This is a genomic window from Mycobacterium ahvazicum (assembly GCF_900176255.2).
Taxonomy (GTDB): domain Bacteria; phylum Actinomycetota; class Actinomycetes; order Mycobacteriales; family Mycobacteriaceae; genus Mycobacterium; species Mycobacterium ahvazicum.
In genome coordinates this window covers 508,594-967,516 of the sequence record NZ_FXEG02000003.1, presented here as the reverse complement: position 1 = coordinate 967,516, position 458,923 = coordinate 508,594, and the positions used below count along the sequence as shown (strand labels likewise).

The 458,923-nt window shown below is 66.1% G+C and carries 408 protein-coding genes, 2 tRNA genes, 1 other RNA gene and 15 pseudogenes (1 of these 426 cut by a window edge); 251 read left to right on the top strand and 175 right to left on the bottom strand.

Annotated elements, in window-relative coordinates; translation table 11 throughout:
* The first annotated feature begins 69 nt into the window (after window positions 1-69).
* Window positions 70-1,155, top strand: a complete 1,086-nt coding sequence (locus tag MAAFP003_RS17240; RefSeq protein WP_096288804.1) for an NAD(P)H-dependent amine dehydrogenase family protein — start codon at window positions 70-72, stop codon at window positions 1,153-1,155.
* A gap of 133 nt (window positions 1,156-1,288) precedes the next feature.
* The gene (locus MAAFP003_RS17235) at window positions 1,289-3,130 is read left to right on the top strand and encodes an Hsp70 family protein (RefSeq protein WP_096288802.1); all 1,842 of its coding nucleotides are present in this window, start codon (window positions 1,289-1,291) and stop codon (window positions 3,128-3,130) included.
* Here MAAFP003_RS17235 and MAAFP003_RS17230 read toward each other — a convergent pair whose 3' ends face one another.
* Window positions 3,131-3,556 (bottom strand): hypothetical protein, encoded by a 426-nt coding sequence (locus MAAFP003_RS17230; RefSeq protein WP_096288800.1) that lies wholly within the window; start codon window positions 3,554-3,556, stop codon window positions 3,131-3,133.
* 185 nt (window positions 3,557-3,741) lie between these two features.
* Window positions 3,742-4,698: an SDR family oxidoreductase gene (locus MAAFP003_RS17225; protein WP_096288798.1), complete on the bottom strand. Its 957-nt coding sequence runs from the start codon at window positions 4,696-4,698 to the stop codon at window positions 3,742-3,744.
* Between the two features lie 57 nt (window positions 4,699-4,755).
* On the opposite strand from MAAFP003_RS17225, the gene MAAFP003_RS17220 reads away from it, so the two are divergent.
* Window positions 4,756-5,481, top strand: a complete 726-nt coding sequence (locus MAAFP003_RS17220; RefSeq protein ID WP_096288796.1) for an SHOCT domain-containing protein — start codon at window positions 4,756-4,758, stop codon at window positions 5,479-5,481.
* Between the two features lie 175 nt (window positions 5,482-5,656).
* Here MAAFP003_RS17220 and MAAFP003_RS17215 read toward each other — a convergent pair whose 3' ends face one another.
* Entirely contained in the window at window positions 5,657-6,280 is a 624-nt protein-coding gene (locus MAAFP003_RS17215; RefSeq protein ID WP_096288794.1) for an MBL fold metallo-hydrolase, read from the bottom strand.
* Window positions 6,280-7,365 carry an S-(hydroxymethyl)mycothiol dehydrogenase gene (locus tag MAAFP003_RS17210; RefSeq protein ID WP_096288792.1) on the bottom strand — a complete coding sequence of 362 codons (1,086 nt, stop codon included), beginning with the start codon at window positions 7,363-7,365 and terminating at the stop codon, window positions 6,280-6,282. The genes MAAFP003_RS17215 and MAAFP003_RS17210 overlap by 1 nt, the downstream gene beginning before the upstream one ends.
* Before the next feature lie 102 nt (window positions 7,366-7,467).
* On the opposite strand from MAAFP003_RS17210, the gene MAAFP003_RS17205 reads away from it, so the two are divergent.
* The 3 genes from MAAFP003_RS17205 (at window position 7,468) to MAAFP003_RS17195 (ending at window position 10,037) form a co-directional block, all read left to right on the top strand.
* On the top strand, window positions 7,468-8,562 hold the full coding sequence (locus tag MAAFP003_RS17205) for a class I SAM-dependent methyltransferase (protein WP_096288790.1): 1,095 nt from the start codon (window positions 7,468-7,470) through the stop codon (window positions 8,560-8,562).
* 13 nt (window positions 8,563-8,575) lie between these two features.
* Window positions 8,576-9,397, top strand: coding sequence for a serine hydrolase domain-containing protein (locus MAAFP003_RS17200; protein WP_096288788.1), 822 nt, complete (start codon window positions 8,576-8,578; stop codon window positions 9,395-9,397).
* Between the two features lie 127 nt (window positions 9,398-9,524).
* The gene (locus MAAFP003_RS17195; protein WP_096288786.1) at window positions 9,525-10,037 is read left to right on the top strand and encodes a DUF3145 domain-containing protein; all 513 of its coding nucleotides are present in this window, start codon (window positions 9,525-9,527) and stop codon (window positions 10,035-10,037) included.
* A gap of 52 nt (window positions 10,038-10,089) precedes the next feature.
* Here MAAFP003_RS17195 and MAAFP003_RS17190 read toward each other — a convergent pair whose 3' ends face one another.
* From MAAFP003_RS17190 to MAAFP003_RS17180, 3 genes are all read right to left on the bottom strand, one after another.
* Window positions 10,090-10,614 carry an Rv2253 family sensor-like surface protein gene (locus MAAFP003_RS17190; protein ID WP_096288784.1) on the bottom strand — a complete coding sequence of 175 codons (525 nt, stop codon included), beginning with the start codon at window positions 10,612-10,614 and terminating at the stop codon, window positions 10,090-10,092.
* 67 nt (window positions 10,615-10,681) lie between these two features.
* A complete protein-coding gene (locus MAAFP003_RS17185; RefSeq protein ID WP_096288782.1) occupies window positions 10,682-11,593 on the bottom strand; it encodes a diacylglycerol kinase in 912 nt (303 codons plus the stop codon).
* Window positions 11,590-13,167, bottom strand: coding sequence for an FAD-binding oxidoreductase (locus MAAFP003_RS17180; protein WP_096291228.1), 1,578 nt, complete (start codon window positions 13,165-13,167; stop codon window positions 11,590-11,592). The genes MAAFP003_RS17185 and MAAFP003_RS17180 overlap by 4 nt, the downstream gene beginning before the upstream one ends.
* Before the next feature lie 56 nt (window positions 13,168-13,223).
* Here MAAFP003_RS17180 and MAAFP003_RS17175 point away from each other — a divergent pair, with 56 nt between their 5' ends.
* Genes MAAFP003_RS17175 through MAAFP003_RS17165 form a run of 3 tightly spaced genes read left to right on the top strand, consistent with a single transcriptional unit; the run spans window position 13,224 to window position 16,927 of the window.
* A complete protein-coding gene (locus MAAFP003_RS17175) occupies window positions 13,224-13,796 on the top strand; it encodes a TetR/AcrR family transcriptional regulator (protein WP_096288780.1) in 573 nt (190 codons plus the stop codon).
* Entirely contained in the window at window positions 13,793-15,343 is a 1,551-nt protein-coding gene (locus MAAFP003_RS17170; protein WP_096288778.1) for a glycerol-3-phosphate dehydrogenase/oxidase, read from the top strand. The genes MAAFP003_RS17175 and MAAFP003_RS17170 overlap by 4 nt, the downstream gene beginning before the upstream one ends.
* 36 nt (window positions 15,344-15,379) lie before the next feature.
* Window positions 15,380-16,927 carry an FAD-dependent monooxygenase gene (locus MAAFP003_RS17165; RefSeq protein WP_243394088.1) on the top strand — a complete coding sequence of 516 codons (1,548 nt, stop codon included), beginning with the start codon at window positions 15,380-15,382 and terminating at the stop codon, window positions 16,925-16,927.
* Window positions 16,928-16,945: 18 nt separating this feature from the next.
* Here MAAFP003_RS17165 and MAAFP003_RS17160 read toward each other — a convergent pair whose 3' ends face one another.
* From MAAFP003_RS17160 to aceE, 7 genes are all read right to left on the bottom strand, one after another.
* Window positions 16,946-18,367: an acyl-CoA carboxylase subunit beta gene (locus MAAFP003_RS17160; RefSeq protein WP_096288774.1), complete on the bottom strand. Its 1,422-nt coding sequence runs from the start codon at window positions 18,365-18,367 to the stop codon at window positions 16,946-16,948.
* A 47-nt stretch (window positions 18,368-18,414) separates the two neighbouring features.
* Window positions 18,415-19,668: a 3-oxoacyl-ACP synthase KasB gene (gene kasB, locus MAAFP003_RS17155; protein WP_096288772.1), complete on the bottom strand. Its 1,254-nt coding sequence runs from the start codon at window positions 19,666-19,668 to the stop codon at window positions 18,415-18,417.
* Window positions 19,669-19,748: 80 nt separating this feature from the next.
* Window positions 19,749-20,999, bottom strand: a complete 1,251-nt coding sequence (kasA, locus tag MAAFP003_RS17150; protein ID WP_096288770.1) for a 3-oxoacyl-ACP synthase KasA — start codon at window positions 20,997-20,999, stop codon at window positions 19,749-19,751.
* Window positions 20,996-21,343, bottom strand: coding sequence for a meromycolate extension acyl carrier protein AcpM (gene acpM, locus MAAFP003_RS17145; protein WP_096288769.1), 348 nt, complete (start codon window positions 21,341-21,343; stop codon window positions 20,996-20,998). The genes kasA and acpM overlap by 4 nt, the downstream gene beginning before the upstream one ends.
* Window positions 21,344-21,424: 81 nt before the next feature.
* The gene (locus MAAFP003_RS17140) at window positions 21,425-22,333 is read right to left on the bottom strand and encodes an ACP S-malonyltransferase (protein WP_096288767.1); all 909 of its coding nucleotides are present in this window, start codon (window positions 22,331-22,333) and stop codon (window positions 21,425-21,427) included.
* A gap of 140 nt (window positions 22,334-22,473) precedes the next feature.
* Complete coding sequence (locus MAAFP003_RS17135; protein ID WP_096288765.1) at window positions 22,474-23,799, bottom strand: PucR family transcriptional regulator; 1,326 nt, start codon at window positions 23,797-23,799, stop codon at window positions 22,474-22,476.
* Window positions 23,800-24,055: 256 nt separating this feature from the next.
* Window positions 24,056-26,845, bottom strand: coding sequence for a pyruvate dehydrogenase (acetyl-transferring), homodimeric type (aceE, locus tag MAAFP003_RS17130; RefSeq protein ID WP_096288763.1), 2,790 nt, complete (start codon window positions 26,843-26,845; stop codon window positions 24,056-24,058).
* A 172-nt stretch (window positions 26,846-27,017) separates the two neighbouring features.
* Here aceE and MAAFP003_RS17125 point away from each other — a divergent pair, with 172 nt between their 5' ends.
* From MAAFP003_RS17125 to MAAFP003_RS30115, 8 genes are all read left to right on the top strand, one after another.
* A complete protein-coding gene (locus MAAFP003_RS17125; protein ID WP_096288761.1) occupies window positions 27,018-27,608 on the top strand; it encodes a hypothetical protein in 591 nt (196 codons plus the stop codon).
* Window positions 27,609-27,692: 84 nt separating this feature from the next.
* Window positions 27,693-28,115 carry a DUF3052 domain-containing protein gene (locus MAAFP003_RS17120; RefSeq protein ID WP_096288759.1) on the top strand — a complete coding sequence of 141 codons (423 nt, stop codon included), beginning with the start codon at window positions 27,693-27,695 and terminating at the stop codon, window positions 28,113-28,115.
* A complete protein-coding gene (locus tag MAAFP003_RS17115; RefSeq protein WP_096288757.1) occupies window positions 28,115-28,576 on the top strand; it encodes a peroxiredoxin in 462 nt (153 codons plus the stop codon). Before MAAFP003_RS17120 ends, MAAFP003_RS17115 begins: the two co-directional genes overlap by 1 nt.
* A gap of 163 nt (window positions 28,577-28,739) precedes the next feature.
* A tRNA-Val gene (locus MAAFP003_RS17110) sits at window positions 28,740-28,814 on the top strand.
* 159 nt (window positions 28,815-28,973) lie between these two features.
* Window positions 28,974-29,678 (top strand): DUF2510 domain-containing protein, encoded by a 705-nt coding sequence (locus MAAFP003_RS17105; protein WP_096288755.1) that lies wholly within the window; start codon window positions 28,974-28,976, stop codon window positions 29,676-29,678.
* A gap of 50 nt (window positions 29,679-29,728) precedes the next feature.
* A complete protein-coding gene (locus tag MAAFP003_RS17100; RefSeq protein WP_096288753.1) occupies window positions 29,729-30,859 on the top strand; it encodes a glycosyltransferase in 1,131 nt (376 codons plus the stop codon).
* A 90-nt stretch (window positions 30,860-30,949) separates the two neighbouring features.
* Window positions 30,950-31,195: a hypothetical protein gene (locus MAAFP003_RS17095; RefSeq protein ID WP_096288751.1), complete on the top strand. Its 246-nt coding sequence runs from the start codon at window positions 30,950-30,952 to the stop codon at window positions 31,193-31,195.
* A gap of 458 nt (window positions 31,196-31,653) precedes the next feature.
* Window positions 31,654-32,547, top strand: coding sequence for a DUF732 domain-containing protein (locus MAAFP003_RS30115; protein WP_096288749.1), 894 nt, complete (start codon window positions 31,654-31,656; stop codon window positions 32,545-32,547).
* 36 nt (window positions 32,548-32,583) lie between these two features.
* Here MAAFP003_RS30115 and MAAFP003_RS17080 read toward each other — a convergent pair whose 3' ends face one another.
* Entirely contained in the window at window positions 32,584-33,324 is a 741-nt protein-coding gene (locus tag MAAFP003_RS17080; protein ID WP_096288748.1) for a maleylpyruvate isomerase N-terminal domain-containing protein, read from the bottom strand.
* Window positions 33,325-33,432: 108 nt separating this feature from the next.
* Between MAAFP003_RS17080 and MAAFP003_RS17075 the strand changes: the two genes are divergently transcribed.
* Window positions 33,433-34,545, top strand: coding sequence for an epoxide hydrolase family protein (locus MAAFP003_RS17075; RefSeq protein WP_096288746.1), 1,113 nt, complete (start codon window positions 33,433-33,435; stop codon window positions 34,543-34,545).
* 99 nt (window positions 34,546-34,644) lie between these two features.
* Here the strand turns inward: MAAFP003_RS17075 and MAAFP003_RS17070 are convergent, their stop codons facing one another.
* Together MAAFP003_RS17070 and MAAFP003_RS17065 are read right to left on the bottom strand one after the other, a co-directional pair.
* Window positions 34,645-35,040 carry a VOC family protein gene (locus MAAFP003_RS17070; protein ID WP_096288744.1) on the bottom strand — a complete coding sequence of 132 codons (396 nt, stop codon included), beginning with the start codon at window positions 35,038-35,040 and terminating at the stop codon, window positions 34,645-34,647.
* A gap of 29 nt (window positions 35,041-35,069) precedes the next feature.
* Window positions 35,070-35,882 carry an oxygenase MpaB family protein gene (locus MAAFP003_RS17065; protein ID WP_207768547.1) on the bottom strand — a complete coding sequence of 271 codons (813 nt, stop codon included), beginning with the start codon at window positions 35,880-35,882 and terminating at the stop codon, window positions 35,070-35,072.
* A 190-nt stretch (window positions 35,883-36,072) separates the two neighbouring features.
* On the opposite strand from MAAFP003_RS17065, the gene MAAFP003_RS17060 reads away from it, so the two are divergent.
* A complete protein-coding gene (locus MAAFP003_RS17060; protein ID WP_096288742.1) occupies window positions 36,073-37,023 on the top strand; it encodes a cobalamin biosynthesis protein in 951 nt (316 codons plus the stop codon).
* 28 nt (window positions 37,024-37,051) lie between these two features.
* Here the strand turns inward: MAAFP003_RS17060 and MAAFP003_RS17055 are convergent, their stop codons facing one another.
* From MAAFP003_RS17055 to MAAFP003_RS17045, 3 genes are read right to left on the bottom strand one after another with little or no spacing between them, the layout of a single operon-like run.
* On the bottom strand, window positions 37,052-37,876 hold the full coding sequence (locus MAAFP003_RS17055) for an SURF1 family cytochrome oxidase biogenesis protein (RefSeq protein WP_096288740.1): 825 nt from the start codon (window positions 37,874-37,876) through the stop codon (window positions 37,052-37,054).
* A complete protein-coding gene (locus MAAFP003_RS17050; RefSeq protein ID WP_096288738.1) occupies window positions 37,876-38,367 on the bottom strand; it encodes a low molecular weight protein-tyrosine-phosphatase in 492 nt (163 codons plus the stop codon). The genes MAAFP003_RS17055 and MAAFP003_RS17050 overlap by 1 nt, the downstream gene beginning before the upstream one ends.
* The gene (locus tag MAAFP003_RS17045) at window positions 38,360-39,031 is read right to left on the bottom strand and encodes an HAD-IA family hydrolase (RefSeq protein WP_207768546.1); all 672 of its coding nucleotides are present in this window, start codon (window positions 39,029-39,031) and stop codon (window positions 38,360-38,362) included. The genes MAAFP003_RS17050 and MAAFP003_RS17045 overlap by 8 nt, the downstream gene beginning before the upstream one ends.
* An 83-nt stretch (window positions 39,032-39,114) precedes the next feature.
* Here MAAFP003_RS17045 and cobC point away from each other — a divergent pair, with 83 nt between their 5' ends.
* The 5 genes from cobC to MAAFP003_RS17020 are packed head-to-tail and all read left to right on the top strand — an operon-like array spanning window position 39,115 to window position 43,796.
* Window positions 39,115-40,182 carry an Rv2231c family histidinol phosphate aminotransferase CobC gene (gene cobC, locus MAAFP003_RS17040; RefSeq protein WP_096288736.1) on the top strand — a complete coding sequence of 356 codons (1,068 nt, stop codon included), beginning with the start codon at window positions 39,115-39,117 and terminating at the stop codon, window positions 40,180-40,182.
* Window positions 40,179-41,315 carry a Nif3-like dinuclear metal center hexameric protein gene (locus MAAFP003_RS17035; RefSeq protein WP_096288734.1) on the top strand — a complete coding sequence of 379 codons (1,137 nt, stop codon included), beginning with the start codon at window positions 40,179-40,181 and terminating at the stop codon, window positions 41,313-41,315. The genes cobC and MAAFP003_RS17035 overlap by 4 nt, the downstream gene beginning before the upstream one ends.
* Window positions 41,315-42,052, top strand: coding sequence for a zinc ribbon domain-containing protein (locus MAAFP003_RS17030; RefSeq protein WP_096288732.1), 738 nt, complete (start codon window positions 41,315-41,317; stop codon window positions 42,050-42,052). Before MAAFP003_RS17035 ends, MAAFP003_RS17030 begins: the two co-directional genes overlap by 1 nt.
* Entirely contained in the window at window positions 42,049-43,188 is a 1,140-nt protein-coding gene (locus MAAFP003_RS17025) for a bifunctional RNase H/acid phosphatase (RefSeq protein WP_096288730.1), read from the top strand. Before MAAFP003_RS17030 ends, MAAFP003_RS17025 begins: the two co-directional genes overlap by 4 nt.
* Window positions 43,189-43,205: 17 nt before the next feature.
* A complete protein-coding gene (locus tag MAAFP003_RS17020; protein ID WP_096288728.1) occupies window positions 43,206-43,796 on the top strand; it encodes a TetR-like C-terminal domain-containing protein in 591 nt (196 codons plus the stop codon).
* Between the two features lie 88 nt (window positions 43,797-43,884).
* Here the strand turns inward: MAAFP003_RS17020 and MAAFP003_RS17015 are convergent, their stop codons facing one another.
* Window positions 43,885-44,079 (bottom strand): ferredoxin, encoded by a 195-nt coding sequence (locus MAAFP003_RS17015; protein ID WP_096288726.1) that lies wholly within the window; start codon window positions 44,077-44,079, stop codon window positions 43,885-43,887.
* On the bottom strand, window positions 44,076-45,251 hold the full coding sequence (locus MAAFP003_RS17010; protein ID WP_096288724.1) for a cytochrome P450: 1,176 nt from the start codon (window positions 45,249-45,251) through the stop codon (window positions 44,076-44,078). The genes MAAFP003_RS17015 and MAAFP003_RS17010 overlap by 4 nt, the downstream gene beginning before the upstream one ends.
* 139 nt (window positions 45,252-45,390) lie before the next feature.
* Between MAAFP003_RS17010 and rnpB the strand changes: the two genes are divergently transcribed.
* Window positions 45,391-45,792: RNase P RNA component class A (gene rnpB, locus MAAFP003_RS17005), an RNA gene on the top strand.
* An 86-nt stretch (window positions 45,793-45,878) separates the two neighbouring features.
* On the opposite strand, the gene MAAFP003_RS17000 is transcribed toward rnpB, so the two are convergent.
* Window positions 45,879-47,444 carry a CYTH and CHAD domain-containing protein gene (locus MAAFP003_RS17000; RefSeq protein WP_096288722.1) on the bottom strand — a complete coding sequence of 522 codons (1,566 nt, stop codon included), beginning with the start codon at window positions 47,442-47,444 and terminating at the stop codon, window positions 45,879-45,881.
* Window positions 47,445-47,616: 172 nt separating this feature from the next.
* Window positions 47,617-47,859: a hypothetical protein gene (locus tag MAAFP003_RS16995; protein WP_096288720.1), complete on the bottom strand. Its 243-nt coding sequence runs from the start codon at window positions 47,857-47,859 to the stop codon at window positions 47,617-47,619.
* A 140-nt stretch (window positions 47,860-47,999) separates the two neighbouring features.
* Here MAAFP003_RS16995 and MAAFP003_RS16990 point away from each other — a divergent pair, with 140 nt between their 5' ends.
* Complete coding sequence (locus tag MAAFP003_RS16990) at window positions 48,000-48,368, top strand: heme-binding protein (RefSeq protein ID WP_243394086.1); 369 nt, start codon at window positions 48,000-48,002, stop codon at window positions 48,366-48,368.
* A 1-nt stretch (window position 48,369) separates the two neighbouring features.
* On the opposite strand, the gene panB is transcribed toward MAAFP003_RS16990, so the two are convergent.
* The gene (panB, locus tag MAAFP003_RS16985; RefSeq protein WP_096291224.1) at window positions 48,370-49,221 is read right to left on the bottom strand and encodes a 3-methyl-2-oxobutanoate hydroxymethyltransferase; all 852 of its coding nucleotides are present in this window, start codon (window positions 49,219-49,221) and stop codon (window positions 48,370-48,372) included.
* Window positions 49,222-49,452: 231 nt separating this feature from the next.
* Here panB and MAAFP003_RS16980 point away from each other — a divergent pair, with 231 nt between their 5' ends.
* Window positions 49,453-51,009: an alpha/beta hydrolase gene (locus MAAFP003_RS16980; RefSeq protein WP_096288718.1), complete on the top strand. Its 1,557-nt coding sequence runs from the start codon at window positions 49,453-49,455 to the stop codon at window positions 51,007-51,009.
* A 94-nt stretch (window positions 51,010-51,103) separates the two neighbouring features.
* A complete protein-coding gene (locus MAAFP003_RS16975) occupies window positions 51,104-52,663 on the top strand; it encodes an alpha/beta hydrolase (protein WP_096288716.1) in 1,560 nt (519 codons plus the stop codon).
* Between the two features lie 13 nt (window positions 52,664-52,676).
* Here MAAFP003_RS16975 and MAAFP003_RS28965 read toward each other — a convergent pair whose 3' ends face one another.
* Both MAAFP003_RS28965 and MAAFP003_RS16965 read right to left on the bottom strand, forming a co-directional pair.
* Window positions 52,677-52,862, bottom strand: coding sequence for a hypothetical protein (locus tag MAAFP003_RS28965; RefSeq protein ID WP_133160868.1), 186 nt, complete (start codon window positions 52,860-52,862; stop codon window positions 52,677-52,679).
* Between the two features lie 188 nt (window positions 52,863-53,050).
* On the bottom strand, window positions 53,051-53,284 hold the full coding sequence (locus tag MAAFP003_RS16965; protein ID WP_096288713.1) for a hypothetical protein: 234 nt from the start codon (window positions 53,282-53,284) through the stop codon (window positions 53,051-53,053).
* 311 nt (window positions 53,285-53,595) lie between these two features.
* Between MAAFP003_RS16965 and glnA (MAAFP003_RS16960) the strand changes: the two genes are divergently transcribed.
* From glnA (MAAFP003_RS16960) to MAAFP003_RS16925, 8 genes are all read left to right on the top strand, one after another.
* Window positions 53,596-54,936, top strand: a complete 1,341-nt coding sequence (gene glnA, locus MAAFP003_RS16960; RefSeq protein WP_025735084.1) for a type I glutamate--ammonia ligase — start codon at window positions 53,596-53,598, stop codon at window positions 54,934-54,936.
* Window positions 54,937-54,987: 51 nt separating this feature from the next.
* The gene (locus MAAFP003_RS16955; RefSeq protein WP_096288711.1) at window positions 54,988-57,972 is read left to right on the top strand and encodes a bifunctional [glutamine synthetase] adenylyltransferase/[glutamine synthetase]-adenylyl-L-tyrosine phosphorylase; all 2,985 of its coding nucleotides are present in this window, start codon (window positions 54,988-54,990) and stop codon (window positions 57,970-57,972) included.
* Window positions 57,969-58,613 carry a PaaI family thioesterase gene (locus MAAFP003_RS16950; protein ID WP_096288709.1) on the top strand — a complete coding sequence of 215 codons (645 nt, stop codon included), beginning with the start codon at window positions 57,969-57,971 and terminating at the stop codon, window positions 58,611-58,613. Before MAAFP003_RS16955 ends, MAAFP003_RS16950 begins: the two co-directional genes overlap by 4 nt.
* On the top strand, window positions 58,610-59,470 hold the full coding sequence (locus MAAFP003_RS16945) for a TIGR03619 family F420-dependent LLM class oxidoreductase (RefSeq protein WP_096288707.1): 861 nt from the start codon (window positions 58,610-58,612) through the stop codon (window positions 59,468-59,470). Before MAAFP003_RS16950 ends, MAAFP003_RS16945 begins: the two co-directional genes overlap by 4 nt.
* A gap of 33 nt (window positions 59,471-59,503) precedes the next feature.
* Entirely contained in the window at window positions 59,504-59,725 is a 222-nt protein-coding gene (locus MAAFP003_RS16940) for a hypothetical protein (RefSeq protein ID WP_096288705.1), read from the top strand.
* 175 nt (window positions 59,726-59,900) lie between these two features.
* Entirely contained in the window at window positions 59,901-61,298 is a 1,398-nt protein-coding gene (locus MAAFP003_RS16935) for an FAD-binding oxidoreductase (protein ID WP_096291223.1), read from the top strand.
* Window positions 61,299-61,352: 54 nt separating this feature from the next.
* The gene (locus tag MAAFP003_RS16930; protein ID WP_096288703.1) at window positions 61,353-61,964 is read left to right on the top strand and encodes a TetR/AcrR family transcriptional regulator; all 612 of its coding nucleotides are present in this window, start codon (window positions 61,353-61,355) and stop codon (window positions 61,962-61,964) included.
* Between the two features lie 138 nt (window positions 61,965-62,102).
* Window positions 62,103-62,750 (top strand): hypothetical protein, encoded by a 648-nt coding sequence (locus MAAFP003_RS16925; RefSeq protein WP_133160867.1) that lies wholly within the window; start codon window positions 62,103-62,105, stop codon window positions 62,748-62,750.
* Window positions 62,751-62,810: 60 nt separating this feature from the next.
* Here MAAFP003_RS16925 and glnA (MAAFP003_RS16920) read toward each other — a convergent pair whose 3' ends face one another.
* Complete coding sequence (gene glnA, locus MAAFP003_RS16920) at window positions 62,811-64,247, bottom strand: type I glutamate--ammonia ligase (protein ID WP_096288699.1); 1,437 nt, start codon at window positions 64,245-64,247, stop codon at window positions 62,811-62,813.
* A 233-nt stretch (window positions 64,248-64,480) separates the two neighbouring features.
* Between glnA (MAAFP003_RS16920) and MAAFP003_RS16915 the strand changes: the two genes are divergently transcribed.
* Window positions 64,481-64,897 (top strand): RDD family protein, encoded by a 417-nt coding sequence (locus tag MAAFP003_RS16915; protein ID WP_096288697.1) that lies wholly within the window; start codon window positions 64,481-64,483, stop codon window positions 64,895-64,897.
* A gap of 6 nt (window positions 64,898-64,903) precedes the next feature.
* Here MAAFP003_RS16915 and MAAFP003_RS16910 read toward each other — a convergent pair whose 3' ends face one another.
* Genes MAAFP003_RS16910 through lipB form a run of 3 tightly spaced genes read right to left on the bottom strand, consistent with a single transcriptional unit; the run spans window position 64,904 to window position 67,324 of the window.
* Window positions 64,904-65,656, bottom strand: coding sequence for a DUF4191 domain-containing protein (locus tag MAAFP003_RS16910; RefSeq protein WP_096288695.1), 753 nt, complete (start codon window positions 65,654-65,656; stop codon window positions 64,904-64,906).
* 43 nt (window positions 65,657-65,699) lie between these two features.
* Window positions 65,700-66,638 carry a lipoyl synthase gene (gene lipA, locus MAAFP003_RS16905; RefSeq protein ID WP_096288693.1) on the bottom strand — a complete coding sequence of 313 codons (939 nt, stop codon included), beginning with the start codon at window positions 66,636-66,638 and terminating at the stop codon, window positions 65,700-65,702.
* The gene (lipB, locus tag MAAFP003_RS16900; protein WP_096291222.1) at window positions 66,635-67,324 is read right to left on the bottom strand and encodes a lipoyl(octanoyl) transferase LipB; all 690 of its coding nucleotides are present in this window, start codon (window positions 67,322-67,324) and stop codon (window positions 66,635-66,637) included. The genes lipA and lipB overlap by 4 nt, the downstream gene beginning before the upstream one ends.
* A gap of 155 nt (window positions 67,325-67,479) precedes the next feature.
* On the opposite strand from lipB, the gene MAAFP003_RS16895 reads away from it, so the two are divergent.
* Window positions 67,480-68,109 (top strand): hypothetical protein, encoded by a 630-nt coding sequence (locus MAAFP003_RS16895; protein ID WP_096288691.1) that lies wholly within the window; start codon window positions 67,480-67,482, stop codon window positions 68,107-68,109.
* Window positions 68,110-68,422: 313 nt separating this feature from the next.
* The gene (locus MAAFP003_RS16890; RefSeq protein ID WP_096288689.1) at window positions 68,423-69,793 is read left to right on the top strand and encodes an HNH endonuclease signature motif containing protein; all 1,371 of its coding nucleotides are present in this window, start codon (window positions 68,423-68,425) and stop codon (window positions 69,791-69,793) included.
* Between the two features lie 4 nt (window positions 69,794-69,797).
* On the opposite strand, the gene MAAFP003_RS16885 is transcribed toward MAAFP003_RS16890, so the two are convergent.
* Window positions 69,798-70,709, bottom strand: coding sequence for a TIGR01777 family oxidoreductase (locus MAAFP003_RS16885; protein WP_096291221.1), 912 nt, complete (start codon window positions 70,707-70,709; stop codon window positions 69,798-69,800).
* 15 nt (window positions 70,710-70,724) lie between these two features.
* The gene (gene sucB / locus MAAFP003_RS16880; RefSeq protein WP_096291220.1) at window positions 70,725-72,548 is read right to left on the bottom strand and encodes a 2-oxoglutarate dehydrogenase, E2 component, dihydrolipoamide succinyltransferase; all 1,824 of its coding nucleotides are present in this window, start codon (window positions 72,546-72,548) and stop codon (window positions 70,725-70,727) included.
* 197 nt (window positions 72,549-72,745) lie between these two features.
* On the opposite strand from sucB, the gene MAAFP003_RS16875 reads away from it, so the two are divergent.
* On the top strand, window positions 72,746-74,512 hold the full coding sequence (locus MAAFP003_RS16875; RefSeq protein WP_096288687.1) for an SDR family oxidoreductase: 1,767 nt from the start codon (window positions 72,746-72,748) through the stop codon (window positions 74,510-74,512).
* Between the two features lie 21 nt (window positions 74,513-74,533).
* Here MAAFP003_RS16875 and MAAFP003_RS16870 read toward each other — a convergent pair whose 3' ends face one another.
* The gene (locus MAAFP003_RS16870) at window positions 74,534-74,872 is read right to left on the bottom strand and encodes an aminopeptidase (protein ID WP_096288685.1); all 339 of its coding nucleotides are present in this window, start codon (window positions 74,870-74,872) and stop codon (window positions 74,534-74,536) included.
* Window positions 74,873-75,032: 160 nt separating this feature from the next.
* Between MAAFP003_RS16870 and MAAFP003_RS16865 the strand changes: the two genes are divergently transcribed.
* Both MAAFP003_RS16865 and MAAFP003_RS16860 read left to right on the top strand, forming a co-directional pair.
* Entirely contained in the window at window positions 75,033-75,497 is a 465-nt protein-coding gene (locus MAAFP003_RS16865; RefSeq protein WP_096288683.1) for an SRPBCC family protein, read from the top strand.
* Between the two features lie 3 nt (window positions 75,498-75,500).
* Entirely contained in the window at window positions 75,501-77,093 is a 1,593-nt protein-coding gene (locus MAAFP003_RS16860) for a phytoene desaturase family protein (RefSeq protein ID WP_096288681.1), read from the top strand.
* A 7-nt stretch (window positions 77,094-77,100) separates the two neighbouring features.
* Here the strand turns inward: MAAFP003_RS16860 and MAAFP003_RS16855 are convergent, their stop codons facing one another.
* Together MAAFP003_RS16855 and MAAFP003_RS16850 are read right to left on the bottom strand one after the other, a co-directional pair.
* Complete coding sequence (locus tag MAAFP003_RS16855) at window positions 77,101-78,660, bottom strand: leucyl aminopeptidase (protein WP_096288679.1); 1,560 nt, start codon at window positions 78,658-78,660, stop codon at window positions 77,101-77,103.
* Window positions 78,661-78,691: 31 nt separating this feature from the next.
* On the bottom strand, window positions 78,692-79,795 hold the full coding sequence (locus MAAFP003_RS16850) for an adenylate/guanylate cyclase domain-containing protein (protein ID WP_096288678.1): 1,104 nt from the start codon (window positions 79,793-79,795) through the stop codon (window positions 78,692-78,694).
* 44 nt (window positions 79,796-79,839) lie between these two features.
* Here MAAFP003_RS16850 and gcvT point away from each other — a divergent pair, with 44 nt between their 5' ends.
* Entirely contained in the window at window positions 79,840-80,943 is a 1,104-nt protein-coding gene (gene gcvT, locus MAAFP003_RS16845) for a glycine cleavage system aminomethyltransferase GcvT (protein WP_096288676.1), read from the top strand.
* Window positions 80,944-80,998: 55 nt separating this feature from the next.
* On the top strand, window positions 80,999-82,105 hold the full coding sequence (locus MAAFP003_RS16840) for a branched-chain amino acid aminotransferase (RefSeq protein WP_096288674.1): 1,107 nt from the start codon (window positions 80,999-81,001) through the stop codon (window positions 82,103-82,105).
* On the opposite strand, the gene MAAFP003_RS16835 is transcribed toward MAAFP003_RS16840, so the two are convergent.
* Genes MAAFP003_RS16835 through MAAFP003_RS16820 form a run of 4 tightly spaced genes read right to left on the bottom strand, consistent with a single transcriptional unit; the run spans window position 82,102 to window position 85,105 of the window.
* Window positions 82,102-82,851, bottom strand: coding sequence for an adenosylcobinamide-GDP ribazoletransferase (locus MAAFP003_RS16835; RefSeq protein WP_096288672.1), 750 nt, complete (start codon window positions 82,849-82,851; stop codon window positions 82,102-82,104). The two genes, MAAFP003_RS16840 and MAAFP003_RS16835, sit on opposite strands and share 4 nt — an antisense overlap.
* On the bottom strand, window positions 82,848-83,912 hold the full coding sequence (gene cobT, locus MAAFP003_RS16830; RefSeq protein WP_096288670.1) for a nicotinate-nucleotide--dimethylbenzimidazole phosphoribosyltransferase: 1,065 nt from the start codon (window positions 83,910-83,912) through the stop codon (window positions 82,848-82,850). Before cobT ends, MAAFP003_RS16835 begins: the two co-directional genes overlap by 4 nt.
* Window positions 83,909-84,445: a bifunctional adenosylcobinamide kinase/adenosylcobinamide-phosphate guanylyltransferase gene (locus MAAFP003_RS16825; protein WP_096291219.1), complete on the bottom strand. Its 537-nt coding sequence runs from the start codon at window positions 84,443-84,445 to the stop codon at window positions 83,909-83,911. The genes cobT and MAAFP003_RS16825 overlap by 4 nt, the downstream gene beginning before the upstream one ends.
* A gap of 27 nt (window positions 84,446-84,472) precedes the next feature.
* Window positions 84,473-85,105 carry a DUF3043 domain-containing protein gene (locus MAAFP003_RS16820; RefSeq protein ID WP_243394145.1) on the bottom strand — a complete coding sequence of 211 codons (633 nt, stop codon included), beginning with the start codon at window positions 85,103-85,105 and terminating at the stop codon, window positions 84,473-84,475.
* Between the two features lie 246 nt (window positions 85,106-85,351).
* On the opposite strand from MAAFP003_RS16820, the gene MAAFP003_RS16815 reads away from it, so the two are divergent.
* Both MAAFP003_RS16815 and MAAFP003_RS16810 read left to right on the top strand, forming a co-directional pair.
* Window positions 85,352-86,428, top strand: a complete 1,077-nt coding sequence (locus MAAFP003_RS16815; protein WP_165796421.1) for a glycerate kinase family protein — start codon at window positions 85,352-85,354, stop codon at window positions 86,426-86,428.
* Between the two features lie 70 nt (window positions 86,429-86,498).
* On the top strand, window positions 86,499-86,855 hold the full coding sequence (locus tag MAAFP003_RS16810; protein WP_096288664.1) for a HesB/IscA family protein: 357 nt from the start codon (window positions 86,499-86,501) through the stop codon (window positions 86,853-86,855).
* 22 nt (window positions 86,856-86,877) lie between these two features.
* Here MAAFP003_RS16810 and MAAFP003_RS16805 read toward each other — a convergent pair whose 3' ends face one another.
* Complete coding sequence (locus MAAFP003_RS16805) at window positions 86,878-87,546, bottom strand: Rv0361 family membrane protein (RefSeq protein WP_096288662.1); 669 nt, start codon at window positions 87,544-87,546, stop codon at window positions 86,878-86,880.
* A 195-nt stretch (window positions 87,547-87,741) separates the two neighbouring features.
* Here MAAFP003_RS16805 and MAAFP003_RS16800 point away from each other — a divergent pair, with 195 nt between their 5' ends.
* Entirely contained in the window at window positions 87,742-88,716 is a 975-nt protein-coding gene (locus tag MAAFP003_RS16800; protein WP_096291218.1) for a carbohydrate kinase family protein, read from the top strand.
* A gap of 98 nt (window positions 88,717-88,814) precedes the next feature.
* Here the strand turns inward: MAAFP003_RS16800 and asnB are convergent, their stop codons facing one another.
* Entirely contained in the window at window positions 88,815-90,758 is a 1,944-nt protein-coding gene (gene asnB, locus MAAFP003_RS16795) for an asparagine synthase (glutamine-hydrolyzing) (protein WP_096288660.1), read from the bottom strand.
* A 153-nt stretch (window positions 90,759-90,911) separates the two neighbouring features.
* Here asnB and ctaC point away from each other — a divergent pair, with 153 nt between their 5' ends.
* From ctaC to MAAFP003_RS16775, 4 genes and pseudogenes are all read left to right on the top strand, one after another.
* Window positions 90,912-91,967, top strand: a complete 1,056-nt coding sequence (ctaC, locus tag MAAFP003_RS16790) for an aa3-type cytochrome oxidase subunit II (RefSeq protein ID WP_096288658.1) — start codon at window positions 90,912-90,914, stop codon at window positions 91,965-91,967.
* Window positions 91,968-91,975: 8 nt separating this feature from the next.
* Complete coding sequence (locus MAAFP003_RS16785) at window positions 91,976-92,395, top strand: cytochrome c oxidase subunit 4 (protein WP_096288656.1); 420 nt, start codon at window positions 91,976-91,978, stop codon at window positions 92,393-92,395.
* 182 nt (window positions 92,396-92,577) lie between these two features.
* Window positions 92,578-93,488 (top strand): annotated as a pseudogene (locus MAAFP003_RS16780) (MmpS family transport accessory protein).
* A complete protein-coding gene (locus tag MAAFP003_RS16775) occupies window positions 93,488-94,120 on the top strand; it encodes a DUF2561 family protein (RefSeq protein ID WP_096288654.1) in 633 nt (210 codons plus the stop codon). The pseudogene MAAFP003_RS16780 and the gene MAAFP003_RS16775 overlap by 1 nt, the downstream one beginning before the upstream one ends.
* 7 nt (window positions 94,121-94,127) lie before the next feature.
* On the opposite strand, the gene MAAFP003_RS16770 is transcribed toward MAAFP003_RS16775, so the two are convergent.
* A complete protein-coding gene (locus tag MAAFP003_RS16770) occupies window positions 94,128-94,361 on the bottom strand; it encodes a hypothetical protein (protein ID WP_096291217.1) in 234 nt (77 codons plus the stop codon).
* 216 nt (window positions 94,362-94,577) lie between these two features.
* Here MAAFP003_RS16770 and MAAFP003_RS16765 point away from each other — a divergent pair.
* Window positions 94,578-95,020: pseudogene (locus tag MAAFP003_RS16765) on the top strand (DUF5994 family protein).
* Between the two features lie 17 nt (window positions 95,021-95,037).
* On the opposite strand, the gene qcrB reads toward MAAFP003_RS16765, so the two are convergent.
* Genes qcrB through ctaE form a run of 4 tightly spaced genes read right to left on the bottom strand, consistent with a single transcriptional unit; the run spans window position 95,038 to window position 99,382 of the window.
* Window positions 95,038-96,684 (bottom strand): cytochrome bc1 complex cytochrome b subunit, encoded by a 1,647-nt coding sequence (gene qcrB, locus MAAFP003_RS16760; RefSeq protein WP_096288652.1) that lies wholly within the window; start codon window positions 96,682-96,684, stop codon window positions 95,038-95,040.
* On the bottom strand, window positions 96,681-97,859 hold the full coding sequence (gene qcrA / locus MAAFP003_RS16755) for a cytochrome bc1 complex Rieske iron-sulfur subunit (RefSeq protein WP_096288650.1): 1,179 nt from the start codon (window positions 97,857-97,859) through the stop codon (window positions 96,681-96,683). Before qcrA ends, qcrB begins: the two co-directional genes overlap by 4 nt.
* Entirely contained in the window at window positions 97,856-98,728 is an 873-nt protein-coding gene (qcrC, locus tag MAAFP003_RS16750) for a cytochrome bc1 complex diheme cytochrome c subunit (protein ID WP_423790906.1), read from the bottom strand. Before qcrC ends, qcrA begins: the two co-directional genes overlap by 4 nt.
* A 42-nt stretch (window positions 98,729-98,770) precedes the next feature.
* Window positions 98,771-99,382, bottom strand: coding sequence for an aa3-type cytochrome oxidase subunit III (ctaE, locus tag MAAFP003_RS16745; RefSeq protein WP_096288648.1), 612 nt, complete (start codon window positions 99,380-99,382; stop codon window positions 98,771-98,773).
* Window positions 99,383-99,520: 138 nt separating this feature from the next.
* Between ctaE and trpD the strand changes: the two genes are divergently transcribed.
* Window positions 99,521-100,624 (top strand): anthranilate phosphoribosyltransferase, encoded by a 1,104-nt coding sequence (gene trpD, locus MAAFP003_RS16740; protein WP_243394084.1) that lies wholly within the window; start codon window positions 99,521-99,523, stop codon window positions 100,622-100,624.
* Here the strand turns inward: trpD and MAAFP003_RS16735 are convergent.
* Window positions 100,562-102,415: pseudogene (locus tag MAAFP003_RS16735) on the bottom strand (DEDD exonuclease domain-containing protein); the annotation flags it as partial. The gene trpD and the pseudogene MAAFP003_RS16735 sit on opposite strands and share 63 nt — an antisense overlap.
* Before the next feature lie 134 nt (window positions 102,416-102,549).
* Here MAAFP003_RS16735 and MAAFP003_RS16730 point away from each other — a divergent pair.
* From MAAFP003_RS16730 to pimB, 4 genes are all read left to right on the top strand, one after another.
* Window positions 102,550-102,804 (top strand): hypothetical protein, encoded by a 255-nt coding sequence (locus MAAFP003_RS16730; protein WP_096288642.1) that lies wholly within the window; start codon window positions 102,550-102,552, stop codon window positions 102,802-102,804.
* A gap of 186 nt (window positions 102,805-102,990) precedes the next feature.
* Window positions 102,991-104,163: a peptidoglycan hydrolase RipC gene (ripC, locus tag MAAFP003_RS16725; RefSeq protein WP_096288640.1), complete on the top strand. Its 1,173-nt coding sequence runs from the start codon at window positions 102,991-102,993 to the stop codon at window positions 104,161-104,163.
* A gap of 49 nt (window positions 104,164-104,212) precedes the next feature.
* Window positions 104,213-105,061: a hypothetical protein gene (locus MAAFP003_RS16720; protein ID WP_096291215.1), complete on the top strand. Its 849-nt coding sequence runs from the start codon at window positions 104,213-104,215 to the stop codon at window positions 105,059-105,061.
* A gap of 95 nt (window positions 105,062-105,156) precedes the next feature.
* Entirely contained in the window at window positions 105,157-106,320 is a 1,164-nt protein-coding gene (gene pimB / locus MAAFP003_RS16715; RefSeq protein WP_096288638.1) for a GDP-mannose-dependent alpha-(1-6)-phosphatidylinositol monomannoside mannosyltransferase, read from the top strand.
* 170 nt (window positions 106,321-106,490) lie between these two features.
* On the opposite strand, the gene MAAFP003_RS16710 is transcribed toward pimB, so the two are convergent.
* The gene (locus tag MAAFP003_RS16710; protein ID WP_096288636.1) at window positions 106,491-108,293 is read right to left on the bottom strand and encodes an AMP-dependent synthetase/ligase; all 1,803 of its coding nucleotides are present in this window, start codon (window positions 108,291-108,293) and stop codon (window positions 106,491-106,493) included.
* 159 nt (window positions 108,294-108,452) lie between these two features.
* Between MAAFP003_RS16710 and MAAFP003_RS16705 the strand changes: the two genes are divergently transcribed.
* From MAAFP003_RS16705 to MAAFP003_RS16685, 5 genes are all read left to right on the top strand, one after another.
* On the top strand, window positions 108,453-108,842 hold the full coding sequence (locus tag MAAFP003_RS16705) for a polyketide cyclase / dehydrase and lipid transport (RefSeq protein WP_096288634.1): 390 nt from the start codon (window positions 108,453-108,455) through the stop codon (window positions 108,840-108,842).
* Window positions 108,843-108,945: 103 nt separating this feature from the next.
* Entirely contained in the window at window positions 108,946-109,383 is a 438-nt protein-coding gene (locus MAAFP003_RS16700; protein WP_096288632.1) for an SRPBCC family protein, read from the top strand.
* The gene (locus tag MAAFP003_RS16695; protein WP_207768577.1) at window positions 109,376-110,659 is read left to right on the top strand and encodes an ArsA family ATPase; all 1,284 of its coding nucleotides are present in this window, start codon (window positions 109,376-109,378) and stop codon (window positions 110,657-110,659) included. Before MAAFP003_RS16700 ends, MAAFP003_RS16695 begins: the two co-directional genes overlap by 8 nt.
* A complete protein-coding gene (locus MAAFP003_RS16690) occupies window positions 110,656-111,054 on the top strand; it encodes a hypothetical protein (RefSeq protein WP_096288628.1) in 399 nt (132 codons plus the stop codon). Before MAAFP003_RS16695 ends, MAAFP003_RS16690 begins: the two co-directional genes overlap by 4 nt.
* Before the next feature lie 87 nt (window positions 111,055-111,141).
* Window positions 111,142-111,879, top strand: coding sequence for a lysophospholipid acyltransferase family protein (locus MAAFP003_RS16685; protein ID WP_096288626.1), 738 nt, complete (start codon window positions 111,142-111,144; stop codon window positions 111,877-111,879).
* A 10-nt stretch (window positions 111,880-111,889) separates the two neighbouring features.
* Here MAAFP003_RS16685 and MAAFP003_RS16680 read toward each other — a convergent pair.
* A pseudogene (locus MAAFP003_RS16680) lies at window positions 111,890-113,189 on the bottom strand (glycosyltransferase 87 family protein).
* A gap of 114 nt (window positions 113,190-113,303) precedes the next feature.
* Between MAAFP003_RS16680 and MAAFP003_RS16675 the strand changes: the two are divergent.
* From MAAFP003_RS16675 to MAAFP003_RS16665, 3 genes are all read left to right on the top strand, one after another.
* Window positions 113,304-114,170 (top strand): hypothetical protein, encoded by an 867-nt coding sequence (locus MAAFP003_RS16675; protein WP_096288624.1) that lies wholly within the window; start codon window positions 113,304-113,306, stop codon window positions 114,168-114,170.
* Between the two features lie 9 nt (window positions 114,171-114,179).
* Window positions 114,180-114,683, top strand: coding sequence for a polyadenylate-specific 3'-exoribonuclease AS (locus tag MAAFP003_RS16670; protein ID WP_096288622.1), 504 nt, complete (start codon window positions 114,180-114,182; stop codon window positions 114,681-114,683).
* Between the two features lie 73 nt (window positions 114,684-114,756).
* Window positions 114,757-116,145, top strand: coding sequence for a class II 3-deoxy-7-phosphoheptulonate synthase (locus MAAFP003_RS16665; RefSeq protein WP_096288620.1), 1,389 nt, complete (start codon window positions 114,757-114,759; stop codon window positions 116,143-116,145).
* Here MAAFP003_RS16665 and MAAFP003_RS16660 read toward each other — a convergent pair.
* The gene (locus MAAFP003_RS16660) at window positions 116,142-117,587 is read right to left on the bottom strand and encodes an FAD-dependent oxidoreductase (RefSeq protein WP_096288618.1); all 1,446 of its coding nucleotides are present in this window, start codon (window positions 117,585-117,587) and stop codon (window positions 116,142-116,144) included. The two genes, MAAFP003_RS16665 and MAAFP003_RS16660, sit on opposite strands and share 4 nt — an antisense overlap.
* Window positions 117,588-117,808: 221 nt before the next feature.
* On the opposite strand from MAAFP003_RS16660, the gene MAAFP003_RS29950 reads away from it, so the two are divergent.
* Window positions 117,809-119,038 carry a PPE family protein gene (locus MAAFP003_RS29950; RefSeq protein WP_096288616.1) on the top strand — a complete coding sequence of 410 codons (1,230 nt, stop codon included), beginning with the start codon at window positions 117,809-117,811 and terminating at the stop codon, window positions 119,036-119,038.
* 39 nt (window positions 119,039-119,077) lie between these two features.
* Window positions 119,078-119,473: pseudogene (locus MAAFP003_RS16650) on the top strand (PPE family protein); the annotation flags it as partial.
* Between the two features lie 65 nt (window positions 119,474-119,538).
* On the opposite strand, the gene MAAFP003_RS16645 reads toward MAAFP003_RS16650, so the two are convergent.
* Entirely contained in the window at window positions 119,539-120,768 is a 1,230-nt protein-coding gene (locus tag MAAFP003_RS16645; protein ID WP_096291213.1) for an IS256 family transposase, read from the bottom strand.
* A gap of 59 nt (window positions 120,769-120,827) precedes the next feature.
* Here MAAFP003_RS16645 and MAAFP003_RS29945 point away from each other — a divergent pair, with 59 nt between their 5' ends.
* Window positions 120,828-121,682 carry a PPE domain-containing protein gene (locus MAAFP003_RS29945; protein ID WP_423790905.1) on the top strand — a complete coding sequence of 285 codons (855 nt, stop codon included), beginning with the start codon at window positions 120,828-120,830 and terminating at the stop codon, window positions 121,680-121,682.
* A gap of 176 nt (window positions 121,683-121,858) precedes the next feature.
* On the opposite strand, the gene MAAFP003_RS29940 is transcribed toward MAAFP003_RS29945, so the two are convergent.
* Window positions 121,859-121,981 (bottom strand): hypothetical protein, encoded by a 123-nt coding sequence (locus MAAFP003_RS29940; RefSeq protein WP_279304506.1) that lies wholly within the window; start codon window positions 121,979-121,981, stop codon window positions 121,859-121,861.
* 285 nt (window positions 121,982-122,266) lie between these two features.
* Between MAAFP003_RS29940 and MAAFP003_RS16635 the strand changes: the two genes are divergently transcribed.
* Window positions 122,267-123,352 carry a methyltransferase gene (locus tag MAAFP003_RS16635; RefSeq protein ID WP_096288610.1) on the top strand — a complete coding sequence of 362 codons (1,086 nt, stop codon included), beginning with the start codon at window positions 122,267-122,269 and terminating at the stop codon, window positions 123,350-123,352.
* On the opposite strand, the gene MAAFP003_RS16630 is transcribed toward MAAFP003_RS16635, so the two are convergent.
* Window positions 123,324-124,019 (bottom strand): TetR/AcrR family transcriptional regulator, encoded by a 696-nt coding sequence (locus MAAFP003_RS16630; RefSeq protein WP_096288608.1) that lies wholly within the window; start codon window positions 124,017-124,019, stop codon window positions 123,324-123,326. The genes MAAFP003_RS16635 and MAAFP003_RS16630 overlap by 29 nt on opposite strands.
* Before the next feature lie 85 nt (window positions 124,020-124,104).
* Window positions 124,105-125,328, bottom strand: coding sequence for a protein kinase domain-containing protein (locus MAAFP003_RS16625; protein WP_207768544.1), 1,224 nt, complete (start codon window positions 125,326-125,328; stop codon window positions 124,105-124,107).
* A 90-nt stretch (window positions 125,329-125,418) separates the two neighbouring features.
* Here MAAFP003_RS16625 and MAAFP003_RS16620 point away from each other — a divergent pair, with 90 nt between their 5' ends.
* A complete protein-coding gene (locus tag MAAFP003_RS16620) occupies window positions 125,419-125,823 on the top strand; it encodes an Rv2175c family DNA-binding protein (protein WP_096288606.1) in 405 nt (134 codons plus the stop codon).
* 8 nt (window positions 125,824-125,831) lie between these two features.
* Here the strand turns inward: MAAFP003_RS16620 and MAAFP003_RS16615 are convergent, their stop codons facing one another.
* Window positions 125,832-127,364, bottom strand: a complete 1,533-nt coding sequence (locus MAAFP003_RS16615) for an alpha-(1->6)-mannopyranosyltransferase A (protein WP_096288604.1) — start codon at window positions 127,362-127,364, stop codon at window positions 125,832-125,834.
* 4 nt (window positions 127,365-127,368) lie between these two features.
* A complete protein-coding gene (idsA2, locus tag MAAFP003_RS16610) occupies window positions 127,369-128,418 on the bottom strand; it encodes a bifunctional (2E,6E)-farnesyl/geranyl diphosphate synthase (protein ID WP_096288602.1) in 1,050 nt (349 codons plus the stop codon).
* Window positions 128,419-128,628: 210 nt separating this feature from the next.
* Here idsA2 and MAAFP003_RS16605 point away from each other — a divergent pair, with 210 nt between their 5' ends.
* Complete coding sequence (locus MAAFP003_RS16605) at window positions 128,629-129,525, top strand: mycobacterial-type methylenetetrahydrofolate reductase (RefSeq protein WP_096288599.1); 897 nt, start codon at window positions 128,629-128,631, stop codon at window positions 129,523-129,525.
* Here MAAFP003_RS16605 and lppM read toward each other — a convergent pair.
* Window positions 129,522-130,172 (bottom strand): lipoprotein LppM, encoded by a 651-nt coding sequence (lppM, locus tag MAAFP003_RS16600; RefSeq protein WP_096291211.1) that lies wholly within the window; start codon window positions 130,170-130,172, stop codon window positions 129,522-129,524. The genes MAAFP003_RS16605 and lppM overlap by 4 nt on opposite strands.
* A 130-nt stretch (window positions 130,173-130,302) precedes the next feature.
* Window positions 130,303-130,905, bottom strand: a complete 603-nt coding sequence (locus tag MAAFP003_RS16595) for a GNAT family N-acetyltransferase (protein ID WP_096288596.1) — start codon at window positions 130,903-130,905, stop codon at window positions 130,303-130,305.
* Between the two features lie 325 nt (window positions 130,906-131,230).
* On the opposite strand from MAAFP003_RS16595, the gene MAAFP003_RS16590 reads away from it, so the two are divergent.
* The 20 genes from MAAFP003_RS16590 to MAAFP003_RS16490 all read left to right on the top strand — a co-directional run bounded on the left by MAAFP003_RS16590 (window position 131,231) and on the right by MAAFP003_RS16490 (window position 153,776).
* Window positions 131,231-131,632, top strand: a complete 402-nt coding sequence (locus MAAFP003_RS16590; protein ID WP_096288593.1) for a DUF3040 domain-containing protein — start codon at window positions 131,231-131,233, stop codon at window positions 131,630-131,632.
* Between the two features lie 492 nt (window positions 131,633-132,124).
* Window positions 132,125-132,556, top strand: a complete 432-nt coding sequence (mraZ, locus tag MAAFP003_RS16585; RefSeq protein ID WP_067233643.1) for a division/cell wall cluster transcriptional repressor MraZ — start codon at window positions 132,125-132,127, stop codon at window positions 132,554-132,556.
* On the top strand, window positions 132,531-133,736 hold the full coding sequence (gene rsmH / locus MAAFP003_RS16580; RefSeq protein ID WP_096288591.1) for a 16S rRNA (cytosine(1402)-N(4))-methyltransferase RsmH: 1,206 nt from the start codon (window positions 132,531-132,533) through the stop codon (window positions 133,734-133,736). Before mraZ ends, rsmH begins: the two co-directional genes overlap by 26 nt.
* Window positions 133,733-135,022 carry a cell division protein FtsL gene (gene ftsL, locus MAAFP003_RS16575; RefSeq protein WP_096288588.1) on the top strand — a complete coding sequence of 430 codons (1,290 nt, stop codon included), beginning with the start codon at window positions 133,733-133,735 and terminating at the stop codon, window positions 135,020-135,022. The genes rsmH and ftsL overlap by 4 nt, the downstream gene beginning before the upstream one ends.
* Window positions 135,019-137,058 carry a peptidoglycan D,D-transpeptidase FtsI family protein gene (locus tag MAAFP003_RS16570; protein ID WP_096288586.1) on the top strand — a complete coding sequence of 680 codons (2,040 nt, stop codon included), beginning with the start codon at window positions 135,019-135,021 and terminating at the stop codon, window positions 137,056-137,058. The genes ftsL and MAAFP003_RS16570 overlap by 4 nt, the downstream gene beginning before the upstream one ends.
* A gap of 153 nt (window positions 137,059-137,211) precedes the next feature.
* Window positions 137,212-138,750 carry a UDP-N-acetylmuramoyl-L-alanyl-D-glutamate--2,6-diaminopimelate ligase gene (locus tag MAAFP003_RS16565; protein WP_243394082.1) on the top strand — a complete coding sequence of 513 codons (1,539 nt, stop codon included), beginning with the start codon at window positions 137,212-137,214 and terminating at the stop codon, window positions 138,748-138,750.
* Window positions 138,747-140,306, top strand: coding sequence for a UDP-N-acetylmuramoyl-tripeptide--D-alanyl-D-alanine ligase (locus tag MAAFP003_RS16560; protein ID WP_096288583.1), 1,560 nt, complete (start codon window positions 138,747-138,749; stop codon window positions 140,304-140,306). The genes MAAFP003_RS16565 and MAAFP003_RS16560 overlap by 4 nt, the downstream gene beginning before the upstream one ends.
* Window positions 140,303-141,382 carry a phospho-N-acetylmuramoyl-pentapeptide-transferase gene (gene mraY, locus MAAFP003_RS16555; protein ID WP_096288580.1) on the top strand — a complete coding sequence of 360 codons (1,080 nt, stop codon included), beginning with the start codon at window positions 140,303-140,305 and terminating at the stop codon, window positions 141,380-141,382. The genes MAAFP003_RS16560 and mraY overlap by 4 nt, the downstream gene beginning before the upstream one ends.
* A 1-nt stretch (window position 141,383) precedes the next feature.
* Window positions 141,384-142,832, top strand: coding sequence for a UDP-N-acetylmuramoyl-L-alanine--D-glutamate ligase (gene murD, locus MAAFP003_RS16550; protein ID WP_096288578.1), 1,449 nt, complete (start codon window positions 141,384-141,386; stop codon window positions 142,830-142,832).
* Between the two features lie 6 nt (window positions 142,833-142,838).
* Complete coding sequence (gene ftsW, locus MAAFP003_RS16545) at window positions 142,839-144,581, top strand: putative lipid II flippase FtsW (RefSeq protein WP_243394080.1); 1,743 nt, start codon at window positions 142,839-142,841, stop codon at window positions 144,579-144,581.
* Entirely contained in the window at window positions 144,578-145,774 is a 1,197-nt protein-coding gene (gene murG, locus MAAFP003_RS16540; protein ID WP_096288575.1) for an undecaprenyldiphospho-muramoylpentapeptide beta-N-acetylglucosaminyltransferase, read from the top strand. Before ftsW ends, murG begins: the two co-directional genes overlap by 4 nt.
* The gene (gene murC, locus MAAFP003_RS16535; RefSeq protein ID WP_096288572.1) at window positions 145,771-147,228 is read left to right on the top strand and encodes a UDP-N-acetylmuramate--L-alanine ligase; all 1,458 of its coding nucleotides are present in this window, start codon (window positions 145,771-145,773) and stop codon (window positions 147,226-147,228) included. Before murG ends, murC begins: the two co-directional genes overlap by 4 nt.
* A complete protein-coding gene (locus MAAFP003_RS16530; RefSeq protein WP_096288569.1) occupies window positions 147,225-148,184 on the top strand; it encodes a cell division protein FtsQ/DivIB in 960 nt (319 codons plus the stop codon). The genes murC and MAAFP003_RS16530 overlap by 4 nt, the downstream gene beginning before the upstream one ends.
* 281 nt (window positions 148,185-148,465) lie before the next feature.
* A complete protein-coding gene (gene ftsZ / locus MAAFP003_RS16520; protein WP_096291208.1) occupies window positions 148,466-149,626 on the top strand; it encodes a cell division protein FtsZ in 1,161 nt (386 codons plus the stop codon).
* A gap of 40 nt (window positions 149,627-149,666) precedes the next feature.
* Entirely contained in the window at window positions 149,667-150,374 is a 708-nt protein-coding gene (gene pgeF, locus MAAFP003_RS16515) for a peptidoglycan editing factor PgeF (RefSeq protein ID WP_207768543.1), read from the top strand.
* A 17-nt stretch (window positions 150,375-150,391) separates the two neighbouring features.
* Complete coding sequence (locus MAAFP003_RS16510) at window positions 150,392-151,177, top strand: YggS family pyridoxal phosphate-dependent enzyme (protein ID WP_096288564.1); 786 nt, start codon at window positions 150,392-150,394, stop codon at window positions 151,175-151,177.
* 68 nt (window positions 151,178-151,245) lie between these two features.
* A complete protein-coding gene (locus tag MAAFP003_RS16505; RefSeq protein WP_096288561.1) occupies window positions 151,246-151,887 on the top strand; it encodes a cell division protein SepF in 642 nt (213 codons plus the stop codon).
* A gap of 154 nt (window positions 151,888-152,041) precedes the next feature.
* Window positions 152,042-152,332, top strand: coding sequence for a YggT family protein (locus MAAFP003_RS16500; protein WP_044506515.1), 291 nt, complete (start codon window positions 152,042-152,044; stop codon window positions 152,330-152,332).
* 248 nt (window positions 152,333-152,580) lie between these two features.
* A complete protein-coding gene (gene wag31, locus MAAFP003_RS16495; RefSeq protein ID WP_096288558.1) occupies window positions 152,581-153,387 on the top strand; it encodes a DivIVA-like cell division protein Wag31 in 807 nt (268 codons plus the stop codon).
* Between the two features lie 83 nt (window positions 153,388-153,470).
* A complete protein-coding gene (locus MAAFP003_RS16490) occupies window positions 153,471-153,776 on the top strand; it encodes a hypothetical protein (protein ID WP_096288556.1) in 306 nt (101 codons plus the stop codon).
* 2 nt (window positions 153,777-153,778) lie between these two features.
* On the opposite strand, the pseudogene MAAFP003_RS16485 reads toward MAAFP003_RS16490, so the two are convergent.
* Window positions 153,779-154,474, bottom strand: a pseudogene (locus MAAFP003_RS16485) (phosphoribosyltransferase); the annotation flags it as partial.
* Between the two features lie 83 nt (window positions 154,475-154,557).
* On the opposite strand from MAAFP003_RS16485, the gene MAAFP003_RS16480 reads away from it, so the two are divergent.
* Together MAAFP003_RS16480 and MAAFP003_RS16475 are read left to right on the top strand one after the other, a co-directional pair.
* Window positions 154,558-155,931 carry an FAD-dependent oxidoreductase gene (locus tag MAAFP003_RS16480; RefSeq protein WP_096288550.1) on the top strand — a complete coding sequence of 458 codons (1,374 nt, stop codon included), beginning with the start codon at window positions 154,558-154,560 and terminating at the stop codon, window positions 155,929-155,931.
* A gap of 245 nt (window positions 155,932-156,176) precedes the next feature.
* On the top strand, window positions 156,177-157,376 hold the full coding sequence (locus MAAFP003_RS16475) for an IS481 family transposase (RefSeq protein ID WP_096288547.1): 1,200 nt from the start codon (window positions 156,177-156,179) through the stop codon (window positions 157,374-157,376).
* Between the two features lie 150 nt (window positions 157,377-157,526).
* Here MAAFP003_RS16475 and MAAFP003_RS16470 read toward each other — a convergent pair whose 3' ends face one another.
* From MAAFP003_RS16470 to MAAFP003_RS16460, 3 genes are read right to left on the bottom strand one after another with little or no spacing between them, the layout of a single operon-like run.
* A complete protein-coding gene (locus MAAFP003_RS16470; protein WP_096288545.1) occupies window positions 157,527-158,105 on the bottom strand; it encodes a carboxymuconolactone decarboxylase family protein in 579 nt (192 codons plus the stop codon).
* The gene (locus tag MAAFP003_RS16465) at window positions 158,102-159,241 is read right to left on the bottom strand and encodes a zinc-dependent alcohol dehydrogenase (protein ID WP_051464906.1); all 1,140 of its coding nucleotides are present in this window, start codon (window positions 159,239-159,241) and stop codon (window positions 158,102-158,104) included. Before MAAFP003_RS16465 ends, MAAFP003_RS16470 begins: the two co-directional genes overlap by 4 nt.
* Window positions 159,238-160,731, bottom strand: coding sequence for an acetyl-CoA acetyltransferase (locus tag MAAFP003_RS16460; protein ID WP_207768576.1), 1,494 nt, complete (start codon window positions 160,729-160,731; stop codon window positions 159,238-159,240). Before MAAFP003_RS16460 ends, MAAFP003_RS16465 begins: the two co-directional genes overlap by 4 nt.
* Before the next feature lie 84 nt (window positions 160,732-160,815).
* On the opposite strand from MAAFP003_RS16460, the gene MAAFP003_RS16455 reads away from it, so the two are divergent.
* From MAAFP003_RS16455 to MAAFP003_RS16440, 4 genes are all read left to right on the top strand, one after another.
* Window positions 160,816-161,469: a TetR/AcrR family transcriptional regulator gene (locus tag MAAFP003_RS16455; RefSeq protein WP_423790904.1), complete on the top strand. Its 654-nt coding sequence runs from the start codon at window positions 160,816-160,818 to the stop codon at window positions 161,467-161,469.
* Between the two features lie 44 nt (window positions 161,470-161,513).
* Window positions 161,514-161,951: a PaaI family thioesterase gene (locus tag MAAFP003_RS16450; protein WP_096288539.1), complete on the top strand. Its 438-nt coding sequence runs from the start codon at window positions 161,514-161,516 to the stop codon at window positions 161,949-161,951.
* Window positions 161,951-162,862, top strand: coding sequence for an alpha/beta fold hydrolase (locus MAAFP003_RS16445; RefSeq protein WP_096288536.1), 912 nt, complete (start codon window positions 161,951-161,953; stop codon window positions 162,860-162,862). Before MAAFP003_RS16450 ends, MAAFP003_RS16445 begins: the two co-directional genes overlap by 1 nt.
* Window positions 162,863-162,952: 90 nt before the next feature.
* Complete coding sequence (locus tag MAAFP003_RS16440) at window positions 162,953-163,534, top strand: TetR/AcrR family transcriptional regulator (protein WP_207768575.1); 582 nt, start codon at window positions 162,953-162,955, stop codon at window positions 163,532-163,534.
* 16 nt (window positions 163,535-163,550) lie between these two features.
* Here the strand turns inward: MAAFP003_RS16440 and MAAFP003_RS16435 are convergent, their stop codons facing one another.
* The 3 genes from MAAFP003_RS16435 to MAAFP003_RS16425 are packed head-to-tail and all read right to left on the bottom strand — an operon-like array spanning window position 163,551 to window position 166,486.
* Window positions 163,551-164,750, bottom strand: a complete 1,200-nt coding sequence (locus MAAFP003_RS16435) for an NAD(P)/FAD-dependent oxidoreductase (protein WP_096288532.1) — start codon at window positions 164,748-164,750, stop codon at window positions 163,551-163,553.
* A complete protein-coding gene (locus MAAFP003_RS16430) occupies window positions 164,747-166,135 on the bottom strand; it encodes a cytochrome P450 (RefSeq protein ID WP_096288529.1) in 1,389 nt (462 codons plus the stop codon). The genes MAAFP003_RS16435 and MAAFP003_RS16430 overlap by 4 nt, the downstream gene beginning before the upstream one ends.
* 30 nt (window positions 166,136-166,165) lie before the next feature.
* Entirely contained in the window at window positions 166,166-166,486 is a 321-nt protein-coding gene (locus MAAFP003_RS16425) for a 2Fe-2S iron-sulfur cluster-binding protein (protein ID WP_005086615.1), read from the bottom strand.
* Between the two features lie 115 nt (window positions 166,487-166,601).
* On the opposite strand from MAAFP003_RS16425, the gene MAAFP003_RS16420 reads away from it, so the two are divergent.
* The 11 genes and pseudogenes from MAAFP003_RS16420 to MAAFP003_RS16365 all read left to right on the top strand — a co-directional run bounded on the left by MAAFP003_RS16420 (window position 166,602) and on the right by MAAFP003_RS16365 (window position 175,724).
* Entirely contained in the window at window positions 166,602-167,606 is a 1,005-nt protein-coding gene (locus MAAFP003_RS16420; protein WP_096288527.1) for a helix-turn-helix domain-containing protein, read from the top strand.
* 271 nt (window positions 167,607-167,877) lie between these two features.
* Window positions 167,878-169,041: a thiolase family protein gene (locus tag MAAFP003_RS16410; protein ID WP_096288524.1), complete on the top strand. Its 1,164-nt coding sequence runs from the start codon at window positions 167,878-167,880 to the stop codon at window positions 169,039-169,041.
* Window positions 169,041-169,478, top strand: a complete 438-nt coding sequence (locus MAAFP003_RS16405) for a Zn-ribbon domain-containing OB-fold protein (protein ID WP_005061010.1) — start codon at window positions 169,041-169,043, stop codon at window positions 169,476-169,478. The genes MAAFP003_RS16410 and MAAFP003_RS16405 overlap by 1 nt, the downstream gene beginning before the upstream one ends.
* Complete coding sequence (locus MAAFP003_RS16400; protein WP_096288522.1) at window positions 169,475-170,518, top strand: LLM class flavin-dependent oxidoreductase; 1,044 nt, start codon at window positions 169,475-169,477, stop codon at window positions 170,516-170,518. The genes MAAFP003_RS16405 and MAAFP003_RS16400 overlap by 4 nt, the downstream gene beginning before the upstream one ends.
* Window positions 170,511-170,966, top strand: coding sequence for an FAS1-like dehydratase domain-containing protein (locus MAAFP003_RS16395; protein ID WP_096288520.1), 456 nt, complete (start codon window positions 170,511-170,513; stop codon window positions 170,964-170,966). The genes MAAFP003_RS16400 and MAAFP003_RS16395 overlap by 8 nt, the downstream gene beginning before the upstream one ends.
* Window positions 170,963-171,388 (top strand): MaoC/PaaZ C-terminal domain-containing protein, encoded by a 426-nt coding sequence (locus MAAFP003_RS16390; RefSeq protein ID WP_096288517.1) that lies wholly within the window; start codon window positions 170,963-170,965, stop codon window positions 171,386-171,388. Before MAAFP003_RS16395 ends, MAAFP003_RS16390 begins: the two co-directional genes overlap by 4 nt.
* A gap of 32 nt (window positions 171,389-171,420) precedes the next feature.
* Window positions 171,421-171,912, top strand: coding sequence for an FAS1-like dehydratase domain-containing protein (locus MAAFP003_RS16385; protein WP_207768574.1), 492 nt, complete (start codon window positions 171,421-171,423; stop codon window positions 171,910-171,912).
* Window positions 171,909-172,379, top strand: coding sequence for a hotdog family protein (locus MAAFP003_RS16380; protein WP_096288513.1), 471 nt, complete (start codon window positions 171,909-171,911; stop codon window positions 172,377-172,379). Before MAAFP003_RS16385 ends, MAAFP003_RS16380 begins: the two co-directional genes overlap by 4 nt.
* A gap of 43 nt (window positions 172,380-172,422) precedes the next feature.
* Window positions 172,423-173,189, top strand: a pseudogene (locus tag MAAFP003_RS16375) (enoyl-CoA hydratase/isomerase family protein).
* Between the two features lies 1 nt (window position 173,190).
* Complete coding sequence (locus tag MAAFP003_RS16370) at window positions 173,191-174,003, top strand: TIGR03084 family metal-binding protein (protein ID WP_096288511.1); 813 nt, start codon at window positions 173,191-173,193, stop codon at window positions 174,001-174,003.
* Window positions 174,000-175,724, top strand: coding sequence for an acyclic terpene utilization AtuA family protein (locus MAAFP003_RS16365; protein ID WP_096288509.1), 1,725 nt, complete (start codon window positions 174,000-174,002; stop codon window positions 175,722-175,724). Before MAAFP003_RS16370 ends, MAAFP003_RS16365 begins: the two co-directional genes overlap by 4 nt.
* Before the next feature lie 54 nt (window positions 175,725-175,778).
* On the opposite strand, the gene MAAFP003_RS16360 is transcribed toward MAAFP003_RS16365, so the two are convergent.
* The 7 genes from MAAFP003_RS16360 to MAAFP003_RS16325 form a co-directional block, all read right to left on the bottom strand.
* Entirely contained in the window at window positions 175,779-176,753 is a 975-nt protein-coding gene (locus tag MAAFP003_RS16360) for an IS481 family transposase (protein ID WP_014805705.1), read from the bottom strand.
* 209 nt (window positions 176,754-176,962) lie between these two features.
* A complete protein-coding gene (locus tag MAAFP003_RS16355; protein ID WP_014805704.1) occupies window positions 176,963-177,523 on the bottom strand; it encodes a TetR/AcrR family transcriptional regulator in 561 nt (186 codons plus the stop codon).
* A gap of 219 nt (window positions 177,524-177,742) precedes the next feature.
* A complete protein-coding gene (locus MAAFP003_RS16350; protein WP_096288507.1) occupies window positions 177,743-179,296 on the bottom strand; it encodes an acyl-CoA synthetase in 1,554 nt (517 codons plus the stop codon).
* 26 nt (window positions 179,297-179,322) lie between these two features.
* Window positions 179,323-180,477, bottom strand: a complete 1,155-nt coding sequence (locus tag MAAFP003_RS16345; RefSeq protein ID WP_096288505.1) for an acyl-CoA dehydrogenase family protein — start codon at window positions 180,475-180,477, stop codon at window positions 179,323-179,325.
* A gap of 51 nt (window positions 180,478-180,528) precedes the next feature.
* A complete protein-coding gene (locus MAAFP003_RS16340; protein ID WP_207768542.1) occupies window positions 180,529-182,565 on the bottom strand; it encodes an ATP-binding protein in 2,037 nt (678 codons plus the stop codon).
* Window positions 182,566-182,570: 5 nt separating this feature from the next.
* A complete protein-coding gene (locus MAAFP003_RS16335; protein ID WP_014213383.1) occupies window positions 182,571-184,172 on the bottom strand; it encodes an acyl-CoA carboxylase subunit beta in 1,602 nt (533 codons plus the stop codon).
* 343 nt (window positions 184,173-184,515) lie between these two features.
* The gene (locus MAAFP003_RS16325) at window positions 184,516-185,190 is read right to left on the bottom strand and encodes a TetR/AcrR family transcriptional regulator (protein WP_096288500.1); all 675 of its coding nucleotides are present in this window, start codon (window positions 185,188-185,190) and stop codon (window positions 184,516-184,518) included.
* A gap of 68 nt (window positions 185,191-185,258) precedes the next feature.
* Here MAAFP003_RS16325 and MAAFP003_RS16320 point away from each other — a divergent pair, with 68 nt between their 5' ends.
* A complete protein-coding gene (locus tag MAAFP003_RS16320) occupies window positions 185,259-186,128 on the top strand; it encodes a metal-dependent hydrolase (protein WP_096288497.1) in 870 nt (289 codons plus the stop codon).
* A gap of 170 nt (window positions 186,129-186,298) precedes the next feature.
* Here the strand turns inward: MAAFP003_RS16320 and MAAFP003_RS16315 are convergent, their stop codons facing one another.
* Window positions 186,299-186,931 carry a TetR/AcrR family transcriptional regulator gene (locus MAAFP003_RS16315; protein ID WP_096288495.1) on the bottom strand — a complete coding sequence of 211 codons (633 nt, stop codon included), beginning with the start codon at window positions 186,929-186,931 and terminating at the stop codon, window positions 186,299-186,301.
* Between the two features lie 128 nt (window positions 186,932-187,059).
* On the opposite strand from MAAFP003_RS16315, the gene MAAFP003_RS16310 reads away from it, so the two are divergent.
* From MAAFP003_RS16310 to MAAFP003_RS16245, 14 genes are all read left to right on the top strand, one after another.
* Complete coding sequence (locus MAAFP003_RS16310) at window positions 187,060-187,914, top strand: SDR family NAD(P)-dependent oxidoreductase (RefSeq protein WP_014805697.1); 855 nt, start codon at window positions 187,060-187,062, stop codon at window positions 187,912-187,914.
* A 12-nt stretch (window positions 187,915-187,926) separates the two neighbouring features.
* Complete coding sequence (locus tag MAAFP003_RS16305) at window positions 187,927-188,850, top strand: hypothetical protein (RefSeq protein WP_014805696.1); 924 nt, start codon at window positions 187,927-187,929, stop codon at window positions 188,848-188,850.
* Complete coding sequence (locus MAAFP003_RS16300; RefSeq protein ID WP_048469527.1) at window positions 188,847-190,340, top strand: flavin-containing monooxygenase; 1,494 nt, start codon at window positions 188,847-188,849, stop codon at window positions 190,338-190,340. Before MAAFP003_RS16305 ends, MAAFP003_RS16300 begins: the two co-directional genes overlap by 4 nt.
* A gap of 44 nt (window positions 190,341-190,384) precedes the next feature.
* Window positions 190,385-191,902 carry a flavin-containing monooxygenase gene (locus tag MAAFP003_RS16295; protein ID WP_014805694.1) on the top strand — a complete coding sequence of 506 codons (1,518 nt, stop codon included), beginning with the start codon at window positions 190,385-190,387 and terminating at the stop codon, window positions 191,900-191,902.
* 5 nt (window positions 191,903-191,907) lie between these two features.
* Entirely contained in the window at window positions 191,908-192,864 is a 957-nt protein-coding gene (locus MAAFP003_RS16290) for an alpha/beta hydrolase (RefSeq protein WP_081495204.1), read from the top strand.
* 82 nt (window positions 192,865-192,946) lie between these two features.
* Window positions 192,947-194,515 (top strand): flavin-containing monooxygenase, encoded by a 1,569-nt coding sequence (locus tag MAAFP003_RS16285; RefSeq protein ID WP_096288492.1) that lies wholly within the window; start codon window positions 192,947-192,949, stop codon window positions 194,513-194,515.
* 89 nt (window positions 194,516-194,604) lie between these two features.
* Window positions 194,605-196,062: a cytochrome P450 gene (locus MAAFP003_RS16280; protein ID WP_014805691.1), complete on the top strand. Its 1,458-nt coding sequence runs from the start codon at window positions 194,605-194,607 to the stop codon at window positions 196,060-196,062.
* Window positions 196,059-196,712, top strand: a complete 654-nt coding sequence (locus tag MAAFP003_RS16275) for a transglutaminase-like domain-containing protein (RefSeq protein WP_014805690.1) — start codon at window positions 196,059-196,061, stop codon at window positions 196,710-196,712. Before MAAFP003_RS16280 ends, MAAFP003_RS16275 begins: the two co-directional genes overlap by 4 nt.
* A gap of 26 nt (window positions 196,713-196,738) precedes the next feature.
* The gene (locus tag MAAFP003_RS16270) at window positions 196,739-198,358 is read left to right on the top strand and encodes a fatty acid--CoA ligase (RefSeq protein ID WP_096291206.1); all 1,620 of its coding nucleotides are present in this window, start codon (window positions 196,739-196,741) and stop codon (window positions 198,356-198,358) included.
* A 38-nt stretch (window positions 198,359-198,396) separates the two neighbouring features.
* Window positions 198,397-199,542 carry an acyl-CoA dehydrogenase family protein gene (locus tag MAAFP003_RS16265; protein ID WP_014805688.1) on the top strand — a complete coding sequence of 382 codons (1,146 nt, stop codon included), beginning with the start codon at window positions 198,397-198,399 and terminating at the stop codon, window positions 199,540-199,542.
* 46 nt (window positions 199,543-199,588) lie between these two features.
* Window positions 199,589-200,647, top strand: coding sequence for a BtrH N-terminal domain-containing protein (locus MAAFP003_RS16260; protein ID WP_014805687.1), 1,059 nt, complete (start codon window positions 199,589-199,591; stop codon window positions 200,645-200,647).
* A 93-nt stretch (window positions 200,648-200,740) separates the two neighbouring features.
* The gene (locus tag MAAFP003_RS16255; RefSeq protein WP_096288487.1) at window positions 200,741-201,151 is read left to right on the top strand and encodes an SCP2 sterol-binding domain-containing protein; all 411 of its coding nucleotides are present in this window, start codon (window positions 200,741-200,743) and stop codon (window positions 201,149-201,151) included.
* Between the two features lie 152 nt (window positions 201,152-201,303).
* Window positions 201,304-202,410, top strand: coding sequence for an NDMA-dependent alcohol dehydrogenase (locus MAAFP003_RS16250; RefSeq protein WP_064897367.1), 1,107 nt, complete (start codon window positions 201,304-201,306; stop codon window positions 202,408-202,410).
* A 159-nt stretch (window positions 202,411-202,569) separates the two neighbouring features.
* The gene (locus MAAFP003_RS16245; RefSeq protein ID WP_064897365.1) at window positions 202,570-203,769 is read left to right on the top strand and encodes an acyl-CoA dehydrogenase family protein; all 1,200 of its coding nucleotides are present in this window, start codon (window positions 202,570-202,572) and stop codon (window positions 203,767-203,769) included.
* Between the two features lie 40 nt (window positions 203,770-203,809).
* Here MAAFP003_RS16245 and MAAFP003_RS16240 read toward each other — a convergent pair.
* Window positions 203,810-204,252: pseudogene (locus MAAFP003_RS16240) on the bottom strand (DDE-type integrase/transposase/recombinase); the annotation flags it as partial.
* A gap of 69 nt (window positions 204,253-204,321) precedes the next feature.
* Here MAAFP003_RS16240 and MAAFP003_RS16235 point away from each other — a divergent pair.
* The 8 genes and pseudogenes from MAAFP003_RS16235 to MAAFP003_RS16195 all read left to right on the top strand — a co-directional run bounded on the left by MAAFP003_RS16235 (window position 204,322) and on the right by MAAFP003_RS16195 (window position 212,939).
* Window positions 204,322-205,483: pseudogene (locus MAAFP003_RS16235) on the top strand (IS3 family transposase).
* A gap of 614 nt (window positions 205,484-206,097) precedes the next feature.
* On the top strand, window positions 206,098-207,009 hold the full coding sequence (locus tag MAAFP003_RS29395) for a hypothetical protein (protein ID WP_174551595.1): 912 nt from the start codon (window positions 206,098-206,100) through the stop codon (window positions 207,007-207,009).
* Entirely contained in the window at window positions 207,006-207,749 is a 744-nt protein-coding gene (locus tag MAAFP003_RS16220) for a nucleotidyl transferase AbiEii/AbiGii toxin family protein (protein ID WP_005110607.1), read from the top strand. The genes MAAFP003_RS29395 and MAAFP003_RS16220 overlap by 4 nt, the downstream gene beginning before the upstream one ends.
* A gap of 177 nt (window positions 207,750-207,926) precedes the next feature.
* Window positions 207,927-209,042 (top strand): CBASS cGAMP-activated phospholipase, encoded by a 1,116-nt coding sequence (locus MAAFP003_RS16215; protein ID WP_070949315.1) that lies wholly within the window; start codon window positions 207,927-207,929, stop codon window positions 209,040-209,042.
* Window positions 209,029-210,042, top strand: a complete 1,014-nt coding sequence (locus tag MAAFP003_RS16210) for an SMODS domain-containing nucleotidyltransferase (RefSeq protein WP_005110610.1) — start codon at window positions 209,029-209,031, stop codon at window positions 210,040-210,042. The genes MAAFP003_RS16215 and MAAFP003_RS16210 overlap by 14 nt, the downstream gene beginning before the upstream one ends.
* Window positions 210,039-211,814: a ThiF family adenylyltransferase gene (locus tag MAAFP003_RS16205; RefSeq protein WP_005110612.1), complete on the top strand. Its 1,776-nt coding sequence runs from the start codon at window positions 210,039-210,041 to the stop codon at window positions 211,812-211,814. Before MAAFP003_RS16210 ends, MAAFP003_RS16205 begins: the two co-directional genes overlap by 4 nt.
* Window positions 211,811-212,053 carry a hypothetical protein gene (locus MAAFP003_RS16200; protein ID WP_005110614.1) on the top strand — a complete coding sequence of 81 codons (243 nt, stop codon included), beginning with the start codon at window positions 211,811-211,813 and terminating at the stop codon, window positions 212,051-212,053. The genes MAAFP003_RS16205 and MAAFP003_RS16200 overlap by 4 nt, the downstream gene beginning before the upstream one ends.
* A 349-nt stretch (window positions 212,054-212,402) precedes the next feature.
* The gene (locus tag MAAFP003_RS16195) at window positions 212,403-212,939 is read left to right on the top strand and encodes an HD domain-containing protein (protein WP_005110615.1); all 537 of its coding nucleotides are present in this window, start codon (window positions 212,403-212,405) and stop codon (window positions 212,937-212,939) included.
* An 8-nt stretch (window positions 212,940-212,947) separates the two neighbouring features.
* Here MAAFP003_RS16195 and MAAFP003_RS16190 read toward each other — a convergent pair whose 3' ends face one another.
* Both MAAFP003_RS16190 and MAAFP003_RS16185 read right to left on the bottom strand, forming a co-directional pair.
* On the bottom strand, window positions 212,948-213,415 hold the full coding sequence (locus MAAFP003_RS16190) for an NUDIX hydrolase (protein ID WP_005110618.1): 468 nt from the start codon (window positions 213,413-213,415) through the stop codon (window positions 212,948-212,950).
* Window positions 213,416-213,421: 6 nt separating this feature from the next.
* Complete coding sequence (locus MAAFP003_RS16185) at window positions 213,422-214,222, bottom strand: hypothetical protein (protein ID WP_005110620.1); 801 nt, start codon at window positions 214,220-214,222, stop codon at window positions 213,422-213,424.
* A gap of 253 nt (window positions 214,223-214,475) precedes the next feature.
* On the opposite strand from MAAFP003_RS16185, the gene MAAFP003_RS16180 reads away from it, so the two are divergent.
* From MAAFP003_RS16180 to MAAFP003_RS16165, 4 genes are all read left to right on the top strand, one after another.
* On the top strand, window positions 214,476-214,820 hold the full coding sequence (locus MAAFP003_RS16180) for an SCO3933 family regulatory protein (protein WP_005114273.1): 345 nt from the start codon (window positions 214,476-214,478) through the stop codon (window positions 214,818-214,820).
* Between the two features lie 92 nt (window positions 214,821-214,912).
* The gene (locus MAAFP003_RS16175) at window positions 214,913-216,358 is read left to right on the top strand and encodes an FtsK/SpoIIIE domain-containing protein (protein ID WP_064897361.1); all 1,446 of its coding nucleotides are present in this window, start codon (window positions 214,913-214,915) and stop codon (window positions 216,356-216,358) included.
* A gap of 4 nt (window positions 216,359-216,362) precedes the next feature.
* Window positions 216,363-217,874, top strand: coding sequence for a replication initiator (locus tag MAAFP003_RS16170; RefSeq protein WP_079634025.1), 1,512 nt, complete (start codon window positions 216,363-216,365; stop codon window positions 217,872-217,874).
* Window positions 217,875-218,063: 189 nt separating this feature from the next.
* Window positions 218,064-219,710: a recombinase family protein gene (locus tag MAAFP003_RS16165; protein WP_070949316.1), complete on the top strand. Its 1,647-nt coding sequence runs from the start codon at window positions 218,064-218,066 to the stop codon at window positions 219,708-219,710.
* Here the strand turns inward: MAAFP003_RS16165 and MAAFP003_RS16160 are convergent.
* A tRNA-Leu gene (locus MAAFP003_RS16160) sits at window positions 219,692-219,777 on the bottom strand. The two genes, MAAFP003_RS16165 and MAAFP003_RS16160, sit on opposite strands and share 19 nt — an antisense overlap.
* Window positions 219,778-220,160: 383 nt before the next feature.
* Here MAAFP003_RS16160 and MAAFP003_RS16155 point away from each other — a divergent pair.
* Genes MAAFP003_RS16155 through MAAFP003_RS16145 form a run of 3 tightly spaced genes read left to right on the top strand, consistent with a single transcriptional unit; the run spans window position 220,161 to window position 222,642 of the window.
* The gene (locus tag MAAFP003_RS16155) at window positions 220,161-221,507 is read left to right on the top strand and encodes a M20/M25/M40 family metallo-hydrolase (RefSeq protein ID WP_096291205.1); all 1,347 of its coding nucleotides are present in this window, start codon (window positions 220,161-220,163) and stop codon (window positions 221,505-221,507) included.
* Between the two features lie 25 nt (window positions 221,508-221,532).
* A complete protein-coding gene (locus tag MAAFP003_RS16150; RefSeq protein WP_096288485.1) occupies window positions 221,533-222,063 on the top strand; it encodes a YbhB/YbcL family Raf kinase inhibitor-like protein in 531 nt (176 codons plus the stop codon).
* Window positions 222,064-222,642, top strand: coding sequence for an alpha/beta fold hydrolase (locus MAAFP003_RS16145; protein ID WP_096288483.1), 579 nt, complete (start codon window positions 222,064-222,066; stop codon window positions 222,640-222,642).
* Here MAAFP003_RS16145 and MAAFP003_RS16140 read toward each other — a convergent pair.
* The 4 genes from MAAFP003_RS16140 to MAAFP003_RS16125 form a co-directional block, all read right to left on the bottom strand.
* Window positions 222,636-223,016 carry a hypothetical protein gene (locus MAAFP003_RS16140; protein ID WP_133160866.1) on the bottom strand — a complete coding sequence of 127 codons (381 nt, stop codon included), beginning with the start codon at window positions 223,014-223,016 and terminating at the stop codon, window positions 222,636-222,638. The genes MAAFP003_RS16145 and MAAFP003_RS16140 overlap by 7 nt on opposite strands.
* Before the next feature lie 79 nt (window positions 223,017-223,095).
* Window positions 223,096-224,157, bottom strand: coding sequence for a quinone-dependent dihydroorotate dehydrogenase (locus MAAFP003_RS16135; RefSeq protein WP_165796453.1), 1,062 nt, complete (start codon window positions 224,155-224,157; stop codon window positions 223,096-223,098).
* Between the two features lie 14 nt (window positions 224,158-224,171).
* Window positions 224,172-224,426 (bottom strand): DUF5703 family protein, encoded by a 255-nt coding sequence (locus MAAFP003_RS16130; protein ID WP_096288478.1) that lies wholly within the window; start codon window positions 224,424-224,426, stop codon window positions 224,172-224,174.
* On the bottom strand, window positions 224,423-225,481 hold the full coding sequence (locus MAAFP003_RS16125; RefSeq protein WP_096291203.1) for a YncE family protein: 1,059 nt from the start codon (window positions 225,479-225,481) through the stop codon (window positions 224,423-224,425). The genes MAAFP003_RS16130 and MAAFP003_RS16125 overlap by 4 nt, the downstream gene beginning before the upstream one ends.
* Before the next feature lie 110 nt (window positions 225,482-225,591).
* Here MAAFP003_RS16125 and MAAFP003_RS16120 point away from each other — a divergent pair, with 110 nt between their 5' ends.
* The 7 genes from MAAFP003_RS16120 (at window position 225,592) to MAAFP003_RS16090 (ending at window position 231,353) form a co-directional block, all read left to right on the top strand.
* On the top strand, window positions 225,592-225,894 hold the full coding sequence (locus MAAFP003_RS16120) for a hypothetical protein (RefSeq protein ID WP_096288476.1): 303 nt from the start codon (window positions 225,592-225,594) through the stop codon (window positions 225,892-225,894).
* A 66-nt stretch (window positions 225,895-225,960) separates the two neighbouring features.
* Window positions 225,961-226,701, top strand: a complete 741-nt coding sequence (locus MAAFP003_RS16115) for a histidine phosphatase family protein (protein ID WP_096288474.1) — start codon at window positions 225,961-225,963, stop codon at window positions 226,699-226,701.
* Between the two features lie 63 nt (window positions 226,702-226,764).
* Complete coding sequence (locus MAAFP003_RS16110; RefSeq protein ID WP_096288472.1) at window positions 226,765-227,352, top strand: DUF3090 domain-containing protein; 588 nt, start codon at window positions 226,765-226,767, stop codon at window positions 227,350-227,352.
* Window positions 227,336-228,160 carry an SCO1664 family protein gene (locus MAAFP003_RS16105; RefSeq protein ID WP_096288471.1) on the top strand — a complete coding sequence of 275 codons (825 nt, stop codon included), beginning with the start codon at window positions 227,336-227,338 and terminating at the stop codon, window positions 228,158-228,160. Before MAAFP003_RS16110 ends, MAAFP003_RS16105 begins: the two co-directional genes overlap by 17 nt.
* A gap of 65 nt (window positions 228,161-228,225) precedes the next feature.
* Window positions 228,226-228,993 carry a 3'(2'),5'-bisphosphate nucleotidase CysQ gene (locus tag MAAFP003_RS16100; RefSeq protein ID WP_096291202.1) on the top strand — a complete coding sequence of 256 codons (768 nt, stop codon included), beginning with the start codon at window positions 228,226-228,228 and terminating at the stop codon, window positions 228,991-228,993.
* A 205-nt stretch (window positions 228,994-229,198) separates the two neighbouring features.
* Window positions 229,199-230,455 carry a cysteine--1-D-myo-inosityl 2-amino-2-deoxy-alpha-D-glucopyranoside ligase gene (mshC, locus tag MAAFP003_RS16095; RefSeq protein ID WP_096288469.1) on the top strand — a complete coding sequence of 419 codons (1,257 nt, stop codon included), beginning with the start codon at window positions 229,199-229,201 and terminating at the stop codon, window positions 230,453-230,455.
* A 16-nt stretch (window positions 230,456-230,471) separates the two neighbouring features.
* Window positions 230,472-231,353, top strand: a complete 882-nt coding sequence (locus MAAFP003_RS16090) for an SDR family oxidoreductase (RefSeq protein WP_096288467.1) — start codon at window positions 230,472-230,474, stop codon at window positions 231,351-231,353.
* A 7-nt stretch (window positions 231,354-231,360) separates the two neighbouring features.
* Here MAAFP003_RS16090 and MAAFP003_RS16085 read toward each other — a convergent pair whose 3' ends face one another.
* A complete protein-coding gene (locus MAAFP003_RS16085; protein ID WP_096291201.1) occupies window positions 231,361-232,791 on the bottom strand; it encodes an amino acid permease in 1,431 nt (476 codons plus the stop codon).
* A gap of 133 nt (window positions 232,792-232,924) precedes the next feature.
* Entirely contained in the window at window positions 232,925-233,812 is an 888-nt protein-coding gene (locus MAAFP003_RS16080; protein WP_096288465.1) for a PAC2 family protein, read from the bottom strand.
* Between the two features lie 354 nt (window positions 233,813-234,166).
* On the opposite strand from MAAFP003_RS16080, the gene metH reads away from it, so the two are divergent.
* Both metH and MAAFP003_RS16070 read left to right on the top strand, forming a co-directional pair.
* Complete coding sequence (metH, locus tag MAAFP003_RS16075; protein WP_096288462.1) at window positions 234,167-237,943, top strand: methionine synthase; 3,777 nt, start codon at window positions 234,167-234,169, stop codon at window positions 237,941-237,943.
* 34 nt (window positions 237,944-237,977) lie between these two features.
* Window positions 237,978-238,259 carry a hypothetical protein gene (locus MAAFP003_RS16070; protein ID WP_096288459.1) on the top strand — a complete coding sequence of 94 codons (282 nt, stop codon included), beginning with the start codon at window positions 237,978-237,980 and terminating at the stop codon, window positions 238,257-238,259.
* Window positions 238,260-238,272: 13 nt separating this feature from the next.
* Here MAAFP003_RS16070 and malQ read toward each other — a convergent pair whose 3' ends face one another.
* From malQ to MAAFP003_RS16010, 12 genes are all read right to left on the bottom strand, one after another.
* Window positions 238,273-240,237: a 4-alpha-glucanotransferase gene (gene malQ / locus MAAFP003_RS16065; protein ID WP_096291200.1), complete on the bottom strand. Its 1,965-nt coding sequence runs from the start codon at window positions 240,235-240,237 to the stop codon at window positions 238,273-238,275.
* 37 nt (window positions 240,238-240,274) lie between these two features.
* The gene (locus MAAFP003_RS16060; protein ID WP_096288457.1) at window positions 240,275-241,201 is read right to left on the bottom strand and encodes a class I SAM-dependent methyltransferase; all 927 of its coding nucleotides are present in this window, start codon (window positions 241,199-241,201) and stop codon (window positions 240,275-240,277) included.
* 72 nt (window positions 241,202-241,273) lie between these two features.
* Complete coding sequence (locus tag MAAFP003_RS16055; protein WP_096291199.1) at window positions 241,274-242,041, bottom strand: mannan-binding family protein; 768 nt, start codon at window positions 242,039-242,041, stop codon at window positions 241,274-241,276.
* 16 nt (window positions 242,042-242,057) lie between these two features.
* Entirely contained in the window at window positions 242,058-242,765 is a 708-nt protein-coding gene (locus MAAFP003_RS16050) for a tetratricopeptide repeat protein (RefSeq protein WP_423790903.1), read from the bottom strand.
* Window positions 242,766-242,797: 32 nt separating this feature from the next.
* On the bottom strand, window positions 242,798-244,048 hold the full coding sequence (locus MAAFP003_RS16045) for an MlaD family protein (protein ID WP_096288455.1): 1,251 nt from the start codon (window positions 244,046-244,048) through the stop codon (window positions 242,798-242,800).
* The gene (locus MAAFP003_RS16040; RefSeq protein WP_096288453.1) at window positions 244,045-245,253 is read right to left on the bottom strand and encodes an MlaD family protein; all 1,209 of its coding nucleotides are present in this window, start codon (window positions 245,251-245,253) and stop codon (window positions 244,045-244,047) included. The genes MAAFP003_RS16045 and MAAFP003_RS16040 overlap by 4 nt, the downstream gene beginning before the upstream one ends.
* Window positions 245,250-246,368 (bottom strand): MCE family protein, encoded by a 1,119-nt coding sequence (locus MAAFP003_RS16035; protein ID WP_096288451.1) that lies wholly within the window; start codon window positions 246,366-246,368, stop codon window positions 245,250-245,252. Before MAAFP003_RS16035 ends, MAAFP003_RS16040 begins: the two co-directional genes overlap by 4 nt.
* Window positions 246,368-247,348: an MlaD family protein gene (locus MAAFP003_RS16030; protein ID WP_207768573.1), complete on the bottom strand. Its 981-nt coding sequence runs from the start codon at window positions 247,346-247,348 to the stop codon at window positions 246,368-246,370. The genes MAAFP003_RS16035 and MAAFP003_RS16030 overlap by 1 nt, the downstream gene beginning before the upstream one ends.
* A 67-nt stretch (window positions 247,349-247,415) precedes the next feature.
* Entirely contained in the window at window positions 247,416-248,471 is a 1,056-nt protein-coding gene (locus MAAFP003_RS16025; protein WP_096288449.1) for an MCE family protein, read from the bottom strand.
* Window positions 248,468-250,036 carry an MlaD family protein gene (locus tag MAAFP003_RS16020; RefSeq protein WP_096288447.1) on the bottom strand — a complete coding sequence of 523 codons (1,569 nt, stop codon included), beginning with the start codon at window positions 250,034-250,036 and terminating at the stop codon, window positions 248,468-248,470. Before MAAFP003_RS16020 ends, MAAFP003_RS16025 begins: the two co-directional genes overlap by 4 nt.
* A 4-nt stretch (window positions 250,037-250,040) precedes the next feature.
* A complete protein-coding gene (locus MAAFP003_RS16015) occupies window positions 250,041-250,904 on the bottom strand; it encodes an ABC transporter permease (protein ID WP_096288445.1) in 864 nt (287 codons plus the stop codon).
* A 1-nt stretch (window position 250,905) separates the two neighbouring features.
* Window positions 250,906-251,745: an MlaE family ABC transporter permease gene (locus MAAFP003_RS16010; protein ID WP_096288442.1), complete on the bottom strand. Its 840-nt coding sequence runs from the start codon at window positions 251,743-251,745 to the stop codon at window positions 250,906-250,908.
* Between the two features lie 270 nt (window positions 251,746-252,015).
* Between MAAFP003_RS16010 and MAAFP003_RS16005 the strand changes: the two genes are divergently transcribed.
* The 5 genes from MAAFP003_RS16005 (at window position 252,016) to MAAFP003_RS15985 (ending at window position 255,841) form a co-directional block, all read left to right on the top strand.
* Window positions 252,016-252,615, top strand: coding sequence for a TetR family transcriptional regulator (locus tag MAAFP003_RS16005; protein WP_096288439.1), 600 nt, complete (start codon window positions 252,016-252,018; stop codon window positions 252,613-252,615).
* A gap of 94 nt (window positions 252,616-252,709) precedes the next feature.
* A complete protein-coding gene (locus tag MAAFP003_RS16000) occupies window positions 252,710-252,991 on the top strand; it encodes a phosphoribosyl-ATP diphosphatase (protein WP_090603224.1) in 282 nt (93 codons plus the stop codon).
* A gap of 2 nt (window positions 252,992-252,993) precedes the next feature.
* Entirely contained in the window at window positions 252,994-253,851 is an 858-nt protein-coding gene (hisG, locus tag MAAFP003_RS15995) for an ATP phosphoribosyltransferase (protein WP_096288436.1), read from the top strand.
* A 110-nt stretch (window positions 253,852-253,961) separates the two neighbouring features.
* On the top strand, window positions 253,962-254,474 hold the full coding sequence (locus tag MAAFP003_RS15990; protein ID WP_096288434.1) for a DUF4126 domain-containing protein: 513 nt from the start codon (window positions 253,962-253,964) through the stop codon (window positions 254,472-254,474).
* The gene (locus MAAFP003_RS15985) at window positions 254,471-255,841 is read left to right on the top strand and encodes an FAD-containing oxidoreductase (RefSeq protein WP_096288432.1); all 1,371 of its coding nucleotides are present in this window, start codon (window positions 254,471-254,473) and stop codon (window positions 255,839-255,841) included. The genes MAAFP003_RS15990 and MAAFP003_RS15985 overlap by 4 nt, the downstream gene beginning before the upstream one ends.
* Before the next feature lie 6 nt (window positions 255,842-255,847).
* Here MAAFP003_RS15985 and MAAFP003_RS15980 read toward each other — a convergent pair whose 3' ends face one another.
* Window positions 255,848-256,738, bottom strand: a complete 891-nt coding sequence (locus tag MAAFP003_RS15980) for a RecB family exonuclease (protein ID WP_096288430.1) — start codon at window positions 256,736-256,738, stop codon at window positions 255,848-255,850.
* Window positions 256,739-256,811: 73 nt separating this feature from the next.
* Between MAAFP003_RS15980 and trmI the strand changes: the two genes are divergently transcribed.
* Window positions 256,812-257,654, top strand: a complete 843-nt coding sequence (gene trmI / locus MAAFP003_RS15975; protein WP_096291196.1) for a tRNA (adenine(58)-N(1))-methyltransferase TrmI — start codon at window positions 256,812-256,814, stop codon at window positions 257,652-257,654.
* A gap of 36 nt (window positions 257,655-257,690) precedes the next feature.
* Here trmI and MAAFP003_RS15970 read toward each other — a convergent pair whose 3' ends face one another.
* Together MAAFP003_RS15970 and lppK are read right to left on the bottom strand one after the other, a co-directional pair.
* Window positions 257,691-257,999, bottom strand: a complete 309-nt coding sequence (locus tag MAAFP003_RS15970; protein ID WP_096288428.1) for a DUF503 domain-containing protein — start codon at window positions 257,997-257,999, stop codon at window positions 257,691-257,693.
* Window positions 257,999-258,569: pseudogene (gene lppK, locus MAAFP003_RS15965) on the bottom strand (lipoprotein LppK). Before lppK ends, MAAFP003_RS15970 begins: the two are co-directional and overlap by 1 nt.
* A gap of 322 nt (window positions 258,570-258,891) precedes the next feature.
* Between lppK and arc the strand changes: the two are divergent.
* On the top strand, window positions 258,892-260,721 hold the full coding sequence (gene arc / locus MAAFP003_RS15960) for a proteasome ATPase (RefSeq protein WP_096288426.1): 1,830 nt from the start codon (window positions 258,892-258,894) through the stop codon (window positions 260,719-260,721).
* Window positions 260,722-260,741: 20 nt separating this feature from the next.
* Here arc and MAAFP003_RS15955 read toward each other — a convergent pair whose 3' ends face one another.
* From MAAFP003_RS15955 to MAAFP003_RS15940, 4 genes are all read right to left on the bottom strand, one after another.
* Window positions 260,742-261,347 (bottom strand): hypothetical protein, encoded by a 606-nt coding sequence (locus MAAFP003_RS15955; RefSeq protein WP_096288424.1) that lies wholly within the window; start codon window positions 261,345-261,347, stop codon window positions 260,742-260,744.
* Window positions 261,348-261,351: 4 nt separating this feature from the next.
* Complete coding sequence (locus MAAFP003_RS15950; protein WP_096288422.1) at window positions 261,352-262,533, bottom strand: hypothetical protein; 1,182 nt, start codon at window positions 262,531-262,533, stop codon at window positions 261,352-261,354.
* Window positions 262,534-262,619: 86 nt separating this feature from the next.
* Window positions 262,620-263,798 (bottom strand): NAD(P)/FAD-dependent oxidoreductase, encoded by a 1,179-nt coding sequence (locus MAAFP003_RS15945; protein ID WP_096288420.1) that lies wholly within the window; start codon window positions 263,796-263,798, stop codon window positions 262,620-262,622.
* Between the two features lie 206 nt (window positions 263,799-264,004).
* Window positions 264,005-264,622 (bottom strand): mycothiol-dependent nitroreductase Rv2466c family protein, encoded by a 618-nt coding sequence (locus tag MAAFP003_RS15940; protein ID WP_096291195.1) that lies wholly within the window; start codon window positions 264,620-264,622, stop codon window positions 264,005-264,007.
* A 397-nt stretch (window positions 264,623-265,019) separates the two neighbouring features.
* Here MAAFP003_RS15940 and dop point away from each other — a divergent pair, with 397 nt between their 5' ends.
* The 11 genes from dop to MAAFP003_RS15885 all read left to right on the top strand — a co-directional run bounded on the left by dop (window position 265,020) and on the right by MAAFP003_RS15885 (window position 276,808).
* Complete coding sequence (dop, locus tag MAAFP003_RS15935) at window positions 265,020-266,528, top strand: pup deamidase/depupylase (RefSeq protein WP_096288418.1); 1,509 nt, start codon at window positions 265,020-265,022, stop codon at window positions 266,526-266,528.
* Between the two features lie 102 nt (window positions 266,529-266,630).
* Window positions 266,631-266,825, top strand: coding sequence for a ubiquitin-like protein Pup (locus MAAFP003_RS15930; protein WP_085220395.1), 195 nt, complete (start codon window positions 266,631-266,633; stop codon window positions 266,823-266,825).
* Window positions 266,822-267,700: a proteasome subunit beta gene (gene prcB, locus MAAFP003_RS15925; RefSeq protein WP_096288416.1), complete on the top strand. Its 879-nt coding sequence runs from the start codon at window positions 266,822-266,824 to the stop codon at window positions 267,698-267,700. The genes MAAFP003_RS15930 and prcB overlap by 4 nt, the downstream gene beginning before the upstream one ends.
* Window positions 267,697-268,452, top strand: coding sequence for a proteasome subunit alpha (prcA, locus tag MAAFP003_RS15920; protein ID WP_096288414.1), 756 nt, complete (start codon window positions 267,697-267,699; stop codon window positions 268,450-268,452). The genes prcB and prcA overlap by 4 nt, the downstream gene beginning before the upstream one ends.
* A gap of 54 nt (window positions 268,453-268,506) precedes the next feature.
* A complete protein-coding gene (pafA, locus tag MAAFP003_RS15915) occupies window positions 268,507-269,865 on the top strand; it encodes a Pup--protein ligase (protein WP_096288412.1) in 1,359 nt (452 codons plus the stop codon).
* Between the two features lie 52 nt (window positions 269,866-269,917).
* Complete coding sequence (locus tag MAAFP003_RS15910) at window positions 269,918-270,913, top strand: helix-turn-helix transcriptional regulator (RefSeq protein WP_096288410.1); 996 nt, start codon at window positions 269,918-269,920, stop codon at window positions 270,911-270,913.
* Window positions 270,910-271,881: a helix-turn-helix transcriptional regulator gene (locus tag MAAFP003_RS15905; RefSeq protein WP_096288408.1), complete on the top strand. Its 972-nt coding sequence runs from the start codon at window positions 270,910-270,912 to the stop codon at window positions 271,879-271,881. The genes MAAFP003_RS15910 and MAAFP003_RS15905 overlap by 4 nt, the downstream gene beginning before the upstream one ends.
* Window positions 271,882-271,953: 72 nt before the next feature.
* Complete coding sequence (gene tatA / locus MAAFP003_RS15900; RefSeq protein ID WP_096288406.1) at window positions 271,954-272,217, top strand: Sec-independent protein translocase subunit TatA; 264 nt, start codon at window positions 271,954-271,956, stop codon at window positions 272,215-272,217.
* A gap of 42 nt (window positions 272,218-272,259) precedes the next feature.
* On the top strand, window positions 272,260-273,228 hold the full coding sequence (gene tatC, locus MAAFP003_RS15895; RefSeq protein ID WP_423790902.1) for a twin-arginine translocase subunit TatC: 969 nt from the start codon (window positions 272,260-272,262) through the stop codon (window positions 273,226-273,228).
* A 24-nt stretch (window positions 273,229-273,252) separates the two neighbouring features.
* The gene (locus MAAFP003_RS15890) at window positions 273,253-276,009 is read left to right on the top strand and encodes a DEAD/DEAH box helicase (RefSeq protein WP_096291193.1); all 2,757 of its coding nucleotides are present in this window, start codon (window positions 273,253-273,255) and stop codon (window positions 276,007-276,009) included.
* A gap of 55 nt (window positions 276,010-276,064) precedes the next feature.
* Window positions 276,065-276,808 (top strand): DUF4333 domain-containing protein, encoded by a 744-nt coding sequence (locus MAAFP003_RS15885; RefSeq protein ID WP_096291192.1) that lies wholly within the window; start codon window positions 276,065-276,067, stop codon window positions 276,806-276,808.
* Window position 276,809: 1 nt separating this feature from the next.
* Here MAAFP003_RS15885 and MAAFP003_RS15880 read toward each other — a convergent pair whose 3' ends face one another.
* Window positions 276,810-277,766 (bottom strand): 5'-3' exonuclease, encoded by a 957-nt coding sequence (locus MAAFP003_RS15880; RefSeq protein ID WP_096288404.1) that lies wholly within the window; start codon window positions 277,764-277,766, stop codon window positions 276,810-276,812.
* 35 nt (window positions 277,767-277,801) lie between these two features.
* Between MAAFP003_RS15880 and MAAFP003_RS15875 the strand changes: the two genes are divergently transcribed.
* The gene (locus MAAFP003_RS15875) at window positions 277,802-278,929 is read left to right on the top strand and encodes a M24 family metallopeptidase (protein WP_096288402.1); all 1,128 of its coding nucleotides are present in this window, start codon (window positions 277,802-277,804) and stop codon (window positions 278,927-278,929) included.
* On the opposite strand, the gene MAAFP003_RS15870 is transcribed toward MAAFP003_RS15875, so the two are convergent.
* The 6 genes from MAAFP003_RS15870 to MAAFP003_RS15840 form a co-directional block, all read right to left on the bottom strand.
* Window positions 278,926-279,231, bottom strand: coding sequence for a DUF2563 family protein (locus tag MAAFP003_RS15870; RefSeq protein ID WP_096288400.1), 306 nt, complete (start codon window positions 279,229-279,231; stop codon window positions 278,926-278,928). The two genes, MAAFP003_RS15875 and MAAFP003_RS15870, sit on opposite strands and share 4 nt — an antisense overlap.
* 11 nt (window positions 279,232-279,242) lie before the next feature.
* Window positions 279,243-279,971: a DUF5631 domain-containing protein gene (locus MAAFP003_RS15865; protein WP_207768541.1), complete on the bottom strand. Its 729-nt coding sequence runs from the start codon at window positions 279,969-279,971 to the stop codon at window positions 279,243-279,245.
* A gap of 1,547 nt (window positions 279,972-281,518) precedes the next feature.
* Window positions 281,519-281,941 (bottom strand): hypothetical protein, encoded by a 423-nt coding sequence (locus MAAFP003_RS28960; RefSeq protein WP_133160864.1) that lies wholly within the window; start codon window positions 281,939-281,941, stop codon window positions 281,519-281,521.
* A gap of 1,025 nt (window positions 281,942-282,966) precedes the next feature.
* Complete coding sequence (locus MAAFP003_RS15855; RefSeq protein WP_243394070.1) at window positions 282,967-283,896, bottom strand: hypothetical protein; 930 nt, start codon at window positions 283,894-283,896, stop codon at window positions 282,967-282,969.
* 546 nt (window positions 283,897-284,442) lie between these two features.
* Window positions 284,443-284,751, bottom strand: coding sequence for a hypothetical protein (locus MAAFP003_RS15845; RefSeq protein WP_096288392.1), 309 nt, complete (start codon window positions 284,749-284,751; stop codon window positions 284,443-284,445).
* An 18-nt stretch (window positions 284,752-284,769) separates the two neighbouring features.
* Window positions 284,770-286,344: a putative alpha/beta hydrolase gene (locus MAAFP003_RS15840; RefSeq protein ID WP_423790901.1), complete on the bottom strand. Its 1,575-nt coding sequence runs from the start codon at window positions 286,342-286,344 to the stop codon at window positions 284,770-284,772.
* 405 nt (window positions 286,345-286,749) lie between these two features.
* Between MAAFP003_RS15840 and MAAFP003_RS15835 the strand changes: the two genes are divergently transcribed.
* Window positions 286,750-289,380 carry a WXG100-like domain-containing protein gene (locus MAAFP003_RS15835; RefSeq protein ID WP_096288388.1) on the top strand — a complete coding sequence of 877 codons (2,631 nt, stop codon included), beginning with the start codon at window positions 286,750-286,752 and terminating at the stop codon, window positions 289,378-289,380.
* A 12-nt stretch (window positions 289,381-289,392) separates the two neighbouring features.
* Window positions 289,393-289,656, top strand: a complete 264-nt coding sequence (locus tag MAAFP003_RS15830) for a hypothetical protein (protein ID WP_096288386.1) — start codon at window positions 289,393-289,395, stop codon at window positions 289,654-289,656.
* A 28-nt stretch (window positions 289,657-289,684) separates the two neighbouring features.
* Here MAAFP003_RS15830 and MAAFP003_RS15825 read toward each other — a convergent pair whose 3' ends face one another.
* Window positions 289,685-290,098 (bottom strand): F420-dependent biliverdin reductase, encoded by a 414-nt coding sequence (locus MAAFP003_RS15825; RefSeq protein WP_096288384.1) that lies wholly within the window; start codon window positions 290,096-290,098, stop codon window positions 289,685-289,687.
* Window positions 290,099-290,133: 35 nt separating this feature from the next.
* Between MAAFP003_RS15825 and dprE2 the strand changes: the two genes are divergently transcribed.
* The 4 genes from dprE2 to MAAFP003_RS15805 are packed head-to-tail and all read left to right on the top strand — an operon-like array spanning window position 290,134 to window position 293,517.
* Complete coding sequence (gene dprE2, locus MAAFP003_RS15820; RefSeq protein WP_096288382.1) at window positions 290,134-290,883, top strand: decaprenylphospho-beta-D-erythro-pentofuranosid-2-ulose 2-reductase; 750 nt, start codon at window positions 290,134-290,136, stop codon at window positions 290,881-290,883.
* On the top strand, window positions 290,880-292,040 hold the full coding sequence (gene cbiE / locus MAAFP003_RS15815; RefSeq protein ID WP_096288380.1) for a precorrin-6y C5,15-methyltransferase (decarboxylating) subunit CbiE: 1,161 nt from the start codon (window positions 290,880-290,882) through the stop codon (window positions 292,038-292,040). Before dprE2 ends, cbiE begins: the two co-directional genes overlap by 4 nt.
* Window positions 292,037-292,792, top strand: coding sequence for a precorrin-4 C(11)-methyltransferase (cobM, locus tag MAAFP003_RS15810; RefSeq protein WP_096291190.1), 756 nt, complete (start codon window positions 292,037-292,039; stop codon window positions 292,790-292,792). The genes cbiE and cobM overlap by 4 nt, the downstream gene beginning before the upstream one ends.
* Entirely contained in the window at window positions 292,792-293,517 is a 726-nt protein-coding gene (locus MAAFP003_RS15805; protein ID WP_096288378.1) for a cobalt-precorrin-6A reductase, read from the top strand. Before cobM ends, MAAFP003_RS15805 begins: the two co-directional genes overlap by 1 nt.
* Here MAAFP003_RS15805 and sigC read toward each other — a convergent pair.
* Both sigC and MAAFP003_RS29645 read right to left on the bottom strand, forming a co-directional pair.
* Entirely contained in the window at window positions 293,514-294,068 is a 555-nt protein-coding gene (sigC, locus tag MAAFP003_RS29650; RefSeq protein WP_243394144.1) for an RNA polymerase sigma factor SigC, read from the bottom strand. The genes MAAFP003_RS15805 and sigC overlap by 4 nt on opposite strands.
* Before the next feature lie 180 nt (window positions 294,069-294,248).
* Window positions 294,249-294,866 (bottom strand): annotated as a pseudogene (locus MAAFP003_RS29645) (DUF2275 domain-containing protein); the annotation flags it as partial.
* A gap of 116 nt (window positions 294,867-294,982) precedes the next feature.
* Between MAAFP003_RS29645 and MAAFP003_RS15795 the strand changes: the two are divergent.
* On the top strand, window positions 294,983-296,545 hold the full coding sequence (locus MAAFP003_RS15795) for a PPE family protein (protein WP_096288374.1): 1,563 nt from the start codon (window positions 294,983-294,985) through the stop codon (window positions 296,543-296,545).
* Window positions 296,546-296,551: 6 nt separating this feature from the next.
* Here MAAFP003_RS15795 and MAAFP003_RS15790 read toward each other — a convergent pair whose 3' ends face one another.
* From MAAFP003_RS15790 to MAAFP003_RS15765, 5 genes are all read right to left on the bottom strand, one after another.
* Entirely contained in the window at window positions 296,552-298,042 is a 1,491-nt protein-coding gene (locus MAAFP003_RS15790; protein ID WP_096288372.1) for a precorrin-2 C(20)-methyltransferase, read from the bottom strand.
* On the bottom strand, window positions 298,039-298,665 hold the full coding sequence (locus MAAFP003_RS15785) for a precorrin-8X methylmutase (protein WP_096288370.1): 627 nt from the start codon (window positions 298,663-298,665) through the stop codon (window positions 298,039-298,041). Before MAAFP003_RS15785 ends, MAAFP003_RS15790 begins: the two co-directional genes overlap by 4 nt.
* Before the next feature lie 19 nt (window positions 298,666-298,684).
* Entirely contained in the window at window positions 298,685-299,797 is a 1,113-nt protein-coding gene (cobG, locus tag MAAFP003_RS15780; RefSeq protein WP_096288368.1) for a precorrin-3B synthase, read from the bottom strand.
* A gap of 390 nt (window positions 299,798-300,187) precedes the next feature.
* A complete protein-coding gene (locus MAAFP003_RS15770; RefSeq protein WP_096288366.1) occupies window positions 300,188-303,055 on the bottom strand; it encodes an MMPL/RND family transporter in 2,868 nt (955 codons plus the stop codon).
* A complete protein-coding gene (locus MAAFP003_RS15765; protein WP_042909771.1) occupies window positions 303,052-303,477 on the bottom strand; it encodes an MmpS family transport accessory protein in 426 nt (141 codons plus the stop codon). The genes MAAFP003_RS15770 and MAAFP003_RS15765 overlap by 4 nt, the downstream gene beginning before the upstream one ends.
* A gap of 328 nt (window positions 303,478-303,805) precedes the next feature.
* Here MAAFP003_RS15765 and MAAFP003_RS15760 point away from each other — a divergent pair, with 328 nt between their 5' ends.
* Window positions 303,806-304,621, top strand: a complete 816-nt coding sequence (locus MAAFP003_RS15760; RefSeq protein ID WP_051472940.1) for a helix-turn-helix transcriptional regulator — start codon at window positions 303,806-303,808, stop codon at window positions 304,619-304,621.
* A 2-nt stretch (window positions 304,622-304,623) separates the two neighbouring features.
* Here the strand turns inward: MAAFP003_RS15760 and MAAFP003_RS30110 are convergent, their stop codons facing one another.
* Complete coding sequence (locus MAAFP003_RS30110; protein WP_423790900.1) at window positions 304,624-304,977, bottom strand: hypothetical protein; 354 nt, start codon at window positions 304,975-304,977, stop codon at window positions 304,624-304,626.
* Between the two features lie 24 nt (window positions 304,978-305,001).
* Here MAAFP003_RS30110 and MAAFP003_RS15750 point away from each other — a divergent pair.
* Window positions 305,002-305,766: pseudogene (locus MAAFP003_RS15750) on the top strand (ISL3 family transposase); the annotation flags it as partial.
* A gap of 566 nt (window positions 305,767-306,332) precedes the next feature.
* Here the strand turns inward: MAAFP003_RS15750 and MAAFP003_RS15745 are convergent.
* From MAAFP003_RS15745 to MAAFP003_RS15735, 3 genes are all read right to left on the bottom strand, one after another.
* Window positions 306,333-306,995, bottom strand: coding sequence for a TetR/AcrR family transcriptional regulator (locus tag MAAFP003_RS15745; RefSeq protein ID WP_042792008.1), 663 nt, complete (start codon window positions 306,993-306,995; stop codon window positions 306,333-306,335).
* A 172-nt stretch (window positions 306,996-307,167) separates the two neighbouring features.
* A complete protein-coding gene (locus MAAFP003_RS29200; RefSeq protein WP_158089969.1) occupies window positions 307,168-307,320 on the bottom strand; it encodes a hypothetical protein in 153 nt (50 codons plus the stop codon).
* Between the two features lie 55 nt (window positions 307,321-307,375).
* Window positions 307,376-308,680 carry an MCE family protein gene (locus tag MAAFP003_RS15735; protein WP_042792071.1) on the bottom strand — a complete coding sequence of 435 codons (1,305 nt, stop codon included), beginning with the start codon at window positions 308,678-308,680 and terminating at the stop codon, window positions 307,376-307,378.
* A gap of 643 nt (window positions 308,681-309,323) precedes the next feature.
* Here MAAFP003_RS15735 and MAAFP003_RS15730 point away from each other — a divergent pair.
* Window positions 309,324-309,965: a TetR/AcrR family transcriptional regulator gene (locus MAAFP003_RS15730; protein WP_038534967.1), complete on the top strand. Its 642-nt coding sequence runs from the start codon at window positions 309,324-309,326 to the stop codon at window positions 309,963-309,965.
* A 47-nt stretch (window positions 309,966-310,012) separates the two neighbouring features.
* On the opposite strand, the gene MAAFP003_RS15725 is transcribed toward MAAFP003_RS15730, so the two are convergent.
* Entirely contained in the window at window positions 310,013-310,312 is a 300-nt protein-coding gene (locus MAAFP003_RS15725) for a hypothetical protein (protein ID WP_042792006.1), read from the bottom strand.
* Window positions 310,313-310,460: 148 nt separating this feature from the next.
* On the opposite strand from MAAFP003_RS15725, the gene MAAFP003_RS29195 reads away from it, so the two are divergent.
* On the top strand, window positions 310,461-310,637 hold the full coding sequence (locus MAAFP003_RS29195) for a hypothetical protein (protein WP_158089970.1): 177 nt from the start codon (window positions 310,461-310,463) through the stop codon (window positions 310,635-310,637).
* Between the two features lie 481 nt (window positions 310,638-311,118).
* On the opposite strand, the gene MAAFP003_RS15720 is transcribed toward MAAFP003_RS29195, so the two are convergent.
* Both MAAFP003_RS15720 and MAAFP003_RS15715 read right to left on the bottom strand, forming a co-directional pair.
* On the bottom strand, window positions 311,119-311,715 hold the full coding sequence (locus MAAFP003_RS15720) for a TetR/AcrR family transcriptional regulator (protein ID WP_096288364.1): 597 nt from the start codon (window positions 311,713-311,715) through the stop codon (window positions 311,119-311,121).
* 99 nt (window positions 311,716-311,814) lie between these two features.
* Window positions 311,815-313,015 (bottom strand): annotated as a pseudogene (locus MAAFP003_RS15715) (IS110 family RNA-guided transposase).
* Window positions 313,016-313,530: 515 nt separating this feature from the next.
* Between MAAFP003_RS15715 and MAAFP003_RS15710 the strand changes: the two are divergent.
* Window positions 313,531-314,016: a hypothetical protein gene (locus MAAFP003_RS15710; RefSeq protein WP_133160862.1), complete on the top strand. Its 486-nt coding sequence runs from the start codon at window positions 313,531-313,533 to the stop codon at window positions 314,014-314,016.
* Window positions 314,017-314,298: 282 nt separating this feature from the next.
* Here MAAFP003_RS15710 and MAAFP003_RS15705 read toward each other — a convergent pair whose 3' ends face one another.
* The gene (locus MAAFP003_RS15705; protein ID WP_042791982.1) at window positions 314,299-315,021 is read right to left on the bottom strand and encodes a creatininase family protein; all 723 of its coding nucleotides are present in this window, start codon (window positions 315,019-315,021) and stop codon (window positions 314,299-314,301) included.
* Complete coding sequence (locus MAAFP003_RS15700) at window positions 315,018-316,220, bottom strand: hypothetical protein (protein ID WP_096291189.1); 1,203 nt, start codon at window positions 316,218-316,220, stop codon at window positions 315,018-315,020. The genes MAAFP003_RS15705 and MAAFP003_RS15700 overlap by 4 nt, the downstream gene beginning before the upstream one ends.
* 164 nt (window positions 316,221-316,384) lie before the next feature.
* Here MAAFP003_RS15700 and MAAFP003_RS15695 point away from each other — a divergent pair, with 164 nt between their 5' ends.
* The 4 genes from MAAFP003_RS15695 to MAAFP003_RS29190 all read left to right on the top strand — a co-directional run bounded on the left by MAAFP003_RS15695 (window position 316,385) and on the right by MAAFP003_RS29190 (window position 320,026).
* Window positions 316,385-316,720 (top strand): SCO3933 family regulatory protein, encoded by a 336-nt coding sequence (locus MAAFP003_RS15695; RefSeq protein WP_024637274.1) that lies wholly within the window; start codon window positions 316,385-316,387, stop codon window positions 316,718-316,720.
* 101 nt (window positions 316,721-316,821) lie between these two features.
* A complete protein-coding gene (locus MAAFP003_RS15690; protein ID WP_042909775.1) occupies window positions 316,822-318,222 on the top strand; it encodes an FtsK/SpoIIIE domain-containing protein in 1,401 nt (466 codons plus the stop codon).
* A gap of 80 nt (window positions 318,223-318,302) precedes the next feature.
* The gene (locus MAAFP003_RS15685; protein ID WP_232069101.1) at window positions 318,303-319,853 is read left to right on the top strand and encodes a replication initiator; all 1,551 of its coding nucleotides are present in this window, start codon (window positions 318,303-318,305) and stop codon (window positions 319,851-319,853) included.
* Entirely contained in the window at window positions 319,853-320,026 is a 174-nt protein-coding gene (locus tag MAAFP003_RS29190) for a hypothetical protein (protein ID WP_165576417.1), read from the top strand. Before MAAFP003_RS15685 ends, MAAFP003_RS29190 begins: the two co-directional genes overlap by 1 nt.
* Window positions 320,027-320,243: 217 nt before the next feature.
* Here MAAFP003_RS29190 and MAAFP003_RS15680 read toward each other — a convergent pair whose 3' ends face one another.
* Both MAAFP003_RS15680 and MAAFP003_RS15675 read right to left on the bottom strand, forming a co-directional pair.
* Window positions 320,244-321,683 carry a recombinase family protein gene (locus MAAFP003_RS15680; protein WP_024637089.1) on the bottom strand — a complete coding sequence of 480 codons (1,440 nt, stop codon included), beginning with the start codon at window positions 321,681-321,683 and terminating at the stop codon, window positions 320,244-320,246.
* A 9-nt stretch (window positions 321,684-321,692) separates the two neighbouring features.
* Window positions 321,693-322,826: a DUF222 domain-containing protein gene (locus MAAFP003_RS15675; RefSeq protein WP_096288361.1), complete on the bottom strand. Its 1,134-nt coding sequence runs from the start codon at window positions 322,824-322,826 to the stop codon at window positions 321,693-321,695.
* A gap of 299 nt (window positions 322,827-323,125) precedes the next feature.
* Here MAAFP003_RS15675 and MAAFP003_RS15670 point away from each other — a divergent pair, with 299 nt between their 5' ends.
* The gene (locus MAAFP003_RS15670; RefSeq protein WP_096291188.1) at window positions 323,126-323,773 is read left to right on the top strand and encodes an alpha/beta hydrolase; all 648 of its coding nucleotides are present in this window, start codon (window positions 323,126-323,128) and stop codon (window positions 323,771-323,773) included.
* 433 nt (window positions 323,774-324,206) lie between these two features.
* Complete coding sequence (gene cobN, locus MAAFP003_RS15660) at window positions 324,207-327,782, top strand: cobaltochelatase subunit CobN (protein ID WP_096288357.1); 3,576 nt, start codon at window positions 324,207-324,209, stop codon at window positions 327,780-327,782.
* Window position 327,783: 1 nt separating this feature from the next.
* Here the strand turns inward: cobN and MAAFP003_RS15655 are convergent, their stop codons facing one another.
* The 4 genes from MAAFP003_RS15655 to MAAFP003_RS15640 are packed head-to-tail and all read right to left on the bottom strand — an operon-like array spanning window position 327,784 to window position 331,640.
* Entirely contained in the window at window positions 327,784-328,587 is an 804-nt protein-coding gene (locus tag MAAFP003_RS15655) for an SDR family NAD(P)-dependent oxidoreductase (RefSeq protein WP_096288355.1), read from the bottom strand.
* 14 nt (window positions 328,588-328,601) lie between these two features.
* Window positions 328,602-329,270 (bottom strand): TetR/AcrR family transcriptional regulator, encoded by a 669-nt coding sequence (locus MAAFP003_RS15650; protein WP_096288353.1) that lies wholly within the window; start codon window positions 329,268-329,270, stop codon window positions 328,602-328,604.
* Window positions 329,257-330,414: a sulfotransferase family protein gene (locus tag MAAFP003_RS15645; RefSeq protein ID WP_096288351.1), complete on the bottom strand. Its 1,158-nt coding sequence runs from the start codon at window positions 330,412-330,414 to the stop codon at window positions 329,257-329,259. Before MAAFP003_RS15645 ends, MAAFP003_RS15650 begins: the two co-directional genes overlap by 14 nt.
* Entirely contained in the window at window positions 330,411-331,640 is a 1,230-nt protein-coding gene (locus MAAFP003_RS15640; protein WP_207768540.1) for a DUF1214 domain-containing protein, read from the bottom strand. Before MAAFP003_RS15640 ends, MAAFP003_RS15645 begins: the two co-directional genes overlap by 4 nt.
* Before the next feature lie 113 nt (window positions 331,641-331,753).
* Here MAAFP003_RS15640 and MAAFP003_RS15635 point away from each other — a divergent pair, with 113 nt between their 5' ends.
* Both MAAFP003_RS15635 and MAAFP003_RS15630 read left to right on the top strand, forming a co-directional pair.
* A complete protein-coding gene (locus tag MAAFP003_RS15635; protein WP_096288349.1) occupies window positions 331,754-332,140 on the top strand; it encodes a PPOX class F420-dependent oxidoreductase in 387 nt (128 codons plus the stop codon).
* A 19-nt stretch (window positions 332,141-332,159) separates the two neighbouring features.
* Window positions 332,160-333,017, top strand: coding sequence for a type 1 glutamine amidotransferase domain-containing protein (locus tag MAAFP003_RS15630; RefSeq protein ID WP_096291186.1), 858 nt, complete (start codon window positions 332,160-332,162; stop codon window positions 333,015-333,017).
* On the opposite strand, the gene MAAFP003_RS15625 is transcribed toward MAAFP003_RS15630, so the two are convergent.
* Complete coding sequence (locus tag MAAFP003_RS15625) at window positions 333,006-333,701, bottom strand: dienelactone hydrolase family protein (RefSeq protein ID WP_096288347.1); 696 nt, start codon at window positions 333,699-333,701, stop codon at window positions 333,006-333,008. The two genes, MAAFP003_RS15630 and MAAFP003_RS15625, sit on opposite strands and share 12 nt — an antisense overlap.
* Before the next feature lie 73 nt (window positions 333,702-333,774).
* Between MAAFP003_RS15625 and MAAFP003_RS15620 the strand changes: the two genes are divergently transcribed.
* The 3 genes and pseudogenes from MAAFP003_RS15620 (at window position 333,775) to lnt (ending at window position 338,672) form a co-directional block, all read left to right on the top strand.
* On the top strand, window positions 333,775-334,293 hold the full coding sequence (locus MAAFP003_RS15620; RefSeq protein WP_096288345.1) for an FxsA family protein: 519 nt from the start codon (window positions 333,775-333,777) through the stop codon (window positions 334,291-334,293).
* 101 nt (window positions 334,294-334,394) lie between these two features.
* On the top strand, window positions 334,395-335,927 hold the full coding sequence (locus MAAFP003_RS15615) for an amidohydrolase (RefSeq protein ID WP_423790921.1): 1,533 nt from the start codon (window positions 334,395-334,397) through the stop codon (window positions 335,925-335,927).
* A 115-nt stretch (window positions 335,928-336,042) separates the two neighbouring features.
* Window positions 336,043-338,672: pseudogene (lnt, locus tag MAAFP003_RS15610) on the top strand (apolipoprotein N-acyltransferase).
* 22 nt (window positions 338,673-338,694) lie between these two features.
* On the opposite strand, the gene rbpA reads toward lnt, so the two are convergent.
* Window positions 338,695-339,030 carry an RNA polymerase-binding protein RbpA gene (rbpA, locus tag MAAFP003_RS15600; RefSeq protein ID WP_090603109.1) on the bottom strand — a complete coding sequence of 112 codons (336 nt, stop codon included), beginning with the start codon at window positions 339,028-339,030 and terminating at the stop codon, window positions 338,695-338,697.
* A gap of 169 nt (window positions 339,031-339,199) precedes the next feature.
* Here rbpA and MAAFP003_RS29390 point away from each other — a divergent pair, with 169 nt between their 5' ends.
* The 4 genes from MAAFP003_RS29390 to MAAFP003_RS15580 all read left to right on the top strand — a co-directional run bounded on the left by MAAFP003_RS29390 (window position 339,200) and on the right by MAAFP003_RS15580 (window position 356,152).
* On the top strand, window positions 339,200-339,550 hold the full coding sequence (locus MAAFP003_RS29390) for a hypothetical protein (RefSeq protein ID WP_096288337.1): 351 nt from the start codon (window positions 339,200-339,202) through the stop codon (window positions 339,548-339,550).
* Between the two features lie 217 nt (window positions 339,551-339,767).
* Window positions 339,768-352,256: a type I polyketide synthase gene (locus tag MAAFP003_RS15590; RefSeq protein WP_096288335.1), complete on the top strand. Its 12,489-nt coding sequence runs from the start codon at window positions 339,768-339,770 to the stop codon at window positions 352,254-352,256.
* A gap of 72 nt (window positions 352,257-352,328) precedes the next feature.
* Window positions 352,329-354,923 carry a sugar epimerase family protein gene (locus MAAFP003_RS15585; RefSeq protein ID WP_096288333.1) on the top strand — a complete coding sequence of 865 codons (2,595 nt, stop codon included), beginning with the start codon at window positions 352,329-352,331 and terminating at the stop codon, window positions 354,921-354,923.
* A gap of 146 nt (window positions 354,924-355,069) precedes the next feature.
* Entirely contained in the window at window positions 355,070-356,152 is a 1,083-nt protein-coding gene (locus MAAFP003_RS15580) for an NAD(P)H-dependent amine dehydrogenase family protein (RefSeq protein WP_096288332.1), read from the top strand.
* Between the two features lie 3 nt (window positions 356,153-356,155).
* Here MAAFP003_RS15580 and MAAFP003_RS15575 read toward each other — a convergent pair whose 3' ends face one another.
* Window positions 356,156-356,782 carry a TetR/AcrR family transcriptional regulator gene (locus MAAFP003_RS15575; RefSeq protein WP_096288331.1) on the bottom strand — a complete coding sequence of 209 codons (627 nt, stop codon included), beginning with the start codon at window positions 356,780-356,782 and terminating at the stop codon, window positions 356,156-356,158.
* 93 nt (window positions 356,783-356,875) lie between these two features.
* Here MAAFP003_RS15575 and MAAFP003_RS15570 point away from each other — a divergent pair, with 93 nt between their 5' ends.
* A complete protein-coding gene (locus tag MAAFP003_RS15570) occupies window positions 356,876-358,087 on the top strand; it encodes a cytochrome P450 (RefSeq protein ID WP_096288329.1) in 1,212 nt (403 codons plus the stop codon).
* On the top strand, window positions 358,084-359,040 hold the full coding sequence (locus MAAFP003_RS15565; RefSeq protein WP_165796416.1) for an SDR family NAD(P)-dependent oxidoreductase: 957 nt from the start codon (window positions 358,084-358,086) through the stop codon (window positions 359,038-359,040). Before MAAFP003_RS15570 ends, MAAFP003_RS15565 begins: the two co-directional genes overlap by 4 nt.
* Window positions 359,041-359,083: 43 nt before the next feature.
* On the opposite strand, the gene MAAFP003_RS15560 is transcribed toward MAAFP003_RS15565, so the two are convergent.
* Complete coding sequence (locus MAAFP003_RS15560; protein WP_096288325.1) at window positions 359,084-359,779, bottom strand: hypothetical protein; 696 nt, start codon at window positions 359,777-359,779, stop codon at window positions 359,084-359,086.
* A gap of 78 nt (window positions 359,780-359,857) precedes the next feature.
* Between MAAFP003_RS15560 and MAAFP003_RS15555 the strand changes: the two genes are divergently transcribed.
* From MAAFP003_RS15555 to MAAFP003_RS15545, 3 genes are read left to right on the top strand one after another with little or no spacing between them, the layout of a single operon-like run.
* Window positions 359,858-361,363, top strand: a complete 1,506-nt coding sequence (locus tag MAAFP003_RS15555; RefSeq protein ID WP_096288323.1) for a carboxylesterase/lipase family protein — start codon at window positions 359,858-359,860, stop codon at window positions 361,361-361,363.
* Window positions 361,364-361,421: 58 nt separating this feature from the next.
* Window positions 361,422-363,416, top strand: coding sequence for a DUF7064 domain-containing protein (locus tag MAAFP003_RS15550; RefSeq protein ID WP_096288321.1), 1,995 nt, complete (start codon window positions 361,422-361,424; stop codon window positions 363,414-363,416).
* 38 nt (window positions 363,417-363,454) lie between these two features.
* On the top strand, window positions 363,455-363,916 hold the full coding sequence (locus tag MAAFP003_RS15545) for a gluconokinase (protein ID WP_243394142.1): 462 nt from the start codon (window positions 363,455-363,457) through the stop codon (window positions 363,914-363,916).
* A 3-nt stretch (window positions 363,917-363,919) separates the two neighbouring features.
* Here MAAFP003_RS15545 and MAAFP003_RS15540 read toward each other — a convergent pair whose 3' ends face one another.
* Window positions 363,920-364,936: a DoxX family protein gene (locus MAAFP003_RS15540; protein ID WP_096288317.1), complete on the bottom strand. Its 1,017-nt coding sequence runs from the start codon at window positions 364,934-364,936 to the stop codon at window positions 363,920-363,922.
* A 72-nt stretch (window positions 364,937-365,008) separates the two neighbouring features.
* Here MAAFP003_RS15540 and pncA point away from each other — a divergent pair, with 72 nt between their 5' ends.
* The 3 genes from pncA (at window position 365,009) to MAAFP003_RS29180 (ending at window position 367,171) form a co-directional block, all read left to right on the top strand.
* Window positions 365,009-365,569: a pyrazinamidase PncA gene (pncA, locus tag MAAFP003_RS15535; protein ID WP_165796415.1), complete on the top strand. Its 561-nt coding sequence runs from the start codon at window positions 365,009-365,011 to the stop codon at window positions 365,567-365,569.
* Window positions 365,569-366,369, top strand: coding sequence for a ketosteroid isomerase family protein (locus MAAFP003_RS15530; protein ID WP_096288313.1), 801 nt, complete (start codon window positions 365,569-365,571; stop codon window positions 366,367-366,369). Before pncA ends, MAAFP003_RS15530 begins: the two co-directional genes overlap by 1 nt.
* A gap of 157 nt (window positions 366,370-366,526) precedes the next feature.
* Window positions 366,527-367,171: a hypothetical protein gene (locus MAAFP003_RS29180; RefSeq protein WP_165796414.1), complete on the top strand. Its 645-nt coding sequence runs from the start codon at window positions 366,527-366,529 to the stop codon at window positions 367,169-367,171.
* Here MAAFP003_RS29180 and MAAFP003_RS15515 read toward each other — a convergent pair.
* The gene (locus MAAFP003_RS15515) at window positions 367,168-367,524 is read right to left on the bottom strand and encodes a DoxX family protein (protein ID WP_096288311.1); all 357 of its coding nucleotides are present in this window, start codon (window positions 367,522-367,524) and stop codon (window positions 367,168-367,170) included. The genes MAAFP003_RS29180 and MAAFP003_RS15515 overlap by 4 nt on opposite strands.
* 184 nt (window positions 367,525-367,708) lie before the next feature.
* Here MAAFP003_RS15515 and MAAFP003_RS15510 point away from each other — a divergent pair, with 184 nt between their 5' ends.
* The 6 genes from MAAFP003_RS15510 to MAAFP003_RS15485 are packed head-to-tail and all read left to right on the top strand — an operon-like array spanning window position 367,709 to window position 373,846.
* Window positions 367,709-368,716: a sigma-70 family RNA polymerase sigma factor gene (locus MAAFP003_RS15510; protein WP_096288309.1), complete on the top strand. Its 1,008-nt coding sequence runs from the start codon at window positions 367,709-367,711 to the stop codon at window positions 368,714-368,716.
* Window positions 368,706-370,031 carry an ABC transporter substrate-binding protein gene (locus MAAFP003_RS15505; protein WP_096288307.1) on the top strand — a complete coding sequence of 442 codons (1,326 nt, stop codon included), beginning with the start codon at window positions 368,706-368,708 and terminating at the stop codon, window positions 370,029-370,031. Before MAAFP003_RS15510 ends, MAAFP003_RS15505 begins: the two co-directional genes overlap by 11 nt.
* Window positions 370,028-370,990 (top strand): carbohydrate ABC transporter permease, encoded by a 963-nt coding sequence (locus MAAFP003_RS15500; RefSeq protein WP_096288305.1) that lies wholly within the window; start codon window positions 370,028-370,030, stop codon window positions 370,988-370,990. Before MAAFP003_RS15505 ends, MAAFP003_RS15500 begins: the two co-directional genes overlap by 4 nt.
* Window positions 370,977-371,819 (top strand): carbohydrate ABC transporter permease, encoded by an 843-nt coding sequence (locus tag MAAFP003_RS15495; RefSeq protein WP_096288303.1) that lies wholly within the window; start codon window positions 370,977-370,979, stop codon window positions 371,817-371,819. Before MAAFP003_RS15500 ends, MAAFP003_RS15495 begins: the two co-directional genes overlap by 14 nt.
* Before the next feature lie 3 nt (window positions 371,820-371,822).
* Window positions 371,823-372,893: an ABC transporter ATP-binding protein gene (locus tag MAAFP003_RS15490; RefSeq protein ID WP_096288301.1), complete on the top strand. Its 1,071-nt coding sequence runs from the start codon at window positions 371,823-371,825 to the stop codon at window positions 372,891-372,893.
* Window positions 372,890-373,846 carry a patatin-like phospholipase family protein gene (locus MAAFP003_RS15485; protein ID WP_096288299.1) on the top strand — a complete coding sequence of 319 codons (957 nt, stop codon included), beginning with the start codon at window positions 372,890-372,892 and terminating at the stop codon, window positions 373,844-373,846. The genes MAAFP003_RS15490 and MAAFP003_RS15485 overlap by 4 nt, the downstream gene beginning before the upstream one ends.
* On the opposite strand, the gene MAAFP003_RS15480 is transcribed toward MAAFP003_RS15485, so the two are convergent.
* Entirely contained in the window at window positions 373,843-374,130 is a 288-nt protein-coding gene (locus tag MAAFP003_RS15480; RefSeq protein WP_096288298.1) for a DUF3349 domain-containing protein, read from the bottom strand. The two genes, MAAFP003_RS15485 and MAAFP003_RS15480, sit on opposite strands and share 4 nt — an antisense overlap.
* 193 nt (window positions 374,131-374,323) lie before the next feature.
* On the opposite strand from MAAFP003_RS15480, the gene MAAFP003_RS15475 reads away from it, so the two are divergent.
* From MAAFP003_RS15475 to MAAFP003_RS15425, 11 genes are all read left to right on the top strand, one after another.
* Window positions 374,324-375,157, top strand: a complete 834-nt coding sequence (locus tag MAAFP003_RS15475) for a DUF3097 family protein (protein WP_096288296.1) — start codon at window positions 374,324-374,326, stop codon at window positions 375,155-375,157.
* Window positions 375,158-375,249: 92 nt separating this feature from the next.
* A complete protein-coding gene (gene efeU / locus MAAFP003_RS15470; protein WP_096291184.1) occupies window positions 375,250-376,860 on the top strand; it encodes an iron uptake transporter permease EfeU in 1,611 nt (536 codons plus the stop codon).
* 7 nt (window positions 376,861-376,867) lie between these two features.
* Complete coding sequence (efeO, locus tag MAAFP003_RS15465; RefSeq protein ID WP_423790920.1) at window positions 376,868-378,082, top strand: iron uptake system protein EfeO; 1,215 nt, start codon at window positions 376,868-376,870, stop codon at window positions 378,080-378,082.
* A gap of 2 nt (window positions 378,083-378,084) precedes the next feature.
* On the top strand, window positions 378,085-379,398 hold the full coding sequence (gene efeB / locus MAAFP003_RS15460) for an iron uptake transporter deferrochelatase/peroxidase subunit (protein ID WP_096288292.1): 1,314 nt from the start codon (window positions 378,085-378,087) through the stop codon (window positions 379,396-379,398).
* A gap of 158 nt (window positions 379,399-379,556) precedes the next feature.
* The gene (locus tag MAAFP003_RS15455) at window positions 379,557-380,081 is read left to right on the top strand and encodes an OsmC family protein (RefSeq protein WP_096288290.1); all 525 of its coding nucleotides are present in this window, start codon (window positions 379,557-379,559) and stop codon (window positions 380,079-380,081) included.
* 17 nt (window positions 380,082-380,098) lie between these two features.
* Window positions 380,099-380,575, top strand: coding sequence for a cyanase (gene cynS / locus MAAFP003_RS15450; RefSeq protein WP_096288288.1), 477 nt, complete (start codon window positions 380,099-380,101; stop codon window positions 380,573-380,575).
* A complete protein-coding gene (locus MAAFP003_RS15445; protein WP_096288286.1) occupies window positions 380,572-381,639 on the top strand; it encodes an acyl-CoA dehydrogenase family protein in 1,068 nt (355 codons plus the stop codon). Before cynS ends, MAAFP003_RS15445 begins: the two co-directional genes overlap by 4 nt.
* A gap of 10 nt (window positions 381,640-381,649) precedes the next feature.
* Window positions 381,650-382,264 carry an RNA polymerase sigma factor gene (locus MAAFP003_RS15440; RefSeq protein WP_096288284.1) on the top strand — a complete coding sequence of 205 codons (615 nt, stop codon included), beginning with the start codon at window positions 381,650-381,652 and terminating at the stop codon, window positions 382,262-382,264.
* Window positions 382,261-382,530: a hypothetical protein gene (locus MAAFP003_RS15435; RefSeq protein ID WP_096288282.1), complete on the top strand. Its 270-nt coding sequence runs from the start codon at window positions 382,261-382,263 to the stop codon at window positions 382,528-382,530. Before MAAFP003_RS15440 ends, MAAFP003_RS15435 begins: the two co-directional genes overlap by 4 nt.
* Complete coding sequence (locus tag MAAFP003_RS15430; protein ID WP_096288280.1) at window positions 382,527-383,441, top strand: formate/nitrite transporter family protein; 915 nt, start codon at window positions 382,527-382,529, stop codon at window positions 383,439-383,441. The genes MAAFP003_RS15435 and MAAFP003_RS15430 overlap by 4 nt, the downstream gene beginning before the upstream one ends.
* Window positions 383,442-383,538: 97 nt before the next feature.
* Window positions 383,539-384,432, top strand: a complete 894-nt coding sequence (locus MAAFP003_RS15425; RefSeq protein WP_096288278.1) for a universal stress protein — start codon at window positions 383,539-383,541, stop codon at window positions 384,430-384,432.
* Here MAAFP003_RS15425 and mhpA read toward each other — a convergent pair.
* Genes mhpA through MAAFP003_RS15410 form a run of 3 tightly spaced genes read right to left on the bottom strand, consistent with a single transcriptional unit; the run spans window position 384,404 to window position 388,025 of the window.
* Window positions 384,404-385,963 carry a bifunctional 3-(3-hydroxy-phenyl)propionate/3-hydroxycinnamic acid hydroxylase MhpA gene (mhpA, locus tag MAAFP003_RS15420; protein WP_423790899.1) on the bottom strand — a complete coding sequence of 520 codons (1,560 nt, stop codon included), beginning with the start codon at window positions 385,961-385,963 and terminating at the stop codon, window positions 384,404-384,406. The two genes, MAAFP003_RS15425 and mhpA, sit on opposite strands and share 29 nt — an antisense overlap.
* Window positions 385,960-386,895: a fumarylacetoacetate hydrolase family protein gene (locus MAAFP003_RS15415; protein ID WP_096288274.1), complete on the bottom strand. Its 936-nt coding sequence runs from the start codon at window positions 386,893-386,895 to the stop codon at window positions 385,960-385,962. Before MAAFP003_RS15415 ends, mhpA begins: the two co-directional genes overlap by 4 nt.
* Window positions 386,892-388,025 carry a VOC family protein gene (locus MAAFP003_RS15410; protein WP_096288272.1) on the bottom strand — a complete coding sequence of 378 codons (1,134 nt, stop codon included), beginning with the start codon at window positions 388,023-388,025 and terminating at the stop codon, window positions 386,892-386,894. The genes MAAFP003_RS15415 and MAAFP003_RS15410 overlap by 4 nt, the downstream gene beginning before the upstream one ends.
* A gap of 82 nt (window positions 388,026-388,107) precedes the next feature.
* Here MAAFP003_RS15410 and MAAFP003_RS15405 point away from each other — a divergent pair, with 82 nt between their 5' ends.
* Entirely contained in the window at window positions 388,108-388,758 is a 651-nt protein-coding gene (locus MAAFP003_RS15405; RefSeq protein ID WP_096288270.1) for a TetR/AcrR family transcriptional regulator, read from the top strand.
* 47 nt (window positions 388,759-388,805) lie between these two features.
* Here MAAFP003_RS15405 and MAAFP003_RS15400 read toward each other — a convergent pair whose 3' ends face one another.
* The 13 genes and pseudogenes from MAAFP003_RS15400 to MAAFP003_RS15340 form a co-directional block, all read right to left on the bottom strand.
* A complete protein-coding gene (locus MAAFP003_RS15400) occupies window positions 388,806-390,134 on the bottom strand; it encodes an acyltransferase family protein (protein WP_096288268.1) in 1,329 nt (442 codons plus the stop codon).
* A gap of 108 nt (window positions 390,135-390,242) precedes the next feature.
* Window positions 390,243-390,755: a type II toxin-antitoxin system Phd/YefM family antitoxin gene (locus tag MAAFP003_RS15395; RefSeq protein ID WP_096288266.1), complete on the bottom strand. Its 513-nt coding sequence runs from the start codon at window positions 390,753-390,755 to the stop codon at window positions 390,243-390,245.
* Between the two features lie 239 nt (window positions 390,756-390,994).
* Window positions 390,995-392,545 (bottom strand): MCE family protein, encoded by a 1,551-nt coding sequence (locus MAAFP003_RS15390; RefSeq protein WP_096288264.1) that lies wholly within the window; start codon window positions 392,543-392,545, stop codon window positions 390,995-390,997.
* Complete coding sequence (locus tag MAAFP003_RS15385) at window positions 392,539-393,705, bottom strand: virulence factor Mce family protein (RefSeq protein ID WP_096288262.1); 1,167 nt, start codon at window positions 393,703-393,705, stop codon at window positions 392,539-392,541. The genes MAAFP003_RS15390 and MAAFP003_RS15385 overlap by 7 nt, the downstream gene beginning before the upstream one ends.
* Window positions 393,706-393,719: 14 nt before the next feature.
* Complete coding sequence (locus MAAFP003_RS15380) at window positions 393,720-395,294, bottom strand: virulence factor Mce family protein (RefSeq protein WP_096288260.1); 1,575 nt, start codon at window positions 395,292-395,294, stop codon at window positions 393,720-393,722.
* Window positions 395,291-396,840, bottom strand: a pseudogene (locus MAAFP003_RS15375) (virulence factor Mce family protein). The gene MAAFP003_RS15380 and the pseudogene MAAFP003_RS15375 overlap by 4 nt, the downstream one beginning before the upstream one ends.
* Window positions 396,837-397,877, bottom strand: coding sequence for a virulence factor Mce family protein (locus MAAFP003_RS15370; protein WP_096288258.1), 1,041 nt, complete (start codon window positions 397,875-397,877; stop codon window positions 396,837-396,839). The pseudogene MAAFP003_RS15375 and the gene MAAFP003_RS15370 overlap by 4 nt, the downstream one beginning before the upstream one ends.
* The gene (locus MAAFP003_RS15365) at window positions 397,874-399,190 is read right to left on the bottom strand and encodes an MCE family protein (protein WP_096288256.1); all 1,317 of its coding nucleotides are present in this window, start codon (window positions 399,188-399,190) and stop codon (window positions 397,874-397,876) included. The genes MAAFP003_RS15370 and MAAFP003_RS15365 overlap by 4 nt, the downstream gene beginning before the upstream one ends.
* A 6-nt stretch (window positions 399,191-399,196) precedes the next feature.
* Window positions 399,197-400,060: an ABC transporter permease gene (locus MAAFP003_RS15360; protein ID WP_096288254.1), complete on the bottom strand. Its 864-nt coding sequence runs from the start codon at window positions 400,058-400,060 to the stop codon at window positions 399,197-399,199.
* Window position 400,061: 1 nt separating this feature from the next.
* Window positions 400,062-400,775: an MlaE family ABC transporter permease gene (locus tag MAAFP003_RS15355; protein ID WP_423790918.1), complete on the bottom strand. Its 714-nt coding sequence runs from the start codon at window positions 400,773-400,775 to the stop codon at window positions 400,062-400,064.
* A 550-nt stretch (window positions 400,776-401,325) separates the two neighbouring features.
* Window positions 401,326-401,997 (bottom strand): TetR/AcrR family transcriptional regulator, encoded by a 672-nt coding sequence (locus MAAFP003_RS15350; RefSeq protein WP_096288252.1) that lies wholly within the window; start codon window positions 401,995-401,997, stop codon window positions 401,326-401,328.
* A gap of 98 nt (window positions 401,998-402,095) precedes the next feature.
* The gene (locus tag MAAFP003_RS15345; protein ID WP_096288250.1) at window positions 402,096-402,410 is read right to left on the bottom strand and encodes a hypothetical protein; all 315 of its coding nucleotides are present in this window, start codon (window positions 402,408-402,410) and stop codon (window positions 402,096-402,098) included.
* Between the two features lie 151 nt (window positions 402,411-402,561).
* Complete coding sequence (locus tag MAAFP003_RS15340; protein WP_096288248.1) at window positions 402,562-403,557, bottom strand: Acg family FMN-binding oxidoreductase; 996 nt, start codon at window positions 403,555-403,557, stop codon at window positions 402,562-402,564.
* Between the two features lie 99 nt (window positions 403,558-403,656).
* On the opposite strand from MAAFP003_RS15340, the gene MAAFP003_RS15335 reads away from it, so the two are divergent.
* A complete protein-coding gene (locus MAAFP003_RS15335; RefSeq protein ID WP_096288246.1) occupies window positions 403,657-404,628 on the top strand; it encodes an aldo/keto reductase in 972 nt (323 codons plus the stop codon).
* Between the two features lie 7 nt (window positions 404,629-404,635).
* On the opposite strand, the gene MAAFP003_RS15330 is transcribed toward MAAFP003_RS15335, so the two are convergent.
* Window positions 404,636-405,769: a phosphotransferase gene (locus MAAFP003_RS15330; RefSeq protein WP_096288244.1), complete on the bottom strand. Its 1,134-nt coding sequence runs from the start codon at window positions 405,767-405,769 to the stop codon at window positions 404,636-404,638.
* A 118-nt stretch (window positions 405,770-405,887) separates the two neighbouring features.
* Window positions 405,888-406,496 carry a TetR/AcrR family transcriptional regulator gene (locus MAAFP003_RS15325; RefSeq protein ID WP_096288242.1) on the bottom strand — a complete coding sequence of 203 codons (609 nt, stop codon included), beginning with the start codon at window positions 406,494-406,496 and terminating at the stop codon, window positions 405,888-405,890.
* Between the two features lie 138 nt (window positions 406,497-406,634).
* Here MAAFP003_RS15325 and MAAFP003_RS15320 point away from each other — a divergent pair, with 138 nt between their 5' ends.
* Window positions 406,635-407,765: an Rv3169 family protein gene (locus tag MAAFP003_RS15320; protein ID WP_096291182.1), complete on the top strand. Its 1,131-nt coding sequence runs from the start codon at window positions 406,635-406,637 to the stop codon at window positions 407,763-407,765.
* Entirely contained in the window at window positions 407,762-408,832 is a 1,071-nt protein-coding gene (locus MAAFP003_RS15315; RefSeq protein ID WP_096288240.1) for a phosphotransferase family protein, read from the top strand. The genes MAAFP003_RS15320 and MAAFP003_RS15315 overlap by 4 nt, the downstream gene beginning before the upstream one ends.
* Window positions 408,833-408,837: 5 nt before the next feature.
* On the opposite strand, the gene MAAFP003_RS15310 is transcribed toward MAAFP003_RS15315, so the two are convergent.
* The 3 genes from MAAFP003_RS15310 to MAAFP003_RS15300 all read right to left on the bottom strand — a co-directional run bounded on the left by MAAFP003_RS15310 (window position 408,838) and on the right by MAAFP003_RS15300 (window position 411,390).
* Window positions 408,838-409,953 (bottom strand): NAD-dependent epimerase/dehydratase family protein, encoded by a 1,116-nt coding sequence (locus MAAFP003_RS15310; RefSeq protein WP_096288238.1) that lies wholly within the window; start codon window positions 409,951-409,953, stop codon window positions 408,838-408,840.
* A gap of 8 nt (window positions 409,954-409,961) precedes the next feature.
* Window positions 409,962-410,492: a nuclear transport factor 2 family protein gene (locus MAAFP003_RS15305; RefSeq protein ID WP_096288236.1), complete on the bottom strand. Its 531-nt coding sequence runs from the start codon at window positions 410,490-410,492 to the stop codon at window positions 409,962-409,964.
* A gap of 85 nt (window positions 410,493-410,577) precedes the next feature.
* Complete coding sequence (locus MAAFP003_RS15300) at window positions 410,578-411,390, bottom strand: acyl-CoA thioesterase (protein ID WP_096288234.1); 813 nt, start codon at window positions 411,388-411,390, stop codon at window positions 410,578-410,580.
* A 129-nt stretch (window positions 411,391-411,519) separates the two neighbouring features.
* On the opposite strand from MAAFP003_RS15300, the gene MAAFP003_RS15295 reads away from it, so the two are divergent.
* From MAAFP003_RS15295 to MAAFP003_RS15275, 5 genes are all read left to right on the top strand, one after another.
* On the top strand, window positions 411,520-411,918 hold the full coding sequence (locus MAAFP003_RS15295) for a nuclear transport factor 2 family protein (protein WP_165796413.1): 399 nt from the start codon (window positions 411,520-411,522) through the stop codon (window positions 411,916-411,918).
* Between the two features lie 78 nt (window positions 411,919-411,996).
* Window positions 411,997-413,325, top strand: coding sequence for an acyl-CoA dehydrogenase family protein (locus tag MAAFP003_RS15290; RefSeq protein WP_341477093.1), 1,329 nt, complete (start codon window positions 411,997-411,999; stop codon window positions 413,323-413,325).
* The gene (locus tag MAAFP003_RS15285; protein WP_096288230.1) at window positions 413,322-414,341 is read left to right on the top strand and encodes a zinc-dependent alcohol dehydrogenase family protein; all 1,020 of its coding nucleotides are present in this window, start codon (window positions 413,322-413,324) and stop codon (window positions 414,339-414,341) included. Before MAAFP003_RS15290 ends, MAAFP003_RS15285 begins: the two co-directional genes overlap by 4 nt.
* A gap of 17 nt (window positions 414,342-414,358) precedes the next feature.
* Complete coding sequence (locus tag MAAFP003_RS15280) at window positions 414,359-414,943, top strand: TetR family transcriptional regulator (protein ID WP_096288228.1); 585 nt, start codon at window positions 414,359-414,361, stop codon at window positions 414,941-414,943.
* 40 nt (window positions 414,944-414,983) lie between these two features.
* Window positions 414,984-415,616 (top strand): TetR/AcrR family transcriptional regulator, encoded by a 633-nt coding sequence (locus tag MAAFP003_RS15275; RefSeq protein ID WP_096288226.1) that lies wholly within the window; start codon window positions 414,984-414,986, stop codon window positions 415,614-415,616.
* Here the strand turns inward: MAAFP003_RS15275 and MAAFP003_RS15270 are convergent.
* A complete protein-coding gene (locus MAAFP003_RS15270; RefSeq protein WP_096288224.1) occupies window positions 415,568-416,332 on the bottom strand; it encodes an SDR family NAD(P)-dependent oxidoreductase in 765 nt (254 codons plus the stop codon). The genes MAAFP003_RS15275 and MAAFP003_RS15270 overlap by 49 nt on opposite strands.
* Window positions 416,329-417,360 carry a phosphotransferase family protein gene (locus MAAFP003_RS15265; protein WP_165796412.1) on the bottom strand — a complete coding sequence of 344 codons (1,032 nt, stop codon included), beginning with the start codon at window positions 417,358-417,360 and terminating at the stop codon, window positions 416,329-416,331. The genes MAAFP003_RS15270 and MAAFP003_RS15265 overlap by 4 nt, the downstream gene beginning before the upstream one ends.
* Before the next feature lie 307 nt (window positions 417,361-417,667).
* On the opposite strand from MAAFP003_RS15265, the gene MAAFP003_RS15260 reads away from it, so the two are divergent.
* The 12 genes from MAAFP003_RS15260 (at window position 417,668) to MAAFP003_RS15205 (ending at window position 430,170) form a co-directional block, all read left to right on the top strand.
* Window positions 417,668-418,900, top strand: coding sequence for an acyl-CoA dehydrogenase family protein (locus MAAFP003_RS15260; protein ID WP_096288220.1), 1,233 nt, complete (start codon window positions 417,668-417,670; stop codon window positions 418,898-418,900).
* 30 nt (window positions 418,901-418,930) lie between these two features.
* Window positions 418,931-419,797 (top strand): hypothetical protein, encoded by an 867-nt coding sequence (locus tag MAAFP003_RS15255; protein ID WP_096288218.1) that lies wholly within the window; start codon window positions 418,931-418,933, stop codon window positions 419,795-419,797.
* A 21-nt stretch (window positions 419,798-419,818) separates the two neighbouring features.
* Window positions 419,819-420,997, top strand: a complete 1,179-nt coding sequence (locus MAAFP003_RS15250; protein WP_096288216.1) for a cation:proton antiporter — start codon at window positions 419,819-419,821, stop codon at window positions 420,995-420,997.
* Window positions 420,998-421,109: 112 nt separating this feature from the next.
* Window positions 421,110-423,461: a heavy metal translocating P-type ATPase gene (locus tag MAAFP003_RS15245; protein WP_096288214.1), complete on the top strand. Its 2,352-nt coding sequence runs from the start codon at window positions 421,110-421,112 to the stop codon at window positions 423,459-423,461.
* Window positions 423,462-423,641: 180 nt separating this feature from the next.
* Window positions 423,642-423,893 (top strand): hypothetical protein, encoded by a 252-nt coding sequence (locus MAAFP003_RS15240; protein ID WP_165796411.1) that lies wholly within the window; start codon window positions 423,642-423,644, stop codon window positions 423,891-423,893.
* A 132-nt stretch (window positions 423,894-424,025) separates the two neighbouring features.
* Window positions 424,026-425,021 (top strand): Acg family FMN-binding oxidoreductase, encoded by a 996-nt coding sequence (locus tag MAAFP003_RS15235; RefSeq protein WP_096288212.1) that lies wholly within the window; start codon window positions 424,026-424,028, stop codon window positions 425,019-425,021.
* A 40-nt stretch (window positions 425,022-425,061) separates the two neighbouring features.
* Window positions 425,062-425,637, top strand: a complete 576-nt coding sequence (locus tag MAAFP003_RS15230) for an Rv1733c family protein (protein WP_096288210.1) — start codon at window positions 425,062-425,064, stop codon at window positions 425,635-425,637.
* 41 nt (window positions 425,638-425,678) lie between these two features.
* A complete protein-coding gene (locus tag MAAFP003_RS15225; protein ID WP_207768539.1) occupies window positions 425,679-426,809 on the top strand; it encodes a 4Fe-4S dicluster domain-containing protein in 1,131 nt (376 codons plus the stop codon).
* Window positions 426,802-427,662 carry an FAD/NAD(P)-binding protein gene (locus MAAFP003_RS15220; protein WP_096288208.1) on the top strand — a complete coding sequence of 287 codons (861 nt, stop codon included), beginning with the start codon at window positions 426,802-426,804 and terminating at the stop codon, window positions 427,660-427,662. The genes MAAFP003_RS15225 and MAAFP003_RS15220 overlap by 8 nt, the downstream gene beginning before the upstream one ends.
* The gene (locus MAAFP003_RS15215) at window positions 427,662-428,420 is read left to right on the top strand and encodes an NADH-quinone oxidoreductase subunit B family protein (RefSeq protein WP_096288206.1); all 759 of its coding nucleotides are present in this window, start codon (window positions 427,662-427,664) and stop codon (window positions 428,418-428,420) included. Before MAAFP003_RS15220 ends, MAAFP003_RS15215 begins: the two co-directional genes overlap by 1 nt.
* Window positions 428,417-429,709 (top strand): Ni/Fe hydrogenase subunit alpha, encoded by a 1,293-nt coding sequence (locus tag MAAFP003_RS15210; protein WP_096288204.1) that lies wholly within the window; start codon window positions 428,417-428,419, stop codon window positions 429,707-429,709. The genes MAAFP003_RS15215 and MAAFP003_RS15210 overlap by 4 nt, the downstream gene beginning before the upstream one ends.
* On the top strand, window positions 429,706-430,170 hold the full coding sequence (locus tag MAAFP003_RS15205; protein WP_096288202.1) for a hydrogenase maturation protease: 465 nt from the start codon (window positions 429,706-429,708) through the stop codon (window positions 430,168-430,170). The genes MAAFP003_RS15210 and MAAFP003_RS15205 overlap by 4 nt, the downstream gene beginning before the upstream one ends.
* Here MAAFP003_RS15205 and MAAFP003_RS15200 read toward each other — a convergent pair.
* On the bottom strand, window positions 430,151-430,558 hold the full coding sequence (locus tag MAAFP003_RS15200) for a DUF302 domain-containing protein (RefSeq protein ID WP_096288200.1): 408 nt from the start codon (window positions 430,556-430,558) through the stop codon (window positions 430,151-430,153). The two genes, MAAFP003_RS15205 and MAAFP003_RS15200, sit on opposite strands and share 20 nt — an antisense overlap.
* Before the next feature lie 82 nt (window positions 430,559-430,640).
* Window positions 430,641-433,301, bottom strand: coding sequence for a magnesium-translocating P-type ATPase (mgtA, locus tag MAAFP003_RS15195; RefSeq protein ID WP_096288198.1), 2,661 nt, complete (start codon window positions 433,299-433,301; stop codon window positions 430,641-430,643).
* 213 nt (window positions 433,302-433,514) lie between these two features.
* On the opposite strand from mgtA, the gene MAAFP003_RS15190 reads away from it, so the two are divergent.
* From MAAFP003_RS15190 to MAAFP003_RS15180, 3 genes are read left to right on the top strand one after another with little or no spacing between them, the layout of a single operon-like run.
* Complete coding sequence (locus MAAFP003_RS15190) at window positions 433,515-434,696, top strand: site-2 protease family protein (protein ID WP_096288196.1); 1,182 nt, start codon at window positions 433,515-433,517, stop codon at window positions 434,694-434,696.
* A 34-nt stretch (window positions 434,697-434,730) separates the two neighbouring features.
* Complete coding sequence (locus MAAFP003_RS15185) at window positions 434,731-435,525, top strand: universal stress protein (RefSeq protein WP_096288194.1); 795 nt, start codon at window positions 434,731-434,733, stop codon at window positions 435,523-435,525.
* Window positions 435,526-435,566: 41 nt separating this feature from the next.
* Entirely contained in the window at window positions 435,567-436,961 is a 1,395-nt protein-coding gene (locus MAAFP003_RS15180; RefSeq protein ID WP_096291178.1) for a bifunctional lysylphosphatidylglycerol flippase/synthetase MprF, read from the top strand.
* 20 nt (window positions 436,962-436,981) lie between these two features.
* Here MAAFP003_RS15180 and MAAFP003_RS15175 read toward each other — a convergent pair whose 3' ends face one another.
* The 7 genes from MAAFP003_RS15175 to acsA all read right to left on the bottom strand — a co-directional run bounded on the left by MAAFP003_RS15175 (window position 436,982) and on the right by acsA (window position 443,801).
* Window positions 436,982-437,425, bottom strand: coding sequence for a pyridoxamine 5'-phosphate oxidase family protein (locus MAAFP003_RS15175; RefSeq protein ID WP_096288192.1), 444 nt, complete (start codon window positions 437,423-437,425; stop codon window positions 436,982-436,984).
* A 91-nt stretch (window positions 437,426-437,516) separates the two neighbouring features.
* Window positions 437,517-438,494, bottom strand: coding sequence for an Acg family FMN-binding oxidoreductase (locus MAAFP003_RS15170; protein ID WP_096288190.1), 978 nt, complete (start codon window positions 438,492-438,494; stop codon window positions 437,517-437,519).
* Window positions 438,495-438,581: 87 nt separating this feature from the next.
* Complete coding sequence (locus MAAFP003_RS15165) at window positions 438,582-438,842, bottom strand: acyl carrier protein (RefSeq protein WP_096288188.1); 261 nt, start codon at window positions 438,840-438,842, stop codon at window positions 438,582-438,584.
* A 6-nt stretch (window positions 438,843-438,848) separates the two neighbouring features.
* Complete coding sequence (locus MAAFP003_RS15160) at window positions 438,849-440,057, bottom strand: dihydrolipoamide acetyltransferase family protein (RefSeq protein WP_096288186.1); 1,209 nt, start codon at window positions 440,055-440,057, stop codon at window positions 438,849-438,851.
* Window positions 440,054-441,031, bottom strand: coding sequence for an alpha-ketoacid dehydrogenase subunit beta (locus tag MAAFP003_RS15155; RefSeq protein ID WP_096288184.1), 978 nt, complete (start codon window positions 441,029-441,031; stop codon window positions 440,054-440,056). The genes MAAFP003_RS15160 and MAAFP003_RS15155 overlap by 4 nt, the downstream gene beginning before the upstream one ends.
* A complete protein-coding gene (pdhA, locus tag MAAFP003_RS15150) occupies window positions 441,028-441,999 on the bottom strand; it encodes a pyruvate dehydrogenase (acetyl-transferring) E1 component subunit alpha (protein WP_096288182.1) in 972 nt (323 codons plus the stop codon). The genes MAAFP003_RS15155 and pdhA overlap by 4 nt, the downstream gene beginning before the upstream one ends.
* Window positions 441,996-443,801, bottom strand: a complete 1,806-nt coding sequence (gene acsA / locus MAAFP003_RS15145) for an acetate--CoA ligase (protein WP_096291177.1) — start codon at window positions 443,799-443,801, stop codon at window positions 441,996-441,998. The genes pdhA and acsA overlap by 4 nt, the downstream gene beginning before the upstream one ends.
* A gap of 243 nt (window positions 443,802-444,044) precedes the next feature.
* Here acsA and MAAFP003_RS15140 point away from each other — a divergent pair, with 243 nt between their 5' ends.
* Window positions 444,045-445,031 carry an Acg family FMN-binding oxidoreductase gene (locus MAAFP003_RS15140; RefSeq protein WP_096288180.1) on the top strand — a complete coding sequence of 329 codons (987 nt, stop codon included), beginning with the start codon at window positions 444,045-444,047 and terminating at the stop codon, window positions 445,029-445,031.
* Between the two features lie 38 nt (window positions 445,032-445,069).
* On the opposite strand, the gene MAAFP003_RS15135 is transcribed toward MAAFP003_RS15140, so the two are convergent.
* Window positions 445,070-445,405, bottom strand: a complete 336-nt coding sequence (locus tag MAAFP003_RS15135) for a nitroreductase family deazaflavin-dependent oxidoreductase (protein ID WP_096291176.1) — start codon at window positions 445,403-445,405, stop codon at window positions 445,070-445,072.
* Between the two features lie 365 nt (window positions 445,406-445,770).
* Here MAAFP003_RS15135 and MAAFP003_RS15130 point away from each other — a divergent pair, with 365 nt between their 5' ends.
* From MAAFP003_RS15130 to fdxA, 8 genes are all read left to right on the top strand, one after another.
* Complete coding sequence (locus MAAFP003_RS15130) at window positions 445,771-446,583, top strand: universal stress protein (RefSeq protein WP_096288178.1); 813 nt, start codon at window positions 445,771-445,773, stop codon at window positions 446,581-446,583.
* Between the two features lie 238 nt (window positions 446,584-446,821).
* Complete coding sequence (locus tag MAAFP003_RS15125; protein ID WP_096288176.1) at window positions 446,822-448,864, top strand: erythromycin esterase family protein; 2,043 nt, start codon at window positions 446,822-446,824, stop codon at window positions 448,862-448,864.
* A 25-nt stretch (window positions 448,865-448,889) separates the two neighbouring features.
* Window positions 448,890-449,870, top strand: a complete 981-nt coding sequence (locus MAAFP003_RS15120) for a 1-phosphofructokinase family hexose kinase (protein ID WP_096288174.1) — start codon at window positions 448,890-448,892, stop codon at window positions 449,868-449,870.
* 114 nt (window positions 449,871-449,984) lie between these two features.
* On the top strand, window positions 449,985-450,641 hold the full coding sequence (dosR, locus tag MAAFP003_RS15115) for a hypoxia response regulator transcription factor DosR/DevR (protein ID WP_096288172.1): 657 nt from the start codon (window positions 449,985-449,987) through the stop codon (window positions 450,639-450,641).
* Window positions 450,642-450,883: 242 nt separating this feature from the next.
* Window positions 450,884-452,533, top strand: coding sequence for a GAF domain-containing sensor histidine kinase (locus MAAFP003_RS15110; RefSeq protein WP_096291175.1), 1,650 nt, complete (start codon window positions 450,884-450,886; stop codon window positions 452,531-452,533).
* 129 nt (window positions 452,534-452,662) lie between these two features.
* Complete coding sequence (locus MAAFP003_RS15105) at window positions 452,663-453,220, top strand: GNAT family N-acetyltransferase (RefSeq protein WP_096288170.1); 558 nt, start codon at window positions 452,663-452,665, stop codon at window positions 453,218-453,220.
* Between the two features lie 13 nt (window positions 453,221-453,233).
* Window positions 453,234-454,118, top strand: a complete 885-nt coding sequence (locus MAAFP003_RS15100; RefSeq protein WP_096288168.1) for a universal stress protein — start codon at window positions 453,234-453,236, stop codon at window positions 454,116-454,118.
* Between the two features lie 85 nt (window positions 454,119-454,203).
* Entirely contained in the window at window positions 454,204-454,563 is a 360-nt protein-coding gene (fdxA, locus tag MAAFP003_RS15095) for a ferredoxin (RefSeq protein WP_096288166.1), read from the top strand.
* An 11-nt stretch (window positions 454,564-454,574) separates the two neighbouring features.
* Here the strand turns inward: fdxA and MAAFP003_RS15090 are convergent, their stop codons facing one another.
* Both MAAFP003_RS15090 and otsB read right to left on the bottom strand, forming a co-directional pair.
* Window positions 454,575-455,390 (bottom strand): universal stress protein, encoded by an 816-nt coding sequence (locus MAAFP003_RS15090; protein WP_096288164.1) that lies wholly within the window; start codon window positions 455,388-455,390, stop codon window positions 454,575-454,577.
* 129 nt (window positions 455,391-455,519) lie between these two features.
* Window positions 455,520-458,923: the 3' portion of a trehalose-phosphatase gene (gene otsB / locus MAAFP003_RS15085; protein WP_243394065.1), read on the bottom strand. Its footprint extends 190 nt past the window's final position; only the last 3,404 of its 3,594 coding nucleotides appear in the window; its start codon lies beyond the right edge, outside the window; the stop codon is at window positions 455,520-455,522.

Genomic DNA, 458,923 nt, shown 5'->3' with positions numbered 1-458,923 from the left:
CAGATGTTAGGTGCCACACCTGTCGCCCACTTAATGTGAAGCGGGGGGCTGGTGACCGGAAGGTTGGGTATGTCGATAAGCAGCTCAAAGCGCGTGGTGGTGTTTGGAACCGGCTTCGTGGGCAGGATGGTGATCCCCGAGATCGTCAAGCACCCGCTGTTTGAGTTGGTGGGCGTCGGCGTCAGCAATCCGGACAAGGTCGGCCGCGACGTCGGCGACATCTGCGGGATGTCGGAGAAGGTGGGCGTTCTGGCCACCGACGACATGGACGCGCTGATCGCGCTGAAGCCCGACGCGCTGGTGCACTACGGCCCGACGGCGATGCACGCCAAAGAGAACATCAAGCTGATCACCAGCTTCCTGCGCGCCGGCATCGACGTGTGCTCGACGGCCATGACGCCATGGGTGTGGCCGACGATGCACCTGAACCCGCCGAACTGGATCGAGCCCATCACCGAGGCCTGTGAGCTGGGTGAGTCGTCCTGCTTCACCACCGGCATCGACCCCGGATTCGCCAACGACCTGTTCCCGATGACGCTGATGGGCCTGACATCGGAGATCCGCAAGGTGCGGGCATCCGAGCTGCTGGACTACACCAACTACGAGGGTGACTACGAGTTCGAGATGGGCATCGGCCGCGAGCCCGAATTCAAGCCGATGCTCGAAGACCGCGACATGCTGATCTTCGCCTGGGGCGCGACCGTCCCGATGATCGCGCACGCCGCCGGGATCATGCTCGACGAGATCACCACCACCTGGGACAAGTGGGTGACTCCGACCGAACGGAACTCCGCGCGGGGCGTCATCAAGCCCGGGCACGTCGCCGCCGTCCGGTTCACCATCAGCGGCGTCTACAAGGGCGAGACTCGCATCCAGCTCGAGCACGTCAACCGCATCGGACTCGACGCCGCGCCCGACTGGCCGACCGGTCACGACAACGACGTCTACCGCGTGGACATCGAAGGAACCCCGAGCATCTTCCAGGAGACCGCGTTCCGGTTCACCGACGGCTCCGGCCGCGACGCCGCCGCGGCCGGGTGCCTGGCGACCGGACTGCGGGCATTGAATGCGGTGCCGGCGGTCAACGATCTGCGCCCCGGCTGGGTCACGCCGCTGGATCTTCCGCTTATCGCGGGAACCGGCAACATACGGTGACCAGGGCTTTAGACTGAGCCGAGACGTTATACAGCTCACGCATAGCCAACGCAGAGATTGGCTATAGGTATAACCGTCAAAATCGGGGTAGGCGGATGCGGGGGCATACCGCTCGATAACGGGGATTGGGACCATGTCAGACGGAGCTACGCCCGCGCTGGGGCTCTCGATTGGTGCCACCAACTTCGCCGCGGTCACCGCCGACCAGGCCATCACGCGCAAGCCTGTCATGACGCTGTTCCGCGAGCGCCTGCCCGAGATCGGGGTGCCGTCGGAGAATCCGCGGCTGGACCAGCCGGGCCTGGTGATCACCGACTTCGTCGATCGCGTCGGCGACCCGATCGGCATCGTGGCGGCCGACGGCTCCGTGCACCGCAGCGATGTCTTGGCCGCCGACGGATTGCGTGCCCTGGCGTACGCCGCCACCAATGGCGCCGGCCTTCCGGAAAACGTCGCGGTGACCCACCCCGCGCACTGGGGATCGAACGCCGTCGACGCGCTGGGTTCCGCGCTGAGCCGGGTGCCCGAATGGGCAAACCGCGAGCGGCCGCTGACGTTGATCCCCGATGCCGCCGCGACGCTGTTCGCGGCGCGGGCCAACCCCGGCATCCCGGCGCGCGGCACCGTCGCGGTATGCGACTTCGGCGGCAGCGGCAGCAGCATCACGCTGATGGACGCCGCCGGTGACTATCAGCCGATTGCCCCGACCGTGCGGCACCTCGACTTCTCCGGTGACCTGATCGATCAGGCGCTGTTGACCACGGTGTTGGCCAACCTGCCCAGCGCCGATTCCTTCGATCCGTCCGGCACCTCGGCGATCGGGCCGCTGAGCCGGCTGCGCACCGGATGCCGCATTGCCAAGGAACAACTTTCGTCGACCACGGTCGCGACCCTGGCCGAGGGGCTGCCGGGCATACCCGGCGAAATCCGGCTCACCCGTAACGAACTCGACGACGCGATTCGTACCTCCCTGACCAATTTCGTTGCGGTGCTGGATGAAACGTTGGTGCGCAACGGGATTCGTGATCTGATCGCGGTGGTGTCGGTCGGCGGCGGCGCCAACATCCCGGCGGTAACCACGATGCTCTCCGGTCACTTGAGGGTTCCGGTCGTGACGACGCCGCGACCGCACCTGGCCCCGGCCATCGGTGGGGCGTTGCGTGCGACGCGTGGGCCGGCGGAGACCAGCGCGACATTGCTGACTCCGTCGGTATCCCGCGCGACCGCGGCAGCCGTGGCGGCGGCACCAGCGGCACCGGTCGCGGTCGAGGAGCGCCCGTCCGCGCTGACCGATGCCCCGGAGCCGGTGTCGAGGCTGATGCCCGCGCTGGCGTGGTCGGAGGCCGGCGACGAGTCGCGGATGATGCCCGCTGCCCCCGCTGCGGCCGAGCAAATCCCGAATCATGTTGGCGGGTCGGGGTATACGTCGGCGCGACCGGCGTTGAACTTCGAACAGCCCGGGCGGCCACGCCGGGAGAAAAAGACGCCGGTGGTTCCCTGGTCGCGGGTGCCGGGCATGGTGGTCATCGGCACGGCCGTGGCGGTACTGCTGGTCGGCATCGCATTGGCGATCGGCCTGTCCGACGACAAACCCGCCACAACGCCGAACCCGGGTGTGAAGACGACACCGGCTACCGCGCCGTCTGCCAACGGTGCTGCGCCGCAACCTGCCCCGCCGAGCCAGGCGCCGATGACGGGTCAGGCCGCACCCCAACCGGCCGCGCCGCCGCCGACGGCCGACGCTCCCGCTCCCGCGGATACTCCGGCCCCTGCGGCCGTGGACCCGCCACCGCCCGCGGCGGTCGACACGCCGGTCCCGGCGGCTCCGCCGCCACCTCCCGTCGAGGCTCCGGCGCCGCCGCCCATACCCGCGATACCGGCGCCCGCACCCCGGGTCCCGCCGATCCCGGCGATTCCGCCCATCCCGCGAATTCCTGGACTGGGCTTGCCGATTCCCGGATTTGGCGGCGTGTAACTACTTAGCGCCGGTCGCGGGCCGCTTTTCGCCCTTGTTCTCCTCGGCGGCGAGTTTCCTGAGTTCTTCGTTCAAGGCCTTGTCTTTTTCGACCTGCTCTTGCCGGGCCTTGTCGTCCGAGCCGTCGCCGTCCGAATCCTTGTTGGCCGGGCCGTCGGTGGTCTTCGGATTGCCGTCCTCGTCCAGCCAGTCGTTGACCGCGGTGCCCGAGACCGCCCCACCGGATCCCGGCAGTACCAGCGTCGGCCGGTCCTCGTAGGCCACCATCATCTCGGCGGCTGCCTTCTTGTCGTCCTCGTCGGGCTCCGGCTTCTCTTGCGGATGCTGGTCGCCCTTGACACCTTCGGGTCGGTCGCTGTCGCCGGACTTACCGCTCACCTGCTGGTCGTCCTCGTCACCAGCTGTTCTTTCGTCCTGCACGCTCATTCGAATACCCCCTTGTTGAGTCGCAGTCCGGTCTCGGTTACCCGTCGCCGCGCTGTGTCGAAACTCTCGTTACCGCAATCTTTTCTGCGTGACCAGCGGTCATGTGCATGCCCAGAGGGCATATGCACCGGGGTGCATTTGACAGAGGTAGGCGGAGCCCGCCGCGAAAAGCTGTGCGGCAGTTGCTAGTTGGTCGCCGGATAGGTGACTTTCGTCAGTTCCTCGGAAATCTCCCACAGTCGCCGGCAATCGTCCTCGTTGCGGGCCCGCGCCGGCGTTTTGGCTACTTTCACACCACCGCCGGCCAGCTCCATGAAACCGCGGGGTCCGTAGAACTCGCCGCCCTCGGCCTGCGGCGTGGCCGCCGCGTACAGCGCGGGCAGAATCCCGTCGTCGATCTCCTGCCACAGGAACGGCGTGAAGCGCCATGACGTCTTGTACAAGCGCTCCATCAGCGCCGGCTTCTCGCGACCGTAAGAGGGTCCGCTGATTTGCAGGTTGGTCTTGGTCAGGCCGGGGTGTGCGGCGTTGGAGACGATGCCCCAGCCGCCGGCGCGACTGCGCTTGTCCAGCTCGCGCGCGAACATCAGCACCGCGATCTTCGACTGGCCGTAGGCCGACATCGGCGCGTAGGACTTTTCGAACTGCAGGTCGTCGAAGTGGATCTTGCCGCTTTGGCTGGCCGCGAGGCTGCTCAGCGAGACCACGCGGGCACGCTGCGCGGCGCGCAACAGCGGCAGCACGTGCCCGGTCAGCGCGAAGTGCCCGAGATGGTTACTGCCGAACTGCAATTCGAAGCCGTCGGCGGTGGTGTCGCGCTCCGGGGGCGTCATCACCCCGGCGTTGTTGATCAGAATGTCGATCGGACGGCCTTCGGCGTTGAGTTGCTCACCCAGCGCGGCGACCGACGCCAGCGACGACAGGTCGAGGGATTTGATGGTCAGCTTCGCGTCGGGCACGCTGTGGCGGATCTCTTCGATCGCGGCCTCACCCTTGGCCCGATTGCGGATGGCCATGATCACGTCGGCGCCGGCCGCCGACAGCCGCCTGGCCAACCCGAAGCCCAGACCGCTGTTGGCACCGGTGATGACGACCAGCTTCCCGGTGAGGTCCGGCACGGTGGCGACGAGATCGTTCGACATGGGTATCAGTGTGCTCTTTCGCTGGCCCCTGGTCACTAGCGGTGACACACTCCGGGAATGTGGAGCAGACTGCCCGCCAAGATTTCATTTGTCTCAGCCGTCGTCGTCACGATCATGTCACTGGCCGGCATCGTCGTCGCCATCGTTCTCAACGTATTCTTTCTGGACGATTACAACGCCTACGGCGAGGTTCCGGTCCCCGGTTCGGGCAGCCTGCAGCTGCCAAAGGGTGAAGTCACCGTCAGCCTGCACACCATCGTGATCGGCAGCCCAAACGGTGGGTTGCCGGTGCCGCCGCTCGGCATCACGATTTCGCCGCCCGACGGCGTCGCGCAGCCGACGATGACGGAAAACATCGGCAGCACAACCTCAGTCAACAATGACGCGCACGTGCGGGTGTGGGTAGCCCAGATTCCGGCCGACGGCACCTACAACATCACCACGGACGGCCAGGTCAACGGATTCATCGCACCGCGACTCGCCTTCGGCCACTCGAGCTCCTACGGATTTCTGATCTGGCTGTTCGTCGGGATGTTCGTGGTGGGCCTGACAGCTTCGATTGTGGCGGGGCGTTGGCTGCGCAGCACCCGGCGCAAGGCGGCGGCGGCCGTCGTAGAGGGGTCATGGCCGACACCCCAGCAGTCGCCCACCACGGCATACGAACCCACCGACGACGGCGTTCGCCTGGAGCGCCTCAAAACGCTTGCGGCGCTGCGGGATTCCGGGGCATTGACCGAAGAGGAGTTCCAGGCCGAGAAGCGGCGGATCCTCGAAGGGCACTGAGGTGTGCGGCCTTTTGCCCGCCTCTGAGCGACAAACTGGGGGGAGGTGGGAATGCGCCAGGCGCGGCCGAGTACCAAGGCAAACGCCGAATAAACACAAGTGTTGTCGCTCAGAGGCGGGCACAACGTGCCTCGCCGACTCCCGGGTATGGGTGTGGGTGGTGGGTGTGACTGGGTCAGTGACCCCGGGCCACCCACTCCTCGTAGTGCACGATCTCGTCGCCGATGACGGTGCTGTCGCCGTGGCCGGTGTGCACGACGGTCTCACCCGGCAACGTCCCCAAGCGCTCGGAGATCGACTTCAGGATGGTCGGGAAGTCGGAGTACGACCGGCCCGTCGCGCCGGGGCCACCGGAGAACAAGGTGTCGCCGCTGAACACCACACCGAGGTCGTGCACGTACCAGCAGACCGATCCGGGGGAGTGTCCGGGCGTGTGTATCGCGGTCAGTTCGGTGCCGTCGATCTTCAACTTCTCGCCATCGGACACGGCGCGAAAGTCGCTGTCCGGGTGGGTCATTCGCCACAGCACCTCGTCGGCGGGGTGCAGCAGCACCGGCGCGTCCAGTGTCTTGCCGAGTTCGGGCGCCACAGTGACGTGGTCGTTGTGGCCGTGGGTGCACACCACCGCCACCACGTGACGCCCGGCGACGGCGTCGACGATCGGCGCCGCGTCGTGGGCCGCATCGAACACCACGACATTGGAGTTGTCACCGATGACCCAGATGTTGTTGTCGACTTCCCAACTGCCACCGTCGAGTTCGAAGGTGCCGTGGGTCACCACGCGGTCGATTTGAACCATCAGAGCATCACCACCGAACGCAATACCTTGCCGTCGTGCATCTTCTCGAACGCCTCCTCGATGCCGTCTAGCCCAATTCGTTCGGAGACAAACTTCTCGAGGGGGAGCCGGCCCTGCAGATAGAGGTCGATCAGGGTGGGGAAGTCGCGTTCGGGCAGGCAGTCGCCGTACCACGACGACTTCAACGATCCGCCGCGGGAGAAGAAGTCGACCAGCGGCATCTCCAGTTTCATGTCCGGCGTCGGCACCCCCACCAACACCACGGTTCCGGCCAGGTCGCGGGCGTAGAAGGCCTGCTTCCAGGTCTCGGGCCGGCCGACCGCGTCGATGACGACGTCGACGCCGAAGCCGTCGGTGAGGTCCTGGATGGTGTCGACGACATCGAATTCGCGGGCATTGACGGTGTGGGTGGCGCCGAACTTGCGGGCCCAGTTCAGCTTCGTGTTGTCGGTGTCGACCGCGATGATCTTCTTCGCACCGACCAGCGCCGCGCCGGCCACCGCCGCGTCGCCCACACCGCCACAGCCGATTACCGCCACGGTGTCGTCGCGGTTGACGGCGCCGGTGTTGATCGCGGCGCCGATTCCGGCCATCACGCCGCAGCCCAGCAACCCGGCGACGGCGGGGTCGGCCTCGGGATTGACCTTGGTGCACTGGCCGTCGGCCACCAGCGTCTTGTCGGCGAACGCCCCGATGCCCAGCGCGGGCGTCAGCTCGGTGCCGTCGGTCAGCGTCATCTTCTGGGTGGCGTTGAACGTGTCGAAGCACAGGTGCGGCTTGCCGCGCTTGCAGGCGCGGCACTGGCCGCAGACCGCGCGCCAGTTCAGGATCACGAAGTCGCCCGGCGCCACCGACGTCACCCCCGGCCCGACGGCTTCGACCGTGCCCGCGGCCTCGTGGCCGAGCAGGAACGGGTACTCTTCGTTGATGCCGCCCTCCCGGTAAGTCAGGTCGGTATGGCAGACCCCGCAGGCGATCACGTCGACCAGGGCCTCGCCCGGGCCGGGGTCCGGGACGACGATGTCCACCAATTCGACGGGTTGGCCCTTCTTGCGTGAAATCACTCCGCGCACTGTCTGACTCATGGGCTACAACCTACTGTGAGGGCCATACACTCGGCAGGCCGGTGTCCACCCATCAACAAGCGCCGTTCCAGGGACCGACAACCGGGTGTAGCGTCTCAGAGCGTGACGACACTCGACAAGAGTTCGGACGGCGCACAGCGCCAAAGTCAAGAGACTGTCGAAGATTTCGCGGGACGCATCGTCTCGGCAATCGACGGCGCGAGCCTTGCGATCCTGCTGAGTATCGGACATCAAACCAATCTGCTGGACACGATGGCCGGACTCGGTCCGGCCACCAGCGCGCAGATCGCGGACGCCGCGGGCCTCAACGAGCGTTACGTGCGGGAGTGGTTGGGCGGCATGACGACCGGACATGTCGTCAACTACGACCCGGGCAACGCAACCTACTCGCTGCCGGCCCATCGCGCGGCGGTGCTGACCCGCGCCGCCGGGCCCGACAACCTGGCTGTGGTGGCCATGTTTCTTCCGCAGCTCGGCGAAGTCGAGCAGAAAATCATCGGCTGCTTCCGCGCGGGCGGCGGCCTGCCGTATAGCGAATTTCCACGGTTCCACGCGCTGATGGCCGAGCAGAGCGCGGCGGTGTTCGACCTCGCGCTGGTCGACGTCGTGCTGCCGTTGGTCGACGGCCTGCCGGACCGGCTGCGCTCCGGCGCCGACGTCGCCGATTTCGGGTGCGGCAGCGGTCACGCGATCAATGTGATGGCCAAGGCCTTTCCGGCGAGCCGGTTCACCGGAATCGATTTCTCCGAGCAGGCCATTGCCACGGGTACCACCGAGGCGGCCAGCCTCGGCCTGACCAATGCGCGCTTCGAGGCCCACAACCTGACCGACCTGGACAAGACGGAGGCCTACGACGTCATCACCGTGTTCGACGCGATCCACGATCAGGCGCAGCCGGCCCGGGTGCTGGAGAACATCCAGCGCGCCCTGCGACCCGGCGGTGTGTTTCTGATGGCCGACATCAAGGCTTCCAGCCGACTCGAGGACAACATCGACGTCCCCATGAGCACCTACCTCTATACCGTCTCGCTGATGCACTGCATGACGGTGTCGCTGGCGCTGGGCGGCGCCGGACTCGGGACGGCCTGGGGCACGCAGCTGGCCACCTCGATGCTCGTGGACGCCGGGTTCGACGACGTCCGGGTGCTCGAGGTCGACTCCGACCCGATCAACAACTACTACATCGCGACGAAGTGACCCGCCCGATCTGATGGCTGCTCTCGATGCGCTCGACGACTGGCCGGTGTCGGCTGCCGCCGCCGCGGTGATCGGACCCGGCGGGGTGCTGGCCACGCACGGCGACACGGAGCGGGTGTTCACGCTGGCGTCGGTCACCAAGCCGCTGGTGGCCCGCGCCGCGCAGGTCGCGGTCGAAGAGGGCGTCGTCGAGCTGGACACCCCGGCCGGCCCGCCCGGCGCGACGGTCCGGCATCTGCTGGCGCACGCGTCGGGCCTGGCGATGCTGGACGGTCGGGTGCTGGCCAAGCCCGGCACCCGGCGCATGTACTCGAACTACGGCTTCGCCGTGCTGGCCGAAACCGTGGAGCGCGAGTCGGGCATCGAGTTCAGCCGCTACCTCAGCGAGGCGGTCTGCGAGCCGTTGAACATGGGCGCCACCCGGCTGGACGGCGGCGCGGCGGAGGCCGGCTACGGGGCGACCTCGACGGTCGCGGACCTGGCGGCGTTCGCCGGCGACCTGTTGCGCCCGTCGACCGTGTCGGCCGAGATGCACGCCGAGGCGACGACCGTGCAGTTCCCGGGCCTGGACGGGGTGTTGCCGGGCTACGGCGTGCAGCGGCCCAACGATTGGGGCCTGGGTTTCGAGATCCGCGACGGCAAATCGCCGCACTGGACGGGGGCGCGCAACTCGGCGCGAACCTACGGCCATTTCGGCCAGGCAGGCGGTTTTATCTGGGCGGATCCCGACGCGGACCTGGCCCTGGTGGCGTGCACGAACCGCGATTTCGGCGACTGGGCGCTCGACTTGTGGCCGGCCCTCGCCGAAGCGGTGCTCGTCCAATACATCAAATAGGCATCGAGCACTAGCGCAACACGGGTATCACAGGGCACAATAGACACGCACGAAACAAAACATCTGCTTATCGGATCCGCCAGGTCGTTGGGGAAGACGTCCCTCGTGGAACCGAAGGAGCAGGTAAATGCGTGCGTCGAATCAATTCGCCGACGTGACGGCAGGTGTGGTGTACATCCATGCCTCGCCCGCGGCGGTATGCCCGCATGTTGAGTGGGCGTTGTCGTCGACCCTGCAGTCCAAGGCCAACCTGGTCTGGACACCGCAGCCGGCGATGCCGGGACAGCTGCGTGCTGTGACCAACTGGGTCGGTCCGGTGGGTACCGGTGCCCGGTTGGCCAACGCGCTGCGGTCCTGGTCGGTGCTGCGGTTCGAGGTCACCGAGGACCCGAGCCCCGGCGTCGACGGCCACCGCTTCTGCCACACGCCGCAACTGGGCTTGTGGAGCGGGGCGATGAGCGCCAACGGCGACATCATGGTCGGCGAGATGCGGCTGCGGTCGATGATGGCGCAGGGTGCCGACACGCTGGCCGCCGAGCTGGACTCAGTGCTGGGCACCGCGTGGGACGACGCGCTCGAGGCTTACCGCGACGGCGGCGAGGCCGGCGAAGTCACCTGGCTCAGCCGGGGCGTCGGCTAACCTCCGTCGTGATCGCAAGCGCGGCGCAGCCGGGCGCCGCGGGTCACGACCATCACACGGTGGGCGGGACGGTCGGCGGGTTCGCCGGCGCCGCGGTCACCGGCATATCGACATTGCCCCGACACGCTCCGCTGGTGATGTCGGTGTGGAAGACGCCGGTGAGCACTCCGTTCGGCCCCGGGGTGTAGGCCGTAATCGATTTCGCCGGGTCGTATTCGACGGTGCCGTCGGGCAGCAGGCAGTCCCATTTCCAGGTCATCTCGCGTACCCACTGCGATCCATTCCAGGTGAATTCGACCGTCTGCGGCATGAACTCGTTCTTGGGCGGCGGCGGGTCGTTCACCGTGGCGGTGCAGACGCCGGCCGCGCATTTCGAGGTGATCGAGACGCTGGCCCGGTGCGCGTATTCGGGTTGGCGGGCCGCGATGCTGGTGCCGGCCTTCGCGTTGGCGGACAGCGTCAGGATGTACTGCCCGTTCCACAGCGGATCAGCCGCGAATGTCGTGGGGGCCGTTGCCAGCGCGTCGCCCACTGACAGAGCCAGGGCGACGACCGCCGTTGTGCGATGTCCCGACATCGTTCCTCCCAGGGCAGCGCTCCCACGGCGCAGGTATGCCCTGATGTCGCGTTTGTCGCACGAGTTGTTACATCTTGGGGCGCAGGATCCGCAGAGCGCCGGGCACTGCGGACAGTTCCGCGGGCAGTGGGCACGCGTAGTCACCGTCGGCGTAGACGTTGATGCCGGGGCATTCGACATGGATCGTCTTGGCGCGCTCCGTGGTGACCTCGTCGAGCTGCACGTGGGTTCCCTTCAGCACGGTGGGGAAGAGCCGGACGAATTTCGTCCGGGATGCGCTGTGTGCCATCGTGATGTCGAGCAAGCCGTCGGTGTAATCCGCGTCCGGGCAGATCAGCAGACCACCGCCGTAGCTTCGGGTGTTGCCGAACGCCGCCAGCGTGATGTCGGTGTCGATCTCCCTGGTGCCGTCGAGCACCAAACGGAACGGCAACATCCGCAGTTGGGTCAGCTCGGCGAGCATCGCGACGTAGTAGCGCAGCCGCCCGTGCGGCCAACTCATCCGGTTGGCGCGATCGGTGACCAGGGAATCGAACCCGGCGGCCGCGACCGTGCCGAACCACTTGTCTTGGCCGTTGCCGTCCCGGATGCGGCCCAGGTCGATCGTCTGGGTCCAGCCGTCGGCGACGATGTCCGCGGCGGCCTCGGGATCCTTTGTGGGAATGCCGAATTCGCGGGCATGGTCGTTGCCGGTGCCCGCCGGGATGATGCCCAGCGGAATGTCGGTGCCCGCCAACACTTGCAGCGCGTTGGAGATGACGCCGTCGCCACCGGTGGCCACCAGCGCGTCGGTGCCGCGTTCGATCGCCGCGGCGGCCAGGTGGCGGGCGTCTTGGGCGTCGTCGCCGATGATCTCGTTGACCTCGATACCGTGGGCGTGCAGTCGCGCGATCGCGACCTCGGCGACGTGCACGGCGGTGCCATGCCCCGAGAGGGGATTGGTCAACGCGGTCACCTTGCCGATCTCGCGGCGATTCACGGAATCAGCTTGCCGGGATTGAGGATTCCCGCCGGATCCAGTGTGGCCTTGACCGCGCGCAGGACCCGCACGCCGAGCTCGCCCACCTCGTCGCGCATCCAGGGCCGGTGATCGGCACCGACCGCGTGGTGATGGGTGATGGTGCCACCGGCGGCGATGATCGCATCAGATGCGGCCTTTTTGGCGGCCTGCCACTGCTCGATCGGATTGCCTCGCTGGCCGGCGACGACGGTGAAGTACAGCGATGCGCCGGTGGGATACACGTGCGAAATGTGGCACATCACCAGCGCCGGTGTCCCGGTTTCGGCCAACGCGGTGGTCAGTGCCTCGGTGACGGCGGCCTTGAGGACTGGGATGTTAGACCAGTCGGTGGCGGTCTCCAGCGTCTCGCACAGTGCGCCCGCGGCCAGTAGCGAGTCGCGCAGGTAGGGCGCGCCGAACCGGCCGCGCTCCCACGCCTGCGCGGGACCCTCGCCCAGCGACGTGCCGCCCTTTTCCGCGAGCAATTGGCGGGTTTCGGCGTGCCGGCTCTCGACGTGCTCCTTGGTGCCCTCGAAGACCGTGATGCCCAGGCAGCCGCCGGTGATCTGGTTCTCACCGATCGAGTCGGTGGTGGCCAGGTTGACTCCGGTCTCGGCCTCGTCGGAAAGCCGAATCACGGTGGGCCCCGTCGCGTTTTGGGTGACCGCCCGTAGCGCGGCCGCTCCCGTCGCGAAGTCGGGAAAAGACCAGGCCTCGTAGGCGACGGCCTCCGGTACCGGATGCACCCGCAGCCGCACCTGGGTGATCACGCCCAAGGTGCCCTCCGACCCGATCAGCAGCTGGCGCAGGTCGGGCCCGGCCGCCGACTCCGGTCCGCGGCCCAGGTCCAGCGTTCCGGCCGGGGTGATCACCCGCAGCCCGCGCACCATGTCGTTGAAGCGGCCGTAGCCGGCCGAGCCCTGACCCGAGGACCGGGTCGCGGCAAAGCCGCCGATGGTGGCGAATTGGAAGCTCTGCGGGAAGTGTCCGAGCGAGAAGCCGCGTTCGCCGAGCAGGCGCTCGGCGTCGGGACCGGTGAGGCCCGCGCCGAGGACGGCCTGCCCGGACTCCTCGTCGAGTGAGATGAGCTCGTTGAAACGGCGCAGGTCGAGTGAGATCACGGCGGTGAAGTCGCCGCGGATCGGGTCGAGGCCACCGACCACGCTGGTGCCGCCGCCGAAGGGGACTACGGCGATGCCGTGCTCGGAGCAGTAGCGCAGGATTTTCCGGACGGCGTCGTCGTCCGCCGGCAGCAGGATGGCGTCGGGCGCGTCTTGAGCCGCGGCTTTGCGCTTCAGCAGATCGAGGGTGGACTTGCCGCCGGCGTGCAGCAGCCGATCGCGGTCGTCGGTGCGGCAATATTCGGCGCCGACGATCCCGGCGAGCGCGTCCTTGTCGGCCTGCGCCAATGCGGACGGACGCAGCTGCACCTGGTCGGGCGTGAGTTCTTTGCCGGTCGAATCGTCCAGGCCGACAGCCTGTTTCAGCAGTGACCGAATGCCGTCCGAGAGCGGTTTGGCGCTAGCGGGATCGCCCCACGCGTTCCATTTCATCGGCGGGAGAAGGTGCTCGGTCCCAAGATCATGCGTCATGCGTTACAGTATTACACATGCTGTCAATCAGTAACGCAGGTGTGGATGTGGCCGACCGGATCCTCGCGGCGGCCGCCAGCTGTGTGGTCGATTTCGGGGTCGACCGGGTGACCCTCGCCGAGATCGCCCGGCGCGCGGGGGTGAGCCGGCCGACCGTGTACCGACGCTGGCCGGACACGCCCGCGATCGTCGCCGCGCTGCTGACCCAACGGATCACCGGTGTGATGCACGAGGCGCCGCTGCTGGGGGAAGACCGTGAATCGCTTGTGCGCCAAATTGTTTCGGTGGCCAATCTGCTGCGCCGCGACGAGCTGATCATGTCGGTGATGCACTCGCACCTGGCGCCGATCTACATCACCGAACGGCTCGGCGAAAGCCAGCAGATGCTGATCGGCGCGCTCGCCGACCGGTTGCGGGTCGCCCAGCGTCACGGCAGCGTGCGCCCGGGCGATCCGCTGCAGATGGCGACGATGGTGTTGCTGATCGCGCAGTCGACGATTCAGTCCGAGCGAATCGTGCGGCCGATTCTCGACGCCGAGGCGCTGACCGTAGAACTCACTCATTCGCTGAACGGATACCTGTCCTCATGACCGAGTTGAATGGCGCGCGTTTGACTGCCGCCCGTCGTGCCGCCGATTTGAACGCACTGGCCGACGGTGCGTTGTTGGACGTGCTCGTGATCGGCGGCGGGATCACCGGGGCCGGAATCGCGCTGGACGCCGCGTCACGCGGGCTGCGCGTGGCGCTGGTGGAGAAACACGATCTGGCATTCGGCACCAGCCGGTGGAGCTCGAAGCTGGTCCATGGTGGTCTGCGCTACCTGGCGACGGGCAATGTGGGCATCGCTCGCCGCAGCGCCATCGAACGCGGAATCCTGATGACGCACAACGCCCCTCATCTCGTGCACGCGATGCCGCAATTGGTTCCGCTGCTGCCGTCGATGAGTCACTCCAAGCGTGCGCTGGTACGCGCGGGATTCCTGGCCGGCGACGCGTTGCGTGCGCTGGCGGGAACGCCGTCGTCGACGCTGCCTCGTTCGCGCCGGGTGTCCGCCCGGCGGGTGGTGGAGATGGCGCCCACGGTGCGTCGCGACGGCCTGGACGGTGGACTGTTGGCCTACGACGGGCAGTTGATCGACGACGCGCGCCTGGTCACCGCGGTCGCCCGCACCGCGGCTCAGCACGGCGCCCGAATCCTCACCTACGTCGCGGCATCGCAGGCCACGGGCACGTCGGCGCGGCTGACCGACCAGCGCACCGGCCAGTCGTTCGACGTGTCCGCCCAGGCGGTGATCAACGCTGCCGGGGTGTGGGCGGCCGACATCGACGGCTCACTGCGCCTGCGGCCCAGCCGTGGCACACATTTGGTCTTCGACGCCAGCGCTTTCGGGAATCCGACTGCGGCGCTGACGATTCCGATTCCCGGCGAGCTCAACCGCTTCGTGTTCGCGATGCCCGAGCAACTGGGCCGCGTCTACCTCGGGCTCACCGACGAGGCCGCGCCGGGCCCGATTCCGGATGTGCCCGAGCCGTCTGCTGGCGAGGTCGAATTCCTGCTGGACACGGTCAACACCGCTTTGGGCACCGCGCTGCAGGCCACCGACGTGATCGGGGCGTACGCCGGCCTGCGACCGCTGATCGACACGGGTGAGGGTCGCACCGCCGACGTGTCGCGCGAGCACGCCGTCGTCGAGTCGCCCGCCGGGGTGATCAGCGTGATCGGCGGCAAGCTGACCGAATACCGCTTCATGGCCCAGGACGTCCTGGACCGCGCCGTCAGCCTGCGGCGACTGTCGGCCGCCAGCTGCCGGACCCACCAGCTGCCGCTGATCGGGGCACCATCCAATCCCGGGCCAGTAGCCGGTGCAACGGCCGGGCTGCCGGCCTCGCTGATCGCCCGCTACGGCGCCGAGGCGCCGACCGTCGTCGCGTCCGCCTCCTGCGCGCGCCCGACCGAGCCCGTCGTCGAGGGCATCGACGTGACCCGCGCGGAGTTCGAATACGCCGTCACTCACGAGGGCGCGCTGGACGTCGACGACATTCTCGATCGCCGAACCCGGGTCGGACTGGTACTCCGTGATCGTGAGCGGGTGGTGGACGAGGCGGCGGAGTTCCTCGCGGGGGTCGCCGGGAGCTAGTGGGTATTCAAATATGACATGAGCTATCATTTTATAGTGACTGCCATATTGCGGGTTCCGGTACTGATTGTCGGCGCCGGCGCGGGCGGGCTGGCCACGTCCGCGCTGCTCGCACAGCACGGTGTGCGCTCGCTGCTGGTGGAAAGGCGCGGCGAGGTGTTCATCTATCCCAAAGCCCGCAACCTCAGCTTCCGCAGTCTGGAGATCCTTCGCGGCCTCGGCCTGAGCGACGAGGTGCACGCGATCGGCGAGCACGAGCCGGTCGTGGTGACCAAACCGACCCTCAACAGCACGACGGAAGAGCCTGCGATCGACTTCGAGGCGATGTTCGCCGGCCTCGACGCGTTGAGTCCCGAGCCGACCGTGCAGTACTGCCCGCAGAGCAGATCCGAGCCCATGCTGCTGGCGGCAACGCGCCACCGCGGCAGCGAGGTTCGGTACGGCACCGAGCTGCTGTCGTTTGAATCGGACGAGACCGGCGTCACCGCCGTCATTCGCGACCGGGACTTCCAGGAGACGCAAACGGTCCGGGCCGACTATCTGGTCGGCGCAGACGGAGTGCACAGTCCCGTCCGCACAGCGCTGGGCATCGAGACCTCGGGCTACGGCGCGCTGCCGATCTTCGTGGTTTTCATGTATTTTCGGGCACCCTGGCGCAAGTTCGTCGCACACATCGGCGAGGGAGGTGGCGTGCAGGTCAAAAATGCTGACGTACAAGGCATCTTCATTGCCGCCGACGACGACCTCGGGATGTTCATCACCACCTATTTCCCCGACAAGGGCGAAACCGCAGACCAGTTCACGCCGCAGCGGTGCCGCGAGATGCTCACCCAAGCGATCGGCGAGCAGATGGACATTGACATCATCGAGATCGCGGCGTGGCAGCCGTACGAGCAAGTTGCTAACCAATTCTCTTGTGGGAGAGTATTTCTCGTCGGGGATGCGGCGCACACTATGCCGCCGTTCAAAGCCGGGGGAGCCAACACCGCGATTCAGAGCGCACACAATCTGGCCTGGAAGCTGGCCGCGGTGCTGCATGGGACGGCCCGGCCGGCGCTGCTGGACACCTACCAGACCGAACGGTATCCGGTGGGGCTGTTCGCCGCCCGTCAATCGCTTTCCGGCCCAACCATTTCCTTGCTCCGGCTCGAGGATGACCGGCCGCTACTGCCGCCGGGCGAAGAGTGTTCGATGTTCGCGTTGCTGGTGGGCTACCGCTACCGCTCGGCCGCGATCGTCACCGACGATTCGTCTGACGGCCAGTTGGTGGAGCAGTTGCGCGGCGAGCCGGGTACCCGGGTGCCACACGTGTGGGTGCGCGACGGGGTCTCGACGCTCGATCTGATCGGCGGTGAGTTCACCGTGCTCAGCGGCGACGAGCGATGGTGTGCCGCCGCGGCTTCGGCGTCGATCGCCGCCCGTCGCATCGACGGCGACGAGTGGGCCGCGGCGACCGGACTCTCGTCGGACGGCGCGCTGCTCGTTCGGCCGGACGACTTCGTCGGCTGGCGTGCCGAGAAGCTGCCCGCCGACCCGGAAGCCGAACTACGCCAGGCGCTTTCGGCGATGCTGTGTCGCGAGTGAATCGCGAGCGCTGAGAAATTACAGCGGGATGTTCTTATGGCGACCGCGGCGCGCGGGCGCTTCGGCCAGCGCCTCGCAGAGCCTGCTGCGGGTGTGCGCCGGGTCGATCTTCTCGTCGACCACGCCGATCTCGATGGCGCTGTCGACGCCGCCGGCGATCCGCTCGTGCTCGGCGGCCAGCTCGTCGTGCAGCGCTTCGCGCTCGTGGTCCGGCGCGGCGGCCAGCTTGCGCTTGTGCAGAATCCCGACCGCGGCCTTGGCGCCCATCACCGCGACCTCGGCGTCCGGCCACGCGAACACCTTGGTGGCATTCAGTGAGCGGGAGTTCATCGCGATGTAGGCCCCGCCGTAGGTCTTTCGGGTGACCAGCGTAACGCGGGGAACGGTGGCCTCACCGAACGCGTGCAGCAGCTTCGCGCCGCGGCGCACCACTCCGCCCCACTCCTGGTCCACGCCCGGCAAGTAGCCGGGCACGTCGACGACCACGATCAGCGGAATCCCGAAAGCGTCGCACAGGCGCACGAAACGCGCTGCCTTCTCGGCACTTTCGGAATTCAGGCAACCGCCCAGCCGCAGCGGGTTGTTGGCCAGCACGCCGACCGTCCGTCCCGACAACCGGCCCAGGCCGACCACCATCGACGGTGCCCAGTGGGCCTGGAACTCGTCGAACGGCGTCTCGCTGTCCAGGATCGCGGTGACGATCGGGTGCACGTCGTAGGCGCGTCGCGCGGATTCGGGCAGCAGTGCATGAATGTCGGTGTCACCGGCCTCGGCCTTGGTGCGGTCGAAATGTCCTTGCTGGCAGAACAATCCGACCAGCCGACGGCCGCGCGCGTAGGCGTCGAGCTCGTCATCGGCGACGATGTGGCACACACCGGACTTCTTGTGGTGGGTCTCGGGACCTCCGAGCGAGCACATGTCCACGTTCTCGCCGGTGACACTGCGCACCACGTCGGGGCCGGTGACGAACACCCGACTTTCCGGCGCCATCACTATGACATCGGTCAGCGCCGGCCCGTAAGCGGCACCACCGGCGGCGAAGCCGACGACCACCGAGATCTGCGGGATATAGCCCGACGCCCGGATCATGGCCTCGAACACCAGGCCCACCGCGTGCAGCGCCTTGACACCCTCGGCCAGCCGGGCACCACCGGAGTGCCAGATGCCGACGATCGGGCTCTGCTCCTCGATGGCGGTGTCGTAGGCGTTGACGATGTGCTGGCATCCCTCGATGCCCATCGCGCCGCCCATCACGGTTCCGTCGGTGCAGAACGCGATGGTGCGTACGCCGTTGACGGTGCCCGACGCGGAGAGCACACCCGAGCGGTCACGCTCGTGCAGCAGCTCGACGCTGCCGTCGTCGAAGAAGTTGCTCAGACGCAGCAACGGGTCTCGGGGGTCGAGCGACTCGCCGACCGCCTCGGGGGCCATGAGTGTCATCGCAGATCTCCTGTTTCCGGTGAGCTCGGGGTCAATACCGCTGGGTTCTAATACCGTCCAAAGGTGATCGCCACGTTGTGACCGCCGAATCCGAACGAGTTGTTGATCGCGTACCGGTAGTTGCCCGGCCGCGGCTTACCCGCCACCACGTCCAAATCGATTTCTGGATCGAGGTTTTCCAAATTCAGTGTCGGCGGGATTACCTGCTCCCGCAACGCGAGGACCGTCAAGATCGATTCCAACGCACCGACCGCACCCACCGAGTGACCCAGTGCCGCCTTGGGCGCATAGATCGCGGGGTGGTTGCCGCCCAAGGCCCGGTTGATGGCCTTGCTTTCGGCGAGGTCGCCGACCTGGGTGCCGGTGGCGTGGGCGTTGATGTGGTCGATTTCGGCAGGGGTGATGCCCGCGAGCTGGATCGCCCGCTGCATCGCGTGCGCGGCACGTTCCCCGTTGGGATCCGGTGCCACCATGTGGAACCCGTCCGAGGTCACGCTGGCCCCCATGATGCGGGCCAGGATGTTGGCGCCGCGAGCCTTGGCGTGCTCCTCGGTCTCGATGACCATCAGCGCGCCGGCCTCGCCGAACACGAAGCCGTTGCGGTCCTTGTCGAACGGACGGCACGCGCCGGCGGGGTTGTCGTTGGTGGTCGACATCACGACGCGCATCGCGGCGAACGCCGCGATCGGCACCGCCTCGATCTGGGTCTCGACGCCACCGCAGATCGCGATGTCGGCCTCACCGAGCACGATCTGCTGCCAGGCCCGGGCGATGCCCTCATTACCGGATGCGCACGCCGAAACCGGCGTCATCACACCGGCTTTGGCTTGCCGTTCCAGCCCGACCGCTGCGGCCGCGCCGTTGGGCATGTACTTCTGCACGCCCAACGGGGAAACCGCTTTCATGCCACGCTGGCGCATGTCGTCGTAGCTGAACACCAATTCCTCGGACGAGCCGAGGCCGGTGCCGATCGACACCGCCAACCGGTTGGTGTCGACTTCCGGCGAACCGGCGTTCTCCCACACCCGGCGGCCCAGGATGGTCGACATTCTCTGCAGATAACCGGTGCGACGCAGCTCGATACGAGTGAGCTGACTGTCGAACTCCTCCACGAGATGCCCGCCGATGCGAACCGGCAGGTTGTACTCCTCAACGAACGGGTCGGTGAGGGTGCGGATTCCACTCTGGCCGTCTAGCAATAACTTCCAGGTTTCTTCCGCGTCGGGTGCCAAGGCAGTCGTCGCGGCGATGCCGGTGACGACCACGTTGGGGAATGCTTTCCCCGTAACCAGCTCTGTCATGGGAGTGGCGAACGTTCCTCTCGTGCTTGTCCGGTTCCTCCTCGGGCCGTTGCGGCCCGCATCGTCACCGGACGTCGTGCTCAGTAACGCCCGAAGGCGAGGGCCACGTTGTGGCCGCCGAACCCGAATGAGTTGTTGATCGCGTAACGGAAATCGCCGGTGCGAGGTTCGCCCGCGACGACATCCAAAGCAATCTCGGGATCGGGGGTTTCGTAGTTGAGGGTTGGCGGGATGACGCCATCCCGCAGGGTCAGCACTGTCAGCACCGACTCGAGCGCCCCGACTGCGCCGATAGAGTGCCCTAGCGCCGATTTCGGCGCGTACACGGCGGCCCGCTCGCATCCGGCAACCCGGATGGCATTGGCCTCAGCGGTGTCGCCGATCGGCGTCGCCGTGCCGTGCGCGTTCACGTGGTCGATGTCCTTGGGGGACACGCCCGCCAGTTCCAGCGACCGGGTCATCGCGCGACCGGCACGCACGCCGTCCGCCGCGGGCGCCACCATGTGGAAGGCGTCCGAGGTGATACCGGCACCCATCAGCCGGGCCAGCGGCTTGGCGCCGCGGGCCTTGGCGTGCTCTTCGGTCTCGATGAGCATCAGGGCCCCGGCCTCGCCGAACACGAAGCCGTCGCGGTCCTTGTCGAACGGCCGCGACGCACGCTCGGGCTCGTCGTTGCGAGTCGACATGGCCCGCATCATCGAGAACGCCGCGATGGGCAGCGCCTCGATCGGTCCCTCGACACCGCCGCAGACGGCGACCTCCGCGTCACCCATGACGATCTGGCGCCAGGCGTGCGCGATTGCCTCGGAGCCCGAGGAACACGCCGACACCGGGGTGATCACCCCGGCCCGCGCGCCGAGCTCCAGACCAACTACGGCAGCGGCGCCGTTGGGCATGATCATCTGAACGGCGAGCGGCGACACCTTGCGGGGGCCGCCCTCGTTCATCAGGTCATAGCTCTCGACGATCCGCTCGGCGCCGCCCAGACCGGTGCCAACGACGACGCTGAACCGGTCCGGATCGAGCTCCGGGTTGCCGGCCGACTCCCACAGCTGACCGCTGAGATATTTGGCCAGGCGCTGGACATACGACATACGGCGCAGGTCCAGCCGTCCCATGTGGTTGTCGATCGGCTCCTTGAGGTGCCCGCCGATTTTGACGGGCAGATCCCATTTGTCGACGAATTCGTCTTCGAGGACGCGGATGCCGCTTTCGCCTGCCAGCAAGCCCTTCCACGTGCTCTCGATGTCCGGCGCGATCGACGTCGTCGCCGCGACAGCGGTTACCACAACATTGGGGTAACCGCCGTTAGCAGTGGAAGGCTTGGTCACTTGCTGTCCGCTTCCAGCCTCGACTGGACGTTGGCAGCAGCCTCGGGGTTCTCCGACACGATCTTGGCGCGCAGCGCCTCGGCGGCCTCGGGGTTCTCTTCTTCCAGCTTCTGGATGTAGGAGACGACGTCACCGACGGTACGCAGACCGGCCAGGTCCTCGTCCGGGATCTTCACGCCGTACTTGTCCTCGGTCTGCACGGCGATCTCAACCATCGACAGCGAGTCGATGTCCAGGTCGTCGACGAAAGACTTCTCCGGGGTGACCTCAGAGGGCTCAATACCGGTGACCTCTTCGATGATCTCGGCGATACCGGCGATGATTTCTTCCTGCGAAACGGCCACAGCCTTTACTTCCCTTCGTAATGTGTTGTGTTGCAATCGGTTTGATGTGATTTTATGCGGTTGTCCTGGCCGCGGCTGTTGTCAGATGTCAGCCAGTGCGTCCAGGTCTGCGGGCGACTTGACGGCACGGACCGTTACCCCCCGAAGTTCACGCTTGGCGATGCCGGCGAGTGTGCCCGCGGGCGGGAACTCCACAATCGCTTTGACATCGTGCTCAGCCAGCGTTGCGGTGCACAGGTCCCACCGCACCGGCTGGATCAATTGAGCGACCAGCGTTTCCATCGCCACCGCCGCCGAAGCGACCGGCTTTCCGTCGCGGTTGGACAGCAGCGTGGCAGTGGGCTCGGCGGTCGCGATGGCGGCCGCCGCGGCGGCATAGCCCTCCATGGCGGACGCCATGTACTTGGTGTGGAACGCTCCGGCGACGCCGAGAGCGCGCACCCGGGCCTTGGCCGGCGGGTCCTCGGCCAGCTTTTCCAGCGCGGTCAGCGGACCGGCGGCGACAATCTGGCCGGCGGCGTTGCGGTTCGCGGGGAACAGGTCCAGCTGCTCGAGGCGGGCCAGGACCTCCGTCTCGTCGCCGCCCAGCACCGCGGACATGCCGGGCGGCTCGGCGGCGCACGCCTTGGCCATTTCGGCGCCACGGGTGGCGGCCAGGGCGACGGCGTCGTCGGCGGCCATTACACCGGCGATCGCGTAGGCCGCGATCTCGCCGACCGAGTGACCGGCCACGATGAAGTCTTTACCGGCAAGCACGCCGCGCTTCGTCAGCTCCTGGTGTGCGAGCAGGGTGGCCGCGACGACCAGTGGCTGAGTGACCGACGTGTCGGTGATCTCTTCATTCGAGGCGCTGGTGCCCAGTCGAACCAGGTCCAAGCCGCTGGCCTTCGACCACAGAGTCATCTGCTCGGTCGCCCCCGGCAATTCCAGCCATGGCGAGAGCATTCCCTCTGTCTGCGAGCCCTGTCCGGGCGCGAGTAATGCAATCACGTGTCTAAGAGAACACTGTGGAAACGGTTTTGGCGGGTGTAACAGATTATGAACCTCGTCTTAGGTTTTTGTAGATACTCCACAAAACCGCTCGACAAGCTACGTATTCGATACCGTGCCGCGATCTGTTGCCTGGGTCACTATCGTACGGATGGCGCCGCAGAACTGCCTCTGACCGGCAGCGGAACCGCCGTTACCCCGCTGTGACCAACACTGGAGGGGTTGGTGGGGTAGTTGAGTTGGCCCACGGTCGCGGCCACTCGCAACACGTACGCATCGCGCGGCTGAGTGGGATCGCGCCCGGTGAAGTCGGTGATGCGCTTGAGCCGGTAGCGCACGGTGTTTGGATGAACGAACAACTTGCGTGCGCAGGCCTCAATCGCGCCACCGCAATCTAAGTAAGCGTCAAGAGTTTCGATAAGAGTGGGCCCGGCGTCGGCCAGGGGTCCCATCACGTCGGTGTGCAGCGCGACGATGGCCGAGGCGTCTCCCATCAGGGCACGTTCCGGCAGCAGCTCGCGGGCGTGCACGGGCCGCGGCGCACCGGCCCAGCCGGGAGCGGCGTTCATCCCGGAGATCGCCTCGCTGGCGCTGTGATAGGCCGCGGTCAGCATCGGTGCGGTGGGCCCGATGACCACCGGGCCCTCGGCGAATGCGCTCAACAGATCGCCCAGAAACTTGTCCGTCGGGGACAGCTGGCCCGACACGATGGCCACCAGCCAGGTGCCGTGCACGTCGGTGAGGGCCGCTCGGCCGTGCTTCGCGGCGGTGTCGCGGACGATTTGGCTGGCCCGCTCACTGGCGACCTCGCCGTCGCTGTTGTCACGGCTGGGCGCGGGGGTGCCGACCACGACCGTGGCCGGCGCGGTGGTGTCCCAGTTCAGCGCGGCCGCGCGGGATAGCAGCTCGGGGCCGGTATCGCCGCGCACCACTGCGTCGACGACGCTGGCCTCCATCCGGCTGTCCCAGCTGCCCCGCGCCTCGGCCGCGTCCGCATAGGCCGAGGCGAAGCTGAATGCCAGGTCGCGGCTGTACTTCAGAATGCCGACCGTGAGTGCGGTCAGTTGCTCCTCGGAGCGGGCCAGTAGCGGCACGACTTCCTCGAAGAACTCCATGGTCACCCGCACCATGTCCACGCTGTGGCGCAACGCGATCCGGCGGGTGAGCTCCTGGGGTACCAGTTCGAAGGCCTGCGCGGTGTAGCTGACGTTGCTGTGTGGGTCTTGCATCCACTCGACGAAGTTCACGACGGCGGTCTGCACCACCAGCGCCACACTGGCCCGCTGGGACGCTTCCAGCTCGGCGAAGAACGGCAACCGCTCGCCCATGGCCGTGACCGCCTCGGTGGCCAGCCGCCCGGAGTACTGCTTGAGCCGTCGCAGCACGGAGTCCGGGACCGTGTCCAGGGTCTCGAGTGGGGACCTCGGATGCTTGGCGAACGGGCCGGCGAATGGGTTGTCATTCACCCCTAAAACCTACGCCGAATTTATAGAACTTTCCGCCAAAGCGGGCGGCGAGGCGTGCTGGTGGCGGGGATGGGACGCGGCGACGTGGGGCGGGCGACGGCCGCGTCGTCCAGCGTCACGCCAGAGTGACGTTCCGCGTCGAGAGCCACGCTGGCGTGACGCTCGGCGAATGGGGGCGCGGGTGCCCGGCTTACCGGGCACTCGGCGGCCAGCGCCCGGCTGGCCGGGCACTCGGCGGGCTGGTCGAGCGCCCGGCCTAGGCCACGCCGGGGTCGGAGGTCTGCTTCGGCGCGGCCTGGACGTCGTCGATCTTGTACTGGCGCGCCGCGGCGAGCGGCACCGACGGGTCGATTTCGCCGTCGCGGGCCAGCGCCTCGAGCACCGCCACCACCTGCGACTCGGCGTCAGTGTTGAAGTAGCGCCGCGCCGCCGGGCGGGTGTCGGAGAAGCCGAACCCGTCGGTGCCCAGCGTCACGTAGGTGCCGGGCACCCACGGCCGGATCTGCTCGGGCACCCCGCGCATCCAGTCCGAGACGGCGATCACCGGCCCCGCGGCGCCTTCGAGGGCTTTGGTGATGTACGGGACGCCGGCCGGCTGATCGGGATGACGCAGCTGCGCCTGCTGGATCGCCAGCCCGTCGCGATTGAGCTCACCCCAACTGGTCACCGACCACACGTCGGCGGCGACGTCCCACTCGGCAGCCAGCATCTCGGCGGCCTTCACCGCCGACGGCATCGCCACCCCGGAGGCCAGGATCTGCGCGGTGTTGGTGCGCCGCTCGCCGGCCGCCCGGTAGCGGTAGATCCCGCGCAGCACGCCCTCGGGATCGAGGTTGTGCGGCTCGGCCGGCTGTACGTAGGGCTCGTTGTAGATGGTGATGTAGAAGTAGATGTTCTCCGGGTTGGGGCCGAACATCCGCGCCAGCCCGCTCTCGACGATGTAGGCGATCTCGTAGGCGAAGGCCGGGTCGTACGAGACGACCGCCGGGTTCGTGGCGGCCAACAGCAGCGAGTGACCATCGGCGTGCTGCAAGCCCTCACCGGTCAGCGTGGTGCGACCGGCGGTGGCCCCCAACACAAATCCGCGTGCCATCTGGTCGGCCGCGGCCCAGAGGCCGTCGCCGGTGCGCTGGAACCCGAACATCGAGTAGAAGATGTACAGCGGGATCATCGGCTCGTTATGCGTCGCGTACGACGTGCCGGCCGCGGTGAACGACGCCGTCGAGCCGGCCTCGTTGATGCCCTCGTGCAGGATCTGGCCGACTTCACTTTCCTTGTACGCCAACATCAATTCGGCGTCCACGGCCGTGTAGAGCTGGCCGAGGCGGTTGTAGATCTTCAGCGACGGGAACCACGAGTCCATGCCGAAGGTGCGGGCCTCGTCGGGAATGATCGGCACGATGCGCGGGCCAACTTCCTTGTCCCGCATCACTTCTTTGAAGGTGCGCACCAGTGCCATCGTGGTGGCGACCTCCTGGTGACCCGAGCCCTTCTTCAGCGGGGCGTAGATGTCGCGGCTCGGAAGCTTGAGCGCCTTGGCTTTCGTCGGGCGCTCGGGCAGGAAGCCGCCCAGCTGGCGACGCCGGTCCAGCATGTAGCGGATCTCGGGGGCGTCGGGTCCGGGGTGGTAGTAGGGCGGAAGGTAGGGGTCTTCCTCCAGTTGCGCGTCGCTGATCGGAATCCGGATGGCGTCGCGGAAATACTTAAGGTCTTCTATCGCAAGCTTTTTCATCTGATGCGTGGCGTTACGGCCCTGGAAGTGCGCGCCCAGCGAGTAGCCCTTGATGGTCTTGGCGAGGATCACCGTCGGCTGTCCCTTGTGGTCGACGGCGGCGCGGTAGGCCGCATAGACCTTGCGGTAATCGTGGCCACCGCGCTTGAGATTCCAGATCTCCGAATCGGTCATCGATTCGACGAGCGCCTTGGTGCGCGGGTCGCGGCCGAAGAAGTGGTCGCGGACGTAGGCGCCGTCGTTGGCCTTATAAGTCTGGTAGTCGCCGTCGGGCGTGGTGTTCATCAGGTTCACCAGCGCGCCATCGCGGTCGGCGTGCAGCAGGGCGTCCCACTCGCGGCCCCAGACCACCTTGATCACGTTCCAGCCGGCGCCGCGGAAGAACGACTCCAGCTCTTGAATGATCTTGCCGTTGCCGCGCACCGGGCCGTCGAGGCGCTGCAGGTTGCAGTTGATGACGAACGTCAGGTTGTCCAGCGCCTCGTTGGCGGCCACCTGGATCAGGCCGCGGCTTTCCGGTTCGTCCATCTCGCCGTCGCCGAGGAACGCCCACACATGCTGATCCGAGGTGTCCTTAATGCCGCGGTCGTGCAGGTAGTGGTTGAAGCGGGCCTGGTAGATGGCGTTCATCGGGCCCAGGCCCATCGACACCGTCGGGAACTCCCAGAAGTCGGGCATCAGCCGCGGGTGGGGATAGGACGGCAGCCCGCCGCCCGGATGGCTGTGTTCCTGCCGAAAACCGTCGAGTCGGTCGGCGCTCAGCCGGCCTTCCAGGAACGCGCGGGCGTAGATACCTGGGGACGCGTGGCCCTGGATGAACACCTGGTCGCCGCCGCCGGGATGCTGCTTGCCGCGGAAGAAGTGGTTGAACCCGACCTCGTACAGGGCCGCTGAGGAGGCGTACGTCGAAATGTGGCCGCCCACGCCGATTCCCGGACGCTGGGCGCGGTGCACCATGATGGCGGCGTTCCAGCGGATCCAGGCCCGGAAGCGGCGCTCGACGTCCTCGTCGCCGGGGAACCACGGCTCCAGCTCGGTCGGGATGGTGTTGACGTAGTCGGTGGACGTCAGCGCCGGCAGCGATACCCGCTGTTCGCCCGCTCGTTCCAGCAACCGCAACATCAGGTAGCGGGCCCGCGCGGGACCCGAGCGCTCCAGCAGCTCGTCGAAGGACTCCAGCCACTCCGACGTTTCCTCGGGATCGATGTCGGGTAGATACGACGCGACCCCGTCTCGGATCACCCGGACGCGATCGGGTTCGCTTCCGTTGCTTGGGGTTTTGGCCAGGTCGTGGCGCGCGAACTCGGTCGTCAACTTCCGCTCCTGTTGTCGGCGGTTTCCTGCACGGGTGTTCGTCTTCCTATCGTGCCGTACCGGCGCCTCGGGCGGGTAGCCGCAATCGGATCGCCGGCGAACATCACCCGGCGACACGAAACCGCGGTGCGTTGACGGCGGCGGCAATCGCTACCCGGTAACGTCAGAAACCGTGCTCACCGGATGGAAAGTCGTCCCTCGCACGCACGGGGGACAGTTCCCCAAGCGTGGCGTGCTGGCGCTGGGCTGCATCGCCACCGCGCTGATGGGCATCGTGGGGTGTACCACCGTCACCAACGGCACGGCCACACCCGACACGAAGGTCGCCCCCGCCTACCGGCAGTCGGTCTCGTCGTCGGTGTCGGCCTCGATCGCGACGTCAAGCGTCCGGGAGTCTCAGCGGCAGCAATCGCTGACCACCAAGGCGGTGCGCAGCTCGTGCGACTCGTTGGCCACCACCAGCAAGGAAGCCATCGACAAGGTGAACGCCTACGTCGGGGCGTTCAACGGGGGCCGCGGCACCGGCCCGTTCGAGGGTCCGGCCATCGACGCCCTCAACAACAGCGCTTCGACGGTGAGCAACAATTTCAACGATGCGCTGTCGGCCCAGCTGAAGGACGCGTTCAACGCGTATATCGACGCCGCGCGCGGCGTCGCCAACGCGATCGGCACCCACGCGGGGACCGGTGAATTCAACCGTCGAGTCGATCAACTCAACGACACCAAGACCAAGGCGCTGAAATTGTGCCTGGCGTCGTTTTGAGGCGGAGTGTGAACCAGCTTCTGGCTGTGCGACGATAATCCCCAATCGCATGGCGCGCAGGTTGTGTTGTTAGGAGGTCCCACGGTGGTCGCGGCGGATGACGCCTCGAACTACGCTCGCAAGCTGGGCGTCCAACGAGACCAGGTTGTCCAGGAGTTCGGTTGGGACGAGGACACCGATGACGACATCCGCGCGGCGGTCGAGGAGGCCTGCGGTTCCGAGCTGCTCGACGAGGACACCGATGAGGTGGTCGACGTGGTGCTGCTGTGGTGGCGAGACGGCGACGGCGACCTGGTGGACACCCTGATGGACGCCATCAGCCCGCTGGCCGAGGACGGCGTGATCTGGGTGCTGACGCCCAAGACCGGCAAGCCCGGCCACGTGCTGCCCGCCGAGATCGCCGAAGCGGCTCCGACCGCCGGCCTGATGCCGACGTCGTCGGTCAACCTGGGGGACTGGAGTGCCAGCCGGCTGGTGCAGCCGAAGTCGCGGGCGCACAAGCGCTGATGCTGCCGGTCGGGACGACGGCCCCCGATTTCACGCTGCGCGACCAGAACCAGCAGCGCGTCACCCTGAGCAGCTATCGCGGCGACAAGAACGTGCTACTGGTGTTCTTCCCGTTGGCGTTCACCGGGATCTGTCAGGGTGAGCTGGACTTGCTGCGTGATCGCCTGCCTGAATTCGAGAACGACGACAGCGTGGTGCTGGCCATCTCGGTGGGACCACCGCCGACGCACAAGATCTGGTCGCGCGAGAGTGGCTTCACGTTTCCCGTGTTGTCGGATTTCTGGCCGCACGGCGAGGTCGCTGCGGCTTACGGCGTGTTCAACGACCAGGCCGGCTATCCGAACCGCGGCACGTTCGCCGTCGACCGGTCCGGGATCATCCGGTTCGCCGAGATGAAAGAGCCCGGCGAAGCGCGCGATCAAAGCCTGTGGACCGAGGCGCTAAAGGCGTTGCGCGGCTGAAGGTTTTCCCGGCGGCTGCAAGGGCGTCGATGTTGAGCTGTGGTGGGATTCCGGCGGTTCCCGCCAGGCCGGGTGCGCCGAAGGACTACTGCAGTCACGCCGTGAACGTTTTGGGTGGCAGGCCCGCGCCAGGTAACCTGCTGCGGGTCCCGTTTGGTTCCAAGGGCGCGTAGCTCAGTGGTAGAGCTCTGGTTTTACACACCAGCGGTCGGCGGTTCGATACCGTCCGCGCCCACCAGGATCGATCTTCTGCGCCGCGGCGTCCGGTGGTGGCACTGTGGGAATATGCGTGCGCTTACCGCTGCTAGCAATTCCAGGTGCTTACGTGGCCGGCACGGTTTTGAGCGGCCATTGCGGCGGACAGTCGTAAGGGCACCCTCGCGACGAAGGTGCCAGGATGCCGTCTGAACATGCGCCGCCCCCGCCCAAATCCACGCCGGGGTGGTACCCGGATCCCGCCGGGGTGGGCCACGGGCTGCAGCGCTACTTCGATGGCCGCAACTGGACCAGCGAGTGGGCCTTTTCCACCGAGCCCCCGAAAACGCTTGCCACAGAGCCGAAGAAAGACGCGTCCGGAAAGGCGGCCCTGGCGCTGGCGGCCCTGGCCGCGCTCGTCGTCCTGATCATCGTCGGCAAAAGTTGGAGCTTCAACGATCGGAACGACAATCAGTCGACGTCGTCGAGCGGTCCGGCCGCGACTGGACCGTCGACACTGACCGAGGCGATGCCACCGACCCCGACCGGCCCCAAGAAGCCGGACGGAGTCAACTACACCGTTTCTCCCGGCCCCAATGGCGACGTCGTCGAGGCCCGATTCGCGATTCGTGACAATTACACCGAGACGATGATCAAAGACGGTGCGCGCCGCGACACCATCGACATTCTCAGGTACGCACGAGCGACCTACCCCGATGCCTCCGCGGTGAATGTTCAGGGCACCTTCCCCATGACCGACCCGTACGGCAACACCTCGACTCAGGTGGCTATCGACCTCACGTATTCGCGAGCAACGTTGAACAAGATCAACTTCGATGGCGTGAGCAAAATCAGCATCTGGGAGATTCGCGATTCCGGATCTGTTCTTCCGGCATTTGAGCCCTAGCGGACGCACCCTGCAAAACTGGGTTCGCAGGGTGTGGAGGGAGAGGGTGCGTGAAATTCGTGCTGGCCGGCTACGGCACTCGCGGCGATGTCGAGCCGTTCGCCGCGCTCGCTCGCGAGCTGCGGAGCCGGGCTCACGAGGTGTGCCTGGCGGTGCCGCCCTGGATGCTCGGCTTCATCGAGTCGACGGGGCTCGACGCGGTCACGTTCGGCACCACCCCGCCGCCGCTGGGCGGGGTCGAGGACGTCGTAAGGCGTGTCACGCAGATCATGGCGGACTGGAGCACGGGCTTCACGGCGCTGGCGAACGGGGCCGACCTGCTGGTGACGGGCAAGGGCGAGCAACGAGTGGCGGCCAACGTCGCGGAGTACTACGGAATCCCGCATGCGGCATTGCATTTCTTCCCGGGCGACCCCGCGATCCCTGGCGGGCTGATGGGAGAGCTGACGCAGCGGGCGCACGACGCTCAGCGTCGCGATCTGGGCTTGCCGGATATCGCCGCGCCCGCTCGAGAACCCTTGGAAATCCAAGCATACGAGGAGTTCTGCTTTCCCGGGCTGTCCGCCGAGTGGGCGCAACGGGGTAAGCGGCGGCCCTTCGTCGGGGCACTGACGCTGGAGTTGCCGACGGGCGCCGACGACGAGGTGTTGTCGTGGATCGCCGCGGGAACACCGCCGATCTACTTCGGCTTCGGCGGCGCCATCACGCTGCCCGATCCCGCCGAGACGGCCGCAATGATCTCCGCCGCCTGCGCGCAGTTGGGGGAGCGGGCGTTGATCGGTGGCGGCCCGCCCGGCATTGCACCTGCCGGCCATGTGAAGTTCGCGGACGCGGTGAATCACGCGGCGATTTTCCCGGCCTGTCGAGCGGTCGTCCACCATGGCGGCGCCGGAACCACGGCCACCGCCATGCGCGCCGGCGTTCCGGCATTGATCCTGTGGCAAGCCAGCGACGATCAACCGGTGTGGGCGGCGGCGGTCACCCGGTTGGGCGTCGGCTTCGGCCGCGAATTCTGGTCCACCACCTCGGATTTGCTGGTCGCGGGGCTGCGCTCTGTTCCCGCGCCGGACTGCGTTGCGCGGGCCCGCGAGCTAGCGGCCACCATGCCCGACCCCGCCGAAAGCGTTGCGAGGGCAGCCGATCTTCTCGAGGACGCCGCCGGTGCCGGGCGGGGCGGCTAGGCCGCGACGACGGGTGAATGCACGGTAGCCGTTCGGATAACGCGGCGTTCCGTTGTCGCTGCTTGCCTGGGTATGGCATTGTCTGGGAGCGTGAGCGAGGTACCCGGTTCTCAGAGCGCCAGTGCGGCCCACCCGGCACCTGGCGTCGGGCCGCTTTCGGCGGCGAATCAACCGGCTACCAAGGCCGATCTGTACGCCGCTGTCGATGCCTTGCGCGCCGACATGCGCGAGCTGATGAACGAGGTCCGCAAGCTGATTCAGGAAGCGGATCGTCAGGTGACTGACGCCGAGCGCGTGACGGGCGACGATCGCGACGGTCTCGACGACGCGTGGTGATGGGTCTCAGTCGGCGGGATCGTCGCGCAGTGCCGGTGTCATAGCACTCTAACCAGTCGAACCGCCGCTCGAAAGACGCTCGTTCAGTTGATGTTTCACAATCCGCAAAACATCATTCGCAGCTCGTACTCACAGTCAGCCAACGCCGAGCGCCGGCGGTACGATCTTGCTATGTCGTTGGCCAGCGGCAGTGCGATTGCCAGGCGCATCGTCCTGCGGCTGCTGGGATGCATTGAGATGGACGAAGTTCACTTCGCCCGTCATCTCCGTTTGCCCGGCGGCACATCGCTCAGAGCACCGAGCACCGGCGCCTTCGCCGGACGAGGCCTACTGCCGATGTCTCCTGAGAGACGGATCCGGCGCCCGTCAACGACGACACCCGCAGACAATCACACCTGCGGCCTAGGTGATTATCCGAAGTCCGTCGGGACGGGCTCTTGCAGAATGGAAGCCCTCTCATGTTGACCGGCACCTCCAGATTCACTGGCATCACCAGGTATGTCGGAATTCCGATTGCCGCCATCGCGTTGCTCGGCGGCTTTGCAATCGTGCGCGGCGGTGCAGCAGCGGCTGACCCAAACGACGACCAATTTCTGGCGCTTCTCGATGATGAAGGCATTCCCGCCCTGGCGGGCGTGCCAAGCCTCGTCGAGTCGGCTCACAAGGTTTGTCAGGCACTGGATAACGGCACGCCGGCGAACCGCGTTGTGGACACTCTGGTTGACAATGCCGTAAGCGATGATCCGTCCCAGAGCCAGATCGCCCGCGGCCCCCTCACACGCACCGAGGGGCGCTTCGTCATTGCAGCAGTCGGGGCCTACTGCCCATACGACAAGAGCAAACTCGCGGTCCTCATCACCCGTCCCAAAGCGGGATGGAATGAACCGACCCGGCGGGCCGCCGATGGCATTCGCCCGGCGGGCTTTCAGGTTCATGGCAGCGCGCCCGTCTCGCTGATCGGAATTGTTCGCCCCGCAGGGATCGCCGATCCAGACCCGCCGACGATTCCCGAACCACCGCCTTTGGCGCACCTCCAGGCACCACCGCCGCCGATCGCGGCACCCCCTCGACCACAGCAGCCGTTACCTCAACGTTTGCCTGCGCCTCCGCCACAGGAGCCGCCGCCTCCGCAACAGTTGCCTGCGCCTCCGCCACAGGAGCCACCGCCTCCGCAGCAGTTGCCGCCCACGCCGCAGGAGCCGCCGCCTCCTCCGCAACAGGTGGCGCCGCCTCCGCCACAGGAACCGCCGCCTCCTGCTCCGCAACAGTTGCCGCCACCCTCGCCGCCCGCGCCACCGCCTCCGCCGACTTCGCCACCGAAGGAGCCGGGGTTGATCAGGGTCGCACCCTGAGACCGGGCAGTGCCAACCCCCGACCGGCAGCCCGCTCTATTCGCAGAGATCGTCGGCGGGCGGCCGCACCGCGACCGTGTGGAAGATCGGCTGCAGCCCCGCGGGGTCGCCAACCCAGGGCAGATTCGCCAGCTGACGGCGGCTGCGCCGGCCGCTGAAGACGCGCAGCGCCTCGAAATCGCTGAGTTCGACCGCGATTTGGCCGGGCGCCGAGGCGGGGTCGCCGAGTTGCGTGGTTCCCGTGGTCGGGGTCGTCAACCGCAGGCAAGGATACGCATTGCGCCGGATGGTCCGGTCGATCATCGTTGTCAAGAATCCGATGGCCACGGCGAACGCCGGATCCGCTGTCCGAGAACCGGGTTCGCCGAGCGCGCCCCGGATGTCGTGTTCATGGGTGAGGGCATCGAAAACTGCTTGGGCACCAACGAGTTTCGGGCTATCGGTCAAGAATTCGACGACCGTCTCGGTGGCCGTCGCCCACAGGTCGAGCACCTCGTCGAGGGGACGGTCGGCCAGCCGGTCGAGCTGGGCTCGGGTCCATTCGTCGGTGCCCACATTGGCGAGGTTGGCGGCGACCACGTCCTGGGCGGTACCGGCCAGGTGGCACACCGTCTGGCGAACGGACCACCCGGGGCAGGCCGGCACGACGCGCTCGCACAGGTCGGTGCGGCCCCGCAGCAACGCATCGACGCGGCCCTGCACCGTGCGGTACGCCGCCGCGGCGTCGGCGCTGGAGCGCAGGTGGCGCCGCGGGCCGGTAGCGATCACGTCGCTCATGGCGGACACGCTACACAAATCCTAAGAAAACGGTAAGGGCTTCGCGCGAGACGTGACGGTCCACGGGGCGGCTGTCGCCGGGTTCATCGCCGGCGGCACTATGAATGCGTGAAGCCGTTTCGAATCGACGTTCCCGACGACGTACTCGATGATCTGCGGTCGCGCCTGGCGCGCACTCGATGGCCGGAAGCCGAATGTGTGGACGACTGGAGTCAGGGCATTCCGCTGGCCTACACCCGCGAGCTGGCCGACTACTGGGCCACCGAATACGACTGGCGTGCGCGCGAGACCGCGCTGAACCGCTTCGACCAGTTCGTCACCGATATCGACGGGCTGGACATTCATTTCATTCACCAGCGATCCCCGCACTCCGAGGCCTTCCCGCTGGTGATCACGCATGGTTGGCCGGGCTCAATTGTGGAGTTCCACAAGGTGATTGAGCCGCTGACCAATCCGGCATCCGGCCGTGCCGAGGATGCTTTCCACGTGGTGTGCCCGTCGCTGCCCGGATACGGCTTTTCCGGTAAGCCCACCCGCACCGGGTGGGGGGTGGAGAAGACCGCCCAGGCATGGGAGCAGTTGATGGTCCGGCTGGGATATCAGAACTACGGCGCCCAGGGCGGCGACTGGGGGGCGGCGGTCACCACCGCGATCGGCCGAAACCGGGGGCACTGCAAGGCAATTCACCTGAACATGCCGATCGGCCGTCCGGGCAACCTGGACAACCCGACCGAGCAGGAGAAGGCCGCGCTGGCCGCGATGGCTGAGCACCGCGAGTGGGGCACCGGCTATTCCAAGCAGCAGTCCACCCGGCCGCAGACGCTGGGCTACGGTCTGGCCGATTCACCGGTCGGTCAGTTGGCCTGGATCGTTGAAAAGTTCTGGGCCTGGGCCGATTGCGACGGGCATCCAGAGAATGTCATCAGCCGAGACGAGTTACTCGACAACGTGATGGTCTACTGGGTCAACAACGCGGCTACGTCGTCGGCGCGGATGTACTGGGAGAGCTTCCGCAACTTCGGCGCGGGCGGCCGCGTCGAGTTGCCCACCGGGGTCGCCGCTTTCCCGGGTGAATTGCTGAAGATGGAGCGCAGCTGGTGCGAGCCGAATTACAACATCACCCACTGGACCGACATGCCGCGCGGCGGTCACTTCGCCGCGTTCGAACAGCCCGAGTTGTTCGTCGACGACGTGCGCGCGTTCTTCGCCACGGTCCGCTAGGCGCTCAGCCGTCCTCGGTGCTCGAGTGTGCATTTCACGACGCAACACGCCGGGTGCGCGTCGTGGGCTTCACACTCGGCGGGTGCGGGGCCCGTTGCGTCAGCCCGGCAGGGCGAAGAACTCCAGCGCGATGCCGTCGGGGTCGCGGAAGCTCAGGCCCGAGCCGTAGGGCGCGTCGACGATGCCGCCGTGGGCGATCCCGAGCTCGTCGAGCCGGGTGACCCAGTCTTCGAGTTCGGCGCGGTTGGCGCAGCCGAACCCGACATGGTCCAGGCCGACGCGATGTTCGCTGAACTCCTCGTCGGGCGCCTCGTGGTCGTGTTGATGGATGCCGAACACCGTGCTGTTGTGCAGCAGCCACACCTGATGGCGGAATCCGGCGTCGGTGTGTTCGTCGAGCATGGGATCGGTCCCGAGCAGATTGCGATACCAGGGGCCGCTGACGCCGATGTCACGCACCGTGACCGCGACGTGGTTGAGGGCGGGGAAGGTCATGACTCGACTGTACGAGCCGAGCGCATCAGCTAGACGATTCGCCAGCCGTGGCGCGCCCGAAATCGCATGTCCCACAGGTAAAGCTGATAGCCGAAGAGCCACGCGCGGTGCGGGATGAACAGATCGGCCAGCCGCAGCGCCGACAACAGCCACTCGAAACGGCGCTGCTGACGCTGCGACCAGTCCAGCTGCATCATCGCCCGGAACTCCGGGGCCAAGAACCCCGTCGTCGCGAACAGATTGAGCGGACCGGCCAGCATTCGCAACGGCCACGGCAGAAACGCCATGGCGGCCACGCCGCGCAGGTGCTCGCGCACCGGCGGGTCGATGCGCAGCTCGTCGAGCGAACGCTTCCAGTATTCGTCGAACGCGACGAGGTCCGGCGGCCACATCCGCTCGGGCACCTGCAACGTCGTGCCCAACCGCTTGGCGTCCTGATAGACCGCCTCGGCGCTGGCCTCGTCCAGTGGGCCATGGAGGAACTCGTGCTGATCGACGAAGTAGCGATACAGGCAGGCGGCCACCCACAACTGCAGCTTGGGGTCGAACGCGTTGTAGGACACCGGGCTGACCGCCGTGGACCGGACCTGGCGGTGCGCGACGTCGACGGCGTCGCGGATCAGCGCCCGGTCGGACTCGGTCCCGATGGTCGCCACCGCCAGATAGGTGCCGGTGGTGCGGGCCCGCTTGAACGGGTGTTTGTAGACGTTGCCGCTGTCGACCGGGCTTTCCAGCACGCCGTAGCCGACACCCGGCAACGACAACTGCATGATCACGTTCGCGGCGGGCAGCAGCAGCGCTGCCGCGTTGAGCAGGTCGGCGACCCGGGTCGCGGGCTTCATGCACCCGAGTAGACCAGACGTTAGTTCCGGCCGGAAGTGGGCATCTGTGGACTCATGGACCTCGATACGTCGTCACTGCTGTGCTGGGTGCTGGCCGGCACCGCCGTCGTGGCCGCAGTCCTGATCGTCGTGTCGATCGCCTAGCGGCGCGCCCGCAAGGTACATGTGAGACGCTGCCGAAGTGGTTGCGATGCGGACCCGGATCGCCGGCGTGCTGGTCGGCTACCTGGCCGACCTCGCGCTGAGTGATCCGAAAAGGGGCCATCCCGTCGCGGCATTCGGCGACGCGGCCGCCAGGCTGGAGCGGTTCACCTATCGCGACGCCAAGATCGCCGGTGCAGTGCACGTGGGCCTCGCGGTCGGCGCGGTGGGGCTGATCGGCACGGCCGTGGCGCGGGCCGCCGCAAACCGCAACCCGCTGTGGTCGATCGCCGCCACGGCCACCGCGACGTGGGTCGCGCTGGGCGGAACGTCGTTGGCGCGCACCGGGCTGGACATGGCGCAGCTGCTCGATCGCAACGACATCGAGGCCGCGCGGCGCCTGCTGCCGTCGTTGTGTGGGCGCGACCCGTCCCGGCTGGACGGCTCGGGGCTGACCCGCGCGGCGCTGGAGTCCGTCGCCGAGAACACCTCCGATGCGCAGGTGGCGCCGCTGCTGTGGGCGGGCGCGGCCGGGGTGCCCGGTGTGCTGATGTACCGCGCCATCAACACCCTGGACGCGATGATCGGCCACCGCTCGCCCCGCTACATCCGATTCGGTTGGGCCGCAGCACGATTGGACGACGCGGCCAACTACGTCGCGGCCCGGGTGACCGCGGTGCTGGTGGTGGCGTGCGCACCGCTGGTCGGCGGGTCGCCGCTGGGCGCGGCCGCGGCCTGGCACCGCGACGCGGTTCGTCATCCCAGTCCCAACGCCGGTGTCGTTGAGGCGGCTTTCGCGGGCGCGCTGGGTGTGCGGCTGGGCGGCCCCACGCAGTATCACCACGAGTTGCAGATCCGCCCCACCCTGGGCGACGGGCGTCAGCCGATCGCGGCCGATCTGCGCCGCGCGGTCGCACTGTCGCGAGCGGTGCAGCTGGGTGCCGCGGCGTTGCTGGGCGCGCTATCGAGCGCGCGGGTGCGGCGTCCAGTGTGCGGCTAGGGCGCCCGCACCGCACACTCGACGGCTGTTACCGGCGGCGGCCGTAGCGGTCGGCGAGTTTCTCCTCGACGGTCATCGGGGTTTCGGGCGCTTTCGCTTGCTTTTCCTGACGCCGGATCCGGATTTCGGAGTAGGCGAAATAGGCCAGCCCGATCGGGGCCAGGATGCCGAACGAAATCCACTGGATGCCGTAGGACAGGAACGGTCCGGCGTCGAGGTGCGGTACGCCGATCAAGCCGAGACCGCCCGGCTGGCCTTCGACCAGTTGCAGATACGATCCGGCCAGCGGCACCTTGGTCAGCACCGATACCTGGTCGGTGTTGATCGAATACACTTGCTGCACACCATCTCTGGAGAACGGCTCTTTGTCGGTAACCGCCGGCTCGGAGTCGCGCAGCCGCGCCGTGATGGTCACCCTGTCCGGCGGCGGGCGGGGGATCGGCGGGACATGCGAGCCTGGCTCGGGACGCACGTACCCGCGGTCGACGAGCACGGTCGGCCCGTCGTCGACGACGAACGGGACCAGCACCTCGAACGCCTGATTTCCCTCGATCGCCCGCAATCGGGCCAGCACCTCGACGTCGGGCAGGTAGTGCCCGGTCGCGGTCACGCGTCGCCACTGTGCAGCCGTCGCCGACGAATCCTGCTGCGGCAAAAGCGTTTTCAAGGGCACCGGTACGGTGTTCAGCGAATTCTCGATCTGGTGGTTTTCGCGTGACGTGCGGGCGTTCTTTCCCAGCTGCCACGGCGCGAGCACCATGAAGCACAGGTAGGTGAAGGCGATGACCACCAGGATCAGCGCTATCCAGCCGGGCCGGAGCAGGAATGCCCACCGTGCGAGAAAACGCCGCATCAACCGTGCCCGTTTTTCGCCAGCTGTTCGTCGACCCAGTCGTGCAGCCCGGGCAGCGCGGCCTCGATGACGGCCAGCACCTCTTCGAAGTCGGCATGGTCGCCGTAGTAAGGATCCTCGACGTCGAGGGCGTGGGCGCCCGATCGCGGGTCGAACGAGCGCAGCATCCTGATCCGGTCGTTCTCGACACCGAGTTGCTGCAGCATCCGAAGATGGTTGCGGCCCAAGGCCACCACCAGGTCGGCGCCCAGGTGGTCATCGTCGACCTGCGCGGCGCGGTGAGCGGTGGAGTAGCCGTGGGCCCGCAGCACCTTGGCCGCCCGCTCGTCGGCGCCACTGCCGACGTGCCAGTTGCCGGTGCCCGCGCTGGTCACCCGCACCGCATCGGCCAGACCGCGCTGCCGCAGCTGATCGGCGAACATCTTCTCGGCCATCGGCGAGCGGCAGATGTTGCCGCTGCACACGAAAGTGACGTGCAAAGCCTCAGACACCCAGCGCCCTCCGCAGGTCGGCGATCGTCGCCGCGTGGGTAACTCCGGTCACGGCGTATCCGTCGGCGAAGTCGGACTTGCCGTAGCCCCAGCCGACGACGACCGTGTCGATGCCGTGGGCGGCCGCCCCGTCGACGTCGTGGCTGCGATCGCCGACCATCAGCACGCGTTCGGGCAGCGGCTGCAGCTGGGCCAGCGCATGGGCGAGCACCTCTTCCTTGCTGCGGCGGGTACCGTCCGGGCACGCGCCGGCGATGACCTCGAAATGGTGATCGAGCGCGAAGTGGGCCAGGACCCGGCGTGCCGTCGGCTCCAGCTTCGAGGTGGCCACGGCCAGCCGCACCCCGGCGGCGCGCAGATCGGCCAGCAGTGGCTCGATCCCCTCGAACAGGGTGTTGTTCGACCAGCCCCGGGCGCCGTACTCGGCCCTAAACGCCGTGAACGCCGCGTCGGCGTCCTCGCCGAGCATCAGCTGGAACGTTTCGTCCATCGGCGGCCCGACGATCTGGGCCACCAGGTCACCCTCGGGCACCGGGGCGCCGACGTGCTCGAGTGCATGGGTGAAGCTGGCGACGATGCCCGCCGCGGAATCGGTCAGGGTGCCGTCGAGATCGAAGATCACCAGCTGCGGGGCCTGACCATCGGCCGAAACTGCGCGTGTCACGTCACCATTGTCCTAGATGTCCTTCGTCGCGGTGTGACGGTGTTGCTGCCGGGCTCCCAGGACGGCGCACTAGTGTTTCACGGATGGCGAGTCCGGACCCGAGCCCGCTGGCGATGGCGCGCTATCACGGTGATGAGGCCGCCGCGCCGGGCATGCTCGATTTCGCCGTCAACGTTCGTCATGCGCAGCCACCGCACTGGTTGATCGAGCGGCTGGCAGCGCGGCTGCCCGACCTGGCGCGCTACCCCGGCATCGAGGACCTGCACCGGGCGCAGGACGCGGTCGCGCGGCGGCACGGCCGGGCCCGCGACGAGGTGCTGCCGCTGGCCGGGGCCGCCGAAGGGTTCGCGCTACTACCCAACCTGCGGCCGGCCCGGGCGGCGCTGATCGCGCCCTCGTTCACCGAGCCGGCCGTCGCCCTGAGCGCGGCCGGTGTGCCGGTGCACCACGTCGTCCTCGAGCCGCCGTTCGGCCTTGACGGAGCCTTTCACGCTCACGGCGTGCCCGAGGACGCCGATCTCGTCGTGGTGGGCAATCCGACCAACCCGACCGGCGTGCTGCACCGCCGCGAGCAGCTGCTGGCGCTGCGCCGGCCCGGGCGGATCCTGGTGGTCGACGAGGCGTTCGCGGATTCGATTCCCGGCGAACCGGAGTCGCTGGCCGCCGACTCGCTGGCCGACGTCCTGGTGCTGCGCAGTCTGACCAAGACCTGGGCGCTGGCCGGATTGCGGGTGGGATATGCGCTGGGTGCCCCAGAGGTGTTGGCGCGGTTGACCTCCCGGCGCGCGCACTGGCCGGTGGGCACGCTGCAACTGACGGCCATCGACGCCTGCTGTGCGGCCGACGCGGTTGCCGACGCGCAAGCCGACGCTGCGCGGCTGATGCTGTTGCGCACCGAGCTGGCGGCCGCTCTGACGGCGGTGGGGGCCGAGGTGGTCGACGGCCGCGCCCCGTTTGTACTGTTCCGCATCCCCGATGCTGTTCGTATGCGAAAAGCATTGCACGACAAGGGTATTGCGGTGCGCCGCGGCGACACGTTCGTCGGCCTCGACGAGAGCTATCTGCGGGTCGCGGTGCGCCGGGAGTGGCCGCTGCTGGTCCAGGCGATCTCGGAGGCCACGCCGGTCTCGAATGGTGGGAGGCAACGGTGAGCGCACGGCTGTCCGACGTCATCGAGGTACTGGACGAGGCCTACCCGCCGCGGCTTGCCCAATCGTGGGATTCGGTTGGTTTGGTGTGCGGGGACCCCGGCGATGAGCTGGATTCGGTGACGATCGCCGTCGATGCCACGCCGGCGGTCGTCGACGAAGTCCCCGAGGGGGGCCTGCTGCTGGCTCATCACCCGCTGCTGTTGCACGGGGTCGACACGGTTGCGGCCAACACGCCCAAGGGCGCGCTGGTGCACCGCCTGATCCGAAGCGGGCGTTCGCTGTTCACCGCGCATACCAACGCCGACTCGGCGTCGCCGGGTGTCTCCGACGCGCTGGCGCACGCTCTTGGTCTCACCGTCGAGGCCGTGCTCGAACCCCTTTCGGAGCCGGCCGATCTCGACAAGTGGGTGATCTACGTGCCGCGCGCGAACGCAGCAGCGGTGCAGGCGGCCGTGTTCGAGGCCGGCGCCGGGCACATCGGCGACTACTCGCACTGCAGCTGGAGCGTCAGCGGTATCGGGCAGTTCCTGCCCCACGACGGCGCCACACCCGCGGTGGGCAGCGTCGGGACCGTCGAGAAGGTGGACGAAGACCGGTTCGAGGTCGTCGCACCGGCGCGGGCCCGCGCGGCCGTGCTGGCCGCGATGCGCGCCGCCCACCCCTACGAGGAGCCCGCGTTCGACGTCTTCGCCCTGGAGCCCGCACCGGGCGAGGCCGGGCTGGGCCGCATCGGCACGCTGGCCCAACCCGAATCGTTGCGCGCCTTCGTCTCCCGCGTCGGTGCCGCGTTGCCGCGGACGTCCTGGGGCGTGCGGGCCGCCGGTGCCCCGGACCGGGTCGTGTCGCGGGTCGCGGTGTGCGGCGGCGCCGGAGATTCGCTGCTGAGCCTTGCTGCCCGCGCCGACGTGCAGGCCTATGTGACCGCCGACCTGCGCCACCATCCGGCCGACGAGCATTGCCGGGGGTCGGACGTGGCGCTGATCGACGTCGCGCACTGGGCCAGCGAATTCCCTTGGTGCACGCAGGCCGCCGAGGTGCTGCGGTCCCGTTTCGGTGCGGACCTGCCGGTACACGTGTCCACCACTCGCACCGACCCCTGGAATATCGGCGACGAAACATGTGGAGATCAATAATGAAAGCCGAAGTAGCACAGCAGCGTTCGCTGCTGGAGTTGTCCGAGCTGGATGCGGAGCTGACCCGGATCGCGCATCGGGCCACTCGTCTGCCGCAGCGCGAGGCCATCGAGCGGATGCGCGCCGAACACGACGCCGCCAATGACCGGCTGGGCGCGGTACGAATCGCGTTGGAGGACTTGGACACTCAGGTGTCACGCTACGAATCGGAGATCGCGGCGGTGCGCCAGCGCGAAGACCGCGACCGGTCGTTGCTGGAGTCGGGGGCTACCGACGCCAAACAGCTGGCGGACCTGCAGCACGAACTGGAAACCCTGATGCGTCGTCAGAGCAGCCTGGAAGATTCGCTGCTGGAAGTCATGGAACGACGCGAGGAGTTGCAGGCCCAGGTGATCGCCGAGCAGGACGCGATGGAGGCATTGCAGGCCGAGCTGGCCGGAGCACAGCAGGGCCTCGACGCCGCGCTGGCCGAAATCGACGAGACCCGCCAGGCGCACGCGTCGCAACGGGACCGGCTGGCCGCGGCGCTGGATCCCGATTTGTCCGCCCTCTACGAGCGGCAGCGGGCCGGGGGAGGACCGGGCGCCGGGCCGCTGCTCGGGCATCGGTGCGGCGCATGCCGGATCGAGATCGACCGGGGCGAGCTGGCCCGGATCTCCGCGGCGGCCGACGACGACGTGGTGCGCTGCCCGGAGTGCGGCGCGATCCTGTTGCGGGTCAAGGGGCCCGGCCAGTGAAGGTCGTCATCGAAGCCGACGGCGGGTCCCGCGGCAATCCCGGGCCGGCTGGCTACGGCGCGGTGGTGCACGCCGAGCACCGCGACACCGTGCTAGCCGAAAGCAAGCAGGCGATCGGCCGAGCGACCAACAACGTCGCCGAATACCGCGGGCTGATAGCCGGTTTGGAAGACGCCGTGCGGCTCGGCGCCAGCGAGGCCGACGTCTACATGGATTCCAAGCTGGTGGTGGAGCAGATGTCGGGGCGATGGAAGGTCAAGCACCCCGACCTGATCGAGTTGCACGCCGAGGCTCGAAAGCTGGCGGTCCGTCTCGAACGGGTCAGCTACACGTGGATACCGCGCGAACGCAACAAGCATGCCGATCGGCTGGCCAACGAAGCGATGGACGCCGCGGCCGAAGTGTGTTCGCAGGAGGCCGAGTCGGCGATCTCCGAGCCGGCGCCAGCCGAATCCACGGTGGCTTCGGACGCGAAATCAGCTGCGGCACAACCATCTTCGCCACCCGGCTGGACCGGAGCGCGCGGCATCCCGACCCGACTGCTGTTGCTGCGGCACGGGCAGACCGCGCTGTCGGTGCAGCGGCGCTATTCGGGGCGCGGCAATCCGGAACTGACCGACCTGGGTCGCCGGCAGGCCCAAGCGGCCGCGCGGTATCTGGCAGCGCGCGGTGGCATCGCCGCGGTGATCTCCTCGCCACTGCAACGCGCCTACGACACCGCGTCCGCGGCGGCCAAGGCGCTGGGCCTGGACGTGACGGTGGACGACGACCTGATCGAGACCGACTTCGGGGGCTGGGAGGGGCTGACGTTCGCCGAGGCCGCCGAACGCGATCCCGACTTACACACCCGCTGGCTGCGCGATACCAGCACGGAGCCGCCGGGCGGCGAGAGCTTCGATGCCGCGGCCGACCGGGTGTATCAGGCGCGCGAGCGAATCCTGGCCAGTCATCCCGGCGCCACGGTGCTGGTCGTCTCGCACGTCACGCCGATCAAGATGTTGCTGCGCCTGGCGCTGGAGGCCGGACCCGAGATCCTGTACAGATTGCACCTTGACCTGGCATCCTTGAGCATCGCCGAGTTCTATTCGGACGGGGCATCTTCGGTGCGACTCGTGAATCAGACCGGCTACCTCTAGCCAATTAGGAGTAGTAGATGTCGCCGGATCAACCACCCGACGGATTGCCGGACGCCGTTCCGGCGGATGTCCGGGCCCAGGTGATGCCGGCGGTGCTCGACGAGTTGGCCCGCTGGGGCGTCGAGCGATTCAGCATCGAGGCACTGGCCGAGCGTCATCGCATCGACGCGGAAATGATTTACCACTACTGGGGCGATCGGCAACGGCTGATCGTCGACGCGGCACTCGCTGATCTCGAGACCTGGGGTGATGTGCCGGACACGGGTTCGTTGCGCGGGGACCTGGAAGCGTTGGCCATCAGCGTCGCCAAGCGCGTCAACACCGAAGTGGGCCGGGCATTTTTGCGGGCTTTGGTGATGGCACCGCGTGGGCGTCATGACGAAGAAACCCGAATGATGTTCTGGCGGGCCCGTTTCGCGGTGGTGCGCCAGATCATCGACCGGGCCAGGCGGCGCGGTGAACTGCGCGACGGAATCACCGCGGTGGCCGCCACCCAGGTTCTTTTGGCGCCCATCAACATTCGCGCGCTGTACTCCGACGCTCTCATCGAAGAGGAATATTGCTCGGCGATCGTCGACCTGGCCTACCACGCGATTGCCCGGCAATAGGCCGCTGCTGGTCGCCGAACGTGCACTGAGAGCGAGATTTGGGCTATTCAACATGAGAGCACGTACGGCGGGCAGCCGGGTGAGTTGGTCAGCGCGACAACGTGATTGCTCGCTCGGGACAGTTTTTCTCACCCACGCCGGCCTGCTCCTCCAGTTCACCCGAGACGTCCTCGACGAGCACCACACAGTGGCCGACGTCGTCGGAGTCGAAGACCTCGGGTGCCAGGCTGTAACAGCGTCCGTGCCCGGTGCACAGGTCGAGGTCGACGGACACCCGACTCATGACACGTCGAAGACCAGCGGCAGTGACTCCACCGATCTCAGTGCGGCCGTGTACGTCAGCTGCGTGCCGGGCTTGATTTCGTAATCCGGTATGCGCCGGTGAAATTCACGCAACGCCACCCGCAGCTCCATCCGGGCCAGGTGAGATCCGAGGCAGCGGTGTGGCCCGCCGCCGAACGCGCGGTGCCGGTTCGGGTTGCGGTTGAAGTCCACCAACTCGGGGTCGGGGAACTCGGCGGGGTCGGTATTGGCGGCGCCGAGCAACGGGCTGACTCGCTCACCCTTGCTGATCGGGCATCCGCCCACCTCGACGTCTTGCATGGCGACACGGGCTACACCGGGAACCGGTGTCTCCCAACGCAACAACTCTTCGACGGCGTGCGGCAGAACATCGGGCTGCTCGACCAGCTGATGACGGTGCTCGGGATGACGCGCCAGATAGACGAAGAAACAGTCCAGCGAGTCGGTGACCGTGTCCAGCCCGGCGATCAGGAACAAAAAGCAGATGTCCAGCAACTCCTCGCGCGACAGCGGCCGGCCCTCCGCGCTCAGGTTCGCCGCGATCATCGCCGACAGCACGTCATCGCGCGGGCTGGCGATGTGGTCGTCGATGGCACGCTCGAAATAGTCGTAGATCTGTTGTGCCACCGGCGCTGAACTCTCGTGGCGGCGGTTGAACCCGGAGTCGCCCTCCGGGCGGATCACGCCGTCCTTCCATTCCAGGAATTTGTCGAGATCTTCCAGCGGCAAGCCGAGCAATTGCAGGAAGACGGTGCAGGGCAGCGGCACCGCGAACTCGGCGTGGAAGTCGCATTCGCCGCGCCCGGCGAAGCGATCGATCATCTCGTTCACCAGCTCGGTGACCTGGGGTTCACGTCGGGCCATTTCCCGCGGAGTGAACAGCGGGTCGAGGACACGGCGGTACTTCGCATGCTCGGGAGGATCGACTTGCAACGGAATCAGCGGTCGAATGTTGCCGAGGTTGACCGCGTCCATGTTCGACGAAAACAGCTCAGTGTGCTTGAGCGCCATCTCGATGTCGGCGAGGCGGCTGAGCACCACCGCCTGCTCCGACCGGAATACCGGGTTCGATTCGCGCAACACCTTGTACATGGGTTGCGGCTCCGCGAGGCCGGTGACCGACTGGTCGACGAATCCTTGCGCTTCTGTCATGCGGTCAGCGTGGCACCAACTTCTTATTTAGGCAATGATTGGAAAATTGAGCAATAGCCCGGCCCGGGTGATCGATCGCCCGCACCGCCGTCGTGCCGCTGGCCAGGAGATTAACCAGCGAGTACCGTGTTCGTGCGGACGAGTTGGCTGGGCGGCCGCGGCTCGTGCTGACGAGTCGAGGAAAGTCCGGACTTCACAGAGCAGGGTGATTGCTAACAGCAATCCGAGGCGACTCGCGGGAAAGTGCCACAGAAAACAAACCGCCACCCTCGCGGTGGTAAGGGTGAAACGGTGCGGTAAGAGCGCACCAGCATCCCGGGTGACCGGGGTGGCTAGGCAAACCCCACCCGAAGCAAGGTCAAGAAGGCCGCACCGAAAGGTGCGGCCGCGCAGGCGATTGAGGGTAGCTCGCCCGAGCCTGCGGGTAGGCCGCTTGAGGCACCCGGCAACGGTGTGTCCAGATGGATGGTCGCCGCCGTGCCGCCGTTGGTTACGCCGCGGCGGTGGGGAACAGAATCCGGCTTACAGGCCAACTCGCCCGCCCCGCCGGGTATTAGCGCGAGACTGAAACTGGCAACACATCGCCCCAGAGGCAGCGTCGCCAGTTACAGACTCGCCCGCCCTTAGTCAGCGCGCTTTCTTCACCGACTTGTCGAGCTTGCGCAGCGCCTCGTCGAGCTGCTGGCGGCAGCTCTCGGCCAGATCCGACTCCTGCTGGTAGAGAAGGCCGTACGTGAAGGTGTCCTCGCCCGCGGCGTGCGCGGCGTCGGCCTGCTGGACCAGGTGATCGCGGCTGACCACGCTGTCCTGGTGGTCGCCGAGCAGCGACTGGATGGCCTTGGCCTGCTTGGAGACGTCGTCCGCCCCGGTCGCCGCGGCGGTGTAGCGAAGTCGCTTGGCGCGCTTACGAATTACGTGCAGCGCCTCGTCGCGATCGTGCTCTTCGTCGTCGTCGGGATCCTCGTCGGTGCCCGCGGCGAGCTGCTCCTCGTGCGCCTGCGCGGCCTGGTCTGCTTCGGCGGCCGCCTTGGCGGCCTTGCGTACCTTCTTGTACGCGGCGTCGATGGTGACCGGCGCCGGCTGCTCACCGGTCGCGGTCGTCGGCGTTTCGGCCACTATCGAATCGAGCGCGTCGAGCAGCCGGAAGTAGCGCTGCGACCGCATCGCGATCAGCGACCGCCGCAGCCCCGACTGGTAGCGGCGCTTGGCGCCCTCGACCAGGCGTTCGCGCACCGGCCCCCGCACCAGCTCCGGTGCCAGCCGGTCCAGCTCCTGCTCGTAGCGCTGCGCAAGCACCTCGGCGTCGCGCGCCACGCCCAGGACACCGGCGAGCTCGCGCAGCTCGTCGAGGACCCAGGCGTGGGTGTCCTCGGACAATCCCGCTTGGGCGTCCTTGAGCAGACTGCGGATTTTGCGGGTGGTGACCCGCATCTGGTGCACGGAGTCGAAGACGTCGGCGCGCACCGCGCGGTCCCACACCACCAGCTCGTCGATTTGCTCGGCGATCGCCCGCTGCACCGGATCGTCCGGCGGCTCAGACCCGTTGGTCGGCAACGTTGTACCGAGCACCCGCGCCAGCTTGGACGCATGATTCGCGGGTTCGCCGCCGGCATCCAGCAGCCGGTTACTCAGCCGGCTCAGCAGTTCGGTGTCGGCGGCCCCACGGGATTCGTCGAGCTCGAGCTCCCATTCCCGCCACTCCTGGACGACGGGCTCCGAGTCGGGGCTATCGCTCGAATTGGCCGACCAGGCGCGGACATGGTCGTTGCTGAACTCCGCGAACGGCGCGCCCTCGGTGCCGTACAGCACCTGGCTTTCGCGCTGAGTCGTGATTCGGGCAACGGGTCGCAGCGGCCGGTCACGGACGATCGCCAGCACCACGTCCAGCAATTCGCTGGGCACGGTCTCGTCGTCCGCGGAGCCCAGCGGCATGCGGATCTCGGTGCGGGCGTCGGGCCCGGCCGGCAACTTCAGGTGCCAGCCGGCGTCGTGGCCGCCGGTGCGGCGACGCAGTGTGATCTTGTTGCGGGCGAGGTCCTGCGTCGGCGTATCGAAGTACATCGCGTCCAGCGATTGCGTCGGCAACGTCTCCACCCGGGCCACCGTCGCGATGCCTTCGAACGACGGTGTGACCGTCGAATCGAGGACGTCGAACTTGCGCTCGACCTCCAGATGACGCGAGGTTTCTGGCATTTTTTCGGCTCCATAGGGGGTCGCGCCGACGCGGCATTACACGGTCATCGACGCTCGTAGCTGGTTACCCATAGGGTGCCACACCACACTTGCACCGCCGGCAGCGATCGTTGCTGCGGCGTGTCCGCGACCACTGGCCTGGGCGGACGGATACGTCCCGCCGCGCGATCGACTACGGGGGCGGGGGAGGCGGCGGAGTGTCCTCCGGCATCGGCGCGTAATCCGTCGGCGGCGGTACGTAGCGCTGGATCGCGTCGCCGACGTTGGCGCAACCGCTGACCGACACGCGTCGTCCGGCGCCGACACAGACCGTGGCGTGGGCCTGCCCGGCAGATCCCGTCGCGACAACAATTCCGGGAATTGGCATCATCGCCAACACTGCCAGCAGTGTCCCGATCCAGCGGCGCCGATTCATTTCGCAAGCATATCGGCCCTGGCGGCCATGCGGCGGGGTTTCGCTTCTTTGCCACATGAATGGATTTCGTCCATGGAATCGCCGAAACCGCTTATGGTTTGCGTGCGGGTAGGTATCGATACCTGACGGAGGAGCTAACGATGGTGTTTTTGGCGCTCGCCACTTCGCGCGCGGTTGTCGGCGGAATTGCCGCCGGCGCTATCAGCGGTGCAATGCTTTTCGCTGCCATGGGCTCGGCTCAAGCGGACCCGGAACCGGGGCCGCTGCCGCCGAACTGCACGGCAGCCGATCTCGCCCAGGTTTCCTCGGGGGTTGCCGCGGCGACGTCGGTGTATCTGTTCACTCACCCGGACGTCAACGCGTACTTCACCAGCCTGAAAGGCCAGCCGCGGAGCGAGATTGGCGATCAGGTCAAGCAGTACATGGACGCCAACCCGCAGACGCACGCCGACCTCGAAGCAATTCGGCAGCCGCTGACCGACTTCAAGATTCGATGCCAAATGCAGTAGCTCAGAAGCAGTGTTCGTCGGCGGGGAAAACGCCGCCGGCCACTTCTTCCGCGTATTGAATGGCGGCCCGGCGGAATTCGTCGCCGACGTCGGCGAATCGCTTGACGAATCGTGCCGACTTGCCGCTGCTCATGCCGGCCATGTCTTGCCAGACCAGCACCTGCGCGTCGCAGTTTGGTCCGGCGCCGATCCCGACGGTCGGGATGGTCAGCTTGCCGGTGATCTGGGTGGCCAATTCGGCGGGCACCATTTCCATCACGACGGAGAAGGCGCCGGCCTCGGCCACGGCGATCGCATCGTGCACGGTCTGTTCGGCCGCGTCGCCGCGGCCCTGAACCTTGAAGCCGCCCAGGCTATTGACGCTTTGCGGGGTGAAGCCGATGTGGGCCATCACCGGGATGCCGGCCGCGGTCAGGCACGCGATCTGCTCGGCGACCCGCTCGCCGCCCTCGAGCTTGACGGCATGCGCGCCGCCTTCCTTCATGAAGCGGGTGGCGGCGGCCAGTGCGGCGGCTGGCCCGGCCTCATAGCTGCCGAACGGCAGGTCGGCGACGACGAGGGCGTGTGGGGCGCCCCGGACAACGCCGCGAACCAGCGGGATCAGCTCGTCGATCGAGACGGGCACCGTGGTGTCGTAGCCGTACACGACGTTGGCCGCCGAGTCGCCTACCAGCAAGACCGGGATGCCGGCCTCGTCGAAAACGCGCGCCGTCGAATAGTCGTAGGCCGTGAGCATGGCCCACTTGTGGCCTTCGGTCTTCATTTTCTGTAAATGATGGGTGCGGATTTTGATGCGGGGCGCCTTGGCGGCTTCGCCCGCCGCGTTCGCACCGTAAACGTGCTGCTCAGACATCATTGTCCCTAAATGGTGGTCGGGTCGATCCTCGTGGCCGTGATAGGTCCCCGGGTTCGTCTGACGTGCGCTATTCTGCCATCTCTTCGGGGCGGTTGCACCGTCGCGGGAGTGTGAAACGTGCCATTACGCGCGCGGGCGAGTTCCTGGTGGCCCGGAATAACCACTGGTAGCCGACCTACCGCGGCCGCTCACGAAAGTCTCAGGTTCTCTCTGGCAGCATGTGTTGGCATGAGTCTGACTCGCCGCGACACGGTCGCGCGCATGCTGGTGGTCTCGACAGCGATCGCTGCCGTGGCGCTGCTGCTGGGGGGCTGCATACGCGTTGTCGCCGGACATCCGCTGATGGCGGGCCCGAAATTGGGGCAGCCCGTGGAGTGGACGCCGTGCCGGGTCGTCAGCGGATCGGTGAAGCTTCCCGGCGGCGCCATGTGCGGCAAGCTCGCCGTGCCGGTCGACTACGACCAACCGGGCGGCGACGTCGCGACGCTGGCGATGATTCGCTTCCCGGCGACGGGCGACAAGCTGGGCTCGCTGGTGATCAACCCCGGCGGCCCCGGCGAATCCGGCATCGAGGCCGCGCTCGGCGTCGTCCAGACGTTGCCCAAGCGGGTCCGCGAGCGGTTCGACCTGGTCGGGTTCGACCCGCGGGGCGTGGGGTCGTCGCGTCCTGCGATCTGGTGTAACTCCGATGCCGACAACGACCGGTTGCGCACCGAGCCGAACGTCGACTACAGCCCGGCCGGCGTCTCGCATATGGAGGACGAGACCAAGCAGTTCGTCGGCCGCTGCCTCGACAAGATGGGCAAGGACTTTCTGGCCAACGTCGGAACCGTCAACGTCGCCAAGGATCTGGACGCCATCCGCGCGGCCCTCGGTGACGACAAGCTGACCTACCTGGGCTACTCGTACGGCACCCGGATCGGGTCCGCCTACGCCGAGGCCTTCCCGCAAAAAGTGCGGGCGATGATCCTCGACGGCGCCGTCGACCCCAACGCCGACCCGATCGAGGCCGATCTGCGTCAGGCCAAGGGATTTCAGGACGCCTTCAACAATTACGCCGCCGACTGCGCCAAGCAGGCGGCCTGCCCGCTGGGTACCGACCCGTCCAAGGCCGTCGACGTCTACCACAGCCTGATCGACCCGATGGTCGACCCGAACAATCAACTCGTCGGCAGGCCGATCCCGACCAAGGACCCGCGCGGGTTGAGCTACAGCGACGCCGTCGTGGGCACGATCATGGCGCTCTATTCACCGACGCTGTGGCATCACCTGACCGACGGCCTCAGGGAGCTGACCGACAACCACGGCGACACGATGCTGGCCCTGGCCGACATGTACATGCGCCGCGATCAGAAGGGGCACTACTCCGACGCCACCGATGCGCGGGTCGCGATCAACTGCGTCGACCAGCCGCCAATTACGGACCGTGCCAAGGTAATCGACGAAGATCGCCGCTCCCGCGAGATCGCCCCGTTCATGAGCTACGGCAAGTTCACCGGTGATGCGCCGCTGGGCACCTGCGCGTTCTGGCCGGTGCCGCCGACCAGCAAGCCGCACTCGGTGTCGGCGCCGGGCCTCGCCCCGACCGTCGTGGTGTCAACCACGCACGATCCGGCGACGCCGTACAAGGCCGGCGTAGATCTGGCCAACCAGCTGCGCGGCTCGTTGCTCACCTTCGACGGCACTCAGCACACGGTCGTGTTCCAGGGCGACAGCTGCGTCGACGACTATGTGACGGCGTATCTGATCGGCGGCACCACCCCGCCGAGCGGCGCGAAGTGCTAGTGGCACCCGAAGCTGATTCGCCGTCGCGACGCGCCGGGCCCGAGACCAAGGCGTGACCGATTCGCGCCGTCACAGGTACCGAAGGCTGCGACGATTGACAGCCATGTCGCGCCTGAGATCGCTGAGTTCGGCGCTGCTGTCGTTAGGTCTCCTGGTTGCCGTCCAGCCGGCGCTGCCTGTGGCCGGCGCAACACCGGAGCCCGGTGCCGGCCAGACCCCGAACCCGACGCCGCCGGTCGCGGCGTCGCCGGTGAACTGGGGTAGTTGCAGCCAGATTCTCACCGACAGCAGCGAGGTCCCCACCGCACAGTGCACCACCGTGTCGGTCCCGATTGATTACAGCAATCCCACTGGGGCACAAGCGAAGTTGGCGGTGATTCGAGTGCCTGCGACGGGCCAGCGGATTGGGTCGCTGTTGGTCAATCCGGGCGGACCCGGCGGGTCGGCCGTCGACATGGTGGCCGGGATGGCGCCGGATCTGCAGAACAGCGACATCACCCGGCACTTCGATCTGGTCGGGTTCGATCCGCGCGGCGTCGGGCACTCCACCCCCGCGTTGCGCTGCCGCACCGATGCCGAGTTCGACGCCTACCGCACCGAACCGATGGTCGATTACAGCCCGACGGGCGTGGCGCACATCGAGCAGATCTACCGGCAACTGGCGCAGGAATGCGTGAGCCGGATGGGCAAGGACTTCCTGGCCAACACGGGCACCGCGTCCGTCGCGCGCGACATGGACATGGTGCGTCAGGCGCTGGGCGACGAGCAGATCAACTATCTCGGCTTCAGCTACGGCACCGAGCTGGGCACCACCTACCTCGAGCATTTCGCCGACCACGTGCGCACGATGGTGCTCGACGGCGCCATCGACCCGACCGTCGACCCGATCCAGGAGAACATCAGCCAGACCGCAGGATTCCAAACCGCTTTCAACGACTACGCCGCGGATTGCGCGCGCTCACCGGCATGCCCACTGGGCACCGATCCGACCCAGTTCGTCAACCGCTACCACGCACTGATCGACCCGCTCGTCGCCAAGCCGGGACGCACGTCGGACCCGCGCGGCTTGAGCTATGCCGACGCGACCACCGGGACGATCAACGCGCTTTACACCCCGCAGCATTGGAAGTACCTGACCAGCGGCCTGCTCGGGTTGCAGCGCGGCAGCGACGCGGGCGACCTGCTGCTGCTCGCTGACGACTACCAGGGCCGCGACAAGCAGGGGCACTACGACAACGACCAGGACGCGTTCAACGCCATCCGGTGTGTCGATGCGCCGGCGCCGACGGATCCCGCCACCTGGGTAGCCGCCGATCAGCAGATCCGCCAGGCCGCGCCGTTCCTCAGCTACGGGCAGTTCACCGGCAACGCCCCGCGCGACCTGTGCGGCCTGTGGCCGGTGCCCGCGTCGTCCGCACCGCATCCCGCCCCGGCGATGCCGCTCGGCAAGGTCGTCGTGGTCTCCACCACGCACGATCCGGCCACCCCGTATCAGGCGGGCGTGAGCTTGGCCCGCCAGCTAGGTGCGCCGCTGATCACCTTCGACGGGACGCAGCACACCGCGGTCTTCGGCGGAAACCAATGTGTGGACGGCACCGTGATGCGCTATTTCGTAACGGGCACACCGCCGCCGGCATTGCATTGCCAACCCTGAGCCGATCTACCGATCAGCGACCCTGAGCGTCCTGAAGCCCGCGGTTGATGTGCTCTTCGGCAAACGGGCTGCGGTCAGGGGTGGGCGCTTGGCAGCTGCATTGGAGCTGATTGAACGCGGGGTCGGCGGCAGCAGGCGCTGCCAGCCCGACGGCGGTGCCGAGAACGAGGGCGAAACCCGCCACTACTTTGCTGATCATTCCTAGCCTCTCTGCTGGGGGCGTAGCTGCCCTGATTAGCCCCTGACTAGCCAAGGTGACAGCCGCAAAGGCGGCGGACAAGCGACACTGCCGGGCGCAGGCCGGATTCATACGAATTCGCCGCACCGCCGGAATTCAGATAAATCAGTGGCGTTTCCGGCGCGACGACCAATAGCCTGTCCGCGGCCTCACCTGTTGAGCGCGTCTTGCAGGCCTTGATTGATCCGGTCCTCGGTCGTCTGACCCGGCGCGGGCGGCGGCGTCTGGCAGGTGCAGCTGAGGTCGTTGAACGCGGGGTCCGCCACGAGCGCCTGGCTCGGGCCTGGTCCGAGAGCGACTCCGAGACCGATAGCGGTGACGGCGAGAAGTTTGGTGATCACGTTCAGTACCTCCTGCTGATGCCTCTTACGGCGTGTAACCACTTTAACAGGTTACGTATTTCGGACGAACAACGGTAACCGCACCAGTCGGTTACGGATTTGCTGGGCGTCATGGCAGGGTCGCCCAGCCCCGGTGTTGCTCTTGGGGCCCGACGGTACGGATCCGCGGCTGAGCCGACACTGAGGAATCATCGGAATTCGGCCGGTTGCGGGCGACACGCCAGGCGTCGCGCAGCGGTGGTGTCCGCCGGAGCGTCCGATGGGGGTGTTTGCGCTGGTGGCTGTAACAACGGTGCCGAGCACTAAGCACCCGTGTAACACGGAATTAACAGCAATTGCCTACTGTTCGACGTATGGATCGACAGAAGGAATTCGTCCTCCGCACGCTGGAGGAACGGGACATTCGCTTCGTCCGGTTGTGGTTCACGGACGTGCTCGGCTACCTGAAGTCGGTCGCCATCGCCCCGGCCGAGCTGGAGGGGGCTTTCGAGGAAGGCATCGGCTTCGACGGGTCCTCGATCGAAGGGTTTTCGCGCGTCTCGGAGTCCGACACCGTGGCCAACCCCGACCCGTCGACCTTCCAGGTGCTGCCGTGGGCCTCGCCCAGCGGCCATCACCACTCGGCGCGGATGTTCTGCGACATCACGATGCCGGACGGCTCCCCGTCCTGGGCCGATCCGCGCCACGTACTGCGTCGGCAGCTGCAGAAGGCCAACGACCTTGGTTTCTCCTGCTACGTGCACCCGGAAATCGAATTCTTCTTGCTGAAGCCCGGCCCCAACGACGGAACTCCGCCGGTGCCGGTCGACAACGCCGGCTACTTCGACCAGGCGATCCACGATTCCGCGTCCAACTTCCGCCGGCATGCCATCGAGGCGCTCGAGTTCATGGGCATCTCGGTGGAGTTCAGTCACCACGAGGGTGCGCCCGGCCAGCAGGAGATCGACCTGCGATTCGCCGACGCGTTGTCCATGGCCGACAACGTGATGACGTTCCGCTACGTCATTAAAGAAGTCGCGATCGAAAATGGCGCGCGGGCGTCGTTCATGCCCAAGCCGTTCGGCGAACACCCGGGCTCGGCCATGCACACCCACATGAGCCTGTTCGAGGGCGACGTCAACGCCTTCCACAGCCCGGACGACCCGCTGCAGCTCTCGGATGTGGGCAAGTCGTTCATCGCCGGGATTCTCGAGCACGCCTCGGAGATCAGCGCGGTCACCAACCAATGGGTCAACTCCTACAAGCGTCTGGTGCATGGCGGCGAGGCGCCCACCGCGGCGTCCTGGGGCGCGGCCAACCGGTCCGCTCTGGTACGGGTGCCGATGTACACCCCGCACAAGACGTCGTCGCGGCGCATCGAAGTCCGCAGCCCCGACTCGGCGTGCAACCCATATCTGGCCTTCGCCGTGTTGCTGGCCGCCGGACTGCGCGGGGTGGAGAAGGGCTACGTGCTCGGTCCGCAGGCCGAGGACAACGTCTGGGACCTCACCCCCGAAGAGCGCCGCACGATGGGCTACCGCGAGCTGCCCACCAGCCTCGACAGCGCATTGCACGCCATGGAGGCCTCCGAGCTCGTCGCGGAAACGTTGGGGGAGCACGTCTTTGACTTCTTCCTGCGCAACAAGCGCACGGAGTGGGCGAACTATCGCAGTCACGTCACGCCCTACGAGCTGAGCACCTACCTGTCGCTGTAGCTCACAGAGGCCGCCGGTTGGTCTGAGAGATCGGCAGCTTGCGCTACCGTTTTGGTCGTGACCAGACCCACGACCGAGCGCCCGCGGCTGCCCAGCGTCGGGCGGCTCGGTTTGGTCGATCCACCCGCCGGTGACCGCCTGGCACAACTGGGCTGGACGGCACACGACGACAAGGCGCACGTCGACCTGTTGTGGTCGTTGTCGCGAGCACCCGATCCAGACGCCGCGTTGCGGGCATTGGTTCGGCTCTCGGAGAACCCCGACACCGGATGGGACGAGCTCAACGCCGCACTGCTCGGCGAGCGCAGTTTGCGCGGCCGACTGTTCTCGGTGCTGGGCTCGTCGCTGGCCCTCGGCGACCATCTGGTCGCAAACCCGAAGTCGTGGAAGCTGCTGCGGGGCAAGGTGAAACTGCCGACGCGCGACGAGCTGCACGAAGCGTTCATCGGGTGCGTCGAAGACGCGCTGGCCGTGCCGAACTCGGTAGTGCCACGGTTGGCCACGTTGTACCGCGACCATCTGCTGGTGCTGGCGGCACTCGACCTGGCGGCGACGGTCGAGGACGAGCCGGTGGTGCCGTTCACCGTGGTCGGCGCCCAGCTGTCCGACACCGCCGACGCCGTGCTGGCGGCCTCGCTGCGGGTTGCCGAGGCGACCGTGTGCGGCGACAAGGCGCCGCCGCGGCTGGCGGTGATCGCGATGGGCAAATGCGGTGCCCGCGAACTGAACTACGTCAGCGACGTCGACATCATTTTCGTCGCCGAGCAGGCCGACTCGCTGTCCACCCGGGTGGCCACCGAAATGATGCGGGTCGCGTCGACCGCATGCTTCCAAGTCGATGCCGGCCTGCGCCCGGAGGGCCGCAGCGGTGAGCTGGTCCGCACGGTCGAATCGCACGTCGCCTACTACAAGCGCTGGGCGAAGACGTGGGAGTTCCAGGCGCTGCTGAAAGCCCGCGCCGCCGTGGGCGATGCCGAACTGGGCAAGCGTTACCTCGACGAGTTGATGCCGATGGTCTGGATCGCCTGCGAGCGCGAGGACTTCGTGGTCGAGGTGCAGGCCATGCGCCGGCGCGTCGAGCAGCTGGTGCCGTCCGAGGTCCGCGCTCGCGAGCTCAAGCTCGGCAGTGGGGGACTGCGCGACGTCGAGTTCGCCGTGCAGCTACTGCAGTTGGTGCACGGCCGCGGCGACGAGTCCCTGCACGTGGCCTCCACGGTCGACGCGCTGGCCGCGTTGGGCGAGGGTGGTTACGTCGGCCGCGAGGATGCCGCGAACCTGACCGCCTCCTATGAGTTTCTGCGGCTGCTCGAACACCGGCTGCAGCTGCAGCGGCTCAAGCGCACGCACCTGCTGCCGGAGGCCGACGACGAGGAGGCGGTGCGCTGGCTGGCGCGCGCGGCCCACATCCGCCCGGACGGCCGCCACGACGCGGCCGGCGTGCTGCGCGAGGAGCTCAAGCACCAGAACGTGCGGGTGTCCCAGCTGCACGCCAAGCTCTTCTACCAGCCGCTGCTGGAGTCGATCGGGCCGCCCGGCCTGGAGATCTCGCACGGCATGACGTCGGAAGCCGCCGAGCGCCAGCTGGCCGCACTGGGCTATGAGGGGCCGCAAACCGCGCTGAAACACATGTCGGCGTTGGTGAACCAAAGCGGCCGGCGCGGCCGGGTGCAGTCGGTGCTGCTGCCCCGGCTGCTGAACTGGATGTCGTACACGCCGGATCCCGACGCCGGACTGCTGGCCTACCGCCGTCTGTCCGAGGCGCTGGCGTCGGAGACCTGGTACCTGTCCACGCTGCGCGACAAGCCCGCGGTGGCCAGGCGGCTGATGAACGTACTGGGCACTTCCACCTACGTGCCGGACCTGTTGATGCGCGCGCCGAGGGTGATTCAGGACTACGGCGACGGGCCGGCCGGGCCGAAGCTGCTCGAAACCGAGCCCGCCGCGGTGGCGCGCGCGCTGGTCGCCTCCGCGGCCCGGCACCACGACCCGGTACGCGCCATCGCCGCCGCGCGCACCCTGCGACGCCGGGAGCTGGCCCGCATCGGGTCGGCCGACCTGCTCGGCATGCTCGAGGTTCGGGACGTGTGCCAGGCGCTCACGTCGGTCTGGGTGGCCGTGCTGCAGGCGGCCCTGGACGCGCTGACCCGGGCCAACATGCCCGAAGACGGCAAGGCGCCGGCGACGATTTCGGTTATCGGCATGGGCAGGCTGGGCGGCGCCGAACTGGGTTACGGCTCCGACGCCGATGTGATGTTCGTGTGCGAACCGGCCAGTGGCGTCGAGGATTCCGCGGCGGTCAAGTGGGCGACGCCGATCGCCGAGCAGGTTCGCACGCTGCTGGGGACGCCCAGCGTCGACCCTCCGCTGGAAGTCGACGCCAATCTGCGACCCGAGGGTCGCAGCGGCGCGCTGGTCCGGACCCTGGGCTCCTATACCGCCTACTACGACCAGTGGGCCCAGCCGTGGGAGATCCAGGCGCTGCTGCGTGCGCACGCGGTGGCCGGCGACCCTGATCTGGGCCAGCGCTTCATGCTGATGGCCGACAAGACCCGCTATCCACCTGACGGTGTGTCCGCCGAGGCGGTGCACGAGATCCGCCGGATCAAGGCCCGTGTCGAGTCGGAACGATTGCCGCGCGGCGCCGACCCCAAGACGCACACCAAGCTGGGCCGCGGGGGACTGGCCGACATCGAATGGACGGTGCAGCTGCTGCAACTGCAGCACGCGCACGAGATCCCGGCACTGCACAACACCTCGACGCTGGAATCGCTCGACGTCATCGCCGAGACGGGGCTGGTTCCCGCCGACGAGGTGGAGCTGCTGCGGCTGGCGTGGCTGACCGCCACCCGGGCGCGCAACGCCCTGGTGCTGGTGCGGGGCAAGCCGACCGACCAACTACCGGGGCCCGGACGTCAGCTCAATGCGGTCGCGGTCGCGGCGGGCTGGCACAACGATGATGGAAGTGAGTTCTTGGACAACTATTTGCGGGTGACGCGACGTGCAAAAGCGGTGGTGCGCAAGGTGTTCGGGAGTTGAGTCAGGGAGCCGGCGCGTTCGAGGCAATGTTCGAGGTGCTCAGCACCGCAGAGGCTGATCGGTTGACGGGTCGCTACGCGCCGTTGGCCGACGCGGTTCGTGAGCTCATCGACGCCACCATCCGCACCGAGGCCGACGCCGACGTCGTCGCCAAGGCGCGCAACGAGATCGAGGCTGTGACCCGGTTGCTGCGCGAACGGACCCGGCCGGTCGGCGTCAACTTTCGGGTGGATGGCCGTCCGCTGCCGTTGGGCAACGCCGTCGTCGGTGCGTGCAACCCGATCGCGCCGCCGGTGGTCGTCCAACACGACGGAGACGGGCGCTGCCACAGCGAGTTCGTGCTGGGAACCGCCTACGAGGGCCCGCCCGGTCTGGTGCACGGTGGCGTCAGCGCACTGGTGCTCGACCACATGCTCGGCGAGGCGGCCAGCGACGGATTGTCCAAGGCGCGTTTCACCGGAACTATCAGCGTGAAGTACCTGCGCGGCACCCCGTTGGGCCCGCTGCGTTGCGATGCCTGGATCGACCGCGCCCAGGGCGTCAAAGTCTTTGCAAAGGGCACTATTTCGGATGCGAAAGGGGTGACCGTGCAGGCCGACGGCATCTTCATCGAACCGGCGTGGGCGCGGGACGGCCAATGAAGTTCTACGTCAGCAGTGCGTTTTTGAACACCCGGGAGATCGTCGAGATCGCCAAGGCCGCCGACGAACTCGGCTACGACGGTATCGGTATACCCGACCATGTGGTGAACCTGGAGACCCTCGAGACGCCGTACCCGTACACCAAAGACGGGCAACGGCGCTGGCAGCCGTTTACGGATTGGCTGGACCCCTGGGTGCTGGCCGGCGCGCTGGCCCAGGTCACCACCCGGCTGCGGTTCGTTACCACGGTCTACATCCCCGCGATGCGCAATCCGTACTCGGCGGCCAAAGCCATTGGCACCGCGGCTGTCTTGGCGTCGGGGCGCCTCGAGCTCGGCATCGGAGTCGGCTGGTGCCGTGAGGAATTCGCGCTGATGGGCGAACAATTCGACCGCCGCGGCAAGCGCACCGACGAGATGATCGAATTGATGCGCGCGCTGTGGTCGCCGGGCTGGACGGAGTTCGACGGCGAGTTCTACCAGACGCCGCGTCTGGAGATGCAGCCGACTCCGCCGTCGATACCCGTCTACGTCGGCGGGCTCAGCGATGCCGCATTGCGCCGGGCCGCGCGCAACGACGGTTGGATCGGCGACCTGATCAAGACCGAGCATGCCATCGAGGCGGTCGGGAAGCTGCGCGAACTGCGCGCCCAAAATGGTTTGACGATGCGCGATTTCACCATTCTCACGCCGCTGACCGACGCCTTCACCACCGCCGACTACCAACGCGTCGCGGATGCCGGTATCACCGGCATCATCACGATGCCGTGGATGTTCTACTCCGGACCCGAGGCGACGCTCGACGACAAGATCGACGGCCTGCAGCGCTTCCGCAAGGATCTCGCGCTCGACGGCTAGACGGTGAGTTCGGTCGCGGCCATACTCGAACGCATGCCTTTCACGGTGGTGTTCAGCAACGGCGAACCGCGCGACTATGGCGCATTCGACAAGTACCAAGTCACGGATGCGGGCGTGTTGGTCATCGACATGTATCGTGAGGACGTCAAGCGCCACTACATCGCTCCCGGAAGTTGGCTCGAGGTTGTCGACATGGCCGACGGGCAGCCCGCAGGCGCATCTCGCGGGATCTTGGGTGTCAGGCCGGCTCGTTAGACCTCAGGCCTGAAGGGGAGCGAAGCACGACCGGCATCGACGCGTGCGCGTGGCCGGCCAACCACGACAACGGCACCCGCCGGCCGTCCGGGCGGCCTCTCGCACACATCGGCCAAGATTATCGGTATCGTGATACCGTATTTTAATACCGGAAGTGCCAGCGAAAGGGGCGGCGATGGCATCATGGCGGGACGGTGTTCCAGAACTTCGGGGCGCCTTGCGGGGACCGGTCTTCACCGCTGACGATGTGGGCTACGACGACGAGGTGGCGGTGTTCAATATGGCGGTGCGGCACCGGCCCGCGCTCGTCGTCGGCGCCGGCAACGCCGCGGACGTATCCGAGGCGGTAATGTTCGCAGCGCGGCACGGCTTGAACATCGCCGTTCTCAACACCGGCCACGGGCCGAGCGTGGCCGCCTCGGACGACACGTTGATGATCACCCTGGGACGAATGTCCGACCTCGTCATCGACCCCGAAAAGCATTGTGCAAGAGTCGATGCCGGGGTTCGCTTCGGTCAGCTGGTCGACGCCGCCGCGTTGCACGGGCTGGCTCCGCTGCCAGGCTCCTCACCCGGCGTCGGCGTTGTCGGCTACACACTCAGCGGCGGGGCAAGCTCGACGATGGGCCGTAAGTACGGGTGGGCCGCCGATCATGTCAGTGCCATCGACGTGGTGACCGCTGATGGCCAACTACGCTGTGTGTCAGCAGAATCCGAATCCGATTTGTTCGGTGCCTTACTTGGCGGCAAGAGCAATTTCGGCGTGGTGGTGGCGATGAAATTCGCGCTCTTCCCGGTGACACAGTTGTATGCCGGTGCACTCTTCTACTCCGGTGAGCACATCCGGCAGGTACTGCAGGCGTACCGAGAACTCACCGCGTCCGCGCCCGACGAGTTGACGACATCATTCGCAGTGCTGAACCTGCCCCCGTTGCCCGGCGTACCGCCATTCATGCAGGGGCACTTGACCATAGCGGTACGAGTGTCGTACGTCGGCGAAGCCGAGATTGGCTCGAAGCTGATCGACCCGCTGCGCGCGGCGGCGCCTACGCTAGCGGACACCGTGGCCAGCATCCCATACACCCAGTTCGCCACCATCAGCAACGACCCGACCGATCCCGCGCCCGCGGTCGAGCATTTCGGACTGCTTCGAGAACTGACCGACGAGACCGTCAAGGCAATCGTCGACACGGTTGGGCCCGATTCCGGCAGCACGATCAACATCGTCGATATCCGGCATTTGCAAGGAGCTTTCAGCAGGCCGGCGCCGTTCCCCAACGCGGTAGGAGCCCGTGACGCCGCGTATGCGATGTTCGGTCTTACCGTAGTGCCGCCGGGACAAGACGTCGCGGCCTACCGTGACTCGGGCCGTGAACTCCTTGCGGCACTGCGGCCCTGGCTGCACGAGATGACCAACCCAAGCTTCGTCGGACCGGCCGACGTATCCGGGGGGCGGATCAGGCGGGTCTATGAGCCCGAGGTCTACGACAAATTGCAGACGGTCAAACAGCGCTACGACCCGTACAACAGATTCCGGCTCAACCACAACATCCCGCCGCGTTCCGCCGCCTAGGGCGCGCCGGGACCCCTGGCTTGCCCGGACCCGGTATTTCCGTACCATACAAAAATGGCTGTCGAACGTCGAACACGCCGGGCCGGGGGTGCACGCCGGACCGCGGCCGTCGAAGCCGCGGCCGGGGTGCTGGCGGATCGAGGGTACGAAAATGCCCGGTTCGCCGATGTCGCGCAGGCCAGCGGTACGGCGATCAGCACGCTGCAGAACTACTTCGGCTCGCGCGAGGACATGCTGATCGAGGCGATGCGGCATGCGACTGAAGTCGAGGTGGCCGCGCTCGAGGCCGTGGCCGACGCCGAGAACGACCCGTGGAACCGCCTGGTCGCGATGATCGACCGCAACCTCAATACGCCGCTGCGCAACCACCAGATGCTGATCGAGTTCTGGCGCTCGGGCATCCGCGACGGGGAGTTGCGGGACTACGGCGAAGAGGGCTGGGCCCGTTACCGGGCGCCGTTTCTGCGCACGGTGATCGAGGGCCGCGACGCCGGCGTCTTCACGCCTTCGATCGCCGCGGACGACGTCGTGGATCTGCTGTTCGCCACGATCGTCGGCGCCATGATTCCGCGGGTGCTGCGGTTTCCCAGCCCCTCGGCCGACCGGTTCCGGACCGCGTTGCTCCGGCAACTTGCTGTGACGCTCGGTCGCCCCGGATACGAGTAGGCCGGCGGCCTGCGGCGGGATCCGCCCGCGACGTTAGCGAACGGGCGATTACCAACTGTCGAAAACTCCGCGATGTCGCTGCCTGGTTTTGTTGTGCGAGATACGTTTTCGCGCAAAACATACAGCGAAGGATCGCACATGAGTCACGCGTCGCGTTGTCGCACCGTCGGCCTCGGGTTGGCCGCTGGGTCCGTATTGGCCGCGGGTTTGATCACGGTGGCACCCATCGTGTCTGCCGACGGGACCGCGCAAGCCATCGCACCCGCGGCCCCGGCGCCGTTCCCGGCCGATCCGGTCACGAAGAATCCGCCGCCTGCGACCGGCACCGCGCCGCCGGTTACCGCGCAGTCAGCTCCGCCGCCGGCCGCTGAGCCGACCCAAAAGGGTGGTCAACCCGAAGGGCAGGCCACTCAACAGCAGGCGACGACGCAGGCCCAGCAGCCGCAGGGGCAACCGCAACAGCAGCAGGCGACACAGCAGCAGGCCGCGCCCGCGACTCAGACACCGAAAGGCGCTCCGCCACCGGCCGAGGCGGCCGAGGCCTCTCCGCAACCCGCGGCGCCGGCCCCGTCGCGGCAGGCTCCCGATGGCTCCGGTCCGCTCGCGGGCAATGGTCCCGGCTCGGGCCCCCTCGCCGGCGACGGCCCCGGTCCCGGCGCTGGCCCCAGCGCCGGTCCCGGCCAGGGGCGGGTGGGCTCGGGTCCCGGTGCGGGCGCCGGCCCGGGCGGCGGGGGTCCCGGTCCCGGCGCCCGTCCCGGGCGACGAGGCGGCATCGGCAGGAATTGACCCGCATCGACGACAACACCCGCGCGGCGATTGCCACGCGGGTGTTGTCGTTAAGCCGACTCAGACGTCGTAGTACAGCGCGAACTCGTAGGGGTGCGGCCGGATCTGGACCGGCAGAATCTCGTTCTCGCGCTTGAAGTTGATCCACGTCTCGATCAGGTCGGGCGTGAAAACGCCTCCCTCGGTGAGGTATTCGTGGTCCTCTTCCAGCCGGTCGATCACCGCGGACAGCTGGGTTGGCGCCTGCGGGATGTTGGCGGCCTCTTCGGGCGGCAGCTCGTAGAGGTCCTTGTCGACCGGCGCCTGCGGCTCGATCTTGTTCTTGATGCCGTCCAGGCCGGCCATCAGCATGGCGGCGAATGCCAGGTACGGGTTGCCCGACGAGTCGGGGCAACGGAACTCCAGGCGCTTGGCCTTCGGGTTGCTGCCGGTGATCGGGATACGCACACACGCCGACCGGTTGCGCTGGCTGTAGACCAGGTTGATCGGCGCTTCGTAGCCGGGCACCAGCCGCTTGTAGGAGTTCACCGTCGGGTTGGTGAACGCCAGCAGCGACGGCGCGTGGTGCAGCAGTCCGCCGATGTAGTGGCGCGCGGTGTCCGACAGGCCGGCGTAGCCGGTCTCGTCGTACATCAACGGGCTGCCGTCCTTCCACAGTGACTGGTGAGTGTGCATGCCGGAGCCGTTGTCACCGAACAGCGGCTTGGGCATGAAGGTGACGGTCTTGCCGTTCTGCCAGGCGGTGTTCTTGACGATGTACTTGTACAACTGCATGTCGTCGGCCGCGTGCAGCAGCGTGTTGAACTTGTAGTTGATCTCGGCCTGACCGCCGGTGCCCACCTCGTGGTGGCCCTTCTCCAGGCTGAAGCCGGCCTTGATCAGGTTCGACAGCATCTCGGCGCGCAGATCGACGTAGTGGTCGACGGGGGCCACCGGGAAGTACCCACCCTTGGGGCGCACCTTGTAGCCGCGGTTGGGCGAACCGTCGTTCTCGCTGGGCTCGCCGGTGTTCCACCAGCCGGAGATCGCGTCCACCTCGTAGAACGAGCCGTTGGTGCGCGAGTCGAAGCTCACCGAGTCGAAGATGTAGAACTCGGCCTCGGCGCCGAAGTAGGCCGTGTCGGCGACACCGGTGCTGATCAGGTAGTTCTCCGCCTTGCGGGCGACGTTGCGCGGGTCGCGCGAGTACGCCTCCAGGGTGAAGGGGTCGTGCACGAAGAAGTTGAGGTTCAGCGTCTTGTGTTCGGTGAACAGGTCGATCTGCGCGGTCGCGGGGTCGGGCAGGAGCAACATGTCCGACTCGTGGATCGACTGGAAGCCGCGAATCGACGAGCCGTCGAAGGCCAAGCCGTCTTCGAAGATGCTTTCGTCGAAGAACGAAATCGGAATCGTGAAGTGCTGCATGATGCCGGGCAGGTCACAGAACCGGACGTCGACAAATTCGACGTTTTCGTCTTTGGCGAGTTTGAAGACGTCATCCTGCGTCTTTTCCGTCACTGATTGCTCCTTTGCTTGGTAATCCGCGGCCTGACGCTATGAAGGTGATGTTGCCCGCCCATCAACCCCGTGTTGCGCGGAGGTTACGTGACCACGCGTCCCACAGATCGGAGTGGAGCAACGGCGGGTTCTATTGTGAGGCCCATGGACCGCAAAATCGTATCTGGTCGGCCGCGCGGGCGCAGCAACCCGTCCCTGCCGTCGGCGGCCGGCTCCGACCCGACGAACGGGCGATGATGCCGGAGTCGCGCCCGGCGTATCCCGGCGAGACGCTCGGCTTGCCGAAGAGCGGCCCGGGCGCATTGGCGTCGATGGGACGCCGGCTGGCCGCATTGATGGTCGACTGGCTGATCGCATACGGTCTGGCGGCGCTGGCGATGGCGTTCGGCATGTTCTCCGAACGGATGTTGTCGACGGCGGTGTTGGTGATCTGGTTTCTGCTCGGTGTGGTGGCGGTGCGGCTGTACGGGTTCACCCCGGGTCAGCTGGCGCTCGGCCTTCGGGTGACCGCGTTGGACGGACGCCTGGGTGTGGGCCGCGTGGCGGCGCGCGGGCTGCTGGTCGCCCTGGTGGTGCCGGCGTTGTTCACCGACTGGGACGGGCGGGGCATTCAGGACCGGGTGACCAACACCGCCGTCGTCCGGCGTTAGACGCGCCTACTTGCGGCGCACCGTCCGCTGTACGCCGCGCATTTTGCCGGCGCCCGGCAGCGGCCCCTTCGGCATCACGGCGGCCCCGGCCCGCGACCCGAGCGCAGTCAGCCGCGACTCCAGGGTGTCCATCTGCTTGACGCTGATGTTGGCCGGCAGCTTGGTCAGGTGACGCTCCAGCTTGGACAGCGGTACCTCGCCCTCGCCGTTGCCGACGACGATGTCGTAGATCGGGACGTCGCCGACCAGTCGCGCGGTGCGCTTCTTCTCTTGCGCCAGAAGCGGTTTGACGCGGCCCGTTGCCCCTTCGCCGACCAAGATGACGCCCGGCCGGCCGAGCACCCGGTGCACCGCGTCGAAGTGGCCGGTCGCGGCCACCCCCGGCGTGACCCGCCACTTGCCGCGCAGGTTGTCCAGCACCCAGGCCGCCGCACCGGTTTGCCCCTCGGCCTGGCGGTAGATCGATTTCTGGGCCCGGCGCCCGAAGATGATGAACGCCACCAGCGCGCCCAGCACCACGCCGAGCGGGATCAGGGTGAACATGGTGAACCCGCCGACCAGCACACCGACCGTCGTCGAGACGGCCACGATCAGGACGAAGGCGCCGATCATGTAGGGGAGCAGGCGCTTGTCCTGCTTGCGCTGCACGTTGAACGCCTGCCACAGCTGACCGCGGCGCTCCTTGGCCGCGGCCTTGCGTTCGGCGGCCGCCGCTGCCCGGGCGGCTTTGTTCTCGGCGGTGGTGCGGGGTTTAGCCATAATCACCAAGGATACGAGGCGCCACGCCCGTGATGGCCTCGAGTTACCCCAGGGCGTCGGAGGCGCGGCTGCGTACCACCTGCTCGTAGAGCCGGCCGGCCCGATACGACGATCGCACCAGCGGCCCGGCCAGCACCCCGGCGAAGCCCAGCCCCTCGGCGTACTGCGCGAACTCGTCGAACTCCGCGGGCTTCACCCAGCGCTGGACCGGGTGGTGGCGCGCCGACGGGCGCAGGTACTGGGTGATGGTGACGATGTCGCAGCCGGCGTCGTGCAGATCGGCCAGCGCGGTGCGCACCTCGTCGGGCGTCTCGCCGAGGCCGAGGATCAGGTTGCTCTTGGTGACCAGTCCGTCCTCGCGTGCCGCGGTGAGCACGCCCAGGCTGCGCTGGTAGGTGAACGCCGGCCGAATCCGCTTGAAGATACGTGGGACGGTTTCGACGTTGTGCGCCAACACTTCTGGGCGCGCCGCGAACACCTCCGCCAAGCGGGCGGGCTCGCCGTTGAAGTCGGGGACCAACAGCTCGACGCCGGTCGACGGGTTGAGCTCCTTGATGGCACGCACGGTTTCGGCGTACAGCCACGCCCCGCCGTCGGGCAGGTCGTCGCGGGCGACGCCGGTGACGGTGGCATAGCGCAACCCCATCGCCTGCACGCTTTCGGCGACGCGCCTGGGCTCGTCGCGGTCCAGCTCGGCGGGCTTGCCGGTGTCGATCTGGCAGAAGTCGCAGCGGCGGGTGCACTGGTCGCCGCCGATCAGGAAGGTGGCTTCCCGGTCCTCCCAGCATTCGAAGATGTTGGGGCAGCCGGCCTCTTCGCAGACGGTGTGCAGCCCTTCGCGTTTGACCAGGCTTTTGAGCTCGGTGTACTCCGGTCCCATCCGGGCCCGCGTCTTGATCCAGGGCGGCTTGCGCTCGATCGGGGTTTGCGCGTTGCGCACCTCGAGCCGCAGCAGTTTGCGGCCTTCCGGAGCGACAGTCACATTGCTGATGCTACGCGGGTGGCGTCGGGTGCCCCCACCGGTAAGACCCCGTCCAGGGCGTCGCACACCGCCGCGGCGACGGCCGCGCGAACCTCGTCGACGGTGACGGTGCGGCCGAGTTCGGCGGACAACGACGTCACCCCGGCGTCGGTGATGCCGCAGGGCACGATGGCCTCGAACGCGTTCAGGTCGCAGTCGCAGTTGAGCGCGAATCCGTGCAGGGCGGTCGCCCTGGAGACCCGCACACCGATCGCGGCGATCTTGCGCGCGGGCCGGCCGGGCAGCCAGACGCCGGAGCGGCCGTCGACGCGGCCCGCATCCAGCCCCAGATCGCGGCATACCTTGATCAGCGATTCCTCAAGGCGCCGAACGTAATTCACCACATCCAGGGGCTCGGCCAGTCCGATCACCGGGTAGCCGACCAATTGCCCTGGCCCGTGCCAGGTGATCTTGCCGCCGCGGTCGGTGTCTATTACGGGAGTGCCGTCCACCGGTCGCTCGTGTGGCTCGGTGCGCCGCCCGGCAGTGTAGACGGCGGGGTGCTCCAACAGCAGCAGGGTGTCGCTGCCCTCGGCGACCCTGGTGTCGGCCAGGTCGCGCTGTAGTTGCCAGGCGGTGCGGTATTCGACCGTTCCCAGTTGACGGACGTCGATGGGTGCCGCGCTGGACCGGATGGAGCTTGTCACGTTGGCGAGGTTACGCCCCGGGCGGCGGACCACGAGACACCGATGGATAAATCGTCGCCACTTGTCATTGCAGGCAAGGGGTAATGGCGATAGCTTTCTAAGCGGAGTTCGCCGGGTAGGGGGCCTCGACGGACGTCATCGATCAAGGAGTGGCGATGGCCCATCCCCCGCTATATGACGGCGGCCGGTTGCTCGAACTATTCGACCGGGCCGCGATTATCCTTCGCAACACCCAGCAAGGACCGGAGCGATTTGGGCTCGCGGCGTCAGTGCTGTGTGAGTTTTTTCAGACGGTGGTGTCGGACGACAATTTTTGGGGCGTGCTGGGGGGTGTCATTGACGGCCAGCCGGACATCACTGAGATTCTGCAGAGTCTGGACGACTTTGAGGACGACGAGTACCAGCTCCTGGTGGCGGCAGGCGTCGATGAACGGGTGGCCGCAGACTTGGTCCGCAGCCTGAGGCGACAACTTGAGCGATACCGCCCCGGCTCCGCGCCGGCGACCCAAGAGTTGCGGAACGGCATTGACCAAATGGCCGGGGCCGTCTGCAGCGCTCAGAACGAGCTCGCCACGATCCAGCAGGGAAAGGATGGGCGCCGGCGACGGCGCGCGAAGCTCAGGCTCCTCGGTCGCTGTCTGAAGGTCGCGGCGTCGATTGTCACCATTGTCGTCGACATACCGGCGGTGCCAACGCTGGCGGGCATTGGCTCGATAGTTGGGGGAGTGCTCGAGGCGGGGCAACAGGTCGCCGAGCACCTCGCGGAGAGTGAGACCGACGGATGAACGCCGAGACGGCCGATAGCGCGACCGCGCTCTAACAACCATCGCGGTGAATGTATTTGTGCCGCTTATGTTTATCTGTGTTGAACGACAGTAGAAACCCAAATCCCATCGCGACGGTGAGAGATGTACGACTGGCTCCGTGATGCTGGGTAGGCGATTGGATCCTCGACCCAACGATGTCGGGGCGGCCGCGTGCGGCCATATTTGAGCGACGATCGCCGCCAGTGCACACTCGTCAAATCTCTTGTGCCACTTGTGTTTCTGTAGTCACATTGCCGGGTTTTTTGTCGGTGATTGTCGATAGTTTCGGGGTATGAGTTCAGCAGTGGCCATCGACGAGGACGCGGCGTTTGATGCCTTGGACGCGGCCCTCGAGATCGTGCTCGGGTTGGACTCACACATGCTGGACACCCGCGAACGCCTGACGAGGCTGCAACGCTACGAAAACGTGCGCCGACGCCTGTCCGCCGGTGAACACCGGCTGATCAACCAACTCCAGCAGGAAGCCACCCCGGCGGAGTTGGGCGGCAAACTCTCCCATGCCATCGCGGACTGGATCTTGATCAGCCGCGCCGAAGCTGGGAGGCGGGTGCGCGACGCCGCCGACCTGGGCGAGCGGCGGGCGTTGACCGGGGAGCCGTTGGTACCGGTGCTGGCCGCGACCGCCACCGCCCAACGAGCCGGAAAGCTGGGGACCGAACATGTGGCGGTGATCCGCCGCTTCTACCACCAGTTGCCGGGCTGGATCGATATCGAGACCCGCACCCGTGCCGAAGCCGACCTGGCGCGTCTGGCCACCCAGTATCGCCCCGATCAACTCGCCGGGTTCGCCGAACACCTGACCGATTGCCTGAACCCGGACGGCAGTTTCACCGACGATGACCGGGCCCGGCGCCGCGGAATAACCCTGGGCAAGCAAGGGGCCGACGGCATGTCGGCGTTCAGTGGCTGGCTGACACCGGAGGCCCGGGCCACGCTCGAGGCGGTGTTGGCGAAGCTCGCCGCACCGGGCATGTGCAACCCCACCGACGACACCCCGTGTGTCGACGGCGCGCCCAGCCAAGACGCGATCGATCACGATCCGCGCTCCACCGCGCAACGCCATCACGACGGCCTCAATGCCGCCCTGCGCGCGGTCCTGGCCTCCGGAGAACTGGGCCAGCACAACGGGCTACCCGCCACCATCATCGTGTCCACCACCCTGGCCGAACTCGACGCCGCGGCCGGCCAGGGAACGACTGGCGGCGGCACCCGATTGCCGATCAGCGACGTGATCCGCCTGGCCCGCCACGCCCATCACTACCTGACCGTGTTCGACAACGGCAAGCCGGTGGCGCTGTATCACAGCAAACGGCTCGCCTCACCGGGTCAGCGAATTGTGCTGTACGCCAAGGACCGTGGCTGCTCAGCGCCCGGATGCACGACCCCCGGCTACTTCTGCGAAGTCCACCACATCACCGACTACGCCCAATGTCACGAAACCGACATCGACAACCTGACCCTGGCCTGCGGCACCCACCACCGCCTGCTGCAACCGCGCGGTTGGAGCACCCGAAAACGGGCGAACGGCGACACCGAATGGATACCGCCGCCGCACCTCGACCGCGGCCAACCCCGCACCAACACCTACCACCACCCGCAGAAACTGCTCTGCGACGAGGAAGGTGACCCGGACGTCGCGTAGGGCGCTAGTCCTGGTCGCGCCGCGCGGTGGCATAGGCCAGCGCCTCGCCAATGGTGTTGTGGTGGAACTGAAATCCGGCGCGTTCAAGAGCCGAGGGGATGGCCCGCGGCCCGGTCAACAGCCCCTCGTCGGCGACCCCGCCGCGCGCGGCCCGCCCCGCGACCGCCGGTAGCAACATCGGGGTCGGACGGTTGACCGCGCTGCCGAAGGCGGTGGTGAACTCGGCGTTGGTCACCGGTGCGGGCCCGGTCATGTTCACCGGCCCGGACAGCGACGGGTGCCCGATCGCGAACAGCAGCGCCCGCACCTCGTCCTCCAGGCTGATCCACGACATGTACTGACGGCCGCTGCCCAGCCGGGCGCCCGGGCCCACCGAAAACAGCGGACGCACCCGGCGCAACGCGCCGCCCGCCGCGGCCATCACCAGGCCGGTTCGGGCCAGCACCACCCGGGCACCGCCGTATTGGGCCGGCAGCGTCGCCGCCTCCCAGTCTTCACAGAGCCGGGCCAGGAAACCCGTTCCCGCGCGGTCGTTTTCGTCGACCACGCGGTCCTTGGTGTTGCCGTAGTAGCCCACGGCGCTGGCGTTGATCAGGGTCTCGACGCCGGCGTCGGCAACCGCGGTGGCCAACACCTCCGTCGGGGCGATGCGGCTGTCGCGCAGGCTCTGCTTGAACGCGCCCGACCACCGGCGCTTGCCGACATTGACACCACACAGGTTGACGACAGCGTCGACCTCGCTGAGCGCGTCGGGATCGAACTGGCCGCTCTCCGGATTCCAGTGCAGCTCATCGGGATTCGCCGGCGTCCGGCGCACTATGCGCAACACCCGATGGTCGGCGGCGCGTAGGGCCGCAGCCAAGGCGGAACCGATCAGGCCGGAGGAACCCGCAATCGCGACGACGGGCTTGGCCAATGTGCTCAAGCCCTTCTAAAGACCTAAGTCGGCCTCGAACGCTCCCTCTTCAAGCCGGTGCTTGACCGTGGTGAGGAATCGTCCGGCATCGGCCCCGTCGATCAGCCGATGGTCGTAGGTCAGCGGCAAGTAGCAGATCGAGCGCACGCCGATCGATTCGTTTCCGCTCTCGTCGACCACCACCCGCGGGCGCTTGACGATCGCCCCGGTGCCCAGCATGGCGGCCTGCGGCGGGACCAGAATCGGGGTGTCGAACAACGCGCCCTGGCTGCCGATGTTGGTGATCGTGAAGGTGCCGCCGGACAGCTCATCCGGTTTCAGGTTGCCCGTCCGGGCGCGCTCGGCGATGTCGGCGATCGCGCGGGCCAGCCCGGCCAGCGACAGGTCGCCGGCGTTGTGGACCACGGGGGAGAGCAGGCCCTGCTCGGTGTCGACGGCGAAACCCAGGTGCTCGGCGTCGTAGTAGGTGATCTCCTTGGAGTCCTCGTTGTAGCTGGCGTTGATGTTGGGGTGAATCTTCAGCGCGTCGATCACCGCCTTGGCGATGAACGGCAGGTAGGTCAGATTCACGCCCTCACGCTCGGCGAACGACGTCTTCGCCTTCGCGCGCAGTCCCACGATCTTGGTCATGTCGACCTCGTGGGTCTGGGTGAGCTGCGCGGTGGCCTGCAGCGATTCCCGGGTCTTCTTGGCCGTGATCTGCCGGATCCGGTTGGCCTTCTGCGTGGTACCGCGCAGGTGGGCCAGCGCCGGTGCCGGAGTCGGCGCGGCCGAGGCCTTGGCCGCCGGTGCGGCGGGAGCCTGAGCGGCCGGAGCGGGGGCCTTCGCGGCCTCTTGCTTGCGCTGCGCGGCGGCCAGCACGTCCTGCTTGCGGATGCGGCCACCGACCCCGGTGCCCTTCACCGAGGCAAGGTCGATGTTGTTTTCGCTGGCCAGTTTCCGCACCAGCGGGGTCACGTACGGGCTGCCGTCACCCTGGGGCTCGGCGACCAGCTCCGACGGTGCGGCCTTGGGGGCTGGGGCCGACTCGGGCGTCGGTTGCGGCTTCGGCGCGGGCGGCGTCGGTTGCGGCTTCGGCGCGGGCGGGGCCTCCGGCGCGGGAGCGGGCTTCGGCGCCGGCGGCGCCTCGGCCTTGGGCGCCGGTGCCGGCTCGGGCTTGGGCTCCGGCTTGGGGGCCGGGGCCGGGGTGGCGGCCGCGGCCGAGCCGCTGCCGATCCGGGCCAGCTCGCCGCCGACGGCGACGGTGTCGTCCTCGTCGGCTGTGATGCTGACCAGGACTCCAGCCACCGGCGACGGGATCTCGGTGTCCACCTTGTCGGTCGACACCTCCACCAGCGCCTCGTCGACCTGGACTGAATCGCCGACCTTCTTGAGCCAGCGGGTCACGGTGCCCTCGGTGACCGACTCGCCGAGCTCGGGCATCAGCACCGGGGTCGCGCTGCCGTTGCCCGAACTCGCGGCCGGCGGAGCGGGTTCGGGCTGACGCTCGGGTTGCGGCTGGGCCTCGGGTTCCGGCTGGGCCTGCGACTCCGGCTGGGCCTCGGGTTCCGGTTCCGGCTCGGCTGCCGGCTGGCTGGGCGCGGCGGAGGCGCCGTTCTCCGAGGCGTCGCCGATGACGGCGAGCTCGCCGCCGACCTCGACGGTGTCGTCCTCCTGGGCGACGATCTTGGTCAGCACACCCGCGGCCGGCGAGGGGATTTCGGTATCGACCTTGTCGGTCGACACCTCGACAAGCGGTTCGTCGAGCTCGACCGTGTCGCCTTCCTGCTTGAGCCAGCGGGTGACCGTCCCCTCGGTGACGCTCTCACCGAGTGCCGGCATTTGGACGGAGAAGGCCATGTCTTTTGACTCCTCGATCGCTCGTGGGTCTGCGCAGGTCAACATCTGACTTACCACACCGCGGTGTCTGCAAGTTGACGTCGAAACTATCCTGTCATTGCCTCCGCGTCGGCACACAACCAGGGCTGACCCGCTTGCTGCGGTGGGCCGAATTGTCAGGGGGCGGTCACGCTAGATCGCGGGGAGGCGGAAGTTCGATGCCGGCAATACAGCAGTTCGTCGACAGCGCGGACGGTGTCCGCGTCGCCGTCCACGAGGAAGGCAACCCCGACGGTCCCACCGTCGTACTGGTGCACGGATGGCCCGACTCGCACGTGCTGTGGGACGGTGTCGTACCGCTGCTGACCCAGCGGTTCCGGGTGCTGCGCTACGACAACCGCGGCGTCGGGCTGTCGGGGTCGCCCAAGAAGGTCTCGTCGTACACGATGGCGCACTTCGCCGACGACTTCGCGGCGGTGACAAACGAACTGAGCCCGGGCGCGCCGGTGCACGTGCTGGCCCACGACTGGGGTTCGGTGGGTATCTGGGAGTACTTGAAACGCCCGGGCGCCGGTGGCCGGGTGGCGTCGTTCACGTCGGTGTCCGGCCCGAGCCACGAGCAACTCGTGGAATACATCTTCAGCGGACTGCGCCAACCGTGGCGCCCGCGTCGGTTCGCCCGCTCGGTCAGTCAGGCGCTGCGGCTGACCTACATGCTTTTCTTCTCGGTCCCGGTGCTGGCGCCGCTGTTGATTCGGGCGGCCTTCTCGGTGCGCGCGCTGCGGCGGATGGTGGTCGATAACATTCCCGCTGAGCAGATCCATCACTCCCCGAACATGGCCGCGGATGCGGCCAGCTCGGTTAAAACCTATCCCGCCAACTACTTTCGTTCGTTCTCCGTGCGCGGCCAACCCATCCACGCGGTCGACGTGCCGGTGCAGCTGATCGTCAACACCCGCGACCAGTACGTCCGGCCCTACGGCTACGACGAGACCGGGCGGTGGGTGCCGCGGCTGTGGCGCCGCGACATCAGGGCCGGGCACTTCTCGCCGATGTCGCACCCGCAGGTGATGGCCGCCGCGGTGCACGAGTTCGCGGACCTGACCGACGGCAAGGCGCCCAGCCGTGCGTTGCTGCGCGCGCAGGTGGGCCGTCCCCGCCGGGCCTTCGGCGACACGCTGGTGTCGGTCACCGGTGCCGGCAGCGGTATCGGGCGCGCGACCGCATACGCGTTTGCCCGGGAGGGCGCCGAGCTGATCGTCAGCGACATCGACGAAGCCGCCGTCAAGGAGACCGCGGCCGCGATTGCCGCACGCGGCGGGGTCGCGCACGCCTTCGTGCTCGACGTGTCCGACACCGACGCGGTCGAGGCGTTCGCCGAGCGGGTCTGCGCCGCCCACGGGGTGCCCGACGTCGTGGTCAACAACGCGGGCATCGGACAGGCCGGCCAGTTCCTGGACACCCCCGCCGAACAGTTCGACCGGGTGCTCGACGTCAACCTCGGCGGCGTGGTGAACGGCAGCCGGGCGTTCGGGCGGCGCCTGGTCGAGCGCGGCACCGGCGGGCACATCGTCAACGTGTCGTCGATGGCCGCCTACGCCCCCCTGCAGTCGCTGAACGCCTACTGCACGTCCAAAGCCGCGACGTACATGTTCTCCGATTGTCTGCGCGCCGAACTCGACGCCGCCAACGTCGGTCTGACCACGATCTGCCCGGGTCTGATCGACACGAACATCATCAACACCACCCGGTTCGACGCGCCCGCCGGCAAACACGACGACCACGTCGACGGCCGACGGGGTCAGCTGGGCAAGATGTTCGCGCTGCGCCGCTACGGGCCCGAGAAGGTCGCCGACGCGATCTTGACGTCGGTCCGCAAGAACACGCCGATTCGCCCCGTGGCGCCGGAAGCCTATGCGCTGTATGGGGTTTCGCGGCTACTGCCGCAAGCACTGCGCAGCACCGCGCGCTTGCGGGTGATCTGACTCGCCCTCAGCCCGCTTCGCTCAGGCCGCCGGCGCTCCCTCACGGCGCACCAGCAGCGCACCCGCGATCGCGACGAGCCCGACGATCGTCAAGGGGATGGTCCAGGTCCGACGGGTACCCAGCTCCGACTCGCAGCGCGCCACGTAGTCGGTGTGCGGCACCACCTGGTTGACGATCGGGATGTTGGCCACGCTCTTGTCGTTGGCGTTACGCGCCGCGGTGAGATCCGCGACAACAGCGTTCCCGCACCCCAAAGAACCGCCATTGCCGTCGGATACCGAGACCGGCACCAGCAGCCCGATCACGCCGGCCAGTAGCAGCACGGCGGCTACAGCAAGGATCAACCGACGCACCGTCATGATTCGCCTCCCGTTCGAGTACTGATCGCAGGGAGGTTATCCATCGAAAGAGGTGGCTAAACGGTGAACTGTCCGCCGGCGGCCGCGCGGACGTGGTTGCCGCGCTTGGGCCGCAGCTGCCGGGGTACCCGAGCCGAGACCCCGATACGAAGGACTTCACATGACGTCGAAGGAACAGATGGCCACCAGCCGGGAGGTGCGCGCTTCCCGCCAGCAGGTCTGGGACGCGATGGCCAACGGATGGACCTACACCCAATGGGTGGTCGGCAACAGCCGTACCCGCGCCGTCGACTCGGACTGGCCGCAGCCTGGCTCGGCGATCCGGCACTCGGTGGGCGTCTGGCCGTTGGTGATCAATGACAAAACCGTCGTCGAAAGCTGCACTCCAGGCGAGGAACTGATACTTCGTGCACACCTGGGTGTCCTTGGCGCTGCCCGGATTACGCTGCGGCTCAACGACATTGGCGATGGATGCCGAATCGACATGATCGAGGTGCCCGCGACGGGTCCGATGAAGATCATCCCCGACCGACTGGCGCTGGCCGCCGTCTACCCGCGCAACCGCGAGTGCCTGCTGCGGCTGGCGGCGCTGGCCGAACGCCTTGAGCCGAGCCAGGTCAAGTAGCCCGTGGCCGTGGATACGGCAGACGCGGTCGTCATCGGAGCCGGACACCACGGCCTGGTGGCCGCGTCGATGCTGGCCGACGCCGGCTGGGACGTGCTGGTGCTCGAGGCGCAACCTGAGCCGGGTGGCGCGGTACGCAGCGCCGAGCTGACTCCGGGCTACATCACCGATCTGTTCAGCTCGTTCTACCCGATGACGGTGGTCTCACCGGCCATGCGGTCGCTGCGGCTCGAAGACCACGGGCTGCGTTGGTCGCGCGCGCCCGCAGTGGTCGGCCACCCGCGTGACGGCGCCGACGACGACCCGCCCGTCGTCTACCCCGACGCCGCCCGGACGGCAGCGGAATTCGCGCGGCGATCCCCGGCCGACGGCGACAACTGGTGGCGTCTGGTGGAGTTGTGGGACAAGATCAAGACGCCGCTGCTGGACGCGATGCTGGCGCCGTTCCCGCCGGTGCGTCCGCTGCTGGGACTGCTGCGCAGACTCGGCACGCCCGAAGCGCTCCGAGTCGCGCGGCTGCTGGTGCAGCCGGCCAACGCCATGGCGAGCCAGCTGTTCGACGGCGAGGCACCGCGAAGGTTGTTGTTGGGCAACGCGATGCACGCCGATGTTCCACCGGACGCGCCGATCAGCGGCGCGATGGGCTTTCTGATGACGATGCTGGCCCAGGATCAGGGTTGGCCGGTTCCGGTGGGCGGTTCCGGTCAATTGACGGCGGCGCTGGTCGCGCGGGCGCGCTCGGCCGGTGCGCGAATCGAGTGCGATCAGAACGTGTCTCGCATCCACGTGCGGGCCGGCCGCGCGGTCGGTGTGAGCACCGCGCAGGGACGAACAGTGAACGCGCGTCGTGCGGTGGTGGCCGACGTGACCGCACCCAGATTGTTCTGCGACATGCTGCCGCCCGACGCGGTTCCCGCCGCGCTGCGTCGCGACCTCGCGCACTACAGCTGGGATCCGCCGGTGGTGAAGGTCAACTACGCGCTGGCAACCCCGATTCCGTGGCGAGCGAAGAGTCTGAGCTCGGTCGGCACCGTGCACTTGGGTGCCGACGGGGACGGCCTGATCCGCTGGATGGCAGACCTGAATACCCGCGTGGTGCCCGATCATCCCTACATGCTGTTGGGTCAGACCACTACGGCAGACCCCAGCAGATCACCGGCGGGCACCGAAAGTGCCTGGGCCTACACACATTTGCCGCGAAATGTGGCTGACGACGCTTCGGCGCAGCAACTGGCGGCATCGATGGACCGGGTCATCGAAGAGCATGCGCCCGGCTTCGGCGCGGCGGTGATCGACCGCTTTGTGCAACGCCCGTCCGACTTGGAGGCCAGCGACGCCAATTTGCACCTCGGGGCGCTCAACGGCGGGACCGCGCAGTTGCATCAGATGCTGATCTTTCGTCCCGCGCCCGGAATGGGCCGGGCCGAAACACCGGTCGAGCGGCTGTATCTGGGCAGCGCGTCGGCGACGCCGGGCGGCTCGGTGCACGGCGCCTGCGGACGCAACGCGGCCCGCGCCGCGCTGGCCGCCGACGGTCTGACGGGCTGGCCGCGCCGTCGATTCCGCAAGGCCGTGCTCGACCGGCTGAGCCGCTAGCCGTTCACTAGCCCTTTTCGCAGATGTCCTCGAGCACCGCGAACATCGTGCGGGTCGGCACGCCGGTGGAACCCTTGGGGGAGTAGCCCCAGGGGCTACCGGTGTTGAAGGCCGGCCCCGCCACATCGATGTGCGCCCAGCTCACCCCGTCGGCGACGAACTCGCGCAGGAACACCCCGGCCACCAGCATGCCGGCGAAGCGCTGCCCGCTGATGTTGGACAGGTCGGCGACCTGAGACTTCAGGTCGTCCTTGAGCTCGTCAGGTAGCGGCATCGGCCAGCCGTTCTCGCCCACCCGCTGCGAGATCGCGGCGACCCGGTCGCGGAACTCGTCGCTGCCCATCACCCCGGGGATGCGCGCGCCCAGCGCCACCGTCTGCGCACCGGTCAGCGTGGACGTCTCGATCAGATAATCCGGATCGTCCTCGCACGCCCGCACGATGGCGTCGGCCAGGATGAGCCGGCCCTCGGCGTCGGTGTTCTGCACCTCGACGGTGGTTCCGCCGTACTGGGTGAGGACGTCACCGGGGCGCTGCGCGGTCGCCGAAGGCATGTTCTCGGCCATTGGTACGGTGGCGATCACGTCGATCGGCAGTTCGAGCTGCGCGGCCAGCGTGACGGTCGCGATCACCGCGGCGGCACCGCCCATGTCCGAGGTCATGTGATGCATCGAGGCGGCGGGCTTGATCGAAATGCCGCCGGTGTCGAACGTGACGCCCTTGCCGACCAGCGCCACCTTTCGGGCCTGCTTGGGCTTCTTGGCCAGCTTCGAGCCGCGGTGGATCAGCCGCACCAGGCGCGGGGGCCGCGACGAGCCCTGCCCAACGCCGACAATGCCGCCGTAGCCACCCTTTTGCAGCGCCTTCTCGTCGAGCACCTCCACTTCGAGGCCGACCGACTCGCCCAAAGCCTTTGCGCGTTTGGCGAATTCGGCAGGGAACAGGTGACTCGGCGGGGTGTTGACGAAATCGCGTGCGGTGGCGACCGCGGCCGCGACGGCTGCACCGTGCGCGACCTGCTTCTTGGCGTCTTTCGCCCGCCCTGTTTCAGAGGCCAGCACCGTGATCTTGCTCAGCCCTTTGTCTTTGGGCGCGGTCTTCTCGCTGCGGAACTCGGTGAACCGGTAGCTGCCCAGGATCAGTCCCTCGACCGCGGCGGCGGCCACGTCCTCGCCGGGCAGCTCGGCCAGCGTGGTGATCACCGATTCGGCCTTGCCCAGCGAGCGGGCGGCCACCCCCGCGGCGCGCCGGACGGTTTCGGCGGGCCACTCGGATTGCGGCTTCCCGAGGCCGACGGTGAGCACGCTGGCTACCGGAAGCGACGACACCACCAGCCGGTGCACCTGTTCGCTGGCGCCGGTGGCGTCCAGTGCCTGCAGGCCGGCCAGGATCTCGGCGACGGCTTCCTCGGCTAGGAAGGGTTCGGCGGCGGCTACGGTCGTGCCCGGCCGGTCTTCGTCACCGGTCGAAACGACCGGCAAGACCAATACCGACGAACCCGCACCGCGTTTGGACAGCGACGTGGCCACAGTGACAGAAGGAGCCTGGTATCCCGGTTCGGTACTCACGCGTAAACACCCTAGTCAACGGGGGTGGTGTCTAGCTCGGCAGCGTCCCCGCACGCAGGTCGAACGCGGGTACCGGGTCGTCAAATCCCTTGAGCGTCAACGGTCCACACGCGAGCGCGGGCACGCCGGGCAACTTGTCGCGCAGCTCGGAGGTGGCCAGGATCTGTTCTGGGGCCGCTGCGGCCACGAGTCGGGCGGCCAGGTTGACCGGGTTGCCGAAGTAGTCGCCGTTGATGGCGACGACGGTGCCGTACGCGAGGCCGGCGCGGACCTGCAATCCTTCGTCACGGGCTTTGGGGTGCTCCACCAGGTGAACCGCCGCCCGCAGCAACTGCTCGGGCGCCGAGCTCACCCACATCACCTCGTCGCCGATGAACTTCACGATCCGGCCGCCGTCGGCGTGCACCACATCCGAGACGGTGCCGGCGAACTCGTTGAGCAGATGCGACAGCTGGGCCGGCGTCAGCGCCTGAGTCAGCGCGGTGAAGCCGGACAGATCCGCAAAACCGACACCACACACCACGGCGGCCGATGTGTCGCGCAAAACGCCTTCGAAGTGTGTTCGAGCGCTGGTCAGATGATGGCGGTGCACGACGTCGATCAGGGCGCCGAGCCGGGGGACGAACTCGGCGACGGAGCGGTACGCCTGTGCGGTGGCGAGCTCGTCACGGGTGTGGGTCATCTGAATATCCGGTGTCCCGGCGCGAATCATCGTCGACTCGGCTTCAGCCAGCCGGGCCATCGCAGCGCCCAGCACCCGCAACAGGCCGAAGGCCCCCTCATGGCCGACGACCGCCCTGATCGCCAGCCAGGTCGCCAGGGCATCGACGTCCGCCTGGCTGAGCACCGGAATATCGGGACCGGCGACGGTCAGTCCGAGTAAAGCCCAGGCTCGTGCGACGTCTTCGGCTGATATCCCGAGTTCCTGGGCCGCGGTCTGCACCGTGTAAATCGGTCGCCCCGACCACGACAAAACGTCACCGGCCAAGCCGAACAACCGGCCGCGGAGTTCGGCTTCCGCCATTTCTTCGACCGTGAAGCCGAGGTCGTCCAGATATTTGATCAAGTCGGCCCGCTCGCGCGCGTTCGCTACCCCGGCGGCTTCCAGCGCCTCGAAATCCAGGGAATCGGACACCTACAGCAGTCTGCCAGGTGCTCCCACGATTAGGGTGGATCGTCGTGAGCGATGCGACGGAGGCACTCAGGGGACCGCTGGAAGATCGTCATCGTGAGTTGGGCGCCAGTTTTGCCGAATTCGGCGGCTGGCTGATGCCGGTGTCGTACGCGGGCACCGTCAGCGAGCACAACGCGTCGCGAAATGCCGTGGGCCTGTTCGACGTCAGCCATCTGGGCAAGGCGCTGGTTCGCGGTCCGGGTGCCGCCCAGTTCGTCAACTCCGCGCTGACCAACGACCTGGGCCGTATCGAGCCCGGCAAGGCGCAATACACGTTGTGCTGCACCGACTCCGGCGGCGTCATCGACGACCTGATCGCGTACTACGTCGACGACGACGAGATCTTTCTGGTGCCCAATGCCGCCAATACGGCCGCGGTGGTCGAGGCGCTGCAGGCGGCCGCACCGTCGGGTCTGACGATCACCGACGAGCATCGCTCCTACGCGGTGCTGGCGGTGCAGGGCCCGCGCTCGAGCGAGGTGCTCGCCGAGTTGGGGCTGCCGAGCGACATGGACTACATGGCCTTTGCCGACGCCTCCTTCTCGGGGGTGCCGGTGCGGGTCTGCCGCACCGGCTACACCGGCGAACACGGCTACGAACTGCTGCCGCCCTGGGACACCGCGGGTGTGGTGTTCGACGCGCTGGTGACGGCGGTGTCGAATGCGGGCGGCGAACCGGCCGGTCTGGGCGCCCGCGACACCCTGCGCACCGAGATGGGTTATCCGTTGCACGGCCACGAGTTGTCGCTGCACATCTCGCCGCTGCAGGCCCGCTGCGGCTGGGCGATCGGCTGGAAGAAGAGCGCGTTCTTCGGCCGCGATGCGCTGCTGGCCGAGAAGTCGGCGGGGCCGGCCCGGCTGCTGCGGGGTCTGAAAATGCTGGGCCGGGGTGTGTTGCGGCCCGGGCTGACGGTGCTGGCCGGGGAAAACCCGGTCGGGCTCACCACATCCGGGACGTTTTCTCCGACGTTGCAGGCCGGCATCGCGCTGGCGTTGATCGACACCGACGCCGGGGTCGAAGACGGTCAGCAGGTCACCGTCGACGTGCGCGGTCGTGCGGCGCAGTGCGAAGTGGTGCGCCCGCCGTTCGTCGAGCTGAAAACGCGCTAGCCACCGCCGCTTCATGCGGGAAAAACCTATTGGTACGCGCATATACAATCGGCGCATGACGAGCGGCCTTCTAGAGTTCACCGTTCAACACGCGTCCAATCCCGCTAGTGGCGCAGAACGTGACTCCATCCTGGCCGACCCCGGATTCGGCAAGTTCTTCACCGACCACATGGTTTCGGTCGATTACGACGAGGGCCAGGGCTGGCACAACGCGCGGGTGATCCCGTACGGCCCAATCCAGCTGGACCCGTCCGCGATCGTGCTGCACTACGCGCAGGAAGTGTTCGAGGGACTCAAGGCATACCGCTGGGCCGACGGCTCGGTCGTGTCATTTCGCCCGGACGCCAACGCCGCCCGGATGCGCGCGTCGGCGCGGCGCATCGCGATTCCCGAGCTGCCCGACGAGCTCTTCCTCGAATCCCTGCGCCAGCTCATCGCTGTCGACAACGCCTGGGTGCCCAGGGCGGGCGGCGAAGAGGCGCTGTATCTGCGGCCGTTCGTCTTCGCGACCGAGCCGGGGCTGGGTGTGCGACCGGCCAAGCACTACCGCTACCTGCTGATCGGTTCGCCCGCCGGCGCGTACTTCAAGAACGGCATCAACCCCGTCGACGTCTGGGTGTCAACGGATTACGTGCGGGCCTGCCCCGGCGGTACCGGTGCGGCGAAGTTCGGCGGCAACTACGCCGCGTCGCTGGTGGCCCAGGCCGAAGCCGCGGAACACGGTTGCGACCAAGTGGTTTGGCTCGACGCGGTCGAGCGTCGCTTCGTCGAAGAGATGGGCGGCATGAACCTGTTCTTCGTGTTGGGCAGCGGCGGCACCTCGCGGCTGGTCACCCCGGAGCTGTCCGGCTCGCTGCTGCCGGGGATCACACGGGATTCGTTGTTGCAGTTGGCACTTGACGCGGGCTACACGGTCGAAGAGCGCAAAATCGACATCGACGAGTGGCAGAAGAAGGCCGCCGCGGGGGAGATCACCGAGGTATTCGCTTGCGGCACTGCGGCGGTCATCACGCCGGTCGGCCGAGTGAAGTACGCTGACAGCGAGTTCAGCATCGGTGACGGCCAGCCGGGCGAGGTGACGATGGCGCTGCGCAACACGCTGACCCGCATTCAGCGGGGGACCTTCGCCGACACGCACGGCTGGATGACACGGTTGGGCTAGAACCGGACCAGTGCCGCGAGCGTCACAGCGCTGACCGTGGTGGTGAGTTCGATTGCGGCGCCCAGCACATCGCCGGTCATGCCGCCGAAGCGGCGCACGCAGTGCGCGACCAGCACCGCGGCGCAGCACAACGCCAGCACCACCGCGGCCGGGCCCTGCCATGGTTGCGGACCGGCCAGCAGCGAAGCCGCCAGCAGCGCCACGATCCAGCCGGCGACGACCGGCAGTGGCTGAGTGCCGGCGACGTCGACGCCCAACTCGCTACCGTCGGCTGCCGTCGCCGGGCGCCGGCAGGCCAGCACGGCGCTGACCCGGCGGGCGGCACCCGCCACGACGATCGCGGCAAGCCCGTGCCGCCAGGTTGCGCCGAGGGCCGAAAACGCCAAGCCCTGCAACAGGATCACCAGCACGACGGCCGCGACACCGAAGGGTCCGGTCGATCCGTCGCGCATCACCGCCAGGGCGCGTGTCGGCGGCCCGTAGCAGCCCAGCCCGTCGGCGGTATCGGCGACGCCGTCGATGTGCAGTCCGCGGGTCGCGAGCAGAAGTGCCGCCACCGCAAGCAATCCCGGCAGCGGGCTGGACGCACCGAAGGCCAGCGCGCCGCCCCAGGCGATGCCCGCGGCCAGTGCGCCCAGGGTCGCACCGACCACCGGCAGCGCGGTCATGGCGCCGCGGCCCATCGCGCCGCCCCGCACGGGCAGTACCGTTGCGAACGCGAAAGCCGTTGCCAGCGAACGAATCACGGAGATGGCGGAGCATCGTCGGGCCGGCTCGAAACACCGGCTTCGGAGAACGTCGCCATTGACGACAACGTGGCCACCGCGGCGCGCAGCACCGGCAAGGCCAGCGTCGCGCCGCTGCCCTCGCCCAGCCGCATGCGCAGGTCCAGGATCGGGTCCAGGTCCAACGCGGTCAGCGCCAGCGCATGACCCGGCTCGGTGGATCGATGGCCGGCCTGCCACCACTGCCGCGCGCCCGGTGCCAGGCGTTCGGCGACCAGCGCGGCGGCCGTCACCGCCATGCCGTCCAGCAGCAGCGGGGTGCGCCGCACGGCGGCTTGTGCGCAGAAGCCGGCCATCGCGGCCAGATCCGCGCCGCCGCAGCAGCGCAGCAAGGCAACCGGGTCGGGCAGCACCGGCCGGGTCCGGTACAGCGCGTCGCGCACCGCGGCCGTCTTGCGGGCCCAGCCGGCATCGTCGATGCCGGAACCGAAGCCGACCACCGCAACCGGCTCGGCGTTCGTCAGCGCCGCCACCAGAACGGCTGCCGCCGTGGTGTTTCCGATGCCCATGTCGCCCGCGATCAGCAGGTCGGCGCCGGCGTCGACCTCTTCGTCGGCGATGCGCTGGCCCGCCGCGATCGCGGCGGCGGTTTCCTCCTGGCTCAGCGCGTCCTGCACGGCGATGTCGCCGCTGGAGCGACAGACCTTATGCGCGCCGATCTGCTCCGAGAGCGGCTCGGCGTCCACCGCCACATCGGCCACCCGCACCGTCGCGTCCGCGATCGCGGCCAGCGTGTTGATCGCCGCGCCACCGGCGTCGATGTTGGCGACCATCTGTGCGGTCACCTCCGGCGGGTATGCCGAGACCCCGGATTGAGCGACCCCGTGATCGCCGGCGAACACCACCACCCGGGCGCGCGCGAATTGCGTTGGCGGGCAATGCCCTTGGCACGACGCGATCCACACGGACAGGTCCTCGAGACGGCCCAGCGCACCGCGCGGCTTGGTCAGGGTGTCGTGGCGGGCTCGGGCTGCCGCGGCCGCGGCCGCGTCGGGGGAAGAGATCGGCGCGAATTCCATCATGTCCCTGACGGTTTGATCGACAACGGTTGGCCGGCCACCACCAACACCACTTGATCGCACAGTGCCGCGGCGCGCTGGTTGAGTGAGCCCAGCTCGTCGGCGAACCGGCGGCCGGAGGCGGTGGCGGGCACCACGGTCAACCCGACCTCGGGACTGACCAGCACCAGCGTGGATTCGAACGCACCGACGGCGTCCAGCATCTCGTCGACCGCTGCGCCCACCGAGCCGTGCTCCCAGGCTTGGTGGTGATCCAGGGTCCCGGTGAGCCAGGTGCCGAGGTCGTCGACCAGGGTCGGGGTGGCCGGGGACTGCCGCAATTCGGTGGTGATGTCCTGGGTTTCGACCGTCGACCAGTGCGCGGGCCGACGACCGCGGTGTTTCGCGATCCGATCAACCCAGTCCGGATCGGTGGCGTCGCTTTGTCCGGCGGCCAGGTAGCGGACCGGTTGCCCGGCCGGCACCGACGCGGCGATGGTTTGCTCGGCCCACTCGGATTTGCCCGACCTGATCCCGCCGAGCACCAGGGTGCGCACTGCGGTCAGCAGGCTTTCCGGCAACGGCTAGTCGACACGGCTGCCGCGCTTGACCTGAGGCCGCGGCGCCCGCATGCGGCGCATCTGGGAAGCCCGGCCGGCGGCGTAAATGCCGAGTTTCCAACGGCTTTCGGTGTTGCTCGGGAACTTCTCGTCGACCAGCCTGCTGACCTTGCGGCCCAGGATCAGGCCGTCGATGGCCATGATCGCGGTGATCACCAGCATCGCGGGGGAGATGTAGAGCTGCAGCTGTGGAGCGCCGAACATGACGAACAGCAGACCCAGCGTCGCCGGCATGAACAGGCCGAGCAGGTTGCGCCGGGCATCCACCACGTCGCGCACATAGCGGCGGATCGGACCCTGGTCGCGTGGCAGCAGGTAGGCCTCGTCGCCGGCCATCATGCGTTCCCGCCGGTCGGTCATCCGGGCCCGGCCGGCGGTGCGCTCGGCCTTGCGCTCCTCGCGGCTGAGTTTCGGGCCCGCCAGCGATTTACGGCGAGCGCGCGCTTCGGCGGCGGTCTTGGGCGCCGGGGCGACGGGGCCCTTCTTCGCGCTGCGCCGGGCAGCTTCGCGCTTGGGTGTCGGCCGGCCCTTGGGCCCGGTTGTGCGTGATCCGCGCGATGCCGCCTCCAGGGCGGCATCGGAGGCAACCGGTGTCACGAGATCGTCTTCGCCGGCCTCTTCATGGGTTTTCTTACGGCCCAACAACTTCACAACCGCCAGGTTACTTCGCGACCCGCCCGGTTCGGTGAATGGGCTCGTCAGGCATCGCGATAGCTCTGCGGCGGCACGTTAGTTGGACCTACCCTTAACAGTGATGAACGGCTACGGGTAATGGACAACGGCTCGATGGCCTCGGACGATGTTGCCACTGGTCTTTCTCCGGGTCGTTTGCAATTGCCGGCTATGCGGGTGTTGGTGGCCCCGGATTGCTACGGCGACAGTCTCTCGGCGCTAGAAGCTGCCGCCGCTATCGCGACCGGCTGGACGCGGTCCCGCCCGGGCGACCAGTTCATCGTCGCCCCGCAGTCCGACGGCGGTCCCGGTTTCATCGAGGTGCTGGCCAACCGGCTCGGGCAGAAGCGGCGCGTCGAGGTCGCCGGGCCGCTGGACACGACGGTCGAAGCCGAGTGGGTCTGGGATGCGGAGACGGCGACCGCCTACCTGGAAATTGCGCAGGCCTGCGGTCTGGCGCAGCTTGGCCGCCCGGCCGACCCCGAGACGGCGCTGGCGGCACACAGCAGGGGAGTCGGGCAGCTGATCGCCGAGGCGCTGCGCGCCGGGGCGAGGCGCATCGTGGTGGGGCTGGGCGGCAGCGCGTGCAGCGACGGTGGGCAGGGCATGATCGCCGAGTTGGGCGGTCTGGAGGTCGCCCGGCACCAACTGGCCGGTGTTGAGCTGATCGCCGCCTCGGACACCGAATATCCGCTGGTGGGGCCGTGGGGCGCGGCTCGGGTGTTCGGGCCGCAGAAGGGCGCCGACACGGCGACCGTCGCGGCGCTGGAAGTCCGCCTCGAGGCGTGGGCGCTGCAGCTGGAGGCGGTGGCCGGACGCGACGTGAGCTCGGAGCCGGGGGCCGCCGCCGCCGGGGGTATCGGAGCGGGGTTGCTCGCGCTTGGGGGCCGCTGCGAGTCCGGTGCGGCGATCATCGCCGAGCACACCCATCTGGCCGACGATCTCGACATCGCCGAGTTGATCGTCACGGGCGAAGGCAAGTTCGACGAGCAGTCGCTGCACGGAAAGGTGGTCGGTTCGCTCGCCGCGGCGGCCGGCCCGCTCGGAATTCCGGTGATCGTGCTGGCCGGTCAGGTCGGCCTGGAGAAAACCGCGGTCCGGACGGCGGGCATCATGTCCGCGCTGTCGATGGCCGAGTACGCCGGTTCGGTGGGATTGGCGCTGGCCGACGCGGCAAACCAGCTGATGGGATTAGCGTCACAGGTGGCGGCGCGACTCGGGAATAGCGGTCCTGCGAGGTACCGTTGAGGCATTGGGTTCTCACCGAGTGGTTCGGGTGCCCGGGCACCTACCCAACAACAGGCATGTAGGAGAAGTAATGACGGTGCAAAACGAGTCGACCGCCAAGACCCATGGCGTAATCCTGACCGAGGCCGCCGCCACCAAGGCGAAGTCCCTGCTGGACCAGGAGGGACGTGACGACCTGGCGCTGCGTATCGCAGTTCAGCCGGGTGGCTGCGCTGGCCTGCGATACAACCTGTTCTTCGACGACCGCTCGCTGGACGGCGACCTGACCGCCGACTTCGGTGGCGTGAAGCTGACGGTGGACCGGATGAGCGCTCCGTATGTGGAAGGCGCCTCGATCGACTTCGTGGACACCATCGAGAAGCAGGGCTTCACGATCGACAACCCGAACGCCACGGGTTCGTGCGCATGCGGGGATTCCTTCAACTGAGCGCGGTGTCCAGCACGCCGGGCTAGTACGAGCCCCCGGTACGCAGCACGTACGAGCACACCAGGATGTCGCCGCGCTGGAACAGCAGCTGCGCGACTCCCTGAACCTGGCCGCGCAGCGGGCCGCCGGTGGCAGGCGATACCTGCATCGTGAACAGCGCCTGCGCCTGGTACTGCGACAGGTACACGATCTTGTCGATCGAGGTCAGCTGGACCTGCGAAAACTGCTTGCGGAACGCGTCGCTGCTCAGCTTGGCCAGGGCCTGGTCGGACCGGCGGTCGCGGACGCCGTCGTAGAGGCCGCAGAGCGCGTTGCGGGCGACCTCGTCGGTGTTGCGGTTCTCCAGCGCGTCCAGGTAGCCCTGGATCGCCGTCTTGGCCGAGGCTTCGGAGAAGGCGGCACCGGTGTTGGCCCCGTTGGTCCGGACGCCGTACACGATCGCCGCCGTCATGGCCGCCACCAGTGCGACGGCCGCCAGCACCCCGATGACCAACCGTCGCGTGGAGCGCCGCTTCGGGTAGCCCGGCGGCGGTGTCGGGCCAGGGTAGGCGCCCCGCCCAGGCTCGTTGCCCGGCCCTGGCGCGTAAGCGGTTTCGCCGACCGGAGGGTCGTGCGGGAAGTCGACGGGCTCGGTGTAGGGCACCGGTCCGTCGCCGCCGACACCGTGGTTCGGTGAATGCGGACCGCCCATTGTGGATCTCCTACGTTGGTAGACACCGACCACGAGCGGGTACCGCCCGAATAGTCGGTCCCGGCGACTTCAGGTGAGTTCCCTAGGGAGGCTAGCGCACCCCCGTGCGCCGACCGCCGACGCTGGCGCTGTCTGGTTGGCCGTCGAAACGCGTAGGTAGGCTAGACGCGCTTACCAATGAAGGGTGGATATTTCGTGACGATCGCGGTAACCGGTTCGATTGCGACCGACAACCTGATGCGTTTTCCCGGCCGGTTCTCCGAGCATCTGCTGGCCGAGCATCTGCAGAAGGTTTCGCTCAGCTTCCTGGTCGACGACCTGGTGATTCACCGCGGTGGTGTGGCGGGCAACATCGCCTTCGCCATCGGCGTGCTCGGCGGTGATGTCGCGCTGGTCGGCGCGGCCGGTGAGGACTTCGGCGAATACCGCGAGTGGCTGGAACGCCACGGGGTCAACTGCGAGAACGTGCTGATCTCCAAGACCGCGCACACCGCCCGGTTCACCTGCACCACCGACGAGGACATGGCCCAGATCGCGTCGTTCTACCCGGGCGCGATGTCGGAGGCCCGCAACATCAAGCTCTCCGACGTCGTGTCAGCGGTCGGCAAGCCGGATCTGGTCATCATCGGGGCCAACGACCCCGACGCGATGGTGGTGCACACCGAGGAATGCCGCAAGCTCGGCCTGGACTTCGCCGCCGACCCCTCCCAGCAGTTGCCTCGCCTGTCCGGCGAGGAGATCAACAAGCTGATCGACGGGGCGGCCTACCTGTTCACCAACGACTACGAGTGGGAGCTGCTGCTCAACAAGACCGGCTGGTCGGAGAGCGATGTGCTGGAAAAGGTCGGCCTGCGGGTGACTACGCTGGGTGCCAAGGGCGTGGACATCGTCGACCGCGACGGCACCATCACCCACGTCGGCGTGGTGCCGGAGAAGAGTCAGACCGACCCCACCGGCGTCGGCGACGCGTTCCGGGCCGGCTTCCTCACCGGGCGCAGCGCCGGGCTGAGTATCGAGCGTTCGGCTCAGCTGGGCTCGCTGGTCGCCGTGCTGGTGCTGGAAACGACCGGCACGCAGGAGTGGAAGTGGGACCACGCGGAAGCCAAGACGCGGCTGGCGGACGCCTACGGCGACGAGGCGGCCGCCGAGATCGCCGCGGTGCTTGCTTAGTGCTAGGCAGCCGTCGAGTGTGAACCCGCGGCGCCGAGTGTGCGCTCAGGGCGCCGTGGCCTCACACTCAAGGCCCAGGTTTCACACTCGACGACCCGCTAAAGCTGAACCGGGTACACCGGCTCGCTGATCTGGGGCACCACGGTGCCCTCGACGAAGATCGCATGCCAGAGCATGAAGATCAGCACCGTCCACAGCCGGCGGCTGTGATCACCGAAGCCGCTGCGGTGTTCGTCGAGCATCCGGCGGACGGCGGCGGTATCGACCAGATGCCCGGCCTGCGACGCGTCCACCGTCGCGTAGGCCCACTCCAGCAGTTCGCCGGCACGCAGCCAATGCCGGATGGGCACCGGAAACCCGAGCTTGGGCCGGTGCAGCACGTGCGCGGGGACGATGGGCTCCAGCGCGCGCCGCAGCGCGTATTTGGTGGTCGTGCGGGTGATCTTCGCCTCGACGGGTAGCCGCGACGCGACGGCGAACACCTCCGGGTCCAGGAACGGCACCCGCAGCTCCAGCGAGTTGGCCATCGTCATCTTGTCGGCCTTGACCAGAATGTCGCCGCGCAGCCAGGTGAACAGGTCGACATGCTGCATCCGAGCCACCGGGTCCCAGCCCGCCGATTCGGCGTACACCGAGGCCGTCACGTCGGTATGCGTCCAATCGTCGCGGAACCCGGTCAACACGTCGCGCAGTTGGGCATCCGAGAAGCTGCGGGCGTTGCCGTAGTAGCGCTCCTCGAGCGTCAGCGAGCCGCGATGCAGCAGGCTCTTGCCGCGCATCCCGTCGGGCAGCGGCTTGCTCATCTTGCCCATCGACCGCCGCAGCGGCCGGGGCAGATAGTCAAAAGGCTTCAGCGACAACGGTTCTCGATATATCGTGTAGCCGCCGAACAGCTCGTCGGCGCCCTCACCGGAGAGCACCACCTTCACGTGCTTGCGGGCCTCACGCGCGACGAAGAACAGCGGCACCAGCGCCGGGTCGGCGACCGGTTCGTCGAGATACCAGACGATCTCGGGCAGGGCGGCGACGAACTCGCCGGCGCTGACCACCTTGGCGATGTGGCGGGCACCGATCGCCTCGGCCGAGGCCACCGCGACGTCGATCTCGGAGAAGCCCTCGCGCTCGAATCCGGTGGTGAACGTGATCAGCCGCGGGTTGTGCCGGATGGCCAGTGCCGCGATCGCGGTGGAATCGATGCCGCCGGACAGGAACGCCCCGACGGTCACGTCGGCGCGCATGTGCTTGGCCACCGAGTCCTCGAGCACCGCGGTGATCTCGTCGTAGCGGGCCTGCTCGGTGTCGCGGGTCAACGGCGCCGCGGCGAACCGCGGCGCGAAGTAACGGCTGACCTGCGGCGGGGATCCGGGCCGGATGCGCGCGTAGCAACCCGATTCCAGCCGGCGCACCCCGCGGTGCAGCGTCTCGGGCTCCGGCACGTACTGCAGCACGGTGTAGTGCTGCACTGCGCGCTCGTCGATCGCGGTGTCGAACGCGACCAAGTCGACGAGATCCAGCAGGCACTTTTTCTCGCTTGCCACCGCCGTGCCGCCGGTGCCGGTCGCCATGAACAGCGGCTTGATGCCGAAAGGATCGCGGGCACAGAACAATTCGCGGGTGACTGTGTCCCACAGCGCGAAGGCGAACATGCCGCGCAGCCGGGTCAGCACGCCGGTGCCCCAATGGTGGTAGCCGGCGACGATGGCCTCGCCGTCACCGTCGGTGGCGAAGGCGGCGCCGTACTGGGCGGCCAGTTCCTCGCGCAGTTCGAGGTAGTTGTAAATCTCGCCGTTGAACACCAGCACGTAGCGGTCGGGCGTCTCGGGCGGTCCCCAGCGCAGCGGCTGATGCGAATGCGCGATGTCGATGATGGACAGCCGGTTGAAGCCGAAGACAACCGTTCCGTCGGCGCCAGGGTCGGCCCAGGTGCCCGGCTCGTCGGGTCCGCGGTGGCGCATCAAATGCGACGCGCGCGCGACTGCATCGTCGGCCCGGGCCGCATCAGCACTGTCCGGGTCCGCGACGAACGCCAGCAGTCCACACACGGCCACCAATATGCCGTACTTCGGTGACGCTTGTGGGCGCCGCACCGGGCCGGTCGCGACGACGCGGCGCCCGACCGGCCGGGGTTTAGTCGCCGGGCGCAGCGGCGTGGTCTACGCTGCGTAGTATTCGACGTTCGAGCAGGAGGCGCCAACGTGACACCCGGCGGGCAGTTCCGTTCGCAGCGTTTGTCGCATCGCATATTTCGAACGCTGGCGCTGGCCGGAACGCTGGGAGTGCTGGCGGTCACCCTGAGTGGTTGCAGCTGGCAGACGGTGTTTGCGCTGGGCTGGCCCGAGGGCATCACCCCGCAGGCCCACCTCAACCGAGAGCTGTGGATCGGCGCGGTAATCGCTTCGCTGGTCGTCGGGGTCATCGTGTGGGGCCTGATCTTCTGGTCGTCGGCGTTCCACCGGAAGAAGGCCACCGACACCGACCTGCCGCGGCAGTTCGGCTACAACATGCCGCTGGAGCTGGTGCTCACGGTGACGCCGTTCCTGATCATCTCGGTGCTGTTCTACTTCACCGTCGTGGTGCAGGAGAAGATGCTGCACCTGGACAAAAACCCCGAGGTTGTGATCGACGTCACGGCCTTCCAGTGGAACTGGAAGTTCGGTTATCAGAGCGTCAACTTCAAGGACGGCACACTGACCTACGACGGCGCCGACGAGGCCCGGAAGAAGGCGATGGTCTCCAAGCCCGAGGGCAAGGATGAGCACGGCGAAGAGCGCGTCGGCCCGGTGCGCGGGATCAACACCGAAGACCGGTCCTACCTGAACTTCGACAAGATCGAGACGCTGGGAACGCCCACCGAGATTCCGGTATTGGTGCTGCCGGCCGGTAAGCGCATCGAATTCGTCTTGAATTCGGCCGACGTCATCCACGCTTTCTGGGTGCCGGAATTCCTGTTCAAGCGCGACGTGATGGCCTATCCCAAGCAGAACAACTCGGTCAACGTGTTCCAGGTCGAAGAGATCCAAAAGACCGGGGCATTCGTCGGCCACTGCGCGGAGATGTGCGGCACGTATCACTCGATGATGAACTTCGAGGTCCGCGTCGTTGAGCCCAATGACTTCAAGGCTTATTTGCAGCAACGCAGCGAAGGAAAGACGAACGCTCAAGCGTTGCAGGCGATCGCCCAGTCTCCGGTCGCGGTGACCACTCATCCGTTCGACACTCGCCGCGGCGAACAGACGCAACCAGTCGGTTAGGACACGCAATGCATATCGAAGCAAGGCTGTTCGAATTCATCGCCGCGTTCTTCGTCTTTTGCGCGGTGCTCTACGGGGTACTGACGGCGCTGTACGCCACCGGCGGCGAGGAGTGGGCGGGTACCACCGCGCTGGCGCTGACCGGCGGTCTGGCGTTGATCACGGCCACCTTCTTCCGGTTCGTGGCTCGCCGCCTCGACACCCGACCCGAGGACTACGAGGGTGCTGAAATCAGCGACGGTGCAGGCGAATTGGGATTCTTCGCCCCGCACAGCTGGTGGCCGCTGATGCTCGCATTGTCGGGCTCGGTGGCCGCGGTTGGTATCGCGCTGTGGCTGCCCTGGCTGATCGTCGCCGGTGTGGTGTTCATCCTTGCTTCGGCCGCCGGATTGGTCTTTGAGTACTACGTGGGCCCCGAGAAGCACTGATTTGCGTCTCAAAGGTAACAATCTGGGCATCAGTTGAGCTGTCGCCCGTTTGCCAAGACTTCTATGCGCTGCCCGGTTCGGTAGGGTTTGCGCAGGCACATGAGAATCTCCCGAGCGCGTGCGACACGAGGTACCCCTGAAGCCGCGTGCGCAGGTGACGCAGTTGGACAGGGCAGGCAGACATGAGCGGGCCGAAACCCCCGGGATGGGAACCCGACGAATCCGATTCGGCCAGTGAGCTCACCCACGAACCGAATTCCGGCGGCGAGCCCGACGACGAATCAGACGAGCACGACGACGAATTGCACGGCCGTCACGAACTCGAGCCATTCGGCGACAGCGGCGCGATACCGGCCGCAGAGCAGACCGGCGAGACGGACGCATATTCGCGTGCCTACTCCGCGCCGGAGTCCGAGCATTTCATCAGCGGCCCATATCTGCCGGCCGATCTGAGGCTCTACGACTACGAGAATTACGACGACGCGGCCGACGACGACGAAGACCACGACGGCGCCCCTCGCTGGCCGTGGGTGGTCGGCGTGGCCGCCATCGTGGCCGCGATCGCGCTGGTGGTGTCGGTGTCGCTGCTGTTCGCGCGCACCGACACCAGCCAACTGGCCAATCCGGGCACCACCACGTCGTCGACGCCTCCCGTGCAGGACGAAATCACCACGACCAAGCCGCCACCGCCGCCGACCACCACCGAACCGCCGCCGCCACCACCAACCCCGCCCCGCCCCCCCCCGCCCCCCCCCCCGCAGCCCCGCCGGCCACGACTTCGGCTACCGCGGCCCCGCCTCCGGCGCCGACGACACCGGCCGGTCCGCGGCAAGTCACCTATTCGGTGACCGGGACCAAGGCCCCGGGCGACATCATCTCGGTGACCTACGTCGACGCCTCGGGCCGCTCACGCACCCAGCACAACGTCTACATCCCGTGGTCGATGACGGTCACCCCGATCTCGCAATCCGACGTCGGCTCCGTGCAGGCGTCCAGCCTCTTCCGGGTCAGCCGGCTCAATTGCTCGATCACCACCAGTGACGGAACGGTGCTGTCGTCGAACAATGCCGACCAGCCCCAGACGAGCTGCTGATGGTCAGCAGATACTCCGCGTACCGTCGCGGGTCCGACACCGTTCCGCCGGATGTCATCGATCGCTTGCTGCTGGGCACGTGCGCCGTGATCTGGCTGCTGTTGCTGGGGGTCAGCGTGGCCGCTGCCGTCGCGCTGGCCGATCTCGGCGGCGGCCTGCACAGCGCGGCCCGGAATTCGCACAGCACGCCGTGGGTGCTGTACACCGTCATCGTCGTGTCCGCGTTGATCATCGCCGGCGCCATCCCGGTGCTGCTGCGGGCCCGCCGGATGACCAACGCCGAACCGCCGATCGTTCGGTCGACGGCCCTGCAGGGAAGGCCGCCGACCCGGACGTCCAACGCGCGCACCGTGGTCGAACGGGTGCGCCCGCAGCGCGCCCCGGCCGCCGACGCGAACGGGGAGTGGTCCGGCGAGGCCGTGGACCGAATCTGGTTGCGCGGCACCGTCGTGTTGACCACGACGATGGGCATCGCACTGATTGCCGTCGCCGCGGCGACCTACTCGATGGCCGTGGGGCACGACGGCCCGTCCTGGGTGGGCTACGGGCTGGCCGCCGCCGTCACCGCGGCGATGCCGGCGGTCGAATGGCTCTACGTGCGCCAGTTACGCCGGGAAGTCGCCGCAACCTAGTCGGCTGTCACGAAGCTTTGGCGTACCTGCGGACCAACTCGTCCTCGCGGAACGTGCTGGTGTGCTGCAGGCCTCCGTCGTCCCGGCAGAAAAACGTCCACTGTCGCGGACCTGTGTGCGGTGAGCCGATCATCTTGACCGTGTAGCGCAGACCGGTGGGGCGACTCGTCCCGATGACGTCACCCACCCGAATCTGCGACGGGTGAATCTCGGGTGCGTCGTTCCAGTCTTGAACTGCCATCAACCAGCCATCCCCGGTTTTGGGCCGCGTCACGCCGTCACATTCCGGAATTACCTAGCTGTGGCGTAGCGTCAAGCGTGAGTTGGCCTCGTTGTCAGCGGTAGTACAACCGCATCGGCGCCCCGCTCCGCCGCCCCCGACTTTGGGGGCGATGTCGACGGTGAAGGGATCGCCCGTGAAGTCTATGACACTCAGCAGCGCAAGCCGACATCTTCGATGAGCCGACCCGTCGGCGGTCGCGGCGCAGCCAAACCCATCCGGTTGTCGCTGGCGCGTGAGCTCGGCCGCGTCATCGACGGCGCGTGGTGGCCGCGCGCCGACCGCATGAGCATTGAATTGCCCGGCCTGGTTGCCCTGCTGACTCCGATGCTGGGGGACATCACGACGATCAACGTCAATTGGCAACCGCTGCAACGACCACCCGACTTCAATTGGCCGGGGGATGGGACCAGAAGCACCACCACGTCATGACCATCGAGGCCGGCGACCGCCGCGCCAACCTGCTGATCGTCCCGTACGCGACCTACAGCGCACTCGCGCTGATGGTATTGCGCTGCGCCGCCGACCTGCCGGTCTGTGCCGCTGACCGGGAGAAGCCCATCTTCGTGACCGCAGGGTCGATCCTGCGCGCGGCCCAACAGCAACGCACCACCGGCTGAGCTAGCCGCAGCGGCGGCTAGTGCTCGCCGTTGCTGGATCCGTTGGTTTCCTGGCGTTCCCGCAGCGCGGTCAGCGCGCGTTGCTCCGAGGCGTGGGCCGCCTCGCGCAGCGCCGCGTCCTCAGAGGCCGGGTCGGCGAACAAGAAGCTGCCGCTGCCCGGCGTACCGGCGGAGCCCAGCTTGTTCATCTTGTTGGGAATCGCCGCGCCCGCGTATTCCAGCGGAATCGGGTGGCCGTGGTCGTCAACCGGGCCGAGCGGCTGATGCAGCTCGATGTAGGCACCGTGCGGCAGCCGTTTGATGATGCCGGTCTCGACGCCGTGCTCAAGCAGCGCCCGGTCGCTGCGCTGCAGCCCGATGCACCAGCGGTAGCTGATGAAGAAAACGAGCGGCGGCAGGATCACCATGCCGATACGCCCGATCCACGTCGTCGCGTTCAGCGAGATGTGGAACGTGTACGCGATGATGTCGTTCATCGCGCACAGCGTCAGCAGCATGTAGAAGGCGATCGCCATCGCGCCGATCGAGGTCCGCACCGGCACGTCGCGCGGCCGCTGCAGCAGGTTGTGGTGGGCCTTGTCGCCGCTGAACCGCTTCTCCAGGAACGGGTAGATGATCAGCAGGATGAAAACGGCACCCATGATCAGGGCCACCCAGACCACGGCCGGAATGGTGTGGTGCCAGAAGTAGAACTCCCACGGCGGCCAGATACGCGCCAGGCCTTCGGTCCACATCATGTAAAAGTCGGGCTGCGAGCCGGCCGACACCTGAGATGGCTTGTAGGGACCCAGGTTCCAGATCGGGTTGATCTGGAGCAGGCCGCCCATCAGGCCCAGCACACCGACGATGGCCGCGAAGAACGCGCCGGACTTGACCGCGAACACCGGCATGACGCGCACGCCGACGACGTTGTGCTCGGTGCGTCCCGGACCGGGGAACTGGGTGTGCTTCTGGAACCACACCATGGCCAGGTGCAGCCCGATCAGCGCCAGGATGATGCCCGGGATCAGCAGGATGTGCAGGGCGTACATCCGGGGGATCAGGATGGTGCCGGGGAAGTCACCGCCGAAAAGTGCCCAGTGCAGCCAGGTTCCGATCACCGGCATGCCCAGCGTGATCGACGAGAGCGCGGCCCGCAGACCGATGCCGGAGAGCAGGTCGTCTGGCAGTGAGTAGCCGAAGTAGCCCTCGAACATCGACAGGATCAGCAGCAGCGAGCCGATCACCCAGTTGGCCTCGCGGGGCCGGCGGAAGGCGCCGGTGAAGAAGATGCGCGCCAGGTGCACCATGATCGACGCCGAGAACATCAGCGCGGCCCAGTGGTGGATCTGGCGGACGAACAGGCCGCCGCGGACCTCGAAGGAGATGTCGAGTGCCGACTGGTAGGCCCGCGACATCTCGACGCCGCGCAGCGGCTGGTACACGCCGTTGTAGGTGACGTCGACCATGGACGGGTCGAAGAACAGCGTCAGGTACACCCCGGTGATCAGCAGCACGAAGAAGCTGTACATCGCGATCTCACCGAGCAGGAACGACCAGTGCGTCGGGAAGACCTTGTTGAGCTGCCGGCGGACCGCGGCCGACGGGTGATACCGGCTGTCGATGTCCTCGCCCTGGCGGGCCAGGACATCACCGATCTTCGGGGGACTCAGTTTCGGACTCATGTTGTCGTCCTCTCCCAGAACGCAGGACCGACGGGCTCGATGAAGTCGCCGTTGGCGACGAGATACCCGTTTGAGTCAATGGTGATCGGCAGTTGCGCCAACGCACGGGCCGCCGGGCCGAAGATCGGCTTGGCGAAATGCAGAGCGTCGAACTGCGATTGGTGGCAGGGGCACAGGATTCGGTAGGACTGCTGCTCGTACAGCGACGACGGGCAGCCCAGGTGCGAGCAGACCTTGGTGAACGCGAAGAACTCGCCGAAGTTGAAGCTTTCCTGGTTCTGACGCTTGACCACCCGCGGCATGTCGGTGGGCCGGATCCGGATGAGCATCACCGGATTACGGACCCCCATCTTGATGCCGATCAGCTTTTCGTGCGATTCCACCGTGGTGCCGTCGCCGTCGGACTCCCGCCACGGGAACACGGTCTCCATGCCGCCGGCGTCCATGTCCTCGGGGCGCATCTTGACGAACGGGGCACCCTCGGTGGCGCCGGTGGCGCGCGCCAGGAAGATCGTCTCGCCGTGGTAGCGCGGGGTCCAGCCCGAGGTCCACAGCACTGCTTTCATGCCGTCGGCGGTGGGCACGACCGGCTTCCACGGGTTCTTGATCAAGCCGCCGGCAAACGCCACCAGGGTGCCGAGGCCGAACGCGCCCATGCCCAGGCCGAACGACGCTCCGATCAGCTTGCGGCGCCCGATCGTCGACGTCTCGTAGGCGTCAGTCAGGTTCGCGACGACCGTCTTGCGGTCGATGTCACGCGAGACGCCGTCATGGCGGTCCTGAATCGAAATCTCTTCCGGGATAAAGCGTTTCTGATACAGGATCGCGCCGATGGCGATCGACAGGACCGACATCCCGAACGTGAAACCGTACAGCGGCGTAGCCAGCGAGTAGAGGAAGTTGCCGGCCTGCCCGTCGCCCTTGTACTCCCACGGCCAGAACAAGAAGATCAGCAGCAGTGCCAACCCGAATCCGCCGCCCAGCAAAAGCCACAGGGCCACGCCGCGCTCGGCACGCTTCTCGGCCTTGGTGCCCTCGACCGGCCAGCGCGGCTCCTTGAAGACGGTCTCGACGCCGTCGATCTTGCCGCCCAGCTCGAGCAGTTCCTGGTTGGACATCGCCGCCAGTGCGGCCTGGTCCGGTTCTTTACCGACGCCGGTGCTTTCCGAGCTCATGCCCGTGCCCCAATCCACAATGCCAACGCGATGGCCGCGACCATCCCGATGATCCAGATCGCCATGCCCTCGGGTGCCGGCCCGAACCCGCCCAGGCCGTAGCCACCCGGCGATCGCTCCTCGGTGACGTTCTTGACGTAGCCGATGATGTCCTTCTTGGCTTCGAAGGAAAGCTGGCGGTCGGCGAACTTCGGCATGTTCTGCGGGCCGGTCAGCATCGCCGTCAGGATCTGCTGCTCGTTGGCCTCACCCAGGTCGGGTGCGAACTTGCCCGACGACAGCGCGCCGCCCTTACCGGTGAAGTTGTGGCACGAGGCGCAGTTGAGACGGAACAGATCGCCACCGCGGCCCAGGTCCTCGCCGCGCAGCGAGTGCATCGCGATGCTGCCGTCGGGATTGCGCACCACGGTCGGGCCGCCACCGTTGGCCTGGACGTAGGCCCCGAGCGCGTCGATCTGGGCCTCGTCGAAGATCGGCGCTTTACGCGGGGCCTGGGCCTCGCCGCGCATGGCCGGCATGCGGCCGCTGGACACCTGGAAGTACACCGCCGCCTCGCCGACGCCGATCAGGCTCGGCCCGTGGTCCGGCACGCCCTGCAGGTTGGCGCCGTGGCAGGACACACAGGAGGTGTCGAACAGCTGCTTGCCGTTGCGCAGCAGCGCCGAATTCGACTCGTCGGCGACCGCGACCTGTGGGGTGGGGGTCAGGACGGCGGCCAGCCCGCCGGAGATGGTCAGCGCGATCATCAGCAGCACCCCACCGGACAGCCGACGGCGAAGGCGCCGCCTGCTCTGCTCCCGCAGGGCTTTTTTGCGAGGCTGACTCTGCGGCTTACGGCCGCGGGATCGGATGAACCCCAGGTTCTTCAACCGAGCACTCCTGTCTATTTCCCTGTATTCGGAGCCGCCGGCTCATCGGATGAAATAGATCACGGTGAACAGCGCGATCCACACGATGTCGACGAAATGCCAGTAGTAGGAGACGACGATGCTGGCCGTCGCCTGCGCCGGGGTGAACTTACTCATCCCGGTGCGGGCCAGCAGGAATATGAAGGCGATGAGCCCGCCGGTCACGTGCAGGCCGTGAAAGCCGGTGGCCAGATAGAAGACGCTGCCGTAGGCGCTGCCGTGGATGGTCGTCCCGTGGGTGGCCAGGTGGTAGTACTCGTAGGCCTGCCCGAGGACGAAGAACAGTCCCATCAGGAAGGTGATCACGTACCACCGGCGCAGCCCGAACACGTCGCCGCGCTCGGCGGCGAACACGCCCATCTGGCAGGTGAACGATGACGCGATCAACACCAAAGTCACCGGCACGGCCTGGTACAGATTCAGCTCGGTGGGCGGCGGCGGCCAGTTCCCGCCCGCCTGCGCCCGCGCCGTGAAATAGAACGCGAACAGGCCAGCAAAGAACATGAGCTCGCTGGACAGCCACACTATGGTGCCGACACTGACCATGTTGGGCCGATTCAGCGAATGAACTCGCGACGTGATCGCGGTCCCCGAGGTCCCTACAGCACTCGTCACATCCGCAAGTATGACGCTTTGTAGTTGTTGAACTCTACCCGGGGCGGAAATTCGCCTCCGCGCGTCGCTTTTGTGGAACTTTTCCGGGCCGGGAAACGACGGTTGGGTGTCGGTTGGTCCACGTGGGACCATCGGCGCGTGGCTCTCTCATCTGAGGCTGGATCGCCCCGGGCGTTTTCCGCGACGGCTTCCGGGGTTACCCCGACCTGGCCGCAGCTGCTGGGCCGGTTGACCGACGGGCAGCAGCTGGCCCGCGGTCAGGCCGCGTGGGCGATGGACCAGATCATGACCGGCAATGCGCGCCCGGCCCAGATCGCCGCCTTCGCGGTCGCGATGAAGATGAAGGTGCCCACCGCCGCCGAGGTCAGCGAGCTGGCCGACGTGATGCTCAGTCACGCGCTGCGCATCCCGGCCGAAGCGATCCGCGATGACGCCGTCGACATCGTCGGTACCGGCGGTGACGGCGTCAACACCGTCAACCTGTCCACGATGGCCGCGATCGTGGTCGCCGCCGCCGGGGTGCCGGTGGTCAAACACGGCAACCGTGCGGCGTCGTCGCTGTCTGGTGGCGCCGACACGCTCGAGGCGCTCGGCGTGCGCATCGACCTGGGGCCCGATCAGGTTGCGCGCAGTCTCGCCGAGGTCGGGATCGGGTTCTGCTTCGCGCCCACGTTCCATCCGTCCTACCGGCACGCGTCCGCGGTGCGCCGTGAGATCGGGATACCGACGGTCTTCAATCTCCTTGGGCCGCTTACCAACCCGGCGTTGCCGCGGGCCGGTCTGATCGGCTGCGCGTTCGCCAACCTCGCCGAGGTGATGGCCGGGGTGTTTGCCGCTCGCCGCGCCAGCGTGCTGGTCGTGCACGGCGACGACGGCCTGGACGAACTGACCACGACCACCACCAGCACGATCTGGCGGGTGCAGGCCGGCACGGTGGACAAGCTGACGTTCGATCCGGCGGGATTCGGGTTCGCTCGTGCCGATCTCGACCAGCTGCTGGGCGGCGACGCGTACGCCAACGCCGCGGAGGTCCGTGCCGTGCTGGGCGGTGCCAAGGGCGCGGTCCGCGACGCCGTCGTGCTCAACGCCGCCGGCGCGATCGTTGCGCACGCGGGCCTATCCAGCCGCGCCGAATGGTTGCCGGCGTGGGAGGACGGGCTGGCGCGTGCCGGCGCGGCCATCGACTCCGGGGCCGCCGAAGAGTTGCTCGCGCGTTGGGTGCGGTTCAGCCAGCAGGCCTGAGTCCAGCTCTCGCGCGGCCTGTTGGGAGGCCAGCCGCGCCGAGCGCGCCGTCGCCGCCCACCCCGACCAGGGGCCGGCCGATCGCAGCGGCGAGGCCCAGCCGATGTCGTCGGCGACCCGCACGATGCGCACTCCCGGGGCGACCAGCCAGCGCGCGATCAGCGCGGTCTCTTCCACCAGCGCACCGCCCAGCGGGGCGGCGGCCGGCAAAATCGTTTGTGCCCCGGCCACAATGGCGTCGACTACCGGCATCGGCGGCACCCCACGCCGGGCGGTGCCCGCCGAGGCGAGCTGGCCGTAACGGATCACGGCGAGGTGATAGCCCCCGCTGCCGTCCGGGGCCGCGGCGATCAGCTCGGGCAGCGCGGCCAGCGCCCGCAGCCGCTGACCCCGCCACAGCACCTCGACGGTCGTGGCGGTGCGGGCGCGCAGCCGCGCCGCGCTCTCGAAGTGGCGATGGCCGGCCAGCACGCCGACCTGATCGACGGCGGCCCCCAACGCGCAGTTGTCCCTGCCGTCGATCAGGGCCGCGGCGCGCTGCGTGGCCGCGGCGTACTGCATCGCGCTCAGGTCGCGCGCGGCCGGACAGGGCGACACCTCGACCTGGGGGCAGGCCGGACCGTGGCGGGCTGAACGGCCGAGTCGCGTTGTGCAGGTCCGGATCCCGGTGAACCGCGCCAGCAGCCGCGCGGTGTCGGCGGCGTCGGTGCGGGACCGAAACGGCCCGATGGCGCGATCATGTCGCGGGGCCCGTACCACCGACAGCCGGGGGAACGCCTCGTCGCTCAGCGTCACCCACCACCACCGCTGCGGGAACCTCGAGCGGCGGTTGTACGGCGGCGCGTGCGCGGCCAGCATCCGCAGCTCCCGGACTCCGGCCTCCAGGGCATGGGCACACTCGACATAGTCGACGGCGCCGGCCAGCGTCACCATCTCCTTCATCCGGCCGCGGGGGTCGCCACCGGTGAAGTATTGGCTGACCCGGCGCCGCAGGTCGACAGCGGTGCCCACGTAGAGCACCTCGCCCGACGGGCCGCGGAACAGGTACACGCCGGGCTGGTGCGGCAGGTGGTCGGCGAGCACGCGCTTGCGGCGCTGGGTCGGTGTCACGTTCGGCAGATACGCGCGCAGATCGGCGTAGGTGTGCACACCCTGGTTGCCCACCCGCTCGATCAGCGCGTGCAGCACGTCGACGGTGGCGCGGGCGTCGTCCAGCGCGCGGTGGGTGGGTTGGGTGGCGACGGCGAAGAGCCGCGCCAGGGCGGCCAGTCGCACGCTGGGCGCTTCCTCGCGGCTCAGCACCCGGCGCGCCAGCCGCACCGTGCACAGCACTTGCGGTCGGGGCCAACGGATTTCGCAGTGTTCGGCGGCGGCCCGCAGAAAGCCGATGTCGAACCCCGCGTTGTGGGCGACCAGCACCGCGTCCCCGGCGAACTCCAAGAACATCGGCAGCACGGCGTCGATCGTCGGGGCGTCACACACCATCGTCGTCGTGATGCCGGTGAGCGCGACGATCTGCGGCGGGATGCTGCGCTGTGGATCCACCAGGGTGCCGAGCTCGCCGAGCACGACGCCGCCGCGGACTTTGACCGCCCCGATCTCGGTGATGGCGTCGGCAGCCGCCCCGTCTTTCGCGCGGCTGCGCCCGCCGGTCGTCTCCAGGTCGACGACGACGAAGGTGGTCTCGCGCAGCGGGGTTTCGTCGGTGGCCGTCCAGCTCGGGTCGCCGCCGGATTCCCGGTTCGCTCCCAAGTCGGCAAAACTCAGTTGAGTCCCACCAGTCACACCCATGCGCGTGACGTTAGGCATCGGGGCCGACACTCGCGGTGTTTCGGGCGCGGGGTGTCGCGCGCACCAAAAGATGTCGGTGCCCGCAGTTAGCGTTCGGGCCGAGCACGACAAGCCGGATGAGAGGACCGATTCCGATGGCCCACAGCAGACGAACCGAGAGCAAAGGTGTCGCCGCGTCAGGACCGGGTGCCCCGGTGGTGATCGACTGCGACGACTGCGCGGCGCGCGGCCCGGGATGCCGGGATTGTGTGGTCAGCGTGCTACTCGGGGTACCGGAAACTTTGTTGGAAGACGAACGGGCCGCACTCGAGGTGCTCGCGGACGTGGGGATGGCGCCGCGGTTGCGGTTGGTGCCGATTCATCGAAATCGCGGGTCCGGTGTCGCCTAATGCCCTTGAGTGCCAAAACCCCAGGACCGCTCCGCGTACCCCGTCTCGTTCACATACTTATGTCATAAATCTTTCCATTTTCTTAACGATCTGGTTTGGACAAACGCCGATATCGTTTCGTAACCTGTTTGAGACCTAAACCCAGCTCGACCTCTAACGTCGATGGCAGTTTAAGGAAGCAATACTTTGAGTTTCGGCTCCGCGCATTCGATCTCGCGTGTCATCACGCGGTCAGTCATCGGGACGCTGGCAGGCCTCACGGTCTTATCGGGTGTCTGTGCCGCCAATGTGGCGGCCGATCCGGCCGACGACGCCCTGGCAAAGCTCACCGAGCTCTCCCGGCAGGCGGAGCAGACCACCGAGGCCATGCACAGCGCGCAGCTCGACCTCAACGAGAAGCTCGCCGCCCAGCAGGCCGCCGACAAGAAGCACTTGGACGACCAGGCCGCCGTCGATGGGGCGCGGGCTCGACTGGCCACCTTCCAGAGCGCCGTGAACAAGCTGGCCGCAGCGACCTACATGGGTGGCCGCGTCGACGGCATGGAGGCGATGCTGACCGCGCAATCCCCGCAGGGATTGATCGACAAGCTGGCCGTACAGCGCGTGATGGCGACTCAAATGTCCACGCAGATGGCAAGTTTCCGGGTGGCCAGTGAGCAAGCCGCCAAGGCGGAGCAGGCATCGACCAAGTCCGCCGCGGAGGCCAAGAGTGCGGCCGAGCAGGCTGCCGCGGTGCGGGCCAGTCTGCAGTCCAAGCAGAGCCAGCTGCAGGTTCAGATCGCGGTCGTCAAATCGCAGTACGTGTCCCTGTCGCCGGAGCAGCGCACCGCGCTGGCCGATCCCGGACCGATGCCGGCCGCCGCGCCGCTTCCCGGTGCGCCCGCCCCGGAGGCGTTGCCGCCCGGTGCGCCGCCGGCACCCGGCGCGCTGCCGCCCGGCGAGGTTCCGCAGCCGGCGGGGATGATGCCCGGCCTTCCCGGAATGGCTCCCGGTGGTCCGGGTGGCCCTGGGGGTGACCGCGCCAACGTCGTCCAGGCGGCGCTGACCCAGGTGGGAACGCCGTACTCGTGGGGTGGTGCCGCACCTGGCGGGTTCGACTGCTCCGGACTGGTCATGTGGGCCTTCCAGCAGGCCGGTGTCTCGTTGCCGCACTCGAGCCAGGCGCAGGCCAACGGCGGTCAGCCGGTGGCGCTGTCGGACCTGCAGCCCGGGGACGTGGTGACCTTCTATTCCGACGCGTCGCACAGCGGCATCTACGTCGGCGACGGCATGGTGATTCACTCGTCCACCTACGGCGTGCCGGTACGGGTGGTGCCGATGAATGCCGCGGGCCCGATTCACGACGCCCGCCGTTACTGACCGTTTTCCGTCCAGGCAATACCGTCGGCGTCGCCGGTGGCTATCGATCCTGCTGGCCTGGGTCTTCGTCGTTGAGATCGTGGTCGCGGCCGCCGTCCCGCTGAATGCCCGCGACGGCCGGATAAGACCCGCACAGCTGGTCGTGCCCGCGCGCACCCAACCGATCGCCGGGCGGGCGCCGCTGATCGTCGGTGACCGCCAGGTCCGGCTGATCGGCCTGGGCGGTGCGGCCGCGGACCGCCTGCTGGCCCGTATCGCAGCCGAGATACCCACCGCGATCGACAAGGTCGAGGCATTCTGGGGAGCCGACTGGTCGCCCGACATCTCGGTAGTGGTCGCCGGCTCCGACGACCAGTTCCGCGCCGCCGCCGGTGGCGGATCGCCGGAGCAGTGGGCGGACATCGCCGCGATCACCGTCGCGGATCGCATCGATCCCGCGCATCGGGTGGTGGTCGGCCAGCGGATCGTGTTCGCCCCCGGTGCTACCGGCATGAGCGACTCGGCGTTGCGAATTGTGTTGACACACGAGCTTTTTCATTACGCGGCACGCGCCGACACCGCGCTCGACGCGCCGCGATGGCTGGCTGAAGGCGTCGCCGATTTCATTGCCCGGCCCAGTGGCCCGGTCCCCGCCGGACAGCGCTCGCGGCCCGTGTCGCTGCCGTCGGACTTCGACCTGGACACCCCGGGGCCGCAGCGCTCGCTGGCCTACGACCGTGCCTGGTGGTTCGCCCGCTTCGTCGCCGATACCTTCGGGACGCCGAAGCTGCGTGCCTACTATCTCGCCGTCTGCGGCGTCACCCATGCCGACCCGTACACCGCCGGCCGCGACGTGCTGGACATCGACCCGGCAGGCCTGCTCGCGCGCTGGCAGCAATGGATGGTCGGCGGGGCCTAATTGCCCGACTCGCCCCCTCGCGGCTGCGCGGCTGGGGGCACCCCCACCTCAGACCGCTGCGCGCTCTGCATCGTCGCCAGGCTAGCCTAAGGCAAGTGAGCCGGGTTCTGCTGGTAACCAACGACTTTCCGCCGCGGCGTGGCGGCATCCAGTCCTACCTGCGCGAATTCGTCGGCCGGCTGGTGAGCACCGGGTCGCATGCGGTGTTGGTGTACGCGCCGCAATGGAAGGGCGCGGACGTCTTCGACGCCGAAGCGGCCGGCTATCGGGTGGTGCGCCATCCGGGGACGCTGATGCTGCCGGGGCCGGCCGTCGATGCCCGGATGCGACGGTTGATCGGCGACCACGGCATCGACACCGTGTGGTTCGGCGCGGCCGCACCGCTGGCGCTGCTGGCGGCGCGGGCCCGGCAGGCCGGTGCCACCCGGGTGCTGGCCAGCACGCACGGTCATGAGGTGGGCTGGTCGATGCTTCCGGTGGCGCGATCGGTGCTGCGTCGCATCGGCAACGATACCGACGTGGTGACGTTCGTCAGCCGCTATACCCGGTCCCGGTTCGCGACGGCGTTCGGGCCCGCGGCGTCGCTGGAATACCTGCCGTCGGGAGTCGACACCGACCGGTTCCGCCCGGACCCCGCCGGGCGCACCGAGCTGCGCAACCGCTACGGACTGGGCGAGCGGCCCACCGTCGTGTGCTTGTCCCGCCTGGTCCCGCGCAAGGGCCAGGACATGCTGATCAAGGCGCTGCCCTCGATCCGGGAACGCGTCGATGGCGCCGCCCTGGTGATCGTCGGCAGCGGCCCGTACCTGGACGCCCTGCGCAAGCTGGCCCAGAGTTGCGGCGTGGCCGACCACGTGACCTTCACCGGCGCGGTGCCCTCGGCCGAACTGCCCGCCCACTACGCACTGGCCGACGTCTTCGCGATGCCGTGCCGCACCCGCGGCGCGGGCATGGACGTCGAGGGCCTCGGCATCGTTTTCCTGGAGGCCTCGGCGACCGGCGTCCCGGTGATCGCCGGCGATTCGGGCGGAGCTCCAGAAGCCGTGCAGCACAACAAGACTGGACTCGTCGTCGACGGGAACTCGGTGCGCATGATCGGCGACGCCGTCACCGAACTGCTGGCCGATCCGGACCGGGCCGCGCTGATGGGCGCGGCCGGACGCGATTGGGTGACCACGAACTGGCGCTGGGACACGCTGGCGGCGCGGCTGGCCGATCTTCTCCGAGCCGACGATGTGGGCCGCGCGGCGGCCCGCTGAGGAGGCGAGAAATCCGGTCTGGCGAGCCGACGATGTGGGCCGCGCGGCGGCCCGCTGAGGAGGCGAGAAATCCGGTCTGGCGAGCCGACGATGTGGGCCACGCGGCGGCCCGCTGAGGAGGCGAGAAATCCGGTCTGGCGAGCCGACGATGTGGGCCGCGCAGCGGCCCGCTAGTCCTTCTCGTAGAGCGCCTCGATGTCGGAGGCGAACTTCTCGGCCACCACGTTGCGTTTGAGCTTCATCGTCGGGGTCAGCTCGCCGGTGTCCTCGGTGAAGTCGACCGGCAGGATGCGGAACTTGCGGATCGATTCGGCATGCGACACCGACAGGTTGGCCTGCTTGACCGCGGCGTCGATCTCGGCGACCAGATCCGGATCCGTGGCCAGATCGCCGACGGACGAGCCCTCGCCCTTGCTGTTGCGCTGCTTCCAGCTGTCGAATGCCTCCGGATCGATCGTGATCAGTGCTCCGACAAAGGGTTTGGCGTCCCCGACCACCATCGCCTGGCTGATCAACGGGTGCGCCCGCAGTTGGTCTTCCAGCACGGCGGGCGCGACGTTCTTGCCGCCGGCGGTAACGATGATCTCCTTCTTACGGCCGGTGATCTTCAGGAAGCCGTCCTCGTCGAGCGCGCCGAGGTCGCCGGGTTTGAACCAGCCGTCTGCGAACGCCTCGGCGGTGGCCTGCTCGTTGCGCCAGTAGCCGCTGAACACCACGCCGCCGCGCACCAACAGTTCACCGTCGTCGGCGATGCGCATGCTGTTGCCCGGCAACAGCGTTCCGACGGTCCCGATCTTGACCCTGCCGACCTGGTTGACCGTGATCGCCGAGCTGGTCTCGGTCAGGCCGTACCCCTCGTGGATGGTCAGGCCCACACCCCGGTAGAAGTGCCCCAGCCGGGCGCCCAGCGGCGCGCCGCCGGACACCGACGCGTGGCAGTCGCCGCCCAGCGCGGCGCGCAGCTTGTGGTAGACCAACCGGTCGAACAGCGCGTGCTTGGCGCGCAGCAGCAGCCCGGGCCCGCCGTTTTCCTGCGCCTCGCTCCAGTCGACCGCGGTTTGCACGGCGCGCGCGAAGATCGGCCCCTTGCCGTCGTTGGCGGCGTTCTGCTCGGCGGTGTTGTAGACCTTCTCGAACACCCGCGGCACCGAGACCACGACCGTCGGCTTGAACACCGCGAACATCGGCAGCAGGTTCTTGATGTCGCTGGTGAACCCACATGTCACCTTGTTGGCGAACGCGGACAGGGTCAGCGAGCGGGCCAGCACATGGGCCAGGGGCAGGAAGATCAACAGCCGTTGCCCCTCGTCCAGCAGGGTTGGCAGACACTCCTTGGCACCCCGTGTCTCGTAGAGCAGGTTGGAATGGGTGAGCTGGCACCCTTTGGGACGTCCGGTGGTCCCGGACGTGTAGATCAGCGTCGCGGGATGCTCCGAGCGCAGCGCCGCTTGGCGAGCGGTCAGCTGCTCGGGGTCGACCGACGCGCCGGCCTCGACGAGCTGGTCGAGCGCCTTGGGGCCCGACCCGTCGATGTGCAGCACCCGGCGCAGGGCGGGAAGTTCGCCGGTGAGCTCGGTGACCGTCGCGGCGTGCGCGTCGGTTTCGGCGAACGCCACCACGGCTTCGGAGTCCTTCAGCACCCAGCGCACCTGCTCGGCCGACGAAGTCTCGTAGATCGGCACGGTGACGGCGCCGATCGACAGGATGGCCAGGTCGAGGATCGCCCACTCGTAGCGGGTGGCCGAGAAGATCGACACCCGGTCGCCGGGTTCCACGCCCAGCGAGATCAGGCCCAATGCAGCGGAGCGGATCTGCTGGGCGGCCTCGGCGCAGGTGACGTCGGTCCACACCCCGTCGATCTGACGTTGATAGATGACCAAGCTGGGGTCGTCGCGCTCGTGCTCGAAGACCATGGCCGCGATGTTGTCGTGCTCGCCGACGGAGAAGCGGGCAGGAACGCTGTACTCACGCACTCTTTTGACTCCGATTGATCTGGTGACTGGTGGCCGGCTTGCTGTAACTCAGACTAATCGCGGTATTCGCGCAGCAACCAAGCAGTCGGTTGGGCGGCCGCTTTGTTGCGGTGCGCCCTCGGCGACGTGCCTCGGATATTGATATGTGAAGCTGACACGATGCACAGCATCCAGATCGCGGACCAGACCTACGTGGCCGCCGACGGTGCACTGGTCGGCGCCGCGATCGGCGACCGGGCGTGCTGGAGACGGTGGTGGCCGGATCTGCGGCTACAGGTCGTCGAGGACCGGGCCGAAAAGGGAATTCGCTGGACGGTCACCGGGGCGCTGACCGGCACGATGGAGGTGTGGCTGGAGCCCTCGCTGGACGGGGTGGTGCTGCACTACTTTGTGCACGCCGAACCCACTGGCGTGGCGGCCTACCAGCTGGCCAAACTGAACTTGGCGAAAATGACGCACCGCCGTCGGGTGGCGGGTAAGAAGATGGCTTTCGAGGTCAAGGCGACAGTGGAACGGTCACGACCGGTCGGCGTTTCTCCGGTAGCTTAACTCCGGTCAAGGTTCGCCCGGAGAGTAGCGTTTCGGTCCAAAGGCGGGGTACTACCGGAGAGGACCGGCGTGTGCCCCCTTGCGGAGAGAAGGTAGCGGCCAGGTGGCGGAAAAGACGACCCAGACGATTCACATCGAGGCAGACCCCGGCACGGTGTTGCAGGTGATCGCCGACATCGATTCGTACCCGGACTGGATCTCGGAGTATAAGGAAGCCGAGGTTCAGGAGCGCGGGGCCGACGGCTACCCGAAGACCGTGCGCTTCGTGATGGACGCCGGTGTCATCAAGGACACCATGGTGATGTCCTACCAGTGGCCGGCCGATCACAAGTCGCTGAGCTGGACCCTGGTCTCCAGCTCGCTGCTGCGCTCGCTCGAAGGGTCATATCGGTTGGCGGCCAAGGATTCTGGGACAGATGTCACCTACGAACTCTCGGTCGATCTGGCCATCCCGATGATCGGGTTGCTCAAGCGCAAGGCCGAGCGCCGGCTGACCGACACCGCATTGAAGGATCTGAAGAAACGAGTCGAGGCTGAGTGAGTCCGTTTCACCCACCCCGCCCGTTACCGGCGCCCGGATCAGCCTCTTCGTGGGGAAGGGTGGGGTAGGAAAATCCACCCTCGCTGCTGCCACCGCGGTCTGTGACGCGATCGAAGGGCAGCGCGTGCTGGTGGTCTCAACCGACCAGGCGCACTCGCTGGGCGACGTGCTCGGCATCCCGGTCCCGCCGAACGGACGCGGCGAACCGGTTCGGGTGCTTGCCGGCCTGGAAACTGGGGGAGCCGCCGAGACGGGATTGCTCGACGCGCTGGCGCTGGACACGTTAGCCCTGCTCGAGGCCCGCTGGCATGAGGTGGTCACCGCGCTGGATCGCCGGTTCCCCGACTCCGAGCTGAGTAGTATTGCCCCCGAAGAACTTTCGGCGTTGCCGGGCATCCAGGAGGTGCTCGGCCTGCACGCGGTCGGCGAACTCGCGGCGTCGGGACGATGGGATCGCGTCGTCGTCGACTGCGCCTCGACCGCGGACGCGCTGCGCATGCTGACGCTGCCGGCCACGTTCGGGCTCTACGTCGAGCGCGCCTGGCCGCGCCATCGCCGGCTGTCCATCACCGCCGACGACGCCCGCTCGGCCGCGGTGGTGGAGCTGATCGAACGCATCAGCTCCAGCGTCGAGCGGCTCAGCGCACTGCTCACCGACGGGGATCTGGTCAGCGCGCACCTGGTGCTGACGCCCGAGCGCGTGGTGGCCGCCGAAGCGGTCCGGACGCTGGGCTCGTTGTCGCTGATGGGGGTGCGGGTCGAGGAGCTGATCATCAACCAGGTTCTGGTCGAGGACGAGTCCTACGAGTACCGCAACCTGCCCGAGCACCCGGCGTTCTACTGGTACGGCGAGCGGATCTCCGAGCAGCGCGCGGTGCTCGAGGAGCTCGATGCCACGATCGGTGACGTGGCGCTCGTGATGACCCCGCACTTGGCGGGTGAGCCGATCGGACCCAAGGCGCTGGGCGGGTTGCTCGACAGCGCGCGTCTTCGGCGTGGAGCCGCCCCACCAGGACCGTTGCGTCCTATTGTGGATCTCGAGTCGGGGTCGGGACTTGGGTCGATCTACCGGATGCGGCTAACGTTGCCCCAGCTCGACCCCGGATCGCTGTCCCTGGGCCGGGTGGACGACGACCTGATCATCAGCGCCGGCGGGTTGCGGCGCCGGGTTCGGTTGGCGTCGGTACTACGGCGGTGCACGGTGCTCGACGCGCATCTGCGGGGCGGTGAGCTGACAGTTCGTTTTCGACCAGATCCGGAGGTGTGGCCCAAGTGAACAAGCCGCACCCCGATATCGCACCCGAACTACGCAAACTGGCCGAGGCGATTCTGAACGGAATCGATCCCGCCGTGCGCATGGCCGCGGCGATGACCGCGGGCAACGGCGTCGGCACCGGCAAGTGTCAGCAGATCTGGTGTCCGGTGTGCGCGCTGGCCGCGCTGGCGACCGGCGATCAGCACCCGCTGCTGACCGTGATCGCCGATCACAGCATCGCGCTGCTCGAGGTGATCCGCGCGATCGTTGACGACCTCGACCGGTCGTCCGGGCCAACACCGCCACCGCCTCCGGACGGTCCGCCCGGCGGCGCGGCGGCGGCCGAGGGCGCCCCCGCGGGCGAGGCGCAGGTGCGGACTCGCTACCAGCCCATCGCGGTCACAATCGAAGATTGATCCTCAGGGTTTGAATGTGGTCCCCTCCGTCGCGGATGGGTACAGTTGGCGCAGAACACCGGCGGGTTTCGGGCGAGAGGGAGGGCCATGGCGTACTGGCTATTCAAGTACATCCTCCTGGGTCCGCTGCTGCAATTGCTTGGCCGGCCGAAAGTCGAAGGCCTGCAATATGTTCCGAGCACGGGCCCGGCGATCTTGGCCAGTAACCACCTCGCGGTGATGGACAGCTTCTTCTTGCCGTTGGTGGTGCGGCGGCGCATCACCTTCCTGGCGAAGTCCGAATATTTCACCGGCACCGGAATCAAGGGCTGGTTGAGCCGCTGGTTTTTCACCGCCGTGGGCCAGGTGCCGATCGACCGCACCAACGCCGACGCCGCACAGGCCGCACTGCAAACCGCCCAGCGGCTGCTGGGCGAGGGCAAGTTGATGGGCATGTACCCCGAGGGCACCCGGTCGCCCGACGGCAGGCTGTACAAGGGCAAGACCGGACTGGCCCGGCTGGCGCTGGAGACCGGGGTGCCGGTGATCCCGGTCGCGATGATCGGCACCGACGTCGTCAACCCGCCGGGCACCACGATGCTGCGCTTCGGCAAGGTGACGGTCCGGTTCGGCAAGCCGATGGACTTCTCCCGATTCGAGGGCCTGGCCGGTAACCGGTTCATCGAGCGGGCCGTCGCCGACGAGGTCATCTACGAGCTGATGGGTCTGTCCGGTCAGGAGTACGTCGACGTCTACGCCGCGACGGTCAAGAACCGCAGCAACGACTCCAACGGTCAGGGGCCGGACGACGAGGCCGCGCGGATCCCCGAGACCGCTGCCGGCTAGGTCGCGACGTTCACGTCGCGCAATAGCTCGTGGCCGGTGCCGGAATCACTGCGCCCCTGCGAATCCCGACCCGCGACCCGGGCGGTGACCGTGAGTCCGACCGTGACGAGCACGGCCAGCGCCCACCACACGTAGCCCATCCCGAGCAGCTGACGCCACCAGTTGGCGGTCTCCTCATGGTGCTTGGGCATCAGCTCGATCGGTGTCCAGTCGATGTACGTCAGCGCCACTCCGGCCAGCGTCACGACGGCCAGCGCGATGTTGCGCCGCCGCCAGCCCAGGATCGCGGTCACCAGCAGCGTCGGCAGCACCCAGACCCAGTGGTGTGACCACGACACCGGCGACACCATCAGCCCGAACAGGGCCACGCAGATGACCGCGAGCGTCGTCTCGCCGGCCTGCAACACCCGCCGCATCGCCCAGATGGTCAAGGCCAGCACGGCCAGGCACAGGCCCACCCAGAGCAGGAAACGCAGGTGCTCGGAAAGCCCGATGCGGGCCAGCGCACCCGCGATGTTCTGGTCGGTGTTCAGCGCCGCGGAGCCGATCCGGTCGGTGTGGTGCACCGTGTGCGTCCAGTACTCCCAGGAGTCGTCCCAGGCCAGGATGAACCCGACGAGCGTCCAGATCGCGAACGACGTCATGGCCGTCAGTGCGGCGCGGAAGTCGCGGCGCACCAGGAAATACAGCAGGAACACCGCGGGGGTGAGTTTGAGCGCCATGCCCAGCCCCAGCAGCAGCCCGCGCGGCCAGGGCGTGCGGCGCGGCACGCAGTCGGCGATCACCAGCGTCATCAGCACGACGTTGATCTGGCCGAACGCGAAGTTCGAGGCGATGGGCTCCAGCCAGATCGAGGCCGGCGCCACCACCACGACGGCCAGCCACCAGCGGCGCAGCCAGGCCGGCCCGGGCACCACCGTCGAGGTGTTCCACACGTCGAGGCGGGTCAGCACGATGACGGTCGACACGATCAGCAGCACCAGGGTCAGCACCGTGATCGCGACGCTGGCCGCCGGCATGTGCAGCCAGGCGAACGGGCAGAACACGATCGCGGCCAGCGGCGGGTAGGTGAACGGCAGATTCAGCCCGATCGGTGTGTGGAACAACACGTCGCCGCGGTACAGCGGACGTCCGTCCAGCCAGGTCTGGCCGCCCATTTGATAGATGTCGATGTCGATGCGGTACGGCGTGTGCGCGAACAAGCCCCAGGCCGCGTAGCCCAGGGCCGCCGCGGCCAGCAGCCACAACACGCCCCACAACAACGCCCGCCCCGGTCGGCTGCCCACAACGGGCGCCTGCGAATTACTCATGTTGTCCATCAGCGTAATCGGTGTCGATGGCCGCGATGCCGCGCAGCGCGGCTCCCGCGCCGCGGACAGGTGCGGGCGTAGGTTGCAAGCGTGTTGCGATGGTTCGCGCCCAGGGTGGCCCACTGGTTCTCGCACGACATCGTCCACGGCGGCCGGCTTCCCCTGCTCTGCTGCCTGGTCGCCTTCATCCTGACCTTCTTCGTCACCCGGACTTTCGTGCGCTTCATCCGGCACCGGGTCGCGTCCGGGCGCCCGGCCCGCTGGTGGCAACCGCGCAACGTCCACGTCGGGGGAGTGCACATCCACCACGTGACGTTCGGGGTGGTGCTGGTGATGATTTCCGGAGTGTCGCTGGTGGCGTTGTCGGTCAACGGGCAGGAGCCCGAAAACACGCTGTCCGCAATATTTTTCGGTATCGGCGCGGCGTTGGTGCTCGACGAGTACGCGCTGATCCTGCACCTATCCGACGTCTACTGGGAAGAGGACGGCCGCAGCTCGGTGGACGCGGTGTTCGCCGCCGTGGCGGTAGCCGGGTTGCTGATCATGGGGCTGCACCCGTTGACGTTCTTCTTTCCGTTCTGGCACGGCACCGACTCGTTCGTCTGGCATGCCGCGGTGGTCGCCACGATGGTGATGACGCTGCCGCTGGCGGTGGTGGTGGTGCTCAAGGGCAAGGTGTGGACCGGTCTGCTCGGCATGTTCATCGTGGTCTTGCTGGTCATCGGGGCGATCCGGCTGTCGCGTCCGCATGCGCCGTGGGCGCGCTGGCGATACACCGCGGCGCCGGACAAGATGCGGCGCGCGTTGCAGCGGGAACGTAAATGGCGCCGGCCCGTCGTGCAGGCCAAGCTGTGGCTGCAGTGCGCGATCGCCGGCACGCCGCGGCTGCCCGACGAACGTCTGGTCGACGCCCAGCTCGACCACGACGTTCACGCCGCACGGCCGCCCGAGGGAACCGAACCCATCCTGATCGGCAGCTAGCCTTTCGGAGTGCGGTACTTCTACGACACCGAATTCATCGAGGACGGCCGCACCATCGAGCTGGTCTCGATCGGGGTGGTCGCCGAAGACGGCCGCGAGTACTACGCCGTGTCCACCGAATTCGATCCCGAACGCGCCGGGGTCTGGGTGCGCGCCAACGTGCTGCCCAAGCTGCCGCCGCCCGCCTCGCAGCTGTGGCGCTCGCGCAAGCAGATTCGCCACGACCTGGAAGCTTTCTTCGGCATTTCCGGCGGCCAGGCCGCCGAACCGATCGAGCTGTGGGCCTGGGTGGCGGCCTACGACCATGTCGCGCTGTGCCAGCTGTGGGGGCCGATGCCGGGACTGCCCAAAGCCATTCCGCGCTTCACCCGGGAGCTGCGCCAGCTCTGGGAGGACCGGGGATCGCCGCGGCTGCCCCCGCGACACCGCGACGTGCACGATGCGCTGGTGGATGCCCGCGATCAGATGCGCCGGTTCCGGCTGATAGTGTCCGGCGACGATGCGGGCGCGTGAGCGTCCTGCAAAGCAGCCCCAGCCCGACTGACGAATGGCCTTGGCCCTGGCTGGCCACAGATATCATGGACCGATGAACTGGACCGTCGACGTACCGATCGACCAGCTGCCGGCGCTGCCGCCGCTGCCCGCTGACCTGCGGACGCGGCTGGACGCTGCATTGGCTAAGCCTGCCGCGCAGCAACCGTCGTGGCCCGACGAGCAGGCCGCCGCGATGCGCACGGTTCTGGAAAGCGTTCCGCCGGTGACGGTGCCGTCCGAAGTCGTGCGGCTGCAAGACCAACTCGCCCAGGTCGCCAAGGGTGAAGCCTTCCTGCTGCAGGGCGGCGACTGCGCGGAGACGTTCGTCGACAACACCGAGCCACACATCCGGGGCAACGTGCGCACCCTGCTGCAGATGGCGGTGGTGCTGACCTACGGCGCCAGCCTGCCGGTGGTCAAGGTGGCCCGCATCGCGGGTCAGTACGCCAAGCCCCGGTCGGCCGATATCGACGCGCTGGGCCTGAAGTCCTACCGCGGCGACATGATTAACGGCTTCGCCCCGGATGGCGCTGCGCGCGTGCACGACCCGTCTCGGCTGATCCGTGCCTACGCCAACGCCAGCGCCGCGATGAACCTGATGCGGGCGCTGACGTCGTCGGGGCTGGCTTCGCTGCACGGGGTGCACGACTGGAACCGGGAGTTCGTCCGCACCTCGCCGGCGGGTGCCCGGTACGAGGCGTTGGCGGCCGAAATCGACCGCGCGCTGAGCTTCATGAGCGCGTGCGGCGTGGCCGACCGCAATCTGCAGACCGCCGAGATCTACGCCAGCCACGAGGCTCTGGTGCTCGACTACGAGCGCGCGATGCTGCGGCTGTCGGAAAGTGAAGACGGCGACCCGCAGCTCTACGACTTGTCGGCGCACACGGTGTGGATCGGGGAGCGGACCCGCCAGCTCGACGGCGCGCACGTCGCGTTCGCGGAGGTGATCGCGAACCCGATCGGCGTCAAGCTCGGCCCGACGATGACGCCCGAGCTGGCGATGGAGTACGTCGAGCGTCTCGACCCGCACAACAAGCCGGGCCGGCTCACGCTGGTCAGCCGGATGGGCAACAACAAGGTCCGCGACCTGCTGCCGCCGATCATCGAGAAGGTGCAGGCCACCGGTCACCAGGTGATCTGGCAGTGCGACCCGATGCACGGCAACACCCATGAGTCGTCCACCGGGTACAAGACCCGGCACTTCGACCGCATCGTCGACGAGGTGCAGGGCTTCTTCGAGGTGCACCGCGCGCTGGGCACCCATCCCGGCGGCATCCACGTCGAGATCACCGGCGAGGACGTCACCGAGTGTCTGGGTGGGGCACAAGACATTTCGGATCACGATCTGGGCGGCCGTTACGAAACGGCGTGCGACCCGCGGCTGAACACCCAGCAGTCGCTGGAGCTGGCGTTCCTGGTCGCCGAGATGCTGCGCGACTAGCTTCGCGCAGCAAGCCGCTCCCGTTGCGGCACAACCGAAGCCGCGGCCGCACGATTTCTGCTCCGGGAAAATCGCGCCCGCAGGTTTCCCCACAGGATGCGGGGCAGCAGGGCGGGATCGCGCAGCCGCGACGGCGGGTCGACGAAGTTCGAAACGCGAAAGAAGCGTTCGGTCAGCACGACGTCATGGGCGGCGGCGTTCAGGGCCGCGTTGGAGAGCCGGCCCTGCAGCCGTGCTCTGACGGATTTTCGGTCGCGAGTCGGGGAAGGGACTCGCGACCGGGCCTGATTGGCGACCCAGGTCGCCCCGATGTAGCGCGCAGTGGCGCGAAAATAGCGTGGCGCAAGGGCCGTATTGCCGCCGGAGCTCAGGCACTCGCGCAGGGTCAGCGCTTCCAGCGCGGCAATCGTCATGCCCTGACCGTGGGTTGGGTCGAGGCTGCAGAGCGCGTCGCCGATCACCAGCAGACCCGAAGGGAAGCGGGGCATCTGGTCGTAGCGCCGCCAGACCGCGGCGGCGTGGCGATAGGTGACGGCTTCCCCGATGGGGTGCGCTTGGCGCAGACCCTCGACGACGGCCGGGGGGAGGGACGGCGCGGCCAGCTCGAGCATCTCTGCGAAATCGGTTGGCAGCTCTGCGGATTCGGTGTGCTGGCCGATCGCCAGCATCCAGGTGTCGTGCTCGCAGGCCAGCAACAGGCCGCCGGGCTTGCCGTCACCCGGATTGAACAGCACCAGCCGCTGGGCGATGGATCCCTCGGGGGCACTTATGTGTTGGCTCGAGTAGCCAAGCCTGGACACTTGCCGGTCCTCGGTGGGCCGTGGGAAACCCAGCCGTTCTAAAAACGCCGGGGTGCGCGCGGCCCGGCCCATCGCGTCCACCACCAGATCGGCGTCCAGTGTCGTGACAAAACCGTTGTAGCGCCTGATGATTCGCACCCCATTGACGATGTCTGAGGTGTTGACCAGTTCGGCGACGTCGTGTCCGTCGAGGAACGTGACGTTGGCCAACGCCTTGACGCGTCGGCGCAGATGAAATTCCACGAACGGCCGGCTTGCCAGGCAGAGCGCCAGTGCGTCCGGATCGGCGAATCTGCCGGACCGCTTGAACTCATAACGCCCGACGCGCACATAGAAATTCGACAGCTCGCCGTCGTCGACGACGACCGCCCCGGCTCGGGCGAGGTCCGCTAACAGCCCGGGAAACAATTCCTCCAGCACCTGCAGGCCGCGGCTGTGGAAGTTATGCACATGGCGGCCCTGGGGGATACCCCTGCGATGGCACGGGTAGTCGGGCAACCTGTCCCTCTCGACCACGCTGACCGAGTCGTAGAACTCCGAAAGTACGCGCGCCGCAAGTAAACCCGCCATTCCGGCGCCCAGTACGACCGCGTGTTCGCCGAGCCGGTGCGGCGAGTCGATGCCGAGCATTGTCGAACCCATGCAGCGATACGCTACACGAAAATTAAGAAAAATAAGAGATTTCTGAGGTTACTTTAAGATTCGTGTCGCGACCGTGACATCGGGTCGGCCGGCGCTTGCTGTCACCCGACGTTTACGTCGTTTTGCTGGCGCCCGGCCACGGTGGCGGTTATTCTATGGCCGTTGAAAAAATATTCAATGATTATTGAAATAATCCCTTCGCGCCCGGGAGGACTGACGACATGGATTTTGCGTTGCTGCCTCCGGAGGTCAATTCCGGGCTCATGTATGCCGGTGCCGGGTCGGGGCCGTTGTTGGCGGCCGCGGCGGGGTGGGACGCATTGGCCGCCCAGCTCGAGTCGGCCGCCAGCGGTTATGCGGCGCAGCTGGCCGGGTTGACCGGTCAGGCGTGGTCGGGTCCGTCGTCGGTGTTGATGAGCGCCGCGGCCACACCGTATGTGCAGTGGCTGTCTACCGCCGCGGCGCAGGCCGCGCAGACCGGGGTTCAGGCCTCCGCGGCGGCGGCGGCTTATGAGGCCGCGTTTGCGATGACGGTGCCGCCGCCGGTGATCGCGGCCAACCGGGCACAGCTGATAGCCCTGGTCGCCACCAATTTCTTCGGGCAGAACACCGCGGCGATCGCGGCGACCGAGGCGCAGTACGGGGAGATGTGGGTTCAGGACGCCACCGCCATGTACGGCTACGCGGCCGACTCCGAAATCGCCAGCACCCTGACCACCTTTGACGATCCGCCCCAGACCACCAACCCGGCGGGGCAGGATGCCCAGGCCCAGACGATGGCGCAGACAACGGCGCAGACGACCGGCGACGCGACACGGCAGGTGGCCACCAGCAATGCCACGATGCACTCGCTGAGCTCCGCCACCACCGACTTCACCGGGCCTGTTGCTCCGGACCAGACCGTGACCGTGTCGCCGGGCAACACCATCACCCTCGGTACCGACACGGGCATGTTGATCAATAGCGGCGAGATCACAGTCACCGGCCCTGGCACTAACCTCATCACCTACGGCTCGGTAATTATGAACCCCGGCAGCACAATTCACACGATCATCGACTGCTCCGCGGACGGTGTTCTGATTCCGGAAGGCGTTGACTTCACTGCCGGAGCCAACCCCGTCGTGCTGACTCCCGCGTCGTTCCAGGAGGTCCTGGTCACCCTCGTCAACGGCTCCGCCACACTCCCCGGTGCCGGTGTGGGGCAGACCGCCGTCCAGACCTTCGCAAACACCGCCACCGCCATCGCCGGCCCCGCGGGCGCGTCCATCACCAACGCGTTCGGCTCGGTCACCGTCGCCTCCGCCACTCCCATCGTCCCGAGCTCGTCGAGCGCAGTGGGGGCCGCCCCGTTGGGCGGGCTGGCCGCGCCGGGCCTGGCGGGCACCGCGGCCATTCAGCCTCAGCTCAATGTGGATGGGCTGCTGGAGTGGGCTGAAACGATTGCCGGCTGAAGGTAGACAAATCGTGGTGCACGCGAAAGGTCGGGACTGATGGATTTTGCGTTGCTGCCTCCGGAGGTCAATTCCGGGCTCATGTATGCCGGTGCCGGGTCGGGGCCGTTGTTGGCGGCCGCGGCGGGGTGGGACGCATTGGCCGCCCAGCTCGAGTCGGCCGCCAGCGGTTATGCGGCGCAGCTGGCCGGGGTGACCGGTCAGGCCTGGTCGGGTCCGTCGTCGGTGCTGATGAGCGCCGCGGCCACACCGTATGTGCAGTGGCTGTCTACCGCCGCGGCGCAGGCCGCGCAGACCGGGGTTCAGGCCTCCGCGGCGGCGGCGGCTTATGAGGCGGCGTTCGCGATGACGGTGCCGCCGCCGGTGATCGCGGTCAACCGGGCGCAGTTGATCGCGCTGGTCGCTACCAATTTCTTCGGGCAGAACACCGCGGCGGGCACGCCGCCAGGCGGGCGTGTCAAGATAACTGTGTAAGTTGTTGTAGCCGTTTATCTTTGGGGTCATAGGGGGAGTCGGTCGGGGGATTGGATGGCGAAGGTGTTCAGGGCTTCGGTCCAGCGGTAGGTTCCTGGTCCGGGGGATCCTCGTTTCTGGTTGATGTTGCGGATGGCCAGGTAGAGCAGTTTTAGGGCGGCGGCGTCCGAGGGGAACGAGCCGCGGGCCTTGGTGACCTTGCGGAGTTGATAGTTGAGCGACTCGACGGCGTTGGTGGTGTAGATAATCTTGCGGATCTCGACGGGGAACGCTAGAAACGGCACGAATTCGGCCCAGGCGCGATCCCATACGGCTACCGCACCGGGCGATTTGGTTTTCCATTGGGCGCGAAAGTCCTCGAGGGCGAGTTTGGCGGCCTCTTCGGTGGGCGCGGTGTAGATCGGACGCATCGCGGCGGCCATCTTGCGGCGCTCGGTGTAGGAGGCATAGCGCAGCGAGGAGCGCAGCAGGTGCACCACGCAGGTCTGGATCCCCGCGGCTGGCCACACCGCCGCGATCGATTCGGGTAGCCCGCTCAACCCGTCGCAGCACACGAACAGCGCGTCGCGACACCCGCGGTTGCGCAGCTCGGTGAGCACCCCGTGCCAGAACTTCGCGCCTTCGCTCTGCTGGATCCAGATCCCCAGGACCTGCTTGATGCCGTCGATATCGACGCCGATGACCACGTGGGCGGCCTTGTTGGCCACCACCCCGGAGTCGCGGATTTTGAGGCGGCTGGCGTCGATATACCGGATCGGATAGACCGGATCGACCGGTCGGGACTGCCAGGCGGCGATCTCCTCGGTCACGACGTCGGTGACTCGCGAGATGGTGGCTGCTGACACGGTGGCGCCGTAGACCTCGGCCAGATGCTCGGTGATATCGCGCGTGGACATTCCCCGCGCGTACAGCGACAAGATCATGTCCTCGACCTGGCCCAAGCGGCGTTTACGCTTGGGCACGATCACCGGGCTAAAGGTGCCGTTGCGGTCCCGGGGCACTTCGAGCTCGACCGGCCCGGCCGTGGTCAACACGGTCTTGCGGCCACGCCCGTTGCGGGAGTTACCCGAGCCATAACCGGCCGGATCGCCGTGCTCATAGCCCAGGTGATCGGCGATCTCGACATCCAAAGCGCGTTCGAGCACCGCCTTGGTCATCTGCGCCAACAGTCCGTCAGGACCATCGATCGGCGTGCCCGAGGCCTCGGCATCGGCCAACAAAGCATCCACCGCCGCCGCCGGCAACAGCTCGGCCAGCTTGGCAGCCGCAACGTCCCTGGGCGAGTCAGATTGAGACAACTGAGAACTCCTGTCTGGTGGTCACCCACCATTCAGGCCCAACCACTTACACAGTCAATGAGACACGCCCGGCGACCGAGGCGCAGTACATGCAGATGTGGGTTCAGGACGCCACCGCCATGTACGGCTATGCGGCCGACTCCGAAATCGCCAGCACCCTGACCACCTTTGACGACCCGCCCCAGACCACCAACCCGGCGGGGCCGGGTGACCAATCCAGCGCGGTGGCGCAGGCCGCCGCCAACACCACCGGCGCCCGCACCCAATCACTGGCGCAACTCAGCGCACAAACCAGCTCCCAGCAACTCGCCACGACCGCCAGCACCGGCGACCCCGTCCTCCCTGCTGGTAGCGCCGCCAACGTCGCGCCCGGCGGAGCCGTCCTCGACATCGGCGTCACCGCCACCGCCGGCAACGGCTACCCGGTCACATTCGCGGCACATTCCGAGTTCTTGGCCGTCACCCAGGTGACCGTCACTTTCAATATCAACGGCGGACTTTCCTTTACCTTCGACGCCGGCACCGATGCTTCCTTCGGCGTTCCGGGCGTCGTCGACAGCGGAACCTTCACCGTCCTGTCTGGCTCCTCGGGCGCCGCTGGTACTTTCACCGTCCCGAGCGGCTCCATCACCGCAGTCGGCGCCGGTACCAACGTCCCCCTCGCCAGCGGATCCGTCATCGCCGTCAACTCCGGCACCGTCATCACCGGCCCCGCCGTGGCCCCGGTCGTCGCCACGTCGTCTGGCACGGCGGGAGCGTTGCCCGTGTTAGCCGGGCTGAGCAGCACACCAGGTCTGGCGGGCACCGCAGGAATACAGCCTCAGCTCAACGTGGATGGGCTGTTGGAGTGGGCTCAAACCGCTGCCGGCTGAGAGTCGGCATGGTGGATTTTGTGACGGTCACCCCGACGCGAAATGGTCAGCGGGTGCGGGCGTTCACCCGCCAGGTAGCACCCGGCAGGTGAACGCCCGATCGACGGCGGGGCAGGACCAGAGGTTGGCTGTTCCTGTATTACGAAGTACTGCAACGATATTCGGGGTGGTGCAGATTATCCCGCTGCAACCCCGAGTGGCGGTTCAACGCTGGCCGCGGTGGGAACGCATCCGGTCGCGGCGACGGCGGTGAACGCGAGGACCGCCGCGACGACGATCTTTGTGGCTAGACCTGACATGACGACTCCGTTCATCTGACTTCCTAGGAGAACGGTAGATCAAACCAGCCGTTTTTTCAATGGTCATTGAAATAAGAAAAGGTTGCGGGCATAGTGCTACGTGGACGGGTCCGTCGGGACGCTCCGGTGAACAAGTACCTTTGGGCGCGTTGGCGCTCGGTTCCGCGGTGTGGACGCCTGCCGAGCGCCGGCATCGCGGCACTGTCGCCGCTGTCCGAGCCCACAAGAGAACTCGGCCACGGGAAGCGTCATCGTGGCGAAGGTGAAACGAGGGAAGGTAGTCACGTGACGTCTAAGGTTCCGCCGGCCAAGGTTGCGCGCGTCGTTGAGCGGGCCCGCCACCATCTGTCGCGACTGCGCCAACGTTCCGCTCCGCCTGCGGCGGTGATGATGGAATTGATCCTGAACGCGTGGGTCGCTCAGTCGATCGCGTCGGCGGCCGATCTTGGCGTGGCGGACGCCCTCGCAGATGGCGCGCTGTCCGCCGAGCAACTGGCAAACCGGGTCGGCGCCGACCCCGACGCGCTGCGCCGGCTCCTGCGGGCGTTGATCGGCATCGGCATCTTCCGTCAGCAGCGCGACGGGCGTTACGCACTCACCCCGCTGGCGGAAACGCTGCGCACCGACGCGCCCGTGTCGATGGCCGGGATGGCGCGATGGGTCGGGTCGCCGCAGCATCGGGAGCATTGGAGCCACCTGACCGACGCGATCCGGACCGGGCATCCGGTGGTTCCCGAGCTTCGCGGCAAACCGATTTTCGAATACCTGGCGGACCAGGCGGAGCTGGGGGAGATCTTCAACTCGGCCATGACCAATCTGTCCGAGTTCGCGATCGTGCCCTTGACCGCGGCCTACGACTTCAGCGCGTTCGGCACGATCGTCGATGTCGGCGGCGGACACGGCCGGCTCTTGGCGGCGATTCTCCAGGCGGCTCCGAATTCGCGTGGCGTGCTGTTCGATCTTCCCGAGGTCGTGGCGGGTGCACCGGCGTTGTTTCGCAAGTACGGAGTCGACGACCGCGTCCGGGTCGAAGAGGGGTCGTTCTTCGACCGCGTGCCGGAGGGCGCCGACGCGTACGTGCTCAAGAGCGTCATCCACGACTGGTCGGAGGAAGATGCGGTTCGTATCCTGACCAACGTCCGCACCGCGGCCCCTGCGGGCGCACGAGTGTTGCTCTGCGAGTTCGTCATTCCCGACCACGACCGCGATTTCCACGGCAAGTGGGTGGATATCGAGATGCTGGTTGTCGCCGGCGCACGCGAACGTACCGCGGACGAGTACGCCCGGCTGTTCGATCAGGCCGGTTTCCGGTTGACCCGCATCGTCGACACCGTGTCGCCGCTCAGCGTCGTCGAGGCGACCGCGGTGTAGCCGAGGTGGCCGCGCGCGGCTTCCCCTTCCGTCGCGGCGCCTTGGCCGGCTGTTGCGATGGCAGGTCCAGTCCCAGCTCATCGGCGGGGGCGGTCAAGAACCGGTGCACCACCGGCCCCAACAACCTGACGACGTCGTCAACCCCGAGCGACGACAGCGGCGGCACGCGCATGATGTAGCGCAGCATCGCGGTGCCGACGAGGTTGGTCGCGGCCAGCATCGCGCGCAGTCGTGCCTCGTCGCCACCGCCCATCGCGCCGGACACCGCGGTCATCAGATAGTCGTGCAGGAAAACGCGAAATGCCTCGTTGGCATCGCTGTTGGACGTCGCCGACTGCACGATCGAGGCCATGCTCGCGGCGGTGTCGGGCTGTTCCCAGATGCTCAGGTAGGCGCGCAGCACGCGGTAGCCCAAATCGTCGTCTTTCTCGGTGAGCACGGTTGTCAGCAGGTCAGACGGCAGCACCAACTTCATCGACTCGCGAAACAACTCCGCTTTCGAGCCGAAGAGATAGAGGACCATCGACGGATCGACCCGCGCGTCGTCGGCAATCGCTCGCAGGGTCGTCTTGTCGTAGCCGTTGATCGCGAACTGGTGCTTTGCCGCGCGTAGCACCGTGTCGCGCGACACCGGCTCACCTTGGCGTCGGCCGCGTCGCTTCGTCATTTCCCCAGTTGAGGACACGCGCGAACCATATCATTTCAACCGGCATTGAAAAGGTATCCGGTAGCCGTAGGCTGCGCGTCACCCTTCACAGCAGGCCGCTCAGGTTGCTGCCCAGTGTCCATCCTGCCGTCGCGGCCAGGCCGGTCAACGCCAGCACCAGCGCCACCCAGATCAGCACCATGCGGCGGCCGTTCTGACGTGCCACCGCGAATTCGCTCAGCGCGATGCCGGCGAATTCGCCTGTGACGGGCTGGTATTCGTAATCTTCCTCGGGTTCGGCGTCGGCCTCGGCGCGGGGTTCGGGTTCCGGCCAGTCGGCGGGTCCGCGCGGAAGCTGCCGGGTGGGCTGCCGGATCTGCGGCGGCGCCGGGGGCAGCTGTTCGCTCGCTCGGCTGTGGTGCAGGGCCGCCGAGCGGTGCTGGGCGGAATTGCGCGGTGCCGGCACCCGGAAGTCGGGCAGGTCCAACTCCTCGGCGATCGCCTCCATGTCGGCGAGCATCTCGATCGCGTCGGCGTAGCGCTGCGCGGGGTCGCGCGCGGTCGCGCACGCGACGAAGTCGTCGAATTGCGGGGGCACGCCCTCGATCACGCTGCCGGGGCGCGGCACGTCGCGGTCCAATCGCTGATAGGCGACCGACAGTGGGGAGTCCCCGGAGAACGGCGCACCGCCGGTCAGCAGCTCGTAGGTGAGGATCCCGGCGGAGTAGACGTCGCTGCGCGGGCCGGCATTGCCGTCGCGGACCTGTTCGGGCGACAGGTAGGCCGCGGTGCCCAAGATGACGCTGGTCGAGGTGATGCCTGCGGCCGCGACCGCACGCACCAGCCCGAAATCGGCGATTTTGACGTCGCCCTCGTCGGAGATCAGCACATTCTCGGGCTTGACGTCGCGATGCACCAGCCCGGCGCGGTGCGCGGCGGCCAGGCCGCCCAGCACCGGCCGCAGCACCGCCACCACCGCATGGGGTGGCATCGGGCCGCGCTCGGCCAGCAACTCGCGCAGGGTGCCGCCCTCGATCAGCTCCATCACCAGAAACGGGTGACGCGCGTCCAGGCCCTGGTCATAGACGGCGACCAGTCCCGGGTCCTTCAGCCGGGCCACGGTGCGCGCCTCGAGCTGAAAGCGGTGCAGGAACTGGCTGTCACCGGCATACCGCGAATCCATCACCTTCAGCGCGACCGGCCGATCCAGCCGGACGTCGATGCCGCGGTAGACGGTCGAGGTGCCGCCGCTGGCGATCTTGCCCTGGACCAGGTAGCGGCCATCCAGCAACGCGCTGTCCAACGGGTCGCCCGTCGCGGGTCTGGTCACGGGGCCATCGTAGGTGCGGGCCGGCGGTTGGCGAGGAGAACATCCGTTCAAGGCACCTCCGCACCCGCTGCCACCGCCTACACTTGCGCCGTGGGCAGTATTCCGGCCGGCGACGATGTTCTGGATCCCGACGAGCCAACCTACGACCTGCCCCGGGTCGCCGAGTTGCTCGGCGTGCCGGTGAGCAAGGTGCAGCAGCAGCTGCGAGAAGGTCACCTGCTTGCGGTGCGCCGCGCCGGGGGTGTGGTGATACCGCAGGTCTTCTTCACGAATTCGGGCGAGGTGGTCAAAAGTCTGCCGGGGTTGCTGACGATCCTGCACGACGGCGGCTATCACGAGACCGAGATCGTCCGCTGGCTGTTCACCCCCGATGCGTCGCTGACGGTAACGCGCGACGGCAGCCGCGATGCGCTCAGCAACGCGCGTCCCGTCGACGCGCTGCACGCGCATCAGGCCCGTGAGGTGCTGCGCCGGGCCCAGGCCATGGCGTACTAAGCGGCCTACTAGACGGCCAGAGGTTCTTCGGCCTGTTCAGCGGGCGCTTCCGGGGCGCGGTACAGCGCCCGCCAGGCGATCAGCGCGGCCGCCGTGGCCAGCCCGAAGTGCGTCCAGGAATACATGCCGTGCGACCCGTCGGGCTTGAAGATCACCATGGCCCAGGTCGAGAGCCCGCCGATGACCGCGATCCACCGTCGCGACTGCGCCAGCGGGGAAGCCACCGCCAGCGGCCATGAGTAGTACCACGGCAGGGCGGCCGGCACGAACAGCACCACGATCAGCATCGACCACGCCATCCCGGTCAGCGCGCCCCGGTCGTCGCGACGGTACCGCCACCACAGCAGCGGCAGGGACACCGCGATGATCAGGATGCCGATGAAGCGGGTGACGCGCAGCGTGGCATAGAAGTTGACCGGGACGAAACCGTTGACGGCCCAATGGATCACATTCGCGGCGGCCGTCGGCACGGTCAGCCAGTTGATGATCTTCACCGAGCCGGCCAGCGCGGTCAGCCAGCCCAGGCCGACGCCGGCCACCGCGGACAAGACGGCGAACACCGCGACGAAGATCACCAGGCCCATCGCGGTGGCCGCCGCGAAGGCCCGCAGTGGCCGGTAACCGCGTTGGTCGCGCAGGTGCCGCATCCACACCCAGACCAGAAACGGCAACGACAGTGCCGCAGTGGCTTTGACCGCCACCGCGATCGTGACCAGGGTGATGCCCAGGGCGTGGCGCCGGGCGAAGGTCAGCGCGATGCCGGCGGTCATCAGGCCCACCATCAGCATCTCGTTGTGCACCCCGCCCATCAGATGGATCAGCACCAGCGGGTTCAGCACACAAATCCACAACGCGGTCGCACCGCTGGTGCCGATGTGGTGAGCCAGTCGGGGGGCGGCCCAGATCAACAGCGCCAGGCCCGGCAGCATGCACAACCGCAGCAGCATGGTGCCGAGGATCACGTGATTTCCGGCCAGCACCGTGACGAGCTTGGCTATCAGAATGAACACCGGACCGTACGGCGCTGTGGTGATCGTCCAAATCGGACTTACGTTGTCCAGCAACACATTCGGATTGGCCACCGGACCAACGGCATAGGGATCGAAACCGTCGCGCAGCAGCGCGCCCTGGGCCAGGTAGGAATAGGTGTCGCGGCTGAACACCGGCACCGAGAGCAGTAGCGGCGCCAGCCAGAAGCCGGTGGTGGCGCGCATCATGAATTCGGTGGTCTCGCCGGCTACCACGCGGCGGCCCAGCGCCAGCCATGCGATCAGCATCAGTGCCACGCCCGTCCACAGCAGGATCGAAGACAGCACCAACCCGTGGCCAAATCGCAGCCAGGACATGTGGATTGACTCCAGCAAGGGGTCGTGTGGCTTGGTGCTTCCCGCCCCCAGCCCGCCGGCGGTGATCAGCAGCGAACCCAGGAAGCCCAGCTTGGCGGTGCGGGCCTGCGGTGCGGAGGCGAACTCCTTCAGCTCCGAAAATCGCTGCGCAACAGTTCTTTTCACCGTGGGCGCGCCGGTGTCCGGTGTGGTCATCGACTCAGGCGGACCGGTCGGTGGCCATTCTGGCCAGTTCGGAGAGCCCCGCCTTGGCCGCATCGCTGACGGGAGCGGCGGCGAGCTCGGCCAGCGCCCGCTCGGTCAGCGTGGCGATGCGCTGCTCGGCCGCGGCGAGCGCGCCCACCGACTCGATCACGTCGCGCAGCTCGGCCACTTGAGGCTCGGTCAACGGTGCACCGATGGAACTCCGTAACAAGTTGGCCGCCAAGGGGTTTGACTTGTCCGCCAACTCCATTGCCTCGGCGAGCAGCACGGTGCGCTTGCCGGAGCGCAGGTCGTCACCCGACGGCTTGCCCGTCACCTTCGGATCGCCGAATACGCCCAGCACGTCGTCGCGCAGTTGGAACGCCACGCCGAGGTCGGTCCCGAGCCGGCCGAAGACGGCCTGCACGTCGGGCCGGTCGGCGGCGACCGCGGCGCCGAGCTGCAGCGGTCGCGTCACCGTGTAGCAGGCCGTCTTGAACGTGGCGACGTTCATCGGCGACGCGATCGACTCCGAGGCGCTGGCCTCGGCGACGATGTCGAGGTACTGCCCGCCGAGCACCTCGGTGCGGATATCGGCCCAGACCCGCCGCACGCGGCGCTGCGTATCCGCGGGCAGGTCGGCCCCGAACACGATGTCGTCGGCCCAGGCCAGGGCCAGATCGCCGAGCAGGATGGCCGCCGAGATCCCGAACCGTTCTGCCGAGCCCCGCCACTGGCGGGCGCGGTGCGTCGCGGCGAAATGGACGTGAACCGTCGGCCGGCCGCGACGGGTGGCGGAGTCGTCGATGACGTCGTCATGAACCAGCGCGCAGGCCTGTAACAGCTCCAGCGCGGAAAACAGCAGCAGCACGTGCGCGCCGGGTTCCGCGTCGGCCACCGCACGCCATCCCCAGTACGCGAAGGCGGGCCGCAGCCGCTTGCCCCCGTTGAGCACGAAGTCTTCGAGAGCGGAGATCAACGCGGCGTAGTCGCCGCCGATGTAGGCGGTCTCCGCGCGCCGCGCGTGAAAGTACCGGCGAAGTTGTTCGCCGATCGCGCCGGTCAACTCGGCGGTTGCCGCCTCTGCTGGGGTTTTCAGGCTCAGCGCGGCGCCCCTTTCTCCCTCGGCATGCCCCTGTGTTCGTTAGGCCCGACCAGTGTATTCGCCGTCATAGTGATGGTCGTCTCCCCATGACCGCCGGTCCCCGCCAGGCCGGGCGGTAACCCGGCGCCCCTATGCTGGCGAGGTGCTGTTCGTCCGAGGGAAAGGAGCCGCGTGACTCTCAACACCGTCGCGCTCGAGCTGGTGCCGCCGAACGTGGACGAGGGTCGGGAGCGGGCGCTGGACGAGGCGCGCAAGGTCCTGCAGTACTCCGCGGAGTCCGGTCTTACCGGCCGCATCCGTCATGTGATGATTCCGGGCATCATCGCCGAGGACGACGACCGTCCCATCGCGATGAAGCCGAAGTTCGACGTCCTGGACTTCTGGTCGGTGATCAAGCCCGAACTGCCGGGGATCAGCGGTCTCTGCACGCAGGTCACCGCGTTTCTGGACGAATCGACACTGCGTGGGCGGCTGACTTCGCTCACCGAGTCCGGCATGGAAGGCGTTGTGTTCGTCGGCGTCCCGCGCACGATGAACGACGGCGAGGGCTCCGGCGTCGCGCCGACCGACGCCCTGTCGATCTATCGCGACCTGGTGCCCAACCGCGGCGTGATCCTGATCCCGACCCGCGAGGGCGAACACGGCCGGTTCAACTTCAAGTGCGACCGGGGCGCCACCTACGGCATGACCCAGTTGCTGTATTCCGATGCGATCGTGGGCTTTTTGACCGAGTTCGCCAAGACCACCGATCACCGGCCCGAGATCCTGCTGTCGTTCGGCTTCGTGCCGAAGATGGAGAACAAAACCGGGCTTATCAATTGGCTTATCCAGGATCCGGGCAACGCCGCGGTGGCCGCCGAGCAGGAGTTCGTCAAGGAGCTGGCCGGCCGCGAACCGCCGCAGAAGCGCCAGATGATGCTCGACCTGTACAAGCGGGTGATCGACGGCGTCGCCGAGCTCGGCTTCCCGCTGAGCGTTCACCTGGAGGCGACGTACGGGCTGTCCGGCCCGGCGTTCGCGACCTTCGCCGAGATGATCGATTACTGGTCGCCCGCCCAGCGGGTCTAACTACTCGGTGGCTGATTGCCCGGCGTGGTGAACCGCTCCGAGCGGTCCCGGCTCATCCAGGCCAGAAGCGCGACCACGCCCGCCGCCGCGAACGATGCGATGCCCAGCCATACCCCGGCGCCGGTGAAGGAACGGGTGTTCGGATCGGTGTAGCGCGCCTGGGCGGTCATCGTGCTGACCACGCCCGGCTTGAGCTTCCACGACACGGCATCGGGATCGACCCGGTCGCCGTTGGTCGACGTCACGACGCCGGGAAAGGCGACGGTCAGCTCGACGTCGGCGTCCGGGTCGGTCAGCGACGTCAGATCCGCGCGGCCTTCCAGGATCACCACGTTGCCGTTGCGGCGCAGTGAGACGTTGACGCCCGCCGCGTCGGAGTTCATGTTCGCCAGCTGCGGCAATTCCCCGAACGTCAGGTCGGAGAACACCGCCTGCGACCCGACGTAGCCGTCGCTGTCGTAATTCGATACCGCGACCTTCTGGTTGAAGGGCAGGTTGTTGGTGTCCAGCTGCGGGCCGGTGTCCTTCGGCGTCTTCGGTTTGGCCGCCGCGATGATCTCGCCGGACACCAGGTCGTCGGGCGAGATCGTCAGCGAGGCCCTGGCCCGCAGGCATCCGGTCGCCAGCGGAACCAGGAGCATCAGCATCGCGATGGCCAGCACGCGAGTGGTTGCTCGGCTTCGGCGTGGGGGAGAGCTGGCGCGCACCAGGTTATCGTGCCAGATCTGGTGTGACGCTTGCCCACGTCGTCGGCTTGCCGGTCCGCCGGCGGTGCCCTCAGAGCGGCAGCGAGCGGCCCAGGATCGCGAATGCCCGTGGGTCACCGGCGAAGTGGTAGCGGCGGATGATGTCGTTGAAGCCCAGCCGGCGATACAACCGCCAGGCGCGATTGGCCTCACCGTTGGTTTCCGGCGTCGAGAGCAGGACGTTGCGCTCACAGCGGCCGGCGAGCAGCCGGCGGGCCAGCGCCTCGCCAATGCCGCGGCCCTGGGCGCGCGGATGAATGTGCAGTTCGGTCAGCTCGAAATAGCTGTTCATCAGCTGCGCGATCTCGTGAGCCGGCAGACCGCCGCGCTGCATGCCCAACACAACCTGCTGCTGCCACCACTGGCCCGGCGCCCCCGGGTAGCCGTAGGCCACCCCGAGTAGCGGTGCATCGCTGAGTTCGGACGCCGACGGCACATCGGCGCCCTCGGCCGCGTCCGCCTCGACCGCGGCGGCGGCCTGCCAACCGCGCCGGCGGATGTGTTCGAGCCACATGCCCGCACGCTGATTCTCGGTACCGCGCGGGTAGCGCATCGCGTCGACGTAGACCCCGAGGGCCTCACTGAGGCGGCGCTCCATATCGTTCGGCGGCAGATCGATGAGGAATATCGCCAACTCGCGGTGTCCTCCTCGTCGCAATGAGCGGGCGGGCCTTCTGTCGTCGTCGGCCCCGTGCCCGTATCGCCATTATCGGGTCCGGGACCGATCGGCGGACGGGCGGTGGTGGCAACCAGCCGACCGCCGCGTCGGTTTCGGCAAGGGTGTTGTAACGCATCGGCGTTGCGGCCCGATGATCGTCGGGAAGCAACGGAGATAGAATCGCGGACGAACCAGTGGTACGGGTCAGATTGACCTCGTATCATTTGACTTAGTTGCCCATACAATGGGCATCCGCGTGCTATCGATAGTTACGTGTCAGTCTGTCGGCAAGGAGGGACGAATGCCACTCTCCGATCATGAGCAGCGGATGCTCGACCAGATCGAGAGCGCTCTCTACGCCGAGGATCCCAAGTTCGCTTCGAGCGTACGGGGTGGGGGGTTCCGCGCACCGACCGCGCGGCGCCGTCTGCAGGGTGCGGCGCTCTTCGTTATCGGTCTGGCGATGCTGGTTTCCGGCGTGGCGTTCAAGGCCACGATGATTGGCAGCTTCCCGATTCTCAGCGTCGTTGGCTTCGTTGTGATGTTCGGTGGTGTGGTGTTCGCCATCACCGGTCCGCGGATGTCCGGGCGCCCCAACCAGCCCGGGCCGGCGCAGGGCTCGCGCCAACGCCGCAACAAAGGCGGCGGGGGCTCGTTCACGAGCCGCATGGAGGATCGCTTCCGCCGCCGCTTCGACGAGTAACCGAACGCTAGACGGGACGGGGTAGCCACCGGCTGCCCCGTTTTTTTGGCGCTCCACCCCAGCTCGCTGTGTCGAGCCTGCGGTGGGGACGCGGATCGGCCTCGGATCGACGCACGCACCGCAGGCTCGGCGGCATGGTCGCAGGCTCGAGCGCATTCGCTGATCGACGCGAGCCCCGAGTCCCCGCTGATTTGCGATCGAGTCCCAATCGAGTCTTCGGTAGATGGGCCGTGCCCCACTGCGCCCCACCTTTGGCCCCACCGGCCCCCACGCGGCGGTTTTAGGCCCGTGAAGTGGGGGTTTCCGGGGTCACGATCGGGTCGCGAGACCAGCGCACCGTCCTTCGGACGCGGCCGGACGCGCCCGTAGTGGCAGATGAGCAGCGAAACACCCCGGCGACACCCGTTTTATGGGGCAAAGTGGGGGACTGTGGGGTATGGTGGCTGAAGTGTTTGGGCGAGCCGAGAACCGGCCTCGACAGGAGGTGAGCTGGTGTTTCTCGGCACCTACACGCCCAAGCTCGATGACAAAGGGCGACTCACGTTGCCCGCCAAGTTCCGCGACGCGCTGGCAGGGGGGTTGATGGTCACCAAGAGCCAAGACCACAGCCTCGCCGTCTACCCGCGAGCGGAATTCGAGCAGCTGGCCCGCCGGGCGAGCAAGACGTCTCGAAGCAACCCGGAAGCCAGGGCGTTCCTGCGCAATCTGGCCGCCGGCACCGATGAGCAGCATCCCGACGCCCAGGGCCGCATCACCCTGTCGTCCGACCACCGGCGCTACGCGAACCTCTCCAAGGACTGCGTGGTGATCGGTGCGGTCGACTACCTGGAAATCTGGGATGCCCAGGCCTGGCAGGACTACCAGCAAACACACGAAGAGAACTTCTCCGCGGCCAGCGATGAAGCACTCGGCGACATCATCTGAGGCGCATGCCCGTGCATCGTGGCCTCTGCCCGAACCGACCCTGGCGTACTTCCCCAACGCCTGGTTCGTAACTTCGGACAGGGACCTCGGTGCAGGGGCGCGTCTTGGCAAGGCCGTCCCTCGTTCTGACGAGTTTCTCCAGACCCGGGGAGGTGTTGCGGTGGCTGACAAGGACTTCGGGCATGTACCCGTGCTGCTGGACCGCTGCGTCGAACTGCTCACCCCGGCGTTGACCCGCCAGCACTCCGACGGGTCCGGCGCGGTGCTCGTCGACGCCACCCTCGGCGCGGGCGGGCACGCGGAACGATTCCTGACCGACCTACCGGGCCTGAAGCTGATCGGCCTCGATCGCGATCCCAGCGCGCTGGAGATCGCCGGCGCGCGGCTGGCGCCGTTCGCCGACCGAATCACCCTGGTGCACAAGCGGTATGACGGCATCGACGAGGCGCTGGCCGAATGCGGTTATGCCGCACATGAATCGGTCGACGGGGTGTTGTTCGATCTGGGCGTCTCCTCGATGCAACTCGACCGCGCCGAGCGGGGCTTCGCCTATGCCCAGGACGCGCCGCTGGACATGCGGATGGATCCGTCGTCGCCGCTGACCGCGGCCGAGATCGTCAACACCTACGACGAGGCCGAGCTGGCGACCATCCTGCACCGCTACGGCGAGGAGCGGTTCGCGCGCCGGATCGCCACCCACATCGTCCGCCGGCGGGCCCGCGCGCCGTTCACCACGACCGCCGAGTTGGTCGAGTTGCTGTATCAGGCCATTCCGGCCGCGACCCGGCGCACCGGCGGCCATCCGGCCAAGCGCACCTTCCAGGCGCTGCGGATCGCGGTCAACGACGAGCTGGACACGCTGCGCCGGGCCATTCCGGCCGCGCTGGACGCGCTCAGTGTCGCCGGGCGCATCGTGGTGATGGCCTACCAGTCGCTGGAAGACCGGATCGTCAAGCGCGAGTTCGCCGATGCGGTCGCCTCCCGCACGCCGTTGGACCTCCCGTTCGAGCTGCCCGGCCGTGGCCCGCGATTCCAATCGCTGACCCGCGGTGCCGAGCGCGCCGACGCCGACGAAATCGAACGTAACCCTCGCAGCACCGCCGTGCGACTACGGGCCTTGCAACGGCTGGAATCCGAGGGACAACCACAGCAGCGGGTGACTACGAAGGGCGACTCATGAAAGCGAAAGCCAAGCGCGAGGCGCCGAAACGCCGGGGCGGCAGCGACCGTCGCGGCGGGCGTGACGTCGCGGCCCGCAAGAGCAAGACCCGGCGCGACGCGGCGGACTCGACGGCGCGGCGCACCCGGCCGGCGCGGGGTGCGGCGACCGGCCGCGAGGCGCGAGCGTCGAATTCCGGCCCGCAGACCAGTCCGAATGCGCGGCCGGTCGAGCGAAAGGCCCGCCCCAAGAGCAGCGGCCAGGCCAAGGCCCGCGCCAAGGCGCGCAAGGCAAAGGCGCCCAAGGTTATTCGGCCCCGGCTGACCGAACGGATTGCCATCCGGCTGGCGTCGATCGACCTGCGGCCGCAGACGTGGGTGGCCAAGGTTCCGTTCGTCGTGCTGGTCATCGGCGCGCTCGGTGCCGGGCTGGCGCTGACGCTGTGGCTGTCCACCGACTCCGCCGAACGCTCCTACCAGTTGAGTCACGCGCGGGAGAAGACCCGGATGCTGCAGCAGCAGAAGGAGGCGCTGGAGCGCGACGTGCGCGAGGCGGAGGCGGCGCCGGCATTGGCCGAGGCCGCGCGCAAGCAGGGCATGATCCCGACGCGTGACACCGCGCACCTGGTCCAGGACCCGTCCGGTAGCTGGGTGGTGGTCGGTACGCCCAAGCCCGCCGACGGCGTTCCGCCGCCGCCGCTGAACGCCAAGCTGCCGGACGAAGGCCCGCAACCGCTGCCCAAACCGGCGGCGGTCCCGCCGGAAGTCCCGGTCCGCGTGCAACCGGATCCCGGTGCTGCTCTGGTGCCGGGCCGGCCGGGTGGGCCCGAAGCACTGCTGCGGGCTCCGGATGGTTCGACGACGGTGGGCGGCCAGCACCTGCCGCCGGCCGCGCCGCTGGTACCCGGCGCGCCGGGGGTGCCCGGTGGCCAGGTTGGCGGCCAATTCCCGGGTATGCTGCCGACGCCGGGGTTGCCGGCGCAAGGACTGCCGACCCAAGGACTTCCCACGCAATTACTTCCGACGCAAGGACTTCCGGCACAGCCGCTGCCGGCCCAAGGAATGCCCACGCCGGGCCTGCCGATGCCGGGGCAGCCCGCGCCGGCCGCTCCGGTTCCGGCGGAAGTGCCGATTCCCGTTGGCGGACTGCCCCTTTCGGTACCCCCCGCGCCGTTGCCGGCGGAAGTACCGGTCCCCGTGCAACGCGCGCCGCAGGCCGCGGTCCCGGTCGCACCCGGACTGCCGGGGCCGATCGCACCGAATAGCGTCGCGCCGCCCGCCGCCGTGTTGCCAGGGCCCGCCCGGTGAGTCGCGGCGAGGACGGCCGCACCCGCCGGTCCCGGTCGACGCGCGGTCCGCGTAAACCACAGGGGGTCAGGGACGTCCGGCAGACCAGCCGCGCCAGGAAATCGGAAAAGGCGCACCAGGGCCGGGACGCGCAGGAAACAACGGGATTTCGCAAGGCCAAGAAACCCGGTGAGGCGCCGCTCGGCCATTCGGCCAATCAGCGGCGCACCCGGCAGCTCGTCGGGGCGGGCGTCCGGGGCTCGTCGTTCGTCTTCCGGCATCGCGCCGGCAATGTGGTCATCTTGGCGCTGACGCTGGTGGCGGCCGCCCAGCTGTTCGTCCTGCAGGTCACCAACGCACCGAAGCTGCGCGCCCAGGCCGCGGGCCAGCTCAAGGTCACCGATGTCTCAAAGGCCATCCGCGGCAGCATCGTTGACCGCAACAACCAGCAGCTGGCGTTCACCATCGAGTCGCGTGCCCTGACGTTTCAGCCGAAGAAGATCCGCCAGCAATTGGAAGAGGCCAAGAAGAAGAACCCGGCCGCTCCCGATCCGCAGGCGCGGCTGCGCGATATCGCCAAAGAGGTTTCCAGCCGGCTGAATAACAAGCCGGACTACGCGACGGTGCTGAAGAAGCTGCAAACCGACGACAATTTCGCCTATTTGGCGCGTGCCGTCGACCCGGCGGTCGCCAGCGCGATCTCGGACAAGTACCCCGAGGTCGGCTCCGAGCGGCAGGATCTGCGTCAATATCCGGGCGGGTCGCTGGCGGCCAACATCGTCGGCGGCATCGACTGGGACGGCCACGGCCTGCTCGGACTCGAAGACAGCATGGACTCCGTGCTGTCGGGAACCGACGGTTCGGTCACCTACGACCGCGGCTCGGACGGCGTGGTCATTCCCGGCAGCTACCGCAACCGGCACAAGGCGGTCAACGGTTCGACCGTCCAGCTGACCATCGACGACGACATCCAGTTCTACGTGCAGCAGCAGGTTCAGCAGGCCAAGAACATGTCGGGGGCGCACAATGTTTCGGCCGTCGTGCTGGACGCCAAGACCGGTGACGTGCTGGCCATGGCCAATGACAACACCTTCGACCCGTCGCAGGACATCGGGCGGCAGGGCGACCGGCAACTGGGCAACCTCGCGGTCTCCTCGCCGTTCGAGCCGGGCTCGGTGAACAAGATCGTCACCGCGTCCTCGGTCATCGAATACGGCCTGTCCAACCCCGACGAGGTGCTGCAGGTCCCGGGCTCGATCAACATGGGTGGCGTCAATATCCACGACGCGTGGGAGCACGGCGTGATGCCGTACACCACCACCGGCGTGTTCGGGAAGTCGTCCAACGTCGGCACGCTGATGCTGGCCCAACGCGTCGGCCCGGAACGGTTTTACGACATGGTTCGCAAGTTCGGTCTCGGACAGCGGACCAACGTCGGGTTGCCCGGTGAGAGCGCCGGCCTGGTGCCGCCGATCGACCAGTGGTCGGGCAGCACGTTCTCCAACCTGCCTATCGGTCAAGGTCTTTCGATGACCCTGCTGCAGATGACCGACATGTACCAGACGATCGCCAACGATGGCGTGCGGATACCGCCGCGAATCATCAAGGCCACCATCGCCTCTGACGGCACCCGCACCGAAGAAGCGCGCCCGGAAGGTGTTCGGGTGGTCTCGCCGCAGACCGCGCAGACCGTGCGGGGAATGCTGCGCGCCGTCGTGCAGCACGACCCGATGGGCTACCAGCAAGGCACCGGACCCGCGGCCGCGGTGCCCGGCTATCAGATGGCCGGCAAGACCGGTACCGCTCAGCAGATCAACCCGGGCTGCGGCTGCTACTTCGACAACGTGTACTGGATCACGTTCGCCGGGATGGCCACCGTCGACAATCCGCGCTACGTGATCGGCATCATGATGGACAACCCGGACCGCAACGCCGACGGCACGCCCGGTCACTCGGCGGCACCGCTGTTCCACAACATCGCCGGCTGGCTGATGCAGCGTGAGAATGTGCCGCTGTCACCGGACCCCGGGCCGCCGCTGACCCTGCAGGCCACCTAAGCGCCGCGCTCGGGTGCGCCTCCGGGGCGCCCGCACCGTGCACCGGCCGCCCTGGGCGCACACTCGACGAGGGCGCGGGCGTGCCCGCGGCCCCGGCCGGTCTCGGTAGGGTGTCATGGCTGATCATGGCGATCGCGCGGCGTCCAGGGAGGTGTGACGGAAGTGTCGGTACTCACCGAGCTGCGCCCCCGCGTCACCGCGCCGGTGCGACTGCCCGCGCTGGCGGCGCAGGTGGGGGCGGTGACGGCCGACGACCCGGATGGTCTGGCGGCCGTCCCGGACCTGCCGATCACCGGCGTGACGCTGCGTGCCCAGGATGTGCGTCCCGGCGACCTGTTCGCCGGGTTGCCCGGCTCGGCCACCCACGGCGCCCGCTATGCCGGCGACGCGATCGGCCGCGGCGCGGTCGCGGTGCTCACCGACGCTGCCGGAGTTGACGAGATGGGCTCATGCGCGGTGCCGACGCTGGTGCATCCCGCGCCGCGCAGCGTGCTCGGCGGGCTGGCCGCCACCGTGTACGGAAACCCGTCCGAGGCCGTCACGGTCGTCGGCATCACCGGCACGTCAGGAAAGACCACCACCACCTATCTGGTCGAGTCGGGTCTGCGCGCCGGCGGCCGCACCGCGGGGCTGATCGGCACCATCGGCATCCGCATCGACGGCGCCGACATCCCCAGCGCCCTGACCACCCCGGAGGCACCCGCGCTGCAAGCGATGCTGGCCGCGATGGCCGAACGCGGGGTGGACACCGTCGTCATGGAGGTCTCCAGTCACGCGCTGGCATTGGGCCGGGTCGACGGAACCCGGTTCGCGGTAGGGGGTTTCACCAACCTGTCCCGCGACCATCTCGACTTTCACCCCACCATGGCCGACTACTTCGACGCCAAAGCCCTGCTGTTCGACGCGAATTCGCCGCTGCGGGCCCACCGGGCCGTGGTGTGCATCGACGACGAGGCCGGGCGCGCGATGGCCGAGCGGGCCATCGATCCGATCACCGTCAGCGCCACCGGAGGGCCGGCGCACTGGCGCGCGACGGACGTGACGCCGCTGGGAGTGGGACAAGAGTTCACCGCCGTGGACCCCGCCGGCGCTCAGCACCGGATCGGCATTCGCCTCACGGGCGCCTATAATATCGCGAATTGTCTTGTGGCACTGGCGATTCTCGACGCGGTCGGGGTCTCCCCGGAGCAGGCGGCGGACGGGCTGCTGAATACCCGCGTTCCGGGGCGGCTGGAACAGATCGACCGCGGCCAGGATTTCCTGGCCCTGGTCGACTACGCCCACAAGCCGGGCGCGCTGCGGGCGGTGTTGACCACCCTGCTGCGGCCGGGACGTCGGCTGGCGGTGGTGTTCGGCGCAGGCGGCGATCGCGACCCCGGCAAGCGGGCGCCGATGGGCGCCGTCGCCGCCGAACTGGCCGACCTGGTCGTCGTCACCGACGACAACCCGCGCGGCGAGGACCCCGCGTCCATCCGCCGCGAAATCCTCAATGGAGCGGTTGGGTTGAAAGCGGAGGTGGTCGAGATCGGTGACCGGCGCGAGGCGATCAGGCACGCGGTCGGCTGGGCCGGCCCCGGCGACGTGGTGCTCATCGCGGGCAAAGGCCACGAAACCGGCCAGCGCACCGGGGATGTCGTCCGCCCGTTCGACGACCGCGTCGAACTCGCGCAGGCGCTGGAAGACCGCCGATGATCGAGTTGACCGTCGCGCAGATCGCTGAAATCGTCGGCGGCACCCTGGCCGACATCACGCCGGAAGACGCCGCCGAACTGCGCGTCACCGGGACCGTCGAATTCGACTCCCGCGCCGTCGGCCAAGGCGGCCTCTTCCTGGCGCTGCCCGGCGCCCGCTCGGACGGACACGACCACGCGGCCTCGGCGGTCGCGGCCGGTGCGGTCGCGGTGCTGGCCGCGCGGCCGGTCGGGGTGCCCGCCATTGTCGTTGCCCCACAAGGCGCTTCGGGTTCGCGGGCCGGGGTGCTCGAGCACGACCCGGACGGTTCGGGCGCGGCGGTGCTCGACGCGCTGGCCAAGCTGGCCAAGGCGGTGGCCGAGGAGCTGGTGGCCGGCGGGCTTGCGATCATCGGGATCACCGGGTCGTCGGGCAAGACGTCGACCAAGGATCTGGTGGCCGCGGTGCTCGAGCCACTGGGTGAAGTGGTGGCGCCACCCGGGTCGTTCAACAACGAGCTGGGCCATCCCTGGACGGTGTTGCGGGCGACCCGGCGCACCGACTACCTGGTGTTGGAGATGTCGGCACGCCATCCCGGCAATATCGCCGCGCTGGCGCAGATCGCCCCGCCCGTCATCGGCGTGGTGCTCAATGTCGGCACCGCGCACCTCGGCGAGTTCGGCTCGCGAGAGGCGATTGCGCGCACCAAATCCGAACTGCCACAATCTGTTCCACCGTCGGGCGTGGTCATCCTCAACGTCGACGATCCATCGGTGGCGGCGATGGCGCACGTCAGCGCGGGATGGGTGGTTCGGGTCAGCCGATCCAGCGAGACCGATTCGGGGCCCAGCGACGTCTGGGCCGAGGGCGTGTCGCTGGACGAATTGGCCAGGCCGCGATTTACCCTGCACGCGATGGGCGCGCAAGGCGTTGTAGAGGCCGAGGTGCAGCTCGGTGTGTACGGCGAACACCAGGTCACCAACGCGCTGTGCGCCGGTGCGGTCGCCCTGCAGTGCGGCGCCAGTGTCGAGCAGATCGCCGCATCGCTGGCCGCGGCGGGCCCGGTGTCGCGCCACCGCATGCAGGTGACCAATCGCGCCGACGGGGTGACGGTGATCGACGACGCCTACAACGCCAACCCGGACTCGATGCGCGCGGGACTGCAGGCGCTGGCTCAGATTGCCCGCGGTAGCGGGGCTGCCCCTGCCACCGCGCGCCGGAGCTGGGCGGTGCTCGGCGAGATGGCCGAGCTGGGGGAGGACGCGATAACCGAGCACGATGCCATCGGCCGGCTGGCGGTGCGCTTAGATGTGTCTCGACTTGTTGTCGTGGGAATGGGGAGGTCGGTAACCGCCATGCACCACGCTGCGGTCCTGGAAGGGGCATGGGGTTCGTGGGGTGCTTCCGGTGATAGAGGGGCCGTGCAGGTGGCCGACGGTGACGCCGCCCTCGAGGTGTTGCGGGCCGAACTGCGGCCCGGCGACGTGGTCCTGGTGAAGGCCTCGAACGCCGCCGGACTCGGCGCGCTGGCCGAGGCGCTGGTCGCCGACGCACCCGCGGGCGAGGTCCGTTCGTGAGGCAGATCCTCGTCGCCGTCGCGATCGCCCTGACCGTGTCGATTCTGCTGACCCCTGCGCTGATCCGGCTGTTCACCAAGCAGGGCTTCGGCCACCAGATCCGCGAGGACGGCCCGCCGAGTCACCACACCAAACGCGGCACCCCGTCGATGGGCGGCGTGGCGATCGTGGCGGGCATCTGGGCCGGCTACCTGGGCACGCACCTCGCCGGGCTGGCGTTCGACGGGGAGGGCGCCTCCGCGTCCGGTCTGCTGGTGCTGGGGTTGGCCACCATGCTGGGTGGCGTCGGCTTCCTCGACGACCTGATCAAGATCCGCCGCTCGCGCAACCTGGGCTTGAACAAGACGGCCAAGACGGTCGGGCAGATCGTGGCCGCGGTGCTGTTCGGCGTGCTGGTCCTGCAGTTCCACAATGCCAACGGCCTGACGCCGGCCAGCGCGGACATTTCCTACGTGCGCGAAATCGCCACCGTCACACTGGCTCCCGGACTGTTCGTGCTGTTCTGCGTCGTCATCGTCAGCGCCTGGTCCAACGCGGTCAACTTCACCGACGGCCTGGACGGACTGGCCGCGGGCTGCATGGCGATGGTCACCGGCGCCTACGTGCTGATCACCTTCTGGCAGTACCGCAACGCGTGCGCTACCGCGCCGGGCCTGGGCTGCTACAACGTGCGCGATCCGCTGGACCTCGCGTTGGTCGCCGCCGCGACCGCGGGGGCCTGCATCGGCTTTCTGTGGTGGAATGCCGCGCCCGCCAAGATCTTCATGGGTGACACCGGCTCGCTGGCGCTGGGCGGCATCATCGCCGGTCTGTCGGTCACCAGCCGCACCGAGCTGCTCGCGGTGGTGCTGGGTTCGCTGTTCGTCGCCGAGGTCGTCTCGGTGGTGCTGCAGATTCTCACCTTCCGGACCACCGGGCGCCGGGTGTTCCGGATGGCGCCCTTCCATCACCATTTCGAGTTGAGCGGCTGGGCCGAAACAACGGTCATCATCCGCTTCTGGCTGCTCACCGCGATCGCGTGCGGGCTGGGAGTGGCGCTGTTCTACGGTGAGTGGCTCGCCACGATCGGCGCATGACATGTCCGGGCTCGAACCGCTGTCCGTGGGTGCACCCGTCCTAATCGCCGGCGCCCGGGTGACCGGCCGGGCGATCCTGGGTGCGCTGACCCGGTTCGGCGCCGTGGCCACCCTGTGCGACGACGATCCGGCCATGCTGGCGCCTTATGCCGAAAACGGGGTTCCCACAGTCGATCCCGCGACCGCGGTACAGCGGATCGCGAACTATGCGCTGGTGATCACCAGCCCCGGATTCCAGCCGTCGGCGCCGGTGCTGGCCGCCGCCGCGTCGGCGGACATCCCGATCTGGGGTGACGTGGAACTGGCCTGGCGGCTGGACGCCGCGGGGTGTTACGGCACACCGCGCCGCTGGCTGGTCGTGACCGGCACCAACGGCAAGACCACGACGACGTCGATGCTGCACGCCATGCTGGTCGCCGGAGGGCGGCGCAGCCTGCTGTGCGGCAACATCGGCGACCCGGTGCTCGACGTGCTGGACCAGCCGGCCGATCTGCTGGCCGTCGAACTGTCCAGCTTCCAGCTGTTCTGGGCACCGTCGCTGCGGCCCGATGCGGGTGTGGTGCTCAACATCGCCGAGGACCACCTCGATTGGCACGCGTCGATGGCCGAGTACACCGCCGCCAAGGCCCGGGTGCTGAACGGCCGGGTCGCGGTGGTCGGGCTGGACGACGGCCGGGCCGCTGCCCTGCTCAGCACCGCGGCGGCTCCGGTGCGGGTGGGTTTCCGGCTGGGCGAGCCGGTTGCCGGCGAACTCGGGGTGCGCGACGGTCAGCTGGTCGACCGCGCGTTTGCCGACGACCTGACCCTGCTGCCGGCCTCGGCCATCCCGGTGCCCGGCCCGGTCGGCGTGCTCGACACCCTGGCCGCGGCGGCGCTGGCCCGCTGCGTTGACGTGCCCGCGGCCGCGATCGCCGACGCCATCTCGACGTTTCGGCTGGGACGGCACCGGTCCGAAGTCGTCGCGGTGGCCGACGGGATCACCTACGTCGACGATTCGAAGGCGACCAACCCGCACGCCGCCGAGGCGTCGGTCATGGCCTACCCGCGGGTGGTGTGGGTGGCCGGCGGTTTGCTCAAGGGCGCGACGCTGGACGCGGAGGTCGCCCGGATGGCATCTCGGCTGGTCGGGGCGGTACTCATCGGCCGAGACCGTCAAGAGGTTGCCGAGGCGTTATCGCGACACGCGCCCGATGTCCCCGTCGTCCAGGTTGTGACAGGCGAGGATGCTGGTATGCATGCGACTGCTGATACTAATGTGACAAAAGTTGACAGTGTGGGGGATAGTCTCGGCGCTCGCGTGATGACCGCTGCTGTGGCGGCGGCTCGTGATTTGGCCAAGTCGGGAGACACGGTGCTGCTGGCACCGGCGGGGGCATCATTCGACCAGTTCAGCAGCTACGCCGACCGTGGTGACGCATTCGCCGCCGCCGTACGCGCGGCGCTGCGGTAGGCGGGTGTGGGTAACGCGCTGACCCGGCGCCTACGCCGGGGCAAGAAGAACATCGAGTCGCCGGCCGAGCCGGTCGAGGCGGCCGGTGCCCTCCCGGAAAGCACCGGGGCCGACACCGTGACGGACGCCGGGGAACCGACGGACGCGGTGGAAGCCGTCGAGCCGTCCGACGCCTCCGAAACCAGCCCGTACGAAGTGCCGGACGCGGCCCCTGACACGGCCCCGGCGACGGCGAAAGTCGAGGTCAAGGATCCGCAGCACAGTCCGGGCGCCCGGTTCGGCGCGTGGCTGAACCGGCCCATGACCTCGTTCCACCTGATCATCGCGATCGCCGGTTTGCTGACAACCCTGGGCCTGACGATGGTGCTGTCGGCCTCGGGGGTGCGGTCCTACGGAGACGACGGGTCGGCGTGGGTGATTTTCGGCAAGCAGGTGTTGTGGACCGTCATCGGGGTCTTCGCGGCCTACGTCGCGATGCGCGTGCCGATCCGCTTCATCCGCCGGGTGGCCTTCCCGGGCTACGTCGTCACGATCATCCTGCTGGTCCTGGTGCTCGTTCCCGGCATCGGCAACCTCGCCAACGGCTCGCGGAAATGGTTCGTGGTCGCGGGCTTCTCCATGCAGCCCTCCGAGCTGGCCAAGATCGCCTTCGCCATTTGGGGTGCGCACCTGCTGGCGTCGCGGCGCATGGAGCGGGCCTCGCTGCGCGACATGCTGATTCCGCTGGTGCCGGCGGCGGTCATCGCGCTCGGGCTGATCGTCGCCCAGCCTGACCTTGGCCAGACGGTGTCGATGGGCATCATCCTGCTGGCCCTGCTGTGGTACGCCGGCCTGCCGCTGCGCGTCTTCGGCACATCGCTGCTCGCGGTCTTCATGGCCGGCGCCGTGCTGGCCATGTCCGCCGGTTATCGGTCGGACCGGGTGCGCTCGTGGATCAACCCCGAGAACGACCCGATGGACACCGGCTACCAGGCGCGGCAGGCGAAGTTCGCGCTCGCCCACGGCGGCATCTTCGGCGACGGCCTCGGCCAGGGCACCGCGAAGTGGAACTACCTGCCCAATGCGCACAATGACTTCATCTTCGCGATCATCGGCGAGGAGCTGGGCTTCATCGGCGCCTTCGGGCTGCTGGCGCTGTTCGGGTTGTTCGCCTACACCGGGATGCGGATCGCCCGCCGGTCGGCCGACCCGTTCCTGCGGCTGCTGACCGCCACCACCACGATGTGGATCCTCGGTCAGGCCTTCATCAACATCGGCTACGTGATCGGCGTGCTGCCGGTCACCGGCCTGCAGCTGCCATTGATATCGGCGGGCGGAACATCCACGGCCGCAACACTTTTCATGATCGGCATCATGTGTAACGCGGCGCGTCATGAGCCCGAGGCGGTGGCGGCCCTGCGCGCCGGGCGCGACGACAAGATGAACCGGCTGCTGCGGCTGCCGCTGCCCGAGCCGTATTCGCCGACGCGCCTCGAGTCGTTCCGCGACCGCAAGAAGTCGCAGCCGCGAGCGCCGCGGCCGTCGGCCCCGGCACGTGGGCGTAAGGCCCCCGCCCGGAAGGCCGAGCCACCCGCGCGTAAGGGACGCCGCCAGCCCGAGCCGCCGCTGCGCCCGGTTTTTCCGCGGACAGCTGTTCGCACCGAACCGCGGTCAAGGCATCATGGATCTGATCAGCGCTACCCCAGACAGGGAGCCGGTCAGCGCCAAACACGGCGCGCTCGCGCACTGGAAGGTCAGCGTTACGGGTGAATCACACGTTCAGCGAGCCGACCGGCGGGCAGGGGGTTAGTCCCTCGCCCGCCGGTGCCTTGTCGGTCGTACTGGCCGGCGGCGGCACGGCCGGCCATGTGGAGCCCGCGATGGCCGTCGCCGATGCCCTGAGCGCGCTGGATCCGCAGGTCCGGATCACCGCGCTGGGCACCTCGCGCGGACTGGAGACCCGGCTGGTGCCGGAACGCGGCTACCACCTCGAGCTGATCACCCCGGTGCCGCTGCCCCGGAAACCCAGCGGTGACCTGGCCCGGCTGCCACCGCGGGTGTGGCGCGCCGTGCGCGAGACCCGCTCGGTGCTCGACGTCGTCGACGCGGACGTGGTGGTGGGTTTTGGCGGCTATGTGGCCCTGCCGGCGTACCTCGCCGCCCGCGGTTTCCCCAAGGTCCGGCGTCGTATCCCGGTGGTCATTCACGAGGCCAACGCCCGTGCCGGGCTGGCGAATCGTGTCGGGGCCCGCTCGGCGGACCGGGTGCTGTCCGCGGTGCCGGATTCCGGGCTGCGACACGCCGAGGTAGTCGGGGTGCCGGTCCGCGCGACGATTACCTCGTTGGATCGCGCGGCGCTGCGGGCCCAGGCGCGCCGGCACTTCGGGTTCGCCGACGACGCGCGGGTGCTGCTGGTGTTCGGCGGTTCGCAGGGCGCGGTCTCGCTCAACCGCGCGGTCTCGGGGGCCGCCGCCGAGCTGGCCGCCGCGGGCGTGTCCGTGCTGCACGCGCACGGGCCGAAGAACACTCTCGAGCTGCGCGAACCCCAGGACGGCGATCCGCCGTACCGGGCGGTGCCGTACCTGGACCGGATGGACCTGGCCTATGCCGCCGCGGACCTGGCCATCTGCCGGTCCGGGGCGATGACGGTCGCCGAGGTGTCGGCCGTGGGTCTGCCGGCCATCTACGTCCCGCTGCCGATCGGCAACGGCGAGCAGCGGCTCAATGCGCTGCCGGTGGTCAACGCCGGCGGCGGCATTGTCGTCCCCGATGCCGTTCTGACGCCGGACCTGGTGGCCCGGGAGGTGAGCGGGCTGCTCACCGACCCGCCGCGGCTGGCGGCGATGACCGCGGCCGCCGCCCGGGTGGGGCATCCGGACGCGGCGCGCCAGGTCGCCGCGGCGGCCCTGGACATCGCGCGACAAGCACGTGATAGGGGGCAGGCAGCCAGGGGAGCGCGATGAGCGCCGACCAGTTGCCCCCCGAGCTTTCAAGGGTGCACATGGTGGGCATCGGGGGAGCCGGGATGTCGGGCATCGCCCGCATTCTGCTGGACCGCGGTGCCCAGGTGTCCGGGTCCGACGCCAAGGAATCCCGCGGTGTGCACGCCCTGCGGGCCCGGGGCGCCCAGATCCGTATCGGGCACGACCCGTCGTCGCTGGACCTGCTGCCCGGCGGCCCGACCGCGGTCATCACCACCCACGCCGCCATCCCGAAGACCAACCCCGAGCTGGTCGAGGCCCGGCGCCGCGGCATTCCGGTGGTATTGCGGCCGACCGTGCTGGCCAAGCTGATGGACGGGCGGACCACGCTGATGGTCACCGGCACCCACGGCAAGACCACGACGACGTCGATGCTGATCGTGGCCCTGCAGCACTGCGGGCGCGACCCGTCGTTCGCGGTCGGCGGGGATCTCGGCGAGGCCGGCACCAACGCCCACCACGGCAGCGGTGACTGCTTCGTCGCCGAGGCCGACGAAAGCGACGGCTCGCTGCTCGAATACACGCCCAACGTCGCGGTGATCACCAACATCGAGACCGATCACCTCGATTTCTACGGCAGCGAGGACGCCTACGTCGCGGTCTTCGACGCCTTCGTCGAGCGGCTGGCCCCGGGCGGAGCGCTGGTGGTCTGCACCGACGACCCGGGTGCCGCCGCGCTGGCGCAGCGCAGCAGCGAACTGGGAATCCGGGTGCTGCGCTACGGATCCGCGCCCGACCAGCAGTTGGCCGGCACGCTGCTCTCCTGGGAACAGCAGGGCACCGGAGCCGTCGCACATATCCGGTTGGGTGACGAACCCGTGCGGGCCATGCGCCTGTCGGTGCCCGGACGGCATATGGCGCTCAACGCGCTGGGTGCGTTGCTGGCCGCGATCGAAGTCGGCGCCCCGACCGACGAGGTGCTCGACGGGCTGGCCGGTTTCGAGGGCGTACGCCGGCGCTTCGAACTGGTCGGAACGGTCGGCTCGGTGCGGGTGTTCGACGACTACGCCCACCATCCGACCGAGATCAGTGCGACGCTGGCGGCGGTCCGCACGGTCGTCGAGCAGGGCGGCGAGGGTCGCTCGTTGGTGGTGTTTCAGCCTCACTTATATTCGCGGACAAAGGCTTTCGCCGCCGAGTTCGGCCACGCCCTGGACGCCGCCGACGAGGTGTTCGTGCTCGACGTCTACGGGGCGCGCGAACAGCCGTTGGCCGGTGTCAGTGGGGCCAGTGTCGCCGAGCACGTCAGCGTGCCCGCGCGCTATCTGCCCGATTTCTCCGCCGTCGCCGAGCAGGTTGCCGCGGCCGCCGGCCCCGGGGATGTGATCGTGACGATGGGGGCCGGCGACGTGACGCTGCTGGGTCCCGAAATCGTGAATGCGCTGCGGGTGCGCGCCAATCGCAGCGCGCCCGGCCAGCCCGGGGTATTGCGATGACCGAGCCCAACGACCTGGCCGCCGACCCAGGTGAACGCACCCCGCCGGCCGACGAGAACGCGGTCACCGAACCGATTCCCGTCGAAGAGGCCCGCCCGGTTGCCGGCCGCGCCGAGGACGAGCAGGTCGAATTCGAGGGACCGCGCCGCCGGGCCCGCCGCGAACGAGCCGAGCGCCGCGCCGCGCAGGAACGGGCCATCGCGATCGAGGAGGCGCGCCGCGAAGCCAAGCGCCGGGCCAGCGGCCGCGTCGGCGGCGGACCCGACGCCCCCAAAAAACCTGCGCGCGGCGTCGTGCGGGGCCTCAAGATGCTGCTCGCGACCGTGATGTTGGTCGTCGTCGGGGTCGGACTGGCGCTGATCCTCTACTTCACGCCGGTGATGTCGGCGCGCAACATCGTGGTCACCGGCACCGGCGCGGTAACCCGCGAAGAGGTCCTCGACGCCGCGCAGGTGCGGGTCGGCACGCCGCTACTGCAGATCAACACCAACCAGGTCGCCGACCGGGTGGCCGCGATCCGCCGGGTGGCCAGCGCCCGGGTGCAGCGGCAGTACCCGTCGGCGCTGCGGATCACGATCGTCGAGCGAATTCCCGTCGTGGTGAAGGACTTTCCCGACGGGCCGCACCTGTTCGACCGCGACGGAGTCGACTTCGCGACCGGGCCGCCGCCGCCGGCGCTGCCGTATATCGACGTCGCCAACCCCGGGCCGACCGACCCGACGACCAAGGCCGCGCTACAGGTGCTGCTGGCGCTGCGCCCCGAGGTCGCGGGCCAGGTGGGCCGGATCGCGGCGCCGTCGCTGGCCTCGATCACGCTCACCCTCGGCGATGGGCGAGTGGTGATCTGGGGGACGACCGACCGCACGGATGAGAAGGCCGAAAAGCTCGCCGCCCTGCTCACCCAGCCGGGCAAGACCTACGACGTGTCCAGTCCCGATCTGCCCACCGTCAAGTAGGGCCAGGCTCGGCTTTCTCGCCGAGTGTGAGGCTGGCGCAACGCTCGCGCTCGATTGCCACGCTGGCGTGACGCTCGCGCAACGCGGCCTGAAATTGACCAAAATTTGCACGCGGCGCGTCGGCGCGCCTGCGGGGTTAGTGCGCGTAGTACCCATACCGTTCTGGTTGCGCGGAACTACTTGACATAACTCTAACTCTATGGTTGAGGTTGAGAGTTTGCCAGGGGAACCGCAACTTTACCGGCAAGGACCGAATCCCCACCAGGGAGGAAGACGAGATGATGACCCCCCCGCATAACTACCTGGCCGTCATCAAGGTTGTGGGTATCGGTGGCGGCGGCGTCAACGCCGTCAACCGGATGATCGAACAGGGCCTCAAGGGCGTCGAGTTCATCGCGATCAACACCGATGCGCAGGCACTCTTGATGAGCGACGCCGACGTCAAGCTCGATGTGGGCCGCGACTCCACCCGCGGATTGGGCGCCGGTGCCGATCCCGAGGTCGGGCGTAAGGCCGCCGAGGACGCCAAGGACGAGATCGAAGAGCTGCTCCGCGGTGCGGACATGGTGTTCGTCACCGCCGGCGAGGGCGGCGGGACGGGTACGGGCGGCGCGCCCGTCGTCGCCAGCATCGCGCGCAAGCTGGGCGCGCTGACCGTCGGCGTGGTCACCCGGCCGTTCTCGTTCGAGGGCAAACGGCGCAGCAACCAGGCCGAAAACGGCATCAACGCGCTGCGCGAGAGCTGCGACACCCTGATCGTGATCCCCAACGACCGGCTGCTGCAGATGGGCGATGCCGCGGTATCGCTGATGGACGCGTTCCGCAGCGCCGACGAGGTACTGCTCAACGGCGTCCAGGGCATCACCGACCTGATCACCACCCCCGGTCTGATCAATGTCGACTTCGCCGACGTCAAGGGCATCATGTCCGGCGCCGGAACGGCGTTGATGGGCATCGGCTCGGCCCGCGGTGAAGGCCGGTCGCTCAAGGCCGCCGAGATCGCGATCAACTCCCCGCTGCTGGAAGCCTCGATGGAGGGCGCCCAGGGCGTGCTGATGTCGATCGCCGGCGGTAGCGATCTGGGCCTGTTCGAGATCAACGAAGCGGCGTCGCTGGTGCAGGACGCCGCCCACCAGGACGCGAACATCATCTTCGGAACCGTGATCGACGACTCGCTGGGCGACGAAGTGCGCGTGACCGTCATCGCCGCGGGCTTCGATGCCCAGGGACCCGGGCGCAAACCCGTGGTCGGCGGCAGCGCCGACAAGGGGGAGAAGGCCGGCGGTGCCCACCGGATCGAGTCGGCCAAGGCGGGCAAGCTCACCTCGACGCTGTTCGAGCCGGTCGACGCCGTCAGCGTCCCGGTGCACACCAATGGCGCGACGCTGAGTATCGGTGGCGATGACGACGACGTCGATGTGCCGCCCTTCATGCGCCGCTGAGCCGAACCAGCGCAGACGCGACGCTCCGGATACTGGTTACGTGACCGTTCGTATCCGGCGAGTGACGACGACCCGCGCGGGCGGCGTCTCGAAACCGCCCTTCGACACCTTCAACCTCGGCGACCACGTCGGTGACGATCCCGTGGCGGTCGCCGCCAACCGTGCCCGGCTGGCCCGCGCCATCGGCCTGGGCGCCGACCGGGTGGTGTGGATGAACCAGGTCCACGGCGATCGGGTCGAGGTGGTCGACGCGCCGCGGGATACCGCCTTCGACGACACCGATGCCTTGGTGACGGGCGCGCCCGGACTGGCGTTGGCCGTGGTGACCGCCGACTGTGTGCCGGTGCTGCTGGCCGATGCGCGCGCGGGGGTGGTCGCGGCCGTGCACGCCGGACGCGTCGGCGCGGCGCGGGGTGTGGTCGCACGCACGGTGGAGGCGATGCTGAAGCTGGGCGCGCAGGAAGGTGACATCTCGGCACTGCTCGGCCCGGCGGTCAGCGGAGCCAACTATGAAGTGCCCGCGGCGATGGCCGACGAGGTCGAGGCGGCCCTGCCGGGCAGCCGCGCCACCACCGCGAATGGCAAGCCAGGGCTGGACCTTCGGGCCGGAATCGCTTGCCAGCTAAAGGCTTTGGGCGTCACGTCGATTGACGTCGATCCGCGCTGCACGGTTGCCGACGCCGCCCTGTTCAGTCACCGCCGGGACGCCCCGACCGGGCGGCTGGCGTCGCTGGTCTGGATGGAGTGACCCCGATGGCGGTTGGAATGGCGGACTCGGCCTCGAGTCAGGGCGACCGCGAAACTGAATTGACTCACGCGTTGGCCGCAGTGCGTTCGCGACTAGCGGCGGCCGCGGAAGCGGCGGGACGCAATGTCGGCGAAATTGAACTTCTTCCAATTACCAAATTCTTTCCGGCAACCGATGTCGCGATTTTGTCTCGATTGGGTTGTCGATCGGTAGGCGAATCGCGGGAACAAGAAGCGGCCGCAAAGGTGGCGGAACTCACTCGCTTGGCTTGTGCTTCCGCGACTTCGGGGCGGCCGGATTCGCGAGAGTTGCACTGGCACATGGTTGGACGGATTCAGCGCAAGAAGGCGCGTGCGCTGTCCCGGTGGGCGCACACCGCTCACTCGGTCGACAGCCCGCAACTGGTAACGGCGCTGGAACGGGCGGTGACGGCAACGTTGGCCGAAGGTGGCCGACAGCAGCCGCTGCGCGTCTACGTTCAGGTCAGTCTGGACGGCGACGTCTCGCGCGGCGGCATCGACATCACGACGCCGGGGCCCCTCGACGAGCTTTGTGCGCAGGTCGAGGAGTCGCAAGGTCTGGAATTGGTCGGGCTGATGGGCATTCCGCCGCTGGGCGCCGACCCCGAACCGGCCTTTGAGCGGCTGCAATCCGAACACCGCCGGGTGCTGGAAGCGCATCCGAACGCCGTCGGTCTGTCCGCCGGTATGTCCAACGATTTCGAAATTGCCGTAAAACACGGTTCGACGTGTGTGCGTGTCGGTACCGCGCTATTGGGCCCACGGCGGCTACCGTCACCGTGAGTAGTCACTGTAGTCACACCTTCATCACAGACAACAGAAATCCCAGGGGCTAGAAGGGGTCGTACGCAATGAGCACACTGCATAAGGTCAAGGCCTATTTCGGTATGGCCCCGATGGACGACTACGAAGACGAGTACTACGACGATCGCGCACCGTCGCGCGGATTCCCTCGTGCTCGCTTCGACGAAGATTACGGCCGCGGCTATGACCGCCCCGAATACGACGACCCACGCGGCGAGCCCGCCGACTACGCGCCGGCCGGCTACCGCGGTGGGTACGCCGACGAGCCGCCGCCGTTCCGGGGCCGTGAGTTCGACCGCCCGGAGATGGGCCGCCCGCGGCTGGGTTCCTTCCTCCGCGGTGGCGGCACCCGTGGCGCCCTGGCCATGGACCCGCGCCGGATGGCGATGATGTTCGAGGACGGCCACCCGCTGTCGAAGATCACGACGCTGCGGCCGAAGGACTACAGCGAAGCTCGCACCATCGGCGAGCGGTTCCGTGACGGCACCCCGGTGATCATGGACCTGGTGTCGATGGATAACGCGGACGCCAAGCGGCTGGTCGACTTCGCGGCTGGGCTGGCGTTCGCCCTGCGTGGCTCGTTCGACAAGGTGGCAACCAAGGTGTTCCTGCTGTCGCCCGCCGACGTCGACGTTTCGCCGGAGGAGCGCCGCCGGATCGCGGAAACCGGCTTCTACGCTTACCAATAGCCGCATTTTCCCCGCGACAGCGCGGCGTCAGGTGGCTGGCATCCGCCTGCCGATGCGGTGCATCTGAGATGTCCGCTCGAGGGTGAGTCGGTACTCTTGCGATGTCGCGCTGTCGCGCGGCGGTTGAGGTCTCATCGGTAAGGTCGGGCTCTCGTTGGTGCTGTTCTTTCAGATCCTTGGGTTTGCGCTGTTCATTTTCTGGCTGCTGCTCATCGCTCGGGTCGTCGTCGAGTTCATTCGCTCGTTCAGCCGTGACTGGCATCCCACCGGCCTCACCGTGGTGATCCTCGAGATCATCATGTCGATCACGGATCCGCCGGTGAAATTGCTGCGCCGACTGATCCCTCAGCTCACCATCGGAGCGGTCCGCTTCGACCTGTCCATCATGGTCCTTCTGCTGGTCGCGTTCATCGGCATGCAGCTCGCTTTCGGCGCCGCGGCGTGAGTCGCGTTATGTGTTGGCGGCCCTAAGCGACGGTTTGGGCACGGATCGGCCTCGGTTTGATGCGCGCGATTTGCAAATTCTAAGGATTGGGATTTTATGACTCTTAGTGTTTGAAATTGGATCTTATTTATTGGGCTAATCGGCAACCGCCGGGTCTGGTGTGACAGGATGGGCGGCAGTTGCACAACCGCTGCCACTCCGTTCTACACTTTCGAGAACGTTTGACGGGAACTTGAGGGGACGAAACAATGCCGCTTACACCAGCCGACGTCCACAATGTGGCGTTCAGTAAGCCGCCTATTGGCAAGCGCGGTTACAACGAGGACGAGGTCGACGCGTTCCTCGACCTGGTGGAAAACGAGCTGACGCGGCTCATCGAAGAGAACTCCGATCTGCGCCAGCGGGTCGAGGAGCTGGACCGCGAATTGGCCGCCGGTGGCGGCGCCGCCGCCGCCGCCCCTGCCGCTCAGGCCGCCCCTGTTGCCCCTGTTTTCGAGCCCGAGCCCGAGCCGGAACCGGTCAAGGCGGCGCCCGCGCCGGCGGCCGCAACCGGGACCAACGAGGAGCAGGCCCTCAAGGCGGCCCGCGTGCTGAGCCTGGCCCAGGACACCGCGGATCGGCTGACCAGCACCGCGCAGGCCGAGTCGGACAAGCTGCTGTCCGACGCCCGCGCCAACGCCGACCAGATCCTGACCGAGGCCCGGCAGACCGCCGAAACCACGGTCACCGAAGCCCGTCAGCGCGCCGACGCGATGCTGGCCGACGCGCAAACCCGCTCCGAGACGCAGTTGCGTCAGGCGCAGGAGAAGGCCGACGCCCTGCAGGCCGACGCCGAACGCAAGCATTCCGAGATCATGGGCACCATCAACCAGCAGCGCACCGTGCTGGAAGGCCGTCTTGAGCAGCTCCGCACCTTCGAACGCGAATACCGCACCCGCCTCAAGACCTACCTCGAGTCCCAGCTCGAGGAACTCGGCCAGCGCGGATCGGCGGCTCCCGTCGACTCGAGCGCCGATGCTGGTGGGTTCGACCAATTCAATCGGGGTAATAACTAGCCGGGACTAGTGCCGGACGCCCTGTTCGGCACACTTATGTGCACTGGACCTGGCAGTCCCGCCCGTCGGCTGGAGGATGACCGATGCTGATCATTGCGCTGGTACTGGCCCTGATCGGGCTTGTCGCGCTGGTGTTCGCAGTCGTGACGAGCAATGAGCTGGTCGCCTGGGTGTGCATCGGCGCCAGCGTCCTGGGTGTCGTGCTTTTGATCGTCGACGCACTGCGGGAACGGCAGCGCCGCGACACCAGTGACGAAGCCCGCGACGAGCAGCCGGCCGAAGAGGCCGAGGCGGTCGACTACCCGGAGGAAGTTGCGGACGAAACCGCTGAGCAGCCGGCCGACGAGACGGTCGCGGCCGACACCCGCGGCGAGGACCCGGCCAAGTAGCCTCAGCGCGTCGGCGTACGCAGCAGCTGGCGCACCTCATCGTCGCCGACCTGATGAAAGTCGCCGTAAACCTGTCCCACGGCTTCGAATCCCGGTGGCATCGTTGTGCATACGACGTCGTCGGCCACTTGTGCGAGGTCGTGGCAAACAGACTGCGGCCCTACCGGGACGGCGACGACGATGTACTGCGGCTCGGCGGCCCGAACAGCCCGGACGGCGGCCATCATGCTGGCGCCGGTGGCGATGCCGTCGTCGACCAGGATCACGGTCTTGCCTCGCGGGTCGGCGACGGGCCGGCCACCCCGATACGCGTGCTCGCGTCGCGCCAGCTCCGCCGTTTCGCTGTCGATGACCTCGCGCACCTGCTCGTCGGTGATGTGCAGGCTGGAGACCACGTTGTCGTTCATCACCACGCCGCCGCCGCTGGCCAGCGCGCCCATCGCGAGTTCCGACCAGCGCGGCACCCCCAGCTTGCGAACCAGGAATACATCCAGCTCGGCGTGTAGCGCCGAGGCGATCTCCCAGGCGACCGGAAGGCCACCGCGCGCCAGGCCCAGCACCAGCACGTCGTCCTTGTCGCGGTAAGACATTAGCTGCTCGGCCAGCGCGCGACCGGCTTCCTGGCGGTCCTTGAAGGACCGCGAAAATCGCGAGGATCGCGTCGCCGGGCGGCGCAGAAAGCCGTTTCGTGGATTCATCAGGTGCGCACCACCTTACCAAGCGCTTTCCGGCCAATCGAATAGCTTGTGCATCAAAGGGATTGGGCCAATACACTGCTGGCGTGACGTCACTCGAGGTGGATCTGGCGGTTGTCGGCTTCGGCAAGGGCGGCAAGACGCTCGCGGCCGCGCTGGGTAAGCGTGGCTGGCGGGTGGTGATGATCGAGCAGTCCCCGTTGATGTACGGCGGCACCTGCATCAACATCGGTTGCGTACCTACGAAATCGATGGTGTTCCGCTCCGAGCATCTCGACGCGTCCACCACCCATCCCGATCGCTACCGGGAGGCCGTCACTGCCACCGGACAGCTGACCGCGTCCTTGCGTGACATCAACTTCGCGACCCTCGATCGCATCGACACGGTGACGGTGCTGACCGGACATGCGCAGTTCACCGAACCCCATACGCTGAATGTCAAAACCATTGACGGACAAGCAATTACAGTTGCCGCGAAATGGATCGTGGTCGGCACCGGTTCGCGGCCGGTGCTGCCGCCGGTTCCCGGGCTCGCCGACGCGCCCGGTGTGTACACGAGTACCGACCTGCTCGGCACGGCCGAACTGCCCAAGCGGCTGACCGTGCTGGGCGGCGGTTATGTCGGTCTGGAGTTTGCGGCGATGTATGCCGCCTACGGCTCGCAGGTCTCGATCCTCGACCGTGGGCCGCGGGTGCTGAGCCGCGAGGACGCCGATGTCGCCGACTGCGCCCGCGACATCCTCGTCGCCCGCGGCATCGACGTCGTCACGTCGGCATCGGTCACCTCGGTGTCCGGCAACGGTACCGGCGGCTCGACGGTGTCGTACCACGTCGACGGCGCCACCCGCGAGATCGACACCGACGCGATCCTGGTGGCGCTGGGCCGGGAACCCGTCACCGACGGCCTCGGCCTGGACGCCGCGGGTGTCGACACCACGGCCAAGGGCGCCATCGTCGTCGACCACCACCTGCGCAGCAGCCAGCCGCACATTTTCGCCGTCGGCGACGTCAACGGTGGACCGCAATTCACCTACATCTCGCTCGACGACTACCGCGTCGTGCTGTCGCAGCTGGACGGCGACGGCAAACGCAGCACCACGACGCGGGCGGCCGTGCCCTACGCGCTGTTCATGACGCCGCCGCTGGCTCGGGTCGGCCTGACCGAGCAGGAGGCCCGGCAGGCGCACGACGTCAAAGTCGCCAGCATGCGTGTCGCGGACATGGCGACGATGCCGCGTGCCCGGATCGTCGGCGAGGATGCCGGCATGATGAAGGTCGTCGTCGACTCCGGCAGCGACATGATTCTCGGGGCGGCGCTGTTGTCCTACGACTCGCACGAGGTCATCAACACGGTGGCGCTGGCCATGCGGCACGGCATCACCGCCTCGGAGCTGCGGGATTCGATCTACACCCACCCGTCGATGACCGAGGGCTTCAACAGCCTGCTGGCGGCGCTCTAGCACATTGCCGCGACGACGTCGGCTGTGTCGGCGCCGGACCCGCTGAAGACCTCCGGATTCGGCGCGGCCATTCACATTGTGTGATCGCGGCTTCGCCGCTCAACACACTCCATCGGCTCGGAAATGAACGCAAGCGGTCATTTCGCTCGCCTCAGTCGTGTGTCCGAGGGGGTCTGTGATTCATTGACATCGAGGACAGATGTCTCCCGACATTGAGGACAGTTCAGTGATCGCGAGGTGTCCTCATGTCCAAGGCCCGTCTGGTCGTCGCCGCCGTCGAAGTTGAGCACCGCCCAATCAGTGAGGTCGCCCGCGAGTACCGGGTCGCGCGCTCGTGGATCTACACCCTGTTGGCCCGCTACCGCGCCGAGGGCTCAGCCGGCCTCGAGCCGCGCTCCCGACGCCCGGCGTCTAATCCGCGCCAACTCTCAGCCAGCATCGAAGAACGAATTATCCAGCTGCGCAAGCAACTTAGCGAACAAGGCCTCGACGCCGGGCCGCAGACGATCGCCGTTCACCTGCACCGCCAGAGCGGCTACGCTCCCGCACTATCGACGATCCACAAGATCTTGCGCCGCCGCGGCTTCATCACCGCCCAACCACGCAAACGCCCCCGCAGCAGCTACATCCGCTTCCAGGCCGAACAACCCAACGAATGCTGGCAAGCCGACATCACCCACTGGCAGCTGGCCGGCCCCGACACCACCGCGTCCCCCGGGGCCCAGACCGAGATCCGCAACATCCGCGACGACCACGCCCGCAACGCCCTGATCGGACCCGCCCGCCCCGCGTCCACCGCGGTGGCCGTGCGCGACTGCTTCCGCGACGCGTTCGCCGCCCACGGCCTGCCCGCCGCCGTGCTCGCCGGCAGCGGCATGGTCTTCACCGCCCGACACGCCACCGGCCCCGGCGGGCGTACAGCGTTGCAAACAGAACTGGCCACCCTGGGCGTCGTGTTCAAAAACTCCCGGCCCTACCACCCCCAGACCTGCGGCAAGGTCGAACGCTTCCACCAAACCCTCAAAAAATGGCTCACCCGCCAACCCCCCGCAGCCACCCTGGCCGACCTACAAGCCCAGCTCGACGCCTTCACCGACTACTACAACACCGTGCGCCCACACCGCTCCTGCCACCGCCACACCCCCGACCACACCTACCGCGCCCGACCCCACGCCGGGCCCGCCGGCACACCCGCGGGCATCCACTGGCGAGTCCGCACCGACCACGTCGACCGCTACGGCAAAATCACCCTGCGCCACGCCGGCCGCTTGCACCACATCGGGATCGGCCACCGCTGGGCCAACACCGCAGTCCTCATGCTCATCGCCGACCTAGACATCCGCATCATCGCCACCACCGGCGGCCAACTCATCCGCGAACTCACCCTCGACACCACCCGCAACTACCAACCCCAAAAACCAAAAACACCCCCAGCCAACAACTGAAGGTGTTCACTATGTCGCGAGACATCTGTCCTCAATGTCTCGCGACATCACAGTGTGTCCGAGGGGGGACTTGTCCGTCTACGACACGGGTCGTGGTCTGGCGATTGGGGCGCTGACCGCTTCGGTCAAGCACCGGTCCACGTTTTTCGCTCAATCGCGACGCTGAGGAGCTCGCCCATCGGGCGGCCAGCCGTCGGTACCGGACTCAAGCGGAATATTCAGAGATCGAAGCAGGATCGAAAAGAGCCGCCAATTGGCGATTGCTCCGACAAGTTCGACCAAAACCGCGTGATCGCTATTGAATGCCTTCTGGCACCCAGCCCAGTTTTCCTCGGAGATGACCCCGTCGCGTACCACATCATCGGTCGCTGCGAGGACCGCACGCTCGACTGGCCCGAGGCTTTCGGAATTCTGCCAGTCGCGCACCGCGAGGAGATCATGCTCAGGCACGCCGAGCAGTGTAGCGATTCGCCAATGTTGAGTCCATTCGTATTCGGAGCCAGTGATCCAGCCGATGCGCAAGATGACTAGCTCGCGTAGCCGCGCGTCAAGGGAACCGCGGAAGAGTAACGCGTCCAGCAGCCCATACAGCGCAACCGCCACACGCGGCTGATGAAGTGCCACGCGGAATACCGACAGTTCTGCCAACTCTTCGGGCAACCCACATTCGGCAGCTCGCAGCTGGGCCTGCTCACGGTCGAGCATCGGTACGCGTTCCGCCATGGTCACGGGTGGCCCTCTCTGTTGAACCTCTGCCCACGCCGTTCGGGCGTGGGCAAAAAGACGTTGTGCAGCGCCCCACTTGATCGGGCACTTTCATCTGCAAGCGAAGTGAGCAGCTGCGCGAGCCCAGCGAAGCCGGTTGATTCTCTGGTGATCCGGTCGAACGGCCAGCGGCCCATGGCGAGAATCTCGAGGGCTGCCCGGTAGGCGGGATACTCCACGCCGAGTGCGCCTACGACGTGTAATTCTTTATAGACCAACAAGTCTGGTTCAAACCGGGGCGCGCCGCCTCCTCCGCGGGTGCCGGCCACCACAATTGTGCCGCCGGGCCTGGCAAGGCCGACGGCATCGGCGAACGCGGAGGGTGCTTTAGCGGTGACGTCGACGACCACGTCGGCAAGCCGTCCGCCTGTCTCACGCTGGAGCGCGGTCGCTGCATCGTCCTGCGATACATCGATGGGCAGGTCGACACCGAATGATCTGGCTATGGCCAGTCGTTGTTCGTCGCGTGGGCCGACGCCGGTCATCGCGACGAACGCGGCTCCCGCCTCTTTGGCCGCCACCGCCGCACAGATTCCGCGGATGCCGGGCCCCAGGATCGCTACGACGTCCCCGGCCTTGGTGTCGGGAAGAGTCGCCCCCCATTGGATACCGGCCCCGAGAGGGTTGAACAACGTGGCGAGAACGGGGTCCATGTCTTCGGCAATCGGGAGCAGCATCGCGTCCCACGGAAGCTCCACATGGGTGGCGTATCCGCCCCATAAGCCAGCGCCGATCTCCACGTCGACGAACCCGAACATGGTGGCGATGCCGTTCACCGCGCACCGCCGGTATTCGCCGCGGCGGCACTCGGGGCAGTCTCGGCAGGACCGGAACACCTCAACGGCCACGCGCTGGCCGGCTTGTACACCCCAGCGTTGGCCGGCCGCAGCGCCGACATGTTCGACGATGCCGACGATTTCGTGCCCTGGAACGAATGAGAAGCCGGCAGGCAGGTGTCCGGTGAATTGTTCGTGATCTGTTCCGCACAGACCGCATGCTTCAACTCGCAGGATCGCACCCCGGTCGCCGACGTCGGGGATGGTCATCTGGCGCCGCTGCAGACTCCGCGGTCCGGTCAGCACCATCGCCTCGGCGATCATGGAAGCTCGAATCCGGTGAACGACCCTGTGTTTCGGAGGCACACCGTTTTACCTACATACATTTCCCCGCCCATCGCCTCGGCAATCTGCGGATCGTCGCTGCGTGCGACGACTCTTCGCCCGTCGGACAGGTGCGCGATGATCGGAGTCCATCGAGGTTGCCCGTCTCGGTCGTAGACGACGGTGTATCCGTCCACTGTCGCGCAACCGGTCGCCTCGTCGACGCCTGCGACACCCAACCTCGATGAATCGATCTGAGCTTGCTCGACCGTCGTGTCGAGCAGTCGCCACCCGGTTGGTGGCGGGGTGGCCGACCACAGACCGACCGAATGCTTCGTCGAATACCACCCGAGGCCGGTGACGAGTCCGACATCGGTTGGGTCGCGTCTACACCGTCGGACCATCTCAACGATCGAGTGGCTGACGTAATTGTTTCCGGGACCGCCGTGATACGGCAGGCCTCCGGTTACTGTGAGGCCTCTGTCGTCGAGGGGGTCCAAGTCGAGAGCCTCGGCAGCCATCTCAATTGCCGACGGGAAGCAGGAGTAGAGGTCGAACCACCGGATGTCGTCGATGGTCAACCGGCCCGCATTGAGAGCCTTCCGTGCTGCTACCTCGATACCCGATGAGCGGCTGAGGTCCGGCCGTTCCACGGGGAAGTACACGTCGTTGCAAGTCGCTGCTGACCAGGGAAAGACCCAACGATCGCGCGCGACGCCCAATTCGTCCGCCACCTCGGCCGCCATGAGAATGAAGGCGGCAGCCATGTCGACGGACATGATGCTGTTGAGCAGCTTGGGATAGGGCAAGCAGACCATGCGGTTTTCCGCGGTGACTTCGCTGAGTTCGGTGGCACTTCGTGCGCGTGGGAACCAGGCCTGTTCCGGATGGCGTGCCGCCTCGGCTGTGAACGGTGCCATCAGCGTGCCCAGCCACTCCCGTTGAGCATCGAAGTCGCGGCCGTGGCGCGCGGCGATTGCGGACTCGAAGATGGGATACACCTCGTGCGGCCAACTCAGACCCACCGACAATTCGGCTTGACTCAGCCCGGGGCGGGCGTCGCCCAGGGATTCGTCGCCGGAGCGGGGTGGGGGCGGCGAGTCGAGAAGTGCCCTGCCCTGAAGCTTGCGTGCGGAATGCCCGCTCTCCGCCCCGACGACCAGGACGACATCTGCACGGCCTTCGCGTATTTCGCCACCCAACACTTCGACGAGATACTGCGGGGTGTTTCCGCCGACGGGACAGCTGATGCGGCGGGCGGGACTGATGTGCATCGCTTCGGCGATCCTGCTGGCGGGATTGTCGCGCGGTATGACCAGGATGCCGGGAGTCGCGACGGTGTCGATGCGCCGCTCGACCGGGCGACCTGCGTCTTTGACCGCGCGGCGTGCGGCTTCTACCGCCAAGTCGATCGGGTCCACGAAGTCGTTCCCGCGATGGGTAACTTCGCCCACGCCGACGACAACCGGGGTACGCGCTTCTACCAACATCGGCATCGGCATCCGCTCAGGGCCACGGGGCTGACTTGAGACATAACTGCGATGGTGTCATGTGCGTGGGCAAGTCACAATGGTGTGCGCTCGCGGCATAATGGCTGTGTGTCGACGAGGTTGTTGAGATGGGGCGCCGCCGCGCCGACAGATCGTGGGTCCGCTCGCGACCGGTTGCTCGATGCTGCCGAGCGGTGCCTCGAGAGTTGCGGTGTGGTGGGCACGACCATGGAGGACATCGGCAGAACAGCGGGTGTGTCCAGGGCAACGGTGTATCGCTACTTCCCCAGTCGGGAGGCGGTGATGTCGGGTGTCATCATTCGCGCCGCCAAGCGCTATCTCGACCGCATCAGCCCGCGGATCGCGGCGCACGCCGACCTGGGCTCCGCGCTCGTCGATTTCGTGGAATACACGGTTGAGGCCGCGCGCCGCGAAGAGATCATCGGATTGTTGTTCGGCAGCGACGAGGAACTCGCCGGCGTGGGTCTCGCGGCGGGGACCTCGACGTCCCTCTTCGAAATCGTCACCGAATTTCTGCGTCCCATCTTCACCAGACACTGGAGTTGCGTGGAACCGGGCGTCTCCGTCGACGACGCCGCCGAGTGGGTTGTCCGCACGATATTGAGCCTGCTGACTGTTCGAGGGCCGCGGGAGCGCAGTCGTGACGGACTCCGGGCGTTTCTGTCGAGGTTTCTCCTTCCTGCGATCCTGGCGGGTGACCACGCTCGACCGATGTGACATCTATGGCGTAATGTCTCGACGGCAGATGAGTAGGAGGGCCTGTGCAATTCACCACGTTCAACGAACAGGTCGCTGAGCAACTAAAGAGCGCAGCAGAAACCACGGGCGGGTTGGCCGGTTACCTCGGCTTCCGTCACACCGAATTCACTGCGGGACGGCTCGTCGCGGAGATGGACGCACGCGACGACCTGAAGACGCCTTTCGGCAACCTGCATGGGGGCTGCTTATCGGCCATGGTCGACCACTGCCTCGGAGTGGTGTTTTATCCCGTGATTCCAATGGGATCTTGGGTCGCGACAACGGAGTTCAAACTGAATCTGCTTCGTCCGGTCTCCAGCGGCACCTGTGTAGCCACAGCCGAGATCATCTCGCTGGGCAGAACCAGCGGTGTGGCGCGTATCGACATCTGCAACGACGGCAGAGCGGTGTGTGCGGCCCAGGGAACCGTCACCGTCGTCGCACCGAAGACGAGCTCCTGATGTCGGCAAAGAGAACAGGTGATTCGTCGGCTCCTGTGGTCGAGCGCGTGCCCACGGCGGACGGGCTGGCGCTGGCGGTCGACCTCTACCGCTGTGACGCGCCGCGGGCGGTCGTGTTGCTCCTTCACGGCGGAGGTCAAAGCCGGCACGCCTGGGACGTCACCGCCCAACGCCTGCACCATCGGGGTTACACGGTGGCCGCGTACGACGCGAGGGGGCACGGGGACAGCGACTGGGACCCTGACGGACGCTATGACGGGGACCGGCTGGGGTCCGACCTATTGGCCGTGCGCTCATACGCCGATTCCGGCCGCCCCGTCGCCGCGATCGGCGCCTCTCTGGGCGGCTTGACCATTCTCGGAACACACTTGCTCGCCCCGCCGGACCTATGGCAGGCCGTCGTGCTGGTTGACGTCACTCCGCGAATGGAGATGGACGGCGCCCGACGAGTCGTAGCGTTCATGTCGGCACACCCCGAAGGTTTCGACAGCCTAGAGTCGGCCGCTGACGTGATCGCCGCCTACAACCCGCACCGCCCTCGCCCCGAAAACCTCGACGGCCTCCGAAAAGTCCTCGCACGTCGCCAAGACGGTCGCTGGGCCTGGCGATGGGATCCAGCCTTCGTGACGTCGAATTTCCAGTTCCTGCAGGGCGATCCAGCCGAGGGCGCTGAGTACTTCGAGATGATGAGCGCGTTCCTTCTCGATGGTGCGCGGCAAGTGTCCGCGCCGACGCTGCTGGTCCGGGGCCTGCTATCGGACATCGTCTCCGAAGAGACAGTAAGGCATTTCCTCACCGTCGTTCCGCACGCGCAAACCGTCGACGTGTCGGGCGCGGGCCACATGATTGCCGGCGACAACAACGACGCATTCTCGACGGCTGTCGTCGAATTCCTCGACAGGACCATATGAACCCTGCAGTCGGTTTACTGCCCTTGTAGGGCTGGCGCCTATCCTGCTCCTATGTCAACTGAACCCGTGCGGATGTCTTTCCGTCGGCATGTGCGCGAACAGGTTTTGAGGGCGACACGAGAACTCACCATCGAGAAGGGCTGGGATCAGGTCCGGATGAGCGAGGTTGCCGAATCGGTCGGCGTGTCCCGCCCGACGTTGTACAAAGAGTTCGGCGACAAGCAGGGGCTCGGTGACGCGCTTGTGGTGTCGGAGGGTCAGCGCTTTGTGGAAGGCATTCGTGCCGTCCTTGCCGAACATGTGGGCGACGTGCGGGGCGGCATCACCGCAGCGGTGCAGTTCACCCTCTGTGAAGCAGAAGACAGTCCGCTCCTCAAGGCAGTTCTGACGTCCAACCCTTCGGGGAATGATCGCGGTGGCTCGTCGTCTACTGGAGTCCTACCTCTTCTGCCGACGTCGGCTTCCCTGCTTCAGCTCTGCTCCGCGGCTCTGATCACGTGGTTTAACGACCACTTCGACGATCTCGATCCCGAAGACGTTGAGGAGGTCGCAGATGTTCTGGTGCGACTGACAGTGAGTCATGTTGTACTCCCAGCCGCGGACATCGCCACCACCGGTGAGCGGATCTCCCGCGTAGCACTCAGGTACCTGGGAGTTGTCCACAGTTTGTAACTAGCAAGCTCTCGTGTCAGATCGAGCCGGTGAGCAGGTCTGAGCGGTCAACCCGAAGTTGCTGGCTGATGGCCCGCTTACTGGACATGAAATCGCGAGGACGGTTGATGCAGTCGGCGGCGATGAGTTCGCTCTCGCGGAAGTAGAAGCAGCTGAAGTCACGGTCACGCGACGGGTCGCCGCTGAAGACTACTTCGTCGTACCCGGTGTTGAGACCGGCAATCTGGAGTTTGAGGTCGTACTGGTCGGACCAGAACCAGGGAAGCGCAGCGATTGCGCTGTGTTTACCGCAGATGGTCGCCGCAGCGATCTTGGCCTGCTCGCCGGCGCTAGGTACGGACTCCAAGCGAATACGCGAGCCGTATCGAGCCATGGTGTGGCTGGTGCAGTCGCCAGCCGCCACGATGTCGGGGTCGCTGGTGCGGGCCTGGTCGTCGATCACAATGCCGTTGTCGACGGATAATCCTGCGGCCGAGGCGAGCTCGGTGTTCGGCACCACACCGACGCCGACGATGACCAAGTCGGCGGGAATCGATTCGCCGCCAGCCAGCACGACCTGCTGCACTCTGCCGTCACCGGAGAAGGCTTCGACGAGAGCGTGTGTCCGGATCTCCACTCCCTCGCCGCGGTGGATTCGCGTGAAGAATGCGGAAACCTCCGGCGCGGTGACCCTTTGGAGTACACGCTCAGTTGCCTCGAGCACAGTGACTGCCATGCCCAGCGAACGCAGCGAGGCCGCCGTTTCCAGGCCGATGTAACCGCCGCCCACGATCACGACCCTCCGACCTGATGCGGTGGCGGCACGGATCAACTCGACGTCTGCAGCGGTACGCAGGTAGTGAATTCCGGGAAGATCCACCCCTGGTGTGGGGAGTCGTCTGGCCCTCGCACCGGTGCACAACGCGAGCTTGGTGTAGGCCAGCGTGTCGCCGGTGTTCAGAGAGACGTGCTTGGCAGTCCGGTTGATGGCCTCCACGGTCGCGTTCGTGAGCTGAATATTCTGCTTGGTGTAGAAATCCGCGCCGCGAATCAGGAGATCGTCGAGGCCGTTCTTGCCGGCCAGGTATCCCTTCGACAACGGAGGCCGGTGGTAGGGCAGTCCCCCCTCGTCGCCGATGAGCACGACCTCCCCAGACCACCCCTCCCTTCGAAGATTAGCTGCCAACTGCGCGCCGGCGTGGCTCGCGCCGACGATCACCGCTCGTTCGGGAGTCACGCACTTGGCCTGGGAGTGAGGCGAACCATCAGCTTGCTGATACCCCTGACGAAATTCGATTGCACATACTCGGGTTCGCCGACCACCTCGATGTTCTCAAAGCGAGGGAGCAATTCCTCCCACAGGATTCGAAGCTGCAACTCAGCAAGTCGGTTTCCCATGCACCTGTGCACGCCGAACCCGAACGAGATGTGATTGCGGGCGTTGCTCCTATCGATGATCAACTCATCGGCCCGCTCGAAGACACGCTCATCGCGGTTACCCGAGGCGTACCACATCACGACCTTGTCGCCCTTGCGGATGAATTGCCCGTTCAACATGATGTCTTTTTTCGCGACTCGGCGCATGTACGCCAACGGGGTCTGCCAGCGAATGATCTCGGACACCATGTTGGGAATCAGGTCAGGGTTCGCCTTCAACTTCTCGAACTGGTCGGGGAACTGGTTCAAGGCGAGAACCCCTCCGCTCATCGAGTTGCGAGTCGTGTCGTTTCCCCCGACGATCAGCAATACCAAATTGCCGAGGAATTCCATCGGGCGGTCGATGAGATCCTTAGTGTCCTCGTTGGCCTGCAGCATCGTGATCAGATCGAAGCCCGGTCGCTCCCCGTTGGCGGTACGGGCCGCCTTGTCATGCCAGAGAGCGCTGAGCCCCTTCGCCATGTCGACCATGCCACGAAACACTCTGTCGTTGTCGGAAGGACCACCATTGGCTTGCTCCATGGAGGTGGCGAGGTCCGACCATTCCACGAGCTTGTGCCGCTGCTCGTACGGGAAGTCCAGCAGGGTCGCGAGCATGCGCGCTGTCAGCTCGATGGAGACGTGGTGCACCCAATTGAACGGCTGATCCACCGGTAGATCGTCCAGCACTTCCTGGACACGCGAGCGGATCAGCCCCTCCATCTCGCGCAGGTTCTTCGGCGCGACAACCCCTTGGACGGAAGCGCGCTGCAAGTCGTGTTGTGGCGGATCCATCGCGATGAACATGGCGATGTCCAAAAAGCGGGGGGGTCTGCCGATGATGATGAACGGCTCTGCGGAGAAAGCCTCGTGGTTCTTGTCGACGGCGATGATGTCCGCGTGGCGGGTCACCGACCAGAACGGGCCGAACGGACTGCGAGCCTGGTAATGCACCGGCGCCTCGTTGCGCACGCGTTCGAAGTAGGACTTCCAGCGGCCTTGGCGGTAGAGGAACGGGTTGCTGAGATCGATGTCGGCGATATCGACGTCCTCGACCGGAGGAATGGGCGTCTCGGTGAAGATCTTCTTACCATTGGTTCCGGTTACCCACCGGCGTGTCTTGTCGTAGAGGTGTGCGCCGCGGATTTGCAGCTCCAGAGGCACGGCAGACTGGGCTTTGGCGGCCACTGCCGCGGGAATACTCATTATTGTTTCCTCCAAATCCATGGCGTTGTTTCAGAGCTGGAACTCAGGTAGCTCGACCGTCAAGCCATCCCATGCCTCGGAGGCGGCCATCTGGCAGGACAGCCTCGACGTCCGCTGACGCTCGGGGTTCATCGCGAGCATCTCCTCTTCGTTGGCGCCGCAGAGTCCCACCGTGTCCGACCACTCGGGAGCGACGATCACGTGGCACGTTCCGCATGCGGCTTCCCCTCCACAATCGCCGTCGATGCCGGGCACCGCGTTGTTGACCGCAATCTGCATCAAGGACTGCCCTTCGGCCAAGGGGGCTTCGTACTTCTCGCCATCATGAGAGACGAAGGTGACGACTGCCATGACTAACTCTCCTCAATCTGGAACTCCTTGTAATTAGTGTTGTCGCGCGTGACCAGCGTCGCTAGGCTCGCAAGAGTCAAAGAGTTGTGTTTTTAGCTCACGCGCAGGGAGGCACGTGAAACTCGACGACTCGGGTATGCCAGCGCTTGCTTTCCTGCAGATGCTGGACAGCGAGGCGCTGGGGCATGACGCCAGCATTGCGCTGCGCAGCCTCATGGTTCGCGAGCACGTCACCGAGTCGATGTTGGTGGGGCGCGACGCGCAGGTCCCCTTACGGTGGTTCAGGGAGATATACCCCGATTTCGATTGCGATCAGGGAACCCGTCTGGGTTTCGCGTTCGCTGAACACGCCAAACTGACGTCCTTTGGGGCACTCAGTGTTCCGTTGGTCAGCGCGGGCTCGGTAGCCGAGGTTGTCGAGTTACTTGCTTATCTGCCGGTGATCACCACGGCCCTCAGCCCGTCGTTCCATTCGACTGAACGCGGCCTCACGATCGGGCTCACCGGTCGCACAGGTGACGCCGGCCTGAACTGCCTGGCCGTCACCTACGGTGGGCTGGCGCTGCTGCGTCTGCTCGACATGCTCGCGGGTGCCGTACCGAATATTGAACTGCATCTGAGTCATTCAGCGCCTGAGTCGTGGGTTCTTCGTGAAGAAGTGTTGGCGGGTCGGATCTTCTTCGACGCCCCTAGCTCGTTCGTCCACGTTCCCGCGGCTACGCTCGAGGAGGTCTGTCGATTCTCCGATCCTGTGGCGTACCGGATTGCCGTCACCGATTTGCAGCGAACTCTCGATCAACGACGTGACACGTCGTTCTCCGAAAAAGTAAGGGACCTGCTCGAGAAAGATCCCGGACAAACGAACATCAGCCGGACGGCGGGCGAGCTCTCGATATCCCCGAGCACGTTGAAGCGGCGCCTGCGCGAAGAGGGGACCACCTTTCGCGAATTACGTCAGTCGTTCTTGCAGGAGCGAGCAATTCTGCGACTTCTCGACAGATCGGTGTCTGTAAGCGAGATCGCGGCAGAACTCGGGTACGCGGACCTCACGAACTTCACACATGCCTTCAAACGGTGGACCGGTCGTTCACCGCGCCACTTCAGAAAAACGCGCGACTGAGCGCGCAAAAGGTCCGCCCGGGCGCGTGCCGGGCGTCCACCGGAACCAGCGGGCTTCGCGATCGGCCTCATCTGTCACCTGGACATCGTCGAAAACGACACGATCGGCGCGGGTTTCGGTCATCGCAGCACCCTCTTGGGAAGAGGCGCAACGACATCCAGAGAATCCATACCGCGCTAGCGGCGGGGGTGACGCGGACCCCCTAGTCACGCTATGCTAACCGTCGTTCACGTCGCGACCGGCGTTGAACGCGTGGTCGAGAGGAGCGCGGATGCCACATGACCAGCCGGCCATCATCGGTGCCGCCGAACTCGCTCCAGGAAGAAACGTTCCGTACACCTCGACTGAATTGCATGTGCGCGCCGCGGTCGCGGCTCTCGCCGACGCAGGCGTGGTCCCAGACGAGGTCGACGGCCTCGTGTGCGCCGGCCCGATGACGAACGAGGGTTCGGTCTTCCTGTCCGAGGACCTGATGGACTATCTCGGGCTGCACAAGCTGAAGCTTCAGATGACCTGTCAGCTTGGCGGCGGGACCCATCTGGCCATGACGCGCATGGCGGGTAACGTCATCGCCCGGGGCGAGGCCGAGACGGTGCTGGTCGTGTCGGCGGGCAAGTTTCCGCCGATCCGCGATGGCGGGCGCGAACTGATGGCGCTGGTGTGTGACCACGCGTTCGAGATGCCCTACGGACCGTCTGTGCCGGCGCTGTACGGTTTGATCGCGCAGGCCTGGATGCACGAGACGGGACAGGGCAAGGCGGACATCGCCGAGGTCACGGCGTCGCAGGACCGGTGGGCCGCGCTGAATCCCGCGGCGATCGCGCACCGCTCACAACGCCTGACTGTGGAGGACGTGCTGGCGTCCCGCCCGATCGCCGGGCCGTTCCACTTCTACCACTGCTCGATTCCCTGCGAGGGCGGTGGCGCGCTCGTGCTGGGCTCGGCCCGCCGGGCCCGCGCGGGCAAGCACCGGCCGGTCCACCTGCTCGGGTTTGGAGAGGGTCACACCCACGGTTTTCTGACCTCGCTGGCCCGGCCGGGTCGTACCGGGGCCGCCCGCTCGGGTCCGATGGCCTTCGAGCGCTCCGGACGGGCGCCGGCCGACATCGACATCGCCTTGCTCTACGACGCCTTCGCCTCCAACCCGGCGATGATCCTTGAGGAGGCGGGTTTCGTGAAGCCCGGCGGGGCAGGCGATTTCTACCGTGACGGCTGCGCCGATCCGGGGGGCGACCTTCCGGTGAACACCGACGGCGGCCTGATCCGGTTCGGGCACACCGGGACCTCCTCTGGCATTTCGCAGATCCTCGAGGGTTACTGGCAGTTGTCCGGTCGCGCCGAGGGCCGTCAGGTGCCCGGGGCGGATACCGCGTTCGTGCACAGCTACGGCTCGATGCTGTGCAGTCACGTCAGCATGGTGATGGAGGGATCGTGATGACCGCAGCTTCGAGTTCCCTCGACGGTCTGCACGATCCTGAGGCGCTGCCGCCGCTGACCGATGTCAACCGTCCCTACTTCGCAGCAGCGGCCCGCGGCGTACTCGTCTTCCAGCGGTGCGCGAACGGCCACCCGTTCCTCTACCCGCGGCTGGTGTGTCCCGTCTGCCATGACGGTGAGTTGGCCTGGGAGACCGCGGCGGGTACTGGTGAGATCGTCAGTTTCGCGCCGGTGTACCGCCCCCCGTGGGACTCGTTCCCGCGCAGCGAGCCGTACGTCGTCGTGCTCGTTCGTCTGGACGAGGGGCCGCAGTTGTTGGCCAGTCTCGAGGGCGTGGCCCCAGATGAAGTTGCGATCGGGGCAAGAGTGCGCGCAGTGTTCGAGCGGGTGAACGAGGACCTTGGGCTGGTCCGATTCAGGCCGGCGGCGTCGTGAGCACGTACGGGGTCTCGGTGCTCGGCGCGGACTTGGTCACCCTTGTCGATACGGCCGAGGCTACCGACCTCGCCGGCTTCGACGCCGCCTGGGCCTCGGAGTTCTACTCGCGCTCGGGCTCGATCTCGATGGCCGCGATGGCCGCGCGCACAAAGCGCTGCCGCATCGGGTCGTCGATCCTGTATGGCGTCGGGCGCAGCCCGCTCGTGCTCGCCACAGAGGCGCGTGACCTCGACGAGCTTTCAGGCGGGCGCGTCGTGCTCGGGCTCGGCAACGGCACACGCCGCATGATGAGCGACTGGCACGGCGTGGAGGACACCTCCGCTCCCGCTCTGCGCATGGAGGAGCTGGTCCCGCTCGTGCGTCGGATATGGAACCTGCACGAGGGCCCCGTGCGCCATGAGGGGCGCTTCTACCGGATGAATCTCGTCCCAACCGGCGACGTCGCGCCGCCGAAGCGAGCGATCCCGATCATCACCGCGGGCGTGCGTCCGCGGATGTGCGAGGTGGCAGGGCGCGTGGCCGACGGGTTGGCTGGTCATCCGCTGTTCACCACGGCTTACGTCGAGGAGGTCGCCCGCCCAGCCGTCGTGCGCGGTGCGGAGCGGGCCGGACGCGATCCCGCCGACATTGAGATCGTCTCGATGGTCATCTGCGCGGTGCACGACGACCCTCAGATCGCACGTCGTGAGGCCGCGCAGCAGATCGCGTTCTACTCCTCGGTGAAGACCTACGAGCACGTTCTCGATGTGAGCGGCTTCGCCAGGCAGGGGGCGGCGATTCGCGAGGCGTTCGCACGGCGCGACCTGCCGGCCATGTTCGCTGCCGTCACCGACGACATGATTGACGCGATGGCGGTGGCCGGCACCGCCGCCGAGGTCCGTGACGGGCTGCGTCGCTACGAGGGCGTGCTGGACCACATCGTTCTGTACTCACCCTCGATAGGGGTCGCACCCGAACGCATCGCCGAGAACCTCGGCAACCTCATCCGCGATTGTGCGCCGGCTCTAGCCGGCGGGAAAGGAGACCAGAGTGGCTGACGCCTCGCTTATCGGCACGCAACTCGGGAGCACCACATTTCCCGTCGACCGGTCCAAAGTGCGCGAGTTCGCGCTTTCGCTCGGCGACCGCGACCCGATCTACCAGGACGCCGCAGCGGCCCGGGCCGCCGGCTTCAGCGCGATCCCCGCTCCGCCGACCTTCGTCGTCTCCTCGGCTCACTGGCGCGCCGACGACATGTTCGGCGCCCTCGGGCTCGACCTGCGCCGCGTACTGCACGGTGAGTGCGGCTGGGAGTATTTCGCGCCGGTGTTCGTCGGCGACGAGCTCACCGAGACGCGTCGGGTGTCGAACGTGACCAGCCGCGAGGGGAAGCGCGGCGGCATCATGACAATCGTGACGATCGAGACCGACTTCACCAACCAGCGCGACGAGCTCGTCGTGCGCCAGACCGACGTCTTGATCGAAACCGGAGGCTCCACCCAATGACGACATCCCCCGCGCCGGTGGCGTTGGCCATCGGCGACGAGATGCCGACCTCACAGTTCGGCCCGCTGACGCGCTCGCACATCGTTCGCTACGCCGGCTCCGGCGGCGACTTCAACCCGATCCACCACGACGAAGAGTTCGCCCGCGCGGCCGGCATGCCCGGTGTGTTCGGCATGGGACTGCTGCACGGCGGTGTGCTCGCGCAGCGGCTGACCGCCTGGGTGGGGCTGGCCAACATCCGCTCGTTCCGCATCCGGTTCACCGGTCAGGTATGGCCCGGTGACCTGCTCAGCTTCGGCGGCAGGGTCACCGGTGTGCGCGAGGCCGGAGGGCAGCAGGTGGCCGACCTCGAACTCGTGGTCACGCGCCAGTCCGGCGAACCCGTGATAAAAGGGAGCGCCGTCGTGCAGGTGGCCCGGTGAGCGCGCCGACGAGCGACGTCACCGGCCTCGGCATGACGTTCGGGACCTTCGACGAAGGCCGGGCGTGGGTCGGTCATCGCTCCGAGCCGCGGCGTGCGTGGTTCCCGATCGATCGCTCGATGGTGTTGTACTACTGCTCGCTCGTCGAGGACGCGAACCCCCGTTACTGGGAGGGTGAGGACTGCCCGCCCGGGCTGCTGATGAGCCTCGGCTTCGCGCCGCAGTGGGTGCCCGAGTACCTAGCGCGTGCCGACATGATGTTCGCGCTCAGTGTCCCGTTGCCGGGCCACCACATCATCAACGCCTCAACGACGACGGAGTTCGAACGCCGGCCCCGGGTGGGCGATCACGTGTCGATCGTGGAGGAGATCGCCTCGATCTCCGAGCCGAAGACGACGCGGGTGGGCACCGGCGTGTTCATCACTACGGTGAGCACGTTCTCCGACCAGCACGGTGAGGTCATCGGCCGCAACACCAACGTGCTGTTCCGATACGACACCGCCGATAGTGAAGGCGCATCATGAACGACTCCACCGAGCACAGCATGGTCCGCTTCCCCGTGCGGTTCGAGGACATCGCCGTCGGCGACACCCTGACGCCCGTCTCGATCGAGATCAGCTACAAGCGCATCTGCATGAACGCGGCTTCGACGTGGGACTGGTTCCCCGGTCACCACGACCCCGAGTACGCGCGCAGCCAGGGCCAGCGCACGATCTACCTGTCGACCCTCTTCTTCCATGGCTTCATCGACCGCGGCCTCAACGAGTGGGCCGGACCCGACGCGCTGATCCGGCGCCGCAGAATCTCGATGATCCGGTCGATCTATCCGGGCCAGACCGCGACTCTGAGCGGCAAGGTCGTGGCCAAACGCGAGGATGGTGGACGGCGCCTCGTCGACCTCGAGTTGCTCGTCTCGAGCGAAGATGGTCCGTGTGTGCCGAGTGAAGCCACCGTTGAGCTGGCCGACCCGTTTGTCGAGGTGCCGGGGTGAACTGCCGCTCACATCCGGGGCGACGGTGAGGGACGGAGGCTCGGTGGCCGAGCAAGCGATCCGCTACGAGGTCGTCGACAGCGTGGCCTGGCTGACGATCAACCGGCCCGAGGCGCGCAACGCGCTGAACAACGCTGTGCGCGCGGGGCTTTTCGACGCGGTACGCCGCTTCAATGACGACGACGCGGCTAGGGTGCTGGTCCTCACCGGCGCGGGCGATAAGGCGTTCTGCGCCGGCGGGGACTTGAAGGAGATGGCGCAGAACGCGCTCAAGGTGCCCCCGAAGGACTTCGCTCCGCAGTTCGGCCGCAACATCGATGTCGCGAAGCCGACGATCGCGGCCGTCAACGGTGTCGCGTTCGCCGGGGGCTTCCTGCTCGCGCAGCAGTGCGACCTGGTCGTGGCTGCCGAACACGCGACCTTCGCCGTCAGCGAGGTCAAAGTCGGCCGCGGGTCGCCCTGGGCGGCACCGCTATCGTGGCTGGTTCCCCACGCGTTGCCATGCAGATCCTGCTGACCGGCGACCCGATCACCGCCGAGCGCGCCCACCAGGTCGGCTTGGTCAATGAGGTGGTGCCGGCCGATCAGTTGCGCGAGCGTACCCAGCAGTTGGCGCTCAGCATCGCCGCGAACGCACCGCTATCGGTGCTCGCGGCCAAGCGCACCGTGTACCTCTCGGCGCAGCACCACCTCGCCGCCGCCTACGACCTGGCCGACGAGATCTGGGAGCCGGTCTATCTGAGCGACGACGCGCAGGAAGGCCCGACGGCGTTCCGCGAGAAGCGCGCACCACAGTGGAAGGGACGCTGACATGGCGGTGACCATGCAGTCGGTTATCGCCGACATCGAAGCCGAAACGGCAGCCCTACGCGGATTGGTCGCACCGCTGCCCGAAGGTCCGCGCGGCTGGGACGCACCGACTCCGGCCGTGGGCTGGGCGATCCGCGACCAGATCAGCCATCTGGCGTTCTTCGACGACGTGGCGGTGCGCTCGGCCACCGACCCCGACGGTTTCAGCAGCGACTACCTGCCGATGATGGCCGACGGAAGCATCTCACCCGACGTCATCGCCGAGCGCTACCGTCAAATGCCGGCTGCCGACCTGCTCGCGTGGTTCGACACGTCGCGTGCAGCCCTCGTTGCGGCGTTCGCGGACATGGCCCCGGCGACCCGCCTGCCGTGGTTCGGGCCGCCGATGAGCGCGGTCTCGTCGCTGACAGCGCGACTCATGGAGACCTGGGCGCACGGCCAGGACATCGTCGACGCGCTCGGCGCGACCCGCGAGGCCACGGCACGGCTGCGGCACGTGGCCCACATCGGGGTGGGTGCGCGCGCGTTCAGCTACCTGGCCAACGGTCGGGACCTCCCCGCGGACCCGGTACGCGTCGAGCTGACCGCTCCGGACGGCAGCGTCTGGACGTGGGGGCCAGCCGACGCCGCCAACCGCGTGAGCGGGCCGGCGCTGGACTTTTGCCTGTTGGTGACCCAACGCCGCCACCGCGACGACACCGCTTTGGTCGCCGACGGACCGCTGGCCGACCAGTGGCTCGCGATCGCCCAGGCCTTCGCGGGGCCCCCTGGCGGCGGGCGCGTGGCGGGCCAGTTCGCAGGGGGTCAGCGGTGAGCGTCCCGGTTCGCATCGGCAACTGCTCCGGCTTTTACGGCGACCGCATCGCCGCAGCCCGCGAGATGGTCGAGGGCGGACCGATCGACGTCCTGTGCGGTGACTACCTGGCCGAGCTGACCATGCTCATCCTGGCCAAGGCCCAGGCCAAAGACCCGGCCGGCGGGTACGCGCGGACTTTCCTCACCCAAATGGAACAGGTGCTGGGCACCTGTCTCGATCGTGGCATCAAGGTCGTCGCGAACGCGGGCGGGCTGAATCCCGCCGGCTTGGCCGCCGCGTTACGCGAGCTGTCCGCACGTCTCGGCCTCACCGCGCGCGTCGCACACGTCGAGGGCGACGACCTACGTGGCGACCTCCACGCAATCACGCCGCCCGTCGGCGACATCAAACCGGTATCGGCCAACGCCTACCTCGGCGCCTGGGGCATCACCGAGGCGCTGCGTTCGGGCGCCGACGTCGTCGTGACCGGCCGGGTCACCGACGCATCCCTGGTCGTCGGTCCAGCTGCCTGGTGGCACAGCTGGGCGCCCGAGGACTGGGATCGGCTCGCGGGCGCGGTCGTCGCCGGGCACGTGATCGAGTGCGGCCCTCAGGCGACGGGCGGCAACTACGCGTTCCTCAACGAGATCACCGACCGCCGCTACCCGGGGTTTCCGATCGCCGAGGTCGCCGAGGACGGCTCTTCGGTGATCACGAAGCATCCCGGCACGGGGGGATTGGTCTCAGTCGGCACGGTCACCGCCCAGCTGCTCTACGAGATCGCTGAACCTGCCTACCTCGGCCCCGACGTCGTCGCCCACTTCGACACCATCCGCCTGGCTCAACAGGGTGAGCACCGCGTCGCGATCAGCAACACTAAAGGCAGTCCGCCGCCGGACACGTTGAAGGTGGCGTTGAATGAGGTGGGCGGCTTCCGTAACACGATGACCATGGTGCTCACCGGCCTGGACATCGAGGCGAAGGCCGCCTTCGCCGAGCAGCAGCTTTTCGACGTTCTCGGCGGGCGGGAAGCCTTCGACGAGGTCGACGTGAAACTGCTGCGCTTCGACGTCTCCGATGCCCCGACGAACGAGCAAGCCTGCGCGCACCTGCGTGTGACGGTCAAGGACGCCGACCCGTGCAAGGTGGGCCGGGCCTTCTCCGGCGGGGTCATGGAGATCGCTCTGGCCGGTTTCGCCGGCTTCCACACCACCACGCCACCGTCCTCGGAGACCGCCTTCGGCGTCTACCGGCCGGCCCACGTGCCGCGCTCGGCCCTCACGCACGTACTCGTCGACGCCAACGGCACACGGCACGAAATCTCCGACCCGCCGACCGGTGCCGTTCCGCCCGCCGAGATCGCGCCGCCCGCGAACCTGCCGGTGCCGTCCGGGCCGACGCGGCGCGCACCGCTCGGGTCGGTACTCGGCGCGCGGTCCGGAGACAAGGGCGGCAACGCCAACCTCGGCCTGTGGGCACGCGACGACCCTGGCTACGCGTGGGCGCGCGACTACCTCAGCGTCGAGCGGCTGCGCACACTGCTCGGGCCGGAGACGGCGGACCTGCGCATCGAGCGCTTCGAACTGCCGAACCTGCGCGCCCTCAACGTGGTCGTGCACGGTTTGCTCGGTGACGGGGTGGCCTCCTCGACCCGGCCGGACGCGCAGGCCAAGGGGCTGGGGGAGTACGTGCGGTCCCGTGTGGTGGACATTCCCGAATCGCTGCTCGACACACGCTGAACAATCCGGTGCGCGCGCCGCACCGTCTAGCTGTCGTGACCCGACACGTTGTTGTCAGGCGGCGAGCCGGCTGATGGGTGGTTTCCCGCCGAGGGCGGAGTGGCCTCGTTGAGTGTTGTAGCGGCGAAGGAATCGGTCAAGACCGCTTTTACGGAAGCTGTTGCTGGTCCAGGGGCGGGCGTAGGCCCATTCGGTGAGCAGGGTCCGGTTGAAGCGCTCGGCTTTGCCGTTGGTCCAGGGACATCCTGGTCGGATGAATCGACGTTTGAGCTGCCAAGCCGAGCACACCCAGCCCCAGTTCGTGCCGCGCCGGTAGACCCACGCGTTGTCGGTGAGCAGACGCCGTACGCGCACGCCGTGGCCGGCGAACCAGGTCAGCGCCCGGTGCAGGAATCCAGCGCAGGTCAGGTCCTTCTCGTTGGGCAGTACTTCGCTGTAAGCCAACCGGGAGTGGTCATCGATGGCCGTGTGCACGTAGTCGTAGCCGATCCTGACCGTCTTGTTCCTGTGGGCAACGGAGACCGGGGCATGGCGGCCGTGCAGGCGCCATCCGCCACCTGCCGGGATGCGGCCGAGCTTTTTGACGTCGACATGGACCAGTGATCCGGGTGTGCGGTGTTCGTAGCGGTGGGCGCTGCGCCGCGAGAAGCGCACCGACTCACCGGTGATCGGGTCGATGTCAGACAGATGCGGCACCTCATGGCGTGCCAGGATCCGTCCGACCGTGGACGGATTCAGATCCAGTTCGGCGGCCAGCACCACCGCGCCACGCTTGCGGCGGCGCCGAGCGGCAAGCACTTTCTGCTCGACCCGATTACTGGTGCGCTGCGGCATCCGGATCGGCCGCGACGACCGGTCGGCCAACGCCGCGTCCCCGCCTCCCTCGGCATATCGGCGCAGCCACTTGTACACCGTCGCGCGCGAAATCCCCAGTTGCTCAGCCACATGCGCAGGCGGCCAACCAGCAGCGACACGCTCAACGATCAGGCGACGAGCGAACACGTTGGTACGGGCGTTAGCGTGAGACACGAGGACCTCCTACGGGTGAATGCCAGACACATCCACTCCGTCAGGAGGTCCTCCCAATTTCAAGCAGCCACGCCGTCAACAACCTCCCAGGTCACGACACCTAGCCGCTGTGTATCCCCGAGTCCGACTACGTCAGCGGACAGGTCGTGCAATGCTGGGGCGGCTTCAACCCCTGAGGGGACTCAGCCGACCGCCACGCCGAAATCCGGTCACGGCGCGCCGCTGAACAGCGCTGCAGTGGCCGCGGCGGCCAGCATCGCCTCGATCGTCGCGTCGTCCAGCGACGCCGGCATGTGCGCGGACGCGTTGAGCAATGACAGCACGGCGGCGACCAGGCCCTGTGCGCGCTCACGGTCCAGATCGCCGCGTGCTCGTACGAGCGCGTCGACCCAGATGGACTCGTAGCTGTGCTGTCGGCGTCGCAGGGCGCGGGTCGCCAGCGGCGACAGCGAGCGGTGCTCGCGGGCGTAGACGGCCAACAGGCCGCGTCGTCGCGCGCCGAAGGCCGCGTGTAGGTCGACAAGGGCGTGCAGGACCTCCGTCGGTGTGCCGGCGTTGGTGGCGCGCCGGGCGCCGGCCAGCAGCTCAGTCATGGCGGCGTCGCATAACTCGCGCAGGATCGCGTCCTTGTTCTGAAAGTGCCGGTAGACGGCCGGCCCGCTCACCCCTGCTGCGGCACCGATGTCGTCGATGCCCACGGCGTGAAAGCCTTGCCGCGCGAACAGGTCGGCGGCGGCCTCGAGGAGCAGTTTGCGGCGCAAACCGGCCACTTTCAGGCCTCCTGTCGATTTGTGGTTACGTTGTTCGCCGTCCGATCCGCTGGGCCGGGCTGGGATCCTACCGGCGCTGGGGTTGCCTGCGTCGGCACCCGCCGCACCAAATCAAGGGAGGTGAACGAAACCGCTAGCCCCCGCCGATGCTGTCGCATCCTCTTCCCAGTTCATGATTTAGGGGCCCTGCTTCGAACCCGCGATGTGCAGCGGCACGACTCAGCGCAAAACGACTCCGCCCTCGATGCCCGTGAACTGCGCGCGCAGCTCGGTCTTGAGCAGCTTGCCGGTGGCGTTGCGCGGCAGTTCGGCGACGAAGTGCACGTCACGCGGACACTTGAAGTGCGCCAGCCGCTCCCGGCACCACGCCACGATCTCCTCGGCGCTCGGTGCCTGTGTTGCCGGGTCGGCGACGACGATCGCGACGACGCGTTCGCCCCACTTTGAGTCCTTGCCGCCGATCACGGCGGCGTCGAGTACCGCCGGGTGGCGGAAGAGAACTTGCTCGACCTCGATCGGGTAGACGTTCTCGCCGCCGGAGATGATCATGTCCTTCTTGCGGTCGACGAGGGTGATGAAGCCCTCGGCGTCCATGCGCCCGAGGTCGCCCGTGTGGAACCAGCCCCCGCGTAACGCCTCGGCGCTCGCCTCGGCCTTCATCCAGTAGCCGGTGAACACATTCGGGCCGCGCACGATTAGTTCGCCCACGGTGTCGGTCGCGACGTCGCGGTCGTCGTCGTCGACGATGCGGGCGTCGACATGCATTGCGACGCGGCCGATCGACCCGGCCCGCGTGCTGATGTTCTCGGCGTCGAGGACGGTCACCAGGGGAGCGGTCTCGGTCATGCCGAAGCCCTCGGTGAAGGGCACGCCTCGCTCGCGCATGAAGTCGATGACGGTGAGGGGGACGGGCGACCCGCCGCCCATGGCGAAACGCAGCGCAGACAGGTTGAAGGAGTCGAAGTCGGGCACCTGTTTGAGTGCGGTCCACATGGCCGGCACCATGAACTGGACCGTGACGTGGTGGTCGGCCATCGCCTGTAACGTCGCTCGCGGCTCGAAGGACGGCATGATGACGCTGGTGCCGCCGACGTAGAGCAGCGGCAGGGTGTGTACTCCCAGCCCGCCGATGTGGAACATCGGCGCCACCGCGACGGTGACGTCCTCGCCCCGCAGGCCGATGTCGGTGCCGAGGACGTTGATCGCGTTCCATAGCAGGTTGTCGTGGGTGAGGATCGCGCCCTTGGGTCGGCCCGTCGTCCCCGACGTGTACATGATGAACGCGGGGTCGCTGCCGTCGACGTCACCGCCGAGCGGTTCGGGCGCTCCCGCCGAGACGATGTCTTCGTAGCCGAGCTCGCCCGGCGCCGGCACCCCACCGGCGCGCATGACGTGGCGCACGCGGACTCCGGGCTCGGTGACGGCGGTCCTGGCCTGCGCGGCCAACGGCTCGTGGAAGACCAGAACATCGGCGCCTGAGTCGGCCAGGATGTAGCCGATCTCGGGTCCGGCAAGGCGCACGTTGAGCGGAACTGCAAGTGCGCCGATTTTGGCGCAGCCCAGCAGCACCTCGATGAACTCGGTCGAATTGACCAGCAGCATCGCGACCCGATCGCCCTTGCGCACGCCGAGGGCGATGAGTGCGGCGGCGACCTGGTTGGTGCGCCGATCGAGGTCGGCGTAGGTGATGTGCGCGCCGTTGCTGATCAACGCGGTGCGCCCGCCGTTGAGGAAGGCGCGCCGGGTGACCCACTGACCGATGCCGAGTTGCATGCGATTCCCTTTCAGTCCGCGGCGACTCAGTAGGACGCGGGCAGTTTCAGGCTGTGCTGCGCCACGAAGTTGAGGATCATCTCGCGGCTGATCGGCGCGGTGCGCATGAGCCGGGCCGGACCCCACAACGTGGCGAGGCCGTACTCGGTGGCCATGCCGTTGCCGCCGTGGGTCTGAATCGCCTGGTCGAGCGCCAGGATGCCCGCCTCGGCTGCGGCATATTTCGCCATGTTCGACGCCTCACCCGACCCGGGGTCGCCGGCGTCGTGCAGGGCGGCGGCACGCTGAGTCATCAACCGGGCCAGCTCAACCTGGATCTTGGCGTGGGCGAGCGGGTGCGATACGCCCTGGTGCGAGCCGATCGGCGCTCCCCACACGTGGCGGTTGCGGGCGTAATCGGCGGCTTTATCCAGCGCGTAGCGACCGATGCCGTTGCCGAGCGCCGCCCCCATGATTCGCTCCGGGTTCAGGCCCATGAAGACCTGGCGCAGGCCCTCGTTCTCCGTGCCGATCAGGTTGGCGGCCGGCACGCGGACGTCATCGAAGAATAGAGTGAACTGCTTCTCCGGAGTGACCGCCTGCACCGGGATGAGTGACTTGGTGAGCCCGGGGACATCGGTGGGCACGACGAGCAGGCTGAGTAGTCCGCGGCCACGGTCATTGGTAGACGTTCGGGTGACGACCAGGATCGCTTCGGCTTCGTCGACACCAGAAATGTAGTACTTGGTGCCGTTGATGACCCAGTCGTCGCCGTCGCGTTTGGCGGTCGTGGAGATGTTGTGCGAGTTCGAGCCCGCGTCCGGCTCGGTGATCGCGAAGGCCATGATCGTCTCGCCGCTGGCGATGCCCGGCAGCCACTGCTGCTTGAGTTCCTCACTGCCGAATGCCTGGATGATCGTGCCGCAGATGGTCGGCGAGACGACGGTCATCAGCAGCGGGCAGCCCGCCGCGGCGAGCTCCTCACCGATGATCTGCATGTCGTAGATGCCGCCGCCGCCGCCGCCGTACTGCTCGGAAAGGTTCACCCCGAGGAAGCCCTGTTTGCCCACGGCCTGCCACAGCTCGGTGCTCTTCGCGCCGGCCAGCGACTTTTCCAGGTAGTACTCGTGTCCGAAGTCCTTGGCGATCTCGGCGACCGCCTTGCGCAGGTCCTGCCGTTCCTCTGTCTCGTGCAATTCCATGACACTCCTCACGTCGGTATCGACGCGCCACCGATCGGCAGCGCGCGAGGTTCATTTGAGCTTCGTGGCGTCCGACGCCACTTCGCCGCCGTCCACCGCCTCGACCACGGCGAGGACGTCACCGCTCGAGACCTGATGGCCGACCTGGACCGGCAGGGCGCTCAGCACCCCGTCGATCGGGCTCGCGACGGTGTGCTCCATCTTCATCGCCTCCAGGACGACGAGCGTTTGACCCGCTGACACCGTTTCGCCCTCGGCGACCGGTAGTCGGACCACCGAACCCGGCATCGGCGCGGTGAGCGACCCGGGCGGGTTCAGAGTGCTCGGGTCGACGAAGCGTGGCGCCAGCCGCAGGGCGGAGTAGCCGGCGACCGAGTCGAGGTGGGCAACATCGCCGTCGAGGACGACATCATAAGTGCGGCGCACCCCGTCGACGCGCAGCACCACCCGCTCGCTACTGCCCTCGACAACCTCGACGTCGGCCAACGGCTCGTCGTCGACCTGCAGGCCGGTCCCTGTCGAACCTAACGTGTACCCGACGCGCACTTCGCGCCCGCCCTGGGTTTGCCAGGTTGTGGTCTGCGGCTGCGAAGGGTTGTTGCGCCAGCCGGCGGGCAACGTGGCCTGCAGAGTTGCGACGGCACGCCGCGCGGCCACCCCGGCCACGGTCGCCGCGACAGCGTGCAGGCGCTCGGACTGCGTGTCTGGGAGGGCAGCGCCGAGTTGGGCGACGTCGTGTCGGTCAAGGAACCCAGTGTCGGTGCCCCGCCCGGCGAACTCGTCATGGCGCAGGACGCGAACAAGCAGGTTGCGATTGGTGGTCACGCCGTGAATACGGGCGCCGGCCAGCGCCGCCGAGAGGCTGGCAAGTGCCTCGTCGCGCGTTGGTGCCCACGCGATGACCTTGGCCAGCAGCGAATCGTAGTAATGACTGATGACCGAACCGGCACGAAAACCCGAGTCAACCCGCACGCCGGCAAGCGCCGGGACATCCAAGGTGCGCAGGGTGCCGGTACAGGGCCGGTAGTCATCGGCCGGATCCTCGGCGCACAGACGGGCCTCGACCGCGTGACCGCGAATTCGCGGGTTGTGCATCTCCTCAGGCAGCGGGCGGCCCATGGCTACGAGCAGCTGGGCACGCACCAGGTCGAGGCCGGTGATCAGCTCGGTAACCGGGTGCTCGACCTGCAGCCGGGTGTTCATCTCGAGGAAGGCGAAGGAGTCGGCTTTGCCATCCTGAGCGGCGTCGTAGACGAACTCGACCGTCCCGGCGCCTACGTAGCCGACGGCGCGCGCGGCGGCGATGGCGGCGTCGCTCATCCGAGCGCGCAACGCGTCGTCGACGACCGGTGACGGCGCCTCCTCGATCACCTTCTGGTGTCGACGTTGCACGGAGCACTCGCGCTCGAACAGAGACACGACGTTTCCGTGCGTGTCGGCCATGACCTGGATCTCGACATGGCGCGGGCGCTGGACGTAACGCTCGAGGAAGACGGTGCCGTCGGCGAACGCGGCGGCGGCCTCACGCGAAGCGGAGGTGACCGCTTCGTCGAGCTCGTCCGGCGACGCGACAACGCGCATGCCTCGGCCACCCCCGCCGGCGCTGGCCTTGACCATTACGGGGTAGCCGACGTCGGCGGCCAGCTTCGCCAGCTGCTCGGCCGACAGCCCCGTCGTGTCGCCACCGGGCAGCACAGGCACCCCCGCGTCGGACATCATCTTCTTGGCCTGCAGCTTCGAGCCCATCGCGTCGATCGCCCCGGGCGGCGGACCGATGAAGACGAGGTCGGCGGCGGCACAGGCACGCGCGAACCCGGCGTTCTCCGAAAGGAAGCCGTAGCCGGGGTGTACTGCGTCCGCGCCGGTGAGCGAGGCAGCGGCGATGATCCGGTGGATATCGAGGTAGGTCTCGGCGGCAGACGAGCCGGGAAGGTGCACGGCCTCGTCGGCGTCGGCGACGTGCCACGCGTCGGCGTCGGCGTCGGAATAGACCGCCACGGTGGCGATCCCGAGGTCGCGGCAAGTGCGGAACACCCGCCGCGCGATCTCGCCACGGTTGGCGACCAGGACCTTGCGGATCTCGGGCATCGCCATCACATCCGGAACACGCCGTAGCCACGCTGGCCACGGACCTCGCCGTTGTGGATCACCGACAGGCAGAACCCGAGAACGGTCCGCGTATCGCGGGGATCGATGATCCCGTCGTCGTACAGGCGGCCGCTGTTGGCCAGTGCGACGGATTCGCGCTCGATCTGTTCCTCGACGGCGGCGCGCATCTGGGCGTCGGCCTCCTCGTCGAAGGGCAGCCCGCGGTCGGCGGCGGACTCGCGCGCCACGATGGACAGCACTCCGGCCAGTTGCGCCGGACCCATCACGGCCGACTTCGAGTTAGGCCAAGCGAATAGGAAACGCGGCGAGTACGACCGCCCGCACATGCCGTAGTTCCCGGCACCGTAGGACGCACCCATGGTGATGGTCACGTGGGGGACTGTGCTGTTTGATACGGCGTTGATCATCTTGGCGCCGTCCTTGATGATGCCGCCCTGTTCGTACTCGGCACCGACCATGAAACCAGTGGTGTTCTGCAGGAAGATGAGGGGGGTGTCGATCTGATTTGCCAGTTGGATGAACTGCGAACCCTTCTCGGCCTCCTCACTGAACAGGATGCCCCGTGCGTTGGCGAGGATGCCGACCGGGAAGCCGTGGATCGAGGCCCAGCCGGTGACGAGTGACGTGCCGTAGAGAGGTTTGAACTCGTCGAAGGCCGAGCCGTCGACCACTCGGGCGATGACGTCGCGGGGGTCGAAGGGCACCTTCGGATCGACCGACGCGATGCCGAGCAGCTGATCGGGGTCGTGCACCGGCGGGTGCGGCGGCGTGGTGGGTCCGGGGCCGTTCTTCCGCCAGTTGAGCCGCGCCATGATGCGACGGCCGATGCGGATCGCATCCTGCTCGTCCTCGGCCATGTAATCGGCCAGCCCCGAGGTGCGGGCGTGCATGTCGGCGCCGCCGAGCGACTCGTCATCGGAGACCTCGCCCGTGGCCATCTTGACCAGCGGCGGACCCCCGAGGAACACCTTGGAACGGTTGCGCACCATCACGACGTAGTCGCACATGCCCGGGACGTACGCACCTCCCGCGGTCGAGTTGCCGAAGACCAAGGCCAGTGTCGGCAGCCCCGCTGCGCTGTGCTGTGTCAAGTCGTGGAACAGCTGTCCGCCGGGCACGAAGATCTCTGCCTGCGTGGGCAGGTCGGCGCCGCCAGACTCGACGATGTTGATGATGGGCAGCCGGTTCTCCCGCGCGATGGCCATGCCGCGGAACACCTTGCGGAAGGTATAGGGGTTCGATGCGCCGCCGCGGACGGTGGGGTCGTGGGCGATGATCATCGACTCGATGCCCTCGACCACGCCGATGCCTACCACCACGCTACCGCCGACGGGGAACTTACTGCCCCAGGCGGCGAAGGGGCATAGTTCGAGGAACGCTGTGTCGGGGTCGAGCATCAGCTCGATGCGCTCGCGGACAAGCAGCTTGCCCCGCTTGCGGTGGCGCGCAACATATTTTGCGCCGCCGCCGCCGTTGACCAGCGCCAGTTGCTCCGCGATGGTGTCGAGTTGCGCGCTCAGTCCTTCGCGGTTCTTGAGATAGCTGGGCGCGGTGTCGTCGACCCGATCGGGCAGGACCTGTACCAAAGTTTTCCCTCCGGGCGAGCATCGACGTCGATCTGCTAGGCGCTGATGTTAGCCGCAATTAACATCAGGTGACAACGGCGGCAGGCCGGGCGTCAGATTTGTTTCCCGCGCCGCGATTCCGTCGAATCGCGATGGACGAAGCGGTGCGCTTCGCTGCAGATCGAGCGATCGAAATAGACTGCAGGCGCGACGGCACACAGGGCCCTTGCGAGGTCGTATCGAGTTCCTCGTCCGGCGCGTGTGGTCTACGGTCGCGATCTCGGGTGAACGCCAGCAGTGATTGTCAGCGTCGCGCCATGCGCCTCAGCCAACCGAGCCTGCATAACGCCGGGTCGCTCAGAATCTATCGGTTCTCGTCAACTGCGGCCAGCCGCGGAGCGGCCTGATCAGGTGCCTGCCCGAGGGTATACAGCCCGAGACTGCCGAGAAAACCCGCACCGTGCTCGATAAGCATTTCAGTCGAGAGGTTCAGTTGTCCGTCTATCCAGCGACGGAGTATCTCGAACAGGCCCCCGACACCGTAGGTAGCGGCGAGATCTGCGACTTGAAGCACATCGCTGGGTATATCGAGGTGCAAACGGGCCTCTCTGAGGACCAGCTCCGCAAAATCGGTCATCAGTTCGCTTCGCAGTTGCCGAAGAAGGGGTTCTGCGCCCGACTCGACAAACAGTATGCGGGCCATGCTGGGATCGTTCTCGATCACCTGAACCAGGGCCTTGATCGGAGCGTAAGCGAGTTCTTGAGGCGCAACCGTGTCGTCCGGAATGGCGCTGGTTACCACCGCTTGGAAGGTGGCGGAGATCTTGGCAAATACCGCGTGCAACAGCGCGTCTCGGTCGCGAAACTGCTGGTAGAAGTACCGGCTCGTCACTCCTGACTCCGCACACACGGCGGTCACGGTGCACGCGGCAGCTCCGTGGGTGCCCATGATTGAGACTGCGGCATCAATCAACATCATCCGGCGCTGCGCATCGCGTTGAGCTGCGGACAGCCCGCCATAAACACGTGCTGGACTCATGTCCTACAGTCTGGCAGTCTTATCTGACAAGGTATAAAGTCAGATACAACTTCGAGGAAGGACCTCAAATGTCGGAAGATCAAGCCCCGACCAGGACCCGCGTGCTGCCAAAACCCAGGCGTGTTCGTTTTCCGATGCCGACCTCCACGAAGCGGCAACATTTTGTCGATGGCGACCTGGTGATGAGCCATTTCATCTCGGTGCTTTCTGCGACGTTCCCGGAAGGCGAGGATTTCTTCATCCGTTCGGTCAGGAACTTCCAGAGTTCCATCGAGGATCCCCAATTGGAGACAGCGGTCAAGGGTTTCATCGGACAAGAGGCCACGCACCGACACCAGCATCGTCTCCTCAACGAGCGACTCCAGGTCATGGGGTATCCGACCGCGCGGATCGATCGTCATGTCGCACGCTTGATCAAGCGATTGGAACGGCGCTTTTCGCCGGAAATGCGGCTGTCCATGACGTCCGCGTTGGAGCACTACACCGCTACGCTGGCAGAAATCATTCTTACCAGCGAAGACGCCCAGAAGCTCATCGGACAGACAGAGGTTCGACCGATTCTGCTGTGGCATGCGTTCGAGGAGTCGGAGCACAAAGCGGTCGCCTTCGATGTCTACCAGTTGATTGGAGGAACCGAGCGCACCCGTGTACGGGGCATGCGGATCGCTTCAGCAATTTTGTTTGGCGAACTCATTCTGCAGACTGCCCTGTCCATGGCCGCTGATAGAGCCTCGTATAACCCGGTCACGTTGGTGCGCAGTCTGTACCGCTTCAGTCGCACCCCGATGTTCACCGCTGATGCGCTGCGGCGATTCCGTTCCTACAACCGCCCGGGTTTCCATCCTGATGATTGGGACAGTGCTGCGGTCCTGGAGCGTTGGAGCAAGGAACTGTTCGAGCAAGACGGTTCACAGAGAGTTATCGCTCAGCTGGGATAGCAGAGGTGCGGAAGTTCGGCGACGCAGGAGCACCGTTCCTGCGTCGCTCCTGCCGAACAGCGTGAGCGCCGGCAGCGTCACGGGCGCGGTGCTCGGCCGCTGAAGGCGGTCGGACCAAGAATGCGGTTCGGCAGCGATCGCCACGGAGCTGGCTGGCCTGTGAGCCTGGATCAGTCGCTGACGATATAGCGTTGAGCCAGGGTTTCAGCAAGTCTGCTAGTGTGCGCGACCATTTCCTTCTCGGTGACCGTAAGCAGACCCGAGTGCCAGGCGGTGATGACTTCGACGAACCCGCCGACTGCGATGAGAGTGTCCATGCGAAGGGCTATCTCGTCGGCATCTTGTCGGAGGTGTGGCCGGCTTGCCTCAACGACTAACTGCGTTGCTTCCTGTAGCGCCACGGCGCGGCGGTCTTGTAGCGGTGAGCTACCTACGTGCTGAGCGAGGAGGATGTGTGCTCGGCCGGGATCGCGTGCGATCCGGTCGACCACGATGGTGATCGCTGCGGTGATTGTTTCGATCGGCGGCCGATTCACGCGCTCGTTGAAGAGCGCGGCGACCTCGCCGAGCATGTCGTTGCGGACGCCATCCCACGCTGCGACGAGCAGTTCATCGCGCGTCTTGAAGTCCTCGTAGAAGTATCGATCGTTGAGCCTCGTGCGGGCGCATACTCCGCGCATAGTCACTGCGGCCCAACCGCTCTCACTCCAAATCTCGGTTGCGGCCTCGATCAATTGCTGCCGTCGTTCTGCACGACGCTCGGCCCCGGTTCGACCACCCCAGCGCTTGTTTCTCGACCGCACCTCTCCATCTTGACAAGGTGCTCGGTCCACGACAAAACTGGTGGCATGCGACACCAATGGTGGCTGGTGCCCCCAGATGAGAGTTCCCTCACAGCAGACGTCAATGTCGCGACCCGAAAGGCAGACGAATGAGATTGCTGCCATTCGGCGGCGCACCAGGCAGAACGCACCGAGCCGATGCAGTCGTTACGGGCGCAGGAAGCGGTATCGGCCGCGCATTCGCCGTTGAGCTTGCACGCCGAGGCGGACGCGTGGTGTGCGCTGACAGAGATCCCGTCACCGCAAAAGAGTCGGCAGAGTTGGTGAGGCAGGCTGGCGGCGAGGGCTTCGACATCGCATGCGACGTCACCGATCTTGAGCAGATCCGCAACCTCGCTGATGTGAGCGAAGACTGGTTCGGGAAGGCCGCGAGCCTCGTCATCAACAACGCCGGAATCGGTGCAGGCGGCAACCGCATCGGCGCGACGTCAATCGAGGACTGGAAAGCGGCGATTTCTGTCAACCTCTGGGGCGTGATCTACGGCTGCGAGACTTTTGTGCCTCGGCTCCGGAGCAATGGGCATGGCGGAGTCATCAATGTGGCGTCCGCAGCGAGCTTTGGCTCGGCCCCTCGGATGGCGGCTTACAACGTCAGCAAGGCCGGAGTGCTCGCTCTGTCGGAGACACTGGCGGCCGAACTGAGCGGTACTGACGTCAACGTCACAGTGCTTTGTCCCACCTTCGTGAAGACGAACATCGCCAATAATCCTCACATCGACGAGGCGGCTGCACGACTCGCGACCAACCTGATGAAATGGACCGGCATTTCGCCACAGCACGTTGCTCGAACGACGTTGAACGCGCACGATCGCGGACGAATTTATGTAGTACCCCAACTCGATGCCAAAGTCTTGTGGCAACTCAAGAGAGCCCTACCCGGTCCTTTTACACGCACGCTGGGCCTCGTGGAGCGCATGGCCTCAAGGAACGATTCAGCCGAGTAGAGGAGCAGGAAAATGGCTTTCGCATACAGCGACATGCTCGAGACAATCAAGAACAAGCAATGGGCTCTCGCCGATATCGATTGGGACGCCCCTGGCGCGGAACTGATCACCGATGAACAGCGTCCCACACTCAAGCAATTCATGTCCGACGTGGTGTGGATTGAGCATGTTGGAGCACGTGCCTTCGCCGCGATGGCTCCGAAGGCGCCATTCGAAGCGCTCGGAGACATTTACCGTTACTTTCACGCCGAGGAGCAGCGTCACGCCAATGCCGAACTTGCCCTGATGCGTCGCTGGGGCATGCTGGAGGAAGGCGAGAAACCGGTCCCGAACAAGAATATTCGGCTGGTGATCGAATGGTTGGACCGTTATGCCGAAGCCCTGCCCCTGACCGTCATCGGGGCCGCGATTCCGGCACTGGAGACTGCGCTCGATGGAGCGCTGCTGAAGTTTCTCCTCGATGAGGTTGACGACCCTGTGTGCGGGGAGGTGTTCAACAAGGTCAACAGCGACGAATCGCGGCATCTCGCGGTTGGCTTCCAGGTCTTGAATGACCTGGGCGCCAGCCCGATGCGAATCCACGCCATTCAAACTGCGGGTGCTCTGGTCGACCCGCGCATTCTCACCGGCGCGTTGCTGTATATCCCGCTCCTGACGCGTATGTTGATGAATCTCAACGCTATGGGTCTGTCCGAGGAGAAGTTATACAATGCAGTGACGCGGTATGCCAATGTCGGCGACCGGAGTGAGCATACGCGGAGGGTGCCCGGTTATCACATCTTGAAGGCGCACATGTCGTCTTCCATCAAGCGGTCCCAGCCTCTGCACTTCGTGTCTCAGCGCCTTGGCAATGCGATTGATGTTTTCCCTGTTCAGATTTTCGGTCGGCCGCCATCCTGGACGGACGAACTGACCTACGAACCGGTTGCCAAATGACAGGCACCACGACGACGTTGATCGTCGGCGCCGGGTTCGCAGGTATCGGTGCGGCGATCAGACTGCTTCAGGAGGGCACGGATGACTTCGTCATCCTGGAACGGTCAGATCGCGTTGGAGGCACCTGGCGAGACAATACTTATCCCGGTGCGGCCTGCGATATTCCCTCGCTTCTCTACTCCTACTCGTTCGAGCCGAATCCGGGCTGGACTCGTACCTACTCGGGGAGCGCTGAGATCCTCGAATATATCGACGAGATCGTCATTAAGTACGACCTTGCCCGGTTCATCCAGTTTGATACCGATGTAACCGCCTTGGAATTCGATGAGGGTGCCGGCATCTGGGTGGCCGACACGGCCGACGGAACGCGTTATCAAGCTCGTTCGGTCGTGATGGCCAGTGGACCACTTGCCGACGCGAGCTTTCCGGATATTCGAGGTATCGACTCGTACGAGGGAAAGAAAATCCACAGCGCTCGATGGGACCAGGGCTACGACCTCCGCGACAAGAGGGTTGCAGTCATCGGGACGGGCGCGAGCGCGGTGCAGATCATTCCTGAGCTCGTGAAGTCGGCTGCGTCGGTCAAAGTCTTCCAAAGAACGCCCGGCTGGGTATTGCCCAGGTTTAACTTCAAGCATCCGGCTTGGGCGCGCTCGACCTTTAAGCAATTGCCGGCGAGCGAACAGGCGCTCCGTGACGCTTGGTTCTGGGCACACGAAGTGATGGCAGTGGGTATGGTCTGGAACACCGCCGCGACATCGGCGATACAACTGATGGCGAAGGCTCATCTGCGTCGGCAGGTGAAAGATCCCTGGTTGAGACGTCAATTGACGCCCCATTTCAGAGCAGGTTGCAAACGTATGCTCATGACCAGCGATTATTATCCTGCGCTACAGTCGGATAACTGTAAGCTGATCAGTTGGCCGATCGCCACGTTGTCACCGAACGGTATTCGGACCGCTGACGGTGTGGAGCACGAGGTGGACTGTATGGTGTTTGCCACTGGCTTCGATGTGGCCAAACGTGGCACCCCGTTCCCGATCAGCGGCCTCGGTGGTCGGAAGCTCGGCGATGAATGGTTCTTGGGGCGATACGCCTTCAAGAGCGTGAGCGTGGCCGGGTATCCGAATTTGTTCTTCACTTTCGGACCGAATTCCGGGCCAGGCCACAATTCGGCGCTCGTATATATGGAGGCCGCAATTGACTATATAGTCAAGGCGATCAAGCTCCTTCAGCAAAATGACATCGGTACTTTGGATGTGAGGGAGGATCGCCAGGACCGCTATCACTCCGAAATTCAGCGCCGCCTTCGACGTACAACATGGAATTCTGGCTGCAGCAGCTGGTATTTGACCGAGGACGGCTACAACGGGACCATGTACCCAGGTTTCGCGACCCAGTTTATGAGAGAACTATCCCACTTGGATCCTCATGATTACGTGATAACCCGGCGCGACGATACACACCTCGAGCTGACGCAATCACTCTGAATACAAATTTGCAAGGCTGACCGTCAGAACGGTGAAATACAGCAATGGATCGCAAGTCCGACCGTAATTACGAGATAATCATCATAGGAGCTGGATTTTCCGGCATCGGGTCTGGCATTAGCTTGATGAAGGCGGGATTTACCGACTTCTTGATGGTTGACGACGCCGATGGCGTAGGTGGTACGTGGCACTGGAACACCTATCCCGGTATCGCGGTCGACATACCGTCGTACAGTTATCAATTCTCATACGAAATGCGGCCCTCTTGGTCGCGTACATACGCCCACGGCAACGAGCTCAAAGCCTATGCGGAGCAATGCGTTGAAAAGTACGAGCTTGGAGACCATATTCGTTTCAATACAACCATCACCGCAGCTTGCTTTGACGAAAATGCAACATTTTGGCGTCTGACGACCGCAAAAGGTGAGGAGATCACCGCACGCTTCGTGATCAATTGCTCCGGCGTTCTCAGTCGGCCGAAATGGCCTGAAATCAAGGGGGTGCGAGATTTCGCCGGCGTTACGCTCCACACGGCTAGATGGGACGATACCAAAGATCTCAGCGGGAAGAGGGTCGCAGTAATCGGTACCGGTGCGTCAGCCGTGCAACTGATACCCGAAATCGCAAGAAAAGCAGAGAGTCTGACGGTCTTTCAGCGAACTCCAATTTATTGTCTGCCCAAGCCAGACTTCCCAATACCGACGTGGGCTGGAAGGCTTCTACATTTCCTGCCGGGGGCACAATTGGCGACCCGGACCGCGAGCCAGGCGTTCGTAGAAATCACTTTCCCAATCGCCGCTCACTTTCATACGGTGATACCGTTCGCCGATGTCATGGAGAGCGCCGCAAAGCGGTACATGCGGCGTGAAGTCCATGACCCGACGACGAGAGAACAACTCATTCCGCGCTACTCGTTGGGCTGTAAACGACCCAGCTTCCACAATTCCTATCTCGCAACGTACAACCGGTCCAACGTTTCGCTCGAGACGAGCGGCATAACCCATATCGACCATGCATCCGTCCATACTCGAGACGGCAAAGCTCATCCCATTGACGTCTTGATCCTGGCCACCGGCTTCAAAGTGATGGAGTCGGGCAACATGCCAACGTACGTGTTGAAGGGACGCGGCGGGCTGGAGCAGGCTACATGGTGGGACGAGCATCGACTGCAGGCCTTCGAAGGGGTGAGCGTCCCGGGATTTCCGAATCATTTCAACATCTTCGGTCCCTACGGCTACAACGGCGCCTCGTACTTCACGCTCATCGAGGCGCAGAGTCGGCACATCGTCCGCTGTCTTCGTCGCGCGCGGGCACTGGGTGCGAGCCTCGTCGAGGTTAAGAAGGAGGCGAATGACCGTTACTTCGCCGAAGTGCTGAGTCGTCGTCACAGGCAGGTTTTCTGGCAGCCGAGCTGTTCCAATGCCAACAGCTACTACTTCGACAAGCACGGCGACGTTCCACTCCGTCCATCAACGACTCTGGAGACGTATTGGCGAAGCCGCACCTTTCGCCTCTCGGACTACCGATTCGAGAATCGGCCCGAGGAGGTGTGTCCCCGGTGACCAGAATGGATGCCCCCGACTGGCAGCCCAGCCTTGCCAGCCATCTCGTCGCGATGTCCTCGCGAACCACGCTGCGCCCACTGACACAGCTGATGCCATCAAACGCCTACGGACTTGCGGTGATGGATCGCGTGCTGCGAACAGCGCTCGTCGCCTCACGGCCTCGGCGCGGCGTCACAGTGCGCAAGGTTGACACTGTATTCGCCGGAGGCCCGGTTCGTGGGGACTGGATCACCACACCTGTGATACATCCGCATGCGAACCCATTGCTGTACATCCACGGCGGTGCCTATTCTATGTGCTCGCCGGAGACGCACCGCGGTCTTCTCGGCGAACTCGCCTCCGCAAGCGGACGCCCAATCTTCGCCGTCAAGTATCGACTTGCGCCACGATATCCCTATCCCGCAGCCGCGGACGATGCACTGAACGCGTATCGCTGGCTTACCAGCGGAGGGTCCCCAGGTTCTTGCCAGCGCACCGTCGCGGTTGCCGGAGATTCAGCGGGCGGTCAGCTCACGATGGCCACGGCCTTGGGCGCACGTGCAGCTGGATTGCCGCTCCCTGATGCGATGCTGCTGATGTCTCCCGTCCTGGATCTCAGGTGCGAACTCGCCAGAGCGCGTGAACTTCGCCGCCGGGATCCTTTTGCCTCCGCTCAATCAGCGGCGCGCGCTCTTGACCTCTACGTAGGTGGTGCAGATCGCGGAGATCCGCGCCTCAGCGTGCTTGACGCGGACCTCACCTCGATGCCGCCGATCCTCATTCAGGTGGGCGGGAGAGAAATGTTGATCGATGACTCGCGCCGTCTCGCCGAGCGACTTCAATCAGCTGGATCCCACGTCGAGATCCAGGTATACCGGGGACAGATCCATGTATTCCAGGCTATGTTCCGGATTCTTCCCGAAGCCCGAGACGCGATTCATCGAGCGGGACGCTTCCTTGAAGCCTCGGGAGTCAGGTGAAAGTGTCCGAACAGGCAATGCACCTACACCTACACTTACACCACCTCCACCGCCGCAGCGTGAAGTCAGTCGTCTCTGCCTCATGAGCAGCAACTTCGCGACGGCCTGTCGCGCATACGATCCGTCGATCGTGATCATCGGGGCCGGCTTCGCCGGGGTTGCGATGGCCCACCGGCTGAAGAAGGACGGGTTCACGAACTTCACGATCCTGGAAAAGGCTGCAGACATCGGGGGTGTTTGGCGTGACAACACCTATCCGGGAGCGGCCTGCGACGTGCCGTCAGCGTTGTACTCACTCTCGTACAAGCCCAATCCTCGTTGGTCACGGCGGTATGCCGAGCAACCCGAGATACTCGAGTACCTCCAACGACTCGTGGAGAGTGGCGGACTGGCCGCACATCTACGCACACAGACCGAAGTTGTCGACCTGACCTTCGACGATCAGTCCGGGCGTTGGACCCTGGCTACGAGCTCGAACGAGACGATATGCTGTGATGTCGTCGTCTCGGCCGTGGGTCAGCTCTCCTTACCCCACATACCGGATATCGCCGACGCAGACACCTTTCAGGGGCCGCGCTTTCATTCGGCGCGTTGGGACCGATCGGTTTCGCTTCGCGGCAAGCAAGTAGCCGTCATCGGCACAGGGGCAAGTGCGGTCCAATTCGTGCCACACATCGCCCGCGAGGCAGAGCATGTCACGCTGTATCAGCGCACGGCTCCGTGGATCTTGCCGAAGTGGGAAAGCAGGTATGGAGTCCTTCACCACAGGGTGAGCGAATTATTGCCGATGGCGCTGCGCCTCGAGCGTTTCGCGGTATGGCTACTTTTCGAGTTGCTCGCTGTGACGCTAGTCGACGCGAAGCCCCTCTCACGCGTTCTCGGTGCGATCGCGCGCCGCCACCTACATCGGCAGGTTGCTAGCCCATCTTTGCGCGAGCAATTGATGCCTTCCGACGCGCCAGGGTGCAAGCGAGTGCTGTTCTCGAATGATTACTATCCAGCAATCGCGAGTGATCGCGTGTCGTTGGTGCCGAAGGCTATCGCAGAGCTCTGCGACAAGGGTGTGAAGACCGTGGATGGAGAGTTTCGTCCTGCAGATGTCGTGATCTACGGAACCGGGTTTCGCGCCACCGATTTTCTCGCCCCGATGTCCGTGCGCGGCTCTCGCGGAGTCTCCTTGGCCGAGGTGTGGAAGACCCAGGCATACGCATATCTGGGCATCACTGTCCCCATGTTCCCGAACTTGTTCCTGCTTTATGGTCCCAACACGAATGTGGGCTCGGGGTCGATCCTCTACATGATCGAGTCACAAGTCCGTCACATCGCAACGCTCATCAAGGTCGTGGCTGCTCATCCGGGTCATGCGGTCGAGGTCAAGTCAGAGATCGCGCACCGTTACAACACGCGCTTGAGAAGGCGACTACGGAGGTCGGTGTGGGCGCTGTGTGCGAGCTGGTATCGAACCTCGAGTGGGGAAATCCCGACGAACTGGCCGGGGCCTACCTTGGTTTATCGACTCCTCACGCGGAAGCTGCGCGGCGGCGATTACGTCTTGAGAAGGGTCGGGCGTCTAAAGGTCGGAGGCCCCGCTGCACCGAGTCTGCCGGGTCCTGGGCCGGCCATGGGTGCGAGACGCGCACTTAACTCCTAGCCCAATATTGTCCAGATATTGACATCTAGCGCGCTTATGTAAAGACTAGCGATGACACGGTCAGAGCGGCTCAGCGTCCAGGAGGAACCATGACGAATCACCGTCTCGCACCCGCCCACCACGTGAAGGAGCGGTTGTCCTCTGTGATCATGGTGCCTGCGCCTCACGCCGTCGACGACAGATGGCGTCGATGGAGCCGGGACTGGCCGGTTCGTGAACTGGCACCGGCACCCGCGGGCAGTGGATTGAAAGCCGTCCGGGGGGATGCCGGACTGCCCTTCGTGGGTCACACGCTCGACTACATCCGATTCGGCTCGGATTTCAGTCGAGAGCGCTACGACCGTCTGGGTTCGGTGTCGTGGATGGGCGCGTTCGGCACCAAGATGGTGGTCATCGCCGGCCCGGACGCCACTCGAGAGGCGTTCACGAGCGAAGCGAAGGCATTCTCTCAGGATGGCTGGTCTTTCCTGATCGACGCCTTCTTCCATCGCGGTTTGATGCTCATGAGCTTCGACGAGCACTTGATGCACCGGCGCATCATGCAGGAGGCGTTTACGCGTCCGCGCCTGACCGGATACGTCGAACAGGTAACCCCATGCGTTCGCTCGGCAGTGCCTGCGTGGCCGGTGGGCCCGTCGGTTCGTATCTACCCACTGTTGAAGGAACTCACCCTCGACATAGCTACCGACGTCTTCATGGGCGGCCGTGGCAAGGACGAGAGCGATGCCGTCAACAAGGCGTTCGTCGCTACCGTCCGGGCGGCGAGTTCCCTTGTGCGTGTTCCGCTTCCGGGAACCAGATTCCGCGCTGGTGTGCAAGGGCGGCGCGTCTTGGAGGACTACTTCTTCCGGCATCTGCCGGCCGCGCGAGCCGGTGAAACGGAGGATCTGTTCGCTGCTCTCTGTCAAGCCACCACCGAAGACGGGGAGCGGTTTTCCGACGAGGATGTGGTGAATCACATGATCTTCTTGATGATGGCGGCCCACGACACATCGACGATCACCACCACAGCGGTCACCTATTTCCTTGCCAAGTATCCGCAGTGGCAGGAGGCAGCGGCTGCGGAAGCCGATGCCGTCGGTGACGGGTTGCCGGACATCGATGCCCTGGAGAAGATGACGGTCATCGACCTCGTGATCAAGGAAGCGCTCAGACTGCTTGCACCTGTTCCGCTGGTGATGCGCAAGACGGTTCGAGATGTCGCCATCGACGGATATCACATCCCCGCGAACATTTTGTGCGCCATAACGCCTGCCGTGAATCACTTCGATCGAACGATCTGGAGTGATCCGGAGCGGTTCGATCCCTCACGTTTCGACGAGCCTCGGCGCGAAGATCAACACCACCGATTCGCCTGGGTTCCGTTCGGAGGTGGAGCGCACAAGTGCATCGGCATGCAATTCGGGACGCTCGAGGTCAAGGCGATCCTGCACAGGATGCTGCGTTCGTTCACCTGGACGGTTCCGGAGAACTATCACGTCCGATGGGACAACACTTCGCTGCCCATTCCGGTGGACGGACTTCCGTTGGAAATGAAGCGCCGATGACCATTGACCACAGGCCCTACCTCGAACCCACGGAGTTCCTTGACTGGCAACAAGATTCGGTACGTGACTTCGTGTCATCGGCGATCCGTGGTGCCTGCGGCGACACCGAGAAGGCCATCGGCATCTTCACCGCGGTCCGCGACTCCATTTGGTACGACCCCTACACGGTGACCGATAACCCGCACGCCTATCGCGCCAGCACCGTCGCAACCGCAGAACGCGCCTACTGCGTTCCGAAGGCCGTGCTCTTGACTGCAGCGTGCCGAGCGGCGGGCATCCCGGCCCGGCTGGGGTTCGCCGACGTCCGAAACCACCTCCAGACCAAGACATTGCGCGAGCGGATGGGTGGTACCGACGTTTTCGTCTACCACGGTTACAGTCTCATGTTTCTCAACGGTGCGTGGGTAAAGGCGACCCCGGCGTTCAATCGCGAGCTGTGCGCACGTTTCGGTGTCTCGCCGATCGAATTCGACGGCCGTAGCGACGCGCTGCTCCATGGTTTCACCGGTGACGGCACCCAGCACATGGAGTATCTGCGCGACCGGGGAGCCTACGACGATCTACCCCTGGCAGACATCCTGCAAGCACTGAGAACGTATTACGGCACATTCATCGACCAGCCGAACTGTCGTCCCGACCTCTTCGCCTGAAAGGGCACTACGCGATGCAAAGCACGATGCAAGATGTTCCGCTCACGGTTTCGGCGATCGTTCAGCATGCGGCAGCCATACACGGTGACAGCGAGGTTGTCACTCCGACCGGAAATGGATATCGGAGAACGCTTTACCGCATTGTGCTGGCGCGAGTGGCTCGCCTTGCCAATGCGCTGCGCAGCCTTGGCATCACGGCGGACCAACGCGTGGCCACCTTCCAGTGGAGCAACCAGGAACATTTGGAGGCCTACTGTGCGGTTCCCTCCATGGGTGCGGTGCTGCACACTCTGAACATTCGTTTGGCTCCGGAGCAACTCGCGTACATCGCCAACCACGCGAGCGATCAGATTGTGCTAGTAGATGCTTCGGTTGCGCCGTTGTTGGCTTGCGCGCTCCCGGCGATGGCGTCGGTGCACACCGTCATCGCGACCGGGGAGGGCGACCTTGCCCCGCTACAGGGATGCGGGAAGACCGTTCTGCGTTACGAGGAAGTGCTTGCCGGCCAGGAAGAGTCATTTGACTGGCCTCGGCTCGACGAGCTGTCCGCCGCGGCCATGTGTTATACGAGCGGCACCACCGGGGATCCCAAAGGGGTCGTCTACAGTCACCGTTCGACGTACCTTCACTCCCTGACCGCCTGCACGGCTAACGCGTTGTCAGTTAGCGAGGCCGACCGTGTGCTGGCCATCGTCCCGATGTTTCACGCCAATGCGTGGGGGCTTATCTACGCAGCGTTGATGTCCGGTGCGGATCTGGTGCTGCCTGACCGGTATCTCCAAGCCGAACCGTTGGTGTCGATCATCGAAGACACCAGGCCGACCGTGGCCGGTGCAGTGCCGACGATCTGGAATGACGTCGACCGATATTTGGATTCGCACCCTGACCGAGACATTTCTTCACTGCGGCTGGTCGCATGCGGGGGATCTGCTGTTCCGCTTTCCCTGATGCGGGCGTTCGAAGAGAAGTACAACGTGCCCATTGTGCAGGCATGGGGTATGACCGAAACCTCTCCACTGGCTACCGTTGCACGCCCGGCTCGCGGAGCCGACGAGACGCGACGCTGGGAGATGCGCGCAAGCCAGGGTCGACCGATCTGCGGTGTCGAAATCCGGTTGCGGGACGACGACGGGAAAGACGTGCCGTGGGACGGTCGGTCAGTTGGGGAAATTCAGGCGCGCGGCCCTTGGATCACCGGTTCCTATTTCGGAGACAACGATACGGAGAAGTTCGATGAAGGATGGCTGCGTACCGGTGATGTGGGCAGGATCGACCCCCAGGGCTATCTGACACTGACCGACCGCTCGAAAGACGTCATCAAGTCAGGTGGCGAGTGGATCTCCTCGGTAGAGCTGGAAAACACGCTGATCGGGCACCCTGCCGTGTACGAAGCGGCGGTAGTCGGCGTCGCGGACGATAAATGGCAGGAAAGGCCGTTGGCGCTTGTCGTTGTCCACCCCGGAACCGACGTTGACATTGACCAACTCCGATCGTTCCTTTCGGGCAAAGTCGCCAAATGGTGGATTCCTGAGCGATGGAGCTTCGTGTCCGATATTCCGAGGACGAGCGTCGGAAAGTACGACAAAAAGGCCATCCGTGCCCGCCACTCTGCCGGCGAATACCTCATCGAAATCGAAACGTCATAACGTCGAATCCCAGGAATTCCAACAGTCGGAAGGTAATCATGTCCTCACCAATCTCTCCCTGGATGAATGCCGAATTACTCGAGCTTCGTGACCTCGCTGCGAAGTTCTTCTCGGCCGAATTGGCGCCGCATGCGAACCGCTTTGCAGACCAGCACCACGTCGACCGAGAACTGTGGAACCGAGCGGGCGAGCTGGGCCTGCTCTGCATGTCTATACCTGAGGAATACGGCGGAGGCGGTGGCACTTTCGCGCACGAAGCGGTCGTGCTCGAAGAGCAGGCCCGCATCGGTGACAGCTCATGGGGCGCGGGACTGCACAGCGGAATCGTCGCCCACTACATCCTGCAGTACGCGACTGAAGAGCTGCGCGCGCAGTGGCTTCCCAAGATGGCGTCCGGTGAAATGATCGGGGCGATCGCCATGACAGAACCGGGGACCGGGTCCGATCTCCAGAGCGTCAAGACAAAGGCCCTCCTTGACGGTGACGAGTACGTGATCACCGGCTCCAAGACTTTCATCACCAACGGCCAACAGGCCGACCTCATCATCGTTGTTGCCAAGACAGATCCGAGCCAGGGCGCTGCGGGCATCTCTTTGATCGCTGTCGAGGCTGACCGGGTGGGATTCCGGCGGGGCAAGGTTCTCGACAAAATCGGCCAGCGCGGCCAGGACACCTCCGAGTTGTTCTTCGATGAAGTGAGAGTTCCGCGCTCGCATCTACTGGGCCAGGCTGAGGGACAGGGCTTCATTCAGCTGATGACGCAGCTGCCACAAGAGCGACTCATCGTCGCGGTGGGGGCTGTCGCAGCGATGGAACTTGCCCTGGAGCAGACGCTCAAGTATACGCGTGAGCGGGAGGCGTTCGGTCGGCCTGTCTTTGGCTTTCAGAACACCAAGTTCACGCTGGCTGAAGCCGCGACCGAAACGCGCATCGCACGAGTGTTCCTCGACTACTGCATCGACCTGCACCTTGCGGGTCAACTCGACGTGCAGACCGTCGCCATGGCGAAGTGGTGGACCACTGAGCGAGCGATGAAGGTACTCGATGACTGTATGCAGCTTCACGGCGGATATGGCTACATGACCGAGTACCCCATCTCGAGATTGTGGGTGGATCAGCGCGTGCAAAAAATCTATGCCGGCACGAACGAGGTGATGAAGGAAATCATCTCGCGTTCCCTATGACGCAGATGAGTTGCCGCCTGCACGTTAGTCACCTGGAGGAGGATTGATGGCATCGATGGTGGTGCCGTATCGCCACGACATGGGCGGCCATTGCGGATCGGGGGCTCTTCGGGATTTGACCGAATGGGCCGGGATCCGTTGGAGTGATGACACCCCGGACGAAGGCATCGTGTTTGCTCTCGGCGGGGCCCTCGACTTCTCGTATGTTCGCTCGGCCCACCTACGTCCACCGATCTACCTCGTTGGACGCAGCGCGGACCTCGAAGACGAATACTTGACCCGGTTGGGCGCGCGCTTCGAGTGTCGTTCGACAGACGACCCCGATCTCGGTTGGAAATGGGTGACCGAACATATCGATGCCGGTACGCCGGTCATGGTGTGGACTGACATCGCCGAATTACCCTATCTGAGAACGCGTCTGAGTATGAGCCGACACGATGTCGTGATCGTAGGGTACGACGACGACGAGGAACTCGCGTTCGTGGTTGATAACGATCGCGATACACCTCAAGCCGTGCCTTACGAGAATCTACGGAAGGCGCGGGCATCGACGGGATTTCCCGTCCCCACGCGGCACACCACCTACGTGGTCGAGTGGCCCGGCGCCGCACCAGATCTCGGCAATGCTGCCCGGTCGGCCTTCCGTAGGTCCGCGGACGCGATGCAGGGTTCGTTTGTGAGCGCGCCGATCACCGAGGGCTCCGATTGTGAGATTCAGGTGCGTGGATTATCAGGGGTATCGACCTTTGTGGAGGACCTCAAGCGGTGGCCGGAGATCTTTGACGACGACACCCTCGACGGTGCCTTGTTTGCGCTGAGCGCCTTCATCGAAAAGGCTGGAACCGGAGGCGGTCTGTTCCGAGATCTGCAGGCACGTGGATGTCGACGCATCGCTGAAGAGTTGAGTTTCGAACCTGCGTTCCGAGCAGCGGAGGCTGCGAAGACCGCATCTGAGTTGTGGACCGCTGTTGCGCACACCGCATACAAACGCGGTGCAGATCCGCGCCGGCGAGCGAGTGGCGCCGCGTCCCTCGCTGCGCAGTTGCCGCGAGCCGAACGTCGACTTGCGGAGGCGCTGAGGGAGGCAGGGAATTTACTCCTATGAGTCCTGATTGCCTGTGGAGGAAATCAACCTGGGTGCGACCCAACGGATTTCTTTGTGAGTGCTTGGATTGCGTCAATAGAATGGAGATTCACGATGGCTGTCTTCGCTGATGCGGAAGAGGTTTACCGCTACCTCGCCGGCATCTTTCGACGAGGTTTGGAGAACGAAGACCTTGCGAACAGACTTGCCGGGTCCGGGGTGGTGTTACGGATCCACTACACCGATCCGGACGCGGTAGTAACCGTGGATATGCCGAAGAAGGTGATAGAGACCGGCGCGGACAGTGGCGTTACACCGAATGTCGAATTGTTCATGTCCGCGGATACCGGTAACAAGTTCTGGTTGGGAAAGGTGAACTTGACCATGGCGATGGCCAAAGGAACTGTACGAGCGAAAGGTCCTGTCACGAAACTGATCAAGCTCATACCGCAGGCCAAAAACCTCTTTCCAGAATATCGGGCAATCCTCGAAGCCGACAAGCGTCACGACCTGCTCAATGTGTGATGTCGGTGCGGTACCGCGCCCGGGCCCGGGTGAGCGGCCGGCGCGGGCCTCTGGGCGATGTGCCCGGAGATCATCCAGGACAGTTCGCGCGACCACCGTGCGCGGTCGGGATAACTACTCGAGAAGCGTAATTCGATAGAAGGGACTTCAACATGAAGACACGTGCCGCTGTTTTGTGGGGCTTGGAGCAGAAGTGGGAGGTCGAAGAAGTCGAGTTGGATCCGCCAGGTCCCGGGGAGGTCCTCGTGCGGCTGACGGCCACCGGCTTGTGCCATTCCGACGAACATCTGGTGACCGGCGACCTCCCGATCCCATTGCCGGTAGTAGGGGGCCATGAGGGTGCCGGCACAGTCGTGGAGTGCGGCGAAGGGGTTGAGGAACTGTCCGACGGTGATTCTGTCATCTTGACCTTCCTTCCCTCGTGTGGGCGCTGCTCGTACTGCGCGCGCGGCATGGGCAATCTCTGTGAGTTGGGAGCGGCGCTCATGATGGGACCGCAGATCGACGGCACCTATCGCTTTCACGCACGAGGCGAGGACGTCGGGCAGATGTGTTTGCTCGGGACGTTTTCCGAGTACACAGTGGTGCCGCAGGCATCCGTGGTCAAGATTGACGGCGGAATCCCCCTGGATCGGGCAGCCTTGATCGGTTGCGGCGTCACGACCGGTTACGGATCTGCGGTGCGGACTGGGGAGGTGCGCGCCGGGGACACCGTCGTGGTAGTGGGAACAGGCGGGATCGGAATGAATGCGATTCAGGGCGCGCGAATCGCGGGAGCGCTAGCGATTGTGGCGGTCGATCCGGTGAAGTTCAAGCGAGAGCAAGCGAGCGGGTTCGGTGCGACGCACACCGCGGCCTCGATGGATGAAGCTTGGTCGCTGGTCAGCGATATGACGCGGGGCAAGCTGGCTGATGTCTGCATCCTCACCACCGATGTGGCTGAGGCCTCCTACACCGCGGAAGCGCTGGCCTTGGTCGGAAAGCGCGGACGCGTCGTGGTCACGGCCATCGGGCACCCCGACGACTCATCGATCTCAGGATCACTGCTTGAAATGACGCTTTACGAGAAGCAGATTCGTGGCGCTTTGTATGGCTCATCCAATGCGCCACACGATATTCCGCGACTGGTCGAGCTGTACTCCGCGGGGCTGTTGAAGCTCGACGAGTTGGTCACCCGCGAATACTCCCTCGACCAAATCAATGAGGGCTACCAGGATATGCGTTCAGGAAAAAATATCCGAGGGCTGGTCCGGTTCTGAAGAGCATCATGCCCACTGCTGTCTTCATGTCCTTGCGTTGCTGCAGATCATGCGGCCGGGCCGCTTGGGTGGTTGGCGTCGGGCCCTTCTTTCCCGTCGTGAGGACGGCAAGCATCAGACCCCTCATCGATCATCTATCACATTCTCTGGGAGGCTGAGATGACGGACGCTGGCACGACCACGGCAAGCAGGGATGGGGCTGCTCGTTTCGCTATCGCCCCGGAGGTGTGGACCACGCCGGAGCGACGAGCGCTGAGCCAAATGGCGCGGTCTTTCGTCGAACGTGAAATCGCGCCGAAGCTAGCGGAATGGGAGCACGTGGGTGAGATTCCGCGCGACCTGCATCTCAATGCTGCCGAGGTGGGGCTTCTCGGAATCGGGTTCCCGGAAGAAGTCGGCGGCAGCGGCGGCAATGCGATTGACTCTGCACTGGTCACTGAGGCCATCCTGGCCGCAGGCGGGTCCACTGGCGTCTGCGCCGCCTTGTTCACCCATGGCATTGCCCTTCCCCACATTGCCGCCAATGGCTCCGACGCCCTGATTCAACGATATGTCCGTCCTACGCTCGCAGGAAAGATGATCGGCTCGCTGGGCGTTACCGAGCCTGGGGCAGGCTCAGATGTCGCGAATTTGCGCACACGCGCGGTGCGCGAAGGGGACACCTACGTGGTCAACGGAGCAAAGACGTTCATCACCAGCGGAGTTCGAGCGGACTTCGTTACTACGGCGGTACGCACCGGCGGACCGGGTTACGGTGGAGTTTCATTGCTTGTGATCGACAAGAATTCGCCTGGATTCGAAGTGTCCCGCCGGTTAGACAAGATGGGGTGGCGATGTAGCGACACCGCCGAGTTGTCTTTCGTCGACGTTCGCGTACCGGCTGACAACCTGGTGGGGGCAGAGAACAGTGGGTTTTTGCAGATCATGCAGCAATTTCAGGCTGAACGGCTCGGCATCGCCGTCCAGGCGTACGCGACGGCGGGTCGGGCTCTCGACCTTGCCAAGAGTTGGGCGCGGGAACGTGAAACGTTCGGTAGACCCTTGACGGGGCGCCAGATCATTCGCCATAAGCTTGCGGAGATGGCTCGACAGGTCGACGTGGCGTGCACCTACACCCGTGCGGTCATGCAGAGGTGGCTAGCGGGGGAGGATGTCGTTGCCGAGGTGTCGATGGCCAAGAACACCGCTGTGTATGCGTGCGACTACGTGGTCAATGAGGCGGTTCAGATCTTCGGTGGGATGGGCTACATGCGTGAGTCTGAGATCGAGAGACACTATCGAGATTGCCGAATTCTCGGAATAGGCGGCGGCACCAACGAAATCATGAACGAGGTCATCGCCAAACGTATCGGACTCTAGCTACTTGATTGAATCGCCCTGACTTTCCCGGAGGCTCGGGTTATTGGATTCCGGCCAGGGGTTGGTCGGTCCCATGTGCATCGTAGAACGCGGCTTCGAACTCGGTGGGTGGGATGTCATTAAGGTAGCTGTGTAAGCGGCTGGTGTTGTGCCAGTACACCCAGCTCAGGGTCGCGAGTTCGACGTCCTCGACGGTCTTCCACGGCCTGGTGCGGACTGGCCCGTAGATCAGCTCCGCCTTGTAGTAGCCGTTCACCGTCTCCAGGGCATTATCGTAGCTGTCTCCGATCGTGCCGATCGAGGGGACCGCTCCGATCTCGGCGAGCCGTTCGCCATAGCGGATAGAGGTGAATTGCGATCCGGCATCGGAGTGACATGTCAAGCCCGGCAACGTGTTTCCGCGTCACCAACGAGCCATCTCCAACGCATCCAGCACCATGGTGGTACGCATGTGCGACGCTACCCGCCAGCCCACGATCATCGGGTCTGCTGCACCAATAGGTGACATCTGAGTTGGCTTGCCCAAAGCGGGCGGGCTGGAAGGATGTCAGTGTGCCTAGGCCCTACCCCCGTGAATTTCGCGACGACGTCGTCCGCGTTGCCCGTAACCCGACGACGGGGTGACGATCGAGCAGATCGCCACCGATTTCGGCGTGCACCCGATGACGTTGACCAAGTGGATGCGCCAAGCCGACGTCGACGAGGGCGCCAAGCCGGGTAAGAGCACCAATGACTCCGCTGATCTGCGCGAGCTACGACGCCGAAATCGGTTGTTGGAACAAGAGAATGAAGTCTTACGGCGGGCAGCGGCGTACTTGTCGCAGGCCAATCTGCCGGGAAAAGGGTCTACCCGCTCGTAAGTGAGCTCGCCGCCGACGGGATTCCCGTCGCGGTGACGCGCCGGGTACTCAAGCTCGCCCGCCAGCCCTACTACCGCTGGCGGGCAAATCCCATCACCGATGCCGAACTCGTCGAGGCATACCGCGCCAACGCCCTGTTCGACGCGCACGGCGAGGACCCCGAGTTCGGCTACCGCTACCTCGTCGAGGAGGCCCGTGAGGCCGGCGAGCCGATGGCCGAGCGCACCGCCTGGCGCATCTGCTCACAGCAGCAGTTGTGGAGCGTGTTCGGCAAGAAGCGCGACAAGAACGGCAAACCAGGACCGCCGGTGCACGACGATCTGGTCCAGCGCGACTTCACCGCTGAAACGCCAAACATGTTGTGGCTCAGCGACATAACTGAGCATTACACCGGCGAGGGCAAGCTCTACCTCTGCGCGATCAAGGATGCATTCTCCAACCGCATCGTGGGTTATTCGATCGACTCCCGAATGAAGTCACGCCTGGCGACCGCCGCGCTGCGCAACGCGGTCGGCCGCCGTGGGGTGGTCGCCGGCTGCGTGGTTCACACGGACAGAGGGTCGCAGTTTCGAAGTCGAAAGTTCGTCCAGGCCCTGCACCATCACGGCATGGTCGGCCCAATGGGACGTGTCGGCGCGGCCGGCGACAACGCGGCGATGGAGAGCTTCTTCAGCCTGCTGCAGAAGAACGTCCTCGACCGCCGCCGCTGGGCCACCCGAGAGGAGCTGCGGATCGCCATCGTCACTTGGATCGAACGCACCTACCACCGACGTCGCCGCCAAGGCGCCCTCGGCCGGTTGACCCCCGTCGAATACGAAGCCATCATGACCACGACGGCCAGTCAGGCCGCGTGACCGAAATTGTCACCTGATCGTGCAGCAGACCCACTTCCTGATAGAGCTTGGCACAGGCCTCTTTGGTAGGTGCACCGTCCTCGCGTGAGTCAGATGCATCGGGGTCGGGAGGCATATTAGACACGGCACGACCTTAGGACGGCGGTCTCACATGTCACGCCGACGCGCCGTTTGCTGTGGTGGGTCTGCTCCCGCAGCGCGGGGACAATATGGAGACCTTTCGGTCACATCGGTCACATCTGTCACAGGCAGCAAACACTCCGAAACGACAACAACCCTGCCTGAGCAGTGCGTTTGCATGGTGCGCCGTCAGGGTTTCGAACCCCAGACCCGCTGATTAAGAGTCAGCGGCTGTCAGCGATGCCTGGGCTACCGGCGTCGCCGCGAAAACGTCAGAGTAGCCCTATCTGCTCAGGTTCCTCGACGCTAGACCCGTTAAACTCCACCAGCGTATGACGGATCAATGGACGGTTTTTACGCCACTGGTTGGTCGAAGTCAAACAACCAGAACGCTATTTATCGACAATAGGTTGTTTGACAAGTAGTCACTGAGTAGAGTAGTAGACGTGCTCTCTGCTTCGATTCCTGCCCGCTTGGTCGACGCAGGCGTGCGGATGGTGACTGGTGATGCACACAGCATCACATACCGAATCGATGGCCGCGCCGTAGTAGCGGACCTGGTTCTGGCAGAACGTGTGCCATCTCCGGCCGCAGTCCTTAGTCGTGTGCGCCGCCATCCAGGCCGCCGCGTATTCGTGGTGTGCGAGACCATCTCAGATGAGGCACGTTCAGCGCTCCTGGCTCAGGCTGACGTGGATCTCAGCGTCGGCAGCACCGGCGAACTGGTGCTCTCCGGGCGAACCTACCGAACGCCAACACCAGGACGGCCGCCCCGCGCCGCCAGCGAGCGCAGCTGGCGGCGGCGGGCGGCTGAACGGGTCTGTGTGCTTACGCGCGGTCACCTCCGCCAACGCGACATTGCCGCGGCCATCGGAGTTAGCCAGCAGGCGGTGTCCAAAATGACCGAGAAGGATCCGCTGCCGGACACGCCGATGACCGAGGCTGCGCGCCGGGAGCTCCTGGTGAAACTGGCATTGGTACCTGCGGACAGCGGACTTGTCGAAACGTACTGGTATGGAATGGATCCGGTAGTGGAGCAGGTGCGCAGTGCGACCCGACTCGGCGCCGAGCTCACCGTGCCGATCCTTGCTGGCGGCGAGGTCGCCGCCGACGTCCTGCGACCGTGGCGGGTACCAACCAGAGGTCTGGTCTATGCCAAAGAACTGGTCGACCTCTCCGAGTTCGGTTTGGTGGAGGCCACCGCCGAGGAAGCGACCTTGACTGTGCGGGTTCCCGCCGACCCGACCGTCTGGACGACCGCGGCCTGGTGGCGGCGGATTCGTGATACGCAGCGTTCCGACATCATCACTGTGGATCCAGTGATTGCGCTTCAGGACCTCAGCGGCGGTGCCGATCTTGGCGACGGTGCACCGCAGCATCTCAGCGACTGGATCGTGCACCGGTGACCGGAACAGCATCGGTGCAAATCGCCTGCACTGCGGTGGCCGACGACAACGGAATGCGTGCACTGCGCGACGTGGCCGCAGTCACTGCCGACATCGAGTACCGCGTCATCGGCGGTCACATGGTGCGACTGCTGCGGCACGTCTACAACGTGTCGGGCATACCGCGACTGACCTCCGACGCAGACACCGGGATCGACGTCAACGTGGCGTCCACCGGGAACCTCCACGATCGACTCACCGCACTGGGGTACACCGCTGAGTGCGGCAACCGCTACGAGCGGGGTGAGCAAGCGGTCGACCTCTTAGTTCCCACCGCAGCCAAACCAGGCAAGCGGATCATCGGCGAACGAGCCTTCGACGGAGCGCCAGGGCTGCGGTTGGCGCTCGCCCTACCGCCGATCGAAGTCGCCGTCACAGCCCGACTCACCGACGGCGACACGGTTGAGTTCGAAGTTCCGGTTCCCGACGTCGAGGCAGCATTCGTGTTGAAGATGCTGGCACGTACCGTTCGCGACTCCGAACGTGACCTCCAGGATATCGAGACACTACTGGAGATCGTCGCGTCACAACCCGATTACCACGCTTCGCCGTGGCGCCTGGGCGACCCCAAGATCACAAAGGCCGGCGAGCGCGGCGACGCTGCGCGTGTGGCAGCGCAGATGATCTCCAGTCCGCCGACGAGGGTGCCGGCCAGAGTGCGGGCGCTGCTCCGGCGCCATGTCGCCATCGTGTCGCGATGACGCACCAGCAGACAGTCGTTCGTTTCCGTGCGGCTACGCCGAGCGAAACGGTTTCGGTCTCGACGGAGCCGGCAAATGCTGAGCCGGAGCATTGACATGGCTGCTGGCTGCGCGGGTCCCCACGCCGGTGGCAATAACGGCTAGGTCGTTGTCGGCGGAGCGGCGTAGTCTAGTTACATGGATGTAGTTCCCGCGACGCCTGCCAACCTTGGTAATGGTACGTCCTCGCCGGGACCTGGCGAATTCGCCGCGCAGGTCTATCCAGCAGCCGAGCGCGAGGCGGCTGGCCCGCGCCCCGAGCGCTTCCAGGTCCTCGCTCTCGATGGAGGGGGCGCCAAGGCGTTGTTCACTGCGCATGTGCTTGCACGTCTGGAGCAGGATCTGGGCGTTAGGATCACCGATTCCTTCGACCTCATTGCTGGCACGTCGGCGGGCGGCATCGTCGCACTGGGTCTCGGTGCGGGCCTCACGCCGAAGGAGATTGTCTCCCACTACGAAGAACTGGTCGAGAAAGTCTTTCCGGCGTCGAGGCGGCGAGGATGGCGCCGACCACGGCAGCTGAGATCGCCCATCTATGACGCAGAGGCGCTGCGGCAAGCGTTGACCGGCGTCCTCGGAGCCCGACTCCTTGGCGACAGCACGAAGCGACTCGTCATTCCCGCGTGGGATGTACAACGCGGGGCCGTGCACATCTTCAAGACTCCGCACCACACACGGCTGACCCGCGACTGGCGCATACCGATGGTGGACGTTGCACTGGCGACCTCGGCGGCGCCGCTGTACTTCCCCGCGGCGTACGTCGACGGACACAGGCTCATTGACGGCGGAGTATGGGCCAACAACCCGGCTGTCGTCGCGATCGCCGAGGCCGTCAGCATGCTCGGTGTTCCTCTCGACGCGATTACCGTCCTCAACGTCGGCACCATTGATCAGCTGACCGATCACCCCAAGCGCTTGGACCGCGGCGGACTCTTACACTGGGCAAGACCGATTGCCCCGCTGATCCTTAACGCCAGCAGCCGTGGCGGACAGGGCCTCGCCGAACACTTGATCGGCAAATCCAACTACACGCGCTTCGACGCTCTAGTGCCCGGCGGCCTCTACGCACTGGACTCGGCGGACCCAAAGGACGTGGCCGGCCTCGCTGCCTCAGTCAGCCGAGAACTCAGCCCTAGCTACACCGCGAAATTCGCTGACCACCAGGCGCCCGCATACACACCGGTGAACGGACGCCGACACCGCGACGATCCGGGCAGCATTTCACACACGGAGGCCCCCAATGCAACTCGCTGACCACTTCAACGTCTTGCTGAAAGACACGGTCAATCTCAGCCAGTTCAAACTGGACCTACTCAACCAGCGCGTCGAAGCCATCTATAAGGCACTCAAAGCCGACGTCGAAATCGGTGCGCTGATCACCGGCAAGACGCCGCAAGGCTCCTGGGCACACCGCACGATCATCAACCCCGTCGGTGACAACGAGTTCGACGCCGACTTCATGCTCGACATGAGCCAGAACCCGGACTGGGCCGACAACCCCAAGACCTACATCGATGAGGTCTACGCAGCCCTGCATCGGCACAGCACCTACGGCACCATGCCGCACTCACGTAAGTGCCGCTGCGCGCGGCTCGTCTACGCCAACTCCATGCACGTCGACATCGTCCCTCACCTCAACCTGGCCGACGGTCGAGAGGTCATCGTCAACCGCGACGACAACGAGTGGGAGCTGACCAACCCGCAGGGTTTCACCGATTGGATGAAGAAACAGGACTCTATCGCCAGCGGGAACTTACGCAAAGTGATCAGACTCATGAAATACCTTCGTGATCACAAGAATTCGTTCACCGGCACACGTTCAGTCCTGCTGACCACCATGCTGGGGGAGCAGGTAACAGACTTGCGCAAGCTCCTGGACCCGAGTTACTACAGCAACGTCCCCACAACTCTTCTTCATGTCGTGCAAGACCTCGACACCTGGTTGCAAGCGAACCCGATCAAGCCCTCCATCGCCGACCCGTCCGGTTCCGGCGTGACGTTCGACCACCGGTGGGGACCAGACCCCGAGAGCGCTCAGGCGACCTACAGCTACTTCCGTGACCGAATCCACGTGCATGCCGCCGACATCGAAGCGGCCTACGAGGAGAAAGACAAAGACCGCAGTGTCCAGCTGTGGCAGAACATCTTCGGCGACGGATTCAAGGCGCCGGCCACAACAACCGCTAGCGCGAAGTTTCCAGCAGCCACCTCTGCCGCGGACTCAACAGTGGGGCGCTCTGGTCGGGCAGGGTGACCAGACGCCACCAGCCCACGCTGACGGGCTGGCAGAAGCATCTCCTCGCCGAACTCAAAGCGCTAGCGCAACAACGTCCCAACGAAATCCAGGTCCGAGGAAGACCCACGCTCGACGCTAGCGGCGAGGCGTCGCTCCGCATCTCGCTACGCACGGCCGCCATCCCGCATCATCCGGGTGGCCTGCAACTTCAAGAGACCGAGGAGTTCATCCTTCAGCTTCGCCCCTCTTCGTACTCGCTACCGGCTATCGACGTTGATCACACTCGGTTTCTCGGCTACCCCCATGTGCTCGCGGGTCAACGACTATGCATCTATTTGGATCCTTCACGGGAATGGCAGCCGACGCTTGGTGTGGCCGGCCTACTCACCCGCCTTTGGGACTGGCTCGTCGACGCGGCCGCCGGAAACTTCCACGCCGCCACCGCCATGTACCACGCTGTTGGCGGAGTGCCGCATCAGGCACATGACACACCGACGATCGTTACCCGAGAACCCGGACCGGCGAAGCGCCACCAAACGGCTCACCTGATCGCCCGGTCAACGCACCGATACGACCTGACGTACTCGCCTGGAGCTGCCGGGCATCGCGTACCGGTAATTACCCTGGCCACCGCGCTGCCGTTCGGTGCCGCATCCACATTCGCGCTACTGCTTGCTCTCCTGGACGACCCCTACCTTGACCGCCTCGAAGGACGGGCTCCCCGGATCGCACCGCAATCGCCGGCGTTCCTCACCGCCCTCCTGGCGAGTGCGTTACGAAATCACCACGACGCCGAGCAATACTTCGTCCTCGCCGTGCCGCACCCCGCTGGAGGCCCACCCCACCTCTTGGGCGGACGGCTCCCCACCCCAACGGCGAATGCGCTCCGCGAGGTCGCGCAGCAACGGGGTGTGGGGATTGTTCTCGACCCCGCGAAGATCAACACTGAAATCCCGATTGAGTGGTGCAGGATGTCCGACGAACGACCCGAAGTGACAACCCGTCGCGACGACGGCCGCCCCGTGAACGGATTTCAAGGAAAGACTGTCCACATCTGGGGCTGCGGCGGGCTCGGATCATGGATCGCCGAATTCATCGCTCGCGCAGGAGCATCGGAGATCACCGTGTGCGACCCTGGCATCGTCACCGGCGGCTTGCTCGTCCGACAAAACTACGTCGAAGACGACATTGGCCGTTCCAAAGCCGAGGCACTCGCTGGACGGCTCCGCGCGATCCGTGATGACCTGACGGTCACCGTCGCAGAAGGGCACCTCCCAGAAGACCACACGTCGTGCCTGGCAGCGGATCTCATCATCGACGCCACAGTGAACAACGGCATCACGAGCTGTCTCGATGCGTTGGCAACTGCGCCGACGCGAAAGGCATTGATCGCTCAGGTCGCCACAGACGCTCGCTCTGGCACGCTCGGCCTAGCCGTGCTGTGCGCCGCAAGCGCAACAGCGACAGTTTCCAGCATCGATCAAGACGCTGGCCGAACAATCCAGGGCGACAGCGGACTTGAGCTCTACCACACGCTGTGGCAAGAACCCAGCGATGACGAACTTATACCAACCAGGGGCTGCTCGGTCCCCACATTCCACGGCTCGGCAGCCGACCTCGTAGCGGTCGCAGCCACACTCGTCAACCTGATCGGAAGCCACCTCCAACAACCGGACTCCGCGGTTTCGGGCACACACCTCATCGCTCTGCCGCACGCGGCCAGCGGCCCCCGACACCACTTCCTCCCCGGTGTAACGCACCCCATGGATCACACAGCAGGGACAGAATGAGGGCAACGGAACGTCAACGCAATGCCCCATCAGAGGGCGTCATTGTCGAGCGTCTTCGCACCGAGGCAACCAACTGGATCAACGCCGTGGCGCTCCAATCAGGACGCATCGACCGACGCTTCAACAAGCGGCACGCCGACCACGTGGAACTCCAAACTCTTGAACGTGACCTGCACTTCTTCCTGTTAGCGGCGGTACGCCTTCGCCGCTGTATCGAGCAGGTGTCTCGATACCAGTAAAGAAAGTTCTCACATCGCAGGTCAGCGACGGTCAGGCTATTGGTCCGGCCTGCCGCTCGCGGCGTCTCGATGCGGCGAGCAGCGAGGGCAGCTGCGCCTCGTCGTGATGCCAGCCCTGTGGCCTGCGACTTAGTTCCGGCGCCGGTCGTGGGTGCATGTATGCGTGGCGGCGGACGGAGGGCGGAGCGCAGGGAGCGGCGCGGACGGGAGCGCCAGCGGACGGGAGCAGAGCGAGCGTAGCGAAGCCTGCTGGTGGCCGCCGGTTCCTGCGGGTCGCGGGTGTCCAGGATCTGCGCCATCAGCCGCGACGGGGCTGCGGCATGGTGCTGGGGCTCGTAGGCTGGCGGTTGTGAGCGTAGTTTTGGCGCAGCGTGCACGGCGCGAGGCCGAGGCGCGGCTGGCTGAGCAGCCGCGGCGGTTGGCGCATGTCCGGGGGGTCGCGACGACTGCCGAGCGGTTGAGCCGGCGTTTCGATGCTCAAACGGCGGACTGTCTGGTCGCGGCGGGGTGGTTGCACGATATCGGTTACGCACCGTCGGTGCGCCGGACCGGTTTTCATCCCCTTGATGGAGCGGAGTTCGTGCGATCGGCGGGTTTCGGGGAGCTGGTCGCTTCCTTGGTGGCCTTTCATACCGGAGCGCACGCGGAGGCTGCCGAGCGGGGCTTGTCGGGTTTGTCCGCGTTCAGCGATCCGCCCAGCAATGTCCTTGATGCGTTGACTTTTTGCGATCTGACGACTGGACCTGACGGGGCGCCGATATCACCGCGAGATCGACTACGCGACGTGTTGGCGCGTTATGGATCCGAGGACCCGGTGCACCGGGCGGTCGACGCGGGCCGCGACGAATTGTTGGCGGCGGTCCGGCGAGTACGCGACTGGCTGTAGCCCAGCGGTCAGCCGAGGTAGGGGCTGTCGCGGCGTTGCAGGTAGTGCTCGACGCGCAGTCGCATCGACGGATGCATATCCAGGCCAGCGATGTCGTCGGGGGCAGTCCAGGCGATGTCGGTGCTTTCGTGGTCGATGGCGAGGGTCCCGCCGAGCACCGTGGTGGCGAACAGTAGCGAGAATTGTTGGCGCACTTCGCCATCGGTGAACGCGACCACGTGGTGGGGGTTGGTGTAGACACCGACCAGACCCGTGACTTCGACGTCGAGCCCGGTTTCTTCTTTGACTTCCCGCACGGCGGTGTCGGCGATGGTTTCGCCGATGTCGTGTCCGCCGCCGGGTAACGCCCACAGGGTGTTGTCGCGGCGTTTGATCAGCAGAATACGACCTTGTTCGTCGGTGACGATGGCCGAGGCGGACGGAACGACACTGTTGGGCGCCGGGGCGTTGGGGTCATTGTAGTAGTCGGTGCGCATCGGGGGTCAGCCTTTCGCGGTCAGCGGTCTGGCGCGGTTCCAGACCTGGGTGAAAGCGTCTTCGAGGGTGGTCCAGAGCCTTGGCTCATGGTGACGTGACAGAACCAGCACAGGGTTGTTGCGCCCGGGTGAGCCGTAGATGTGGAAGTTGACAATCATGGCGTCATCGACCCGAAAGATCGACGTGTAGAGCGCGGTGTCGTGGGTGCGAATGTCCAGCCCCGGGGTACAGGCGTGAGGGGCGAGCAACTCCACCGACGTGCGGCAGCGGGCGATGACAGCCTCGCCGATCCCTTCCTCCTCACCGCGCAAGATCGTGGTCGCAGTGTCGGGATCCCCGACGAGAAACCGCACCGACACACCGCGGGCGGCGGCGGCGAGCAGGGTGTCGAGGAATCCGTCGAGGGTGTCGAACAGGAACGTGGCCGCGAGCACGAGGATGTCGATGCCGGTGGTGGCGTCGGCGAAATGCTGCTGCCACGTCGTGATCGGCAGCTGAGTACGGCTGGCATACAGGGTCGCGGTGAATGGCCCACCCGCAGACGCTGTTGTCACTGCACGGGCGGTAGCGGCCGGGTACTGCTTGGGCCACAGGTCATGCGGAGTGCAGTCGAGCACCTCGCTGGCGCTGCGGGCGTTGTGTTCGCGAATTCTGTAGTCGCTATCGGCCAGCCAGCGTCGCACCGACTTGATATCGACACCCACCGCGGTGGCGAACCGCTGCGAGGACAGACCTTTGGCCTGTAGCCGCTGCGCGAGGCGATCGTTGGGAGTGATGGCGGCCTCGGTGCCGTCCTGCTCGTCCATCGTGTCAGCGCACATCTTCCCGTGTCGTCCGTATCCATCCTTCAGCGCGTGGTGTCTAGTTTGCCATGCGATTGCCGCCACCCTGCGGCGATAGTGTCGGTGTGATGTCCGTGGGTATGTCCGGCCGTGTCCGAAATGCCCGTGGATGTGTCGGAAATGTCGGCACATGTCTCTCGCAACGTCCGTGATGTCCACGTGAACTGAATCCAGCGCCGGACCGGCGTCAACATCTCACGAAAGGACTAGTAGGACAATGCGTTTGAGAATCGATACGTCTGGAACTCGTTTTATCGTCACCCGCGCTCCGGAGCCACGGCTGAACTTCGAAACCGGCGCCCCGAAAGTCGACACCGCCACCGGGATGCCGATGTACGCCACCCAGGTCCTCGCGCTGGATGACTCCGGCGGCGAAGTACTCAATGTCACCGTGGCAGGAGACCCCAAAGTTACAGTCACGCAGTCTGTTTCGGTGGTTGGTCTGGTGGCCATCCCGTGGGCCCAAGGTGATCGCAGCGGGGTGGCGTTCCGCGCTGATGCCCTCACCCCCGCCACCGCCAGTGGTGCTGCGCCGAGTGAGCAGACACGCCCGCAGAAGTAACCCCAAGCGGGTGTGGGGTGCGGTGAACCGATCACCGCACCCCGCCACCCCGGGCATTGCTGTTGACCACACGCTCACGGAGGGCATCTCTCATGACATCGAACAATAAGAACACCACCAACAGTGGATCAGGCGATGACGACTGGTTCGGAGAACTGGTCATGTCGCTGTTCACCGCAGCCGGGTATGTGCTCTGGTGGGCGGTGCTGTTCCCGGCGATCAGCGTGCCCATCATCGCCAGCCTCGTGCTTGCCATCAGCCACGGCCCACGCGTGGGCCTGATCTGCGCGATCGTGTGCAGTGCCGGGTATGCGGGCTGGGCCTGGCTCCAACCGGGGTCATTTCGCGCCTGGGTGACCGAACCGGTACGGCGGCGCTGGCTCACGTGGTCGCGCTACACCCGCACCTGGGAATCGACCTGCACCTTGCACGGCCTGACGGCCACACTCGGCGGACGCACCCTCACTCCCACCCTGCGCACGGTGACAATCGGTAAAACCACCGATGTGCTGGCGGTGCGCATCGTCACCGGCCAGTCCGTGGCAGATTGGCATAAACAGTCCGACGCGCTGGCCGCCGCGTGGCGCGCCGACCGCATCAGCATCACCGCCACCTCGCCTGGCGAACTGCGCATCACTTTAATGCGGGCAGACGTGCTCGCTGAACCGATCGTCCTGCCCATGCCCGCCCCGGCAACCCCGGTGGACCTGGCGCTGGTGCGGGTCGGGATCACCGAAACGCGGCATTGGTGGCAAGTGCCGCTGCTCGGTCACCATGTGCTGATCGCCGGGGCAACCGGCGCAGGCAAAGGCTCAGTGCTGTGGTCGTTGATCGCCGGCATCGCCCCCGCGGTGAAGACCGGACTGGTGCGGTTATGTGTCATCGACCCCAAAGGTGGCATGGAACTCGGTGCCGGAGCACCCCTGTTCACCGTGTTCACCCACGACGCCACCGACACCACCCTGGAGCTGCTACGCCAGCTCGTCACGGTGATGCACGCCCGGGCGAATCGTCTGCGCGGCCACACCCGACTACACACTCCCACGACGTCGGAGCCGTTGTTCGTGGTAGTGATCGATGAAATCGCAGCACTGAGTGCGTATGTGACCGACCGCAAGGTCCGCACCGAAATCGAACAACTCCTGGGCCTCCTGCTCTCGCAAGGCCGCGCAGTCGGCATCAGCGTCGTCGCCGCGGTGCAAGACCCCGCCAAAGACACCCTGCCGTTAAGGCAGCTGTTCACGGTGCGGATCGGGTTGCGCCTGACTGAAGCCACCCAAACCACTATGGTCCTGGGACAGGGAGCACGCGATGCCGGCGCCGAATGTGACCGCATCCCCGACGCGACACCGGGTGTTGGCTACATGATGGTTGACGGCACCGCCTACGCCCAGCGGGTGCGGGCCTTCCACGTCACCGACCACGACATCACCGCGCTGGCCACTCGCTTCCGCCGACCCCCGAGCCGACCGAACAAGACCCACCAGCCACACAACACCGATACCGGGCACACCGTGAGTGAGGGCAGCGGTGAATAGCTCCATGACATCGGCGCAGCTTGCCCTGCCGGGTGTTCCGGATACAGTTGATACCACCCGAGTGGTCGAGCAGATGGTGCGCCGGGCCGCGTCGATGGGATACCAATCCTGGTGGCGACGAGCAGAATCCGTCGGATTCTGCGCTCACCCCATCCAGCTGATCGGTACCGATGAGTACGGGCGTCAGCGGGTGGTGTGGACGCGGTGCAACAACCGTCGCGCCCACATTTGCCCGTCGTGTTCAGATCTCTACGCCCGCGACACCTGGCAACTCGTGCACGCCGGCGCTGCGGGAGGCCACCACGGCATGCCCACCGCGGTGGGCGATCATCCGCAAGTTTTCCTCACCCTGACTGCCCCCAGCTTCGGGGCCGTCCACACCGCCACGACGTCGGGGGACAAGAAAGCGCAGGTATGCCGAGACCAGCACCGGATCGGCGGCTACCGCCGCTGCCCGCATGGAAAACAATTGTGGTGCAGCATGTCCCATGATCATGGCGACGAGCGGGTCGGTCAGCCGCTCTGTCCGGAGTGCTACGACTATGCCGGGCATGTCCTGTTCGCCTGGCATCTTCCCGAACTGTGGCGACGCTTCACCATCACCATGCGGCGCACCCTCCGCAAAGAACTGAAAGCCACCGGTGTGGATCCGGATGCGGTGCGGGTGAGCTTCATCAAAATCGTCGAACTGCAAGCCCGCGCCATCCCACACATCCACGCCCTGATCCGCCTGGACCCCCAAGACGACCCCGATCAGACCGATTGGGAATCACCCATCGGTGCAGTCGAACTCGCCACCATCATCCAACACGCCGCCCGCACCGTCACGCTCACCATCGACGATCCGACCGCTGATACCGATGCGCGGACGATACGTTTCGGCACACAGATCGACACCCAACCCCTCGCCGCATCCGCAAAACCAGTGAAAAGTGCTCCACCAGAACCAGAACCAGAACCAGAACCAGAACCAGGGTCAGGCTCAGGACGGTCCATGTCTGGCCGGCTGGTGGCACGCTATCTCGCCAAGTATGTCACCAAATCCTTGGTAGACCTCGGAATCAGCGCGCGCCGCCTATCTACGGAAGCCATACCCGACCTGGACGTGTCAGAGCATGTGCGGACCATCCTGACCACCATCAGCGATCTCGCGGACAAAGGACTGTCCGGCATCGGGCGGTGGTTGCACACCCTCGGATTCCGCGGCCACATCACCAGCAAATCCCGCCGTTATTCCACTACCATGACCGTGCTGCGCGAACAGCGCGCCATTTGGACGCGTGAAGAACGCTTGAAAAGCACTGCATACCAATACGATCCCAACTGTGACTTCGCCGGTCGCGATGATCTGGTGGCGTGGGAGTTCGAACGTGCCGGCCTCGGCAGCCTCGGCGATCGCAGTCTCGTCTATTCCGCGGCCCTCCAACGCATCCACTCCCGCCTCATCGGACTGGTAGAAGCACGTCGCCAAGCCCACAACGAACAATGGGATCCGCTAGGGGCAAGCGATGGCTGAAAGATGCCCGACTACGACACATGCTCGCTCCGAGTGTGACGTTCGAGTCGATGCTCCGAACATGTCAGAGGGAGGTGTTGAAATTGACCTGCCGAACCGGTATCGGCTCCCGCGCGAGGCCAACCGCGCGCTGGTAAACGTCATACTGGCTATGCGGGACCGGACGCCTAGATCAGGGAGGGGAGTGGCATGAGCCTCAGGTTCGCCTTCTATGGCCGAGTGAGTACCGAGGACGCCCAAGATCCGGAGGCGAGCCGCAGCTGGCAGAAACGTCGTGCCATCGATCTGATCAGTCCGCATGGCGGCGTCCTCGCCGCCGACTACTTCGATATAGGACAGAGCCGGTCGCTTCCCTGGAAACGCAGGCCGGAGGCTTCACGTCTGCTCGCAGATGTCACTTCTCGTGACCGTGGCTTCGATGCCGTCGTGATCGGGGAACCTGCTCGCGCGTTCTACGGACCGCAATTTGCGCTCACCTTCCCGGTGCTCACGCACTACGGGGTCGGCCTATGGGTGCCTGAAGTTGGCGGAGCGGTTGATCCCGGATCCGAGGCACACGACCTCGTGATGACGCTCTTTGGCGGAATGAGCAAGGGAGAACGTGCGCGAATCCAGATGCGCGTGCGTACCGCGATGTCGGCACTCGCGCAGGACACAACCAGATACCTCGGCGGTCGCCCACCGTACGGTTATCAACTCGTCGATGCCGGCCCGCACCCAAACCCCGCCAAGGCAAGTCTTGGGCAGCGTCTTCACCGCCTGGAGCCTGACCCCGAGACCGCCCCGACCGTCGAGCGGATTTATCGCATGTATGCCGATGGTGCTGGCTTGCGCTTCATCGCACAGCAGCTCACCGACGATGGAGTGCCATCACCGAGCCAATACGACCCGGCACGGAACCGGCATCGTGACCCACGTGGATGGTCCCATTCGGCGATCCGCGCCATTCTCGACAACCCTGCGTACCGCGGTATCCGTGTCTGGGGCAAGCAGGAGAAGTATGAGGTCCTTTTGAACCCCGATGATGTCGCCGCGGGATATGAGACTCGCATGCGGTGGCGCGATCGGGCCGACTGGATCGCACCCGATCGACGCACGCACGAAGAGCTGATCCCTGATGAGCTGGCGCAGGCTGTTCGTCTCCGGATGCAGGCGCGGCGTGGTCCCGGTCGCGTGTGCAGCAGAGAATCGACAGTGCCGTATGCGCTGCGTGGGCTGCTGTTCTGCGCCGCATGTGGACGGCGAATGCAGGGCGCCGCCCGGCCGGGGAAGCAAACAACGCGGATCCTCTACCGTTGTGAGTTCGGCAAGTCACGTTCTGTACCTGTGGACCTGAGTGATCATCCGCGCACCGTCTATCTCCGCGAAGACGCAGTGACAGCGCGACTCGACGAATGGATCGCCACTCTGGCCGATCCAGAAGACCTCGCACGCGGGCAAGACGTGGACCCGGCGGCCGGACCTGGCTACGCCGCCTTGCAGCGCCAGCTGAGCGAGGCGAATGCCAAAGTGGCTGCCTTGATCACCGCCGTGGAGTCTGGCGTGGCCGTTGAGGATCTAACTGCTGCGTTGCGTCAACGTACCGCCGAGCGCGACGAGCTGAGGGCACGCGTTGAGCGAGTGGAGCGGCCCCGCGCCATGTGTGCCGCCGAGATCAGTGAGTTAGTTAAGGAGTTAGGCGGACTGTCGGTCATCCTCGGCGCGGCAACCGGAGCTGAGCGCGCCGAGGTGTACGCAAGCTTGGGCCTGCGTCTCGACTACGACCCGCATCTTCGGCGAGTCACGGCGACTGCCGACCTGAGTCGTGTCGCCAAATGTGTCCGAGGGGGGACTTGAACCCCCACGCCCATTAGTAGGGCACTAGCACCTCAAGCTAGCGCGTCTGCCATTCCGCCACTCGGACCAGACCAACGAGAGTTGGCAGCTAAGGCTAGCGGATCGGCCCGCACGGGCCCAACTTAGCTCGCCGACGGCGGTTTGAATCGACCGCAAGCTAGCGGTGGTGGTGGCGTACGCGACAGGGCAGACAACCGCCCTGATGACCCTCTATCGCACGCCCGGCGACTTGGGCGCGTCCGGGAGCGGCGGTAGCCACCTCAACCAGCCCCAGGACGGCGGCTCCGAGAACGGTCACGGCCACCACGATCGCTAGTCTCCGCATCCGCAGAAAATACCATACCCCCCTTGGGTACTAGCGGAGGCTCGCGGCGCGCCCAGCCCGTCCGCGGACCGCCTGGGTTCCGCTGCCTGAGCCGGGCATCCTCGGCAGTGGTAGGAAAGGTGGTTGTGACAGTTGAGAACGGAGTTCCCAACCATCCGAGCGACGATGTGGTCGAAGTCGTCAGCCGGCTGATCCGGTTCGACACCACCAACACCGGTGACCCCGAGACCACACAGGGCGAGGCCGAATGCGCCCACTGGGTTGCCGAACAGCTCGCGGAGGTCGGCTACCAGCCCCAATACCTCGAATCCGGCGCCCCGGGGCGGGGCAATGTGTTCGTCCGCCTCAAGGGCGCCGACAGCGCACGCGGCGCACTGCTGATCCATGGGCATCTCGACGTCGTGCCGGCCGAACCCGCCGATTGGAGCGTGCATCCGTTTTCCGGCGCGGTCGAGGACGGCTATGTCTGGGGCCGCGGCGCGGTCGACATGAAAGACATGGTCGGCATGATGATCGTCGTCGCCCGCCAGTTGAAGCAGGCCGGCATCGTGCCGCCACGCGATTTGGTGTTCGCGTTCGTGGCCGATGAGGAGCACGGTGGCAAGTACGGGTCACACTGGCTGGTCGACAACCGCCCGGAGCTGTTCGAGGGTGTCACCGAGGCGATCGGCGAGGTGGGCGGGTTCTCGCTGACCGTGCCGCGTCGTGACGGCGGTGAACGCCGGCTGTATCTGATCGAGACGGCCGAGAAGGGCATCCAGTGGATGAAGCTGACCGCCCGGGGCCAGGCCGGGCACGGCTCGATGGCCAACGACCGCAACGCGGTCACGCTGCTTTCCGAGGCCGTTGCCCGGATTGGCCGGCACCAGTTTCCGCTGGTAATGACCGACACCGTGGTCGAGTTCCTGGCCGCCATCAGTGACGAGACCGGCCTGACCTTCGACACCGACTCCGGCGATCTGGAGGGCGTGATCGAAAAACTCGGCCCGATGGCTCGCATGCTGAAGGCGATCGTGCGCGATACCGCCAACCCGACGATGCTGAAGGCGGGGTACAAGGCCAATGTGATCCCCGGCAGCGCCGAGGCGGTGATCGACTGCCGCGTGCTACCCGGCCGGCAGGCCGCGTTCGAGGCGGAGATCGACGGGTTGCTCGGCCCGGACGTGACGCGGGAGTGGATCCGGGACTTGCCTTCCTACGAGACCACTTTCGACGGGGATCTGGTCGACGCGATGAACGCCGCAGTGCTGGCGGTCGACCCGGACGGCCGCATCGTGCCCTATATGCTCTCCGGTGGTACCGATGCGAAAGCCTTCGCGCGCATAGGAATTCGTTGCTTCGGCTTCGCGCCGCTGCGGTTGCCGCCGGAATTGGATTTCGCTTCACTGTTCCACGGCGTCGATGAGCGGGTACCCGTCGACGCGCTGCGGTTCGGCACCGACGTGCTGGCCCACTTCCTGACCCACTGTTAGAACGAACCGACACGAGAGGATCGCCATGAGCGTGAAGCCCGACCCGTATGAGGCGCTGCCGAAGCTACCGACATTCACCGTGACCTCGACCTCGATCACCGACGGTCAACCGCTGGCCATGCCGCAGGTCAGCGGCATCATGGGCGCCGGAGGAGAAGACGTGAGCCCGCAGCTGAGCTGGTCGGGATTCCCCGCGGAGACGCGCAGCTTCGCGGTCACCGTCTATGACCCCGACGCGCCGACGCTGTCTGGGTTCTGGCACTGGGCCGTGGCCAACCTGCCGGCCGATGTCACCGAGCTGCCCGAGGACGCCGGGGACGGGCGCGAGCTGCCCGGCGGCGCACAGCAACTGGTCAACGACGCCGGCATGCGGCGCTTCATCGGAGCCGCGCCGCCGCCCGGACACGGTCCGCATCGCTACTACATCGCGGTGCATGCCGTCGACGTCGACAAGCTCGACCTCTCCGAGGACGCGAGCCCGGCGTTCCTCGGCTTCAACCTGTTCCAGCACGCGATCGCGCGGGCCTACATCCACGGCACCTACGAACAGCAGTAGGTGAAACCTCGCGCGTGTGTGCTCGTCCTCCCGGGTGGGCGGGTGCGCAGCGACGAGGCGTCGCGGTGGTGGCAGCTGGCCAACGTCCGGATGATGTTGGTCGTTGCCGCCCTGCGATGGCGGCTGGGCCGCGACGTCGAGGTGCGACGCGTGCAGTACCGACTGCGCGGCTGGAACAGTCCGAGCTACGACGCGGTCGCCGACGCCACCGCGGTACTTGACGTCGTTCGGGATCGTTTCGACGCGAAAAGCATTGTGCTGGTTGGCCATTCGATGGGTGGTCGAGTCGCGACCCGGCTCGCCGCCGGCGGACAGGTCGGTGCGGTGGTCGCGCTGGCACCGTATTGGCCCCGCGACGACGGCGACCTGATTCCGCCGTCGACCCGGCTGCTGGTGGTACACGGCACCGCCGACACCCGCACCGACCCCGAAGCCTCGAGGATCCAAACGTTACGAGCCCGTCAGCGCGGTCTGGACGCCCAATGGGTGGGCATCGCGGGTGCAGGTCATTCGATGATGCGGCCGTACCGTGAATGGCAGCGCCGCACAGTCGATTTCGTCGCCGAGTACCTTCAGTAAGTGTTCAGCATAGGGCATATTTGCTTGAGCCAGTTGGCAATTGAACTGCGATTGGCGTCGAGAGTGGGATCGCTGGGTTGGGCGCCGACCGTGGTGACGAAATGCTCGATCGCGGCTTTGACCGCGTCGGGCGGGCTGTAATGCTCCAGCGTGTCGGCAGCCTTACGGGCGGTCTCCGGTTTCGACGCGACCATGAGGTTGTCCTTAGCGCTGCCAAGGTCGTAACACGTCGCGGTGTCGGGCGGCTCGCCGTTCGCCGTGCCACCGAAGCAGCCCGCGATGACCACTGCTATGCCAGTCGTTCCGACAATCGTCAATCGGTTGAATCGCACCGCAAGCCTCCTCAGGAGGATCGATTGTGGTGCGGCCACCATACAGCGATCGCCGGGCTGAGACAGCGAATCTGCCGGAGATCTGCGAGCCGGCGAAAGGCCCGGGGCGGCCTAGGTCGCGCTAGCCCGCCGCCGACCCGACCGCGTCGCTCAGTGAGGCGAACCCGCCGTCGTGCAGCCGCCTCGCGATGCCGTCGTGAATGTGCTTGGGCCACAAGCCACCCCCGTAGACGAAGCCGGTATAGCCCTGCAGCAGTGAGGCGCCCGCGGTGATGCGCTGCCACGCGTCGTCGGCGGTCTCGATACCGCCGACGCTGATCAGCACCAGCCGACCGCCGACCCGGCGGTAGAGCCGGCGCAGTATCTCGACCGCACGGTGTGCCACCGGCGGCCCGGAGATGCCGCCGGGCCCCAGCTCGTCGACACCCGGGGTGCGCAGACCCTCGCGCGACACCGTGGTGTTGGTCGCGACGATGCCGGCCAGTCCCAGCTCGACGGCCAGGTCCGCGATGTCGTCGACGTCGGAATCGCTGACATCCGGGGCGATCTTGACCAGCACCGGCACCGACGTCTCGGCGAGGACCGCGGCCAGGATGGGCCGCAACGCTTCGACCGCCTGCAGATCACGCAGCCCCGGCGTGTTCGGCGAGCTGACGTTGACCACCAGATACGACGCCAGCGGGCCGACCAGCCGCGCGCTGGCCCGGTAGTCGTCGACGGCATCGGCGGGCGGCGTGGCCTTGGTCTTGCCGATGTTCACCCCGATCGGCACGTCCGGCCGATGGCGGGCCAGCCGGGTGGCCAGCTCGCCGGCACCGTGATTGTTGAAACCCATCCGGTTCAGCAGCGCCCGATCCGCTGGCAACCGGAACAGGCGCGGCGCCGGGTTGCCCGGTTGCGGGTGCGCGGTCACGGTGCCGACCTCGGCGTACCCGAAACCCAAGGCGCCCCAGGTGCGCAGCCCCATGCCGTCCTTGTCGAAGCCGGCGGCCAGCCCCAGCGGCGCGGGGAAGCGCACACCGAACACCGTGCTGGCCAACACCGGATCCGTCGGGCCCAGCAGCCGGTGCAGCAGCCGGCGCGGCACCCCTACGCCGGTCGCGGCGCGCAGCGCGGCGAAGACCAGCGTGTGAATCCGCTCGGGCGGGATCAAGAAGAACAGGCGGCGCAGCAGACCGTACAGACCGTTGTCCACCGTCACAGTTCCGGCTGATCGGGCCGTCGGTCGCTGACACGTGTTTTCTTGCGGCGTAACAACACCCGTCTGCTGCCGTCGTTATACAGCCGCACCCGGGTGAGCTCCCAGCCACGGTATTCGGCCTCGATGGACAGCCGGATGGAGGCACTGAGCCGGGTCACCTCGGGGGGCAGGCGCAACGGCACCCATTCGTAGTCGTCGGACATGTCCGAGACCCAGCCGGCGGGCAGACGACTCCACCGCGGCGCCGTCAACGCGTGCCCGCCGCGCGCTCGATGACCTGGACTCCCGCACCGGACCCCGACACCACGTACAAGGTGTCCGACGCCTCGTCAAAGGCCAACGAGTTGGGTTGCTGCACAGTTGGGTAACGCACCTTTTCGACGGGAATTCCGGTTGCTAAATCGTAACCAATAACCGTATTCGATGCGGTTTGTGACACCCAGGCCAAATCCCGAGAACCGGCCAGTCCGTACGGGGCCTGCCGCACCGGGTAGGCCTGCCGCAGGATCAGCGGGTCGACGCCGTATACCAGCAGTTCGTCGCCGCGGGTGTCGGCCACCAGGACCCGCCCCGCCGGATCGGCGACCATCGTGGTCGCACCCGCGCCGGCCCGCAGCGACTGTGCGACACGGCCGTCGGGGCCGATCGTCGTCACCGAGGTCTGTCCACGATCCAGCACCACCGTCGTATTTCCCTGTGTCACAAGCCCGTCAACCCGGGCGAAGATCTTCGTCCGGTTCTGTACCGGCGCAGTGCCCCCGCTCGGTGAGCCCACGGTGTACACCGCACCGTCGGCGCTGCCCAGCATCACCTTGCCGTCGGCTCGGCGCGCGATCGCGGTGAAGTCCACCCCGGCTGAATCGGCGACATTGACCTGCCTGGCGTGGCCGCCCGTCAGGTCCAGCACGACGTAGCCGCCGCGGGCGGCGAGGTAGGCATTGCCGTGGCCGTCGCTGGTCAGCGCGGTCGCCGGGCCCGGCAGCGCGATCACCCGCGGCGCGAGCTGCCCTGGGCCGAACACAGCGACACCGGCGGGCGCTGCCGGATCGGCGCCGGGGATCAGCACCGCCAGCTGCCGGGTGCCGTCGTCGAAGACGCTCGCCGCGGCGTGAGCGGCCAGCGGCCGCACCGTGCCGGCCGGATTCTGCGACACCGGCGGTGACTGGGCGGGATACGCGGATTCGATGGTCGGCCCCGCGCGCTCGAGCGGATTGGATGAACAGCCAGCGACCAATGCCAGCAAAGTGATCAGGCCAACAAAAGATCGTTGAGCTGTCCGTTTCTTGGCCTCACGACGTGATAGCAACAACCAACCTTGAATCGGTGGACATGGAATACAAATTCTAAGGAACGGCTCCGCATCCAATAGGGCGATGTTGCCGACATGCGCCCGTACTGGAGAGGTATGGTCGGACTATGACCGTCATCGCCGACCGGCATACCGCAGGCAAAGAGTTTGCTGTCGAAGACATTTCGACGGGCATCTTTGCCAGCGGGTATGGACAAGTTGGTGACGGACGCAGTTTTTCGTTCCACATCGAGCATCGCTCGCTCGTCGTCGAAATTTACCGGCCGTGCCTTGCCGGGCCCGTTCCGCAGGCCGAGGACGTGGTCGCGACGGCGGTGCGCGGTCTGGTTGACATCGACCTCACCGACGAGCGCAGTTTGACCGCGGCGGTGCGCGACTCGGTCGCCGCCGCGGTCCCCGTGTCTCGCTAGTCACTTCCCAGCCCGGCGATTCGCAGCGGGTACGGTCGTCGTCGTGACACAAACGGTGGCCGCGACGTGACGGTGATCCTGTTGCGCCACGGTCGTTCGACCTCGAACACCGCGGGCGTCCTGGCCGGCCGTTCCGAGGGCGTCGACCTCGACGACAAGGGCCGCGAGCAGGCGGTGGGCCTGATCGACCGGATCGGCGACCTGCCGATCCGTGCGGTGATCACCTCGCCGCTGCTGCGCTGCCGGAACACGGTCGCGCCGCTGGCCGGGTCGCTGTGCCTGGAGCCGTTCGTCGAGGACCGGCTGGCCGAGGTGGACTATGGCGAGTGGACCGGCCGCAAGATCGGCGAGCTGGGCAAGGAGCCGCTGTGGCGGGTCGTGCAGGCGCACCCCAGCGCGGCGGCGTTTCCTGGCGGCGAGGGGTTGGCCCAGGCGCAGACGCGCGCGGGGGCCGCGGCGCGGGAACACGACCGGCGGCTCAGCGAGGAGCACGGCGGTGACGCGCTGTGGGTGGCTTGCACTCACGGTGATGTCATCAAGTCGTTGATCGCCGACGCGTACGGCATGCATCTGGACGGCTTCCAGCGCGTCACCGCCGATCCGGCGTCGGTGAGCGTCATCCGGTACACCCCGTTGCGACCGTTCGTGTTACACGTCAACCACACCGGTGGACGGCTGGCGGCGGCGCTGCGGGCCGGTCCGCCGGCCAAGACGGGCGACGAGGGCGACAAATCAGAAGAGCCGCAACAACAACCGGCCGACCCGGAGCCGTCGAGCGACGCGGTCGTCGGGGGATCCACTGACTAAGTCGGTTGCTGCAACCGAATCGAATCGCCCTGCGACGGCAACAGCCGGTATTTTGGAGGTGCCATGGCTCGCGCAATCCATGTATTCCGCACTCCCGACCGCTTCGTGGCCGGGACCGTCGGTCAGCCCGGAAATCGGACCTTCTACATCCAGGCGGTGGGCGATTCCCGGGTCGTGTCGGTCGTCCTGGAGAAGCAACAGGTCGCGGTGCTCGCCGAACGCATCGGTGCGCTGCTGCTCGAGGTGAACCGCCGGTTCGGCACGCCGGTCCCGCCGGAACCGTCCGAGGTGGACGACCTCAACCCGCTCATCACGCCCGTCGACGCGGAGTTCCGGGTCGGGACCATGGGCCTGGGCTGGGACTCGGAGGCCCAGACGGTCGTGGTCGAACTGCTGGCCGTCACCGACGCCGAGTTCGACGCCTCGGTGGTGCTCGACGACACCGACGAGGGCCCGGACGCGGTGCGCGTGTTCTTGACCCCCGAATCGGCACGGCAGTTCGCCACCCGTTCCACTCGCGTGATTTCGGCGGGACGGCCGCCCTGCCCCCTGTGCGACGAACCGCTGGACCCAGAGGGCCACATTTGCGCGCGCACGAACGGATACAAGCGCGGCGCGCTGCTCGGGTCGAGCGATGACCCGCCTGAATAACAAGAATGACGATCGAGAGGTCTTGCGGGACGGCGAGCTGACGGTTCTCGGACGGATCCGCTCGGCCAGCAACGCCACCTTCCTGTGCGAGGCCACGTTGGGCGAGTCCAGCGTGCACTGCGTCTACAAGCCCATCTCCGGTGAGCAGCCGCTGTGGGACTTCCCGGACGGGACGCTGGCCGGCCGCGAGCTTGCCGCGTACCAGGTGTCGGCGCAGCTGGGCTGGAACCTGGTGCCCTACACCATCATTCGTCATGGTCCGGCGGGACCGGGCATGCTGCAGCTGTGGGTGAAGCAGCCGGGCGACGAGGTGGACAGCGATCCGCGGCCGGGGCCGGATCTGGTGGACCTGTTTCCCGCCGGCCGCCAGCAGCCGGGTTATCTGCCGGTGCTGCGCGCCCAGGATTACCGCGGCGACGAGGTCATCCTGATGCACGCCGACGACATTCGGCTGTGGCGGATGGCGGTGTTCGACGTGCTGATCAACAACGCCGATCGCAAGGGCGGCCACGTCCTGCGTGACCTCGAGGGCCACATCTACGGCGTCGACCACGGCGTGTCCCTGCACGTCGAGAACAAGTTGCGCACGGTGCTGTGGGGCTGGGCCGGCAAGCCGATCGACGATCAGACGTGCCAGGCCATCGCCGGCCTGTGCGACGTGCTGGGCGGCGAATTCGGCGACGCGCTGGCCGGGCAGATCAGCCGAACCGAGATCGCGGCGTTGGGCATGCGGGCGCACGCGTTGCTGGACAACCCCGTGATGCCCGTCCCCAACCGGCATCGCCCCATTCCTTGGCCCGCCTTTTAGGGTCCGGCATCGCCGTCGGCGATACTGAGACGGTGAGCCCGGCCTCCCACGACCAATCGGCGGAGATGACGGACGCCGAATTGGCCGCCGATCTCGCCGCCGACGCGGGGGAGCTGCTGCTGAAAGTCCGCGAGGAGGTCGGCTTCGGTCATCCGTGGATGCTCGGCGACGCGGGTGACAGCCTGGCCAACGAGCTGATCCTGCGCCGGCTGCGGGCCGAGCGTCCCGACGATGCCGTGCTCAGCGAGGAAGCCTACGACGATCTCAAGCGGCTCCAGCACGACCGGGTGTGGATCATCGACCCGGTCGACGGCACCCGCGAGTTCTCCACCCCGGGGCGTGACGACTGGGCGGTACATATCGCGCTGTGGCAGCGTCCCGTCGATGGCCGGCGCGAAATCACCGATGCGGCAGTCTCATTGCCCGCGCGCGACAACGTCGTGTATCGCAGCGACACCGTGGACGGCAGCCAGGCGCGGGTCGGGATTCCGCACACACTGCGCATCGCCGTCAGCGCGACCCGGCCGCCGGCCGTGCTGCACCGCATCCGGCAGTCGCTGGCGATCCAGCCGGTGGGGATCGGTTCGGCGGGCGCCAAGGCGATGGCCATCATCGACGGCGACGTCGACGCCTACCTGCACGCCGGCGGTCAATGGGAGTGGGATTCGGCGGCCCCGGCCGGGGTGGTGATGGCGGCGGGTATGCACGCGTCGCGGCTGGACGGCTCGCCGATGCGCTACAACCAGGAAGACCCATACCTGCCCGACTTCGTGATGTGTCGCGCGGAGGTGGCACCGATCCTGCTCGGCGCCATCCGCGACGCGTGGCGCTGACCACCGGCCCGGCCCGATTGCCCGCCTCGCCCCCTCGCCGCAGCGCGGCTGGGAGGTACCCCCACAACGGCCCGCTGCGCGGGCCGCATCGTCACCGGGCCGGCCCGATTGCCCGCCTCGCCCCCTCGCCGCAGCGCGGCTGGGAGGTACCCCCACAACGGCCCGCTGCGCGGGCCGCATCGTCACCGGGCCTAAAGTCGACAGCATGCAGTCGTGGTCTCCCGCACAGGTTCCGGTGCTGCCCGGACGCGGCCCGGAGCTACGGCTTTACGACACTTCCGACCGCCAGGTCCGCCCGGTGGCGGCCGGGTCCGGTCCTGGTTCAGTCGCCACCATGTACGTCTGCGGGATCACCCCGTACGACGCCACGCATCTGGGCCACGCGGCCACCTATCTCGCCTTCGACCTGATTCACCGGCTGTGGCTTGATCTCGGGCACGACGTGCACTACGTGCAGAACGTCACCGACGTCGACGACCCGCTGTTCGAGCGGGCCGCGCGCGACGGCATCGACTGGCGTGAGCTCGGCGATCGTGAGGTGCAGCTGTTCCGCGAGGACATGACCGCGCTGCGGGTGCTGCCGCCGCGCGAGTATGTCGGCGCCACCGAAGCCATTCCCGAAGTCGTGGAGCTCGTCGAAAAGATGCTGGCGTCGGGGGCGGCCTACGTCGTCGACCCCGAAATCGGGGAATATCCGGACGTCTACTACCGGGCGGATGCCACGCCGCAGTTCGGCTACGAGTCGGGCTATGACCGCGACACCATGCTGCGGCTGTTCGCCGAGCGCGGCGGCGACCCGGACCGCACCGGCAAGTCCGACCAACTCGACGCGCTGTTGTGGAAGGCCGAGCGGCCGGGCGAACCCAGCTGGCCGTCACCGTTCGGCGCCGGGCGGCCCGGTTGGCACGTCGAGTGCGCGGCGATCGCACTCAGCCGCATCGGCAGTGGCATCGACATTCAGGGTGGCGGCCGCGACCTGATCTTCCCGCACCACGAATTCACCGCCGCGCACGCCGAATGTGTAAGGGGAGAAAGGCGATTCGCCCGGCACTATGTGCATGCCGGGATGATCGGCTGGGACGGGCACAAGATGTCGAAGAGCCGCGGCAACCTGGTGCTGGTGTCGGTGCTGCGCGCGCAGGGCGCCCCGCCGGCCGCCATTCGGCTCGGTCTGCTGGCCGGGCATTACCGCGCGGACCGCTCCTGGAGCCAGCAGCTGCTCGACGAGTCCGCCGCGCGGTTGCAGCGCTGGCGCACCGCGACGACGTTGCCCGCCGGCCCGGATGCCACCGACGTCATCGCCCGGGTGCGCAAGTACCTGGCCGACGACCTCGATACTCCCAAAGCGATTGCGGCACTTGATGGTTGGACCACCGACGCGCTCGAGTACGGCGGACACGACGAGGCTGCGCCAAAGTTGGTGGCCACCGCGATCGACGCGCTGCTCGGCGTGGAACTGTGAAAGGTAGTTGACGGCCATGACATCGCTACAGGGCAAAGTCGTTCTCATCACCGGGGGCGCAAGAGGAATCGGCGCCGAGGTCGCCCGCCGGCTGCGTGGCAAGGGCGCCAAACTCGTCCTGACCGATCTCGACAAGGCCGCGCTGGACACCCTGGCCGCCGAACTCGGTGGCGACGAGCACGTGCTGACGGCCGTCGCCGACGTGCGTGACCTGCCCACCATGCAGGCCGCCGTCGAGGCCGGCGTGCAACGCTTCGGCGGGCTCGACGTTGCCGTGGCCAACGCCGGGATCGCCAGCTACGGCTCGGTGCTGCAGGTCGACCCGGAGGCATTCAAGCGGGTGCTCGACGTCAACCTGCTCGGCGTCTTTCACACCGCGCGCGCCGCGCTGCCCGCGTTGATTGAGCGGCGTGGTTACCTGCTGATCGTGTCGTCGCTGGCGGCGTTCGCGGCGGCCCCGGGAATGGCGTCCTACGACATGTCGAAGGCCGGCACCGAGCACTTCGCCCACGCGCTGCGACTCGAGGTGGGTTACCGCGGCGTCGGCATCGGGGTGGCGCACATGTCGTGGATCGACACGGCTCTGGTCCGCGACACCAAGGCCGACCTGCCCGCGTTCACCACCCTGCTCAGGAAACTGCCCTGGCCGTTGAACAAGACCACCGACGTGGACAGTTGCGCGACCACCTTCGTCAGAGGCATCGAGGGGCGCAAGGACCGGGTCTACTGCCCGGGCTGGGTGGCCGCGTTCCGCTGGCTCAAGCCGGTGCTGTCCACCCGCGCCGGCGAACTGCCGATTCGCCGAACCACCGCGGAACTGATGCCCCAGATGGACGCCGAGGTTGCCGCGCTCGGCCGTTCCACCAGCGCCTACAACCAGGAGCTGGGCCAGCCCTAGCGCCCGCTCACCAGCGCGTCGTGGTCGCGGCGACCCGCTTGCGCACTACGAACCAACCCACGACCAGCGCCGGACCGATCACCAGCAACGAGCCGACGGTGAAGATGCCGACCGGTTTGTCGAAGGCCATCAGCACCACGACGCAGACCAGGAACACCAAGGTGAGATAGCCGCTGTACGGGGTGAGCGGCATCCGGAAGCGAGGGCGCTCCAGGATTCCGGCCTGGGTCTGCTGGTAGAACCGGAGCTGACACAACACGATCATCGCCCAGGACGCGACGATGCCCAACGAGGCGCTGTGCAGCACGATCTCGAAGGCTTTACCGGGATTGAAGGCGTTGAGCGCGACGCCGAAAAGACAGATGACAGCGGTCATCGCGATACCGCCGAACGGCACGCCACGGCTAGTCATCCGTTTCGCGAACTTAGGGCCGCTGCCGCTCATCGCCAGCGAGTGCATGACGCGGCCGGTCGAATAAAGTCCAGCGTTGAGGCTGGACAGCGCCGCGGTGAGCACCACGATGTTCATCAAGTCGCCGGCACCGTGGAAGCCGATGCTGGAGAAGAACGTCACGAACGGGCTCTCCCCGGCTTTGAATGCGGTGTAGGGCAACATCACCCCCAGCAGGGCGACCGAACCGACGTAAAACACCGCGACTCGGGCGATCACCGAGTTGATCGCCCGCGGCATGATCTTCTCCGGCTCGGCGGTCTCGCCGGCGGCAATGCCGACCAATTCGACTGCGGCATAAGCGAATACCACCCCTGAGGTCGTCACCAACAGGGCTATCGCACCGGTCGGGAACAGACCGCCATGGTCGTCCCAGATGCCGGTCCCGGTGTCGTGGCCCTGGATCTGAAAGCGCCCGGCCAGGAACACAAGTGCGATGATCAGAAAGGCGACGAGCGCGAACACCTTGATCAGCGCCGCCCAGAATTCGAGCTCGCCGAACCACTCGACGGAGATCAGGTTCATCGACAACACCACCACGAGGGCGATCAGCGCGAGAACCCATTGGGGGACAACCGCGAACGTCGTCCAGTGGCGCAGGTAGGTGGCGATCGCGGTGGTGTCGACGATCGACGTCATCGCCCAGTTCAGGAAGTACATCCAGCCCACGACGTAGGCGGCCTTCTCGCCGAAGAATTCGCGCGCATAGGACACGAACGAACCCGACGACGGACGGTGCAGTACCAGCTCGCCCAATGCGCGCAGGATCAGGAAGACGAAGACGCCGCACACCCCGTAGACGATGAACAGCCCGGGCCCGGCGTTGGCCAGGCGTCCGCCGGCGCCCAGGAACAAGCCGGTTCCGATCGCGCCGCCGATCGCGATCATCTGCAGCTGGCGGGGTTTGAGCCCTTTGTGGTAGCCGGCTTCCTCGTTGAGAGTGGCCGGCGGGACGTCGGGTTGCGGCGTGTCAGGCAGGGCGGTCATCGAGGTCCCATCGTCGTCGTTCGCCCAACCTGCGGCGCGGCCCCGAATCGCCAAGACCGGGGATTGTTGATCCGGTTGGTGCCCGCGATTTTTTCGCAGTCGGCCGCCGACGGCAACAGGACAGGCCCGTCGATTACTTCCCGAATCCGGGGCGGCGGCGGCGCAGGTAGCGCTCGAACTCGGCGGCAAGCGCATCGCCGTCGATCTTGCCCAGGGCTTCGTTCACATCGACCTCGGCGTCGCCGCGCTGCTCGAGCGACAGCACGTATTCGGCCAAGTCCTCGTCCTCGGTGGCCATCTCGGTGACCGCCAGCTCCCACTCCTCGGCCTGGGCGGGCAGATCGGCCAGCGGAACCTCGATATCGAGCACGTCTTCGACCCGGCGCAGCAGCGCCACCGTCGCCTTCGGGTTCGGCGGGTGCGACACGTAGTGCGGCACCGCGGCCCAGAACGTCACCGCCGGGATCCCGGCGGCCACGCAAGCGTCCTGGAAGACCCCGGCGATCCCGGTCGGACCTTCGTAGCGGGTCTCCTGCAGGCCGAAACGTTCCGCCGACTCGGGGGAGTAGGCGGCGCCCGAAACGGGGACGGGCCGCGTGTGCGGGGTGTCGGCCAGTAGCGCACCGAGGATCACCACCGTGTCGACGTTGAGCTTGTCGGCGATGGCCACCAGCTCGGCACAGAACGTGCGCCAGCGCATGTTGGGCTCCACGCCGTGCATCAGAACGATGTCGCGGTCGCTGCCCGGTGGCCGGCAGTGGGTGATCCGCATCGCCGGCCACACCAGTTCGCGGGTCACCCCGTCGACCTGACGGATGACCGGGCGGTTCACCTGGTAGTCGTAGTACGCCTCGTCGTCGATCTCCACGATCGGGTGGGCTTCCCAGATCGCGTCGAGGTGCTCCAACGCGTCGCTGGCCGCGTCACCGGCGTCATTCCAGCCCTCGAACGCCGCCACAACAATCGTGTTGTGGAGGTCGGGGAGCGCTGATGCTTCCGGGCCACGATCCGGCGGAGTCACAGAATCAGCCTAAGGCCTGCCCGCCCCGCGACGATTCCCAGCCGCGCGGGCGGCCGGCGCACCTCGGTATTGCATAGGCCGACTATCCTTGTGGCGTGGTTGCTACCAGCGCACACGACGGCGTCACGGGCCTGCCCGACGCGGTCGACACGAAATACGCTCGGCAGCAAACTGGTTACCATTGGTAATTACTACACTGCCGACACGATCCGCGAGCACCGAGTGGGTCTGATCGAGCTGGGCGTCCAGACGTCGGGGGAGGACGTAGACTTTTCTGGTCGAGAGGCGTTGCAACGGTTTGCCGGTTCCTGCCGGTAGCCGCCACGCTCGGCAGAGTCAAGGACGCCTTCCGCTATGGAAGGAACGTACGTGAGCGCCTCCGAATCGAGCACGGTGTCGAAAACCTTCGCGCCGAACATCCGCCCCGACTGCACCGACGAACTGACGACGGCGCTGCGCCAGCGGATCATGGTGATCGACGGCGCGATGGGCACGGCGATCCAGCGCGACCGCCCGGACGAGGCCGGCTACCGCGGCGACCGCTTCACCGAATGGCCGACCGCCCTTCAGGGCAACAACGACCTGCTCACCCTGACGCAGCCGCAGATCATCGAGGGGATCCACCGCGAATACCTCGAGGCCGGCGCCGACATCCTCGAGACCAACACCTTCAACGCGAACGCGATCTCGCTCTCCGACTACGACATGGCCGACCTGGCCTACGAGCTGAATTACGCCGGCGCCGCCCTGGCCCGTAAGGCCGCCGACGAGTACAGCACCCCGGACAAGCCGCGCTACGTCGCCGGCGCCATCGGACCGACGACCCGGACCGCGTCGATCTCGCCGGACGTCAACGACCCCGGCGCCCGCAACGTCTCCTACGACCAGCTGGTCGCGGCTTACCTCGAGGCTGTCAACGGCCTGGTCGACGGCGGTGCCGACCTGCTGATCATCGAGACGATCTTCGACTCGCTGAACGCCAAGGCGGCGGTGTTCGCCGTCGAGACGCTGTTCGAGGAGCGCGGCCGCCGCTGGCCGTTGATCATCTCGGGCACCATCACCGACGCATCCGGGCGGACGTTGTCCGGTCAGGTCACCGAGGCGTTCTGGAACGCGATCAGGCACGCGAAGCCGATCGCGGTGGGCCTCAACTGCGCACTGGGTGCACCGGAGATGAGGCCCTACATCGCCGAGGTGTCGCGGATCGCGGACACCTTCGTGTCCTGCTACCCGAATGCCGGTCTGCCCAACGCCTTTGGCGAGTACGACGAGTCCCCGGAGCGGCAGGCCTCCTACATCGCCGACTTCGCCGAGGCCGGCCTGGTCAACCTGGTCGGCGGCTGCTGCGGAACGGCGCCGCCGCACATCGCCGAAATCGCCAAGGTCGTCGAGGGCAAAGCGCCGCGCGAGTTGCCGGAGATCCCGGTGGCCACCCGGCTCTCGGGGCTGGAGCCGCTCAACATCACCGACGACTCCCTGTTCGTCAACATCGGTGAGCGCACCAACATCACCGGGTCGGCGCGATTCCGCAACCTGATCAAGGCCGAGGACTACGACACCGCGCTGTCGGTCGCCCTGCAGCAGGTCGAGGTCGGCGCGCAGGTCATCGACATCAACATGGACGAGGGCATGATCGACGGCGTCGCCGCGATGGACCGGTTCACCAAGTTGATCGCGGCCGAGCCCGACATCAGCCGCGTCCCGGTGATGATCGACTCCTCCAAGTGGGAGGTCATCGAGGCGGGCCTGAAGAACGTGCAGGGCAAGCCGATCGTCAACTCGATCTCCATGAAGGAGGGCGAGGAGAAGTTCATCCGCGAAGCACGGCTGTGCCGCAAGTATGGTGCCGCGGTCGTCGTGATGGCCTTCGACGAGCAGGGGCAGGCCGACAACCTGGAGCGCCGCAAGGAGATCTGCGGGCGTGCCTACCGGATCCTGACCGAGGAGGTCGGCTTCCCGCCCGAGGACATCATCTTCGACCCGAACTGCTTCGCGCTGGCCACCGGTATCGAAGAGCACGCGACCTACGGCATCGACTTCATCGAGGCCTGCGCGTGGATCAAGGAGAACCTGCCCGGGGTGCACATCTCCGGCGGTATCTCGAACGTGTCGTTCTCGTTCCGGGGCAACAACCCCGTCCGCGAGGCGATCCACGCGGTGTTCCTGTTCCACGCGATCAAGGCCGGCCTGGACATGGGCATCGTCAACGCCGGTGCGCTGGTGCCCTACGACTCCATCGACCCCGAGCTGCGCGAGCGCATCGAGGACGTGGTGCTGAACCGACGCGAGGACGCGGCCGAGCGGCTTCTCGAGATTGCCGAGCGGTTCAACAGCACGGAGAAGTCCGACGAAGCGGCGGTGGCCGAGTGGCGCAACTTGCCGGTCCGCGAGCGGATCACCCACGCGCTGGTCAAGGGCATCGACGCCCACGTCGACGAGGACACCGAGGAACTGCGGGCCGAGATCGCCGCCGCGGGTGGCCGCCCGATCGAGGTGATCGAGGGCCCGCTGATGGACGGCATGAACGTCGTCGGCGACCTGTTCGGCTCGGGCAAGATGTTCCTGCCCCAGGTGGTGAAGTCGGCCCGGGTGATGAAGAAGGCCGTGGCGTACCTGCTGCCGTTCATCGAGGAGGAGAAGGTCACCTCCGGCGCGGCCGCCGGTAAGGATACCAACGGCACGATCATCATGGCGACCGTAAAGGGCGACGTCCACGACATCGGCAAGAACATCGTCGGAGTTGTCCTGCAGTGCAACAACTTCGAAGTGATCGACCTCGGTGTCATGGTGCCCGCCGAGAAGATCCTGGCCGCGGCGAAGGAGCACGAGGCCGACATCATCGGGTTGTCCGGGCTGATCACCCCGTCGTTGGACGAGATGGTCAACTTCGCCGTCGAGATGGAACGCGAGGGGCTGGAAATTCCGCTGCTGATCGGGGGCGCGACCACCTCGCGCGCCCACACGGCCGTGAAGGTGTCGCCGCGTCGCAGCGGTCCGGTGGTCTGGGTCAAGGACGCGTCGCGCTCGGTGCCGGTCGCCGCGGCGTTGCTCGACGACAAGCAGCGTCCGGCCCTGCTGGAGGCCACCGAGAAGGACTACGCGGCCCTTCGCGAGCGGCACTCGCAGAAGAACGAGCGGCCGATGCTGACGCTGGAGAAAGCCCGCGCGAACCGGACGCCGATCGAGTGGGACGGCTACACGCCGCCGGTGCCCGCGATCGGTGCGGGAATACGAGAATTTCAGGACTACGACCTTGCCGAGTTGCGCGAATACATCGACTGGCAGCCGTTTTTCAACGCCTGGGAGATGAAGGGCCGGTTCCCCGACATCCTCAACAACCCGACCTCGGGCGAGGCCGCCCGCAAGCTGTACGACGAAGCCCAGGAGATGCTCGACACCCTGATCAAGGAGAAGTGGCTGACGGCCAATGGCGTGATCGGGTTCTTCCCGGCCAACGCGGTGGGTGACGACATCGAGATCTACACCGACGAGACCCGTACCGAGGTGCTGACCACGTTGCACAACCTGCGCCAGCAGGGCGAGCACCGCGACGGCATTCCGAACCGGTCGCTCAGTGATTACATCGCCCCCAAAGATACGGGTCACCGGGACTACGTCGGTGCCTTTGCCGTCACCGCGGGGCTGGGCAGCGGTGACAAGATCGCGGAGTTCAAGGCGGCCAACGACGACTACAGCGCGATCCTGCTGGAGTCGCTCGCCGACCGGCTGGCCGAGGCGTTCGCCGAACGGATGCACCAGCGGGTCCGCAAGGAGTTCTGGGGATTCCAGCCGGACGAGCAGCTGGACAACGAGGCCCTGATCGGCGAGAAATACCGGGGAATCCGTCCGGCACCTGGCTACCCGGCTTGCCCGGAGCACACCGAGAAGGTGACGCTCTTCCAACTGATGGACGTCACTCAGCGGTCTGGCATCGAGCTGACCGAGTCGATGGCGATGTGGCCGGGTGCCGCCGTCAGCGGCTGGTATTTCTCGCATCCGCAGTCGCAGTACTTCGTGATCGGCCGGATGGCTCAGGACCAGGTCGCCGACTATGCCAAGCGCAAGGGCTGGACCCTGGCCGAAGCCGAGCGCTGGCTCGGCCCCAACCTCGGCTACAACCCGGAGGACTGAGCCTTAAACTCGATAGGCATCTGGGAGGGATGTCATGGTTGAGCGAGAGCGCAATCGCATTGCGGATATAGCGGTTGAGGCCGTCGGCGTGACGGTGCTGCATGTCCGGCGCATCGTCGGGGCGCTGCACACCGCGGTGGGCCGGGCCAAGCGCGAAATCGGCGATTTGGCGTGGGATTACCACGAATTGGCGGCAAGCGTGCGCTGGTCCACCCACCGCAGCAGGACGGCCGCGGACGATCATGACCAGCGCGTGCACGACGAGCACATCGCGGATGTCATTTCGATCGACCTGCGCCGCCGCCAGGCCAACTGACGAACTACCCGGGTCAGCTTTCGGCGGCGGCCTGGAAGACGGTGGCGATCTCGGACACTCGTGGATCGACACGCAGCTGCTCGAGCGTCTGCGGCAGGGGCAGCCGCCAATTCGGATATTCGTCGATGGTGCCAGGCAAGTTGGGCTGCCGCGGTTCGGCGATGATGTCGTACGGCGAGATCAGCTTCAACCGGCTCGGGGTCGCCGCCAAGAAGCGATGCATCGCCGAGATGATCGCGGCTTCGTCCGGATCGGCCGGCAATAGCCCGTGGGCACGCAACAATGCCAGCCACTCGGCTTTTTCCTTGTCGGCCGTGGCTTGTTCGGCCGGTATGTCGTTGAGCAGATCGAGTTCGGCGCGCACGCGCACATGTTCACCACGCAAAAAACCCGCCGCGGTGGGTAAGTCGTGCGTGGAGAGGCTGGCGGCCACCCGCGTTGGCCAGTCCGATGCGGCCAGTAGCGGTTGTTCGGGCTTTGATTCGTCGCGGGTAAACCAGGACACGGCAGAACCCAGCATGCCGTTTTCGCCGAGTGCCTCGGTGACTTCCGGTTCGACGGTGCCCAGGTCCTCGCCGACGACGGTCGCGCCCGCCCGGTGTGCCTCGAGAGCAAGGACCGCGAGCATGACATCGGCGTCGTAATGCACATAGGTGCCTCGATCGGGGGTGTCGCCGGGAGGAATCCACCACAGCCGCCACAAGCCGGCGACGTGATCGATCCGTAAGCCGTCGGCGTGAACGACTATCGCGCGCAACATGTCTCGCAACGCGGTGTATCCGGTGGCGGCGAGCCGGTCCGGACGCCATGGCGGTAATCCCCAATCCTGGCCGCGTGGGGTGAAGTTGTCCGGCGGTGCACCGACGTGCACCCCGGCCGCCAGCATGTCTGCCAGCGCCCACGCGTCAGCCCCGTCCGAATCGACCCCCACCGGCAGGTCGTGCAGAACGCCGAGCGCCATACCGGCATTGCGCGCGGTATCGCGCACCGCGCGGAGTTGCTCCGCGCAACGCTGCTGAACCCACGCGTGGAAGGCGATTCGGTGCGCCAGTTCGCTGCGGGCCGCAATCACGGCCGGTCCGTTGACATCTCGTAGAGGTTGAGGCCATTGCGGCCAGCGGCCGCCGTGGCGCTCGGCCAACGCGCAGTAGGTGGCCCAATCGCGTAGCCCCGTGGACGACCCCGGTTCGTCCAGCGGGCTGGGCCGGCCCTCGGCCCGCCACAACAATTCCAGCGCGGAGCGCTTGGCCGCCCACACGAGATCGTGGTCGACGCGCTCGGTATCGGGCGCGACGCGCAGCGCATCGACTTCCGCGCGCATCGCGGGGTCGGCCCGACGGTAAGCGTCGAGGTCCTCGATGTGCAGCGCCAGCGGATTGGCGAATCGTCTGCTGGACGGCGTGTAGGGCGAGGGCTGCACGGGGTGCGTCGGCCCGGGCGCATTCAGCGGGTTGAGTAAGACCGCGCCCGCGCCGTGTTCGGCCGCGGTCCACTCGATGAACTCGCGCAGGTCCGCCAAATCGCCGATGCCCCACGATCGTCCGGAACGCAGCCCGTAGAGCTGCAGCATCCATCCCCAGGTGGCCGGTGTCTGCGGCACCCGGGGCGGGGCTGCCACCAGGGTGACTTCCTGGCCGTCACGCGTGTGCAGCCGATACCACCCCGGTGATAGATCGGCCGGCAGTTCCTCGCGCAGGGTGGTCTCGGCCCCATCCTCGCCGACCAATCCCACCGCACCGGGGAACGGCCGGCTGCGGCCGTCCACCCGTACGGCGATCGTGGGTGCCAGGGCTCCCTCCCGCTCGGCCAGCTTGTCCAGCTCGCGCAGGCGGGCGGGTTCGGTCGCGGCCTCCACCTCTAGCAGGGAAAGCACCTTGACCACGACGTCGGCGTCGACCTCTACCGGCTCACGCCGTTCATTGCGGTAAAAGGTCGCCACCCCATGGGCTTTGGCGAGTCGGCGTAGATCGTCGGGCAGCGAGGACACCACCGAGGTGTACCCGCGTCAGCCCGGCTTACACGGACTCCGTCGCCTCGGTGTCCGCGCCCAGCTCCGCCGACAGGTAACCGGAGGATCCACCGAACGACGCCAGCTCGTCTTGCGGAAGCTGGAAACCCTGGGCGGAGAAGGCCTGCTCGGTCGTGGTGATGTCGACCCGCCAACCGCGCTCGCTGAGGTACTCGCCGGCGGCGTTGCGATCACCGGTGTAGAACAACTCGGCCAGATTGATCTTCGAGCCGATGCGCCGCGACCTCTCGGTGAGCTTGTCTGCCCAATCCGCGGGAATGTTGCGGAAATCCATGTGCTCACAGGCGATTCGGCTGCTCGGGGCCGACAGTGCGGCGACGTTGTCGAACAAGCGGTCCTGCGCCTCCGGTGGCAGATAGACGAGTAGGCCTTCGGCGCTCCACGCGGTCGGCTTGGAGGGATCGAATCCGGCGTCGACGAGCGCGCCGGGCCAGTCCTCGCGCAAGTCGATCGCGACCGTGCGACGTTGCGCGGGCGGCTGTGCACCGAGGTCGGCCAGCGTGCGGGTCTTGAAATCGATCACCCCGGGCTGGTCGATTTCGTAGACCACCGTGTCGGCCGGCCACGGCAGCCGGTAGGCCCGGGTGTCCAGACCGGACGCCAGAATCACCGCCTGCCGCACGCCGGCACCGGCGGCTTGCAGGAAGAAGTCGTCGAAGAACCGGGTGCGCACGGTGATCTGCTCGATCACAGCCTTTCGGTTCATCACCGGATCGTTGGTGTCGCCGAGCTCACCGTCGATCAGCTTGATGAAGGTGTCGCTGCCCACCGCGCGCACCAGGGGATCGGCCCAGGGGTCGTCGAGCAGCGCATCCGGTCCCTGCGACGCCATCGCGCGTTGCGTCGCGACTGCCGTCGCGGTCGCGCCGACGCTGGAGGCCAGATCCCAGGTGTCATTCTCGGTGCGCGCCATGGGCATTCCCTTCCTGGTTCCGCGTTAGTTAGGTGACTTAACCACTGCCACTGTACGCGGCGAGGCCGCCGACTAGATGCGCAGGACCGGGGCCAGCGCCGCCAGGGGGATGTGGGCCTGGACGGTGCCGCCGTCCATGTACCACTGCGGCAGCCCCGGCGAGAAGTTGATCGGCTCGTCGTGGCCGACGGGATAGTCCGGCATGTAGAGGATCAACTCGTCGGGAGTCAGTGCCCACGCCTTGTACGCCCCGGAGTAGACCTTGTCGGGAGTCCAGCGATCGACGATGAACGGGTAGGTCCCGGGGTCGTGCGGGGGCGGTGCTTGATTGAGCGCGGTTTCGATGAAGGGCTGCGCCAGCGGTGGGATCGCGGTCAGCGGATTCGACGTCGTCACATCGGACAGCTGCAACCGCCGGCCGCTGGCCATGTCGAACGTGAAGGTGCGGTAGGCATTGTTCGGCTTGGGCCCGTCGGCGTGGTAGTCCTCGTGGAACACCGCGCTCAGCAGGTTGCCGTGCCGGAAGATTTCGTAGTTCTCCTCGCCATAGCTGTCGGCGGCCATGTGCGCGTTGGCATTGCGCCAGTTGTTGACCAGGGTGTGCAGATAGTCGCGCACCACACCACTGGTGGCGGGGTTGTCGATCAGCTCACCGGGCAGCGCGACCTTGATGTCACGGACGGCATTGCGTTCCGAGGTCACCGTGGTGTGGCAGTACTGGCCGTCCCAGTCGCCGCCGAGCTCACCGCAGAACGACGGGGCGGAGGCCCGCGCGGTGGCCGCATCGGGAATCGCCGTCGCGGCGAGCAACAGGAGTGCGGCGCTCAGTCTCTTACGCATGGCCTGGCTCATCGGCTCAGAGGAGCTGGACTTTGCTGGCCCGCCAGCGGCCGTCGACCTTCTCCATCGTCATCTTGATCCGGCTGCGGTCGATGCGTGGATCGGGCGACTGCGAATTGGCCACGGTCTGGTCGATAAAGACCAGCACCACAACCTTGTTCGTGGATGCGGACTGAATCGCCGAATCCACCACCACGCCGTGCGCGCTTGCCTTGTTGTCGATCAGCAGCTGCCGAAGTTGCACGCTGGATTGGGTGTACATGTCTTTGAACTCGCCGGTCGCGCCATCGAGCACCTGCCGAAAATTCTCGTCGACCTTGTTGGAGTCGATGCTCGTGAGCACCTGTGCGTAGGCGATCGCGGCCTGTTGAGCCTGCTGGCCGGCCTCCTTCACCTGATGCTCTTGCCACAGCTTCCAGCCCAGCAGGCCGCTAACCGCAAGCGAGGCAACGAGTAACAGGGGCAACGCGCTGCGGCGCAGGTAGCGCCCCCAGGGCCGATCGCGCAGCCGGGTCTTGTCGGCTTTGTCCTTGTTGGCCTGGCGCCCGAACGGAATGTCCTCGTCGTCCTCGTCGGCCACTTCGGCGTCCTTGACGCCCTCGTCTATGCCGTCGGTGCCCTCGGCGTCATCGTCTTTGACGTCGGTGCCCTCGACGTCTTCGGGTTCTGAGCTTGGCGCTTCGGGCATTTCGGCCTCGGCAACTTTCTCGGATGTAGCGGTCACAGTCAACTCCTCCGTCAGAGTTTAGGTCGGTCTCAGTGGGGCGGTTCGATCGGCAGCGGGGGTCCGCCGTACGGCGTCGGAATCGTGAAGCGGCCGTTGGGTGTTGGGTCGGTTCTGCGGCCCAGGTCCGCTCCCGGCGGCGGACCGGCGGTGTCGTCGCCGCCCGGGCGCGGCGCGTTCTTGGCCCCGCGGATCGACACGGCGGGGTCGGTGTCGCGGCAATAGGTGTACATGAACGGCTCGTAGTAGTCCGCGGCCGAAGGCGGGTGCGCGGGCGTCCCGTAATCACACACATAACGGGGATAGAGGTCGGCGATTGCCCAGACTCCCTGGTCGTGGAAGGAGCTCGACACCGCGTCCAGCACCGAGCCACGGTAGTCGGGGAACAGCGCGTTGAGCGCCGGCACCCGCTGATAGAGCAATTGCGACATGGTGGCCATGCTGCCCAGCAGCTGCACCATCGTCTCGGAATTGTCCGAGAACAATTTGTCGACCGCCGACAGCGTCTGCGGTGTCTGCGCGGTCAGCCGCCGGTAGCCGGCTTGCATGCGCGCAACCCCGGACAACGTGCGGTTGAGTTCGGTTGCGGTGGAGGCTAATCCGGCGTTCTTATCACTCGCCAGGGTGAGCACCACCCGGCTGGTCTTGATGATGCTGGTCGTCTGGGGCAGCACCGAGTCGAGCGTCGACAACAAGAACGTGCCGCCGTCGACGATGGCGGCCAGCTTCGCCGGGCCCTGGCTGCTCAGGCTCAGTTCCTTCTTGATCAGCTCGACCTTGCGGGGGTCGACCTGGGCCAGCATCCCGTCGGCGTCGCCGAGCAACTGCGCCAGGCTGACCGGAACACTGGTGTGGGCCGGCGCGATCAGGCTGCCGTCGTGGAGGTACGGCCCGGCGTCGGATTCGGCTTGGAAGTCGATGTACTGCTCGCCGGCCGGCGAGAGCGCCGACACGCGCGCGACGCTGCTGGCCGGAATCCGCACCTTCGAGGAGATGCTGGCGATCGCGTTGACTCCACTGTCGGTGATCTGCAACGACTCGACGCGACCAATCCGCACGCCGCGCAACGCCACATCCTGATTGGGCAGCAGGCCACCGGATTCGGGTAGCTGCACGGTGACTCGATAGGACGACGCCAGCGGTGCTACCCGCAATGCCCCGATCAGCAGGTAAGCGGTTCCGACCACCAGGGTGAGCACCAGTCCGGCCACCGACAGCCAGACCTGCTGGCGGTGAGCCGCCCGCACCACCCGGACCACGACGTTGGCCGCCGCGGCGATCATGGCCGCGGTCCCGGCGCCGGCGACAAAGGACCGGGGGCGATGTCGATTTGGCCCGGGACGTTCGGGTCGGGCACGACGGGAACCTGCGGGGAGTTCGGGCCGCGCCCGACCACGCGTTCTTGCAGGCGCCAGAGGGTGTATTTCAGGGTGCCGACGAGAAGGTTCATGTTGTAGTGGTGCGGCCCGTGCAGCCCGATGTCGCCGGGATATCCGATGTCGGGCAACGATCCGAGGATCAGCTTGTCGACGCCCACGTGCACCGAAATCGCGCTTCCCGACGTCGATTTGACCAAGGGGGGAATCAGCCGGTTGATCGCGTAAAAGCTGGTATCCGGGCTTACCGCAACGTCGTTGGCGGCCCCGGCGATCGTGTTGAGGTCGCGGATCATGCTGCGCCCGCTGGTGTCGGTTCCCCCGATCGACGGGAACCTGGCCAGCAACCGGGAGGTGTTGCCCACCTGCACCGCCAGATCCGACAGCTGGGTGGTGTTGTCGGCCAGGGCCGAGGTGGCGGGCCGGGCCGCGGTCATCAAGTCGGTGACGGTGGCGTCTTTGGCATCGAGTTCGTCTGCCAGACGTGATAATTCGGTCAGCGCGCCCGAGATCTGGCCCGATCTGCCGTCGAGCGTTGCGACCAGTTGGTTGGACTTGCGGATCAGCTCACCGAACGCCTGGCCCTGATCACCGGTGGCCTTCCCGAAACCGTTGATGATGTTGGTGAAATTGCGCACCGCTCCGCCGTTGACGAGGATCGCCGCCGAGCTCAGCACCGATTCGACGGTCGCCGCCGCGGCCGTCGAATCCAGGCCGATGGTGTCGCCGTCGTGCAGCATCGGATCGTCGACGGGATCGTCGGCGGGGGGCTTCAGCGCGACGAACACGTCGCCCAGCGGTGTGGCGGTGCGCAATTCGGCGGTACTACCGCGGGCCAGCCGCACCCCGTTTCTGATCCGCAGCGTGGTGACCGCGGTGTAGTCACGTGCGACCATCGCTTCGACCTGCCCGACGTCGGCGCCGGCGAGCTTCACCTTGGCGTTCATCGGAAGGTTGAGTGCATTGGAGAACACCGCGGTCAAGCTGTATCCGCCCGAACCCAGCCCCGGAGCCGGAAGAGGCAGGCTGGCAAGACCATTCGTGCCGCATCCGGAGGCGATCAGCACCGTGGCCGCGATGGCCAGTGCGACGCGGGCGCGGGCGGTGATCATTTCTGCCCCATCGCGGCCATGCCGTCCAGCACGTAGGTCAACCCGAAATCCGGCCCGAAGTCCTGGATTGTTCCGGTGCTGCATCCGAGTTGCCGCAGGCCCATCAGGTTGCAGATCTCTTTGGTGTATTGGCTGTCGAAGACCAATCGGTCGGTGAGGAAACGGGCGCGCACGGCACCGTTGGCGCGGTCGATCATGTTGTAGGCGTTGTCGGCCAGCATCGGTGCCACATCGAGGAGCTCGGCGAGGTCGCGCCGCTGATTGGTCACCATCGTCAGCATTTTGTTGCCGCTGGACAGAGATTTCTTGATGGCGTCCCGGTTGGTGTCGAGCAGCTCACCGGCCCGTTGCACCAGCTGGTCGAATCTCCGTCCGGTACTGCCGCCGCCGATGTCCTCGTCGGCCATGATCTGGCTGACTTGGTGGATGGTGGAGGCGAATTCGCGCAGCTTGCCGTCGTTGGCGGCAACCGCGTCGAACAGCGCGCTGATGTTCTTGACGATTGTGGTGATCTGCTCGCGGGTCGCCGCACCGCCGTCGCTGGACAGGCGCAGCGCCCGGGACAGCTCGTCGAGCGCCGATTTGATCTGCCCGCCGTTGCCTTCGACAACCTTGGTTCCGTTGTTGAGTACGTCGGCGACGGGGCCACCGCCGTGGCCGTCGCCCTCGAGCGACTTGGTGACCTTATCGAGAACGCTGAGCACGCGGCTGAATTCGACGGGCGTCTTGGTTCGGGTCAGGCCGATGGTGTCGTGGTTCTGCAGCACCGGACCGCCGCGATAGGGCGGCGTCAGCTCGATCTGCCGGTCGGTGAGGATCGAGGTGGACACCGTGACGGCTTGGGCGGTAGCGGGTACCTTGACGTGGCGATCGACGGTGAATTCGACTTCGACATAGCCGCCCTTGGCGTTGATTCTGGTGATCTTGCCCACCGGCATTCCCAATACGGCGACCACGTTGCCCTCGTAAAGGCCTGAGGCGCTGTCGAATTGGGCCGTTACCGTGATGGTGTCCTGATCAGGTGCCAGGTACCACCAGCCGACCCCGGCGGCGGTGGCCACCACCACCAGGGCGGCGACGATGGCCACCGCCCTGGACCGGATCTTCGAGGCCATCACTTGCAGTCCTTGAAGTATTGGATCATCCCGAACTGTTTAGCGCGGCCGCTGATGGCGCACATCCACGAGTCGACGAGCGGGACGTTGTTGGCGTTGAAATTCAGCGCGTTGCCCTCGCCGGTGAGGTTGGCCGCCTCCCGGAAGAAGATTGGGCTGATTTGCAGCAGGTTGCTCATCAGGTCGTCGTGTTGCGCCATCATCGCGGTGAAGTCGCGCATGTCCGCGATCAGCGAGTCAAGACCGGACCGGTCGTTGACCATGATCTGGCTCATGGTGTCGACGAGGTTGGTCAGCGATTGCATCATCGCGTGGAAAACGGCTCGCCGCGCGACGAATTGGCCCAGCAGGTCCTGTCCCTGGTTGATCAGGTTGCCGAGGCCGGCCTGCTGGCGCCGCAATGTGTTGGTCACCCGTTCGGTGCTCCCCAGCAGCTGACCGAGTTGGTCGCGTCGCACAGCGATGATGGACGACAGCGAGTGAATGTTCGTCATCGCCTGTGGCACCACCGCGGGCAAGCCCTCGAGTTGCTTGCCCAGCACCGCGAGCGATTGCGCGAACCGGTCGGGGTCGACCTGCTCGAATGTCGTGGTGGCATCCTGCAATGCGGATTGCAAGTCGTAGGGAACCTCGGTGTGCGCCAGGTCAAAGGTTCCGCGGGGCAGTGCGGCCGAGCCGTTGGGCTGCACCGAGAGATAACGCGATCCCAGAATCGTGGTGACCTTGATCGTGGCTCGAGAATCCTTGCCCAGCACGATGTTGTCGCGAATCTTCAGCCCCGCCTCGACGTGATCGCCGTCGAGTTCCATGCTGGTCACTTCGCCGACCGGGATGCCCGCGACCACGATCGGGTTGCCGGGCCGCAGCGAGGCGGCCTGCAGAAACTCGGCGGTGTAGTGCCGGTAACCGGCACCGAGCGCGTGGACCGCCAGCATGCCCCCGATCACGACCGCCACCACCGTGACGGCGATAAACCCCATCCAGGTGGTGTTGTAGCTTTCCAGCGGACGCTTCCTGATCCTCGAAAGCCGAAGCCGGACAGACGTATCAGCCACCGGCGGTGCTCCTGCATCTGGGTGTGTGCCACGTCTTGTTTCCCGGGGTGGCGGCGGCGACGATGATCGGCACGACGTCGTTCAGGCCGGGAAAGAAGCCCATGAAGTTGACGTCGCACACATAGGCGTTGCCGTAGGCGCCCTGGTTACCCACTCGGACAAGCCCTTTGAGGAGCAGCGGGATGTTGTCGCCGAAAAAGGCCACCTGAGGCTCGACATCCATCAGGTGCCTGGCCACCCCGGGTTTGCGGTCGATGAATTCACGCAGCGCGGGGTAGACGTCGTTGGCCGACGTCGAGAGCCGGCCCATCACCCGGGACAGGGAACCCAGCGAGGCCACCAGCTCGGGACGCCGGCGGTCGAGTTGGTCGACCACGTCGCGGGTTTGGGTGATGACGCCGTCGAAATTGTCGTTCTGCCGCGCCAGGTTGCCGACCACCTTGTTGAGGTTGGTGATCACGTCGCCGAGGGCCTGGTCTCGTCCGGCGAATGTCTGTGTGAGCGTTGACGTCTGGCTGATCAGCGTGGTCAGTGACGAGGTGTCGCCCTGCAGCGACGCGATGATTCCCTTGGTGAGGTTGTCGGCGTCCTGCGGGTTCAGCAGACTGAACAGCGGCTCGTAACCGTTGAGCAGCGCGGTGACGTCAAAGGATGGTTCGGTGCGTTCCAGCGGCAGCACACTGCCCGGCGGCAGCAGGCCTCGACTGCCCTGGGGCCCCAACGACAGCCCGAGGTAACGTTGTCCGACGATGTTTTGGTACGTCACCGACGCGACGGTGTTGCCGTACAGGTGCTGAGCGGTTTGCACCACGAAAGCGACTCTCGCGAGTTTTCCGTCGAGTTCGACGCTTTCCACCCGGCCCACCCGCACTCCGGCCATCCGGACATCGTCGCCTTCGCGCAGCCCGTAGACATCGGTGAACAGTGCCGAATACTTGGTCGTGTCGCCGGCGACGTCACGTCGCAGGCTCACGTACACCAGCCAGGTCAGCGTCAGCGCGACGACCATGAACAGCGTCAGACCGATCAGCGGCGCACGAAATCTCATCTCGCTGCTCCGGACTTCAAAGAGACCGTGGATCCGCGGGCCACGGGTCCCAGCAGTAGCTCGGTGGCCGGCGTGGCGGTCTGGCCGGTGATCACGCTGAGCATATTCCGCTCGTATTGGCTGCCGACGGGTCCGACGTTGCCTCCGAAGGACGATTGCGGTATCCACGGTGCTTTCGGCGCCACCGGCGGAACCCACGGTGCGTTCGGCGACGGAGTTGCCGGAGCACCGGGTGCCGGGTTATCGGGGTTGGCGCTGCCGGGTACCGGCGGCGACGGTGTAATCCCAGGGGCCAGTGGGGGATTGGGGTCGGTCAGGTCGGGATTCGGGTTGATCAACGGTGGTCCGACGGCGACGAGGTTTCCGTTGGGCCCGATGACGGTTCCCGGCGGCGGCGCCAGATCCTTGGGCGGCTGATAGTTCTGCGGCAGCAGCACTTCCGGCAGGTCGGGGCGCACCGGGATCAGCGGTGCGGTAAAGCAGCTGGGCCCCTTCAGGTCTCCGTAATGTGGACAGTCCGCGCGGGTGTAGGTGGAGCTAGGAGTAAAGGTCAGCATCGCGCGCATATTGCCGACGTCTTGGCCCGGCACCCAGACTTCCTCCATGAACCTGTTGGCGAGGTTGTCCAACTTGGTGACCGCGGGCACGAAGTTGTTCGACTTCATCGCCAACACACCCAGCACCGGGGTGAAATCGCTGGTGATGTGGATGAGCTGGTCGATGTGATGGTCGAAGGACTGATGCACGGTGGCGACGGTGTCTTCGGCGCCGGAGAGCAGCGCGGTCAACTGCCCCCGCGTCTCGGCGAAGGTTTGCATCGGTTCGACGGCCTGGTGCAAGGCGTCGAGCAGATCGGGTGCGGTGGCCTGCAGCCCACGAGCCGCGTCAACCAGCGCGGACACGGTCGACGGCCCGGTGTCGGTGCTGACGATCGAATTCAGTTGGTCGAGAAGGCGATTCAGCTGCGCCCCGGCGTTCAGCAACGGAACGCGGCGGTGGTCGGTGGCCGCTCCCAGCGCGGCCAGGATCCCGATGGATCTGTCGTCGCGGCCACGGCCGGCGGCGGCGAGCAGGTCGCGCAACTTGCTGACGGTGGTCTGGAACAGCACGGTCGGAAGCCGGGTGTCTTCGGGGATGTGCGCGCCGGGGCGGATCGCCCCGCCCGGGCCCTGCTGTCTCGCCGAGCCCACCAGCTGCACCGACGACACCGCGAAAACGTTGCTGGGCACCACGCGAGCGGTGACCCCGGCCGGAATCGACTTGGCGTACTCGGTTTTGAGATCGATGTGGACGTAGTTGGGTTTTCCGTTGGACGCCGGGATCACATCATCGACCGTCCCGACGAGCACGCCGTGATACTTGACGTCGGACTTCTGCGGCAGCCCGTCGCCGACGTTGACCAGATCGGCGACCACCCGGACATAGTCGTTGAGCCGGCCGGTGGACTTGAGCAGCATCGCGACGGTGAGCAGCGCCGCGACCACTACCACCACGGTGCCGGTGAGAAGCAACTGCCGGTCCGAGGGCCCGCGGCCGTCCAGCTCAAAGGAATTCGGCTTACCCATCTGGCTAACCACCGAACCTTGCGCCGGCGTCTACCCCCCACAACGCCATGGTGAGCAGCATGTTCACCATGATCACGACGGTGATGCTGGCCCGCATTCCGTGCCCGGCGGCCACCCCGACGCCCTCCGGCCCGCCGGTCGCGTAATAGCCGTAGTAGCACTGAATGGTGGACGCGATCCAGACGAAGATCACGGCCTTGATCAAGGAGTAGACGATGTCCTGGCCGGCCAGCATCAGCGTGAAGTAATGCAGGTAGGAGCCCGTCGAGCCACCGCTGCTGATCCCCACCACCAGCTGGGTGGTCAGATAGCCGATCGCCAGGCACGCCACATACAGCGGGACGATGGCCGCGACCGAGGCGATCAGTCGCGTCGTCACCAGATACGGAATCGGGCGGATCGCAATGGATTCCAGCGCATCGATCTCCTCGGCGATCCGCATCGACCCCAACTGGGCGGTGAAGCGGCAACCACCCTGCATGGCGAACGCCAGCGACGCCATCAGCGGTGCCAGCTCGCGGGTGTTGACCAACGACGAGACGAAGCCGGTGGCCGGCCCGAGGCCCAGCAGGTCCAGGAAGTTGTAACCCTCGATGCCGACCAGCGCGCCCACGGTCATGCCGAGAACGACGGCCACACCGGCGGTTCCGCCACCCACCACGATTGAGCCGTTGCCCCAGGTGATGTTCGACAGCAGCCGCAGGAACTCGCCGCGGTACTGGCGCAACGCGAGCGGCACCGCGACCAGCGCCCGGATGAAAAAGACCAGCAAATGGCCCAGCCGGATAATCGGCACCGTGCCCCGGCGATACAGCCGCAGCATCGGGACGGTGATGGGGGCCAACGGCAGGTAGGGGGCGGCCGCCATGTCAGAGCCCCGTCCTGGGCACCAACATGATGTAGAGCTGGCTGATCGCGACGTTGACGATCATCAGCAGCAGGATCGCTTCGACGACAGCGGCATTGACCGAGTTCGCGACGCCCGTTGGGCCACCGACGGTGGACAGGCCCTTCTGCGCCGACACAACGGCGACGATCGCACCGAAAATGACCGCTTTCACCAACGCCAAAACCATGTCGTCGGTGGTCGCGAACGACGCGAAGGTCGACACGAAGCTGCCGGGCGCGCCGTTCTGGAAATACACGTTGAACATGTAGCTCGCGAAAAATCCGACGAAGCACACCACACCGGTGAGCGCGACGCCGATCATGATGGCCGCGGCAAAGCGGGGCACCACCAGGCGGCGGATCACCGATACGCCCATCACCTCCATCGCGTCGGTTTCCTCCCGCATGGTTCGTGACCCCAGATCGGCGGTGATCGCCGAGCCGACGGCCGAGGCCATCAACACGGCGGCGACCAACGACGCGCCCTGCCGGATGACGGCCAGACCGCTGGCCGCGCCGGCCAGCGAGGTGGCGCCCACCTGGCCGGCGAGCAGGGCGAATTGAATGGACAGGGTGACGCTGATCGGCAGTGACACCAGAATCGTCGGCAATACCGCGGTGCCCGCCATGAACGCACCCTGTCGAACAAACTCCTGCCACTGAAATCGGCCCGTCAACAGGTCGAAAAAGAAGTACTGAATGGTGCGCACACCAAGGACGAACTGTTCGCCCACCGTCGTCAGCGAGGCAATCGGGTGACGTTTGACGTAGCCGACAGACCAGTTCTGGATGGCGATGACGCCGTCTTCCCGGGTCGTCATCGCGCGACTATTTGTCGTATGTCTAGCAAACTCACGGCACCCGTCATCGCGAACCAGTTACGTCCTGACCGCCGAGCGGAGGGTTCGGAGCTCGTGAAGCCTAACTTTACAAAAATAGCCTTATCAGGTTCCGTAACTTCGCAGCTCATAGGCGTGTGCTGAGTCACATTAGCCTACTTGATAGGGACTTTCAATAGTGTAGAGTCACTCATCTGGATCGCCGCTGAGCGACTCCATGGGCTGAAACGTCGGACTGGCGAAGGTGAACGCATGCCCTCAGCAAACACCGGCTCGTTGCGAGACCGTCGCCGTGCTGAGCTAGTTTCGCAGATCCAGCAGACCGCCCAGCGGCTTTTCGCAGAACGTGGTTTCGACGCGGTGACCACCGAGGACATCGCCGCGGCGGCCGGCGTATCGATCAGCACCTATTTCCGGTACGCGCCCACCAAGGAGAGCCTGCTGGTCGGTCCCGTCCGGGAGGCCAGCGCGGAGATCGTCGAGTCCTACAGCGCCAGACCATCGGACGAGTCACCGGTCGAGGCGTTGATCCGGCTGTTCGTCGCGCGTGCGCAAGAGGTGATCGAAGTCCAGACGCTGGACACCTGGCGCCAGGCCGTCGCCACCGCCCCGCACCTGTTGAGCCAATCGGTGCTGGTCACCGAAACCGAACATCGCGAATTCATCGCGCAGGTGGCTTCCCGCATGGGCGTCGACGCAGCGTCAGACATCCGGCCCGCACTGTTGGTGCACACCAGTTTGGCCACGGCCAAATTCGTCATCGATCGCTGGCTCACCGAACCCGTCGACGGACCGGAGTTTCACGTTCAGCTCGAAAAGGCGCTGCGCATGACGCTCGCCGGGTTCGACTAGCGGGTTGCCCGCACTGCGAAACAACCTGTGCAACTTCGGGATTCCGGTAGGCAACGTCACCAGGAGAAACCGAGGTGACTTTGCTCGCTGCCTCGTGAAACAATCGCTGGCCGTGAAGACATTCGAGGACCTGTTCGCCGAACTCGGCGACCGTGCCCGCACCCGACCGGCCGGCAGTGCCACGGTCGCCGCGCTCGACGGCGGGATCCATGGGCTGGGCAAGAAGATCCTGGAGGAGGCCGGCGAGGTGTGGCTGGCCGCCGAGCATGAATCCAACGACGCATTGGCCGAGGAGATCAGTCAGTTGCTGTACTGGGCTCAGGTGCTGATGATCGCGCGCGGACTGTCCCTCGACGACGTTTATCGGAAGCTATGAGCATGCTGCGAGTCGCCGTGCCGAACAAGGGCACGCTCAGTGAGCCGGCCAGTGAGATCCTCTCGGAGGCCGGCTACCGGCGGCGCACCGATTCCAAAGACCTCACCGTCATCGACCGCGCCAACCATGTCGAGTTCTTCTTCCTGCGGCCCAAAGACATTGCCATCTACGTCGGTTCGGGACAGCTCGACTTCGGCATCACCGGGCGCGACCTGGTGCTCGACTCGGACGCGCCGGTGACCGAATGCCTGGCACTGGGTTTCGGTTCGTCCAGCTTCCGCTATGCGGGGCCGGCCGGTTTCGACTGGACGACGGCCGACCTGGCCGGCAAGAGGATCGCCACCGCATACCCGAATCTGGTACGAAAAGATCTGGCGGACAAGGGAATTGAAGCGACGGTCATCAGACTTGACGGCGCCGTGGAGATTTCGGTGCAGCTCGGCGTGGCCGACGCGATCGCCGACGTGGTCGGATCCGGCCGCACCCTGAGCCTGCACGATCTGGTGGCCTTCGGTGAGCCGCTGTGTGATTCGGAGGCGGTGCTGATCGAGCGCGCCACCGGGGACCGCGACGGAGCGCAGCGGGCGGCACGCGATCAGCTGGTCGCGCGGATTCAGGGTGTGGTGTTCGGGCAGCAGTATTTGATGCTCGACTACGACTGCCCGCGCTCGGTGCTGGATCAAGCCACGTCGATCACGCCGGGCCTGGAGTCGCCGACCATCGCCCCGCTCGCCGACCCGGACTGGGTCGCGATCCGCGCGCTGGTGCCGCGTCGGGGTGTCAACGAGATCATGGACGAGCTCGCGTCCATCGGCGCCAAAGCGATCCTGGCGTCCGATATCAGGTTCTGCCGATTCTGATCTCACCAGCTCGGCCCCGGCTGTGTTAGCGTCCGGCTAGGGGTAGGGGCCCGAACGGCCGCCGCCCGCTCTTTTGGTTGCCGCGCTGTTCATCCCCCAGGAGGGTCGCCGTGACGCATGTCCTTGTTCTGTTGCTGGCTTTGCTGATTGGCGTTGTCGCGGGGTTGCGCTCCCTGACGGCGCCCGCGGTGGTCGCGTGGGCCGCGTACCTCGGCTGGATCGACTTGCACGGCACCTGGGCATCGTGGCTGGGCAACATCATCACCGTCGTCATCTTCAGCGTTCTGGCCGTCGGCGAATTGGTGAACGACAAGCTGCCCAAGACGCCGCCGCGGACGGCGCCACCAGTCTTCGCGGCCCGGCTGCTGATGGGCGGGCTCGCGGGCGCGGCGCTGGGCGCGTGGCCGCACTGGACGTTCACCGCCCTCGGGGCCGGCATCATCGGCGCGGTGCTGGGCACCCTCGGTGGCTATCAGGCGCGCAAGCGGCTGGTGGCGGTCAGCGGTGGGCGGGACCTGCCGATCGCGCTGCTCGAGGATGCGGTCGCGATCCTGGGCGGGTTCGCCGTCGCGGCACTGACGGGTCACGTACTGGCCGAATACCTGATCTCGGCCGTTAAGTGAGCGAGCATTTCGATGCGATCATCGTCGGCGCCGGCCAAGCGGGACCCCCGCTTGCGGGTCGGCTGACCGCCGCGGGGCAGCGCGTCGCGATCGTCGAGCGCAAGCTGATCGGTGGCACTTGCGTCAACAACGGATGCATCCCGACCAAAACACTGGTCGCCAGCGCGCACGCCGCCCATCTGGCCCGCCGCGGCGGCGAATACGGTGTGGCGACCGGGTGGATCAGCGTGGACATGGTGAAAGTCAAGGACCGCAAAGAGGGCATCGTGCTCGCCGACCGCAAGGGTGTCGAGGACTGGCTCGAGGGCATGGACGGCTGCACCGTTGTTCGCGGCCATGCCCGTTTCATCGACCCGCACACCCTGCGCGTCGACGACCGGGAGCTGCACGCCGACCGGATCTTCCTCAACGTCGGTGGCCGCGCCGTCGTGCCCGACGTCCCAGGCCTGGCCGATGTCGACTACCTCACCAACGTGTCCATCCTCGAACTCGACACGCTGCCAACGCATCTCGTTATCGTCGGCGGTAGTTACATCGCTCTGGAGTTCGCCCAGATGTACCGTCGCTTCGGCGCTGCGGTCACCGTGGTGGAGCGGGGTCCGCGGTTGGCCTCCCGCGAAGACGAGGACGTCTCGGCCACCATCAAGGAAATTCTGGAATCCGAAGGCATCGCGATCATCCTGGGTGCCGACGATGTGCGGATCGCCAAGACAGACAACGGATTCGAACTCACCCCACGCGCCGGTGCCGACCCCATTGTGGGAAGCCACCTGCTGATGGCGGTGGGCCGCCGGCCCAACACCGACGATCTGGGACTCGAGGCTGCCGGTGTGCAGACCGACGCGCGAGGCTACGTCGTCGTCGACGACGCGCTCAAGACCAACGTTGATCACATCTGGGCGATGGGCGACTGCAACGGCAAGGGCGCCTTCACTCACACCTCGTACAACGACTACGAGATCGTGGCCGCCAATCTGCTCGACGACGATCCACGCCGGGTCAGCGACCGCATCACCACCTACGCGCTCTACATCGATCCACCGCTGGGCCGCGCCGGGATGACGGTCGGCGAGGTCCGCGCGTCGGGCCGCAAGGCGCTGATCGGTACGCGGCCGATGACCAGAGTCGGCCGAGCAGTGGAAAAGGGTGAGACGCAAGGCTTTATGCAGGTGGTCGTCGACGCGGAAACCGACCAGATCCTCGGTGCGGCCATCCTCGGGGTCGGCGGTGACGAGGCCATCCACGCCATTCTGGATGTCATGTCGGCCAAGGTGCCCTACACCACGTTGTCGCGCACGATGCACATTCATCCGACCGTCAGCGAGCTCATTCCCACCATGCTGCAGGAGATGACACCGCTCGACTAGCGGCGTCTAGGCCGCCGGTTCGCTCGAACACGAAATGGCTTGCGCCCGAACGTCGTCCGGCCAGCCGGGGTAGGGCGGCGGGGTGCCGCCGAAAACCGGGCAGAATTCCTGGTGCGGACACCAGTCGCACAACCGCGACTTGCTGGGGCGGAAATCGCCTGTCGCACCGGCAGATTGGATGGCACGCCAGATCGCCATCAAGGTCTTCTCGAAGCGCTCCAGCTCGTCGAGCTCGGGCGAGTAGTCCAGCACCTGGCCGTCAGCGAGGTAGATCAGGCGCAGTCGGGTCGGCGGCACCCCGCGGGTGCGCAGCAGCGCCACCGCATAGAACTTCATCTGAAACATCGCCTTGAACTCGGCCAGTGCCCGCGCCTCCGGCGGCGCCTTGCCGGTCTTGTAGTCGACCACCCGCAGCTCGCCGGTGGCCGCGACGTCGATGCGGTCGATGAAGCCACGCAGCAGCGTGCCGTCGGCGAGTTCCACCTCCACCCGCTGCTCGCAGCACTGCGGGTCGAATCGGGTCGGGTCTTCCAGCCGGTAATAGCCGGACAGCAGCGCGCGAGCATCCTCGAGTACCTGGGCGCGCTGCACGGCGTCCAGCTCGCCGAACCGGCCGGGTTCGGCGGCGATCACCTGCTCCCACGCGGGCTCCAGCAGCGAGATCGCCGTCTGGGGATCGCGCGATGCCGCGGGCAGACCGTAGAGCTGCTCGAGCGCGGCGTGCACGACCGACCCGCGGATCTGCGCGGTCGACGGCGGCTCGGGCAGGCGGTCGATCGCCCGGAACCGGTACAACAACGGGCACTGCTTGAAGTCGGCCGCACGCGACGGCGACAGTGCCGGCCGCGAAGCCGGTCTGGAAGCCGCCCGCGCCTGGTCTTCTGGCTGGTCGGTCATATTCGCAGCCTAGGACGCCGTGCCGACAACCCCGAGCATCGCCAACGGCGAGTCGGCTGGCACGCTGAACGGCGTGTCCAACACCGGTCCATTCGTCGTCGGCGAGCGTGTTCAGCTCACCGACGCCAAGGGCCGTCACTACACGGTGGAGCTGACCGAGGGTGCGGAGTTCCACACTCACCGCGGTGCGATCCCGCACGACACGATCATCGGGCTGCAGCAGGGCAGCGTGGTCAAATCCAGCAACGGCAACCCGTACCTGGTGCTGCGCCCGCTACTGGTCGACTACATCATGTCCATGCCGCGCGGGCCGCAGGTCATCTATCCCAAGGACGCCGCGCAGATCGTGCACGAGGGCGACATCTTTCCGGGAGCCCGCGTCCTGGAGGCCGGAGCCGGCTCCGGCGCGCTGACCTGTTCGCTGTTGCGCGCGGTGGGTCCCGAGGGGCGGGTGGTGTCCTACGAAGTGCGTGCGGATCACGCCGAACATGCGCGGCGCAACGTGGACGTCTTTTTCGGCGGGGCGCCGGGCAACTGGGAGCTGATCATCGGCGACGTCGTCGACTCCGGGCTGCCCGACGGCTCCTTCGACCGGGCGGTGCTGGACATGCTGTCGCCGTGGGAGGTGCTGGAAGCGGTATCGCGGCTCGTCGTCGCAGGCGGGGTGCTGCTGATCTACGTGGCCACGGTCACCCAGCTGTCGAAGGTGGTGGAGGCGCTGCGGGCCCGGCAGTGCTGGACCGAACCACGCGCCTGGGAGACGATGCAGCGCGGCTGGCATGTCGTCGGCCTGGCCGTCCGGCCACAGCACACCATGCGCGGCCACACCGCCTTCCTGGTGGCGTCGCGACGGCTCGCGCCGGGCACAGTGGCCCCGATGCCGTTGGGCCGCAAGCGGGCGGGCCGGGACGGCTAGGGCCAGCTAGTCCCAGCTAGGCCCGGCTAGTCCCAGCTAGTCTTGGTCCTCGCTGCGCACCAGCGAGCGTCGCACCGACAGCAGCTCGAACTCGGGATGCGCGGCGACCAGACGTTCGGCCGCATCCAGGACGTCGACGGCATGCGCCCGGTCACCGGACACCAGGGCCACCCCGATGCCCGCTCGCCGATACAGCTCCTGCGAACCGGTCTCGGCGGCCGACACGCTGAACTTGCGGCGCAACTCGGCGACGACGGGACGGATCATTGAGCGCTTCTCCTTGAGCGATCGCACCCCAAGCTCCGGGCCCAGCAGCACGTCGAATTCCAGCCAGGCGATCCACATCAGCCGGGTGCGGGTTGGGCGGGCGCGGACTCGGCAGGAGGCGCGGGCGTCGGCGGTGAAGCGGGTGCCCGCCAACAGCATTTCCGCCGTCTTCCGGGAAAGCTGCCAGCCGCCCGTCAACGGAGCGAACTCCATCGGAAAGGTGAACGCGCCGTTGGGCCCCTTGGCGGTGTTGACGCCGACCGTGGCCACCACGTTGGCCGGATTCTTGTCCGACCATGCGATGTTGTTCGCCACGAACGTCATCGGGAGGTAGCCGTTGTCGCGCAGCGCGTTGACGAACTTGTCCAGCGTGGCCGCGCTTTCCGGCGTCGCGCCTTCGACGAGGTTCACCTTGTTCATCCCGGGGACATTCGGATCGACAAGCCGGTTCAGCACCTCGACCAGAGCTTCGGGCACGGGCAGCGGCGCGGTCGGTGGAGCCGCGACGATCAGCGGACTCGACGTCGGCACCGGCACCGCCAGACTCGTCGACGGCAGCACCTTGGGTTCGCTGTGCGAGCATGCCGCGACCCCGAACGCCGCCACGGCGGTGGCGGCGCTCAGCGCTAGCGACAGGTGTCGGTGCATCCGTTGACCGCCCGGGCTATTCGGCGCCGTCTGATTCGAGGCCTGATTCTTGGAGGGCGGTGGTTGCCGCGATCTGGCCAACTGGTGCAATGGAAGTCACAGTTGGAAACATTGCGTTGACGACCGCGACCACGGCAGGGCCTGTGGTGAGGGGTTTTGCGGTCAAGGGGTGTCCTTTCGGTGGTCCCAAATCGACGCCGAGGTTACCAGCGGGAGTAAAGACGCGACTTTTGATGGCTTTTGAGTTCACGCATGAACGGCCAATCGCCGGTAGCGTTGTAAGGATCCACCGCATCAATTCGGGGCGGGAAAGGAGCGCAACATGGGTGAGTCAGAGCGTTCTGAAGCATTCGGGATCAATCATGAAACCGGCATGTCCAGCAGCGATGCTGCCGAGCTGGAACAGCTGCGCCGCGAAGCCGCGGTGCTGCGTGAGCAACTTGAGCAAGCCGCCGAATCGCCGGCCGGCACGCGCTCCGCACGCGATGTGCATCAACTCGAAGCGCGGATCGACTCGCTTGCGGCCCGCAATTCCAAATTAATGGAAACTCTTAAAGAGGCCCGGCAACAACTGCTGGCGCTGCGGGAAGAAGTCGACCGGCTCGGGCAGCCGCCGAGTGGTTACGGCGTTTTGCTTGCGTCGCATGAGGACGAAACCGTCGACGTGTTCACCTCGGGTCGCAAGATGCGACTGACCTGCTCGCCCAACATCGACGTGCCGGCGCTGCGCAAGGGACAGACGGTTCGGCTCAACGAAGCCCTGACCGTCGTCGAGGCCGGGACGTACGAATCCGTGGGTGAGATCTCGACTCTGCGTGAGGTGCTCAACGACGGACACCGCGCACTGGTCGTGGGCCACGCCGACGAGGAACGGATCGTCTGGCTGGCCGAGCCGCTGGTGGCCGAGGACTTGCCCGACGGGGTTCCCGACGCACTCAACGATGACACCAGGCCGCGCAAGTTGCGGCCTGGCGATTCTCTGCTGGTCGACACCAAAGCCGGCTACGCGTTCGAGCGCATTCCCAAGGCCGAGGTCGAGGACCTGGTGCTCGAAGAGGTGCCCGACGTCAGCTACCAGGACATCGGCGGTCTGACCCGGCAGATCGAGCAGATCCGCGACGCGGTGGAGCTGCCGTTCCTGCACAAGGAGCTGTACCGGGAGTACGCGCTGCGTCCGCCCAAGGGTGTGTTGCTCTACGGTCCGCCCGGTTGCGGTAAGACGCTGATCGCCAAGGCGGTCGCCAATTCGCTGGCCAAGAAGATGGCCGAGGTGCGCGGCGACGACGCCCGCGAGGCGAAGTCGTACTTCCTCAACATCAAGGGTCCCGAGCTGCTGAACAAGTTCGTCGGCGAGACCGAGCGGCACATCCGGCTGATCTTCCAGCGGGCCCGCGAGAAGGCGTCGGAGGGTACGCCGGTGATCGTGTTCTTCGACGAGATGGACTCGATCTTCCGTACCCGCGGTACCGGGGTGTCGTCGGACGTCGAGACCACGGTGGTCCCGCAGCTGCTGAGCGAGATCGACGGTGTCGAGGGTCTGGAGAACGTCATCGTGATCGGCGCCTCCAACCGCGAGGACATGATCGACCCCGCGATCCTGCGGCCCGGACGTCTCGATGTGAAGATCAAGATCGAGCGGCCCGATGCCGAAGCGGCACAAGACATCTTCTCGAAGTATCTGGTCGAGACGCTGCCCGTGCACGCCGACGATCTCGCCGAGTTCGACGGCGACCGGTCGGCCTGCGTCCACGCGATGATCGAGAAGGTCGTCGAGCGGATGTACGCCGAGATCGACGACAACCGGTTCCTGGAGGTCACCTACGCCAACGGTGACAAGGAAGTCATGTACTTCAAGGACTTCAACTCCGGGGCCATGATTCAGAACGTCGTCGACCGGGCGAAGAAGAACGCGATCAAGTCGGTGCTGGAGACCGGTCAGCCCGGTCTGCGGATACAGCACCTGCTGGACTCCATCGTCGACGAGTTCGCCGAGAACGAGGACCTGCCCAACACCACCAACCCCGACGACTGGGCGCGGATCTCAGGCAAGAAGGGCGAGCGGATCGTGTACATCCGCACCCTGGTCACCGGCAAGTCGTCGAGCGCGTCGCGCGCCATCGACACCGAGTCGAACCTCGGCCAGTACCTCTAGGGATCCAATCCCTAAGCGGCTCAGTCGAATTCGAACGAGTAGGTGTTCGTCAGGTCGTCCTGCGTCACACGCGCGGGACGACCTGTCGTGTCGACCCGCAGCGTCTCGGTGAGCACCCGCGGCTGATAGCTCCACCCTTCGGGCAGTGTCAGTCGCTCGGCCAGCCCGGCCAGATCGGCGCGCGACAGGTTGGGGTCGGCGACCTGGCTCCAGGTCTGCATGACCCAGCGCTTGCCGTCGGGATCGATCAGCTCGTAGATCTCTTCGCCGGCGTTGAAGACGAAGACCGTATTGCGACTCACTTCGTTGACGGTGTAGGGCGCGGGGTTCATCGACGACAGCTCCACGGTGGCCTGCTTGATCATCTCGATGCCGCCGAACGTCATCCGCTCTTGCGGACCATCGGCCTGCTTTTCGATCGCGTTCATCAGCCAGTAGCGCGGGCCGTTGAGCAAGGCCGCGGCGGCGCCGTGTTCGGCCGCGATGGCCGCCGCGTCGAGCTTGGACCACAACTCGGCCGGACAGTCGTTGAGCGGAAAGCTGTTGTAAACGGTGGCTTGTGGGCCGGATTCACCCACCTCGACGAGAAGTACTTCGCCATAACGTTTCCCGGACAGGTCGGTCACTTGCTTACTCGCTTTCTCTCGTTGTGTCGGATTCGTCGGCGACGTTGCCCAGGTAGCGGTTGCGCGCGGCCAGGGCGGTGTGCAGGTCGTCGACCAGTGGATCGAGGAACATCGCTCGGTACTCGGCATCGTCGACCGCGCGGGCCGCGATGTACATGAACGTCAGCGCGCCGAGGAACAGGCACATGTGGATCAGCGAATCCGGTACGGGCAGCGTCCATCCCAGCACCGTCGCGGTGCTCACCGAGGTGTGCGTCCATTCGTTGAGCAGCGACGGCGTCAGGACGATCAGGCCGAGAATGAGATACATGGTGGCGCCGACGAGCGCGACCACCAGGATCTCGACCAGCTGCGAGGTCGCCAGCAGGAACACCACGTTGAGGCGTTCCGCTTTCTTCAGCGCCGAGCCGGGCGACGGGTCGGCCATCGCGGCGAACGGAGTTTCGGCGAGGGCCTCGTTGCCCTCGGGTAGTGACGCCGTCGACCTGAGCAGCGGCCTGACCCGCTCGACGGTTTTGGAGACGACGAATGCCCCCGCGATGCCGAGCAGAAAGGCGATCGCCAGTGAGAGCCGTTCGCCGTTGATGGTGGCCGCCATCAGCCAGACGTAAGTGTTGAAGAACACCAACGCGGTCAGCAGCACGATCGGCAGGGCCCGTACCGCGAGCGTGCCGACCGTCGCGAGGTGTTCGACCGTCATCCGCACCGCCCACGCGAGCACCGACCCGACACCGGAACCGGTCAGCACCAACACCAGCGCCAGAATCACCGCGTCGCGCGTCAGCCGGACGGGGCCGCTTTCGACGACTCCACAGAAAATGACGAACGCCAGCGCCAGCGATGCGACCGCCGCGCGGGTGCGCCCGCTCGATATGCGCGACACCAGCCAGCCGAACAGGGCGGCCAGCGGCAGGGCGGCCGCGAGCAAGGCCAGGATCACCCACTGCCGCGTCGTGGGTGTCCCGTCGATGAAGACCTCATTGCCGTCGCTGGCGAAGAAGCAACCCAGCAGGCAGGCTTCGATGGTCGCCCATGCGGTCAGCATCGGTGACGACCGCGGCCAGAGCCGTCGCCATCGGCCCCGCGTCGTGAGCACCGACGGCAAACCGCGCTCCAAGAACCACTTTTCAGCCGCGGCCGTCGCCGCCTTCTGGCTGTTCGGCGTGCGGCGCGCAGTTATGTCCACACCGGCACACCCTAATGGCGCAGACGCCTGATGCGCTGGCGGTTCTCAAGTGCCAAGCGTCAGTGCTAGGGCTACTCGTGTTCGGGTCACCGTGTTGGGGCGGTGCCGTGTTCCCACACCGCTCGCCACTCGCGCTCCTCATCTTGCTTTTCGTGGTGCAACGCCGCCGATGGTGGGCTTAGGTGGATGGCGGGGTGGGGCAGCGTAAAGAAATCGCCTTTGCCTTGAGCTGACGTGCCGCGCCCGGTATCGATGTAGCAATACCCCTGCCCCGATAGGGGAGCGCCGGTGGCCGTCTTGCCCAGATAGTGCAGCACGTTGGCGGCCGCGCTAGTCGCGCCGTTTTTCGCGAATATCGCCGCTTTCGGTAGCGGGCGGTCTGACGGCGAGATGACTGCCGCGGTGTCGCCGATCGCAAAAATGCCCGGGTACCGAGTTTGCATCGTGGCCGGATCGACGCTGATCCAACCCGGGCCGTCCAGTGTCAATGCGGGTTCGTGCGGGGGCACGAAGACGAGCAGATCGAAACTTGTCGCGGCGCCGTTGCGAAAGTGGATCTGGCGGCGATCGGCGTCGATGCGAGCTACGGCGTGCTCGCCGAAGAATTCAATGGCTTGCTCGCGCAGTAGGGCGACGAGTTCAGGTCCGGCGTGCGGACCCGCCGAGGGCATCGGGTGCTTTTCTGGGGTGTAGACCGAGATTTCGGTGGCGTCGCGCGATCCATTGTCGCGGAGGAGATCGGCGGCGAGCAGTGCTCCTTCGTAGGGAGCGACCGGGCAGCGGTATGGCTGTGACGTCACCAGCACCACCAGCCGTCCGCCGGTGAAGGCGCGCAGCGCCTGGTGCGCTTTCGCCGCTGCGTCGGAACTGTAGAAGTGCACAGCAGTGCCGTTGTCCATAGCGCTGCGCAGGCCGGCGATATTGTCGATTGCGTTGCGCGCGCCGGTGGCGATCACCAACGCATCAAATGCGATGTCGGTGCCGTCCGCGAGGCTGACGGTGCGCGACGCGGGATCGATGCTGCGGACCGTGCCCTCGACGCGACGGACTCCGGCCAGTGCGCTGGCGCTGGGCGTGACCGCCACGCTTGCCTGGTCACGCCAGCCGCGCATGACCCACGGCAAGGTGAAGCCCAGGAAGTGCGAAAAGTCCTCATCAACCACCGTGATGTCGAGATCGTCGAGTGAGACCGCCGATTCGGCGAGTTCCTTGAGGACGCTGAGACCGCCGATTCCCGCACCGAGGATGACCAGCTGCTTCGTCATAATTTTGCCTTTCCATTAGGTCTTTGCTGAAGGGGCGTGCGTACGGGCACGAGTGGCGCCGTCATCCGGGTGACCGTCACACCAGTGACCCGCCGGGACCTGGCGTTTGACCGCTTCGATGTGCGCCCCGCACCCGGCCCAGGTTGTCTTTCCGCAAGCGGGGCAACGCACCGCGTAACACATGGACGTTGTCCTGTCTCGGGTTGCTAAGCGTGGGCTCGAGGACGATGGAGCTGGCTGAACTGCGGTGTGAGCACCAGGGACTTGACCGCGTCGAACACGGCCAGCGTCCGATCTGCCGTGGGGACGGAGGTGAAGACCGGCCCGAAAGCCGTGTGGCCGTCGATGGTGATCAGTGGGCTGCCGCCCGTTTCTCCCAGTGCGTCTTGGCTCGCTTGATGACACCGTGAGACCACGGCGTCCAGCTCGGTGTCGCAGACCGCTGCGGCCGTGGTACGCCGCGCCCCGACCGCCCGTAGAACGTGTTCGACAATTTCGTCGCCCAGAGCCCGAGATCGATCGAAGTATTCTTCGCCGAAGGCGAAATACGCCGTGGCTATCGCGTCTTGGCCGAGCTCCTCGCGCAGAGCCGCCATCAGCCGCCCGACCCGTTGCGGGTCGGTCATGCGGGCCCGCTGCGGCGGCGGCAGCTCGCGTCCGTCGTTGAGAAGCGCCAGATTCATCAGTTGCCAGTCAATCGCGAAACCGGCCTCGTCGGCGGCCGCTTTCAACCAGCGTGCGGTGTTCCACGAGAAAGGACACACCGGGTCCAGCCACAAAGTTACCGCGGTTTGCCCGCGATCGATGGTCCCCGCGTCAGTCATTAGCTGCTGCAACACAAATCGGGCCCTTCGCGCTGGCTGGTCCAGAAATCGCAGTACCGCCATCGCATTGCGGTCGATCTTCATATAGGTACGTATCCGTAAATACCATACCCCCTACCGTATAGATCGCCGACCGGATCGGCAACGTCGTCCTTCGCCGGGCGGGAAAACCAAGCCGTCATCGTGGCGAAACGAACTAATTTGCAGAGCTTTTCGTGTTGGTCAGGCGGAGAACGTGGTCGGCCGTCTCGCGTGCCAGCGTCGGGCGCCTCCCGGCGTCGCCCGCATGCCCCGTGGCGGGCGAAGTGGGGTGCGGCCGCCGTTGCCTCGTGCGGGGATCCACGATCGGCAGCTCCCCAGCGCGGGTCGTTCTCGTCGGCGGGCCTACGCTTAACGCATGCAACGGATTATCGGGACGGAGGTCGAGTACGGCATTTCGTCGCCGACCGACCCGACCGCCAACCCGATCCTTACTTCGACTCAGGCGGTGTTGGCCTACGCGGCCGCCGCCGGCATTCAGCGCGCCAAGCGCACCCGCTGGGACTACGAAGTGGAGTCGCCGCTGCGTGACGCCCGCGGTTTCGACCTGAGCCGCTCGGCCGGCCCGCCACCGGTGGTCGACGCCGACGAGGTCGGCGCGGCCAACATGATCCTGACCAACGGCGCGCGGCTCTACGTCGACCACGCGCACCCCGAGTACTCCGCGCCCGAGTGCACCGACCCACTGGACGCGGTCATCTGGGACAAGGCCGGTGAGCGCGTGATGGAGGCCGCCGCGCGGCACGTCGCCAGCGTGCCCGGAGCGGCCAAGCTGCAGCTCTACAAGAACAACGTCGACGGCAAGGGCGCCTCGTACGGATCGCACGAGAACTACCTGATGAGCCGGCAAACGCCGTTCTCGGCCATCATCGCCGGTCTAACGCCGTTTTTGGTGTCCCGGCAGGTGTTCACCGGCTCCGGGCGGGTCGGCATCGGCCCCTCAGGGGACGAGCCCGGCTTCCAGCTGTCCCAGCGCTCCGACTACATCGAGGTCGAGGTCGGGCTGGAGACCACGCTGAAGCGCGGCATCATCAACACCCGCGACGAGCCGCACGCCGACGCCGACCGGTATCGCCGGCTGCACGTGATCATCGGCGACGCCAACCTCGCCGAGACGTCGACTTACCTCAAGCTGGGCACCACGGCGCTGGCCCTGGACCTGATCGAAGAGGGTCCGATGCACGGCATCGACCTGAGTGATCTGGCGCTGGCCCGGCCGGTGCACGCGGTGCACGCGATCAGTCGCGACCCCTCGCTGCGCGTCGCGGTGGCCATGGCCGACGGCCGGGAGCTGACCGCGCTTGCGCTGCAACGGATCTACCTCGACCGGGTGGCCAAACTGGTCGACGGTCGCGACCCCGACCCGCGGGCAGCACACGTCGTCGAGACCTGGGCGCACGTGCTGGACCTGCTCGAGCGCGACCCGATGGAGTGCGCGGAGCTGCTGGACTGGCCGGCCAAGCTGCGACTGCTCGAGGGGTTCCGGCAGCGCGAGAACCTGAGCTGGTCGGCGCCGCGGCTGCACCTGGTGGACCTGCAATATTCCGACGTCCGGCTGGACAAAGGCCTGTACAACCGGCTGGTCGCGCGCGGCTCGATGAAGCGTCTGGTCAGCGAACACCAGGTGCTCGAGGCGGTGGACAACCCGCCGACCGACACCCGCGCCTACTTCCGCGGCGAATGCCTGCGCCGATTCGGCGCCGACATCGCCGCGGCCAGTTGGGACTCGGTGATTTTCGATCTCGGTGGCGATTCGCTGGTGCGCATCCCGACGCTGGAGCCGCTACGGGGCAGCAAAGCGCACGTCGGAGCCCTGCTGGACTCCGTGGACAGCGCCGTCGAACTGGTGGAACAACTGACGAGCTGAGGTCTGTTAACCAAAGAACGTCGGCTTTGACCGGTAGGGTAGAGAGACCAGCGGGCGGCTTAAGCGGCCAGTAAGCAAGCCCAGACATAGCAGGAGGCGGCGATGGCGCAGGAGCAAACCAAACGTGGCGGTGGCGGCGGCGACGAAGATGACGTCGTTGGCACCACGGCTGCGGGCCAAGAGCGTCGCGAGAAACTGACCGAGGAAACCGACGATCTGCTCGACGAGATTGACGACGTCCTGGAGGAAAACGCCGAGGACTTCGTCCGCGCGTATGTCCAAAAGGGCGGACAGTGACCTGGCCTTTCCCCGATCGCCTGTCCACTAACTCGGCTCAACCCGGATTATCTGCTGTAAATACGTCGTCCTTCGCGGACCTGTTGCGCCGTCAGGCGCCCGAGTTGCTTCCGGCCGTCCTGGGCGGTGGCTCCGGCCGATCCGGTGGTGACGCCGGGCTGCCGCACGGCACCACGATCGTCGCCCTGAAATACCCCGGCGGTGTCCTGATCGCCGGTGACCGGCGCTCCACCCAGGGCAACATGATCGCGGGCCGGGACGTCAAGAAGGTCTACATCACGGACGATTACACCGCGACCGGCATCGCCGGCACCGCCGCGATCGCCGTCGAATTCGCCCGCCTGTACGCGGTGGAGCTGGAGCACTACGAAAAGCTGGAAGGCGTCCCGCTGACGTTCGCCGGCAAGGTCAACCGGCTCGCGATCATGGTGCGCGGCAACCTGGCCGCCGCGATGCAGGGGCTGGTCGCGCTGCCGCTGCTGGCGGGATACGACATCCACGCGGCCGACCCGGAAAGCGCTGGGCGCATAGTCTCGTTCGACGCCGCGGGCGGCTGGAACATCGAGGAAGAGGGCTACCAGTCGGTGGGGTCGGGGTCGATCTTCGCCAAGTCGTCGATCAAGAAGCTCTATGCCCAAGTCACCGACGTCGACTCCGCGCTGCGGGTAGCCGTGGAGTCGCTGTACGACGCCGCCGACGACGATTCCGCCACCGGCGGACCGGATCTGGTGCGCGGCATCTTCCCGACGGCGGTCACCATCGGCGCCGAAGGGGCTGCCGACGTGCCCGAGAGCCGGATCGCCGAATTGGCCCGCGATGTCATCGAAAGCCGTTCGCGCGCAGACACTTTCGGCCCGGATGGCGGTGAGAAGTGAGCTTCCCGTATTTCATCTCGCCTGAGCAGGCGATGCGTGAGCGCAGCGAGCTCGCGCGCAAGGGCATCGCCCGGGGCCGCAGCGTGGTGGCGCTGGCCTACGCCGGCGGTGTGCTGTTCGTCGCGGAGAACCCGTCGCGGTCCCTGCAGAAGATCAGTGAGCTCTACGACCGGGTGGGTTTCGCGGCCGCCGGCAAGTTCAACGAGTTCGACAACCTGCGGCGCGGCGGCATCCAGTTCGCCGACACCCGCGGCTACGCCTACGATCGCCGCGACGTCACCGGCCGGCAGCTGGCCAACGTCTACGCGCAGACGCTCGGCACCATCTTCACCGAGCAAGCCAAGCCGTATGAGGTCGAGTTGTGCGTGGCCGAGGTCGCGCACTACGGCGAGACCAAAGCGCCTGAGATGTACCGGATCACCTACGACGGGTCCATCGCCGACGAGCCACACTTCGTGGTGATGGGCGGCACCACCGAGCCGATCACCACCGCGCTCAAGGAGTCGTACGCCGAAAACGCCGACCTGCGCGGTGCTTTGGGGATTGCCGTCGACGCGCTGCGCGCCGGGAGCTCCAACGGCAGTGACGAACACAGTCTGGACGTAGCCAACCTCGAGGTCGCCATCCTGGACGCCAACCGGCCGCGGCGCGCGTTCCGGCGCATCGGCGGGGCCACCCTGGAGAACTTGCTGCAGGAGTCGAAGGACGCGAAATCCGAGGGCGATGCCCCGGATTCAGACGGCGAATCTTAGCCCCTGGGCGCGGCTGCTGACCGTCGCGCTCAGACAACCAGTACCCTCGATAATGTGCAGCGACGAATCATGGGCATCGAGACCGAGTTCGGTGTCACCTGCACGTTCCACGGCCATCGCCGCCTGTCCCCGGACGAGGTAGCCCGCTACCTTTTCCGCCGGGTGGTGTCATGGGGTCGCAGCTCCAACGTGTTCTTGCGTAACGGCGCGCGGCTGTATCTCGATGTGGGCAGCCACCCCGAGTACGCCACCGCCGAGTGCGACAGCCTGGTGCAGCTGGTCACCCACGACCGGGCCGGGGAATGGGTGCTGGAAGACCTACTCGTAGACGCCGAGCAGCGGCTCGCCGACGAAGGCATCGGCGGCGACATTTACCTGTTCAAGAACAACACCGACTCCGCGGGCAACTCCTACGGGTGCCACGAGAATTACCTGATCGTGCGGGCCGGTGAGTTCTCCCGGATCTCCGACGTGCTGCTGCCCTTCCTGGTCACCCGCCAACTGATCTGCGGGGCCGGCAAGGTGTTGCAGACCCCCAAGGCCGCGACATTCTGCCTGTCGCAGCGCGCCGAGCACATCTGGGAAGGCGTTTCGTCGGCCACCACCCGCAGCCGCCCGATCATCAACACCCGGGACGAGCCGCACGCCGACGCCGAAAAGTACCGGCGGCTGCACGTCATCGTCGGCGACTCCAACATGTGCGAGACCACCACCATGCTCAAGGTGGGCACCGCCGCGCTGGTGCTGGAGATGATCGAAGCCGGTGTGCCGTTCCGCGACTTCTCGCTGGACAATCCGATCCGCGCCATCCGCGAGGTCAGCCACGACATCACCGGCCGCCGTCCCGTCCGGCTGGCCGGCGGGCGTCAGGCCAGCGCGCTGGACATCCAGCGGGAGTACTACACCCGCGCGGTCGAGCACCTGCAGACCCGCGAGCCCAACGCGCAGATCGAGCAGGTCGTCGACCTGTGGGGACGCCAGCTCGACGCCGTCGAGAGCCAGGACTTCGCCAAGGTCGACACCGAGATCGACTGGGTGATCAAGCGCAAGCTGTTCCAGCGCTACCAGGACCGCTACAACATGGAGCTGGCCGACCCCAAGATCGCCCAGCTGGACCTGGCCTACCACGACATCAAGCGTGGTCGCGGTGTGTTCGATCTGCTGCAGCGCAAGGGCCTCGCGGCGCGCGTCACCACCGACGAGGACATCGCCGAGGCGGTCGACAACCCGCCCCAGACCACCCGGGCGCGGCTGCGCGGCGAATTCATCAGCGCCGCACAGGCGGCCGGCCGCGACTTCACCGTCGACTGGGTGCACCTCAAGCTCAACGACCAGGCCCAGCGCACCGTGCTGTGCAAGGACCCGTTCCGGGCCGTCGACGAGCGGGTGAAGCGGCTCATCGCCAGCATGTGACCCACCGCGAGTCGGTGCGCGCGGCGGGTGCGGGCCATCTAACCTGGAGCAAATGGCGACCTCGAAAGTCGAACGGCTGGTCAATCTCGTCATCGCCCTGCTGTCCACTCGCGGCTACATCACCGCGGAAAAGATCCGGTCCAGCGTGGCCGGCTATTCGGACAGCCCGAGCCTCGAGGCGTTTTCCCGGATGTTCGAGCGCGACAAGAACGAATTGCGCGACCTGGGCATCCCGCTCGAGGTCGGCCGGGTGTCGGCGCTGGACCCCAGCGAGGGGTACCGCATCAACCGCGACGCTTACGCGCTGCCGCCGGTCGAACTGACCGCCGACGAGGCGGCCGCCGTCGCCGTCGCCACCCAGCTCTGGGAGTCACCCGAACTGATCACCGCGACGCAGGGCGCGCTGCTCAAGCTGCGCGCCGCCGGTGTCGACGTCGACCCCGAGGCGCCGGTGGCCATCGCCTCCCCGGAGGGTGTGCCGGGTCTGCGTGGTTCCGAAGATGTGCTCGGAATCCTGTTGTCCGCCATCGATTCCCGGCAGGCCGTGCGGTTTCCGCACCGCCCGTCGCGCGCCGAGCCCTACACGATGCGCACCGTCGAGCCGTGGGGGGTGGTCACCGAGAAGGGCCGCTGGTATCTCGTCGGTCACGACCGTGACCGCGACGCCACCCGCACCTTCCGGCTGTCCCGCATCGGCGTCGACGTCGAGCCGATCGGCCCAGCCGGCGCCGTCACCGTCCCCGACGGCGTCGACCTGCGCAAGATCGTCGCGCAGACCGTCACCGACGTGTCGGGGGCACCCACCGGCGCGCAGGCCCTGGTGTGGGTCGCCGACGGGCGGGCCACCGCGTTGCGGCGCGCGGGAACCTCCACGGGTGCGCGGCAGCTGAGCGGGCGCGACGGCGAGGTGATCGAGCTCGAGATCAGCTCGAGCGACCGGCTGGCCCGCGAAATCGCCGGCTACGGGGTCGACGCCGTCGTGCTGGAGCCGCAAACCCTGCGCGACGACGTGCTGGCCCGGTTGCGCGCCCAGGCGGGGGTCCAGTGACTCCCGTGTCGACCCGCCTGGTGCGGCTGCTCAACATGGTGCCGTATTTCCAGGCCAACCCGCGGATCACCCGCGCCGAGGCAGCCGCCAAGCTGGGGGTGTCGGCCAAGCAGCTGGAGGAGGACCTCAACCAGCTGTGGATGTGCGGTCTTCCCGGCTACTTCCCGGGTGATCTCATCGACTTCGAGTTCTCCGGAGACACCATCGAGGTCACGTTCTCGGCGGGCATCGACCGCCCGCTCAAGCTCACTTCGCCGGAGGCCACCGGTCTGCTGGTCGCGCTGCGGGCGCTGGCCGACATTCCGGGCGTGGTCGATCCGGAGGCGGCCCGCAGCGCGATCGCCAAGATCGCCGCCGCGGCCGGCGCCGTCGGGCAGGACGCGACGGGTACGGTCACGGCGATCGACGAGCCGGCACCCATCGAGAGCCGGGCCGCGGCCGTGGTCCGCACCGCCGTGCAGTACAAACACGCGCTGGCCATCGACTACTACTCGGCCTCGCACGACACCCTGACCAGCCGGATCGTCGACCCGATCCGGGTGCTGCTGATCGGCGGACACAGCTATCTGGAGGCGTGGTCACGCGAAGCCGAGGGCGTGCGGCTGTTCCGCTTCGACCGGATCGTCGAGGCGACCGAGCTGGGGGAGCCGGCCGCCCCACCCCGGCCGGCGCTGCAGGCGCCGCCGGACACCTCGCTGTTCGACGGGGATCCCTCGCTGCCGTCGGCCAAGCTGCGGGTGTCTCCGGCCGCGTCGTGGATGTTCGAGTACTACCCGATGCGCGACGTGCACGAGCTGCCGGACGGGTCGTGCGAGGCGGTCATGACGTATGCCTCCGAGGACTGGATGACACGCCTGGTGCTGGGCTTCGGGCCGGACGTGCGAGTGGTTGAACCGCAGTCGCTTGCCCAGCGTGTACGGGATGCCGCGGCGGCCGCCTTGGAGTCCTATCAGGCTGTGACGTCCTGACCGCACGGCGCGGGCACACCGGCAGTCGGCCGTGCTGCGGTAGCATCGGGTGGACGTCTGGAGGTAATCAAAGTGGGCAGTCTTAGTCCGTGGCACTGGGCGATCCTCGCGGTCGTCATCATCCTGCTGTTCGGCGCCAAGAAACTCCCGGACGCAGCGCGTTCGCTGGGCAAGTCGATGCGCATCTTCAAGTCCGAAATGCGGGAAATGCAGACGGAGAGCAAGTCCGACGCGCCTTCCATCGAAACCCCTGCGGCGGCTCCGCAGCCCGTGCAGTCGCAACGGGTCGACCCGTCGGCCTCCGAGCAGGGCCACACCGAAGCGCGCCCCGCTTAGGGGGTATCGGCCGCGGTGCCTGAGCGCCACTGACCGAGCGTCGTGAAAGCATTCAAGACTTCAGCGCGCACTGCTGCGTTTCTGAAGCATCTCAATCCGCGCAACAGGCGCAGTCGGACCAATCCCGACGCGACGATGTCGCTGGTCGACCATCTGACCGAGCTGCGCACCCGGCTGCTGATCTCGCTGGCTGCGATCCTGGTCACCACAATTTTCGGCTTCATCTGGTACAGCCATTCGGTGTTTGGGCTGGAAAGCCTGGGCGAGTGGCTACGCCATCCCTATTGCTCGCTGCCGCAGTCGGCGCGCGCGGACATCAGCGCCGACGGGCAGTGCCGGTTGCTGGCGACGGCGCCGTTCGACCAATTCATGCTGCGGCTCAAGGTCGGGATGACGGCCGGGATCGTGTTGGCATGCCCGGTGTGGTTCTACGAGCTGTGGGCGTTCATCACGCCTGGGCTGTATCAGAAGGAACGCCGCTTCGCGATCGGGTTCGTGATCCCCGCCGCGCTGCTGTTCGTCGGCGGTGCGATCCTGGCCTACTTCGTGCTGTCTCAGGCGCTGGGCTTCCTGCTGACCGTCGGCAGCGACGTGCAGGTGACCGCGCTGTCCGGCGATCGCTATTTCGGCTTCCTGATCAACCTGCTGCTGGTGTTCGGATTCAGCTTCGAATTCCCGCTGCTGATCGTCATGCTCAACATGGTCGGTGTGCTGCCCTACGAGAAGCTCAAGGCGTGGCGGCGCGGCCTGATCTTCGCGATGTTCGTGTTCGCGGCGGTGTTCACCCCCGGCTCCGACCCGTTTTCGATGACCGCGCTGGGCGTCGCGCTGTCCGTACTCCAAGAGCTGGCCATCCAGATCGCCCGCGTCCACGACAAGCGAAAAGCCAAGCGCGAAGCGCAAACCGCGATCCCCGACGACCAGGCGTCGGTCATCGAGCCGGCCGGACCCCTATCCGAGCCGCAGCCCGAGCCGTCGTTGCACGCCGGGCAACATGATGACGTCACGTAGATGACTGCACCACCTGACGGCGGCGTGACCGAACTGACCGAGCTGCCACGGTTCACCGCGGAATTGCCGTTTGGGCTCGACGATTTCCAGACCCGGGCGTGTGCGGCGCTAGAACGCGGTCACGGCGTATTGGTTTGTGCGCCAACGGGTGCCGGCAAGACAGTGGTCGGCGAATTCGCCGTGCACCTGGCGCTGGCCGCCGGCAGTAAGTGCTTCTACACCACTCCGATCAAGGCATTGAGCAACCAGAAGCACACCGACCTGACGGCACGCTACGGTCGCGACCGGATCGGGCTGTTGACCGGTGACGTGTCGCTGAATGCCGACGCGCCCGTGGTGGTGATGACCACCGAGGTGCTGCGCAACATGCTTTACGCGGATTCGGCTGCGCTGCAAGGACTTTCCCATGTGGTGATGGACGAGGTGCATTTCCTTGCCGACCGGATGCGGGGTCCGGTGTGGGAAGAGGTGATCCTGCATCTGCCCGAGGAGGTGCGGCTGGTCAGCCTGTCGGCGACGGTGAGCAACGCCGAGGAGTTCGGCGGCTGGATCCAGACTGTGCGCGGCGACACCACGGTCGTCGTCGACGAGCACCGGCCGGTGCCGCTGTGGCAACACGTATTGGTCGGCAGGCGCCTGCTGGACCTGTTCGACTACGAGAACGAGAAACCGGCCGAGGATCGTCAGCCGCGGGTAAATCCCGAACTGCTGCGCCACATTGCGCACCGCCGCGAAGCCGACCGGATGGGTGATTGGCGTGGTCCTCGCCGGCAGTCGGGCAGGGGCCGCCCCGAGCGCCCACGGTTTTACCGGCCGCCCGCGCGACCGGACGTGATCGCGACGCTGGACTCCGAGGGGCTGTTGCCGGCCATCACGTTCGTGTTCTCGCGCGCGGGGTGCGATGCCGCTGTGCAGCAGTGCCTGCGCTCGCCGCTGCGGCTCACCAGCGAGGAGGAACGCGCCCAGATCGCCGAGGTCATCGACCACCGCTGCGGCGACCTCGCCGAAGCCGATCTCGCGGTGCTGGGCTACTACGAGTGGCGGGAGGGGTTGCTGCGCGGGTTGGCGGCCCACCACGCCGGCATGTTGCCGGCCTTCCGGCACACCGTCGAGGAACTGTTCACGGCCGGGCTGGTCAAGGCGGTGTTCGCCACCGAAACCCTGGCGCTGGGCATCAACATGCCGGCCCGCACGGTGGTGCTCGAGCGGCTGGTGAAGTTCAACGGCGAGGCGCACGTGCCGCTGACGCCGGGGGAGTACACGCAGCTGACCGGCCGGGCCGGCCGGCGCGGGATCGACGTCGAGGGGCACGCGGTGGTGCTTTGGCATCCCACCGAGGAGACCTCCGAGCCGTCGGCGGTGGCCGGGCTGGCGTCCACCCGGACGTTCCCGCTGAAAAGCTCGTTCGCGCCGTCGTACAACATGACGATCAACCTGGTCCAGCACATGGGTCCGGAGCAGGCGCACCAACTGCTGGAGCAATCGTTCGCGCAGTACCAGGCCGACCGGTCTGTCGTCGGTTTGGTGAAAGGCATCGACCGCGGCAAGCGGATGCAAGACGAGATCGCCGCCGAACTCGGTGGGGCCGACGCGCCGATCCTGGAATACGCCCGGATGCGCGCACGCATCACCGAGATGGAACGCGCGCAGTCCCGGGCGTCGCGACTGCACCGGCGCCAGGCAGCCAACGACGCGCTGGCCGGATTGCGCCGCGGCGACATCATCACGATCACCAACGGCCGGCACAGCGGCCTGGCGGTGGTGCTGGAATCGGCGCGCGACGGCGACGACCCGCGGCCGTTGGTGCTCACCGAACACCGCTGGGCGGGCCGGATTTCGTCGGCCGACTACTCGGGTGCCTCGGCGCCGCTGGGGTCGATGTCGTTGCCCAAGCGCGTCGAACATCGTCAGCCGAGGGTGCGCCGCGATCTGGCTTCGGCGCTGCGGTCGGCCGCGGCTGGGCTCAACGTTCCGTCGCGTCGTCGCGCCGCGGATCCCGACGGCGGCTTCCACGACCCGGAGCTGGCGTCGTTGCGGGAGGAGTTGCGCCGCCACCCGGCGCATAACAGCCCCGGCGTCGAGGCACAGGTTCGTGAGGCCGAGCGCTATCTGCGCATCGAACGCGACAACGCGCAGCTGGAAAAGAAGGTCGCCGCCGCCACCAACTCGCTGGCGCGCACGTTCGACCGGATCGTCGGGCTGCTCACCGAACGCGAGTTCATCCAGGGCTCCGCGGGTGATCCGCGCGTCACCGACGACGGTCGGCTGTTGGCCCGGATCTACAGCGAGAGCGATCTGCTGGTCGCCGAATGCCTGCGCACCGGCGCGTGGGCGGAGCTGAAGCCCGCCGAGTTGGCCGCCGTCGTCTCGTCGGTGCTCTACGAGACCCGCGGCGGTGACGGGCCCAGCGCTCCGTTTGCGGCCGAGGCGCCCACGCCGCGGTTGCGGCAGGCGTTGCTGCAGACCGCGAAGTTGTCATTCGCGCTGCGCGCCGACGAGCAAACACATCGCATCTCACCGAGCCGAGAACCCGACGACGGTTTCGTCACCGTCGTCTACCGCTGGGCCCGGACCGGCGATCTGGCCGCCTCGCTGGCTGCGGCCGACGCGACCGGCAGCGGTTCCCCGTTATTGGCAGGCGATTTCGTACGGTGGTGTCGCCAGGTGCTCGACCTGTTGGACCAGGTTCGCAATGCCGCGCCGGATGCCGAACTGCGGGCCACGGCGAAGCGGGCCATCAACGATGTTCGGCGCGGCGTCGTCGCAGTTGACGCCGGGTAGGCTGGCTCCGAGCTACCGTTACAGGGCCAGGACACAAGGTGATTGAGGAGAAATGATGAGCGGACCGCACGGATCGGACCCGGGCCAGCAGTGGCAGCCGCCCGGCGAGGGTGGCGATCGCTCCCAGGAACCGACTCAGGTGGGTCAGGTGGGCTCGCCCTGGCAACAGCAGCAACCCCCGGCCCAGGAAGGGACCTGGCAGGCGCCGGCGTATACGCCGCCCGCCGAGTACCCCCAGTACCAGCAGCCGTACCCCCAGCAACCGCAGCCGGGGTACGGGCAGCCCGAGCAGCAGCAGTACGGTCAGCCCGGCCAGTACGGCCAGCCGGGTCAATATGGTCAGCCCGGTCAGTACGGCCAGCCTGGTCAGTACGGTCAGCAGCCCGGTCAGTACGGCCAATACGGTCAGCCGGGCCAGTACGGTCAGTACCCGCAGCAGTACCCGGGTCAGCCGCAGAAGAAGCGCTCGATGGGCCTGATCGCCGGCATCGGCGGTGCGGTCGCCTTCCTGCTGATCGCGGTGGTGCTGGTGCTCGGATTCTGGGAGCCCGGCTTCTTCGTCACCACCAAGCTGGACGTCAACAAAGCCCAGGCCGGTGTGCAGCAGGTGCTGACCGACGAAACCAACGGCTATGGCGCCAAGAACGTCAAGGACGTCAAGTGCAACAACGGCGCCGATCCCACCGTGACCAAGGGCGCCACCTTTGACTGCGCCGTCAGCATCGACGGGGCTCAGAAGCGCGTGACGGTGACCTTCCAGGACGACAAGGGCACCTACGAGGTCGGCCGGCCGCAGTAACTCACTGCGGCAACGAGTCGAGCGCTTTCTGCAGTCGGGCGACCGAGGACCCCACGCCGAATTCCGTCGCCAGCGCCGCGGTGCGCTGCGGGTCGGCGGCGACCAGCGGTAATTCGTCGGTGGGCGTCGACAAGGCGATCGGTGCGTCGGTAGCCACCCGCACCACCTGGCCGGCGGCCTCGATGTAGTCGGTCGCGCCCAGCAGTTTCGCCCGCAAGCCCTTGGCGAGCTTGGATTTCGGGTCGTGGGCGGCGGCCAGGATCTGATCCAGCGAGCCGTGCTGGGCCAACAGGGTGGCGGCCGTCTTCTCGCCGATCCCCGGCACACCCGGCAGGCCATCGGACGGGTCGCCGCGCAGCAGCGCGAGTTCGGCGTAGGCCGGCCCGGCGCGGTCGACTGGCACCGAGTAGTTTTCGGCCACCTCGGTGGGCCCGAACAGGGTGGCTTTGGCCAGGCCGCGGCCCAGGTAGAGCACCCGAACCGGGACCGGGTCGTCGGTCACCACCTGCAGCAGGTCGCGGTCCCCGCTGACCACGACGACCGGGTCGTCGCGTTCCTGCGCGGCCAGCGTGCCGAGTACGTCGTCGGCCTCGAAGCCCTCCGAACCGGCCGTCGCAATCCCGAACGCGTCCAGCAGTTGGATGATCATGTCGACCTGCGGTGTCAGCTCGTCGGGCACCTCCTCGATGTCGGGCGTGCCTTCGGGTTCCGGCTCGGCCACCCGATGCGCCTTGTACGACGGGATCAGGTCGACCCGAAACTGCGGGCGCCAGTCCAGGTCGAGGCAGACCGCCAGTCTTTTCGGCCGTTGCTGGGTGATGACGACGGCCATCGAGTCGATGAATCCCCGGACGGCGTTGACCGGCCGGCCGTCGGGGGCGGTGATCGACGACGGCACCCCGAAATACGAGCGGAACCACATGCTGGCGCCGTCGAGGAGGCACAGAGGTGCGGGCATGCGGCTATCCTGCCAGCGCGGTTAGCCTGGCTGCCATGGACTCTCACCGATTCGACGCCGAGGTCTATGCCCGTCGTCTGGCAGCGGCCGCCGCGGCGACCGCCCAGGCCGGCCTCGACGGCCTGGTGATCACCCCGGGATACGACCTGCGCTATCTCAGCGGCTCGCGCGCGCAGACGTTCGAGCGGCTGACCGCGCTGGTGGTGCCGGCCTCGGGTGAGCCGACCGTCGTGGTGCCGCGGCTGGAGCTGGCTTCGCTCAAGGGATCGGCCATGACGGAACTGGGCGTGGCGGTGCGCGATTGGGTCGACGGCGACGATCCGTACCAGTTGGTTCTTGGGGCATTGGGTGGTGGCCCTGCCGCTATTGCCGTCACCGACTCGATGCCGGCGTTGCATCTGTTGCCGCTGGCCGGGGTGCTCGGCGTGTTGCCGGTGTTGGCGACCGACATCCTGCGCTCGCTGCGGATGGTCAAGGAGGAGTGCGAGATCGACGCGCTGCGCAAGGCCGGTTCGGCCATCGACCGGGTACACGCCCGGGTGCCGGAGTTTTTGATCCCGGGCCGCACCGAAGCCGACGTGGCCGCCGACATTGCCGAAGCCATTGTCGCCGAAGGGCATTCGGATGTGTCCTTCATCATCGTCGGCTCCGGACCGCATGGGGCCGACCCGCACCACAGTTATTCGGATCGCGAACTGCAGGCCGGTGACATTGTCGTCGTCGACATCGGCGGAGCCTACGAGCCCGGATACCATTCCGACTCGACGCGTACCTACAGCCTGGGAGAGCCCGATGCTGTTGTCGCGCAGCAGTATTCGCTGCTGCAGCAGGCACAGCAGGCGGCGCTCGAGGCGGTTCGTCCGGGAGTGACCGCCGAGCAGGTCGACGCCGCTGCGCGCGATGTGTTGACCTCAGCCGGGTTGGGTGAATATTTCGTGCACCGCACCGGCCACGGCATTGGGCTCTCGGTGCACGAAGAGCCGTACATCGTCAAGGGCAATGATCTGCCGTTGACTGCGGGAATGGCCTTTTCGATCGAACCGGGAATCTACTTTCCGGGTAGCTGGGGTGCGCGCATCGAAGACATCGTCATCGTGACCGAGGACGGCGCACTGCCCGTCAACAACCGCCCGCACGAGCTGGTCGTGGTGCCCGTGTCCTAGGTGGGGTAGACGGCCCGCACTTCGGCAGTATTATGCTCTTCCATCTCGGTGAAGCCGGCGGCGGCTTGGTGCGCCTTCCCGCCGATCGAGGTCAGCGTTTCCCTATGGGACTGAAGGCTTTTCACGTGGTTACCGTGGGCTACGCTCACCGCTTCGTGAAACTGGTCGGCGGCGGGAAAGTCGCCGAACATTCCCGACATGACCGGTCCCCGCGACAGGCGACTGGCCGCGTCTTGCGCGTGGCCACCCGCGCGGTGGGTCTGGTTTCCGCCCGAGTGCAGTAATCCCATGTCGACGAACATCGCTGCCCTCCTTACTGGCTCATCGAGGTGCTACAGGCCTGGAACCAGGCGAGGTGATAGTTAGCGGCCGACTTGTCGCCGGCCACAAGGGCTTCGATCGCGGCCAGCAGCTGCCAGTTGCCGACATCGTGGAAGTCGACGTTGTCCGGGTAGCTGTCCAGAACGCGGGTGCTGACCTCGCGCAGATGCGTCTGTAGAAGCTCGACCTCTTTGTCCAGCACGCCGGTGCCGCTGGTGGCGGCCTTGGCCAGGGTGTGGGCTAATCGCGGCAGGCCATCGCGCCACTGCGTTGCTTGGTTCAATTCCCAACCGAGTTCGTCGATGTCGGGCAGTCGCCGCGGTCGTGGCGACGTGGGTATCGGCTCGTCCTCCTCGGGGACGAGGTGGATCGGGGTGTAACCGGCGGCGAGAGTGACTTCACCGAGCAGAGTTTCGATATCTCCGCGGCGACGTTCGGGGGAGAGCAGCGTGATCGCGGCTGGGAGCTCGATGCCCGGTGGGATCCAGCCGCTGGCGAGATCGGTTGTGAGCACGGTAGTTTCGTCGGCCCGGTCACCGGCTGCCCAGGCCAGTCGGGGCTGCTGACGGGCGACCGCGGCGACGAATCGTTCCAGCCGTGCCCGCTCGGCAGCGTTGGCAGAGGCGGCCCCGGCGACAGCGCCGGTAGCTGTCGCCGCGACGGCCTCGGTGCCCAAACTGGACGGCGACGACGGCGGGGCCGGGGTCGGCGTCTGACGCACGACCGTGGGGCCGGCGGGGCTCGCCTGTCCTGCTGAGGGATGGACCGGCGCGGAGCTTGCCATTGCGGAGGGCGCTGCGCTCGACGGGACGACAGGGGCCGAGGCCGCGGGGACCGCCGGCCGAATGTCGGAGGCGTAAGCAGGCAGCGGACCCGAGGGTGCGGGAGCGGTGGGGGCAGCTGGTGCGGATGGTCCCGCAACGACCTGCGGTGCCGGGGTCGCGTCCGGGGTCGTTGCGTGGGCGACCGGCGGTGCCTCATATGCCGGTGCGTTGACTGGCGCGCTGCCCATGCCGGATGTCGGTACCGTCGGCGGGGCTTGCGGCTCCGGGGGTTGAGGCGGCGGCATGGCGCCAGCAGTAGCCGAAATCGGTGTTCCCGCTTGCATTCCCTTGTCAAAGCTATGCACCAAGTCGGCTGGCGTGACGGGTTGGACCGGGCTCGCGGGCGCGGTCGGTGCGGCGATTAGGGGGGTGCCAGGGGTAGCGGCCGTTGACGGCACCGCAGTATGTACACCCGGGTTAGGTGGCGCGAGCGGGGATGGGGCAGACGCGGATGGTGCACTGGGCAAGATCGAGGGGGACGGCAACCGTGCGTCCGCAGGCGTAAGAGGCGAAGGAGATTTAAACGTCGACGTCAGGTTCGTGCGAGAGCCGGGTGCGCCAGGAACAACTTGCCCGTCGGCAGACGGAGGCGGTTTGCCAGTTGCGGAATGGAAGTTTGTCGAGGCCCCAGTGGCGACGCCGGCAGGCGCAGTCTGCCCTCCGACGGGCGGTGCCGCGCCCGGCTGTGGTGTGGCGAAGCCGGGAGTGGCGCTCGGTTGTGGTGTGGTGCCCGGCTGTGGTGTGGCGAAGCCGGGAGTGGCGCTCGGTTGTGGTGTGGTGCCCGGCTGTGGTGTGGTGAAGCCTGGTGGGGCGCCTGCCTGCGCCCCGCTATGGCCGAGGTTGCCCCTAACGTATTCCTCTAGATTTTTTTCGTCTTCGGGTGGCCGAAACATTTGCCCGACATTGACACCGTTGGCTTGTGCGAATTGACGTGCTGACTGCCCGGTTCCCTCTAAATCAAGGATCTGTTGCATCGCATCAAATATGTTGCCGGAATATTTTGCTGCAACCATGCTCGCCTGAGCGCGATATTGGTGCACCAATGCAATTGTCTGGGTTACCTTAGCTTCCGTCGGCAACTTGGAATTCTGTATTTCCTTGATCCGGTTATTGGCCTCCTCGGCGATGTTAGTTAGGTCGTGCTGGAGGCTTACGATGCTATCGTATGCGGTGCCGTAAGCGTTCTCCTTCACACCGTTCTTCTCTGCGACCTCTCGTGATTGCTCTTCGCCCTGGCGGTAAGCGCTGCGGAGATCATCTGCCGTATGGCCCCGTTGGTCGGCTAGCGGTCCAGTTTGCGCATTGCGCAGCGTGTCTGCAAAATTGGAAAATCCCGTCTTGATAGTCCCGCGGTTAACCTTGCCATGCGAAAGTATCATTAGGTCTTGGTCAAACACCCATTGGTCACCGACAATGGGTATCGAGTAGTCCCCTGGCGGGAAGATCATTTACACATACCTTGGATTGTTATAGTTGCATCGTCACTTGCGCGTAGGGTTGGCTCCATTTCAGAATCGGGAATTCCATTCTGATAGTCAACCACAAGCTCTTGAAAAACGTCGGTGAGTCTCCGCACTGTTCTAGCCAGATCTTCTGGCGTTGCTGGCTGCTGCGAAAGCGTTGTCCGAAGAAACTCGCTTCCCGCGAGAATTGATTGTTGACCATTGATTGCGAACACTAATTGGGCGGTTGGGTCGGCGCCCCGCTCGCGAGCCGAACTCGCTTTGATCGCATTATGCACCTTTTCGTGGGCGGCACACACTTGCGCCTTTGCGTCTGCAACCTGTTTCGCGGTGTAGGTGGGAGCGGGTGGCGGTTTGGGCTGCACCGGTCGAAACCAGCCGACGATCGCGACACCGAACGTCACCAGCAGCGCAACGCTGAGTAGCGCGGAAATCAGCCAAGGCTGCCTGCGCGAGGATGGCATGGGTGCTGGCCACGAGGGTGATGTGGGCGACGGAGGTAGTCCGAAGTTCGACACAGCCTCAATCTTATCGCCCATTCGAAATAATGCCAGTCACCCATTCTCGAGCGAATCTATAAAAGTTCCCGAAAGAACCACAGAAATGGGTAACGTGCAATGGTTTGTTCAGTCGCAGCTTATCTGCAAAGGTCCTCAAGTGCCGAAGTCGCTTCATCGCCAGAATGCAAGATCGGGCTTTTCTCTGATTCGGAAGTGCCGGCAATTAGGGCGACCGTCAGAGCCTGGTAGGCATCCGAGGTAGGGCCCGACCACCAGGAGCTCGCCTGCCGTGGATCTTTGAGCCCACCCGCGAGCAGGAGCTGATGAGATTGTGAACGTTTGAAGCGATGTCGGCGGGGGCGGCTGGTGCGTCGTTTAAGGTGGTTGACAAGGACTGACTGGCTGCCAGTAGCGCTTGCCGGACGTTCACCGCTGAAGCTAGTTGCGTGGCGTAGTCTGAGCCCTTGTCCCGCGCGGTCGCTGCCCTTACTGCGTTGTTCGCCTTCGAAAACGCCGCGCACACCCTTGATTGGCGTCTGTAATCTGGTTGCTCGTGTAGTTCGGTCCAGTCGGTTTGTTGTCTGGTAGAGGACGAAACCAGCTACCGATCGCGACGGCGACTGCCGCGAGCGCAATCGCGAACGCGGCAATCGTGAATGACCGCGACGGCTGTTTGGGTGCGACGGTCGGCGTAGGCCATAGAGCAGGAGTAGGTGACGGCGGCGGAAAAGGCGGGTTGGACACGCGGGGAGCGTACCTCTTCAGTGGCATCGAGCACCCCAGTTTCCGCCGGGTCGCGTTTTGGGATGTGCCTGATGCGAGTCGGCGATCGACAACAACGTGATGCTCAGAAAAAGCAGCCGAAAATCTTTCCTGCACAGACGATCTAGCTGCCAGCAAAATTAGCTAGCGCCTCGTGTCGGCCGTCGCTACCGGTTCGCATCCTTGTCGTCGTCGTCGCGCTTTTGCTCCGGCAGGATGATGCGTCGACTCGCAACTGGTTTGCCTTCAACACGTTTGACGACTTCAGGAACCGGCGGTGGTGTTGTGATACGACCCTGGACCGGAGCGCCGTTCTTGACCGATGGCGCGACAATCCTTTTGGTGTCGGGCTTCTCGTCCTTGCCGCCGCTACCGGCTCCGTGCATGGCACCCGGCGGCATCATCGGCATCGCGCCCATCCCACCCCGCGACGCGCTAGTCGGTGCCGACGCACTCGCCGGCGGGATTGAGCTGGCACGCGCTGACGCGGGCTCAGTGCCGGCAGATGGTGCAGGCAGTGGATTGAGGCTTCCTGTCGGTGTGGTGGCGCCGCCGAGTCCGCCGCCGCCCGCGCCGCCACCGCCCGCGCCTGCACCGGCGCCGCTGGTGGATCCCGTCAGCTCACCCGGGATCGCCGCCGCTTCTCCCGCTCCGTGCTGCATCGCACCCATGCCCGCTTGCATCATCTGCTGTCCGATTTGAGCCGCCTGCTGCGGAAGCTGGCTCAACGGCTGGAGCAGCCCTTGCATGGCCCCGGAAATACCACCAGCGACGCCCGAGATCATCTGCGGAATCTGCTGCGCCATCTCGGCCGGGCTGCCGGCACCGCCCAACTTCCCGGCCGACTCTGCTTCGTTCGCAGGGAATTTGGCCATAGCGTCAGCGGTTTTCGCGCCCCGTTCGGCGTGACCGGTTTGGGCATCGGTCATGTCGCTGGGATCGCCGCTATTGGCGGCGAGGCCAAGCGCTCTCAGTAGCTGGCTCAACGGAACTGTGCCGGTGGCCAGCTGATCGGGCGTGATCCCCGGGGGTGGTGGACCGCCACTCAACTTGGCCAGGTGCTCGAGAATTATTCGAATTTCATCGTCACCGCTCATGACGCCCCCCGCGCTCCTTAAGGCGGACGGAGCCGGAGCCATCGTTGGTGAAGCAGCCGATGAACATCGTTATCCCCCGTTGCTAAGCGTGTGTCGTCGTCACTACGACCGTCGTGCTGTTCGTATGTTCCGGACACTGTGGATCCGACTTGGTCGCCTGGCCCCCTTATCCCCTGGCGAGGCTAACCCGGCCACCGATGCTGGTCAATTCACCGCAGGCATTCATGACCGCACTCTTAGTGGAAACCTGCAGATGGCGGAGGCGTCGATCCAATTGCCAGCGACAATATGACAGTCAATATTGCGAACGACCCGACGAAAGCAACGACGCCCGCAAACGCGGCCAGGGCCCCGATAGAGAATGCTCTTGCGCGGCGGAACGGCATAGTAATTCCGGATAAAGTTAGGGGCAGGACGGGCGCAAAGAACCACAACAAACCGAATGTGAGAAGCGTCGACATAACGCCGGCGAAAAGTCCGGCTAGGAGCTGGATCGGATGATTCTGGGCGTACTTGAATGAGTCGTTGCGTTCCGCAGATCCCACCTCAGTACTGCCCATGCCTAGGCAATACCACAGTCAAGGTAATGAACAGCAAGACCGACCAACCGGTCATGGGGGCCAAAATAATCCCAACGGCTGTACTGCGCCAGCGCGACGTTCTTGCCCTGAAGTACAGGGTGAATCCAGCGACGAGGATACCGATCGACACGGTAGAGACAAATGAGTAAAAATCGAGCGATGTCGTATGTCCGTATATCGCAGAATACGGCACTGTTAATATGATCGCCCAGAGGAAGCCGCCAAAGATTGCGCCGAGAAATACTGTACGTATCCAGTCGATTGGCTCTTTCATTCGACCAGTCCCCTCTTTCTATCTGGCCGGCAGCTGCGGCAAAATTATAACGGGATCGTGCACGCCGATTTCCGGTGGACGGTCGACAGGTCCGAGGGGATACATGCCCGGTGGGCTCGCAACGAGGGCCGGGCCGATTGGCGCCACGGGGGGCAAGTGACCGCTATGCGGAGGGGTCGGAACCCTGGGAGCCGGGCCCTGATCGTTGAAGGACAGCTCAAGAGCTGCATCACCAATTGGCCTGTGCCACCAGAGACCTGCCGCAGGTCCGCGGGCGTCATCCGCGAACAGAGGCCACGACTGGACTAGTGGTGTAGTTGTTCCGCCCGGTGTATCGCAATAAATCTCGATCGCAGGAAAGTTTGTCACGGTGCCGCCTACGCGTGGTCCTCCGGGCGTAGGTTCGATCGCGATAGTGCCATTGACATCGAAAGGTATTGCCTTGGCAATGTCTTCCCCTCCAGGCGAGAGTGGATCCGCGGCGCTGTACTTGATCAGTACTGAGCCGTTGCTTTGTTGGACCGCCGAAATGCTGGGTGTTCCGGCGCGGATCTGACCGGTCTTCTCGTCGATTGACGGGTTCTGCCGCGCAACGATTATGCCGTTCTCGTAATCGACATAGATGGACACCCGTGACTCCTCGGGCCCAGCAGTAGGGGAGAAGCCTCGGTTATCGCCAAGATTGTCATGTATCGGCGGCCAGTCAACCTGTGGATCCCATACTGCGCGGCCGGGAATGAACATGTTTGTCCGGACCACGCCCTGCCCAGGTACGGGTTTGATGCGCCCCACAATTATGTTGGGCGGGTGGCCGCCGTTCTTGGGTGCATAGCTGTGCGGGTCGAGCGCTGCAGCTGTCTCCCAGTCGGCCGCTGAGCTTGGCGTCCGGCCGAAAACCTTTGCAAAAGCATCGATTTGGTTCTGCCTTTGATCGGCCTGGGCTCCGGCGTCCGCGGCAGTTCCGGGCGCATCCATCGGCTGAATTGCTGTCGCATCGTAGCCCTCGGTACGCAACGTATTCAGCGCACTTTGCAGGTCGCTGGAATATGCGCCACGGATTGATTTCAGCTGGCCAAGTGCTGACCTGGTGTCGGCGATCGCCAGGTCTATCAGGTCTGTGACGTGTTGCGAAACGACGGCCAATTCCGCACCGGTAAGCTGCCCGCTGTTTTCCAGCTCGAAGTCTGCGCCGAGTTCGCTATCGATGACTTCTAATTGGGTCTCCAGATTAGAGATGAACACGGCGCCGGTTCGTTGGGCTTCGGCCAAGGTGGCGGCGATGCGTTCCAACTCGACCCCGATTTTGGGCAGCTCTAGCGATTGTGCGCCGAGCGCTTTGGCCACCCTCTGTACTTCGGCGGAGTCATTGACGGGGTGATCGCCGTTCTCTCGGTTCCACGAAGCCTCGAAGCGCCGACGCGCTTCGTCGAATGCATTGCTGGACTCGGTCGTGCACCGGCCTGCGGCATGAAAGGCCTCCGCCAAGTCCGAAATTTGGGCTGGGCGTCCGACTTGCAAGCTCCGGTTGATCGCCCAGGGGTCACCGCCAGCTTCGGCTATCAACTCGGGGACACTTATCCAGCGAAGTTGCATCGTGACGTCCGAGGCTCCGTTAGGGAGGCGCAAAACACCGTCGATGGCAGCAGCCCGCATGAAGGATGACGAACCGAGTTATGAGCGTGCGAAGAGGGCAGATGTTCGGTGTCAATCAACATCGTCACCCCTCCGACTTCGGACAGCCCGCCAACTCTTTCCCGCCGCACGCGCCCCGAAACTCCAAAATGCGCTATAGACCTCGCGCTGTGGTAACCGTCAGGCTAACTACGGCAATGGATGTCGGTCAATTCACCGTTACTAGCCACGCCCGGACATAGACACGAGTAGCCACACGCAGGGAAGTTGATGGGCGGCCTGGAGTGGCGAAATGCTCTTGGCTAGCGTCGCAACGCTATCCGAGGTGAATAGCGTCGACGGCCCGCTCGGGCAAAAATCTCGCCTGTGGCACCCGTTGCTGTCGACCCAGACTCGCTATCCGCCGCGGGCAGCGCCGTGGTTGCGGCGGGGGGCGGCCCGTACGCGGCGATGACAGTGTTGACGGCGGGATTCGGCGCCAACACTGGTTTGGATGTTGCCGGTGAGGTGTTCGGGCTGTCGTATCAAGCGACGGCGGAGTCGTTGTTGAAGGCTGCGGCGGCAGCGATCAATGCCTGTCGGCGCAATGGCGTCATGATCCAAGTCGACGCATCGAACTGGTCGCAGGCTGAAGCGGCCTCGCGCCTGGGTGGCGGTGCGAGCGTGCTGCACCCACCAGCGGAGCCGGCCCGCATTGGCGCGCCGGGGCCGCCGGGAACATTGGGCCCAGGTGAGCCCCCGCCGCTGTTGTGGGCGGTCGTGCAGTCCTTCGTCGACGATGTCTGGCCGAACGGCGACGTGGTAGCTATACGTTCAGCGGCCGGGTGCTGGCGCACATTTAGCTCAGCGGTGAGCGGGATGCAGGGTGCGCTGGATGGATCGAAGACGCTGGTCGGTACACAGCAGATCCCCGAAGGCGAAAAGATCAATCAAGTCTTATCGCGCATCGGCGTCGCGATGGCCAAGTTGGGGGCTCAATGCTGGCATATGGCGACCGTCCTCGATGATTTCGCCGGGCAGGTTTCCAAAGCTCAGAACGACATCCGAAAGCTGTTGCGCCGCTTGGAATCGCTGACCGACGTCTGGCATGACATCGTCTCGATACTCGATGGCGATGCGCTCGAAGAAGTCAAAGAGATCGCCCGTGACGTCAACGCCGTGTTGCACGACCTGGGAAGGCAAGCGCGGGAATTCGAGCACGGGATCAGACTGCTGATGCAGGTTGCCGACGGCTTGGTTGTCGACATGGAGAAGTCCATGCGCGGTCATTTCACCCACTTCCTGGGTGACGCAGTCGGAAACCAGGTCGCGACTGCATTCGACTTTTTCGTCAATGCGAATGAGGGGGTTGTCAAAGTAGCCGCCCAAACGGCCCTAGGCCTAGGCGATTTAGCAGCGCCATGGTCGCTCCTCGATCCCCAGGGCGCGGAGACCACCTGGAAGGACATGGTGCAGGGCCAGTTCAGGGCAAGTCTTCTCAACGAAATTCTGCATCCGCGGGAAGGCGGGGCGGCCAACCTGCAGATGTGGAAATCGCTTCTGCATCTTGATGATTGGAGCACAGCTCGGCCGGGCTTGGGGTTCGGGGAGAACGTTTTTGATGGCGCGACCTTGTTTATGCCCGGATTTGGCGAAGCCGGTGCGGGGGCGAAAGCAGGGTCTGCGGCTGCACGTGGTGCCGAAGAGGCCGCGGAAGGCGCAGGCGCAGCGGGGCGTGCCGGAGAATTCGCGGTTACCGGGGGCGCGCTGGGCGACATCGGCAAGGCCGGCACCAACCTGAGTAAAGACCTCGACAACCTGAAACTCGACCTGCCCAAAACAGATCTTCCGGCAGGCGGTCGTCCGGTCAACCCGCCGCCGCTCGAAGCTCCAAAGGTGCCGCCGCCACGACCGGTGGAACCAGCGCCGCCCGGTGCGCCAGCGCCTCATTCGCCAACGGCGCCAGGTGGTTCGGCCCCGGGTCGCCCAGAGGCGCCGGTCGGTCCGTACGAATCGGTTCCTAGGCCCGGCGAGGTGCCGCACGGGCCACTGTCCGCGCCCGCGGGAGGCCCGCGAGAGCCCGCATCGGTGTCGGCCGCACCCACCGAGCACTTGCCGTCACGCAATTCGCAGCTCGAAGAACCAAATCCGGCTCTTTTACCGCGGGCGGCTGATGGGGCTCTGCTTGAAACACCGCCGGCCGCCGCGCCCTCTGCGCAGCAGGCACCGGCGCTCGCATCTGCGGCACCCAACGGATCGCCTTCACATCTCGCGCCCTCCAGCGCGCCATCAGCCGAACTAACTCCTCCAGGTGGCGGCGGATGGCGCGGGCTTGGCGAGGACGGCTCCCCGGGCAGCCCGCACGATGCGGCAGGTGGTCGAAGCCCCCGCGGCCCTGGCGACGGTTGGCCCCTTGGCCGCGGCGACTCAACAGGATCCCCCCACGACGGCAAGCCGGAAGGCGGGAAGCCAAATAACGGCGCGTCAGAATCGTCTGACCATGGTGACGGAGCCCATGGCGACGTCTCTTCGATGGACGGGCTCAGCGATGAGAAGCGCGACGAAATCCTCAGTACACCGAAAGGTAGTCGTCCTGACCCCTCGGAGTACCTATCCCCGGAGTATATTCAGCGACACCTCGATAAATTCGCTGAAGGGGCTACACGGTTCATGCCAGAAAGCAATCTGGAAAAATATGGGATTGCTCAACGGGACGGCACCTCGTTCGTAATGCCGAGAAGCGAAGCTGACGCAATGATCAATGGCAGCAAAGGTGGTCCACGTGCGATGGAGGCTGAGCTCGGTCTTCCTGAAGGCTTTCTCGATTCCAATAGTATTGTTAGGATAGACATATCTGATCCCTCAGAATTTAAGTTACGGATTCCCTCGGGCAATGAAGCAGGAGCGAACGACCAATGGATCCCAGGCGGGCGCCTACCCAACGGCGCATCGGAGGCGGTCGTGGATGGTAAGGATATACCTCCCGGCGAATACATTGTCACGGATATCTTCCAGTAGGGCGGAATACCGATGAAATTTGAAGACACGTATTTTTCAAGAGACGACAGATATTCAATTGGAATAGAGTCCGTCTCCGGTCGGTGCTATGCATCAATACCAGTAAGTAATGGCATCGTTGACTATGAAGAGTATTACGAACTAACGCCAGATCAGTATCGTGATTTTCTACGTGACCGCACAGCGGCGATCGAATTCGTACAGGCTTGTCGTAAGCATGAGCACGACGATCTACTCTTGCAAAGGCCCGGCAATAATCGTGGAACCCCTGTATAAGGTTTCGGCTAAGCGGGAACGGCGAAAACTACTCGCCGCCGCGGTCGAGCAGGTCTGACGACCCGAGCACCCGCTCGATCTGCACTTCGATGACCACCCGTCGCGGGTTTGGGCGCGGCGTGCGATAGCGCTGCGCATACCGTAGCTCCGCGTCGCGCACGGCATCGGCGTCGTTGTTGACCTTGGACCGGCCTTCAAGCGAAATCCAGCGCGCGCCGTCGACCTGGCTGAGCACGGCCACCCCGGCACGGTCGGCGTTGACGGCCTTCTGCGTGCCCCCGCTGGTGATCACCCGCGCGATGTGAGTCACCGGGTCGAAGGTGAATCCGACGGCCACCACATGCGGCGAGTTGTCAGCGCGCAGCGTGGTCAGCATCGCCAGGTGACGCTCGGACAGGAACGCCAAAGCATCGTTGGTCAGCCGCGTCGTAGTGTTCGCCATCACCGCTCACGCTAGCGCAGGTGATAATCGCAGCCGTGGACGACACGGGCGCAGGTCCAGTTCTAATTCTCGGCGGCCGCAGCGAGATCGGTATCGAGCTCGCATGCCGCCTTGCCAAAGGGTCAACGGTGGTGCTGGCCGCTCGCCGAGCCGATCAGCTCGACGAGCAGGTCGCCGCCGTCAGAACCGCCGGCGCGAAAGCGGTCCACACCAGGGAGTTCGACGCCGACGACCTCGCCTCGCACGCCCCGCTGGTCGCAGCGGTCATCGCCGAGCACGGACCCATTGCCACCGCGGTGCTGGCCTTCGGAATCCTGGGCGATCAGACCCGCGCCGAGGCCGATGCCGCACACGCGGTGGCCGTCGTGCAGACCGACTACGTCGCCCAGGTCAGCATGCTCACCCATCTGGCCAACGCCATGCGCACCGCGGGCCGGGGCTCGTTGGTGGTGTTCTCCTCGATCGCGGGCGCACGGGTACGTCGGGCAAACTACGTCTACGGTTCAGCGAAGGCCGGCCTGGACGGCTTCGCCAGCGGCTTGGCCGACGCGCTGCACGGCAGCGGGGTGCACCTGCTCATCTCGCGCCCCGGCTTCGTGATCGGGCGTATGACGGAGGGCATGACCCCGGCACCGCTGTCCAGCACCCCGCAGCAGGTGGCCGCCGCAACGGCCCAAGCCCTCGACAAGGGTCGGCGAACGGTGTGGATCCCGTGGGCGCTGGGACCTGCGGCGGCCGTGATGCGGATGCTGCCACAGTTCCTCTGGCGCAGGATGCCGCGATGATCGTCGTGGTCGGCATCGGCGCCGACGGCATGGCCGGCCTATCCGCAGAATCAAAGCACGAATTGCAAATGGCCACAGTCATTTACGGCGCCGAACGACAGCTGAAACTGCTCGACGAAACACTCACCGCCGAACGCAGAGAGTGGCCGTCTCCGATGATGCCCGCCCTGCAAGCACTTCCGCTCGACGGCCCAGACATTCACGTCGTCGCCAGCGGCGACCCACTGCTGCACGGCATCGGCGGCACGCTGATCCGCCTGCACGGCACGGAAAAGATCAAAGTATTACCGCACGTCTCGTCGGTGACGCTGGCGTGCGCCCGAATGGGCTGGAACGTCCACGACACCGAGGTGATCAGCCTCGTCACCGCGGCGCCGAGCACCGCGGTACGCCGCGGCGGACAAGCGATCGTGCTGTCGCAGAGCGGGTCCACGCCGAAAGCCTTGAGCGAATTACTCATCGCGCACGGCCGCGGTGATTCCGAGTTCAGCGTGCTCGAACAACTGGGCGGCCCGGCCGAACGCCGCCGCGACGGCATCGCCCGCGACTGGGCCGACGACGACATCGACGACCTCAACGTGATCGCCGTCCGCTATCTGCCCGACGAACGCATCACGCCGTTGCCCGACGCAGCGTTCGCTCACGACGGGCAGATCAGCAAACAGGGCGTGCGCGCGGTCACCCTCGCGGCTCTGCAACCACGGCCCGGTGAGCGATTGTGGGACGTGGGCGCGGGCTCGGGCAGCATCGCGGTCGAATGGTGTCGCAGTTGGCCGGGTTGCACCGCAGTGGTGTTCGAGCGTGACGAGCAGCGCCGCAAGAACATCGAGTTCAATGCCGCCGCCTTCGGCGTCACCGTCGAGGTGCGGGGCGAAGCGCCCGGCCAGTTCGACGGCGCCGCAAAGCCGGACGCCATCTTCATCGGTGGCGGCCTGACCCATCAAGGCCTCCTCGACGCTTGCCTTGAGCGACTTGCACAAGGAGGGCGCCTGGTCGCCAATGTCGTGACCATAGAATCGGAAGCTGAACTACTGCAGGCATATTCACGACTCGGCGGTGAACTGCGACGTTTTCAGCTCTATCAGGGTGAACCGCTGGGCGGCTTCACCGGCTGGCGCCCGCAATACCCGGTCACTCAGTGGGCGGTGACGAAGTGACGGTATACTTCATCGGCGCCGGCCCCGGGGCCGGCGACCTGATCACCGTTCGCGGCCAACGATTGCTGCAACGATGTGAAACATGCCTCTACGCGGGCTCGATCATGCCGGACGACCTCTTGGCCCTGTGCCCGCCCGGCGCGAAAATCGTTGACACCGGACCGTTGACGCTCGAGCAGATCGTCGCCGAACTCGCCGATGCGAACGACAAAGGCCACGACGTCGCTCGACTGCACTCCGGCGATCCGTCGCTGTACAGCGCGGTGGCCGAGCAATGCCGCCGGCTCGAAGCGCTGGGAATCGGCTACGAAATCGTGCCCGGTGTACCGGCTTTCGCGGCTGCAGCGGCTGTCCTGAAGAAAGAGCTCACCGTCCCGGGAGTGGCGCAGACCGTCACGCTGACCCGGGTATCGACGCTGTCGACGGCCATGCCCGCCGGTGAAGACCTGCCCACCCTCGCCCAATCCGGCGGCACGCTGGTGCTGCATTTGGCCGCCGCTCAGATCGACGCCATTGTTCCGCAACTCCTGCAAGGCGGCTACCCGCCCGAAACCCCAACAGCTGTCGTGGCTTTCGCAAGCTGGCCGCAAGAAATGACCCTGCGCGGCACGCTAGAGAACATCGCCGACCAAATGCACCAGGCCGGCATCACCAAGACCGCCGTCATCATCGTCGGCGATGTGCTTGCCGCCGAGGGCTATACGGACAGCTACCTGTACTCGGCCGGGCGAACCCGCGGGAGTCGGCACTGATGCGGGTACTGCTGCTCGGTGGCACCGCTGAGGGGCGCGCGCTCGCCAAAGTCTTGCACCCCGACGTCGACGTGATCAGCTCGCTGGCCGGGCGAGTCCCCGACCCGGCGCTGCCCGTCGGCGAAGTGCGCATCGGCGGATTCGGTGGCGTCGACGGCCTCAAAAACTGGTTGCGAGAACACGACATCGATGCCGTCGTCGACGCCACCCACCCCTTCGCGGCGACCATGACCGCGCACGCCGCGCAGGCCTGCACAGAACTGCGCATCAAGCACCTGGTGCTGGCCCGCCCGGCCTGGGAACCCGGCGCCGCGCAGGTCGTAAAGTCCGATAGCGAAGCCGCGAAAGCCGTTGCCAGCCAACGGTATGAACGGATATTTCTCACCACTGGCCGCTCGGGAACCAAGGCCTTCGCGAAAAGCGACGCATGGTTCCTGATCCGCGCGGTCACCGAACCGGAGAAGGCCGACCTACCCCGCAGTCACCAGGTGCTGTTGTCCCGTGGGCCGTACGACTACGACAACGAAATCGTCCTCATGCGCGAGCACGGCATCGACGCCCTGGTGACCAAGAACAGCGGTGGCGACATGACGAAGGCGAAGCTGGATGCGGCTGCGGCACTGGGCATTCCGGTGGTCATGGTCCAGCGACCGCCACTGCCGGACGGCGTGCTCAAGGCCGACACCGTCGAACAGGCGGCGGATTGGGTTGCGCGCCAGGCCTAACCGGTGAGGTCGTCGCGTTCCGCGTCGGCCATCAGTGCATCGCGGGCCCGGGCGACACGGGACCGGATGGTGCCCACCGGGCAGCCACACACGGCGGCGGCGTCGGCGTAGGGCAGCCCGAGCAGCTGGGTCAGCAGCAGGGCCTCGCGTTGCTCGGGAGTGAGGTTGGCGATCATCGTCGTCACCTCGACCAGGTCCTCGAATCCGCGCGCGTGCCGGTCGCTGTTGCGTACGTGCTCGGGATTAGCACCCGGGGCGGTGCGCGGCCGCGACTGGACGTGGCGGATGTGATCGGCGACCACGCGGCGCGCGATGGACAGCAGCCAGGTGCGGGCACTGGAGCGGCCGGAGAACCGCTCGATCGCCCCGATTGCCCGCAGGAAGGTTTCCTGAGTCAGATCGTCGGCGTTGCCCGCGTCGGAAAGGTAGGTGACGAACCGCCACACGTCTTGCTGGGTGGCTTTGATGAATGCCTCGAGAGCTCGCTCGTTCCCGCGTGCGGCTGCCAAGGCCAGTTCGGTCACGGCCTCGTCGTCGCTGGACGCGGTCATGGCCAACCACCTTAGTTGCGCGGGTTCGATCAGTCTACGACGGGCCGTCGTAGACGTTGCGGCGAGGTCCGACGGGGAACGGTTGATCGGCCGCAGATGGCCACGGCGGCGAGTGGGGAAACTGGCGGGCAGCTCGCCGTCGAAAGCGTCGAAGTCGGACTCGCCCGACCCGCGGCCGCCGGTTCGCTCGCGCGCCACCAACACCGCGAACGCCAGCCCCAGCAGCACGGGCACGTGGCTGGCGACGCGTGTCGCGGTCACCTGGCCGTCCAGGGCGTCAGCGGCCACATAACCCATCAGTCCGAGGGAGTACGCGCCGGCTATCGCCGCGACGCCGGTCGCCATCACCGGCCAGACTCCGGCCGCGATCATGGCCGCCCCCAACGCCAACAACCAGGCCGTGGACTCGTGTAGCAGGTGCTCGCCGGACATCGCGCCGTGCATGTGATGCGACACCATCCCGAAGCTCATTCCGCCGATTTGCGCAGCCGCGATCAAGACTTGGAAGGCGCCCACGGCGATGAGTCCCCACCGCGCGTAGCGCGCCCGAACGGCGCGCATCCAGCCGTTACGCGCTGCGGGGTCCTCGTCGATGCTCGCCATGATTCGGGCGACCAGGTCCGGGCCGTCACCGGGTTCGATCGAGGCCAGCCGCCGAGTCTGGGTTGCCGCACCGATTAACCAGGTACGACACCCACGGCACGTCTCCAGATGGGCATCCACCTGCTGGGCAAGCACGTCCGTTCGCTCGCCGTCCAATCGGGCGGAAAGCGCTTCACGCGCAACATCACACCGCATCCCTGCATCGTTGCGCATGCACGCGCCGGGCGCAAAGAAGAAACCCGGTGGGAACTAAATCGTGCGCCGCAACGACCACTGAGGACAGCCCACATCGCCCCGGAAGGCCCGCTTTCATGACCGCCCCGATCTGGCTCGCGTTTCCACCCGAGGTGCATTCCACGCTGCTGAGCAGTGGGCCCGGACCGGGGCCGCTGCTGGCGGCGGCCGGAGCGTGGTCGGCGTTGAGCACCGAATACGCCGACGCCGCCGACGAACTCACCGGGCTGCTGGGCGCGGTGCAGGCCGGGGAGTGGCAGGGCCCAAGCGCGGAGCAGTACGTCGCCGTCCACGCCCCGTACTTGACCTGGCTGCTCGCCAGCTCAGCGGACAGCACCGCCGCGGCCGCATTGCACGAGACGGCCGCCGGCGCCTACACGGCCGCGCTGGCCGCGATGCCCACGATGGGCGAGCTCGCCGCGAACCACGTGATTCACGGCACTCTGGTCGCGACGAACTTCTTCGGCATCAACACGATCCCGATCGCCGTCAACGAGGCCGACTATGCGCGTATGTGGGTGCAGGCGGCCACGACGATGAGCACCTATGAGGCGGTCAGCGAATCCGCGCTCGCGGCGGTGCCGCCGTCGACCCCCGCACCACAGATCATGACGGCGGCCGCCACCACGTCGACCACCCAGCAGCAAGCCACCACCGCGGCGCCGCAGTACCCGTCCTGGATGGATCAGCTCGAGGCGTGGATTCGGCAGTACACGACCAGTTTTGCCTGGCCGGTATCCAAGGAACTCAACCCCGGTGGCTGGCCGTTCCCGCCGGTGCCCTGGGTCAACAGCCTCGCCTCCTTTTTCACGCAGTTGGGGCTGTCGCCGACGCTGGCCAGCGCGATGGGCTGGGCCATCTTCCACACCCTGATGATTTTCTGGCCGTTCATCCAGGTCGCGGTTCAGCTGGCCGTCGTCGCCATCCCGGCCATGATGGCCGTCGCCGCTGCGGCGGGTGCCGGGGCGGCGGCGGGCGCCGCGGCGATCGCGGTGAGCACCGCGGTTCCCCTGTCGATCCAGCCGCCGTTGCCCGCGATGGCGCCCACGCCAATGCCCACCGCGCCGGCTCCAGCGGGATTCGGCAATGTGCCGACCAGCTCGAGTGTCAGCGCGCCCGCTCCGGCGCCCGCGACGGCAACGGCCATGCCCGCGCACGGTGCCCCACCGGTCGGTGGCGGCCCCGGGGTTGGCTTCGGCCCGACCAGTACGACCGGACTCGGCGCCGGCCTGTCCGACGCGCTGTATGCCGTTGGGCTGTCCGGCCTTTCGGGGAGTGCCAGCGCGCGAAACCGATCCCGCCGCAAGTCCGAGGAGCCCGCACCGGACGACGCTGACGCTCCGGCCGCGTCGGCGGCGGCATCCGCCAAGGAGCGGTTGAAGGCCCGCCGCCGTCGCGGCGGAACCGCAAAGGACAAGGCCTACCGATACGAGTACATGGACCTCGAGGACACCCCCGCCGCGCCGGACGACGAACCCGCCACCACGGCCGGGGAGTCGGGCGCCGGGCCGCTCGGATTCGCCGGTGCCGCAGCCAAATCCGGCGCGGACCGCGCCGCGGGGCTGACGACGCTGACCAGTGACGGGCTCAATGACGGTCCGTCCGTGCCGATGCTGCCGAAAACCTGGGGCAAGGACTAGCGGGCTTCAGGTAGGGTAGCGCCGCGGCGTGAACACCTTGTCGCCGGAATCGTCTGTGTACCACTGGGTTTGAGACGAACCGACGATCAGCAGGCAGCGCATGTCGACGTCGGCCGGATCAAGGTCGGCCAGCCGCACCACGCGGACATCCTCGTCGGGCCCCGACACGTTGCGGCCGATCACCACCGGCGTCCCCGGTTCGCGGTGGGTCAGCAGGATGTCGCGCATGGCGCCGACCTGCCAGGTCCGGCTCTTGGACGCGGGGTTGTAGACGGCCAGCACCAGATCGGCCGCCGCCGCGGCGCTCAGGCGCGTCTCGATCACGTCCCACGGCTTGAGCCGATCCGACAGCGAAATCACCGCATAGTCGTGACCCAGCGGCGCACCGACGCGGCTGGCGACGGCCTGGGCCGCGGTCATCGCCGGGATCACGCGAACCTGAACCCCGGGCCACTGCTTGGCCTCTTCCAGCACGGCGGTGGCCATTGCGAACACCCCCGGATCGCCCGACGAGACCACCGCGACGGCGCGGCCCTGTTCGGCCAGTGCGCAGGCCAGGCGCGCCCGCGCGGGTTCGTCGGTGTTGTCGCTGGGGTGGCGCTGCTGGCCGTCGCGCACCGGGACGCGATCGAGGTAGTTGCCGTAGCCGATCAGATCGGTCGCGGCGGCCAGCTCACGTCGGCTCTGCGGTGTCATCCAGTCGTGGTCGCCGGGGCCCAGACCCACGACGGCGACGGCGCCGGCCGGCGAGCGTTCCTGCAACCGGCGGCCGCCCGGCAGCATGGCCAGCGAGAAATAGGGCACGCTGGCCTCGTCTACGGCAGCGGCCGGCGAGACACGTTGCGCGGCGGTGCTGGCCCGCTCCACGTAGAACGCTTCGTCCAGTCGCCCGGACGCCGAAAGAGCTTCTCGCACAGTGCGATACGAACGGCCCAGCTTGAGCACCACGGCGGCGTCCGCGTCGGCGAGCCGGCGGGTCAGCTCGGCGACAGGCAGGGTTCCCGGCAGCACCGACAGCACCTCGTCGCCGGCCACCAGCGGGATAGCCACGGCCGCCGAGGCAGCGCTTACCGACGTCACGCCGGGCACGATGACGGCGTCGAACCGCTGCGTCAGCCGGGTGTGCAGATGCATATACGAGCTGTAGAACAGCGGATCGCCTTCGGCCAGCAGCGCCACATTGCGTCCCGCGTCGAGGTGCGCGGCGATGCGCTCGGTGGCCTCGATATAGAAGTCCTCCATCGCACCGGCGTAGCCGCCGGGATGATCGCTTACCTCGGTGGTCACCGGATAGACGAGGTGCTCCTCGATCTGGCCGGGCCGCAGATACGGTTCGGCGATGCCGCGCGCGATGCTGCGGCCATGCCGGGCGCTGTGGTACGCGACGACGTCGGCCTCGCCGATCAGCCGCGCCGCCTTGACGGTCACCAACTCCGGATCGCCGGGGCCCAGGCCGACGCCCCACAGCACGCCTCGCTGGTCTGAGGAGTCAGTCATTCGGTATCGCTCGCGATCGCGTTGACGGCTGCGGCGGCCATCGCGCTGCCGCCGCGGCGGCCCCGCACCACCAGATACGACATCCCGCGCGGGCGTTCGATCAGCTCCACCTTGGACTGTGCCGAGCCGACGAATCCGACCGGGCCGCCCAGCACCGCCACCGGCGCCGGGGCGCCCTCGTCGATCAGCTCGAGCAGCCGGAACAGCGCGGTAGGGGCATTGCCGATCGCCAGCACCGCGCCGTCGAGCCGGTCGGCCCACAGTTCGACGCCCGCCGCCGACCGGGTGATCTGCCGTCGCGCGGCCAACTCGGGTGCGCGAGGGTCGGCCACCAACGACACGACCTCGTTGCCGGCGGGCAGCCGTGCTTTGGTGATCCCGGCGGCCACCATCGACGAATCGCACAGCACGGGAGCGCCGTCTCGCAGCGCGGCGCCGGTCCGGGCCACCACGTCCCGGGTGAAGGCGACATGCTCGGCGACGTCCACCTGCCCGCAGGTATGGATCAGCCGGACGACGACCTGGGCCACGTCGGCGGGGAATCGGGCCAAGTCGGCCTCGGCGCGGATGGTCGCGAACGACTGGCGGTAGATCTCCGCCGCGTCGCGGATGTAGTCGAGCACCTGCCCACCCTACGGCCCCCTAACTTCGAAGCAGCCGGTATCCGTCGCCGGTGGCGACCAGCACCTGTCCGGTCGGCGGGCTGCCGCACGCGCGTTCGCAGCCCACGAAGTGACGATGCGCCGACGAATCCGTCCCGACCAGGTCGGCCGCATCCGCCCGCACATCGGCGGCTGAGCGCGCGCAGCCCGGACTGCCGGTACAGGCGCTGATGTCGAGCCAGGGGGAATTCTCGTCGAATACCAAACCCAGTGGCGCGAGCACCCGCAGCGCGGCGTCGGCGACGCCCTCGTCAAGGTCGCACACCAGCAGCGAGCGCCACGGCGTGATCACCATCGGGGCCTCGATCAGGGCGAGATACTCCGCGGTTTGTGCGGGCAGCACACCCAGCGGTACTGCGGCGCCCAATGCAACCCGGCCTTCGTGACCCGGCCAGTCCTGGGCTATCCAGCCCACTGGCGGTTTGGCGACCGGCGCAAACGGGACGGCACCGAAATCCAGGCCGGGCAGCAGGTCCTCGATGTCAGTCAATTCATTGATACGCCAAGCGCTTTCGCGTATCTCAGTGAATCGGACGGCGATCCCGACCAGCGTCGTGACCACATCGTCGGCCGCCATGCGCAGGCCGGTGTCGCGTCCCATCAGCAGCAGCGCGTAGCCGTCGTCGCAGACGTGCACACCGACGTCGGCGCCCAGCCCGGACACGTCGGCGCGGCCGTCGTCGATGCTGAACCAGAACCGGCCGCCCAGATCGACCAGTTTGGGCTCGGCGCAGATCGCCGCATCCAGCGCGTCCACCCAGGCCCGCACATCCGCGCGTCCGCCCGCCCGGCCGGACAGCGGCGAGGCGACGATGTTTCGCACCCGTTCGTGCGTCGCCGACGGCAATAGCCCCGCCGTGGCGATGCCCTCAGCGACGGCCGCCACGTCGGTGATCGCGCGCAACTGCACATTGCCGCGCACCGTCAGTTCCAACGTTCCCGAGCCGAAGCCGCTGGACAGGCCGGCCAGCGCCGCCAATTGCGCGGAGGTGATCATCCCGCCGGGCAATCGCACGCGCACCAGAGCGCCGTCGGCGGCCTGATGGACCTGCAGCGCACCGGGGCACGCGTCGCTGTCGCGGGTTCGGGCCATGCAATCCACGGTAGAGCGGAGCTGGCCTGCCAAAGTTCTAGAACGGCGGCGGTTGATTTCGTTCGGCGACGTGAGCGGCGTTCAGTGAACGTTCGGCGTTGATGCGACGGACGCGATCTCGCTCTCGGGTGCGCCGCCGCTTGGGCATCATGACCCCGCGGCAGTCGAGCCGGTCGGCAGCCCTTGGCCCGCCGGCCAATTCGCCCGTTGGCAGGCACAGCGTGGGAAATAGCAGGAGACTGCCGGGCCGGGTGGTGTAGGTGTGCCCGCTGGGTGAAGTCCAGACAACGGCACCGTCGGGGCGCTGCTCGTCGCGCCAAGCTGTCCAGAAAGTCTTGAGCAGGTGATGTTTTCGGCACAGGCATTTGAGATTAGTGGCAAGTCGGGAAACTACCCCCTCAGGAGCAGGGCGCGCACCAGTGGACGGGGGCCCACAGATCGGAGCAGTTCGCTGGCTGGGCGGGAGCGTACCCGTAGCGGCCACCAGAACCAGCGCCCCAACAGGGTAGCGGTGGATGGGATCATCAGCGAGCGCACGATCAGCGTGTCGATGAGCAGGCCCAGCCCGATGGTGGTGCCGCCCTGTTTGAGCGTGTACAGCTCGTTGACCGCCAAAGAGGCCATGGTGAAGGCGAACACCAAGCCGGCCGTGGTCACGACTCCGCCGGTGCCGCCTACGGACCGGATGATGCCGGTCTTCAGTCCTGCGCCGATTTCTTCCTTGAACCGCGAGACCAGCAACAGGTTGTAGTCAGATCCCACGGCCAGCAAAATGGTGACTGCGAAAGGCAAGGTGATCCAGTGCAGTTCCAAGCCATAGATGTGTTGCCAAAACAGCACCGACAGGCCGAAGCCGGTCGCTAGCGAGAGCACGACTGTGCCGACGATGACCATCGAGGCGACTAGCGCGCGGGTGATGACCAGCATGACGATGAAGATCAGGATGAGCGCGGCGATGGCCTCGGTCATGACGTCGTATTTGGTGGATTCTTGGATATCTCGGTAAGTAGCCGCCGTGCCACCCAGGTATAACTTCGCACTGGCCAAGGGGGTTTCTTTGACCGCCTCGCGTGCGGCCTTGAGTTCTGCGTCGACGTGGGAGATCGCCTCGGGGCTGGCGGGGTCGATGTTGTGGGTGATGATCATACGGGTGGATTTGCCGTCGGGGGAAACCAGCAGCCTGAGGCCGGTCTTAAAGTCAGGGCTGTCGAACACTTCTGGCGCGATGTAGAAGAGGCCGTCAATTTTTGCTTTGTCGAAGAATTCGCCCATGAGTGTGCTGGTGTCGGTCATGCGGTCCATTTGAGTGATCAGCCCCGAAAAACTGCTGTAGAGCGTGAAGAAGGTAGTCTGCATAGACTTTGCAACGTCGATGATCGGCGGTATCAACGTCACCATCTCTTGTGTTGCGTCAGCGCTTTGTTGGAGGTCCTTGGCCAGCTTGTGGAAATTCTCGGCGAGTTTGTCGAAGCCATCCAACGCGTCGAAGACGGAGCGCAGTGACCAACATATCGGAACGTCGAAGCAGTGCTTTTCCCAGTAGAAGTAACTGCGAAGTGGCCGCCAGAAATCGTCAAAATCTGCGAGATGGTCACGTATTCCATCCGTGATTGCAGCGGTGTCAGTTGTGACGCGAGCGCTGTCGCTAATCGACCCGGATAGTTCCTTTTCCACGGTGTACATGCGCTCTAACGTCGCGATCTGGACGCCGAGGTCATCTCGAGTCAGCCGCAGGATATCGGCCAAGCGGTCCTTCAGATACTGCAGGTTCTCCCGGATCGGGACGGGCTGCATGCCGATCGCGAACGGTATGGTGCCGTGCTCGATGTTGTATCCCAGCGGCCTGGTGATGCTTTGCACCCGCGCGATGCCCGGCACCCGGAAGATACTCGCCGCAATCCTATCCAGGTCGAGCATGTCCACCGGGTTACGCAGGTCGTGGTCGGCTTCGACCAGCAACAGGTCCGGATTCAGCCGGGCATGGGTGAAATGCTGGATGGCGGCACGGTCGCCGACGTTGGACGCTAGGCTCGCGGGAACGTAATAGCGGTCGTCGTAGTTTGTGTGATACCCCGGCAGGGTCAGCCCCCCGACTATTGAGACAACCACAGCGCTGGCAAGGATCGGGGCGGGCCAGCGCACCGTGGCCGTCGCTAGTCGCCGCCACCGGTAAATATTGGTCTTTCGCTTCGCGTCGAGTAAGCCGAACCGCGCGTCGATGGCCAGCAGAGCCGGCATCAACGTCAGCGAGGCCGCGATCACGATGACCAGTGCCACCGCGCACGGAATCGCCAACGTATTGAGGTAGGGCAGCCGGACCAACCGCAGACACAGCATCGCGCCGGCGATCGTTAGCCCGGAACCCAACACGACATGGGCAACTCCACGGTATGTCGTGTAGTAAGCGGTTTCACGGTCTTCGCCGCTTTGACGGGCTTCGTGATAGCGGCCGAGAAAAAAGATCGCGTAGTCCGTGCCGGCCGCGATGGCCAGCGCCATGAGCAGACTGACCGCGAACGTGGTGAAGCCGATCACGTGAAAGTTGCCGATGAATGCCACGATTCCCCGCGCGGTGGCCAGTTCGACAAAAATCACCACCAGCACGATCAGCAAGGTGGCTATCGACCGGTAAGCGATGAGCAACATCAGCGCGGCCACGGCGATCGTGATCGCCGTGCGCTTGGCCAGACCCCGGTCGCCGGCTTCAGTCAAGTCTGTGGTCAGCGGCGCCTGACCGGTCACATATGCTTTGATACCCGGCGGCGGATGAGAGTGCGCCACGATCTGCTCGACTGAGTGCACCGACTCATCCGCCCGCGAGGAGCCTTGGTCGCCGGCGAGGTTGAGCTGCACGTAAGCGGCCTTACTATCGGCGCTCTGCTCGCCGCCCGCCGTGACCAATTCCCCCCAATAGTTCTGCACTTTCTCGACATGCGCGGTGTCGCGCTCGAGCCGGCGCACCAGATCGTCGTAGAAGCGACGCGCCTCGTCGCCCAGCGGTTTGTCGCCCACCAGCACCACCATCGCGACGCTGTCGGAGTCGAACTCGTGAAAAACTTTGCCCATGCGCTTCATCGCGATCAGCGACGGAGCATCCTTAGGCAACAGGCCGACCGAGTTCTGCCGTTCCACCAGATCCAGTCGAGGCACGAAGCCGCTGACGACGACGGCGAACCCCACCCAACCCAACACGACCGGCCCCGCCAACCGCCGCAACATCCGCGCCGCAAGAGGCCGCTCGGCGTGGCCGCCGCTCATGCGGCTTTATCCAAGCAGAAAACCTGTGCGTCGAAACGGGCTACGGACTGCTGGTCGCGCACGACACCGTTGACCAGAATCCGGCAACCGAGCATGTTGCTGTCCCCTTGTGCCACCACGTTGGCGAACATTCCCGGCATGGTCGTGGTCACGGTGTATGACCACGGCAAGGTGGTGAAACTTGCGCGCTGAGGCTGAGCGTTCTCGTCCAGGTAATTGACCACACCCGCCGTGCCCGGGGGCCCGGTAACCTCGTAAACCACGCGCTTGACGTTGATCGGCACAATCTGCTCGACCGGGCCCACCTCCGCGACTCGGTGCGAGCCGAACACACCCTGCAATCGGTAAGCCACGAAGCCCCCGACGGCCGCAACCGCGACGATCACCAGCGGAATCCACGCCCGCTTGAGAATGCCCAGCAAAGTCGTTGTCCTTCCGGTTCGGGTTGCTGTCACTCCAGGCTGCTACGTTTGGGGCGTTGACCCGAGTACGTCGTCGGTGTGGTCGCGACCAGGCAACGAACCGACCCTTCGCCGTACCGCCGTATCCGCGCTGGGTAGCCCCGCCCATGCTCAGGCCCATCCTCCGCCCGTGTCGATATCAGCAAGCGGCCTAAAACCCTGTTCCCTTCGGCCAAGCGGTCGATTGATGCCACGAGTACATATGGTGGCGAGGAACCGCAGGTCGCGGAAGGGGGAGCTTAACCTAGGAATTTGACACCCAGGACGCCGCGCTGGCTAGCATCGCTTCGTGACCAAGACACTGGGAGAATTTCTTCGGGCGCGCCGCGAGGCGATCACACCCAACCAGCAGCGCCACGGCGATCTTGCGAGACGGCGGCGCACCCCTGGGCTGCGCCGCGAGGAGGTGGCCGTGCGGGCCGGCATCAGTGCCGACTACTACGCGCGGTTGGAACAAGGACGAGAAAACCACCCGTCCGCGCGGATATTGGACGCCTTGGTGATCGCGCTCGGCCTGTCTCCCAGTGAGGCGACCTATCTGTATGACCTCGCGACCCCGCGACACCGCTGGCGGCAGAAGGCCAGTTCGCAGCAAAACCCGGCTGAGTATTTGCTTCTCATCATGCAAGCCTGGACACTCGGTCCGGCCTACATAGTCAACCGCCGGTGCGATGTGCTGGCCGAAAACCCGCAAGCCTCAGAGCTCTTCTCCCAATTCACGATCACAGGGAACGTTTTGCGCTTACTGTTCCTGGATCCCGAGGCGAAAACCCTCTGGGTGAACTGGGAATCATACGTCAAAACCGCCATCGCCACCGTGCACCGCACCGCAGGTATCGATATTGATCAGCCAGATATCACCGATATCGTCCTCGAACTTTCCAAAAAGAGCAGCGACTTCGTCCAGATGTGGAACAGCCACGATGTCAATGTCTCCGACGGCAAGGTCAAGCAGCTCCGACATAGAGACTTCGGTGAGCTTGAGCTTGACTACGAGCTACTTTCAGTTGCGAGCGCGCCAGGACAATTTCTTGTAATCCACAGAAGCATTAAGAACGGCTCTTTCTTCTCGATGGCAGCGTCGCCGAATACGGTGGACAAATAGTCCTAGCGACAAAGGGGCTCATTGATGATGGCGGTCATCATGGTCTTGCCGCGCCGCCGGTCGGGGTGGCTGTAGGCCGCGATGATGCGCTGGTAGACGCCCCAGGTGAGCTGCACGGGGAGGTGGTTGTCGTCGGCGAACACCGCCTCCAGGCGGGTGCGTTGGCGGGCGGTGAGCAGCGGGAATCGGGTGCGCAGGGTGCGGCGCACGCCGTAGAGCGGATCCCTGGTGCGGCCGCGATGTCGCAGGTGGCCTGTTGGACGCGTTGACGGCTCTTCGCAGTTGAGGGTGTAGAGGTGGTCGGCGCGTCGCTGCCGGGATAGGGGTCGAGGTCTTCCGATGATGGGAGTTCTCACACCGCCCATCTGAAAGACCTCGACGTGCCTGACGCTACCTTCGCGTGCCCTGATCTGAGGACATTCTGCCGCCTTGACGAGCTCGGGTTGGAGGTGACCGGACAACGCCTGGAGCCGGACCGGGCGGTGTTGGCTTGCCGGATTATCGACGACGACTCGTGGTGTCGCCGCTGCGGCGAGCAGGGCGCGGTGCGTGACACCGTGACCCGGCAACTGGCTCATGAGCCGTTCGGGTGGCGGCCCACATGCTTGCTGGTCACGATCCGCCGGTATCGGTGCGCCGGCTGCGCTCATGTGTGGCGCCAAGACACCAGCAAGGCCGCCGAGCCGCGGGCCAAGCTGTCCCGCCGGGGCCTGCGGTGGGCACTGGAAGCCCTGGTCTGCCAACATCTGTCGGTGGCCCGAGTCGCCGAAGCGCTCGCGGTGTCGTGGAACACCGCTAACAACGCGGTGTTGGCCGAAGGCCGCCGGGTGCTCATCGCCGATGCGGCCCGCTTCGACGGGGTCGCGGTGATCGGCGTCGACGAGCATGTGTGGCGGCACACCCGTCGCGCCGACAAGTACGTCACCGTCATCATCGACTTGACCCCCGTGCGCGACAAGACCGGTCCGGCGCGGTTGCTCGACATGGTCGAAGGACGCTCCAAACGAGCATTCGCCGACTGGCTGGCCGACCGGCCACAGGACTGGCGCGATGGTGTGGACGTCGTTGCCATGGACGGATTCTCCGGATTCAAGACCGCCACCACCACCGAACTGCCCGAGGCGGCGGTGATGGATCCCTTTTATGACGACGTCTGGGTTCTGCCGACATGGTCGGTGTTGCGCCTGGTGGAGGCGGTGCCCGCAGCCGTGAGGTCGGCATAATCAGAGGGCTTGGAGGAAGGCAAGGAGAGTGTCGTCGGCTGTTTCGTATCGTCCGGCCCGGATTCCGGTGGGTGTCGTCCTCTCGAGCGCGGTCTGCTTGGTCGTCATGTCGGAAAAACGTATCCGCGCTTGACGGCACCAGTGACGACCCAGCATCCAAGCTGTCCCTTCAGAGACTCTTATAACGCATGAGGACGAGCCGACCGTAGTTTGACAGGCCAGTCCTGCAGGCCTTCAGGGGGCGGGGCGCTGCGCCCCGTGCGATGTCGATGAACCAGCCAAAGAAACCAGTCAGGCGTTCGCGCTGCAAAAGGGTCAGCCTGCCTAGGCGCGGCCGCATGTACCGAATCAGGATCGCTGACCAGGAAGCGGATGAGCGGGACGGCGTCGTTGGGGGCGGTGCCGTCCATCACCGTGGTGGCGTCGGGTGAGTTTTTGGCGATCTTCGACGGGGGATGGTCGGCTTCAGCACGGCTGAGCACAACGGGTCACCACCGTAACGGCCGTCCCGCTAGTCCTCGGGTGGGCGGGCAAAGCGCCCCTTCCACGAGTTGGCGCAGCATTGGGGTCATGGCCACCATCTCTGGGTAAGTCCGGACGTAGCCCGCGTATACCCCCACGCCGCAACCCACGACGAGCAGCGGTTCGACCATTGCCGATGCATCAATATCCGCAGCGAGTTCGCCGCGCTCAATCGCATCGTTGACGAAGCGTGTCAATACTTTCCGAATGATCCAAAGGGGATCGTTTTCGGTGCCAACCAATTCGGGATGGCGCTGCGATTCGAGTACGCCAGTGACCAAAAACGCAGACCCGGCGAAATTTTCCGAACCGGCTCTCATCGCGGAGATGAACGCCATCAGGCGAGCCACCAGCGAATTCTCGATGTCCGCATGTTTAACACCGGCTCCGATGACGCATTCGTTGGTCTCAACCAGCACTTCCTGATACAACGCTCGCTTGCTCGAGAAGTAGTGGTTGATCGCCGGCCGGCTCAGGTCGGCGCGCGCGGCGATGTCTTGGAGCGTCGCGCCGTCGTAGCCGCGTGCGCTAAACACCAAACGAGCAGCTCGGATAATTCGCTCGCGCGCGTCGCCGGCGGTCGCGGCAGGCGGGCGGCCCGGTCTGCGATTACCCTTTTGCGGCGCCACTACAGTGTGTCATTCGCTCCGGTGCGACATTTAGCGGTTTTGGCGGCATGATGCCAAGTGCGGGTCGTCGCCTCGATCATTCCATGCGAATGCTCATCGATTCCACGCGAGTGTTCAACAAAGGCCGCAGTGGAATTCCGGCTCGCGAATCGGCTGCGCCCCGCGAAGCCAATCACCACTGGCCGATATTGCTTGCGCCCTGGATGAGCCTGACTGGGATCTGCACCACGTGATGCTGCATCGCCGGGATCTGCTGGATGACCAGATCGGCGTCGGCGCGGGATTGCGTCGAGAGCTGTCCCGGATGCTGACTGGGCTCGCACACGAAAACCCTCCCACCACAAAAGATCATCGCCCACTCTATGCGGCAATGCCCATTTTTATGGGTTGATTGTGTTATCCCCTACCTGGCGGCCCCAGACGTATTCGATCGCATACGGCGATCCGGTGTCCAGGTGGTTGTACGGCGCAAGGCTGTTGCCGGAGTCCATCACCAACTCCGGTGCGGGCCACAAGTCGTGGGTGATCGGCTGCCAGCACCCCGGCGCACCGCCGGGCCCACCGCGGGCGTTCACCCGCGGCAAATTTTCGGGGTAGATGTAGGGGTTGGGCGCCCCACCGACCACCCCGGCGACACCGCCCACCAGCGAAGCGATGACGGGCGCCGCGGACACCGGGTTCGCGATCAGTCCCAGCCCGGAGAGCACCTCGGTGTCCATGTTCAACGAGTAGCCGTTGAATCCGCCCTCCGAGGCACCGGTGATGGGCACGATGTCGTGGTAGTTGCGCAGGGCGCAGAACAGTTCGGGGCTGTAGGTGTCCAGCAGCTGCGCCGAGGGCACCAGATCGGCGGCACCGCGCGCCAAATACGGCCCGCCCTTGTTGAACAACTCCGCACCGGTGTTGCCGAACCCGGCCGCCGCCAGCAACGCCTGATCCAAATCCTTCTGCTGGGCATTGATGGTGCGCGAGGTGATCACCGCGTCGTCCAAGAAATCCAACAAATCCGGCGACGCGTTCGCATAGGTATCCCCCAGCGCCGCCAACCGCGCAATATCCCTGCGCGCCTGCGGCATCTGCGGATTCACATCATCAAGCAACGCGTTGGCGTTGGTCACCGACTGACCGAACTTCTCCCCCAGCCCCGTCAACGACTGCGCCGCCGCGCTCAACGTCAAATTCAGCTTGACCGGATCCACCTTCTCCGCGATCGAGGTGATCGTCTGAAACAGCGTGTTGATCTCGGTGGTCACCGAGCGGGCATCGATCACCGTGTGCGTCGAGATCTTCTGCGGCGACGGATTGGCCGGCGTCGTCAACGCCACATACTTACCACCGAACACCGTCGTCGCCTTGATATCGGCGTTCACGTTCGATGGAATCAACGCCAAATACCGCGGATACACCTCCAAGGTGAACTTCGCGGCGGGCTTGCCGTCGCGAACGGTTTCCGAAATCGACCCCACCCGGCCGATCTGCACCCCGTTATAGGTCACCTTCGAACCCGGATCCATCAGCAGCCCGGCGCGGGCGGCGATCATGGTCAGCTGCGTCTTTTCGGTGAAGGCACCGCGGAATTGCCCGTACACCGAGGCTAAAATCACCGCGAGTACGAGCAGCGTCGCGACTGCAATCCACTTATACGGCGGCGTCCGCGGGGCGTTGGTCTGAGTCCTAACCAACAGCACGTAACGCCCTTGGCGCGCAGGTGGTTTGACGATCCCGATGCACCATCGTCGAAACCTTGTTAGTTTCATGAGCGGCGTAGGCGAAATGCCAGCCGGGAGGTTAGTCTGATCGGCTCCTCGCGCAAGTGGTCATACATTTCGCGGTTCATTAGGTCGTCGTCGAGGTATGAGCAGCAGCGAGGCGGGTAATGACGTGGACGCACGCGGCCTTGCTCGACCGGCGGCGGTCGGTGCACGCCACTGGTAATCGCGCGGCCGGTGCGCTTGAAAGCCCGAACCGCACGCGTCCACACGTGAGGCTTGGTTGGCGCAAGCAGCACACTCATCGCGGACCATCGCTCTTCGTCTGCGCGATTTCGCTCGCACAACTCGGAAAGTTCGTTCGACAGCCAGACGACATGGCATGTAGTGGCAGCATCGAGGAGCTTGTGAACCAGGGATCGTTCGGCCCGTTGCCTGACATGAATCCTCCCCCGGGCGCAAAGACGGATATGCATAAGTGGACTACTAGTAGCGCTACACTACTACTAGTAGCGCTACACCACTACCAGTAGTGTTAATTGCGTTGCGGACGGGTCAATCGCCCGATGCAGGCACGATTCGGTGCGGGCCAGGTACGGGCGGGGCTTACGGTGACTACATGGAGCGCGACGCCCTTGAATTCCCCGTCGACGACGATGACGACGTCGACCCACGCCGGCTACGCTCACGGACCCGGCTATTGGATGCGGCCACCGAACTCCTCAGCGCCGGCGGCATCGAAGCCGTCACCATCGACGCGGTCACCAAAGCCTCCAAAGTCGCGCGCACGACCCTGTATCGCCACTTCAGCAGCTCCACTCAACTGCTGGCCGCCACATTTGAACGGCTGCTGCCGCAAGTCCACCCTCCGCCGGGGACGGGACCGTTGCGCGACCAACTCATCGAACTGTTGAGCCGACAAGCCACGCTGTTCCAGGAGGCACCGCTGCACGTCACCACACTGGCCTGGGTCGCGCTTGGCCCAACACCGAACAGCACCCAGGAAACCTACGATCGGCACGCGCTGCGGACACGAATCGTCGACCAGTATCGCCAGCCGTTCGATCGCCTTTTGCAAAGCCCCAAAGCCCGCGCCGACCTCGATGAATTCGACCCGCAGCTGATCCTGTGTCAACTCGTGGGGCCACTCGCGTTCGCTCGACTCACCGGCCTGCGTGCCATCGATCGTCAAGACTGTGAGCGCATCGTCGATGACTTCCTTGCCGCGCACCGCCGCCATGCCGATGAGCCCGCAACGTAGGCCCCCCTCACCCTCCGCAAACCAGCTTCCCGCAGCAGCCGCTCCGGCTACCCGAGTATGGCCAATTCGCCGACCACGAGATCGGCAACGACAGATAGCCCCGGAGGAGACCTGGACGGGTGGCCGCCACGCACCTGCGTCCCGCCGCTGTGCGGAAACGCGTACTGAACCGCGGGCTGACCGCGAACCAATCCGGTAGCGACTGCCGTTTGCACCAGGCGCGCGGCGGTCGGGAATTGGGGCCATATCGGCGCCGATGCGGCCAGGATCAGCTGTACGCCGAGCCGCCCGACGCCGGCGATCTCGTCGAGACACTCGATCGCCGCAAGCGTCTGTCGGGCAGCCATGGTGTCGTCGACGATGATCTGGCCTGGCCCGCCGCCGGCCGCGCTCGCGTTGGTGTCGCCGCTGTGGCTGCCACGTCGATCAGGACGCTCAGTTGGTCGTCGATACGAGTGGTTAGGGTTCGATCCACGCGCTGAGGGTGTCAATCGGGTGAGCAAGCATCCGGCTCCGCTCCGCGTGGTGGTCATCGAAATCGGCCCGTCAAGCCTCGACCAAGGCGCCGTGTTCGACCCGCACCCGGCGGCGGGCCAGATCAGCGAGTTGTCCGGCGTCGCGCTCGCCAGCGATCAACACCTCAAGCATGTCGCGAACCGAGACGGTGTCTAGCTTCTACGCGCCACCGCCGACACTTTAAATCAACGCGTCCTCGAGCAGCTTCTCGAGCCGCTCCCAGTAGCGGGCGCGTTCGCCGGTCAGTCGACCCGTAGCCGGGTGTCATCGTGCAGCCGCCGCGCCGGTGCCGGCACGAACGATGGCCGCAGCACGCCCTTCTGTGAACGTGACCAGCCACACCGCGTCCACCGTGTCGTTGTTCACGTCGCGGACGTTGACCATTTCACTTCGCTTGTCCTCCCATCACATCGATATTTCATGGGGAGGTTGCTGGGGCCTCGGTCGAGGAACCGAAATTCTGACCGGCTGCTCGAAGCAACAGTGCGTGACCCTCCCAGGTCGGGCCCGGCGCCAGGCTAAACCACGGGCCCACAAACCAGAGTGAAAGTCGGCGTCGGTGGGCAACCCGACCACATTTTCACGCCTGCGAGGCGTCGCCGAAGACAACAGGGGCTAAACCGCCCTACCCGGTGGATCAGGTGAGGCTGGGGATGATGAAGTCAAGGACCAGGGCTTGCACGGTGCGACGGGTGGGGGGTCGGCTAGAGATGATGGACCGGAACATTAGGTAGCCGGGAAGTAGGTCCCAAAGTTCGTCGTCGATGGCGGCGCCCGCGATATCACCTCGGTCAACGGCCTGCTTCAGGATGTGCTGGATCAAGGCTTTCCACTGCTCGAGGAACTGATGCCGTATCGCCTCGTTGAGCGCGGCGTTACGCGACACCTCGACAAGCACCGCGCGGATGGTGCTGGCGTGCTGGCGGGCCTGTTGGCTCACCAACTCCCCAAGTTCCAGCAAATCTCCCCGCAGTGTGCCGGTATCGGGCGGGACCACGACCTGGCGGGTCCCCTCGATGAACGCGGCCAATACCAGTTCGGCTTTCGATGGCCATCGCCGGTACACCGTCGCCTTGCTGGCGCGGGCGGTGGCCGCCACCGCGTCCACCGTCAACCGGTCATACCCGTGTTGCTGCAGCAGCCATAATGTCACCGCAAGCAACTCGGCCTCCCGCGGCGACCACGGCGCGGACTCCGCGGGGTGATCGGCAATCCGAGACACAGCGCCCACGATAGAACCGTCGCCGTAGTACAGTCCAGTACCGTACCGTCTAGCGGCTAAAACGTGGTCAGCTGCAGCCTCGTGTGACCCATTCGATTCTCAATGGGTTTGTCAAGCCGCTGCGGCGGTTGGGATTTGGTAGGTGGTGTGGTCGCGCAGCATGGCCCACAGGACGTTGAGGCGTCGGCGGGCCAGGGCTAGGACGGCTTGTCGGTGGTGTTTGCCCTCAGCGCGTTTGCGTTCGTAGTAGGCGCGAGACGCCGGGTCGGTGCGGGCGGCGCTTTGGGCGGCCAGGTAGCAGGTGCGCAGGAGTCGTCGGTGGTAGCGGCGGGGGCGTTTGAGGTTGCCGCTGATGCGCCCGGAGTCGCGCGGTACCGGCGCCAGCCCGCAGATGCCGGCCAGACGATCGGCGGAGTCGAAAGCGCTCATGTCTCCCCTTGTTGCGGCGAGGAATTCGGCGCCGAGGATGACCCCGAAGCCGGGCATGCTCAGGATGATTTCGGCGTGGCGGTGGCGGCGAAATCGTTCCTCGAGCATCGTCTCGGTGTCGGCGATTTCGGTGTTGAGGGTGATCACCTCCTGGGCTAGCCGGGCCACCATGGCGGCGGCCAGGTCTTGTCCGGGCAGCACAGTGTGCTGAGCGTGGGCAGCTTCGAGTGCGGCGGCGGCGACCGCCTCGGCGGTGCGGGCCTTGCGTTTGCGCAGCCAGGCCACCAGCCGCGCGGCGCCCGCGCGACGCAGTGCCTCGGGGGTTTGGTAACCGGTGAGCAAGATCAGCGCAGCCTTGTGTTGACCGTAGTCAAACGCCCGCTCGAGGGCGGGAAAGTACTCCAGCAGCTGAGCGCGCAGCCGGTTTAGCGCTCGGGTGCGATCGGCGACCAGATCAGCGCGCCGAGCGGTCAGGATGCGCAGCTGCACGGTGATCTGATCACCGGAACGCAGCGGCTGTAGATCACGGCGCATCCGGGCTTGATCGGCGATGATCGCCGCGTCTTTGGCGTCGCTTTTCGCGTCGCCGCGATAGGCGCCCGATGCGTAATAGACACTGCGGCCCGGGATGTAGAGCAGCCGCTGGGAGGCGTCCAGCAGCAGCGTGATCAGCAACGCAGCACCACCACCGGCCAGGTCGATCGCCTAGGTGAGGTCGCCCCCATCAGCGAGCGTGGTGACCGCGTTGATCAACTCGTTTAGTGTCGCCATCGTTGGCTACCCGCCGCGAGAGCACCCTCCTGCCATCAACGTCGACGACGACGCAATGGTGCTCTGACTTGCCGGCATCCACACCCGCCCATAGTTGCTGTGGCACAACCACCTCCGTGTTCGTTGTCGGTCTTTGAACCCACCAGACGACCACGCCGACGTGTCCTTACACAGCGATTAGATCGCACCTCTCAATTAGCGGTCGAGTCGTCGCGGGACGCCCGGGCGGCCAATCGATTCGAGCCATCACCAAAGGCAGAATATGGAAAGCCATACCCGACGTCCCTGGGTACTCGAAGCCTACGGCCGACAGCCACGAACACCCTGCAAAAACCGTAAGGAATATGGACCGGATAGAGGCCTCCGTGGTTAGCCCCGGTCATTCATGGGGTGTAGTCGGTTAATACCTTTGAGTGATTCGTCGTTGGTATCGGCGGCAGACATGCTGAGTTACCGGCTGGCGCTGCCTGACACCAGGCACCGGGCTCGGTGATCGACGAGTACAAGCGCGGTCACAACGCGTCCGACACCGGCTTGGGCGAACCGTATTGGCGTCACGCGGCAATCCTTGATGCAGTGACGATCAGCGAATTGACCTCTCTGCCAACACGAGACAACTTGCGGGCTATGGCCGCCGAGATCGGCCGGCCCTATCGTCAGGTCCTCTCGGCGGCGCTGTTCGACACCGGATATCTGACTGCGGCCGAGACGATGGTTCCCCGACCGTACGACGAAGTCCTCTACGACGTGATCGCCGCCCTGACGGAGGCCGCTCATCTGACGAATCAGCCGATGCGTCAACATAGTTCGGGGAAATGGGAACCGGATCGCGACTCCCGCGCAGCGCTACCGATCGACTGGGCCGAGTTCGTCACCCACGCCCTGGCCGCGGCCGCCGTCAACATCGAAGGCACCGAACAAATCCTGGCCGGGCGGCCCGGCTCCTGGGAGGCCGAGCGGGTGCGTCAAACCTTGCAGTCAACTGTCGGCGTCGACGACGAGGATCTCGTACGACAGCGTACCGAACTCGTCGTCATCGGCCTGTGGGTCGACAGAATCTTGCGCGACACCTACGACGACTACCGCAACGCCGAACTGGAACTTTCTCGATAGCAGTAAAGAAAGTCCTCACGTGCGAGGTCAGGGCATGTGTCCCACGGTGGCCGGCGGTCTGGCCCGGCTCTGGTCGCCGCGCGAGAGGCGCAAACGCCGTTGGCCTGGCGGTGGCAGGCGCGAACACGGCCGGTGTTCTCACTGAGTGGTGGGCGCTGGTCTGGTGCTCGGCGGCGGACGCAGGGCGCAGTGGAGCGACCGGCGCGGACGGGAGCGCCAGCGGACGGAAGCGAAGGGAGCGCAGCGAAGCCCGGAAGGTAGCCGCCGAGCTGTCGCTTGTGCTCAACGTGTGGTGAGGAGTTCGATCAGGGTGTCGGCGTTGCGGCCGAGGTGGTCGAGGGCACTGCTGCCCTTGGCGGCGGTGGCCTGGGATGGTGAGCCGATGACGCCGGTGGGCGTGTAGGCGTGGATGCCGAGGCTGGTGAGGTAGCGGCGGTCGTTGGCTGTGTGGTCGCTGGTCTGCCAGCCGTCGCGCAGGTAGTCGGGATGGGTGGCGAGCAGGATGGAGGTCTCTAGTTCGCCGGCGTGCATGTCGTCGTGGTTGCTGCTGTGGATTCCTGCGGCGGTGCGGGCTTCGGTCCAGTCTTCGCGGCTGGGGTAGAGCCCAACCTTGACGGGGTTGTTGGGGTGGTTGGCTTGTTGGACGACGTTGGTGAGTACGGCGTTGCCGCCGTGGCCGTTGACGACGATCAGCCCGGCGATGTTCTGCTGTGCCAGCGATTCGATGATGTCAGCGACGATCGCGGCCAAGGTGGTGGCGCTGATGCTGATGGTGCCGGGGTAGGCGGCGTGTTCGTGGGAGCAGCTGAACGCGACCGGTGGTAGCTGAAATACGTTGTGGTGCTGATTGATTGCGGATGCGATGGCAGTGGCGATGAGGGTGTCGGTGCCCAGCGGAAGGTAGGGGCCGTGTTGTTCGAATGAGCCGACCGGCAGCACCGCGACCGTGTGGGTGGCCGCGGGGTCGGTGGTGGTGGTGGTGTCGGGGATGATTCGACGGCTCACGGGGTGACTCCTTGGGTGGCGTTTTTGATGCGGCCGGCGAGCTGTTGCAGGATCGGGTCTTTGTTTCGCCGTCGACGGTCTCGCACGATTGTGCCTGCCCTGGCCAGATGAATCCTGGCTCGCTGCGAGGGCGCGGCCAGGTAGCCCGGGATCGCTGCGGCGGTCAGTGCCAGTGCTTGCTGGTATTCGCCGGTGGCGATGTAGGCGTGCAGGAGTCGCATATCGGCCACGGTCTGATCGCGGTGCTGCTGTGATGTCCAGGCGTGATGGTGCCCGGCGAGCAGGGTTAGGGCTTTATCCGGGTCACCGATGCGCAGGTAGCCGGAGGCGATCTCGCTGGCGACGTAGGCGCCGTGGGCATAGATCGCATGATCATGCGGGTGGGGTTGCAGGTCACCGAGTTCGAGGGCTGCGGCGGCGTAGCGATGAAATCCCCGCTCATTGTGATTGGCCAGCTCGGCAAGGGCCTGTTGGCGGGCGATGCTGGCGGCCAGGCGACCCACGTCGTGGCCGTCGATGAGGTCGGCGGCATCGGTGGCCAAGGCGGTGGCCAGGTCGGGGTTGGTGCGGGTGAGAATGTTGGATTGGCGCATCAAGATTATGGCGTTGAATGGCGGGCCGGCCGTACGTAGGTGCAGGGCTGCGGTGTGGGTGAGCTTCTCCGCGGCGGCGTGATCTCCGAGGTCTTGGGCGATCCACCCGGCAACTTCGGCGATAGCCCCAGCGGCGCGCCGCATCTCTGCCTTGACCTGCGAGGGTGCGTGGGCAATCAGGGATTCGATGGTGACCAGATCGGATTCCACCAGGGGGCGGGCGTGTTGGGGGCCGAAGGTGTGCTCAGCTTGGATGTGGGCATGTTGCTGGGCCTCGATGACGGCGAGTACGTCACGGTCGACGGGTAGTTGTATCAGCAGCGGGTGCGGCAGCTCGGTGGCGATCGGCACGCTGAACATTTCGTCGGGTTCGACGCCGAACACCGCGGCCAGGTCTTCACGCCACAGCGGGCCGAGCATTCCGGTCCGCTCGATCTGGGCGATTTTTTGCCGCAGGGATTCCCGCGCGGGCAGGTCGGGGTCGCCGCGTAGCTTGCGCACGTTTTCGACCTCGATCGCCAACTCACGCAAGCTGTAGCCGTAGCGTTTGCGGGCTTGGCTGAGCCGCTGCGCATTGAGTGCCCGGATCGGGTCGACTGCGGCCATGGCTTCGATCATGCCGCATACATCAGCGCAGGTCAGCTACGTGTGCGCGTGTGCGGTCATCACCAGTATCACTGCCTGTCACTTCCGGGCGCATCCGGGATGGCGCTGTCCTTGAGTCGCGGCCGAACAGACCGCGCCAACACCGCAAGGAAGGACAGCAATCCATGAAGTTACGTATCGACACCACCGGGGTGACGTTCCTCTGTACTCGGATTCCCGAGCAGCGCACGAATTTCGACACCGGTGCACCGCGCGTGGACAAGGCCACCGGGCAGGCGTTGTGGCAGGTGCAGCTGATCGCCCTGGACGCCACCGGCGGTGAAGTGCTGGCGGTCACCGTGGTCGGGGAACCGAAAGTCGTTGTCGGCCAGCCGGTGTCTGTGACGGGTCTGGTGGCGTTGCCGTGGTCGCAAGACGGCCGCTCGGGCATCGCGTACCGCGCCGAAGCCATCACCGCCACCGACCTCGCCACCGTCAAGACGGGCCAGCAGGCCCGGTAACCGCAGGCCGGCCCGGCAGCCCCGCGACAGCGTGCGCCTATGGGCTGCCGGGCCGACGCTCCCGCCCCTTCTTTCCCCGTCGTAAGTGAAGGCAGACCGTCATGTCGAATAGTCCAAACCGTAAGAACCACAACAACAATCCATCACCCGATGATGACTGGATCGGCGAGCTGATCGTCGGACTACTCAAAGCCGCCGGGTATCTGCTGTGGTGGGCAATCCTGTTTCCCTCCCTGAGCATTCCCACCGTCGTCGCCATCTGGGTCGGTTTCAGTCACGGCGCCCGAGCCGGCGTTTTGACCGCCGTTGTGGAGGCCGTGGCATACCTCGGCTGGTGGGTGTGCCAGCCGGCCTCATTCACCCGGTGGGTCAGCGCTCCGCTGCGGCAGCGTTTCTGGGCGTGGTGGCGTTATCACCGCAACTGGGAATCGGTCTGCGCCCTGCACGGCCTGACCGCCAAACTGGGTGAACGCACGTTGGTGCCTGCCCTGCAATCGGTGCGGATCGGCCATCACGCCGACGTGCTGATCGTCAAGGTGGTGACCGGCCAGTCGATTGCCGACTGGCAGAAACGCGCCCTCGCACTGGCGGCGACCTGGGACGCGCAGCGGTTGACGATCCGCGCCACCACGCCGGGCCAGCTGCGGATCATCATCGGCCGCGGGGATGTGCTCGGCCAGCCGATCGCGGTGCCCATGCCAACCCCGGGTTCGGCGGTCGATCTGGGCGCGGTGCGGGTCGGGGTCACCGAATCGCGGCGCTGGTGGCACCTACCGGTGTTGGGCCAGCACATCCTGGCCGCCGGTGCCACCGGAGCCGGCAAAGGCTCGGTGTTGTGGTCGCTGATCGCCGGGCTGGCACCCCACGTTAAAACGGGGCGGGTGCGGTTGTGGGTGATCGACCCCAAAGGCGGCATGGAACTCGGTGCTGGCGCGCCGCTGTTCGCCCGGTTCTGCTACCACACCGGTCAGCCCACCGTGGAACTGCTGCGCGAGCTGGTGAAGCTGATGCAGACCCGCGCCACCCGGCTGCGCGGGCACACCCGCCTGCACACCCCCGCCCTCGCTGAGCCGTTGATCGTGCTGATCATTGATGAGATCGCCGCGCTGACCGCCTATGTCACCGACCGCAAACTCCGCGCCGAGACAGAACAACTCCTCGGCCTGCTGTTATCCCAAGGGCGTGCGGTCGGGATATCGGTGGTAGCCGCGGTGCAAGACCCGGCCAAAGACACCCTGCCGGTACGGCAGTTGTTCACCGTGCGGATCGGGCTGCGGATGACCGAGGCTACCCAAACCGCCATGGTCTTGGGCCAAGGAGCCCGCGATGCCGGCGCCGAATGCGACCTGATCGCTGATACCACCCCCGGCATCGGGTACGTGATGATCGATGGCACCGCCGACCCGATACGGGTCCGGGCCTTTCACGTCACCGATCGCGATATCACCTTGTTGGCCCGCACCTTTCGGGCACCGCGTTCAGGCGAACAGGGAAATCGGTGAAGACCGTAACGACGCAGAGCCCGGTGATCGTGCTGCCGGGCCTGCCGGCCACCATCGATGCCGATGCGGTGGTCACCCAGATGTGCCGGCGCGCCTCCTCACCCGGTTTCGGGTCGTGGTGGCGGCGAGTGGAATCGGTCGGTTACTGCGCCCACCCGATCCAGCTGCTCGGTGTCGACACCGCCGGGCGTCAGCACACGGTGTGGACGCGCTGCAACAACCGCCGTCACGCGGTGTGCCCGTCATGCTCAGACCTCTACGCCCGCGACACCTGGCAACTCGTGCACGCCGGAGCCGCCGGCGGCCACCACGACATACCCGTCGAGGTCGCCAACCGTCCGCAAGTGTTCACCACCTTGACCGCCCCCAGCTACGGGGCCGTGCACAACGCCACCGGAACTCCGTGTCACGCCATACCCAACAGGTCGGCGGGCCGCTGCCGGCACGGAAACTGCCTGCGCTGCACCATAATCCACAGTGTCGATGACCCTCTGGTGGGCCAACCATTGTGCGCGGACTGCTACGACTATCTGGGACATATCTTGTTCACCTGGCATCTGCCCGAGCTGTGGCGGCGGTTCACCATCGCACTACGGCGCGCCGTGGCGACGCACCTGAAAACAGTTGGCGTCAAGCCCGGCTCGGTGCGGGTCAGCTTCGTCAAAGTCGTTGAATTGCAAGCCCGCGCCATACCCCACATCCATGCCCTGATCCGCCTCGACCCGCCACCCGCCACCAACGACACCACGAAATCAGGTGACCACGATCGTCACGGCCCCGCCGCCCCGCGGGGTGGCAGGTTGTCTCGTCCGGTAGCCGAGCAGCATCCCGGCTGGTCGTCAGCGATCACCGCCGCCGAGCTGGCCGCCTTGATCCAACACGCTGCCAGTCGCGTCAGTATCGACGTGCCCGCCGGCGACGACGATTACGCCAACCCGGGCGGGGTGCGCACGGTGCGGTTCGGCACCCAAATTGATACCCAACCATTGACACCCGAACCAATAACCGCAAGCGATTCCGAAGTCGACGACACCGCAGTCGCTTCGGCCTCGCGGTTGTCGCCGCGCAGGGTTGCGGCATATCTGGCGAAATACGTCACCAAATCCCTGCACGACTTCGGCATCACCGCGCGCCGGCTGTCCGCAGAAGCGATCGGCGAACTCGACGTTACTGAACATGTGCGGGCCATCCTGTCCACCATCGCCGGACTCGCCGAACACCCAGCGTCCGCGGGTCCGTCGTTGGCGGGGATTGGGCGCTGGCTGCACACCCTGGGCTACCGCGGCCACATCACTACCAAATCGCGGCGCTATTCGACCACCATGGGTGCCCTGCGCGCCGCCCGCGCCACCTGGACCCGTAACCAGATAGCCAAACATTCAGGGCGACAGGACGATACGCAATCCGCCCATTTCGCTGACGACGTGACGGCGAGCACCGGCAGGCAGCAGCAACCGATCGACACCGATGAGATGCTGTGGGAGTTCGACCGCGCCGGACACGCCAGCGCCGGTGACCGCGTCCTGGTCATCTCCGCAGCCCTGCGCCACATCAGCGCCCGCATCACCGGTATCACCGAATCCCGGACTGTCTCCACCCGCATCTCGCCGCCACCACGCGGGGCAGGGTGATGGCCACGACGCCCGCGGGCGGCGCCGCCAACAACCACGATGCCGGCGCGGTCCCGCTGCACGAGCGCCCGGAGTTCATAGCCTGGCTGACCGCCTCATGTGAACGCCAAGCCCTATCCGTCACCGTCACCGACCCCACCACCCTGGCTGCCATCGCAACCCTCCTGCGCTGAGCACGCAAAGGCACCGTACCGTCACCGGCCAACCGGATAGACGACGAAAGTTATTTCAACACAACCCTTCCCGGCGATAAGAGCATTCCTGGTGTCTGGGCTGGTGGGCCGTCCAGGCTCGAAGCTGGCTTCGACCGCGTGCGGCTTTGGCCTTGACGGCCCACCAGCCCAGACACACACTCGGCACTCGCCAGGGAGCATCCGCGACGCCGAAAACCTAGATGCGCCAATGGGGTTGCACGCGGTTAATGTCGAGACTGCGGGAACCGGGGGTGCCCGGTGCGATCACCGCGTGATCCAGGATCGATTTGACGATGCTCCGCTGGCGTTCCACGTCGAGGTCCGGCCATTGGCCGCGCAACGCCCCGCCGGTGCCCGCCAACTCATAAACCTCACTGGTATCGGTGGCCTCAGCGATGTCACGCCTGGCCTGCTGGATGCGGCTGGTGATCGGGTCGCGGGCCGCGATCCACTCCCGCGCGCTGATCGCGCCGTCGGCATACAAACCGGCCAGCTCATCGAGGCGCGTTTGATCGGCCTCCACGGCCGCCGCCAACGCAGCCACATCATGATTAGGGCTGGCTTTGCCGGCCAACACCTTCGCCAGATCCCGAGAATCCAGGCGGGTCAACACCGCATCAGTCAACAAAGCCTCAACCGGTTCGGCGACCACCGTCAGCCGACCACAGCCGCCATGATCGGGTCCTTTCAGACAAACATAGCGGCGCACCCGATGATCGGGATTACTGTGCCGGGCTTGCGAATACAGCCGATTACCGCAACGCCCACACCGCAGCATCCCTGACAACACATATGTGCGCGCCGCCCGCGTCTTGGTCACCGACCGCGCCGCGATACGCGCCAAGATCCGGTCCCGCTCCGCCGGCGTAATGATCGCCGGCCATTTCGCAGGCCCGATCACCTCACCACGATGCTCCCGCAGCCCGGCGATACGGCCCGAGCACAGGATCTGGCGCACCGCCGAGGTCTGCCACGACTTGGCCACCGCCGGGGAAACGCCGGAGTCGTTGAGCCACACCGTCAACGACAACAACGACTGGCCCGCCAAGTAGCGGTCCACCATCTCACGCACCACCGCCGCCTCCGACGTCCGCAGCGTGATCTTGTCGTCCTCGTAGCCGAACGGGCGCACCGAGCCGTGCGGTAGTCCCTGTTCGGCGTTCTGCAACATCTTGCGGCGAATACGTGCGGACTTGCGCCCGGACTCCTTGGCGGCGAACGCGGCGAAAATCCGGGCCATGAACAACCCGTCATCGTTACCCAGGTCAATATCGGCGGTCACGGTAGCCACGTCTCGCACACCCACCGACTCACACAAAGCGACAAACTCTTCCAACTCCACCGGTCGGCGATGCAACCGGTCCAAGTTGTAGACGATCACCGCATCCCGCGCCCCTGATGCCAGATCGGCCAGCATCCGCGCATACTGCCGACGCGGCTTGCCCGAGAACGCCGACACATCGTTATCGACATACTCATCGCCAACCGGCCAACCGCGGTCAGCAGACAGCTTGCGGCAATCCTCCAACTGCCGCGCCACCCCCAACCCGGTGCCCTCCACATCAGCCGAGATACGCGCGTAAATCGCCGCCGACCGCACCCCAGCCCGCTGACCAGCGGATTTCATCTTCGCCATGGGGGTATATTAGCAGCATCTAACCTTCGACGGATGCGTGGGGCCGAACGGATAGGGGATCGTATGGTCGATGTCGCAGATCTCGGCGGGACGATCGCAATTGGGAAATCGACAGGTCAAATCGCGGCATCGCACAAATGCTTCGAGCGCCGCCGACGGACGATAACTCGGCTCGCCCGCATGGTCGTCGCCGGGATGACGCAGTGGCCGCACCTTCGCACCATCCTGAATCAGCTCGGCGAGCCGTGGCGCGGGAACCGTTCCGCCACCGGTGATCAACGCGGATGGCCGGTTGGCGCCTGAGGGTGCGGGCGCACTCTGCAGCGCCGACGGCTCGGTGACGACATGGATGACGACACCCGTCGCGCGCTCGTCGTACTGTAGGCGGGCCGCGCATTCGGCGTTGTCGCAGCCACAGCTGAGTCGCTCTGCTCCCGCGGCGAGCGCGCCCAACGCGTCGGCGCGGCGCTGGGCGAGGGTCCGCGGGTCGTCGTCGCAGACATCGTGGGCCATTTGCCGGAGCCGTCGATCCAAAGCCGCGGCGTCGGTGGAGTACAGCCGGCCCCACACCGCGGCGGTTCCCGACTCGTCATTGGCAAGGTCGACCACCAAGTCCCGGCTGCGCGCGGCCGCTCCGGTCCTGCGCAGTGCACCGGGGTCATAGCGGTCGACTATCGCGTCGATGGCCTGCGCCGTCTTGTTCACCGACAGCGGCCCATATCGGGCCGCGCTCTTGGCCAGTGCCGTATCGACCAGCCGCAGCGTGTCCGGGTCCTTGATCAATTCCGTGTGCCACACGATGGCCACGACCAGCCGAGCGCTGATGGCGCCGTCATAGAAGAGAGCTGCTACTTCTGGTAGCCGGTCGCGCAATGCCACGGCCTGATGCATCTGACCGGACGCCATGGAATGACTGATGCCTTGTGCAGCAGAGACTTCGGCGGCCATCGCATCCCAGTTGTCACATGACCACATGGCATGGTCGACGGGACCCACCGCGCGGCGGCGCACCAGTTCGGCGATGGCCGCCAGCCGGCGCGAGGAAGCGGCGGCTTCGGCCCGCGTCCACTCCGCGATTGCCGCGACCACGGTCGCGTCGTCGGCGCGCATTAACTCTTCCGCACCCTGCAATCCATCGAACATACGTTCGAGTATACCCGAGTCTACTGACTCAGACTTTTTGGCAGGGTCGCATGTTGTGGATAACTGCGGCGTGACTGAAAGGTTGTTTACACGGTTCGGTCGCGGCGAACAAACATCCGGACCCTCTTCGATGGCGACGCCCTCGACATGGAAATCCAAGACTTCCGGATCGTCTACGACACATCAGACCGCACCCCCAAACAGGCCTACCTCCACCTAGAACCCTGCCAACTTCTTGACGCAGGACAGACGTCCACCGACAAAAGATTGCCACGGGTAGCGGTGGGCACCCTCCTGTGGTGCAGACGATGGAGTACGCCCCAGGACGCTTGGCCGATGTCTTCGGTGATCGGACTCAGCCGGCCGTTCTCGTATGGCACGGCATGCAGGCCAATGCCCGCACTGTCGTCCGGCCGCTGGCCCGCTTGCTGGCCGAGTGCGGCGCTTACGTCGTGGTGGCCGACTGGGATTCGCATTCCCACGACGGCGGCCGCGCGGACTTGCTGGGATCGGTCGAGTTCATGCGGCAGCGCAGCGACGGCTTCGTGCTGGTCGGGTGGTCGATGGGCGGCCTCGCCGCGGCGGGTCTGAGCCTGACTCGCGGGGATGTCCCGCTGACCCATACCGTTTGTCTGGCAGGCGCTTTCACCGTCCCCGACCCGATCACGGGTCGCATCCCGGGCGATGGGCTCAGTCCCGGCCCGGCCGGTCCGCCGTTCACCCTGCTGCACGGCCTGGCCGACGATGTGATTCCGGTGACCGCCAGCCGAGGCTTCGCCAGCCGGCTCGAAGCCGTCGGGTGGCCGGTGCAGCTGGTGGAGTTGGCGGCCGATCACGGGTCGATCGCCGGAGCGGAGTACGACCCGGCTGCCGACCGCTATCACGCTGCCGAGCAGGCTGACGTCGCGAGCGAAGTCGCCGCACGGATCGCGGCGGTACTCCATTGAAAACGGTATGAACACGCGCGTTCCGGCGGCATTTGTGGCAATGTTTGCTGAGGGGGAATCGGTACGCACGGAGAGCTGTGATGTTCGGGATAGCGAATCGCTTGGCACTCACCCTCCCGCCCGCTTTCGCGCTCGCCGTCGCCGCGACCGCGATGTCGCCGGCAATTAGTCGAGCAGCCCAATGTGGCGAAGGGACCGTCTACGACGCGCCAACCAACACGTGCGTCGTCGCCGCCGCGCAAGATCGACGGCAAACGTCTTACGGGTTTTTGTTATTTTTTTTTTTCAAGCAGAAGACGGCATACGAGATAGCGTAGCGTCTCGTGGGCTCGGAGATGTGTATAAGAGACTTCCCATCCGTTTCATCAGCATCTGCACCGGGATCTGAGCGGGCGCCGTCCGCCCACCGGTCGCGTTACGGTACGAATGATGGGTGGCTGAGCCGACGATCGTCCTGCTGTCGACATCCGACACCGACCTGATCAGCGCCCGTTCCAGCGGGAAAAACTATCGGTGGGCCAACCCCGCGCGGCTGTCCGACGAAGAGCTGCCCGACCTTTTGGCCGACGCCGAGATCGTGGTGGTCCGGATCCTCGGCGGCTACCGCGCCTGGCAAAGCGGCATCGACACCGTGCTCGCGAGTGGCATTCCGACGCTCCTGGTCAGCGGCGAGCAGGCCGCCGACGCCGAGTTGACCGGACTGTCCACCCTGGCCGCCGGAATCGCGGTGCAGGCGCACATCTACCTGGCCCACGGTGGCGTGGAGAACCTGCGCCAGCTGCACGCCTTCCTGTCCGACACCGTGCTGATGACGGGCGTCGGCTTCACCGAGCCGGTGGTGACCCCGACCTGGGGGGAACTCGAGCGGCTTGCGGCCCGGCAGACGGCGGGCCCCACCATCGCGGTGTTGTACTACCGCGCGCAACACCTGGCCGGCAACACCGCCTACATCGAATCGCTTTGCACGGCAATCGAAGACGCCGGCGGACGACCGCTGCCGGTCTACTGCGCGTCGCTGCGCACCGCCGAGCCCGAGCTGCTGCAACGGCTCGGTGACGCCGACGCGATGGTGGTCACGGTGCTGGCCGCCGGGGGACTGCGGCCCGCGGCCGCGTCGGCCGGTGGGGACGACGACAGCTGGAACGTCGAACACCTTGCCGCCCTGGACATTCCGATCTTGCAGGGGCTGTGCCTGACGAGCTCGCGGGATCAGTGGGACGAGAACGACGACGGCCTGTCCCCGCTGGATGTAGCCACCCAGGTGGCGGTGCCCGAGTTCGACGGGCGCATCATCACCGTCCCGTTCTCGTTCAAAGAGATCGACGACGACGGGCTGATCTCCTATGAGGCCGACGCCGAACGCTGCGCGCGGGTCGCCGGCCTGGCCATCCGGCACGCGCTGCTGCGACACATCGCCCCCGCCGACAAGCGGGTGGCCCTGGTGTTCTCGGCGTATCCCACCAAGCACGCCCGCATCGGCAACGCGGTGGGACTGGACACCCCGGCCAGTGCGGTGGCGCTGGTACAGGCGATGCGCGAGCGCGGCTATCGGGTCGGGGATCTGCCCGGCATCGACGCCAACGACGGGGACGCGCTGGTCCACGCGCTGATCGAACGCGGCGGGCAGGACCCCGACTGGCTCACCGAGGAGAAACTGGCCGGCAACCCGGTCAGGGTGTCCGCCGCGGACTACCGCGCCTGGTTCGCCACCCTGCCCGACGACTTCCGCGAGGCCGTCGAGACCCATTGGGGCCCCGCACCCGGGGAGCTGTTCGTCGATCGCACCCACGATCCCGACGGCGAGATCGTCATCGCCGCAATGCAATCCGACAACCTGGTATTACTGGTGCAGCCGCCGCGCGGGTTCGGCGAGAACCCGGTTGCCATCTATCACGATCCCGATCTGCCACCGAGCCACCACTATCTGGCCGCCTATCACTGGCTCGACGCCGGATTCGGATCGCACGCGGTGGTGCACCTGGGCAAGCACGGAAACCTGGAGTGGCTTCCGGGCAAGACGCTGGGCATGTCGGCGGCCTGCGGATCCGACGCCGCACTGGGCGACCTGCCGCTGATCTACCCGTTCCTCGTCAACGATCCCGGCGAGGGCACTCAGGCCAAGCGCCGGGCGCACGCGGTACTCGTCGACCATCTGATCCCGCCGATGGCCCGTGCCGAAAGTTACGGCGACATCGCGCGTTTGGAGCAACTGCTCGACGAGCACGCCAATGTCGCCGCCCTGGATCCCGGCAAGCTGCCCGCCATCCGCCAGCAGATCTGGACGCTGATCCGCGCTGCCAAGATGGACCACGATCTGGGCCTGACTGAGCGGCCCGAAGAAGACTCGTTCGACGACATGCTGCTGCACGTCGACGGCTGGCTGTGCGAGATCAAGGATGTCCAGATCCGCGACGGGCTGCACATCCTCGGGCAAAAGCCCACGGGGGAAGCAGAACTCGACCTCGTCCTCGCCATTCTTCGGGCTCGCCAGCTGTTCGGCGGCGAGCAGGCCATCCCCGGTCTGCGGCAAGCGCTCGGTCTCGCCGAAGACGGCACCGACGAGCGGACGACGGTCGATCAAACCGAGGCGGTTGCTCGCGAATTGGTCGCATCGCTGCAAGCCAGCGGCTGGGACCCGGACACCGCCGACACGATCACGGACAACGCCGAGGTCGCCACGGTGCTGCGATTCGCGGCCACCGAGGTAGTGCCCCGGCTGGCCGGTACCGCATCGGAGATCGACCAGGTGCTGCGGGCGCTCGACGGCCGGTTCATACCGGCAGGACCTTCGGGGTCACCGTTGCGTGGCCTGGTCAATGTGCTGCCCACCGGCCGCAACTTCTACTCCGTCGACCCCAAGGCGGTACCGTCGCGGCTGGCCTGGGAAGCCGGTGTCGCGCTTGCCGATTCACTGCTGGACCGGTATCGCAACGACCACGGGGAGTGGCCGCAATCGGTCGGGCTGTCGGTGTGGGGCACTTCCGCTATGCGCACCGCCGGTGACGACATCGCCGAAGTCCTTGCGCTGCTCGGTGTTCGGCCGGTGTGGGACGACGCGTCGCGCCGCGTGGTCGGATTGACTGCGATTTCGCCGACTGAGCTGGGCCGCCCGCGAATTGACGTAACCGTCCGCATCTCGGGATTCTTCCGCGACGCGTTCCCGCATGTCGTGACGATGCTTGACGACGCGGTGCGCTTGGTCGCCGAACTCGACGAGCCCGCCGACGCTAATTTTGTCCGCGCGCACGCGCAGGCCGATCTGGCCCAGCATGGCGACCAACGGCGTTCCACCACAAGAATTTTCGGTTCTAAACCGGGTACGTACGGCGCGGGGCTGCTGCAGCTGATCGACAGCCGGAACTGGCGCGACGACGCTGACCTCGCCCAGGTGTACACGGCCTGGGGTGGTTTCGCCTACGGACGCGACCTCGACGGTCGCGAGGCGGTCGACGACATGAACCGCCAGTATCGGCGAATTGCCGTGGCCGCCAAGAACACCGATACCCGTGAGCACGACATCGCCGACTCGGACGACTACTTCCAATACCACGGCGGCATGGTCGCCACGGTGCGAGCGCTGACCGGCAAGGCGCCGGCCGCCTACATCGGCGACAACACCCGACCCGACGCGATCCGCACCCGCACGCTGTCCGAGGAGACCACGCGGGTGTTTCGGGCCCGGGTGGTCAATCCGCGCTGGATGGCCGCGATGCGCCGGCACGGCTATAAGGGCGCATTCGAGATGGCGGCCACCGTCGACTACCTCTTCGGCTACGACGCCACCGCCGGGGTGATGGCGGACTGGATGTACGAACAGCTCACCGAGCGGTACGTGCTGGATCCGGAGAACCGCAAGTTCATGACGGAATCCAACCCGTGGGCGTTGCACGGCATGGCGGAACGACTGCTCGAGGCCGCCGGGCGCGGGATGTGGGAGCAGCCGCAACCGGAAACCCTGGACGGGCTGCGCCAGGCGCTGCTGGAAGCCGAAGGTGATCTCGAAGGCTGACCTAGATGAAGTCGGATCCGCCGTCCACATTCACCGTCGCCCCGGTGACGTAGCCGTTGCGCCGGGACGCCAGGTAGGCGGTGATGGATGCGACCTCCTCGGGAAGCCCGGCGCGACCAAGGTCACAGGGTTGATGAAAGTGGTTGTCGATCCAGGTCATGACGTCCACCGGGTCGGTGGCGTCCAGGCCGTCGGCCGCCAGGATGTCCTTCAGGTTTTCGGTGAAGCTGGCGGTCACGATGGTCCCCGGGCACACGCAGTTGACCAAGATGCCATCGGCGGCAAGGCTTTTGGAAAGATTCTTGGTGACACTGGCCAACGCCGCCTTGGATGCGGTGTAGGCGACGATGCGCGGGTTCTGTCGTTGAATGGAGTGTGCGGACAGCGTCACGATGCGGGCCCAGTCCGCCGCGCGCAGCAGCGGCAACGACGCGCGAATCGACCGCACGGCCGACATCGTTCCCAGCGCGAACGCCTCGTCCCATTGTGTGTCGTCCATCTGCTCGAAGTAGCCGTCGCCCGGCCCGATCGTGTGCACCAGAGAGTTGAGGCGGCCCCAGCGTTGGGACACGGCGGCGAAACCATCGGCGATGGATTCGGCGTCACCCATGTCCACGCTGATTCCCACGGCGTCGGGCGCGCCGGCTTTCAGAAGTGATTCCACGGCGGCATCGAGCGCTTCTCGGCTCCGTGCCATCACCGCCACGCTGGCGCCTTCGGCCGCAAGGGTTTCGGCGATGGCCAGGCCCATTCCCTTGCTGCCGCCGGTCACCACCGCCGTCGATTCGGCAAAACCCAGGTCCATCGATACTCCCTCGGTCAGTCTTGTGAACAGATCTGATTGATCGCACCCAGCGCTACGCCCAGCGCACGCAGGCAGAACCGGAGCGCGTCGTTGCGGACCTCGATGCGGTCGCAATCGCCGGTTCGCCACTGCCGGTTGATGCTTGCCCACACCACGCCCTGGATGAACTCCGCGTCGTTGACCGGGTCGATGTGGTGGAACACCCCGGCCTGCAGGCCCCGCCGCAGCGCATCGCCGAGCGGCTTGAGCATTTCGGCGTATGCGGGCTGAATCAGGCTGGGGGAGATCGACGTTTGCGATTGAGCTTCCAGCGACAGCCGCCGCAAATCGGATTTGACGTTGTCGTCGAACGCTAGGTCGAGCCGACCGTCGATCCAGGCCGCGACCGCTTCGATCTCGTTGGCGGCGCCCGACATTCGCCGTTGCAGCCGCCGCCTCTCCGCGCGCGCGGTATCCAGGAACACCGCGGCAACCAGTTCGTCCTTCGAGTCGAAATGCCGGTAGAAGGCGCGGGTACTCAAATTGGCGCGATCCAGCACCGCCGCGACGCTCAAGCCGGGAACCCCCTGTTCACGCAGGGTCGTCGACGCGGCCGCCAAAATCTCGCGACGCACCGCCGGATCTGGCTCCAGCTTGTCGCGGCGCCGCGTCCGGGGAGCGCTCGTGCCCTCAGGCGGTGGCATCGTAGGCGGCGAGGTAGTCCGCGAAGCGTTCGCGAACCTCCTCCGATGTCAGGCCGTACTCGGCGAGGTCATAGTCGTGTGCGCCGCGAGAGCCGGGTTTGTGGCCTTGCGCCCATTGCCTGACCGCGTTCGAGGCGGCGTCGGTGAAGCTCAACCCCAGGCGTTCGTAGCCGGCTTGCAACGTGCGCACCGGATCGGTTTGCAAATCGGCGAAGGAGATGTCGGCGAAGCGGTCCTGGCCACCATCCGAGCCCATCCGGCAACGGAAATCCATGGCCCGCCGGATGGCTTCGACCCAGCTGTCGAGTTGCTCGGCGCCCAGCTCGTGCGGATCGTTGCGGTCGCTGCTCCAGCTGCGGACGTACTGGATCAGGCTGCACACCGAACCCAGCACCCTGGCCGGATCGCGGTGACTCCACAGGAATTTGGCGTTCGGATAGGCCGCGACGAGCGCGTCGAGGGCGAACATGTGCACCGGGGTCTTGAGGTGCCACAGGGTCGGCGGGCAGTGCCACTGCAACAGCCGCAGCACCCGCCGGTGAAAGGTGTACGTCTCGCGCATGTCGCAGTCCATCAGCCACGACAGATATCCCGGAGCGCGCACCGCGCCGTCAAAGTGGAAGGTACGAAAGCTCATTCCCATCAGGTCCTGGCATTCGGTCGCGGCCGTCGCTTCGGAGTTGTGCATCGTCTTCATCAACGGGAACATGTCGTCGAGCATCTTCAGGCTCGCCTCGGTCTGCGCGATTCGCGGATCGGTGTGCTGAGTCGCGGACTCCGGCGGCGGGGTGGGTGCCTGAGATTCCCACGTCCGCAGCGACCGGAATTGCGGATCGGCGGCGACCAGTTGGCTCAATGCCGTGGTGCCCGTGCGGGGGAGGCCGATCACGAACACCGGACCGTCCACCACCTCGTCGTCGATCTCGGGATGCCGCCGGTAGGTGTCCTCGACCTTGAGGCGCTGAATCAGCGCGTTGCTGATGGTCGCGTGCTGGATGACCTGGCCGATGTCATTGAGGTCGGCTTCGGTGTTCAGCGCGTCGACGATGCGATCGAGTCCCTCGCGGTAGTAAGGCGATCCGAAATCGTCGAGACCGGTTGCCGCCCTGGCACCGTTCTCCAACTCGTCGGCGTCAAACGTCATCGGGCGAACCTTTCGCGCACGGCGGTGCGGCGCGCCGCGATGATGCAGGCCCGCTGCTCGCGTGTCACCAACGCGGTGTCCGGCGGCAATGCCGCACGAATGTCGTCGAACGGCACGACTCGCGTCGACGGCGTTGGCGCCGTCTTGGTCCGTACGCAACGCAAGATGATCGACCCGTTGCTGAAGCCCGCCGTGTCAAGCCAATTCGCGACGCCGGGGTCTTCCGAGCACAGCACCACGCGTACCAGTCCGTCGGCATCCACCGCAGCCTGGAAGGCGTTCAGGCTGGACTGATGACGACCGTAGTGAATCGTCTCCCACCACGGATTGCCGATGGAGAAACTCCAGTAAATCCCTTCGGGCGGTTCGGATTCCACGATCAGCGCCTCGCCCGGGCCCAGCTCCCACCGGCCGATCACCGGCCGGTTTTCCGCGGCCGCGCCGATATCGGAGCGGTCGATCGGCGCCAGGAATCCGTTCGTCGGTGCCGCGGCGCCGAATTGCAGGAAGAACGCGAGGTTGTCCTTTACGAAATCGCCGAGGGCAACCAGCTGTCGTGACACCGTCACGGCCGGATCGAGCGTGCGGCCGGTTGCGGCAACCGGGTCGCTGATCCGCTCGATGCGCAACGACGACGCGACTTCGGTGTTCCAGTCGTAGAAGAAATGCCGCACCGTCAATATGGGGTGATCGCCGTCGAGTCGCATCCAATCGCCGGCCGCCGGCTTCGAAGCGGACAGCACCACCTCGAAGTTCCCGTCGGCATCCACCTCGAGTTCGTCGACCAGTTCGTTGGCCGTTGCGACAATGCCGTTCATCGTCTGCAGACCGACGTAGCGTGCGGTGCCCCGATTGCCGAACAACCGGTAACTTTCACCCCCGCGCAGCACGGCGCTGGTGTAGACGCAGTCCGGACACTCCATTCCCCAGGTCACCAGATCGTCGGTGCTGGTGCGCTGCACACACAGGATGGGATCGGGGTCGAAACGCAGCACCTCGTGGATGCCGGCGGTGAGCAGCACCAGCAGGTGACGCATTCCCGCGGCGAGGTCGACCCGATTGCGGCCGGCCGGGTCCGATTGCACGATCCGCGCCGCGTCGCGCAGCTGGTCCTGCAGATACGACCACGCCTGGGACAGGTCGACCTCGTCGGCGTCGGAGCCTGCCAGCGCCGCCTCGGTGATCGAGAACGGCAGCCATGCCAGCGGCCTGTTCGGATCGCTCACGCGTGTCCTCGCTCCGGTCGTAGCCACAGATGCTTAAACGAAAACAATATTTTCACTTAACAGGATTGCAGCCGACTGCTGAGAATGTCAACGTTCACAGGTAGGTTGAGACCGTGACGCCCACCTTTGCCGATCTCGCCAAGGCGCAATACATCCTGCTGACCACTTTCACCAGGGACGGTCGAGCGAAGCCGACCCCGGTCTGGACCGCTGTGGACGGCGACCGCCTGCTGGTGATCACGCAGGCAAACTCCTGGAAGGTCAAGCGGATTCGTCATACACCCCGCGTGACGATGGCGACCTGCACCATGCGTGGTCGCCCGACGAGCGAGGCGGTCGAGGGCACCGCGGCGCTGCTCGACAAATCGGACACCGGCACCGTTTACGACGCGATCGGCAAGCGTTACGGCATCGTTGGCACGGTCTTCAACTTCTTCAGCAAGCTGCGCGGCGGCATGGAAAGCAACATCGGCCTCGAACTCCGCGTGGCCCAAGGCTAGTTTGGCCCGCAGGGCGCTGATGAGTACGGTGCTCATTCCGATCCCCGACCGTGACTTCGACCCGACCGAGGTCGCCGTCAGCTGGCGGGTCCTGACCGACAACGGTCACCGGGTGATCTTTGCGACCGAAAGCGGAGCGCCCGGTGTGGCAGACGACATCATGGTGACCGGTCGAGGGCTCGACATCTGGTCCGCGCTGCCGCTGGTGGGCTCACTGTCACTCGTCGGGCTGGCGCTGCGCGCCGACAAGAACGGTCGCGACGCCTACGCCGCCATGCTGGATTCACCGGAATACCGGCATCCCGTCAGCTGGACAGCGGCCACGCTGAACGGTGTCGACGCGGTGCTGCTGCCCGGTGGTCATCGCGCCCGCGGGATGCGCAGCTACGTCGACAGCGACGTCCTGCAGCGCCTCGTCGTCGAGGCGTTTGCCCGCGACATGATCGTGGCCGCGATTTGCCACGGGGTGCTGCTGGCCGCGCGCAGTATCGACCCCGACACGGGTCGCTCGGTGCTCTATGGACGCAAGACCACGGCGCTCACCTGGGCGATGGAACGGGCAGCCTGGCGGCTGACCCGAATCACCCGGTTCTGGGATCCCGATTACTACCGGACCTACACCGAAGCGCCCGGTCAGGCGAGGGGCTTTATGTCCGTGCAGTCGGAAGTCACACGCGCGCTTGAAGATCCGGCGGATTTCCGCGACGTCGAACGCGGTACGCCGCACTGGCGGCTGAAGTCGTCCGGGATGGCGCGGGACACCGCGACGGACTCGCGGCCCGCATTCGTCGTCGACGACGGCAACTACATCTCGGCGCGCTGGCCCGGCGATACCCACACCTTCGCGGGCGTCGTGTCGGACAAACTACGTCCTTAGCTGCTCCCCGAAGAAGGAGAAGACGCGGCTCCACGCGTCTTCGGTTGCGGCGTCGTCGTAGCCGAACCCCGCGATGCGCAGCAGTGGTTGGGCGGGAAGGGTATTCGCGAAGCTGTGCCCGGCGTCGGGATAGACCTTGACGTCACTGGTGATCTGCTTGGCCGCAACCACTTCACGCAATTTCTCGGGTGCGCCCTTGCCCAGCGGATCGCGCCCGCCGAAGCTGGCCACGATCGGGCACGCCCCCTCCAGTGTGTCGTTCAGGTGCCGGGGCAGGGGAGCGCCGTAGAACGGAGCGGAAGCGCCAAAACCCTTGGGCGACATGATGAGTGCAAACTGGCCGCCCATGCAGAAGCCGGCGATCCCGACCTGCCCGGTGCAGTCCGGCCGCTTCAGCAGGTAATCGCGGGCCGCAAGAATGTCATCGAGAGCGCGGCCACGCTGTGTCATCAGCTCACGCATCACCCGGGTGATGCAGCGGATGCGGCCGCCGCGCGCGTACATGTTCGGCGTGAGCGCCAGATAGCCCGCCCGCGCGATGCGGTCGTTGGTCTGCTCCTTGTCCCGGCCGTAGCCGAAGGCGTCGTGGATCACCACCACACCCGGCCAGGGGCCGTCACCGGCCGGGATGTTCAATAGCGCATCGATCGGTCCGTCCGGCGTATCGATCTCAATCGTGGTCATATCGTCATCTAACTGCAGCCGCGACACGGATCACCAGGGGAACTCGAGCGCAATGCACAGACGTTGGCATCACATGGTGAGCCGGTTGTTACTCGTCTACGCCGTCGTCGAGCTGGCGGCGATCTTTGCGCTGGTCTGGACGGTCGGGTGGGGCTGGACCCTGCTGGGCCTGCTGGCCACGTTCGTTATCGGCTGGGGCCTGCTGGCCCCGATCGCGGGGTCGCAGCTGATTCGCGACATCGGGCGGATGCGCTCCGGGCTCAAGGAACCGCGCACCACCCTGGGCGACGGCGCACTGGTGACGGTGGCGACCGCGCTGGTCCTGGTTCCCGGCTTCGTCACCACGCTGGTGGGAATGCTGCTGTTGCTGCCGCCGGTGCGGGCGGCGGCCGGGCCCGGATTGACCCGGATCGCGCTGCGCGGTTTCCAGCGACACGCACCGCTGGTCATGACCGAGTTCACCGCCAACCGCGGGGACTACATCGACGGAGAGGTCATCGACGTCTACGACGTCGAGCCGGCCGCGCTGCCGAAGAACCGGCCCGCCGACGAGCACTGGGGCGGACCCCGTTACGCGTCCGGCCCGTACTGATGGGCTCTTGCGCCACGTAGTTTTGCTCTGTGAACCCGATTCCGACCACTCTGCTGCTCAACGGGCGGGTGCACAGCCCGACCAATCCCGACGCGACCGCGATGGCGGTGCGCGGTGAGGTCGTTGCCTGGCTGGGTAGCGACGACGTCGGCCGCCGGCAGTTTCCCGACGCCGAGTTGGTGGACCTCGAAGGCGGCTTCGTGGCCCCGGGATTCGTCGACAGCCACATTCATGTGACCGCGACCGGCCTCGCCCTCAGCGGCCTGGACCTGCGGGGGGCCACCTCGCGCGGGCAGTGCCTGCGGATGGTCGCCGACTATGCCGCCGCCCATCCCGGCGAGCCGATCTGGGGGCACGGCTGGGATGAGTCGTCGTGGCCCGAGAACAGCCCGCCGTCCACCGCCGAGCTCGATGCGGTGCTCGACAACCGGCCGGCCTACCTGGCGCGCGTCGACGTCCACTCCGCGCTGGCCTCGACCGGGCTGCGCAGGCTGGTGCCAGACCTGGCGGCAGCGCGCGGTTTCATCGCCGACCGGCCGCTGACCGGCGACGCTCACCACCTGGTCCGTGCGGTCGCCCGCGGCCTGCTCACGCCCGCGCAGCTAGCGGAGGCCAGGACCGCCGCGCTGGGTGCCGCGGCGGCGGTCGGCATCGTCGCCGTCCACGAATGTGCGGGACCCGAGATCGGTGGCCTCGACGACTGGCTACGGCTGGAGGCCGTCGACCACGGCGTCGAGGTGATCGGCTATTGGGGTGAGGCGGTCAGCACCGCCACCCAGGCCCGCGCGCTGATGGAGCAGACCGGAGCCCGTGGCCTGGCCGGTGACCTGTTCGTCGACGGAGCGCTGGGCTCGCACACCGCCTGGCTGCACGAGCCGTACACCGACGCTCCGGACCGCGTCGGAACCCGCTACCTGGACGCCGACGTCATCGAAGCCCACGTACGGGCATGCACCGAGGCGCAGGTGACGGCGGGCTTCCACGTCATCGGCGACGCCGCGGTGTCGGCGGCGGTCGACGCGTTCGCACGGGTCGTCGCCGACCTGGGGGTGGTCGCCGTGGCCCGCTGCGGCCACCGGCTCGAGCACCTCGAGATGGTGACCGCCGACCAAGCCGCCAAACTGGGCGCGTGGGGCGTCATCGCCAGCGTGCAGCCCAATTTTGACGCCCTCTGGGGCGGTCGCGACGGCATGTACGCCGACCGTCTCGGCGCCGAACGAGGCAGCCGGCTCAATCCACTCGCGCTGTTAGCATCCCAAGGCGTGCCCCTCGCGCTAGGTTCCGACGCCCCGGTGACCGGGCTCGACCCGTGGGAAAGCGTGCGCGCGGCCGTCAATCACCACACCGCGGGCAGTGGGCTCTCGGCCCGGGCGGCGTTCGCCGGCGCCACCCGCGGCGGTTGGCGCGCGTGCGGCGCGCGCGACGAGAACATCGGCGCCCTGGTGCCGGGTGCTCCGGCCTCCTACGCGGTCTGGGACGCCGGAGACCTCGACGTCCACGCCCCGGACGACAGCGTCCAGCGATGGTCGACCGATCCACGGTCGCGGGTTCCCGCGTTGCCTCGCCTGGGCCCGGCCGACGAGCTCCCGCGGTGCCGGCGCACCGTGCACCGAGGTGCTGTCATCCATGGTTAGGGAGGAGCCGGACCCGCTCGAAGATTCCGCTGCTCAGGAAGACGCTCAGCAAGACGAGGCCGAGCCGAACCGTCCGGGCCGGGCCACTCGCGCTGCCGCCGCCACGGGCCACGGGCTGACCCGGCTGGGCAAGGGGGCGATCACCCGGCTCGCCGGCACAGGGGCCGCGCTGCGGCCCAGGCTGACGCGGCTGGTGGCCGCCGTCGCGGGCGGAGCGCTGCTGTGCGCCAGCTTCCCGTCAGTCAACTGGTGGTGGGCGGCCGTCGTCGCGGCCGCGTTGCTGGCCTGGGTGCTCAAACATCCCGCCACGACACTGGCGGGCGGATTCGGTTACGGATTCCTGTTCGGGTTCGCGTTCTACGCCCCGCTGCTGCCCTGGATCAGCCTGCTGGTGGGCGCCATCCCGTGGCTGGCGTTGGCCACGATGTGCGCGCTGTTCCCCGGCCTGTTCGGCTTCTTCGCCGTCCTGGTACGGCGACTACCGGGCTGGCCGCTCTGGTTCGCACTGCTGTGGACGGCCCAGGAGTGGCTGAAGTCGATCGTGCCGTTCGGCGGCTTTCCCTGGGGCGCGGTGGCCTACGGCCAAGCCGAGGGCCCACTGCTGCCGTTGGTCCAGCTCGGCGGGGTGGCGCTGCTCTCCATGGGGGTCGTCCTGCTCGGCTTCAGCGTGACCGCGATCGCGCTGGAAATCGCCAAGTGGTGGCGGACTGGTAGCCGGTCGCGCGGTGACGCCTCGGAGGAAGGTATGTCAGCCGCGCCCCCGCCCGCGGTCGTGCTGCCCGGCGTCTGCTTCTGTCTGGTGCTCTTTGCCGCGGTCATGGTCTGGCCGCAGGTGCGGCACTCCGGCGCCGGGTCGGGCGGCGAACCGACGGTCACGGTCGCGGCCGTGCAGGGCAATGTGCCCAGGCTCGGCCTCGGCTTCAACGAACAACGGCGCGCGGTGCTCGACAACCACGTCGACGAGACCCTGCGGCTGGCCGAGGACGTCCGGGCCGGGGCCGCCCCGCAACCGCAGTTCGTGATCTGGCCCGAGGATTCCTCCGACATCGACCCCTTCGTCAACGCCGATGCCGCCCAGCGCATCGCGGAGGCGGCGCACGCGATCAACGCGCCGATCCTGATCGGGTCGGTACTCGCGGTGCCAAACCACGACCAGGGACCCGAGCAGTACACCAACACCGCGATCGTCTGGAATCCGGTCACCGGGCCGGCCGATCGCCACGACAAAGAGATCGTCCAGCCGTTCGGCGAATACCTGCCCATGCGGTGGCTTTTCGAGCATCTGTCGAGCAAGGCCGGGCTGGCGGGCAATTTCGTCCCCCGCACGGGCACCGACGTGGTGCAGATCGCCGGTGTGCCCGTCGGCGTGGCCACCTGCTGGGAGGTGATCTTCGACCGGGTGCCGCGCAAGGCCGTGCTCAACGGTGCCCAGTTGTTGGCGGTGCCCGCCAACAACGCCACCTTCAACAAGCGCATGAGTGAGCAACAACTCGCATTCGCCAAGGTTCGCGCCGTCGAGCACGACCGTTACGTCGTGGTCGCCGGCACCACCGGGGTCAGTGCGGTGATCGCTCCGGACGGCGCCGAGCTGGTCCGTACCGACTTCTTCCAGCCCGCTTACCTGGACATCCAGGTGCGCCTCAAGACGGTGCTGACGCCGGCGACGCAGTGGGCCCCGATAGTGCAGTGGGTCTTGGTCGCGGCGGCCGGAGCGGTCATTCTGGCCGGAATACGGCACAATGGGAGCTTCCCGCGTTCGATTCGGCGGCGGTCCAGGCCGTCGGCTGAATCGGCAGACGTCGGGGCAGCCCCGGACGAACCCGGGTCCGACGAGAAGGCTCGGCCGGCGACCGAGCACGACGCTGCGCCGGACACACTCGGCGACTACACTCCGCTCCACCAAAAGGGCGGCCGACAACCTCGGTATCTCGGGCGACACAGAGGAGATAAATGACCACCGGCGAGCAGGCGACCCGGGCTCCGGCCAATCGTCCCAGCCAGCGTGTCCTGGTTATCATCCCGACCTTCAACGAGCGGGAGAACCTACCGCTGATTCATCGGCGGCTGACCGACGCCTGCCCCGATGTGCACGTGCTGATCGTCGACGACGGCAGCCCCGACGGGACCGGCGAACTCGCCGACGAGCTGGCCGCTGCCGACGGTGGCCGCACCCACGTCATGCACCGCACGGCCAAGGACGGCCTGGGCGCCGCTTATCTCGCCGGTTTCGGCTGGGGATTGAGTCGGGACTACGCGGTCCTCGTCGAGATGGACGCCGACGGCAGTCATGCGCCCGAGCAGCTGCGCCGGCTGCTGGACGCCGTCGACGCCGGAGCCGATCTGGCCATCGGTTCTCGCTACGTCGAGGGCGGCGCGGTGCGAAATTGGCCGAAGCGCCGCTGGGCCCTGTCCTGGACCGCCAACACCTACGCGCGGCTGGCGCTCGACATCGACATCCATGACATCACCGCCGGCTACCGGGCCTACCGCCGCGAGGTGCTCGAGGCGATCGATCTCGACGGCGTGGACTCCAAGGGCTATTGCTTCCAGATCGACCTGACCCGGCGCACTCTGGACAACGGATTCATCGTCGTCGAGGTGCCGATCACCTTCACCGAGCGCGAACTCGGCGTTTCCAAAATGAGTGGATCCAACATTCGCGAGGCGTTGGTGAAGGTCGCGAAGTGGGGCATTGAGAGCCGCCGCAACGGCGCACGGGCCGCGCGCGCGGCCAACCACAGCTAGCGGGCCGGGCGCACCGTCCGGGTCAGCCGCGTCGCTTCGAGCGGATCAGCTCGAGGCGCTCCTTGAGCAGTTCTTCGAGTTCTTCGACGCTGCGGCGCTCCAGCAGCATGTCCCAGTGGGTGCGCGGCGGCTTGACCTTCTTCGGCTCGGGCAGGTCACCCTCGATCAGGGTGCCTTCCATGCCGTTGCGGCACAGCCAGGTGCCGGGGATGTCGGCGTCGTCGGCGAACGGAACCTCGAATTCCTCGCCGTTCTCGGTGCGGTACTTCGCGAGCTGACGGGGCGCGAGATCGTGGTTGCGGTCGGTCTCGTAGCTCACGGCTCCGAGGCGACTGCCCCTCAGTACACGATCAGCCATGGCTGCTACTCCTTTAAATTGCTCTGAGCCCTAGGCTCCGGTGACGCGATTCTATTCGCATAGCAAACGTTAGGACGTTGTGCGTAGTTCCCGAGTCGACACGCGGCATACGCGACTCGACCGTCAATGATACCGGGATCGCGCAGTGGGGCCGACTAAAGTCGGCAGCGTGAGCCGCCGTTCCCACCCACAACCATGCCGCTGGTGCGGTCGAGACGTGACCGAAGTCGGGATGGGTCGGCGCCGGCAATACTGTCGGCAGTCTTGCCGGCAGCGGGCCTACGAGCAGCGGGCTTCGATCAACCGGGGTGAGGTGACGGCCGTGCCGGTCGATGCCGTGGTGCTCTCGGCTGACGATGCGTCCGACCTGTCAGATCGCGTCTACCAGGTCCGATGCGCTGCGGAGGATGTCGCGACGGCGCTGGACGAAGGCGCCGAGGCGACCGAACTGCGCGAGCTCTGCCAGGTGCTGATCCGCGCGGCCCAGGCCGCCGACGGCTGGCGTCGAGCGGTCGTCTGACCGCACTTGACCATGACAGATGGTTAGCCGGGTACAGTCGCGCCATGGACGGGCGCCCGTGCCTGCGGATTACGGGACGTTTTGAAATCCTGTCGGAGTTGGCCATACTCACCAGCGACATCTTGGGTCGTAGCAGCACGACCACGTCGCTCGTGCCGCAACTGCCGTGACTCGCATCCGGTGGTTGAACGGCCAGTGTTAGGCAAGGGGTACTGAGGTGGATCAACTCCAGCATGCGACCGAGGCGCTGCGCAAAGCGCTGGTCCAGGTTGAACGCCTGAAGCGCACCAACCGTGCGCTGCTGGAGCGCTCGAGCGAGCCGATCGCGATCGTCGGCATGTCCTGTCGCTTCCCGGGCGGGGTCGATACCCCCGAGCGGCTGTGGCAGATGGTGGCCGACGGCCGCGACGTGATCTCGGACTTTCCGACCGATCGCGGCTGGGATCTGGCGGGGCTGTTCGACCCGGATCCCGACGCCCGGCACAAGACGTACGCGCGCACCGGAGGGTTCGTCGACGATGTCGCGGACTTCGACCCGGCGTTCTTCGGTATCGCACCCACCGAGGCGCTCGCCATGGACCCGCAGCATCGAATGCTGCTGGAGCTGTCGTGGGAGGCGTTGGAGCGCGGCGGCATCGACCCCAGCGGGCTGCGCGGCAGCGCCACCGGAGTGTTCGCCGGACTCATCGTCCAGGGCTACGGCATGCTCGCCGAGGAGATCGAGGGCTACCGCCTGACCGGCATGACCTCCAGCGTCGCCTCCGGGCGGGTGTCCTACGTGCTCGGGTTGGAGGGCCCCGCGGTGTCGGTGGACACCGCCTGCTCGTCGTCGCTGGTGGCATTGCACATGGCGGTCCAGTCGCTGCGGTCCGGCGAGTGCGACCTCGCCCTGGCCGGCGGCGCGACCGTTAATGCCACGCCCACCGTTTTCATCGAGTTCAGTCGCCACCGGGGGCTCGCCCCGGACGGCCGGTGCAAGGCCTACGCCGGCGCGGCCGACGGGGTCGGCTGGTCCGAGGGCGGCGCGATGCTGGTCGTGGAGCGCTTGTCGGACGCGCGCCGGCTGGGTCATCCGGTGCTGGCGGTGGTGCGCGGCTCGGCGGTCAATCAGGACGGCGCTTCCAACGGATTGACCGCGCCCAACGGCCCGTCGCAGCAGCGGGTGGTGCGCGCGGCGTTGGCCAACGCCGGATTGTCGCCCGCCGAGGTGGACGTCGTCGAAGGCCACGGCACGGGCACCACATTGGGCGATCCCATTGAGGCGCAAGCGTTGTTGGCGACCTACGGCCAGGATCGCAGCGAGCCGCTGTGGCTGGGCTCGATCAAGTCGAACATGGGTCACACCCAGGCCGCCGCCGGCGTCGCGGGCGTGATCAAGATGGTGCAGGCGATGCATCACGAGACGCTGCCCGCGACGTTGCACGTGGATCAGCCCAGCCCGCACGTGGATTGGACCGCGGGCGCGGTGTCGTTGCTGAGCGAGGCGCGGCCTTGGAAAGTTAAGTCGGCAGCGGATCACGCGCGCCGCGCGGGGATCTCGTCGTTCGGTATCAGCGGCACCAATGCCCACGTGATCGTCGAGTCCGCCCCGCCGCAAGAACCGGCCGAACCCGTCCCAACCCCCGCGGTCGTGCCGTGGGTACTGTCGGCAAAGTCGTTGCCGGCGTTGGCTTCTCAGGCTTCTCGGTTGGCCGCGCACGTAGCGGCCTATGACGGGCTCGACATCGCCGACGTGGCGTGGTCGTTGGCGGGCCGGGCCACCTTCGAGCACCGGGCCGTTGTCGTCGGTGGTGACCGCGACCGGTTGCTGGCCGGGCTGGAGGAGCTGGCCGGCGACCAGCCGGGCGCCTCGATCATCCGGGGCACAGCGTTGCCTGCGGGCAAACACGTCTTCGTCTTTCCCGGCCAGGGCTCGCAATGGCTCGGCATGGGCATCGAATTGCTCGATGCCGCACCGGTATTCGCCCAGCACATCGAAGCATGCGCGGAGGCGTTCGCCGAATTCGTCGACTGGTCGCTGATCGACGTTCTGCGCGGCGCGCCGGGCGCTCCGAGGATGGACCGCGTCGACGTCGTGCAGCCGGTGCTCTTCGCGGTGATGGTGTCGCTGGCCGAATTGTGGAAGTCGGTCGGGGTCAACCCCGATGCGGTGATCGGTCACTCGCAGGGCGAGATCGCCGCGGCCTATGTCGCCGGTGCGCTGTCGTTGCGGGATGCCGCGCGCGTGGTGACGCTGCGCAGCAAACTGCTGCGCTCGCTGGCTCACCCCGGCGGCATGGTGTCCATCGCGTGCAGCACCGAGCGCGCGCGAGAATTGCTGGCGCCCTACGGCAGTCGGATCAGCATCGCCGCCGTCAATGGCCCGTCCGCGGTCGTGGTCTCGGGTGAGGTCGCCGCGTTGGAGGAACTCATCGGCTTCTGCGCCGATCTCGACCTGCGGACCCGCCGTATCGACGTGGACTACGCGTCGCATTCGGTCGAGGTCGAGGCGATACGCGAGGAGCTGACCGCGGCGCTGGCCGGCATCGACCCGCGCACCTCGCGGGTCGCCTTCTTCTCCACCGTATCCGGAAGCCGTTTGGACACGGCCGGTTTGGATGCCGCCTACTGGTACCGCAACATCCGGCAGACTGTGCAATTCGAGCAAGCGGTGCGCGCCGCGTGCGAGAGCGGATACCGGACATTCATCGAATCGAGTCCGCATCCCGCGTTGATCGCCGGCATCGAGGAGACCTACAACGACTCGGGCGCCCCCGGCGACACCGAGGCGATTGTCGTTCCCACCCTGGGCCGCGACGACGGTGGACTCGAGCGATTCCTGACGTCGGCCGCTGCGGCCTTCACCGCCGGCGTGAACGTGAACTGGCGCGGCGTACTCGACGGAGCCGGTTTCGTCGAGCTGCCCACGTATGCCTTTGACCGACGCAGGTTTTGGCTGTCGGGCGAGGGCATCGGCGCCGACGTCGCAGGTTTGGGGCTGGGCACCAGCGAGCATGCGCTGCTGTCCGCGGTCGTCGAGCTGCCGGCCTCGGGCGGGGTGGCGCTGACCGGGCGCCTGTCACCCAGCGTGCAGGGCTGGCTGGCCGATCACGCCGTGTCGGGCACGGTGGTGTTCCCCGGCGCGGGTTTCGTCGAGCTCGCCATCCGCGCCGGCGACGAAGTCGGATGTTCGACGGTCGACGAGCTCACGCTGCAGGCGCCGTTGCTGCTGCCGGTCGCCGATTCCGGGTTCGGTTCGGTGGCAGTGCAAGTCGTGGTGGGCCCGGCCGAAGAGTCGGGGCAGCGCAGTGTCGCGATTTTCTCGCGCGTCGACGCCGACTCCGCGTGGGTGTGCCACGCTGAGGGGGCCCTGAGCTCCGCGCCGGTCGAGCCGGGCGCCGATCTGTCGGTGTGGCCGCCGGCGGGGGCGGGCGCGGGGGACGCGGCCGGCGGGTACCAGAAGCTGACGGCCCGCGGGGACGGCCATGGCCCGGCCTTCCAGGGCCTGACCGCCATCTGGGTCCGCGGCGACGAGGTGTTCGCCGAAGTGCGACTGCCTGACGCGGCCGGCGGCGTCAGTGGGTTCGGGGTGCACCCGGCATTGCTCGACGCGGCGATGCATTCCATGGTCATGGCTCACCAGGGTGACGATCAGGCCGCCGATGTGGTGTTGCCCTTTGCCTGGCAAGGCATTTCGCTGCACGCCGGGGGCGCCTCGGCGGTTCGCGCGCGCATCGCGCCGGCGGGCGCCGCCGGATTCTCGATTGAGCTTGCCGACGGGCTGGGGTTGCCGGTGCTCTCGGTGGGGACCGTGGTCGCCCGCCCGGTCAACGAGCAGCAACTGCGCGCGGCGATCGCGGGCTCGGGCGCGGACCGGCTGTTCGAGGTGGTGTGGTCACCTGCGGTCACCGGTACCAACCCGGCTCCGTCTCACCGACTGCTTGAATCCGTTGCCACCGAGGATGATCCGATGGCAGCTACCTATCCGCGCACCCATCAGGTGCTGGCCGCCGTGCAATCGTGGCTGACCGAACACGACTCGGGCGTCCTGGTCGTCGCGACCCGTGGGGCGATGGGATTGCCGGGGGAGGACGTCACGGATCTGCCGGGCGCCGCGGTGTGGGGGCTGGTGCGATCGGCGCAGACCGAACACCCCGGCCGGATCGTGCTGGTGGATTCCGATGCGCCTCTCGACGATGACGCGACAGCCGCGGTCGTGGCAGCCGGTGAACCTCAGGTATTGCTGCGTGGCGCAACGCTTTACACCCCACGGGTACGGGGCAGTCGCGCAGTCGACGGCATCTTGGTGCCGCCCGCCGAGGGGCCCTGGCGCCTGGGCATCAGCAACGCAGGCACCTTCGAGAACCTGCGCCTGGAACCGGTTCCCAACGCCGGGGCACCGCTGGAGCCGGGCCAGGTTCGGGTGGCACTGCGGGCCATCGCCACCAACTTCCGTGACGTGATGATCACCCTGGGCATGTTCACCCACGACGCCCTGCTCGGCGGCGAGGGTGCGGGCGTGGTGGTCGAAGTCGGTCCGGGTGTCACCGAATTCGCGGTCGGCGATTCGGTCTACGGATTCTTCCCCGACGGCAGCGGCACGCTGGTGCCCGGCGATACCCGTCTGCTGCTGCCGAAGCCCGACGACTGGTCCTACGCCGAAGCCGCCGCCATTTCGGCGGTTTTCACCACCGCATACATGGCATTCATCCATCTGGCCGACGTCAAGCCGGGCCAGCGGGTGCTGGTGCACGCGGCCGCCGGCGGCGTGGGCATGGCCGCCGTACAGCTGGGCCGGTACCTGGGTCTGGAGATTTTCGCCACCGCGAGCCGCGGCAAGTGGGACACGTTGCGGGCCATGGGCTTTGACGACGACCATATCGGTGACTCGCGCAGTCTGGACTTCGAGGAGAAGTTCCGCACGGTCACCGGCGGGCGTGGCATGGATGTGGTGCTGGACTCGCTGGCCGGTGAATTCGTCGACGCATCACTGCGTCTGGTCGCCCCCGGCGGTGTGTTCTTGGAGATGGGCAAGACCGACATCCGCGACCCCGGTGCGGTCGCCCGCGAGTACCCGGGTGTGCGCTACCGCGCCTTCGACCTGTTCGAGCCGGGCCGTCCCCGCATGCACGAGTGGATGCTCGAGCTCGCGCAACTGTTCGACAGCGGGGTGCTTAAGCCCCTGCCGGTGACGACTTTCGATGTGCGGCGCGCCCGTTCGGCGTTGCGGTATCTTAGTCAGGCCCGCCACATCGGCAAGGTGGTTCTCACGCTGCCCGACGCTTGGGCGGCGGGAACGGTGTTGATCACCGGTGGCACCGGGATGGCGGGTTCGACGCTGGCCCGTCACCTGGTGACGCGCCATGGCGTGCGGGACCTGGTGCTGCTGAGCCGCAGCGGTCCGGATGCCGCCGGATCTGCCGCGCTGGTCGCCGAATTGGAGGCGGCCGGGGCGAGCGCAAAGGTGGTCGCCTGCGACGCCGCCGACCGGGCCGAACTGGCCGCGGTGATCGCCGAGATTCCTGAGCTGACCGCGGTCATTCACGCCGCCGGCGTGCTCGACGACGCCGTGGTCACCTCGCTGACGCCCGAGCGGGTGGATGCCGTGTTGCGCGCCAAGGTGGACGCGGCCTGGAACCTGCACGAGCTCACGCGCGAACTCGATGTGTCTGCGTTCGTGATGTTTTCGTCGATGGCCGGCCTGGTGGGTTCGTCGGGCCAGGCCAACTACGCCGCGGGTAACACCTTCCTGGACGGGTTGGCCGCGCATCGCCGCGCCCACGGACTGCCGGCGATCTCGCTGGGGTGGGGGCTGTGGGACCAGGCCAGCGCCATGACCGGCGGACTCGACGCCGCCGACCGCGCCCGCTTGAACCGTGACGGCATTCTGGCGTTGTCGTCGGATGAAGCGATGGAACTGTTCGACACCGCCTTGATTGTCGACGAGGCCTTCATCGCGCCCGCCCGCATCGACCTGGCGGCGCTGCGCGCGCATGCGGCCGCCGTACCGCCAATGTTCGCCGACCTGCTCAACGCGCCGGTCAGGCGCCAGGTCGACGACTCGCTGGCCGCCGCGAAGTCGAAATCGGCTCTGGCGCACCGGCTGCACGGGCTCTCCGAGCCCGAACAGCACGCGGTGCTGTTGGATCTGGTCCGCTCGCACATAGCGACCGTGCTGGGCAATACGACCGTCGAGGCGATCGACCCCGATAAGGCCTTCCAGGATCTGGGCTTCGACTCGCTGACCGCGGTCGAAATGCGCAACCGGCTGAAAACCGCTACCGGACTGGCGCTTTCGCCCACTCTGATCTTCGATTACCCGACGCCGAACGGGCTGGCCGGTTACATCCGCAAGGAGCTCGCCGGAGTTCCGCAAGAAATCGCCCATACCCCGGCCGTGGCGGTCACCGGCGACGACCCGATCGTGATCGTGGGCATGTCATGCCGCTACCCGGGTGGGGTGAGTTCTCCCGAGGACCTGTGGGAGATGCTGACCGAGGGCCGCGATGTCCTCACCGAATTCCCGAGCGATCGCGGCTGGGATATCGCCGGTGTGTACAACCCGGACCCCGATGTTCCGGGCACCTGCTACACCCGCACCGGCGGTTTCGTCGACGGGGTCGGCGACTTCGATCCCGCCTTCTTCGGCATCACCCCGACTGAGGCACTCGCAATGGACCCGCAACAACGGATGTTTCTCGAACTTTCGTGGGAAGCCTTGGAACGGGCCGGGATTGAGCCCGGTGCGTTGCGGGGCAGCGCGACGGGCATGTTTGCCGGCGTTTACACCCAGGGGTACGGCATTGGCGCCGCACCGACCGCGGAGGGCTTCCGGCTGACCGGTCAGTCCTCGAGCGTCGCGTCGGGCCGAGTGTCCTACGTGCTGGGCCTGGAAGGCCCCGCGGTGTCGGTGGACACCGCATGCTCGTCGTCGTTGGTCGCGTTGCACATGGCCGCACAGTCGCTGCGCTCCGGCGAGTGCGACCTGGCCCTGGCAGGTGGTGTCACGGTCAACGCCACCCCCGACATCTTCGTGGAGTTCAGCCGGATGCGTGGGCTGTCCGTCGACGGTCGTTGCAAGGCGTACGCGGGGGCCGCCGACGGCACCGGATTCTCCGAAGGCGGCGGCATGCTCGTCGTCGAGCGGTTGTCGGACGCTCGGCGGCTGGGTCATCCGGTGCTGGCGGTGGTCCGCGGCTCGGCCATCAATCAGGACGGGGCCTCCAACGGTTTGACCGCCCCCAACGGCCCGTCGCAGCAACGCGTGGTGCGCGCCGCGTTGGCCAGCGCCGGCCTGTCGACGGCCGACGTCGATGTGGTGGAAGGCCACGGCACCGGCACCACCTTGGGCGATCCCATTGAGGCCCAGGCATTGTTGGCGACCTATGGCCAGCACCGCACCGAGCCGCTGCTCCTGGGCTCGATCAAGTCGAACATGGGTCACACTCAGGCCGCCGCGGGTGTGGCCGGTGTGATCAAGATGGTGCTCGCGATGCGCCACGAGCTGCTGCCGGCGACCTTGCACGTGGATCAGCCCAGCCCGCATGTGGATTGGTCGGCGGGCGCGGTGTCGTTGCTGACCGAAGCGCGGCCGTGGCCCGCCGTGGGGCGCACGCACCGGGCGGGTGTGTCGTCGTTCGGCATCAGCGGCACCAACGCCCACGTGATCATCGAGGCTGCCCCCACCGACGTCGACGACATCGTCGAGCGCGCAGTGGGACCGGTGCTGCCGTGGGTGGTGTCGGCAAAGTCATTGTCGGCGTTGGGCTCTCACGCGTCACGGCTGGCCGCCTACCTGCGCGGCCACCGTGACCTCGAGTCCGCCGACGTGGCGTGGTCGCTGGCGGGCCGGACGAACTTCGAACATCGTGCCGTCATCGCCGGTGCCGATCGCGCGCAGTTGCTGACCGGCCTGGACGAATTGGCCACCGGCGAGGCCGCTTCGGTGATCCGCGGCAGCGCAACGACGGGCAAGACCGTCTTCGTGTTCCCGGGCCAGGGCGCCCAGATTCGGGGCATGGGCATGGGCCTGCACGCCGGATATCCGGTGTTCGCCGAGGCGTTCAACAGTGTGGTCGCCGAACTCGACCGGCACCTGCTGCGCCCCCTGCGCGACGTCATGTGGGGTCGCGACGAGGCGCTGCTGAACACTACCGAATTCGCCCAGCCCGCCTTGTTCGCGGTGGAAGTCGCCCTGTTCCGGCTGCTCGAATCCTGGGGTGTGCGACCCGACTTCGTGATGGGTCACTCGATCGGCGAGGTGGCCGCCGCGCACGTGGCCGGGGTGCTGTCCTTGGAGAACGCCGCGGTGCTGGTGGCCGCCCGGGGTCGCTTCATGCAAGCGCTACCGGCGGGCGGGGCGATGGTGGCCGTGCAGGCCGGCGAAGAAGAGGTGCGCCCGTTGCTGACGGCCGATACCGGCATCGCGGCAGTCAATGCGCCGGGCTCCGTGGTGATTTCGGGTGCCGAAGACGGGGTCACCGCGATCGCCGAGCGGCTTCGTGCCGACGGCCGCCGCGTGCACAAGCTGACGGTTTCGCACGCGTTCCACTCGCCGTTGATGGATCCGATGATCGACGAATTCGGTACGGTCGCGGCCGGACTCGCCATCGGCAAGCCCACCATCCCGATCATGTCGAATGTGACCGGCCAGCTGGCCGGTGACGACTTCGCCACGGCGGCGTATTGGAAGCGGCACGTGCGCGAGGCGGTGCGATTCGCCGACAGCATCCGGTTCGTCAACACAGCGGGTGCAACCCGTTTCCTCGAAGTCGGGCCCAGCGGCGGCCTGACGGTTTCCATCGAAGAATCGCTTCCCGATGCCCCGATCATCACGATGTCCGCACTGCGCAAGGACCGTTCGGAGCCGGAAACCCTGACCACGGCGATCGCGCAGGGGTACGTCGCGGGCATGGAGGTGGACTGGCGCGCCGCCATTGGCCGGGCTGAATTCGTCGAGCTTCCCACCTATACCTTTGAGCGACGGCGCTTTTGGCTGGCCGGCGACCGTGCCCCGGCCGACGCGGCGGGCCTGGGGCTGGCGGCCGGCGAACATCCATTGCTGGGGGCGGTGGTCGAGCTGCCGGCCTCGGGCGGGGTGGTGCTGACGGGCCGGCTATCGCCGAGCGTGCAGACCTGGTTGAACGACCACGCCGTCGGTGGGGTCGTCCTGTTCCCCGGAGCCGGATTCGTCGAGCTGGCGATCCGCGCCGGTGACGAGGTGGGCTGTGGAACCGTTGACGAATTGAATCTCGCGGCGCCCCTGGTGTTGCCGGCCGGCGGGTCGGTCGCGGTCCAGGTGGTGGTCGGCGGTGCCGTCGAGGGCGTTCGCGCGGTGTCGGTATTCTCCCGCGGCGAGGCCGGTTCCGACTGGGCGTTGCATGCCGAGGGGATGCTGCGCATGGGCTCGGCCGAACCGAGCGCAGACCTGTCGGCCTGGCCGCCGGTCGGTGCGGTTGCCGTCGACATCGGCGACGGTTATGGGCGGCTGGCCGAACGCGGCTACGGATACGGGCCCGCGTTCCGCGGCCTGAGCTCGATGTGGCGTCGCGGCGACGAAGTGTTCGCCGAAGTGACGCTGCCCGCGGACGCCGGGGTGTCGGTGGCCGGGTTCGGGGTTCACCCGGTGATGCTCGACGCCGCGCTGCACGCGGTGATCCTGGCTTCCGATGCCGACGAGCTTGCCGAAGGTTCGATGCTGGTGCCGTTCTCCTGGCAGCAGGTCTCGTTGCATGCCGCGGGCGCGGCGGCGGTCCGGGCGCGGATCGTGCCGGTGGGAGATTCAGCTGTGTCCATCGAGCTGGCGGATGGCCTTGGGCTGCCGGTGCTTTCGGTGGCGTCGATGGTCGCCCGGCCCGTCACCGATCAGCAGTTGCTGGCCGCGGTCTCGAACTCGGGTCCGGACCGGCTCTTCGAACTCGACTGGATCGTGCAGCCGTCATCCTCGGTACAACCGGTCGCGGTGTCCGCCTGGGGCGCAACGGAATCCGAGGCCGTCGAGGGACAGCGGCACGCGGTGGTGTTCGAGTCGACGCCGGTCGCCGACGACATTCTGGCCGGGGTGTACGCCGCCACCCGCGCGGTGCTGCCGGTGCTGCAGTCGTGGTTGGCTCGTGAGGGCGCAGGCACGCTGGTGGTGTCGACCCGGGGTGCGATGACGTTGCCGGGGGAGGACATCACCGATCTGGCGGGTGCCGCGGTGTGGGGCTTGGTGCGCTCGGCGCAGACCGAGCATCCCGGGCGGATCGTACTGGTCGACACCGACGGTCCGCTCGACGACGAGGCGGTCGCCGCGGTCCTGGCCGCCGGTGAGCCGCAGGTATTGCTGCGTGGCGCAAAGGTTTACATCGCCCGCGTGCATGGCAGCCGCGCGGTCAGCAGTCTCTTGGTGCCGCCGGGCGATGGCCCGTGGCGGCTGGGGATGACCAGTCGCGGCACCTTCGAGAACCTGCGACTGGAACGGATCCCCGACGCCGACGCGGCGCTGGGTCCCGGACAGGTTCGGGTCGCGCTGTCGGCGATCGCGGCCAACTTCCGCGACGTGATGATCGCGCTTGGTCTCTACCCGGACCCGGACGCGGTCATGGGCATCGAGGCGTCCGGCGTCGTCGTGGAGACGGGGCCGGAAACCGCCTCGCGGGAAGGCCGTTTCGTTGTCGGCGACCGCGTCATGGGCCTGTTCCCCGACGGAACCGGAACAATCGCCGTTACCGACGAGCGACTGCTGGCCAAGGTGCCGGCCGGCTGGTCGCACACCGCCGCCGCGACCACCACGGTGGTTTTCGCGACCGCCTATTACGCCCTGACGGATCTGGCCGCGGCCAGGCCCGGCCAGCGGGTGCTGGTGCATGCGGCTGCCGGCGGTGTCGGGATGGCCGCCGTGCAGCTCGCCCGGCACCTGGGCCTGGAGGTCTTCGCGACCGCCAGCCGCGGTAAGTGGGACACGTTGCGGGCCATGGGCTTCGACGACGACCACATCTCCGACTCGCGCAGCCTGGACTTCGAGGACAAGTTCCGCGCGGTCACCGCGGGGCGCGGCATGGATGTGGTACTGGATTCGCTGGCCGGCGATTTCGTCGACGCTTCACTGCGGCTGGTGGCCCCCGGCGGAATCTTGCTGGAGATGGGCAAGACCGACATCCGTGGACCGGATCAGGTCGCCGTCGAGCATCCGGGTGTGCGCTACCGCGCGTTCGATCTCTTCGAGGCGGGACCCGAGCGCATCCAGCAGATGCTGGACGAGCTGGCCGCACTGTTCGGCGACGACGTGCTACGGCCGTTGCCGGTCACCAGGTTTGACGTGCGACGCGCTCCGGCGGCGTTGCGGTACCTGAGCCAGGCCCGCCATGTCGGCAAGGTCGTGATGACTGTGCCTGTTGGACCGGGTAACTGGCTGGGTGCCGGCACCGTGCTGATCACCGGTGGAACCGGGATGGCGGGCTCGGCACTGGCCCGTCATGTGGTGTCGCGACACGGCGCCCGCAATGTCGTGTTGGTGAGCCGGCGTGGTCTGGATGCGCCGGGCGCCGCGGAATTGATGACCGAGCTCAGCGCAACCGGGGCCCAGGTGCAGGTTGTGGCCTGCGATGTCGCCGATCGCGAGGCGCTGGCCAAGGTGATCGCCGATATCCCGGTGACCCGACCGCTGTCCGGGGTGATCCATGCGGCCGGGATGCTCGACGACGCAGTCATCTCCTCGTTGACCCCGGACCGGGTGGATGCGGTGTTGCGGGCCAAGGTCGATGGCGCCTGGAATCTGCACGAGTTGACCCGCGACCTGGATGTGTCCGCCTTTGTGCTGTTTTCGTCGATGGCCGGGTTGGCGGGGGCGTCCGGCCAGGCCAACTACGCGGCCGCCAACTCGTTCCTGGACGGGTTGGCGCTGCACCGGCGAAGGTCCGGGTTGCCGGCGATATCGCTGGGGTGGGGACTGTGGGACCAGGCCAGCGCCATGACCGGTGCGCTGGGCGCCGCCGATCGTGCCCGGTTCGGCCGGGACGGCATCGTCGCGATGTCCTCCGATCAGGCGCTGGAGTTGATGGACACCGCACTGATCGTCGACGAGCCGTTCCTGCTGCCGGCTCACATCGACCTTGCCGCGCTGCGGGTGAAGTTCGACGGCGGAACGCTGCCGCCGATGTTCGTCGATCTGATCAACGCGCCGACCCGGCGCCAGGTCGACGATTCGCTGGCTGCTGCCAAGTCGAAATCGGCTCTGCTGCAACGCCTTGAAGGCCTACCCGAAGACGAGCAATACGCCGTGCTGCTGGATCTGGTGCGCTCCAATATCGCCACGGTGCTGGGGAGCTCCAGCCCCGAGTCCATCGATCCGGACCGCGCGTTCCAGGAGCTCGGCTTTGACTCGCTGACCGCGGTCGAAATGCGCAACCGGTTGAAGTCCGCGACCGGCCTGGCACTTTCACCCACGCTGATCTTCGATTACCCGAACTGCGCGGCGCTGGCCGGTTATATGCACTCCGAGCTCATCGGAACCGAAAAGCAAAGTACTCCGTCGGCCGCGCCCGGGGAAGCCGACATCCAGCGTGTGGTGGGCTCGATTCCGGTGAAGCGACTGCGGCAGGCCGGCGTGCTGGAGTTGTTGCTGGCATTGGCAACCGAAGACGCAACCGTGCCGGTGCCGGCTGCAGGGGTGAGTGCCGAAAAGGACATCGCGGACATGGACCTCGAGGACTTGCTCAATGCCGCGTTGAGCGACGACGACGAATAGCCGACGAAGGCGCGCCGGCGACGATGCAGAGCGTAGCGATGAGGAGGAGCGGCGCTTGAGCAAGGGAAGTCAGTGAGAGTCGCGGTCACCGGGGCCGGCGGTGTCCTCGGCCGCGGTCTGTCCGCCCGACTGCTCAGCCAGGGCCACGAGGTCGTGGGGATCGCGCGACACCGGCCCCAAAGCTGGTCGAGCGCGGCCGATTTCATCGAGGCGGATATCCGGGACGCGAGCGCGGTCAAACGCGGCATCGGGGGCGCGGACGTCATCGTGCATCTCGCCTGGGCACGATGCCCCGGACCTGACGAACGTATCGGCCATGAGGTCAACGTCGGGGGCACGGTCAACGTCCTGGAAGCGATGGCCGAGACCGGTTCCCGGCGCCTTGTTTTCGCCTCGTCCGCGCACGTCTACGGCAGGGCCGACGCGCCGAAAGGCGAGCAGCAGCCGATGGTTCCGGTGCTGGCCGACGGCGTGCATCAGGCCCGCGTCGAGGATCTGCTGGGTGGGTTGGACGCCGAGTGGGTCGCGATCCGCTCGGCGCTGATCGTCGGACGCAACGTCGACAACTGGGTGCGCGGGCTGCTGGCGTCGCCGGTGTTCCCCGAGGGATCTGACGATCGCCGCATACAGGTCGTCCACCTCGACGACGCACTGCGGCTGTTCACTCGCGCGGTAACGGACGCCGACATTGCCAACGGCCCAGTCAATCTGGCCGCCGCGGGCGGGCAGACGTTCCGTCAGATCGCCGCCGCGCTGGGTCGCCCGATCCGACGGCGGCGCGGGCCGTTGCGGCCCTGGGGACGACGCGGCGAGCTGGAGCTGGTGCGCGGCGCCCCGCTGATGGATACCACGCGGCTGCGCGAGCAGTGGGGATTCCAGCCGGCGTGGAACTGCGACGAATGTATCGAGGACTTCGCGGTTGCGGTGCGCGGCCGCATCGCGCTGGGCAAGCGGGTCGTGTCGCTGCCGTGGCGGCTGGCCAACGTCGCGGACCTGCCGGCCGTCGATGCGGCGGCCGATGACGGGGAGATCCCCAGATTGGCTGGGCCGGCAGGAGTTAACGGCGAGTTCGACACCCCGATCGACCCGCGGTTTCCGACCTTCCTGGCCACCAACTTGTCCGAGGCGCTGCCAGGGCCGTTTTCGCCCGCCTCGGCGTCGGCGACCGTACGCGGGTTGCGCGCCGGCGGTGCCATCATTGCCGAGCGGCTGCGGCCGGGCGGAATGGTCCAGCGCGAAATCGCCATGCGTACCGTCGCGGTGTTCGCCCATCGGTTGTACGGGGCGATTACGTCGGCGCACTTCATGGCCGAAACCGTGCCGTTCGCCAAGCCGTCGATGATCGTCAGCAACAGTGGGTTCTTCGGCCCCAGCATGGCCTCGCTACCCGTCTTCGGTGAGCAGCGCCCCGCCGAAATCGGCCGGGGCCGAAGGCAACTGCGTAATGCCCGCAACATCGGGGTATTCGGTGTCAATCTCGTCGGCCTGAGCGCCGGCGCATCCCGCGATACCGAAGACTTCATCGCCGACGTGGACCGCCTGGAACGGCTGACCGAAGATGTGACCCAGCTCGACGATCGCCGGTTGCTGAGCCTGATCGGGTTGGCGCGCGACCAGGTGGTGCACGGATGGGTGCTGGCCTCGGCGTCGTTCATGCTGTGCGCCGCGTTCAACGTATTGCTGCGCGGCTTGTGCGGTCGCGACACCTCCCCGGCTGCGGGGCCCGAACTGGTCAGTGCTCGCTCGGTAACGGCGATGCAACGGTTGGTTCTCGCGGCACAATGCGATCCGAATGTAGTGCGGCTGTTGGACGAACCGGGAGAGCGGCTCGACAAGCTGGCCGTCGACGCGCCGCAATTCCACGCCGCGGTGCTGGCCGAGCTGGCGTTGATCGGTCACCGCGGTCCCGCGGAGCTCGAGATGCTTTCAACGAGCTATGCCGACGACCCCGAGCTGCTGATCCGGATGGTGGCCAGGGCAATGAGCGCCCCTGCGGCGCCCAAGCCGCACCAGCCGCGAATTCCGTTGCGGGCCAAGCCGGTAGCGGTGCTGGCTGCAGGCCAACTGCGCGACCGCGAAGCCCGTCGCGACAAGGTGGTACGCGCCAACTGGGTACTGCGCGGTCTGCTGCGCGAATACGGGCGCAGGATGGTCGACGCCGGGGTCTTCGACGCCCCCGACGACGTGTTCTACCTGCTGGTCGACGAACTCGACGCCCTGCCGCCCGACGTCAAAAAGCTGGTGGCACGCCGCCGGGCCGAGCGGCGCCGTCTGGTCACCGTCGCTCCGCCAACGGTATTCAGCGGGAGGTGGGAGCCGTCCACCACGTCGGCCCCCGCTCTTTCCAGCGGAGACACCCTGCGCGGTGTCGGTGTGTGTGGTGGACGGGTGCGCGGCCGGGTGCGGATCGTGCGGCCCGAAACCATCGACGAACTGCAACCCGGTGAGATTTTGGTCGCGGAGGTTACCGACGTCGGGTACACGGCGGCTTTCTGCTACGCCGCGGCCGTCGTGACAGAACTCGGCGGCCCGATGTCGCATGCCGCCGTAGTGGCTCGCGAGTTCGGGTTTCCGTGTGTGGTCGATGTTCACGGCGCCACCACCTCATTGCCGTCGGGCGCGCTGATCGAGGTCGACGGAACGACGGGCGAAATCTGCGTGCTTTAGCCGGCCGGTGCGGACGAGCGAGCCGGACTGGCTCGCGGATCGGCTGAATTCCCAACGCGTCCCCAGCGGTGGCTCTGCCGCCGGCACCCCTTACGCCGGTTTCCAGAAGGCGATACAGTAACCGCCACGGGAAGGACGACGTAACGATGCGCAGAGTGATCCAGTTCTCCACTGGGAATGTGGGCCGACATTCGCTGCGGGCGATCATCGGCCGGCCGGACCTCGAACTTGTCGGCGTGCACGCCGCAAGCGCGGACAAGATCGGCAAGGACGCGGCCCAGCTGTGCGGACTCGACGCACCGACCGGCATCGTCGCCACCGACGACATCGATGCCCTGGTGAACCTCGGTGCCGATTGTGTGGTGTACACGTCGCAGGGCGAGACCCGGCCGATGGAAGCGATCGAGCAGATGTCTAAGTTCCTCGCCGCGGGCACCAATGTCGTCGGTACCTCGATGGTCTGGCTGGTCACGCCGCATCACGCCGAAGACTGGCTGCGAGAGCCGCTGGAGCGCGCCTGCGCGGCGGGCAACACCTCGCTTTACGTCAACGGCATCGACCCCGGCTTCTCCGGCGATACGCTCGTTCATGCGGCGGTCAGCCTGGCGACTCGCGTCGATTCGATCACCGTGCAGGAGATCTTCGATTACGGGAACTACGATGATGCCGAGTTCACCGGCGCCGCAATGGGGTTCGGATCGACTGAAGACGACGATTCGCCGATGATGTTTCTGCCCGGGGTGATTGTGTCGATGTGGGGTGGTCAGGCCCGGAGTCTGGCGGACAATCTGGACATCGACCTCGACGAGGTGCGCCAGCGCGTCGAGCCCTGGTACACGCCACAACGAATCGACTGCACGATGATGACGGTCGAGCCGGGACAGATGGCCGCGGTGCGTTTTGCGACCGAGGGCGTGCTCGGCGGCAAGCCGGTGATCACCCTCGAGCATGTCACCAGGCTCACCAACGCGGCGGCACCGCACTGGGAATTCCCGCCCGAGGGCCACACCGGGGTGCACCGTGTCGTCGTGGAGGGCGAGCCGCGCGTCGAGATCAACACCCATCTTTCGCACCCGGTGCTGGATTCCACTGACGCAGGCTGCATTTCGACGGCGGGTCGCGCGGTCAACGCGATCGAGTGGGTGTGTCGCGCACCGCAGGGACTTGTTGCGGTGGAGGACATTCCGCTGTCCGCGACGATGCGCGGCGCGATGTGGGCCGAGGGCTGACCGTTACAGCGGCCAGTTGTCCGGGTCGATTGCGCGGAAAGTGGCCGCCGGCGGAAGCGGCCGTCGTTCACCGGTCGATATCGCGTCGAGCATCAGCGCCACGTAGCGCCGCCAACCATCGCTGAACGGCTCCATCGTCGACAGCACGCTGTACAGCATTCCGATCAGGCGCAACAGGTCCGCGGCTACCAGCTCGGCGCGGATCACGCCGTCCTGCTGACCGCGCCGTACCAGCTCGTTGAGCGCTTCGCTCAGCGAGTCGGACATGTCGGCACTCAGCGATCCCGCTCGTTGCGCGGCGATCAACAGGTTCTGCTCCCGCGAGCCCAGCGCAATCGTTGCTTCGAAGAGCTGGGTGAGGCCGCGCAATGCGTCCTCGCACTTGCGGGCGTCGGCGATGACGGGCATCAGGTCTTCGGCTATGCCCTGATCCAGTGCCGCCCGCACCAGGTCGGCCTTTGCGGGAAACCGGCGATAGAGCGTTCGTTCGCCGACTCCGGCCCGGCGTGCGACCGCCTCCACCGGCGCGTCGGGTCCCAGCTCGCTGTAAACGTCCCGGGCGGCTCGCAGGATCCGCTCGACGTTGCGAGCCGCGTCCGCGCGCAAGGTTCGGTCGGCAACCGCCGTCATTCTCACAGCTTAACTTCCCGTTGACTGCCAGTCCGCTAGGTCCTACGCTGAGGCAAATGGCAGCCAACTGACACTTATGGGGAAACGCGGCTAATGTCAATCGCTTTCGAAACCTCCGAATCCAGCCTTCCCGTCATACCCGTTCAACGTGCGACGCACTGCCCGCTACACCCGCCGGCCGAGTTCGTCAACTGGCGCGACGAGCCCGGACTGCGCAAGGCGATGTATCACGGCCGACCGGCCTGGGTGGTGAGCCGCTATCGCGACATCAGGGCGGCGCTGCTCGACCCGCGCCTGTCCGCTGACACCATCCCCGCCTCGCTGAAGCCCGAGAGCCCGGACCGCACCGTGCCGGTGATGTTCGCGCGCATCGACGATCCCGAACACAATCGGCTGCGCCGGATGTTGGTGCGCGACTTCACCTTTCGGCGTTGCGAGTCGATGCGGCCGCAGATCCAGGAAACGGTCGACGAATTCATCGAACAGATGATCGGCAACGGGCCGCCCGCCGACCTGGTCAGCGACTTCGCGCTGCCCATCCCGTCGCTGGTTATAGCGCTGTTGCTGGGCGTGCCGCCCGAAGACCTGGAACTGTTCCAGCGCAACTCGACGCTGGGGCTCGAGGTCGCCACACCCGATGACGTCAGGGCACAGGCCTTCGCCGAGATGTACGTCTACATACAGGATTTGGTGGAACGCCGGACGCACGATCCCGGCGACGACATGATCAGCCGCCTTGTCACCGACTACGTCGCGACGGGCCAGCTCACCCGCGAGACGGCGGCGATGAACGGCGTGGTGATGATGCTTGCCGGTCACGAAACCAGCGCGAATATGATCTCGCTGGGAACGGTTGCGCTGCTCGAGCATCCGGAGGTTTACCAACGTCTGGGCCGTACCGACGACCATTCCGTCATCGCCAACATCGTCGAAGAGTTGATGCGGTATCTCAGCATCGTGCACAGCCAGGTGGACCGGGTGGCGACCGAAGACTTCGTTCTCGGCGGTCAGATGATCCGGGCCGGTGACATGGTCTTGATGAACATACCCGCCGGAAACTGGGACGCCGAGTTCGTCGACAACCCTGAACGCTTTGACCCCGAACGGAATACCCATGGGCACTTGGGGTTTGGTTACGGCGCGCATCAGTGCATCGGCCAGAATCTGGCCCGTGTCGAGATGCAGGTCGCGTTCGCCACGTTGGCACGGCGACTGCCCGGCCTCACATTGGCGGTCTCTGTGGACAAGCTGAAGTTCAAAGAAGCGGACATCTACGGCATGAAGGAACTGCCGGTCAGTTGGTGAACGAGCTGAGGTTCGACGATCAGGTCGCCGTCATCACCGGCGCCGGCGGCGGCCTGGGCAAGCAGTACGCGCTGCTGCTGGCCTCTCGGGGTGCGCGAGTCGTCGTCAACGACGTCGGTGGCTCGGTGACGGGGGATGGCTCGAGCAACCGAGTGGCGGACGCTGCCGCACGCGAGATTCGCGAGCTGGGCGGTCAGGCCGTCGCGGACACGCACAGCGTGACCAGCGCCGAAGGGGGACAAGCGATTATCGACACCGCCCTGAGCACATGGGGTCGTGTCGATATCGTGATCAACAATGCCGGAATCGTTCGGGATGCGCCGTTCGAGGACATGACCGCCGAGCGCTTCGAGCCGCTGCTGGACGTGCATTTGCGGGGTGCGTTTCACGTGACGCGACCGGCATGGAAGGCGATGCGCGAGCAGGGATATGGCCGGATCCTCAACACCACTTCGGCAGCCGGCATCCTGGGCAATGTCGGAATGAGCAACTACGGCTCGGCCAAGACCGGGCTGCTCGGTTTTACCCGCGTGTTGGCCGCCGAAGGTGCCGGCCGCGACATTAAGGTCAACGCGGTCGCCCCGATCGCCTACACGCGGATGCTGACGCACTCGATCGACGGTGCCGCGCCCCCGGCCGACGCCGCGGCGCGAGCCGTGTTGGACGACCTGACGAACCAATACCTCAAGAAGCTGGATCCGGCCCTGGTTGCTCCGGTGGCGGCTTTCCTGACCCATCGCGATTGTCCGGTGTCGGGCGAGGTCTATACCGTTGGCGCAGGCCATGTTTCGCAATTCTTCATCGGGCGGACCAAGGGCTTCTACAGTCCCGAACTGTCAATCGAAGAGGTGCGGGACAACCTGGGGCAAATCCGCGACGAAGCCGGCTACACGGTGCCCGGCGGACCCGCCGAAGAGATGGCCGAGCTCTTCGCCATGATCATGGCCGAGTAACCGCACTGGCGGCGCTGGTCGCCGCGGGGGTGCAACAAAGTCCTCAGCAGCTGAACGCAACGCCGATGCCGTCGGGCGGCGGCACCGACCGCAGACAGCCGAACTGCTGGATTCCGGCGCTGCTGAACCTTACGGCCGACTGGCGGGCGTAGTTCACACAAAACAAGCCGGCCGGGGCGGGGCGGCAGCGATAGTCGTCATAGGACAATGTGTCCCCCCCCCCCCAATCGGGCCCGTTGCCGTAGACGAACGGCCCCGGGTCGGCGCGGGCCGCCCCGATCTGCAGGTTCGCCCCGTCGAAGGTGACCCAGCCGCCTTTCCATTCGCCGTAGGCGGTGTCCGGGCGGGGCGGCGGACTGGACAGATCGACCAGGCAGGTCAGCGCGGCGCCGGTGTGCGCGGAATCCGTCGTGCAGTCGAGCTTGGCGGCCGGGACGCTGAACGCGACGTCGGTTCCGAGCTGGGTGGTGACACCGTCGCGGACGACCGCGTGATATCGGGCCGGATCGGCAGGATGACCTGCCTCGATCCAGGTGATGACAGCCGAGATCGGCGCGCCGGCCGCTGGCGGGGCCGACGGCCCCGGCGGTTTACTCCCGGGTGAGACCGTGCTGGTGGGGGAGAAACCCGACACCGCGGTGGTGTTCGGCGCCTGCCTGGTTGCCGATTGACCCCCGCCGCCGTGCGAGCATCCGGCGGCAATCAGCACCGAGAGTGTGACCCAGACGGCCATTCGCATGCCGACAGGCTATCCGTCACACCGTGGATTTAGCCGCTACGCGCGCCCCGTATACGTAGTGTCGGCTACCGTCGGCGTATGCACGAGCGCACTATCCGCGCACGCACCGCCAACGGCATCGTCGAAGGCTTCACCCGTGACGGCGTCAACCGTTGGCGTTCCATTCCCTATGCCCGGCCGCCGGTCGGACGGCTGCGGTTGCGGGCGCCGCAGCCGGCGCAGGCCTGGTCAGGCGTCCGTCATTGCCACGGTTTCACCAACTGCGCGCCCCAGCAGCGCCGCTACACCATGCTGGGTGTCGGCCGATATCAGCCGATGAGCGAGGATTGCCTCACGCTCAACGTCGTTGCGCCGGAGTCGGGCCACGACGGACCGTTACCGGTCATGGTCTTCATTCACGGCGGCGGATACATCCTGGGCAGCTCCGCGGTCCCGCTCTACGACGGCGCGGCGATGGTCCGCCGCGGCTGTGTGTACGTATCGGTCAACTACCGGCTGGGTGCGCTGGGATGTCTTGACCTGTCGTCGTTGTCGACCGCCGACACCACCATCGACAGCAATCTGTATCTGCGCGACCTGGTGATGGCGCTGCAGTGGATTCGAGAGAACATCGCGGGATTCGGCGGCGATCCCGGCAACGTCACCATCTTCGGCGAAAGCGCCGGTGCCTGTATCGCCGCCACGTTGTTGGCGGTGCCGGCGGCCGAGGGCCTGTTCGCGCAGGCGATTGCCGAAAGCCCGGCGTCGGGTCTGGTTCGGTCGAAGGAGATTTCGGCCCAGTTCGCGACGAGGTTCGCCGAGTTGCTGGGCGCGCGTCCCGAGGACGCCGCCAACGCGCTGATGCAGGCATCCCCGGCGCAACTCGTCGAGACCCAACACCGGCTGATCGACCAGGGCATGGAGAACAGGCTGGGCGCCTTCCCGATCGGTCCGGTGATCGGCGACGACTGCCTGCCCGAAGACCCCGTCGTGGCGATGGAGAACGGTCGGGCGCATCGGGTCCCGCTGATCGTGGGCACCAACGCCGAGGAAGGCCGGCTGTTCACCAGGTTCCTCAAGATGTTGCCGACCAATGAGTCGATGATCGAGGAGTTGCTGGCAGACCTGGAACCGGTTGCCCGCGAACGCATTATGGCCGCATACCCCGGTTACCCGTCATCCTCGGCATGCATCCAGCTGGGCGGGGACTTCGCGTTCAGCTCGGCGGCCTGGCAGCTCGCCGAGGCGCACAGTCATCACGCCCCGACGTATCTGTATCGCTACGACTACGCTCCGCGGATGCTGCGCTGGTCGGGGTTGGGTGCGACCCATGCCACCGAGTTGTTGGCCGTTTTCGACTTCTATCGAACCCGGCTCGGCGCGTTCTTGACCGCGGCGGCCGATCAGCGCGCCGCAATTCGGGTCAGCAACCAGGTGCAGCGCCGTTGGCGAGCATTCAGTCGCGACGGGGTGCCGGGTGAGGACTGGCCCGCCTACACGGTTGACGACCGCGCCGTGATGGTGTTCGACCGCAAGAGCCGTGTCGAATTCGATCCGCACCCGCATCGCCGGATGGCGTGGGCAGGCTTCTCATTGGCGCAGTGACCTGGCACGCTGACGTGGCACGCTGAACCCGTCAGCGAAATTCGGCCAAAGGACGTCAATGCAGACCCAGCCAGTCGAACGACCCAGTGATCTCACCGCTTCGTGGTTGACCGCCGCGATCGGAGCCGGCGAGGTCGCCGACTTCGAGACCGAACGCATCGGGACCGGCCAGATGAGTGAGTGCTACCGGGTGCGGCTGCGCTACGCGGATGGGGCCGCGGGACCGGAGTCGGTGGTGTTGAAGGTCGCGGCCAGCGATCCGATCAGTCGGCAAACCGGGTTGGCGCTGGGCCTCTACGAGCGAGAAGTCCGCTTCTACAGCGATATCGCGCCACGCCTCGGCGGGCCTGTCGCACCGTGCTATCACGCCGCGATCGACACCTCGACCGGTGTCTTCGATCTGCTGCTCGGCGACGCCGTTCCGGCAGTTGTCGGCAACGAAATCGCCGGTGCCACAATCGAACAGGCCACCATCGCGGTCGTTGAGTTGGGGCGGCTGCACGGCCCGCTACTCGGCGATACGTCGCTGGCCGACGCGCCCTGGCTCAATCGGCATGCTCCGCTCAACCAGGCCATGATCGCCCCGCTCTATGCCGGGTTCCTCGACCGCTACGGCGACCAGATCGCGCCGGCGCACCGCATGGTGTGCGAACGCCTGGTCGGAGCGTTCGATGCCTATCTGGCCGCCGAAACGGAACGAAACCGGATCCTGGGCCTGGTGCACGGCGACTATCGGCTGGACAACCTGTTGTTCGGCGCCGAGGGAGCCGACCGCGCGCTGACCGTCGTGGACTGGCAGACCGTCTCCTGGGGTGCGCCGTTTACCGACCTGGCCTACTTCCTCGGCTGCGCATTGTGCACGCAGGATCGTCGAACACACTACGGCGCGTTGCTGCGGGCTTACCACGAGGCGCTCGGTCCCCAAGTGCCGATCACGCTTGCCGAGGTCACCGAAGGGGTTCGGAGGCAAAGCTTTTTCGGCGTGATGATGGCCATCGTGTCGTCGATGCTGGTGGAACGCACCGAGCGCGGCGACCAGATGTTCATGACGATGCTGGCGCGGCACTGCGATCATGTGCTCGATACCGACGCGCTGGCGACGCTGCCCAATGCGGTCGCGCCCGAACCGCTGCGGCCAACCGATGACGACGAACTTGCGCATGTGCCGACCGACGAGCCGCTGTGGAGCGAGAGCTGGTATGCCGACTTCGTGGATGCGGCACAGGGATTCGGCGGCTGGTTCCGCATCGGCCTGGTCGCCAACCAGCGGGCCGCCTGGGTTCAGGTGCTGCTGTGCGGACCGGACCTGCCGACCGTCGCGGTGCTCGATTACGAAGTTCCGCTGCCCGAAGACCCGTGGGTGCTGCGCACCGACGCCTTCGAAATCAGCCACGCCGCCAGCGCGCCACTGCAGACCTACCGGGTCGACGTGCGGGCGAAGGGACAGTCCTACGCGGACCCGTCGGCGATATTGCGCGGCGAACCGGGAACACCCGTCGACGTGACAATGGATCTGGTGTGGACCACCGACGGTGCCCCATACAAGTACCGGGTGACGACACGCTACGAAATCCCTTGCACCGTAACGGGAACCGTCACCGTCGAGGGCACCACCTATCGGATGGATTCCGTTGCCGGACAGCGTGATCACTCGTGGGGTGTCCGCGACTGGTGGAGCATGGACTGGATGTGGAGTGCGCTGCACCTCGGCGACGGCACGCACCTGCACGGGTTGGACATCAACATCCCGAATGTTCCGCCGGTGGGTATCGGTTACATCCAGGACGCCGACCGTAACGTCACCGAACTGCACACCGTGACGAACCCAAGAGCATTCGGCGACAACGGGTTACCGCTTAAAATGACCTTGAGTCTGGACCCCGGCGGCCTGCGCGGCGACGTCGACATCCACGGCCACGCCCCGGTGCTGCTAACCGGCCCCGACGGACAAGTCAGTGAGTTCGCCCGCGCCTGGGTCAGCATCGAGACCGCGGACGGCCGCAGCGGCGTCGGCTGGATGGAATGGAACCGCAACCTCGAGCGACAGACCTAGGCGCGGTGCCGACCGCCGCGGCGTCGACCATCGTGGTGATGGGTGTGTCCGGGTCGGGCAAGTCGACGGTGGGTCGCGCGCTCGCCCAGCGGTTGCGGGTACCCTTCGTCGACGCCGACAGTCTCCATACACCGGCCAACGTGGCCAAGATGACCGCCGGGCAACCGCTGACCGACCAGGATCGCGGTCCGTGGCTGGAGCGCGTCGGGGAGTGGTTGGCCGATCACCGTGCGGGTGGGGTGGCGAGTTGCTCGGCTCTCAAACGCAGCTACCGAGACCAGTTGCGGGCACACTGGCCGGGCGTGGAGTTCCTGTATCTGAGCGGCTCCCCGGAGCTGATCGGCGCGCGACTGGCGGCCAGGTCGGACCACTTCATGCCGGCCGCACTGCTGCAATCACAATTCGACACCTTGGAACCGCTGGGGGCCGACGAGCCCGGGGTCACCGTCGACATCGATCGGGGTGTCGACGCAATCGTCGACACCTTCTTGGCGTGCTAGCCGCTACCAGGGACGACGGCGGGTCTTGACCTGCCCGCCGACTCGGTCGCGCGCCGCGTCGGCCAACTGGTTGCCGTGCGTGCGTGCGGTTTCGGCGAAGTCTTCGCCACGCACTCGAGCCTTCTTGGCCAGCTTCTCGCTGCGCTTGCGCGCCTTCTTCGCCAGCGGTCCGGCCTTCTCGGCGGCCTCTTCCGCCAGCTTTTCGCTGCGCTTGCGCGCCTTTTCGGCCCGCTCGGCCACCTCGTCGGCGAGCTGCTCACCGCGCTTGCGTGCCTTCTTGGCCAGCGGCTCGGCGCGTTCGGCCGCCGCGCTGGCCAGTTCGCGACCGCGATCCAAGGCGAGCTCGGCGTACGGCGCGCCGCGCTCGGCAGCGGTATTGGCCAGTTCACGACCGCGGTCGAGGGCGGCCTCGGCGTATGGGGCGCTTCGTTCGGCGGCCGTGCTGGCCAGTTCGCGACCGCGTTCGGCACCGACATGCAGGCCGTGCGCGATCTTTTCGCCGAGCTCGGCGAAGTCGGCGTCGAACAATGCGTCGTCGGACCCGGGCAGCACCGAGGACACCCGGTCGGAAAGGCGCTCGGCTGCCTTGCGGCCACGCCATCCCAGCGATGGCTTGCCGGCGGTGTCGGCGGACGCGATCATCAGCCCACCCAGCAGGCTCAAGTCTTTCAGGAACTCGCGGCGTCGCTCCGCTTTGCGCTGCGGATCGCTCTCGTTCCAGAACGAGTAGGAGCCGAAATTGGCCGGCAGCACCGTGAGGGCGAGTACGGCCGACGCGACGCGCGGCATTTTCCCGGTGGCCAGCAGCAGCCCGCCGCCGATCTGAACACCGGCGGTTATCTGGGCGAACGTTTGGGGGTCGTTGGGCATACTGCGGGCCACCTGGTCCGGCAACGCCTGCAGGCCATCCACCGCGGGGGCTGCGGCCTCGGCCGCAGCTTTGGGATTAAGCAGGGATTCAACTCCTTGGCCGATAAAGGCAACCGACAAGAGGGGACGTGCGATTCTGCGGATCACCATGGCAGGGGGTGTACCCGAGGAGTCGGCAAACAAACCGACTCGGCGACAGTTGACGGCGATATGGTGGAGCGCGTGCGAGCGTTGATCATCGTCGACGTGCAAAACGACTTTTGCGCGGGCGGCTCGCTGCCCGTGCGCGGCGGCGCTGAAGTGGCCGGTGCCATCAACGACTATCTGGCCCGCAAGCCCGACTACCAACACGTGGTGGCCACCAAGGATTTCCATATCGACCCGGGCGGCCATTTCTCCGACCACCCCGACTACTCGTCGTCCTGGCCGCCGCACTGCGTTGCCGGAAGTCCGGGAGTGGAATTTCGTCCCGACCTCGACACCCGGCCGATCGAGGCGGTCTTTCGCAAGGGTGCCCGCGCGGCGGCCTACAGCGGCTTCGAGGGTGCCGACGAGAGCGGGACATCGCTCCTCGAGTGGCTGCGGCAGCGCGGCGTCGACGAGGTCGACATCGTCGGCATTGCCACCGACCACTGCGTCCGGCGAACCGCCGAGGACGCGGCGCGCAACGGTTTGAGCACCCGGGTGCTGCTCGACCTGACCGCGGCCGTGTCGCCGAGTTCGGCAGCGCAAGCACTGGTCGAGATGCGAAGTGCCGGAATCGAATTGGTCAAGGGCATCTGATGGTGGTGCCACTGGACCGCGAGTCGCTGCTGGCCGCGGTCGAGCGTTCCCCCCGGGCGGCCGCCGCGCACGACCGCGCCGGATGGGTGGGGTTGTTCACCGAGGACGGCCGTATCGAAGACCCGGTCGGCTCGCGACCGCATCTGGGTCGGGTCCAGATAGGGAACTTCTACGACACTTTCATCGGTCCGCGCGTGATCAAGTTCCATCGCGACCTCGACATCGTCTTCGGCACCGTCGTGCTGCGCGACCTCGAACTCGAGGTGTCGATGGGTGCGGCCGTCACGATGTACATACCAGCGTTCCTCCGTTACGACCTGCGAGAAGCGAACGGCCAATGGCAGATTGCTCATCTGCGCGCGTATTGGGAGCTACCGGCGATGATGCTGCAGTTCCTGCGGACCGGATCGTCGGCGGTGTCGCCCGCGGTGGCACTGTCGCGAGATCTGCTCCACAATCAAGGGCTGCCCGGAACTGCGGGCTTCATGGCCGGCTTTCGCCGGCCGGGTGCCCGGCACAAGAGGCTGGTGCAGACATTTCTCGGCGCTGTTTCGCGCGGCGATATCTTGGCTGCGGCTCACGCGCTATCACCTGCTGCCGCAATCACTTTAGGTGACAATGACCCGCTCGACATCGCCGAACTCGCAGCGGAACTCGCGGGCGGGAACTGGACCAAGATGATCGGTGCCGGGTCCACGGTCACCGTGTCGATCAATTCGGCTCATGGGCGCGCCATCATGTTCGCCGACCTGGGCCGGCGCGGTAAAGCGATCGATCACATCCGCTATTTTCCGGCCTGAGCGTTCCCCGATCGGCTTGCTGCGAGCACCGCCCGCAACGACGGCGGAGTTAGCGGGTCACCGCGACTCGTTCGACCCTGCGTACCGCATGGCTGCATGTATTGCCGAGAACCTGATAGGTGCCGTAGAAATAGCTGTCATGAAACGGAGGCAAGCGATGAGTGTGATACGAACCGTCGGCGTTGGGGTGGCGGTCACCGCCTTGCTGACCGTCACGACAGCCTGTGGCAAAGACGAAAAGTCATCTTCCTCGTCCTCGTCCTCGTCCTCGTCGACGTCCTCGTCGACCTCGGCGGCATCGTCGAGTTCGGCCGCGTCCTCATCCGCTTCGAGTGCGGCGCCGTCGGGGACCGCGCCGCTGGCCGACTACTCCAACCTGCTGATCTCGGCCGCCGACATCGGCGCCGACACGACTTTGGGTCCGCCGGAGCAGAACCCGGGCGGCGTGGCCGGGGTGGCGGTGACCTTCAGCAACACCTCCAAGACTCACACGATCACCGATCTCCTCGTCGTGTTTACCGACCCGGCGTCGGCCGCCCAAGGCGCCAAGGACCGCCCGGCCTCCCTGGGCAAATACGTCACCGGTGCCCCGCAGCCGTTCGCGGTGGGGACCAACGGAGTCATCGTGGTCGGGCCGTCGCCCGATAACACCAAATCGGTGACCTACGTGGTGTTCTCCGAGGGCAAGGTCATCGTCGACCTGGAGTTCGACAGCGGACCCAACGACGCCGCGCCGCAGGACTTCGTGATGGACGTGGCCAAGAAGCAGGACGACGCGGTCAAGACCCGCATGACCAGTTAGTAGCGCCGACTCACCAGCAGCGCCAGTGACGCTGCGGACAGGCACAGGAACGCGCCCGGAAAGGCGATGTTGTACAGGACGTGTGCCCTGACGTGAGTCAGCACCGCCCCGATGAAGAACAGGACCAGGCCGGCCGCGGCCGCGATACCTAACGCCGGCAGACCGACCAGCCCGGCGACCAGTCCGACGGCCCCGGCCAGCTTCGTCAACGCCAACGCCGGTAGCCACGAACGAGGCACGCCGACCTCGGCGGAGTTCGCCAACACGAAGTTCGCCGGGATGAGGTCGGCGACGGCGATCCCGCCGGTGGCGATCACGGTGATCACGGTGATCACCAGGTAAGCGATGTGCATGCCAATCAGGTCCTTCCTTCGTTCAAACCCTTGTGGTGCAGCTATTTCCGCTGCGGCGAGCCCAGTGGCCGCGGTGCGCGCCGCGGCGCACAATCGGTAGGGTCATGGTGCTGGTCTCCTGGGTGCAAAGAGCTCGATCGATGCGGTCATCTTCTTGACGACTCCCGTGCGGAAAAGGTGACCCATGAATGCGACAGCCGAAGATCCGGTGGACCTCGACGATCTGGCGCAGCGGTTCGACGCCGATCGTCAGCACCTGCGGGCGGTGGCGTTTCGGCTGCTCGGCTCGACCGCGGATGCCGACGACGCGGTGCAGTCCGCGTGGCTGAAGGCCAGCCGGGCCCACGGCGTCGGCGATATCGGCAACCTGACCGGTTGGTTCACCACGATCACCGCGCATGAGGCGTTCGACCAGCTGCGCGCGCGAAAGCGCCGCGCCGAGCAGCCGCTGGCCGACGCCCACGAATTCGACCGGCTGACACCCATTGCTTCGGCGCCTGCGGACCAGGATGCGCTGCTGGCCGACTCGGTCGGCACCGCGATGCTGGTGGTGCTGGACCGCCTGTCGCCCGCGCAGCGTGTCGCATTCGTGCTGCACGACGTGTTCGCGGTGCCGTTCGAGACGATCGGCGATGTGCTGGGCCGGTCACCGGCCGCCGCGAAGAAACTGGCGAGTCGGGCCCGTTCGCGACTGCACGGCGGCCGGCCCGCTCAACCCCGCCTGCTCGCGGGGCACCTTGAGATCGTCGAAGCGTTTCTGACGGCATCCCGCGGCGGTGATATCGCCACGTTGCTCGAGCTGCTGGCCCCCGATGTCGTGCGCAGGGTCGATCGCGTGTTGGTTCCCGATGACGTGGCGGTGCAGGTTCGCGGGGCCCGTGAGGTCGCCGAGGAGACGCGTCGATTCGCACGGCGTGCGCGGGCCGGCGTGGTCATGCTGATCGACGGGGCGCCGGGCATCGTGATCGCGCCGCGCGGGCGCGCGCAGATTCTGTTGCAGCTCGGCATCGGCGCCGACAACCGCATTCACACCATCGACATCACCGCCGACGGCGGTCCGCGGCGGGCCGAACTCGCGCTGCCGCAGTGGCCGGCTCAGACATATCCCAGCCCCATCGGGTACCAAGGACATGGGACACCGCCGGCGGGGGCGTCGGCGACGGGGCGAGAACGGGAGCACGATGCCCGATAAGCCGTTCGGACGGCGCAGCTTGATGCGGGGCGCCGGCGCGCTTACGGCTGCGGCTCTGGCGCCGTGGGCCGGTGGGTGTGCTTCCGACGACGACGCGTTGACGTTCTTCTTCGCCGCCAACCCGGACGAGGCCGCCGCCCGCCTTCGTGTCGTCGCCGAGTTCGAGCGCCGCCACCCCGACATCAAGGTTCGGGCGGTGCGGTCCGGGCCCGGAGTAATGCAGCAGTTGTCCACGTTCTGCGCGGGTGGCAAATGCCCGGATGTGCTGCAGACGTGGGACCTCAGCTATGCCGAATTGGCCGCCCGGGGCGTGTTGCTCGACTTGAACGACCGATTGGCGCGCGAGAAAGCCTTCGCCGCCCAGCTCAAGTCGGACAGCGTCGGGCCGCTCTATGACACCTTCACGTTCGACGATCAGCAATCGGCTTTTCCCGAGCAGTGGTCGGGAAACTTCTTGTTTTACAACAGGCGGCTGTTCGCCGAAGCCGGGGTGGCGCCCCCGCCCGCGTCGTGGGACAAGACATGGACGTTCGCCGAATTCCTGGACACCGCCAAGGCCCTGACCAAGCGGGACGGATCGGGGCGCGTCACGCAGTGGGGTTTCGTCAACACCTTTGTCTCGTACTACTCGGCCGGGTTGTTCGCGATGAACAACGGCGTACCGTGGTCGACGCCGATTCGGAATCCGACCCATTTCAATTTCGACAACCCGGCGTTCATGGAGGCCGTGCAGTTCTACGCCGACCTCGCCAACAAACACAAGGTGGCACCGAATGCGTCCGAGGTGCAATCGATGTCGACGCCAGATCTGTTCGCCGCGGGCAGGGCGGCCATGGCGCTGGGCGGTCACTGGCGATACCAGACCTTTATTCGCGCCGAGGGATTGGATTTCGACGTCGCGCCCCTACCGGTGGGGCCATCGCTGCCCAGCGGGCACAGCGCCTGCTCCAACATCGGCACCACCGGACTGTCCGTCTCGGCGAGCAGCCGACATCAGGACCAGGCCTGGCAATTCGTCAAGTTCGCCTGCGGTCCCGTGGGTCAAGCGATCATCGCCCAATCCTGCCTGTTCGTGCCGGTGTTGCGATCCGTGCTTGCCTCGGACGGCTTCGCCAAGGCTCACCAGAGGATTCGCAACCTCTCGGTGCTCACCGAAGGACCCGCTTATTCCGAACCGCTGCCCGTCACCCCGGCTTGGGAAAAGGTCGTTGCGCTGATGGATCGCAACATGGGACCCGTCCTGCGTGGCTCGCGCCCCGCGACATCGCTGACCGGGTTGTCGGTCGCAGTTGATGAGGTGCTGCGCAACCCATGACATCGGTCAACAGGTCAGCCGTGCTCACCCCGGTCGCCGCGAAACGCCGTCCGCAGGGGCCGTATCCGTCACGGCGGCGAGCCTGGGCGGGACGCGTGTTCGTCGCGCCCAACCTGGCCGCGGTCGCGGTGTTCATGCTGTTTCCGCTCGGGTTCTCGCTGTACATGAGCTTTCAGCGGTGGGACGTGTTCAGGCCGCCGAAGTTTGTGGGCCTCAAGAACTTCGAAGAACTCTTCACATCAGACCCGTTGTTCCTCATCGCGATCCGCAACACCATCGTCTTCACTGTCGGAACAGTCATACCGACGGTCGTCATCAGTCTGATCGTGGCGGCCGTGCTGAACCGGAAAGTCAAGGGCATAGCCATCGTTCGGACAATCGTCTTCATGCCCCTGGCGATCTCCTCGGTGGTGCTGGCGGTCGTCTGGCAGTTCGTCTTCAACACCGACAACGGGCTGCTCAACATCATGCTCGGCTGGGTGGGACTCGGTCCGGTCCCGTGGCTTGTCGACCCGAATTGGGCGATGGCCTCGCTCTGCGTGGTCGCCGTGTGGCGCAGTGTGCCGTTCGCGACCGTCATTCTGCTGGCGGCGATGCAAGGCGTGCCGCAAACCGTCTACGAGGCAGCCAAAATCGACGGTGCCGGCGAGATCCGGCAGTTCTGGTCGATCACGGTGCCGCTAATCCGCGGGTCGGTGTCGTTCGTCGTCGTCATCTCAATCATCCACGCGTTCCAGGCGTTTGACGTGGTCTACGTTCTCAACGGTTCCAATGGCGGCCCGGAGACATCGACGTATGTGCTGGGCATCATGCTGTTCCAGCACGCCTTCTCATTCCTGGAATTCGGGTACGCGTCGGCGCTGGCCTGGGTGATGTTCGCGATTTTGCTCGTATTGACCCTGGTGCAGTTGCGGCTGACGCATCGGCGATCGTGGGAGGCTTCGCGTGGCCTTAGCTGAGGGAGTGTTCAAGCGCAGTGCTTTTCGCGCCGTGGTGGTCTACGCGCTGCTGGTCACCATCGCGTGGTGCTGGCTGTTCCCGGTCGCCTGGGCGGTGTCGGGTTCGCTGAAGCGGGAGGGCGAGATCAGCGAGCCGAAGCTGTTGCCGTCCCACCCGAGGTGGTCGAACTACGTCGAGGTGTTCAACGTGATGCCGTTCTGGCGAATGTTTTTCAATACCGTGCTGTACGCCGGATGCGTAACCGCGGGACAGGTGTTCTTCTGCTCGCTGGCCGGATATGCCTTCGCGCGACTGCAATTCCGTGGTCGCGACACGTTGTTCGTGTTGTACCTGGGCACGCTGATGGTACCGCTGACCGTGACGGTGATTCCGCAGTTCATCCTGATGCGGACGGCGGGCTGGGTTGATACACCCTGGGCGATGATCGTGCCCGGCCTGTTCGGCAGTGCGTTCGGCACCTACCTGATGCGGCAGTTCTTCCAAACGCTGCCCGCCGATCTGGAGGAAGCCGCGATTCTCGACGGTTGTACGCCGTGGCAGATCTACTGGAGGATTCTGTTGCCCCATGCCAGGCCCGCGGTGATGGTGCTCGCAGTGCTCACCTGGGTCAACGTCTGGAACGACTTTTTGTGGCCGCTGTTGATGATTCAGCGCAACAGCCTGGCCACGCTGACGCTCGGCCTGGTACGGCTGCGAGGCGAGTACGTTGCCCGCTGGCCGATCATCATGGCTGCTTCGATCATCATCATGGTGCCGCTGGTGATCATCTATGCGGTCGCGCAGCGTTCCTTCGTGCGCGGCATCGCCGTGACCGGGCTTGGTGGGTGAATCGTGGCGTCAGTGAGTTGGGAGCAGGCGACACGACACTTTCCGGGCGCGGAACGCCCAGCCCTGGACGGCCTCGACCTGTTTGTCGGCGACGGCGAGTTCGTCGTTCTGGTGGGGCCGTCGGGATGCGGCAAGACGACTTCGTTGCGGATGGTCGCCGGACTGGAAACGCTGGACGCCGGATGCGTTCGCATCGGTGAGCGCGACGTAACCCATGTCGACCCCAAGGATCGCGACGTGGCGATGGTGTTCCAGAACTACGCGTTGTACCCGCATATGACGGTCGCGCAGAATATGGGTTTCGCGTTGAAGATCGCGAAAACCTCCAAGGCCGAAATCACCGACCGGGTGCTCGCCGCGGCGAAACTGCTTGATCTGGAACCATATCTGGATCGCAAACCCAAGGACCTGTCCGGCGGGCAACGCCAGCGGGTGGCGATGGGACGTGCGATCGTGCGGCGCCCGCACGTGTTCCTGATGGACGAGCCGCTGTCGAATCTCGATGCCAAACTCAGGGTGCAAACCCGCAATCAGATCGCCGCCCTACAGCGACGGCTTCAGACCACGACCGTCTACGTCACCCACGACCAGGTCGAGGCCATGACGATGGGGGACCGCGTGGCGGTGCTGCGCGACGGCGTGCTGCAGCAATTCGCGGCGCCACGCGAGCTCTACCGCAACCCGGCCAACGTGTTTGTGGCCGGATTCATCGGGTCGCCGGCAATGAATCTGTTCACTCTGCCGATCGTCGATAGCGCTGTCTCGCTGGGGGATTGGCCGATCCAGTTGCCGCGTGAGATCGCCAACAATGCGAGCGAGATCGTCGTCGGTGTCCGGCCGGAGCACTTCGAGCTGGGCGGCCTCGGTGTCGAGATGGAGGTCGACGTCGTCGAGGAGCTCGGGGCCGACGCCTACCTGTACGGCCGGATCACCGACTCCGCGAAGGCAATCGACCAGGACGTCGTCGCGCGCGCCGATGGGCGCAATCCGCCACAGAAGGGCAGCCGGGTGCGGTTGCATCCGGAACCCGGGCATGTGCACTTCTTCGGGGTCGACGGCGAGCGGATCTCGTGAGTACGCAGCCCGTCGATCTGGTTTGCGAGGGCGGCGGCGTCCGGGGTATCGGCCTGGTGGGGGCGGTGGACGCGCTGTCAGCGGCCGGCTACCAGTTCCCTCGCGTGGCCGGGACGAGCGCGGGCGCGATCGTCGCAGCGCTGGTGGCAGCGCTGCAGGCGGCGGGCGAGCCACTCGGCTGGCTCGCCGAGATCATGCGTTCGCTCGACTACCGAAAGTTCCTGGACCGCAACCTGATCGGGCATGTTCCGCTGATCGGTGGGGGATTGTCATTGCTGGTATCGGATGGGGTTTACCGCGGCGCCTATCTCGAACACCTGCTCGCCGGCTTGCTGGCCGACCTGGGTGTGCGGACCTTCGGCGACCTGCGCACCGGTGAAGAACCCGAGCAATTCGCGTGGTCGCTGGTCGTCACCGCCAGCGACCTGTCCCGGCGCCGGCTGGTGCGCATACCGTGGGACCTCGACTCCTACGGAATCGACCCGAACGACTTCTCCGTGGCACGCGCGGTGCACGCGTCGGCGGCTATTCCCTACGTGTTCGAACCGGTCCGAGTGGGCGGCGCGACCTGGGTCGACGGCGGCTTGTTGTCGAGTTTTCCGGTGGAGCTGTTCGACCGGGCTCAGCCGCGGTGGCCGACGTTCGGGATCCGGCTATCGGCACGGCCGGGCATTGCGCCCACGCATCCGGTGCACGGGCCGGTGTCGTTGGGCATCGCGGCGATAGAGACGCTGGTAAGCAATCAGGACAACGCCTACATCGACGATCCATGCACGGTGCGACGCACCATCTTCGTGCCCGCCGACGAGGTGAGCCCGATCGACTTCGACATCACCGCCGCGCAGCGCGACGCCCTCTACCAGCGCGGATTGGTCGCGGGCCAGGAGTTTTTGAAGACCTGGAACTATGCCGACTATTTGGCGGCCTGCGGCGGGCCGGTCGCACAGGGTTAGCGCCGTGCGCACCCGATCGCATCGAGCCTTTGCTCGACGCGCGCGATGTCGTCCAGCGAGGGAATCTCGTTCGTGATCCGAAAGATCGCGACTCCGACATCGACGGTGCTGACCGGCCCTGCTTTACGCGTCATGAATTCACTTGTGATGGTGGTGATTTCGTCATCGGTGACGCGGCGGCGCAGCAGCGCCAGCAGCGGCACGTAACCGCGCTTCGGCGCACCGGTCGGATAGCCGGCGCGCAAAAACGCGACAGCCTTCGACACCAGGCCGGCAATCCCCATTGCTTCCACCTCATCAACTGCTGCGCGCAAGGCGCACCTAATTAACGTAGCAGCTAAGCGCTGGTTCGCGGGTGAGACAACGCGGTCCTTACGGGTTTCGCGCCGATCTTGCCGCTTCATTGACGGCCGTCGGCAGGCGCTCATGGCGCGCCGATCACCGATTTCGGCCGCGAGCGTTCCTAGTATTGCCCGCGTGATGGATCGCTACGGAACCGATGTGCTGGCCGCCGGTCGGCGCCAGCCGCGTTCGACCGAACACCCCGCCGACCTGGGACTTGTTGTCGAGGATGTCGAGACCGGTTACGTCGGTGCGGTGGTACGGGTCGAGTACGGACGCATCGACCTCGAAGACCGGCATGGCCACGTCCGAGGCTTTCCGCTCGGGCCCGGATACCTGCTGGAGGGGCGTCCAGTGATCCTCACCGAGCCGCGCCGCGCGGCGCCGGCCGCCGCGAGCCGTACCGCCTCCGGATCCGTCGCGGTACCGGGCGCTCGCGCCCGCGTCGCGCGTGCCAGCCGGATCTACGTCGAAGGCCGTCACGACGCGGAACTCATCGCGCAGGTCTGGGGTGAGGACCTGCGTATCGAAGGTGTCGTCGTCGAGCATCTCGGTGGCGTCGACGATTTGGTGGGGATCGTGGCAGAGTTCGCTCCCGGTCCGGGGCGCCGGCTCGGTGTTCTCGTCGATCACCTCGTCACGGGCTCGAAAGAGGCACGCATTGCCGAGGCGGTGCGCCGGGGGCCCGGCGGGCCCGACACGCTGGTCGTCGGCCATCCGTATGTCGACATCTGGCAGGCGGTGAAGCCGCAACGGCTCGGGCTGGCAGCCTGGCCCGAGGTGCCGCGGCACCTCGAATGGAAGCACGGCGTATGCCAGGCGCTTCGCTTGCCGCACGCCAACCAGGCCGACATCGCCCGGGCGTGGCAGCGCATCCGGTCGCGGGTGCGGGACTGGAACGACCTGGAACCCGCGCTGATCAGCAAAGTCGAAGAACTCATCGACTTCGTGACCGAGCCCGGTCGCTGACGCGGGCGGGAAGTGCCGGCGCTCTTAATCGCGACATCAAGTTAGGTTAGGCTAAGTCGAAGGTCCCGATCCGCGGGATGGGAATCGGACGCATGCAAGGCGTATTCGGCGTTTTCCTCGGCACGTTCCTCATCGGCCTGCGCGAAGGCCTGGAGGCGACGCTCATCGTGAGCATCGTCGCGGCCTTCCTCAAGCGAAATAGGCAATCGACCCGCCCGATGTTTGCCGGCGTGGCCTTAGCGGTGCTGATCAGCATTGCGGTCGGCGTCGGTCTGGATCTGTTCTCGGCGACGCTTCCACAGGCCCAGCAGGAGATGATGGAGACGGTCATCAACGCCATCGCCGTGGTGTTCGTGACCTCGATGATCATCTGGATGAACCGCAACTCCAGGCGGCTCAAAGGCGAACTCGAGCGCGAAGCCCAACAGGCGCTCAACCGTGGCGGAGCGCTCGCGCTCGTCGCGATGGCGTTCCTCGCCGTTCTCAAAGAGGGCTTCGAGACATCGGTCTTCCTGCTGGCGGCCGCACAGACGTCGCACGGCAACCGGTGGTTCGCCGTGTTGGGCGGCGTGGTCGGACTCGGGGCGTCGGTCGTGCTGGGTGTCGGTCTGTACTTCGGCGGTCTGAAGCTCAATCTCGGCCGCTTCTTCCGTATCACCGGGGTGTTCCTGGTGCTGATTGCCGCCGGGCTGGTGCTGGGCGCACTGCGCACCGCACACGAGGCGGGCTGGGTGACCATCGGCCAGCAGCAGGTGCTCGACTTCTCGTCCTGGGTACCGAGCCAGTCCGTGCTGGGCGCGTTGCTCGCCGGCGTGTTCGGCATCCCCACCGACCCTCGCCTCATCGAGGTGCTGGGCTGGCTGCTGTACGCGGTGCCCGTGCTCGTCGTCTTCCTGTGGCCCGCGCGCCTGGCCGCAATGCCGCGTAGCCGCTGCCGGCTACAGCTGGCCGCCGCGGCGGTCCTGGTCATCATCGCGGCGGTGCTGGCGACGATGACGCCCGCCGGTAGCTCGTCGCCGAGCGCGCGGACGCGCACCGCCATCGACCACTCCGGGCACACCGCCCAGGTGTCGATCACGACCGGGCCGCACGGACGCGAATTGATTGTCACCGCCGAGGGCACCCCGACCGGCCGCAGTATCCCGCTGATCCCGGCGGACGACCAAACCGTGGACGGCTTACCGGTCCAGGCGTGGCAGGCTTCCGAGCCCGCCGGGGCCGATGGTGCGCCGGCCGTCACGCTGGATCAGTTGCGAGACATGGCGGGGGGCCGGCTGCCGGTCGGTCTCGCGCCCGGCCGCACCCCGGGGCCGTTTGTGGGGCAATGGGCGACGAATACCGCGTATGCCGTTCTTACGCAGGGTGATTCCGTGATCAGTGCGCAAGCGACGAGCAACCGCACGGCGATCTTGACCGGCGGCGGGCTGACCGGGGCCAAGACCGTCAGTCTCGGTGGGCTACCAACAGACTGGTCGACCGCCGCCGCCGAAGACCAGTCGACCGCCGCACAACTAGCCGCCGGCACCCAGAAGCACGCCGAGCGACAGTTATGGCGGGTCTGGCTTCCGTTGGTACTGGCCGGCTTCGCGCTGGTCTGTGCCCTTGGCGCCATAATCACGATGCGCGGCGACGCGCGAGGCCAACAGGAGAGGAAAACGAGTGATAGCGAATCGCACCGCCCGGGCAAGGTCGCGGTCTCGTGAATTCCGGCTGACCGCACCGGCTTTGGTCGCCATCACGGTGTTGGCCGCGGCCGGCTGCAACCACTCGAGCCCAGCCGCGAGCTCCCCGCCGTCTCGCCAAGCCAGTCCACCAGGCGGGACGAACGCTGTCAAAGTGACGATGGCCAACAGCGGCGGAAAAGACGGTTGCGCGCTGGACACCACCAGCGTGCCGGCCGGCCCGGTGACCTTCACCGTCGTCAACACCAGCGCGCCGGGCATCAGCGAGATGGAGCTGCTCCGGGATCAGCGCATCGTCGGCGAGAAGGAGAACCTCGCACCCGGATTGAACCCGGTGTCGTTCACCGTCACTCTGGACGGCGGCTCGTATCAGCTGTATTGCCCCGGTGCGAGTGTGGAATACCAAACCCTGGCGGTGACCGGTCAGGCGCCCGCCGGGCCGACGGGCACGGTGGCAAGCATCCTGGGTCAGGGCACCAAGGACTACGCGACCTACATCGTGACTCAGATCGGCCAGCTCAATGACCAAGTGAAAGCACTCGACGCCGCCATCCAGTCCGGAAACCTCGACGCCGCCAGGGCGGCCTACGCCAAAGCCCGACTGTTCTATGAGCGCGCGGAATCCAGCGTCGAAGGCTTCGTCCTGCCGGGCTTCGCGGTCGGCGACAACGCGGGCAGCCTGGACTATCTGATCGACATGCGTGCCTCCACTCCGGTTGACGCCAAGGTCGGGTGGAAGGGCTTCCACGCCATCGAGCGCGACCTGTGGCAGGGCAACGCGATCACGCCCGGCACCAAGGCGTTGAGCACCGAATTGGTCGGTAACGTAGGAAAATTGAAAGATGTGGTCGCCGGCTTGCAATACCAGCCCGAAGATTTGGCCAACGGTGCAAGTGATTTGATCGAAGAGGTGCAGAACACCAAGATCACCGGTGAGGAAGAGGCATTCAGTCACATTGACCTGGTTGACTTCTCGGGCAATGTCGAAGGCGCCCAACAGGCTTACGCGTCACTTCGGCCGGGCTTGGAGAAGATCGACGCCAACTTGGTCAGCCAGATCGATCAGCAGTTCCGTGCGGTGCTCAGTGTGCTGGACGGCTACCGCGACCCGGCCGCGCTGGGCGGCTACCGAACGTACACCCCGGTACTGCAGGGTAGCGATGCGCCGAAACTGACCGCGGTGATTCAGCCGCTGCACCAGAGCCTGTCGATGGTTGCTCAAAAAGTGGTCTCCGCCAACTGATCATGGCTGACGACGAACTGGCTGAACCTGACGGCGTTGAGACGCCGGCCGATGACGCGTCGGTATCGCGGCGGCGGATGCTCGGCGGCGCGATGCTGGCCGGTCTCACCGGGACCGCGATCGGTGCCGTCGGTGGCGGGTTCGCCGGCTATGCGTCCGCGACAGCCCACCACGGCGGGTCGGATGCTGGGGACGACATCGTTGACATGCGCCGTAGCTATCCCTTTTACGGCCAGCTGCATCAGGGCGGAATCGCCACGCTCCCACAGCGTTACGCCGTCTTCATGTCGTTCTCGTTGGCTTCGGCCGCGGCTCGCGCCGATGTCCAGGGGTTGCTGGCGCGCTGGTCGGCCGCGGTGGCGGTGCTGCAGCAGGGTAAGCCCGTCGGCACGGTTGCGCCCCAGGTCGAGGTGCAACCTCCTGCCGACACCGGGGAGGCCTACGGACTGAGCCCCGCCAGCCTCACCGTCACGATCGGATTGGGGCCGTCGCTGTTCGGTGATCGGTTCGGACTTGCCGCGCGGCGTCCGGCGGTATTCACTGATCTGCCGCCGCTCAACGGGGACAACCTCGATCCGAGGCTGCACGGTGGCGACCTGTCGGTGCAAGCCTGCGCCGACGACCCGCAGGTCTGCTACCACGCGGTGCGTAATCTGGCCCGACTCGGGCGCACTATCGCTTCGCCGTTCTGGGCGGTGCTGGGCTTCGGCCGAGCTTCGGCCGGCCCCGGTCAGCAGACCCCGCGAAACCTGTTGGGATTCAAGGACGGTACCCGCAACGTCACCACCGAGGCAGAGTACGAACGTTTCGTCTGGGTCCACAACAGCGACCAGTCGTGGATGAACGGCGGCACCTATCAGGTGGTGCGCAAGATCCGGATGCTGCTCGAGACGTGGGACGTCGACCGGATCGGCAACCAGCAGAAGATCTTCGGCCGTACCAAGCAGGAAGGAGCGCCGCTGAGCGGCAAGGCCGAATTCGACACGCCGAATTTCGCCGCCAAGGGCGCCGACGGCGAACCGCTGATCGATCCGCGCTCACACGTCGGCTTGGCCGCCCGGGAAAACAACGACGGGATCATGATCCGCCGCCGCTCGTACAACTACACCGACGGCCTGGACCCCAACGGCCAACTGAACGCCGGACTGCTGTTCGTCTCGTATCAAAAAGATCCCCAAGATTTTATTCGTTTGCAGAACCGGCTGGGCGCCAACGACCTGCTCAACGAGTACATCCGTCACATCGGATCAGCTATCTTCGCAGTGCCGCCCGCGCCGGCAGAAGGCCACTACATCGCGCAAAGTCTTTTCGGCTAAGCAAATTTCGCCTGCCTGCGGCTAGCTGCCGACCGCCGTTGCGTTTCGGGCATGTGATCTTTCGTGTCGGCTCTGTAAACCAATCCGGTCGACCGTCACGCACGGGTGTCGCGCGAGCACTAACGCCGTGAAGATCGAAAACTACAAGGAGAAACTTTATGACCGACGCGCTCGTCATCGACGCTGCAGGGCTCGACCGGCTGTCCTGTAATGCCAAGGAAAACCCCACCACCGGAAAGAAGACACTGAAGGCTAAAACTGTTTGTGAGGCCGGGTTTCGCAACATGACCTATGTGCGCGACCTCACACCAATGCTCGTCGGGGAACCGCCAGCACTGCTCGGTGACGACTCCGCACCCAATCCCTCCGAAACCGCTTTGGCCGCCTTGGGATCCTGCATCTCGGTGGGCATGCTGGCCAATGCCACGCACCGCGGTGTGCGACTGACCAAGATCGAAGTTGAGATGGAAGGCGACATCGACATCTCGGCGGTGTGGGGAGTCGGTGACACCCCGGACGGAAAGGTTCTCGGCTTCACCGCGGTGCGCTGCAAGGTGTCGTTGGCCGGAGATACCGACGACGAGACGCTCAAGCAGATCCACGACAACGCCATCGCCTGGTCGCCCGTGGTGAACACGTTCCGCCGCCCGGCAAGCGTCGACTCGACCCTAGTCATCGACTAGTCCGCAAGGAGCCGACCGTGACACATAGATTGACCAAGACGGACCTCGGCGAGGTCATCAGGTTGACTCGGTTCAAGCGCGGGCTGAGTTGGACGAAGATCGCCGAGGCGATCGGCAAGGACCGGGTGTGGACTGTTGCGGCGCTGCTTGGACAACATCCCCTCTCGGCGCAGGATGCCTCGACGGTGGCGTCGCTTCTCGACCTCGATGAGGAGGCGGTCGCCGTCTTGCAGCTGGCGCCGTACCGGGGAAGCGGCGACGTGCCCGCGTACGATCCGACGATTTACCGATTCCTCGAAGCGCTGTCCGTGTACGGGCCCGCGCTCAAGGAGTTGATTCACGAGGAGTTCGGCGACGGGATCATGAGCGCCATCAACTTTCAGTTGGATGTGCAACGCCGTCCCGACCCGGCAGGCGACCGGGTGATCGTGACGTTTGACGGCAAATTCCTTGACTACAGCTGGAGACACACCGAACAGGAGGCACTGGCGTGACCGCAACCGTGGACGCCGCAGTCCAGCGGCTCGATCCGGAGCTGCTGGAAGACATTCGTGCCCACGCCGGCGCGCTGGACCGCGGCGAGGAGACCGCTCGCCGCAGCTTCACTCGGCTCGGTGCCGCCGGCCTGCTCGGCCTCGGCGCCCCGGGGAACAACGATGGACAGCTCCCGCAGATGGCCGATGTGATCGGCGGTATCTCCGCCGAGTGCATGAGCACGGGATTCTCCGTGTGGGCCAACCGGATGGCCGTGGAGTATTTACTCACGGCTGCAACGCCATTCGGCCGCACGGCGGCCGAGTCGCTGCTTTCCGGAACCACGCTGGGTGTGAGCGGAATGGCGTCGGCTTTCAAGGAGGCAGCCGGCTGCGGCAGCCTGGAGCTGACCGCCGCTCCGGTCGACGGAGGCTATCGGCTGAGCGGTTCGCTGCGGTGGGCCAGCAACCTCTATCCCGACTCGACGATGATCACCGCGGCGCGCAGCGACGCGGGCGAGAAGCTGATCGTCGCGCTTCGGCTGGACACCCCGGGCGTTGTGATCGGCGATCACTTCAACCTGTTGGCCATGGGAAGCACCGCCTCGTCGTACCTGAAGTTGGAAAACGCCTACGTCAATGCGGAACAGGTGCTGTCCAACGACTTTGACGCATTTCTGCAGGCGGTGCGACCGACTTTCCTGGTCCTGCAGTCGGCCATGTGTCTGGGGTTGACCAGGACCACCGTCGAGCAGAGCAAGCAGGCGCTCACCGGGGTCAACGCGGTGTTCACCGCCGAAGTCGACGCGATCGCGGACAAGCTTGGCGCGGCACAGGCGACATTGGCCAATCTGGCCGGCGCTGTCGGCGGGCCGAAGTCACCGACGAAGAAGCAGCTGCTGTCGTTGCGCCTCGCCGCCGCTGAATTATCAAGTGCTAGTGCTGATTTAGAAATCCGGACAGCCGGCGGCAAGGGGTACGCGAGCCGGACTTCGGCCAGTCGGCGCTACCGGGAGGCGGCGTTCATTCCGGTGCAGTCGCCCTCGGAAGCGCAACTGCGCTGGGAACTAGGAAGATGCGCTTGAGTTCGGGCCGATGGTGACTCCGGTGGCGGTGCCACCGGAGGGCACTCAGCATCTGGTCGGCGGGATTCCGCTGGCCACTTTGGTTCGCGACTTTCATCGGCCGATGGTGAATTTCGCTCGCACGATGGTGGATTCGGCGACGGTAGCCGAAGAAGCGGTGCAGGAGGCATGGGTCCAGGTCTTGCAGTCGTCGGCGTCTTTCGAAGGCCGCTCCTCGGTAGGCACCTGGCTGTTCGGAATCGTCAAGAACACCGCCTCGCGGCATCGGCGTCGCGAATCGCGGATCCGCGACTACGAGGTACTGTCCGACGCGGACGCCGATCCGCTGTCGGGCCGCATGCATCTCGCCGGCCACGGCGATGCCGGGCATTGGAGTCTTCCGCCGTCGCGGCGCTTTCTTCCCGAGGACCGCACCGTGGCCCAAGAACTGATCGGCTACCTGCGAGCGGCCCTGGCCGCATTGCCGGAACGGCAGCGGCAGCTCATTATCCTGCGCGACCTTGTCGGCACCTCGAGCGAAGAGGCGGCGACGCTTCTTGACCTGTCCGCTGAGGCGCAGCGCGCGCTGCTGTATCGCGCCCGGGGAAACCTCCGCAACGAACTGGAGAAGCGGTACTGCCAATGACCATCTACGACAACACCGTTCCCGCGATCGACTGCGTCGATTTCGTCCGGCTGGTCGACGATCTCGTCGACTCGGATCCAGACCAGTGGGGTCCGATCGTCGCCAAACATCTCGAGGACTGCCCGCCATGCCTGGTCTATCTGCAACAAATGCTCGACCTCAAGATTCTGCTCAACCACGTCTTTGAGGGGGAGAAGCTCAGCGACGAGCACATCGCGGGGGTCCTCAATGGACTCAACAACTTCAAGGAAGGCGATCAAGGATGACGATCGAAGCGCAGGCACCGCAACGAGAATTACAAGTACCGATGCAGCGCACATTGGCCGGCTCGACTTCTGGTGCCGCCATCGGCCGGCTGGGCGACGACCCGTTCGAGCCGCTCAGCGTCGGTGCCATGGTGGAACGGGTCGCCGCCATGGCCGTGGAAAAGGCGGCACATCCCTGGGCGTTCTTCGTGCGGTCCCTGGTCGGCGGCGTGTTCGTGGCGTTCGGGGTATTGCTGGCATTGGTGGTGAGCACCGGCGTCAAGACGCCGGGCATCGGGAGCCTGCTGATGGGCTTGGCGTTCGGCATGTCCTTCGTACTGATTCTGGTATCGGGGATGTCGCTGATCACTGCGGACATGGCCGCGGGATTCCTCGCGGTGCTCAAACGCAGCATGCGGTTGCGAACTTACGTGTTCCTGGTATCGGTCGGCCTGGTCGGCAACATCGCCGGCGCATTGGTATTCGTCACGGTCTGTGGCGGGGCCGGCGGCCCGTACCTGGGCGCGTTCGCCGAGCGGGCGGCTACCGTCGGTGCGCTGAAAGCCGGCCAGCCGTTCTGGACGGCGTTCCTGCTGGCGGTGGCGTGCACCTGGTTCCTGCAGACCGCGATGTGCATGTACTTCAAGGCGCGCAGCGACATCGCACGAATGGCGTTTGCGTTCTACGGCCCCTTCGCCTTCGTGATCGGCGGCACCCAACACGTGATCGCCAATGTCGGCTTTCTCGGCTTTCCGTTGCTGCTCAACCTTTTCCACCCCGCGGCACCGCGTGGCGGGATCAGCTGGGGCTTCGGTGACGACGGGCTGCTCACCGACATCTGCATCACCACCGTGGGAAACCTGGTCGGCGGGACGCTGTTCGTGGCCCTGCCGTTTTGGGGCATCGCGCGCCTGCAACGGCGCCAGATCTAGAGCGCGAAGGTCCTGAAGTCCCGGTGGTTGGGGACCAAAGCCTCACGACCGACCCCCAGCGGGTCAATAGCGTTACTCCTGACGAAAGGAGTACGAAATGTCGGCACCTGTCAAAACACTCGGTATCGTCGTTGCGGTCGATGGCTCACCCGCATCGGACACCGCCGTTGTCTGGGCGGCCCGCGACGCGGCGATGCACAACATTCCGCTGACCCTTTTCCACGCGGTGGTGACTCCCACCACGACCTGGCCGCCGGTTCCCTATCCCGACTCGCTGTTGGTCAAGCTGGAAGATGATTGCCGCCAGCAACTCGCTCACGCATTCAAGTTGGCCGAGGAAGCAATGCCGGCAGGCCGTAAGGTCACCATTACCAAGGAGTTCGTCTACTCGACTCCGGCGCTGGCCCTGATCAAGATGTCCGACGACGCCGAGATGATCGTCGTCGGCAGCTCGGGTCGCGGGCTGCTGGCGCGCGGTGTGCTCGGTTCGGTCAGTTCAACCGTGGTGCGCCACGCTAAGTGCCCGGTCGCGGTCATCCGTGACGAAGACGTGCCGGACCCGCAGCGCGGCCCGGTTCTGGTGGGCATCGACGGTTCACCGGCGTCGGAACTCGCAACGGCGATCGCGTTCGATCAAGCGTCTCATCGGGGAGTCGATCTGGTGGCGCTGCATGCATGGAGTGATGTCGCAATCCTCGAACTTCCAGCATTCGACTGGGAGTCGGTCGAGGCCGAGGCCGAGCGCAGCCTCACCGAAAGGCTGGCCGGTTGGCACGAACAGTATCCCGATGTCACCGTGCGCCGTCTCCTGGCTCGGGACCTGCCGGCCCAACAGATCATTCAACAGACGAAGTCTCTGGAAGCGCAGCTGGTGGTGGTGGGCAGTCACGGCCGCGGTGGTCTCACCGGCCTGATCCTGGGATCGGTCAGCAATACCGTCCTGCATTCGGTGTTGGTGCCGGTCATCGTTGCGCGGCCGACGCAGGTGTAGGACCGAATCGGCCATTCACGACGTCACATGCCCATGCGCACAGTGCGCAGACGTCGCGCCCCGCGCGCATGACCGTCCGATCCGGGCGGATGAGCGCGGCGGTGGCGTGGCCCTCGCGCAGCCAACGCGCCAGCTCGTCGCCTGGCTGGGCAACCAGCACGATGAAGCCGCGCCGCGCCAGCGCGGCTTCATCGGCGGCACTCGGGCTGCGGGTGGTGATCAGGCCGAAGCCGCTTCCCAACACCTCGTCGAGCCGCTGATCACCGCCCAGCTGCGGGTTCGGGCACAGCGTGCCGGCGAGGTGGCCGGGCCGGCGTGATCTGCCCACCAGCGCGGAAGAAGACAGTGCCGGTGTGGTGGAGTCCACCACCTTGTCGCGCAGGCCAGGGATCAGCCGCAGCCGGGGCAGCACCACGCGGCGTAACGCGTCGCCCACCCGGGCGCCGCCGGTCATCGCACGACCGACGTTGAGCGCCAAGCGAATCAGGCTTCGGGTGTGCGGTTTACGTTCCTGCTCATAGGTGTCCAGAACGGCAGGAGCAAGATTGCCATGGTGTACCCCGGCGATCTTCCAGGCGAGATTCATCGCGTCGCGTACCCCGGCTCCCATGCCTTGGCCGATAAACGGGGGAGTGAGGTGCGCCGCGTCACCGAGGATGAAGATGTTGCCCCGGCGCCAGCGCTCGGCGATCTGGGCGCGAAACGTGTACTCCGCGACGCGCAGCAGCGTCAGCTGGTGGTCCTCGACACCGGCGGTCCAAGGTGTGATCAACGGCCGCAAGGCAGTCAAAGTGCCGAATTCGTCCGCACTTTCGTCGTCGAGCAACCGAAACTCCCAGCGGTAGCGTGACGCTCCGATGCGCATGTAGGTGCCCGCGCGCGCCGGATCGCACACCTGGTGCACGCCTTCCCACTGGTGCAGGTCGGTGTCGGTGGCGACGTCGACCACCAGCCAGCGCTGTTCAAAGTTCAAATCCTTGATCGCTGAGCCTATTTGGGCGCGCACCAGGCTGTTGGCTCCGTCGCAGCCCAGCAGGTAGTCGGCATCGACCTGGTGCACGGTGCCGTCGGTGCGGTCGGTGAAGGTGACGCGCACGTATTCGCCGGTGTCGGTCACATCGGTAACCTCGGCGTCGCCGCGCAGTTGAGCCTGCGGGCGTCGCTTGAGGTTTGACCGCAGTAGTGCCTCCAACTCCGGTTGGTCGAACATGTTGGCCTGCGGAAATCCATTGCGGCTGCGGGCGGTGTCGCGAGTGAACTCGGCGAGGACGCGAAGACGACGGTCGAGCAATCGCAAGCCCAGCGTCGGCCGGGAAATGGCGGCGAATTCGTCGGCGATGCCGAGCCGGGCGATAATCCGGTAAATCTCGTCGTCCAGATGGACGGCGCGCGGTTGTTGATAGACGCCGCGCCAGCGATCGAGGATCAGGTTGTCGACGCCGTACTGAGCCAACAATGTGGCGGCGGTGATGCCGGTAGGTCCGGCGCCGACGATCACGACGGGAACGCGCCGAATTGCCTTAGTGCTCAATCGAATCGGACTGTGTTGCGCTGCGCCCCGAGGTCGATGGCTCCGTCATCGGTGGCGACCGACGCCTCGACGACGTCCCCGTGTCGCAGATAATTCGGGTTGCCGGCCTGACGACTGAAGAACACCTTCCACTTGAGGGAGGTCGGCAGCAGGTTCCCGATCATCGCCAGCGGCTTGGGTGGAGCGCTGAGCGCGGTGCCGGCCGGGGTGCCGGTGAGCACCAAGTCGCCGGGGGCGAGTTCCTGGAACTGGGTGAGTGACTGCAGAGCTTGCAGCGGCCGATACAACATATCCCCGTCTACCAGCGCGTTCTGCCGTTCGACGCCGTTGACGCTCAGACGCAGCCGCAGATCGCCGAAGCGGGCGAGCTCGTCGGCCGTCAGCAACACCAGCTCCGGTCCCACCGGGGTGAACGTCGGATACGACTTGGCCTCGTAGAACTGGGTTTGCGGAAGCTGGACGTCACGCGCCGAAACATCGTTGGTGACCACCAATCCGGCGATGAACTCGGCCAAGTTCGCCTCGGAAATGGTGGTGCCGACCGGGATTGCGCGCCCGATCACCAACCCGATTTCCACCTCGTAGTCGAGCAACTGAACGTGCGGCGGTTTGACGATCTCGTCGAACGGACCGGTGATCGATGCCGAGGCCTTGCGAAAGAACGTCAGCGGAACCGATGCTGGGTCCATGCCCGCGTCCCTGACGTGCGACTCGAAGTTGGTCATTTGAGCCACTACTCGGCACGGCCGGGTCACCGGCGAGAGCAACGGGAGGTCGGCCACCGAGACGGTGTCGGTGTGCGCGGCGGCTTCGATCGCCGCTCGATCCGCCAGCAGCGCGCCGGTCGTGGTCGCCGCGGTGTCGATCTTGGCCGCACCCGTCCCGGTTTTGAGCCACCAGGCTTCGGCAGTACGCAGGACGGAAACGGTCATGATGTGGGTACTTTCAGTAGGCCGATGAGGCGGCTGATGTCGAACTCGTTGCGGGCACGCAGCGCGGTGATTATCGAAACCAGTTCGTGGCGAGCCGATTTCAGATCAGTTCCTAAAAAGTCTCTGGTCGCTGCCGGTCCCCACTGGGCCAAGCCGGACGCGCGAAACGGTGCCCAGCCGGGTTCGACGGTGTTGTCGAACAGGTCTCCGTCGGCGAAGTGCTCGACCAGAAATCCGTCGGGATCGCGCCAATAGTCGAAGATCTGGCTGCCCTGGATGTGCCTGCCGATTCCCCACGACCGAAAGTAGCCACGCTCGTGCAAGTATTCGCCGCCCGCGGCCAGGGCATCGAGATCGCTGACCTGATAAGCGGAATGGACGTAGCGGTTCGCCGGACCCAGAGCCAGCGCCAGCGTGTGGTGATCGGCGGGGGTCGCTCCTCGATCGCACCGGATGAAGCTCATGGTCGGTCCGCGCTCGCGCTGACCCGGAAAGAACAGGAAGTCGCTGACGACCATCCCCAGATTGTCCAGATACCAGTTCAGAGTTTCGACGTACTTCGTGGTCTGCAGCACCAGGTGACCCAGCCGTTGCACTCGGGCGGGCACCCGTGCCGGGCGCTGGCCGGCGTTGATCCGCTGCGGGTGGTCTCCGAAGTTGAACGTGTGAGGCTGCTGACTCGGCAGTTCCGGCAGCTCGTGCGTGCCGGCGACCACCCGGACCGGCATGCCGCCGGGGTCGACCAGGTCGACCGTCACGCCGCCGAGGGAATCCGGCAGCGGCCGCGCGCGGGTGCCGCACGCGTCGGCCAGGCGCAACACGTCGGCCTCGTCGCCGGCCCGAAAGGCCGCGCCGGTGAACCGGGTTCGGGGACCGCGCCGCACGATCACACAGGGTGCACCCGTCCGGGTCCCACGGAGCTGGATTTCGTCCGGGCTGCGCTGTGCCGTGTGAAACCCGAAGTCTCGCGCGAATGCCTCGGCGCGGAGCAGTTCCGGCTTCTCGAACTCGAGCCATGCGATGTCGACGACCTTGATCACCGGGTTCCGGGACCGGCCGCTCGGTTCACCCGGGAGTGCGCCCTGCTCGCTGTGCAGATCCCGGTGCGTGGTGCTGGCTTGAGTAAACATAACTGACGAAATCGTCACATACGAGACAATGCTCAGTCAAGGTATCTGACGAAATCCTCAAAAGTGATGCATACTTTGTGAGATGAGCGCGATGCCGGAGGAGGCCGCTCCGCCCAATCGGCTGGAGCGGCGCAAGCAGCGCACCCGGGCGGCGCTGATCCAGGCGGCGCAGCGATTGATCGCCGAGGGCAAGCTCAACGTGCCGGTGCTCGAGATCACCCAGGCCGCCGACGTCGGAATGGGTTCCTTTTACAACCACTTCGGCACCAAGGAGGAGTTGTTCGAGGCCGCGGTCGCCGACGTGCTCGATGCCCACGGGGCGATGCTGGACCGGCTGACCGAATCGATCGACGATCCGGCGGAAATCTTCGCCGCCAGTTTCCGGCTGACCGGTCGGCTATTTCGTCAACGACCCCAGGAGAGCGAGATTCTGCTCGCGCATGGGCCCGCGTTGCTATCGTCCGACCGCGGCCTGGCTCCCCGGGCGCTGCGCGATATCAAGGCCGGCGTCGATGCGGGCAGGTTCGACGTCGACGACCCGGAACTCGCCCTCGCCATGGCCGGCGGTGCACTGCTCGGGCTCGGAAAGCTACTGCGCGACGACCCGGGCCGCGATGACGCGCGTGCGGCCGACACCGTCACCGAAAATGTGCTGCGCCTGTTCGGGTTGGGGGCCGACGAGGCCCGCGACGTTTGTCGGCGTCCGCTGCCCGACGCGTTCAGCCAAGGCTAGGTCAGCCATAAATCGGCGTCACGTCGACGAGTGATCGTCGCCGGCGCTCAACCTGTCGTCGTCGCGGGCGCCGCGGGTCGCGGGCTGACCTGTTTGGGACGAAGCGCCACCAGGAGCGTGCCGACCGCGAAGACCCCGACCGTAACCCGGGCAAAGTGCTCGTCCGGGGCGAACCCGTCGGCGGCGACGAACTCGAGGCCATATGCCGCGAGCACGGCTCCCAGCACCATGACCGGTTCGGCCCAGCGCTGCGGCAGTGGAATTCCGAGCAGGGGGAGTGGAGCGGCGAACAGGCGCCGTCCCCACCACAACAGCATCATCTCGACCGCCGTCACGAGTCCCAGGATGGCAACCCATTGCAGCCGGCCCAGCCACCACTGCGCCGTGCCCTCCGCGGGTTGCATCAGCAAGCCGGCCGGGTAACAGACGAGGGCCACGATCACGACGGGAATCATGTGCCACAGATAGAGGGCCATCACGTTGTTGTTGCCGACGGCGAGCACTCGCCGGATCGCGCCCGCGCGCAGGATGCGATTGAGCGCCGGGGCGGCCGCCATCGCGATTCCGGCCTGCGCACAGCCGAATGCGAGCATGGCGACCGTCGGGGGTGAGGTGTTCTGCACGGCCTGGCCGGGAACGCCGATCATGCTGACCGGATAGCGCGCCAGCCAGATCAGGAGTGCGAGTGCGATAGCAGATCCGGTGGCGAGCAGCAGGGGCCTACGGCCGGCCAACAGCCCACCATGCCAAGCGATGCCGAGCTGATACAGAGTTCCCCAACAGAACAAGTAGTTCAGCCAGCCGAGGTCGTGCAACGGCCCCCGCTTCAACGTGGTGTCCACCACGGTGACCGCCACGGCGACCACTACCGGCACCCACAGCCCCCAACGGCGTTGTGCGGCAATCGCAATCGGAGTCAGCGAAACCACCAAGACGTAAACGGCGAGGAACCACAAGTGCATCGCCACCGCCCAGCCCGCATATTCCAGTAGCGAGCCGCCGACACCGTAGGCCGCGGCAGCCACCACGATCGCCGAGACCAGCGCGACGTAAACGACGGTCGGGCCCAGAACCCGCGCGAGCCGGCGCCGAAGCCAGGCCTGGCGCGACACCCCGCCGCTTTCGCGGTGATGCGTCCAGGACACCGCACCCGCATAACCGGCCACCAGGAAGAACACCGGGACCGCCTGAAACGGCCAGGTCAGCCACTGTGTCCAGGGCATGTCGACGAGCGGATTCTGCCGTCCGAATTGACCGTCATGGTAGGTCACGGATCCGGCCAGCCAGTGTCCCAGCACGATCAGGATCACGCCCGAGACGCGGTAGTAATCCACTGCCAGATTGCGGTCCGGACGCGGGGTGTCTGCCTGGTCCATCAGGTCGCGCGAAGCTCGAGCGGATACACAGCGCCACGGTACCCGTTCGCGGTCAAGCCGCATCGGAGATCAGCTGGTGGAAATTATGTGGTTGCGGCGCGCCGATTTTCACAGCGCGTGGTGCAGCTCCAGCGATTCGGCGGTGTCGCCATCGGCTGACACGATCTGGGCAACCAGCTTGCCACCCCGGACCACCTCGATCGTCTGCCCAGCGGCAACCCTGTCGAAATAACGCCCCGCGCGCTTTCGCAGTTCGCCGAGTTCGATCCGTCGGCCAGCGTCCGCCGTGGTCGGGATCATCCTCGAATCACCCGCCGGCACGATCCGCGCCAGCAACCTGCCGCCTCGGACGACACAAATCGTCTCCCCGCCGGCGACCCGATCGAGGCACCGCCCGGCGCGCGTTCGCAGTTCGTCCAGCCCGACCCAGCCGCCGGCGTCCGGTGCCACGACCGTGGCAGAGCGTGCGGGAATCGGAGCCACCCGCCAGTCGCCGACTGGCACGATCCGGGCCACCACCTTGCCGCGACGGACGACGTCGATAGTCTCCCCGGCGGCTACCTGCTCCAGATACGCACACGCGTTGCTCCGGAGTTGGCCTAGGCCAATCACTTCCCGCATTTCGCTCCGATCTCGGTCTGCATCCGCGGTGCGTTGCGCCGGGCTGGGCGCAAAGCCGCGACACGCTCCGATTGACGGAGCCGACCGTCGACCGCCAGTATATGACTGTACGTGCGGTCAGTGTCAACGATTCTGCCGTACTCGGCGCTGAATTGAGGAAACCAGCACGACGACGTTGAGGGCTGGACGATTGTTCTTGAAAAGCGCTGTGAATAAGGGAGATTGACGCAACATGGGGCTCAGCCGGGTGGTGCGAGCATGTCCTTCCAGCCGTCGTCTCCCGTTTTGGCCGAATTTTGGACGGAGTATTTGACACCGTCGGGTCCCACCAGTTCACCGCTTTGTGGGCTGTAGACGGCCGGGGGAGGGGCGCCGGGAGTGTAGACGCAGGGATTCGGCTGTTGCCCATTGCATTGCACGGTCCCCGATCCCGGCCGCTGCAGGACATCGCTGATCGGAGGCGGTGTTCCCGCTACCCGGTCGGAAGGCGCCGGGTTGAGGCCGTTGTCGATCGACGGCGCGGGCATCACCTGGCCGGGTTTCACCGGCTGGTCGCAGCGCGCCGCGGGCGCCGGGCAGGTCAGGATTTGGTTCGGGTCGCCGTACCAGGGGTTGGTTCCCGCCGGAACGTAGGGTTTGGGGTCGCGGCACTCCCGGGGGGTCGCGGCGCGCTTGCCGGGGACGTCGACACACGGGAGGTTGCGTGCTCCGCGAACGGCGTTGGCCGGAGCGTCCTGCGGGATCTTGCAATACGTTCCGGATGGCATCGGCGCCAGGCTGGTATCGGCCGGCGACCGCCACTGCGATGCCGGGAGAAAGCCGGTCAGGCACGGCGGGGGGTGGTTGATCGTCAGCGAGGTGCCCAGCGCGGCGTAGCCCGGGAAAGGCGTCGTCACCGTCTGGCCTTCCGCTGCGCCCTGGGGATATGCGACCAGCAGTTGCTCGACGCCTTTGTGGTAGCGCTTGAGCATGTCCCACACGATCTCGAGATTCGCCAGTGTCTGCGGCAGCGACTCCCTTACGTCGTTGAAGACCGCATCGACCTGATCGGCGGTCGGCGCGGCGTGGGTCAAAATGCTTTGCACCCGCTGGTCGTTTTCCGCGCTCTGGGCGGCCAGGATGTCCAGATTGTGCGACCAGCGCCGGATCGAGTCACCCGAATCGACCTGGCTGTCGATGATCGGCCCGGAGTTTTCAATGATGTCGTCGACGTCGCCGAGGTTGGTCTTGAAGTCGCCGGCGATCGCCTGCGTCGCATCGACCAGGCGTTGCAGCGCGGGGCCCAAACCTCCTACCGCTTGCGCTGTTTCGTCAAGCAGGGCGGCGATTTTCTCCTTGGGCAGGGCGGCCAGCCCGCGGTTCGCCGCGTCCACCGCCGGCCCGATCTCGGTGGGCACGGTGCCCTTGGTAACCGTCTGTCCCGGCGCGAAGTACGTGCCCGGGTTGCCCGACGACACCAGATCCAGATACTGCTCACCGACCGCCGACACCGAATGTACGTTCGCCGACGCGTCAATCGGGATCTTGTAGCTGTCGGCGATACTCATGGTCACTCGCGCGCCCGTCTCGGTCGGTTCGACCGCGGTCACGGTGCCGATGGTTTCACCGCGGTAAGTCACGTTGGCGGTCTTGTACAGACCGCCCGATGCCGGCAGGTCCGCCTTCAGCGTGTACCGGCCAATCCCCGCCGCGGTGGGAATCTGCAAGTAGTACCACCCCAAGGCAATTGCCGTGATCACGCTGAGAATGCTGAAGATGATCAACTGGCGCCAGATGAAGCGCGTCAACATTGCCTATCCGCCCTTTCGACCAGCGGACCGCCCGGGGCATCGTTGGGGTTCGGCGTGTATCGGACGTCGGGGATCATCGTTTCGGGGTCACGGCCCCACGACTGCTCGAGCGCGCGCAGCCCTCCGGAGAAACCGGTCCCGGTGAGGATTGCGTTGTCGACCGAGCTGAGGGTCAGGTCGAGCGTCAGCGAAAGGTTGAAGTAGTCGCCGCGGAACGACTTCGGCACGGCGTCGACGTCGAAGGGCCGCACGAGGATCAGCTTGAGGGCGCGGATCAGATACGGCGAGGCCCGGCCGAGTTCGCGCAACGGGCATTGCAGCGACAGCAGGTCGGAATGCAGGTCGCTTCGCGAGCCGGAAAGATATTGGTCGGCAACTGCGCTCAGCCGTCCTGTCGAGTCGACCGCATCAACCAGAAGTTTCTGCTTGTCGGCGAAATGCTTTAACAGCGGCGGGAACTCGGTGAGGACCCGATCCAAGACATCCGAGCGCGAGCTCACGTACGCCAACAATCGGTCGGTGGAATCGATCGCTGCAGTGATGTCCTCGCGTTGCTCGTCGAGTCGGGCGGTGAAGGTGTCGAGCTTGCCCAGGAAGGAGTGGATCTGCTCGGCCCGCCCATTGAGGATGTTGTAGACCTCGTTCTGCAGCACTTCGAGGTTCGGGATACCCCCGCCGCGCAGGATCAGCGCCAGACTGGCCAGGGTCTGCTCGGTCGTGGGGTAGGCGAACGAATTCTTCAGCGGGATGGTGTCGCCGTCCCTGAGCGGCTCTGCGGACGGGTTGGGCGGGGAGGTCAGCTCAATATGTTGAGAACCCAGGAGACTTGTCTGCCCGATCTTGGCGGTGGCGTTCTTGGGCAACTTGACGTTCTTGTCCAGACGCAGCGTCAGCGTGGCGACCCAATTCTTCAGCTGGATCGCGCGCACCGTGCCGACAAAGACGTCGGCCACCCGAACCCGGCTATTGTCGTTCAGCGCCAGCGTGTCGGGCATCTGGACGTAGACGGTGTAGGAGCCGGGCCCGCTCCCCGGGCCCCCGGGCATCGGGATATTCGCGATTCCGTGCCACTTCGAGCACGACGTCAGCGTCACTGCGGCCGCGAGCAGAGCTAGCCCCTGCCACGCGCGGTGGCGACTGCGAGAAGCCCACGTGCGCAACGTGGTTGAGCCTCTCACGAGCCCGGTCCCGTCGACGCGGCGGCCTGCGCGGGCGGTGGTGGTCCAGCTGGAGTCGGTGCGACCGGTCCCGGGATCACACCCGGTGCCGGGGGCGGTGGCGGAATCGGCACCTGGGGCAGGCCGATAACAGGCGCGACTGGGTTCTCGTCGTAAGCATTCGGCGGTCCGGGCGGCGTCTGCAGCCCTGACGCCGGCGGTGCGATGTCGGGGCCGCCCATCAGTTCGGCCAGCGATTCGGGGGTCAACAGGCCCCCGGTGATCGGGCCCACCTGGACGCCCTGCATCCCGGGCGCGACAACCCAACCGGGCTGGGTGTTGCGGTGCGACAACGGCGTATCGGGCACCCAGACCCCCGGAACGGTGGTGTCCTTGTACCCGTTGGGCGGCTGCAACCGCGGCTCGGAGTAAGCGACCTCCTTAGGCAGCGTCTCGGCGGTGCTGAACAGGTTCAACCCGAATGGCAGGTAGTTGAACTTGATCGCGTCGAGAATCGGCGCCAGGTACTGCGCACACAATTCGGCGGAATCTTGATAACCGAGCCTGCTGCCGGCCTGAATCATGCTGCACACGAACTGCATTGGATTCGCGAAGTTCGGTATCGCCGGGATCGACATGACCGCACCGTGCGCCGGGTGGTAAATCTGGCTGAGGTTGGTCTCCAGCGTCGGCAGCACATGCAGCGCGGTCTCCAAACCATTCAGCGGCTCGGGTTGTACCAGCGTGGTGGTCAAGTTGGCGAGGTTGGCGATATCGTGCGCGAACACGCCACGGTTCTTGGCCAAAAACGGGCGCAGTGTCGAGAGCAGGCTGTCGAATTGCTGTATCGCCGTGGCAAGGTCGCCGTCAGACCCGGTCAACCTGTCGGTGAATTGAGCTAGGTTACGATTCAACGCGACGAATTGTTGGTCGTCTTTGTGCAAGGCGTTGACGAACAAAGCCAGGCTGTGCACCACCGCGAAGAAATTGCCACGGCCCTGATTCAGCGCGGTGAGTGCCCGCGACAGGCTGTCCAGCGTGGCGTTGATCTGCTTGCCCTTGCCGGCCAGTCCGTCCGCGTAAGACTCGATGAGGTCACCGAAGGGGCCCTTGGGCTGCTCGGGGGTCGGGCCGAGTTTGTTGATGGTGTTGGCGACGCTCTCGCGCAGTTCATCGAACTCCGTTGGCACCTGGGTACGCTCGATCGGGATGACGGCGTTGTCGGTCATCACCGGGCCGCCCTTATACGGTGGCTCTAATTGAATACTCCGCGATGCCACCAGGGTTGGGTTCACGACCACGGCGGACGCGTTGGCGGGCACCTTGTATTTGTTGTTGTAGTGAAACGTCACCTTCATCTTGCCGCCGGCCGGCTCGATCTTGTCGACTGAACCCACCCGAACGCCCATGATCTGGACCTTGTCCCCGGAATAGAGCGCGTTGGCGGCGGGGAGATAAGCGACCACGGTGTTGGTGGTCAACTTCTGGTAGAGCCGCCAGCCGGCGAGCCCCACAGCAATGGCCAGCACCAGTACCAATGCTCCGACGACGCTGCGGCGCCCAGGGCGGCGGAAATTAAAGATAGCGCTCAATTCTGGCTACCTCCCGTGATGCCGCTGCCTCCCGTGCCGCCGGGGTTGATGAACGGCGCCGGCAGCTGGGTCCCGGGTCCGGGCGGCGCGGGTGGCCCTGGCGGCAGACCCGGCGCCAACGTCGACGAGTGCGGGACGGGACCCGCGGGCTGCAGGTTCTCCGTGCGTGCGCCCGGCGGTGCCTGGGCGGGCAGGGGCGCCGGCGTGCCCGGCACGTCGGGCGGCGGTTCACCCGGACGCCCGGCGATCGCGATCCCCGGTGTCGGTGGCAGACCATTCGGGTTTGGCGGTGAGGTCTGCACGTCGATCGGTGCCGGGAAGGCGCCGCCGAACGGCCCGGCGTCTATGCCCATGCAGGGCAGCGGGTTCCACGGCCGCGGGGGAGCACCGGGCGCCGGAACGTACGAACACGCCGTTCCCGGTGGGACGGCCGGACCCGGATGATCCGGGGTGCCTTCGGACACTGGGGGTGCGCACCGTTGGGCAACCGGGTGCCGTTGGGGTCGGGCCAGCGGAACGCGGGCAGGCCGGCGCTGCGCCAGAAGTCCTCCGGGTCGATCCCACGCTTCTTGAAGGCGGCATCGACAGACGGCTGCAGGACCCAGTACGGCAGCAGATTGGACAGGACGATCTTGAAGAACGGTCCGGATGCCACGGATTCGCCCAGCGATGCCGCGAATTGACTTACGTACGTGAGAGTTTGAGCCAAGTCGTCCTTGCGCGCCACCAGCACATCGCTGAGGGCACGCAACTGTTCGAGGACGCGATTCAGGTTCGGGTTGTCGTTGATGAATCCCTGCACCTGTGTCGAGAAAGCTGAAACATTTTGCAGCAGTGCGTCAATCGCCCTGCCGCGTTCGTTGAACGCGGCAAGCAGCGTCTTGGCGTTGACGAGCAGCCGGTTGATTTGCTCGCTGCGGTCACCGAGCACGCTGGCAACCTGGCTGGCCTGAGTGAGTAGGTGCTTGATCGCGTCGTCGCGCTTGCCGATGGTGTCGGAGAATTTGGTCAATCCGTCGAGGGCAGGGCTCAGGTGCGGATACGTCTGATCGATGGTCTGCGACAACACATTCAGCGATTGCTTGACCCTGTCGATGTCCCAGCCCGCGGCGGCCTTGTTGACATCGAAGACCGCGTCGTAGAGCTGGTAGGGGGTGGTGCTTTGACCCAGCGGCAACACGCCCCCAGGCCGCAACGTCTGGGCTCCCCGCGGCTCGATCTCGAGCACCTTCTTACCGAGGATGGTGTCGGTCTTGATCGCGAGCCTGCTCTCGGTGCCGATGGTGTTGGCGCCGATGGAGAACTTGATCACGACGTGGTCGCCGTCGATGTCGAGCCCCTCCACCGTGCCGACGTTCACACCGCTGATGCGCACCTTGTCGTTCTTGTTCAGTTGACCGGTATCGGTGAACTGCCCGTAGTAGCTGGGACTCGCGAACAGCATCGGGACACTGGTGAAGCTTTGGCCGACGGCGACGACGAGAGCGAGCACGGTGATGCCCATCAGCCCGACCCGGCCGCGGTTGAATTCCGTCAGTGTTCTCATTGCGGCGTGCACCTGCCCGTGGGCTGCTGCCAGAGCCGGACCGTGCGGACCGGGCCGCCGGGCTGCAGTCCGTTCCACTTGATCGTGAGGTCGCAGAGGTAGAAATTCACCCAGTCGCCGTAGAGTCCGATGCTGCGCCCGATCAGGTTGAGCGCTGTCGGAGTCTTGCGGATCAGGTCGTCGAGTTGATCGCTGCGGTCGATGAGCGGCTGCTGCAGCGCCTGCAGGTAGTTGATCTCCTTGTGCAGCAGAGCGCGGTCCTCGGCCAGCAGGTCGGCTACCGTTCCGGCGGCGTTGCTGATGTTCGCGGTGCCCGCGGCCAGTGGATCGGCGTGATTGGCCAGCCCCGTGATCAATTTCTCGAAATCGTCCACGGTCTGGTCGAATTCCCTGCGATGCCTGACCGTGGTGTCCAGCACGACGTTCAGGTTTTTGACTACCTCGCCGATTGCCTGGTCGCGTTCGGCCAGGTGCGCGGTCAGCCGTGCGGTCTGATCGAGGATGTCGTTGATCGTGCCGCCCTGCCCCTGAAACACAGTGATGATGGCCGACGCGATCGTGTTGACCTTTTCCGGATCGAGCGCCCGGAACAGCGGCTTGAAACCACCGATCAGGGCATCGAGATCCAGCGCCGGTGACGTTCGAGCCAGCGGGATGAACCCACCCGGCGGCAAGACCCGGTCGGCGCCCTCGCCTTCGCCGCGTTTGAGCTCCAAATAGCGGTCGGCGAACAGATTCAGATAGCGGATCTGCGCGGTCGTGGACTCATAAAGCGGTATCGAGCGATCGACGGTGAAGTCCACTCGCACTCGCGTGCCGCCTTGCACCAGCTGTACCTTTTCGACCTTGCCGATCTCGACCCCGGCCGCGCGGACGAACTGGCCGTCTTTCAGGCCGGTGGCATTGCTGAATTCCGCGGAATAGCTGTTGGTGCTGTTGAAGCGCATTTGACCGAACACCACAACGATCGACAGGGTGATCAGCAGCAGGACAAATGAGATGGTGCCGAGCTTGATGGCGGGTCCGGTGATTTTCATGGGTTGATCGTGTTGTCCCCGACCTGGCGGCCCCACACATACTCAATTGCGTACGGGGAGCCGGTTTCTAGATGGTTATACGGCGCGAGGCTGGCGCCGGTGTCCACCACCAAGGACGGTGCCGGCCACAGGTCATGGGTGATGGCCTGCCAGCACCCCGGAGCGCCCCCGGGACCGCCTCGAGCATTCACCCGCGGCAGATTGTCGGGATACACATAGGGATTCGGCGCCCCGCCCACCACACCGGCCAGCCCGAGGAGCCCCATGGTGGCCGCGGTGCCGGCCAGCCCGGGCAGGGTCAGCAGGCCTCCCAACCCTGACGTCAGCTCGGTCATGGTGTGCAGCGCGTAGCCGTTGCCGCCGCCCGTTGTCTCATAGGCGTGGGGTTCTTCGTCGTAGTAATTGCGGACGGTGCAGAAGATTTCGGGACTGTAGGTGTCGAGCAGCTGCGCGGTGGGCACCAGATCGGCGGTCCCGCGCTGCAGGTAGGGGCCGCCTCGCCGGACGATGTCCTCGCCCGTGTTGCCGAATCCCGCCGCCGCCAACAACGCAGCATCCAGGTCGGATTCCTGGCGGTGCAACGTACGCGCCGTTATCACGGAGTTGTTGAGGGCGTCGAACAGAGAGGGTGCCGCGTCGGCATACGTGTCGCCCAGTGCCGCCAGTTGCCGGATGTCGTGCCGGATCCGCGGCATCTGCGGATTGATGTCGTCGAGAATCGCGTTGGCGTTGACGATCGACTGCCCGAACTTGTCGCCCAACCCGGTGAATGCGGCTGCGGCCGCGGCCAGCGTCAGATTCACCTTGACCGGATCCACCTTCTCGGTGATCGAGTTGAGGGTCTCGAACAGCGTATTGAACTCCGTCGTCACCGATCTTGCATCGATGATTTGATTAGGTGTAATACGTTGTGGGGTAGGGTTTTTCGGCGAAGTAAGCGACACGTACTTGTTGCCGAACACCGTGGTGGCCTTGATATTGGCGTCCACATTCGCCGGAATGAGGTTGACGTACCTCGGATCGACATCCAAGACGAATTTGGCCGCCGGGACACCGTCACGTTCGATCTCCGAAATGCTGGACACCCGGCCGATTTCCGCGCCGTTGTAGGTGACCTTCGAACCCGGATCCATCACCAATCCGGACCGGGGCGCCAGCATCGTCAAGTTCGTCTTCGGCGTGAGCTCGCCCCGGAACTGCAACCACACGAGCGCCAGCACCAGCGCCGCGACCGCCAAGAACACCGCGGCCGCGGTCTTATACGGCGGGATACGCGGCTGATTCTCCTTGACTTTCGGGGCCGGGGCTGTCATTGGCGGCTACACGGTGAGGTTGAAGTTCGGGCTTTTGCCATAGACCGCCATGGCGGTCAGCACGACCACGACAACGATCGTGATCAACGACAGCCGCATCGACCGGCCGACCGCTTCACCGACGCCGACCGGGCCGCCGGTGGCGGTGTAACCGTAGTAGCAATGGGTGGTCATCACGACCACCGCAACCAGGATCACCTCCGCGAAAGACCACCCCACGTCGGTGAGGCGCAGGAATGTGTGGAAATAGTGGTTGTAGGTGCCGATGGACTGCCCGTAGAAGAACACCGTGGTGACCTGCTGGGACAGGAAGGCCATGGTCATCGCGAATCCGTAGAGCGGGACGATGACGACCAGACCCGCCATCACGCGGGTCGACGCCAGAAAGGCGACCGACCTGATCCCCATCACTTCCAGGGCGTCGATCTCCTCGCTGATGCGCATCGCGCCCAGTTCGGCGGTGGCCCCGGCACCGACCGTGGCGGCCAGCGCCTGACCGGCGGCGACCGGTGCGACAAACCGCACATTGACCAGTGCGGCCAGAAATCCGGTGAATGCCTCGACACCGATGTTTCCCAGCGTCGCGTAGCCCTGAATGGCGACCAGGGAGCCGGCGGACAGGGTGATGAAGCCGACGATGGCGGCCGTGCCGCCGACCACGGCCATGGCGCCGGTGCCCATCCCCATCTGGGCCACCATCCGCAGCAACTCCTTGCGGTAGTTGTGCAGTGCGTACGGGATCTGTGCGACCGCGCTCAGCGCGAACCAGACCATCTCTCCGATCTCGACCATCAGCCGCACCGGGATGTGCCGGTATCGAAGTAAGGCGGCCCGCGGGAAACGGATATGGGGCGCAGCGGCTGTCGTCATGTCAGCGCCCCGTTCCGAAGCGGACGCCGATGGTGGTCAGCGCGGCGTTAACCGCGAACAGCGCGATGAAACACAGCACCACCGTCTCGTTGACAGCAGTGCCGAGACCTTTGGATCCGCCGCGGACGATCAGTCCGCGATAACAGCCGACCAGTCCGGCGATCAGGCCGAACGTCGCGGCCTTGATGAACGCGATCACCACCTCGGGTAAGCCGGTGAGCGCTGTCAACGTCGAGAGGTAAGCCCCGCTCGAGACGTTTTGCAGGTACACGCTGAACAGGTAGCCGCCGCCCAGGCCTACGGCGACCACCAGGCCGTTGAGCAGCACCGCGACGATCGTCGAGGCGACCACGCGCGGCAGGACCAGCCGGTGGATCGGGTCGATGCCGAGCACCTCCAGCGCATCGATCTCCTCGCGGATGGTGCGCGCACCGAGGTCGGCACAGATGGCGGTGCCCCCGGCGCCGGCGACCACCAGCACCGTCACGATCGGGCCGAGCTGGGTGACTGCGCCGATCGCGGCACCGGCACCCGAGACGTCGGCGGCGCCGATCTCGGCGAGCAGGAGGTTGAGGGTGAAGATCAGCAACACGGTTTCCGGGATGGACACCGCGATGGTGGGCAGCAGCGATACCCGCATCAGGAACCAGCCGTTCCAGATGAACTCGCGCCATTCGAACGGCTGCTTGAGGGCCTTCGCGGTCAGCACGCACATCCGGAAGAACCCGCCGGCAACTTCTGTCCCCGGTCGGATCCTGGCGAGCACTCGGCCGCCTATCACGTTCGTCGTTGTCACCGGCGCGGCCTTCGACGTAACCACGCTCGGCGGATCGCGTCCCCAGCCGGTGTTCTCGTCGCCGTCGTCATATGCGCCCGCGATATAAGGTTGTCGCGAAAACTGGTCCGCCATATGAGATTTCAGATCCGGTCGGGACGACGGCGATTTCGGGCCTTTCCGCGCGGAGCCCCGGAGTCCGGGTTATCGCCCCCCGGATAACTATCGGCCGCGTTTGCTCCACGCAGCAACTATGGCACTAGACCGTACGGTCAGTCAATAAATTCGGACGACGTGGTCCGACCGTGCCAACCGCCCCGCGCCGGGCCATAGGCCGCGTGGGCGTCTTTGCCTGCCTGGCGGGCGCCGCAGCGTCGGATGCCCGCTGGAAACACCGCGCTCAACGGCGAACGGCCGCCGACGCCTCGGCGGTTCCAAATAATTTGATGCACCAATTCCCTTGGCGCGCAAAATAATCCGCGTTAGGCGGTCAAGTTGTCGCACTCGTTACTGCGGCAAGGCATTCGCGCACCACCGAGACGACGTTCGCCGACGGGTCCGCCCACTTGCTCAGCCCTAAGCGGTCGAGTAACAGCCCGCCGAGAAACACGTCGACAAAAGCGGCGCCGACTTGTTCCGGAGTTCGGGAATCGGCGGGATCAAACCAAACCCACATCCACTGCAATGACCCCCACAGTTGCAATGCCGCCAGCTCGACGTCCACGGTACGGAACACACCGCTCTCAATCCCGTTGCGGATCTCGTCAACGGCAAGAGCTTGTAGTTGCTGACGCAGCTTACGCACGTGCTGCATAGCCGGATCGTCGGACAACTGCACGACTTCACGCTGGCTTGCCACCGTCGCATTGCGGGCGATCACTTGCAACATGGCCGAGGCGTAGATGATCGCTGCGATGCGTTCGTGCGGCGTGTCCAGCCGATCCCATACCATCCCGAGCGCGTCGAGCTGCAGGCCCAGATGGGCCTCTTCCAATTCGCGCAACATCTGCGCTTTGGTTCCGAAGTGATGGACGATGGTGCCTTTAGACATGCCGAGCTCGTCGGCGATGTCACCCATATTCGTTCTGTCGTAACCGCGTTCGGCGACATAGCGGACAAACGCGTCGAGAATCTCGCTGCGTCTACCAGGCAATCGGGGCATCTTGAACCCTTCGGCTAACCGTACGAACGGTCTATCATAACCTCCGGGACATGAGAAGCCGCCCACCGGTCGAGCCGGCGTGGATCGTGTCCGGTAGTTCAGAGGGCCTTCAACGCCCGCGAGCCCGTCGCATCCGGTGCGGTGATCACGTGCGTGTTCGCACCGGGTGCTGACTTGATTTCGCCGGCGGTGTATATGGTCATGAGCTCTCTGCCATCGCTGTCCGCGATGCACACGTAGGTGTCGGTCTCGGGGTCGTAGTCGAAGCTGTCCCAAGCCAATACGAACGCCAAGCAATTGCCGTCACGATCTGTGACGACCAACTTGTGTACACCCGACTCTTTCAAGATCTTGGCGTCCTGCGCTCGCTGCTGAGGGGACCGATTGTGATGGACCGTTACGCTGTTCGACATTTGCGTACTCCTTTGCCGATGCAATCTTCGTCTGCCCGAGCGCTCAAATACTCCAATCTCCTGAACATTACTTTTCCGCATTACGTCCGACGAGGGCATTACGGCCCCTTCCAGGAGGCCGTAGGTCGCATCGCGCAGAGTCTGGCGGAGCTCAACCAGATTCGTTGGGATTGAATGTCAGAACCTCACCGAGCGGCCGCCGCGGCGTCAGTGGGGCTGCGTCGGTGGGGCCAAGTGCTTCGCCGACACGGATCAGGAGTTGTGGCATCGCCGCCCGCCCGATCAGGGTCGCGATGAGATCGCGGCTGGCCCACAGTTCGGTGAGTTGGGTCAGTGTGCACGTCGCCATCCCGGCTAACGTGCACTCCAACAACACCGCGGACAACGCTTCGCCACATCGCAGAGCATCAGCGGGCGTGTCCTCGTCGGTCGACAACACGAGCACGGTGGATTGGTCTCTTCCAAGCGGCGTGTGCCGCTCGTTGTGCGGGCTAACCGGGAAGGCCCTTCCGATGTCGACCTGATCGTTCTCGGCTGCCGACAACAGCGAGGTGCGCGGAATTCCGTCAACGTTCTCGAAATGACCTGTCCACCAGTCTAATTCGGTATGATACGAGGTATCGTATAGCCGCAGCGACTCGGTGAGCCGGGACGCGCGGGCTAATTGTGGCCGCAGCTCTTCAGGGATCACGTCGAGGTGAACTGTGGCGGTGTCCGCGGCTTCGCGCAGCCTCGCCTCCAACGCCGCCCAGTTGCTCGGTGGGGAGAAGGGGAGCCGATCGGTGCGCCGGTGCGCGATGGCCTCGGCTCGCGAGCGCCGGTCATCGGTGACGGGACGCTGCGGGCCGAGATCGACGGACGCGAGTAGATCGGAGTTCTCCGGGTCCGGAAAGAGATCGACCCGGCTGTCCCACCCTGCTGCTGCCAACGCCACGCGCAGATGGTCGAGCACGGCGCCGCAACTGATCAGCGCCTCGCGGCCCGATTTGTCGGCGGCCGGCAGGCTGCGGCTTTCATCGATGTAGAGGAGCAACCGTGAGCCGGTGGCAACCCACTGCCAGGGCTGGCTGTTGTGCAACGACGGGGCCCGGCAGGCCAGCTGCACGGCGTCCCTGACTACGTCGATGTCCACCAACGCATCCGGCATGTTCGACCTCCAATCTAAGGTCAATCGTGGAACACGAGCGCGAACAGCGCCAGGGTCGTTGGTCCTCGAGTCCAACAGGCACGAACAGGAGAACGTGGCATGAAACAGGCTCACCTCGGCGACCTGCAGGTCGGCCGTATCGGCTTGGGCGCGATGGGTATGTCCGCCGCGTATTCGATCGGTGGGTTCGACGACGCCGAATCCATCCGCACGGTGCACCGCGCCATCGATCTCGGTGTCACGCTGATCGACACCGCGGAGATCTACGGCCCCTTCGTCAACGAGGAGCTGCTCGCCCGCGCGCTGGAGGGCCGGCGTGACCGCGTGTTGCTGGCCACCAAATTCGGCCTGATCTCGCACACCGGACGCAACGGCCTCGACAGCAGCCCCGCCAGTATCCGCGTCGCGGTCGACGGATCGCTGAAGAGGCTGGCGACCGACCACATTGACCTCTACTACCAACACCGCCTAGACCGCGACACCCCGATCGAGGACACCATGGGAGCGCTCGCGGAGTTGGTCGCCGCCGGCAAGATTCGGCACATCGGTCTTTCCGAGGTCGGTGTCAACACCATCCGCCGCGCGCACGCGGTGCACCCCGTCGCCGCCGTGCAATCGGAGTACTCACTGTGGACCCGCGACCCCGAAGACGGGATCCTGGCGGTGCTGCGCGAGCTGGGAATCGGGTTCGTCCCATACTCGCCGCTGGGCCGGGGCTTCCTCACCGGCACAATACGATCCAACGCGGAGTTTCCCGACACCGACTATCGCAAGACCAACCCGCGCTTCTTCGACGAGAACTTCCAGCACAACCTGCGCAGCGCGGACGAGCTGCGTGAGATCAGCACCGACATCGGCGCCACCCCGGCTCAGGTCGCACTGGCCTGGCTGTTGGCCAAGGGATCCGACATCGTGCCCATTCCGGGGACCAAAAAGGTTGCGCGCCTTGAGGAGAACGTCGGTGCCGACGGCGTCGAACTCTCGCCTGAGCAGCTCTCCCGGCTGGACCAACTCACCCCGGCCGCCGGGGGCCATCACGCCGAAGCGCAAATGGAATGGATCGACCGCTAGCCGCTGGCTACAACGAACGTTTCAGCGCGGCAACGGTTTCCAGGTCTTCGAGGGCCGCGACACCGCGTCGCAAGCCTTCCATCGCGATGTCTTCGACCTGCATTCCGCCCATGCCCGCGGTGATCAACGGTGCGACATAGGCATACAGTGCGGCCTGCCGGTAGCGCAGCCAGAGGTCGTCGCGGTCCAGATCGGGTCCGCCGGCTGCGAGCAGTGCCTGTCGATAGATGTCGAGCAGTTCGCGCTGGGCACTCTGGCGGTCGTCGGGCGTAAGGCTCGTGACCAGGGTGTAGGCCAGTTCGCGGGACGGATGGCCGCGTCGCACGGCCTGCCAATCCAGTAGCCCGGCCTCGCCGTGGCGGAAGTAGATGTTGCCGGGGTGGGCATCGCCGTGCATGACGGTATGCGGTGCGGTGTCGATCACCGCGGCGACCGCGCGGTAGTTCTCGGCGATGAATCGGCCGTTCTCCACCGGGATGGTGGTGCGCTCAGCGAGGCGCTTCATCGAGGTGGTCATCAGTGAACCGGTCAACAGCGATGTGACGTCACCCGACGGTGTGTAGAGCCAGCCCAGCGGGCCGCGCCCGTTCTGGCGCATGCGGTTCCAGAACGTCGCGTGCAGGGTCGCCAGCAACTCGACGACGAGGCCCGCCTGGTCGGTGGACAGCGGGTGCAACGTGTCGGGGAAGACGCACGACTCGGGCAGGTCTTCCAGCACCAGCAGGTAGCGACCGGTCCAGGTGTCGAAAGCCGCGCCGTAGGCGATCGGGACGCCCGGGAGTTCCGGGGCGAGCTGGCTGTAGAAGCGCACCTCGGTGTGGCCCAGCCGGCCCAGCTCACCCATCAGCCGGGTGGCGGCGGTCTGCGCCGTGATCTTGACGAAGACCGACTCCGGTACGTCGTCGCCCGTCAGCACGAGCCGGGCCCGCGACGAGGTGCCGGCATCGCTGTTGAGCACCCGGATCGACCTGACATTTCGGCCCATCACGCGCGACAGCGCGGCGGTGGTGAGGTCGTCGACCGTACGGGGCAGTCCCGCCCGGCTGCCGACGACGGCGTCGGCGGTCACCCGGCCGATTCCCCGGCCGAGATGCGCGGCCAGTCCGACGACGGAAATGGCCTGTTCAACCGCATGTGTCATGACTGTCCATCCCTGGGTGCACCGGCGCCGGATCCAGGGAGCGGCGCGCGCGTACGAGTTGCCGAGACAAAAATAGCTCAATGTCTGGACATCAGACAAAGTGAGACTAATGTCTGATCTATGGCACCAGGGCTCGTACCAGGAACTGCTCGACGAATTCGCGCTTGTCGGCAACCGGGCGGAGTCGCCATGCCGGCGACAGCAGGAACAGCGTCGTCGTGCTCAGCCATTGCACGATCGAGCGGGGGTCGAGGTCGGTGTAGAGCTTGCCCGCGTCCTTCCATCGCTGCAGCAGCGGGCCGTAGTGCGCCAACATCAGTTCGATCATCGGTTCGGAGCCCAGCTGTAGAGCCGCCGGCACGGCGGTGCTCTCCGCGGCGAACAGCGCCTCGTTCAACGGGTTGCCCGCCACCGACTCCACCCGCGCCAACACCATCTCGGGTAGCGAACGCACCGGGTCGTCGGGGTGACGCAACGAGCCGACCAACTCGCCCAGCGCCGTGTCGACCCGCGCCAGCATCAAACCCAGCAGGACCTCGTCGCGGTTGGGGAAGTAGCGGTACACCGTCGAGCGGGATACGCCAGCCTCATCGGCCAACTCGGCCATCCGGATCTGGGCGTTGCCCCGACGCACGATGCAGCGGCCCGCAGCGTCCAGCAGCCGCCGCCGCGCCTCCTCGTCATCGAGGATCGCGCGGTCGTCGCCCCACCACCGGCTCGGCTCCATTGCAGCGATAGTAGGGGATGCGTTGTGCCATTGAGTATCTGATGCGCGAGGTTTCGTCACAAATTTTTCGCCGACCCGATGTGGTCGTTAAAACCGTTCGACGACAGTCGATTTCGTCATCAGGTGGAAAGGCAATTCATGGGTTACAGTGCCGCCGACGAGTCGTTCACCCATCAGCTGCCGACGACATTCGATCAGGTGCATGATCCCGATCCGACTTGGTCGGACCGGTGTTACTTCTTCGCCGCCTCGCCGGACGGCACCCTGCTGCTGGCCAGCGGCTACGGTAACAACCCGAACACCGGCACCGGGTTGGGATACGTCAAGGTCAGTTTCGCCGACGGCCGGCACTGGGATCTGTTGGCCGGACGTCCGATTGACGGTGGCGGCCGCGGCGATCTGAGGGCGGGTCCGATGCGCTGGACCTGTGTCGAGCCCCTGAAGAAGTGGCGTCTCGACGTGGAGCCCAACGATTCCGGAATCGCGTGGGAGCTCTATTACGAGCCCAGCGCGCCGATGTGGGAGCTGTTGCCGATGAAGGTGCACGACTCCGATGGCCGGATGCTCGCCGACATGTACCACATGAAAGAGCCGGGAAGATGGACCGGCTGGGTGCAGATCGACGGCGAGCGGATCAGTGTCGACGGCTTCCACGGCGGCCGGGATCGCACTTTCGGGGTGCGTGTCTCCGACAAGATCGATTTCTGGTTGTGGCTCGACGCCGGTTTCGAAAACCGTGCGATCGAGGCATGGATCATCGAATCATCCGATGGCACAGTCAACTACGTAGACGGCGGCATCACCCACAATAACGGCACGCTATCGAAGCGATTCGTGAAGATCGAGCACGACGTAGAATTCGACGCCGACCGCAAACGGCCCGCGCGGGCGGTGCTCGTTTTCACCGACGAGGACGGCACGACCTACCGGGTCACGGCCGACGCTCCGCATCAACACGTCAACGCCTACTACGGCCTGCCGATGGCGCACTGCCAGTATCAGGACCTCGGCGACGGTGCATACTTCATCCACTTCCAATGGGACAGCACTGATTCCGCGCAACTCAGCGAGACCGAGGGTAAATCGATGGCGCTGGACCAGTTGATGCGGTTTGAACTCGACGGCGACACCGGCTGGGGCATCTTCGAATTGCTGATGGGCGGCCGGGGCTATGCCCGTTACCCGAACTGGGCGGCGATGGACATGTCGGCCTTCACGCAGGACAAAACCCCGGTCGAACGGCTGCCGGACGATGGAGTGCGCCAATGACGCACGACACCAGCGTCGCTGAGTGTTTGACCGCGTGGCTGCGCACCCAACTCAACGCCGCCGAGGTCCGCATCGAGGGCCTCGATCGGGTGAACTTCGGCCACTCCGCCGAGATGATGGTGCTCACGGTCGTCACCGGGGACACCCGCCGTGATGTAGTGGTGCGGCTGCGCCCCAAACCGCCTGCGCTGCTGGAACCTTACGATCTCGCGCGTCAGTTCTCGATCCTGCGGGCGTTGCAGGACAGCGCTGTTCGTGTTCCGCCGGCACTGTGGCTCGAGGACAGCGGCGACGTCCTGGGACGGCCATTCTTCGTGATGGAGCGGGTCGGCGGTGACGTCTACGAAATGGAAGCACCCGCCGACGCGCCGGGCGCGACGGTGGTGCGGATGTGTCAAAGCCTGGCCGAACAGCTTGCGGCCATCCATTCTGTCGACCTCGAGCAGACCGGGCTTGACGCCCTTGACGACGGCGGCAACCACCTGCGCCGCGAACTCGACCATTGGGCAACCGAAATGGACCGGGTCAAGCGGGATTCATTGCCCGCGCTGGAACGGCTTTTGCAGGCACTGCGGGACAGCTTGCCGGAGCCGTGTCCGAAAGTCGCCCTGGTGCACGGGGACGCCAAACCGGGCAACTTCGCGTTCACCGACGGGGAGGTCAGTGCGGTCTTCGACTGGGAGATGACCACCATCGGTGATCCTCTGACCGACATCGGCTGGCTCGAACTGCTCTGGATGCAGCCGGTCGGCATCACCAGTCACCCTGACGCGCTGGGCATCGAGGCACTTCTCGAGCACTACCAAAAGGCCAGCGGCATCACGCTGCAGAACCGTTCCTGGTATCGCGCGTTCAACGCGTACAAGATGGCCGTCATCTGCCTGATCGCTGCCATGCTCGTCGATGATGGGCATAGCGACGATCAGAAAATGCTGCTCGCCGCGTACGGCACCTCGATGCTCACCCAGGTCGGGCTGTCGGAGTTCGGTATCACCGAGCCGATCGACGACGGTCCGGTTCTGCCACGTGAGGAACGCATCCAGCAACTGCAGGCATCCGCCCGCTAGGGGTATCAGTCCGATTGCTTGTCGGCATGGGCCAGCGCCGCAGGGCCGTACTTGTTTTCGATCATCGCCCAGGGGTCGGAGTAGGGACCACGGCCCTCGGCGCGGTTCTGCAGCTTGATCACGATGCGCAGTACCGGCCGCAGTATCGGACCCAGGACACGCAAGACGGTGCGCGTTTTCCCCTGGGATTTACTAACCCAGTCCATGGTTTGCTGCCAGTCGTGCTCTTGAAAGCCAAGCAGCGCTTGCGCTTCCGTGGTGTCGTACCAGCCGGTGAAACTCCAGCCCCGGTCGTCGTCGGGATCGCCGGTCAGACCCGCTGACGGACCGAGGCGACCCAGTCCGACGGCGGTCATCAGGTCACCCTCGAGTTCATGCTGAAGCATGACGCACGTTTCGTTTCCCCCGATCAGCAGCGCCTTGCCGGAAATCGTGGCTTCGCGATCGACACCGTTGGCAAATGCCAGCGCCGCGTCTCGTGCGTCTACCGTGTGAATCCGGTTGTCGACGGGCATAGAACGCATGATCACCAGGTTGTCACCGTCCACCCCACCCGATTGGGTGTCCGGCGAGATGACGCCGGCCAGTCGGTACAGCGCATGGGGGAGACCGCTGGCCCGGATCGCGGCTTCCGCCAGCACTTTGTCCTGCCCATACTGATCGATGGGGTTCACCGGAGTATCGGGGGTGATTCGTTCTGGAAACCGGTGGGGATTGCGGGAGCCGTAGACCGCGGCACTGGACGCCAGCAGGAACAGCGGAGGCCGCGGCAGTGCGGTGGCCGCCGCCAACAGGTTTTCGGTGCCCCCGACGTTGACCTTTCGTGCAAGCGCGGGATTGCGGTACGAAACCGGTGCGACCACCGCGGCCAGATGAATGATGGCTCCCGGCTGGTGGGTCATGATCAGCTCCCGCACCGCTTCGGCGTCGGTCAAGTCGACGTAGCTGGTAATCAGCGCCTCGGGTTTGGCGCTGGCCGACAATTCTTTCTGCACCGCAACGGTTTTGTCGTTTCGTAGGTCGGTCGCGATGACCGTTCGGCCCCGCTCGAGCAGAATCTGAGCGCATCGCTTGCCGACCTGTCCGAACGCGCCGGTAACCAGGATGGTGTCGACAGTCATGAAGTCTCCTATTTCTCCAGCAGCCGGTTGGCGAACCTGGCGGCGGTATTGCGGATCCGGTTGGAGATGTAGAACGAGAAAACCGGTGTGACGATGTCCTCACGCAGCCGAGTTAGCTTGGAGCTCTTGATAAGCCACTGCCCGGCCACGTTTTCGTAGGTCTCGTGGTAATGGCCGTAGCCCACCAGGCTGACGCCGGGCCCGAACCGCACGACATCTTGCAGCGCCCACACCCCGCGCGCCGTCGTCGCCGACGTGAGCTCGATCTCGGGGGCGTGTACCTGGTGTGCCGTGGCCTGTGCGGCGCGTCCGATGCTCTTGCGGGTGAACGCGACGAAGTCGTCGGCGCCGGTGATCAGTTTTCCGCCCGCCTCGGAGGTGTCGCTGACGAAGTCGTCAGCGAAGATCGCACGCCACGCGGCCCAGTCCTTGGTGTCCAGGTGCCGGCAGTAGCGGGCCTTGAGTTGCTTGATGGACTCGATCGCCAGCAGTGCGGCGGCCTGGTCGTCCGCGATCACATCGTTCGGGCGCTCAGTCATTGCGGCTCGATTCTGGTGCACCGGTCTTTTGCGAGGTCATGCCCAGCCTGACATTGATGCGCGAGCCGCTCATCAGCGGGGCCGGTCAGGCCTTGAAGTAGACGATCTGATGCGTGCTGGCCAGCAGCACGCCGTGGCGACTCCACACTTGCGCGCTCTGATCGGAGTATCCGTGGGTGAACCGATCGGCGTGAGCGCAGGCCAGGACGAAGTCGCCGCCAAGCGCGTCCAGCTCCTGCTGATCGGCATGGAAGTAGGTTGTCATCGAGATGGTCCCGACCGGGACGACGCCGCCGCGGCGCTGAAACACCCGCGGGTAGAACACGTCGCACAGGGCGGCCAGCGCCGGGTAGTCGACCGGGCGCTGCGCGCGGTCGCGCACCCACAGTGCGATCTCCGATGCCGGGCTGGGCTGGGCGCCGGGGCCGGGAAACGCACCCTCGGCGAAGCGCATGTCGTACAGGCGCGCCCAGGCGACGACGATCTCCGGGCCGCCTCCGGGAGCCAGTTGTTCCGGGGGAGGCGCGCTCGGTGGCCGGGCTTCGGTGTCGGCCCAGGTATCGCGCCGGATACCGAAGACCGCGGTCGCGGTGGTCTTGACGTCACCGCCTTGGCTGAGCTCGGCAATCCAGTGCTGACTGCTGCGGTTGGTGCGCGGGGTCCGAAGGCGGATGTCGAAGTCGCCGTCGGCGACGGGGCCGGCGAAGTTGATGGTCACCGCCAGCGGCTCACCGATACAGCCGGGGTGAGTCTCGATGGCACGCAGCAGGATTGCCGTGGTGATCCCGCCGAACGGGCCGACCATGTTGGCCCACTCCGGATGCGTGCGGCCGCGCCTGGTGTCGGCATCCAGGACATCGAGCCGCAGGGCTCTGTCGAAAGGGTGGATCGGCGTCATGCTGACGGCAGACTACTTCGCGGCGACCCGAACTCCGGACACCGGGGTTATCACATTCGGCTGAAGCCCCGGCGCATTGGAAATCGGTGTTATTTTGAGAACCCGCCGCGGCTGCCTGGGAGGGCCGATATGACCGAGTCGTCGACGCGGGCGTTGCTCACGGCACTGGTGGCCGCGTTCGGCGATGCCGAGCGTGTCACCGAACTGCTAGCGCCCAAGGCGCAGTGGTGGATCACCCCGGCGGTCGGGGTGCTGGGCAGCCCGACGGTGGGGCGCGACGCGATCCGGGCCGGCATGCGCATCATTTTCGGCCAGCTGTACGCCGACGTGCGGACGACGGTGCACCACGTGCTCTGTGATGACGACATGGGTGCGGCGCGCTTCACGATGCGGGCAACAGCGTTGTTCGCCGGGCGGCAATCCTACGAGAACGAGTACTGCGTGTGGGTGCAGGTGCAGGACGGGTTGATTATCCGGGTCTGGGAGTATCTCGACGTTGCCCATGCGACAGCGCAATTCAGCTCATGATCGATCGAGGGTGCGGCAGGAGTTGCGCCAATGCATGAAACCATGATTACACTGTGATTTCGCTGTAAGGAATTGTCGATGCCGCGAGCACGGTCGATGGCGAGGAACGCGATGGCATGGGATTTCGAGACGGATCCGGATTTCGCTGAAAAGCTGTCCTGGATGCGCGGTTTCATCGATTCCGAGGTCATCCCGCTGGAACCGATCCTTGCCGAGATTTCGCCCGACCAGTGGCTGCCGGTCAAGCGCTACCTGCAGGACCAGGTCAAGGCGCAGGGGTTATGGGGTTTGTTCCTCGATCCCGGCCTCGGCGGTGCGGGGCTGGGCCAGCTCAAGCTCGCGCTGATGTCGGAGATCATCGGCCGGTGCATGGTGTCGATGGAGCTGTTCGGGGTCCAGGCGCCCGACAGCGGGAACATGGAGTTGCTGGCACACGGGGCGACCGACGCGCAGAAGCAGCGCTGGTTGTACCCCAATCTCAGCGGGGAGATATCGAGCGCGTTCGCGCTGACCGAACCGTTCCTGGCCGGCGCCGACCCGACCGTCATCGCCACCACCGCCGTGCTCGACGGCGGAGACTGGATCATCAACGGCCACAAGTGGTTTACCACCAACGCGTCCTGCGCCGACATCATCTTGGTGGTCGCGGAGACCGATCCCGCCGGCCGGCCGCACCGGCACGCGTCGATCTTCGTGGTGCCGACCGGAACGCCGGGGTGCAACATCGTCCGGGACATTCCCACCATGGCGCATCCCGATCCGGAGTTCGGCCGGCGTGGCAACCATGCCGAGGTGGTTTTCACCGACTGTCGGGTTCCCGCGGATCACCTGATCGGCCCGCGTGGCGGCGGATTCGTGCTGGCGCAGCAGCGTCTCGGCGGCGGACGTATTCACCACTCGATGCGTTGGCTCGGGCAGGCGCAGCGCGCCCTGGATATCATGGGTGAACGTGCGGTCTCGCGCCGGTCACATGGCCGCCTGTTGGGCGAACACCAGCTGGTGCAGGACTATATCGCGTTGTCGCATACAGAGATTCAGGCCGCGCGATTGCTGACCTTCCAGACCGCTTGGAAGATGGACCGTTTCGGCGCGGGGGAGGTGCGCGCCGAGCTGGGCATGATCAAGGCTCATGTTTCGAAGGTGGTGCTCGCGGTCCTCGATCGCACCATCCAGGTATGCGGGGCGTTGGGGTACTCCGGGGACCTGCCGGTCGAATCGTGGTACCGGATGACGCGGTTCGGATCGATCGGCGACGGGCCCGACGAGCTGCACAAGTCGGTGTTGGCCCGGCATGTGCTCAAGAAGTACCGTCCGGTGGAAGCCTGGCCGACCGACCACCTTCCGTCGCGGCGGCCGGCCGCGGAACAGAAGTGGCAGGCACTACGTCAGGAGGCAGGCGTCGCATGAGTATTCCGGACCGTCAGCAGGCCATCGTCATGCCCGGGCCCGGCGAGCCCGTGCGGACCGTCGAGATGCCGGTGGGTGAGCCCGGTCCCGGGCAGGTGCTGGTCAAGGTCAACGCCTCGAGCCTTAATTTCCACGACAACATCAATCTGATGGGCCTGCTGCCCGGGCCCTGGCCGCGCGTACCGATGACCGATGGCGCCGGGGAAGTGGTGGCGATCGGGCCGGGAGTCGACGAGTTGCGGCCAGGAGATCGGGTCATGGGAGCGTTTCATCCGGGCTGGCAGGACGGGCCGCCCAACCCGGAAGCCAAGCGTGAGGTGCCCGGTGATACCTGCGACGGGTGGCTGCAGCAATACCGGGTCGAACATGTCGCCGGCCTGGTCCGCACGCCTGCGCACCTCAGCGATGTCGAAGCCGCGACAATCCCCTGCGCGGGCGTCACGGCGTGGAGTGCGTTGGTGGAAGCCAACATCGGCGACGGGGACGTGGTGGTGACCCAGGGCACCGGTGGGGTATCGCTGTTCGCCGTGCAATTAGCCCGGCTGCGGGGTGCCACCGTGATCCTGACTTCGTCGTCTGACGACAAGCTCAAGGTCGGATCGGATTTGGGGGCAACGCATCTCGTCAACTACCGAACCCACCCGGACTGGGAGACGCAGGTCAAGGAACTGACCGCCGGTCGCGGCGCCAAGTTGGTCGTCGACCTCGGTGGTCCTGCGACGCTGCCGCATTCGCTGCACGCGGCCGCGATAGGCGGCACCATCGCGGTGATCGGTGTGCTCAGCGGATTCGACATGGCGTCCATCGCGGTTGCCGAGGTGATGCTGAACAACCTGCGCGTCATCGGAATCACGGTGGGCAGCGTGCGCGCTCACCGCGAGATGTGCGAGGTGGTGTCCACGGCCGGCATCAAACCGCAGATCAGCCACGTCCTCGACTGGGAGCAGCTCGACGAGGCGCTTCGGGTAATGCGGGCAAACGAACATATCGGCAAGATCGCCCTGACTATCCCGTAGCTTGCGAGGAGTAAGACGTGCCCGGCGAACTGGAGCTGGACGCGGACCAGATCGTGGCTGCCGCAGTGGAAATCATGCGGGAAAGTGGCCTGGACGCGATCAGCATGCGCAGCGTGGCTAACCGGTTGGGCGTCACGCCGCCACCGGTCTATTCCAGAATCGGAAACAAGGATGCGCTGATCGATGCGATCGCCGAGCACATGCTCGACGATCTCGCTCCGGAGCTGGAAAGCGACGAATCCTGGCCGGACTACGCGCGCCGCTGGACCCGTCAACTCCGCGCACGGCTGACCGATGCCGCCGACTGCCGGCTCTTCCTGCAGGCGAAGCGCCCGGCCTATCTGAAAGCATCGCGCCCGCTGCTGAAAAGCATGCGCCGCGACGGTATGTCGACCGATATGTCGGTGCGGGCCTGCCGCCTGTTGACCTGGGCGGCCGTGGGTTTCGTTGCGATGGACCATCCGCCGGGCACGAACTCGACGCGCCGGCGGGGCCGCCTGGCCGGCAGCGATCCGGCCGGCGTGACTCGCGAGGAAGTCGACGAGTTGTTCGCCACGCACATCGACTACCTGATCGAAGGTATTCGTCGCGACAGCGCTTAGCCTGCAGGGTCGCCGCGGCCGGGGCTTGTACGATGCAGCGATGGCCAAGCCGCTGATCCCGGCCGACGACATCCTCACCCACGCGCTGGACATGCTGGATTCCGAAGGCATCGAGGCGCTCAGCGTCCGTCGACTATCGGCCGCACTGAAGATCTCGCCTCGGACGCTGTATCAGCAGGTCGGCAATCGCGAAGCGTTGATCAGGGCGCTGGTCGCGCGCCACTTTGCGCAGCTGAAGCTCGACTTCAAGGAATACGACACCTGGGAGTCGACGGCACTGCATTGGTGTCAGGCGTTGCACGACGCCCTGCGAGCGCATCCGTTTCTGACCGAGCTGATGACCATCGACGACCGCAGCGCCGTTGCCGATTACGTCAACGCCTTACTCAAAGCCACTCTGCAAGAAGGAATTCCGCGCCCGCTGGCCACCGAGTGCTGCCGTGGCCTGGCGCACATGACGATCAATCATTCCATCGTCGAGGTGCGCGGGCTGCGCGAACCGAAGCGCTCGGAGTCCGAGACAGCCAAGATCGATCGGAATTTTCCCCGGCTGGTCGAGTGGGTGATCTCCGGGGTGCGCGCCGAGGCCGGGGCGTCGATGCCGCAGCGAAGCGGTGCCGCTGATCAGCCGGAGACACCGCCGTCGATGGTCATCAGTGACCCGGTGGTGTAACTCGACGCGTCGGAGAGCAAATAAACGACAGCTCCGACGATCTCGTCAGGCCGGCCCACCCGACGAAGCGCGATGCGGCGGACCAGTTCCGGCAGCAGGTCGGGGTCGCGGACGAAGCCCGACGCCGCGTCGGTATCGAAGGTCCCGCAGATGATCCCATTGACCCGCACGCCCACACCGGCGTATTCGATGGCCGAGGCGGTGGTCAGCGCGTTGAGGCCGGCTTTGGCCGCCGCGTAGACCGTAGTAACGGGAGTGGGTTTCACCGACGCCAGCGAACTGATGTTGATGACCGATCCACCGCCGGTCGCGGCCATTGCCGTGGCAGCCAGCGCCGTCAACCGGGTTGGGCCTTTCAGGTTGACGCCGATCACCTTGTCGAACAACACCTCTGAGGTTTCCAGCAGCGAGGGCGCAAGCGGGCTCATGCCGGCGTTGTTGACCAGGCCGTCCAGTCGGCCCCACCGGGAAACGGTGGTCTCGACGATGCCGGGGAGAGACTCCCAATCACCGACATGGCAGGCCAACGGGTGGGCCTGTCCGCCCGACTCGGTGATCGTGGCAGCTAGTGCCTCGCACGACTCGATTTTCCGGCTGGCGATCACCACTCGTGCGCCGCGCGCGGCCAGCCCGACACTCATCGCGGCACCTAGTCCGCGGCTGCCGCCGGTGACCAGGATGACCCGGTCGGCGACGTCGAACAGCTCGTCGATCATTGCGCGAACCTCCTTGCGCGGCTGAGCAGTTCATCGATCACCGCTCCGAAGAACTCATGGACGGGATTGCGGGACTCGCCGCGCAGAAACTTCGCGTAGGACGCCTCCAGGACGATCGCCAGCTTCCACGCACTGAACACCTGATACCAGCCGAACTGTGACAAATCGCGGCCGGTGGCCTCGCCGTAACGCTCGATCAGTTGATCCGGTGTCTGGCAATGGTCGCGATCAATGCCGTGCGCTGCGTCCGGCGACCCCAGCGCAATGGGATTTCCTGCCTCGGGCCAGAAGATCATCGCCCATGCCAGGTCGATCAGGGGATCGCCCACCGTCGTCATCTCGAAGTCGACGACGCAGGCGATCCGTGGTGGCGGCGCGGGTGACCAGATGACGTTGTCCAGCTTGTAGTCCCCGTGCATGACGGTGAGATCGCCGTCGTTGGGCAGGTTCTCGCGCAGCCAGCCGGCGAGCTCGTCCACGCCGTCCAGCGGGCGGGTTCGATAATTCTGCAGTTGCGCGAGCCACCGATCGACCTGGCGCGGCAGAAACCCCTGCGGGTGCGACAATTCGGCCAGTGCCGTGTCCATCCAGTCGACCGAGTGCAACGCGACCAGGGTGTCGATCAGCTGTTCGCCGATCAAGTGGTGTGACGACGGAGCCCGGTGCAGCGCTTCGGGGAGTCCGTCGCGGCGGATCACGCCACCGTCGACGTAGGACATCACGAAAAAAGGCGCGCCCAGAATGGCGGGGTCCTCGCTGCGAGCCAGCACCGTGGGCACCGGTATTCCGGCGGCGCCCAGCGTCTCCATGATGCGCGCCTCGCGGATCACCTGGTGAGCGGTGTCCGAGACCGTGGCCAGTGGCGCCCGGCGCACCACCCAGGCCTGCCCCAGCCGGTCGATGCGGAACATCTCGCAGCTGCCGCCTCCGCGAATGGGCGCCACCGATACGTCCGCCGGCTCGCCGGTTGCCTCGGCCAGCCAATCGCGAAACCGCGGAACGTCGAAACCCGTTGCGGCAGCGGCCATGCGCCGATCCTCCGATCGCCGGTTAAAATAGCGCCGATTCCCAAACATATCAGCCCCGGACGCGTAATCGGCAGGGCGGCGAATGCGTCGAGCCTGCGCCTAGGGCGCAAATTTCCGAGATTTCTCGCCGTGGGCGCAGACTCAAAGCGGTGGACGCGTACTCGTTGACACTGCGGCGGCAGGACGTCGATGTGTACAGTCATTAGCCGGGCGCTGTACGGTCGCCCAGCACACGCTCGAGGTTTGGGCACGACAACGGTGTCGGGAGGTCAGCGGCGATGACGCACAGACGAATTCGGCACGCCTGGTGATCGACGAGACCGTAGCGGAGTTTCGCCGCCGGGCCAGGGCCTGGTTGGCCGAGAACATGCCGCGGCAGGGTCCCGCCGAAGCGGCGCTTCTCGAACGCGATGCGGAGGTGTCCTGGCACCGGGCGCGCGAATTGCAAAAGACGTTGTACGGCGGCGGATTCGCTGGCATCTGCTTTCCCCGGGAGTACGGCGGTCTCGGACTGGGCTACGAGTACAAGAAGGCCTTCGACGCCGAGGCGCAAGGCTATGAAACACCGTTGCTGCTCAACGTGCCGTCCTTCGCCATCTGCTGCGCCACCATCCTCGACATGGGCAGTGAGGAGCAGAAGCGCACCCACATCTCCGCGGCGCTGCGGGGCGACGAGGTGCTGGTCCAATTGCTGTCTGAGCCGAGTGGGGGATCGGACCTCGCGGGCGTCATCACCCGTGCCGACCGCCGGGACGGGCGGTGGATCATCAAAGGCGCCAAGACGTGGAGCACCTGGGCGTTCGCCGCGGACTACGGGTTATGCCTGGCCAGGACCGATTGGGACGCGCCAAAACACGAAGGGTTGACGATGTTCCTGGTGCCGCTCAAGCACCCCGGAATAACGATCAACCGCATCCGGCAAATCAACGGCTCCATCGAATTCTGCGAGGAATTCTTCGATGACGTCGAGGTGGGCGACGAAGCCGTCGTCGGCGAGCCGGGCAAGGGGTGGGAAGTCGCCTCGCGACAGCTCTACCACGAACGGCGCAGCATGGGCGACGGCTCGGAGTACACCAGCGGCCCGGGAATCTCTGAGGCCGAAGACGTTTCGATCGACCTACTGGCGCTCGCCGAAAAGACCGGCCAGCTGGACGACGAACGCGTCGGCGAGATGATCGGACGTGCCCTGGTCCACCGGACGGTGGCGCGTCAACTCAGCGAGCACGTCTTCCACGCCGTGGCCGGCGGTGCGCTGCCGCCGACCGCGGGATCGATCATTCGCTTGCAGATGGCCGCGGTCCACGACGTCGAAATCGATACCGCGATCGCCGTCGCGGGGACCTCCGCGGTCGTCGAGGACGACGCGCAGCTGCTCGATATCGGCATCCGGTATCTGGGCCGCCAGATCGCCAGCATCGGCGGCGGCACCACCGAAATGGCGCGCAACGTGATCGGCGAGCGGGTGTTGAACTTTCCCCGCGAGTACGCCGCCGACCGCGGCGTGCCGTTCAACCAGGTGCGGCGAAACAGACTGTCCTGACGGACCGAAGTCGGGGAGAGGTGGCCATAAGTGAGCGACCAATTGCGAGACATCCGAGAGTTGGCCGGCGACGCCGATGCCTATCGCGATGAGCTGTACCGCCGGTGGACCGGTCTGCTCAGTTACCGCTACATCGGCCGCAAGCACTCGTCGATGGACATCGGCGACGTCGACGACACCGTCGTGATCCGCCGCGACATGCGCAACGAGGCAGGCGGCATTATGGTTGCACCGCTGGCCATCTCGTCGCCCGAGGGATGTCAGACCGACATGGTCGCGGTGCCCAATCCGGTCATCGCGTCGGTGCAGATCATCGACCCCGGTTACGACGTCTCTGCCGTCGAGATCGTCGGCTCCGGCATCGTGCACCAAGGCCGGACCATGGGGTACGGGCGGTGCAAGATCGTCGACGCCGACAACCCGGACCGGGTGATCGCGTTCAACGAGGGCCAGGGCGCGATCATTGGGATCCCGCCGGAAGGGCTTGACAGGATGGATGTTTCGGGCACCGAGCTGGTTGTCGAGGACTCGCCCGAGCTGCCGCCGCTGTGGGCTGCCTTCGGGGCCTCCAGACGCGACGACGGACACTGGATACTGCCCGCGCTCAGCGCTGAACTCGCCTCGCCGGATGCGGCGCTGCACATCGGGCCCCAGCACGTCGTGCTGGAGACCGCGGCGATCGACCTGGCCGCCGATCTCGCCTGTACCCGCAAGCTGCAGGTCGTCAGCTGGCACGTCATGTTCATGTCCCGCGGGAAGGCCGGGCCGTTCCGGGTGGCGGGCACCGCCCATGCCGGCGGTCCCGGACGCATCGGCGTGCGCATGCTGCTGCACGACGAGGGCAACGCGGACAAGGCCGTGACGTCGGCCGCGGCGATCTTCGAGGTGGTCGGCTGATCGCGCCGCGGGGCTACTGAGATGTCGGGGTTCGGCTTCGAGACGCTGGCGCTGCTGGCCGCGGTGGGTTTTGCCGGCCCGCTGGTGGCTTCGCTGCCGCGCCTGCGGATTCCGCTGATCGTCGGTGAGCTGCTCGCGGGACTCGTGCTCGGCAAAACCGGTTTCAGTGTGCTCGACGAGTCGAACCCGACCTTTCAGCTATTCGCCAACATCGGCTTCGCGCTGGTGATGTTCGTCGCGGGCACCCATGTGCCGGTGCGAAATCCTGACGTGCGCGGGGCACTGCCGCGGGCGTTGGCGCGAGCGGTGCTGTGCGGCGTCGTCGCAACGGCCCTTGGTGTGGCGTTGGCGTGGTATTTCGGTACCGGCCACGCGGCACTGTACGCCGTGCTGATGACGTCGTCATCGGCGGCGCTGGCACTACCGGTGATCGGCTCGCTGCGCCTGCAGGGGCCGTCCGTGCTCTCGCTCACGGCACAGATCGCCATCGCTGACACGGCCTGTGTCGTGTTGCTGCCCTTGGTGATCGACCTGAGCAGAGCGCCGACGGCAGCACTCGGTGCGCTGGCGATCGCGGCGTGTGCGGGACTGGTTTACCTGGTTCTACTCGCGGTCGATCGCCGGGGCTGGCGCCAGCGCGCGCACGACTTTTCCGAGGATCACAAATTCGCGCTGGAGCTGCGCACGAATCTACTGGTGTTGTTCGCACTAGCGGCACTCGCACTCAGCACCCACGTGTCGATCATGTTGGCCGGCTTCGCATTGGGATTGGTGATCGCGTCGGTGGGCGAGCCGCGACGGCTTGCGCGCCAGCTGTTCGGGATCACCGAGGGGTTCTTCGGTCCGTTGTTCTTCGTCTGGCTGGGCGCCTCGCTGCACGTGCGCGAGCTGGGCGCGCACCCGAAATTGATTCTGTTGGGCGTGGCACTGGGGCTGGGCGCCGTGTCGGCACACTGCGTGGGCAGGCTGCTCGGCCAGCCGATAAGCCTGGCCGTGCTCTCGGCCGCCCAGCTCGGTGTGCCAGTGGCCGCGGCCACGATCGGGAACCAGGAAAACCTGCTCGCGCCGGGCGAAGGTTCGGCGCTGATGCTCGGCGCCCTGCTGACGGTCGCGGCCACCTCGATCGCCGGCGCGTTGGCGGCACGGCGGCAGCCGGCGACCGGCGCGGATGGCGCAGCACCAAGCGACAAACGCGAGTAACGGACCACTACGGCCCAAAGACCCGCGACGAACGGGTATTACGGCACTTGCCAGAGAACCCGGCGACTGATCGACTTTATTCCGAAAGTCATTGTAGCCGAAGGGGTTTGTCATGGGCAGCCGTTGCGCTGGCCGCTTTATCCTTCGGGCGCGCTCGTTGGTCGAGCCAATCTTGGCGGTATTCACGTTGGCCGCCTTGGCGGCCGGTGGCGTCGCCTGGCTGGCCGGCTGGCGGGAGTTGGCCGACGGCTGCTGGATCGCCGGTACCGCCGTCGCGATCGCGCCGGCATCGGTGTGGGTGGTGTCAGGATTGCGGCGCAAGCGCGGCGGCGTTGACATTATCGCGGTGTTGTCGCTGGCCGGGAGCCTATTGGTCGGTGAGTATCTCGCCGGAGCGCTGATTGCTGTGATGATGGCGGGTGGCCGTGCGCTGGATTCGGCGGCCGAGCGTCGCGCGGCACACGATTTGCGTGCCCTGCTCGAGCGCGCCCCACGATTCGCCCGGCGACGGACGGGCACGCAGGTCACCACCATCGCTTTGGCTGACGTCAGTGCCGGCGACGTGCTGGTCGTCGGCCCCGGCGAGGTGGTGCCGGTGGACGGGCGGGTTGCCGACGCGGTGGCGGTACTCGACGAGTCCGCCCTGACGGGCGAATCGCTGCACGTCGAACGCGGCATCGGTGAGCCCGTGCGCAGCGGCGTGATCAACGCGGGCAGCCCTTTCGAACTGGATGCGACCGCAACGGCCGAGGAGAGCACGTATGCGGGCATCGTTCGATTGGCGCAACAGGCAGGTGCGCAGACCGCGCCCATTGTGCGGTTGGCAGACCGCTACGCGGCGTGGTTTCTTCCTACGGCGTTGATAGTCGCCGCCGTCGCGGGACTGGCGAGCGGTTCGGCGGTGCGCGCCGTGGCGGTGCTGGTGGTGGCGACTCCATGTCCGCTGCTGCTGGCGGCACCGGTCGCGATTGTCTCCGGGTTGTCCCGGGCAACTCGGGACGGCGTGGTCATCCGCGGCGGTGGGGTCCTGGAAAACCTCGGCCGTGCGAAAACGTTGGTGATGGACAAGACCGGCACCCTGACGGTGGGACGGCCGACGGTGGTCGACGTGATAGCCGCTCCTGGTCAGGACGCGACGTCGGTGCTGCGACTGGCCGCATCGGTCGACCAGTTTTCTCCGCACGTCCTGGCCGAGGCCATCGTCACCGAAGCGCTGCGCCGCGGCTTGCGGCTGTCGCTGCCCGTCGATGTACTCGAGCAGCCTGGCACTGGTGTCGTAGCCAGCGTCGACGGACGTCGGTTGTCTGTCGGCAAACTCCCCGCCGAGGCGGTGACCGCCGCATGGACACGCACGGTGCTCGATCGCGCTCGTCTCGACGGCTCAGCCGTCGCATGGGTCTGCACCGACAATCAGGCGTTGGGTGCTGTCTTCCTGCGAGATCCGCTGCGCCGAGAGGCGCCGCGCACCGTACGACGACTGCGCGAGGCGGGACTGAATCGGTTGATCATGCTGACCGGCGACCGATTCGAGCCCACCCGCGAGATCGCTACCGTCTTGGGACTGGACGAGGTTTTTGCCGAACAGACACCCGCCGACAAGTACGCCGCAGTGCGCGCCGAAAGTGAACGGGCGGCCACGGTGATGGTCGGTGACGGAGTAAACGACGCTCCCGCATTGGCCGCCGCCACTGTCGGGGTGGCAATGGGTGCCCGCGGCGCCACTGCCTCCTCGGAAGCCGCCGACGTGGTGCTGACCACCGATCGCATCGATCGCCTTGCCGATGCGATGGACATTGCCCGGTGGTCTCGGCGGATCGCGGTGCAAAGTGCGGTCATCGGTATGACGTTGTCCGTGCTCGCGATGGGGATTGCCGCACTGGGTTGGCTCCCGCCGGCAGCGGGCGCCCTGCTGCAAGAAGGCATTGATGTCGCGGTGATCGTCAACGCGTTGCGGGCTCTGCGAGGCAACCCGGAAACGGAGGTGCCGTTGGCCACCGGCACCGAGGAGTTGCTGCAACGCTTCTCCGCCGAACACGACGAACTGCGCGACGCCATCGGGCTGCTCCGCGACAGTGCGGATCGGCTCGTCGCGGGTCCCGACGCCGTGGCGTTGGAATCGCTTGCCGCGGCCCATGCGGTATTGATCGATCGGGTGCTGCCCCACGAATTGGCCGAGGAAACCCAGCTTTACCCGGCGCTGGCCAAGCCGTTGGGCAGCCAAGCCACCCCGACAATGAGTCGGACGCACGCCGAGATCCGTAGGCTTTCCGATCGCATCGGAACGCACCTCGCGATTGCGCAAGCAGAAGGGGAGATTCAGCCGGGGCAAGTCCATGACTTGCTCGCGTGCCTCTACGGTCTGTACACCCTGCTGCGGTTGCACTTCGTGCAGGAAGAAGAGAACTACTTCGTGCTAGCCGACGATGAGATCGGCAGTCACGAAAAGCACTGTCCAACAAGGTGATCTGTGGTCGTCGTCGAAGGACCTTGGGCCTCCCGGGTCCGGGGACCAAAGGCCCCCCAGACAGGGACTTCGGCGTGGTCCTCGATGCGACCGAAGCACCGCTGGCCGGTTTCGTTCGCCTCTATCGGCCGCATCGATCGACTGGTCGGATTGGTCTCAAGGCCGGTGGAGGAGGCTGCGATGAGATTCGTAAAGCACACGACGCATGGGGAGCGGATGTATTGCGTGACCGATCGCCTGCACGGTGGCCGTACGGTTCATGTGCACGGTGACGAGATCGCAGCCATCGTCACGAAGTGGCTGCGAGAGCTGGGTGCCTACAGTCCGCTGGTTGAGGACCTCGCGCGAGCAGCGTGCGTCGGCGACTGGTCTGCTGCCTATGCCGTGGGCAACCAGTTGTCCGTTGAAGTGACGCTTGCGTCGGCGGCCTAGCTGAACTCGGTCAGCGTGTCTCTCCCACCGGGCGTGGCACAAAGTCCCTCGGATCAAGGTCGTCATTCCCTCGTCCCGTGGCGGTAAACCCGGAATCGTTGACATCAGAATTTTCAGAAAGGGGCGACTGCCATGAATGCGCACTTTCCTGATGCGGGCACGATTCGCACGGTCCTGGCACTGGCATCTCGGGCCCCCTCCGTCCACAACACCCAACCCTGGCGGTGGCTGGTGGGCGAGCAGAGTCTGCATCTCTACTCCGACGCAACCCGGCAACTACCCAACACCGATCCGGACGGGCGCGACTTGATGTTGAGCTGCGGCGCGGCGCTGAATCACTGCGTCGTCGCATTCGCGGCGGTCGGATGGCACGCCAAAGTGTCCCGCCTGCCCAACCCGGCGGACCCGAACCACCTTGCCGCAATTGAACTTTCACAGCACACCGCTGACTCCTCCGACATTGCGCTCGCCGCGGCGATACCCCGGCGGCGAACCGACCGCCGGCACTACAGCTCCTGGCAGGTACCCGTCGGCGACATCGCGCTGATGGCGGCGCGTTCGGCGCGCCACGGTGTGACGCTGTGCCGGGTGGAAGACACCGACAAGCTGAACAAGATCGTGGCGCAGTCCGTGTGGGATCACATGAACCACGAGTATCTCGCCGAGCTCACGGAGTGGAGCGGCCGCTACGGCTCTTTAGCCGGCGTTCCGGCGCGCAACACGCCGAAGTCCGATCGTGAGGCCACGATTCCTGGCCGGTACTTCGCAGGTCCCGTACTCGCCGAGCCGCCCGGCTCGTCATCCGCCGAAGACAACGCCGTGGTTCTCGCGCTCGGAACGCGTGCCGACGACCGGTTGGCGCGGCTGCGCGCCGGCGAGGCCACCAGTGCTGTTCTGCTGACCGCTACGTCGACGGGCCTGGCCAGTTGCCCGGTGACCGAACCCCTCGAAGTCGCTGAGACACGCGAGGCGGTGCGCTCCGAGATTTTCGGGAGCGACAGCTATCCACAAATGCTGCTGCGGGTGGGCTGGGCGCCGATCAATGCGGATCCGTTGCCATCGACACCGCGGCGCGAACTCTCCGATTTCGTCGGGTGGATGTCGGACCTCGCAGATGCCGGCGAGTAGGCGCCAAACGCGAAACACTCCGTTGCGCAGGAAAGTTGAGATGGAGACATTCACGCTTGACCCGCGCCACTGGTCGGTCGCTCGCATTTTCGGCCGCAACGCGCTGCTTCGCCGATCCGACCGCATGGAAGCTTTGGTCACACTGATCGCGTTCGTTGTGTCTCTGATGGCGATTCCCTTCGCCGGAGTGGCGGCCGGCATCACCTACGGTGTTCGGGACCGGGTTTACGTCCAACAGGCGCATCAGCGTCACACGGTCACGGCAACGATTACGCAGACCTCGAACGACGATTCGGGTATCACGCTCGTGCAGGCGAAGTGGCCTGCCCCGCAGGGTGAGCGCACCGGTCAACTCGAACTTGCCGATGCTGCCGCGTTGGGCGATCGCACCACGGTTTGGGTTGATATGCATGGCGATCTCGTGACGCCGCCCACCCCGACCTGGCAGGCGGTGGGGGACGCGTTCGCCGCCGCCCTGGGGACGGTGCTGGTTATCGCTGTCGGGGTGGCAGCCCTGGTGATCAGCGTGCGTTCACGGCTCCATCGCGCCCGCGACGCCCAATGGGGTCGGGAGCTGAGTTGCCTGCAGGCAGACGGCGGCAAGACGATTCCTTGAGACGAACGCCTCTATGCACCGCAACCCACGGGACGGATGATATGTCGATGGCCGGCGAAGATTCTCAGGTCGCAGTGTTCGACGCGGCTGCATTGCATCGTCTCGTCGAGGTGCTGATCGAACGGGGCTATCGGGTGATCGGACCGACACTGCGGGACGACGCGATCGTGCTGGCAGAGCTCGAGTCGGCGAACGATCTGCCCCGTGGCTGGGGTGTAGATGTGCGCCCGGGACACTATCGGGTGCGCCGGCGCGAGGATGACGCGGCATTCGGGCATTCGGCCGGCCCCCAGTCCTGGAAACAGTTCCTTCATCCACCGCGGCAGCGACTGTGGGCCGGTACCCGGGACGGGACAAGCGTCGACGAGGACGACGAGATCCCCCGATACGCATTCCTGGGAGTGCGAGGGTGCGATCTGGCCGCGATCGCAACCCTCGGCGGCGTGCTCGGCCGTGCCGAACATCCCGACAACTCCTTTGTCCGACGCCGGCAGCGGACCTTTGTCGTCGCGGTGAATTGCACTGAGCCTGGCGGACTTTGCTTTTGCGCATCGATGGGTACCGGTCCCGCGGTCGGGTCCGGTTATGACCTCGCGCTCACGGAGCGGTTGGAGGGTGCTACTGCTTCGTATCTGGTTGACATCGGTAGCCCGCAGGGCGAAGACGTGCTCGCGCAGATACCGCATCGCTTCGCCGAAAGGCAGGAAATCGATTGTGCGCGAGCAGATGTCGAATCGGCATCTCATCGGATGGGCCGGCAGATGCCGGACGCGGACCTACGTAACCTGCTGATCGAGTCGAGAGAGTCTCCGCAGTGGGACGAAGTCGCAAGCCGCTGCCTGACGTGCGGCAATTGCACGATGGTGTGTCCGACCTGCTTTTGCACGAGCACCGAGGACGTGAGCGACCTCACCGGAGAGCATGCCGAGCGGTGGCGGCACTGGGCGTCATGTTTCGAGTTCGATTTCACCTTCATCCACGGCGGAGGCAGCGTTCGTCAGTCTGGTGCATCGCGCTACCGGCATTGGCTGACCCACAAACTGAGCACCTGGCACGACCAGTTCGGGATGTCCGGCTGTGTCGGCTGCGGAAGATGTATTGCCTGGTGTCCCACCGGGATCGACATCACCGCGGAGATGAACAAGATGGCCCGGACGGCGAACGATGACTGACACGGTGACCGGCGCTGCGCCGGCTGTACACTCCGCGATGGCGCCGGTGCCTTATCGAGTGCGCAGCCGCGTCGTGGAGAGCCCCGATTCGGCGACGCTCACGCTGGTCCCGCTCGGCGAAGCACTGCGCAGTCCGCAGCCGGGGGAATTCATGATGTTGTACGCCTTTGGTGTAGGCGAAGCGGCGATCTCGATCAGCGGTGACCCGACGGTCACCGACGGGTCGATCACCCACACCATCCGCGCCGTCGGTGCGGTCAGCCGTGCCCTGCACGACGCCGAACCCGGCGCCGTGATCGGGATACGGGGTCCGTTCGGTACGTCATGGGGATTGGCCGAGGCCGCCGGGCGAGACCTGGTCATGGTCGCCGGCGGCGTCGGATTGTGCCCACTGCGTCCCGCCGTGCTCGGGGCGCTGGCCGAGCGCACGCGCTACGGCAAAGTGACGTTGATCGCGGGCGCGCGCTCCCGAGCCGACTTCGTCTTCGCGGCCCAGCTCGAAAAGTGGGCTGCCGAACCGCAAATCGAACTGCATCTCGTCGTCGACGCGCCGACGCCCGGCTGGAAGGGCGAGGTCGGATTGGTCACCGCGCCGCTGAGCCGGTTAGAGCTGGATGCCGATCGCACCACGGCCTTTCTGTGCGGACCAGAGCCGATGCTGCGCTTCGGGGCGGCAGCACTGATCGCGAAAGGGCTGGCCGCCAAGGATATTCGCGTGTCACTGGAGCGCAACATGCAGTGCGGGGTCGGGTGGTGCGGCCATTGCCAGCTCGGTCCGCTCCTGCTGTGCCGTGATGGCCCGGTTGTCGGCTACGACGTAGCCGGACCACTGCTGGCGGTGAAGGAGCTTTGATGGCCCGAACCCGCTTGGCCGTATGGAAGTTCGCCTCGTGCGACGGTTGTCAGTTGACGCTGCTCGACTGCGAAGACGAACTCCTGACCCTCGCTGACCACGTCGAGATCGCTCACTTCGCCGAGGCCTCCAGCGCGACGGTCGGCGGCCCCTACGACGTGTCACTGGTCGAAGGCTCGATTACTACTCGACACGACGAACAACGGATCCGGGCAATCCGGGACCAATCGAAACTGCTGGTCACCATCGGCGCTTGCGCGACCGCGGGGGGAGTGCAGGCGCTGCGCAACTTTGGCGACATCGCCGAGTTCACCTCGGTCGTCTATGCCAACCCGGAGTACATCGACACACTGGCCACCTCCACGCCCGCATCGGCACACGTCGAGGTGGACTACCAGCTGCCGGGGTGCCCGATCGACCGCGGACAGCTGCTCGACACTCTCGCGGCGCTGCTGATCGGGCGCAAGCCGCGACTGCCGGCCAAAACGGTATGCACCGAGTGCAAATTGCGCGGGGTGACATGCGTTATCGTCGCCGACGGTACCCCGTGTCTCGGACCAGTCACCCACGCCGGCTGCGGAGCACTGTGCCCGCGACATCGTCGCGGCTGCTATGGCTGTTTCGGGCCGTCCGCGGCGCCCAAGACCGCTACGCTCATTCCACTGCTGCGCCGCGACGGTATGTCCGACGCAGACGTCGACCGGGTTTTCTCGACATTCAATGTCGCCAGTTTCGCCGCCGAGCGGAGCAAGGAATGACACCACCAACCCGCAGTCTGCGGGTCGACGCGCTGACGCGGGTGGAAGGCGAAGGCGCACTGAATATTTCGCTCAGGGCTGGCGAGCTCGAGAGCGTGCAGCTCAATATCTATGAACCGCCCCGGTTCTTCGAGGCGTTCTTGCGTGGGCGCGCCTATACGGAGCCGCCGGACCTGACCGCCCGGGTTTGTGGAATCTGTCCCGTGGCCTATCAAGTCAGTGCATGTAATGCGATCGAAGACGCGTGCGGCGTCCAGGTGGATGAGGATATCGTCGCGCTGCGGCGGTTGCTGTACTGCGGCGAGTGGATCAACAGCCACGCGCTGCACATCTACCTGCTGCATGCGCCGGACTTCCTCGGCTACTCCGACATCGTGGGCATGGCACGCGATCACCCGGCGGCCGTGGAGCGGGGTCTGGCCCTGAAGAAGGCCGGCAACCGGTTGATGGAGTTCGTCGGCGGTCGCGCCATACACCCGGTGAACGTCCGGCTGGGCGGCTTCTATTCCGTGCCAACGCGGTTGGAGTTCGCGCCGATCGCTGAGCAGTTGCGCCGAGCGCTGGACGACGCACTGGCCACCGTCGAGTGGGTATCGCGCTTTGAGTTCCCCGACCTGGAAGTTGAACACGAGTTTCTGGCACTCACGGCGACAGGCCGGTACCCGATCGAAAACGGTGCCATCGCGCGCAGCGTGGGCTTGCCCTTTCCGGTTGCCGATTTCACCAGCCACATCGCCGAAGCTCAGGTGCCTCATTCCACGGCGCTGCACGCGACCCTCGATGGCGGTCGCTACCTGACCGGGCCGTTGGCGCGATACTCGTTGAACTCGTCGGCACTATCGGTGGTCGCTGCCCAGGCGGCTGCAAGCGCCGGACTACCGCCGGAATGTCGAAATCCTTTTCGCAGCATAGTCGTCCGCGCCGTCGAAGTGGTGTATGCGATCGAAGAGGCGTTACGGATAATCGCCGAGTATCAGCGTCCGGCACACCCTTTTGTTGACGTTGGAGCCCGCAGTGGTATCGGACACGGGGTCAGCGAGGCGCCTCGCGGCCTGCTCTATCACCGATATGAGATCGACACGGATGGACTTGTTGCCGCCGCGACCATGATTCCGCCAACGTCGCAGAACCAAGCGGCCATCGAGGCCGACTTGGGCCGCGCCGTCTTCGACAATCTGTCCCTTGACGATGCCGCGCTGACCATGCTGTGCGAGAAAGTAATCCGCAGCTACGACCCCTGCATCTCTTGCTCGACGCACTTCTTGACGCTTCGGGTTGAGCATCATTGACCGGCGAGGTGGTCGTTGTCGGCCTCGGTAACATCCTTCGCAAGGACGACGCGGTGGGCATCGTCGCCGCTGTGGCGCTCAAAGACCTTGACTTGCCCGGTGTTTGCGTAGTAGCCGGCGTTGCGGAGCCGCTGAGCCTGCTCGATGCGTGGTCGGGGGCGCGGCTTGCCGTAGTGATCGACGGCACGGTTTCGTCGCCGCCAACGCCGGGCTACATCCGCCGCTGCTCGGTCGGTGATGTGGTCGACTCTTGCGGCGCATTGAGTTCGCACACGGTGGATATCGGCCGCACTTACGCGCTCGGTAAGGCGCTTGGAAATCGAGTACCCGACGAGCTTGTCGTGTTCACCATCGACATCGCGGCTACCGATCACGGCATCGGTTTGACTCCACAGGTCGCGCGTGCCATTCCGGACGTGATCGGAATGGCAGTAGACGAAATCAACCGCAACTGGCATTGAGCGAGGCGATGGCGGCGCCCAGCTTGGCGGTGACCTCGTCGGCGATCGCGATGAGCGCCGATTCGCCGGTTACCTCCAGTAAAAGCCTCGGATCCATCGCCTCGACGATTATCGTGCCTGGGTTGCTTTGGTCGGCACGCAGCAGGATATTGCAGGGAAGTAGCAGTCCAATCTCTCGATCGATATTGATCGCTTGGTACGCCAAAGCCGGGTGACACGCACCGAGTATCAGATAATCCTCAATCTCCACGCCGAGCTTGGTATTGAGCGTTGCTTTGATGTCGATTTCGGTTAGCACGCCAAACCCCTGTTGCGCAAGGGCTTCTCGGGCGTATTTGACCGCGCGCTCAAAGTCCGTATTCAGGTGCGTCGATAGCGCGATGCTCATAGCAAACATCCGATCGTTTGCAGACCGGCCACGGTAGGGGCGAAAGTCCCGAGACCGTGGATTTCGAGCATCACTGCGCCGCTTAGCCGGTCGGCGATGGCAGTGGGCCCGAATGGCTGAAGCGGGCAGCTCGCCGGTGAATGCGGTGGGCCGTTCCCCGGGTCCGCAGCAGCCGGTCCCCGATGTGCGTCGGACTCGAATAGAACCATTTCTTGGTGATCTCCACGAGGACCATGTAGGTGAGGGTGAGTCCTAGCAGCGCAGCGAAGAATTGCCACGGCAGCGCCCGAAATCCAAGGTTGGCGGCGAGCGGCGACACCGTCAGGATCACGCCGAGCGCGACTATCGACAAAGTGGCGGCGGTGAGTAATCCGCCCGGTCTGCTGCGCAGAAACGGCACCCGCCTGGTGCGAATCGCGAAGATGATGAGCGTTTGGGTAGCAAGGGATTCCACGAACCAGCCGGTGCGAAACTCGATCGGCCCCGCATTCAAGACGCCAAGCATGAGGCCGAAGGTGAGGAAGTCGAACAACGAACTGATCGGCCCGAACGACAGCATGAACCGTCGGATAAACGCGATGTTCCAGTGTGCGGGTGCGTGTAACTGCTCTTCGTCCACCCGGTCGGTGGGAATCGCGAGCTGGGAGGTGTCGTAGAGCAGATTGTTGAGCAAGATCTGGCTCGGCAGCATCGGCAGGAACGAAAGAACGGCCGACGCCGCGGCCGCGCTGAACATGTTGCCGAAATTACTTGAGGTGCCCATCAATACGTATTTGATCGTGTTGGCGAAGATACGCCGGCCCTCGGCGACACCGTCGGCCAGCACGCCGAGGTCCTTCTCCAGGAGGACCACGTCGGCGGCGTCCTTGGCGACATCGGTGGCCGTATCGACCGAGATGCCGACGTCCGCCGAATGAAGGGCCAGGGCGTCGTTCACTCCGTCCCCGAGAAAACCGACCGATCGCTGGGAATTGCGCAACGACGAAATAACGCGGGCTTTCTGCTCCGGTGAGATGCGTGCGAAGATCGTGTGGTTGCGCGCCGCCACGGTGAGTTCTTCGTCACTGAGCTGCTGCAACTCGGCGCCGCTGATCGTGCCCTTCGACGGTAATCCGATGTCGTTGCAGACCTTTTCGGCGACACTGGCGTTGTCGCCGGTGGCCACTTTTACCTCGATGCCCAGCGCCTTGAGTCGTGACAATGATTCATGCACGTCGGCTTTAGGATTGTCCGCGAAGACCAGGAAGCCCTCGAGTGTCAAAGCCGCCTCGTCGGCTACGCACAACGTCTCCTGACCCGGCGCCGGTTTACTGGCTATCGCCACGACCCGACGTCCGTCGGCAAACAACCGCGTCAAGGTCCGGTGCGCGGCTTCGGTGACGTCGTCGCAGCGTGCCATGACCTGTTCGGGTGCGCCCTTTACCACGATGCGCCTACCACCTTCGCCATCGACGAGCGCCGAGGTGGCCCGTCGGGTGTGATCGAAGGGCAACGTCGCCAAGCGGGTGACCCCGGCGATGGGGGGCCGATCACGCCACAGGGCGGCGTCGAGATCGTTCGCGCTTACCCCGCCTGCCGACGGGTCCACATCGGCGGCGAGTAAGCCGGAACCCAGCACCGAGTCTGCGTGGGTACCGCGGACATCGACGGCGTCGATCAAGTCGAGGCGGCCATCGGTCAGCGTGCCGGTTTTGTCCGTGATCAATATGTCGATGTCGCCGAGGTCCTCGATGCACACGAGGCGCTTCACCAGGACCTTCAGACGGGCCAGCCGTCGTGAACCCGAGGCCAGGCTCGTGCTGACGACAGCGGGAAGCAATTGGGGCGTGATGCCGACCGCGATTGCCAATCCGAACAGCGCCGCATCGATCAGCGGCCGTCGCAGGAGCAGATTGCTGACGATGATGATGACGGTAAGTGTCAACGCGACTTTCAGAAGCAGATAGGAGAAGCGTCGCAGTCCCTGCTGAAAGTCGGTCTCCGGCTGGCGCGAGCCCAAGCCGACTGCTATGCGACCGAATTCGGCGGCGGCGCCCGTCGCGAAGATCACGCCTGTCGCCTCACCCGCACTGACCACGGTGCCCATGAACGCCAAACTGGATGCGTCGGTGATGGTTGCATCCGGTGCGGCGGGCTCCGCCGACTTCTCCGACGGCGCCGATTCGCCGGTGAGGATGCTTTCGTTGCACTCAAGTCCGTTCACCGTGATCAGTCGCACGTCGGCCGGCACCAGTTCGCCGAGTTGGAGGCGGATGACGTCCCCGGGGACCAGAGCGGTGACGTCGACACGACCGAACTGGCCGTCGCGGCGAACCACAGCGGTATGACGGACCCGCTCGTGCAGAGCGGCCGCTGCCCGTTCCGCGCGGTATTCGTTGAAGAACGAAAGGCCAACGCTGATGAACAAAATGATGCCGATGATGATGGCTTGTGTTCCGTCGCCCAGGAAGAAGGACAGTATCGCGGTCACCGCCAAGAGCACCAACACCGCGTTATTCAACTGACGGCCAAGCACTGCCAGAGCGCTGACTCGGTGAGTCCGAACCGAATTCGGTCCGATTGATGCCAGCCTGGTATCCGCCTCGATTGAGGAGAGCCCCTCTTGAGAGGTATGCAACGAGCCCATCACGTCGGTAAGCGGTGCGCTCGCGACGTCCTGCAGCGATCGGGCGGAGAACTCAGGGACATCGCCGAGAGCCGACCCGTTGGTTCTACCCGCGTAGCCGGCATGACAGGTGCCCATGTGTCCACAATGGCCGCTGCACCGGTGCCGCTGTAGCGCCGGAAGGCCGGTTACCTCTCGCTGAAAGTCACTAGGTGCTAGGGCATTAAGTCCCTAGTTCAGCCACATGGGACTTCGGTCCCTTTTCAAACGCGTGCGAAGACGATCGGATGAAGTCCGGAGGTCCGCTGGCCGACCTTCGAGTCATGCGATACACACGCTTTCGGAGGTTCGGTGTCTGAGGCAATTCCGTTGGGACGATTTGCGGGTTTCCCGGTGCGGGTTCATTGGAGCGTGATTGTGATCCTGTGGCTGTTCACCTGGAGCCTGGCGACCACATTGCCCCACACCGTTGCAGGATATTCGCGGCCGGCTTACTGGTTGGCCGGAGCGTGCGGCGCGGTGGTACTGCTGGCTTCGCTGTTGGCCCACGAACTCGCCCACGCGGTGTTGGCCCGTCGCTGCGGGGTGCCCGTCGATGACGTCACACTATGGCTTTTCGGCGGTGTGACGAGCTTGCAAGGAGAGGCGAAGAGTCCGAAGGCCGCCTTTCGCATCGCATTGGCGGGCCCAGCCACCAGCCTGGTCCTGTCGGCGGTGTTCGGAGGGATCGCGGTGGCGCTGTCGACCCTGCACGCCCCGACGATCATCGGCAGCGTCGCCTGGTGGCTGGCCAGCATCAACTTGCTGCTCGCACTGTTCAACCTGTTGCCCGGTGCCCCGCTGGACGGTGGGCGGTTGGTGCGCGCCTACTTGTGGCACCGCCACGGCGACAGTGTGCGCGCGGCCATCGGCGCGGCACGTGCCGGACGAGTGGTCGCAATCGTCCTGATTGTGTTGGGGCTGGCTGAGTTTCTCGCTGGTGGCATGATCGGTGGCGTCTGGCTGGCATTCATCGGCTGGTTCATCTTCGTCGCCGCTCGAGAAGAAGAGGCGCAGGCGACCAGTCAGCAGATCTTCGCGGGAGTGCGCGTTGCCGAGGTGATGACCCCGCAGCCGCATACCGCTCCCGGATGGATAACGGTCGAAGATTTCATCCAGCGTTATGTGCTCGGCGATCGCCACTCGGCGTACCCGGTTGCCGACCCGAACGGATCGATCACCGGCTTGGTCACGTTGCGGCAGTTGCGCGAACTCGCACCCCAGCAGCGCACCACCACGAGCGTCGGCGCGATCGCCCTTCCGTTGCAGAGCGTACCGACTGCCACTCCGCAAGAGCCGCTTCAAGATCTGTTGCGTCGGATGGCGCCCGCCGGTCCTCGCAGTCGCGCTCTGGTCGTAGACGCAGGCACGGTCGTCGGCATCGTCACGCCAAGTGATGTGGCACGCCTGATCGAGGTCTATCGGCTAGCCCGGCCGACAACGGACGGGGTCGCCGATCAGCACGACGTGGGTAGTTATTCCGGCGCTGGGTAAGCCGGCATTGGTGGCTGGGGAAGGAATAGGGACCATGAAACCAATCGTCGTGGGTATCGACGGTTCATCGGCCGCGATCGCCGCCGCGATCTGGGCTGTCGATGAGGCCATCGAGCGCGCCGTCCCGCTCCGGCTGATCTCGGTCATCAAGCAGACGCACTCATCGCCGGACGACTACGCCCGCGATCTCGAGCACGCCGAGAAATCGCTTCGTGACGCACAATCCGCGATCGAGGCGGGCCAGAAGCCTGTCAAAATCGAAACCGACATTCCGCGCGGACCGGCTGGATCGGTGATGGTGGAGGCGTCGCGCGATGCCGAGCTGATCTGCGTCGGTTCGACAGGCATCGGGCGCTACGCCCGCGCCCTCTTAGGCTCCACGGCAACGGAACTCGCCGAAAAGGCCCACTGCTCCGTTGCGGTGTTGCGGACGGATCCGGACCAACCGCCACCCGACATCAACTGGATCGTGGTGCGGATGACCGACGCACCCGGCAACGACCGCATCATCGAGTGCGCTGCGTGGGAGGCGAAATTGCGCACGGCGCCCTTGTTGGTCCTCGGGGGGCGGCCCGAAGACCTGACCGAGCAAGCCGACGGCGCTTTCGAACGGCGAGTACAGGATTGGCAGCGCCGTCATCCCGAGGTGCGCGTATACCCGATTACCACCAAGTACGCCATCGCCAGCTTCCTGCGCGTCAACGAGGAGCGAGTGCAACTCGCCGTGATCGGCGCCGCCGAGGCCGCTGCGCTGGCGCAACTGGTAGGCCCCTCCGGGCACCCGCTCTTCCATCACGCCGAATGTTCAGTTCTCGTCGTTCGCGAATAGGGCCGCCAGTGAAGATCAAGCACCGAAGTGGTGACGCTGCAATGGTGAACGCCGGCGAGCGGGTGCTGGTCAAAAGCGATGTTCGGATGGGCCGCTTGGTCTGCGGGTTGACGATGCTGGGTGTCGTGGCGTGGACGGCGGCGCTGGTCGTCAGTGACCACTTCGGTTACCGCCCGGTCGCGCCCGGCCGATTCGGTTGGTCACTTGCGTTACTTGCCGCGGTGGCATTGATTGCGCGAGGGGTTTTTCTCGGCCGTCCGGTGACGAGTAGGCATGCGATGGCCGCGGCGGCGAGCGTGTGTTTAGGTCTCGGTGCGCATTTCTTGTCATACGGGGCCCTGGGCAACATTCTGCTGGGTGGCAGTGGACTCGCTCTGATGTGGCCCGCGACGGCACGAGCACAGCCCGAGTTGTTGCCTCAGGTGTGGACTCTCGTGGACGCCACGCACGGAGATCCCTTGGCGCCATTCGCCATGCACTCGAGCAAGAGCTATTACTTCAACCTCGACAAGACCGCGGCTATCGCCTATCGCACCCGGCTTGGGTTCGCCGTAGTCAGCGGCGACCCGATCGGTGACGATATCCAATTCCAGGCGTTGGTGGATGATTTCACCCACATGTGCCGCAGTCGGGGCTGGCGGATCGTCGTATTAGCCTGTGGTGAACGGCATCTGAAACTTTGGCGTACGAAGACGGGTGGACGGCTGAAGCTCGAGGTCCCGATCGGGCGCGATGTCGTCGTTGACGTTCGTCACTTCACCCTGAAGGGGAGACGCTTTCGTAACCTGCGGCAAGGTGTGCAGCGCACCCACAACTACGGCATTACCACCGAAATCGTTGACGAGCAGGAGATTTGCGGCCGGCTGGTCGACGAACTGACCGAGGTCCTGTACGCCGCGCATCACGCGGCCGGTACCGAGCGCGGGTTCTGTATGACTCTGGACGCAGCCTTGCAGGGCCGATTCCCGGGGATCAAGTTGGCGATCGCCCGGGACCGCGACGGTCGGGTAGTGGCTTTTCACCGATATGCGACCGCCGGGCGCGGAACGGAAGTAAGTCTCGATGTGCCGTACCGTCAACCGGACGCTCCCAACGGCGTGGACGAGCGACTCACCGTCGACATGATTACCGCGGCGAAAAGTCAGAATGCAGAAAGGCTTTCGCTCGCGTTCGCAGCGTTTCCGGAAATTTTCCAAGCCGCCCATCCCGGCGGGATGCAGCGGGTCGCGTACCGGTTGATTCATCTGCTGGACCCATTTATCCGGCTCGAGTCCTTATACCGGTATCTCCGCAAGTACCACTCGCTGGGCGAGCGTCGATACGTCCTGCTGCGCGCCGGCCATATTCCCGCGGCGCTGCCGGTATTGCTGTCGCTGGAGTTCACACCGCGGCCGCACCACGCGCGGCCAGTTCGAACCGGCGTCGTGCGACGTTAGCAGCAGCTCCGCGAGCTCGGTCAGATGTGAATGGACTGTTCCCTCGGCGGAGAGCCGAATTGGAAACGCCGGCCCGTCACCATCTCCGGAATCACCCGTACATAGTGCGACTTCTCGGAAGTCGTCCACGGCAATACCTGAGCCCGCTGCGCATCCGCGATCTCCTCGTCGCTGCGAAGAGAGCGTGCGGTGCCGCGCACGATCACGCTCCAGCCCCCGGCGACATTATGGTCGTCGACCTCGAACACCACCTCGTTGTTTATCGCGGCGCTGACCAGCTTCGTGCCCGGCGCGGTACGAAACAGGATCGTTCGCCGCTGGACGGCATAGTTGACCGGAAAGATCTGCGGCCGGCCATCCACGCTCGTGACCAGCCGTCCCAGCGTGGCACTTGAGAGCAGATCCCAACACTCGTGCGCAGGCAAGACGATGGCGCCGTCATCGGTTTGCGTTTGATTCGTCATGGGGACGACCTTATTGACGAAAACCGTCGATCTCGCCTGCCGAAGGTCCTGCCCCGCCGGGACCAAAGTTGGTCGACCTCCGGACGTGCGCCTAGTGAACCCTCAAGACGTCGGGTAGCGGGCGCCGCGGCGTGGGGGCGGCCGGACGATCCATCAGCGGCGCTATCCCGACTCTGATCAGGACCTGGGGCTCACCGGACTGGCCGATCAGGTCGCGAACGATATCGCGGCTTTCGTCCAGCTCGATGAGGTGGGTCAGCGGGCAGGTCGCCATGCCGACCATGGTGCATTCGAGCAGTACGGTCGACAACACTTCGCCGGATCTCAACCAGTCCGCTCGGGTGTCCCCGTCGGTGGAGAGGACGAGAATTTTGGACCAGTCGGCCTCGACCTCCGGGCGCCGATCGGTATGGATCCTGACGGGAAATTCCCGTCCTACGTCTACGCGGAGGTGTTCTTTATCGGATGCCAGCGCGCTAGGAGGGATGCCCTCGCCGACCGCATAAGGCGTTGTCCACCAATCTAGTTCGGCTTGATAGAGCCAATCGTCGTTACGAATGTCTTCGGTGAGTTTCGCCGCTTCGGCCAGCCGTGGTCGCGAGTCATCGCCGAGCACATGCAGGTCCACTCCTCTGTCATCGACGGCGTCGTATAGTGCGCGTTCGAAGAAATCCCAATATGCCGGTTGTCGGAGTGGAAGCCGATCGGCTCTGCGCTGCAGAATCGCCAGGGCGCGCTCACGCTGAGCTCGGGTGACGTGTGCGGCGGGGCTGAATTTCATCGATGCGAGCTCATCGGGATCGGTTTTGTCAGGGAACCGCTTGATGACCGGTTGCCAGCCGGCCGCCAGCATGGCGATACGAAGGTGATCCAGCACCGCACCGCAACTGATGAGCGCGTCGCGATCGAAGCTGTCTGTGCCAGGGACTGTGCGGTGACGATCGATGAACAAGTGCAGCACACCGCCTTCCGCCACCCATCGCCAAGGCTGGCTGTTATGCACGGACGGAGCCCGGCACGCCAATTGCACCGCTCTTTTCAACACCTGGGTATCCAGCGGCGGATGCATGACGTCAACCCCTCGTCCATGTTGTGACTCGACACCGACGCTAGGTGTCGTCGGGCTTAACGCCTAGGGCCGTATGTCCCTGCGGTACTAGGCCGTCGGACTGCTCTGCCGGTTCTTTTCCACGTAGCTGACCACGTCGGACAGGGTCCGCAGCGATGCATAGTCGGATTCGGGGATATCCACGCGCAACCGGTGATGGATGCCGCGGAGAAAATTCAGCCAGTCCATGGAGTCAAGATCGACTTGGTCCCGGAGCAGGACGTCGTCGCGAATGTCGTCCGCGTCGATTTCCGGAGCGATCGTGGTCAGCACCGCCAGAACCGTGCCGCGGGTGTCCTCGTTAGTCATGGCTCATCACTTCTCCAGAAGGTCAGGCTGCTGCAGCAGGTCATTGATTGCGCTGAGGAACAACGCTCCTCGGTGACCGTCACTCGCGCGGTGGTCGGCTGCGAGCGTCGCTTGGACCGCGGTGACGACCCGGATGCCGCCGTCCATGACAGCGACTCGCTGAGTCGGTCTGCCGAAACCGACGATCGCCACCTGCGGCGGGTAGATCACGCCGAAGACCGTATCGACGCCCTTGTCGCCCAGGTTGGTGACGGTGATGGTCGGGTCGGACATCTCTGAGCTTCGCAGTGAGAAGGAGCGCGCCCGCACCACGAGGTCGGCGAGGTCATGCATCAATTCGTCAAGCTTCTTGTCCGCAACATCATGAATCGCCGGCGCGACGAGACCGCCGCCGCGCAGCGATATTCCGACACCGACATGAACTCCGGTGGCGGGCTGGAATGCGTCGTCGCGCCAGAACCCGTTGAACTCGCCGAACCGTTGCGCGGCGACACCAACCGCCTTGAGCAGCAACGCGGCCGGTAGTACCCGTTCATCGATCGAACGCTGCGCATTTCGCGTCGTCAGCCAGGTCATCGAGCTGTCCAACAGGATTTCGTCGGCAAGGTAGTAGTGCGGAATCTCGCGCTTCGCACGGCTCATGGCGGCCGCGATCGACTTTCGCATCTGTGCGGCACGGTCGACGGCTGTGGGCTTGGATGTCGGCTTGGTTATCGGTTGCAGCGGCTCTTTTGGCGCAGCAGCGTGCTCGACGTCGCCGATGGTGACCGCGCCCTGCGGACCGGTGCCGGTTACCGTGTCGAGATCGACGGCGAGAGTTTGGGCCAGCCGTCGGGCCGCGGGTGACACCCAACGACGTCGTTGCAAGACGGACGAAGCAGTGATCACCGCGGTCGCCGCGTCGGCAGGCGCTGCCGGTTTGGCCGCTGCTTTCGTCGAATGCCGCCGCCGGCGCGGCGACGACTTCACCGCGGCCTCATCGCGTTCCAGCAGGGTCGCCAATACCGTTCCCACTTCGACGGTTTCGCCGACCGGCACCAGTAATTCGTTGACCGTGCCTTCTTGCCAGCATTCGATTTCGACTGCGGCTTTGGTGGTGTCGACGACCGCCACTATTTGGCCCCGGGTTACCTTGTCGCCGGGCTTGACCAACCATTCGTCCAGCGTGCCCTCGTCCATGTCGGCCCCCAGGGCCGGCATTTTGAACTCGATCATTGCCGGTCGCCGAACAGGCTATGCACGGTCGCGACGATTTTTTCCGGCTGGGGCAAGGCGGCCTGCTCGAGGTGCTTCGCGTACGGCACGGGAACCTCGGCGCTGCACACGCGAGCAACCGGGGCATCGAGATCGTAGAATGCTTCCTCCATGATCCGTGCCGTGACCTCGGCCGCCAGACTGCCGCTGCGCCAGGCTTCGTCGATCACGACCGCCCGATGTGTCTTGCGCACGGATTCGAGAAATGTGTCACCGTCGAGTGGCCGCAAGACCCGCAGATCGACGACCTCGCACTCGATTCCGGCCAGCGACAACTCGTTGGCGGCGTCGAGCGCCTTGGGAAGGCAGCCGCCGTAGGCGATCAGCGTGACGTCGGTGCCCTCACGACGGATGGCCGCCCGCGAGATGTCCGTGGCGGCAAGAACATCGATATCGGTTGAGGAGTTGTAAAGCTGGACGTGTTCGAAGATCACCACCGGATCTGGGTCCGCCAGGGCGGGGGCGAGCATGCCGTAGGCATCTTCGACGGTGGCCGGAGCCAGCACCTTGATGCCCGGGATGTGGGCGTACCACGGTTCGAGGCTGTGCGAGTGCTGGGCCGCGAGCTGACGCCCGGCCCCCGTCGCCATTCGGACGACCAGCGGTACCGAGAACTGCCCGCCGGACATGTGGCGAAGGGCCGCAGCGGTGTTGACGATCTGGTCGAGCGCCAAGAGGCTGAAGTTCACGGTCATGACTTCGACGATTGGGCGTAACCCGTTGATCGCCGCGCCGATTCCGATACCGACGAACCCCAATTCCGAAAGCGGTGTGTCGCGCACCCGGTCGGGACCGAATTCTTCCAAAAGACCTTTGGAGGCAGCGTAGGTTCCGCCATACCGGCCGACGTCTTCGCCCATCACCACAACCCGCGGATCGTCGCGCAGGGCATCGCGAAGGGCATCGTGCACTGCGGTTCGGTAGCTGGTCTTCATCGCGGCGACTCCGTAGTCAGCACGTCACGGCCCAGATCCGCCACGTCCTCCCACGTTCCGGCTTCGGCGAATGCCACCGCCGCTTCGATCTCGGCCGAGGCGGCATCTTCGATCTCCTGTACGTCGGCGTCGGTCAGTGCGCCACCGCGCAGGCATTGCTCGGTAAACGACCGGATCGGGTCACGTTCGCGCCACTGCGCGACCTCGGCCTTATCCCGATACAGTTCTGGATCGAACATCGAATGCGCACGGAAGCGATAGGTGCGGAACTCGATGAAGAACGGCCCGCCGGTGTCGCGGACGTGGTCGACACCCTGCTGGGCGGCCCCGTGGCACGCCTGGACATCCATCCCGTCGACGGCCAGCGTGGGAACCCGGTACGACGCCGCCTTGACGGTGAGATCGGTCTGCGATTGTGCGCGATCCAAGGCGGTTCCCATGGCGTAAAGATTGTTCTCGCAACAGAACAACACCGGCAGGTTCCATAGGGCGGCCATGTTGAGCGACTCGTGAAACGCGCCTTCGGCCACCGCGCCGTCGCCGAAGTAACATGCGGTTACCCGCTTCTGCTGCAACATGGCGTCGGCCAGAGCGATGCCGACCGCGAGCGGCAGACCACCGGCGACGATCGCGTTGCCGCCGTAGAACCGCTTGGCTGCATCGAAAAGGTGCATCGACCCTCCGCGTCCGCGTGAGCAGCCCTCCTGCTTGCCGAACATCTCGGCCATGATCGAGGTCATCGGGATGCCGCGCAGCAGTGCGTGGGCATGCTCGCGGTAGGTCGCTACGACCGCGTCATCGTCGGCCAGTGCGCGCAGTGACCCGGCGGCGACGGCCTCTTCCCCGACATACAGATGCAGGAATCCACGAATTTTCGCCGCGCTGTAGAGTTCCGCGCACTTCTCTTCCATCCGGCGCACGCGAATCATGTCCGACAAGAGTTCATGAGCCAGCTTGGTATCGGTCATGACGGCACCCCCTCGGCGTGGCGGTTGGCTTGACGCTCGATGGTCGAGGTATCGCCTTCAGGCAGGCCTAGTTCGCGAGCCTTGAGCAGGCGACGCATAATCTTGCCGCTACTGGTGTGCGGCAATGCATCTGCGAATTCGATCTCTTTGGGCGCCACCGCGGCCCCGAGCCGCTTACGCGCGTGGCCGAGCAATTCCAGGCGCAAGTCTTCGTCACCGACCACACCGTTCTTCAGGGTGACGAAGGCCTTCACGATTTCACCCACGGTCGGGTCTGGCTTGCCGATGACCGCGGCTTCGGCCACCGCCGGATGGTCGGTAAGTGCGCTTTCAACCTCGAAGGGGCCGATGAGATGTCCCGCGGATTTGATGACGTCGTCTTTGCGTCCGACGAACCAGAAATAACCGTCGGCGTCTTTCTTGGCGAGATCTCCCGTCAGGTAAAGACCGTCCGCGAAGGACTTTCGATATCGCTCCTCGGCGTTCAGATAGCCGCGGAACATCGACGGCCATCCCGGCTTGAGCGCGAGTTCCCCCTCGACCCCCGGTTCATCGACGAGCGAAGTCGTCCCATCATCGTTGTGGCGCACTATGTATGCGTCCACGCCCGGCAGCGGACGGCCCATCGAACCGGGCTTGATGTCGAATGCGGGGGTGTTGGCGATCATGATGCCGCCCGTTTCGGTCTGCCACCAGTTGTCGTGAATCGGCAAGCCCAGCACTCGCTTTCCCCACCAGACCGCTTCGGGGTTGAGCGGCTCACCCACGCTGGCAATGAATCTCAGCCGAGGAAAGTGGTATTGCGCAGGCATCTCCGGGCCGGCCTTGATCAGCATCCTTATCGCCGTCGGTGCCGTGTACCACACCGAGACGCCCTGATCCTGCAGGATCGCGTACCAGCGCTCCGCATCGAACTCCGCTTCGTCGACGATGGAGGTGACGCCGTGCAGCAGTGGGCTGATAATGCCGTAGGACGTTCCCGTGACCCAACCGGGATCCGCAGTGCACCAGTAGATGTCGCCGGGGTGGAGGTCCAGCGCGTACAGGCCGGTGATGTAGTGCATCGCGACGGCCCCGTGCACATGCATGGCGCCCTTGGGTGTTCCGGTGGTGCCGCTGGTGAAGTGCAGCAGGGCTGGGTCCTCGGCGGTCGTCGGTTCGACTGGTGTCGTTTCGTTGGCGGCATGCATCCAGTCCCAGAAGTTGAGCGTTCCGGGTATTGGGCTGCCGGCTCCGTCGTCGTCGACGACGAGGATGTGCCGGACGGAGGGCATACTTTCGCGAATCTTGGCGATCTTGCGCTGATAAATGGCTTTGGTGGTGACCAGCACGTCGGCTTGGCCGATATTGACTCTGGTGGCGATCGGTTCGGGGCCGAACGCGGAAAACAGCGGCGAAACGACGCTGCCGTTACGCAGGGCACCAAGCATCGTGATGTAGAGCTCGGGGACGCGTCCCATAATCGTGAACACCCGATTGCCTTTGTCGATACCGAGCGCCCGCAACACCCCTGAGAAGCGTCTGGCAAGGCGGTCGAGTTCTGCGTAGCTGAGCTCTCGCGTGGCGATCGCACCGTCCCAGCCTTTGTCGGTGATGAAGCGCAGGGCCGTGCGTGTGGCAGCCGGGCCCGACGCGTGTCGATCGACGGCGGCATACGCGATGTTGCAGCCGCCCGGCCCCATTCCGTCGCACAGGTTGGGAACGTCGACCCAGCGGAATTGTGCGCGTGCCTGCTCGTAGTCCGACAAGTTGGGCTCGACAAGGTGGTCGCGGGGCGTTTTACGGATGACATCCGCAGTCATGACCGCCTCTTTCGGTTGGTGGGGCGTCTTCATCGTTTTCCGCGCGTGCATCCCGCAATAGAGACGAAGGTCACCAGTAGATACGCGCTTTTGTCGTCGAGTCGAAGGGCGGGTTACGGCGAGCGAGCGCATGTCACCGGTCCGTTGCGGGTCGATCGACCTGGTGTCGGGGACCAAGGACTCTGGCGTCAGCCGTCAGCGGGCACGAGGGTCGTAGCCATACCGAATGAAGGGGTGGCGACGATGGCGGAAACGCTGGCCGATACGAAAGTGATCACGACGGCAGTCGAGCTCGCCTGCCATGCGCCCTCGCTGTACAACTCCCAGCCTTGGCGGTGGATTACCGATGGCGTCAGCGTCGATCTGTTCGTTGATCCTGAGCAAGAATTACCAGCAGCCGACACGTCGGGCCGCGAAGCGATCATCAGCTGCGGCGCCGCGCTTGATCACTTCCGGACCGCGATGGCCGCCGCCGGGTGGGCCACGAATGTCGAGCAGTTTCCCAACCCGAACAATCTCGACCATCTGGCGACCGTCGATTTCGTGCCGGTCGACTTTGTGGCACAGGCTCGGCGCGACCGTGCGGCCGCGATATTGCGTCGCCGGACCAACCGTCTACCGTTTCGTGCGCCGAAGCGCTGGGCGTCTTTCGAACCCGTGCTACGAAGCTCGTTCGACAATGACTTGGTCAGTTTGGATGTACTGCCCGCGGATGTGCGACCGCGGCTGGCCGAAGCGGCACGACTCGCCGAAGCCCTACGTCGCTATGACGACTTGTATCACGCTGAATTGCGTTGGTGGACAACGCTGGAAGAAGGATCGGAAGGGATTCCGCAAAACTCACTGGTGTCGGAAGCCGATGCCCGCAGGGTTGACGTGAACCGCGAGTTCCCGACCGATCCCACGAACGAGCGGAGCTCTGCCGGCACGTACGACCAAGCGAAGATTCTCATGTTGTCCACTGCCGGCGACACGCGTGTCGATGCTCTCAACTGCGGTGAGGCGCTGTCGGCGATCCTGCTGGAGTGCACGATGGCCGGATTGGCCACCTGCCCCGTCACGCACGTCACGGAGCTCGACGCCAGCCGGGACATGATCCGCGACCTCGCGACGGGTCTGGCCTCGGTACCGCAGGTCTTGGTCCGAGTCGGCATCGAACCGGAAGGGGAGTTGGCTTCCGAACCGACGCCGCGCAAACCTCTGCACGAGGTGTTGGAGATCCGCAGCTAGCGGGTGAATGGCTCCAAAGACCTTGGTGGGTCGAGGTTCTAGATCTGTTCGGACTTCACGGTGAGGTAGTTCTTGACCTTGAACAGATCGTAGGTCCGTCGCCGTTCGGGCCGCAGCTCGGCGGCGGCCGATTCTGCGGAGATGATTTCCGGTTCGACCACTCGATAGCTTCGGCCATCAGCGCGGATGGTCGCGTGCCCGGCGGCAAGGACATTCCGGAGCCAATCGACGTCGGTGCCGTAGGGCAGCGGAACGATGAACCCGCCTGACACGCGTTCGGTGACTACCGGTGTGGTGTACTGCTTGCCGGAGTGCCGGCCGGTGTGCTCAATCACCGAGGCATACCAGTGCTTTCGCCCGGCCATATGCAGCATCAGTGGATTGAGCAGACGCTTGTTGAAAACCCGGACATCGTCGAGGACCGCCACTGCTGTTTCTCCTATCTATCGCGCCACCGCGTGGACGAATGGTGTTTTGGCACAGAAAATGTCATAACTCGCAACGGCCGGTTTGCCGCTCGTCCCAGGCCATCACGCTTGTCGGTAGCTGACACCTGTATTGCGCAATCCGATCAGCTCGCCCGGTCCGCCGGGTAGGGCCCGAAGTCCCTAACGTGTGCACCGCGCCTCGTCCGCCGAAGGGATCCCTAGGTGAGGACCAATGCCTCTGATCTGGCAGCGGCCTCACTCCGTAGCGTCTCGATCAGACACTTAAATGCCGTTGGTCGCCAGGAGTTCTCATGTTCGATCGGTATCCACCGAAGTCCGTCGTCGTAGGTGTGGACGGTTCGGCGGCCGCAATTCGTGCTGCCCGGTGGGCAGTCGACGAAGTGGCCGGCACCGACATTCCGCTGCGTCTGCTCTATGTCACCCAACGCGACGTCACTGCCGGTACACGGCAAGCGCGACTTGCGGTGGCCGCGGCAGAGCAGGTCGTCCGCGACGCATACGACGCGGTCGAACAGATCGGCAAGCCGGTCAAGGTCGAAACGGAGATCGTCGACGGCGCGCCGGTGGCGGCGCTCATCGCTGCTTCGCGGTCCACAACGTTGCTGTGTGTCGGAGACACGGGGGCCTCGATGCACCCGACAATCTGGTTGGGCTCGACCGCGAAAGAACTCGCACAATCCGGCCACTGTTCGGTGGCTGTCGTCCGGGCAGGCCCCCGCGACACGGACACCGCGGATACCCGCCGGATCGTCGCGTTCGTAGACGAATCGCCGGATGGCATAGACGTTCTGGAGCTGGCGATCCATGAGGCTCGCCATCGTCGCGTGCCGCTGCGGGTGCTGACATCAACGCAGCCGCGTTCCGGGGACTCGCATCTGAAGCGTTGTACCGACAACTATCCCGAGGTCGATATCGACACGGTGCATCTGCAAGCTTCCCTGGTCGATTACCTGGCCGCGCACGCCGAGGCCATTCAGTTGGTCGTAGTCGGTGCCGCCCAGACCGCGGCAGTCGGGCAATTGCTCGGTGATCCCGGCGCTGAAGCTTTGCGTGAGAGCGACGTGTCCTTGCTTGTGGTCGGTTTCAAGCGTCCTGGCCGCTGATCCGCGAAGGGGAGATGTCGTTTGGGTGGTGGAATCGCCATCCCATGGGGCGCGTGGCCCGAGCCGCTCGTCGACGCGAACGCTTCCCGCAGGCGCGCTGACCAACGACCCACAATGTTTGGGACTTCCGTCTCTTTACGGGATTTCGGCCGATTGATCGGATAGACATCGCACTGATTCTTTCAATCGAGGAGCCAGAGATGAGCACTTCTCGCCGTCCGGCGCACACGGGTGTGTCATGACTAGAGCAGCTGACGTCACCCGGCGCTCGCCGCGCCGAGTATTCCGTGACCGCCGCGAGGCCGGCCGGGTGCTGGCAAACCTACTGACCGCTTACCGCGACCAACCGAATGTGATCGTGCTGGGACTCGCCCGGGGCGGGCTACCAGTGGCATGGGAGGTAGCGGCCGCGCTGCACGCACCGCTGGATGCCTTTATCGTGCGAAAGCTCGGCGCTCCCGGGCATGAGGAATTCGCGGTCGGGGCGCTGGCAAGCGGCGGCCGCGTAGTGGTGAACGACGACGTGATTCGGGCCTTGCAGATCTCGCCGGGACAGTTGCGTGCCGTTGCCGAACGTGAAGGCCGCGAGCTGGTCCGGCGTGAGGCCGCATATCGCGGCGGACGACCGCCGCTTGAGGTGGCGGGCAAGACGATCATCCTGGTCGATGACGGGTTGGCCACTGGCGCAAGCATGTTCGCCGCGGTACAGGCTCTCCGCGAAGCGGAGCCCGCTCACATCGTGATCGCGGTGCCGGCGGCTCCGGAATCTACCTGTCGGGAATTCGCCGGTCTGGTGGACGATGTGGTCTGCGCGAGTATGCCCACCCCATTCCTCGCGGTGGGGGAGTCGTTCTGGGATTTTCGCCAGGTCACCGACGAGGAAGTTCACCAGCTGCTCGCTACTCCTACGACGGATCGAACGGCCGCCCCGGCACAGGTGCGGATGCCCGCCCAGGTGCTCGCCAGCGTGGCCATCGATGCTCCATCCGGTGTTCCGCCGCGTGAGGCGTTGGAGGAGTTGATTGGTGACGCCCGGATCGTGCTGATCGGCGAGAGTTCCCATGGAACGCATGAGTTTTACGAGGCTCGGGCCACGATCACGAAATGGCTGATCGAGGAGAAGGGATTCTGTGCGGTAGCCGCGGAGGCCGATTGGCCCGATGCCTACCGGGTGAACAGGTACGTGCGGGGCCTCGGAGTGGACGAGACCGCCGAGGAAGCGTTGCGTGGGTTCGAACGATTTCCGGCCTGGATGTGGCGCAACACAGTCGTTCGTGACTTCGTCGATTGGCTGCGCATACGCAACCGGCAGTGCGAGTCGAAGCGTCAGCGGCAGGCCGGCTTTTATGGGCTTGATCTCTACAGCCTGCATCGATCCATGCAGGAAGTGGTGACCTTCCTGGATCGAGTCGATCCCAGGGCGGCGATGCGGGCCCGTAGTCGTTACGCATGCTTCGATCATGCTTCGGCGGATGATGGTCAAGCGTACGGTTTCGCGGCGGCGTTCGGGGCGGGTCCTTCGTGTGAAAACGAAGCGATCGAACAGCTGGTTGATATGCAGCGCAACGCCTTGGCGTATGCGCGCAGAGGCGGGCTTCTCGCCGAGGACGAGCTCTTCTACGCCCAGCAAAATGCCCAGACGGTACGCAACGCCGAGGTCTACTACCGTGCGATGTTCAGCGGCCGGGTGAACTCGTGGAACCTGCGTGATGAGCACATGGCCGAGACTCTCGAGGCGCTGCTGAACCACCTGGACCGTCACGATGGCGCTCCTCCTGCGCGAATAGTGGTGTGGGCGCACAACTCTCACGTCGGCGATGCACGGGCAACCGAGGTGTCTTCTGACGGACAACTCACATTGGGGCAATTGGTCCGGCAGCGATACGGCGATGAGTCACGCCTCATCGGGTTCAGCACGTACAGCGGCACCGTGACCGCTGCAAGCGACTGGGGCGGAATCGCGGAACGCAAAGCCGTTCGGCCCGCGCTCAACGGCAGCATCGAAGAACTGCTTCACGAGACCGGCGAAAGCTCTTTCCTGGTGGCGGCGGACCTCAGCGCGGAAGCCGCCGATCCGCTCGGCGTCGTCCGGTTGGGGCGCGCGATCGGCGTGATCTATCGGCCGGAAACGGAGCGGCAAAGCCATTACTTCCATGTTCGGCCCGCGGACCAATTCGACGCGATGATCCACATCGACAGGACGCGTGCGCTCGAACCGCTGGAACCGACGAGCCTGTGGATCGCCGGCGAGACACCGGAAACGTACCCGTCCGGGTTGTAACGAACGACGAGCGGAGTCAACGGATATGGATGCGCCCATCGCATCGGTTCCCAGTCGAGCGCAGATCGTCACGCTGACCATGAACCCGGCACTCGACATCACGACAAGTGTCGACGTGGTGCGGCCGACCGAAAAGTTGCGCTGTGCGACACAGCGTTATGACCCGGGTGGTGGGGGAATCAACGTCGCTCGTATTGCTCATGTGCTGGGCGGTTCGGCTTCGGCGGTGTTTCCCGCCGGCGGCCCAACGGGTGGTCTTCTCATGTCGCTCCTCAACGAGGAGCGAGTTCCATTTCGGCAGATACCCGTCTTGGCGTCGACGCGAGAGAGCTTGACCGTCAACGAGAACAGCACCGGCCGGCAATATCGTTTCGTCCTTCCGGGGCCGCGGCTGACGTTCGCCGAGCAGGCGCTGTGTCTCGACCAAGTGCGGGCCGCGGCGGAATCGGCCGAGTTCGTGGTGGCCAGCGGTAGCCTGCCCCCTGGGGTGCCCGCCGACTACTATCAGCGGGTTGCCGATATCTGCCAGGGCATGGGCGTCCGTTTCATTCTGGACACCTCTGGCGGTGGGTTGCAGCACGTATCATCCGGGGTCTACCTGCTAAAAGCGAGCGAGCGCGAGTTGCGGGAATGTGTCGGGCGTCCGCTGGCCACCGAATCGGAGCAGTTCGCCGCTGCCCGCGGACTCATCGAAAAGGGTTGCGCGGAAATCGTATTGGTGTCATTGGGTTCCCATGGCGCACTTCTTGTGACACCGGCTGCGGACCAACGGTTTTCGGCGATTCCGATGCGGAATGGGAGTGGCGTCGGGGCCGGAGATGCGATGGTCGCGGCGATCACGATAGGGCTCAGCCGCGGATGGCCGCTCGATAAGGCAGTTCGGTTGGGCATTGCGGCGGGCGCGGCGATGCTGATGACGCCCGGCACGGCCGTCTGTGATCGAGCGGATATCGAGAAGCTGTTCGCACTCGCGCCGGAGCCCTGCGACGTTACGCTCTGCGACTGAGATATGAGCCCCTGCGCCGCAGGCAGCCCATGTGGTCAATCAGCGACGGCAATTGTGAATCTGGGCGATTATCAAGGATGTGGAATATTGAGACAGGGGCAGGAAGGATTCGCCATGGTTAAGGTTTTTCTGGTCGACGACCACGAAGTCGTTCGGCGCGGACTTGCCGACCTGCTCGCAGCGGACCCCGAGCTCGAGGTCATCGGCGATGCGGGCTCCGTATCCGAAGCGATGGTCCGGATTCCCGCGTTGCAGCCCGACGTCGCAGTGCTTGACGTGCGGCTGCCTGATGGCAACGGCATCGAATTGTGCCGCGACCTGTTGTCTGACCTGCCCGAGTTGCGATGCCTGATGCTGACCTCGTTCACCTCTGACGAGGCGATGCTCGAGGCGATCCTGGCCGGCGCCAGTGGCTACGTCGTCAAAGACATCAGGGGCATGGAATTGGCCCAGGCGATCAAGGATGTTGGTGCCGGCAAGTCACTGCTCGACAATCGAGCTGCCGCCGCCTTGATGGCGAAACTGCGCGGCAACGCCGAGCAGAAGGATCCGTTGTCCGGATTGACCGAGCGCGAGCGAACTCTTCTCGGACTGCTCAGCGAGGGTTTGACCAACCGTCAGATTGCCGCGCGAATGTTCCTGGCCGAGAAGACGGTGAAGAATTATGTATCCCGGTTGCTGGCCAAGCTCGGCATGGAGCGGCGGACACAAGCAGCGGTATTCGCTTCGAAGTTGAACCAACAGTCCCCACCACCAACCGCCGGTAAGTAACGAGACGGGCGCATTACACCAGCTCGAGAGGCCGCACGGGTTGGACGGCGTTGATTTGTTGGGTTGTCATCTCGATAAGACTATGCTTGGCGACGGTATCTTCGCGTTGTTTGCTGCCTTTTCGTTCTGTGGACGACGCGGTGCTGCCGCGGGGGCTGAATGGCCGGAGGTATCAGGCAGTGGCCAGCGACGACAGTAGCTCGGCTTTTTCGGGACTCGGCCAGCGTGGGCTGGTCAGCAGGATGCACCAGCAACTCGACGAGATGCTGGCCTCGCGTGATCAGATGGAGCAATTGCTTCAGGTGATCGTCGAGATCGGTGCCGACCTCGAGCTGGATGCGACCCTGCGTCGCATCGTCGTAGCGGCCCGCAAGTTGACCTCGGCACCGTATGGCGCCTTGGCGATACGTGACCGCGACGGAATGTTGATCTCGTTTGTCCACGAAGGAATTGAAGTCGACCACGCGCGGCAAATCGGGCATCTGCCGGTCGGCAAGGGAGTTCTGAGTCTGTCGCTCTTCGACACGCCGGCTTTGCGTCTGGACGATCTGACGAAACACCCGGCCGCGGTTGGGTTTCCGGAGCACCATCCCCCGATGCGGGCTTTCCTTGGCGTGCCGATCACCATCCGGGGAGAGGTATTCGGCAACCTTTATCTGACGCACGACGAGCCCGGTCGGCTGTTCTCCGAATCCGACGAGGTGGCTGCTCGCGCATTGGCTTTCGCGGCCGCGGTGGCCATCGACAATGCGCAACTCTTTGAGCGTGAGCGTACGGCCGCCAAATGGATGGAGGCAAGCCGCGAAATCACTACCGCGCTTCTGTCCAGCGTCGAACCCAGCCGGACTCCGTTGCAGGTGATCGCCGAAAAGGCTTGTGCGCTAACCGAAGCCGAACAGGCGATTGTGCTCGTTCCGGACGATGACGATGTGCCGATAGATGAGATTGACACGCTGGTCATCTCGGCAGCGGTCGGATTGAACGCTTCAGAGGTTATCGGCCAACGGATTCCCGTCGATGCGTCGACCAGCGGTGCGGTGTTCCGCTCCGCTGAACCGGTGATCACCGAAGCCCTGAGTTACCCGATCCAGGCATTCACCGACGTAGGGCAGCGAAGCGCGATTTTGATGCCGCTGCGTGCCCACGATGAGGTTGCCGGGGTGATTGTGGTCGCCCGCAGCTCGCAGCGGCAGCCGTTCGACGACAGCTACCTCGACCTGGTCAGCGATTTCGCGACGCATGCCGCGATAGCGCTGATGCTTGCGTCGGGCCGCGAGAACACGCGTCAACTGACGCTGGTGGCTGAGCGGGAGCGCATTGCCCACGATCTGCACGACCATGTCATCCAACGGCTCTTCGCCGCGGGGATGGACCTACAAGGCACGGTGGCCCGGGTGCGTTCGCCGGAGGTTGCCGAGCGGCTGAACCGCACCCTCGACGACCTCCAGACGATCATCGAGGAAATCCGCACGACCATCTTCCAGCTGAAGTCGCCGTCCGGCAACGGCGGTGGCTTCCGGAATCGGATTCAACGAGCGGTTGCCGACCTCACCGAGGGACGCGACATCGTCACGACGGTGCGAATGCGCGGTCCGATGACCGCTGTCGGCGGCGAGCTCGCCGACCACGCAGAAGCAGTGACGTCCGAGGCCGTCAGCAACGCGGTTCGGCATTCTGGTGCTTCACGACTGACGGTCGAGGTCAATGTCGGCGACATGTTGACGGTTGACATCGTCGACAACGGTTGTGGCCTACCAGTCGACAATCCCCGCCGCAGCGGTCTGGCGAACATGCTGTACCGCGCCGAACAGGTCGGCGGTCGCTGCGAAATCAGCAACGCGCCAGATGGCGGTACCCGAATCTACTGGTCCGCTCCGCTGACCGACCACTGACTCTCGGCGAAATCCCGGACGCCAAGGGGCTCATGGACCAATGGCGCCGGAGTGGAGTCTAACGGCCCTGCCCAACAGGGCGGATCGTGAATAACGTCGTGTCAAAGCCAACGGCATTCAGGAGCGCTCATGAGTCGTCAGTTGGCGGAATACTCCGCCACTGCTCGCCTGATCGACGGCAGGCTGGTGTCGTTGCGACGCCTCACCGCGCAAGACGCCGAGGCCACGTTGGCGTTCCATCAACGCCTCACCGACTTCGAGCGTTACTACCGGTTCTTCACGCTGAACCAAATCGATCTCGAGCATCTCGTCCAATCGATTACTGAAGCGTCCGATGATCGATACTCGCTCGGTGCGTTCGACGCCGACCGATTGATCGGTGTGGTCCACTACGTCGTTGTCCGCGATGATCCCAACGTTGCCGAAGTCGCGGTCGCAGTCGCCCACGAAGACCATTCGCTCGGCGTCGGAACGGCCTTGCTCAAGCACCTCGCGCACATCGCGCGGGCTCACGGCATTGAGCGATTTGTAGCCGACGTCCTGAGCGAGAACCATCTGATGCTCACTGTGTTGTTCGATCTCGGCTGGTGTTGTAAGCCAACGTATTACGGAGCGATTCAGCACGTTGAGATTGAGTTGCCGGATGTCCCCGACGAACTGTCGTCGGGCGCGAATGCGATCCCATAGGTAGGAGCACGAAATGTCGGAGCCCACAAAGAAACACGGAATATTGGTCTGTGTCGACGGATCGGCGGCGTCGGATGCCGCGGTGGCGTGGGCGGCCTGGGAGGCGGGCATGCGGAACACAACGATCACGCTGATGCATGCCGTTGCGCCCATCGTGGTCGGATTCCCGGTGGGCCGACTGTACGACGAAATGCCTGGCTGGCAGATGGAGGCCGGACAGCACGTCATCGACCAGGCCCGAAAGACGCTCAGCGCCAGCCTGGACAAGTTCGAGTCCCCCGAAATCCGCACGAAGATCGTCTATTCCAACGTCGCACCGGCGCTGATTGAGGCATCCAAAGACGCCCGGATGATCGTGGCCGGCAGCCAGGGCCTTGGCGCGTTGGGCCGGTTGTTGTTGGGCTCGGTCACCACATCGCTGGTCCACCACGCCCATTGCCCGGTCGCGGTCATTCATTCCGACGGTGACGCGGCTGTCGATGCCACCGCTCCCGTGCTCGTTGGCATCGACGGTTCACCGGCCTCGGAGTCGGCGACCGCATTGGCTTTTGACGAGGCCTCGCGTCGAGGGGTCGGTTTGGTGGCGCTGCATGCGTGGAGCGACGTCGGGGTGTTCCCGATGCTCGGAATGGACTGGCGGGATAGCGAGGCCAAAGGGGAGGAGATACTCGCCGAACGCCTCGCCGGTTGGCAAGAACAGTATCCGGATGTGCACGTCAGGCGAGTCCTCTGCTGTGATCTGCCTTCTCGATGGCTGCTAGAAGAATCGGAGCACGCTCAGCTGGTGGTGATCGGAAGCCATGGGCGTGGGGGTTTTGCCGGCATGCTGCTGGGTTCGGTCAGCTCTCATGTCGCGCAATCGGCAACCAAGCCGGTGATTGTTGTCCGGGGCGAATAGACGCATTCGGGGAGAGTCATTGGTCCTCAACGTTGAGGCCATCCGTTGAGCGCGCCCTTGGGTGCCGGCTCGTTAACGTAAGTCCATGACTTATGTGATCGGCGCCGACTGCATTGACGTGCTGGATAAATCCTGTGTTCAGGAGTGCCCTGTCGACTGCATCTATGAGGGCGCTCGGGCGATGTACATCAATCCCGACGAATGCGTGGACTGCGGAGCATGCAAGCCGGCTTGCCGCATGGATGCGATTTACTGGGAGGGAGATCTGCCTGCCGACCAGGTGCAGCACTTGGAAGACAATGCCTCCTTTTTCAGCCGTCCACTAGCGGGCCGTGCTGCGCCGCTCGGCTGCCCGGGTGGTTCCGCCGGTGTGGGTCCGCTCGGCGTCGACACACCGTTGGTGGCAGCGATGCCCGAACGCGAGGGTCGGTTAGACGCTCACTGACGACCGAATCGTCATGGGCGCACGACGAGTACCGAGCATCCGGCGTGCCGGAAATGGGGCTTGATCGGACCGACCAAGCTGGCAACCTTGTCAGCGTCCGAACTGTCCACCACCGCGAGTTGTACGGGTTCGGCTGTGCTGGCAAGGAATTCAGCGGCTCCACTCCGCGCGGCAGCCGGAAGGACATGCACCTCGCGATACTCAGAAACCCAAGGGCTGAGGCGGTGATCCAATTGCGAATACGGGATTTCACCCAGACCCCAACGCCAGACTCCCATCGCCAACACCGGTGCGCCGCGTAGACGTGCTTCGCGGAAACCGTGCTCGAGCACCACGTCGTTGCCCGGTTTGTCGTCGACGACGACGGCAACCCATCCCGAGCCGGGATCTTCACCGTCGCGGTTGTGGCGGATGATCGCCACCGGACAATGCGCATTCTCGGCAACGGTGGCAGCGGTCGAGCCGAGAACTCTGCGGGCGACCCGCCCGATCCCGATCGAGCCCAGACAAACCATCGCCGCGTGGTCAGATTCATCGATTAACGCGTTCCCGATCGATCCGCGCACCAGGTCGGTTTCGACTTTGACTTGCTGTCCCGTCGCGTTGACCGCTGCGCAGGCGGCGCGCAGCGCTGTCTCGCCATACTCGATATCCAAGCTGTCATCGCGTGCGGTTCCGTCGGATTCCCGTTCGGGGATCGCGTGAACCAGACGCAGCGGAACGTCTCGGCCGACCGCCTCGGTCACCGCCCATCTGGCCGCGTTGATCGCTGCATCGGAACCATCGATACCCACGACGACCCGCTGCGATGATTGCGGACGATTCATTGCATTCTCCGATCGGAACCAGCGCTCGCGGGAAACCCCGCTTCATCGGCGATGTTACGAGTCTCAACTGATTCAGAGCAGGGCCCTTCGGCCCGATCTTGATGGCAATGGTCACCCTGACAGCGTTGGTTACTCGACCTTGATCGTGCTTCCGGGCAACAGCTTTCGCACATGGCCTCGGCATTCGACATCGACCGAACCGGCGTTGCCGGCCTCAGAGGTCACGGTGGCGGTCCGTCCGCTGACTTGAAGATGGAGGCGCTGACCGCGGTACACGAGTGGGAACTCGATGGGGCCGAGGTCTTCTGGCCATTGGGGCCCGAGAATGAGTCGGTCGTCCCGTGTTTCGAGTCCGGTGTAACACCGTTGCAGCAGATCGATGCTGCCGGCCATCGCCGCGAGGTGTATACCTTCGGCCGTCGTGCCGCCCTGGATGTCGGCGACGTCGGACTTCAGCACTAGCTGGAAGTACTCCATGGCCCTGCGCCGGTTGCTCCGGGCGAGCACCCATGAGTGCACGATGGCGCTCAATGTCGATCCGTGCGAGGTGCGCGCGAGGTAGTAATCGACTGTTTTCGGGATTTGCTCCGGGGCAAAGTGATACCCGAGGCGGCCAAACAAACCCAGCAGTTCGTCGGACGACAGTAGATAGAACAGCATCAGCGCATCCGCCTGTTTGGACGCCTTGTAGTTGTTCACGCTGTCGTTTTCAGCCTCCAGGATGCGATCGAGGCGCTGAATGTTTCCGTAGCGTTCCCGATAGTGATCCCAGTCCAGTTCCGCCAGGTCCGAATAGCCTTCGAACTGACTGATGACGCCGTCATGAAAAGGGACGAACATGTGCCGGCTCACATGTTCCCACCGCTCGAGATCCGCTGTGTCCAGACCGATCTTGCCGACAAGATCGAGTCGGTCGCGCAGCGACAACAGGTCCAGCGCGTCCAGTGCCCGAGTGATCACCCAGACCGCCATCACATTGGTGTAGGCGTTGTTGTCGATACCGTCGTACTCTTTGCCGGGATATCCGGAATGAAATTCGTCGGGGCCGATGACTCCCCGGATCGTGTAGCGGCCACGACTTTCGTCGTACGTGGCCAATCCGACCCAGAATCGGGCGATCTCGACCAGCATCTCGGCTCCGTAGTCGACAAGATACTGACGGTCGCCGGTCACCTGATAGTGCTGCCACGTGTTGTATGCGACGGCGAGACCGACGTGATGCGCGCGTGCGCTGGGATCGGGGTTCCACCGGCCGGATCGTGGGTTGAGGTGGAGTTCCTGGCTCACCTCACTACCGTCACTGCCTGACTGCCACGGATACATCGCGCCCAGGTAGCCGGCCCTGCGCGCGGCGCGTCGGGCCTGGTGAAGTCGCCGATACCGATAAAGCAACAGCGAGCGCGACACGTTGGGCATCCGCAGGCTCAGGACGGGGGACACAAACAGGGCGTCCCAAAAGACGTGTCCGCGATAGGCTTCGCCGTGCAGGCCCCGCGCCGGCACGCTGGCATCAAGTTCGGCGGTGTGCGGGGAAAGCGTTTGCAGCAGTTGCACCAGATGCAGCCGAAGGATCCGCAAGGCTTCCACGCCGTCGTCAAGTCCGACGTCGCACTGCTCCCAGAGTCGGTCCCACGCCCGCCGGTGGTGCCGATGAAGATCCGTGTATCGGCCGGCTTCTTCGAGGAAATGCTGCGCGGTGCTTGCCGGCTCAGAGATCGCGGCGTCCCGCCCGGTGAAGAGGGTGACAACCTTCTCGAGTGTGATGGACTGCCCGGCGGACAAGTCCGCTCGGAGGTTGTGACCGCCCCGCCCGGCTTCTCGCACAAAGGTGTACTGCGCGTCGACGGGCGAGTCGTCGCGCCACAGTGAAGTGCGGGCGGCCATCCCGATCGAGATACGTGATTGCGATGTTTGTGTCCGCAACAGCACTGATCCGGGCGAGATTTCATCGAGAGTGGGTGGCGTCAGGTGGACACTCGACAGTGAGCCGTAGCGTTCCACCATTGAATTGCTGACAGCGCCATCCAAGTGAGACATGAATTCTACTGTGCCCGACCAATTCTCCGCGGTTACGGTGTTCTTCATCGCCAGTATGTTGTGCTGGTGCATCGACGCGAATCGCTGCTGATTCAGCGTTGTCGTTCGGCCCGCATGATCCCGGAATCGCAGTGTACGGATCAGCGTCGCGTGTCGTAGGTCGAATGTTTGCTGATAGGACAGTAATTCGACATCGTCCACACTGAACCACGGGCCGTCGTCGATACGAAACGTCAGCGGCAGCCAGTTGGGCAGGTTGACGAGGCTCTCATTCTCTATTCTGCGGCCGGCGATCTGGTCGGCCAGGGTGTTGTACACGCCGGCGGCGTAGGTGCCGGGGTAGTGGGCCTGAGCCGCAGATGCCTCCGGCGCACAGCCGCGGGTGGCGACGTAGCCGTTGCCGACGGTGCACAACGTCTCGCGCAGTCGCTCCTGTTCCCGGTCGTAGCCGTCGAAGACCAGTCGCCACGCATCGGCCGGGCTGGTTGCTTCATCTCGAAGGTCGTGTGCCAGGCGTTGGATGAATTCACATACTGCCGAAGGGTTTTCCAAGCTGAACCGAGCGGCAGACGGTCGGTCACCGACCTCGTCATGGCGCACCACGATCCCCACGCCGTCAAAACGAACCGCATCGAAAGCATCCTCATCGGTGAGGTCGTCACCGATGTAGATCGGCAATGCGGCAGGGGACTCAGCGGTCCGATCGTCGGCTAGGATCCTTTCGAGGAGCCAGTCGGGAGTGTCGCTCTTGTTCCAGGCAACGTTGGGGCCCAGTTCGATGACTTTGCGGCCCTGGGTGACATGAAGATGCCGGTCCCGTCCCAGCCGAGACGCCGTAGTGACCACCCGGTCGACGACGGCCGGATCAGCGTTGCGGTAATGAACTGTGACGGCAAACCGCTTGTGCTCCACTACTGTTCCCGGCACGTCCAGTAGCGCTTCGGTCAGCTCGGTGGCGGCATCAGCCAAGGTGGCAGCGGCGGCGACGGCCGCGGAGTTCTCGACATGGGTGCCGTCCGGCCCGAACAGCTCGAATCCCTGGCTACCCGCGTACCACAAGCCATCGACGTTGACTCGCCCCTGGACGTCCTTCAGGTCTCGACCGCTTATCACGGCAACGGGGCATTGCCCGGCGAGAGCGCGAAGCGCTTCGGCGGCGCCGCGGACCAGCACAGCGGCGTCGGGGTCATCGACGATATCGGACAGCGTCCCGTCGAAATCAAGGAACACTACCGGCCGCCGGGCGACCACAAGTTCTTTCAATTGGCCGTAGGACTGCAGGGCATCGGCGATGGTCGATAGGCCAGAGTCGCGGCTGCACACCGAGATCTCGGCGATGTCGGCGATCACGACGTCCGCCCCATCGGCGACAACGCCGTCGGTCCGGTCGCGGTAGAGGCCAATGACGAGTCCGATGCCGCAGTCTCGGGCTGTCCGGATACCGGACTCATTGTCGGCGATCACCACGCAGCGTCCGGGGCTGACCCCGAGACGGG

What these genes read in the sequence shown, in the direction of transcription:
- MAAFP003_RS15210 (WP_096288204.1), top strand. Translation starts at nt 428,417, where the DNA reads ATGACACCACCAACCCGCAGTCTGCGGGTCGACGCGCTGACGCGGGTG.
- MAAFP003_RS15875 (WP_096288402.1), top strand. Translation starts at nt 277,802, where the DNA reads ATGGACTCTCACCGATTCGACGCCGAGGTCTATGCCCGTCGTCTGGCA.
- MAAFP003_RS15545 (WP_243394142.1), top strand. Translation starts at nt 363,455, where the DNA reads ATGGGTGTGTCCGGGTCGGGCAAGTCGACGGTGGGTCGCGCGCTCGCC.
- MAAFP003_RS16505 (WP_096288561.1), top strand. Translation starts at nt 151,246, where the DNA reads ATGAGCACACTGCATAAGGTCAAGGCCTATTTCGGTATGGCCCCGATG.
- kasB (WP_096288772.1), bottom strand. Translation starts at nt 19,668, where the DNA reads ATGACAGAGCTGGTTACGGGGAAAGCATTCCCCAACGTGGTCGTCACC.
- MAAFP003_RS16775 (WP_096288654.1), top strand. Translation starts at nt 93,488, where the DNA reads ATGGTCAGCAGATACTCCGCGTACCGTCGCGGGTCCGACACCGTTCCG.
- MAAFP003_RS17015 (WP_096288726.1), bottom strand. Translation starts at nt 44,079, where the DNA reads ATGAGTCGGGTGTCCGTCGACCTCGACCTGTGCACCGGGCACGGACGC.
- MAAFP003_RS15570 (WP_096288329.1), top strand. Translation starts at nt 356,876, where the DNA reads ATGTCAATCGCTTTCGAAACCTCCGAATCCAGCCTTCCCGTCATACCC.
- MAAFP003_RS15275 (WP_096288226.1), top strand. Translation starts at nt 414,984, where the DNA reads ATGGCCAAGCCGCTGATCCCGGCCGACGACATCCTCACCCACGCGCTG.
- MAAFP003_RS15690 (WP_042909775.1), top strand. Translation starts at nt 316,822, where the DNA reads ATGTCGAATAGTCCAAACCGTAAGAACCACAACAACAATCCATCACCC.
- MAAFP003_RS15390 (WP_096288264.1), bottom strand. Translation starts at nt 392,545, where the DNA reads ATGTTGACGCGCTTCATCTGGCGCCAGTTGATCATCTTCAGCATTCTC.
- MAAFP003_RS17070 (WP_096288744.1), bottom strand. Translation starts at nt 35,040, where the DNA reads ATGACCTTCCCCGCCCTCAACCACGTCGCGGTCACGGTGCGTGACATC.
- MAAFP003_RS16490 (WP_096288556.1), top strand. Translation starts at nt 153,471, where the DNA reads ATGCTGATCATTGCGCTGGTACTGGCCCTGATCGGGCTTGTCGCGCTG.
- MAAFP003_RS16385 (WP_207768574.1), top strand. Translation starts at nt 171,421, where the DNA reads ATGACGTTCGGGACCTTCGACGAAGGCCGGGCGTGGGTCGGTCATCGC.
- MAAFP003_RS15945 (WP_096288420.1), bottom strand. Translation starts at nt 263,798, where the DNA reads ATGACGAAGCAGCTGGTCATCCTCGGTGCGGGAATCGGCGGTCTCAGC.
- MAAFP003_RS15335 (WP_096288246.1), top strand. Translation starts at nt 403,657, where the DNA reads ATGAAACAGGCTCACCTCGGCGACCTGCAGGTCGGCCGTATCGGCTTG.
- metH (WP_096288462.1), top strand. Translation starts at nt 234,167, where the DNA reads ATGGAAGGAACGTACGTGAGCGCCTCCGAATCGAGCACGGTGTCGAAA.
- MAAFP003_RS15675 (WP_096288361.1), bottom strand. Translation starts at nt 322,826, where the DNA reads ATGTTCGATGGATTGCAGGGTGCGGAAGAGTTAATGCGCGCCGACGAC.
- MAAFP003_RS16390 (WP_096288517.1), top strand. Translation starts at nt 170,963, where the DNA reads ATGACGACATCCCCCGCGCCGGTGGCGTTGGCCATCGGCGACGAGATG.
- MAAFP003_RS16460 (WP_207768576.1), bottom strand. Translation starts at nt 160,731, where the DNA reads ATGTTGGTAGAAGCGCGTACCCCGGTTGTCGTCGGCGTGGGCGAAGTT.
- MAAFP003_RS17060 (WP_096288742.1), top strand. Translation starts at nt 36,073, where the DNA reads ATGCGGACCCGGATCGCCGGCGTGCTGGTCGGCTACCTGGCCGACCTC.
- MAAFP003_RS15830 (WP_096288386.1), top strand. Translation starts at nt 289,393, where the DNA reads ATGAAATTTGAAGACACGTATTTTTCAAGAGACGACAGATATTCAATT.
- lppM (WP_096291211.1), bottom strand. Translation starts at nt 130,172, where the DNA reads ATGCTGATGCTCCTGGTTCCGCTGGCGACCGGATGCCTGCGGGCCAGG.
- MAAFP003_RS15630 (WP_096291186.1), top strand. Translation starts at nt 332,160, where the DNA reads ATGAGTACGGTGCTCATTCCGATCCCCGACCGTGACTTCGACCCGACC.
- MAAFP003_RS15360 (WP_096288254.1), bottom strand. Translation starts at nt 400,060, where the DNA reads ATGACGACAGCCGCTGCGCCCCATATCCGTTTCCCGCGGGCCGCCTTA.
- MAAFP003_RS15550 (WP_096288321.1), top strand. Translation starts at nt 361,422, where the DNA reads ATGCAGACCCAGCCAGTCGAACGACCCAGTGATCTCACCGCTTCGTGG.
- MAAFP003_RS17220 (WP_096288796.1), top strand. Translation starts at nt 4,756, where the DNA reads ATGTGGAGCAGACTGCCCGCCAAGATTTCATTTGTCTCAGCCGTCGTC.
- MAAFP003_RS16030 (WP_207768573.1), bottom strand. Translation starts at nt 247,348, where the DNA reads ATGGGGTTTATCGCCGTCACGGTGGTGGCGGTCGTGATCGGGGGCATG.
- MAAFP003_RS16320 (WP_096288497.1), top strand. Translation starts at nt 185,259, where the DNA reads ATGTCGGAAGATCAAGCCCCGACCAGGACCCGCGTGCTGCCAAAACCC.
- MAAFP003_RS16865 (WP_096288683.1), top strand. Translation starts at nt 75,033, where the DNA reads ATGACGTCGAAGGAACAGATGGCCACCAGCCGGGAGGTGCGCGCTTCC.
- MAAFP003_RS16045 (WP_096288455.1), bottom strand. Translation starts at nt 244,048, where the DNA reads ATGATCGCCGCGGCGGCCAACGTCGTGGTCCGGGTGGTGCGGGCGGCT.
- MAAFP003_RS17000 (WP_096288722.1), bottom strand. Translation starts at nt 47,444, where the DNA reads ATGCCAGAAACCTCGCGTCATCTGGAGGTCGAGCGCAAGTTCGACGTC.
- MAAFP003_RS15320 (WP_096291182.1), top strand. Translation starts at nt 406,635, where the DNA reads ATGGGTTACAGTGCCGCCGACGAGTCGTTCACCCATCAGCTGCCGACG.
- MAAFP003_RS15270 (WP_096288224.1), bottom strand. Translation starts at nt 416,332, where the DNA reads ATGATCGACGAGCTGTTCGACGTCGCCGACCGGGTCATCCTGGTCACC.
- MAAFP003_RS16090 (WP_096288467.1), top strand. Translation starts at nt 230,472, where the DNA reads ATGACATCGCTACAGGGCAAAGTCGTTCTCATCACCGGGGGCGCAAGA.
- MAAFP003_RS16200 (WP_005110614.1), top strand. Translation starts at nt 211,811, where the DNA reads ATGAGGGCAACGGAACGTCAACGCAATGCCCCATCAGAGGGCGTCATT.
- MAAFP003_RS16815 (WP_165796421.1), top strand. Translation starts at nt 85,352, where the DNA reads ATGCGGGTGTTGGTGGCCCCGGATTGCTACGGCGACAGTCTCTCGGCG.
- MAAFP003_RS15795 (WP_096288374.1), top strand. Translation starts at nt 294,983, where the DNA reads ATGACCGCCCCGATCTGGCTCGCGTTTCCACCCGAGGTGCATTCCACG.
- MAAFP003_RS15560 (WP_096288325.1), bottom strand. Translation starts at nt 359,779, where the DNA reads ATGCGAATGGCCGTCTGGGTCACACTCTCGGTGCTGATTGCCGCCGGA.
- MAAFP003_RS15440 (WP_096288284.1), top strand. Translation starts at nt 381,650, where the DNA reads ATGGTGACTCCGGTGGCGGTGCCACCGGAGGGCACTCAGCATCTGGTC.
- MAAFP003_RS15880 (WP_096288404.1), bottom strand. Translation starts at nt 277,766, where the DNA reads ATGCCCGCACCTCTGTGCCTCCTCGACGGCGCCAGCATGTGGTTCCGC.
- MAAFP003_RS17175 (WP_096288780.1), top strand. Translation starts at nt 13,224, where the DNA reads ATGCTGTCAATCAGTAACGCAGGTGTGGATGTGGCCGACCGGATCCTC.
- MAAFP003_RS16685 (WP_096288626.1), top strand. Translation starts at nt 111,142, where the DNA reads ATGGCGTACTGGCTATTCAAGTACATCCTCCTGGGTCCGCTGCTGCAA.
- MAAFP003_RS16615 (WP_096288604.1), bottom strand. Translation starts at nt 127,364, where the DNA reads ATGACCACACCGGACACCGGCGCGCCCACGGTGAAAAGAACTGTTGCG.
- MAAFP003_RS17080 (WP_096288748.1), bottom strand. Translation starts at nt 33,324, where the DNA reads ATGAGCGACGTGATCGCTACCGGCCCGCGGCGCCACCTGCGCTCCAGC.
- MAAFP003_RS16150 (WP_096288485.1), top strand. Translation starts at nt 221,533, where the DNA reads ATGAGCGTGAAGCCCGACCCGTATGAGGCGCTGCCGAAGCTACCGACA.
- MAAFP003_RS15405 (WP_096288270.1), top strand. Translation starts at nt 388,108, where the DNA reads ATGAGCGCGATGCCGGAGGAGGCCGCTCCGCCCAATCGGCTGGAGCGG.
- MAAFP003_RS16170 (WP_079634025.1), top strand. Translation starts at nt 216,363, where the DNA reads ATGACATCGGCGCAGCTTGCCCTGCCGGGTGTTCCGGATACAGTTGAT.
- glnA (WP_025735084.1), top strand. Translation starts at nt 53,596, where the DNA reads ATGGATCGACAGAAGGAATTCGTCCTCCGCACGCTGGAGGAACGGGAC.
- MAAFP003_RS16380 (WP_096288513.1), top strand. Translation starts at nt 171,909, where the DNA reads ATGAACGACTCCACCGAGCACAGCATGGTCCGCTTCCCCGTGCGGTTC.
- MAAFP003_RS15430 (WP_096288280.1), top strand. Translation starts at nt 382,527, where the DNA reads ATGACGATCGAAGCGCAGGCACCGCAACGAGAATTACAAGTACCGATG.
- MAAFP003_RS16020 (WP_096288447.1), bottom strand. Translation starts at nt 250,036, where the DNA reads ATGGGTAAGCCGAATTCCTTTGAGCTGGACGGCCGCGGGCCCTCGGAC.
- MAAFP003_RS15695 (WP_024637274.1), top strand. Translation starts at nt 316,385, where the DNA reads ATGAAGTTACGTATCGACACCACCGGGGTGACGTTCCTCTGTACTCGG.
- MAAFP003_RS15615 (WP_423790921.1), top strand. Translation starts at nt 334,395, where the DNA reads ATGGCGGTGCGCGGTGAGGTCGTTGCCTGGCTGGGTAGCGACGACGTC.
- MAAFP003_RS15825 (WP_096288384.1), bottom strand. Translation starts at nt 290,098, where the DNA reads ATGGCGAACACTACGACGCGGCTGACCAACGATGCTTTGGCGTTCCTG.
- MAAFP003_RS16980 (WP_096288718.1), top strand. Translation starts at nt 49,453, where the DNA reads ATGAGTCTGACTCGCCGCGACACGGTCGCGCGCATGCTGGTGGTCTCG.
- MAAFP003_RS15500 (WP_096288305.1), top strand. Translation starts at nt 370,028, where the DNA reads ATGACATCGGTCAACAGGTCAGCCGTGCTCACCCCGGTCGCCGCGAAA.
- MAAFP003_RS15235 (WP_096288212.1), top strand. Translation starts at nt 424,026, where the DNA reads ATGAATGCGCACTTTCCTGATGCGGGCACGATTCGCACGGTCCTGGCA.
- rsmH (WP_096288591.1), top strand. Translation starts at nt 132,531, where the DNA reads ATGAAGCACTCGGCGACATCATCTGAGGCGCATGCCCGTGCATCGTGG.
- cobG (WP_096288368.1), bottom strand. Translation starts at nt 299,797, where the DNA reads ATGGCCCGAACCCGCGACAGCGACGCGTGCCCCGGTGCGCTGCAGGTC.
- qcrA (WP_096288650.1), bottom strand. Translation starts at nt 97,859, where the DNA reads ATGAGCTCGGAAAGCACCGGCGTCGGTAAAGAACCGGACCAGGCCGCA.
- MAAFP003_RS15140 (WP_096288180.1), top strand. Translation starts at nt 444,045, where the DNA reads ATGGCGGAAACGCTGGCCGATACGAAAGTGATCACGACGGCAGTCGAG.
- efeB (WP_096288292.1), top strand. Translation starts at nt 378,085, where the DNA reads ATGGCTGACGACGAACTGGCTGAACCTGACGGCGTTGAGACGCCGGCC.
- MAAFP003_RS16295 (WP_014805694.1), top strand. Translation starts at nt 190,385, where the DNA reads ATGGATCGCAAGTCCGACCGTAATTACGAGATAATCATCATAGGAGCT.
- MAAFP003_RS15325 (WP_096288242.1), bottom strand. Translation starts at nt 406,496, where the DNA reads ATGGAGCCGAGCCGGTGGTGGGGCGACGACCGCGCGATCCTCGATGAC.
- MAAFP003_RS16005 (WP_096288439.1), top strand. Translation starts at nt 252,016, where the DNA reads ATGCCCTCAGCAAACACCGGCTCGTTGCGAGACCGTCGCCGTGCTGAG.
- dop (WP_096288418.1), top strand. Translation starts at nt 265,020, where the DNA reads ATGCAACGGATTATCGGGACGGAGGTCGAGTACGGCATTTCGTCGCCG.
- sigC (WP_243394144.1), bottom strand. Translation starts at nt 294,068, where the DNA reads ATGACCGCGTCCAGCGACGACGAGGCCGTGACCGAACTGGCCTTGGCA.
- MAAFP003_RS16875 (WP_096288687.1), top strand. Translation starts at nt 72,746, where the DNA reads ATGCCGGCAATACAGCAGTTCGTCGACAGCGCGGACGGTGTCCGCGTC.
- MAAFP003_RS15410 (WP_096288272.1), bottom strand. Translation starts at nt 388,025, where the DNA reads ATGTTTACTCAAGCCAGCACCACGCACCGGGATCTGCACAGCGAGCAG.
- MAAFP003_RS17030 (WP_096288732.1), top strand. Translation starts at nt 41,315, where the DNA reads ATGAAAGCCGAAGTAGCACAGCAGCGTTCGCTGCTGGAGTTGTCCGAG.
- MAAFP003_RS16260 (WP_014805687.1), top strand. Translation starts at nt 199,589, where the DNA reads ATGGCATCGATGGTGGTGCCGTATCGCCACGACATGGGCGGCCATTGC.
- MAAFP003_RS15265 (WP_165796412.1), bottom strand. Translation starts at nt 417,360, where the DNA reads ATGGCCGCTGCCGCAACGGGTTTCGACGTTCCGCGGTTTCGCGATTGG.
- MAAFP003_RS15730 (WP_038534967.1), top strand. Translation starts at nt 309,324, where the DNA reads ATGGAGCGCGACGCCCTTGAATTCCCCGTCGACGACGATGACGACGTC.
- MAAFP003_RS29950 (WP_096288616.1), top strand. Translation starts at nt 117,809, where the DNA reads ATGGATTTTGCGTTGCTGCCTCCGGAGGTCAATTCCGGGCTCATGTAT.
- MAAFP003_RS15480 (WP_096288298.1), bottom strand. Translation starts at nt 374,130, where the DNA reads ATGGGGATTGCCGGCCTGGTGTCGAAGGCTGTCGCGTTTTTGCGCGCC.
- MAAFP003_RS15105 (WP_096288170.1), top strand. Translation starts at nt 452,663, where the DNA reads ATGAGTCGTCAGTTGGCGGAATACTCCGCCACTGCTCGCCTGATCGAC.
- MAAFP003_RS16210 (WP_005110610.1), top strand. Translation starts at nt 209,029, where the DNA reads ATGCAACTCGCTGACCACTTCAACGTCTTGCTGAAAGACACGGTCAAT.
- MAAFP003_RS15240 (WP_165796411.1), top strand. Translation starts at nt 423,642, where the DNA reads ATGAGATTCGTAAAGCACACGACGCATGGGGAGCGGATGTATTGCGTG.
- MAAFP003_RS16035 (WP_096288451.1), bottom strand. Translation starts at nt 246,368, where the DNA reads ATGGCCTCGAAGATCCGGTCCAGGGCGGTGGCCATCGTCGCCGCCCTG.
- MAAFP003_RS15155 (WP_096288184.1), bottom strand. Translation starts at nt 441,031, where the DNA reads ATGAAGACCAGCTACCGAACCGCAGTGCACGATGCCCTTCGCGATGCC.
- MAAFP003_RS16810 (WP_096288664.1), top strand. Translation starts at nt 86,499, where the DNA reads ATGACGGTGCAAAACGAGTCGACCGCCAAGACCCATGGCGTAATCCTG.
- panB (WP_096291224.1), bottom strand. Translation starts at nt 49,221, where the DNA reads ATGTCTGAGCAGCACGTTTACGGTGCGAACGCGGCGGGCGAAGCCGCC.
- MAAFP003_RS15845 (WP_096288392.1), bottom strand. Translation starts at nt 284,751, where the DNA reads ATGAAAGAGCCAATCGACTGGATACGTACAGTATTTCTCGGCGCAATC.
- MAAFP003_RS16730 (WP_096288642.1), top strand. Translation starts at nt 102,550, where the DNA reads ATGGCCCACAGCAGACGAACCGAGAGCAAAGGTGTCGCCGCGTCAGGA.
- MAAFP003_RS15555 (WP_096288323.1), top strand. Translation starts at nt 359,858, where the DNA reads ATGCACGAGCGCACTATCCGCGCACGCACCGCCAACGGCATCGTCGAA.
- MAAFP003_RS15970 (WP_096288428.1), bottom strand. Translation starts at nt 257,999, where the DNA reads ATGTGGATCGCCTGGCTGGAATTCGACGTGCTGCTGGGCCCGGAGCTT.
- mshC (WP_096288469.1), top strand. Translation starts at nt 229,199, where the DNA reads ATGCAGTCGTGGTCTCCCGCACAGGTTCCGGTGCTGCCCGGACGCGGC.
- MAAFP003_RS15340 (WP_096288248.1), bottom strand. Translation starts at nt 403,557, where the DNA reads ATGCCGGATGCGTTGGTGGACATCGACGTAGTCAGGGACGCCGTGCAG.
- MAAFP003_RS15315 (WP_096288240.1), top strand. Translation starts at nt 407,762, where the DNA reads ATGACGCACGACACCAGCGTCGCTGAGTGTTTGACCGCGTGGCTGCGC.
- MAAFP003_RS15415 (WP_096288274.1), bottom strand. Translation starts at nt 386,895, where the DNA reads ATGACCGTTTCCGTCCTGCGTACTGCCGAAGCCTGGTGGCTCAAAACC.
- MAAFP003_RS15285 (WP_096288230.1), top strand. Translation starts at nt 413,322, where the DNA reads ATGAGTATTCCGGACCGTCAGCAGGCCATCGTCATGCCCGGGCCCGGC.
- MAAFP003_RS29395 (WP_174551595.1), top strand. Translation starts at nt 206,098, where the DNA reads ATGGTGACTGGTGATGCACACAGCATCACATACCGAATCGATGGCCGC.
- MAAFP003_RS16270 (WP_096291206.1), top strand. Translation starts at nt 196,739, where the DNA reads ATGCAAGATGTTCCGCTCACGGTTTCGGCGATCGTTCAGCATGCGGCA.
- MAAFP003_RS16120 (WP_096288476.1), top strand. Translation starts at nt 225,592, where the DNA reads ATGACCGTCATCGCCGACCGGCATACCGCAGGCAAAGAGTTTGCTGTC.
- MAAFP003_RS16055 (WP_096291199.1), bottom strand. Translation starts at nt 242,041, where the DNA reads ATGCGTAAGAGACTGAGCGCCGCACTCCTGTTGCTCGCCGCGACGGCG.
- MAAFP003_RS16345 (WP_096288505.1), bottom strand. Translation starts at nt 180,477, where the DNA reads ATGGAATTGCACGAGACAGAGGAACGGCAGGACCTGCGCAAGGCGGTC.
- MAAFP003_RS15310 (WP_096288238.1), bottom strand. Translation starts at nt 409,953, where the DNA reads ATGACTGTCGACACCATCCTGGTTACCGGCGCGTTCGGACAGGTCGGC.
- MAAFP003_RS16530 (WP_096288569.1), top strand. Translation starts at nt 147,225, where the DNA reads ATGACCGAGCCCAACGACCTGGCCGCCGACCCAGGTGAACGCACCCCG.
- MAAFP003_RS16910 (WP_096288695.1), bottom strand. Translation starts at nt 65,656, where the DNA reads ATGGCTAAACCCCGCACCACCGCCGAGAACAAAGCCGCCCGGGCAGCG.
- murC (WP_096288572.1), top strand. Translation starts at nt 145,771, where the DNA reads ATGAGCGCCGACCAGTTGCCCCCCGAGCTTTCAAGGGTGCACATGGTG.
- MAAFP003_RS15790 (WP_096288372.1), bottom strand. Translation starts at nt 298,042, where the DNA reads ATGACTGACTCCTCAGACCAGCGAGGCGTGCTGTGGGGCGTCGGCCTG.
- MAAFP003_RS15530 (WP_096288313.1), top strand. Translation starts at nt 365,569, where the DNA reads ATGGTGGTGCCACTGGACCGCGAGTCGCTGCTGGCCGCGGTCGAGCGT.
- MAAFP003_RS29180 (WP_165796414.1), top strand. Translation starts at nt 366,527, where the DNA reads ATGAGTGTGATACGAACCGTCGGCGTTGGGGTGGCGGTCACCGCCTTG.
- MAAFP003_RS15685 (WP_232069101.1), top strand. Translation starts at nt 318,303, where the DNA reads ATGTGCCGGCGCGCCTCCTCACCCGGTTTCGGGTCGTGGTGGCGGCGA.
- MAAFP003_RS17170 (WP_096288778.1), top strand. Translation starts at nt 13,793, where the DNA reads ATGACCGAGTTGAATGGCGCGCGTTTGACTGCCGCCCGTCGTGCCGCC.
- MAAFP003_RS16100 (WP_096291202.1), top strand. Translation starts at nt 228,226, where the DNA reads ATGACGGACGCCGAATTGGCCGCCGATCTCGCCGCCGACGCGGGGGAG.
- MAAFP003_RS16085 (WP_096291201.1), bottom strand. Translation starts at nt 232,791, where the DNA reads ATGACCGCCCTGCCTGACACGCCGCAACCCGACGTCCCGCCGGCCACT.
- MAAFP003_RS16310 (WP_014805697.1), top strand. Translation starts at nt 187,060, where the DNA reads ATGAGATTGCTGCCATTCGGCGGCGCACCAGGCAGAACGCACCGAGCC.
- MAAFP003_RS16350 (WP_096288507.1), bottom strand. Translation starts at nt 179,296, where the DNA reads ATGCAACTCGGCATCGGTCAGTGGGTCACCCGGCGCGCCTTCCTCAAC.
- MAAFP003_RS16590 (WP_096288593.1), top strand. Translation starts at nt 131,231, where the DNA reads ATGCCACTCTCCGATCATGAGCAGCGGATGCTCGACCAGATCGAGAGC.
- wag31 (WP_096288558.1), top strand. Translation starts at nt 152,581, where the DNA reads ATGCCGCTTACACCAGCCGACGTCCACAATGTGGCGTTCAGTAAGCCG.
- MAAFP003_RS16280 (WP_014805691.1), top strand. Translation starts at nt 194,605, where the DNA reads ATGACGAATCACCGTCTCGCACCCGCCCACCACGTGAAGGAGCGGTTG.
- MAAFP003_RS16165 (WP_070949316.1), top strand. Translation starts at nt 218,064, where the DNA reads ATGAGCCTCAGGTTCGCCTTCTATGGCCGAGTGAGTACCGAGGACGCC.
- MAAFP003_RS15165 (WP_096288188.1), bottom strand. Translation starts at nt 438,842, where the DNA reads ATGACTAACGAGGACACCCGCGGCACGGTTCTGGCGGTGCTGACCACG.
- MAAFP003_RS15305 (WP_096288236.1), bottom strand. Translation starts at nt 410,492, where the DNA reads ATGACTGAGCGCCCGAACGATGTGATCGCGGACGACCAGGCCGCCGCA.
- MAAFP003_RS16305 (WP_014805696.1), top strand. Translation starts at nt 187,927, where the DNA reads ATGGCTTTCGCATACAGCGACATGCTCGAGACAATCAAGAACAAGCAA.
- MAAFP003_RS16060 (WP_096288457.1), bottom strand. Translation starts at nt 241,201, where the DNA reads ATGGCGCGCACCGAGAATGACACCTGGGATCTGGCCTCCAGCGTCGGC.
- MAAFP003_RS16475 (WP_096288547.1), top strand. Translation starts at nt 156,177, where the DNA reads ATGTCCAAGGCCCGTCTGGTCGTCGCCGCCGTCGAAGTTGAGCACCGC.
- MAAFP003_RS16040 (WP_096288453.1), bottom strand. Translation starts at nt 245,253, where the DNA reads ATGATCACCGCCCGCGCCCGCGTCGCACTGGCCATCGCGGCCACGGTG.
- MAAFP003_RS17240 (WP_096288804.1), top strand. Translation starts at nt 70, where the DNA reads ATGTCGATAAGCAGCTCAAAGCGCGTGGTGGTGTTTGGAACCGGCTTC.
- MAAFP003_RS17190 (WP_096288784.1), bottom strand. Translation starts at nt 10,614, where the DNA reads ATGTCGGGACATCGCACAACGGCGGTCGTCGCCCTGGCTCTGTCAGTG.
- MAAFP003_RS15540 (WP_096288317.1), bottom strand. Translation starts at nt 364,936, where the DNA reads ATGGTGATCCGCAGAATCGCACGTCCCCTCTTGTCGGTTGCCTTTATC.
- murD (WP_096288578.1), top strand. Translation starts at nt 141,384, where the DNA reads ATGTCCGGGCTCGAACCGCTGTCCGTGGGTGCACCCGTCCTAATCGCC.
- MAAFP003_RS16510 (WP_096288564.1), top strand. Translation starts at nt 150,392, where the DNA reads ATGGCGGACTCGGCCTCGAGTCAGGGCGACCGCGAAACTGAATTGACT.
- MAAFP003_RS15230 (WP_096288210.1), top strand. Translation starts at nt 425,062, where the DNA reads ATGGAGACATTCACGCTTGACCCGCGCCACTGGTCGGTCGCTCGCATT.
- MAAFP003_RS16245 (WP_064897365.1), top strand. Translation starts at nt 202,570, where the DNA reads ATGACGGACGCTGGCACGACCACGGCAAGCAGGGATGGGGCTGCTCGT.
- MAAFP003_RS15625 (WP_096288347.1), bottom strand. Translation starts at nt 333,701, where the DNA reads ATGACCACGATTGAGATCGATACGCCGGACGGACCGATCGATGCGCTA.
- cbiE (WP_096288380.1), top strand. Translation starts at nt 290,880, where the DNA reads ATGATCGTCGTGGTCGGCATCGGCGCCGACGGCATGGCCGGCCTATCC.
- pdhA (WP_096288182.1), bottom strand. Translation starts at nt 441,999, where the DNA reads ATGACCGATACCAAGCTGGCTCATGAACTCTTGTCGGACATGATTCGC.
- dosR (WP_096288172.1), top strand. Translation starts at nt 449,985, where the DNA reads ATGGTTAAGGTTTTTCTGGTCGACGACCACGAAGTCGTTCGGCGCGGA.
- MAAFP003_RS16410 (WP_096288524.1), top strand. Translation starts at nt 167,878, where the DNA reads ATGCCACATGACCAGCCGGCCATCATCGGTGCCGCCGAACTCGCTCCA.
- MAAFP003_RS15180 (WP_096291178.1), top strand. Translation starts at nt 435,567, where the DNA reads ATGGTGAACGCCGGCGAGCGGGTGCTGGTCAAAAGCGATGTTCGGATG.
- MAAFP003_RS16300 (WP_048469527.1), top strand. Translation starts at nt 188,847, where the DNA reads ATGACAGGCACCACGACGACGTTGATCGTCGGCGCCGGGTTCGCAGGT.
- MAAFP003_RS17225 (WP_096288798.1), bottom strand. Translation starts at nt 4,698, where the DNA reads ATGTCGAACGATCTCGTCGCCACCGTGCCGGACCTCACCGGGAAGCTG.
- MAAFP003_RS15425 (WP_096288278.1), top strand. Translation starts at nt 383,539, where the DNA reads ATGTCGGCACCTGTCAAAACACTCGGTATCGTCGTTGCGGTCGATGGC.
- MAAFP003_RS15370 (WP_096288258.1), bottom strand. Translation starts at nt 397,877, where the DNA reads ATGAAAATCACCGGACCCGCCATCAAGCTCGGCACCATCTCATTTGTC.
- MAAFP003_RS15125 (WP_096288176.1), top strand. Translation starts at nt 446,822, where the DNA reads ATGACTAGAGCAGCTGACGTCACCCGGCGCTCGCCGCGCCGAGTATTC.
- MAAFP003_RS15910 (WP_096288410.1), top strand. Translation starts at nt 269,918, where the DNA reads ATGGCGACCTCGAAAGTCGAACGGCTGGTCAATCTCGTCATCGCCCTG.
- MAAFP003_RS15330 (WP_096288244.1), bottom strand. Translation starts at nt 405,769, where the DNA reads ATGACACATGCGGTTGAACAGGCCATTTCCGTCGTCGGACTGGCCGCG.
- MAAFP003_RS16370 (WP_096288511.1), top strand. Translation starts at nt 173,191, where the DNA reads ATGGCGGTGACCATGCAGTCGGTTATCGCCGACATCGAAGCCGAAACG.
- MAAFP003_RS16560 (WP_096288583.1), top strand. Translation starts at nt 138,747, where the DNA reads ATGATCGAGTTGACCGTCGCGCAGATCGCTGAAATCGTCGGCGGCACC.
- MAAFP003_RS17020 (WP_096288728.1), top strand. Translation starts at nt 43,206, where the DNA reads ATGTCGCCGGATCAACCACCCGACGGATTGCCGGACGCCGTTCCGGCG.
- MAAFP003_RS15175 (WP_096288192.1), bottom strand. Translation starts at nt 437,425, where the DNA reads ATGACGAATCAAACGCAAACCGATGACGGCGCCATCGTCTTGCCTGCG.
- hisG (WP_096288436.1), top strand. Translation starts at nt 252,994, where the DNA reads ATGCTGCGAGTCGCCGTGCCGAACAAGGGCACGCTCAGTGAGCCGGCC.
- MAAFP003_RS17200 (WP_096288788.1), top strand. Translation starts at nt 8,576, where the DNA reads ATGGCTGCTCTCGATGCGCTCGACGACTGGCCGGTGTCGGCTGCCGCC.
- MAAFP003_RS17195 (WP_096288786.1), top strand. Translation starts at nt 9,525, where the DNA reads ATGCGTGCGTCGAATCAATTCGCCGACGTGACGGCAGGTGTGGTGTAC.
- cobC (WP_096288736.1), top strand. Translation starts at nt 39,115, where the DNA reads ATGGCGAGTCCGGACCCGAGCCCGCTGGCGATGGCGCGCTATCACGGT.
- MAAFP003_RS15350 (WP_096288252.1), bottom strand. Translation starts at nt 401,997, where the DNA reads ATGCCCCGATTGCCTGGTAGACGCAGCGAGATTCTCGACGCGTTTGTC.
- MAAFP003_RS16405 (WP_005061010.1), top strand. Translation starts at nt 169,041, where the DNA reads ATGACCGCAGCTTCGAGTTCCCTCGACGGTCTGCACGATCCTGAGGCG.
- MAAFP003_RS15855 (WP_243394070.1), bottom strand. Translation starts at nt 283,896, where the DNA reads ATGAGCGGTGACGATGAAATTCGAATAATTCTCGAGCACCTGGCCAAG.
- MAAFP003_RS16785 (WP_096288656.1), top strand. Translation starts at nt 91,976, where the DNA reads ATGCATATCGAAGCAAGGCTGTTCGAATTCATCGCCGCGTTCTTCGTC.
- MAAFP003_RS16995 (WP_096288720.1), bottom strand. Translation starts at nt 47,859, where the DNA reads ATGAATCGGCGCCGCTGGATCGGGACACTGCTGGCAGTGTTGGCGATG.
- MAAFP003_RS16665 (WP_096288620.1), top strand. Translation starts at nt 114,757, where the DNA reads ATGAACTGGACCGTCGACGTACCGATCGACCAGCTGCCGGCGCTGCCG.
- MAAFP003_RS15980 (WP_096288430.1), bottom strand. Translation starts at nt 256,738, where the DNA reads ATGACCGACCAGCCAGAAGACCAGGCGCGGGCGGCTTCCAGACCGGCT.
- MAAFP003_RS16070 (WP_096288459.1), top strand. Translation starts at nt 237,978, where the DNA reads ATGGTTGAGCGAGAGCGCAATCGCATTGCGGATATAGCGGTTGAGGCC.
- MAAFP003_RS15870 (WP_096288400.1), bottom strand. Translation starts at nt 279,231, where the DNA reads ATGTTCGTCGACATGGGATTACTGCACTCGGGCGGAAACCAGACCCAC.
- MAAFP003_RS28965 (WP_133160868.1), bottom strand. Translation starts at nt 52,862, where the DNA reads ATGATCAGCAAAGTAGTGGCGGGTTTCGCCCTCGTTCTCGGCACCGCC.
- MAAFP003_RS15620 (WP_096288345.1), top strand. Translation starts at nt 333,775, where the DNA reads ATGGTGAGCCGGTTGTTACTCGTCTACGCCGTCGTCGAGCTGGCGGCG.
- arc (WP_096288426.1), top strand. Translation starts at nt 258,892, where the DNA reads ATGGGTGAGTCAGAGCGTTCTGAAGCATTCGGGATCAATCATGAAACC.
- MAAFP003_RS15725 (WP_042792006.1), bottom strand. Translation starts at nt 310,312, where the DNA reads ATGGCTGCCCGACAGACGCTTGCGGCGATCGAGTGTCTCGACGAGATC.
- MAAFP003_RS15110 (WP_096291175.1), top strand. Translation starts at nt 450,884, where the DNA reads ATGCACCAGCAACTCGACGAGATGCTGGCCTCGCGTGATCAGATGGAG.
- MAAFP003_RS15680 (WP_024637089.1), bottom strand. Translation starts at nt 321,683, where the DNA reads ATGGCGAAGATGAAATCCGCTGGTCAGCGGGCTGGGGTGCGGTCGGCG.
- MAAFP003_RS15170 (WP_096288190.1), bottom strand. Translation starts at nt 438,494, where the DNA reads ATGCATCCGCCGCTGGATACCCAGGTGTTGAAAAGAGCGGTGCAATTG.
- MAAFP003_RS17065 (WP_207768547.1), bottom strand. Translation starts at nt 35,882, where the DNA reads ATGAAGCCCGCGACCCGGGTCGCCGACCTGCTCAACGCGGCAGCGCTG.
- MAAFP003_RS15345 (WP_096288250.1), bottom strand. Translation starts at nt 402,410, where the DNA reads ATGTCGAACAGCGTAACGGTCCATCACAATCGGTCCCCTCAGCAGCGA.
- MAAFP003_RS15090 (WP_096288164.1), bottom strand. Translation starts at nt 455,390, where the DNA reads ATGAATCGTCCGCAATCATCGCAGCGGGTCGTCGTGGGTATCGATGGT.
- MAAFP003_RS15185 (WP_096288194.1), top strand. Translation starts at nt 434,731, where the DNA reads ATGAAACCAATCGTCGTGGGTATCGACGGTTCATCGGCCGCGATCGCC.
- MAAFP003_RS16185 (WP_005110620.1), bottom strand. Translation starts at nt 214,222, where the DNA reads ATGGACGAGCAGGACGGCACCGAGGCCGCCATCACTCCCAACGATCGC.
- MAAFP003_RS15645 (WP_096288351.1), bottom strand. Translation starts at nt 330,414, where the DNA reads ATGACGTTTGACGCCGACGAGTTGGAGAACGGTGCCAGGGCGGCAACC.
- MAAFP003_RS16290 (WP_081495204.1), top strand. Translation starts at nt 191,908, where the DNA reads ATGGATGCCCCCGACTGGCAGCCCAGCCTTGCCAGCCATCTCGTCGCG.
- qcrB (WP_096288652.1), bottom strand. Translation starts at nt 96,684, where the DNA reads ATGAGTCCGAAACTGAGTCCCCCGAAGATCGGTGATGTCCTGGCCCGC.
- MAAFP003_RS15700 (WP_096291189.1), bottom strand. Translation starts at nt 316,220, where the DNA reads ATGGCCGCAGTCGACCCGATCCGGGCACTCAATGCGCAGCGGCTCAGC.
- MAAFP003_RS16190 (WP_005110618.1), bottom strand. Translation starts at nt 213,415, where the DNA reads ATGCGCACCGACTACTACAATGACCCCAACGCCCCGGCGCCCAACAGT.
- MAAFP003_RS16930 (WP_096288703.1), top strand. Translation starts at nt 61,353, where the DNA reads ATGGCTGTCGAACGTCGAACACGCCGGGCCGGGGGTGCACGCCGGACC.
- MAAFP003_RS15655 (WP_096288355.1), bottom strand. Translation starts at nt 328,587, where the DNA reads ATGGACCTGGGTTTTGCCGAATCGACGGCGGTGGTGACCGGCGGCAGC.
- ftsL (WP_096288588.1), top strand. Translation starts at nt 133,733, where the DNA reads ATGAAAGCGAAAGCCAAGCGCGAGGCGCCGAAACGCCGGGGCGGCAGC.
- rbpA (WP_090603109.1), bottom strand. Translation starts at nt 339,030, where the DNA reads ATGGCTGATCGTGTACTGAGGGGCAGTCGCCTCGGAGCCGTGAGCTAC.
- MAAFP003_RS16180 (WP_005114273.1), top strand. Translation starts at nt 214,476, where the DNA reads ATGCGTTTGAGAATCGATACGTCTGGAACTCGTTTTATCGTCACCCGC.
- cobT (WP_096288670.1), bottom strand. Translation starts at nt 83,912, where the DNA reads ATGATGGAATTCGCGCCGATCTCTTCCCCCGACGCGGCCGCGGCCGCG.
- MAAFP003_RS16110 (WP_096288472.1), top strand. Translation starts at nt 226,765, where the DNA reads ATGGCTCGCGCAATCCATGTATTCCGCACTCCCGACCGCTTCGTGGCC.
- MAAFP003_RS15710 (WP_133160862.1), top strand. Translation starts at nt 313,531, where the DNA reads ATGGCCGCCGAGATCGGCCGGCCCTATCGTCAGGTCCTCTCGGCGGCG.
- MAAFP003_RS15510 (WP_096288309.1), top strand. Translation starts at nt 367,709, where the DNA reads ATGAATGCGACAGCCGAAGATCCGGTGGACCTCGACGATCTGGCGCAG.
- MAAFP003_RS15130 (WP_096288178.1), top strand. Translation starts at nt 445,771, where the DNA reads ATGTTCGATCGGTATCCACCGAAGTCCGTCGTCGTAGGTGTGGACGGT.
- acsA (WP_096291177.1), bottom strand. Translation starts at nt 443,801, where the DNA reads ATGACTGCGGATGTCATCCGTAAAACGCCCCGCGACCACCTTGTCGAG.
- MAAFP003_RS16425 (WP_005086615.1), bottom strand. Translation starts at nt 166,486, where the DNA reads ATGGCAGTCGTCACCTTCGTCTCTCATGATGGCGAGAAGTACGAAGCC.
- MAAFP003_RS16805 (WP_096288662.1), bottom strand. Translation starts at nt 87,546, where the DNA reads ATGGGCGGTCCGCATTCACCGAACCACGGTGTCGGCGGCGACGGACCG.
- MAAFP003_RS16840 (WP_096288674.1), top strand. Translation starts at nt 80,999, where the DNA reads ATGACGAGCGGCCTTCTAGAGTTCACCGTTCAACACGCGTCCAATCCC.
- MAAFP003_RS16465 (WP_051464906.1), bottom strand. Translation starts at nt 159,241, where the DNA reads ATGATCGCCGAGGCGATGGTGCTGACCGGACCGCGGAGTCTGCAGCGG.
- MAAFP003_RS15120 (WP_096288174.1), top strand. Translation starts at nt 448,890, where the DNA reads ATGGATGCGCCCATCGCATCGGTTCCCAGTCGAGCGCAGATCGTCACG.
- MAAFP003_RS30115 (WP_096288749.1), top strand. Translation starts at nt 31,654, where the DNA reads ATGTTGACCGGCACCTCCAGATTCACTGGCATCACCAGGTATGTCGGA.
- MAAFP003_RS15250 (WP_096288216.1), top strand. Translation starts at nt 419,819, where the DNA reads ATGTCGGGGTTCGGCTTCGAGACGCTGGCGCTGCTGGCCGCGGTGGGT.
- MAAFP003_RS16990 (WP_243394086.1), top strand. Translation starts at nt 48,000, where the DNA reads ATGGTGTTTTTGGCGCTCGCCACTTCGCGCGCGGTTGTCGGCGGAATT.
- MAAFP003_RS15940 (WP_096291195.1), bottom strand. Translation starts at nt 264,622, where the DNA reads ATGACTGACGCGGGGACCATCGATCGCGGGCAAACCGCGGTAACTTTG.
- MAAFP003_RS29940 (WP_279304506.1), bottom strand. Translation starts at nt 121,981, where the DNA reads ATGTCAGGTCTAGCCACAAAGATCGTCGTCGCGGCGGTCCTCGCGTTC.
- ftsZ (WP_096291208.1), top strand. Translation starts at nt 148,466, where the DNA reads ATGACCCCCCCGCATAACTACCTGGCCGTCATCAAGGTTGTGGGTATC.
- MAAFP003_RS16890 (WP_096288689.1), top strand. Translation starts at nt 68,423, where the DNA reads ATGAGTTCAGCAGTGGCCATCGACGAGGACGCGGCGTTTGATGCCTTG.
- MAAFP003_RS16935 (WP_096291223.1), top strand. Translation starts at nt 59,901, where the DNA reads ATGGCATCATGGCGGGACGGTGTTCCAGAACTTCGGGGCGCCTTGCGG.
- fdxA (WP_096288166.1), top strand. Translation starts at nt 454,204, where the DNA reads ATGACTTATGTGATCGGCGCCGACTGCATTGACGTGCTGGATAAATCC.
- MAAFP003_RS16895 (WP_096288691.1), top strand. Translation starts at nt 67,480, where the DNA reads ATGGCCCATCCCCCGCTATATGACGGCGGCCGGTTGCTCGAACTATTC.
- MAAFP003_RS16915 (WP_096288697.1), top strand. Translation starts at nt 64,481, where the DNA reads ATGATGCCGGAGTCGCGCCCGGCGTATCCCGGCGAGACGCTCGGCTTG.
- MAAFP003_RS15300 (WP_096288234.1), bottom strand. Translation starts at nt 411,390, where the DNA reads ATGACGCCGATCCACCCTTTCGACAGAGCCCTGCGGCTCGATGTCCTG.
- MAAFP003_RS29190 (WP_165576417.1), top strand. Translation starts at nt 319,853, where the DNA reads ATGGCCACGACGCCCGCGGGCGGCGCCGCCAACAACCACGATGCCGGC.
- MAAFP003_RS17210 (WP_096288792.1), bottom strand. Translation starts at nt 7,365, where the DNA reads ATGAGTCAGACAGTGCGCGGAGTGATTTCACGCAAGAAGGGCCAACCC.
- MAAFP003_RS16325 (WP_096288500.1), bottom strand. Translation starts at nt 185,190, where the DNA reads ATGAGTCCAGCACGTGTTTATGGCGGGCTGTCCGCAGCTCAACGCGAT.
- MAAFP003_RS16010 (WP_096288442.1), bottom strand. Translation starts at nt 251,745, where the DNA reads ATGACGACCCGGGAAGACGGCGTCATCGCCATCCAGAACTGGTCTGTC.
- MAAFP003_RS17105 (WP_096288755.1), top strand. Translation starts at nt 28,974, where the DNA reads ATGCCGTCTGAACATGCGCCGCCCCCGCCCAAATCCACGCCGGGGTGG.
- MAAFP003_RS17010 (WP_096288724.1), bottom strand. Translation starts at nt 45,251, where the DNA reads ATGACAGAAGCGCAAGGATTCGTCGACCAGTCGGTCACCGGCCTCGCG.
- MAAFP003_RS16340 (WP_207768542.1), bottom strand. Translation starts at nt 182,565, where the DNA reads ATGCCCGAGATCCGCAAGGTCCTGGTCGCCAACCGTGGCGAGATCGCG.
- MAAFP003_RS15365 (WP_096288256.1), bottom strand. Translation starts at nt 399,190, where the DNA reads ATGACAGCCCCGGCCCCGAAAGTCAAGGAGAATCAGCCGCGTATCCCG.
- MAAFP003_RS16770 (WP_096291217.1), bottom strand. Translation starts at nt 94,361, where the DNA reads ATGGCAGTTCAAGACTGGAACGACGCACCCGAGATTCACCCGTCGCAG.
- MAAFP003_RS15355 (WP_423790918.1), bottom strand. Translation starts at nt 400,775, where the DNA reads ATGTGCGTGCTGACCGCGAAGGCCCTCAAGCAGCCGTTCGAATGGCGC.
- MAAFP003_RS15395 (WP_096288266.1), bottom strand. Translation starts at nt 390,755, where the DNA reads ATGCGGGAAGTGATTGGCCTAGGCCAACTCCGGAGCAACGCGTGTGCG.
- MAAFP003_RS16940 (WP_096288705.1), top strand. Translation starts at nt 59,504, where the DNA reads ATGCCTTTCACGGTGGTGTTCAGCAACGGCGAACCGCGCGACTATGGC.
- MAAFP003_RS17230 (WP_096288800.1), bottom strand. Translation starts at nt 3,556, where the DNA reads ATGAGCGTGCAGGACGAAAGAACAGCTGGTGACGAGGACGACCAGCAG.
- MAAFP003_RS15290 (WP_341477093.1), top strand. Translation starts at nt 411,997, where the DNA reads ATGCCGCGAGCACGGTCGATGGCGAGGAACGCGATGGCATGGGATTTC.
- MAAFP003_RS15245 (WP_096288214.1), top strand. Translation starts at nt 421,110, where the DNA reads ATGGGCAGCCGTTGCGCTGGCCGCTTTATCCTTCGGGCGCGCTCGTTG.
- MAAFP003_RS16175 (WP_064897361.1), top strand. Translation starts at nt 214,913, where the DNA reads ATGACATCGAACAATAAGAACACCACCAACAGTGGATCAGGCGATGAC.
- MAAFP003_RS15225 (WP_207768539.1), top strand. Translation starts at nt 425,679, where the DNA reads ATGTCGATGGCCGGCGAAGATTCTCAGGTCGCAGTGTTCGACGCGGCT.
- MAAFP003_RS16015 (WP_096288445.1), bottom strand. Translation starts at nt 250,904, where the DNA reads ATGGCGGCCGCCCCCTACCTGCCGTTGGCCCCCATCACCGTCCCGATG.
- MAAFP003_RS16660 (WP_096288618.1), bottom strand. Translation starts at nt 117,587, where the DNA reads ATGGGTTCGACAATGCTCGGCATCGACTCGCCGCACCGGCTCGGCGAA.
- MAAFP003_RS15840 (WP_423790901.1), bottom strand. Translation starts at nt 286,344, where the DNA reads ATGCAACTTCGCTGGATAAGTGTCCCCGAGTTGATAGCCGAAGCTGGC.
- MAAFP003_RS15575 (WP_096288331.1), bottom strand. Translation starts at nt 356,782, where the DNA reads ATGACGGCGGTTGCCGACCGAACCTTGCGCGCGGACGCGGCTCGCAAC.
- MAAFP003_RS16870 (WP_096288685.1), bottom strand. Translation starts at nt 74,872, where the DNA reads ATGACGGTGCGTCGGTTGATCCTTGCTGTAGCCGCCGTGCTGCTACTG.
- MAAFP003_RS16275 (WP_014805690.1), top strand. Translation starts at nt 196,059, where the DNA reads ATGACCATTGACCACAGGCCCTACCTCGAACCCACGGAGTTCCTTGAC.
- MAAFP003_RS16025 (WP_096288449.1), bottom strand. Translation starts at nt 248,471, where the DNA reads ATGAGATTTCGTGCGCCGCTGATCGGTCTGACGCTGTTCATGGTCGTC.
- MAAFP003_RS15930 (WP_085220395.1), top strand. Translation starts at nt 266,631, where the DNA reads ATGGCGCAGGAGCAAACCAAACGTGGCGGTGGCGGCGGCGACGAAGAT.
- MAAFP003_RS15400 (WP_096288268.1), bottom strand. Translation starts at nt 390,134, where the DNA reads ATGGACCAGGCAGACACCCCGCGTCCGGACCGCAATCTGGCAGTGGAT.
- MAAFP003_RS16215 (WP_070949315.1), top strand. Translation starts at nt 207,927, where the DNA reads ATGGATGTAGTTCCCGCGACGCCTGCCAACCTTGGTAATGGTACGTCC.
- MAAFP003_RS16140 (WP_133160866.1), bottom strand. Translation starts at nt 223,016, where the DNA reads ATGGTGGCCGCACCACAATCGATCCTCCTGAGGAGGCTTGCGGTGCGA.
- efeU (WP_096291184.1), top strand. Translation starts at nt 375,250, where the DNA reads ATGCAAGGCGTATTCGGCGTTTTCCTCGGCACGTTCCTCATCGGCCTG.
- MAAFP003_RS16285 (WP_096288492.1), top strand. Translation starts at nt 192,947, where the DNA reads ATGAGCAGCAACTTCGCGACGGCCTGTCGCGCATACGATCCGTCGATC.
- MAAFP003_RS16255 (WP_096288487.1), top strand. Translation starts at nt 200,741, where the DNA reads ATGGCTGTCTTCGCTGATGCGGAAGAGGTTTACCGCTACCTCGCCGGC.
- MAAFP003_RS16705 (WP_096288634.1), top strand. Translation starts at nt 108,453, where the DNA reads ATGCACAGCATCCAGATCGCGGACCAGACCTACGTGGCCGCCGACGGT.
- MAAFP003_RS17055 (WP_096288740.1), bottom strand. Translation starts at nt 37,876, where the DNA reads ATGCGGCGTTTTCTCGCACGGTGGGCATTCCTGCTCCGGCCCGGCTGG.
- MAAFP003_RS15435 (WP_096288282.1), top strand. Translation starts at nt 382,261, where the DNA reads ATGACCATCTACGACAACACCGTTCCCGCGATCGACTGCGTCGATTTC.
- MAAFP003_RS15200 (WP_096288200.1), bottom strand. Translation starts at nt 430,558, where the DNA reads ATGAGCATCGCGCTATCGACGCACCTGAATACGGACTTTGAGCGCGCG.
- MAAFP003_RS16945 (WP_096288707.1), top strand. Translation starts at nt 58,610, where the DNA reads ATGAAGTTCTACGTCAGCAGTGCGTTTTTGAACACCCGGGAGATCGTC.
- MAAFP003_RS16105 (WP_096288471.1), top strand. Translation starts at nt 227,336, where the DNA reads ATGACCCGCCTGAATAACAAGAATGACGATCGAGAGGTCTTGCGGGAC.
- MAAFP003_RS16250 (WP_064897367.1), top strand. Translation starts at nt 201,304, where the DNA reads ATGAAGACACGTGCCGCTGTTTTGTGGGGCTTGGAGCAGAAGTGGGAG.
- MAAFP003_RS17160 (WP_096288774.1), bottom strand. Translation starts at nt 18,367, where the DNA reads ATGACACTCATGGCCCCCGAGGCGGTCGGCGAGTCGCTCGACCCCCGA.
- MAAFP003_RS16265 (WP_014805688.1), top strand. Translation starts at nt 198,397, where the DNA reads ATGTCCTCACCAATCTCTCCCTGGATGAATGCCGAATTACTCGAGCTT.
- MAAFP003_RS15100 (WP_096288168.1), top strand. Translation starts at nt 453,234, where the DNA reads ATGTCGGAGCCCACAAAGAAACACGGAATATTGGTCTGTGTCGACGGA.
- MAAFP003_RS15805 (WP_096288378.1), top strand. Translation starts at nt 292,792, where the DNA reads ATGCGGGTACTGCTGCTCGGTGGCACCGCTGAGGGGCGCGCGCTCGCC.
- MAAFP003_RS15220 (WP_096288208.1), top strand. Translation starts at nt 426,802, where the DNA reads ATGACTGACACGGTGACCGGCGCTGCGCCGGCTGTACACTCCGCGATG.
- mgtA (WP_096288198.1), bottom strand. Translation starts at nt 433,301, where the DNA reads ATGGGCACCTGTCATGCCGGCTACGCGGGTAGAACCAACGGGTCGGCT.
- MAAFP003_RS15295 (WP_165796413.1), top strand. Translation starts at nt 411,520, where the DNA reads ATGACCGAGTCGTCGACGCGGGCGTTGCTCACGGCACTGGTGGCCGCG.
- MAAFP003_RS15650 (WP_096288353.1), bottom strand. Translation starts at nt 329,270, where the DNA reads ATGCCACCGCCTGAGGGCACGAGCGCTCCCCGGACGCGGCGCCGCGAC.
- MAAFP003_RS17235 (WP_096288802.1), top strand. Translation starts at nt 1,289, where the DNA reads ATGTCAGACGGAGCTACGCCCGCGCTGGGGCTCTCGATTGGTGCCACC.
- MAAFP003_RS17115 (WP_096288757.1), top strand. Translation starts at nt 28,115, where the DNA reads ATGCTGCCGGTCGGGACGACGGCCCCCGATTTCACGCTGCGCGACCAG.
- sucB (WP_096291220.1), bottom strand. Translation starts at nt 72,548, where the DNA reads ATGGCCTTCTCCGTCCAAATGCCGGCACTCGGTGAGAGCGTCACCGAG.
- MAAFP003_RS15505 (WP_096288307.1), top strand. Translation starts at nt 368,706, where the DNA reads ATGCCCGATAAGCCGTTCGGACGGCGCAGCTTGATGCGGGGCGCCGGC.
- MAAFP003_RS17180 (WP_096291228.1), bottom strand. Translation starts at nt 13,167, where the DNA reads ATGAAATGGAACGCGTGGGGCGATCCCGCTAGCGCCAAACCGCTCTCG.
- MAAFP003_RS16925 (WP_133160867.1), top strand. Translation starts at nt 62,103, where the DNA reads ATGAGTCACGCGTCGCGTTGTCGCACCGTCGGCCTCGGGTTGGCCGCT.
- MAAFP003_RS15215 (WP_096288206.1), top strand. Translation starts at nt 427,662, where the DNA reads ATGGCCCGAACCCGCTTGGCCGTATGGAAGTTCGCCTCGTGCGACGGT.
- MAAFP003_RS16445 (WP_096288536.1), top strand. Translation starts at nt 161,951, where the DNA reads ATGTCGGCAAAGAGAACAGGTGATTCGTCGGCTCCTGTGGTCGAGCGC.
- MAAFP003_RS15135 (WP_096291176.1), bottom strand. Translation starts at nt 445,405, where the DNA reads ATGCTGCATATGGCCGGGCGAAAGCACTGGTATGCCTCGGTGATTGAG.
- MAAFP003_RS15160 (WP_096288186.1), bottom strand. Translation starts at nt 440,057, where the DNA reads ATGATCGAGTTCAAAATGCCGGCCCTGGGGGCCGACATGGACGAGGGC.
- MAAFP003_RS16630 (WP_096288608.1), bottom strand. Translation starts at nt 124,019, where the DNA reads ATGACGAAGCGACGCGGCCGACGCCAAGGTGAGCCGGTGTCGCGCGAC.
- MAAFP003_RS16430 (WP_096288529.1), bottom strand. Translation starts at nt 166,135, where the DNA reads ATGAGTATTCCCGCGGCAGTGGCCGCCAAAGCCCAGTCTGCCGTGCCT.
- MAAFP003_RS15515 (WP_096288311.1), bottom strand. Translation starts at nt 367,524, where the DNA reads ATGCACATCGCTTACCTGGTGATCACCGTGATCACCGTGATCGCCACC.
- MAAFP003_RS15455 (WP_096288290.1), top strand. Translation starts at nt 379,557, where the DNA reads ATGACCGACGCGCTCGTCATCGACGCTGCAGGGCTCGACCGGCTGTCC.
- MAAFP003_RS15885 (WP_096291192.1), top strand. Translation starts at nt 276,065, where the DNA reads ATGAGCGGACCGCACGGATCGGACCCGGGCCAGCAGTGGCAGCCGCCC.
- MAAFP003_RS15580 (WP_096288332.1), top strand. Translation starts at nt 355,070, where the DNA reads ATGCGCAGAGTGATCCAGTTCTCCACTGGGAATGTGGGCCGACATTCG.
- MAAFP003_RS15770 (WP_096288366.1), bottom strand. Translation starts at nt 303,055, where the DNA reads ATGAGCGGCGGCCACGCCGAGCGGCCTCTTGCGGCGCGGATGTTGCGG.
- MAAFP003_RS17215 (WP_096288794.1), bottom strand. Translation starts at nt 6,280, where the DNA reads ATGGTTCAAATCGACCGCGTGGTGACCCACGGCACCTTCGAACTCGAC.